A 461,373-nucleotide genomic window follows, 5' to 3' on the forward strand; every position below is an offset into this window, starting at 1 on the left:
GGGGGGACCGTGCCGAGGGCGCGGTCGACCCGGACCAACAGGAAGGACCGACGACGTGAGGGCGATCCTGCTCGGGGGTGGACTCGCGCTGGTGCTGTCCCTGCTCGGCACCCGGGTGGCGATCCGGGTGCTGTCCGCGAAGGGCTACGGGCAGGAGATCCGCGACGACGGACCGACCTCCCACCACACCAAGCGTGGCACCCCGACCATGGGCGGCATCGTCATCATCGCCGCCGCGGTGCTGGGCTACCTGTTCGCCAAGCTCGTGACGTGGACGCCGCCGTCGGCGTCGGCCTGGCTGCTGCTCTTCCTGTTCGTCGGGCTCGGCATGGTCGGCTTCCTCGACGACTTCATCAAGATCTACAAGCAGCGCAGCCTCGGCCTGCGGAGCAAGGCGAAGATGATCGGCCAGACCGTCATCGCGCTGACCTTCGGCGCGCTGGCGCTCTCCCCGTGGCTGGAGTCGGCGGCCAACGGGCGCACCCCGGCGTCCAACCACGTCTCGTTCCTGCGCGACATCGCGTGGCTCGGGCTGCCGGCCGTCGTCGCGGTGCTGCTCATCTGGTTCATCATCGCCGGCACGAGCAACGGCATGAACCTCACCGACGGGCTCGACGGCCTGGCCGCGGGTGCGTCGACGATGGTCTTCGGCGCCTACACCCTCGTCTGCATCTGGCAGTTCAACCAGCTGTGCGGGCCGGGCCAGGTGAACGAGTACTGCTACGAGGTGCGCGACCCCCTCGACCTCGGCATCGTCGCGGCGGCCATCACCGGCGCCTGCTTCGGCTTCCTCTGGTGGAACGCCTCGCCCGCCCGGATCTTCATGGGCGACACCGGCTCGCTCGCGCTCGGCGGCGCGCTCGCCGGCCTCGCGATCCTCACCCGCACCGAGCTGCTGCTCGTGATCCTCGGCGGCCTGTTCCTCCTCGAGACGCTCTCGGTGATGCTGCAGGTCGGCTTCTTCAAGGCGACGAAGGGCCGACGGTTGTTCCGCATGGCCCCGCTGCACCACCACTTCGAGATGCTCGGCTGGGAGCAGGTCACCGTGGTGATCCGGTTCTGGATCATCACGGGCACCTTCGTCGCGGCCGGCATGGGCATCTTCTACGCCGAGTGGGTGGCGAACCTGTGAGCGGCGCCCGCCGCGACCCCGCCGACCTCGGCCGCACCGACTCCTGGGAGGGCGTGCGCGCCGTCGTCGCCGGGTTCGGCGTGTCCGGCTTCGCCGCCGCCGACAACCTCAACCACCTCGGTGCCCAGGTGACCGCGCTCGACGAGTCGACCGCGGGCGACCGGCCCGAGAAGGCGGAGCTGCTGGAGGTGCTCGGGGCCACCGTGCGCCTCGGTCCCGGGACGACCGCCGAGCTGCCCGACGACGTCGACGTCGTCGTGACCTCGCCGGGCTGGCGCCCCGACGCGCCCCTGCTGGCGCAGGCGGCCGCCCGCGGCGTACCGGTGTGGGGGGAGGTGGAGCTCGCGTGGCGGCTCCGCGACCCGGAGCGTCCGGCGCCGTGGATCGCCGTCACGGGCACCAACGGCAAGACCACCACCGTGCAGATGCTCGACGCCATCCTCACCGCCGCCGGGCTGCGCAGCGCCGCGGTCGGCAACGTCGGTCGTCCCGTCGTCGAGGCGGTCATGGACCCGGCCGGCTACGACGTGCTGGCCGTCGAGCTCTCCAGCTTCCAGCTGCACTACACGCGGTCGATGAGCGCGGAGTCCGCCGCGGTGCTCAACCTCGCGGAGGACCACCTCGACTGGTACGCCGACATGAGCGCGTACGCCGCGGACAAGGCGCGGATCTACGAGAACGTGCAGCGCGCCTGCGTCTACAACGTCGCGGACCCCGCCACCGAGCAGATGGTGCGCGACGCCGACGTGGTGGAGGGCGCCCGGGCGATCGGCTTCACGCTGGGCATGCCGGGCGTCGGGATGGTCGGCCTGGTGGAGGACATCCTGGCCGACCGCGCGTTCGTCGAGCAGCGCAGCACGAGCGCGGCCGAGCTGTGCACCGTCGCGGACCTCGCGTCCCCGGCCCCGCACTTCGTGGCCAACGCCCTCGCCGCCGCCGCGCTGGCGCGGGCCCACGGCGTCTCGCAGCAGGCGGTGCGCGACGGCCTGCGGGCCTTCCGCCCCGACGGCCACCGCATCGCGGAGGTCGCCGTGCTCGACGGGGTGCGCTGGGTCGACGACTCCAAGGCGACCAACCCCCACGCCGCGCAGTCGTCCCTCCAGGCCTACGACCCCGTGGTGTGGATCGCGGGCGGTCTCGCCAAGGGCGCGCGGTTCGACGAGCTCGTCCAGTCGGCCCGGCCGCGCCTCCGGGGTGCGGTCGTCTACGGCCAGGACCGGGCGGTGATCGTGGACGCGTTGACGCGACACGCCCCCGACGTCCCGCTCATCGTGCTCGACGAGCAGGAGACTTCCTCCGTCGGCGACCCCATGGCGGTGGTCGTCGACGCCGCCGCCCGGCTCGCCGAGCGGGGGGACACGGTGCTGCTGGCTCCGGGGTGCGCGTCCATGGACATGTTCGCGAACTACGGCGCCCGCGGCGACGCCTTCGCCGCTGCCGTGCGGCGGCGGGGCGGGCAGCGACAGGACGGACAGCAGGGGCTCGACTAGCCGCTCGCGGAGCGGCTCGACGCGGAGGGACGGGAAGGACACCGGTGACCACCACGCAGGAGCCCCCCGTCGCGACCGGCAGCACCTCCGTCCGCGACGCCGCGACCGGCCGTGGCCGTCCCGGACCGGGTCGCGGCCCGGGCTGGGTCCAGGGCTGGGTCCAGGGGGTCCGCAACGCCCTCGGGCGTCCCCTGACGCCGTACTACCTGCTCCTCGGCGCGTCCGCGCTGCTGCTCACCATCGGTCTCGTGATGGTGCTGAGCGCCTCGAGCGTCTACGCCTTCAAGGCGTCGGGCGACTCCTACCTCGTGGTGAAGCGCCAGCTCATGTGGGCCGTCATCGGCATCGTCGTGGCCGCCGTCGTCGCGCGGATGCCACCCCGGCTCGTGCGTCGGCTCATGTGGTTCCCCGGCCTCTTCGTGGTGGTCGCCCTGCTGCTGGCCACCCAGACGCCGCTCGGTGTCACGGTCAACGGCAACACGAACTGGGTCGCGCTCGGTCCGGTGCAGGTGCAGCCGTCGGAGGTCGCGAAGCTGACGCTCGTGCTCTGGGCGGCGGACGTCTACGCCAACAAGGAGCGGCGCCTCGACCAGCTGCGGCACATGGTCGTGCCGGTCGTGCCGGTGATGCTGGTGATCATGGTGCTGGTGCTCCTGCAGCACGACCTCGGCACGGCGCTCGTCGTGATGGCCATCATGCTGGCGATGCTGTGGGTGGTGGGCTTCCCGGCCCGCTACTTCGCGATCACGCTCGCGGGCATCGGCGTGCTGGCGCTGGTGCTGGCCTGGACGAGCGCGGAGCGGGTCAAGCGCATCACCAACTTCCTCGACCCGTTCAAGGACTTCCACGACGCGGGCTGGCAGCCCGCGCACGGCCTGTTCGCGCTCTCGTCGGGGGGCGTGTTCGGCCAGGGGATCGGGGCCAGCCAGCAGAAGTGGGGCGACCTGCCCGAGGCCCACACCGACTTCATCTTCGCGGTGCTGGGCGAGGAGCTGGGCCTGTTCGGCACCATGCTGGTGCTCGCGCTGTTCCTCACCATCGCCGTCGCGGCGATCCGGCTGGCGTCGACCACCGCGGACCCGTTCGTGCGCTACGCGAGCTTCGGCATCGTGGTCTGGCTGCTCGGGCAGGCGCTGATCAACGTCGGCATGGTGCTGACGCTGCTGCCGGTCATCGGCATCCCGCTGCCGCTGGTGTCCTACGGCGGGTCGGCGCTCGTCCCGTCCATCGTGGCCCTCGGCCTCCTCATCTCCTTCGCCCGGCGCGAGCCGGAGGCCGCCGCGGCCCTCGCCGCGCGGCGCCGCGGTCGCTGACCGCGAGGGGGCGCGCCCCCGTCCGCGGCGAGCACCCGCGAGACTGACCCGCGACCCGTGACACCGACGACGAGGTCCGGCGCCCCGCCCGGACCGTGACCGAGGAAGGCCGATCATGCGCGTGCTGCTCGCCGGCGGAGGAACCGCCGGCCACACCTCGCCCCTGCTCGCGACCGCCGACGCGCTGCTGCGCCGCGACCCCGCGACCGAGGTGCTGTGCGTGGGCACCGCCCGCGGCCTGGAGACCCGGGTCGTGCCCGCGGCCGGGCACGAGCTCGCGCTCATCCCGCCGGTGCCGCTGCCGCGCCGCCCGGGAATGGAGCTGCTGCGCGTGCCGGGTCGCCTCCGGGCGGCGGTGCGCGAGGCCGGCGCCGTCATCGACCGCTTCCGGCCCGACGTGGTGGTCGGCTACGGCGGCTACGTCTCGATGCCGGTGTACGTCGCCGCGCGGCGCCGCAAGCTGCCCCTCGTCGTCCACGAGCAGAACGCGCTGCCGGGCATCGCGAACAAGGTGGGTGCCCGTGTCGCCGACCGTGTCGCCGTCAGCTTCCCCGACACCCCGCTGAAGGGCGCGACGTACGTCGGCCTGCCGATCCGGCAGATGATCGCCACCCTCGACCGGGCCGCCCTGCGCGACGAGGCGCGCGCGAGGTTCGGCCTCGACCCGTCGCTGCCGACCCTCCTGGTGACCGGCGGCTCCCAGGGCGCTCGCCGGCTCAACCAGGCGGTCGCCGCGTCGGCGCGGGCGCTCGGCGAGGCCGGCGTGCAGGTGCTGCACGTCGTCGGCCCCAAGGGCGAGGCGGAGCCCGAGCCCGTCCCGGGCGTGCCCTACGTCGTCGAGCACTTCGTGGAGCGGATGGACCTCGCCTACGCCAGCGCCGACCTGGTGCTCTGCCGCTCGGGCGCGTCGAGCGTGACCGAGGCCGCGGCCGTGGGCCTGCCGGCCGTGTTCGTGCCCCTGCCGATCGGCAACGGCGAGCAGGAGCTCAACGCGCGCCCGGTGGTGGACGCCGGAGGCGGCCTGCTGGTGTCCGACGCCGCCCTGAGCGCCGAGTGGATCGCCGCGACCGTGCCCGACCTGGCGACGGACCCGCAGCGGCTGGCGGGGATGGGCGCGGCTGCGGCGGCCCTCATCCCGCGGGACGCCGACGAGCGGCTCGCGGCCCTCGTCGCCGAGGCCGCGGAGCGGGGGAGCGCGCGATGAGGATCCCGGTTCCGGAGCAGATCCTCCCCGCGGAGCAGCTCGGCAACGTCCACTTCGTCGGCATCGGCGGCGCGGGCCTCTCCGCGATCGCGCGGATCATGCTGGCCCGCGGGATCACGGTCTCGGGCAGCGACGGCGCGCCCTCGCCCGTCCTCGACGCCCTCGCGGCTGCCGGAGCCCGCGTCCACGTGGGCCACGCGGCCGAGCAGGTCGCCGACGCCGACACCCTCGTCGTCTCCACCGCGGTGCGGGAGGACAACCCCGAGGTCGTGGCCGCCTACGCGCGGGGCCTGCGCGTGCTGCCCCGCTCGGCCGGGCTCGCGGCGGTCATGGCCGACCGGCGGGTCGTGGCCGTGGCCGGCACGCACGGCAAGACGACCACCACGTCGCTCCTGACGACGGCGCTGGTCGCGGCGGGGGCGGACCCGTCGTACGCCGTCGGTGGGGAGCTCGCCCAGCTGGGCACCAACGCCCACGACGGCACGGGGCGGGAGTTCGTCGCGGAGGCCGACGAGAGCGACGGGGCCTTCCTCGTCTACAGCCCCCACCTCGCCGTCGTCACGAACGTCGACGCCGACCACCTCGACGTGTGGGGGAGCGAGGAGGCCTACCGGGCGGCGTTCGAGCAGTTCCTCGACCGGATCGAGCCGGGCGGCACGCTCGTCGCGTCGGCCGACGACGCCGGTGCGGCGGCCCTCCTGGCGACGGCGCGCGAGCGGGGGATCCATGCCGTCGGCGTGGGCGAGTCCCCCGAGGCGGCCTGGCGGATCCACGACGTGTCCTTCGCCGGGACGCGCTCGACCTTCGCGCTGACGGGGCCGGCGGACGCCGGCGCCGCCGACGTCGGACCCGTGACCCTGCAGATCCCCGGCCGCCACTACGTCGTCGACGCGGCCCTCGCCCTGACGGCCGGTCTGTTGCTCGGGCACCCCGCGGACGCGCTGCGGGCCGGGCTCGAGTCGTTCACCGGCACCCGGCGGCGCATGGAGGCCAAGGGCGAGGTGGGTGGCGTGCGCGTCTACGACAGCTACGCCCACCACCCCCAGGAGATCGTCGGCGACCTGCAGGCCGCACGGTCCGTGGCCGGCGAGGGGCGCCTCCTCGTCGCCTTCCAGCCGCACCTCGTGTCCCGCACGCGGATCTTCGGCGAGGCCATGGGCGCGGCGCTCGGCGCCGCCGACGAGGTCGTCGTCGCCGACGTCTACCTCGCGCGCGAGGAGGCCGATCCCGCGGTGACCGGAGCGCTCGTGGCCGGGGCGGTCCCGCTGCCCGCCGCCGCGGTGGCGTTCGTGCCGCGCCTCGACGACGTCGCCGCCGAGCTCGTCCGCCGCGCACGGCCGGGTGATCTCGTGCTGACGCTGGGGGCGGGCGACATCACGACCGTCGGTCCGCTCGTGCTGGCCGGGCTGGCCTCCGGGGGCACCGGATCCGCATGAGCCCGACCCCCACCCGCTCCCGGGGGGCGGACGACGACACCCGGCAGCTCTTCCTCGAGCGGCGTCGCCGCGCGCGCTGGTCGCCGTGGCGCTGGGTCGCGGGCGTGGTCGTCGTGCTCGGGATCGTCGCCGCCGCCCTGTGGCTCGTCTTCTTCTCGTCCGTGCTCGCGGTCGACGAGGTCGAGGTCAACGGCGCCGACGTGCTCGAGGCGGCCGACGTCCGCACGGCCGCCCGGGTCCCGGAGGGCCGTCCCCTCGCGCGCGTCGACGTCGCGGGGATCGAGCGCCGCGTCGAGGCGCTCGCGGCGGTGCGGGACGCGACGGTGACCCGTGCCTGGCCGGACGGGATCCGGATCGACGTCGTGGAGCGGGTCGCCATCGCGGTGGTCGTGCGGGGCACGACCGTCCAGGGCATCGACGCCGACGGCGTCGCCTTCCGCACCTACGAGGAGGCCCCGTCCGACCTGCCGCTCGTCGAGCTCGGCGAGGGCGCGGACACCGAGGCCGTCGTGGAGGCGGCGCGGGTCGTCGCGGCGATGCCGGACGACACGGCCGCCCAGGTCGCCAGCATCGCCGTCACCTCGGTCGACCAGATCGACCTCACGCTGCGCGACGGGTCGGCCGTCGTGTGGGGGAGCGCGGAGGACTCCGACGCCAAGGGCGAGGTGCTCGCCGTGCTGCTCGCCCAGGACGACCTGGACGTCGAGGAGTACGACGTCAGCGTGCCGGCACGTCCCACCACGCGCTGAGCGCGACGACGACACGCCACGCCGACGACACGCGGCGTGCCTCCCCGCACCGGACGCGACGAGAACCTACTGTCGTGGTCACGACGAGGTTGACATAACTCTAACCCTCAGCCTGAGGGTGAAGGTTGAGACCTCGATCCCCGACCCACCACCCCCGAGAACGTGAGAGGCGAGCCGCCGTGGCAGCTGCGCAGAACTACCTGGCCGTGATCAAGGTCGTCGGCATCGGCGGCGGCGGCGTCAACGCCGTCAACCGGATGATCGAGGTCGGCCTCAAGGGCGTCGAGTTCATCGCGATCAACACCGATGCCCAGGCGCTGCTCATGAGCGACGCCGACGTGAAGCTCGACATCGGCCGCGAGCTCACCCGCGGCCTCGGCGCGGGCGCCAACCCCGACGTCGGCCAGCAGGCGGCCGAGGACCACTCCGACGAGATCGAGGAGGTCCTCAAGGGGGCCGACATGGTCTTCGTCACCGCCGGCGAGGGCGGCGGCACCGGCACGGGCGGCGCGCCCGTGGTGGCGCGCATCGCCCGCTCGCTCGGCGCGCTGACGATCGGTGTGGTGACCCGCCCGTTCATGTTCGAGGGTCGCCGTCGCGCGGGCTCGGCCGAGGAGGGCATCGCCGCGCTGCGGGAGGAGGTCGACACCCTCATCGTCATCCCCAACGACCGGCTGCTCTCGATCAGCGACCGCAACGTCAGCGTGCTCGACGCCTTCAAGCAGGCCGACCAGGTGCTGCTGCAGGGTGTCTCCGGCATCACCGACCTCATCACGACGCCCGGCCTCATCAACCTCGACTTCGCCGACGTGAAGTCCGTGATGGCCAACGCCGGCTCCGCCCTCATGGGCATCGGCTCGGCGCGGGGCGACAACCGCTCCGTGGAGGCGGCCGAGATGGCCGTGTCCTCGCCGCTGCTCGAGGCCTCGATCGACGGCGCGCACGGCGTGCTGCTGTCGATCTCCGGCGGGTCGGACCTCGGCCTGTTCGAGATCAACGAGGCGGCCGCGCTGGTCGCCGACGCGGTGCACCCCGAGGCCAACATCATCTTCGGCGCGACGATCGACGACGCGCTGGGCGACGAGGTGCGCGTGACCGTCATCGCCGCCGGGTTCGACGGCGGCCAGCCCAAGAAGCGCGAGGAGGGGGCGGCCCTCGGCCGTTCGCGCACCGAGGCGGCTCCGGCGGCCCCGGCGGCCCCGCAGGCCCCGGCCCGCGCCGAGCAGCGTCAGGCTCCGCCGGTGCCGCAGCAGGCGACGTACGCGCCCTCGCCGGCGCCCCAGCAGCAGCCCCGCCCGCTCCCGCCGCAGCCGCAGGAGCGCCCCAGCGTGCCCGTGGGTGCGCAGCGCCCGGCGCAGCCCGCGCCGCAGGTCGACTTCGAGGACGACCTGGACGTGCCCGACTTCCTCAAGTGAGGTCGTGCGCGAGGTCGACGGAGGTACCCCCGTGTTCGTGGCACGCACCCGTGTCGAGCGGGTCGAGGTGGCGTTCACCTCGGCCCGCTCGGGCGCGCGCCCGCTGAACCTGGCGCTGCCGGGCACGCCCCCCGCAGCGGTGGGGGACGTCGTGGCCGACCTCGAGTCCGTACGGCGCGCCCTCGGCGCCACCCGGGTCCAGGGCATGCACCAGGTGCACGGCGCCGACGTGGCGCGCGTCGAGGAGACCGCGCCCGACGGTCCCGCCCCGCGGGCGGACGCGCTCGTCACCGCCACCCCGGGGGTGGCGCTCGTCGTCCGCGTCGCCGACTGCGTGCCGGTGCTGCTGGCCGACGTCGACGCGGGCGTGGTCGGTGCCGCCCACGCGGGCCGGGAGGGCGTCCGGAGCGGTGTCGTGCCGGCGGCCGTCGCGGCGGTGCGCGCGCAGGGGGCGCGTGAGGTGCGCGCCTGGATCGGCCCGCACGTGTGCGGGCGCTGCTACGAGGTGCCGGCCGCCATGCGGGACGAGCTCGCCGAGCGGATCCCGGCAGCGGGTGCGACCACCTCGTGGGGCACGCCCGCGCTCGACCTGGGCGCCGCGGTGCGGGCGCAGCTGACCGACGCCGGCGTCACCGAGGTCGAGCACCTGGGCCTGTGCACGATGGAGCGTGACGACCTGTGGTCCCACCGACGCGACGGCGCGGCCGCCGGTCGGCTGGCCGGCCTCGTGCAGGTGGTCGCGTGAGCGCCCGGCGGGAGGAGCTCGCGGCGGGGCTGGCGGCGGTCCACCGCCGGCTCGCCGACGCGGCGACGTCGGCCGGTCGCGACCCGGAGGACGTGGGCCTCGTCGTCGTCACCAAGTTCTTCCCGGCGTCCGACGTGCGTGACCTCGCCGGCCTCGGTGTCCGCGACGTCGGCGAGAACCGCCACCAGGAGGCCGAGGCGAAGGCGGCGGAGTGCGCCGAGCTGGACCTGCGCTGGCACTTCATCGGCGGGCTCCAGAGCAACAAGGCGGCGGCGGTCGCGGCGTACGCCGACGTGGTCGAGTCGCTCGACCGCCCCAAGCTCGTCGGTCCGCTGGCCCGCGGACGGGCCGAGCGGCTCGACCGCGGTGACGCGGACGGACCGCTGGAGTGCCTCGTGCAGGTGAGCCTCGACGCCCCCGGCGCCGACCACCGCGCGGGGTGCCCGCCCGAGGGCCTGGAGGCCCTGTGCGACCGGGTCGCGGGGGAGGAGCACCTGCGCCTCGCGGGGCTGATGGCGGTCGCGCCGCTCGGCGAGGAACCGGCGGCGGCCTTCGACCGGCTGGCCGCTCACGCCGCCCGCGTGCGGGCACAGCATCCCGGCGCGACGACCCTGTCCGCGGGGATGAGCGGCGACCTCGAGGAGGCCGTCGCGGCAGGAGCGACACACGTGCGTGTCGGTAGCGCGGTCCTCGGGGCGCGGCCTCGTGTCCAGTAATGTCCGAATCGACCGGTGTCACCCGTGGCGACACCCAGAACACCTGAGGAAGTCAGTATGAGCGGCGCCATGCGCAAGATCGGTGAGTACCTCGGTCTGGTCGAGGACCCCGGGTACGACGACTACGACGAGCTCGACGAGCGGGCCGACGACCGCGAGGAGGTGCGCGAGGAGCGCCCCGTGCGTCGGCGGACCCCCGAGCCCGTCGCCCAGCAGGCCGCGCCCGTCGCGGACCTCGCCGAGCGTCGCCGCGTGCAGGTGGCGCCGGTGCCCGCCCCGGCGCCGTCCGCCGTCGAGCTGTCGAAGATCGTGACGCTGCACCCGCGCACCTACAACGAGGCGCGCGCGGTGGGGGAGAACTACCGCGAGGGCGTCCCGGTGATCATGAACCTGGGCGACATGGACGACGCCGACGCCAAGCGTCTCGTCGACTTCGCCGCGGGCCTCATCTTCGCCACGCGGGGCGACATCGAGCGCGTCACCAGCAAGGTCTTCCTCCTGTCCCCGCCCAACGTGACGGTCGCCGCCGAGGAGAAGCAGCGGATCGCCACGAACGGCTTCTTCAACCAGAGCTGACGGGTCGTCTTGGCACTCAACGTCATCGGGCAGGTCGTGCACGCGATCCTGTTCGTGTTCATCGCGATGATGTGGATCCGGTTCGTGGTGGACTGGGTGCAGGTCTTCGCCCGCTCGTGGGAGCCTCGCGGGCCGCTGCTGGTGGTCCTGGAGGTCGTCTACTCGACCACGGACCCGCCGATCAAGGCCCTGCGCAAGGTGATCCCGCCGCTGCGCCTGGGCAGCATCTCGCTCGACCTGAGCTTCCTCATCGTGCTGGTGGGGTGCTTCCTGCTCCTCGAGGTCAACCGGCAGACCCTGCTCGCGGCGTGAGCCGCGACGGGTACCGTGGGACCCGAGAGCCGCGTGAGGCGCTAGGGTTGCGCCGACTTCACGAACCTGACTGATTGCAAATGACTCTGTTTCTGCTAGCCGACGAGATGAATGGGTGTGGTCATGCCACTGACGCCTGAGGACGTGAGCAACAAGCGCTTCACTCCTGTCCGGCTCCGCGAGGGCTACGACATGGGTGAGGTCGACCAGTTCCTCGACGAGGTGGAGGCCGAGCTCGCCCGCCTGACGAGGGAGAACGAGGACCTCCGCGCGAAGCTCGCGGCGGCCCAGTCCAGCGCCTCGTCGGCGCCGGCGCCGGTCTTCGAGAAGGCGCCGGAGCCCGCTCCGGTCGCCGCGCCGACCCCGGCCCCCGCGCCGGTCGTGCAGGCCGCGCCTGCCGCCGTCCCCGCCGCCGCCCCCGCGGGTGGCGTCGAGACGATCCGCGTCGAGACCGTGCCGCAGGCCTCCAACGCCGCAGCGCGTCTCCTCGAGATCGCGACGCGCAACGCCGACGAGCTCGTCGACGACGCCAAGAACGAGGCCGACCGGATCATCGGCGAGGCCCGCACCAAGGCGGAGCGCCTCGAGTCCGAGGCCAAGGGCAAGTCCGACCGCCTCGAGGCCGACGCCCGCAAGCGTTCCGAGATGCTCGACGTCGAGACGGCGGAGCGCCGCCAGCAGATGTTCGGTGAGCTCGAGCGCGAGCGCGACAAGCTCAACGGCGAGGTCGACCGCCTCCGGTCGTTCGAGCGGGAGTACCGGTCGCGCCTCAAGACCTACTTCACGCAGCAGCTCGAGGCCCTCGGCGGCCCGCAGGAGTCGCAGCCCGTCTCCGACGTCTCGTCGGCGGCTGCCCCGAAGCGCCTCCGCTCGATCCTCGGCGACGACGAGGCCTGAGCCCCGCACCGTCAGCGCGACGCCCCGTGACCGGACCGGTCACGGGGCGTCGTCGCGTCCGGAACCCCGTCCGTGTCTTCCTCACTCCGCGGCGGACACCTCCTTGAGCCGTCCCGGACCGGCGGCTAGGGTCCCCACACCCCGGGGGCGGCCCGCCCGCGACGGACGGAAGGGTTCGTGATGGCGGACGCGGTCGTGGGCGAGGAGCCCTGGACGCAGGCGGAGATCGACCAGGTGGTCGCGGAGCTCGAGGCGCAGCAGGCGGAGCTGGCGTCCCAGGTCGCGGCCCAGGAGCGCGAGCTCGCGGGACTCTTCCGCGACGGGGGCGACGGGGCGGGCCCGGACGCCGCGGACCTCGGTACGGCGACGTTCGAGCGCGACCACGAGATGACCCTCGTGTCGGGCGAGCGCGACGCCCTGGTGCAGATCGAGCGGGCCCTGACCCGGGCCCGTGACGGCAAGCTGGGCCTCTGCGAGAGCTGTGGCCAGGCGATCCCCAAGATGCGCGTGGTCGCGTTCCCGCGTGCCACACTGTGCGTGTCATGCAAGCAGCGCGAGGAACGTCGCTGAGCTCCGGCTCGGGCGACCACGAGAGCCGTCCCGGTCCCGACGACACCTCCTCCGGAGGCGCCGTCCGACGCTCGCGACGACGGGTCTGGCCCGTCTTCGCGGCGGTCGCGCTGGCGGCGTACCTCATCGACCTCACGACGAAGCAGCTGGCGCTCACGCACCTGCAGGAGGCGGACGGCTCCCGTCCGCGGGTCGACCTGGTGGGGGACCTCCTCGGCCTGCAGCTCGCCTTCAACCCGGGTGCGGCGTTCAGCCTCGGGGAGGACTTCACGGTCGTCATCTCCTGCGTCGCGATCGTCGCGACGGTGGTCGTGCTCGTCGTGAGCGCCCGGCTGCGGAGCCCGCTGTGGGCGGTCGCCCTCGGCATCCTGCTCGCCGGCATCACGGGCAACCTGACCGACCGGCTGTTCCGCGACCCGGCGCCGTTCCACGGCCACGTGGTCGACATGATCGAGCTGCCGAACTTCCCGATCTTCAACGTCGCCGACATGTGCATCAACATCGCGGCGGTGCTCATCGTGGTGCAGGCGTTCCGCGGCGTACGCGTCGACGGCAGCCGCATCGAGGAGGCGGAGAAGGGCGCGCCCGACGAGGCCGGCGACGCCGCGGAGCGCGACGCGTGAGCGGCGACCGCCGCGTCGTCCTGGTGCCGGAGGGCATGGCCGGTGAGCGGGTCGACGCCGCCATGGCGCGGATGTTCGGCTTCAGTCGCAGCCGTTCCGCGGAGCTGATCGCCGAGGGGCACGTGGTGCTCGACGGCACGACCGTCGCGAAGTCGGAGCGCGTCCGTGCGGGCGCGATGCTCGAGGTCGAGATCCCCGTCGTGGTCGACCCGCTCGCGGTCGTGCCCGAGATCGTCGAGGGCATCGGGATCATCCACGACGACGACGACATCGTCGTGATCGACAAGCCGGTCGGCGTCGCGGTGCACCCGTCGCCGGGGTGGCGCGGCCCGACGGTCGTCGGCCACCTCGCCGGTGCCGGCTTCCGCATCGCCACCTCGGGCGCCTCGGAGCGGCAGGGGATCGTGCAGCGTCTCGACGTGGGCACGTCGGGCGTCATGGTGATCTGCAAGTCGGAGTCGGCCTACTCGATCCTCAAGAACGCGTTCCGCCGCCGGGAGATCGAGAAGGTCTACCACGCGCTGGTGCAGGGACACCCCGACCCCCACACGGGCACGGTCGACGCCCCGATCGGGCGGCACCCGCGCTCCGACTGGAAGTTCGCCGTGATGTCGGACGGCCGGGCGAGCGTGACGCACTACGCGACGCTCGAGGCCCACCGGTTCGCCAGCCTGCTGGAGATCCACCTCGAGACCGGGCGCACGCACCAGATCCGCGTGCACATGTCGGCCCTCAAGCACCCCTGCGTCGGCGACCTGACGTACGGCGCGGACCCGACCCTGGCGCGCCGTGTCGGCCTGGAGCGGCAGTGGCTGCACGCCGTGCGGCTGGGGTTCGTGCACCCGGGAACGGGGGAGCCGGTGTCGTACGAGTCGCCGTACCCCGACGACCTCGCCGACGCGCTCGAGGTCGTCCGCGACGCCCACTGAGCGTCATCCCCCGGGGCGACGAGGCCGGCTCAGGACTGTCGGCGGAGGGTGCCATCCTCGGGGTCGGTGGTCACGTAGTCTGACGTCCTTCCCCGTGGCTCCCGCTCGTCCCCGTCCGCCCTCGTCCGCCTAGGAGCGCGCTGACCCTCATGGCCGCCGGATCCGACTCGTTCGTCCACCTGCACGTCCACACCGAGTACTCGATGCTCGACGGGGCGTCCCTCCTCGACGGCCTGTTCTCGCGTGTCGTCGACCTCGGGATGCCCGCCATCGCGATGACCGACCACGGCAACCTCCACGGGGCCTACGACTTCTGGTCGAAGGCCCGCAAGCACGGGGTCAACCCGATCATCGGGATCGAGGCCTACCTGACGCCGCAGACCCACCGCAGCGAGCGGCGCCGGGTGCGGTGGGGCAAGGGCGACACCAAGGAGGAGAGCGGTAACGACGTCGCCGGCGGTGGCGCCTACACCCACATGACGATGTGGGCGCAGAGCACGGAGGGCATGCACAACCTCTTCCGCCTGTCGTCGAAGTCGAGCCTGGAGGGGTACTACTACAAGCCGCGTGCCGACCGCGAGCTCCTGCAGACCTACGGCCAGGGCCTGATCGCCACGACGGGCTGCCCGTCGGGCGAGGTCCAGACGCGGCTGCGCCTGGGGCAGTACGACGAGGCGCGCCGCTCGGCCGCCGAGTTCCAGGACATCTTCGGCAAGGAGAACTTCTACCTGGAGCTGATGGACCACGGCCTCGACATCGAGAAGCGGGTCCGCGACGACCTGCTGCGGCTGGGCAAGGAGCTCGGGATTCCGCCGGTCGCGACCAACGACTCGCACTACAACAACCCGGAGGACGCGGACGCGCAGGACGCGCTCATCTGCGTGGCGTCGGGCCGCCGGCTGGCCGACCCCAACCGGCTGAAGTTCGACGGCGGCGGCTACTACATCAAGTCCGCCGCCGAGATGCGCGAGCTGTGGGTCGACAAGTACGACATGAAGGAGGCCTGCGACAACACGCTGGCCATCGCCGAGCGCTGCTCCGTGGAGTTCACGGAGTCGACCGGCGGCTACATGGCGCGCGCCGACATCCCCGCCGGCGAGACCGAGGAGTCCTGGTTCCGCAAGGAGGTCTGGCGGGGCATCGAGTCGCGCTACCCGGGCGACAAGCTGACCGACGAGGTCCGCGCGCGCGTCGAGATGGAGCTCGGCGTCGTGCAGGCGAAGGGCTACTGCGGCTACTTCCTCGTGGTCGCCGACTTCATCCAGTGGTCGAAGGACAACGGCATCCGCGTCGGGCCCGGCCGTGGCTCCGGTGCGGGCTCGATCGCGGCGTACGCGCTGCGGATCACCGACCTGTGCCCCCTGGAGCACGGTCTGATCTTCGAGCGGTTCCTCAACCCCGAGCGCCCCTCGATGCCCGACTTCGACATCGACTTCGACGAGCGTCGGCGCACCGAGGTCATCCAGTACGTCGTCAACAAGTACGGCTCGGAGTACGTGGCGTACATCGCGACGTTCGGGCGGATCAAGGCGAAGCAGGCGATCAAGGACGCGGCGCGCGTGCTCGACTACGGCTTTGCGGTGAGCGACAAGATCACCAAGGCGCTGCCCGCCGACATCATGGGCAAGGGCGTGCCGCTCAAGGAGCTCTTCAACGAGGGCCACAAGCGCTACAACGACGGTGGCGAGTTCCGCGAGCTGCACGCCTCCGACCACGACGTGCGCACGATCTACGAGACGGCGGTGGGCCTCGAGGGCCAGATCCGGCAGTGGGGCGTGCACGCCGCGGGCGTGATCATGTCGAGCGCCCCGCTGATCGACGTCGTGCCGATCATGAAGCGCGAGCAGGACGGCGCGATCATCACGCAGTTCGACTACCCGATGTGCGAGTCGCTCGGGCTGGTCAAGATGGACTTCCTCGGGCTGCGCAACCTCACGGTCCTCGACGACGCCGTGCGCAACATCGAGATGAACCGTGGCGAGAAGGTCGTGCTGGAGGACCTGACCTTCGACGACCCTGCTACCTACGAGCTGCTGTCCCGCGGCGACACGTTGGGCGTGTTCCAGCTCGACGGCGGTCCGATGCGGTCGCTCCTGCGCAGCATGCGGCCCGACAAGTTCGCCGACATCTCCGCGGTCGGCGCGCTCTACCGCCCGGGCCCGATGGGCGCGGACTCGCACAACAAGTACGCGCGGCGCAAGAACGGCCGCGAGCCGATCGAGCCGATCCACCCCGAGCTCGAGAAGCCGCTGGAGTCGGTGCTCGGCGAGACCTACGGCCTGATCGTGTACCAGGAGCAGGTCATGGAGATCGCCCAGGTGCTGGCGGGCTTCAGCCTGGGCCAGGCCGACAACCTGCGGCGCGCGATGGGCAAGAAGAAGAAGGAGGAGCTCGACAAGCAGTACGCCGGGTTCCAGGGCGGCATGCTCGAGCGGGGCTACTCGCAGGCGGCGATCACCGCGCTGTGGGAGATCCTGCTCCCCTTCTCCGACTACGCCTTCAACAAGGCGCACTCGGCGGCGTACGGCGTGGTGTCCTACTGGACGGCCTACCTGAAGGCGAACTACCCGGCGGAGTACATGGCCGCGCTGCTCACCTCGGTGAAGGACGACAAGGACAAGTCGGCCATCTACCTCAACGAGTGCCGTCGCATGAAGATCCAGGTGCTGCCGCCCGACGTCAACGAGTCGTCCCACAACTTCACCCCGGTCGGCACCGACGTGCGCTTCGGTCTCACCGCCGTGCGCAACGTCGGTGCCAACGTCGTGGAGCAGATCGTGCGCGCCCGCGAGGAGAAGGGCCGCTACACGGACTTCAACGACTTCATGTCGAAGGTGCCGCTGCAGGCGTGCAACAAGCGCGTCATCGAGTCGCTCATCAAGGCCGGCGCCTTCGACGACATGAAGCACCGCCGTCGTGCGCTCGTGGCGGTCCACGAGATGGCGGTGGACCAGTACGTCGACATCAAGAAGAACGAGGCCATCGGTCAGGACTCGCTGTTCGGCGGGCTGGACGACGCGGACGGCGACGGCGGCGCGTTCGGCGTGACGGTGACGCTGCCGGACATCGACGAGTGGGACAAGATGACGCTGCTGGCCCACGAGCGCGACATGCTCGGCCTCTACGTCTCCGACCACCCCCTGATGGGCCTCGAGCACGTGCTCGCGCAGGGCACGGACACGACGGTCGGGCAGCTGCTGCTGGGGGAGGACCGGGCCCACGGGTCCCGGGTCACGGTGAGCGGGCTGGTGACGTCCGTGCAGCGCAAGATCACGAAGAAGGGCGACGCCTGGGCGACGATCACGCTGGAGGACCTGGAGGGCGGCATCGAGGTGCTGTTCTTCCCGAGCTCCTACCAGCTCGTGGCGCAGCACCTGGCGCCCGACTCGATCATCCGCGTCACCGGCACGCTGTCGCGCGACAAGGAGCAGCCGGAGATCCGTGGCCAGGAGGTCAGCGTCCCCGACCTGAGCGACGGCCCCAGCGGGCCCGTGGTGGTGTCGATGCCGTCGACGCGGTGCACGGCTCCCGTCGTGGCGCAGTTGAAGAGCGTGCTGGGCGACCACCCCGGCATGACGGAGGTGCACCTGCGCCTGCTGACGCGCGGCACGACCACGCTGCTGCGGATCGACGACCGCCTGCGGGTGACCCCGAGCCCGGAGCTCTATGCCGACCTCAAGCAGCTGCTGGGGCCGGGATGCCTCGCGGTCGCCGACTCCCGTGGCTGACCACGTCGGCGAGCGCCCGGCGGCCCCCCGGGTCGGGCGGGCCGGGGACCTGCGCGCCGACGCGGTCGCGGTCCTGCGCCTCGTGCACGTCGCGGCTCAGCTCGGCGTGGTCGGCGCACTGCTCTGGTCCTGGTGGTGGCACCCGGGCTCGGGCGTCGCGTCCGGGGGCGAGTTCTACCCGCGGGTGACGAGCATCGAGGGCACGATCACCGGCACGGCGGCCTACCTGGTGGTGGCCGCGGGCGCCGGCGGCGTGCTCGGCGCCGTCGCCGCCTGGCGGCACCGCGACCGGCCGTGGGTCGGCCTCCTGGGTGCGGTGCTCGCGGCCGCCGTGGGCGGCATCGTGCTGGCCTGGCTCGGCCACCTGCTCGGCCCGGAGGACCCGGTGACCGTCGCGGCTCGCAGCGCCGACGGCACCCGGGTCCCCTACGACCTGGTGGTGGAGGGCCGGGGTCCCTACGCCGCGATGCCGGCGGGAGCCGCCACCGTCGTGGCGCTGGCCTTCCTGCTCCTGCCGAGGAGGGGCGACGGGGCGGTCGCCGGCGAGCCCGACGAGGAGCCGACGGACGTGGACCGACAGGTCCGCGCGTAGAGCGACCACAGCAGGGGTAGGCCCCGGACGTCGTGGCCGACGAGGGCCGCGGCCGCACGGCAACGAGGGGGAGCACGATGAGCACGCAGCCACCGGAGGGCGCCGGTCGCCCGGACGAGGGACCGACGCAGCCGTCCGCGCCGTCGGGCTGGCCGCAGCAGCCCCCGCAGCAGGGCTACCCGCAGCAGGGCTATCCCCAGCAGCCGGGCTACCCGCAGGGCCCGCCGCCGCCGTGGATGGGCCCGGGGGAGTACGGCCAGCACCCCGGCCAGCACCCCGGCCAGCACCCCGGCCAGCACCCCGGCCAGCACCCCGGCCAGCAGGCGCCACGTCGCCGCGGCCGGTGGATCGCGGGTGGCGTGGCGGGTGTGCTGGGCCTGTCGCTCATCGGCGGCGGCGTCTGGGCGTGGCAGGCCTACTTCGCGACCGGGCCGCAGGCGGCGGAGGCGCTGCCTGCGGACACGTTGTTCTACGTCGGGCTCGACCTCGACCCGAGCGGCCAGCAGAAGCTCGCCGCCCTCGACTTCCTCGAGAAGTTCCCGGCGTTCGACGAGGAGGTCGGGATCGACCGCGACGACGACGTCCGCCGGGAGATCTTCGACGGCATCATCGGCGGCTCGCCCTGCGACGACCTCGACTTCGACGACGACGTGGCGCCCTGGCTGGGCGACCGGTTCGGCGTCGCCGTCGTGCCCGCGAGCGGCGACCGACCGCAGGTCCCGGAGCTGGGAGGCGACGTCGTCGTCGTGGTGCAGGTCGACGACGCCGACGGTGCGGAGGCGGCCATGGACGACCTCGCCGACTGCAGCGGTGCGGGGGACGAGCTCGGCTGGGCCGTCGACGGCGGCTGGATGGTCGTCACCGACTCCGACGAGCTGGCCGAGGACGTGCTGACCGACGCGGCGGACGACCCGCTGGCGTCCGACGACACCTACCGGCAGTGGGTGGACGCGGCCGGCGACGCCGGCATCCTCAGCGCCTACGCGGCGCCCGACAGCGCCACGCGCGTCGTGGAGGCCCTCGTGGACGACGGGGTGATCGACGCGGCGTACGAGGACGAGGCGCTCGACAGCGCCGCCGACTTCCAGGGTGCCGCCCTGACGCTCCGCTTCGCCGACGGCGGGCTCGAGCTCGAGGCGGCGACGCAGGCCACGACGGACGGCGACGTGCCGCAGCTGACCGACGGCACGGCCGGCGAGCTGGCCGGGGACCTCCCCGCGGACACGGCAGCGGTGGCGGCCGTCGGCCTGGCGGACGGGTGGTACGACGCGTTGCTGGAGCAGGTCGAGGACAGCGGCGTCGACCGCGGCGAGATCGACGACGCGGTCGCCGACCTCGAGGACGAGACGGGCTGGAACCTGCCGGAGGACGTCGAGACGCTGCTCGGGCAGGGCGTCGCGCTCTCCGTGGGCGGCGGTGTCGACCTCGATGCGCTCGAGGACGGGGACATCGAGGGTGCCGAGGTCGGTGCCACGGTGCGCTCCGGCGACACCGACGAGATCGCCGGCCTGGTCGACGAGCTGCTCGACTCGACCGACGCTCCGAGCGACCTCGACCTCAACGTGACGGAGGGCGGCGACGGCACGACGGTGGGGAGCCCGTCGTCGGGCTACGCCGACGACCTCGCGACGTCCGGCGGGCTGGGGGAGTCGGACCTGTTCCGCGATGTGGTGCCGGAGACCGACGACGTGCACGCGTTGCTGTTCGTCGACTTCACCGTGGACGGCGGGTGGCTGGCCGACCTGCTGCGCGAGGACGGCGACGACGAGCTCGCGGACAACGTCGAGCCGTTGGCCGCGCTCGGCCTGTCGGTGCGGGTCGACGGCGACGTCGCCCACACGTTGCTCCGGGTGACCACGACGGACTGACGCGGCCGGGGCGCTCGGCGGGGTGGGGGCGGCTCAACCGCGGGCGACCGGCGCGACCACCGCGCCGGTCGCCGCGACGAGGTCGGCAGGGCGCAGCTCGATGTCGAGCCCGCGACGACCGCCGGAGACGAGCACGGTCGCGTGGTCGAGGGCCGAGGCGTCGACGACGGTCCGCAGTGCGCGCTTCTGCCCCACGGGTGAGATGCCGCCGACGACGTACCCGGTCGTGCGCTCGGCGGCCGCCACCTCGGCGAGGCGTGCCTTGCGCGCGCCGAGCGCGGCGGCGGCGGCCTTGAGGTCGAGGGTGCCCGCCACCGGGACGACGCCGACGCAGAGCTCGCCGTCGGCCTCGACGACGATCGTCTTGAGCACCCGGGACGGGTCGATGCCGAGGGCTGCAGCGGCCTCGTCGCCGTACGACGTGGTGCGCGGGTCGTGCTCGTAGGGGTGCAGCTCGAACCACGTGCCCGCCGCGGTGAGCGCCGCGGTCGCGGGGGTGCCGCCGCTCCCGGCGCCGCGCTTCCTGGCCACTGGCCGAGCCTAGGCCCGCCGGGCGCGGGCGGACTAGTTGGGCGACCAGCCGGTGCGGTTGAGGTGGGTCGCGGGCAGGGAGGGGATCACGTTGATCGCCCGGAGCTCGGAGGAGAACATCTCGGCCAGCAGCGCGTAGCGCTCCTCCGGGTCGGCCGTCTCGAGCAGCCGCTGGCGGTCCGACAGGGGGAGCGGCGCCACGGCCGACATCGCCCACGAGCGGTAGACGGGATCGGCGGGCAGCGAGCCCTCCACGACGGTGCCGCCGAGCTCCCCGATGACGGCCTGGTACGCCGCGAACAGTGCGCCGGTGTGCTCGACGGTGGTCGCGGAGGGCGGCGAGAGCTGCTCGGGCAGCACCACGACGTCGCCGACGGGGAAGGGCCCGGACACGTCGAGGCTGTCGAGGCGGATCCGGTCGCGGCAGACGGCGACGACGTCGAAGGTGCCGTCGCCGGAGTCCTCGACCTCGGTCAGCTGGAGCCGGCACCCCACGCGGTGGAGCGACTGGTTGCCCCGGTTGCCGACCTCGTAGCCGTCCCGGATGGCGACCGAGCCGAAGAGGCGGCGGGCCGGGTCGGGCACCGCCTCCAGGTGGCGGACCAGCGCGACGTACCGGTCCTCGAAGACCCGCAGCGGCACCGTCAGGCCCGGGAACAGCACCGACCCGAGGGGGAACATGGGCAGGCGCTCGACGGCGTCGCCCTCGGCTCCGCCGGTCCCGCCTGCGCTCTCGGTCACGTCTCGACCCTAGGTGATGCGTCCCACCAGGAGCCCGCGGTGCGGCCCCGACGGGTGTCGCGGCCTAGAATCGGGGTCATGTCGTCATCCGCCTCCGGCGCGCTGCTGCGCCGCATCGACCTGCGTGGAGCGACCCCCGGTTCCCTCGACTACCGGGCGGTCGTGCCGCGCGCCGACTTCGACGTCGAGGCGGCGGTGCCGGCGGTGCATGCGATCACGGAGGCCGTGCGCGAGCGCGGTGTCGAGGCGATCCTCGAGCTCGGCGCCCGCTTCGACGGCGTGCAGCTCGACGACATCCGCGTGCCGGAGGGCGCGACCCAGCGTGCGCTCGCCGAGCTCGACCCGGCCATCCGGGCGGGCCTCGACGAGTCGATCGCGCGGCTGCGGAAGACGTCCGCCGCGGAGCTGGAGGCCGACGTCGTCACCGACCTCGGTCCCGGCGCCCGGGTGACCCACCGCAAGGTGCCGGTCGACCGGGTGGGCCTCTACGTGCCCGGCGGACTCGCGCCGCTGGTGTCCAGCGTGCTGATGAACGTCGTGCCGGCGCAGGTCGCGGGCGTCGGCTCCATCGCGCTCGCCAGCCCGCCGCAGAAGGAGTTCGGCGGCTCGGTGCACCCGACGATCCTCGCGGCGTGCGCGCTGCTGGGGGTCGACGAGGTGTACGCCGTGGGTGGCGCGCAGGCGGTCGCCATGTTCGCCTACGGCACGGGTCCGTGCCGGAAGGTCGACCTGGTGACGGGGCCGGGCAACATCTACGTCGTCACGGCGAAGCGCCTGCTCAAGGGTCTCGTGGGCATCGACTCCGAGGCGGGGCCGACGGAGATCGCGATCCTGGCGGACGACTCCGCCGACCCGGCCTTCGTCGCGGCCGACCTCATCAGCCAGGCCGAGCACGACCCGCTGGCCGCGGCGGTGCTCGTCACGCCCAGCACGACCCTGGCGGACGACGTCGAGGCCGAGCTGGAGAAGCAGGTCGGGGCCACGAAGCACGTCGAGCGGATCCGCACGTCGCTGACGGGGGAGCAGTCGGGCGTCGTCCTCGTCGACGACCTCGAGCAGGGTGTCGCCGTGGTCGACGCCTACGCGGCGGAGCACCTCGAGATCCAGACCGTCGACGCGGCGGCCTGGGCGGCCCGGGTGCGCAACGCCGGCGCGATCTTCGTCGGCGGCTTCGCGCCGGTCAGCCTCGGCGACTACTGCGCCGGCTCGAACCACGTGCTGCCCACGGGCGGCTGCGCCTGCCACTCCTCGGGCCTGTCGGTGCGCGCGTTCACCAAGTCGGTGCACGTGGTGGAGTACGACCGCCAGGGTCTCGGCGACGTCGCCGACCACGTCGTCACCCTCGCCGAGGCCGAGGACCTGCCGGGTCACGGTGCCGCGGTGAAGGTGCGGTTCTCGTGACGGCCGGGACCACGGCGACCGACACGACCGACACGAGCTGGCTCCCGCTCCGCGAGGAGCTGGCGGGCATCGCCCCGTACGGCGCGCCCCAGCTCGACGTGCCGGTGCAGCTCAACGTCAACGAGAACCCGTACGGGCCCTCCGAGGCCTGCGTCGCCGACATCGCCGCGTCGGTGGCGGCGGCGGCGCGCACGCTCAACCGCTATCCCGACCGGGAGTTCACGGCGCTGCGGACGGCGCTCGCGGCGTACCTCTCCCGGGACGTCGCGGCCGGCCAGGCGCCGATCGCGCCGGAGCAGGTGTGGGCCGCGAACGGCTCCAACGAGGTCATGCTGCAGCTCCTGCAGGCGTTCGGCGGGCCGGGGCGGACCGCTCTGAGCTTCGCGCCGACCTACTCGATGTATCCGGAGTACGCACGCGACAGCAACACCGCGTGGGTCGCCGGGCGCCGCCGGGAGGACTTCGCGCTCGACCTCGACGCCGCGGCGGAGCTCATCGCGGAGCACCGGCCGAGCGTCGTGCTCCTGCCGAGCCCCAACAACCCGACGGGCACGGCGCTGCCGCCGGCCGCGGTGGACGCGCTCTGCGCCGCCGCCGCGGAGCACGGCAACGACGGCCGGGGCGGCCTCGTCGTGGTCGACGAGGCGTACGGCGAGTTCCGCCGCGCGGGCACCCCGAGCGCCCTCGAGCTGCTGCCGGCCCACCGGAACCTCGTCGTGTCGCGCACGATGAGCAAGGCGTTCGCCGGCGCGGGCCTGCGGCTGGGCTACCTGGCGGCCGACCGCGTCGTCACGGACGCGATCCGCGTCGTACGGCTGCCCTACCACCTGTCGGCGACCACCCAGGCGACCGCGCTCGCGGCGCTGCGGCACACCGACGAGCTGCTCGGGCAGGTCGACGCGCTCCGCGGCGAACGCGACCGTCTCGTCACGTGGCTGCGCGAGCAGGGCCACGACGTCGCCGACTCCGACGCCAACTTCGTGCTGTTCGGCAGGTTCGCCGACCGGCACGCGGTGTGGCAGGGGCTGCTCGACCACGGCGTCCTCATCCGCGAGACCGGCCCCGAGGGCTGGCTGCGCGTCTCGGTCGGCACCCCGGCCGAGATGGCGGCCTTCCGGGACGCCCTCACGACCGTCACCACCACTGTCACCCCCGCTGTCACCCCCGCAGTCACCCAGGAGAACCAGTGAGCACCCCCCGCACCGCCCGCCTCGAGCGCACCACGAGCGAGTCGAAGATCTTCGTCGAGATCGACGTCGACGGCTCGGGCACGCACGACATCTCCACGGGCGTGGGCTTCTACGACCACATGCTCACCGCCTTCGCGCGCCACGCCCTCGTCGACCTGACGGTGCGGGCCGAGGGCGACACCTGGATCGACGCCCACCACACGGTCGAGGACACCGCGATCGTGCTCGGGCAGGCGATCCGCGAGGCGCTCGGCGACAAGAAGGGCACGCGCCGCTTCGGCGACGCGACGGTCCCGCTCGACGAGGCGCTGGTGCAGGCCGTCGTCGACATCTCCGGGCGGCCGTACTGCGTGCACACGGGGGAGCCCGAGGGGCAGCAGTACGTGCAGCTCGGCGGCTCCGGCGTGTCCTACCTCGGGTCGCTGACCAAGCACGTCTTCGAGACCATCGCCTTCCACGGCCACCTCGCGCTCCACGTGCGCGTGCTGGCCGGCCGGGAGCCGCACCACATCGTCGAGACCCAGTTCAAGGCGTTCGCGCGGGCCTTCCGCGACGCGGTCGCCCTCGACCCGCGCGAGACCGGCGTGCCCTCCACCAAGGGCACGCTGTGACCGCACCCGCACGCCCGGAGGGCGGGCGGCCGACCGTCGTCGTCCTCGACTACGGCTCCGGCAACCTCCGCTCGGCCGTGCGCGCCGTCGAGCGCGCGGGCGCCGAGGTCGTGCTGACCGCCGACAAGCAGGCGGCGCTCGACGCCGACGGCCTGCTCGTCCCGGGCGTGGGGGCGTACGCCGCGTGCATGGCCGGCCTGCGCGCCGTGAAGGGCGACGAGATCATCGGGCGGCGCCTCGCGGGCGGACGTCCGGTCCTCGGCATCTGCGTGGGCATGCAGATCCTGTTCGGCCGGGGCATCGAGCACGGCGTCGAGACCGTCGGCTGCGACGAGTGGCCGGGCACGATCGAGCGCCTCGAGGCGCCGGTCGTGCCGCACATGGGGTGGAACACGGTGGAGGTCCCGGAGGGCTCGACTCTGTTCGCCGGCGTCGCGTCGGAGCGGTTCTACTTCGTGCACTCCTACGCGGCCCGCCGCTGGGAGCTCGTGACCAACGACCGCACCCGCGCCCCCCTCGTCACCTGGGCCGAGCACGGCGGCGACCGGTTCGTCGCGGCCGTCGAGAACGGCCCGCTGTGGGCCACCCAGTTCCACCCCGAGAAGTCGGGCGACGCCGGCGCAGCCCTGCTGCGCAACTGGGTCGCCACGCTCTGAGCCCTCCGGCCGCCGCGCGGCCGATCGACCCGGAACCGCAAGAAAGGCAGGCCACCGTGCCCGCGACGTACCTCGAGCTCCTCCCCGCCGTCGACATCAAGGGGGGCCAGGCCGTGCAGCTCGTGCAGGGCATCGACGGCTCCGAGAAGCGCTTCGGCGACCCGATCGAGGCCGCCCTGCGCTGGCAGGAGGCGGGCGCGGAGTGGCTGCACCTCGTCGACCTCGACGGCGCCTTCGGGGTCGGCAGCAACCGCGCGCTGCAGGCCGAGATCGTCGGTCGCCTCGACATCGACGTCGAGATGAGCGGGGGCATCCGCGACGACGCCTCGCTCGAGGCGGCGCTGGCGACGGGCTGCCGCCGGGTCAACATCGGCACGGCCGCCATCGAGAACCCGGAGTGGTGCGCCGCCGCGATCGCGCGGCACGGTGACCGGATCGCCATCGGCCTCGACGTCCGCGGGCGCACGCTCGCCGCGCGGGGCTGGACGAGCGAGGGCGGCGACCTGTACGAGACGCTGGCGCGGCTCGACGCCGAGGGCTGCGCCCGGTACGTCGTCACCGACGTCAACAAGGACGGCATGCTCGCTGGCCCCAACCTGGAGCTCCTGCGCGACGTGTGCGCCGCGACGTCGCGGCCCGTCGTCGCGTCGGGAGGGGTGACCACGCTCGACGACATCCGGGCGCTCATGGAGCTCGTGCCGCTCGGCGTCGAGGGCGCGATCGCCGGTACGGCGCTGTACGAGGGCCGCTTCACCCTCGAGGACGCGCTGGCGCTGACGAAGGGTGCGGGCGCGTGAGCCTCGCCGTGCGCGTGATCCCGTGCCTCGACGTCGACGGCGGCCGGGTGGTCAAGGGGATCAACTTCCGCGAGCTGCGGGACGCCGGCGACCCGGTGGAGCTGGCGCGCACGTACGACGCGGAGGGGGCCGACGAGCTGACCTTCCTCGACATCTCGGCGTCCCACGAGGGTCGTGCGACCACCCTCGAGATCGTCGCGCGCACGGCGGAGCAGGTGTTCATCCCGCTGACCGTCGGTGGCGGCATCTCCAGCGTCGAGGACGTGGACCGCCTGCTGCGGGCCGGCGCGGACAAGGTCGCGGTCAACACCGCCGCGATCCGTCGCCCCGAGCTGGTCGCCGAGATCGCCGACCGGTTCGGCAACCAGGTGCTCGTGCTCTCCGTCGACGCACGCCGCGTGCCCGCCGGCAGCGAGGGCACCGCCTCGGGATTCGAGGTGACCACGCACGGGGGCCGGCGGTCCGCCGGGCTCGACGCGATCGAGTGGGCCGCGCGCGCCGCGCAGCTGGGGGCCGGGGAGATCCTCCTCAACGCGATGGACGCCGACGGCACCCAGGACGGCTTCGACCTCGAGCTGCTGCGGGCGGTGCGTCGCGAGGTGTCCGTGCCCGTGATCGCCTCGGGCGGCGCCGGTGCCGTCGAGCACTTCGCGCCCGCGGTCGACGCCGGAGCCGACGCGGTGCTCGCCGCGACGGTGTTCCACTTCGGCACCCTGCGGATCGGCCAGGTCAAGGAGGCCATCGCCGGAGCCGGTCACCCGGTGCGGTGAGCGTGGGCGACGCCTGACCGCCCCAGAAATGTGCGGCAGCGACGCGCCCGACCGTCCGGAGCATGTCCCAGCTGCACATTTCCGAGCCCGGCCGCCGCGCACGCCCGGCCGCCGCGCACGCCGCGCCGTGTACCCCAGCTCGACGCGGTCAGAAGCCGAGCGTGGCGATCTGGAAGCGGCGCACGGCGAGGTCGGGGCCGGAGACGTCGACGTCGTGCGCCTGCTCGCGGCCGAGCAGACGGAGCACCAGCTCCTGGGGGCGGCCGGTGACGACGGCGGGACCGTCGCCGCGGCGGAGCACGACGCGACGGCCGTTGCGGGAGTCGACGGCGACGAGGGGGGCGCCGACCTTGCGCGTCGCCATGACGGCGACGGGCTTGAACAGCCGCCACAGCTCGTCCTCGGCCGTGTCGGGCAGGTCGCGGGGCGTCCAACCGGGCTGGGCCCGCCGCACGTCCTCGTGGTGCACGAAGAGCTCGACCGTGTTGACGAGGCGGTCGACGGGACCGATCGCCGCCCACGTGAGGAAGGGCCGCCGCAGCTGGTCGGCGAGGAGCGGCAGGTCGGCACGCCCCCACCGCTCCGTGGCGCGCTTGGTGAGCGGCGACAGGGGCGGGACGAGCTCGCCCGCCTGGGCCAGCGGGTTGCGCTCGCGCACCAGGAGGTGGACGACGAGGTCCTTCACGGTCCAGCCGTCGCAGAGCGTCGGGGCGTCGGGGCCGACCTCGACGGCGAGGTCGGCGAGGGCGGAGCGCTCGGCGCGCGCGAAGGTGGGGAAGGTCGACGGCACGTCCCGACCCTACGCGCCCGTGCCCCGCGGGCCGGGGGAGGCGGGGGCGAAGGCGCTGGGGAACGCCTCGCGATAGCTCCGCATCGTGCCCCACGGCGTCGTCACCGACGTGGCGGCGAGCAGGGCCCGCACGACCGCCCGCGCGACCGTCGTCGCGGCGGCGTCGAGGAGCTCGTGGAGCTGCAGCGCGTGGGTCGCGGGGTCGGGCGCCGGCGCGTCCGGTGGCGCCGTGGACAGGGCGAACAGGGTGTCGCCGTCGAACATCGAGTGCACCGGTCGGATCGAGCGCGCCAGCCCGTCGTGCGCCACGCCGGCCACCTTCGCGCAGGCCGCCTTCGTCAGGGGGACGTCGGTGGCCACGACGCCGATGGTGGTGGCGAGCGGCGCCCGGCGCGCGGGGTCGAGGTCGGCGGCCAGGTCGTGCGCCGCCTGCAGCTCGGCGGGGTCGGGCCGCCGGAGGCCCGCACCCGGCAGGTCGGCGGGCAGGCAGTGGGGGAGACCCCACGGCTGGCCCGTCGACGGGTCGACGCACGAGCCGACGGCGTTGACCGCGACCAGCGCACCCACGGTCCCGCCTCCCCCCAGCACCGTCGACGCCGAGCCGATGCCCCCGCGCAGCCCGCCGGCCCGGGCGCCCGTGCCCGCTCCGACCGGCCCGAGCAGCGTCGGCGTCGGGTCCGCGAGCGCCGTGTCGTGCGCTGCGGCGCCCAGCGCCGCGTCGGGGTGGTGCCGGAACACCCCGCCGCGGCCGAGGTCGAACAGGACCGCCGCCGGCACGATGGGCACGACGTCGGCGGGGTCCGGCCCCATCGGGAACCCGACGCGGGCGTCGAGGAGCCGCTGCACGACGCCGTCGACCGCCGCCAGGCCCAGCGCGGAACCGCCGCCGAGCACCACCGCGTGGACCCGCTCCACCAGGTTGCGCGGGTCCAGCAGGTCGGTCTCCCGCGTGCCGGGGCCGCCTCCGCGGACGTCGCCGCCGGCCACCGCGCCGTACGCCGGCGGGAGCACCACCGTCGTGCCGGTGAGCCAGCCGGGATCGGTGCGCTGGGCGTGGCCCACGCGGATGCCCGGCACGTCGAGGACCGTGTTGGTGGGCCCGGTCGAGCCGGCGGCGGTCACGACGTCAGATCCGGGACAGGGCAGCGACGAGCGGGTCGAGCCCCAGCGAGCCGAGGTCGAGGGCCGCCCGGTGGAACGCCTTGAGGTCGAAGGCGTCGCCGTGGCGGGCGCGCGCCGCCTCCCGGGCCTCGAGCCAGATCCGCTCGCCCACCTTGTAGGACGGCGCCTGGCCGGGCCAGCCGAGGTAGCGGTTGACCTCGAACCGGATCGTCGCGTCGTCGTCCCGCGAGTGCTGACGCATGAACGCGAGGCCGAGCGCGGGCGTCCACCGCTCGCCCGGGTGGAACCCGAACGGGTTGTCGGCCGGGATCTCGAGCTGCAGGTGCATGCCGATGTCGACGATGACCCGCGCCGCGCGGAAGCCCTGGGCGTCCAGCATCCCGAGCCGGTCGGCCGGGTCGTCGAGGTAGCCCAGCTCGTCCATCAGCCGCTCCGCGTACAGCGCCCACCCCTCGCCGTGGCCCGACACCCAGCACATCGTGCGCTGCCAGCGGTTGAGGAGCGACGAGCGGTAGGCCGTCTGCCCGACCTGCAGGTGGTGGCCGGGCACGCCCTCGTGGAACACCGTCGTGGTCTCGCGCCACGGGTGGAACTGCTCGATCCCGTCGGGCACCGACCACCACATGCGCCCGGGGCGGGAGAAGTCCTCGCTGGGCCCCGTGTAGTAGATGCCACCGTCGTTCGTCGGCGCGAGGCAGCACTCGATGCGGCGGACCGGCTCGGGGATGTCGAAGTGGACGTCGGCCAGCTCGCCGACCACGCGGTCGGCCAGCTCCTGCATCCAGGCGCGGAACGGCTCCCGGCCCTCGATGCGGCGTGCGGGGTCGCCCTCCAGGTGGGCCACGGCCACGTCGATCGCGTCGGCGCCGGTCGCCGCCGGGGTGATGCGCGCGGCCGTCGCGCGCATGTCCGCCTCGATGCGGGCGAGCTCCTCCCACCCCCAGGCGTAGGTCTCCTCCAGGTCGATGGTGGCGCCGAGGAAGAGGCGCGAGGCCAGCGCGTAGTGGTCGCGGCCGACGGCCTCGACGGCGCGCCCCCGCGGCTCCATCTCGTCGGCGAGGAACAGCCCGAGGGAGGCGAAGGCCGCCGTGGCCTCCCGCGCCCCGCGCTCCAGCGACGGCCGCAGCCCCGCCGGCACCGTGCCGGCGGCGACGCCCCGCCCGACCAGGTCGGCGAACACGCTCGTGCCCCCGGTCTGGCCGGTCCAGCGCTCCAGCTGGGTCGCGACCTCGGCGTACTGCCGCGCCGCGCTCACCCGCCCGTGCGCCGCCTCCTCGGCGAGCGTCACCCGCAGGCCGGCGAGGGCACCCGGGACGCCCGCGAGCCGGGCGTCGACCGCCTCCCAGTCCTCGGCGGTGGCGGTCGGCATGAGGTCGAACACCTGCCGCAGCTCGTGGATCGGCGAGGCGATGACGTTCACCTCGCTGCGGGTGAAGCCCGCCTCGTCGTGCTCGACCTGGAGGCCCACCCGCTCGAGGAACGCCTCGCGGGCGACCGCCTCCCGGTCGTCGGCGGGGGTGGCCGCCCGCACGTCGGCGAGGGCCGCGCGCGCCAGTCGGAGCCGCTCGTCGAAGCCCTCGGGGGAGTAGTCCGTCAGCTCGTGCTCGTGGCCGGCCACGCCGATGCCGGTGGCGGTCACGGGGTCGGCCGCCGCGTAGTCCGCCACGTAGCGCTCGGACCGTTCGTCAACGCTTCTGCTCATGCTCCCCACCCTAGGAGGAACCGCCGACTACTCTCAGCCCTCATGAACAGCCGCTCGGGCGACGACGAGGTCCCGGCTCGTCCCGACACCCCCCGTCGTCCCTCCGGCGAGCTCCCCGGGCACGTGCGTCGACCCGACCACGTGCGGCGCGCCGACCCTGCCGCCGTGGCGGCTGCGAACCAGACCGGTCGGCAGCAGCGCACGGGACCGTCTCCCTCCGAGGTCGCCGAGGCCCGCCGCCAGCAGCGCAAGCGGCGCCGCCGGGTCTGGATCGTCGGCGCGGTCGTCGTGCTGGTGGCGGCCGTGGTCATCGCCCTCTCGCTCCGGCACGGCCCGCTGGCCCGCAACCTCCCCGGCGGGGCGGACCCGCAGGAGACGAACCCCTTCGAGGGCCGCGACCTGTACGTCGCGAGCGGCACCCAGGCGGCCGCGGCGGCCGATGCGGCGCGGTCGGCGGGCGAGGCGCGCGACGCCGAGGTGCTCGACCGTCTCGCCGACGTGCCGACCGCGACCTGGCTCACCCCCGAGGCGCTGCCGCGGGGCCAGGTCGGAACCTTCGTGCGGGGCATCGCCGAGGCCGCGCTGGAGGCCGACGACGCGGCCGTGCTGGTCGTCTACGGCATCACGGACCGCGACTGCTCCGGCGAGCTCTCGGCGGGCGGCCTTCCCCCCGCCGACTACGCCGCGTGGGTGGGCGAGATCGCGTCCGCCGCCGGCACCGCCGACGGGCACGCCTCCGTCGTGCTCGAGCCGGACGGCCTCGCCTCGACCTTCGACTGCGGCAACACCGACCAGCGCGTCGGCCAGCTCGCGGGCGCGATCGGCAGCCTCGTCGACGCCGACGTGCCGACCTACGTCGACGCGGGTCACTCCAACTGGCGCTCGGTCGACGAGATGGCCGACCTGCTGCGCCGCGTCGACGTCTCCCGGGTGCGCGGCTTCTCCACCAACGTCGCCGCCTACCAGTCCGACGCCGACGAGCGGGCGTACGCCGAGGAGCTCAGCGCGGCGCTCGGGGGCGCCCACTACGTGATCGACAGCGGGCGCAACGGTGCGCCCTCCCCGGCCTCGGGCGACTGGTGCAACCCGTCGGCCCGCCTCCTCGGCCAGGAGCCCGCCGCGGTCACCGGCGGCGGCAACCAGGACGCCCGCCTGTGGATCAAGCCCCCGGGCGAGAGCGACGGCACGTGCAACAGAGGCCCCGACGCAGGCACGTTCTGGGTGGAGCGGGCGGTCGAGATGGCGTTCGCCAGCGGCTGGTGACGCCGCGGCACGGTCCCGGCACCTTCCCGGCGCGTTCCGAGGCAGGACTTGAGCGCAACGCCACGGGAATCTTGCGGGACGAAGCCTCGGCGGATGCTGGGTCGTTGCTAGCCTGAGCGGGTGGAACAACCTCCCGCCCGCCGCGTCGCCGTCATCATCGAGGACGATCCGGACGTCGCCGATCTCCTCGACCTCGTGCTCACCCAGAGCGGTTACGTGACCCACGTGACACGCAACGGCGTCGACGGCCTCGCGGCGGTGCGTGAGCACGACCCGGTGCTGACCACGCTCGACGTGTCGATGCCCGGCATGGACGGGTTCGCCGTCGCCCGCCGCATCCGCGACTTCAGCTCGACCTACCTCATCATGATCACGGCCCTCAGCGACGAGATCGACGTGGTGATGGGCCTCGAGGCCGGCGCCGACGACTACCTGACGAAGCCGTTCCGGCCCCGCGAGCTGCGGGCCCGTGCCGAGTCGATGCTGCGACGTCCCCGCGACCGCGGCGAGCCCGGTCGGGGTGACGGCCCCGAGCACGACCCGCAGCACGACGGCACGCCTGCGGAGCCCGAGCGCGAGGCCACCGGGTGGGCTGTCGAGACCCGGCGCGAGTTCAGCCAGGGCAACCGCGCCACGATCGGGCCCGTGCCCACAGAGCCGGAGCCCGCCCCGCGGCACGCCACTCCGCCGCCCGCGGAGCACGCGGAGCCGCAGCTTCCCCCCATCCCGCCCCTGCCGCCGGTCCCGCCGTCGGCCCCGGCGTACGTCGAGCCCGTCCCCGCGGCGTACCAGCAGCCGGTCCAGCAGCCGGTCCAGCAGCCGGTGCAGCAGCCGGCGTACCAGCCGCAGGTGCCGCAGCCGGCGCACCAGCAGCAGGTGGCGCAGCCGGCCGCTCCGGCCATCGGCACGACGCCGGCGTCCGCGATGGCGGCCGGCGCGGGCGAGCGGGTGGTCGCCAGCGACGGCTGGGTCCGGCACAACAACCTGGCCCTCAACCCCGGCACCCGGGTGGTGCTCGTCGACGGCCGCGGCGTCGACCTCACGACGGTGGAGTTCGACCTGCTCGCGTCGCTGGTCAGCACGGGCCGTCGCGTGCGGTCCAAGGCCGACCTGGTGCTGACGATGCGCGGCCAGGACTACGTGACGGCGTACTTCGTCAACGAGGCCGACAAGCGCACCGTCGAGGCGCACCTCGAGGACCTGCGTCGCAAGCTCGGCGACGTCGGTGCCGTGCCCCGGCTCATCGAGCCGGTCCGCGGCGTCGGCTACCGCATGGCGGCCACCATCTGATCGGCTCCACCGACGCCGGCAGGACGCACGAGGCCCCTCCGACCGTGACGGTCGGAGGGGCCTCGGGCGTCCCGGGTGGGCGGTGCCTCAGTTGGCGTTGACCGGGATCTCCTGCGCGACGGTCGGGTCGTCCGAGGGGAAGATCGCGATCGGCACCTTCTGGGTGATGGTCTGCTCGACGTACCGGTTCGAGCCGGCGCTCGACTCCATCTGCACCGTGGCGGTGAAGGTCAGGTCGATGCCGATGGTCGCCGGGTCGGTCGGGTTGATCTGCTGGTTGCGGAGCTCGAACGAGCCCTTTGGCGAGGTGATGAGCATGCCGTAGGAGTTGCCGAGTGGCTCGGGGTCGAGCGTGATGGTGCGCGCGTCCGCGTCGAGCGTGTACGGCGACTCGGACGGGCCACCGTCGGACCGGGTCGTCGTCGAGGTCACCTGGATCCGTCCGAGGAAGACCTTCCGCTTCGTGTTGAAGGGCGCGCGGAGGTCCTGGTTGAGGTCGTAGGCCTGGAACGTGAAGGAGAAGTACTTGTTGCCGAGCGGGTACCACTCGTTGGTGCGTGGCGTCGACTTCGTCGGGTAGAGCGTGTAGACGAAGTCGAGGCCGGCCACGTCGATGTGCGACTGGAACGTGCCGTCGCGCGTGAACTGCGAGTCGTAGTACTCCGTCGTCGCGGACGTGGTGGGGGTCGCCGTGGGCTCCGCCTCGTCGTTGCCGTTGGTCAGGTCCTCCACCACCGAGCAGGACGACAGCACGGCGCTGAGCAGCAGGACGGCGGGGAGGACGAGGAGGCGGCTGCGGCGACGGGGCCGGCGGGTCGTGGTGGACATGCTCTCTTCCGAGGTGGGGGCGGGCAGGACGGGGACGACGGGCCTCACGCCTTGAAGCCCTTGTAGCGACGCAGCACCTTCGTCATCATCCAACCGGTCTGCAGGATCGTGATGACACCGAGGATGGGCCAGCCGACGGCGAGGATGTCGGACTTGGCGTCGATGGGGATCTGCAGCCAGATCGCGGCGAGCACCGCGAGGATGACCAGCAGCACCCCGAGCGGGGCCAGGTAGCCCTGGCCGGCGCCGCGCTCCGCCTTCGCCTGGGCGGCCCAGTTGTCGGTCTGCGCCCGGGAGGCGAACTTGGTCCAGGAGCGCAGGAAGTGCCCGATCCGGATCCACATGTAGACCTCGGCCGGCGCCAGCAGGAGGGCGAACAGGTAGTCGCGCCTGTTGCCGTAGTACATCGACCGCGCCACGCGGAAGTTCAGCAGGATCGCGGCCACCGGCGGGATGAGCCACCAGGGCGAGAAGACGAACGCGTTGATGGAGAGCGACCCGAGCAGCAGCGTGAGGAACATGAGGCGGGTCGTGATGTTGATGACCATCGAGATGTGCTCGAACCAGCGCAGGCGCAGGTTCGGGTGGAGCGGCTGGCCGGGGGTGTCGCCACGCTGGCCCGGCCACATCAGGTCGATGGCGCCGAAGTTCCACTTGACCTGCTGGGCGTCGAGCGACCGCAGGGTGGTCATGCCGCCCACGTGCGCGCGGGCGGCGGCGGAGATCTTCGTGAGGTAGCCGGCGCTCTTGATCTGCAGGGACAGCAGGGAGTCCTCGACCTCGGAGTCCTTCACCCACGGGGTGCGCTGGTGGCTGTCCTCGAGCACGTCGCGCAGGGCACGGGTCGCGAAGATCGAGAACTGGCCACCGAGCACCGCCATGTTGCGGCCGCGCAGGAGGTTCTGCATGTTGAACGCCGAGAACTGCGCCCGCTGGCCGGCGATGAGGAACTTCGCCATCGGTCCGTCGAGCGCCGAGTCGTCGATGCTGTAGATCGCCGAGATGCCGCCGATGCGGTCGTCGCTCGCGATCTCGTTGACGAGCTCCTCGACGGCGTCGGGCTCCGGCGTGGTGTCGCCGTCGACGCCGAGGAGGTAGTCGTACCCCTCGACCAGCGAGTAGCCGTAGTTGAGCGCACCGACCTTCTTGTCCGGGTTCTTGCCGATGTCGTGGACGAAGATCTCGGTCATCTGCTCGCCGTTGCGGGTCATCCGCACGTGCTCGCCGGCGTAGTAGCCCGCGACCTCGACCGTGTCGTCCGTCGTGTTGTTGACGATGACGTGGATGACGTCCGGCAGGCGCGTCTGCGCGAGCAGCGCGTCGAGCACGCCCGCGATCGTCTCCGCCTCGTTGTAGGCGGGGATGACGCACCCGATCGTCGGACGGTACGTCGGCAGGTCCTCGACGCCGGCGAGGAACTCGTCCGCGTAGGCCGCCATGGTCGGGTCCGGGACCCGCACGTACTGGTTGGACGTCGCATCGCCCAGGGCGGCAGCGGGGCGCCCGGGCACGTCGGGGGGGAGGGTCACAGGAGCATCCTTCCTCCCCACCCGCTCGATGCGCCGGAGTTGCCGCGAACTTCTCCTCAGTTTTCTGTCAAACGATCACGGGGTGACCGCTCGACGGCGCCTCAGCGGGGGAGCCCGGAGGCCCGCCACGCGCCGGCGGCGGCGTGGTGGGGACCGCGGAGGGCGCGTCGGGGGGCGGCCCACTCCGGCGTACGTCGCGGGGCGGGCGCCGGCGCGGCGCTGCCGAGCGCGGCGAACACCGCCACGACGGCCGCGACCTCCTCCGGCGTGGCGTCGCCGTTCACGACGCGGAGCAGCGGCCGTGCCGGTGCGCCGCCCGCCTGCTCGCCGGCCGTCTCGTCGCCGCTCACAGCGGGATGTTCCCGTGCTTCTTGGGCGGCAGCGTCTCCCGCTTGGTGCGCAGCAGGCGGAGCGCCCGCACGACCTCGGCCCGCGTCTCGTGGGGCGCGATGACGGCGTCGATGTAGCCCCGCTCCGCGGCGATGTACGGGTTGGCCAGGTGCTTGTCGTACTCCTCGACGAGCTCGGCGCGCTTCGCGTCGACGGTGCCGTCGGCGGTCGCGTCCTTGATCTCCTTGCGGTACAGGATGTTGATCGCGCCCTGGGCGCCCATCACCGCGATCTGCGCCGTCGGCCAGGCGATGTTGATGTCGGCGCCGAGGTGCTTGGAGCCCATGACGTCGTACGCGCCGCCGTACGCCTTGCGCGTGATGATGGTGACGAGCGGGACGGTCGCCTCGGCGTACGCGTAGATGAGCTTCGCGCCGCGGCGGATGATGCCGTTGTACTCCTGGTCGGTGCCCGGCAGGAAGCCCGGCACGTCGACGAAGGTGAGCACCGGGATGTTGAAGGCGTCGCAGGTGCGCACGAAGCGGGCGGCCTTCTCGGACGCGTCGATGTCGAGCGTGCCCGCGAACTGCATCGGCTGGTTGGCCACGATGCCGACGCTGCGGCCCTCGACGCGGCCGTAGCCGACCACGATGTTGGGCGCGAACAGCGGCTGCACCTCGAGGAAGTCCTCGTCGTCCACGACGGCCTCGATGACCTCGCGGATGTCGTAGGGCTGGTTCGGGCTGTCCGGGATGATCGTGTCGAGCTTGCGGTCGAGGTCGGTGACCTCGAGGTCGGCGACCTCGTCGAAGACGGGCGGCTCGTCGAGGTTGTTCTGTGGCAGGTAGCTCAGCAGGTTCTTGACGAACTCCAGCGCGTCGTCCTCGTCGGCGCCCATGTAGTGCGCGTTGCCCGACTTGGTGTTGTGGGTGCGCGCGCCGCCGAGCTCCTCGATGGTCACGTCCTCGCCGGTGACGGTCTTGATGACGTCGGGACCGGTGATGAACATCGCCGAGGTCTGGTCGACCATCACGGTGAAGTCGGTGACCGCGGGGGAGTAGACGTGGCCGCCGGCGCAGTTGCCCATGATGAGGCTGATCTGCGGGATGACGCCCGAGGCGTGCACGTTCCGGCGGAAGATCTCGCCGTAGAGGCCCAGGGAGACGACGCCCTCCTGGATGCGGGCGCCGGCGCCCTCGTTGATGCCGATGATGGGGCACCCGGTCTTGATCGCGAGGTCCATGACCTTGGTGATCTTCTCGCCGTAGACCTCGCCCAGCGACCCGCCGAAGACGGTGAAGTCCTGGCTGAAGACGCACACCTGACGGCCGTCGATCGTGCCGTAGCCGGTCACGACGCCGTCGCCGTAGGGGCGCTTCTTCTCGAGGCCGAAGGCCGTCGACCGGTGGCGGGCGAGCTCGTCGAGCTCGACGAAGCTGCCCTCGTCGAAGAGCTGCTCGATGCGCTCGCGCGCGGTCTGGCGACCCCGTGCGTGCTGCTTCTCGACGGCCTTGGCCGACCCGGCGTGCACGGCCTCGTCCAGCCGTCGCTCGAGGTCCGCCAGCTTGCCCGCGGTCGTGCTGACGTCGATGTCGGCCGGCACCTCGGTGCCCTCGCCCACCTGTGCGCTCATGGGCCGCAATGTAGCGGGCGATCGGTCGGTCGGTGCAGGGGGTCCCGCGTACCGGACAGTAGGAACTCCGTCCCACTCGTCGCGGCGCCGGTCCCGGCGGCCGCCCTGGTCAGCGGTAGAGCCACCGCGCGGCTGCGCGGCGGCGGGCGCGGTACTCGGGGCTCGCGCCGGCGAGCAGGTGCTCCACGGGCTGCTCCGGGCCCACGGGGTCGTGCGCCTCCGTCACGAGCGGTACGCCGCGGCGCATCCCCGCCGCCGCGAGCGCCGGTCGGCGCCAGGCGGGGGGCCCGGCGGGCGGAGGCTGGTCCACGGCGGGCCGACCCGCGCCGAGCCGGGCCAGGAGGGCCGCGACCTCGCGCGCGCCGTCGGCCGGCGCGAGACCGGCACAGGCCGCCCGCACCCGCGCGCGCACCTCCGGGTCGAGGAGACGGTCGAGGCCGACCCGCAGGCCCGCCCCGTCGGTCGCCTCCAGCGCGGCACCGAGGTCCGCCACGCCGCGGCTGCGGGCGACCTGGTCGTCGGTCTCGTGCCCGGTGCTCGGCACGAGCAGGGTGGGCAGGCCGACGGAGGCGTGCTCGTGCACCGCGTTGTAGCCCGCGGCCCCGACGGCGGCGTCGAACGCCCCGAGGAGCGGGGCCAGGGGGTAGACGTCGCGGAGCACGACGAGCGATCCGTCGTCCCCGGCGCTCGCGTCCGCGGCGTGCCGGGCGATCGCCTGCCGGGTCACCGCGACCTGCCACTCCGGTGCGGCGGCCCGCACGTGCTGCACGACGGTGCGCAGCAGGGTGGACACGTCGGCGTACGCCCCCGAGCCGGGCGCCAGCAGCAGGGCCGGTCGCCCGGGGTCGAGGCCGAGCCGCCCCCGCGCCTCGGCGCGGGGGAGCGACGGCAGCACGGAGGTCAGCGAGATCGGGGCCGTCCGGACCACCCCCGCCAGCCCGGCGGTCGGGCCGGCGTCGGCGGCACCCCCGACGTCACCCGGCTCGACGACGGCGTCGAAGTGCGGGGCGCGCGCGAGCCAGGCCGCCCCCACCCCGGGACGCCACATGCCGCGCCGTACCCAAACGAAGGCCGTGGCGGGGAGGGCCTGCCGGGCGCGGAGGAGGCCCGCGTAGGGCACGACGCCGTCGAAGGCCACGACGCGCGCGCCGGTCTCGGCGACGAGGGCGACGAGACGGTCCGCGACGTAGGGGTCCCAGTGCGTGCGCCAGGCGACCTTGGCGGCGCCGGCGCCCTGCCAGGGACTGGTGCGGCTGGGGCAGTACTCGAACCGCAGGCGCTCGGCCCCCGGGAGCCGACCGTCGGCGGCGGCGCGCGCGACCGTGGGCAGGGCGGCGGAGAGCGAGAGGAGGGTGACGTCCAGCCGGTCCGCCCCGGCGAGCGCGACCGTGACCTGCCGCGTGAGGTGGCCCATCCCCACGCCGTTGCTGGTGGCGAGCACGACGGGCACACGCATCTCGGCCATGGTCGGCGAGTCTAGGGTTCCCGGGACACCGGGGCAGCACGGCGGGAAGGGGAGAGCAGTGACGGAGCAGGAGGGACGCGCGCCGCTGCGCGTCGAGGAGCTGGCGGACGTGCCGGGCGCCGTCGGCTGGCGGGTCGAGGTCGTGGAGTCCTCCCCGTCGACGAATGCGGACCTCGCCGCCCGGGCCCGCGACGGCGCGCCCGGCGGGCTCGTGCTCGTCGCCGAGCACCAGACGGCCGGGCGGGGACGCATCGACCGCGCCTTCCACACGCCCGCGCGGGCGGCGCTCACCTTCTCCGTGCTGCTGCGTCCCGGCGTGCCGGCCCAGCACTGGCCGTGGCTCCCGCTCGTGACCGGGCTCGCCGCTCGCGGCGCCCTGGCCCGGCTGCACGGCGAGGTCGACGTCGCGCTGAAGTGGCCCAACGACGTGCTGGTCGCGCCGGCCGGCCGGTCGGAGGAGCCGGGCAAGGTCGCGGGCATCCTCGCCGAGCGGGTCGACACCCCCACCGGCCCGGCGGCCGTCATCGGCATCGGCATCAACACGGCGACCGGGCGCGAGGAGCTCCCCGTGCCCACGGCCGCGTCGCTCCGCACGGTGGGCGTCCCGGTGGCCGCGATCGACCGGACCGCCCTCCTGCGGGAGGTGCTGACCGACCTCTCCGCGCTCCTGGTGCGCTGGGAGCGCGGGGACCTCGCGGGCCTGCGGGCCTCGTACGCCGCGGCTTGCGCCACGGTCGGCCGACGCGTCCGCGTCGAGCTGCCCCAGGGCGACGCCCTCGTGGGGGACGCCGTGGACGTCGACGGCAGCGGCTGCCTCGTCGTGGAGGCCGACGGACGGCGGCACACCGTGGGCGCCGGCGACGTCATCCACGTGCGACCGGCCTGAGGTGGTGAGAGAATCACCACCGTGTCGTTCCCCGAGAGGCTCCTCAACCCCGGCGAGCACGTCGTCGTGAGCACCCGCACGCACGTCAAGGAGCTCTTCGGGCCCGCCGCCGTGCTGCTGCTCGTCGTCGCCCTGGGGGTCACGGCCACGGTCCTGCTGCCCGACCAGACCGCCGCGAACGTGCTCGAGATCCTCGTCTGGGTGGTCGTCGTGGCGACGGTCGTCTGGTTCGTGCTGCGCCCGCTGGTCGGGTGGCTGACGACGACCTACACCTTCACGAACCGCCGGTTCATCGCGCGATCCGGCTTCATCGCCAAGGAGGGCCGCACGATCCCGCTCAACCGCATCAGCGGGGTCGACTTCGAGATCGGCATCATCGACCGGATCTTCGGCTGCGGCACGCTGGTCGTCTCGGACGCGAGCGACCAGGGACGGGTGGAGCTGACCGACATCCCCCGCGTGGAGAAGGTGCAGCTGCTCGTCTCCGAGGAGCTGCACCGCATCTCCGGCGTGTCCCACGACGATGGCACCTGATCCCCAGGGGGCCGCGGCCCCCGGTCCCGACGGCCCGGAGGGGACCGAGCGGCCGACGGTCTTCGACCTCGAGCGCGCCATCCTCGGCGAGGTGCCGGTGTTCACTGCGCACGACCTCGACGAGGGCGGCATCCCCATCGCCGACGTCCGCCGGCTGTGGCGGGCCCTGGGCCTGCCGCTCAACGAGGAGTCGGTGACCTTCACGGGGGCCGACGCGACGACGATGGGCGCCCTCCTCGACGCGGTGGACCGCGGCGGCATCCCCATGGACGCGGCCGTCAACCTCACGCGCGCGATCGGCCAGACCATGGCCCGGCTCGCCGACTGGGAGATCTCGGTGCTCGTGCCGCTGGTCGAGGCGATCGAGGCCGGACCGGGTTCCTCCACCGGCCGCCTGGGCGCCGCCACCCAGCTCGTCGAGGAGCTGAGCGACGTCTTCGAGCGCGTCATGGTGAACGCCTGGCGTCGCCACCTCGCCGCGGCCGCGAGCCGCATGGAGGGGGTCGACGAGCTCGACGAGGAGGCCGACACCTGGCAGATCACCGTCGGGTTCGCCGACCTCGTGAGCTTCACCGCCCTGTCCAACGAGCTCGACGAGGGGCGCATCGGCGACCTCGTCGAGCTGTTCGAGTCGCGGTGCCACGACGTGGTGCAGGGCCACCACGGCCGCATCATCAAGTCGCTCGGCGACTCGGTGCTCTTCGTCAACGACGACCCGCTCCGGGCCTACGAGACGGCCGAGGGGATCATCAAGGTGATCGGGCGCGATGCGCGGATGCCCGACGTCCACGTCGGGATGGCGACGGGCCACGTGGTGACCCGGATGGGCGACGTGTTCGGGCCGCCGGTCAACCTGGCGTCGCGGCTCACCAACATCGCGCGCCGCAACCGCATCATCCTCGACCAGGCGACGGCCGACCTGCTGCCCGCCCGGGAGTTCGAGAGCCGTCGGCTCCCGGCTCGACCGGTCCGCGGCTTCGGCCTCCTGGAGCCGGTCACCGTGCGCCGCACGTGAGCACGCTCACCGCGAAGGCAAAATTTCGCTCGTTCGCCCCACCTCGACGCGCGGGCGTTCCTACCGTGAGCCCGTGTTCGTCGTCCAGGGTGTGCGCCTCGACCCCGACACGCGCCGGGCGTGGTCCGGCGACGTGGAGGTGACCCTGTCGCGCAAGGAGTTCGACCTGCTCCACGCGCTCATCGCGCGCGCGGGCGAGGTCGTGACGCGCGAGGAGCTCATGCGCACCGTGTGGCAGACCACCTTCTGGACGTCGTCGAAGACCATCGACGTCCACCTCGGCTGGCTCCGGCGCAAGCTGGGCGACGACAGCCGAGCGCCGCACCTGATCACGACGGTGCGGGGCAAGGGCCTCCGCTTCGAGCTGGCCCCGCCCGTGCGCGCCGAGGAGCGCGTGCCCTCCTAGCGCGCCCTGTTTGGGCCGGGATGGGCCGCTGTGGCAGGTTAGGCGCGGCCGTCCGTCGGACGGGCCCCGCCCGGCCGCGTCCGGGCCGCGTCGCCGAGCTGGAGAGGGAGCCGATGCGCACAGCCGCCGTGGTGCTCAACTACGGAGACCCCAGCGACACCCTGGAGTGCGTCGAGAGCCTCGAGCTCTCCGACGACCTCGACATCGACCTCTACGTCGTCGACAACGGCCCGGCCGACGCCCGGCACGAGGCGCTGCGCGACGCGATCGGCGACCGGGGCCAGGTGATCGCCACCGGCGAGAACCTCGGCTACGCGGGCGGCAACAACGTCGGGGTCCGCCGGGCGCTGGAGACGGACGTCGACCTCGTCTGGATCCTCAACCCCGACACCCGGGTGAAGCGGCGCACCCTGCCGACGCTCAAGGAGCACATGGCGGCCTACCCGGACTGCGGCGTGGTCAGCGCCCGCATCCTCTACGGCCCGCCCGGCAACCGCATCTGGTTCGACGGGGCCACGATCGACCGCACGACCGGGGCCACGTCCCACATGAACAACGGCAAGAGCACCGACGCGGTCGGGGGTCGCAAGATCCTCGACGTCGGCTACGTCACCGGCGCGGCGCCCCTCATCCGGCGCACGACGCTGGAGCGCGTCGGCTTGCTGCCGGAGCACTACTTCCTCTACTTCGAGGAGACGCACTGGTGCGTCACGGTGCAGGAGGCCGGCTGGCGCACGATGGTCAACCGCGACGCCGAGATGGTGCACCTCAAGCGCTCCAGCGGCGTGCTCCCGCAGCCGTACTACGTCTACTACATGACCCGGAACCGCTACGGGTTCGCGCGCGACGCCCTCCGCATCGACCCCGAGGCGGCCATGGCGCACCACCAGATGACGTTCCTCGACCCGTGGCGGGCCAAGGTCGCCGACAAGGCTCCCGCGTGGCTGGACCGCTTCGACGAGCTCGTCGAGATGGGCCGCGCGGACGCCGTGGCGGGCCGCTTCGGTCGCAACGACGCGGTGACGACCTTCCCGACCGCGGAGTCGACGCTTGCCGCTGGCTGACGACGGGGCCCGCGACGGGGCCCGCGCGGAGGCCCGCGCCGAGGCGGTCCACCGGCTCCTGCCGGCGGCGGCCGCCCGGGTGCGCGTGCTGGGCGACCAGGACGTCGCCCACGCCCTCACGACGCTGCTCCGGACCGAGCGCCCGGGGGTCACGGTGCTGTCCGACACCCCGTCCGCGGAGCCGTCCGACGTCGTCGTGCTGGCCCTCGCGGGACCGGGCGGCGCGGGCGTCGACCTGCCGCGCGCCCTCGACCGCCTGCGCGCGGGAGGGCTCCCGCCGGGCGGTACGCTCCTCGTCTGTGTCGACCCGGTGCTCGGGCCCGACGTGCACGCGGAGCTGCTGGCCGGCACCGCGGCGTACGCGGAGACCGTCACCATCGGCGCGGACGGTGTCCACCGCCGCACCACCCACCAGCTCCGGCGCCTGCTGGAGCGGCACGGGTTCGCGGTGACGGGCCGGTGCCGGGTCACCACGACCGGCGACGCGACCGGCGACCGTGCCGACCTCGAGCAGCACCACCACGAGCCAGAGACCGACCAGGAGAGGATCCGAGGCGCCATGCCTGAGCTGTCCGACGACGAGAACACCGCCGAGACCGTCGTGTCCGCGACCCCGGCCGCCGCGGGAGGTGCCGGTCGGGACGAGGAGTGGCAGCAGCTCTTCGACTCCCGCGAGCGCCTCCGCGCCCAGGTCGCCCAGCTCGAGCGGGAGCTGGAGACGGTGCGGTCCCTGCTGGTCGCCGAGCGCGCCCACTTCCAGTCCGAGCTCCGCCTCGGCGCCGCCGAGGTCTCGGGGATGCAGAGCGAGATCGAGCGGCACCTCGAGAGCCGTGTCGCGATCCAGAAGCAGCTCGACAAGTGGCAGCGCGAGTACGAGCGGCTCGTCAGCGTCGACGGCAAGCCGCTGGCGGTCAAGGTCGCCTACCGGCGTGCCCGGCGCCGTGCTGCGGACGTCGTGCGCTCCGACCCGCGCCTCGAGCGTGCGGCGCGCCGGGTGCTGGACCGCGTCCGGAGCCGTTGATGTCCGCCCGCACGCTGACGCCCGCCCGGCGAGCGGCCTACGACGCGCTCGTCGCCGGCGAGCACGCCACCGGCGAGCTGCCCACCATCGCCTTCTGCGTCTACACCGACGACCTCGACGAGGGCCGCGGTGACATCTACGTGGCCGCCGGCATGGGCCTCGAGCTGGTGCGGCTCGGCCACGGCGTCCGGCTCGTCCCCAAGTGGGACTGGTCGACGATCGACGACGCCGACGTGGTCGTCGCGATGCTGCCCGACCTCGACCCCTCCGTGCTCCGCGCCGGGGTCCGCCGCGTGGCCTGGGTGCGCAACGAGGTCGAGCGGTGGTGCCGCATGGGCTCCCTGCGCGGCTACCACCAGGTCTTCGCGTCCTCGACGATGGCTGCGGAGCGGCTCGCGCAGGTGACTGACCGGGTCTGGCCCGAGGCGCTGCCGATCGCCGCCGACGAGCAGCTCTTCGTGCTGCCCGAGCCCGGCACGACCCGGCGGGCGACCGCGGTCACCACCGCCAACTTCTGGGGCTCGCTGCGCGACGTGCACAAGGTGCTCGTCTCCCTGCCGTCCGACGCCGACGTCCTCATGTACGGCGAGGCCCGCCGCGCCCCGGCCCGACTGCGCCGCTGGCACGGCGGCGTGCGGTCCTACTTCGACCTGCCGGCCGTCTACGGCGAGCACGCCTACGTCATCGACGACGTCAACCGCTCCAACGTCGGCTTCGGCGCCCTCAACTCGCGGCTCTACGAGAGCGCCGCCTCGGGCGCGCTGCCCATCGTCAACACGCGGCTCGGCCTGGAGGAGCAGGGCTTCGGCCACCTGCCGACCTACCGGGACGCGCGGGAGCTCTCCGAGGTGCTCACGGAGCTCCGCGCCGACCCCGCGCGCACCGCGCTCCTCGCGGAGCAGACCCGCAACGTCGTGCTCGAGCGCCACACCTGGACGACGCGGGCGCGGCAGTTCACCGCGGCGCTCGCCGAGGGCGAGGCCCGGTACGACGCCCCCCCGGCGCCGCGGGCCGTGCACTTCTTCCCGGACTACTCCAACAACCCCTACCAGCGGATGCTGTTCTCGGGGCTGGACGCCGAGGGCGGCTACCCCGTGCCCGTGACGGACGCGCTGGGCCACCTCAAGACGCGCGTCGCGGCGCCCGGCGCGCCGGGCATCCTCAACATCCACTGGACCGACCCGATCCTCCAGCCGTCCCGGGGACCCTTCACGGCTCGGCTCGTGCTCGACGACTTCGCGGCGACGCTCCGGGAGTTCAAGGCGAAGGGCGGTCACCTGATCTGGACCGTCCACAACGTGCTGCCGCACGAGGGCAAGTTCCAGTGGGGCGAGATCGAGCTGGCCCAGCTGCTGGCCGACGAGGCCGACGCGGTCCACCTCCTGTCGGAGGAGACGATCGAGCAGGCTGCGCCGTTCTACCGGATCGAGCCGTCGAAGGCCGTCGTCATCGAGCACTCGAGCTACGACGGCGTCTACCCGACGTGGGTCTCCCGGGCGGGCGCCCGCGCCCGCCTCGGCATCCAGCCGGGGGAGCGCGCGATCATCGCCCTCGGCGGCGTGCGTCCCTACAAGGGCCTCGACCGCCTCGTCTCGGTCTTCGACGAGCTGCGCCAGGACGACCCGTCGCTGCGTCTGCTCATCGCGGGCCGCCCGGGTCGCCTGGCGCGCTCCGCCCGGTTCGAGGCGCAGTGCCTCGCCGACCCGCGGATCGTCGCGAAGTTCGAGTTCGTGCCCGACGACCAGCTCCAGGTGTGGATGAAGGCCGCGGACCTCGCCGTCCTGGCCTACCGCAACATCCTCAACTCGGGCTCGTTCCTGCTGTCGCAGACCTTCGGTCTGCCGGTGGTGGCCCCGCGGGCCGGCGCGATCGCGGCGTTCGACGGCCGCCCCCAGGTGCGGCTGTTCGAGCCGAAGGACGACGACTCGCTGGCGACCGCCATCAAGGCGGCCCTCGACGAGATCCTGGCCGACCCGACGGCCACCCAGGAGGCGCGCGCGGCCGCCGCTGCGCTCGCCGCCGAGCGCTCCCCGGAGCGCATGGGCCGGCAGTTCGCGTCGCTCGTCTCCGGCATCGATGTCTGAGCGCGCCCCCCGGCTCGCCGTCATCGGCGGCGGCCAGCTCGCCCGCATGATGGCCGAGCCGGCCGCCGCCCTCGGCGTACCGCTCCGGCTGCTCGCCGAGGGTCCCGACGTGTCCGCGGCGCAGGTCATCCCCGACCAGCGGGTGGGCGACCACCGCGACCTCGAGGACCTGCGGGCTGTGACCGCCGGGTGCGTGGCCGTCACGTTCGACCACGAGCACGTGCCCACCGAGCACCTCCGGGCCCTCGCGGCGGACGGCGTCGCCGTACGGCCGGGTCCGGACGCGCTCGTGCACGCCCAGGACAAGTCCGTCATGCGGCGCCGGCTCGCGGAGCTGGGCGTGCCCTGCCCGCGCAACGCGGTGGTGGCCTCGCCGGCCGAGGTCGCGGAGTTCGGCCTGCCCTGCGTGCTCAAGACCACCCGCGGCGGCTACGACGGCAAGGGCGTCTGGGTCGTCCGCGAGCTCGCCGACGCCGACGCCGCCTTCGCGGCGGCCCGGGAGGCGGGCGTCGAGGTGCTCGCCGAGGAGCTCGTCGACTTCGTGCGCGAGCTCTCCGCGCTGGTGGCCCGCTCGCCGAGCGGTCAGGCCGCGGCGTACCCCGTCGTCGAGACGGTGCAGCGCGACGGGATCTGCCACGAGGTGACCGCCCCGGCCCCGGACCTCGCCGAGGGCCTCGCCACGCACGCGCAGGAGATCGCACTGCGGGTCGCCGGCGAGCTGGGGGTCGTGGGGATCCTCGCGGTGGAGCTGTTCGAGACCGCGGACGGGCGCGTGCTGGTGAACGAGCTGGCCATGCGGCCCCACAACACGGGCCACTGGACGCAGGACGGCGCGGTGACGTCGCAGTTCGAGAACCACCTGCGCGCCGTGCTCGACCTGCCGCTGGGCTCGCCCGCCCCCCGCGCGCGGTGGAGCGTCATGGTCAACATCCTCGGCTCGGCGAGCGTCGACCCGGCGACGGCGGGTCGGCTCTACGACGGCTACCCCCACGCGCTGGCGCGCGACCCGGGACTGCGGGTGCACCTCTACGGCAAGGACCTGCGGCCCGGCCGCAAGGTCGGCCACGTCAACGTCTACGGCGACGACCTCGAGGAGTGCCGCGAGCGCGCCCGCCACGCGGCGGCCTGGTTCGCGGGCGACCTCGGCAACGAGAGCGAGTGAGATGAGCGAGTCCACCGGGCGTCCCGCCCCCCGCGTCGGCATCGTGATGGGGTCGGACTCCGACTGGCCCGTCATGGAGGCGGCGGCCACCGCGCTGGCCGAGTTCGACGTGCCCTTCGAGGCCGACGTCGTCTCGGCCCACCGGATGCCCGACGAGATGCTGGCCTACGGCCGGGAGGCCCACGGTCGTGGCCTCGCGGCGATCATCGCCGGCGCCGGCGGTGCCGCGCACCTGCCGGGGATGCTCGCGGCCGTGACACCGCTGCCGGTGATCGGCGTACCGGTGCCGCTCCGCTACCTCGACGGCATGGACTCGCTGCTGTCCATCGTGCAGATGCCCGCCGGGGTGCCCGTCGCCACCGTCGCTGTCGGCAACGCCCGCAACGCGGGGCTGCTGGCCGTGCGGATCCTGGCCGCGACCGACCCGGCGCTCGCAGAGCGGATGGTCGCCTTCCAGGCCTCGCTGCGCGACGCCGCGCACGCGAAGGGCGAGGTCGTGCGGTCGGCGTCGTCCGTCGGCACGCCGCGCGCCGGCTTCTGACGGAGCGGGATCCGCGGCGGGGCGTCAGCCCCGCCGGCTCCACTCGATGGCGGGGCAGGTGTCCATGACGGCCACCAGCCCGGCGGCCCGGGCACGGTCGATCGCGTCCTGGTCGACGACGCCGAGCTGCAGCCACACGCCCTTCGCCCCGACGGCGATCGCCTCGTCGACGACCGCGCCCGCGAACTCGGAGCGCCGGAAGACGTCGACCACGTCGATCGGGAACGGCACGTCGGCCAGGCTCGCGTAGCCCTGCTCGCCGTGCACCGTCGGCGCCTTCGGGTGCACGGGCACGATGCGCTTGCCGCGTTGCTGGAGCAGCTGCGCGATGCGCCACGCCGTGCGGCTCGGGTCTTCCGAAAGGCCCACGACCGCCCAGGTCTCGAGCTCGTCGAGCATGAGGGCGACGGCGGCCGGGTCCTGGGCTCCGGGGTCGGTGCCGGAGGCGCTCATCGGGCGTCCCCGAAGACGTCGGGGACGCGCGAGGCGGGCGCCTCGAACACGGGGTCGCGCTTCTCGAGGAACGCGGCCACGCCCTCCTTGCCGTCCGCGACGGAGGCGTAGAACATCGCCAACGAGTCGGCCCGGTGGGCGTCCACCGGGTGCGGGGCCCCGGCGCCGCGGTAGAGGAGCTGCCGGGCGAGCGCCACGCCGTACGGGGAGCGGTTGCGGGTGAACCGGCGCGCCAGCTCGTACGCCGCGGGGAGGAGGTCCTCCGGCTCGTGCACCGACCGCACGAGCCCGCCCTCGAGGAGCTCGGCGGGCTCGAGGATGTCGGCGGTGTAGACCCACTCCAGGGCCCGGGGCAGGCCGACGAGGCGGGGGAGGAACCACGAGGAGCAGGCCTCGGGCACGATGCCGATGCGTCCGAAGACGAAGCCGACGCGGGCCTTCGTGGAGACCAGCCGCACGTCCATCGGCAGCGTCATCGTGGCCCCGATGCCCACGGCCGCGCCGTTGATGGCGGCGATGACCGGCTTGCGGCAGTCGAAGATCGCGAGCGAGACCCGGCCGCCGGTGTCGCGGACGCCGTCGCGGATCTCGGGGGCGTCGAAGCGGTCGACGAGGTCCTGCGGCGTGGGTGCGAGGGACTCGTCGAGGCCGAAGACGTTGCCCTCGCGGGTCAGGTCCATGCCGGCGCAGAAGGCGCGGCCCGCTCCCGTCACGACGACGGCGCGCACCTCGTCGTGGTCGTTGACGCGGCGGAACGCGTCCTCCAGCTCGTCGGCCATCGTCACGGTGAACGAGTTGAGCGCGTCGGGGCGGTCGAGGGTGAGCGTGAGGATGCCGTCGTCGTCGACGGACCAGGAGAGCGTCTCGTAGCGCGGGGCGTCGGGGATGGTCACGGGATCAGGGCTCCAGTCCGGTCGCGGTGCAGAGGTCGTCGGTGATGCTGTCGGTCTCGTTGGTGGCGATGGCCTCGAAGAGGGCCGTGGAGCGCGCCTCGTCCCACGACTCGGCGGACGAGTCGGCGAGGGGCACGGTGCAGTTGCGCGCGCCACCGCCGATGGCCCGCAGGGCGAGCCCCATCCGGGCGGCCTCGACGACGTTCGTCTGCTCGTCGACGGCGATGAAGGAGGTCGCGGCGACGTTGAGCCCGACGTAGCGCCACGGCAGCAGCACGTTGAGCGGGTTGGCGGCCTTGCTGCCCACCGCCGACACCACCTCGCGCTGGTTCTGCACGCGGTCGAGGTCGGAGCGGACGAGGGGGCACTCCGGCGGCCCGTTCTTGGAGCAGCGGGCGCGGGAGTAGTTGAGGGCCGTGGTGCCGTCGACCTCCTGGCAGCCGGCCGGGATGTCGAGGTGCGCCCCGTCGTCCTTGATGGCGTCCTTCGGGCAGATCTCGATCCCGCCGATGGCGTCGACGACCTGCGCGACGCCACCCATGCCGATCTCGGCGTAGTGGTCGATGCGGATTCCGGTGTTCTGCTCGATGGTCTGCACGAGGTACTGGGCCCCCGCGTCACCGCCGCCGCCCTCGGCGAAGACGGCGTTGATCTTGCTGGATCCGCCGTCGGGCAGGTCGACGAAGGTGTCCCGGGGGAACGACACGACCACCGGCTGCCCGCCGCCGGTGTGGATCATGATGATCGTGTCGGTGCGGTCGCCGCCGACGTCGCCCGTGCCGAGCGTGCGGCGCTCCTCGTCGCTGAGGCCCGCGCGCGAGTCGCTGCCGACGACGAGGTAGGTCGTGCCCGGCTGCTCGCCCGGTCGGTCGCCCGTCGGCATCGCGTCGATCCGCTCGACGTTGTTCCACGCCCAGATCGGCACGGCGACGAGGAAGACCAGCCACAGCACGAGGAGCAGCAGGAGCACCCGCAGGACGGGGAACCGTCGCCGCCGGCGCGGGGCGCCGGCAGCGGAACGTCCGGGGGCGCGACCCGGGGGCGGGCCCGGGGGCGGCACCGGCGGGCGCTGCGGCGACCGCGGCGGGGGCGTCGCTCGACGGCGCCCCTGCGGGGGCGAGGACGGCGGTGGGGGAGCGGGGTAGAGGCCGTGGTCGTCGCCCGTGGCCATCAGCCGGGTGGCCTCGTCCTCGTCCCGCGCGGCCCGGCGCCGCGGCTCCGTCGGCTGGGGGCCGCGGTTGCCGCCGGAGCCGTAGAGCCACTCGTACTCGGGCGTGCCCTCGCGGGGGCGGCCGCCGGACTGACCGTCTGACATGAGGGGGACGCTACCGCGCCGTCCTCCGGCGTGGCGTCACCGCTGGGACCGGTGTGGCTGGTGGGATGCACCACGCAGCCAACGTCTCTTCCCCGGCGAGAAAGGTCTGCCATGTCCCCCACGGACCCCTCGGCACCGTCGCGTCCGCACCCCGCGCGGGCCTCGGCGACCCCGGCCGACGACGCTCGGGCTCGCGGTGCGCGCGCCCCCCGCGCCGTACGGGCCGGTCGGACCACGCACGAGCGCGCCCAGGGCGTGCACCTGCGGCGGGCCCTGACGCTGCTGTTGATGACGCTGGTGCTGCCGGGCTCGGCCCAGCTCGTCGCCGGCAACAAGCGCGTCGGGCGGGTGGCGCTGCGGGTCTGGTTCGGGCTGCTCGCCCTCGTCCTCCTGGTCGCCCTCGTGGCGTCGGTCTGGAACGGCCTGCTGCTCAAGCTCGGCGCCAACATGGACCTCCTCGGCGTCATCAGGTTGGCGCTCGTCGTGCTCGCGGTCGCGTGGGCCGCCCTCTTCGTCGACGCCTGGCGGATCGCGGCGCCGGGAGCACTGCAGCGGCGGCAGCGGGTCGCCCTCGTCACGCTCAACGGCGTCCTCTGCTTCTCCGTGGTCGGTGGTCTGCTCTTCTCCGCCCACGCGATCGAGGTCGGACGCGGCTTCGTCACCAGCGTCTTCACCGGCGAGGAGGTCACCGAGCCGACCGCCGGTCGCTACAACGTGCTGCTGATCGGCGCGGACGCGGGGGAGGGGCGCATCGGGCTGCGCGCCGACTCGATGACGGTGGCGAGCATCGACCAGGAGTCGGGCCGCACCGTGCTCATCTCGCTCCCGCGCAACATGCAGAAGTTCCCCTTCCGCGAGGGCTCGGTCATGGACGAGCAGTTCCCGGACGGCTTCGACTGCGAGGGCTGCTACCTCAACGGCGTCACCACGTGGGCGACCGACCACCCCGACCTCTTCGGCCTCCCGGCGGACGCCAGCCACGGCGAGCTCTTCGACGCCGGCATGGACGCCACCATCTCGGCGATCGAGGGCGTCACGGACCTCGACGTGAACTACTGGGCCATGGTCGACATGCGGGGCTTCGAGGACCTCGTCGACGCCGTCGGCGGGGTCGAGCTCAACGTCCGCGGGCGCATCCCGATCGGCGGCGTCGGTGCTCCGATCTCGGGCTACATCGAGCCCGGCGTGCAGCAGCTGGACGGCTACCGGGCCCTGTGGTTCGCGCGGTCCCGCGCGGACTCCGACGACTACTCGCGCATGGCTCGGCAGAAGTGCGTCATGAGCGCCATGCTCCAGCAGATGGATCCCACGACGGTGCTCACCAGCTTCGGTCAGATCGCGGACGCGGGCGCCAACATGCTCGAGACGAGCATCCCGCCCGGTGAGGTCGACCGCTTCGTCGACCTCGCGCTCAAGGCGCGCAACGAGCCCATCTCCACGGTCTCGATCGTGCCGCCGGCCGTGAACACGGCCGACCCGGACATGGACGTCGTGCACCAGATGATCGCCGCGGGGATCGCCGGCGACACGGCCGAGGAGGCGCCCGCAGCGCCGACGACGGACGCCGCGGCGGGCTCGGGCGGTTCGGGCTCCGGCTCCGGCTCCGGCTCCGGTGGGTCGGGCGGCGGCGAGGCCGCGGCGCCCGACACGGTGACCGGTGGCTCGATCGGCTCGCGCGACGAGGGCTACTCCGCCAACGAGACCAGCGACCTCGGCTCGGCCTGCTGAGCCGACCGGCGCTTGGGGTCCGAAGCCGTACGGCTCGACCAGTATTGATCGGTGAACTGTGCGGTTGGTGCGGCTCGGGCCGAGCCGGACCTGTCCCAGCCGCACATCTGGGCGCCGCCCGGTGCGCCCGGTGCGCCGGCCCGTCCGGCCCGTCTGGCCCGTCTGGCCTGCCCCGGCCCGCCGACCGTTGTCGGGCCTGACGCGTCGGGCCTGCGAAATGTGCGGTTGGTGCCGCTCGGGCCGAGCCGGACCTGTCCCAGCCGCACATGTGGGCGCCGCCCGGTGCGCCCGGTGCGCCTTCCGGCGTGCCGAGACCGACGCGTTCCTCCGACCCGACCGTGGGGCGCGACACGTTCCCCTTGGATCCGGAACGTGCCTGCCGACCGTGGGATCGACCCGAAAACCGGGCTCTGTCGGCGTGTCGTGCCCCGTCGGAGCGCGGTTTGACGAATCATCTCGGAAGTGCTCGGCGTGGCGGCTTGATAATCACACCGTTGTAGTTCTCGCGTTCGGCTTGCCTGTTACTCATGTGACGTGTGTGATGGCCGACGTCTCGTGTGAACAACTTCCCCCGTCGCGCGCAGGAGCCCTCTCGATGTCAGCCAGCAAGTCTCGATACGTCAGCGTCTGCCAGCAGGCGCTGACGCTCCTCGCGGTGGCCGCGGTGCTCGCACCCGCGGCCAACGTCGTCTCCCTCGACATCTCCCACTCGCCCGAGGTCGCGCCGACGGTGCCCATCGCCGCCGGGCCCGGCGACGAGGCCCCCGTCGAGTCGGCTCCGGTCGAGTCGACGGTCGAGGAGGTGGCCCTGACCGCGACGCAGGACGCGGTCCCCGCCGCGCCGGCTGCCCCGGAGACGCCCGCGACCCCCGACGCCCAGCGCGCCGCCCCGCAGGCCGAGACGGACGCCGAGACCGACGACCCGACCGCAGCTCCGACCGAGGAGCCCACCGAGGAGCCCACCGAGGAGCCCACCGAGGAGCCCACCGCGCCGGCCACCACCGACGCGGACGGCCTCGCACTCCCCGGCGTCACGACCGAGCTGCTCAGCGACCCCCAGCCCGTCACGGGCTTCGGTGCCGTCGGCGTGACCTGGGACGCCGCGACCCCGGTCGCCGGCGACGCGATCACGTTCCTGGTGCGGACCGCCACCGACGGCGTGTGGAGCGACTGGGAGACGATGCCGTACGAGGCCGAGGCGGAGGAGGCGGCGACCGCCGCGGAGAACGCGGACGCCGGCAGCGGCGAGGAGGCCGACGCACGGCCCGGCACCGAGCTCGTCTTCGTGGGCGAGGTCGACGAGGCCCAGGTGCAGGTGACCGCCCCGGAGGGCCTGCCCGCCGACCTCACGGTCGCCGTCATCGACCCCGGCACGTCGGACGTCGTCGAGGAGGCGCCGGAGTACGCCGCGCCCGACGCCGCCAGCGACCCGACCGCCGCCACCGCGGAGGGCCAGGCCGAGGGCGGCAGCGCCGACACGGGCTCCGCGCCCGCGGACGACGCCATCGCCCTGCAGGCCGCCGCGAGCGGCGTCTCGCAGCCGTCGATCTACTCCCGCGCGCAGTGGGGTGCGGACGAGGGCATGCGCGACGGCTCGCCGCGCTACGCCGCCGTCAAGGGCGCCGTCATCCACCACACCGTGAACGCGAACAACTACACGGCCGACCAGGTGCCGGGGATCATCCGGGGCATCTACGCCTACCACGTGAAGTCCCAGGGCTGGTCCGACATCGGCTACAACTTCCTCGTCGACAAGTTCGGCCGCCTCTGGGAGGGCCGCTACGGCGGGATCACGAAGGCCGTCCGGGGCGCGCACATCTCGGCCTACAACGACTACACCTTCGGCATCTCGGCGATCGGCAACTACGAGACCGCGCAGCCGACCCAGGTGATGCTCAACTCGATCGCCCACCTCATCGCGTGGAAGCTCAAGATCCACGGCATCGACGCCACCTCGACGCAGAGCTTCGGGGGCGACCGGTACCCGGCGATCATCGGCCACCGCGACGGCGGCCAGACGGCGTGCCCGGGCAAGTACCTCTACGCCAAGCTCGGCTGGATCCGCACGGAGGCCAAGCGCATCCAGACGTCGGGCGGCTCCACCAGCCCGACGCCGGCGCCGACCCCGGGCAGCAACGCCTCCCGCCCGGCGATCACCAAGTCCAACCTCATCGGCAACGACCGCCCCGACCTCGTGTTCCGCCAGGCCGACGGCCGCGTGTGGATCCTGCCCACCGGCGGTCTCAACGCCTACGGCGCGCGCATCGCGGTCGGCACGTTCCCCGGCGCCCAGGGCGTCACGATCTCGCCCGACCTCACCGGCGACGGCCGTCAGGACCTCGTCGTCGTGGACAGCCGCGGCCACGCCCTGCTCTACCCGGGCACGGCGCAGGCGGGGAAGTTCGGCTCGCCGCGGAGCATCAGCGCCAGCATGTTCAAGGACACCGAGAACCTCATCGGGGTCGGCGACCTCGACGGCGACGGCCACAACGACCTCATCGCGCGCAAGTCGGCGACCGGCCAGACGCTCCTCTACCGGGGCGACGGCAAGGGGAAGTTCTCCGCCGTCTCCATCGCCCGCGACTGGAAGGCCTACGCGCTCTTCACGGTCATCGGCGACGTCACCGGCGACGGTGTCCGCGACATCATCGCGAAGGACACCTCGGGCAAGATGTGGGTGCTCCCCACGGGGGTGCGCCGCAACGGCACCGAGCGCCAGTTCGTGGTCGGCACCCGCAAGTCGGTGCCCGGCGACTTCTCCGCGGTCGCCGCGATGGGTGGCTGGGGCGACGTCAACGCCGACGGGAAGCCCGACCTGCTCCTGCGCCTGAGCAGCGGCTCGCTCTACCTGATGCCCTACAACGGCGGCAACGCGCGGTTCGGGCCCACCCGTGGTCCCCTCTCCGGGGGCGGCAAGTTCCGCGAGATCAGCAGCGCGGGCAACCTCAAGGGCAGCACCGCGAGCGACCTGGTCGGCCGCATCGGTGACACCGTCTACATCGTTCCCCACGCCGGCACCGTCGACCACTACGCCGCGAAGGCCACCAACATCGTCGTGCCCAGCGGCACCGCGGTCTTCAACGTCGGCGACTGGAACAAGGACGGCAAGGGCGACATCGTCACCCGCGCCCCCGACGGCTCCCTCACGCTGTGGCGGGGCGACGGCCAGGGCCAGTTCGCAGCGGGCGTCGCGCTCGGTTCGGGCTTCGGCTCGGTGACCAAGCTGCGCTTCGTCGGCGACGTGACCGGCGACGGCCTGCCCGACTTCTACGGGCGGGACGCGGCCGGCAAGCCGACGATCTTCCCGGGCAACGGCGCGACGGGCTTCAAGGCGTCGCTGTCGGCCAGCAAGGCGATGGACGAGTTCTGGTACTTCCGCGGGACCGACCTCAGCGCCTACGACCTGGTGACGGCCACGGCGTCGCTGACGGGCAAGACGACGACCGACATCGTGCTGCGGCACAAGGCGACCGGGATCCTGCGGCTCCTGCAGTACGACGCCGCCGGCCGCGTCATCACCAACCGCACCATCGCCGAGCCGTCGAAGGGCATCACGTCGCTGGGCTGATGCGCTCGTCACGCTCGATGACCGCGCGCCGCTCGTCCCACCACGGGGCGGGCGGCGCGTCGTCGTCCACGAGCACGACGGAGCCACCGGCCGCCACGACGTCGACGGTACGCCGCAACGCGGCCCGCTCCGCCAGCCCGGTGAGCAGCACCCGGCCACCGGGCGTGGCGGCGTCGGTGGGCGCGGCGCCGAGGAGCTCGGCCTGGGTGAGGCCCGGCAGGGCGGCGTCGTCGGCCGTCGGGGGATCGAGCGCGACGTACCCGTCCGGCTGCCCCCACACCTCGACGCCGAGGTCGTGGACGCCTCCGGGCACGCCGTCCGCGAACGGGCGGGCGAGGGGCGTGAGGGCGGCGGCCAGGACGACCCGGTCGTCGGACTCGGGTGCCCATCGGTCCAGGGTGCCGGGACCGCACAGCACGGCGTCGGGCGCCGCGGCGGCCGCGTCGCCCGGCTGCGCGACGACGAGACCGGCGGACCAGGCCGCGCCCCACGCGACGGGGGTCAGCCAGTGGGTCGGCAGGTCGACGAGCAGCGTGTCGCCGCGCTCCAGGTCGAGCGCATCCGTGAGCAGGCCCGCGGTCTTGGCCACCCAGTTGGCGTAGGTGACGACGGAGAGCTCGACGCGCTCGGTGAGCGCGCCGGAGCCGTCGTGGGCGTACCACGTCACGAGCGGGCGCCCGGCGTCGGCGGCCACCAGGGCGGCCAGCAGGTCGGGGAACACGGAGGGGCGGCGCGAGGAGGCGGTCACGGCGCCATCCTGGCAGCCGCCCGGGAACGCCGAGAGCCCCGGCCGTCGGGGGCCGGGGCTCTCGGGTCGATCAGGTGACCGCGTGGGTCACATGGCGTTGGGCTCGGTCGAGTTCGTGTAGGGCCAGCGGAGCATGAACTCCTTGAGGGCCTCGCCGCTGGGGGCGCTGCAGTACTGGATGACGCCGTAGCTCGTGGGCTCCTCGCCGCCCTCGGGCGTCGGCGCGACGAGCTCCGGGGCGTCGCCCACCGCGGGCTCGGGGTCGATCGCCCAGTGGGTCAGGGCCACGTGCACGCCGCCCTCCAGCTCGGGCGCCTCGTTGCCGGTCAGCTCCGCGATCTGCTCCATGCCGGTCTGCATGTCGGTCGCCCACTCGGTCTGGTCGCCCTCGGCCTCCTCCGCGCCGTACCACGGCAGCGCCTTGAACTTGAGGCGGAAGTTGTCGGTGCCCTGGAGCTTCTTGCCGATGCCCTCGATCTCGTCGATCTCGTCGCCGTTGTCCGCGACGGTCTGGTCGTACCAGAGGAACGTGTAGCCGTGCTCGGAGTTGTGCACGAGCTGCTCGAGCTCCGAGCGGTCGTCCCAGCCGTAGAACTTGCGCTCCATGGCCGCGGGGACCGACCGGTGGGGGCCGAAGATCGGGGGCGACGTCGTGTACTCGATCGAGCCGGAGTCGCGGTGGTCCTGCTCGCCCGTCGCCGGGATGACCATCTCGGGCCCGCAGACGGTGGCCGGGGCGCCGATGCTGGCGAGGTCGATGTCGTCGAACTTGCGCAGGTCCCACCAGTTCATGACGGGTCGGTACGCAGCGGCGCCGACGATGAGCAGGGCGACCGCGGCGCACACGCCGACGATCATGAAGCTGCCGCGCCGCTCGGCGCGCTGGTGCGCCTTCAGCTGCTTCTTGGCCTTGGCGGCACGGTCGTTGCTCGGGGTTTTCGCCACGGTCTGGCAATCCTCACGGGGTCGGGACGAGGGCAGGTCGACGTGCGCCACGCCGGGCGCACGAGAGGGGAGTTTACGGACTACCCGGGACGAAGCGGACCTCCGCCGTCCCCGCGGGTTCCCAGGACCACCCCAGGACACGCGCCAGCGCGTCGAGCGAGGCCCGCAGCGCGTGGAGGTCGGCGACCGGTGCGGTGACCCCCGCGGGGTCGACCAGCACCGGGACGGCGAGCACGCGGTTCAACGCGTCGGCCACGTCGGCGGCGGCGGCAGGTCCACCGAAACCGTCGCGCAGCTCGGCCGCGTCGACGCGGGCCGCGAGGGCGGCGACGACGGCCTCCCGCGCGCCGTACCCGAACATGTCGCGCTCCGGTGCGCGCACGAGGGCGACGGCGCCGGGGCCGTCGTCGTCGGCGGGGAGCACGAGGTCGGCGCGGCCGCGCAGGAGCGCGAGCGGTCGGCCGCCGAGCTTGCCCTGGGCGAGCTCGGCGGCGGAGGCGATCTCGTCGGCGACGGCCGGCGCCGTCACGGCCAGCGGGTTCCCGTAGGAGTCGACGCGGCCGGCGTGGTCGTCGAGCACCCGGAGGCCGGCGGCGCCGACGGCGATGTCGGTCTGTCCCTCGCGCCACGCCCGCCCGGCCGTGTCCGTGACGACCACGCCGACGACGGCGCCGGTGCGGCGGCGCACCTCCGCGCGCAGCGCCCGGGCCGACGCGTCCGGGTCGTGGGGGAGCGGGACGACGCTGCCCGCGACGACGTTGGAGTTGTCGACGCCGGCGGCGGCGAGGGTGAGCCCGTGGCGGGTGCGGGCGATGCGGGTCGGTCCGCGGCGGGCCACCACCCGGACGGTCTCGTCGTCGATGACGGACTCGCGGTCGGAGGTGACGACCCGGCCCTCGGCCTTGGCGACCGCCTTGCTCGTCACCACCACGACGTCCCCGTCGCGGGGGGCGAGGTGGGTGACGACGAGCGCGGCCAGGTCGGTGCCGGCCCCGACCTCGCCGATGCCGTCCGGCGCGACGACCTCGAGACCGCTCACGACGCGGTCCCGGCGAAGGCGGCCTCGACCGCGGCGGCGGCCATGCGGGCGGTCGCGTCGTGGTCGGTCATCATCAGCGGCACGGCGCGCGCGGGCAGACCGGCGGCGTCGAGGCCGGCGAGCTGGTCGGCGTCGCGCTCGTCGATCAGCCACGCGTCGAGCACCCCGCCAGCACCGCCGGCACCACCGGCACCACCGGCGCCGCGGGCGCCGTAGTGCCGGCCCACCGCTCCCGCGGACACCTCAACGCCGATCGACTCGAGCATCTGGCGGGCCATGCCGCGCACCGGACCGTCGCCGACGATGGGGGACAACCCCACGACGCGCGCGTCCGTGGTGGCGACGGCGTCACGCACGCCCGGTACGCCGAGGATGGTGCCGACCGAGACGACGGGGTTCGACGGGGGCAGCACGACGAGGTCGGCGCCCGCGATGGCGTCGAGGACGCCGGGGGCGGGGGTGGACGTGTCGAGGCCGACGACGACGACCGTCTCGGCCGGGACCTCGGCGCGCAGGCGGATCCAGTACTCCTGGAAGTGCACGACGCGGCGGCCGCTCGGTGCGTCCGCGTCGGCGATCGCGACGTGGGTCTCGACGCGGTCGTCCGTCATGGGCAGCAGGCGCAGGCGCGCGCCGAGCGGCTCGAGCCAGCGGCGGCACAGGGCCGTCGTCACGTCGGAGAGCGGGTAGCCCGCGGCGAGCATCTGCGTGCGCACGAGGTGGGTGGCGACGTCGCGGTCGCCGAGGCCGAACCAGGTCGGCTCGACGCCGTACGCCGCGAGCTCGGTCTTCACGCTCCACGTCTCGTCCCGACGACCCCACCCGCGGCCCGGGTCGATGCCGTCGCCGAGGGTGTACATGACGGTGTCGAGGTCGGGGCACACCTTGAGGCCGTGGACCCAGATGTCGTCCGCCGTGTTGGCCACGACGGTGACCTCCGTGGCGGCGGACCCGCCGGGCACCTGGCCGGTCGCGAGGCCGTGGAGCAGGCCCTGCAGGAAGCGGGCGCCGCCCATGCCTCCGGAGAGGACGGTGATCCGCTGCAGGGTGGGGGGCGTCGGGCTCATGGGACCACCCTGCCGGACGGGTCCGCAGCCCCGCGAACCGGGCTCATTAGCAGACCGCTTGTAACACACGGCGGGCTTGACTTACGGGTACGACAGGCATGTAATTCCCACAGTGTTCTTTCCCTTCAGACGCGACGGCGTCAGCCGAAGAGGAGAACCAGCAGGAGCCGGGGTGCGGCCGACGGTGACGAATCGACGTCGCCGAGGTGTGCCGATGGGTCGAGGAACCGGGGAAGGGGCGGGTGGCGTTGATCGAGCTCAATCTCGTTGACGGGGACGCCGGGGAACCGGGCTGGCAGGAGCGAGCGCTTTGCGCGCAGACCGACCCGGAGGCGTTCTTCCCGGAGAAGGGCGGGTCCACGCGCGAGGCCAAGAAGGTCTGTCTCACGTGTGAGGTGCGGGACGAGTGCCTGGAGTACGCGCTGATGAACGACGAGCGCTTCGGGATCTGGGGCGGTCTGTCCGAGCGCGAGCGCCGCAAGCTGAAGAAGCGCGCCGTCGTCTGAGCGGGGAAGGAGGTCGGCCGTGACCGACCTCGTCCCCGTCCTCGTCGTCGCCGGCCCGTTGGGCGCCGGCAAGACGACGTTGGTGAACCACCTGCTCAGCCACAGCGCGGACACCCGCGTCGGCGTCATCGTCAACGACTTCGGTGACATCGACGTCGACGGCCTGCTCGTGGCCGGCCAGGCCGACATGCTCTTCTCGGCGAGCGGTGGCTGCCTCTGCTGTGCGACCGACGACGGCGCCGTCGCCGACTTCGTCGCGCGGTTGACCGCGCCGCGGGCCGGGATCGACGTCGTGGTCGTCGAGGCCAGCGGCGTCGCCGACCCCGTCGCCCTCGTGCACCGGGTGACCACCAGCCTGTCCCGCCGCGCACGGTTCGGCGGGCTCGTCGTGCTCCTCGACGCCGAGCACGTCGCCCCCGACCTCGCCGACCTCGCCGAGGGCGGGGAGCGCCACGGCCAGCTGGTCCACGCCGACCTCGTCGTGCTCACCAAGACCGACCGCGTCGACGCCGGCCACCTGGCCCGGCTGCGGGCCCGGCTGCGGGTGCTGCTGCCGGGGCGGCCCGTGACGACCGCCGTGCACGGCGCGCTCGACCCGACCCTGCTCTTCGACCTGCGGCACGACCCCGCGCGCCAGCTGACCCTCGGGGACATCCGGGCGGGGGAGAACGAGCACCTGCACGCGGCGTACCGGTCCGTGAGCTGGACCAGCGCCGCGCCCCTCCACCCCCGACGCCTGGCGGCGTTCCTGGGCGAGGGGGTGCCCGAGGCGTTCCGCATCAAGGGGTTCGTCACGATCGACGTGCCCGGCGCGACGTCACGCTGGACGGTGCACCGCGTCGGCCGGCACGTGCGGGTCACCCCCGGTGCGCCGGGTGGAGCGGGCCGCCGCGCGGGCACCGAGCTGGTGCTCATCGGGCCCGAGCTGGGCGGGTCGGCCTACGACGAGCTGGCGGCGATCGTGGCCGCGCCCGACGAGCAGCCCGACCTCGAGGACCTGTGGGGCCTCGAGCGCCTGGTCCCGGCCGAGCTCCGCGCCGACCACCTGCCCAGCGCGGCGGGCTGACCCGCCGTCGAACCGGAGGGGCGCTGTCGCGGCGGGCCCCCGGTGGGGCAAGGTGTCCTCGTGACCCACGCCACCGATCCCACCTTCGCGCAGGTGCTCGACGAGCGCTTCAGCTGCCGCGCGTTCCTGCCGGAGCCGGCCGAGCCGCAGGTGCTCGACCGGCTGTTCCGCCTGGCCCAGCGCACCCCGTCGTGGTGCAACACCCAGCCCTGGCAGGTCCATCTCGTGACAGGCGAGGCCCGCGACGAGCTCGCGGCCCACCTGGCCGCTGCCGTCACGAGCGCCCCCGGCACCTCCGACCTCCCGACCCCGGAGCGCTACGAGGGGGTCTACCAGGAGCGGCGCCGCGCGTCGGGCTTCGCGCTCTACGAGAGCCTCGGCATCGCGCGCGAGGACACCGCCGCGCGCGGCGCGCAGATGCTCCGCAACTTCGAGTTCTTCGGCGCCCCCCACGTCGCGATCGTCACGAGCGACCGGCTCCAGGGCACGTACGGCGCGATCGACTGCGGCGGGTACGTCGCGACCCTGACCCACGCGGCCACCTCGCTGGGGCTCGCCACCTGCGCCCAGGCGGCGCTGGCGATGTACTCGAACGCCGTGCGCGAGTTCCTCGACCTCCCGGAGGGCCGTGTGATCGTCTGCGGCATCTCCCTCGGCCGCGCCGACCTCGACCACCCCGCCAACGGGTTCCGCACGGAGCGGGCGACGGTCGAGGACGCGGTGACCGTCGTCGACCGTCGACCCGCGCAGCGTGAGGAGGGGGCGGCATGACCGCGTTCGCCGCGACCGACGACCCGTTCGACGTCGCCGGGCTCGACCTGACCCCGTCGCCGCGGGCGCGGGAGCTGCGCGCCTCGCTCGTGGAGTTCATGAACGACCACGTGTTCCCAGCGGAGGCGGACTACCACGCGTTCCGCCACTCCGTCGGGCCGCAGGACCACACCCCCGCGCCCGTGCTGGAGACGCTGAAGTCGGAGGCGCGCCGACGCGGCCTGTGGAACCTGTTCCTGCCCGACGTCGCGGGCATCAGCCAGCTCGACTACGCGGGGCTCGCCGAGATCACCGGCTGGAGCCTCGAGCTGGCCCCGGAGGCCACGAACGGCGCGGCGCCCGACACGGGCAACATGGAGCTGCTCCACATGTTCGGCACGCCCGAGCAGCAGGAGCGGTGGCTCCGGCCCCTCCTCGAGGGCACCATCCGCTCCGCTTTCGCGATGACGGAGAAGGCGGTCGCGAGCAGCGACGCCACCAACATCGAGACGCGCATCGAGCGCGACGGCGACGAGTACGTCATCAACGGCCGCAAGTGGTGGACCTCCGGCGCCGCGGACCCTCGCTGCGCGCTGCTCATCGTGATGGGCAAGACCGACCCCGACGCCCCGAAGCACCGTCAGCAGTCGATGGTGCTCGTGCCGACCGACACCCCGGGCGTCGAGATCGTGCGGGACCTCCCCGTGTTCGGTCGCCACGACCAGCACGGTCACTGCGAGGTGCTCCTCCGCGACGTACGGGTGCCGGTGACCTCCGTGCTGGGGGAGGAGGGCGCGGGCTTCGCGCTCGCGCAGGCGCGCCTCGGGCCCGGCCGGATCCACCACTGCATGCGGGCCCTCGGTGCGGCCGAGCGGGCGCTCGACCTGCTGGTACGGCGCGCGGGGAGCCGCGTCGCGTTCGGCAAGCCCCTCGCGGAGCAGGGCATGGTGCAGCGCGACATCGCCGAGTCGCGCATCGCGATCGACCAGGCGCGGCTGCTGTGCCAGCACGCGGCCGCGGTGATCGACGCCCACGGCAACAAGGCCGCCGCCTCGCTCGTCTCCATGGCCAAGGTGGCCGTCCCGCGCGCGGCCCTCGAGGTCATCGACCGCGCCATCCAGGTGCACGGCGGCGCCGGTATCAGCGACGACGTGCCGCTCGCGATGATGTACGGCTGGCACCGCGCCATGCGGATCTTCGACGGCCCCGACGAGGTGCACCTGCGGGGCATCGCCCGCGCGGAGCCCGGGCGGGAGCGGGTGCTCAGGCCCTGAGGTCGGGAGCCGCGGGGGCGTCCGGCTCCCGCGGCGGGCGCCCGGCGGCCCGGAGGGTCGCCGAGCCGAACCGTGCGTGCACGTGCACCTCGTCCCACCCGCCCTCCCAGCTCAGCCACGCCAGCGCGGACGTGGGCATCTCGACGTCGGTGCCCGCGAGCGTGGAGGCCAGGTCGGTGAGACCGGGGTCGTGGCCGACGACGACCACGGCGTGGTGCTCGTCGTCGAGGCCCGCCACCAGTGCGGCGAGGTGCCCGGCGTCGAAGGTGTAGACCCGCTCGTGCGGCACCAGCACCGGCGGTGCGGCGAGGTGCGCCGCGGCGAGCCCCCACGTCGTCGTCGCCCGCACGGCGGGGGAGACGAGCGCGAGGTCGAGGCGCGGTCCGTGGGCCGCGAGCCAGGCGCCGGCCTCGGCGGCCTGCCGCCGGCCGCGGCTCCCGATGGGTCGTTCCCGGTCGGACGTCCCGGTGGACCAGTCCGACTTCCCGTGGCGCAGGAGGACCAGGTCGCGGGTCGGGGGCATGGCCCGCAGGGTAGCGGGACCGGGCGTCGGGTGGGTGCCGGCTCAGGTGCCGGCTCAGGTGTCGAGGAAGTGGTCCGCCGTGATCGGCAGCGACCGCACCCGCACCCCCGTGGCGTGGAAGGTCGCGTTCGCGACGGCCGCCGAGGTGCCGACGATCCCGATCTCGCCGATGCCGCGCGAGCCCATCGGCGTGGCGAGGTGGTCCTCCTCGTCCAGCCACTCCGCCTGGAGGTCGAGCACGTCGGCGTGGGCCGCGACGTGGTAGGTCGCGAGGTCCTGGGTCACGACGTGACCGGAGCGGGGGTCGCGCCAGCCCTCCTCGTGCAGTGCGGCCGAGAGGCCCATGGTGAGGGCGCCCAGCAGCTGGGAGCGGGCGGTCATGGGGTTGATGACGCGGCCGACGGAGTAGACGCCGTGCAGCCGCGAGACCCGCACCTCCCCGGTCCAGCGGTGCACGCGGGCCTCGGCGAAGACCGCGCCGAAGGAGTGCAGCGCGTGGCCGTCGGTGTCGGCGTACGCGCCGCTCGCCGCCGTGGTGTGCAGTCCGGGGTCGGGCGAGGCGCCGTGGTCGTGGCGGAACTGCTGCGCGGCCGCGGCGATGGCGCTGCCCCAGGACGACGTGCCGGACGAGCCGCCCGCCACCGTCGCGAACGGCAGGTCGGTGTCGCCGATCGCGAGGTCGATGCAGTCGGGCGCGACCTGCAGCGCGTCGGCGGCGATCTGCACGAGCACGGTGCGGGCGCCGGTGCCGAGGTCGACCGCGCCGACGTCGACGCCGTACCGGCCGTCGCCGAGCGAGCGCACCCGCGCGGTGTTGCCCGGCGAGAACAGCATGGGGTACGTCGCCGACGCGACCCCGGTGCCGACCCACCAGTCGCCGTCGGCCCGGGCGCGGGGTTCGGCCGGCCGCTCCGACCAGCCGAACCGCTCCGCGCCGAGGCGGAGGCACTCGACGAGGCGCCGGCCGTTGAACGGCTTGCCGCTCTCCGGGTCGACCTCCGGCTCGTTGCGCTCCCGCAGGTCGATCGGGTCGACGCCCGCGGCCACGGCGAGCTCGTCGAGCGCGACCTCCAGGGCGTGCATGCCCGGCATCTCCCCGGGCGCCCGCATCCAGGACGGCACGGGCACGTCGAGCGCGGCCACGCGGTGGGTCGTGGCGCGGTGGGGCGCGGCGTACATCATGCGGGCCGCGGTCGCGGACTGCTCGGCGAACTCCTTGACGCGCGACGTCTGCGACGTCGTGTCGTGCCGGAGGGCGAGGAGCGTGCCGTCGGGCTCGGCGCCGAGGCGCACCCGCGAGCGGGTGGCGGTGCGGTGGCCGGTGAGCGCGAACATCTGCTGGCGCGTCACGGCGAGGCGCACCGGGTGGCCGGGCAGCGCCAGCGCGGCGAGCGCGACCGCCACCTCGGGGGCGTGGGGGAGGCCCTTGCTGCCGAAGCCGCCGCCGACGTACGGCGCGAGCACGCGCACCTGCTCCGGCTCGAGGCCCAGCACCGGCGCCAGCGTGGCGCGCACGGCGTGCACCGCCTGCGTCGAGTCGTGCAGGGTGAGCAGCGCGCCGTCCCAGGTCGCCGTCGCGGCGTGCGGCTCCATCGGGCTGTTGAACTCGTGGGGCGTGACGTAGGTGGCGTCGACGCCCACCGGGGCGGTCGCGAGGACCGCGTCGGGGTCGCCGTCCCGGGTGTCCGTCTCCGCGCCCGCGTTGACCTCGTCGGGGGCGTAGGTCGCACTGTGCTCGTCGAAGACGACCTCCGCCGGTTCCTCGTGCTGGTGCACCCGCACCAGGAGCGCACCCTCGCGCGCGGCCTCCGACGACGTGGCCACCACCATCGCGACGATCTGCCCGCGGAAGGCGATCCGGTCGTCCTGGAGCACGGCGAGCTCCCGGTCCTCGGTGTCGGCGAGCCGGGGCGCGCTCTCGTGGTCGAGCACGCGGAGCACGCCCGGGTGGTCCAGGGCGTCGCTCGCGTCGACCCGGAGCACGCGCCCGCGGGCCGTCGTGGAGGTGACGAGCCAGGCGTGCAGGACCTCGCCGTCGACCGGGTGCTCGACCGCGTAAGTCGCCGCACCCGTCACCTTCGCGACGCCGTCCTGCCGGTCGAGGTGCCGCCCCATCGCGCGCGCGGGGAGCTGCTCCGGCACGATCCGGGTGACCGCCTCCGTCGAGGTGCCGCTCATCGCGCACCGCCCGCGAGCCGCAGGAGCGTGTGCGCCGTCAGGTTCCGCACCATCGCCACCTTGTACGCCGTCTGGCCGGTCGTCGAGGCCGCCGCCAGCTCCGCCGCGGCCGCCTCCCGGGCGGTCTCCTCGGTGAGCACGGCACCGCGGAGCGCCTCCTCCGCGACGTACGCCCGCCAGGGTCGGTGGGCCACGCCGCCCCACGCGAGGCGGACGTCGCGCACCCGGCCGCCCTCACCGCCGTCGAGGTCGACGGCTGCGGCCACGGAGACGAGCGCGAAGGCGTAGGAGGCACGGTCGCGCGCCTTGGCGTAGGTCGAGGCCGACGCGACCGCGCTGCCCGGCAGCTCGACGGCCGTGATCAGGTCGCCGTGGCGGAGCACGGTGTCGTGCTCCGGGTGGTGGCCCGGCAGCCGGTGCAGCTCCGTCATCGGGACGCGCCGCTCGCCGTCGGGGCCGAGCACCACGACGACCGCGTCGAGCGCCGTGAGCGCGACGGCGAGGTCGGAGGGGTGGGTGGTCACGCACGCCTCGCTCGCGCCGAGGATGGCGTTGTAGCGGCCGTAGCCCTCGAGGGCGGAGCACCCCGAGCCGGGCTCGCGCTTGTTGCAGGGCGTCGTGACGTCCTGGAAGTAGACGCAGCGCGTGCGTTGGAGCAGGTTGCCGGCGGTGGTCGCCTGGTGGCGGATCTGGCCGGAGGCGCCGGCGAGCAGCGCCCGCGCGACGGCGGGGAAGCCGCGGCGCACGGCGGGGTGGGCCGCCAGGTCGCTGTTGCGGACGGCGGCGCCGATGCGGAGTCCGCCGTTCGGGAGCTCCTCGACGGAGTCGAGGGGGAGCCGCGACACGTCGACGAGGGTGCCGGGCCGGGCGACGCCGAGCTTGAGGTGGTCGACGAGGTTGGTGCCGCCGCCGAGGAACCGGGCGTCGGGGTCGTCCGCGACGAGCGCGACGGCCTCGGCCGCGTCGGTCGCGCGGTGGTAGGTCAGCTCCTTCATGCGCGGGCCTCCTGGCCGGTCGTCCGCTCGCCCGCCTGGCGCACCGCGGCGAGGATGCCGGCGTAGGCGCCGCAGCGGCACAGGTTGCCGCTCATGCGCTCGCGGATCTCGTCGTCGGTGCCGGTGAGGTCCTCGGCCGTCAGGTCGTCCGTCACCAGGCTGGGGTGGCCGGCGCGCAGCTCGTCGAGCACGCCGACGGCCGAGCAGACCTGGCCCGGGGTGCAGTAGCCGCACTGGTAGCCGTCGTGGTCGAGGAACGCCTGCTGCACGGGGTGGAGGTCGCCGCCGGGCTCTGCTGCGTCGCGGAGGCCGGCGAGACCGCCCGCGGTGACGATCTCGGCGCCGTCGTGGGCGACGGCCAGGGCGAGGCAGGTGAGGTGGCGGCGGCCGTCGAGGAGGACGGTGCACGACCCGCACTGGCCGTGGTCGCAGCCCTTCTTCGGCTGCGTCACGCCGAGCCGCTCGCGCAACGCGTCGAGCAGCGTGGTGCGGGTGTCGACGGTGACGGCGCGCCGCTCCCCGTCCACGGTGAGGGTGATGTCGGCGTCCATGCGGTGACGGTACCCACGGGCGCACAAGCCGCCCGGTGCCCGAACAGGCCGTGGGTACCGTCGCGGCATGAGCGACTACACGGACGAGCAGATCGAGACCATCCAGGCGGTCGTGGACCGCGTGAGCTCCTGGCAGGACGGGGCGACCGAGGGCACGGTGGCCGAGGAGCTGGGCAAGGGCTTCGACGAGGCCGGCATCGGCGTGCCCGCCGACGACCAGGCACGCCTGGCCGACGCGATCCAGGACGCGCACGGCGAGGTGAAGGCCGCGGAGGTCCTCGGTCCCTGAGTAGTTCTAGGGATTTGCCTATGAGGCATAGGAAGTTGCATGCTCCTCCCCGTCCGGCACCGTGCCGGACGGGGAGGGGTGTCTCGTGCCTCGTGTCGGACTGACCGCCGACCGCGTCGCCGCGGCCGGTGCCGAGCTCGCCGACGAGGTCGGCTTCGCGGCGCTGACCGTCACGGCCGTCGCCAAGCGGCTCGGCGTGCAGCAGGCGAGCGTCTACGCGCACGTCGGCGGGGTGCGGGACCTGCAGGTGCGGATCGCGCACCTCGCGCTCGCCGAGCTGAACGACGCCACCGCGGAGGCCGTCGCCGGGCGCGCCGGTCGGGAGGCGCTGACGGCGTACGCCGCTGCGTTCCGCACCTACGCGCGCGCCCACCCGGGCCGGTACGCCGCGATGCGGATGCCGCTCGAGCCCGCGGAGGCCGCGAGCAGCGCCGGGCCGCGGTACGCCGCGACCACGCGGGCGCTGCTCCGCGGGTACGCGGTGCCCGAGGAGGACGCGAACCACGCCGTACGGCTCGTCGGTGCGCTGCTCCACGGGTTCGTCAGCCTCGAGCTGGGCGGGTCGTTCGACCACAGCGATCCGCCCGCCGAGCAGTCGTGGCACCGCGCGGTGGCGGCGCTCGACTCCCTCCTCGCGACCTGGGAACGCCCGGAGGACCACGCATGAACGGCCTGCACGACGTACCCCTGACGCCTGCGCACCTGCGCGGCGCCGTCGAGGTGGAGCACACCCCGCGGGGCGGTCTGCTGCCGCACCGCCTGCCTGCCTGGGCGCGAGCCCAGCTGCCCGACCCGCAGCTCCTGATGGCCGAGGCGCAGCCGTCGGGCGTGCGGGTCGCGCTGCGCACGGCGGCCACGGTGCTCGAGCTCGAGACGCGGGCGACGAAGCGGGTCTACGTGGGGGTGCCGCCGCGGCCCGACGGCGTCTACGAGGTCGCCGTCGGGGGCGCGGTGGTCGCGACCGGCTCGGTCGGCGGGGGCGACGTGCTCACCATCGACCTGGGTGCGGGCTCGATGACGCGGAGCGACGGCGGTGCCGGTGTGGTGCGGTTCGCGGGACTCCCGGGCGGGACCGACGGCGTGCGGGACGTAGAGATCTGGCTGCCGCACGACGAGCAGACGGAGCTGGTGGCGCTGCGGGCCGACGCTCCCGTCGAGGCGGCGCCCGCGGACGGGCGCCGTCGCTGGTTGCACCACGGCAGCTCGATCAGCCACGGGTCCAACGCGGCCACGCCGACCGGCACGTGGCCGGCGGTGGCCGCGGCGCTCGCCGACGTCGACCTGATCAACCTCGGGTTCGGCGGCAGCGCGCTCCTCGATCCGTCGACCGCGCGCGTCATGCGCGACCTCCCGGCCGACGTGATCAGCGTGAAGCTCGGGATCAACCTCGTGAACGCCGACCTGATGCGGCTGCGGGCGCTCGCGCCGGCGGTGCACGGGTTCCTCGACACGATCCGTGAGGGGCACCCGACGACGCCGCTGCTCGTCGTGTCGTCGATCTTCTGCGGGATCCACGAGGACACGCCCGGTCCGTCGGCGCCGGACATGGAGGCGGCGGCGGAGGGCCGCGTGCGGTTCGTCGCGACGGGCGACCCGGCCGAGGTGGCGCGGGGCCGGCTCACGCTGCGGGTGGTGCGCGAGCAGCTGGCGGCGGTGGTCGCGCAGCGCGCCGGCACCGACCCGCACGTGGCGTACCTCGACGGCACGACCCTGTACGGCGAGGGCGACGCCGAGCGGCTGCCCCTGCCCGACGGCCTGCACCCCGACGCCGCCACCCACCGCCTCATCGGCGAGCGCTTCGCCGCTGCTGCGTTCGGTCGTGGTGGCCCGCTGGGGTAGGCGTCGAGTTGGGTTGTATGGCGCGGCAGGGGCGTCGAGTTGGGTTGTATGGCGCGGTGGGGGCGTCGAGTTGGGTTGTATGGCGCGGCGGGGGCGTCGAGTTGGGTTGTATGGCGCGGCGGGGGCGTCGAGTTGGGTCGTAGGGCGCGGTGGGGGCGTCGAGTTGGGTCGTAGGGCCCGGTGGGGGCGTCGAGTTGGCTTGTATGGCGCGGTGGGGGCGTCGAGGTGGGTTGTACGCCGCGGTTGGGGCGTCGAGTTGGGTTGTACGGCGCGGCAGGCGGGTCGAGTTTGGTCGGATCGTTTCTCCAAGCTCGACGCGAGGTTCGGGTCATCCACAGATCACCATCGGGAGGTGGTGATCGCACGTCTGTTCGACTAGAGTGGGCGGCATGGATCGGGGGACCCACACCACAGCGACCGCGTTGATCGACGCGGTCCGCGAGCGAACGCGAGCGGCTCGTGCGGCGGAGGCGGCTGCGTTCGTCGCGGTGGGTGACTGGGCTGCGGCGCACACCTCGGATGCGGTGGTCGGGGATCCGATCACGGTGCTGGGTGGGTGGCACGAGGCCGAGTACGCCGAGGCGTTGGCCGGAGATCAGTTCCTCGAGCTGGGTGGGCCGGGTGCGCCGGTGGTGGCGGAGTTCTGCATCGGGGAGGTCGCCGCCGCCCGTGGTTGCTCGTTCGACGCTGCGCGCCGGCTCGTCGGCGACGCGGTCGAGCTGCGCTACCGCCTCCCGCGCGTCCACGCCCGCATCACTGCGGGCGAGGTCGACGTGTGGCGGGGCCGGCGCATCGCGCAGGCCACCCGCACGCTCACGTTCGAGGCAGCCGGGTTCGTCGACCGGCACGTCGCGTACGTCGCGGGCAAGGCCACCGGTCCCGAGGTGGACCGGCTGGTGGCCGAGGCCGCGGCTCGGTTCGACCCCGAGACCACCGAAGCCGAACGCCATGCGGCTGACGGCGACCGGTATCTCGCGATCGAGATGGGCGACGTCGCCCACGCCGACCCGCTCACCGGGACCCTGCGCGGCACTGTCAACGTCCATGGCTCCCTCGACCTGGCCGACGCGCTCGACCTCGAACGGACCGTCGCCCACGTCGCCCGTCAGCTGGGCGACCTGGGCTGCGACTCAGACCTCGACGTCCGCCGCTCCATGGCCCTGGGCGAGATCGCGCGGCGCTGCGACGGCGTGACCACGCTGGAGTACGACGCTGGTGACGGGCCAGCCGGCACCGAGCCACGACCGGTGCAGCGGGCCCGGCGCGAGGTCGTGCTGTTCGTCCACCTCGACCAGGCCGCGATCACCGGCGGCCTGGACGGGTTCGGGCCGGGCATCGACGCCTGCACCGGCAGGACGGGCATTGACCTCGCGCGGCTCGACACCCCGGGCGCGCCTCGTGGCGCAGTGACGGTCGAGCAGGTCCAGGCCTGGTGCGCGAGCCCGGACACGACCGTGACCGTCAAGCCGATCATCAACCTCAACACGGACGACGCCGTGAACGGCTACAGCCCGCCCGACCGCATCGCCGAGCACGTCCGCATCCGATGGCCACGCTGCGTCTTCCCCTACTGCACCCGCAGCTCGCGCACCGCCGACCTCGACCACTGCAAGCCCTACGAACAAAACGGCCCACCCGGCCAGACATCGACCCGGAACCTGTTCCCGCTGTGCCGACGCCACCACCGCATGAAGACCCACCGCGAGATGACGACCGGCAACAGATGGACCTACCGCCCAACCAACCCCGACGACGGAGAGCCACCGAGCGCCGTCATCTGGACCAGCCCGATGGGACTGCGCTACCTCGTCGACCGCGACGGCACCCGCCCCTGGCCACCATCAGAGCCCGGGCACGAACCACACGGCACCTGACCAACACGCACACCGCCGCCCGTCCACGCCCCGTGGCCGGGCGGCGCAGCATGCACGCGCGGGCATCGGTCTCGCGCAGGACGGGTGCAGCTTCGCTGAGTCCGGCATCGCGTCCGCGCCGCGCTCCGGTGCAGTGGAGCGGGTCATCCCACCGGCGGGCCTCCCGCGGCACATCTCCCGCGGCACATCTCCCGCCGCCCGGCTCCCGCCGCCCGGCTCCCGCCGCCCGGCTCCCGCCGCCCGGCTCCCGCCGCCCGGCTCCCGCCGCCCGGCTCCCGCCGCCCGGCTCCCGCCGCCCGGCTCGCGCCGCCCGGCTCGCGCCGCCCGGGCTTCTGCCCCGCGCTGCTCACGCCGCCCGGCTTTCACCGCGCCCGCCGCGCCCCTCCGCCGTCAGGCCACGCCCGGCACGGACGCGTCGCGCGCCCCGTGCCGTAGCGCCGCCGGCGACCCCGGCGTCGGGAACCAGCGCCACACGACGGCCGACTGGGCGCACGTCCAGGCGGCGTTGACGACCCAGTAGACGAGGAGGGCGACGGGTACGACGGCGGCCGCGACGAGCATGCCGCCGGCGGACAGCAGCGGCATCATCCGCTGGGCGCTGACGACCGCCTCGGGCGCGTCGGTCAACACCATGTTCGGCAGCACGAGGAAGTGCTGCGTGACGAACGAGAGAAGGGCGGCCGCGCCGGCGAGCAGGGCGACGACGGCGAGGTGGCCGGCGCCGGCGCCGAGGTAGCCGTGGTCGGCGAGCGGTACGCCGGCGAGCGTTGCGGCACCGAGCGAGGCGACGAGGCCGGCGTCGAGCGCGCCGATCGCCCGGCCGCGGGCGGCGCCGCCGATGAGGTGGTAGAGGCCGATCCAGATCGGCATCTGCAGCAGCATCGGCAGGCAACCGAGCCGCGAGACGCCGTGCTCGGTGGAGATGCGACGACGTTCCTCCATCAGCTCGCGCATCGCCGCGGGGTCGGGGCGCGCTCCGGCCCCGCCCGTCGATCGCGCCTTCTCCTGGGCCTCCCGGAACTTCTTCTGCACCTCGGCGAGGTGGGGCCGGGCGCGGGCGCCGGCGTGGGCCTGCCTGACGCCGCGCACCACGAGGGGCAGCAGCAGGAGCCGCACGGTGACGACGACGGAGACGAGGGCGACCAGCCAGGCGCCGATCCCGTCGGGTGCGGCGCCGACGTCGGTGGCGGCGGAGTGGGCGGTGGCGACGACGGCCGCGAGGGCATGGGTGATGGGGTCGAGCACGGACACGGAGAGCTCCTGGGGGCGTGACGGACGGGCGGTCGGAGCGCGCGGGTGCGCGCGTCAGACCGCTTCCGGTGCACGCGGTTGGAGCGGGTGGTGCGGGGTGTCGGTGGCGTCACCGCGGAGCGACGGGGCGGGGGGTCCGGCCGCCGTGGGGCCGACCACGGAAGCGCGCGCCCGCGGCACGGCCGCGGCGCGGGCGTGCGCGAGCAGGGAGAGGGTCGCGGTGAGCAGGGCCGCCGCGAGCGGGGCGACGAGCGCTGACCCGGAGTCGCCGGAACCCGACCCGGCCACCAGGCCGGCGAGCAGCACGACCGGCAGCAGGAGCGCGAGCAGCGCGGGCAGGACGGTGTCCTGCCGGGGGCTGCGCGCGGTGGTCACGCGCCCCATCCTAGGCCCCGGCGACCTGGGTCAGGCCAGCCCGAGCTCCGCCGCCGACCGCTCCCGCATCTCGACCTTGCGCACCTTGCCGGTCACCGTCATGGGGAACTCGTCGACGACGAGCACGTAGCGCGGCACCTTGAAGTGCGCGAGCCGGCCCTCGCAGAAGGCCCGCACCGCAGCCGCGTCGAGGGGCGGTCGCCCGGGACGCACCCGGATCCAGGCGCACAGCTCCTCGCCGTACGTCGCGTCGGGGACGCCCACCACCTGCACGTCCTCGATGTCGGGGTGCGTGTAGAGGAAGTCCTCGACCTCGCGCGGATAGATGTTCTCGCCGCCCCGGATGACCATGTCCTTGATCCGACCGACGACGACGCAGTAGCCGTCCTCCCGCATGACGGCGAGGTCGCCCGTGTGCATCCAGCCGTCGGCGTCGATCGCCTCGGCGGTCTTCTCCGGGTCGTCGTGGTAGCCGAGCATCACGGAGTAGCCGCGGGTGCAGAACTCACCGGCCTCGCCGCGGGGAAGCGTCGCGCCGGTGACGGGGTCCACGATCTTGACCTCCACGTGGGGGTGGACGCGACCGATCGTGGCGGTCCGTCGCTCGAGGTCGTCCTCGACCCGCGTCTGGCAGGAGACGGGCGACGTCTCGGTCATCCCGTATGCGATCGCCACCTCCGCCATGTGCATCTCCTCGACGCAGCGCTTCATCACCTCGATCGGGCACACCGAACCGGCCATGACGCCGGTGCGCAGGCTGCTGAGGTCGTGCGACGAGAAGTCGGGGTGGTTCTGCATCGCGATGAACATGGTGGGCACGCCGTACAGGGCCGTGCAGCGCTCGCTCGCGACCGCCTCCAGCGTCGTCACGGGGTCGAAGGCCGGGCCCGGGATCACCATCGCGGCGCCGTGGGTGACGCAGCCGAGGTTGGCCATCACCATGCCGAAGCAGTGGTAGAAGGGCACCGGGATGCAGAGCCGGTCCTGCTCGGTGAGGTTGATCAGCTCGGTCGTGAAGAAGCCGTTGTTGAGGATGTTGCGGTGGCTGAGCGTGGCTCCCTTGGGGCGTCCCGTGGTCCCGGAGGTGTACTGGATGTTGATCGGGTCCTCGGGCCGCAGCGTCGCGGCCCGCTCGGCGACGGCCCCGGCGAGCTCGTCCGCACGGGCGTCTCCCTCGCCGCGGAGCTCCTCGAGGTCGCCCGTGTCGAGGAAGACCGTGCGCTCGAGCCCCGGGCACTCACCCGCTGTCGACGCCACGATCGCGGCGTAGTCGCTCGTCTTGAAGCGCGAGGCCGCGAACAGCAGCCGCAGCCCGGACTGGTTGACGGCGTAGGCGAACTCGTGGCTCCGGTACGCCGGGTTGATCGTCACGAGCACGGCCCCGACCCGCGCGGTGGCGAGCTGCACAATGGTCCACTCCGCGCAGTTCGGCGACCAGATGCCGACCCGGTCGCCGGCGGCGATCCCGATCGCGAGCAGCGCCCGCGCGGTGCGGTCGACCTCCGCGTCCAGCTCGCGCCAGGTCCACCGCCGTCCGCTGGCGACCTCGACGAGGGCCTCGCGGTCGCCGTGGGCGGCGACGGTGCGCGCCAGTGCCGCGCCAATGGTCTCCTCCAGCAGGGCTGGGGTGGTCTCGCCGCGGGCGTAGGACTCGCTCACGTGTGGTGGCTCCTCGAGGTCGTGTCGGGCGGACGTGTTCCAGGTCACCTTCGATCATGCCGCGGCGTCAAGGCTGTGCAGAAACTGGACAGGGAGACGCCCGGTCCCGCCGCGTACGCTGTGGCCCTCCTCACAGGGGAACGGAGGGACCTCGATGCGACCGAGCGGACTCGCCGCGCGGCAGGACGACCCGTCCATGCGGCGGACGATCGCGGACTCGTGGCGGCGGGCCGAGCTCGCCGGCCTCACGCCGGCGACCGCGTTCGACGGGCTCCGCTACGGAGCGGTCGACACCGCCAGCGCCCTGGTGGTGGCGGCGGCGCCGGTGCTCGACAACCTCAACGAGCGGTTGACGGGCACGGGGTTCACGACGCTCCTCGTCGACCGCGACGGCCGCGTCGCGCGGCGGTGGAGCAGCGACGACCGCGCGATCGCCGCCTTCGACGGGCTCGGTGTCGACGCCGGCGCGAGCCTGCTCGAGGAGCGTATCGGCACCAACGCGCCGGGGACCGTGCTCGAGACGCGGGGGAGCGTGATGGTCAACGCGGACGAGCACTTCGCGGAGCCGCTGCGGGCGGTCAGCTGCTACGGCCACCCGATCGTGCACCCCGTGACCCGCCGCATCGAGGGCGTCCTCGACGTCTCCGCACTGATGACGACGGTCAACCCGCTCGTGCCCCCGCTGGTCGCCGGCGTCGTGGCCGAGATCGAGCAGCGGCTGCTCGACGGCAGCCGGGTCTCCGAGCGCCGACTCCTCGGGGCGTTCCAGGCCGCGGCCCACCGGCGTCGCCCGGTCGTGGCTCTGCACGGCGACACCCTGATCTGCAACCAGGCCGCGACCGACCTGCTGAGCGCCACCGACATCGCCCTGCTCCGCATCCTGGCGGCGGACCTGCCGTCCACCGGCGGTCCGCGCCTCCCACTGACGCTGGAGTCGGGGGAGCGCGTCGAGGTGCGGGGGCTCCCCGTGGAGTCGGTGCGCGACGGTGTCGTGCTCCAGATCGAGCGGGTACGCGGCGGGTGCCGCCCCGACGGGAGCAGCGGGTCCGTCGCAAGCGGCGCCCGGCTCGACGTGTCACCGAGCGTGGCGCCGGTCCTGGTCTCCGGTCCCCCCGGTAGCGGTCGCACGACGCAGGCCCGCTCGGCGGCACGATCGACACCGATCACGGTGCTCACGGCCACGTCCGCCCTGCTCGACGGACCCGCGGAGTGGGCACGCCGGCTCGACGCGCTCGTGCGTGCCCGGCAGGGGGTCGTGTGCGTCGAGGGCGTGGACCTCCTCCCGGCTGACCTGCTCGCGCTCGTCGCAGCGCACGCCACCGCCGGCCACCCCCCGCAGCTCGTGCTCACCAGTGGTCCGGCTGAGACCCTCCAGGGCCCGGTGGCCGCGCTCGCCGCGACCTGCATCGACCGCCGCGAGCTCGCCCCCTTGGCAGCCCGCACGGCCGAGCTGCCGGAGCTCGCCGCAGCGATGATCGACGACCTGGGAGCGGGCGCCGGCGGTGATCCGGGGGAGTCCGTGCACCTGGGGCCTGGCGTGCTGCGGGTGCTGTCGGCCCACGACTGGCCCGGCAACCTGCGGGAGCTGCGGGCGGTGCTCGAGCACGCGGTGCGTCGGCGTCGCCGCGGGGCGATCACCGTGGACGACCTGCCGGAGAGCCATCGGGTGCCCGGAGCGAGTCGTGCGCTGTCGCCCATGGAGCGGGCCGAGCGTGACGCGGTCGTCGTGGCGCTGCGCGAGGCCGGCGGCAACAAGGTGCAGGCGGCGCGTGCGCTGGGGATCTCGCGCACGACCCTCTACGCCAAGATGCGCACCCTGCGCGTCACCGTGGACTGATCACCCGGCGCTGGCTCAGGCGGCGTCCGCCTCCGCCTCGCGCTTCAACGAGGCGAGGCCCCGGTCGACGTCCTTGCCGAGGGCCTTGTCGAAGAACAGGGCGCCGGCTGCGGCCATGAGCCGGTTGCGCTCGCCGCTCATCGTCCACGTCACCGTCGTGCCGTCGGCCTCCGGGACGAACCCCAGCGTGACGGTGTTCTCGGCCTTGATGGGCGCCACGAACGCGAGCGCCAGCGTGACCTCCTCCGGCGTCGACGTCGTGACCTCCATCGACCCGGTCCCGGCCTTCTTGTTGCCCCGCCACGCGTAGCGCGAGCCGACGCCGCGCTCCGGGCCGGTGTAGGTGCGCTCGAGCTGCGGGTCGACGCCCTCCCAGGGGGACCAGCGCTGCCAGGCGCGCAGGTCATCGACGAGGGCGCCGACCACCTCGGGCGGTGCGGCGACGTGGATGCTGCGGCTGTTGCTGAACGCGACCATGGCGGGAGGCTACGGCGCGGGTTCCGCGCCGTCAGGAGATCAGCTCGTCCAGCCGCGCGTAGGCCCGGGCATCGCCCTGCAGCACCTGCGAGCGCTCGCCGTCGACGGAGACCGGTACGTCGCCGGCGACCGTGATCCGCCGCATCTCGCGGGGGTGCTCGTCGAAGTCGGCGACGGCGTAGTGCTGCGTCGCCCGGTTGTCCCAGACGGCGACGTCCCCGGGCTGCCACGACCAGCGCAGCGTGTTCTCGAGCCGCGTGATCCGGTCCTGGAGGAGGTGGAAGAGCTGGTGGGACTCCGCCGAGGTGAGGCCCTCGAGCTTCTTCACGAAGTTGCCGAGCACCAGCGACCGCTCACCGGTCTCTGGGTGCACCCGCACGACGGGGTGCCGGGTCTCGAAGATCGTCGAGGTGAAGTCGTCGCGGCTGTAGTTGGCGTCGGGCTGGTCGTGCTCCTCGTCCAGCTGCGCGTAGTCGTAGGAGTTCGTGTGCACCGCCCACAGCCGGTCGGTGAGCGCCCGGAGCGGGGCGGGCAGGGACGCGTAGGCCGCCGCGGTGTTCGCCCAGACGGTGGTGCCGCCGTACGGCGGGAGGGTCACCGCGCGCAGCACGCTGATGGCGGGCACGCGGTCGACGAACGTGACGTCGGTGTGCCAGCTGTTGGCGGCCATGCCGCGGTTCGCCGTCACGCGCAGCACGCGGGCGCTGCCCGTGTTGACCGTCGGGTGGGCCGTGGTCAGGGGGCCGAGGCGCGCGGCGAACGCCGCGTGCGCCGCGTCGTCGAGCCCGCGCTGGTCACGGAAGAAGACGACCTTGTGGGCGAGGAGCGCCGCGCGGATCGTCGCGACCTGCCGGGCGGACAGGTCGGCGTCGAGCCGGACGCCGTCGATCCGGGCGCCCAGGCGACCACCGAGCTGGTGGATGGCGACGTCGGCCGGCGCGGATGCGGGGCGGTGGGCGGTCAGGGTCACGGGGCCTCCTCGGTTAGTCCACTAGACAGATCGAGATTATCGACCAATGACGCGAGCGCGGAGGCGTCTCAGCCCGCGGGCGGTCAGGAGTGGGTGGCCCCGAGCTCGATCATCACGACCCCGAGCACGACGAACACCAGACCGCCCACCTGCACGGGGGAGAGGGACTCCCCGAACAGCACGATGCCCAGGACGGCGATCGCGGCGATGCCCAGGGCGCACCAGACGGCGTACGCCTGCCCGAGCGGCATCCCCCGCACCAGCGCCTGCGACAGGGCGTAGAACGCCGAGCAGTAGCCGACCACCACGAGCGCGGACCACCCCAGCCGGGTGAACCCCTCCGAGGCGCGCAGCGACGTCGTCGCGACGACCTCGCTGACGACCGCGGCCAGCAACCAGCCCCACATGACGCCTCCCGACGGTGCGAACGCCCGGTGGCGGTCCACCGCGGCGCGACGATCCCACCATGCGCCTCCCACCATGCGCCTCCCACCGTGCGCCGGGACCGACGGGGGTGCGGCGCGTGGCACGCCCCACACGCGTCGTACCCGCGTCGAAGCGGCGGCGTGCGGGTCCGGCGGTTACGCTCGAACCTGCCAGCTCGTCCGGCTCCCGCCGCGGGCTGTCTGCACGTCGAGCACCTGTCGGTGACTCCGTGCGTGGCCGGCCCGAGACCTCGGAGCCCCGGCTGTCGGCGGGACACGTTGCACAGATAGTGGTCTCTTCTTGTCTTCCTTCATCGATCTCGGCGTCCCCGCGCGCCTCGCCGACGTCCTCTCCGGCCTCGGCATCGACACCCCCACCCCCATCCAGGCGGCGACCCTGGGCGACTCGCTCGCCGGTCGCGACGTCCTGGGCCGGGGCCGCACCGGCTCCGGCAAGACCTACGCGTTCCTCCTCCCGCTCGTCGCCCGCCTGTCCGGTGGGCCGAGCGCCCGCCCCGGCGCGCCGCGGGCCCTGATCCTCGCGCCCACCCGGGAGCTCGTCGGCCAGATCGAGGCGTCCCTCGCCCCGCTCGCCGAGGCCGCCGGTCTCTCGACGCGCACCGTCTTCGGCGGCGTCGGCCAGAACCCCCAGGTCACCGCGCTGCGTCGCGGCGTCGACATCGTCGTCGCCTGCCCCGGCCGGCTCGAGGACCTCATCGGCCAGGGCCACTGCTCGCTCGGCTCCGTCGAGGTGACGGTGCTGGACGAGGCCGACCACATGGCCGACCTGGGCTTCCTGCCCGCCGTGCGCCGCCTGCTGGGGCAGACCCCGCGGCAGAGCCAGCGCCTGCTGTTCTCCGCCACGCTCGACAAGGCGATCGACGCGCTGGTCAAGCAGTTCCTGACGAAGCCGGTCACCCACGAGGCCGACTCGGCGCAGTCGCCCGTCGCCGCCATGACCCACCACGTGCTGCACATCGAGCGCGACCACCGCCTGCCGGTGCTCGTCGACCTCACCAGCGCTCCGGGTCGCACGGTCGTCTTCACCCGCACGAAGCACGGCGCGAAGGCCCTCGCCCGCCAGCTCAACCGCAGCGGTGTGCCCGCCGTCGAGCTCCACGGCAACCTCGGGCAGAACGCCCGCACGCGCAACATGGAGGCCTTCCACGACGGTCGCGCGACCGCGCTCGTCGCGACCGACATCGCCGCGCGCGGCATCCACGTCGACGACGTGGCCCTCGTCGTGCACGCCGACCCGCCGACCGAGCACAAGGCCTACCTGCACCGCTCGGGCCGCACCGCCCGGGCCGGCAACGCCGGCACGGTCGTGACGCTGATGACCACCGAGCAGAAGCGCGACGTCCGCGACCTCACGCGCGCCGCGGGCATCAACCCGACGACGACGCGCGTCACCGGCACCGACCACCCCGTGCTCGTCGAGCTCGCCCCCGGCGAGCGCAGCCTGCCGGGCGCCTTCGAGCCGGTCGTGGCCGCGCCCGCCCCAGCGCGCACCTCGACCCGTTCGTCCGACGAGCCCGGCGCGGGCAACGGCGGCGGTGGCCGCAAGCGCAGCCGCCGTCGCGGCGGCAGCGGCTCCGGTGCGGGTGGCTCCGCGGCCGGTGGCTCCGCCGCGGGGGGCCAGCGCTCCGCCACCGGTGGCCAGCGCTCGGGCGGCGCCCGCTCCGGCGGCGGTCAGCGCTCCGGCGGTGCCCGCTCCGGTGGCGGTCAGCGCTCCGGGGGCCAGCGGTCGGGCGGCCAGCGGTCGGGTGCGGCCTCCGGCGGCTCGGGCTCGCACAGCGCGGCGTCGTTCAGCTCCCGGGCCCGCTGACGGCGGTCCGCGACGTGACCGACGACAGCACCGACGTGCCCGGCACCGTCTTCGACTGCCAGATCCAGGCGCGCCTGCGCGACATCAACCTGGCCGGCCACGTCGACAACGTCGAGGCGCTGCGCATCATCGACGAGGCGCGGCTCCTGTTCCTCCACTTCGCCCCGGAGGTGCTGCCCGAGGCGGAGCGTCCCGGCTTGCTCGGGCGCGTCCCGGAGCACGTCACCGAGCTCATGGGGGCGCAGCGCATCGAGTACCACGCCGAGATGCGCTTCGTCGCCTTCCAGCCGTTCCTCGTGCGCCTGTGGGTGCACCGGCTCGGGCGCTCGTCGTTCGGCCTCGGCGTCGAGATGCGCGTCGCTGCCGACCACCCGCCGGCGCTCGTGGCGGAGCACTCGCTCGTGCTGTGGGACCACGAGGCCGGTGCCGCGTGGCCCATGTCCGAGGAGGTGCGCACCGCGCTCGCGGCGTACCAGGGGCCGGGCGTCACCTTCCGCTCGCGCTGACGCGCGACGTCGCGTCCCGCCGTACGGCGCTCAGGGTGCCCGGCCGATGTTCGCCGAGGTGGCCCGGCTCGAGGACGTCGACCTGGTCGACCTCCCGACGGGGCACTGGCCGATGTGGAGCCGGCCCGCCGACCTCGCGCAGGTCGTCCTCGCGGCCACCGGTCGCGACGTACCGGCCGCCTGACCTTGGCGGCCCGCGGTCCCGGCGTCAGCGCTCCAGCCGCACGGCGCCGGGTCCGCGCTCGGCGAGCGCGTCGGCGGGGTTGGCGAGGGAGCACGACCGCAGCGACAGGCAGCCGCAGCCGATGCACTCGTCGAGCGTGTCGCGCAGTGCCTCCAGCTGCGCGATGCGGGCCTCCAGCTCGCCGCGCCAGGTGCGGGACAGCCGGGTCCAGTCGCGCCGCGTGGGGGTGCGGCCCTCGGGCAGTGTCGCCAACGCGCGGGCGATGTCCGCCAGGGGGATGCCCACCCGTTGCGACACCCGGATGAAGGCGAGCCGCCGCAGCACGTCGCGGGAGTAGCGGCGCTGGCCCCCGGAGGTGCGTTCACTCGTGATGAGGCCGTTGCGCTCGTAGAAGTGCAGGGCGGAGACGGCGACGCCCGAGCGGGCTGCCACCTCGCCGGGGGTCAGGGGCGGCGTGGACATTTGACCTGAACCTTAGTTGAGGTCCGAGGATCCGTTCCCGTGACCCTCGCCGATGCCCGTCCCGACCCCGTCTCGTCCCGTCCGCCCGGCTCGCCCTGGGCGCGCCCGTACGGCGCCGTGACCGCCGGCGCCTTCGGGCTGTCCTTCCTCTTCGCCTTCGAGGCGCTCGCGGTCGCCACGGTGATGCCGGCGGTGGCACGCGAGCTGGACGGCCTGGCGCTCTACCCGGTGGCCTTCGCGGCCCCGCTCGCGGCTGCGGTCGTCGCCCTGGTCGTGGCTGGTCCGCTGGCCGACCGGCACGGCCCGTCGCCGGTGCTGCACGGCGGGCTCGTGGTCTTCGCGACCGGAGTGGTCCTGGCCGGCGTCGCGTGGTCGATGCCCGTCTTCCTGCTCGGTCGCCTCGTCCACGGTGCGGGCGGCGGCGTCATCGGCGTCGCGCTCTACGTCGTGGTCGCCGAGGCCTACCCCGCTGCGTTGCGTCCGCGGGTGTTCGCCGTGCTGACCGCGGCCTGGGTGCTGCCGGCCGTGGTCGGGCCCGGGATCGCCGCCCTGGTGGCCGACACGGTGGGCTGGCGATGGGTGTTCCTGGCGGTGCCGGTCCTGGCGGTGGGCGCGCTCGCGCTCGTGCGCCAGGCGGACCTCGCCCGGCCGCGCCGCGAGGAGGCCCCGGGCCCGGAGCCGCGACGCGTGCTGCTGGCCCTGGGGGCTGCGCTCGGCGTGGTCGCGGCGAGTGTCGGCGGGCAGCGCGGCGTCGTGGGTTGGCCGCTGCTCGTGCTGGCGGGGCTGGCGCTCAGCGTGGCGACCGGGGCGCGGCTGCTGCCGCGCGGCGCGTGGACCGGCGGGCGGGGGTTGCCCGCCGTGCTCGGCACCCGGGCCGTGGTGGGGGTGACCTTCCACCTGGCCGAGGTCTACCTGCCGCTGCTGCTCACGCTCGGCCGTGGGCTGTCGCTCGTCGCGGCCGGTGCCGTGCTGACGACCGGCGCCGTCACGTGGTGCCTCGGTGCGGTCCTGGCCTCGCGGTGGCGACGCCTGGCCGACGAGGAGCAGCGGGTGCGCCTCGGCGCCGCGCTCGTCGCGCTGGGTGCCGGGGGAGCGGTGCTCGCCGGGACGTCGGCCGTCCCCCTCGCGGTGCCCGTCGTCGGGTGGGCGGTGGCGGGACTGGGGATCGGGATGGCGTACTCGACCCTGTCGGTGCTCGCCCTCGCGTGTGCTACGGACGGCGAGGCCGGGGCGACCTCGTCCGCCCTCCAGCTCAACGACCACCTGGTCATCAGTGCCGTGCTCGCCCTCGGGGGCGTCGCGTTCGCGGGCTTCGCCTCCGGGGCCCCGGTGCTGGGGGCCACGCTGCTCGTCGCCGCGGCGGCCGCCGTGGGGATGCTGGCCCAGGTCCCGGCTCGGCGCCTCCGCGCACCCGGCGCGACCGCATGAGCCGGGCTCAGGTGCTGCTGGGGGCCGCCGCCTCGAGCGCCGCGCGATGGGTGCGGTTGTGCTCGATCAGCCGCTCGAGCGCGTCGCGCGTCGCGACCAGCTCGGCGATGTGCCCGTCGATCCGGTCGCGCTCCGCCACGAGGCGCTCGAAGGCCGTCGCGGCGGTCTGCGTCGTCGGGGTCTCCATGCAGGGGAGGACCTCGGCGATGGCGCGGCTGGAGAGGCCCGCGGCGTACATGCGCTGGAGGAAGCGCACGCGCTCGACGTCCTCCTCGGTGTAGTGCCGCTGCCCGCTCGCGCTCCGGCTGCTGGTGAGCAGCCCCTGCTCCTCGTAGTAGCGCAGCGAGCGCACGCTCACGTCCGCTCGCGCCGCCAGCTCCCCGATCCTCACGTGTGACCCGCCTCTCCCGTCACGACCCTTGCCTCTGACGTCAGTGTCAGGTTCTAGCGTAGTCGCATGACCTCCTTGTTCGACACCCACCAGCTCGGCCGCCTCACCCTGCCCAACCGCGTCGTGATGGCGCCCATGACCCGCGTCCGTGCCGCCGCCGGCGGGCTCGCGACGCCCTCGATGGCGACCTACTACGCCCAGCGCGCCAGCGCCGGCCTCATCGTGAGCGAGGGCGTGCAGCCCAACGTCGTGGGCCAGTCCAACCCCGGCACGCCGGGTCTGCACACCGACGAGCAGGTCGCGTCGTGGCGCCCCGTCACGGAGGCGGTGCACACCGCCGGCGGCCGCATCTTCGCGCAGATCATGCACGGCGGTCGCGTCTCCCACCACGCCACCACCGGCCTCCAGCCCGTCGGGCCCTCCGCCGTCGCGCTCGGCGCCGACGTGTTCACCCCGACCGGCCCGGCCCCGGCTCCCGAGCCCCGCGCGCTCACCACCGCGGAGGTGCCCGAGCAGGCGCGCTCGTACGCCGAGGCCGCCGCGCGCGCCGTCGACGCGGGCTTCGACGGGGTCGAGCTCCACGGCGCGAACGGTTACCTCATCGCCCAGTTCCTGTCCTCCAACGCCAACGTGCGCACCGACGCCTACGGCGGCTCCGTCACCAACCGCATCCGCTTCGCCGTGGAGGCCGTCGAGGCGACGGTCGACGCGATCGGGGCCGACCGTGTCGGCATCCGCATCTCGCCCGACGCGGGCATCTGGAACGTGCGGGAGACCGAGGTCGAGGAGCTGTACGGCGCACTGTTGGCCGCGCTCGCACCGCTGGGCCTCGCCTACCTCCACCTCGAGGCGACCGCCGCGGAGGACGTGCTCCTCGGTCTGCGCCGCGCCTGGCCGGGCACACTCGTGGTCAACCCGGTGTCGCCGACGAGCCCGCAGCGCGCCGAGCGCGCGGCGGCCGACCGCTGGCTGGGGCTGGGGGCGGACCTCATCAGCTTCGGGCGGGCCTACATCGCCAACCCCGACCTCGTCGAGCGGCTGCGCCACGACCTGCCGCTGGCGGCGGACGACACGGCGACCTACTACGCCGGCGGCGACCGGGGCTACGTCACCTACCCGACCCACGAGGCCACGCCCGTCGGCTGACAGCCTCACCTCCACGGGCGAGTCCTGTTGAGAACCTGCACACGGGGCCGCTATGTTTGTTGAGGTCTCCGCCCGGGTCGCAAGGTCCTGGCGCTCCTCACGCAGCGAGCTCGTGGAGGTCCCCGACTGCGGGGGAGATGGAGCGGCGTCGCTTTCGGCCGTCTCATCTCCCCTGCAGTGGTCGGAGCCTCGTCAGCTCCGGAGGCACTCCGCCACGAACTCCGCCGCACGGCGCTCGAACCGCCCGCCGTGCCGCAGCATCGCGTGCTTGCCGCCCTCCACCACCTCGAACGCCACGTCGGTCGTGCGCGCGATCCGGTCGGCCAGGGCGCGCGCCCGGGCGATCGGCGCGATCCGGTCCTCGTCGCCGTGCACCACGAGCACCTGCCGCCCCCGCAGGTCGGTGCGGTCCTCGGCGAGCACCCACGGGTTGAGGGCCACCACGCAGCGCACCGCGGGTGCGGACCCGGCGAGCAGGGCGGCCCGACCGCCGAGCGAGTGACCGACCAGCGCGACCGGCAGGTCGCCCCACCGCTCCCGCAGCTCCCCGAGCGCCCACCGGACGTCCTCCACCGGCGTACGGCTCGGGTCCCAGCCGCGGTGGGAGTTGAGGAGCCGGTACGTCGCGGCGTCCGGCACCCGACGGGCGACGCGGCGCGCGACGGGCTTCATGCGCAGCACCGACAGCTGGGTGGGGCTGACCATGGGGCTGCCCGGACGCGAACCGCCGCCGTGCAGCACCAGCACGGCGGCGGTCGGGCGCTTGGGTTCGCGGACGGGGATCAGGCGGGGTTGCACAGCGGAGGGGCCTTCCTCGGGGGAGCGGTGCTGGTACCCGCGGCGGGGGCGGACATGCGCCGTACCCCCGCCGCGTCGGTGGACGCCGGGGTCACTCGCCCTCCACGAACCCCTGCTCCTCGAGCCACTGGTAGGCGACCTCGGCCGGCTCCTCGCCGTCGACGTCGACCCGCGCGTTGAGCTCCAACAGCACCTCGTCGGTCAGCTCCTCCGTCACGGGCGCCATCAGCTCCTCGATCTCGGGGTGCTCCTCGGCGGTCTCCTCGCGCAGCACGAGGGAGACGTTGTACTTGGGGAAGTACTCCTGGTCGTCCTCGAGGACGGTGAGGTCGAGCGCCAGGATCCGACCGTCGGTGGTGAAGACCTCGCCGAAGTTGCACTCCCCGCGCGCGGTCGCGTCGTAGATCGCGCCCGTCTGGTACGTGCGCAGGTTGGACTCGGGCGTCCCGTCGGGCTGGTCGAGCGGGATGCCGTAGGTCTCCAGCATCCCCGGCAGGCCGTCGGGGCGGTTGGTGAACTCCGACTCCACGCAGAACGTGCGCTCCTCGACCGGCAGGTCGGCGATCTGCGACATCGACTCGATGCCCAGCCGCTCGGTGACCTCGGGGTTCATGGCGAACGCGTAGGTGTTGTTCATGGGAGCCGGCGGCAGCCACACGAGCTGGTTCTGCTCGAGGTCGGCGTCCCGCACCGCCTCGTACTGCTCCTGCTCGTCCGGGATCGGTTCCGCCTCGCCGAGGTAGGTGATCCAGCCGGTGCCGGTGTACTCCCACATCGCGTCGATCTGGCCGTCGGTCTGGGCCTGGCGGGCGGCCGCGCTGCCGGGGATGTTGGTGAGGTCCGTGACCTCCGCCCCGGCGGACCGCAGGAGGATGATCGCCATCTTCCCGAGGATCACGTTCTCGTTGAAGTTCTTCGACCCGACGGTGATCTCGGCACCGTCGAGCGCGCCGTCGAAGTCGGTCAGGTCGCCGGTGAGCTTCCCGGTGGGCACGTAGCCGCCCGCCGTGCCGAGTGCGCAGCCGGAGAGCAGGGCCCCGGTCGCGACGAGGGCGGCGGTGCCGGCGGCGAGCCGGCGGACGGTGCGGTGCCGGGTGCGTTGCTGGGTGCGGTGCTGGGTGCGGTGGTGCGTGCGGGTCACGTCAGACCCCCTTCGGTCGGTAGGCGAGCTCGAGCAGCCGCCCGATCCACTCGATGAGCAGGGCGAGCAGCGCGATCAGCAGCGCACCGGTGATCATCAGGGAGAAGCGGAACAGCGAGATCCCGGTCTGGAGCACCTCGCCCAGGCCGCCGGCGTCGATGAAGCAGGCCAGCGACGCGGTGCCCGCGATGAGCACGAGGGACGTGCGGATCCCGGCCATGATCACCGGTACGGCGAGGGGCAGCTCGATCTTGCGGAGCGTCTCCGTCGAGGTCATGCCGACACCCCGCGCGGCCTCGACCAGCGTGGGGTCGACGGCCTGGATGCCCGTGATCGTGTTGCGGAGCACCGGGAGGATCCCGTAGAGGCTCAGGCCGATGATCGCCGTCCAGAAGCCACCGCCGAGCCACAGGAAGAGCAGCACGATGAGGCCCACCGACGGCGCCGCCTGACCCGCGTTGGCGATGCCGACGACGAGCGGCGCGGCACGCTTGACCCGGCCACGCGTGAGCGCGATGCCGAGGGGGAGCGACACCACGACGACGATGACCGCCGCGACGACCGTCAGCTGCAGGTGGTCGACGAGCAGCCGCGACAGCGTGCTCCACTTCAGCTGGTTGGCCTCGACCGAGTCGAGCTCGGCGGTCTGGCGCCAGACGAGGAAGCCGATGAAGGCCAGCGCGACGAGCACGGGCGGGACGACGAGCATCGTCACCGTCTCCCGGCTGACGCTCTTGCGCGCGAGCCAGCCGCGCGCGCGGCGATCGGCGGCGTCCGTTCCCTCGTCGGGCCCGCGCCGCTGCTCCTCGGGCGGCCCCGCCGTCGGTTCCAGCGTCTCCGCGCTCACGGCCGCGGCTCCTGGGCCCCAGCGGCCCCAGCGGCCTCGGCCGCCTCCGTGGCGGCGGCCTCCTGGGCGCGGATGTGCTGCGTCACCGACTCGAAGTCGACGACGCCGAGGTACTCGTCACGGTCGCCCGTCACGATCGCGGCGGCGTGGGAGGAGCTGAGCATCGTGTCGAGCGCGTCGTTGAGCGTCGCGCGGCGGTCGAGCGTGACGAGCTCGTCGCGACGCGGCACGTCGATGCGCTGCTGGCGCCGCAGGGTGCGCAGCCAGGGCCACGCGACCGGGCGTCCGCGCTCGTCCAGCACGACGACGCAGTCCTGGCGGGCGGCCTCGGCGCGTCGTACGGCGTCGGCGGCGTCGTCGCCCTGCCGGGCGGTCGTCCACTCGCCCAGCCGCAGCTCGTTGACGCGGGACAGGCTGAGCTGCTTGAGGGTCGAGCCCGCGCCGACGAAGTCGGCCACGAAGTCGTTGGCGGGGGCGGCGAGCACGTTCTCGGGGGTGTCGTACTGCTCGATGTGCGCGCCCTCGGAGAAGATCAGGATGCGGTCGCCGAGCTTGATGGCCTCGTCGATGTCGTGGGTGACGCACACGATGGTCTTGCCGAGCTCGCGCTGGATGCTCAGCATCTCGTCCTGGAGTCGCTGCCGCGTGATGGGGTCGACGGCGCCGAACGGCTCGTCCATGAGCACGACCGGCGGGTCGGCGGCCAGGCCGCGGGCCACGCCGACGCGCTGCTGCTGGCCGCCGGAGAGCTCGCGGGGGTAGCGGTCGCGGTACTTGGCCGGGTCGAGCCCGACGAGGTCGAGCAGCTCCTCCGTGCGGTCGGCGATCTTCTGCTTGGACCACTTGAGCAGCTTCGGGACGACGGCGATGTTGTCCGCGACGGTCATGTGGGGGAAGAGGCTGCCGCCCTGGATGACGTAGCCGATCGTGCGGCGCAGCTCGTCGGCGTCGCGGCCGCGGATGTCCTCGCCGCCGATCGTGATCGTGCCGGAGGTCGGCTCGATGAGGCGGTTGATCATCTTCAGCGACGTCGTCTTGCCGCAGCCCGAGGGGCCGATGAACATGACGACCTCCCCGGCCGGCACGGTCAGCGACAGGCTCTGGACGGCGGGCGCCTTCTGGCCGGGGTACTTCTTGACGACGTCGGTCAGCTCGATCTCGACGCCGCTGATGCGACGCCCGGCGCGGTCGTCGCCCTCGTCGCGGGGCTGGGGGCTGGCGGTCGTGTCCTGGGTCGTCATGCGACGCGGACTCCCTTCGAGATGGTGAGGCGCCCGAGCGCGAGGAGCAGGAGGTCGGCCACGAGGGCGACGATGACGATGCCGACCGTGCCGACGACGGCGTAGTTGAGGGCGTTGGCGCCGCCGGTCTGCACGAGACCGGTCCAGATGTAGGAGCCGAGGCCGGGCCCGAGCACGTAGGCCGCGATCGCGGCGATGCCCATCGACATCTGCATCGAGGTGCGCACGCCGGCCAGGATCACCGGCCAGGCGAGCGGGATCTGCACCGTGAGCAGCACGCCGACCGGGCCCATGCCCATGCCGCGGGCCGACTCCAGCAGGGTCTGGTCGACACCCGCGAGCCCGACCACGGCGTTCCGCAGGACCGGGAGCACGGCGTAGAACACGACGCAGAGGAAGGCCGTCGTGGTGCCGAGGCCCGACAGGGGCAGGAGCAGGCCGACCAGGGCGAACGACGGCAGCGTGAGGCCGACGGCCGAGACGGCGTTGGCGACGGGTTCCAGGGCCCGGAAGCGGTTGATGAGGACCGCCAGTGCGATCGCGATGATGGTCGCGACGAGCACGCACTGGAAGACCAGGTTGGCGTGTTGGAGCATGTCGAAGGCGATCTGTCGTCGCCGCTCCGCGATGAAGTCGTCCACGCAGCGTTCCTTCCGGCCGTCCTGCAGGATCCGGCACGGAGCCGTGCCGGCGAATCGCGCTTCTCTACCCCCGGGTCACGGGGCTACACCCGAAAGTTGGTGTTGATGTTCATCGACCCGCGCCGACGGGTCCGCGCCGGTGAGCATTTCGCCATCCCTGCTCCAATGGCGGCAGGGGTCGAGCAGACGGCCCACGACCAGGCGGGACGGTGTGACATGGCGGGAGACGCGGACGCGGCACGGGAGTGGCGCGAGGCCTACGAGCGGGTGAGCGGGCTCGTCGCCACGACCCAGCTGCGGGACCCCGGAGCGCTGGAGCGCGCGGTGCCGGCCACGCCCGACTGGCGGGCGCGGGACCTGGTGGCGCACATGATCGGCGTCGGCAGCGACACCCTCGGTGACGCCGTCGACGAGGAGCACGGCGAGGCCTGGACGCAGCGGCACGTGGAGGCGCGGCGCGACCGCACGGTGCCCGAGCTGCTGGAGGAGTGGAGCGACCTCGCCCCGCGGATCGAGGAGCACGTGGCGACCGCGGACCCCGGGCCGCTCGGTGACGTCGTCATCCACGAGCAGGACCTCCGCGGCGCGCTCGGCGCGCCCGGTGGTCGCGCCTCGGGCGGGCTGGCGATGGTGCGCGAGGAGATGGCCGGGACGTTCGCCAAGGCGCTGGACGGACGGGGCCCGGTGCGCCTCGAGGCAACGGACGAGGACTGGACGTGGCAGTCGGCGGACGGCGATCCCGCGGTCGTGCTGCGGGCGCCGGGCTACGACGTCGCCCGAGCGCTCACGTCGCGCCGCACCGAGGAGCAGCTGCGGTCCTACGTCACGGCCGGTGACGTGACGCCGTTCCTCGACGACTTCGCCGGCCTCGGTCCGCTGCCCGCGCAGCCCCTGCCCGAGTGAGCGCCCACTACGACGTCGTCGTCCTCGGCGCCGGTTCCGGCAACACGGTGATCGACGACCGCTTCTCCCACCTGCGCGTGGCCATCGTCGAGCGCGGTCCCTTCGGGGGCACCTGCGTCAACCGGGGCTGCATCCCGTCGAAGATGTACGTGCACGCCGCCGATCTGCTGACCGGCGCGGCGCGGGGCCCCGCCCTCGGCGTACGCACCGCGGCTCGAGCCGCCGACCAGGCGGCGTGGGAGCGGCTGCGCGGCCGCATCACCTCCCGCATCGATGCGGTGGCGGAGAGCGGTGAGGAGTACCGGCGGGGGCTCGACTTCGTCGACGTCCTCACCGGGACGGGACGTTTCACGGGTCCGGGCGCGCTCGAGGTCGAGGACGCCGGTGGAGGCGTCACCGCGATCACGGCCGACCAGGTCGTCATCGCGACCGGCAGCCGACCGGTGGTGCCCGACCTGCCGGGCCTCCACGACGTCCCGCACGTCACGAGCGACACCGTCATGCGGCTGGAGGAGCTGCCGCGGCGGATGGTGGTGCTCGGTGGCGGGTACGTCGGCTGCGAGCTCGCCCACGTCTTCGCCGCGCTGGGGGTGGAGGTCGTGCAGGTCGAGAGCGAGGACCTGCTGCTGTCCGCGCAGGATGCCGACGTCGCCGAGCTGGTGACGCGCGCGGCCCGGGACCGCTGGGACGTGCGCACCGGGGCGCGGCTCGAGCGCGCAGAGCTCCTGGACGACGGCTCCGCCCGTCTCGAGCTCGACGACGGCACCCACCTCGAGACCGATCTCGTGCTCGTCGCCATCGGCCGGCAGACCAACGCCGACCTCCTCGACCTCGACCGCGCCGGGGTGCCCGTGGACGACGACGGTCGCGTGGTCGTGGACGAGCACCAGCGCGCCGCGGACGGCGTCTGGGCCCTGGGTGACGCGAGCAGCTCGCCGCCGCTCAAGCACGTGGCCAACCAGGACGCGCGGGTCGTGCAGCACAACCTGCTCCACCCCGACGACCTGGTGATCAGCGACCACCGCCACGTCCCGCAGGCCGTCTTCACCGAGCCGCAGGTCGCCTCGGTCGGGCTCACCGAGGCGGCGGCCCGCGAGCAGGGGATCGACCTGGCCGTCGGGCGCAAGGACGTCGCGGACACGGCCTACGGCTGGGCCCTGCAGACCGATCCGGACGACGACGACCCGGCCGGCCCCGGCGGCTTCGCGAAGGTGCTCGTCGACCGCCGCACCGGGCTGCTCGTCGGGGCGCACGTCGTGGGGCCGATGGCGGCGACGCTGATCCAGCCGCTCATCCAGGCCATCAGCAGCGACGTACCGGTGCGGGGGCTGGCGCGGGGGCAGTACTGGATCCACCCCGCACCCACCGAGCTCGTCGAGGGCGCGCTGCTGGCGGCGGAGGAGGAGCTGGGCGGGTGACACTTTCCCCGGTCAGCCGGGGAACACGCCGCTTTGACCATCAAAGTTGATGGTCAAAGCGGTCGGTTCGGTGCAGGCTGATGCCGAAATGGGACGAGATCGCGGGGAGACGTTCGCGCAGATCGTCGCGCGCACGCTGGCCGAACCGCCCCGGCCCGAGCCGGAGGACCCGTCGACGCCGCGGCTGCCGGACGGGCGCCGGCTCACCGAGGTGCGGTCGGCGCTGACGCCCGACGAGGCGCGCGACCTCGTCGCCGGCGGGGCGCTCCTCGCGTTCGAGGGCTGCGGCTGCGGTGGGGGACCGGGCTGCGAGCCGCGGTGGTACGACGCGGACGAGCGCCGCCGGGCGACCACCGTCGTGCCACGGATCCGCGCCAAGACGCACCCGGGCTGGATCGACCTCTGGAGCCCGGTGGACGACGCCGCGACGCACGTCGTCCACGTCCACGGCGAGGTGCTCTGGGGCGACCTCATGTGGTGAGCGCGGCCCCTCTAGGCTCACGGCCCGTGACCAGCGACGACGCGACCTACGCGAACGTGACCCTCGACCCGCGCGCCAACGTCTACTTCGACGGTGGCTGCGTGAGCCACACCTTCCACCTGGCCGACGGGACGCGGAAGTCCGCCGGGGTCATCTTCCCGGGCTCGTTCGAGTTCGGCACCGGGGAGCCCGAGGTCATGGAGCTCAACGCGGGCCGCTGCCGGGTGCTGCTGCCCGGCGCCGACGGCTGGGTCGAGCACGGCGCGGGCGAGTCGTTCGCGGTGCCCGGCGACGCGTCGTTCTCGATCGAGGTGCTGGAGACGCTGGGATACGTCTGCCACTACGGCTGACGCGCGTCGAACGGCTAGCGTGCCGGTCTCGTAAATCGGGTGACCGGGCGCACCCCGCGCCGTACGGTCGCGGCCATGGCCATCGACACCGCCGCCCTGCACGATGCCGCGCTGGACACCGGGTTCACCGGCGCCGTGCGGGTCGACCGTGGTGACGAGGTGCTCCTCGACCGGGCCTACGGTTTGGCCGACCGGGCGCACGGGGTGGTGGCCACGACGGAGCACCGGTACGGCGTGGCGAGCGTCGCGAAGGGCGTCACGGCCCTCGCCGTGGCGAGCCTCGTCGAGGAGGGGCTCCTCGGGTGGGACGACCCGGTGCGCCCCGTGCTGGGCGACGACCTCCCGCTCGTCGACGACGCCGTCACCGTCGACCACCTGCTGGCCCACCGCTCGGGGATCGGGGACTACATCGACGAGGCGGCAGGCGGCGAGATCACCGACCACGTGCTGACCCGCCCGGTGCACGAGCTGGACGACACCGAGGCGTTCCTCCCCGAGCTCGACGGCCGGCCGCAGGTGTCGGCGCCGGGCGCCACGTTCGCCTACAACAACTCCGGCTACGTGCTCCTCGCCCTCGTGGCGCAGCGCGTCAGCGGCGTCGCGTTCACGGCGCTGGCGCGGCAGCGCGTGCTCGAGCCCGCCGGCATGACGCGCAGCGGCTACCCGCGCACCGACGAGCTGCCGGGCGACGTCGCGCGCGGCTACCTCGCCGCCGACGGCCTCCGCACCAACGTGCTCCACCTGCCCGTCCGGGGGAGCGGTGACGGCGGCCTCGTGACCACCACGGCCGACCTCGCCCGTTTCTGGCGCGCGCTCCGCGCCCACCGCATCGTCGGCGAGCCGACCGTCCGACGCCTCCTCGAGCCGACGGCGGACGTGCCGGACGAGCAGATGCGCTACGGGCGGGGCTTCTGGCTCACCGAGGACGCGGCCACGGTGGTGCTGGAGGGGTACGACGCGGGTGTCTCCGCCCGCACCAGCCACGACCCCGACGGCGACGTCGTCGTGACGGTGGTGGCGACGACGGCAGAAGGCGCGTGGCCCGTGCTGGCGGCGCTCCGCCACTGAGCGGCAGCCCCCCGTGCGGGGCGCCGTGGGGCGGGTACCGGTCCTCCACGGCAACCGAGGAGGGCTCATGGCATCACCGCTGGGTGGAGACGGATCACCGGCGCGCCGCGTCGTCGACGCGGCGCTCCGGACGGGGCAGACGCTGGTCGACAAGGTCCTCCCGGGCGACCACGCCGCGGGTGACGCCGACGCGCGCCGCGTGCTGACCATCGGGTGCGACGCCGACACGCTGCGTGACCTGTGGGGCGACCCGGTGCGGCTCGCACGCGTGCTCGCGGAGCCCTACACGGGCGACCCGTCGACGTGGACGGTCGACGAGGTGGCGGTGGTCGACGGCGTGGTCCGCTTCCGGGCGCGCTCGGGCCAGGAGCAGCCGCTCACGGCGAGCGGCGAGGTGACGTTCCGACCGGCGCCCCAGGACCTCGGCACCGAGGTGACCCTGGCGCTCGAGCTGGACGGGCCCGACCTGGCCGCCGGCGCCGCGGCGCACAAGGCGCTCCGGCGCGCGAAGGCGCTCGCGGAGACCGGGGAGGTCCCGACGCTGGCCCACAACCCGTCCGCGCGGCACCGTCCCGAGGGAGGCGAGGGCTGATGCGTGCGCTGACCTGGCAGGGCGTCAACCAGCTGAGCGTGGAGACGGTCCCCGACCCGCGGATCGTGAACCCCCACGACGTGGTCCTGCGCGTGCGACGCAGCGCGGTCTGCGGGTCCGACCTCCACTTCATCGGGGGCTACATCCCGACCATGCGCGAGGGCGACGTCATCGGGCACGAGTTCGTGGGCGACGTCGTCGAGGTCGGATCGGAGGTCACCGGCGTCGGGGTGGGCGACCGCGTCGTCGTACCGTCGTTCATCGGCTGCGGCGCCTGCTGGCACTGCACCCACGACGAGTGGTCGCTCTGCGACAACTCGCACCCCAAGCCCGAGCTGTCGGAGGTGGCGCTCGGCTACCCGACGGGCGGGATCTACGGCTACACGCACGCGTTCGGGGGGTACGCGGGCTCCAGCGCGGAGTACGTCCGCGTCCCGTACGCCGCGTCCAACTGCTTCGTCGTCCCCGAGAGCATCACGGACGACCAGGCCGTGTTCGTCTCCGACGCCGCGCCGACCGGCTGGATGGGTGCCGACTTCGCCGACATCCGGCCCGGTGACACGGTCGCCGTCTGGGGCTGCGGCGGGGTCGGCCTGATGGCCCAGAACGCAGCGCGGATCATGGGCGCCGGGCGGGTGATCGGCATCGACCTGCTGCCGGAGCGCCTCGCCCTGGCCCGGGAGATCGGGTCGGAGACGGTCGACCTGCGCTCGGTCGGCTCGCTGCAGGAGACGTTGCGCGACCTCACCGGCGGACGCGGACCGGACTCCTGCATCGAGGCCGTCGGCATGGAGGCGCAGGGCCGCGGGCTGCAGGGCGCCTACGACAAGGTGAAGCAGGCGGTGCGGCTCGAGACCGACCGCGCCACACCGTTGCGCGAGGCGGTGCTGGCCTGCCGCAAGGGCGGCACGGTGGCGGTCATCGGCGTCTGGGGCCTGCTCGACAAGTTCCCGATGGGCGCGGTGATGAACAAGGGCCTGACCGTGCGCTCGGCCCAGCAGCACGGTCAGGCCTACGTGCCGACGTTGCTCGAGCACGTGGCGGCGGGCGCGCTGCGCACCGACCTCCTCGCGACGCACGTGATGCCGCTCGAGCAGGGGCCCGAGGGCTACGCGATGTTCAAGGAGAAGGCGGACGGGTGCGTGCGGGCGGTCTTCGCGCCCTGAGGTGTCGGCGGCCGGCCGGGGGGGCGGCCGGCGTCACCCGGAGGTGGATTGTCGAGCACGGGGCGAGAGCGGAGGATCCGGACATGGTCGAGGTGCTGAACGTCCTCGGGGTGCCGACGAGCGCAGGGGCCTACGCCCCGGGCCAGGAGCGCGCCCCCAGCGCGTTCCGTGAGCACGGGCTGGTCGAGGCGCTGGCGTCGACGGGCTGGTGGGTGCGGGACCGTGGTGACGTCCACGGGGTGCGGTGGCGGCCGGACCCGGATCGGCCGGAGGCGATGAACGTGCCGGACGTCGTCGAGGTGGCCCGGTCCGCCGCCCGCCGGGTCGGCCAGCTGCTCGACGCGGGGGAGCACGTGCTCGTGCTGGGCGGTGACTGCTCGATCGAGGTGGGCGTCGTGGCGGGTGCGCTGGCGTCGGGTGCGTCGGTCGGGCTCGTCTACATCGACCTCGACGCCGACCTCAAGGTGCCGGAGACGGGCGAGGGGGCCCTCGACTGGATGGGGGTGGCGCACCTCCTCGACGTCCCGGGCGCGGACCCGTCGGTGGCGGGCCTGGGCCCGTGGCGACCGATGCTCGCGGGCAGCGACGTGCTGCTGCTGTCCCCGGGCAACATCACCGACTCCGAGGCGGAGATCGTGCGGGAGCGGGGGATCGAGGTGATCCCGCTGGCCGAGGTGCACGACGACCCCGTCGCCGCGGCGGACCGGGCGGCCGCCTGGGCCTCGCGGCACGACCGCCTGCTCGTGCACGTCGACGTCGACGTGCTGCGCTGGGTCGACTTCCCGATCGCGGAGAACAGCCGACGCGCGGACGGGCTCACGCTCGACGAGCTCGGCGCCGTACTGGGTCGGCTCGTGGCCGCGCCCGCCTGGCGCGCCCTCACCGTGTGCGAGGTGAACCCCGACCACGCGCCCGACGAGGCGGCGTCGTTCGCGCGGCTCAACCGGATGCTGGCCGAGGCGTTCAGCCGCTGTCCCGCGGCCGGATCCCACCACGGGGGGCGGGCCTAGCGGCCTACGCTGACGCCGTGCACCGCATCTTCACGACCGCCGTGGCCGACGTCTACCCGCACTACGTGGCCAAGGTCGAGCGCAAGGGGCGCACGCGGGCCGAGCTCGACGAGGTCGTCACGTGGCTGACGGGGTTCGACGAGGTCACCCTCCAGCGGCACCTCGACGAGCGCACGACGTTCGCCGACTTCTTCGCCGCAGCGCACCTCAACCCGGGGACCGCGCTCATCACGGGCTCGGTCTGCGGGGTGAAGGTGCAGGAGGTCGAGGACCCGCTCATGCGCAAGATCCGCTACCTCGACAAGCTGGTCGACGAGCTCGCCAAGGGGCGGCCGATGACGAAGGTGCTGCGGTCGTGATCGACGCCCACCTGCACGTCGTCGACTTCCTGCAGCACCCCGTCGACGCGGGCGAGCTGGCGGCCGCGCTGGATCCGGGCAATGCGGCGGCCCTCGCTGACGGCGCCGTCGTCTTCGGCCTGCCGGTCAAGAAGAAGTGGGCGCTCTCCGAACCCGAGCGCCCGACCTACTACCTCGACGACAACGCTCCCTGCGCCACCTACAGCCTCACCGACGAGCTCGTCGCCACCGTGGTGGCCGGCCTCCCCGCCTCGGTGCGCCCCCACGTCGCGCCGCTGATCTGCGGTTTCGACCCCACGGACCGGCTCGGGGTGGAGCACGTCGTCACGATGAGCGAGCGGCACGACGGGTGGCGGGGGATCGGCGAGGTGCTCCTGCGCCACGACGACCTGACGGAGCTGACCTACGGCGAGAACGCCCGGGCGGGGCACCCCGCCCTCGACCCCGTGCTCGAGCTCTGCCGCGACCACGACTGGCCGCTCACGTTCCACCAGGACGCGAGCTCGGCGGGCCGCAGCGGCCGGTACGAGTACCTCGGCGAGGTGCGCGGCATGCTCGCCCGCCACCCCGACGTCGACCTGGTCTGGGCACACGCCGGGGTCGGTCGCCGCGTGCGCCCCGAGGGTCTCCCGGACCTGTTCGACGGTCTCCTCGGCGACCACCCGCGGTTGCACGTCGACCTGTCCTGGGAGCTGTACGACGCGGTCGTCGGCGACGCCGGACCCGAGGCCGCCTGGCTCGACCTGGTGGCGCGGCGGTCGGACCGGTTCGTGCTCGGCAGCGACGTGTTCGGCGCGTTGGACGGGCACGCCGAGGCTTTGGGCCGCTGGCAGCGGTTGACCGACCGCCTCCCGGACGCGGCGCGGAGCCGGGTCGAGTCCGAGAACGCGCGCCGGCTCTGGTGGCGCGCCTGAGCCGGAAGTCGTGAGGCCGTGCGGCCGTGTGGTGGTGTGGTGGTGCGGTCTCAGTTCACCGGCACGTGCCGGGCCAGGAACTCCAGGTAGTCGCCGACCGCCCGGTCGAACGGGGCGCCGACGTACACGTCGAAGTGACCGACCGGGTAGGAGAGCAGCTCGACCCGAGGCGACCGACGGAGCTGGCGCCGCGCCGTACGGGCCGGGGCGACCGTGTCCTCCTCGCAGAGGGCGACCAGCGTCGGGCAGTGGATGCGGCGGGCGCGGCGACCGGGTCCGTAGAAGAACACGTCGAGCGCGGAGCGGGCGGTCAGGCGGTTGTCGTGGTCGGGCGCCCCGGCGGAGATGGCCTCGACGCCCGGCACCGCGTCGGCGCTCGTCATGAAGGCGGGCGTGCCGGGCGGCGCCGCGGCCGGCAGATAGGTGGGGCTCGCGCCGCGGCGTCCGCGCACCCAGTCGCGCAGGGCGCTGGCGGTCACGCGGACGCTCGTGCGGGTGTCGACGGCGAGCGAGGACGCGATGCCGTCGGTGAAGGGGCACTGCGCCACCGCTGCCGTGACGCGGCGGTCCGTGGCCGCCAGCGTGATCGCGTGACCGCCGCCGAAGCTCGTGCCCCACACGACGACGCGGTCGGGGTCGACCTCCGGCAGCGTGCGCGCGTGGCTGATCGCCGCGTCCCAGTCGGCGAGCTGACGACGCACCGAGAGCAGCTGGCGGGGCTCGCCCGTGCTGCCGCCGAAGTGGCGGTAGTCGAACACGAGGCAGGCGTAGCCCGCCGCGGCGAAGCGCTCGGCGTAGGGCGCGAGCCCCATCGTGCGGGTCCCGCCGAGGCCGTGCGCCATGACGACGACCGGCGCGGGACCCTGACCGGCGGCCGGCGGGTAGAGCCAGGCGGCGCAGGTCTCGCCCTCGACGGTGAACTCGATGTCGCGTCGGGTCATGGTCGTCTCCGTCATCGCGTCGCCGGGCTGCTATCGACACGAATTCAACAGCTCGCGAGGGGTGCGGTGCACCCCCCGATCGGTCTAGGTTCGCCGGGTGGACGACCTCAAGGACGTGCTGAAGCGCTACCTCGACCGCGAGCGCCGCGCGCTGCTGTGGAAGCTCGACGGGCTGAGCGAGCGTGACCAGCGTTGGCCGGCCACCAGCACCGGCACCAACCTGCTCGGGCTGGTCAAGCACGTCGCGTTCACGCAGGCGGGCTACCTCGGTGACGTCTTCGGGCGGCCCCTGCCGGACAAGCCCGCCTGGATGGTCGAGGCGGACGCGGACGACTCCGAGGCCAACCTCGACATGTGGGCCTCCTCGGAGGAGACGCCCGAGGAGATCGTCGCGCTCTACGAGCGGGTCAATGCGCACGCGGACGCCACGATCGCGGCACTCGACCTGGAGACGGTCGGGCACGTGCCGTGGTGGGGCCCGTCCGGGGACACGACCCTGCAGCGGGTGCTCGTCCACCTCGTCGCAGAGGTCGCCCGGCACGCCGGGCACGCCGACATCCTCCGCGAGACCCTCGACGGCGGCCGGGGTCTCGTCGACGGGAACCCCAACCTGCCGGACGAGGACGAGGAGTGGTGGGAGCGGTACGTCGCCCGCCTGCGCACCGTCGCGGAGGCCGCGGGCTGAGCCGACCCCGGCTCGTCCCCACGGCCCTGCTCCCCGCCCGCAGGGGCTGTGGATGACGCCAGCGGCGCCCGGCGCGATCGGTCCAGACTGGCCGGCATGAGAAGCATCGACGAGACGTTCATCCGCAGCACCGACGACCTCGCGGCGTTCTGGCGCGACATCCAGGGCGGCCTCGGCTGGAGCGCGCCCCAGCTGTGGGCGGCCCACGTCGCCGCCGACGGCTCAGTGAGCCCCGCGCTCCTGCAGGTGTACGACGAGGAGCACGCCGCCGCGCCGCCGCCCGAGCTGCTCGACGGTTTCGTGCAGCTGCACGCCGAGGTGTTGTCGACCGCCTTCCCCGGCGGGTCGTTGGCGGTGCTGAAGGCGCGTCCGGGCGGGCCGTCGTTCACGCCGGCCGACCGGGCCTGGTGCCAGGGGTTGCAGCGGGCGCTGCTCGACGCGCCGTTCGCGTCGTACCCGGTGTTCTTCGCCAGCGACGCCGGCGTCGGGATCGTGCCGCCGGACGAGCTGCTGGTGGCAGCCTGAGCCTCAGCCGGGCGGCTCCAGCTCAGCGAGCACGTCGGCGACCTCGACCGCCGGGGCGAACGGACCGGGCATGCGGAACACCCGGGTGCCGCCGGGCAGCTCCGCGTCCTGGTAGCCGGGGCGCCCCTCACGGCCGAGCAGCGCCTTCACCGGGAGGCGGGTGAGGCAGACGACGAGGGGCACGGCCCGCCTCGCGAGCTCGTCCACCAGCACCTCGCGACCGTGGGCGACCTCGTCGGGCGTGACGGCGGCGCCGCTCGCCGGCCGGCGCACGACGTTGGCGAACCCGACCCCGGCGGCCAGGGCGCCCGGCTCGAAGAAGGTCCCGCCGGTGGGGGCCGGGAAGAGGCCCGTCGACGCGAGCCGGCGCAGCTGGCGCTGCCCCACCTGGCCCTGGAAGTAGTGCCCCGCCTCGACGCTGCACGGCACGGGGTGCAGTCCCACGACCATCGCCCGCGGTCGGTCCGGCCAGAGGTCGGCGAGCGTGAGCACGGAGGTGCCGCGCCAGTCGACGGTGGTGCGGTGGTCGTCGGCGCCCATGGGACCAGTGTCGAGCCTGGCCCAACTCCGCTCGCCTGCTTGGGTGTGCGACCTACCGTGGAGCCGGGCCGCCGGATGCCCGGGAGGACGGACACGTGGACTCGCTCCTGGACCTCGCCCGGTCGCTGCTCGGATCGCCGTGGCTCTACGCCGCCGTGCTGGCCCTGGTCGTCGTCGACTGCTTCGTCCCGGCGGTGCCGAGCGACGAGGTGATCATCGCCGTCGGTGCGCTGGCCGTGACCGCCGACCATCCCTGGGTGCTGCTCGGGCTGTTCGCGGCCGCGACCGCCGGCGCCCTCGCCGGCGACAGCACCGGCTTCCTCATCGGGAGCCGTCTCCCGCGCGAACGTCTGCGCCGTCGCCGATGGCTCGTGCGGTTCCTCGACGCCGCCGACCGCCAGCTCGAGCGACGCGGTGCGCGGATCGTCGTGTCAGCGCGGTTCGTGCCGGTCGTGCGGATCGGCGTCAACCTCGTCGCGGGCGGCACGCTGCGCTACCGGGACTGGGTCCCGATGGCCGCGCTCGCCTGCCTGCTGTGGGCGTCGTTCACCGTCCTGATCGGCGGCGTCGCGGGCTTCGGCCTCAGCGACCAGCCCGTGCTCGCGATGCTGCTGGGGATGGCGATCGGGGTGACCGCGGGCTTCGTCCTCGACCGCGCCCTCACCGCCCGCGCCCGCCGCCGCGACGCCCCCGCCCTGGACGAGGTGCCGGGGGTCTGAGCGTCGAGTTGGGTTGTACGGCGCGGCAGGTGCGTCGAGTTGGGTGAAACAGCCGTGCTCGTGGCACTGAACCAGCGCTAGGGCCAGCGGTAGCGCGTCCTGCTCACGCGTCGTACGACTCCCGGAGGCTCGCCCACAGCAGCACGTTGATCCGCCGCCGCAGGTGGCGGAGCGTCGGGTCGTCCGGCAGCGGCAACGGGCTCAGGTGGGTGAAGACGAGGCGGGTCTCGTTCTCGTGCGGCAGCACGGCGAAGTGGATCTCGTCGTCGGGTCGGCTCGGCCACAGCGACGACCAGACGATGCGCTCGGGCGGCTCGGCGACGAGCACCCGCGGGTCCACCTCGTCGGGCTCGAGGAACAACCACGGTCGCGCGCCCGGGCGTCGCGGCTCGGTCAACGACTCGAAGACGACGTGCGGCGGGGGCGGCAGCTTCTTCGCCCGGTGCGCGAGCTCGATCATCGCCGCAGGCTAGGGCCCGCGACGCGGTCCCGCACCCGGGTTTGTGCGCAGAAGTCCCAACTCGGCGCGTCTGCCGCGCCGTACGACCCAACTCGACGCGTCTGCCGCGCCGTACAACCCAACTCGACGCGCGCTCAGACCAGGTTGCGCAGGCGGTCGAGCAGCTCGTCGCGGACGGCCTGCATGACGGCGGGTTCGACCTCGTCGCGCAGCGCGTCGGCGTCGTCGAGGTCCGACAGGATCGCGCGCACGTCGAGCTCGTCGATGGCGCGCGTGAGCACGTCCTCCGTCGGGAGGGCGTCGTCGATGACGGAGTCGGGCAGCGCGCGGATGCCCGCCGCGAGGAACCGGTTGATGTCGGCCCCGTCGAGCGCCTCGTCCACGAGCGACGACGAGGGCGGCAGGAGGTCCTCGTCCGCCAGCTCGCCGACCGCCGACCGCAGGCCGTCGCGGAGCGCGTCGACCTGGGCGTCGGTGGGCTCGTCCTGCTGGGCCAGCTCGAGCGTGAGGGCCTCGCGGCTGACGCCGAGGGTGCAGGCCGCGTCGTCGACGCCACGCAGCACCAGCTGCTCCGTCAAGCCCTCGATGCCGTCGGCCCGCGACGGCGTCGCCGCACGGTCCGCGCAGGCGTCGGCCGGCGCCAGCGGTCGGAAGTCCCCGCCCCCGGCGGCGACCTGCACGCCCGCGACACCCAGCACGAGGGCGAGCGCGACGGCGGGCAGTGCAGCGAAGCGCACGGCGGCGTTCATCGCGCGACCTCCGCTCCCGGAAGGTCCGGCAGGCCCGACGGAGGCGGTGTCCGTGGCCGGTCCCGCACCGTCCGCACCACCGACCCCACGCCCACCGTCACCATCGCTGCCAGCGCCAGCCCGGCGCCCACGAGGTAGGAGTCGCGGAAGGCCAACGACACCGCCCGGTCGAGCTGGTCGTCGAGTTCGCGCTCGAGGTCGTCCACCGCCGCGCGGTCCTCGGGAGCCACGTCGAGCGACGCGAACGCCCCGCTCAGCTCCGGCACCTGGCCCCGCTGCCCGGTGAGCTCGGCCCCGAGCGCCCGGGCGAGCGCGATCTTGTCGTCCGGCTGCAGCGGTGCGTCGATCACGAGGGACGCGATGGCCTCGGTCGCCGGCTCCTCCGCGTCGAGCAGGTCGGCGGTGAAGACGGGCGTGAGGATCGCCAGGCCGACCACGACGCCGAGGTGGCGCGAGCTGATCGTCCAGGCGGCGTGCCGCGCGCGGGGCCGCCGCCCCTCCATGGCCCGGTAGGTCAGCTGGTCGACGCTCAGCCCCAGACCGAGGCCGACGAGCGCCTGCGGCGCCACGGTCCAGATGAGGTCGGCCGAGGGCGGCAGGGCGAGCCCGACGAGCCCACCGGCCACCAGCAGGCACCCGACCGCCACCTCCACGTCGGGGGGCGGCTGCAACCACCGCGCCAAGGGCTGGGCGACCAGCGCCGCCACGGGGATCACCGACACGGTCAGCGCGGCCATGGCCGGGGAGTGCCGCCATCCCTCCACCAGCAGCAGCACGAGGAGGAACAGCGCCGCCGTCAGTGCCGCGGAGAGCAGGCCGAGCGTCACGTTGTGGCCCACGACCGGCCGGTGTGCCACGTCCGGCTCCTCCACGGGGCCGTCTCCCGGCACCGGCTCGCGTACCAGGAGGGCGGCGGGCACGGCCAGCGCGGCGAAGGGCACCTGCGCGATGAAGATCGCCTGCCACGAGATGGCCTCGGTGAGGAGGCCGCCGGCGACCGGGCCCGCCGCCGTACCCACCACGCCCGCCGTCACCCACGCTGCCACCCCGCGTCGCTCGCCCATCCGCGCCACGAGCAGCTCGAGCGCCCCGACGAGGGCGAAGGCCCCGCCCAGGGCCTGGACGCAGCGCGCGGCGATGAGCACCTCGATGGTGGGTGCGGCGGCGCACCACGCCGAGGCTCCGGCGAAGACCGCGATGCCGATCGCCGCCAGCGCACGGGGGTGGGCGCGGATGCGCCGCAGCGCAGCCGGTACGGCGAGGGCGCCGAGCACCAGGTTGTAGGAAATGAGGACCCACGCCACCTGGGCCACCGAGGCGTCGAGCTCCTGGAGCATCTCGGGCAGCGCCAGGGTGACGATGGCCGAGTCGGCCAGCACGAGACCGACCGTGACGGTCAGGAGCAGGCCCACGAGTCGGTGCACCTCGACATGGTGGCACCCCGATCATCGCTCGGGCGGGAGCGACGCGGCTCAGTGGAAGTGGCGGGCCAGTCGGCGGTGCCGGTGGCGGAAGAAGGCGAGCACCACGACGCGCAGCACCGGCCCGATCGGACGGAGGGGCAGGCGGGGCGCGAGGGTGACCTGGTCGAGAACGACCGTGCCCGCGCCGTCGGCCTCGACCGTGCGGTCGTGGACCCACCGCCGCATGCTGAGCATCGACGACTCCTCGCGGAACCGGCGCCCGGGCTCGAGCTCCACGACCACGAGGTCGTCGAAGTCGAACGGCACGACGCCGCCGAGCCGCAGCCAGGCCCGTCCGACCGGCTGGCCGACGACGAGCGCGTCGATGCTGTCGACGGTCGATCCGCGCGGCAGCGCCATCGTCATCCAGGGACGCATCTCGTCGTTGATGCCCTCCGGGGTGACGACCCGCGCCCACACCTCGCCCGGCGGTGCGGCCACGACGCTCCGCACCTCGACCTGCCACTCCCGACGCACCCCTGCATCCTCCGGGACGAGCGGCACCGCCGTCACGCTCTACGACACGAGTCGCGCCTTGATGTCCGCCTTCAGCACTTTCCCGACCTTCGACCGGGGCAGGTCGGGCCAGACCTCGACCTGCTTCGGCGCCTTGACGCTCCCGAGGCGCTCCTTGACGAGCCGTTGGAGCTCGCCGGCCTCGAGCGAGGCGCCGGGCCGCAGCTGCACCACGGCCGTCACGCGCTCGCCCCACTTCTCGTCGGGCAGGCCGACCACGGCGCAGTCCGCCACGGCGGGATGAGCCATGACCGCCTGCTCGACCTCAGTCGAGTACACGTTGAACCCGCCCGTGATCACCATGTCCTTCGCCCGGTCGACGATGAACAGGTAGCCGTTGTCGTCGAGGTAACCGACGTCGCCCGTGTGGTGCCAGCCGTGCGCGGACGCCTCGGCGGTCGCCTCCGGGTTCCGGTGGTAGCCCCGCATGACGAGCGAGCCCCGCACGACGATCTCGCCGCGCTCGCCCCGCGGCAGCAGCGTGCCGTCCTCGGCCATGATCGCGACGGTCGTCAGCGCCGACGGTCGCCCGGCCGAGCCGAGCCGCTCTCGTGCGACCTCGCCGGACGGCAGGAAGTGGTCGGTCGGCGCCATCGTCGAGACCATCATCGGCGCCTCCGTCTGCCCGAACAGCTGCGCCATGACCGGCCCGATCCGCGTGAGCGCCTCCTCCAGGCGGCTGGTCGACATGGGCGCCGCGCCGTACCAGAAGCACCGCAGGCTCGACAGGTCCCGCGCGTCGAGGCTCGGGTGGTCGAGCACCATGTAGATCAGCGTCGGCGGCAGGAAGGTGTGGGTCACCGCGTGCTGCTCGACGCGGTCGAGGAACCCACCGACGTCGGGGCTGCGCATGACGACGATCGACCCGCCGCGGCACAGCACGGGGAAGCAGAGGACCCCGGCGGCGTGGGTGAGCGGGGCGAGGGCGAGGTACGTCGGCGGTCGGTCCTCCGGCCACGGATAGCTCATGAGGGTGATCGCCGTCATGGTCTCCAGGTTGGTGCCCGTCAGCTCGACGCCCTTGGGGCGGCCCGTCGTGCCACCCGTTCCGACGATCATCGCCAGGTCGTCGCGCGCCGGCCGGTCGACGACCTCGGTGACCGTCTCGCCCGACGCCAGGAACTCCTCCCACCCCAACGCCCACGGCAGGTCGGCGTCGAGGCAGACGAGCGTCCGCAGGTCGGGGAGGTCGCCCCGGATCGCGTCGACGAGCGGCGCGAACGCAGCCTGGAAGACGAGCACCGAGCAGCCGTAGAGCGCCAGCAGCTCCTGGTTCTCCGCCGCCTCGTTGCGCGGGTTGACCGGGCACCAGACGGCCCCGGCGCGGCTGATGCCGAACACGCAGGTGAAGGCCGTCGGGTCGTTGGCCGACAGCACCGCGACGCTGTCGCCCGGCTCCACCCCGCCCGCCACCAGGGCGGCGGCGATGCGGCCGGTGAGGGCCTGCACGTCGGCGTACGTCGCGGTGACGCCGTCGCACTCGAGGCAGGGGGCGTCGCGGTCGAGCGACGCCCCCTTGTCGAGGAAGTCGACCAGCCGCATCAGTGGCCCTGGCGGGTGATGACCGGCTCGGCGACGAGGCCGAAGGCCCGCAGCTGGCCGAGCAGCTCACGGTGGCCGATCGCCTTCGACGCCGACGCGAACCCGACGCGCTTCGGCGCCTGCTGCAGCAGCGAGGAGGCGACGAACGCCTGGAGCAGCCCGGTCTGCTTGTAGTTCTGGTTGCCGTGGATGACGCAGTGCGCGCGCCCGAGGGGACCCGAGGCGTGCACCGAGTCGAGCGACTTGTTGAGGCGCGGGTTCTCGCGGGGCGGCATGACGTTCATGACCTGGGCGGCCACCTCGGTCAGAGCGGCGTCGCGGTCGGCCGGCGACATGTCCTTCGTGGCCTCGAGCGCCTGGGCGACGATCTGCGGCACGCCCGTCATCAGCGCCGGGTTGAAGACGCCACCCTGCGCCTTGCAGCTCGCGACGCGGGGGTCGCGCTTGTACCAGACCGGGTGCGACGTGCCGCCCCACGGCAGCGACTGCGCCAGCTCGTGCTGACCGGGCACGACGAGCGGCATGAGGCCCTGGCCGGGCTCGAACTCGACGTACTGGTTCTGCTGCAGGTGGAAGGCCTTCGAGGTCGCCGCGTTGATGAGGATGGTGAGCGTCGAGGCGATGGTCGGGGAGCCGCCCCAGAAGACGGCGATGTCGAGCGTGTCGAGCCCCGGCTGCTCGAGGCAGAGCTCGGCGGCGATCTCGCCGGTCGTGTACATGTGCGCCACACCGGGGGAGAGCAGCAGCCCGGCGGCGGCGAAGTCCGCGCCGTACGTCTCGTCGCAGGTGATGAGCCAGTCCTGCTCGCCGGTGGTGTCGAGGTAGTGCACGCCGGCGGCGAGGCTGGCCTGGACGACCTCGGGGCCGTACTTGCTGAACGGGCCGACCATGTTGCACACGACGCTCGAGCCGCGGAACAGCTCGGTCAGCGACTCCACGTCGTGGGTCACCTCGACGACCTCGTAGTCGGCGGTCTCGATGCCGGCCACGTTGGCGTCCATCGAGGCCTGGATCTTCTCCGCGTCGCGACCGGCGGCGGTGAAGGGGATGCCGTACTCGCGGAGGTACTCGCAGACGAGTCGGCCGGTGTAGCCGGAGGCGCCGTAGACGACGACGGGCTTGCTGCTCATGGGGTGCTCCTGGGGCTGGGGTGGGAGAAGGGGGCGGGTACGGCGCGGGTCACATGCCCATGCCGCCGTCGACGGGCAGACCGGCCCCGTTGACGAAGGCCGCCTGGTCGGAGGCGAGGAAGACGACGGCGGCGGCGATGTCCTCGGTGCTCGCGAGGCGGCCCGACGGGGTCTGCGCGACGACGGCCCCGACGGCCTCGTCGGTGGAGCCGAAGAGCCCGATCCGGGCGACGTCCGCAGCGAGGTTGGCGCCCATCTGGTTCGGCACGAGGCCCGGGTAGACGCAGTTGACGCGCACGCCGTAGCCGAGCGCCCCGCTCTCCATCGCCGCCACGCGCGTGAGCCGGTCGACGGCGGACTTGGTCGCGGAGTAGACCGCGATCGCGGGGAACGCGATGGTCGCGGCGACCGAGGCGATGTTGATGACGACGCCGCCCTTCCCGGCCGCGCCCTCGGGACGCATCGTGCGCAGCGCGTGCTTCAGGCCGAGCGCGGTGCCGAGCACGTTGACGTCGAGCATGGTGCGGGCCTGCGCCGCGTCGAGGTCGACCAGCAGGCTCGTGATCTCGACGCCGGCGTTGTTGACCAGGATGTCGAGGCCGCCGGCCTGCTCGAGCGCGGCGGCGATGCCGGCCTCCCAGGAGGCGTCGTCGGTGACGTCGACGTGCACGAACACCCCGTCGATGCTCGCGGCAACCGCCTGACCGGCCTCGTCCTGCAGGTCGGCGACGACGACCTTCGCTCCCGCCGCGGCGAGGGCGCGGGCCATGCCCTCGCCGAGTCCCTGCGCGCCGCCGGTCACGAGCGCTACGCGCCCGGTGAGGTCCTGGTTGGTCATGGGTGCGACTCCTTCGTCGGTGGGGTGATGCCAGTCACACTGCTGCTCCCTCTGGACGGTTGTCAAGATTTTTCTTGACGACTGTCCAGGGAAATCTGGACACCTGTCCGGCGTCGTCTAGGCTGGGCGGTCGAGCACCAGGAGGGACCCATGGCCACGACCCGCGTGAACCCCGTCGACAAGCACGACGTGCGTCGCCGCGCGCTCGCCGAGTCGGCGCTGCGCACCCTCGGCGAGCTCGGCTACGCGAGGGCGTCGCTGCGCGAGATCGCCACCAACTCCGAGTTCAGCCACGGGATGGTGCACTACTACTTCGCCGACAAGCTCGAGCTGATCGTGTACTGCGTGCGCTACTACAAGGAGACGTGCGTGACCCGGTACGACGGGGTCGTCAGCGACGCGCAGTCGGCCGACGAGCTGCTCGACGCCTTCGCCGCGAAGCTCTGCGAGACGATCGTCGACGAGGCTCCGATGCACCGGCTCTGGTACGACCTGCGTGCCCAGAGCATGTTCGAGGAGAGCCTCCGCGAGGCCGTCACGCAGATCGACCGCACGCTCGAGGACATGATCTGGCGCGTCGTCACGCGGTACGCCGAGCTCGGCGGCCGCTCCGTCACGGTGCCGCGGCACGCGTCGTACGGGATCCTCGACGGCGTGTTCCAGCAGGCGCTGCTGGCCTACCTGGGGTCGGACGCTCCCGACGCTGCGCTCGAGGCGCTGCGCTCCGAGGTGCGCACGCTCGTGCCGCTGCTGGTGGGCTGAGCGCCTCCTTCCTCCGGTCGTGGTGCCAGTGCACCGTTTTCCGTAGCGCTGAGGCCACGACCCGGCAGGTTGGGCACGGGCGCGACACTGACGTCATGCCGCCGGAGCCCAAGACCTGCCGCTCCTGCGGACGCCGCATCGAGTGGCGCAAGAAGTGGGAGCGCGACTGGGACCAGGTGCAGTACTGCTCCACCGCCTGCCGACGCCGCGGCGTCTCCGAGGTCGACGAGCGGCTCGAGGCGCTCATGCTGCAGCAGGTGTCCCGCGGACGGGGGACGGCGACCCCCATGGACGTCGCCCTCGCTGTGGCCGACGGCGACGAAGCTGCGGCGACGGAGCTCGCCGAGCCCGCCCGCCGTGCCGCCCGGCGCCTGGTCGCGCGCGGCGAGGCCGAAATCGTGCAGCGGGGGAAGGTCGTCGACCCGTCGACGGCGAAGGGGGCGTTCGAGGTGCGGCGCCGGAGGTAGGCGCACCGCGTTCCCGGTCAGCCCTGTCCCGTGTGGCGGTCGGCGAAGCCGCTGTCCTCGACGAGCTCGGTGGCGAGCGTGCGCGTGAGCCGGTCCATGACGGTGGCGAGCGTCGTCAGGTCGGCGGGGTCCCAGTCGCGGAACAGCTCCCGCAGTGACGCCACGCGGGCCTGGCGCACCGCGGTGACGCGCTCGCGACCGGCGTCGGTGATGGTGATGACGACGGCACGGTGGCTGTCGGGGTGGCGCTCGCGGCGCACGAGGCCGGCCGTGACGAGCGGTCCGACGCGACGGGTGGCCGTCGGTGGCGTGAGGTCCAGCTCGGCCGCGATCTCTCCCATGGTGAGCGGGGTGCCGTCGGCGAGGCGCGAGAGGAGCAGGAACGTCGTGCGGTCGAGCACCGGTTCGCCGCCCGCGTCGCCCCGGTGGAACCGGTGGAACTCGCCGAGCCGGATCAGCCAGGCGATGGACTCCTGAATGCGGGCGAGCTCGAGGTCGACCGGTGCGGGCGTGCTCATGGGGGTCATGGTGCCCCCTCGGGTGGGCGTCTCGAATGCCGGGCATTTCGATTAAGTCGACCAAGTTGCTCCTAATCTCACTTCCGACGTGAAAGTGACGACCGAGGGAGCGCACGTGACCGAGACCGTGGCAAGAGCGACCGACCTGGCCGCAGTCCTGGAGGAGCTGGCGGTGGGTGCCGCGGACCGCGAGCGCGCCGACGACCGCCCCCACGAGGTGGTCGAACGGCTGCGGGCGACCGGCTTCCTGGCGTCCCGCGTGCCGGGTGCCCACGGCGGGGGTGACGTGACCCTCCGGGACTTCTTCGGCACGCTGATCGACGTCGCCCGTGCCGACTCCGGGGTGGCGCAGGCGCTGCGCGCGCACTTCGCGTACGTCGAGGGTCTCCGCTTCGCTCCCGAGGGCCCCGCGCGGGCCGGTGCCCTCGACCTGGTCGCGGGCGGCGCCGTCATCGGCAACGCCATCACGGAGCCCAGCGGTGCGGCGGCCGGCGACTTCGCCGGGCTGGCGACGACCTTCACACCGGACGGCGACGACTGGCGCATCTCGGGCACCAAGTTCTACTCCACCGGCACCCTCTACGCCGACCTCGTCTGGGTCTGGGGCGTCACCGCCGACGGGCGCCCCGCGAGCGCGCTCGTCCCGCTCGACCGGCCCGGCATCTCGGTGATCGACGACTGGGACGGCTTCGGCCAGCGCGCGAGCGGCAGCGGGACCACGATCTTCGACGGCACCCCCGCGACGGCGGCGGAGGTCGTCGTCGCCGGCGACGAGGCGCCGCCGCGCCTCGCGATCGGCGCCTTCCTCCAGCTCTTCCTGACGGCGGTGGTCGTCGGCAACCTGGAGGCGGCGAACCGCGACGCGCAGGACCTGTTGCGCGGACGGAGCCGCGGGATCACGCACGGCACCACCACCCTGCCGCGCCACGACCCGGTCCTGCTGCAGCAGGTCGGCGAGATCGCCGCGAAGGCGTACGCCGCGCGCACCATCGTGCTCGACGCGGCGGCCCTGCTCGACGAGGTCGACGCGCGCCTCCACGCCGGCGAGCTCGACGGGGTGGCGGCGCAGCAGGCCGGACGTCGGGTCGCCGAGGCCAAGATCGCGGTCGAGCGGCTGGCGCTCGACGCAGCGACGGCGCTGTTCGAGGTCGGCGGCGCCTCCGCCACCCGTGCCGGGGCGAACCTCGACCGGCACTGGCGCAACATCCGCACGCTCGCCTCCCACAACGCGACGCGCCTCAAGGCCGCCGTGATCGGCGACCACGTCGTCAACGGCACCGAGCTCCCCGACAACACCTACTTCTGACCCGCACCGACCCGACCCCGCGACCCCACGGAGATCCCCATGAGCCAGACCCGCACCCGCACCATCCCGGCCGAGGCCTTCGGCGACGGTGCCCGGAGCGTCGACGTACCCGTCCTCGACTCCCACCTGCACCACGTCGAGCAGGGGGAGGGGGCGCCCATCGTCTTCCTGCACGGCAGCCCGACGAGCTCCTACCTCTACCGGCACCTCTTCCCGGCGCTGCGCGGCCGCGGTCGCCTGATCGCCGTCGACCTCGTCGGGTTCGGCGACTCGGGCCGTCCGGCGATCGACTACGAGCTGGCCGACCACGAGCGCTACCTCGACGCCTGGTTCGACGCCCTCGGCCTGCGCGACGTGACGCTGGTGCTGCAGGACTACGGCGCTGCGTTCGGCGTGTCGTGGGCGTCGCGCCACCCCGACCGCGTGCGGGCCGTGCTCCTCGCCGAGCCCGTCATCCGCGACATCGAGTCGTCCGCGCTGCCCGAGGCGTTCGTCGGCGCGCAGCAGCTCATCCGCACGCCGGGCGAGGGCGAGAAGTTCGTGGTCGAGGACAACGGCTTCCTGACGCAGGTCTTCCCGGGCGCCTTCCTCGAGCCGCTCGCCGAGACGGACCTCGCCGTCTACCAGGCGCCGTTCCCGACCGCCGAGTCCCGTGCGCACCTGATCCGCTTCCCCCGCAACCTGCCGATCGACGGCGTGCCGGCCTCCAGCGTGGCCTATCTCGCGCGCAACGAGGAGTGGCTCGCGACGTCGCAGGACGTGCCGAAGACCCTCCTGACCTACACGCCCGGCTTCCTGCTGACGCCGACGATCGAGGCGTGGATCCGCGAGAACGTCGCGAACATCGAGGTCCACGACGGCGGTGCGGGCGTGCACTTCGTGCAGGAGGAGCAGCCCCAGGGCCTTGCCGACGCGGTGATCGCGCTCCTGGCGCGCGCCAAGGCGGTCCGCGGATGACCGTCACGCCCGGGTCCCCGGCCCTCGACGACCTCCTCGTCCGCATCGCCGCCGGCGCTGCAGAGCGCGAGGCGACCGGCACCGCTCCGTTCGAGCAGATCGGCTGGGTCAAGGAGGCCCGGCTCGGGGCCTACCGCGTGCCCGCCGCCGACGGCGGTGGCGGTGCCGGCGTCCGCGACCTGTTCGACCTCGTCGTCCGCCTCAGCCACGCGGACTCCAACATCGGCCACCTGCTGCGTGCCCACTTCGGGACCGTCGAGGACATCCTGCTCTGGCCCGCGTCGCCCCGCCGGGAGCGGTGGCTCGCCCGGGTCGTCGCCGGCGAGCTGTTCGGCAACGGCAACAACGAGCTGGGGGCCAAGCACGCCGGCGACTTCGCGAAGTCGACCACGTTCACGCGCGACGGGGAGGAGTACGTGGTCGACGGCACCATGTACTACTCGACCGGCACGCTCTACGCCGACCACACGTTCGTCACCGGCGTCACGCCCGAGGGGCTCCCGGTGCAGGCGCTGCTCAGCCTCGACACCGACGGCATCACGGTGGAGGACGACTGGGACGGCTTCGGCCAGTCGCTGACCGCCACGGGCACGACGCGGTTCGCCGGCGCCCGCGTGTCCGCGGAGGACGTCACGCTGCCGCCCGCGGACCTCTCGTCGATCCCGCGGTGGCACCTCGGACCGCTCTACCAGCACTACCTCAACGCGGTCGTCGCCGGGAACGTCCAGTCGGTGCTCGACGACGCGGTGGCTCTGCTGCGGGGCCGGAGCCGGAGCTTCACCCACGGCTCCGCCGACGTCCCGCGCGAGGACCCGGTGCTCCTCGAGGTGGTCGGGGAGATCTCGGCCCTCGCGTCGGCGGCCGTCGCGGTGGTGGGGGAGACGGCGGACGTGCTGGCCCGCATCCCCGCGAGCGTGGTCGATGGGCGCACCGACGACGACGTGGTGCACGAGGCGGGACTGCGGGCGTCGATGGCGCAGGTCGTCGTGCACGACCTCGGCCTGCGGGCGGCGACCCTGCTGTTCGAGGTCGGCGGTGCCTCCGCGGTGAAGCGGTCGGAGAACCTCGACCGGCACTGGCGCAACATCCGCACGGTGGTCTCGCACAACCCGGTGCGGTTCAAGAACCGGGCCGTCGGCGACCTGCTCGTCAACGGCGAGACGTTGCCCGACAACACCTACTTCTGAGGAGGCGGCTCGTGACGGACGGCCCTCGGCAGGTCCACCTGAACCTCTTCGTGCTCGGGACGGGACACCACGAGGCGGCGTGGAGGCACCCCTCGACGACGCCGGAGCGCGTCTTCGACCCGGCGTTCTACGTCGACCTGGCGCGGACCGCCGAGGCGGCGGCGTTCGACGCGGTGTTCCTCGCCGACATCCCCAAGCTCGACGACAACGTCGAGTTCAACACGGCCGGCCGGCTCGATCCGCTCGTGACGCTGGCGCTCCTCGCCGGTGCCACTGAGCGGATCGGGCTGATCGGCACCGCCTCCACGACGTACTCCCACCCCTGGCAGCTCGCCCGCACCCTGGCGAGCCTCGACCACCTGTCGCGAGGGCGCGCCGGTTGGAACATCGTCACGACGGACTCGCCGGCAGCGGCGCGGAACTTCGGCCTCGACGCCAACCCCGACGCGGCGACCCGCTACGAGCGGGCGACGGAGCACGTCGACGCGGTGCTGCGCCTGTGGGACAGCTGGGAGGACGAGGCCGTGCACCTCGACCGTGCGGCGGGGCGCTACGTCGATCCCGCGCGCATCCACCACCCCGGCGTGCGCACGGAGCACGTGCGGGTGGCGGGGGCGCTCACGACGCCGCGTCCGCCGCAGGGGTACCCCGTGCTCGTGCAGGCGGGGTCCTCCAACCACGGCCGGGCGTTCGCGGCCCGGTTCGCCGAGGCGATCTTCACCGCCCAGCAGCGGATCGAGGACGCTCAGGCGTTCTACGCCGACATCAAACGTCAGGCGGCGGCGCGGGGGCGGAAGCCGGAGGGCGTGAAGATCCTGCCGGGGCTGTCGCCGGTCATCGGCGGCACGGAGGACGAGGCCCGCCGCCTGCAGGCCGAGCTCGACGAGCTGACGGTGCCGGCCTTCGGGCTCGCCCAGCTCAAGGACTTCGCCTACGTCGACCTCGACCACCTCGACCTCGACGAGCGGGTGCCCGAGGAGGCGTTCGCGGGGGCCGGGGACGTCACGGACAACCAGAAGAGCCGGACCCAGGTCTACGCCGACATCGTGCGTCGTGAGCAGCCGACGCTGCGCCAGCTGCTCCACAAGCTCGCGGGGGCCCGGGGGCACAAGGTGCTGGCGGGCACGCCCGAGCAGGTCGCCGACCACATCGAGCGGTGGTTCCGGGAGGGTGCGGCGGACGGCTTCAACGTGATGCCGCCGACCCTGCCCGGTGGCCTCGACGCGTTCACCGGCGAGGTCGTGCCGCTGCTGCGCGCACGGGGGATCTTCCGGGAGGGCTACACCGGCACCACGCTGCGCGACCACCTCGGCCTGGAGCGACCGGAGAACCAGCACGTTCGCTGAACCCCGTGCTCAGCGGCGGTGGCGCCGGCGCACCCACCGGCTGCCCGCGTCGGCACGCCGCGCCTCCGTGCCCGGCGCCAGGTCGCCCAGCGCGCGGATGCCAGGGGCGCCCCGCACGAGGTGCGCGAGGTGCACGAGCGCCATCTCGTCGAGCTGGTGGTCGGGGTCGCCGCAGTCGAAGATCCAATGGTCGGCGTGGCGCCCACCGGCCGCTCCGCGCCACACCCGCAGCACGGCGTCGCCGCGCTCGACGACGTGGGTGCAGCTGGCGACCTCGTGCTCCGGCGGGAGGTCGAAGGGCCACGGCGGCTCGACGGCCGCAGCGCCCGTGCGGGGCGACGGCACGCGCCACGCGGGCGGTTGCTCCTCGTCGAGGACCGCCGGCGCCCCGGGCTGCCAGGCGAACACCCCGCGCCGGTCGGGCCACACCACGGCGAGGGCGGCGGGCGCGCGACGGTGGAACCACCCCGACCAGCTCACCGTCTCGGCGAGCGCGTGTCCGGCCACCTGCTCGACGACCACGGGGACACCTGCGAGCACGTCCTCGAGCACGTCGCCGGGAGCGAGCCGGTGTCCCGCGACGACGCGGGACGCGATGCGGTCGAGGGAACGCTTCATCAGCCCGTGCTCCAGCCCCGACATCAGCAGCTCGGGGTGGTCGGCGCTGTGGCCCAGCCCGATCGTGTAGGCGAACGCCGGCCCGGGCTCGTCGTCCTCGCCGCAGTCGCCGTCCCCGCAGTCGCACGGCCCGCCGCCCCCGACGCTCATCACCGACCAGCCGTGCTCGCGCACGCCGGTCAGGACGTGGCGGTCGAGCTCGTCGTAGTGCTCCGCCGGGCGACAGGCGTGGCAGTCGCACCGCCGGGCGCCGGCCGGTCGGGGTCCCCGGGGCGGGGTGTCCCGTGGTGCCATCGCTCCTCCTTCGGGCGGGCCGTGACGGGCCCGGATCGGGAGCAGCAAGCGTGCACCGGATCGGCCGACGCCGGCGGGCGTCATCCACAGGGGCCGGTGGCCCCGCGCCTCACGCCGCGGGAGCCGCGGCGATGTCGAGGACCCAGGTCACGCCGTACGGGTCGGTGACCATGCCGTAGAGCGGCGACCAGCCCGACGGCGCGAGGGGCACGATCACCGTCGCGCCCTCGCCGGCCAGGCCCTCCCAGTAGCGCGTGAGCTCGTCGGCGTCGTCGCCGCGCACGGAGACGAAGTACGACGCGGTGCCGGCGTCGTACGGGCGGTCCGACGGCACGTCGAAGGCCATGACGCGGAAGCCGGCCGGGGAGACGACCTGGCCCCACATGACGTGGTCGGCCTCGGCGGGGTCGCCGACGGCGTGGGCATCGGCGTACGTCGCGATGGCGAGCTCCCCGCCGAAGACGGAGCGGTAGTGCTCGAGGGCGGCGCGGGCGGTGCCGCGGAGGTTGACGTGGGTGACGGTGGTGACGGACATGGGTCTCTCCTCGGTGGTGGTGCTGGGGACGAGGACAACACTCCACCGCCACGAGGACAGGTTGTGTCCTCTTCTCCTGCGATCATCGGGACATGCCCACGACGTCGTCCCGGATGCTGACGCTGCTCTCCCTCCTGCAGTCCCGGCGCGACTGGCCGGGCGGGGTGCTGGCGGAGCGTCTCGACGTGAGCACCCGGACCGTACGGCGCGACGTCGACCGCCTGCGGGAGCTCGGCTACCGGATCGCCACGGTGAAGGGGCCGGACGGCGGCTACCGGCTCGACGCGGGCGCCGACCTGCCGCCGCTGCTGTTCGACGACGACCAGGCCGTCGCGCTCACGGTGGCCCTGCAGGTGGCGACGACGGCGGGGGCCGGGATCGGGGACCACGCGCTGCGGGCGCTCGGCACCCTGCGCCAGGTGATGCCGACGCGGCTGCGGCACCGGATCGACGCGCTGACCGTCGAGGCGGTGCGGCCGCCGGGGTCATCCGACGACGCGGACCCGGCGGTGCTCGTCGCCGTCGGGACCGCCGTGCGGGCGCGGGAGGTGCTGCGTTTCGACTACGGCGTCGACGCCGAGCGCCGTCGGGCCGAGCCGCACCACGTGGTGACGTGGCGGGGGCGCTGGTACCTCGTCGCCTTCGACCTCGACCGGGACGACTGGCGCACCTTCCGCGTCGACCGGATCGCGCCGCGCACCCCGAACGGCCCGCGCTTCACGCCTCGGGAGCTGCCGGGCGGCGACGTCGCGACGTACCTGACCGGGGTGTTCCGGGGCAACGCCGACGGGGTCGGCTGGCCGTGCACGGGCGAAGTGGTGGTGGGGCTGCCGCTGGCCGAGGTGCTGCCGTACGTCGGGGACGGCGTCGCCGTCGCGCTCGACGACGGGCGCACGCGCCTGACGGTCGGGTCCTGGTCGTGGGCGGGGGGCGTCGCCTCGGTGCTGCGGTACGACGCGGAGATTGAGGTCGTCGGACCCGACGCGTTGCGCGAGGCGTTCGCGCGGGTGGGGGAGCGCTGTGGGCGGGCGGGACGCGGTACTTCGGGAGGTGCAGCCGGCACCTGAGGTGGAGCGCCGCCCCGTCGGCCGACCGTAGCGTCCTCCCGTGATCACGACCTTCCTCATCGAGCACCCCTGGCTCTCGCCGACGGCGCTCGCCCTCCTCGTCGTCGTCGGCCCGCTCGTGGGACGGCTGGTGGCGCACCGGCCGGGTGCCGCCTGGGTGCTGACCGGGCTCGCGACGGTTCCGGTCGTGGTCCTCACGATGCTCCCGACCACCGCGCGGGCCTTCGAGCGGTGCGAGGTCGCGTGGACCATGCCGACCCCGGGACGCGTCGAGCTCGCGGCCAACGTCGTGCTGTTCGTGGCGCCCGTGCTCCTCGCCGCGGTGGCGACGCGGCGTCCGCTCCTGGTGGCGGTGGCCGGGAGCGGCCTCAGTGCTCTGGTGGAAACGGTCCAAGCGCTGCTTCCGGCCCTCGGGCGGTCCTGCTCGACCAACGACTGGCTGTCCAACTCGATCGGCGTCGTCATCGGGGCGGTGCTGGGAGTGGTCGCGCTGCGGCTGGCGAGCCCGGTCGGGCGCGCTGCGGCGGATCGTTCCTAGAGGACGATGAGCAGCACGATCACCGCGACGAGGGCGCTGACGACGCCGATGACGGCCATGACGAGGCCGAACCTGGCGGTGTTGTTCATCGTCTTGGTGAGGCCGAGGTGCTGCGCCGGGCCGTCGATGAGGCGCTTGCCCTCGTTGGAGTCGAACGAGTAGTCGACGACGGCGCCGACGTTGCCGTCGTCGTCCATCCCGTACTCCTTGCGGAACGACTTCTGCACGAAGGTCCCCTTGGCGAAGGAACCGCCGCCGCGCAGCACGGGGCGGGGCACGCCGCCCGCGTCGACGCCGGCCTCCCACTCCACCCGCATGCTCTTGTCGGTGATGTCGTAGGTGCCGGCGGCCGCGTCCACGGTGACGACGTGCTGGAAGGAGGCCGCCAGCGACTTGCGCTTCATCAGCGTCCACCACCGCTGGTCGACGATGTCGATCTGCACGGTGAACCCGGTGGGCGTCTCGTCGGCGACCATGTACGGCGTGTTCGCCGTGGCGCGACGTACCTCGGCTGCGAGCTCGGCGGCGGTGACCATGGGGCGACAGTACGTCGGGGGTGGGGGCTCTTGACGGCCGTCGAGGCGGCTCGGATGCTGGCCGTCGGCACAGTCTCGAGGTGGTGGGGTGCGATGGCGACCTATTCCGGCACGAAGGAGTTCGAGGGCGCGCGATTCGTGCGGTCGAGTCTCAAGGGGGCGACGTTCCGGTTCTCCGACGTCAGCGGCATGACGATGCGCGGCGTCGAGCTCGACGGGCTCGACATCGACAGCCACGACCTCATGTTCGGGACGCTGCTGGTGAACGGGGTGAACGTCGTACCGCTCGTCGAGGCCGAGCTGAACCGCCAGTTCCCGGGGCGGGAGCTGCAGAACGCCAAGGACCCCGACGGCCTGCGCGCCGGGTGGGAGGCGGTCCAGGCGGCGTGGGCCGACACGATGGCGTCGACGCCTCCTGGGCTGATGGATGCGCACGTCGAGGACGAGTGGTCGCTTGTCGAGACCCTGCGGCACCTCGTGCTGGCGACCGACGCGTGGCTGCGCGGCGGGGTGCTCGGCGTCGAGCAGCCGTTCCACGAGATCGGTCTGATCTTCTTCGGGGCCGGCGAGATGGGCTTCGACATGTCGATCTTCCGGACGGATACGCCTTCTCTGGACGAGGTCCTCGCCGTACGGGCCGAACGGCAGGCGATGGTGACCGAGTTCCTGGCGTCGGCGACGCCGGAGCTGCTGGCCGAGGAGCGCCGGAACCCGTGGGGTGGCGACGACTGGAAGCCGACGGTGGGGGACTGCGTGCGCGTGATCCTGGAGGAGGAGTGGGCGCACCTGCGCTACGTACGGCGCGACCTGGCGCTGCTCGGTGGGGAGGGCGCAGCGGGTTCGTGACGGGTCGCGGCTGGTCGCGGGGGGCCGTGAGGAGCGCGGTGAGTTGCTGAGCAGACGGGTGCTCAGCGATCCACCGCGCTGTGTCGACGAGGATGGGCTGCTGTGAACCGAGACGCGGTGATCCCGCTGGCTGCCCTGCTGCCCCGCTCCATCGACCTGGTGGAGTGCAAGCTGCACTGCGCCGTCTTCAACGGCGAGAAGTACCCGATCGAGGTGCTGGCCACCTCGTGGGAGGAGTGGCAGGGCTGGAACTCGTGGCGCAACGTCAACGACGACTTCAACCGGCGCTACGTGTTCTCGCTGGCGCAGGACCGCCACGACCCGACGCTCTGGCTCTTCGGTGGCGTGTGGGAGGTGGTCGCGCGACGTCCCGAGCCGCGGGCGGCGTCGTACGACGTCGTGTTCCGTGCCGACCTGATGGGCGCGTTCGTGCGCCGGCTCTACGTGCGGCTCGCCCTCGCCGGGCGCAACCGTCGCCGCAACATGGAGACTCTGCTCGGCGATATGACGGTCGCGTCCATCGCCGAGGAGGTGTTCGCGGGCGACCCGTTCCCGGGCCACGACCGGATCGACCACTCCCTGGCCGAGATCCAGGTCGTGGTGGGCCAGCGTCGTGCCGACTGGCGGATTGCGCTCGAGAGCATGAAAGGCGTCTACGTCATCCACGACCAGGTCACCGGGGCGCGCTACGTCGGATCAGCGTACGGCGACACGGGGGTCTGGCAGCGCTGGTCGTACTACGCCCAGACGCTGCACGGCGACAACGTCGGGCTGCAGGCGCACGTGGCGGAGCACGGTGAGGCCTATTACCGGGAGAACATGCGGTTCGCGCTGCTGGAGTACTGGTCGATGCGGACGTCGGACGAGCACGTGTTGGAGCGCGAGTCGTATTGGAAGAACGTGCTGCTCGCGAGGTCGCTGGGGCACAACCGGAACTGAGGTGAACTCAGGAGGGGCAGGCCCGCCACAGTGACTCGGACATCCACTGCGCTGTGGGACGTTGACGCTGCAGATGAGACCGTGGGCCTCCACCGCAGGGGCTCCGTTGCCCGACGAGTTGCACGCGGCAGCAATGCAGTCGGACCGGAGCCACGCTTGAGTCCTCTAGTTGCGACCCTTCGTGCGTCGGAGATGAGATTCTGGGTCCGTGTCAGATCCCGGGGGTGAGCCGGATGGCTTGCAAGTCGCACCGCCCTTCACGCTTGTTAGCGGAATCAACTTCACGACGTGGCCCTACCTGAAGTGGGCCCGTGGCAGCTCCCATGTAGCGATTCTTCGTGCACGATTCGAGGAGTGGCACGCGAGCGCCCCGGTCTCAGTCGACGCGGTCATGCGTGACGACGGGGTTGGTTTCGATCTGGTTGCAAGGGTTCCGGGGGGATTTCCGAGGCACGAATGGTCGCTCGATCTAGGGGACGCAATTCACAACCTGCGAAGTGCCTTCGACGCAGTGGCGTGGGGCATGGCGCACTTCAGAGGCGACCGGCCCGCCAAACCGCGAGCAGTTTCATTCCCGATCTGCGAGGTCGAGAGTCAGTGGCGGTTGGCGCTCAAGTCATGGGTTGGGGACCTGCCGTCCGCGTTCCAAAAACGGATCCTAGCGCTGCAGCCCTTCACGTATGCGCCGGCCGGTGGGGCCTCGATTCTCTCGCTCCTGCACGACCTTGACGTCCAGGACAAGCATCGGGAGATGCTTTCGGTCTCAGTGAACCTCTCGGGCCTCGACTTCAACGGGGCGTACGAGTATCGGGACGCCTCGCCAGCAGAATCGCCGCGGCTTGATTTGGATCCCGACGTTGAGTTCGGGAACGGTGCGGTGTTGGGCACCTTCCACGCTGGCGCCCCTATCAAGCAAATCGGTGAGACGTTCCTGCGGCCAGCCGTAGCTGTGCAGTTGCCATACCGGGACCTGACCCTCGATGTGATGCCATTTCTCGAGAATCTGCTCACGGAGACACGTCGTTATCTCGATATTCTGCATCTGGGTTTGGACAAGCGCTCCGACGGAGTTCCGGCTCCGCCGGCCAAGGAAGCCGAACAAGGGGGTCTTGCCTCAGGCGAAGAATAGGGACACCGCAGTCAATCTCGTTGCCCACCCACGTCCGTCGCCCGATCCCACGTCGACATGACGATCAAGGTCTTCGTCCCCGCCACCAACCCCGTCCGCCGGATGGCATTCACCACGCTCTGCAGGTGCTCCACGCTCCTCACCCGGAACCGCAGCAACCCATCGGGATCACCCGAGATCGTGAAGAACTGCTGCACCTCGGGCACCTGCCGCGCGATCTCCTCGATCTCGCGCGTGTCCGTCTGACCCGTCAGTCGGATCTCCGTGAACGCATCGATCTCGCCGACCGCACCGTCGGCGACGATCGCCGTGTAGCCCTTGATGACCCCGCTCGCCTCCATCCGCGCGATCCGTCGCGCGACCGGGGCAGCAGACAGTCCCACCCGCTGCGCGATCTCGCTGGTGGGCATCCGCGCGTTGGCACGGAGCAGGTCGAGGATCTCGCGGTCGAGGTCGTCCATCGCTGCAAGCTCGCTTCCCAGTAGTTGCGCCGGACGCTCAGAACGAGCGCAAAGAGCGCATGGATACGGAACAAGAAGGCGATCCTCGCACGACTAGAGCGTGTTCGTTGCGCGTGGTTCGCGTCACCCGCCAGGCTCCTGCGCACACCCGGAGATGAAGGAGGCCCCGTGGAGCCGACCCTGGACCTGCGCGCGGCACTGCGCGACATGATCCTGGCGCGACGCGTCGACACCGAGGCGATCGCCCTGCAGCGGCAGGGCGAGCTCGGCCTGTGGCCGTCGATGCTCGGACAGGAAGGCGCCCAGGTCGGTGCCGGCTCGGCGCTCCGGCCGCGGGACGTCGTCTTCCCGACGTACCGCGAGCACGCCGTCGCCTGGTGCTTCGGCGTGGACCCGGTGCAGCTGCTCGGCCTCTTCCGCGGCACGACGATGGGCGGGTGGGACCCGGCCGAGCGCGGCTTCCAGCTCTACACGCTCGTCATCGGGGCGCAGACGCTGCACGCGGTCGGCTACGCCATGGGCATCGTGCGCGACGGGGACGTCGGCACCGGCGACCCGGACCGGGACCGCGCCGTACTCGTCTTCCTCGGCGACGGCGCCCTCAGCGAGGGGGAGACGAACGAGGCGTTCGTGTGGGCCGCCGCCCAGAACCTGCCGGTCGTCTTCTTCTGCCAGAACAACCAGTGGGCCATCTCGGCGCCGTTCAGCGTGCAGAGCCGCGTACCGGCCGCCCAGCGCGCCTCCGGCTTCGGCTTCCCCGGCGTGCAGGTCGACGGCAACGACGTCGCCGCCTGCCACGCCGCCACCGAGCAGGCCCTCGCCCAGGCCCGCGCCGGCGGGGGACCGACCCTCATCGAGGCCGTCACCTACCGCCGCAACCCGCACACCACGTCGGACGACGACCTGCGCTACCGCGACGCCGCCGAGAACGACCACTGGCGCGACCTCGACCCCGTCGACCGGCTCCGCACCGCGCTCCTCGCGAGCGGCGAGATCGACGACGCCTTCCTCGCGGACGTCGCCGCCGAGGAGCAGGAGCTCGCCGAGCGCTTGCGCACCGGCTGCCGCGCGCTCCCGGTACCGGCCCACGACGACCCGTTCCTGCACACGCTCCACACGATGACGCCCGAGCTCGCCCGGCAGCGCGAGGAGCACCTCGCGTTCGTGGCGGCCGGCGAGGAGGGCCCGGCATGAGCACGACCACGACCACGACCTCCATGACGGCGATGGCCCACGCCCTCAACCAGGCCCTGCGCGACGAGCTCGACACCGACGCGAAGGTGCTCCTCGTCGGCGAGGACATCGGCGAGCTCGGCGGCGTCTTCCGCGTCACCGACGGCCTCGCGAAGGACTTCGGCCCCACCCGCGTCGTGACGTCCCCCCTCGGCGAGGCCGGCATCGTCGGTAGCGCGATCGGACTCGCGATGGCCGGCTACCGCCCCGTCGTCGAGATCCAGTTCGACGGCTTCGTCTTCCCGGCGATGAACCAGATCGTCACGCAGCTCGCCAAATACCGGCACCGCTCCGAGGGCCGCGTCAGCCTCCCCGTCGTCGTCCGCATCCCCGTCGGCGGCGGCATCGGCGCCATCGAGCACCACAGCGAGTCGCCCGAGGCCTACTTCGCGCACACGCCCGGCCTCCGCGTCGTGTGCCCGTCCACCCCGCAGGAGGCCTACACCCTCATGCGCGCCGCCATCCGCTGCGAGGACCCCGTCATCTTCCTCGAGCCCAAGAAGGCTTACTGGAGCAAGGGGCCCGTCGACCGTGCCGCCGGCGCCGCTTCCCGCGAGCAGCTCGACCGCGCCCGCGTGGCCCGCGAGGGCGACGCGCTGACGATCGCGACGTACGGCGCCCTCACGGCCACCGCGCTCAAGGCCGCCGACGAGCTCGCCGCCGAGGGCACCGAGGTGGAGGTCATCGACCTCCGCACGATCGCGCCGCTCGACCACGAGACCGTCGTTGCTTCCGTGCGCCGTACCGGCCGTCTCGTCATCGCGCACGAGGCCTCCCAGTCCGGAGGCATCGGCGGCGAGCTCGCCGCCCGCGTGCAGCGCGACGCCTTCTTCGAGCTCGAGGCGCCGGTGCTCCGGGTCACGGGCTACGACACGCCGTACCCCGCCAGCCGCCTCGAGGAGGAGTGGCTCCCGGGCCTCGACCGCCTGCTCGACGCCTGCGACGCCAGCCTCGCCTACTGACCCGTGGGAGACACCGTGACCACCGCCCAGCAGTTCCGCCTCCCCGACGTCGGCGAGGGCCTCACCGAGGCCGAGGTCGTCACCTGGCACGTCGCCGTCGGCGACACCGTCGAGGTCAACCAGACGCTCGTCGACATCGAGACCGCGAAGTCCGTCGTCGAGCTGCCGTCGCCCTTCGCCGGCCAGGTGCTCGCGCTCCTCGTGCCCGAGGGGCAGACCGTCGACGTCGGCACGCCGATCATCGAGATCGGTACGCCGCAGGCCGCGCCCAACCCCGAGCCCGAACCCGAGCCGGCGGAGGACGAGCCCAAGCTCCTCGTCGGGTACGGCGCGCGCGAGGCCACCACGAGCCGCCGGCGCCGCGGGGGAGCGCGCCCGGCCGCGGCCGCGGCGACGGCGGTGGCCGACAAGCCCCGCGCCAAGCCGCCCGTCCGCAAGCTCGCCCAGGTGCTGGGCGTCGACCTCGCGTCACTCACCCCGAGCGGCCCCGACGGGATCGTCTTGCGCACCGACGTGCTGGCGGCGGCCCCGAAACCGGAGCCGACGCCCGCACCGACCCCGACCGAGGCTCCCGAGACGACGCCGGCCGAGCCCTCGCCGTACGGCGTCGAGACCCGCATCCCCGTCAAGGGCGTGCGGAAGCAGACGGCGGCGGCGATGGTGGCCTCGGCGTTCACCGCGCCGCACGTCACCGAGTTCGTGACGGTCGACGTCACCGCCACCCTCGAGCTGCGTGAGCGGGTGCTCGCCCGCCGCGAGTTCCGCGACGTGCGCGCGACGCCGCTGGCGTTCGTGGCGCGGGCCTACCTGCACGCGCTGCGGCGTACGCCGATGGCGTGCGCCCGCTGGGACGACGCCGCGCAGGAGATCGTGGTGCCCGGCCAGACCAACCTCGGCATCGCCGCGGCCACCCCGCGGGGGCTCGTCGTGCCCAACGTGAAGGCCGCCGACCGCCTGGACCTGCGGGACCTGGCGCTCGCCATCGACGACCTCGCGCAGACCGCGCGGGCCGGGCGCACCACGCCCGAGTCGATGGCCCACGGCACGACCACCATCACCAACGTCGGCGTCTTCGGGGTCGATAGCGGCACACCGATCCTGAACCCGGGGGAGACCGCGATCCTCGCGGTCGGAGCGATCCGCCGTACCCCGTGGGTCGTCGGCGAGGGCGCCGACGAGCGCATCGAGCCGCGCTCGGTGCTGCAGCTCGCGCTGTCCTTCGACCACCGCGTGCTCGACGGGGCCGAGGGGTCCCGCGTGCTCGCCGACACCGCCGCGATCCTGCGCGACCCCACGGAGGCGTTCCTGTGAGCGAGACCGATCACTACGACGTCGTCGTCATCGGTGCCGGCCCGGGCGGGTACGTCGCCGCGGTCCGCGCCGCGCAGCTCGGCCGCACCGTCGCGGTCGTCGAGGAGCGGTTCTGGGGCGGGGTCTGCCTCAACGTGGGCTGCATCCCGTCGAAGGCGCTGCTGCGCAACGCGGAGCTCGCCAGCCTCTGGCGGGACCGGGCGGACGACTTCGGGATCGTCGGCGAGGCGCGGTTCGACTACGGCCGAGCGCACGCGCGGAGCCGCGAGGTCGCGGACGGCCGGGCGGCGGGGATCCACTACCTGATGCGCAAGAACAAGGTGACTGAGATCGACGGGCGGGCGCGGTTCACCGGCACCCGTGAGATCGCCGTGACGGCCGCCGACGGCAGCACGCGCGCGGTCACCTTCACCGACGCGATCGTCGCCACCGGCGCACGTCCGCGGATGCTCCCCGGCGTCACCGCGTCGGCCAACGTCGTGACCTACGAGGAGGTCGTGCTCGACACGACCCTGCCGCGCAGCATCGGCATCGTGGGCGCCGGCGCGATCGGCATGGAGATGGCCTACGTGCTGCAGGCGTACGGCGTGGCGGTGACCCTGCTGGAGTACGCCGACCGCGTGCTGCCCGCCGAGGACGTCGACGTCTCGAGCGCGATGGCCAAGGCCTACCGCGGGCTCGGGGTGACCGTCCGCACCGGTGTGCGCGTGGGGTCGGTGACGGACCGCGGTGACGACGTGGAGGTCGCGTGGACCGGCGCGGACGACGCACCGGCCCAGGAGACCTTCGACCGCGTCCTCGTCGCGACCGGCTTCGTCCCGAACTCCGAGGACCTCGGCCTCGACGCGGCCGGTGTGGTCGTCGACGAGCGCGGCGCGATCACCGTCGACGCCCGGATGCGCACGAACGTGCCGGGCATCTACGCGATCGGCGACGTGACGCTCCAGCTGCAGCTCGCCCACGTCGCCGAGGCCATGGCCGTCGTGGCGGCGGAGACGCTGGCCGGGGCGATCACGATGGAGCTGGGCGACCTGCGGATGATGCCGCGCGCCACCTTCTGCCAGCCCCAGGTCGCGAGCTTCGGCCTCACCGAGGCCCAGGCGCGCGCCGAGCACGGCGAGATCCGCGTCGCCAAGTTCCCCTTCACCGCGAACGGCAAGGCGCACGGCCTCGGCGAGCCCGTCGGCTTCGTCAAGGTGCTCGCCGACGCTCACGGCGCGCTGCTCGGCGGCCACCTCGTCGGCCCGGACGTCGCCGAGCTGCTGCCCGAGCTGACGCTGGCGCAGAAGTGGGACCTCGGGTCGTTCGAGCTGTCCCGCAACGTGCACCTGCACCCCACCCTCGGGGAGGCGCTGCAGGAGGTCTTCCACGGCCTCGAGGGCCACATGATCAACCTGTGATCAGCCGCCGGTCGCGAGGCGTCGCAGTGCGCCGTACCGCGCGGTGAGCACCTGCTGGGAGACCCGCGCCTGCGGCACGGCGATCTCGAAGGCGTGCACGCAGCCCGGCACGACGTGCAGCTCGAGCGGCACGCCCGCGGCCGAGAGCCGCGCGGCGAAGGTGAGGATCTCGGCGCGGAAGAGGTCGAGGTCGCCGGTGTCGAGGTACGTCGGCGGCAGGCCCGCGAGGTCGGCGGCGCGCGCGGGGGCGACGTAGCCGTCCGGGCCCGCCTCCGCCCCGCCGAGCACGGCGTCCCAGGCGACCGCGTTGGCCTCCGGGGTCCAGGTGGCAAGGCCCTCCAGGTGCGGCTCTGCTGTGCGGGTGCGGTCGTCGAGCATCGGGTAGGGCAGCACGAGCCCGGCCAGCGGCGGCCGACCCCGGTCGCGCCACGCGAGCGCCGCGGCCACGGCGATCCCACCGCCGCCCGAGTCGCCCATGAGACCGACGGCCGCGGGGTCGATCCCGAGCGCATCGGCGTGCGCGAGCGTCCAGTCGAGCGCGGCGATCGTGTCGTCGAGCGCGGCGGGCGCCGGGTGCTCGGGCGCGAGCCGGTAGTCGACGGCGAGCAGCGGGACGCCCGACTCCGCGGCGTACCGGGCGAGCAGCGGTCCGTAGTCGTCCACGCTCGCGCAGACCATGCCGCCGCCGTGCACGTAGATCGCGGCGGCGGTGCGCCCGTCGAGGCGCAGCGCCGGCTCCGGGGGAGTGAACCGTCGCACCAGCAGCGTGCTGCCGTCGGCGCGCTCGACGAGGTGGTCGTCGACCGTCACGTCCGGCTGCGCCGGAACGAGGCTGCCGTAGTAAGGGAAGGTGAGCGCGGTCTGCGCACGCAGCGACGCGATGTCGACCCGCTCCGGCGGCGTCGCACCGATCGCCTGCACCGCAGCCACGAGTCCGGCGAGGACCTCGGGGTCGAGGCGGGCGCTCACGCGAGCTCCGCGAGGAAGGCGAGGAGGCCCGCGTTGAAGGCGTCGGGCTGGTCGAAGTTGGCGGCGTGGCCGCAGTCGTCGAGCACGAGCGCGCGTCCCCGGGGTGCCAACGACGCGATCGCACCGGCGTGCTCCGCGGGCCAGTACTGGCTGTCCGCCCCGGCCACCGCCAGCACCGGCACCCCGGTGCGGGCGACGACGTCGCGCCAGTCGGCGAGCGCGTGGTCCTGCAGCAGCGGCAGCGTGACCGGGTGCAGGCCCGGCATGAGCCGACCGATGGCCTCCGTCGGGTCGCCGCCGAGGCGCGCGGCGAGCACCTGGAGCGTCGCGAACGTCCGCTCCGGGCCGGCACCGCGGCCGGTCGCGGGGATCGACTCGGCGAAATACGTCGCGGCGTTGCTCCGGTCGTACCCGTAGAACCCGAGGTCCCACCCGTCGCCGTTGAGCATCCGCGGGGTCTGGTCCACGCTCACCACGCCGCGCACCCGGGAGTCGCCGTGCAGGTCGAGGTACGCCCAGATCGTGCTCGCGCCCTGCGAGCCGCCCACCAGCACGACGTCGGTCACGTCGAGCTGCTCGAGCGCCTCGTGCAGGTCCTGGCCGTGGCGGCCCATCCGCTGCCCGTGTTCCGGGAAGTCCGATCGCCCGTGGTTGCGGCGGTCGAGGCTGATCGCGCGATGGCCCGCCGCCACGAGCGCGTCGACCTGGAGCGCCCACGTCTCCGCCGACGCCATGTAGCCGGCGACGAGCACCATCGTGAGCCCGTCCGGCGCACTCGCCGGTCCGGTGTCGGTGTGGTGCAGGTGCACCCCGTCGGACGTGCGGATGGTGGTGGTCACGATTCCTCCTGCGGCTGGCTGGATCGGTGGGGCTGCGGGTCGACCCCGACGGACCGGGGTCCGTCGGGGTCGAGGGGTGGAGCGGGAGCAGCGGGTCAGTCCGCCGGCGTCCAGGAGAGCACGTCGAGCGCACCGGCGTTGCCGACGGTGCCCACGTTGTCGAGCCCGCGGGTGAAGACGTACGACGAGCTCTGGATGACCGGCACGAACCACGCCTGCTCGGCGACCGCCCGGTTGAGGTCGACCGCGGCCTGCTCGATCTCGTCCTCCGGGGCGACGGCCAGGTCGGCGAACGCGCCCATGACCTCCTCGCCCTCGCTGGCGAACGGGTTGAGCGGCGAGGCCGGGGACGCGAAGTTCTGGAGCGCGTTGGTGAACATGCTCGTGCCGGCGTTGAAGAACACGCCCGCGTACTCCTTCGACGCCATGTCGGAGATCAGCTGGTTGATGTCGGCGCCCTCGCTCTTGATCTCCAGCGTCACGCCGACCTCGGCGAGCTGGGAGGCGACAGCCTGGGCGAGCGTGTCGGTCTGGAAGAGGCTGATCGAGAGGGCGTCGATGGTGAAGCCGTCGGCGTACCCGGCCTCCGCCAGCATCTCCCGCGCCAGCTCCGGGTCGTACTCGTACATCTCGTCGAGCGCGTCGTCGTGGCCGTCGGTGCCGACCGGAGCGATCTGGGCCGTCGGGGTGTAGTCGCCGCCGAGGGCGGAGGCGATCGCCTCGCGGTCGACCGCGTGGTTGAGCGCCTGGCGCACCCGCACGTCGCCGAGGGGCGGGGTGACCTGGCCGCCGCGGTCCATGAGGAACAGCGCCTGGACGGCACCGGAGCCCTCCGCGACCTCGATGCCGGCGCTCGACCGTGCCTGCTCGACGACCTGGCCGGTCGTGTTCATGTCCGCCTGGATCTGCCCGCTCTGGAGCGCCTGGAGGGCGGCGTTGGTGTCGGGCAGCACGCGCACGACGACCTCCTCCCACTCGATGGCGTCGGGGTTCCAGTAGTTCTCGTTGGGCACGAACGTGTAGTGGTCGCCGTCCACGGTCTGCGCGGTGTCGAGCACGTAGGCGCCCGCGCCGAACGTCTCCGAGGTGAGCTTCTCGGGCTCGGCCAGGCCGGCGGGGCTGATCACGTTGCCCCAGTTCGACGACTGGCTGAAGACCACCGGGAGGATCGGGTTGGGGGCGTCGAGGAGCACTGACACGGTCTGGTCGTCCTTGGCCTCCGCGCCGGTGACACCCGTGAGGAAGTGGCTGAGCGGGCCGGGGTTGGCGACGTAGTGGTTGATGGTGTCGACGACGGACTCCACCGTCACGGGCGTGCCGTCGGCGAACTTCGCGTCCGTCCGGATGGTCATCTCGAACGCCTGGTTGCCCTCGCCGACGTACCCCCAGTCGGTCGCGAGACCGGGGCTGAACGTGCCGTCGCTGTTCATCCGGATCAGCGGCTCGTAGGAGAGCCACTGCACGATGTTCTGGCCGCCGTTGCCGTTCTTGCCCGGGTCGAGGCTCTGCGGCTTGAGGGGGAGCGCGATGGTGAGCGTCTCGCCGGCGGAGCCGGTGTCGGCGCCGCCGCCGCAGGCGGTCAGCAGCGTCGAGCCGAGGGCGAGCACCGCCGTGGCGGCGACGAGGCGCAGGCGGGGACGTCGGGTGCGAGGGGACATGGTCACTCCGGGTTCTCGGGCAGGGTTCTGGGGCGGGGTTCTGGGCGGGTTCTCGGGTGGGCCGCGGGTACGGCGGTGGGTCAGGCCGGTGCGCCGACGCCGGTACGCCGCGGGTCGGCGACGGGCGCGGAGGCGAGCAGCGTGCGGGTGTACTCGTGCGCGGGGGCCGCGCACACGTCGGCCGTCGGGCCGGTCTCCACCAGCTCGCCGCGACGGAGCACGGCGACGCGGTGGCAGAGGTGGCGGACGACGGCGAGGTCGTGGGTGATGAACAGGTACGTCAGCCCCAGCTCGTCCTGCAGGCCGACGAGCAGGTTGAGCACCTGGGCCTGGATGGAGAGGTCGAGCGCGCTGACCGCCTCGTCGCAGATGACGAGCTCGGGCCGGGGCACGAGGGCGCGGGCGATCGCGATCCGCTGGCGCTGGCCGCCGGAAAACGAGCCGGGGTAGCGGTCGGCGGCCGCCGCCGGGATGCCGACGCGCTCGAGCATCTCGATGCTGCGCCGCCGCGCCTCCGCGCGGTCCACGCCGGGCGCGGTGGTGAGGGTCTCCGCCACCGACTGCGCGACGGTGCGTTGCGGGTTGAGCGCGAGGAACGGGTTCTGGAAGACGACCTGCACCCGCTGGCTGAGCTCACGGCGGGTCCGTCGGTCGGCGCGCGTCACGTCGGCACCGTCGAACCGCACCGTGCCCGCGGCCACCGGCACGAGACCGAGGAGCGCCCGGCCGAGCGTGGTCTTGCCCGACCCGGACTCCCCGACGAGGCCGAGGGTCTCCCCGCGGCGTACGTCGAGGTCGACCCCCTTCAGGGCGTGCGCGCTCGCGCGGCGACGACGGGCGCCGTACGTGACGGTCAGGTCCTCGATCTCAACGAGCGACGACATCGGCGTACTCCTCGCGCAGGTCGGTCGGCGCGGGGCCGTCGACGGGGTGGATGCAGCGGACGGCGCGGTGGGTCGCTCCGGGGCGGGGCAGCAGCGGTACGGGAAGCGCCGTGCAGGCGCTGTCCGCCCGCTCGCAGCGGTCCGCGAAGGCGCAGCCCGTGGGGCGGTCGTCGGCCGGCGGCACCTGGCCGGGGATGGAGCGGAGGCGCTGGCGGAAGCCCGCGCCGTCGGGGTTCGCCTCCATGAGCGCCCGCGTGTAGGGGTGGGCAGGCCGCTCGAAGAGCTCGACGACGGCGCCCTCCTCGACGACGTGGCCGGCGTACATGACCACCGCGCGGTCGCACATCTCGGCGACGACGCCCCAGTCGTGGGTGACGAGCAGGAGGGCGAGGCCGGTGGTGTCGCGCAGCTCGCGGAGCAGGGCGAGGATCTCCGCCTGCACCGTCACGTCGAGCGCGGTCGTCGGCTCGTCGGCGAGCAGCACCCGAGGACGGCCGGCGAGGGCCCGGGCGATCGCGACCCGCTGGGCCATGCCGCCCGACAGCTGGTGGGGGTAGGACGCCAGCACGCGCTCGGGCTCCGGCAGCCGCACCTGCTCGAGCAGCTCCGCCACGCGGCGGTCCGTCTCGGCACGGGATCCGCCGTCGCGGAGGCGGACGACCTCGCGGAGCTGGGCGCGCACCGTGAACGACGGGTCGAGACCGGCGACCGGCTCCTGCGGGACGAAGGCCACCGACGAGCCGCGCAGCGCGGCCACCCGGCGCTCCGACAGGTCGAGCGCGTCGGTGCCGTCGATCTCCAGGGCGTCGGCCGTGAGCTCGAGGCCCGGCGGCAGCAGGCGCAGCAGCGACGACAGGGTGAGCGTCTTGCCGCAGCCGGACTCGCCGACGAGACCGAGCACCTCGCCGGGTGCGAGGCGCAGCGACACGTCGTCGACGAGCGGCACGTCGCCCTTGAGCACCCGCAGGCCGCGGAGCTCCAGCACGGCGCCGGACCCGGCGGGCGCCGCGGTGGCTGCGGGGGCGGTGGTGCGCCGTACGCGGGTGCGGAGCGCGCGCCACGAGGTCGGCGCGGTGGCGCTGCGGTCGGCGGTCACGTCGCGGACGACGTCGCCGAGCACGCCGAACGCGAGGGCGGTGAGCACGATGACGCCGCCGCTGGGCACGAGCAGCCAGGGGTGGGTGGTGATCGCCGTGGAGGCGTCGGTGACGAGCCCGCCCCAGCTGGGGGTCGGCGGCTGCACGCCGAGGCCGAGGTAGTTGATGCCCGACTCGACGAGCAGTGCCGAGCAGGCCAGCAGCGACGACTGGACGATGACGGGCGGCAGCACGCGGGGGAGCACGTGGCGCACGACGACCTGGTCGGCCCGGAGGCCGGCGACCTGGGCGGCGAGCACGTAGTCGTCGCGGCGGACCACCAGCACCGAGGCGCGCACGACGCGAGCCAGGCCGGCGGAGGCGAGGAAGCCGAAGGTGAGCATCGCGGCGGTCTCGTTGCGGCTGAACACCGCGAGCACGACGAGCAGGGTGACGACGAGGGGGATGGCGAGGGCGACCTCGCAGGCCCACATGAGCACGCGGTCGGTGAGGCCGCCGCGGTAGCCCGCGACGAGGCCGACGAGCATGCCCACCACGATGAAGACGACGACCGCCTGCGCGACGGCGAGCAGGCTGACCTGGCCGCCGTGGAGGATCCGGCTGAGGATGTCGCGACCGAGCTGGTCGGCGCCGAGGAGGTGCGCGGCGCCGGGGCCGGCGTAGCTGGCGGAGAGGTCCTGCTCGACGGGGCCGTACGGCGCGACCTGGTCCGCGAGGACCGCGCCCGCCACCACGAGGAGGATCCACAGGGCCGAGATCGCGCCGGCGGGGCGTCGGAGCACCCGGAGCCAGAGACCACGGCGGTTGCGGGCGGCCGGGGCCGCGGGAGCCGCGGCCGCCAGGGGAGCGGCGCTGAGCTGGTCGGTCATCGGGTCACCTCCACCTTGGGGCTGAGCCACGCGTAGCCCAGGTCGGTCAGCAGGTTGGAGGCCAGCACCATGAGCGTGTAGACGGTCACGACGCCGACGAGCACCGGCAGGTCGTGGCTGAGCGTCGCGGTCACCGCGAGCTGGCCGAGGCCGGGCAGGGCGAAGACCTGCTCGACGAGGATCGTGCCGCCGAGGAGGCCGATCATGACGAGGCCGACGACGGTGGTGACCGGCACGGCGGCGTTCTTCAGGCAGTGCCGGGCGACGATGCGCGAGCCGGGAACGCCGTTGGCGCGCAGCGCCCGCACGTGCTCGGTGCCCATCGCGTCGAGCACCGCGCCACGGGTCTGCTTGGCGATGGTCGCCACGCCGCCGACGGAGAGGGCGAGCACGGGCAGCGTGAAGGAGCGCAGCCAGCCGGCCGGGTCTTCCGCGAAGGGCACGAAGCCGGTCGCGGGGAACCAACCGAGGCGCGCCGCGAAGAGCAGGATGAGCAGCAGCGCGAGCCAGAAGGTCGGCACCGCCATGCCCAGCATCGCGAGGCCGTCGGTGATCCGGCCGGCCAGACCGCCGCGCACGGCACCGAGCACGCCGAGGCCGACACCCACGATCGCGGCGAGCACCGTCGCGCTGAGGATGAGCGTCAGGGTCACGCCGAGCCGGTCGCCGATGATGTCGAGCACCGGCTCCCGGGTGAAGAGGGACTGCCCCAGGTCGCCGCGGACGGCGCCGGTGAGCCAGTCGCCGTACTGCGACCACAGGGGCTGGTCGAGGCCGAGCTCGTCGCGGAGCCGGTCGTAGGCGAGGGGGTCGGTGTTCGTGCCCAGCACGACGCGGGCGGCGTCGCCGGGCGTCAGCGAGGCCAGCACGAACGTCAGCGCGGACACGATGCCGAGCGACGGCAGCGACCACAGGATGCGACGGAGCACGAGCTGAGGCACGGACTCCTCCTTCGGGGGACGGGGTGGGGCGGGTGACGCGGCGGACCACCGGGCGGGTGATTGCTGTCACAGCGGAGCCATCGCACCACGGCGGGGTAGGCCCCGGAATGGAGGTGATCTCCACCGGGAGGGCGGTTCAGGGAGAGGTCGTCCATCCCGCTCGACGAGCGGGTCAGGCACGCAGCAGGGCGCGGGCGCCGCGGTCGCGCAGCACGGCCGCGGCGGCCTCCACCGCCGCGCGCAGCGGCGCGGGCAGGGGGAGCGCCGTCGGGTCGCCGGGAGCCCCGGGCAGCGGACCGCCCGGCGGCCCGTCCCGCAGCACCGCCCACCAGCACGCCAGCAGCGCCGCGGTGGCCGGCACCGGCGCTCCGGCCGTCACCGCCTCCGTCGCCGCGTGCAGCACGAAGCCCGGGATGCGGTCGGTCGCGTGCTCCGCGAGCCGCCGCAGCGTGTCGGGCAGGTGGGGCTGCGCGAACCTCGCGCGGACGGTCGCGGCGTACGCCTCCGGGTCCTCGCCCGGCACCGGGTCGAGCGTGGGGAGCACCTCGGCGTGGTAGCGCTCGAGGAACGCGACGACGTCGGGATCGGCGGCCGCCTCGTGCACGTGGTGGTGACCGAGCAGGAGGCCTGGCCAGGCGAGGGCCTGGTGGCCGCCGTTGAGCACGCGGAGCTTGAGCAGCTCGTACGGCGCGACGTCCGCCACCACCTGCACCCCGACGTCCTCGAGGGGCGGGCGCTGCAGGCCCGGCACGTCCTCGAGCACCCACTGCCGGGAGGGCTCGGCGACCACCGGACAGGCGTCGTCCGTGCCGGTCGCCGCCTGCACGCGGGCGACGTCCGCCGGCGTCGTCGCGGGGGTGATGCGGTCGACCATGGTCGCGGGGAAGGCGACGCGCTCCTCGATCCACGCGGCGAGGTCGGGACTCACCAGGGTCGCGGCGCCGACGACGGCCGCACGGGCGATCGCACCGTTGTGCTGGAGGTTGTCGCAGGACACGACGGCGTACGGCGCTGCCCCCGCTAAGCGACGCTGCTCGAGGCCCGCGACCAGCAGGCCGACGGCGGTGCGCGGGGCCGCGCCGCGACGTACCCGCGCGAGGTCCGTCACCAGCGCGTCGTCGGGGCGGAGCGTGAGGTCGGTCGGGTCGACGGGGTAGCCGCCCTCGGTGATGGTGAGGGTGGCCCAGCGGGTGCGCGGGTCCGTCAGCCGGGCGAGGACGGCGTCGGGCTCGTCGACCGCGAGCAGGTGCTCCAGGTGGCTGCCGACGACGTGGTGCGCGGGCGTGCCGTCGGCGCCGCGGGTCTCGACGGTCCACAGGTGGTCCTGGCGCACGAGGGCGTCGTGGAGGCGCCGGTCGTGCTCCGTGGTGCCGACCCCGACGACACCCCAGTCGAGGGCGCGACCGCGGCGGAAGAGCTCGTCGAGGTAGACCGCCTGGTGGCTGCGGTGGAACGCGCCGACGCCGAGGTGGACGATGCCGGGGGTGAGCTGGTCGCGGTAGGTGGGGGCGACCAGCGTCACGAGGCGACGACCTTGCCGGGGTTGAGGATGCCGGCGGGGTCGAGCGCGTCCTTGACGGCGTGGTGCATCGCGAGCACGGCGGGGCTGAGCTCGCGCTCGAGCCCGCCTCGCTTGAGCACGCCGACGCCGTGCTCGCCCGTGACGGTGCCGCCGAGCTCGATGGCCGCGTCGAGGATCTCCTCGAAGGCGGCCTGCGCGCGCGTGCGGGCGGCCTCGTCGCCGGGCGGGGTGATGAGCAGGGGGTGGAGGTTGCCGTCGCCGGCGTGCGCGATGTTGGCGATGGTGACGTCGTGGCGCTCGGCGAGCTTCTCGATGCGCGCCAGCATCTCGGGGACGTGCTCCTTGGGCACGCAGACGTCCTCGGTGAGGACGGGGCCGAGACGCTCGAGTGCGGGGTAGGCGAGGCGGCGCGCGGCGAACAGCGCCTCCGACTCCTGCTCGTCGGTGGACCGGTCGGCCCAGGTCGCGCCGCCGGCGGTGAAGCAGCCGACGACCCGGTCGGCGATCGCCGCGCCGACCTCGCCGGGCTCGTCGACGCGCGCGAGGAGCACGACGTCGGCGTCGACGGCGAGGCCCATGTGCTTCCACGCGTCGACGGCCTCGAGGCAGGTGCGGTCGACGAGCTCGAGGGCGGCCGGGGTGATGCCGGCGGCGGCGACCTCACGCACGGCGGCGCCGGCGTCGACGATCGAGGAGAAGTGGCCGGCGACGGTGATCGCCGGCGGGGGCAGCGGCCGGAGCCGGACGGTCACCTCGGTGACGATGCCGAGCGTGCCCTCCGAGCCGACGACGAGACCGGCGAGGTCGTAGCCGGCGACGCCCTTCGCGGTCCGGCGCCCGAGCCGCACGACCTCACCTGTGCCGGTGACCATCTCGAGGGCGAGCACGTAGTCGCGGGTGACGCCGTACTTCACGCAGCAGAGGCCCCCCGCGTTCGTCGCGACGTTGCCGCCGATGGTGGACCAGGGCGAGCTGGCGGGGTCGGGCGGGTACCAGAGGCCCTGCTCCGCGACGTGGGCCCGCAGGTGGTCGTTGACGACGCCCGGCTGCACGACGGCGAGGCGCTCGAGCGGGTTGACCTCGAGGATCGCGTCCATGCCGGCGAGGGCGACGACGACGCAGCCGTCGGTCGCGTTGGCGCCGCCGGAGAGCCCGGTCCCGGCGCCGCGGGCGACCACGGGTACGCCGTGCCGGTGGCACGCGCGGACCACCGCGGCCACGTCGGCGGTCGAGCGCGCCCGCACGACCGCGAGCGGTACGCCGACGGGTGCCCACTCGGCGTGGTCGTGGCTGAGGGCCTCGGTCGACGTCGGGTCGACGAGGACCTGCTCGGGGCCGAGCGCGTCGAGGATCTCGGCGAGCGCGGGGGACGAGGCGGGCATGGTGCTCCTCGGAGGTGGCGGGTGCGGTGCCTGGCAGCGACGGTGACACACGTCACCGCCTCCGTCCCAGGACACCACCCGGCGCTCCGCGGCGGCGTCGGAGACGACGTCCACCGTTCGGTGGGTTCCGGGAGCATTCCTCCATCGGCTCGTGCCGGTGACTTACGCGGGCAGCGCCCTCATGAGGCGGCGCAGCTGGAGCGCGAGCTGCAGCTCGAGCACGCGCCCGGGGTCGCGCCAGTCCGGGCCGAGCACCGCCTCGATGCGCTCGAGGCGGTTGTAGAGCGTGTTGGCGTGCACGTGGAGGTCGGCGCACGTGCGGGCGTGGTGCTGCGCGTGGCCCAGGTAGGAGTCGAGCGTGCGCACGAGGTCGCGGTCCTTGGCCCGGTCCTGCTCCTCCAGCTCGCCGAGGGTCGCGGCCACGAAGGCGGCGATCTCGCCGCGGCCCGCGGTGCTGAAGAGGCCCCGGTAGACCCCGAGCTCGGTCGGCTCCGCGACCGCGCCGTCGCGTCCGAGGGCGACGAGCAGCGCCGACGTCTGGCGCGCGGCCTCGTGGGCGGCGCGGACCGCCGTCGTACCGCCCTCGCAGTCGGCGACGCCGACGGCGGCCGGCAACGGCGAGCCGCCGAGGCCCTGCACGCGGGCGCGGACGGTGGCGGCGGGGACGCGGGGGAGCAGGACGACGACGTGTCCCGCGTGGTCCGCCGACCAGCCCCCGAGGTCGGCGGCCAGGCGCTCGCCGAGGCGCGCGGCCGCGCGGTGGTCGCCGGCGCCGGGGTCGAGGACGGCGACGGCGCGGATCGCGTCGAGGTCGATGCCCGTCGCGCGGGCCCGGCGCCGCACGCTCTCTGGGTCGACGTCGGCCGCGAGCAGGGCGTGGACGAGCTCGCCGCGAGTGCGGAGCTCGGCCTCGGCGACGGTGCGCTCGGAGGCGATGACGAGGGCGACCGACGCGGCGCCGATCTCGAGGAGGCGGGCGGTCTCGTCTCTCGTCTGCGTGGTGCGGCCGGTGTCGTCAGGTGCCGCGGTGACCAGGCATCCGGCGTACCCGTCGCGCAGCGCCACGGCGGTGGCCAGGAGGTCGGCGCCCTCCGTGCTCGGCAGGTGACGGGTGCGGGCCGCGGTGAAGTCGGTGGCGGTCGGTGGTGGGCTCGGCTGGAGGGCCGCGCCGGCGTCGGTGGTCGGGCGTCCGTCGGCGTCGAGGTGGAGCACCGGGTGGCCGACGACGTCGGCGATCACGGCCACCACCTCGGCGAGCGAGCCGCCCCGCAGCACCGTCGCAGTGAGGGTGTCGCGCAGCTCGGTGGCGCGTCGCCGGCGTTCGTCGAGCGCGCGGAGGGAGGCGTTGGTGCGTTGCAGCTCCTCGAGCCCCGAGGCGCGCTGCTCGAAGAGCTGGGCGTTGCGCAGGGCGACGGCGGCATGGGCGGCGAGTCCGGCGAGCACCTCGATCTCGCGGTCGGCGAAGCGACGCCGTCGACGCTCGGCGACGAGCAGCACGCCGATGGTGCCGCCGGCGACCTGGAGCGGTACGCCGAGGATCCCGCCGAGCTGCTCGTTGGTGGCCGCGGCCTCCAGCTGCTCCAGCCGGACGAGTCGGGGGTCGCGGAGGTAGTCCTCGCTCCAGAGCGGCTGGCCCGTGCGCATGACGATGCCGCCCAGGCCCTCGCCCTCGGCGATCTCGATGCCGCGCAGCGCGGAGCCCATCGAGCCCTCGGCGGCCTCGATCCGCAGCCGCCCGTCGTCCTTCGCGACCATGATGTAGGCGACGTCGACCCCGAGGAGCTGTCGCGACTGGGCCGCGACCTCGGGCAGCAGCTCGGCCGGGTCGTGCAGCGACGCGAGGCGGCGGGCGAGGTCGTTGAGCACGGCCAGCTCGCGAGTCTGCCGGCGGGCGGCGTCGAGCCGGTCGCGGAGCGCCGTCGCCCTCGCGGCCTCCGCCTGCACGTGGTCGCGGTCGTGTCCCGCGGCGACGAGCCGGTCGCGGTGGGCGGCGAGGTCGGCCGCCGTGGCGTCCTCGGCGAGGAGGGTCAGCCAGCCCGGGGGAGGCGCGTCCGCGTCGGCGTGCATCCGGCCATGGTCGCACCCGCTGGGGGACCGGGCCGCCCGTGGCACGTCAACCGTGCGACGGGCCCCGTGGTCGCGAACCGATGGCGGCTGAGGTCAACTTGGCTAGGCAAAAGTGTCGGTGGTCCGACTTAACGTCGAGTCGTCGTCACGGTGGCGACGAACAGAGACAGGAGATTGCCGTGAAGGTCTCGCCGTACCACTCCAGCAACCAGTCCGATCCTGACGTGTACCACGATCACAGCGACTGCCCGACCGGGCGGCAGATCCCGTCTTACAACCGCCTGAACGGTACTGGCGGCTACCCGCGCTGCAAGCACTGCATCAACAAGGGTTGAGCGGCTGCTCCGTGCTGCTCGGGCACCACGGAGCCAATAGTCCAAAACGTCGCGGAATGGCGGCACCGCGCATCTCGTTGTCGCCCCATGACTAACCGACCGCACCTCGTCCCCGACGCCAGCCACTCGATCACCGTCACGCCGACGGACGGCCGCGTCGTCGTCACCCGCAACGGCCGCGTCATCGCCGAGACCGACCGCGCGCTGACGCTGCAGGAGGCGTCGTACCCGCCCGTGCAGTACGTGCCCCTCGCCGACGTCGACGCCGCCGTGCTCGAGCGGACCGACCACGCGACGTACTGCCCCTACAAGGGCGACGCCGGCTACTACTCCCTCGTCGACGGCGACGCGCGCGCCGAGAACGTGGTGTGGACCTACGACGCGCCGTACGACGCGGTCGCGCCCATCGCCGGGCACGTCGCGTTCTACCCGAACGAGGTGGAAATCAGCGTCGCGTAGCCCTCAGCGGGCCGGCTTCGGGCGCATGCGGATGCGCGAGGTCCAGTCGAACCCGTCCCAGAACCGCTCGTCGGCCATGCCCTGGGGGTCGGCGTAGAAGCCCGGCTCTCGGGCTTCCGCCGCTGCGCCGTCGGATCCGGGCTCGTCGCCCGCCGGGTCGGAGGCGGCTTCGATCGGGTCCTCCGTGGCATCGGGTGCCGGCATTCGCCCGGCTCCGTTGTCACCGGTCAGGTCGTTGTCGCGCAGCCACGCCTGGGTCACCTCCGATGACTTCAACGCGGCGACCGTCATCTCGAGCTGAAGGTGGTTGCCCTTGATGAGGCCTCTAGCGACGGGCACCCGGCCCGTTGCGGCGACCAGGTTCACGAGTGGCAAGAAGTTCTTGCTCATCGCTGGCGTCAGCGTGCCCACGACCACGGAGTCGACCTCGACCTGCACGACCTCGCGAGTGGTCCGAGCGAGCTGCTCGTGCTGGGCGCGCAGGCTGCAGTAGAGCCACCCTGCGCCCTCCGGCTGTATCCACGGACGTGCGTCATCACTGCCCGGATCGACCGTCACAGTCACCTTCTGCTTGCGGCCCTCGGGGAGCTCGACGTACGACGCGGTGGGTGGCGCGTTGAGGGGCTGCAGCAGGTGAGGCTCGGCGAGGGCGATGTACGAGCTGACCCACACGCCGTCGTGCGCGAGATCCCCGTCCTCCGGCTGGTAGCTGTCGTAGATGTTGATGCGGGCCGTCACACGCGGGATGCGTCCCTGCGCGGTCCATGCGCTGAACACCGACAGGTACGCAGACGCCACCTCGGCCGGCACCCAGCCCACGGCAACGCCGTCCACCTCGGCGCGAAGCTTCGGGCCGTCGACGAAGAGGCAGGCGGCGCCCCGCAGCTCCTCGCGGCCAGGTCCGGTCGAGCCGACGAGCGCCCGGACGGCGGTCTTGTCGGCGGGTGGTTCCAGTGGGACGTACGCGCCCACCTGACCCCACAGGTCGAACATCTCCATCAGTCACTGCCCCCGTCGTCGTGCTCGGTCATCCGGATTGTTTCGGATCGGAGGTCGGTACGTGGGCGGATTCGGTGAGCGAGTGCCCAGTCTTGGCGGTGCGCCGCCGATGTGCAGGGCTAGGGTGCGGGTCATGGCCCAGCCAGCGACCATCGCCGCTCTGCGGACTTTCATCGCCGAACGCGACTGGGCTCAGTTCCACAGCCCGGCCAACCTCGCCAAGTCGATCTCGATCGAGGCGGGGGAGCTGCTCGAATGCTTCCAGTGGTCGGACGACGGCGACACCGGCCGGGTGGTGCCGGAGCTGGCAGACGTGCTGACGTACTGCTTGTTGCTCGCCGACAAGCTCGGGGTCGACCCGGACGAGATCGTGATGTCCAAGCTGGACGAGACGGCGTCGAAGTATCCCGTCGACACGAGCCGTGGAAAGAGCACGAAGTATGACCGACTTCCGGATTGACCGGTTCGCTCTCAACCGGGGCGAGCTCCTCCAGCTGGCCGGTCGCGATCCGCGGCACCGGGACTGGCCCGTCGTCTACACGCTCAACGACACCGCCGAGGTGTACGTGGGGGAATCCCTGGACGCCGTCGCTCGGCTCCGACAGCACATCGACGGCGGCAAGAAGACCCACCTCGCAGATGCTCGCGTCATCGTCGACCCGTCGTTCAACAAGTCGGCGTGCCTCGATCTCGAGGCCTTCCTGATCAGCCTCTTCTCCGGCGAGGGTCGCCTGCAGGTGCTCAACATCCAAGCCAGCAGCGGGACCGGGAACTACTACCAGCGGGAGACCTACCGCGAGCGCTTCCGCGAGATCTTCGAGCAACTGCGCGCGGACGGTTTGTTCCGAACGTCGATCGAGGCGATCGAGAACTCCGATCTCTACAAGCTCTCGCCGTTCAAGTCCCTCACCGACGACCAGGGCGAGGCGGTGCTCGCGATCACCGAGAGCCTTCTCGAGGATCTCGGCAGCGGCCCGGGTGGCTCCATGGTGATCGAGGGCGGGCCGGGCACGGGCAAGACGGTGGTGGCGATCTTCCTGGTCAAGCTGCTGAGGGACATCGGTGCCTGGGATGGGGAGCAGATCGAGTCGGAGTCCTACCTCACGGGGATGTTCACCGCGGTGAACCGCGAGATCCTGTCCGGTCTTCGGATCGGTCTGGTCGTGCCCCAGCAGTCGCTCCGGAAGTCCATCCAGGCGGTCTTCTCGCGGACCCCGGGCCTGGACGCGAGCATGGTCGTCTCCCCGTTCGACGTGGGGAAGAGCGAGCGTCCCTGGGACCTCCTGGTCGTGGACGAGAGCCATCGGTTGAACCAGCGTGCGAACCAGACCTCGGCGCAGAAGAACCGTGAGTTCCACGAGATCAACGTGAAGCTGTTCGGCGTCGACGACAAGACGAAGACCCAGCTCGACTGGATCACCGCCATGAGCCACCACCAGTTGTTGCTGATCGACCGCCGGCAACGTGTCCGGCCCGCCGACCTGGATGTCGCCACGCTCGACACCGTGGCGCGGCGGGCGGAGTCGCGGGGCCGGCGGCACGTCCTCACGACCCAGCTGCGCGTCCGTTCGGGCGACTACGTCGAGTACGTGCGCCAGGTGCTCGGGCCTCGACCGCCCGAGAAGCGGATCGATTTCGGGAACTACGACCTCCGGATGTTCGACGAGATGAGCGAGATGCTGGCCGCCATTCGCGAACGGAACACCGAGGAGGGTCTCGCGCGTGTCGTCGCCGGCTACGCGTGGCCGTGGAACAGCAAGAAGGACCGGACCCGGGCCGACCTCGTGTTCGACGACATCGAGCTCCAGTGGAACAGTCGGGTCGTCGACTGGGTCGACTCACCGCGGTCCGTGAACGAGGTCGGCTCGATCCACACGATCCAGGGCTACGACCTCAACTACGCCGGCGTGATTATCGGGCGCGACCTCCGGTACGACGAGGCCAGCGGCACGCTGCGGTTCGACCGGTCGCACTACTTCGACAAGAAGGGCGTGCAGAACAATCCCGGGCAGGTGCTGACCGAGCAGGAGCTGCTGGACTTCGTCCTCAACATCTATGCCGTGCTGCTGACACGCGGCATTCGGGGCACCTACCTGTACGTCGTCGACGACGCCCTGCGGCGCTACCTCCGGAAGCACCTGGGGTGACGGTTCCAGCTACGAGCGGTGCGACGTCACCCGGGGGCCTCCTCGCCACGGGAGTCGTAATCATCGACGTACCGACGGATCGTCGCGATCTTCAGGTAGAGGCGTAGCGGGTCCACGCCGGTGGGGAGGAACCCGTGGCCTCGGTACCACGGCACGAGACCCTCGTTGTCCGCGTCGACCACGAGCAGTCGACCACCCCCGGTGGCGCTGGCCGCCAGGACTTGGCGGAAGGCGCCCAACAACAGCTGGGTGCCCCACAGGTTCACCCGGTCGCCACGGTAGGCGCAATCGAGCGCGAGCTTGGCCAGGAGGTACCCGGGGATCGGATCGAGCCCGCCCGACCGTGCGCTGTTCGGTACGGCGCCGCGCACCACGCCTGTCGGAGCAAGCGCGAAGTAGCCGGCCACCCGCGCCCCGGACGGCGCATCGCGGACGAGCACGGTGACGGCGGCCGTGCCGCTTCGGACTGCAGCCAGGGCTGAGGTCCGTAGCCAACGGTCGTAGCGCTCATCGCCGCAATCGAACGCGGTCAGGTCATGGTGGGGACCCGCTGGCTCGAAACGGTGGTGGGGCTCCGACACCTACGAGATCCGGGGGAGCGAGGCCAGCTTGTCCCGCAACGCCGGCGCGTCGTCAGCGACGTCGAGGGACATGACGAGCGCGTCGAAGACCTGCGGATCCAGCAGGGTGATCTCGGCCCGAGCGACGATCTTCTCAGCCTCGGCGCGGGCAGCGCCCATGACGAAGGCGGACTTGCTCATCTGGGCGAGCTCGGCCGCGCGCGTGATCAACTGGTCCGTTGCCTCGTCGAGACGGGTCTCGAATCGCTTCGTCCTGGTCGCTGACACTACGTCACTCCGTCCGCGTACGGCACATGTACGGACAATCGTAGAGTGGTGCTGACCGATCGCCAAGGGATCACGACCACCGCGTAGCCGCCGACGCCGGCGTCCCGGTCAGCACCCGTACGGCGAGGTCGGTCGTCGCCTGCACGTTGAGGAACCCCACGACCCGGCTGACGCGGTCGATGTCGAGGGGGAGGAGGCCGGGGGTGCCCGGTACGTCGGGGGTGAGGCCCAGGTCGAGGTCGTCGTGGCCGCGCATCATCGCCACGTTGAAGTCGTAACGCTCCCGAGCGCCCGGCGCGACGAGGTGCTTCACCACCCGCGCGCCCAGCCGCCGCCTGCCCCGGTCCAGCGACCACGAGTCGAGCGCCTCGGCGACGTTGCGCCCCTCGTCGTGCTCGAGGTCCGCCCACACGGCCTGCATGGACCCGGCCGCGTCGAGGAGGGCGGCGGCGGTCTTCTCGCCGAGGCCGGGTACGCCCGGCAGGTTGTCGCTCGCGTCGCCGCGCAGCGCTGCGTAGGCGAGGTAGTTGGAGGCGGCGACGCCGTACATGGTGTGGAGCCGCCGCGGATCGAGCAGCGGTGAGCCGTGGATGCCGCCGTCGATGAGCCGCAGCACCTTCGTGCTGTCGCTGATGTGCGCGAACGTGTCGCGGTCGGACGTGACGATGATGCAGTCCCAGCCGTGGCGACGGGCCCACGCGGCGCCCGACGCGCTGACGTCGTCAGCCTCCAGACCGGGCGGGGTTAGGGTCGCGAGGCCGAGAGCGTCGAGCAGAGCGCCGGCTCGTTCCAGCTGGTCGATGAGCTCGGGGTGCTTCTCCGCGCGGCCCGCCTTGTAGTCGGGGTAGCGGTCGCGCCGTACCGAGCCCGTCCGGTCGTCCAGACCGAACAGCACGGCGTCGGGCGCGAAGCGGTCGATCGACTCGATGATCTGGCGGAGCATCCCGTGGAGCGCCCAGACCGGCCGGCCCGCCCGGTCGAGGGCGCGGGTGTGGGCGCGCGCGTGGTGGTTGCGGTGCAGCAGTGAGGGGGCGTCGACGACGAGCAGCAGCTTGCGGGGAGCGTCGTCGGGCGGAGTCATCGCCCGCCCATCGTAGGCGCGGTCCGGACGCCTCAGCCCATGGTCCCGTGGACGGCCGCCCCGACCGCGCCGACCGACATGGCAAGGAACGACGCGGTGCTGGCGACGCGGTAGGCGACCGACGAGCCCGCGTCCTCGCGGAACGCGAGGGGCAGGAACAACAGCGGATTCACGACCGCGCCCGCGATGAGCGGCACCACCACCCAGGCGGGCGCGCCGGGGAGCGCGACACCGACCGCGACGAGGAGGATCCCCATCAGCACGTAGTCGAGGTGCATCTGCAGCAGCCGCCGCGGGTGCCGGACGCCGACGCGGATCAGTGCGCCCGGTGCGACGTGCTGCAGCGCGACGGGCCAACCCAGGAGGGTGCCGAGCGCGAGGAGGTACAGCCCGGCCAGGGGGAGGGTCTCCATGGGATGCATCGTGACGCATCCCAGCGGGCGGCGTCCGGCCGACGGGTCACCCGAAGTCGAGCACCAACCGCCCCCGCACCCCACCCGCAGCGAGCCGCTCGTGCGCCTCGCTCGCCCGTTCCGCCGGTACGACGTCGGCGACGCGCAGCGCGAGCACGCCGGCCTCGGCGAGCTCGCGCAGCTGCTCCAGCCAGTCGTGCCGCTCGGCGACCTCGGCCACGACGACGGGGTGGAAGGTCAGCCGGTCGTTGCCGTCGCCCTTCCAGAAGCGCACGGTCGCCACGCCGCCGCCGTCCTTGACCGCGGGCAGCACCTTCTCGTCCTGGACGGCGCCGTCGACGAGACCGTCGACCCCGTCGGGGAACGCTTCGCGGATCCGGCCGGCCACGTCGTCACCGCGCGGCACCACGTGGTCCGCGCCGAACGAGCGGACGAGCTCGACGTCCTTCTCGGCGGCGTCCGCCACGACGATGAGCCCGGCGCGCTTGGCCAGGGGGATGACGTAGCCGCCCAAGGCGCCAGCGGCGCCGGTGACGGCGATCGTCTGCCCGGGGGCGAGCGCCAGATCCTCGAGCGCCAGGAGCGCGGTGAGGCCGTTCATCGGCAGCGTCGCGGCCTCGGCGTACGAGGTGCCCGCGGGCGCCCGCGTGACGGAACCAGCCGGCAGCACGACATCCTCGCGGTACGCACCGTGCAGGTCCCGCGGCACGACGACACCCATGACGGCGTCGCCGGGGGACAGGTCGGTCTCGACCTCGGGGCCGATCTCGAGCAGCTCCCCGGCGATGTCCATCCCCGGCACGTCGGCGGTGTCGTTCGGGACGCCCGCCCGGTTGCGCGCCCCGTTGACGACGTACGTGTCCGTGGGGTTCACCGCGGCGGCCCGCACCCGCACGCGGACCTGCCCCGGCCCCAGCGGCTCCGCGGGGAGGTCGATCTCGTGCAGGGCCTCGGGCCCGCCGTACTCGGTCACTCCGATGGCTCGCATCGTTCCTGTCTACCGCCCGCAGGCAACGGACCCGGTACGTCGCGGCGCGGCGCCCCTCAGTTCCGACGCCTCCCGCGGATCGTCTCCAGCGGTCGCCGCGGCAGCTTCGGCAGCTGCGAGGCCCGCCCGTGCAGGGCGAGCAGCAGGGTGGCGACCATCGTCTCCTGCTCGGGGGTGCGGTCGAAGGTGGTGAGGTTGATCGGCGCCTTGAACCGCGTGCGGGTCACCGACTTGGCGTAGGTGAACTCGCGCAGTCCGTCGGGCCCGTGGATGCGGCCGAAGCCGGAGTCGCCGACGCCGCCGAACGGCAGCGACGGCACGCCCGCGAACGAGATGACCGAGTTGATCGACGTCATGCCGGTCCGCAGCCGCCGGGCGAGGTCCTCACCTTCCTTGCCGGTGAAGATGGCCGAGCCCAGCCCGTACTTCCCGGCGTTGGTCAGCTCGACCGCCTCGTCCATGTCGCGCACCTTGCGCACCGTCACCGTCGGGCCGAAGGTCTCCTCGGTGACGGCCGCGCTGTCCTCGGGCACGTCGACGAGCACGGTCGGCTGCACGAACCGGTCGCCGACCGCCTCGGCGCCGCCGACCACGGCGCGTCCGCCGCTGGACAGGGCGTCGTCGACGTGGCGGCGCACGATCTCGAGCTGGCCGGGCATCGTCATCGGTCCGATCTTGGCGTCGACGTCGACCCCGGCGTGCACGCTGCGGGCGCGCTCGGCGAGCAGGGCGACGAACCGGTCGTGCACCCGCTCGTGCACGTAGATCCGCTCGACGCCCGCACAGGTCTGGCCGGCGTTCGCGAAGGCGCCCCACGCGGCGGCATCGGCGGCAGCCTCGAGGTCGGCGTCCTCGTCGACGAGTAGCGCGTCCTTGCCGCCGGCCTCGACGATGACGGGGGTGAGCGTCTCGGCGCAGGCCGCCATCACGCGCTTCCCGGTGGCGGTCGAGCCGGTGAACGCGACCTTGTCGACGCCGGCCCGGCACAGCGCGGCCCCGGTCTCCCCGAACCCGGTGACGACCTGCAGCAGGTCGTGGTCGGGCACGACCTCGCGGAGGCTGTCGGCCAGCCACTGCGCGACCCCGGGGGTCAGCTCGCTGGGCTTGAACACCACCGTGTTGCCCGCGGCCAGTGCGTACGCGATCGAGCCCATGGGCGTGAAGACGGGGTAGTTCCACGGGCCGATGACGCCGACGACGCCCAGGGGCAGGTACTCGACCGACGCGGCCTGGTTGGCCAGGAGCAGGCCGGGGGAGACCCGCTTGCGGCCGAGGACCTTCTCGGCGTGCGACCCGGCCCAGGCGAGGTGGTCGATGGTGAGCGTGCACTCGAGCTGTGCGTCGCCGTGCGGCTTGCCGGTCTCCTGGTGCACGACGTCGCAGAGCTGCGCGAGCCGGCGGGTGAGCACGGCGCGCCACTGCGTGAGCACCTCGCGGCGACCGTCGAAGCCGAGACCGGCCCACCAGCCGGCGGACGCGCGCGCCCGCGCGACCGCGGCGCGCACGTCGTCCTCGTCGTGGATCGGGTGGACGCCGACGACGTCGCCGGTGGCCGGGCTGATGGACTCGAAGGTACGGCGCTGGGCGCCGGGCCCCGTGGGCTCGGCGGCGCTCGGGGGAGTGGTCGTGGTGGTCATGGCTCAGGCCTTTCCGCGCAGGAGGTCGGCGGCTCGCTCGCCGATCATGATCGAGGCGGCGTTGGTGTTGCCGCGGGTCACCATCGGCATGACGCTGGCGTCGGCGACGCGCAGCCCGTCCACGCCGCGCACGCGCAGCTGCGGGTCGACGACGGCGCGCTCGTCGCCGCCCATCGCGCAGGTGCCCACGGGGTGGTAGAGCGTCTGGGTGTAGGCGCGCAGGTGCTCCACGATCTGCGCATCGGTCGGGTCGGCGCCCCACGACTCCATCGTGGGCAGACCGGGCCCGGCGACGTGCTCGGCGAGGGGTCCGGTGGCGACGGTGTCGAGCATGCGGCGTACGCCGGCGGTCATCGCGTCGATGTCGGCCTGGTCGTCGAAGTACCCCGGGTCGATCTCGGGGTGCCAGCGCGGGTCCGTGGAGCGGAGTCGGAGCGCACCCCGGCTCTCGACGGAGACCAGGGTCGGCGCGACGGTGACGCTGCGGGCGGTGGCCTCGTGGAAGCCGTTGTCGTAGAAGCCCGTCGGCGCGACGTGAACCTGCAGGTCGGGCGCGGCGAGGCTGTCGCGGGTGCGCCAGAAGCCGCCGCCCTCGCCGACGTTGGAGGTGAGCGGCCCGGTGCCGGTGGCCTTGGCGCGCGCGAACTGCACGAGGTTGTTGTGGTCGAGCAGGTCGGTGGTGTCGCGGGTGTGGAAGACGAGAGGTACGGCCGGGTGGTCGTGCAGGTTCTGCCCGACGCCGGGCAGGTCGACGACGACGTCCACTCCGACCTCGCGGAGGTGGGTGCCCGGCCCGATGCCCGAGAGCAGGAGGAGCTGGGGCGAGTTGATCGCACCGCCGGCGAGCACGACCTCCCCGTCGACGTACGCCGTGCGGCTGCCCGCGCCGTGCTGGTACGCCACGCCCACGGCGCGTCCGCCCTCGACGACGACGCGCTCGACGAGGGCGCCGGTGCGGATCGTGAGGTTGGGTCGGCCGGCGGCGGGCTCGAGGTAGGCCTTCGCGGTCGACCAGCGCCGCCCCTTGCGGCAGGTGACCTGGTAGAGCCCCGCGCCCTCCTGCTCGGCGCCGTTGAAGTCGTCGGTGGGCTTGAAGCCGGCGGCGACCGCCGACTCGACCCAGGCGGTGGTCAGCGGGTGGGTGTAGCGCCGGTCCTCGACGTGGAGCGGGCCGTCCTGGCCGTGGTGCGGCCCGCCGAGCCGGGTGTTGCCCTCGGAGCGGACGAAGTAGGGGAGCACGTCGTCGTAGCCCCACCCGGTCGCGCCGTAGGCGTCGCGCCACGTGTCGAAGTCCGCGCGGTTGCCGCGGATGTAGATCATCGCGTTCATCGACGAGCAGCCGCCGAGGGCCTTCATGCGGGGCCAGTACGCCCGGCGACCCTCGAGCTGCTTCTGCTCGCTGGTCTGGTAGTTCCAGTCCCACCGCGTCTTGAAGAGGTTGGGGAACGCCGCCGGGATGTTGATCTCGTCGGCGTCGGCCGGCCCGCCCGCTTCGAGGAGGAGGACCGAGACCTTCGGGTCCTCCGTGAGGCGGGCGGCGAGGGCGGCGCCGGCACTGCCGGCTCCGACCAGCACGTGGGTGAAGACTTCCCGGTCCGGCACGCGTCCTCCTTGGGTCGCGGGCGGTCGCCGCGTGTGCGGGGGCGCCCGGGAGCACTTTAGGTGCCGCTGTGACGTGGGACACGGTCTGCCCACGTGCATTCTCGCCCGCTATGCCGCGACCGCGTCCACGAGGGCACGACCGACGAGTAAATGGGCGCCGCCCACCTGGCGTCGACCTCCAACGTGGGGAGGGGGCAGATCTTGAGTCTAGGCGGGGAGGCGAGCGAGACGGTGAGGTACTTTCACAGGCTAGTTTGCGCCTACCGCATCGTCGCCGGTCCCGTGGCTGAGATCGAGGTGGACCTAGCTGGCCGGCACCTAGGCATCCGAGGGTGACCTGATCCTCACGCGGCAGAATGAGCGTCGGCTGCGCCCGCTGCGAGGTGCGTGAAGCCGGAACGGCGACCGCTGGGCCATTGCTCGCCCGCGTCTATTGCGACGGCTCGATGCGCGTCCAGTGTCTCGGTGTCGACTTCGGTGGCACCGTCAGGACCGTGCGGCCACGGACTTCTGACGTTCGGCGGCGAGACTTGGAACCTGTCGGGTGATCCACGGGAGCGCAACGTCACCGCCGTCACTCCATTCATAGCGCCTCCTTAACGGCGCGGGTCGCACACCATGAGAGTGTGGCCTTGATCAGAGATGAGAGGCAAGGATGAGCAAAATTCGCATCGGTTCGCGAATTATCGCTACATCGGAGATGTTGCGAAGCTACTGGCCGGTGGCGACGGAACGGCAGCGCGTGTACCACGCTCGTTTGGCTGGCCTCCCTGGCCCTCGGACGAATGACGAGATCATCTCCCGGTACAGGTTTACGAATGCGTACCGCGCCGCTGTCGAGCACGGCACGCCGTCCGCGAGCGTGCCGTCGGCGAGGTGATGGACGCGCTCGCGTGCTTCTCGGGCAGGTGGGGGAAGATTGTGGCGCTGAGCATGATCTCGTGGTGGTCGAGACCGGCCTCGAGGCACGCCTCGGTGGGGAACAGGGGCACGGGCGTCGAGTCGCACGGGCCGTCTTCTCAGGCCGCCATACGTGCGGCGAGCTCGATCGCGAGCTCGCGGTGACCCGGCGGCGTCGGAACGGCTGGCTTCGGATCAAGTGAAGGCGCGCCCGGCGCACAAAAGATGTCGACCGGCCCGTCTGTCCTGCGCTTCCGCAGTTCAGAGGGGCCGCGCCTGGGACGGGTGACTCAGATGTCGTAGTAGTCGGCGGGGAACCACGCTGACCTGCGGTTTTGCGGCCTTCGCGGGCGCGGATGTAACGGCTGGCGCAGTGGATGCCGTGGATTGGAGGCGGCGACGAACCACGAGTTACGACCAGCGTTGGTCAGCCGGCATCAGCGTCAGACTGCGTCTTCTCGTCGTCGCGACGGAGCCTCCGCTCGGCGAGACGGGCAGAGACCTTGCCCTTGGCGGACTTGACCTTGCCGACGGTCTCGCCTCCCAGTCGCTTCGCCGACTCGACGCGCTCCGCCCCACCGGCGACCGCCTTGTGCCTCAGCTCCTTGGCGGCATCCGCCCATCGCTTCGCCTCCGAGGTGGTTGACGAAGTCTCGATCCCGAGGGGCTGGTGGAACTCGATGATCGATGCCGTGATCCTCGTGCTCGACTGCACGACGGCAGGTGATTGCATCGGGTTGAAGAGGACGCGGGTGTTGGCCCTTTCGGCTGCAGCCTGGATCCGGTCCATCAGGGCGTTGGTGCTCCGCGCAATGAAGTCGAGCCGCTCGTGCCGGGCCGCCTTGAGGCCCTGCCGGTGCCCCTCCAGGTCGTCCGGAGCGGTCTCCAGAACGCGGTCGAGCTCGAGGACTGCGATGCCTTCCTGCAGCTGGAAACAGCGTGCCAGCACGGCGAGCCACTCGCGCGCTTTCGTCTCCGCCTCCTGCGCGGCCTTCATGAGATCCGCGATCGATGACTTGCGCTCGAGCTTCTCGGCGAGTCCTTCGAACTGCAGCAGGGCGTAGGCCTGGGTATCAGCGATCGTGCCCGCCGCGTCTTGGACCTTCGACCACGTGACCTCGCTGACGCGACCGACGTGCGCGCGGATGGTCATGGCTTCCTCGATCTGGAGCCCGATGCCGATCATCTGCGCCAGCACGGTGTCCTTCTGGGCGCGGAGGACGTCGTCGAGCTTCGCGTCAATGGCTGCGAGGTAGTCGCTGATCTCATCCATGGCCTGCTGCATCGCGAGCTGGGCCATCAGCGCAGGGGCGTTGGCGAGCACGGCCGGGTTCTTCGGAACCATGCCGGGCCCCTTCTCGAGCTGGATCCATGACTTGCTGGCCCCAGGCCGGCCGATCATGGCGTGGCTGACGCCGGGAGTCTTCGTGGGCGTCAGGCCGAACTTCCTCACCTTCTGCGCCGACTCCTCGGTCAACTTCACCCATCGCCCTGAGTTCGCTGCCACGTCAGCGGCGGCCTGGGCGCCCACGGTGCCCAGGGTCAAGACCTTTCGAATCCGCGGCAGCCCGAGATCCTTCGATGGAAGCGCTTCTGCCTCCAGAAAACGCTCGACCGCCTTGGGCTCGCCGATCACCGCAATACCATCGCCGTCGCTGATCAGCTCGATCTCGTTGCTCACGACTGTGACGCTAGGACAGAGGTCCAACGGTTGCAGCCGAACGGACGGAGTCGTCAGATCGAGCCCCGTACGTCGGGCCCGCGCGGCAGGATGCAAACGTGGAGACCTTCAAGCGGACCCCGCTGCAGTTGTTCAACCTGCCGCAGCACTTCGTCATCCCGCTGTTCCAGCGTCCCTACGTCTGGAAGGAGGGGGAGCAGTGGGAACCCCTCTGGAAGGACGTTCGTCGCGTTGCAGAGCTCCGCATCAACGAGCCGCATCTGGCGCCGCAGCACTTCCTCGGTGCTGTCGTGCCGCCCGGCCACACCGGTGAGGTCGTCGACCCGCAGACGAAGGCACAGGACTGGGTGGAGATCAAGCATCTCGTAGAGGCCGGCCTGCTGCCAGCCGGAACGGTCATTCGCTCCAACCACCGCGACTTCAAGGAGGCGACGGCGGTGGTCACGGCGGACGGCTTCCTTGAACTCGACGGCAAGCGGTTCAGCAGTCCGTCTGGTGCCGGCCGCCACCTGCGGAAGAAAGCAACCAACGGCTGGTACGTCTGGGCCCTCGAGGACGGACGCAGGCTCCGTGACGCCCGCGCGCAGTTCATGAGCGGGGTATCGGACTCCGAATCCGAGTAGGAGCCCGCCGGCGGATGGCTCCCATTGGCGGGGTTGCGCGCTACCATGTCGTTGGGCAAACATAACAAACATGACAGACAGCGGCCACCTTCCGGCTCTGCTCCAGAGCATCCGCGCGACCCTGGACCTCACCCAGGCTGAGCTGGCCGAGCGCCTCGGCGTCTCGTTCGCCACCGTCAACAGATGGGAGGGCGGAGCGAACAAGCCGCAGCGGGCACAACTGGCGAAGATCACCGCACTGGCCGACGGGACCGGCGTCGACCTTGGCGATACCCCGGACACGGGCGGCGCGGTTGTGGCCCGTCGTCGTGGCCGTCAGGCCAAGTCGGCAACGCCGACCACCAAGCCGATGGAGCAGATGCTCTGGAACGCCGCTTGTTCGATTCGCGGCGAGAAGGACGCACCGAAGTTCAAGGACTACCTGCTGCCACTGCTGTTCTTGAAGCGTCTCTCCGATGTCTTCGACGACGAGATCGACCGCCTCGCCGAGGAGTACGGCGACCGGGAGGTCGCCGTCGAGATCGCCGACAACGACCACAGTCTCCTTCGCTTCTACCTCCCGCCCGAGTCGCGCTGGGCAGTCATCAGCGGCCGCGCTCAGTACGACTGGCCGAACGACGAGCGCGGTCGCACAACCCGCCCACGCGACGTCGGAGAGCATCTGACCAAGGCAGTGCGGGCGGTCGTCCGTTACAACCCGACGCTCGCAGGAGTCATCGACGTCGTCGACTTCGCGGCCGAGCGCAACGGCGAAAGAGACATCAACCCCGCGAAGCTCAGCGGCGTAGTCGAGACGTTCTCGGATCCGCGCTACCGGCTCGGCCTGGCCGATGTGCAACCCGACTTCCTCGGTCGTGCCTACGAGTATCTCCTCCGCAAGTTCGCCGAAGGGTCCGGCCAGAGCGCCGGCGAGTTCTTCACGCCGACCGACGTCGGCTTCCTCATGGCCCGCATCTTGCGCCCGAAGCCCGGCCAGACCTGCCACGACTACGCCTGCGGATCGGCCGGGCTCCTCATCAAGCTGCAGCTCGTTGCCAACGAGCTCGACCCGACCGCGAAGGTGCCTCTGAAGCTCTACGGGCAGGAGCTTCAGGCCGAGAGCTACGCGGTAGCGCGCATGAACGCGATCATCCACGACATGGACGTGGACCTCCAGCGGGGTGACACCATGATCAACCCCAAGTTCCGTACGCCATTGGGCTCACTTGGCCAGTTCGACCTGGTTGTCGCCAATCCGATGTGGAACCAGCCCTTCGGTGCCAGCATCTTCGAGGACGACCCCTACGATCGTTTCATCAAGAATGGCGGGGCGACTTCGGGTAGGGGTGACTGGGCCTGGCTCCAGCACACGCTTTCGGTCCTTAAGGACGGAGGGCGCGCAGCCGTGGTTCTCGACACCGGCGCTGTAACTCGCGGCTCCGGTTCGAAAAATGAGGACAAGGAACGCAACATCCGCAAGTGGTTCGTCGACCAGGACCTCGTCGAAGGCGTCATCATGATGCCGGACAATCTCTTCTACAACACCAGCGCGGCGGGCGTGATCGTGGTGCTCAACAGGCGCAAGCCCGAGTTCAAGAAGGGCAAGATCACGCTCGTCAATGCCAGCAAGCGCTTCACGAAAGGCAAACCCAAGAACCACATTGCAGAGGAAGATGTCGCCGAGGTCGCGAGGCTCTTCAACGCGGGCGAATCAGTCGAGGGTGAGGTCGCAGTCATCGACCTCCATCAGGCCGCAGGTGCTGACTACAACCTCAGCCCGAGCAAGTGGGTACTTAAAGCGGATGCGACGGCCCATGCTGAGCTTCCGGAGTTGCTCACGCAACTGGATGAGTTGACGACCGAGGACGCCAATCTCACCACAGAGTTGCTGCAGCTCCTGCGACCGCTCGTCGTGACTGGTGCCGAGCGATGAGCGCAGGGTGGAAGACAGCAACAGTCGGAGAGTCTATCGTCCCGGTGTCGGTCGCTGGGAAGATGAAGATTCAGACGAAGGACTACAAAAACGCCGGCGCCTATCCGATCGTGGACCAAGGGCAGGCGCTTACCGCGGGATGGACGGAATCCCGTGACGCCGTCATCTACGCCCCGCTGCCGCTGATCGTGTTCGGTGATCACAGCCGGACCTTCAAGTACGTCGACCGGCCCTTCGCTAGAGGAGCTGATGGCACCCAACTGCTTCGCCCTGTTGACGAGATCGACCCCTTGTTCTTCTTCTACGCCTGCCGCGCGATCGACCTGCCCTCTCGGGGCTACAACCGTCACTTCACCCTCCTCAAGGAGAAGTCCTTCTCGTACCCGTCGGACGGAGTAGTTCAGCGGTCGATCGCAGCGCTCCTGAGTCGTGTCGAGCGCGCGCTGCTACTTCAAGACGAACTGGTCGCTCTGTTGGAGCAGGTGAAGGCTGCGGCGATGCACCAGTTGTTCTCGCGTGGGCTGCGGGGAGAGGCGCAGAAGGAGACCGAGATGGGGCCGGTTCCCGACAGTTGGGTCAAGGTCTCGTTTCGCGACCTGGGCCGGATCGTCACGGGAACCACTCCGTCAACAAAGGTTCCGGAGTACTACGAAGGCGGGCAGATTCCTTTCATCTCGCCTGGGGACATCACGACGGGTGTAGCAGTGACGGAGGCGCAGAAGGTCTTGACTCAGGAGGGGCTGGAAAAGGCACGCCCCTTGCCGAGAGGGACGACCCTCGTTGTCTGCATCGGCTCGTCGATCGGAAAGGTCGGACAGACCACGGGTCAGGTGAGCGCGACCAACCAACAGATCAACGCCATTGTGGCTGGCAGCGAGTTTGAACCTGATTACGTCTTCCATCTGGTGACCCGACATGCTGACGTGATTCGTCGGGCGGCTTCGCCGAGCCCCGTGCCGATTCTGAGCAAGGGTCCCTTCGAGACGCTGGAGCTCTACACGAGCAAGGACCCTTTGGAGCAACGGGAAATTGCGCAGGTGATCAGTTCGCTCGATCGCAAGATCGACCTGCATCGCCGCAAGGGCGAAGTGCTCGACCAGCTCTTCGAGTCCCTGCTGCACAAGCTGATGACCGGCGAGGTGTCGGTCGACGCCCTCGACCTGAGTGTGTTGCCGAAGCTCGAGGGGAGCGCCGCATGAGCCAGATCAAGATCTCCGAGGCCAAGTCGGTGCAGTTCCCGATGATCAAGCACGCCTCGGCTGTCGGATGGGAGCAGCTCACCCCCGACGAAGCCGAGGGGATGCGGCGCGGCAGGGCGAACATGCTGTTCCCCGAGGTGCTGGAGGACAAGCTGCGAGAGTTCAACACGTGGCTGACCGAGGATCAGGCACGTGCGATCGTCGAGAGCATCGAGGCGCTCCCGGCGACAATCGAGGGCAACCGCGAGGTTCTGCGATGGCTGCGCGGAGAGCGACAGTGGAACGACGCGAATGAGCAGCGACAGCGACCGGTGCAGGTCGTCGACTACGCCTTCCCAGATCAGAACGCGCTGCAGGTCACCTGGGAATGGAAGATCGAGCCGCCGGCGCGCGCCAAAGGCAACCGCGCCGATGTCATGTTCGTCGTCAACGGCATCCCGGTCACCATCGTCGAGCACAAGAACCCAAAGGATCGCAGTGCTTTGACGAAGGCGGTCACCCAGCTTCGCCGTTACGAGAAGGAGACGCCCGAGCTCCTCACCCAGGCGCAGCTCCACAACGAGACCCACCTGATCGACTACTGGTACGGCGTCACTTGGAACGTCAACCGCCGGATGCTCTTCAAATGGAAGCACACGAGCGACGAGTCCTACCGCGACGCGGTGCAGGCGTTCTTCGAGCCACGCGACTTCCTGCGCACCCTTCGCGAGTGGGTGCTCTTCTACGTCGAGGACGGCGAGACCCGGAAGTCCGTCCTCCGCGAGCACCAGCGCGGGGCTGTCGACGCCGTAATCAAACGCTGCGCCGACACGACGAAGAACCGTGGGCTGATCTGGCACACCCAGGGTTCAGGCAAGACATTCACTTTGCTTACCGCGGCGCAGTTGATCCTGAGCCAGAAGGACCGCTTCAAGAACGCGACCGTCATCCTTGTCGTCGACCGCACTGAGCTGGAGGGCCAGCTCAAGGAATGGGTCGACAGGCTCCTTGGCGAGATGCAGGCCAATGACATCCCGGTCCGGCGGGCCAACAGCAGGGACGACCTTCAGGACATTTTCGACTCAGACTTCCGTGGGCTCGTGGTGTCGATGATCCACAAGTTCGAGACGATCTGGAAGGACAGCTCTGACCGGCACAACATCTTCGTCTTCATCGACGAAGCGCATCGCTCTGTCGCTGCGGACCTCGGCTCCTACTTGATGGCCGCCGTGCCGAACTCCACCATCATCGGCTTCACGGGAACTCCGGTCGGCGGCACGCAAGGGGGCGGGTCGGGATCGTTCCAGATCTTCGGCGCCCAGGACGAGAAGGGCTATCTGCACAAATACTCGATCATCGAGTCCATCGACGACGAGACGACGTTGCCGATCAAGTACCTGCTCGCTCCGTCGACGATGTCCATGGAGCCTGAGGACCTCGACGAGCAGTTCTACGCCCTCGCCAGTGACGAAGACATCACTGACGTTGAGGAGCTCAACAAGGTACTCCAGCGGGCTGTTGGCCTGCGTACCTTCCTTGGTGCAGACAGCCGTGTGAAGCAGGTGGCCGAGTTCGTCGCCAACCACTTCGAAGAGAACGTCGATCCGCTGGGTTATAAGGCGTTCCTCGTTGCCGTCGACCGGGAAACGTGCGCCAAGTACAAGCGCGCGCTCGACGAGCTGCTGCCGACCGAATGGTCCGAGGTCGTCTACAGCAAGAACGCTAACGACGTCGTCGAGCGGCCGGATGTTTACGATCTCCAGCTCTCGGATGACCGGGAGAAGGAGGTGCGCCGCCAGTTCAAGAAGGCTGACCAGCTGCCAAAGATCCTGATTGTCACCGACAAGCTGCTGACCGGATACGACGCGCCGGTGCTGTACGCGATGTACCTCGACAAGCCGATGCGCGACCACGTACTGCTCCAGGCGCTCGCCCGCGTGAACCGTCCCTACGTCGACGCCGAGGGCGTCCAGAAGAAGGTCGGCCTCGTGGTCGACTTTGTCGGCATCCTCAAAGAGTTGCATAAGGCGCTGCGCTTCGACTCCACCGACGTTGAGGGCGCGCTGGAAGACCTCGACGTGCTGCTGGCCGATCTGCTCGTCAAGATCGACGCGGCCTCGACCGAGTACCTCCAGGTCGAGAGTAGTCAGGGAGCCGACGAGCAGCTGGAGAGCCTCGTCTACGACAAGTTCCTGACGGAGGACGCTCGCAAGGAATTCTTCGATGCCTACCGCGACATCGAGTCTCTGTGGGAGATCCTCTCGCCGTCTGCAGAGCTGCGCGACAACATCGCGACGTACAAGCGGCTCTCAGTGTTGTACGCCGCAGTCCGCAACGCGTACTCCGATGCTGGCGGGTTCACCGCCGACCTGGAGCACAAGACGAAGCGACTGATCGAGGAGAATGCGACCCAGGAGGGCCTCGGACGATTCACAAAGGTCGCAACCTTCGACGTGGACACGTTGGAGGAGCTCGGGAAGGACGAGGGCCCGCCGGAGGAGAAGGTCTACAACCTACTGCGTGGCCTGCGTAAGGAAGTGGACGACAGTCCTGCTGCCGCCGTCGTGCTCCAGAGCATCAGGGACAAGGCGGAGCGCGTCATCGAGAACCTCGAAGAACGCAAGATCAACGGTCTCGCCGCCCTCGATGAGCTCAGGGCCATCGCGGAGGAGAAGCATCGGTTGCGTGAGTTCGCGAAGCAATCCGGATTGTCCGATCGCGCTCTAGGCGTCTACTCGGCTCTGAATGCAGAACCGGCGCTGACCGGGCTCAAGGTCGACATCCTGCACATCGCGGCGACCATTGAGGTCGCGGTTGAGCAGTTCCCTCACTGGAAGCAGAACGTCGACGAGCGTCGGCGCCTCCGCAGTGGCCTTTACAAGCCGCTGCTGGACAACAAGGTTTCACCGAAAGTGTGCAACGAGATCATCGAGAACGTCATGAGCGTGCTGGAGAAGGTGTGACGGCACGCCCCAAGATGGTCCTGACTCCCGATCAGGTGCTCACCCGGAAGGCCATGGCCTGGGCGGCGAGGATCCGCGTCAACCCCTCGCGCATTGTGATCACTGACCTTCCGGAGAAGTGGGGATCCTGCGCATCGGACGGCGTGGTCACCCTTGCAGACGATCTTGTCGACATGCCTGAGGACTTCCAGGACTACGTCGTCGTCCACGAGCTGCTGCACCTGCGATACCGGTCCCATGGCAAGGCCTTCACGGCGATGATGACCGCCCTCGTCCCTGACTGGCGCGAGTTGGAAGTTTCAAGCCCAGTACGGGAAGTGCGCAGTTGAGCGAAGCGTAAGACGTCAAGCGAACCCATCCAACAGGCACTTGGTCAAGGTGCTTGACGGGCTCGGTCGGGGGCGGCGTTCGTCTGGGCCGCTCTGATGAGCCGACGGAGGGAGCGACCTCGTCAATGTTGCTCCTTCTCAGCGAAATGAACGCGGTGTCAACGGCGAGCTTGGTCCGCTCGTCACTGCTCGGCATCGGGTGCGTGTAGGTCCGCAGTGTGAAGCTGGGGTCGCTGTGGCCGAAATACTCAGAGACGGCGCGGATGGACTCGCCGGTGTCGAGGAGGACTGAGTGGTATGAATGGCGGAGGGCGTGCATTCCGTTGTCGCAGGTCGGCTCGACGCCGGCGGTCTCCTGAGCGCGACGCCACAGGCTGCTGTTGACGCAATCGCGGTTGAGCGGGTGTCGTTCGAGCGTCGTCATCACGAGTGGGACGCGCACCATCTCGCCGCTGGTGAGGCTCCGCCAAGGCAACGACTGGGACTTAGGCGTTCGATCGACGCTGGCCAAAGTCGGTGAGCTCCGCGTGGGCCATGCCCAGATAGGGGAGCGCCGCAGCGTGCCCGGCCAGATCGGTGGCGGCCTCCCTCGCCGCGATCGGAGAGATCACCCGGACGAACCCCAGCGACTCGTCGTTCGTGTCGGTGCCGCGGGCGCGATCCCGAGTGGTCAGGGTGCTCGCCTCGATGGTCAATGGTAGTGCTCACGCGACGAGGCGCATCCCTAGCGTTCGGTAGAGACTGAACGGGTCGGTCCAGTCGACTCCGAATGCGTCGCAAACGTCGGGGATCTTGATCCTCTTTTTGGACTCGGGCGCCGGCCGCTCGCGGGTGACGACGACGCCGCCGATTGCCATCGCGTGCGCAATCAACTTGTAGTCAGCCGAGTCCAGGAACTCGTCCTTGGCCTCCTGGCGGTACTGCCGAGCGGGGTCGGTGGCCCACGCCGACAACTCGGCCATCGCACTGACGACGTCCGCGGTGTCAGTCAGCCAGAAGCTGGGCGGCCGAGCCCTCGCCCAGGCGACGAGGTCGCCAGTGCCAGCCGTGATCTCGTCCTTCACGGCCTCGATAGAGGCGACCTGGCCGGCAAGTGCGGGATCACCGAGCCAGGACCAGAAGCCGGGCGCGATGTCGAACGCGTAGTACAGGCGGCTCGCCTCCATGAAGGCGTTGGCATCCAGGAGGTACATCAGGCAGCCCCGAGGCGACGCGCGTATTCGTCGAACGTGCTCGTGGACTTCATGGACATGAGGCGCATCGCCTCACTGATCGGGGTCCGCCCTTCGAGTGCGTCAGCGACGAGTGCACGAGACAGCCGTTCGCCGATCCGGAACGGCTGGTTGTTGTAGTGGTCGCCCCCGCCGCCCTCGTTCGCCGCAGTCAGCGCGCGGAGGCGGGCGACCTCGTTGTCGTAGGCGTCGGCGAAGCTGTCCAGCCGTCGAACGCCGGTGCGGTGCAGTGCCTGCAGGATGACGAGGGTGCCACACCGGTAGTCGCGCGCCAGGGCGTCGAGGGCCTCGACAAGGGGTGCATCGGCCACCCCCGCGTGGCGGGCAGCCAGGTCATCCCGGGGGACAAGGACCTCGGACGCGACGGCGTTGCACCAGCGCTCGATCTCGGACTGCCCGATGTGTCGCGGATCCTCGTTGCCGATCCCACTCGTGCCGCGCCACACGTGGGCGATCTCGTGCACCAGCGTGAAGATCTGGCCGTTGAGCGTCTGGTGGGTGTTCACGAACACGAGCGGGGCGATGTCGTCAACCAGCGCGAAGCCGCGGAACTCCTTCTCGTCCAGCGGGCGTCGGGTGTTGTTGTCGACCATGGATGTCGCGACAGTGAGGCCGCCGAGGGCCTCGAAGTTGCGGAGCAAGGTCTTCCTGGTGTCGGACCAGTTCCCGCGTCGGGCAGACACCTCGAAGTCGAGGGCACGACGGATCAAAGCAGCGGCTTCGATGGGATCGGAGTCGGCCGCCGCACCGACGAACTTGAGAGGGTCGGCGCCCAGGTTGAGGGCGTGGTCGCGATACCACTCCTGTCGCCGCTGGGACTGCCCGATGACGGCGATGAGGTTGGCACTAGGCGTGGGCGGTCCGTCGAAGCCTTCGCGGAAGTCCGGCACGGGCAGGGTCCACTGCGGCGGCTCAGGGAGCAGCAGATATCCGAACGGCACGCCAGCGGCCTTCGCGAAGTCCTGCAGCTGTTTCAGCGTAGGACGCGCGTCGGCGCTCAGCCATTTATCGACAGCGAAGCGCCGGTGGAGGCCCTCCTCGTCGGCGCCCGTGACGTCGAGCGCCCAGAACAGCACGGAGGGGGCGACGTCGACTCGTACGGTCATCGCTCTCCTCTCAGCGCTCGGTCACCGGCATTGTCGCAGTGTCGCGCCCGGGTCCGACAGTCCGCAGAAACGGCGCGTCGGCTCGACGCCGCCACGCGTTCCATGTACCACTCATGTAACAAGCGAGCGGAAAAACACGAGAAACGCCGCCGAACGACCACGAAGGTCGTCGGCGGCGTTTCCGCAGATCAGAGGCGGTTTTTGGTCAACGCTTGGCGTTGATCGGCCGACCCTAGAACACCCGAAATCAGATGTCGTAGTACAGCTCGAACTCGTGCGGGTGCGGCCGCAGCTGCACGGGCGCGATCTCGTTCTCGCGCTTGTAGGACACCCACGTCTCGATGAGGTCGGGGGTGAACACGCCGCCCTGCGTCAGGTACTCGTTGTCGGCCTCGAGCGCGTCGAGCACGGCACCGAGGGACGTGGGGACCTGCTCGATCTCGGCCATCTCGTCCGGCGGCAGCTCGTAGATGTCCTTGTCGATCGGCGCAGCCGGCTCGATCTTGTTCTTGACGCCGTCGAGGCCCGCGAGCATGAGCGCGGAGAACGCCAGGTAGGGGTTCGCCGACGGGTCGGGGAAGCGGGTCTCGATGCGCTTCGCCTTGGGGTTCGAGCCCGTGATCGGGATGCGGACCGAGGCGGAGCGGTTGCGCGAGGAGTAGACGAGCGAGATCGGCGCCTCGTAGCCCGGGACCAGGCGGTGGTAGGAGTTCACCGTCGGGTTCGTGAAGGCCAGCAGCGAGGGGGCGTGCTTCAGGATGCCGCCGATGTACCAGCGCGCCATGTCCGAGAGGCCGCCGTACCCGGCCTCGTCGTAGAACAGCGGCGAGCCGTCCTTCCACAGCGACTGGTGCACGTGCATGCCCGAGCCGTTGTCGCCGAAGATGGGCTTCGGCATGAAGGTGACGGACTTGCCCTGCTGCCACGCGGTGTTCTTGATGAGGTACTTGAACTTCATCACGTCGTCCGCGGCCTTGAGCAGCGTGTCGAAGCGGTAGTTGATCTCCGCCTGGCCGGCGGTGCCGACCTCGTGGTGCGCCCGCTCGACCTGGAGGCCGCAGGCCTCGAGGTTCTTGACCATGTCGGCGCGCAGGTCGCTGTAGTGGTCGTAGGGCTCGACGGGGAAGTAGCCGCCCTTGAGGCGGGTCTTGTAGCCGAGGTTGTCCTCGCCGTCCTTGCCCGAGTTCCACCAGCCCTCGACCGAGTCGATGTGGTAGAAGCCCTCGTTGACGCCCGTCGAGTAGCGGACGTTGTCGAAGATGTAGAACTCGGCCTCGGGGGCGAAGAACGCCGTGTCGGCGATGCCCGTGGTCTCGAGGTAGGCCAGCGCCTTCTTGGCGATGTTGCGCGGGTCGCGCGAGTAGGCCTCGCCCGTGATCGGGTCGTGGATGAAGAAGTTGATGTTGAGCGTCTTCGCCTTGCGGAACGGGTCGATGTACGCCGTCGTCGGGTCCGGGAAGAGGGACATGTCCGACTCGTTGATGGCCTGGAAGCCACGGATCGACGAGCCGTCGAAGCCCAGGCCGTCGTCGAAGACCGACTGGTCGAACGACGACACGGGAACCGTGAAGTGCTGCATGATGCCGGGCAGGTCACAGAAGCGGACGTCGACCATCTCGACGCCCTCGTCCTTGATGTACTTCAGCAGCTCTTCGCTGTTGGCGAACATTCGTCCTCCTACGCGGCACGCCGGTGGGCGTGGCGCTCGTGGTACGGGTGAGTCGACGAGGGCAGCCTTGCACCCGTCGATTGCGACGCAACGTATGCACGGGCAGTTTCGCTCCGATATCCCGATTGTTTCAGCCGTGTTACAGGTTGGGGTGGGCGGGGTGAAGCCCCGCGCGGGTCGCGCGCGTGCCGCACGCGGCGTACGCCGGTGGGTCGCCCGGATGACGCTCCGGTGACACGGTCTCGATAACCTGCGCCCGTGGCCAGCACCGACCGTCAGACCGCCTCCTGGGCCCGTCGCATGGGCGCGCTCCTCGTCGACTGGTTCGCCTGCATGCTGGTCGTCATCGCCTTCGTGGGCCCGGCCCGCTACTTCCCGGCCACGGCCGAGGACGCCGCCGGGGCCAACCCGTCCCTGCTCACGCTGGGTCTCCTCGTGCTGGAGTCGACCGTGCTCACCTGCCTGGCCGGCGGCTCGTTCGGCAAGCTGGTGACGCGACTCCGCGTCGTTCGCTACGACGGCCACCCCGGCCCCATCGATCCCATCCGCGCCTTCGGTCGCTCGTTCCTGGTCGCCCTGGTGATCCCGCCGCTGGTCTTCCGCCCGGACGGCCGCGGCCTCCACGACATCGTCGCCGGCACCATGACGGTCCCGCTCGCCCCGCGCCGCTGACCCGCGCGCCTGACCCGCGCCGTACGGCGGCGGGTTGTGCCACCATCGACGTCATGACCCGCGCCACGCTCCGCCGCACCGTCGCCGCCCTCGCCCTCTCCGCCACCGCGGTCACCGGCCTGGTCGCCTGCGGCGAGGACGACGCGCCGAAGCCCGCCGCGGCGCCCGCGAGCCCCGCGACGACGACCGGCCCCGTCGACGCCGTCGAGCTCGCGTCGGCGATGACCGCGGCGTACGAGGACGTCACCTCCGCCCGCGTCTCGCTGGACGTCGCGGGCCTCCCCGGCGGCGGGGACGTCAGCGCGGAGGGCGTCGTCTCCTACGACGCAGACACCGACGCCGGCACCGGCCCCGCCGCCAGCCTGACGATGGACGCGATGGGCCAGAGCATCGAGCTCCGGGTCGTGGACGGCGTCGTCTACCTCGGCGGCCCGCTCGCCGCGATGCTCGGCGGCGGCAGCCCCTGGGTCGGCCTCGACCTCAGCACCGTCGACCTGTCGGGCCTCGGTCTCGACCCCGAGCAGCTCACCGGGTCCTTCGACCCCGAGCAGCTCGCGGCGACCTTCGGGTCCGCCGCCGACATCGAGCGGGACGGCGAGGAGACGGTCGACGGCGAGACCCTGGAGCGCTACACCGTCACCCTCGACCCGAGCGCGCTCGCCGAGCTCGTGCCCGGGGCGGCCGCGGCGCTGCCGACGGAGCCCGTCGAGCAGACGGTGCTGCTCGACGACGCCGACCGCCTCCGCGAGCTGGAGATGGACCTGCCGCTCCCGACGGGGGAGACGGCCATGGTGACGCTGCGGATGAGTGACTACGGAGCCGACGTCACCGTCGAGGCGCCGCCCGCCGCGGACGTCACGCTCCTCGACGGCATCCCGGGATTCACGACTTCTTGAACCATTCCGTTTGAGGCGTCGCCGCGGGGGCAGGGTGCCGGCGGCTCCACGGAGCCACCCACCCCGAGCAGCACCCCGAGAAGCGACCCCGGAAGGAACCATGACGCGCCTCAACGTACGCCGCGCCATCGCCGCCACCTCCCTGAGCGTCCTGGCCGTGACCGGCCTCGCCGCCTGCGGCTCCGACGACGACTCGAGCAACAACGACGACAGCTCGTCCAGCTCGAACGAGACCTCCGGTGACGAGGGTTCGGGCGACGAGGGGGACGGGGGCTCCGACGACGGCACGGTCGAGGGCTCGTCCTTCGACGTCGAGGAGGGCGGCGAGGTCGACCCGGCCGAGTTCGCGTCCTTCTACCTCGAGGCCTCGACCGCGGGGGAGACCGCCGCGATCGAGCAGACGACCACCGTCGACGGTGCGACGACCACGATGAGCGGCGAGCAGGTGCTCGACCTCGAGAACCCCGCGCTGCGGCTCACCGGTGACTTCGGCGCGGGCGAGGGCGAGCTCGTCGTCGTCGACGGCACCATGTACATCCCGATCGCCGAGGGCGGCCAGCAGGTCTCCCTGCCGATCGACGACCCCAGCAACCCGCTCGCCCAGGCGTTCGCGCTGCTCGGCTCGCCCGACAAGAACGAGCAGATCCTCGCCGAGGCGTCGACGTCGGTGACCTTCACCGGCGTCGAGGAGGTCGACGGCGTCTCGACGGAGACGTACGACGTCGTGCTCGACCCGGCCGTCATGTTCGACATCCTGGGCTACGGCGACCTCAGCGCCACCGGCGCGGTGCCCGAGGAGATCACCCAGTCCGTCGCGATCGACGCCGAGGGTCGCGTCGTCGAGCTGGCGCAGGTCTCGCCGGCGACGGATGTGGCGCCCGAGACCGAGACGGTCCAGTCGTGGTCCGACTTCGGTCGCGACGTCACCATCGAGGCGCCGACCGACGCGATCCCCTACGACGAGTTCATGAGCTCCATGGGCGGCGGCGCGGCCACCGACAGCTGAGCCAGCACCCACCCACGACGACGCCCCCGGTTCCAGCGGAACCGGGGGCGTCGTCGTACGTGCGGAGGAAGCGCGGGGGAGCGGGGCTCAGCGGCCGCGCATGTTCTGGCGCATGCCCTTCATGTTCGTCGGCAGCGGGCCCTTGGGGAGCGGCACCTTGCCGCGCTGCGCGTCGAGCGCCTTGAGGCGGTTGATCGTGTCGGTGATCTCGGGGCCCTTGATCTTCTTGGGCAGCTTCTGGACCTTGCGGACCAGCTTCGGCAGCGGCACCTGGTCGTCGCCGCGGCCGACGATGATCTCGGTGACCGGCACCTCGGCGATGACGCGCTCGTGCTTGCGGCGCTCGCCGGCCAGGAGCGGCTTGAGGCGGTTGGCGTTGCCCTCGCCGATGAGCACGACGCCGGGCTTGCCGACGGCGCGGTGCACGACGTCCTGCTGCTTGTTGAAGGCCACGACCGGGGTGGTCTCCCAGCCGCGGCGCAGCATCTGGAGCGCGGCCGCGGCGGCGCCCTGCTGGCCCTCGAGCTGGTTGTACATCGACGTCTGCGCGCGGCGTCCGAACACGATGAGGGTCGCCAGTGTGCCGACCAGCAGCGCGGTGACGACGCTGAGGATCGTCGAGAGGATGCCGTCGCCCGGCAGGAGCGTGAAGACCAGGAACCCGAGCGCGGCGAAGACGACGAAGACGCCGACCAGGATCAGGCCGATCCGCGGGTCGCCCTTCTTGGCCATCCGGTAGGTCTCGGCGATCTGCTGCCGACGCTTCTTCGGGGCCGGGGCGGCGGGCTGCTTGCTCGACATGCGCTCAGGTGCCTTCTTCACGTTCGCCGGACCGGGGTCCGGTGCTGAGGACGGGTGATGACTACGTCGGACGGACGCGTCGGACCGACGCGGTCAGACCGTCGCGATGGCCGGTCCGACCGGCTGGGCGGCCCGGGCCTCGACGGCCTGACGGTACAGCCGACCGGCGCGGTAGGACGAACGGACCAGGGGACCGGACAGGGCGCCGGCGAAGCCGATCTCCATGGCCTCCTCCTGCAGCTCGACGAACTCCTGGGGCTTGACCCAGCGCTCGACGGGGTGGTGCCGCAGGGAAGGACGCAGGTACTGCGTGATGGTGATGAGGTCGCAGCCGGCCTCGTGGAGGTCGCGCAGCGCCTCGGAGATCTCCTCGCGCGTCTCGCCCATGCCGAGGATGAGGTTGGACTTCGTCACCAGCCCGGCCGCGCGAGCCTGGGTGAGGACGTCGAGGGAGCGCTCGTAGCGGAACGCGGGACGGATGCGCTTGAAGATGCGCGGCACCGTCTCCAGGTTGTGGGCGAGCACCTCGGGGCGGGAGTCGAAGACCTCGGCCAGCAGGTCGGGCTTGCCGTTGAAGTCGGGGATGAGGTTCTCCACGCCGGTGCCCGGGTTGAGCTCGTGGATGGCGCGGACCGTCTCGGCGTAGAGCCAGGCGCCGCCGTCGGTCAGGTCGTCGCGGGCGACACCGGTGATGGTGGCGTAGCGCAGCTGCATCTTCTCGACCGACTCAGCGACCCGGCGGGGCTCGTCGCGGTCCAGCGGCTGCGGCTTGCCCGTGTCGATCTGGCAGAAGTCGCAGCGTCGGGTGCACTGGTCGCCACCGATGAGGAACGTGGCCTCGCGGTCCTCCCAGCACTCGAAGATGTTGGGACAGCCCGCCTCCTGGCAGACCGTGTGGAGACCTTCGGACTTCACGAGGTGCTGGAGCGCCTTGTACTCCGGGCCCATCGTCGCGCGGGTCTTGATCCACTCGGGCTTCCGCTCGATCGGGGTCTCCGAGTTGCGGATCTCCAGGCGGAGGAGCTTGCGGCCGTCAGCTGATGGCATCTGGGTCACGGGCCCACTCTACGCCCGTGCGGCCAGCCTGCTCACGGCACGTCGCGACGGCGGAACGACGCGATCGAGACCGCCACGAGGAGCGCGACGAGGACCGCGACGTACAGGACCGCCTCGGGGCGCTCGAGCACCCGCAGGCAGGGGTCGGCGGACATCCCGAGGTCGCCGTCGGAGTAGCAGTCGTCGGCGTAGTACTCGACCTCGCCCGCGACCACCGCCACCGCATTGGTCGGCAGCGTCCACCGGATCGCGGACGCCCCGAACACGGCGAGGAGGATCGTCGAGCCGACGCTCACCGCGAAGACGATGCCGAGCGTGATGACCGTGGAGCGCAGCAGCATGGTCAGCGCGTGCGCGGCCAGCGTGGCCGCGACCAGCAGCGCCACGGTCCAGACCGACGAGACCGCCACCCGGCCCCACGTCTCCGAGGACGTCTCGATGCCCCGGCTCGCGGCCGTCACCGCGACCATCGTCCAGAACAGCGCGAGCGCGACCGTCGCGAGGCCCGCAGCCACGATCCCGCCAGCGAGCGCCTTGGCGACCCAGACCCGGGTACGCCGCGGGTCCACCAGCAGCTGCACCGACATCGACCCCGAGGCCCAGTCGGCGCCCACGAAGGTCGTGCCGAGCAGCACGACCACCAGCAGGACGATGACCGCGACGGCCACCGCCGCGTCGGTGCGGGTGGTCTCGACGTCGAGCGCGCTGCGGTAGAGGTAGCTGTCGGCCGTGTACCAATGCGGGTCGGCCAGGTCGGCGGCGCAGACCTCCCGCGCCTCGTCGCTGCCCGCCTCCTCGACGTACCCGAAGGTCTCCGGCGCCTCGACGCAGTCGTCGACGGACTGGAGCGCGGCCTGGTAGTCGAGCTCGGCCTGCTGCTCGGCCCGGGCGAGGTCGCCGTCCGAGACGGGCCGCGTGTTCCAGAGCTGGCTCGCCGCGATCAGCACCGGCACGACGAGGGCGACGAGCACCAGCACCACGACGGCGCGGCGCTTGCGCAACCGGGTCAGCTCGACCCCCAGCAGGCGCATCACGCGGCACCGCCGGGGACCGTGGGCTCCGCCGAGGTGAGCTGCAGGAAGACGGACTCGAGGTCGCGGCGTACCGGCGTCAGCTCCCGGGGCCACAGGTCGTGGCCCGCGAGCGCGCGGGCCACCTCCTCCGGGTCGCGGTCGCCGAGGTCGAGCGTCAGGTGGTCGGCCTCGCGGTGCACGACGATCCCGGCGTCCTCGAGCACGCCCGCGGCGCGCTCGGGCTGGGAGACGACGAGCCGGTACGTCGTGCCGCCCGCCACCAGCTCGTCCACCCGGCCCTCGGCCAGCAGACGACCGCGACCGATGATGCTGACGGAGTCGCAGACCTGCTGGATCTCCGCGAGGATGTGGGAGCTTACCAGCACCGTGACCCCCTGGGCGCCGAGCGCGCGGATCATCTCGCGGATCTCGCGGATGCCCGCCGGGTCGAGACCGTTCGTCGGCTCGTCGAGGATGAGCAGCTCGGGGTCCTTCAGCAGGGTCGCCGCGATGGCGAGGCGCTGCTCCATGCCGAGCGAGTAGGTGCGGTAGCGGTCGTTCTCGCGCCCCGCCAGCCCCACCTGGTGCAGGGCCGCGTCGACCCGCTTCGCGTCGATGCCGCCGGCACGGGCGAGCAGCTCGAGGTTGGTGCGCGCCGAGAAGGTCGGCGTGAACTTGGGCGACTCGACCACCGCGCCCACGCGGCCCATGACCTCGGGGAGCCGCTCGGGCACCGGCTCGCCGAAGAGCCGCATCGTGCCGCCGGTCGCCCGGGCGAGGCCGAGCAGCATGCGGATCGTCGTCGTCTTGCCGGAGCCGTTCGGCCCCAGGAACCCGTGCACGCCGCCCCGCGGCACCGACAGGTCCAGCCCGTCCACCGCCGTGCGGCCGTGGCTGCCGAAGTCCTTCCGCAGCCCGCGCGTCTCCACCACCAGGTCACTCATCGTCGTCCCCCACGAGCGCAGCATGGAGCACGGCCGCCGGTACGACGCGTGCGACGCGCCGGACGGCTCTCGAGCGGCCGACGGGTCAGGCGCCGGGCGTCACCAGGGCGATGCGCGGCGGCTCGGGGCGCGCCTCGTAGTCGGGGGTCGCGTCGTACGGCGCCCAGGCGAGCAGGTCGCGCAGGTGGTGCTCGACGAGGGGGAGCACCTCGGCGATCGTCACGTCGCGGCCCAGCTCGGCGGACAGCGAGGTCACGCCGGCGTCGGTGATGCCGCAGGGGGTGAACCGGGCGTACCACCCCAGGTCCACGTCGCAGTTGAGGGAGAAGCCGTGCATGGTGACGCCGCGGGAGACGCGGATGCCGATCGCGGCGATCTTGCGCTCGGGCCCACGGTCGTCGGCGCGGAGCCAGACGCCGCTGCGGCCCGGCACGCGGGCGGTGGTGACGCCGAGGTCGCGGCAGACGCGGATCAGCGCCTCCTCGACCCGCCGCACGTAGTCGACGACGAGCACGTGGTCGGGCAGGCGCACGATCGGGTACCCCACGAGCTGCCCCGGGCCGTGGAACGTGATCTTGCCGCCGCGGTCGACGTCGATGACGTCGGCGCCGCCCGGTTCGAGCGGCTTCTCGTGGGCGTCGGTGCGCTTGCCGCAGGTGAAGACCGGCGGGTGCTGGAGCAGCAGCACGGTGCCGTGCGGGGTGCCGTCGGCCGGCGCCGGGGCGTCGACCACGGCGGCGTGCACCTCGCGCTGCAGGTCCCAGGCCGCCCGGTACTCCACCCCCGTCGCACCCTCGTCGAGACCGTGCGTCCGCAGCTCCAGCGCCATGGGGCGAGCCTACTCCGGCGTCGCCCTCCGCCCGCCTGTGGATGACGGCCGACGCCGTCCGGCGATCTCCGGCACCGTTGTCGTCGTGCGAGTGCGACGACCACCAGCGAGCGGGTGCCACCGGGCGACCCGTCGGGCGGGTGCGGGGGTCCCGCGCGGTCTGCTGGTCGCCGCGCTCGCGCTCGTCGTGGGGCCGCTGGCGGCGGGGGCGGCGCTCGCCCTCGCCAGCACGGGCGGGGCTACGGTGGCCCCCCGCCCGGTGGGGGACCCGAAGGCCGTCGTCCGCACGGTCGTCGAGGGGTGGGACGCGCGTCGCGCCGCGGCGTACGCGACGGGTGACGTCGCCGCGGTCGCGCGGCTCTACCCGGCCGGGTCCGCGCTGGGGGAGGAGGACGCGGGGGTGCTGGCGGCGTACGTCGAGCGCGGCCTCACCGTCAACGACCTGCGGTTCGCGGTCCGCGACGTGACGATCGAGGAGGCGACGCCCGACCGCGTGGTCGTGGTGGTGACGGACCGGATGGACCGGGCGGAGGTACGCCGCGGTGACGGCTCCCGCGTGGCCCGCCTGCCCGGTCGCGGGGAGGCCCAGCGTCGGCTGGTGCTCGAGCGTCGGGACGGCGCGTGGACGTTGGTGTCGTCCGGGCCCGGCGGCCCGGGGGTCACGCCGTCGGAGCCAGTGCCGCCGTGAGCACGTCCCGCACGTCGTGGTCGTGGAAGGCGTAACCGGAGTCCTGCAGGGCGGCCGGCACCGTGCGGAGCGAGCCCAGCACCTCCGGCGCCATGCGGCCGGCGCCCAGCTTGATGATCGCCGACGGCACCCGCAGGAACGCCGGGCGGTGCACCAGCTCGGCGAGCGTGCGGGTGAACTCGGCGTTGGTCGGCACCTCGGGGCAGCACAGGTTGACCGGGCCGCTGAGGGTGTCGTGCTCGGCCGCGTGGACGACGCCGCCCACCCAGTCGCGCAACGAGATGACGGGGAAGTGCTGGCTGCCGTCGCCGAGACGGGCGGCGCCGCCGAGCCGGAAGAGCGGGAGCATCAGGTTGAGCGGCGCACTGCTGCGGTCGAGCACCGGCGCGGTCCGGAGGATGCAGACGCGGGCGCCGGCCTCGCTGGCGGGGGTGGTCGCGGCCTGCCACTCGCGGGTCACCTCGCTGAGCAGCGCGTCGCCGCGGGAGTCGGCGTCCTCCGCGAGCACGGGGTCGCCGACGTCGCTGTGGTCGCCGTAGAACGAGATGCCGTTGCCGGCGAGGAACGCGGGGGGCGTCGACGCGTCGGCGATCGTGCGCGCCAGGAGGTCCGTCGTCGCGATCCGGCTGCGCCGCAGCTCGGTAGCCCACTTCTTCGAGTGGGGGTTGCCCATGGTGGGCGACCCCGCCAGGTTGACGACCACGTCGGCGGAGCCGACCAGGTCGGAGTCGACCTCGCCCGCGTAGGGGTCCCAGTGGGACGTGTCCTCCGAGGCCGAGTCGCGCCGTACGAGCCGGGTCACCCGGTGGTCGCGACCGCGGAGCGCGCGCACGAGGGCCTGACCGAGGAATCCGGACGAGCCGGCGACGACGACGTGCATGGGGTCCTCCTGCGGAGATGACGGACGGCCCCGTCCAGAGTAGGACGGGGCCGTCTGCCGGCTGGTGCAGCGGGGTGGATCAGACCTCGAAGTGACCCGCCTCGAGGCGCGCCTTCAGGTCGCGGAGGAAGCGACCGGCGTCGGCGCCGTCGACGATGCGGTGGTCGTAGGTCAGCGACAGGTAGACCATGTGGCGCACCGCGATCGTCTCGCCCAGGTTCGGGTCGTCGATCACGACCGGACGCTTCACCACGGCACCGGGGCCGAGGATCGCGACCTGCGGGCTGTTGATGATCGGCGTGTCGAACAGAGCGCCGAAGCTGCCCAGGTTGGTGATCGTGAAGGTGCCGCCCGAGAGCTCGTCCGGCCCGATCTTGTTGGTGCGCGTGCGCTCCGCGACGTCCGCGATCTTCTTGGCCAGGCCCGAGATCGACAGGTCGCCGGCGTCCTTCACGACGGGCGTGATGAGGCCCTTCGGGGTGTCGACCGCGAACGCGACGTGCTCGACGTCGTGGTAGGTCACCGTCTCGGCCTCGGTGTCGAGCGAGGCGTTGAGGACCGGGTGCTCCTTCAGCGTGTCCGTGGCCGCCTTCGCGAAGAAGGGCAGGTAGGACAGCTTGACGCCCTCGCGGGCGAGGAACTCGGCCTTCTTCGCGTCCCGGAGGCGCGCGATGTTGGTGACGTCGACCTCGACGACCTGCGTCAGCTGCGCGGCACCGTGGAGAGACTCGACCATGCGCGAGGCGATGATCTTGCGCAGGCGCGACAGCTTCTCGGTCTTGCCGCGCAGCGGCGACGGCGTGGCCGGGGCACCAGCGGAGGACGAGGCGGCCGCGGGAGCCGCGGCGGCCGGGGCAGCAGCGGCGGGGGCCGCAGCGGCCTCCTTGGCCTTCGCGGCGGCGTCGAGCACGTCCTGCTTGCGGATGCGCCCACCGACACCGCTGCCGGTCACGGTGGACAGGTCCACGTCGTGCTGCGCGGCGAGCTTGCGCACCAGCGGCGTCACGTAGGTGCCCGCGTCGGCGGAGGAGTCCTGCTCCGACGAGGCGGCCTGCGACGGCTGCGCGGCACCGGCGGGAGCCGAGCCGGGCTCCGCCGACTTGCCGGGGGCCGGGTCGGCCTTCGGCGCCGGGGTGGGCTCGGGCTTGCTCTCCGCGGCGGGCTTCGGCTCGGGCTCCGGCTCGGGCTCCGGCTCCGGCTCGGGCTCGGGCTCCGGCTCGGCGGCCGCCGGGGCGGCGGAGCCGTCACCGATGATCGCGAGCTCGGCGCCGACCTCGACGGTCTCGTCCTCGTCGGCCTTGATCTCCAGCAGCGTGCCGGCGACGGGCGAGGGGATCTCGGTGTCGACCTTGTCGGTGGAGACCTCGAGCAGCGGCTCGTCGACGGCGACCTCGTCGCCGACCTGCTTGAGCCAGCGCGTCACGGTGCCCTCGGTGACGGACTCGCCCAGGGCGGGCAGGGTCACCGGGGTGCCGGAGCCGCCGCCGGTGCCACCGGAGCCACCGGAGGCGGAGGGCTTCGACTCGGTCTTCTCGGCCTCGGGGGTCTCGTCGCCGGGGGGCAGCTCGCCCTTCTCCTCGACGATCTCCTCCTCCTGCTCGGCCTTCTTCGCGGCCTGCTCCTCGTCGGCGGGCTGCGCCTCGGGGGTGGCGGTCTCGTCGGTCGTGCCGGCGTCGCCGCTGCCCTCGTCGTCGTCGCCCACGACGGCCAGCACCGCGCCGACCTCGACCGTGTCGTCCTCGTCGGCCTTGATCTCCAGCAGCGTGCCGGCGACCGGGGACGGGATCTCGGTGTCGACCTTGTCGGTCGAGACCTCGAGCAGCGGCTCGTCGACGGCGATCGTGTCTCCCACCTGCTTGAGCCAGCGGGTCACGGTGCCTTCGGTGACGGACTCGCCGAGGGCCGGCAGGGTTACTTCGGTCGCCATGTGCTTCCTATTCGTCTCGTTCTGAACGTCTGTCGGAGGGGGTGTGCCGGTTCGTTCGGAGCGCCGCGGGGGGCGCGCCGCGTCAGGGGTTCGCGTCGACGGGTCGTGGTGGTGGCGTCGGGCGCAGGACGAGAGCACGGTCTGCGTCGGCACGGCCCCGGTGGGGGCCGGTCGATCGAAGGTCCGTCACGAGGCGCCTCCACGCATCCGGAGCTGTGCTGTCGGACGACCATCCTTGCACTACCACCGCAGCCGGGCCCACCCGGATGGCCCGGCGATTCCCCTACCACCGGGTAGGGGTCGAGGGGCGAGCGCTCGGTCGGTCGCGCGGTTCGCGGAGTCCTGCCTCCACGAACGGGTGGGGCGCGGCAGAATGGGGGCATGGCACTGTTCGACCGCTTCCGCCGGGGCCCCCGGACCAGCGCTCCGCTCCGTGACGGGTTGCGCACGGGATCGACCCGCGTGCGGGCCTCGGACTCCGCCGACGCGCAGCACCTCCTGCAGTGGGTGCAGACCCGTCGCGGCATCGAGGGCTTCGTCGAACCGCGCACCGCCGTCAACGACGTGACCCTGCTGCTGGTCGCCCACGACGGGGAGTGGACCCGGCGCCGCGTCCCCTCCGTCGCGTGGGCGCACGCGTTCGCCAACAAGCACCAGATCCCGTCGTACGACGCCGCCGTGGTGGGCGTGCCGCAGCGGATGCGGGAGTACAACCGGCGGAAGAAGGCCGAGGGCATCTGAGCCGTGCGGCGCGGGCGGCCCGATCGGGCTCACCCCGTGTAACGCGGTGTCCGGGCCACTGTGGAAGGGATAGACCACCGCAGAAGTGACCAGGACACCGCGTTACACGCCGAGGTGTCGGCCGGTGGGGGGCGTACGCCGCCCCGTCGACGCGACGAGGCCTCGCGACATGTAACGCGGTGTTAGTGCCACCTGCACCCTGGTCAACCACTGCCACAGTGACCCGGACACCGCGTTACACGACGGAGGTCAGCCAGCAGCGCGCGCCGCGGCCAGGCGGCGCGTGTAGGCCACGAGCGTCGGCACGGCGGCACCGGTGCCGCCCGGCGTCAGGTGGCCGGTCGCCCCGCCGGAGTGGAACGCCGGGCCGGCGATGTCGAGGTGGGCCCAGGGCCGTCCGTCCGTGAACTCGCGGAGGAACGCGCCGGCGAACAGCCCGCCGCCCCAGCGCACCCAGTCGTGCTGGGCGAGGTCGGCGACCTTGCTGCTGCGCACGCGCTCCTTCATCTCGGGCGGCAGGGGCATCGGCCACATGGCCTCGCCCGCGCCGGTCGCGGCGGCGACGACGTCGGCCACGACCTCGTCGGAGCCCATGACGCCGCTGATGCGGTCGCCCAGCGCGACGACCATCGCGCCCGTGAGGGTGGCGACGTCGAGGATGACGTCGGGCTCGCGCTCGGTGGCACGCACCAGGGCGTCGGCCAGCACGAGCCGGCCCTCGGCGTCGGTGTTGGAGACCTCGACGGTGGTGCCGCCGTAGATCCGCAGCACGTCGCCGGGGCGCGTCGCGCTGCTGGAGACCATGTTCTCGGCCATCGGCGCGAAGGCCGAGACCGCGACGGGCAGCCCGAGCTCGGCGATCGCCAGGGTCGCCTGCACCACGGCGGCGGCACCGGCCATGTCGCACTTCATCGTGGTCATCGAGCCGCCGGGCTTGATGGAGAGGCCGCCGGAGTCGAAGGTGATGCCCTTGCCGACGAGCGCGAGGTGCGCCACCGGATCGGCCGGCGCGTAGGACAGCTCGACGAGACGCGGGGGAGCGCTCGAGGCGGCGCCGACACCGAGGATGCCGCCGCAGCCCAGCTCGGCCAGGGACGCCTCGTCGTGCACGGCGATGTCGATCTTCGGGGCACCACGGCCCTTCGTCGCGGCCTTGTGGGCGGCGACGACGGCGTCGGCGAAGGCGGGCGGGGTGAGGTCGACCGGGGGCGTGTTCACCCAGTCGCGGGTGGCGGCGACCGCCCGGGCGACGACCTGCGCGTCCGTCGCGGCCTGCTGCACGTCGGCGCGGCGCGCAGCGCCGGACAGCACGACCACCTCGGGGGCGCGCGTGTCCTCGCTCCGGGTCTCCTCGCGGTAGGTGCTGAACCGGTAGCCCCCGAGCTCCCAGCCCTCGACGACCGCGGTCACCAGTGCGGCGTCGTCGGCGGGCAGCGCCACGGCCACGGTCGCGGCGTTCGTGGCCGCGCGGGCAGCGGCGCCGGCGGCGCGCCGTACGGCGGCGGGGTCGGTCTCCGCACCCTCCGCGCCCAGGCCCACGAGCACCAGCAACGGCGACGTGATGCCGTCGCCGGTCGGCAGAAGCCGTGTCTCGCCCTCGTCGCCCGTGACGCCGAGCGTGGTGAGGAGGGGGTGGAGCCGGCGCCCGTAGGCGTCGGCCACGTCCTCCGCGCCCGCCGCGAGGCGGGGCCCCTGCTCCGTGCGCACCACGCCGACGACCACGGCGTCGGCGCGCGTCTTGGCGGGGCTGGCCTTGCTGAGCGTGTAGGACGTCACGCTCCCCGATGCTAGGTGACGCGCTGGTGACGTAGTTTCGCCCCCATGGCTGCCACCCCCGAGCCCACCGACCTCCTCCGCTCCCCGCTGCACGAGCGGCACGTCGCCCTCGGCGCCAAGCTGGCGCCGTTCGGCGGGTGGGCGATGCCGGTGGAGTACGCCGCGGGCACGGCCGCCGAGCACACCGCGGTCCGCGAGCGGGTGGGCCTCTTCGACGTCAGCCACCTCGGCAAGGCGAGCGTGCGCGGGCCGGGGGCGGCGGCGTACGTGGACGCCGTGCTCACCAACAGCCTGGGGCGGATCGCGCCGGGCCAGGCGCAGTACACGCTCTGCTGCGCCGAGGACGGCGGTGTCGTCGACGACCTCATCGCCTACCTGCGCGCCGACGACGACGTGTTCCTCGTGCCCAACGCCGCCAACACCGCCGCGGTCGTCGCCATCCTGCGGGCCGGCGCCCCGGCGGGGATCGACGTGAGCGACGAGCACCGGGACCACGTCGTGCTCGCGGTGCAGGGCCCGTCCTCGGACGCGGTGCTCGAGGCGGCCGGTCTGCCCGCCGGCCACCCCTACATGTCGTTCCGCGACACCACCTTCGACGGCGGGCCGGTGGTCGTGTGCCGCACGGGTTACACGGGGGAGCGCGGCTACGAGGTCGTCGCCCCGGTCGCGCTCGCCGAGCCGCTCTGGGACGCCCTGGTCGCGGCGGGGGAGCCGCACGGGCTGCTGCCGGCCGGTCTCGGCGCCCGCGACACGCTGCGCACCGAGATGGGCTACCCGCTGCACGGCCAGGACATCGCGCCGACCATCACCCCGGTGCAGGCGCGGCTGGGCTGGGCCGTCGGCTGGGACAAGCCCGCGTTCGCCGGCCGCGACGCCCTGCTCGCGGAGCGCGCGGCCGGACCGCAGCGGGTGCTGCGGGGCCTGCGGGCGGTGCGGCGCGGCATCCCCCGCCCCGGCATGCGCGTGCTCGACGCCGAGGGCGGCGAGCTCGGCCTCGTCACGTCCGGCACGTTCTCCCCGACGCTGCGCACCGGGATCGCGCTGGCCCTGCTCGACCGCGCGGTCGCCGAGGGCGACGAGGTCGTCGTCGACGTGCGGGGCCGGTCCGAGGCGTTCACCGTCGTGCGGCCGCCCTTCGTGGAGGCCTCGGCCCGCTGAGCCCGGGCCGCGTCAGCCGAGCGCCAGCGCGCTCACGACGAGCGTCACCGTCACGGCGGACTCGACGCACGCGCCGTACACGTCACCGGTGACGCCGCCGAAGCGGCGGCGGCAGCGCCGGGCGAGGAGGTACGCCGCCGCCTGGCCCGCGACGACGCCGAGGCCGAGCGCGAGGAGCCAGCGGTCCGGTGCGACGGGGCCGACGAGCAGCACCCCGAGGACCGCGGCACCCGCGAGCAGGGTGAGGGTCGCGCCCACCGCGACGGCCGCCCGGGCGCCGGTGACCGCTCCGGCCACGGTCGCGCCGAGACCGTCGCCGCGCGCGGCCGGCCAGGCCGGGGTGCAGAGCCAGGGCAGCGTGCCCCGTCCCGCGACGACCGCGACCGCGAGCGCCAGCGCGCCGAGCACGGCGTCGTGGGCCAGGAGCGTGGCGGCCGCCGCGACCTGCGCCAGCAGCGCGAGCACGAGGGTCGCGACGCCGAAGGGCCCGATGTCGGACTTCTTCATGATCGCCAGCGCGAGCTCGCCGGAGCGGCCCGACCCGAGCCCGTCGGCGACGTCGGCGAGCCCGTCGAGGTGCAGGGCGCGGGTCAGCGCGGCCGCTCCGGCGATGGCGAGGACGGCGAGGAGCAGCGGCGCGGAGCCGAGGTGGGCGAGCACGCCGACGGGTACGGCGAGGAGCAGCGCCAGCACGAGCCCGACGCCCGGCGCGACCGCCATGGCGACGCCCGCGATGGCCCGGTCCACCCGCCGCGGCGGCGGGACGCGCAGGACGGAGAGGGTGCCGACGGCGAGCCGGACTCCGTCACCGGTGCTCGTGCCCGCGGGGCTCACAGGGACACGACCCGTCCGGCGACGCACCAGCGCACGTCCTCGGTCGCAGCGGCGACGGCCGCGTTCAGGCGCCCCATGGCGTCGCGGAACAACCTGCCCGACGCCGTGGCCGGCACGATGCCCTGGCCCACCTCGTTGCTGACGGCGACGACCCGGCGGGAGGTCGTGCGCCAGGCCTCGAGCAGCGCGGCGACCTCGGCCTCGACCGCGGCCCACGCGTCGGCGTGGTCGGGCGCGGAGGGCTCCCACGCGCCGTACCGGTCGATGACGCCCGTCAGCCAGAGGGTCAGGCAGTCGACCAGCAGTGCCTCGCCGGGCGCCTCGTCGGCGAGCAGCCCGACGAGGTCGAGGGTCTCGACCGTGCGCCAGTGGGCCGGGCGACGCTCGACGTGCAGGGCCACGCGCTCGGCCCACTCGGCGTCCCCGTCGCGGCGGCCGCTGGTCGCGACGTACGCCACCTGCGGCTCGCCCGCCACGAGCCGCTCGGCCTCGACGGACTTGCCCGAGCGGGCCCCGCCGAGCACCAGCGTGCGGCCGCCCGGTCGGGGGGTGACGGCGCCGGGGACGAGCTCGGTGCCGTCGTCGACCACGCGGGCGCCGACGGCGGCGAGGCGGCGCGCGAGCTCGGGCGTCGGCGGGTTGTGGTGGGAGAGGTGCACCGCGACGACGTCCGTGGTGTCGGTGACGGCACCCACCGCGCGGAGCCGGCGGACCTGCTCGGCGAACGTGGCCAGCGCGAGGTGCTGCTCACCGGCGAGGTCGACGCGGTCGCCGAAGGTCTCCTCGAGGAGCACGACGTCGTACGCCGCGCCCTCCACCGCCGTGATCGTCGCCGCGGGCAGGGGGCCGGTGTCGGTGGCGTGCAGGACGCGTGTCCCGGTCGGCGTCGTCACGTCCCAGAGCACGGCCTCGACCGCGCCGGGGTCGCCCAGGCCGGTGCGGTGGGCGGCGGCCAGCACCCGCACGTCGTAGCCGAGGAGGGTGTGCCGCTCGCCGGGCGCGACAGGCAGCCACGTCACCGGTGCGTCGTCGGGCAGCCAGGCACGCGCGGCCGCGATCGCGTCGGGCGGGCCGGCGACGGTGAGCGGTGCGTCGGTGACCCAGCCCCGATGCATCAGCGCGGCGGGACTGAGGTGGTCGGAGTGCTGGTGGGTGACGAGGAGGAGGCGCACGCCGGTGAGGTCGGTGCCCGCCCGGGTGGCCGCCTCGGGCGTGCTGGGTCCGCAGTCGAGGAGAACGGTCCCGTCGAGGAGCGCGGCGGTCTGGCCGCGCACCCGGCCGGCCGCGCGCTCCGCACCGCAGGAGGCGCAGCGGCAGAACGCCTGGGGCCAGCCGTCGGCGGCACCGGTGCCGAGGAGTCGCACGCTCACCGGGTCATTGTCGGGTCCGTTGTCGGGGGCGGGCACCCGCCCCTAGTCTCGGGGGCGTGAACCTCCCCGACGCGCCGTCCGCCTTCCGCTCCCCGACGCCCCCGGAGCAGCTCTGGTGGTGGCGCGCTGAGGACCGGGACGGCAACGAGGTGACCGTGACCGGCGAGCACGCCGACGAGCGGTTCCCGAGCCAGTCCGACGCGGAGTCGTGGGTGGGCGAGGTCTTCGGCGACCTGGTCGAGCAGGGCGTCGACGCGGTCGTGCTGTTCGAGGGGGAGCGCCGGGTCTACGGCCCGATGTCCCTGCACCCCTGAGCGCCTCGCAGCGGTAGTCTCACGGGCGTGCAGGCCTACCTCGACCTCGTCCGCCGCATCCTCGACGAGGGGGTGGAAAAGTCCGACCGCACGGGCACCGGCACGCTCAGCGTGTTCGGCCACCAGATGCGCTTCGACCTGACCGCCGGCTTCCCGCTCGTCACGACGAAGAAGGTCCACACGCGCTCCGTGTTCGCCGAGCTGCTGTGGTTCCTGCGCGGCGACACCAACGTGCGCTGGCTGCAGGAGCGCGGCGTGACGATCTGGGACGAGTGGGCGGACGAGGACGGCGAGCTCGGCCCCGTCTACGGCGCGCAGTGGCGCTCCTGGCCTACGCCCGACGGCGGTTCCATCGACCAGATCACCAAGATCATCGAGCAGATCCGCACCGACCCCGACTCGCGACGGCACGTCGTCAGCGCCTGGAACGTTGCCCAGGTCGACGACATGGCGTTGATGCCGTGCCACACGGTGTTCCAGTTCTACGTCGCGCCGGCGCGGGACGGCGGGCGGCCGCGGCTGTCGTGCCAGCTCTACCAGCGCTCGGGCGACGTCTTCCTCGGCGTGCCGTTCAACATCGCGTCGTACGCGCTGCTGACCCACATGGTCGCCCACGTGCTCGACCTCGAGGTGGGGGACTTCGTGCATACGCTCGGCGACGCGCACCTCTACCTCAACCACCTCGACCAGGCCCGCCTGCAGCTCACGCGCGAGCCGCGTCCGCTGCCGACGCTGTGGCTGGACCCGGCCGTGCGGGAGATCGACGGGTTCGACCTGGAGCACGTCGAGGTGCGCGGCTACGACCCGCACCCGGGGATCAAGGCGCCGATCGCCGTATGACCACCCCCGGCGGCCTCACCGTCACCTGCGTCGCCGCCGTCGCGCGCAACGGGGTCATCGGGGACGGCCCCGACATCCCGTGGAAGGTGCCCGGGGAGCAGGCGGAGTTCAAGCGCCGCACCCTCGGTACGACGCTGTTGATGGGCCGCGCGACCTACGCGTCGATCGGGCGACCGCTGCCCGGGCGGACGACGGTGGTGCTGACGCGGGACGCCGCGTGGTCGCCGGGGCACGACGGGGTCCACGTCGCCCGCGACCTTGATGCCGCGGTGGCGATCGCCGACGGGCTCGGTGTTCCCGTCAGCGTGGCGGGCGGGGCGCAGGTGTACGCCGCAGCCCTCGCCGTCCCCGGTCTGGTCGACGCCCAGGTGCTCACCGAGATCCCGCTCGAGGTGCGGGGCGACGTGCGCTACCCGGCGATCGACGAGGCCGGGTGGCCCGTGGTCGACCGCGACGTGCACGACGGGTTCACCGTGGTGGTGCGCTGGCGCCGGGCGCGTCTCGACGCGCTGGCGGGGCTCCTGGGTGGCCCGGTCGCGGGTCCGGCGCTGCTGCGCGGCGGTACCCACGCGACGACCCTCGCCGTCCGGCAGCGGGACCGCGACCTCGTGGCGCGGTGGTTCCCGCCCGGCGACCCGGCGGTCGAGCGCGAGCGTGCTGTGCTGGAGGTCGCTCCGCCCCTGGCGCCTCGGTACGTCGCGGACGGCGCCACGCCGTGGGGTCCGGTGCTCGTCACGACGCGGCTCGCTGGCGGCACCCCGCCTCCCGACACCGCGCCCGAGGAGCTCGCGCCCGCGATGGCGGAGGCCCTGGCCGCGGTGCACGCGTGGGACGGCGCGGGCCTGCCCGGCTCCTCGGCGGTTGCGACACCGCCCTCGGCGCGGACGGCCCTGGTCCACGGTGACTTCTGGGCCGGCAACCTGCTGTGGGACGGGTCGCGCGTCGCCGGCATCGTCGACTGGACCGGGGCCTGCCGTGGTCCGGTCGAGCTCGACGTGGCGTGGGCGCGCCAGGACCTGGTGCTGCTGGGATCGGCGGAGGCCGCGCGCATCTTCCTCGAGGCGTACGAGCGAGCCAGCGGGGTCCGGCTCGGCGACGTACCCGCGTGGGACCGGTGGGCCGTCGACCGGGCCGCGCCGCAGGTCGCGGGATGGGCGGCGAACTATGCCGGGATCGGGCGCCCGGACCTCACGGGTCCGGTGTTGGTCGAGCGACTCCAGCGGTTCGCCGACGCATTGGGCTGAGGACGCGGGTGGTTCAGCCGGCGTGTTCCCCGGTCAGCCGGGGAACACGCCGCCTTGACCATCAAATTTGATGGTCAAAGCGGTCGATTCCCCGGCTGACCGGGGAAAGTTGTCAACTCCTGTGACTAACGTGCGCCTCGCCGAACAACCCAACTCGGCGGATTGTGTAACAATCTTCCCGTGACTCGCGCCCCCGCCGTGCTCGCCGTGCTGCTCGCCGCGGCGTGCTTCGCCACGACCGGCACGGCGCAGGAGCTCGCCGACGTCGACGCGAGCGCGACGTCGGTCGGCGCGGCCCGGATCGTCGTCGGGGGCGGGATCCTCGGTGTCGTCGCCCTCCTCGCCGCACGATCGACGCCGTCGACCGGGACGACGACCGGCACGACGACGGCGAGCCGCCTCCCCGCCTGGCTCGTCGTCGCCGTCGGCGCCGCGGGCGTCGTGGCCTACCAGCCCTTCTTCTTCGCCGGTACGGCGCAGAACGGCGTCGCCGTCGGCACCGTCGTGGCGCTGGGCTCGGCGCCCGTGGCGACGGGCATGCTCGACGGCCTCGTCCGGCGGCAGGTGCCCTCGCTCCGCTGGTGCGTCGCGACCGCGGTGGCGCTCGTCGGCGTGGTGCTCGTCTCGGGCCTCGCCACGAGCGGCGCCGGGGCGGTCGCCCCTGCGGGCGTCGCCTCCTCGGTGGCGGCGGGCGCGTCGTACGCCCTCTACGCCCTCGCCGGCAAGCTGCTCCTCGACCGCGGCTGGACGCCGAGCACCTCCATGGGAGCGACCTTCGGGGCGGCGGCCGTCGCGAGCGTCCCGCTGCTCCTGCTGACGTCGACCGCGTGGCTGGCCACGCCCCGGGGCCTCGCCCTCGTGCTGTGGCTCGGTCTCGTCACGACCACGGTGGCCTACCTGCTGTTCGGCTGGGGCCTCCGGCGCCTCGAGCCCACGACCGTCGCCACCCTGACCCTCGCCGAGCCGCTCGGCGCCACCCTCCTGGGCCTCTTCGTGCTGCAGGAGCGCCTCACCGGGCTCGCGTCCGTGGGCCTCGTCGTCCTCGTCGTCGGCCTCGCGATCCTCAGCCTGCCGCAGCGGCGGGGGAGGAGGCTCGATGTCGCCCCGGCGGCGTGAGGCCGCGCCGGGCCCGACCGCGGTCGAGCGCCTGGCGGCCACCCTCCGCGACGCGATCCTCGACCGCGGGGTCCTCGCGCCGGGCGACCCGTTGCGCGAGGAGGACCTCGCCCGCGACCACGACGTCTCGCGCCACACCGCCCGCGCGGCGCTCGCGCTGCTGCGGGCGGAGCGCCTCGTCGTGGCGGTCCCGTACGCCGGCGCCCGCGTCGCGACCCCCGACGACGCCGCGCTCGGGGCGCTGCAGGAGTTGCGGGCCGCGCTCGAGACCGAGGCCGTCCGCATCGTCACCGAGCGGCACGGCAGCCCGTGGCCGGCGGAGGTGCGGATGCCGATGGACGCGGCCGTCGAGGCGCTGGCCACGGCGGAGGCGGCCGACGACTGGCGCGCGACGCTGCACGCGCACGCCGCGGTCCACCGGGCCGTGGTCGAGGCCGCCGAGAGCCCGCGGATCGCGGCGGCCCACGCGCAGCTGGAGTCGGAGATCCTGCTCGTGCTCGCCCACCTCCGTCCCGACTACCCGGCGGGCTCGCTGGCCGAGGAGCACCGCTGCTACCTCGACGCCCTGCCCGAGCGGGGCGGCGCCGCCGTGCGGGAGCACCTCGACCGATCGACGAGCCTCATCCGCGCGGCCCGGCGCGCTGTGGGTGACGTCTGAGAGGCTGCAGGTCATGGACCTCCGCATCTTCACCGAGCCCCAGCAGGGTGCGACCTACGACGACCTCCTCGCCGTCGCCCAGGAGACCGAGCGTCTCGGGTTCGACGCGTTCTTCCGCTCCGACCACTACCTGCACATGAGCGGCGACGGACTGCCCGGCCCGAGCGACGCCTGGACGACGGTGGCGGGTCTCGCCCGCGAGACCAGCACGATCCGCCTCGGCACCCTCATGACGTCGGCGACGTTCCGGCACCCCGGCGTCCTGGCGATCCAGGTGGCGCAGGTCGACCAGATGTCGGGCGGCCGGGTCGAGCTCGGGCTGGGCGCCGGGTGGTTCGAGGGCGAGCACGCGGCGTACGGCATCCCCTTCCCCGACACGCGCGAGCGCTTCGACCGGTACGCCGAGCAGCTCGAGATCGTCACGGGCCTGTGGGCGACGCCGCAGGGGGAGCGCTACTCGTTCACGGGCGAGCACTACACGCTGACGGACTCGCCCGCCCTGCCGAAGCCGGCCCAGGCCAAGCCCCCGGTGCTCGTCGGCGGGCTGGGCAAGCGCCGTACGCCGGAGCTCGCCGCGCGCTACGCCGACGAGTTCAACCTGCCCTTCGTCGACCTGGACACCACGCGCGCGCAGTTCGCACGGGTGCGCGAGGCGTGCGCGGCCATCGACCGCGACCCGGCCGAGCTCATCTGGTCGAACGCCCTCGTCGTCTGCGTCGGCGCCGACGAGGCCGAGATCGCCCGCCGGGCCGCTGCCATCGGCCGCGACGTCGACGAACTGCGGGCCAACGGGCTGGCCGGCACGCCGAGCGAGGTCGTGGACCGGCTCGGTGCGTTCGCCGAGGCCGGCGCGCAGCGCGCCTACCTGCAGGTGCTCGACCTGGGCGACCTCGACCACCTGCGGCTCATCGCCGCCGAGGTCCTGCCGCACGTCTGAGCCGCTGCCACCAGCCCGGGCGCGCGGACCTGCCGTCCGCGTGCCCGGCGCCGGGGTAGATCTCGTCGGTGCCGAGGTGCGCGACGTGTCCGTCGTAGGGCCCGATCTTCACGAGGGTGTCGCCGTCGCGCAGCACGACCTGCAGCCCGTGCTCCAGTTCCCAGTCGCAGCTCGACTCGACGTCGACGTACCAGGTGCCGTCGTGGCGCGCGACGTGCAGCTCGTCGCCGATCTCCACCTGCGACCAGACGTCCTCGGGGCGGCTCAGGGGCACGTCCAGGTCGACGTCCGCCGCGACGTCGGAGTAGTAGGCCCAGAGGAACGGCGTCAGCGTCTGCCGGAACTCGGTGGGGAGGGCCGCGAGGCGGCGGAGGACCGCGGCGACCTCGACCGGGTCGGCCTCCGGATCGTCGAGGATGACCGTGCCGGTCACCCCCAGCCCGGGGACCTCCAGGGTCGTGTCGCTCTCGAGCCAGCCGGACCGCTCGTCGAGTGTGAAGGTTCCGAAGCCGGGGATCTCCGTCATGCGCGCCACCGTGCCGCGCCGCGGGCCGTGCGAAACCCGGAGCGGGCGGGAGGTCCCCCGCGGTGCGCCGCGTGCAGCGGGGTGCCGCGGCAGGGATAGCCTGTCCCTCGTGACCACTGCTGCTCCCGCCGCGCCGTTCGGCCGCGTCCTGACCGCCATGGCGACCGCGTTCCACGCGGACGGCTCGCTCGACCTCGAGAGCACGCAGAAGATCGCCCGTCACCTCGTCGCCAACGGTCACGACGGCCTCGTGGTGTCCGGTACGACGGGGGAGTCGCCCACCACGACCCAGGCCGAGGACGGCGAGATCCTCGCCGCGGTGCGGGACGCGGTCGGCCCGGACGTCACCCTGGTCGCCGGTGTCGGCACCAACGACACGCGCACCTCCACCGAGCTGGCCCGTCAGGCGAACAAGAACGGCGCGGACGGCGTGCTCCTCGTGACGCCGTACTACAACAAGCCCGGCCAGAAGGGCATCCTGAACCACTTCCGCCAGGTGGTCGAGGCGGCCGAGCTCCCGGTGATGCTCTACGACATCCCGGGGCGCACGGGCTCGCAGATCGCGCTGGAGTCCTACGAGGAGATGGTCGGGTGGGAGCCCGTCGTCGCCGTCAAGGACGCGGTCGGTGACTTCGTGCGGGGCCTGCGGATCACGCAGCTCGGCTTCGCCGTGTACTCGGGCGACGACGCCCTCAACCTCGGCTGGCTCGCCCACGGCGCGAGCGGGTTCGTCTCGGTCTGCGGTCACGTCGCGGGCAACGAGCTGCGCTCGGTGCTCGACACCTTCTTCGCCGGCGACCCCGCCGGTGCACGCGAGATCTTCACGCGGCTGCTCCCCGCGTTCGACGCCGTGATGGGCGTCCCCAACTACGGAGCCACCACCGCCAAGGCAGCACTCCAGCTCCTCGGCGTCCTCGATAACCGGAACGTGCGCAGCCCGCTCGTTCCCCTCGACGACGAGGAGGTCGCCGCCCTGCGCGCCGGCCTCGTGAAGTCGGGGCTCATCCACTAGGAGTCCGCTTGTCCCATACTCACCCCGAGCTGTCCGCCCCCCCGGAGCTGCCGAAGGGCGGGCTGCGGGTCATCCCGCTCGGAGGTCTCGGCGAGGTCGGTCGCAACATGACCGTCTTCGAGCACGAGGGCCGTCTGCTCATCGTCGACTGCGGCGTCCTCTTCCCCGAGGACGACCACCCCGGCGTCGACCTGATCCTCCCCGACTTCGCCGCCATCCGTGACCGCCTCGACGCCGTCGAGGCGCTCGTGCTGACGCACGGCCACGAGGACCACATCGGCGCGACGCCGTACCTGCTCCGCGAGCGCAACGACATCCCGCTCGTCGGCTCGCAGCTGACCCTCGCCCTGCTCGAGGGCAAGCTGCGCGAGCACCGGCTGCGCAACCCCGTGCAGCACGTCGTCAAGGCCGGTGACGTGATCACCTTCGGGCCGTTCGAGCTCGAGATGGTGGCGGTCAACCACTCGATCCCCGACGCGCTCGCGGTGGCGATCCGCACCAGCGCCGGTCTCGTCCTGCACACCGGCGACTTCAAGATGGACCAGCTGCCGCTGGACGGTCGCATCACCGACCTCGTCTCGTTCGCGCGTCTCGGCGAGGAGGGCGTGGACCTGTTCCTCACGGACTCCACCAACGCCGAGGTGCCCGGGTTCACCACCCACGAGAAGGACATCACGCCGGCGCTCGACCGCACCTTCTACGCGAGCGACCAGCGGATCATCGTCGCCTGCTTCGCCTCCCACGTGCACCGCGTGCAGCAGGTGCTCGACATGGCGGTCAAGCACCGCCGCAAGGTCGCCTGGGTCGGCCGGTCGATGGTGCGCAACATGGGCATCGCGCGCGAGCTGGGCTACCTCAACGTGCCGCCGGGACTCATCGTGGACGCCAAGCAGCTGACCGAGCTGCCGCCGCACCAGCAGGTGCTCATCTCGACGGGGTCGCAGGGCGAGCCGCTCTCGGCGCTGAGCCGCATCGCGCAGCGGAGCCACAACTTCGTGCACCTCGAGGAGAACGACACCGTCATCCTCGCCAGCTCGCTCATCCCGGGCAACGAGAACGCGGTCTACCGGGTCATCAACGGGCTCTCCAAGCTCGGCGCCAACGTCGTGCACAAGGGCAACGCGATGGTGCACGTCTCCGGTCACGCCAGCGCCGGCGAGCTCCTCTACTGCTACAACATCGTCAAGCCGCGCAACGTGCTCCCGGTCCACGGCGAGGTGCGGCACCTGCGGGCCAACGGCGACCTCGCCCGGGCGACCGGCGTGCCGGCCGACCGGGTGCTGCTGGCCGAGGACGGTGTCGTGGTCGACCTCGTCGACGGCGTCGCGTCGATCACCGGCAAGGTGGAGTGCGGCTACGTCTTCGTCGACGGCTCCAGCATCGGCGGCCTCTCGGAGTCCTCGCTCAAGGACCGTCGGATCCTCGGCGAAGAGGGCTTCATCTCGGTGATCGTGGTCGTCGACTCGGTGACCGGCAAGGTGCTGAGCGGCCCCGACATCCACGCCCGCGGCTTCGCGGAGGACGACTCGGCCTTCGACACCGTGCGCGGCCCCATCCTCAAGGCCGTCGAGGCGGCGATCGCGGACGGCACGACGGACAACCACCAGCTCCAGCAGACCGTACGGCGCGTGGTCGGCCGCTGGGTCGGCGGCAAGCTGCGCCGGCGCCCGATGATCGTGCCGGTCGTCATCCAGGCCTGAGGCTCACGTCCAGCGGGCGGCGTCGCCGGGCGTGACGAGGCCCGGTCGCGTCACATCGGCGTCGACGCCGGCGTGGGGCCGCTCGCGGAGCGTGGCCAGGGCGCGGAGGAGACCGCGTCCGGCGGGTGCGGGATCCCCGGAGGCCGGGTCGTGGTCGATCACGCGACACCGGACGATGGGCTCACGCACCCGGATCCTGGCCTCGCCGAGGGCGAGCTCGCGGCCGGCCCAGGCGTCCTCGGTGAAGGGCTCTGAACGGTCGGTGTCGTCGAGCACGAACGTCGACCGCAGGCGGGCCGCGGTGGCCTCCTCGGGCTCGACGAGGCCGGCCGCGCGCGCCAGGGCCCGCACCGTCGCGCGCGTGACGACGCTGACCGACGCGCCGTAGACGATCCCGCCCCGCGGTGCGACCGCCAGGGTGACGGTGCGGCCCAGGTGCGCGGAGAGCAGGGCGCTGTGGGCCGATGCTGCGAGGGGCTGTACCGTCACGCGTCGTCCCCAGTAGTCGACGTCCGCGGCCGTACCGTCGAGCTCGACGGGGCCGCTCGCCACGCCGTCGGGCGTCCGCAGGTCCCACCCGCCGGCGAGGCCGAGGTCGTCGTCGCGCAGGCTCGCCCGCACCGTGAGCAACCGCGGGTGGGCCACGGTGCGGAGCACCGTGCGCCGGTCGGCGTCGAGGGCGCAGAGCAGGCGGTCACCCTCGGGGCCGTCGGGGTCGAGGCGCAGGGCGGGCAGCGACGGGTGCGTGGCGCCCTTCAGCAGCGCGACGCCCAGGCGGGACACGTGCATCGGACGTCAGAGCATCCCGGTGACGGGGTCGCGGTCGGTGAGGCAGTACGTCGCACCCGAGGGGTCCCGCAGCACCGTCCACCGCTCGTGCTCGGCGACCTGCTCCGCCCCCAGCGCGCGGTGCCGGGCGGTCTCGGCCGCGCGGTCGCTGCAGGCCACGTCGAGGTGCGCCGTGACGGCCGGGCGGTCGTCGTCGACCCGCTGGAACAGCAGGCGCAGCGGCTGGCCCTCGGGGCGGCGCAGCGAGGAGAACGCGCCGCTGACGCTCGACGGCTGCGGCACCCAACCGGTGAGCTCGGCCCAGAAGTCCCGCTCGGCGTCGACGAGGTGTGCTGGCGCGTCGACGCACACCTGGTCGACGGCCGACCGGGACCCGTCGGGCCACGTCGCTGCCGGTGCCCGGAGGCAGGCGGCGTGGCCGACGCAGCAGAAGAGCAGGCCGCCGGGGGAGCGGAGCACCACGTAGCCGTGCGGGCTGCGGTGCACCACCCCCGCACCGAGGGCCACGGCCCGGTCGGCGGCGCGCGCCGGGTCGGGCACGTGGAGGTCGAGGTGGACGCGGGTCCGTGCGCCCGTGCCACGACCGTCGACCCGTTGGACCCGCAGGTGGTCGTGACCCGAGGGCGGGACCAGGGTCGCGAACTCGCCGGCGTCGCCCCGCGGGGGCGACAGTCGGTAGCCCGTCACGGCGGCCCAGTAGGCCGGTACGGAGTCCCAGTGCGACGCGTCGACGTCGAGGAAAGCGCTCACCCAGAACGGGCGTGCCGCCGTCTCGTCGGACTCCGCCACCGGGCGGTGCAGCACTGCCGAGACCGGCGCGACGACGAGGTCGTGGGGTGCGTCGGCGGCGGGCCGTGCCTCGGCGTCGACGATCAGCGAGAAGCCCGGGGCCGCGCGGGGCGGCCACACCAGCGTCACCCGCGGGTTCGCGGCGACGTTCGCGAGCGAGCCCCGGCCGGGCGTCCGCAGGCGCAGTCCGCCGACCACCCCGCCGGCCTCCCCGCCGGCCTCCCCGCCGGCCTCCTCGTCGGGTGCGACGTGCACCGCCTTCACGCCCGTGCCGTCGGTCGACAGCAGGTAACCCGTGCCGAACGTCGCCAGCACGTCGGGGAGGTCCGCGAGGTCGACGACGATGCTCATGGGGTCACCGTAGAGCGACGTGCCGAGGTTCCGGCAGGGCCGGAAAGGCCGTGGACAGATCCGGCGCGGGACGGCCACGGGGAGCCCGGGTCACACCGCCCGCAGGACGCCGAGCACGATGAGCGCCTGGCCCAGGTGGTAGGTCACCATCACCGCCACGTGCGGCCACGGCGCGACCCAGGTCCGCGGTCGGGCGAACCGGTCGAGCGCCAGCACCGTGTCGCTGGCGACGAACACCGCGGCGCCCGCGGCCACCAGCACGAGCCCGGTGCCCCAGCCCGTCACGAGCATCGCGCCGATGACGAGCATGTACGCCGCGACCGGAGCCGCGAGGCCGATCCCGCCCGACCGGAGGGTCGCCGGGAGCACGGCGCGTCCGGCCACCAGCGCTCCGACGAGGGCCACGGCCCCGCCCGCGAGCCACCACGACACCGCGACCCCGAGGGTGGCGAAGCAGGCGACGTACGCCAGGTGGCCGACCAGGAACGCCCCCAGCCCGGCGAGGAAGCGCCGTTCGGACCCGCCCAGGAGGAAGACGTCGCCGACCGTGCCGAGGAGGAGCGCGCCGACGAGCCACGCGCCGGCCGTGCTGTCGACTGCTCCGCCCGCCAGCGCGGCGGTGGTGAGCGCCAGGAGGGCCGCGGGCTTGACGACGGCCTCCGTGCGGCGGTCCTCCTGCGCGACGGCCACCCAGTTGGTGACGGCGATGACGACGAACAGGGCGGCGGTCACGAGGACGAGCAGCGGCGGCACGCGCCGCAGCATGCCAGTGGCAGTCGGCGCCCGACCACGGCGCCCCGCGTTAGTGCACCCCAGCCGCCGTCGGCGCCGGCGTCCCGCCGAGGGCGACGACCCGGTCCATGCGGTCGAGCCCGACCTCGTCGTGCGTGATCCACACGACCGAGCGGCCGGCGCACGCGGTGAGGAGGTCGTCGGTGACCGCCCGCGCCGTCGCGGTGTCGAGGTGAGCGGTCGGCTCGTCGAGCACGAGCACCGCAGTGTCGGCCAGCAGCGCGCGGGCGAGACCGATCCGGGCCCGTTCGCCGCCCGACACACCGACCCCGCCGTCGCCGATCCGGGTCGCCAGGCCTGCGGGGAGACCGGCCAGCCACAGGTCGAGTCGCGCCGCCACGAGGGCGTGCTCCACCTCGGCGTCGGTCGCCGACGGTCGGGCGAGGCGGACGTTCTCGGCCACGGTCGACGCGAACAGGTAGGGGTCGTCGTCGACGAGGCCGACGCGGCGGCGTACGTCGTCGGGGTGCAGCGTCTCCACGTCCGTCGTGCCCAGGCGGTGGGTGCCGGCGGTGGGGGAGAGGAAGCGCACGAGCAGGGCGGCGACGGTCGACTTGCCGCAGCCCGACGGGCCCACGAGCCCGACGTGGCTCCCGGCGGGCAGGTCGAGGTCGAGCCCGGCGACGGCGGTCCGGCCCGGCTCCCACGTGGCCGCGACGCCGTCGAGCGTGATGTCGCACGCGCCCGGTCCCGCGGGGAGCGGCGCCGGGGTCGCGGGGACGGCGACGGCCGGCTCGAGGTCCTCGAGCGCGTCGAGCCGCTGCCGGGCCGCGCGGGTGGTGACCCCGAGCACGCCGGCGTCGGCCAGGGGCGCGACGACGTCGACGAGCGCCAGCGGCAGGAGCAGGAAGAGCGCGAGCACCGGCGCGCCGACCTCGCCGGCCGCGAGCGCGTCGGCCCCGAGCCGGGCGACGAGCACGACGGAGACGGCAGCACCGACGGCGGGCCACGCCCGCGCGACGGCGGCCCAGGCCGCTGCCCGTGTGGTGGCCCGGCCCAGCTCGGTGCCGGCGGACCGCACGACACGGCGGGCGTCCCCGTCGGCCTGCCAGGCGACGAGCGAGCGTGCGTCGTCGAGCGTGGTGAGCGCGTGACGGGCCACCTCGGCCCGGGCGGTGACGACGCGGTCAGCGCCGGCGGCGACGCCGCACCGGGCGGTCGCCCACGTCGCCAGCCCCGCCACTGCCGCGACGCCGACCGCCACCAGGGCGGCGGCGGGGAGGACGGGCCCCGCGACCAGGGCCGTCACGGCGAGCACGCCGACCGCCGTGACCACCGGCATGCGCACCCGCAGGCGGTCGTCGAGGAGGCTGTCGACGTCGTCGACCACGCTGGTGAGGAGGTCACCGCGGCGCCGCCCGCCGAGCCGGCCCGGCACGAGCGGCACCAGCACGTCATAGACGCGCGCCCGGCGCTCGGCCAGCTCGCGCAGACCCACGTCGTGGGACACCAGGCGTTCGGCGTACCGGAACGCCGGCCGGCCCAGCCCGAACGCCCGCACCCCCACGATGGCGACCATCAGCATGAGCACCGGCGGCTGCTCGGAGGCGCGCACGATCAACCAGCCGGCGGTCGCCGTGAGCGCGACGCCGAAGAGCGAGGAGAGCACGCCGAGGGCCACGGCGCCGGCCCAGCGGAGGCCCACCCGCCCTGCCGCCCGGGTGCTCGGGGCCTCCACGGACGCGTCCGGGAGGGCCGGCCCGGCGGGGACGTCCGGGGAGGGCGCCGTACGCCGCGGCGCACCCGCCACACGGGCCGCAACCGGGCTCGCGGGTCGGACGTCGACCGGGCCCCGCAGCGCGATGCGGTGGTCCGCCGCCGCGACGAGCGCCGGCCGGTGGGCCACCGCGACGACGCAACGGGTGCGGGCCAGGTCACGGACGACCTCGACGAGCACCTCCTCCGTCGCCGCGTCGAGGTGGGCGGTCGGCTCGTCGAGCAACACGTAGGGACGGTCCGCCAGCACGACGCGGGCGAGGGCGAGCCGGGCCCGCTGGCCCGCGGACAGACCGTCGCCGTCCTCGCCCAGCGGCGCGTCGAGGCCCCCGGGCAGCGCGCGGACCACGTCGTCGAGCCGCACCCGGCGCAGGGCGTCCCAGACGTCGGTGTCGTCCGCGCCGGGACGCCCGACGCGCACGTTGGCGCCGATCGACGCGTCGAGCAACCACGGCCGCTGCCCGACGAGGGCGATGTGCCGCCGCCAGGCGTCGGGGTGGACCCCCGCGAGGTCGGTCCCGCCGACGAGGACGGTGCCGTCGTGGTCGAGCTCGCCGCGGAGCGCCTCCAGCAGCGTGGACTTGCCGCAGCCCGAGGGGCCGGTCACGACGGTGAGGCCCCGACGCGGGATCGTCACCGACAGGCCGTCGAGCACGGGTTCCTCGCGGTCCCCTCGGCGCACCCGCAGCGTCTCGACGCGGATGTCCCCGGCCAGGGTCACGTCCGCGGCACGCCCGCTCCCGGCCCGTCGCCCGGAGGTCAGGTCGTGGATCGCCTCGAAGGTGGCGGTGCCCTCGGCCGCCGCGTGGAACTCGGCGCCGACGCGCCGCAGCGGCCAGTACGCCTCGGGGGCGAGCAGCAGGACCGCGAGCGCCGTCTCCAGCTCGAGCCCGCCCCCGGCGAGCCGGAGGCCGACCGCCACCGCGACGAGCGCGACGGAGATGGTCGCGATGAGCTCGAGCGCCGCCGACGACGCGAACGCCAGCTTGAGCACGTCGGTGTTCGCCCGCCGGTAGCGGTCGGTGACCTCGCGGATCCGCGGTGCCTGGGCGCGGGCGCGCCGGTGCACGACGAGGGTCGGCAGCCCGCGCACGACGTCGACGAAGTGGCCGGCGAGCTGGCCGAGCACCCGCCACTGCCGGTCCGCCCGCTCGCGCGTGCTCATCCCGATGAGGATCGCGAAGACCGGGAGCAGGGGGAGGGTGAGCACGACGATCAGCCCGGACAGCCAGTCCAGCGAGGCGATCGCCAGGAGCGTGACGACCGGCAGCACGACGGCGAGCACCAGGGCGGGGAGGTAGCGCGTCAGGTACGGCTCGACCGCCGCCACCCCGCGGGTGGCGAGGAGGCCGTCGGCGCCCAGCCCCCGGCGCGCCTCACCGTCGTCGGGGCGACGCCCGAGCACGGCCGCGAGCACGACGTCGCGCAGCCGCACACCCACCAGGGCGGCGGCGCGGGCAGCGGCGACGTCCGTCACCGTCGCCAGCGCCGCGCGCCCGAGCAGCGCCGCGACGAACAGGGCCGCCGGGAGGTGCCAGCCCGTGCCGAGCGGGTCGGCGACCAGCCGCGCCACGGTGGCCGCCAGCGCCAGTGCCTGCCCGACGAGCAGGCCGGCGCCGAGCACGCTGCCGGCGACCACGACCGCGAGGGGGCCGCGCGCGGGTGCGAGGTGGGGGAGCACCCGCGGGTCGAGGGGCTTCATCGCTGCCTCCTGCTCCGCGGCCGGCTCAGCCGCGCGCGGCGGCGAGGTCGGCGGTCGGGATGTGGTGGGTGGAGATGCGCTTGCGGAACACCCAGTAGGTCCAGGTCTGGTAGCCGATGACGATCGGCGTGAAGACGACCGCGACCCAGGTCATGATCTCCAGCGTGTACGGCGTCGCCGCCGCGTTGGTGGTCGTCAGCGAGAAGGCCGCGCTCGTGCTCGACGGCATGACGTCCGGGAAGAGGGCGAGGAAGAGCCCGCCGACCGCCAGGGCGATCGTGAGGAACGTGCCGAGGAACGCCCAGCCCTCACGGCCGGCGGCGGCGGCGCCGATGCCGGCGAGCAGGCACGCGGCGCCGAGCACGAACGCGGCGGCCGAGCCGAGCGAGCCGGTCTGCACCTGGGTCCAGACGAGGAAGACGACGGCCGCGGCGGCGGCGGCCAGCCCGATCCGGACGGCGAGCGCACGGGCCCGGTGCCGGATGTCGCCGTCGGTCTTCAGCGCCACGAACATCGCGCCGTGGGTGAGGAAGAGCAGCACGAGCACGACGCCGCCGAGCAGCCCGAAGGGGTTGAGCAGCGTGAGCAGGTTCCCGGTGAACTCCTTGTCGGCGTCGATCGGCACGCCGGCCACGATGTTGGCGAACGCGACGCCCCACAGGAAGGCGGTGACGAAGGACCCGCCGATCAGTGCCGCGTCCCACCGGGCGCGCCACGCGGCCGTGTCGCCCTTGTGGCGGAACTCGAACGACAGGTTGCGCAGGATCAGGGCGACGATGATGAGCAGCAGCGGCAGGTAGAAGCCGCTGAACAGCGTGGCGTACCACTCCGGGAACGCCGCGAACGTCGCCCCGCCGGCGACGAGCAGCCACACCTCGTTGCCGTCCCAGACGGGGCCGACGGTGTTGATCATGACGCGCCGCTCGGTCTCGTCCCGGGCGAGCACCGGGACGAGCATGCCGACGCCGAAGTCGAAGCCCTCGAGGGCGAAGTAGCCGATCCAGAGGACGGCGATGAGCACGAACCAGACGGTGGTGAGCTCGAGTCCGAACATGGTGGGTTCCTCGATCCTGCTCAGTAGGCGAACGTGAGGGGCGCGTCGGCGTCGTGGTCGTCCCGGCCGGGGTCCGGCGGCTCGACGAACGGCTCCGGGCCCTTCTTGACGGTCTTCGCGAGCAGCTTCAGCTCGATGACGGCGAGCACGGCGTAGAGGCTGGTGAGCGCGACCACCGAGATGAGCGCCTCGGTGACGCTGACCCCGGGGGAGACGCCCCGCTCGGTGGTCATGAGGCCGAACACGACCCACGGCTGCCGGCCCATCTCGGTGAAGATCCAGCCCATCGAGTTGGCCGCGACCATCACGACGGGGAGCGCGATCCCGACCCGGCCGACCCAGGCGGGGTCGACGGCATCGTCGCGCTTGCGGCGGGTGAGCCACAGCACCAGCACCGAGCCGGCGGCGCCGAGCGCCCCGAAGCCCATCATCCAGCGGAAGGTCCAGTAGGTGACGGGGATGTTGGGCACGTAGTCGCCGGGCGTGTAGTACGTCGCGCCCGGATCCGAGCCGTACTGCTCGGCGTAGGTCGACCGGAGCTCGTTGATGCCCTTGACCTCGCCGTCGAAGGAGCCCGTGCCCAGGAACGAGAGGAGGCAGGGCACCGTCACGGCGAACTTCTCGTGCTGGCCGTCGGGGGTGCCGATGGTGAAGACGGAGAAGGGCGCGCAGGACTCCTCGGTCTCGTAGAGCGCCTCGGCGGCGGCCATCTTCATGGGCTGCACCTCGGTCATGACCTTGCCCTGGATGTCGCCCGAGACGACGACGCCGATCCCGGCGACGGCCATGAGGACCGCGGCGATGCGCATGCCCTTGCGGTACATCTCGCGGTCGGAGCGCGCGGTCGCGGCGATCGTCGGCGCCTCGCCGGCGTCGACCTCCTCCTCGGTGGCCACCCGGCCGCCGTGCCGCTTCGAGACGTAGAGCCACGCGCTGACGCCGATCACGAAGGCGGCGGCGGTCATGTACGCCGCGAGCACCACGTGCGGGAACGTCACGAGCTGCACCTTGTTGAACATCACCGCGGCGAAGTCGGTCAGCTCGGCGCGCCCGGTCTCGGGGTTGTAGTCGTAGCCGACGGGGTGCTGCATCCAGGAGTTTGCCGCGAGGATGAACCACGACGAGGCCAGCACGCCGAGGTGCACGATCCACATGCAGGCGGCGTGCACGAGGCGGGGGAGCTTGTCCCACCCGAAGATCCACAGGCCCAGGAAGGTCGACTCGAGGAAGAAGGCCAGCAGGCCCTCGATCGCGAGCGGTGCGCCGAACACGTCGCCGACGAAGCGCGAGTAGTCCGACCAGTTCATGCCGAACTGGAACTCCTGCACGATGCCGGTCACGAGACCGAGCGCGAAGTTGATGAGGAAGAGCTTCCCGAAGAACTTCGTGAGGCGCAGGTAGTCGGGGTTCTTGGTGCGCAACCAGAACGTCTCGAAGATCGCGACGACGAGCGTGAGCCCGATCGTGAGCGGGACGAAGAGGAAGTGGTACACGGTGACGATGCCGAACTGCCACCGTGCGATGTCGACGAGCTCCATTGCTCGGTCCTCCTGGGGGCCAGGGCACGGGCGGGGCCTTCCCCCGCCCGACTTCTACGACGCTGCGTAGTAGTTACTACAGATCGTAGTACGAACTCAGATCGGCGGTACACTCAACCCGTGCCCTCGTCTCGCAAGAACTCCTCAAGGTCGGCGCTCGGTGATCTCGAGCGCGCCGTGATGGACGTCCTCTGGTCCCGGTCCGCCGACGAGACGGTCACCGTCCGTGACGTGCACGAGGAGGTGTCCGCCCAGCGCGAGGTCGCCTACACGACCGTCATGACGGTCATGGACCGCCTCGCGCGCAAGGAGCTCGTCGTGCAGGAGCGCGACGGCCGCGCCTACCGCTACCGCGCCAGCGCCTCGCGCGGCGAGATGACCGCGTCCCTCATGCGCACCGCGCTCGACGACATCGGCTCCGACGACCGCACGGGCGCGCTCGTCGCGTTCGTCGGCGACGCCAGTGCCGAGGAGCTGCAGGCGTTGCGCGACGCGCTCGCGCGCATCCCCGACGACCGCGACCCCCCAGCCGCGGGGGCCTGAGGCAGGCTGGACCCGTGACCCCGCTCGTGCTCGGCGCGCTCGCCGTGGTGCTCGCCGGCCCCGTGCCGGCGGCGCTGGCGCGTGCCCACGTGCTGCGCCGCACGCCGTACGCCGCGCTCCTGCTCTGGCAGGCCGTCGCGCTCGCCGCCGTGCTGGCGGCCCTGGGCTCGACGCTCGCGCTGGTCACGGCCCACGTCCTCGTCGAGGACGGCAGCGGCCGCATGCCCGGGCCGGCGGAGTACGCCGTGGCCGCGGTCGCGCTCGGTGTCACCGGTCTCGTCGCCGGGCGGCTGCTGCTGAGCGCCCACCGGGTCGGGGCCAGCCTGCGGCGCATCCGCCGCCGCCACGCCGACCAGGTGGACCTCCTCGGCCGGGTGCAGGACGACGGGGTGCGCGTGCTCGACGACGACGCCCCGGTGGCGTACTGCCTGCCGGGCATCCACCGCTCGCGCGTCGTCGTGTCCGCCGGGTTCATCGAGCGGCTCGACGTCGACGAGGTGGGTGCCGTGCTGGCCCACGAGTGGGCCCACCTGCGGTTCCGCCACGACCTCGTCGTCGAGTTCTTCGACGTGCTGCACCGCGCGTTCCCGCGCTGGGTCTCGAGCGCCCGCGCGCTGGCCGAGGTGCGGCTCCTGGTCGAGATGTGCGCCGACCGGGCCGCGGCGCGCGCAGCCGGACGTCGCCCGCTGGCGCAGGCGCTCGTGCAGCTCGCCGAGTCGCGGGCACCGGCGGCTGCGATGGGTGCGGGCTCTGGCCGGACCTCCGACCTGGTGGCGCGCATCGAGGTGCTGGGCGACCCGGCCCCGCCGCGACCGCAGGGGCCGGTGCTGGTGGTGCTGTCGCTGGCCGTCCTCGTGCTCCCGACGTGGCTGGTCGTCGCCCCCTGGCTGGCGGCCGTCGCCGACGCCGGCTTCTGACGGGGCGGCCCGGTCCGACCGCGCCGTACCACGCCGTGGCCCGGTCCACAGGACCGGGGCGCGACACGCCTCGAGTGAAGCGTGGTGCGGGTGTGACGATCGCCTAGGGTCACCAGCATGGCGACCCGTACGTCTTCCCCGCCGGGGTCGCGAAGCTCGAGCACGTCCCGCAACGGCGCATCCCGCACGGGTGCGTCCAAGGGCGGCTCGGGGTCTCGCGCCCGGAGTACCGGCAAGTCCACCCGTTCCGGCAACGCCCGAGGTGGCAGCGCGAAGCGTGCTCCGGCGCGCCCGGCTCCCCGGGCGGTGCGCAGCGGTCCCGGCCCGGTCCTGCGCTTCTTCGCGCTGATCGGCCGCGGCATCGTCGCCGCCTGGCTCGGTCTCGCGGGCGCCGTGGGCGGGGCGGCGCGCAGCGTCGGCCACGCGGCGCGCGAGGTGGAGCCCGAGCACCGCCGCGACGGCGTCGGACTCGCCTTCTTCGGTCTCGCGGTCGTGGTCGCGGGCGCCGTCTGGTGGCAGTTCTCCGGGGCCGCGCTCGACACGGTGCGCACGATGGTGGCCGGCTCCGTCGGCAAGCTGGCGGGCTTCGTGCCGCTGGCGCTCGTCTACGTGGGGTGGCGCAACATGCGTGACCCCGAGCGCAACGGTCCCGTGGGTCGCCAGGTCATCGGGTGGACGGCCCTGTCGTTCGGCCTCCTCGGCATCGTGCACATCGCCAACGGCAACCCCGAGCCCGTGCTCGGCGACACCAACGACCTCCAGCAGGCCGGCGGTGCCGTCGGTTTCGTCGTCTCCAGCCTCCTGCTGGACCTGCTCCGCAGCGCCTGGGTCGTCGTGCCGCTGCTCGCGCTGCTGGGCTTCTTCGGGGTCCTCATCATCACGGCGACGCCCGTCTACCAGATTCCCGCCCGCCTCCGCGAGGCCCGCGACCGCCTCCTCGGCGCACCGGGCCACGCGGGTCGGGCCGAGCGCTCCGCCGCCGACGAGGACATCGACCTCGATGCCGGCGACCCGGCCTACGACACCCCGCTCGTCACTGAGGAGAGCCGCAAGGAGCGGCGCGCCCGGCTCAAGGCCGAGCGCGAGGAGCGCGCCGCCGCCGAGGAGGCCGAGGCCGCGCTCACCGCCGACGTCGGCCCTGACGCGCTGGACTTCGCGCAGGGGGTCTTCGGTGAGACCCCGGACGCTCCGGAGCGCCCGGGGGCGCCGGCGACGGGTCTCGACCTCGACGCCCCGGCTCCGTCGGCCGCGGCGGCCGCTGCCGCCGGCCGCGCCTCCTCGCGCGACGGGGACGGCGTCCTCGAGCCGCCGCCGCACGCGGAGCTGCCGCCGCGGGTCGAGCAGCTCTCGATCTCCGGGGACATCGCCTACTCGTTGCCCGCCAGCGAGATGCTCAAGGAGGGCTCGCCCCACAAGGCGCGCTCCAAGGCGTCCGACGCCGTCGTCGAGCGGCTCACCCAGGTGATGGACGAGTTCAACATCGACGCGCAGGTCACGGGCTACACGCGCGGCCCGACGGTCACCCGCTACGAGGTCGAGCTGGGCCCGGGCGTGAAGGTCGAGAAGATCCTCAACGTCCAGAAGAACATCGCGTACGCCGTCGCCTCGGCCGACGTGCGCATCCTCAGCCCCATCCCGGGCAAGTCCGCGGTCGGCGTGGAGATCCCGAACCTCGACAAGGAGATCGTGTCGCTCGGCGACGTGCTCCGCTCGAGCACGGCGCGCTCCGAGCCGCACCCGATGATCGCGGGCCTCGGCAAGGACGTGGAGGGCGGCTTCGTCGTCGCCAACCTGGCGAAGATGCCCCACCTCCTCGTCGCCGGTGCGACCGGCTCCGGCAAGTCGAGCTTCATCAACTCGATGATCACGTCGATCCTCATGCGCTCCACGCCCGACGAGGTGCGCATGATCATGGTCGATCCGAAGCGCGTGGAGCTGAACGCCTACGAGGGCATCCCGCACCTCATCACGCCGATCATCACGGACCCGAAGAAGGCCGCAGAGGCCCTCGCGTGGGTCGTGCGCGAGATGGACCTGCGCTACGACGACCTCGCCAACTTCGGCTTCCGCCACGTCGACGACTTCAACAAGGCGGTGCGGGCCGGCAAGATCGAGGTCCCCCCGGGCAGCGAGCGCGTGCTCACGCCGTACCCCTACCTGCTCGTCATCGTCGACGAGCTCGCCGACCTCATGATGGTCGCCCCGCGGGACGTCGAGGACGCCGTCGTGCGCATCACCCAGCTCGCGCGCGCCGCCGGCATCCACCTCGTCCTGGCGACGCAGCGTCCGTCGGTGGACGTGGTGACGGGCCTCATCAAGGCCAACGTGCCGTCACGGCTGGCGTTCGCCACGTCGTCGCTCGGCGACAGCCGCGTCATCCTCGACCAGCCCGGCGCCGAGAAGCTCGTCGGCCAGGGTGACGGCCTCTTCCTGCCGATGGGCATGTCGAAGCCGATCCGCGTGCAGGGCTCGTGGGTGGGGGAGGGCGAGATCGCCCAGGTCGTCAAGCACTGCCGGGCGCAGCTCGAGCCGACCTACCGCGAGGACGTCACGGCGCCGGCCCAGAGCAAGCGGGAGCTCGACGACGACATCGGCGACGACATGGACCTGGTGATCCAGGCCGTCGAGCTCGTCGTGTCGACCCAGTTCGGCTCGACGTCGATGCTGCAGCGCAAGCTGCGCGTCGGCTTCGCGAAGGCCGGACGCCTCATGGACATCCTGGAGAGCCGCGGGGTCGTCGGACCCAGCGAGGGCTCCAAGGCTCGGGACGTGCTCGTCAAGCCCGACGAGATCGACGGCGTGATCCTGACGTTGCAGGGGGAGCAGTGAGCCAGCACGAGACGATCGATGACCCGCACGGCGGCACCGAGGGCGCGGCCCAGGGCACGCGGCGCGACCCGTTCGGCCTCAACCTGCCGCGGCGGCCCGACTGGGAGATGTTCGGCGTGGTCTCCGACGACCTGGACCTCGACCGGGACGTGGCGGCCGGTGCCGCCGTCGAGCTGCGTCGCAGCGGTCTCGTCGCCGGCGTCGTCGGCCTCGCCTCCGCCGGCCTGGCCGTGGCGTGGCTCAGCCGCGCCGCCGCCGACGGCGGTGCGCTGGCGTGGTCCCTGACGGGCTTCCTCGCGGTCGTGGCGCTGGCCTACCTGACGGCGTTCGTGGACGCCCGCGTGCCGCTCGCCGTCGTCGACGCGCAGGGCGTGCGCATGCGCCTCGGCCGCACCTGGCAGGGCCTGCCCTGGGAGAGCGTGGACCGCGTCGAGCTCGCCCCGCGCCAGGGTCTGCTGCGCGACGGCCGGCTGGTCGTGGTGCCGTTCGACGCCGACGAGGTCGTCGGCGCGCTCGACGGCAGCGCGCGCTGGCACGCGTTCCTCGCCCGGCGGTGGTACGGCGGCTCGTTCGCCCTCCCCGTCGGCCTCTCCACCAGGGTGACCGGCGCGGACGACCTCGCCGTGGCCGTGCGGACGCTGGCGGACCCCGAGGTCCCGGTGCAGGTGCACGAGGCCCCGGCGGAGACCTCGGTGGAGGCCCCGGCGGAGGCCCCGGCGGAGGACCTGGTCGAGGCTCCCACCGACCCGGTCGAGGCCCCCGTGGCGCAGACCGAGGCCACGCCGGTCGTGGAGCCCGTCGTGGAGCCCGTCGTGGAGCCCGTCGTGGAGCCGGTCGCCGACGACGCCACCCCGCCCGCCGACGACCACGCACGCGGCGACGCACCGCCGCCCGTCGTGGCGGCGGCGCAGCGCCTGCGCCCCTGGGCCGCGACGGTGCTGGCCCGCCTGGCCGAGCGCCGGGAGACCGGGCGCGCGACCGCAGAGGACCTGGACGACGGGCGAGGCCCCCGTCAGGACGACCTCGGGGAGGACTCCCGCGACGACTTCCGGGTCGGCGGGGACCAGCCCGGCGCCGTACCCGCCTCGCCGACCCCCGCCCCGCTGCGCGAGCCGCGTGCCGCCGTGCGGGCCGAGGTGCTGCGCCGCGAGGAGGCCGTGCTCGACCTGCCCGCCTCGGCCCGCGTCGAGGCCGAGGAGCCCGCGGAGCGCGAGCTGCCCGAGGCCGCGGCGTACCTCCGGCGTCCCGCCGAGCCCGGGCTCGCGGCGTACGAGACCCGCGACCCCCTCGACGAGGCGACCGGCCCCCTCGGCGTGGTGGCGACCGAGCCGGTCGTCGAGCCCGTCGTCGGCCCCGTGCTGACCGAGGCGCGCCGCCGGCTGGGCCTCAGCGTCGACCAGGTGGCGGAGCGCACCCGGATCCGGCCGCACGTGATCGAGGCGATCGAGGTCGACGACTTCGGTCCCTGCGGCGGCGACTTCTACGCGCGGGGCCACCTGCGCACCCTCGGCCGCGTGCTGGGGGTGGAGCCGCAGCCGCTGGTGGAGGAGTACGACGAGCGCTACGCCGCCGCGCCCATCGACGCCCGCCGCGTGTTCGAGGCGGAGCTCGCCACGGTGCCGGGCGGATCGCTGCGCGCGACGCGCGGTGGCCCGAACTGGTCGGTGCTCGTCGCGGCGGTCATGTCCGTCGTGCTCCTCTGGGCGGTCGCGCAGTTCCTCTTCGAGCGGCCGGCCGGCAGCGAGGGGACCGGCGGCGAGCAGGCCGGGCTCACGTCCGGCAGCGCGGCGACGCCGCTCGACGTCGAGCTGGTGGCCGGCGAGCAGGCGGCCGACGTCACGGTGCGGGACGCGGCCGGGGACGTCGTGTGGCAGGGCCGCCTCGAGCCGGGGGCCAGCCAGGCCGTGCGGGCGACGCCGCCCGTGCGCATCTCGAGCTCCGACGGCGGGGTCGCGGCGGCGGTCGACGGGCGCGACGCGAGCCCGCTGGGCGAGGCGGGCGAGCCCGTGCAGCGCTCGCTCTCCTGACCGCCTCCACCACCGCCTCCACCCCCGCTGCGTCCGCGCGGCCGGCGTCGCGCCGTTTCGACGCCGCCCCGCGGGTGCGGGCATACTCGACGGGATCATGACTGCCTCCACCGCGCCCTCCCGCCCCACCGCCGCCGACGGCGCCGAGCCGCTGTCGGTCGCGATGGTGACCCTCGGCTGCGCCCGCAACGAGGTCGACTCCGAGGAGCTGGCCGGGCGCCTCGAGGCCGGTGGCTTCCGCCTGGTCGACGACCCCGACGCGGCCGACACGGTGGTCGTCAACACCTGCGGCTTCGTCGAGTCGGCGAAGAAGGACTCGGTGGACACGCTGCTGGCCGCCGCCGACCTCAAGGAGGGCGGCACGACCCGCGCCGTGGTGGCCGTCGGCTGCCTCGCGGAGCGATACGGCGCGGAGCTCGCCGACTCCCTCCCCGAGGCCGACGCGGTGCTGGGCTTCGACGACTACCCCGACATCGCCGCGCGGCTCCGCGCCATCGTCGCGGGCGAGGCCCACCACCCGCACACGCCGACCGACCGTCGCAAGCTGCTCCCGATCAGCCCCGTGGAGCGCGCCGAGGCGATGGTCACCAGCGGCCTGAGCGTTCCCGGCCACGCGCCCGACCTGCCGTTCGGCGCAGCGCCGGCGAGCGGCCCGCGGGCCGTGCGGCGTCGCCTCGACGGTGGCCCGACGGCTCCGCTCAAGCTCGCGAGCGGCTGCGACCGGCGCTGCACCTTCTGCGCGATCCCCAGCTTCCGCGGCTCCTTCGTGAGCCGCCGGCCCGCGGACGTGCTCGGGGAGGCGCGCTGGCTGGGGGAGCAGGGCGTGCGCGAGCTGTTCCTCGTCAGCGAGAACTCGACGTCCTACGGCAAGGACCTCGGCGACGTGAAGCTGCTCGAGACGCTCCTGCCCGAGCTGGCTGCCGTCGAGGGCGTGGCCCGCGTGCGGGTGTCCTACCTGCAGCCCGCCGAGACGCGCCCCGGCCTCATCCGGGCCATCGCCTCCACGCCGGGCGTCACGCCGTACTTCGACCTGTCGTTCCAGCACGCCAGCAACGCCGTGCTGCGGCGCATGCGGCGCTTCGGCGACCCCGACAGCTTCCTCTCGCTGCTCGAGCGCATCCGCGCGCTCGCGCCGGAGGCGGGCATCCGCTCCAACGTCATCGTCGGCTTCCCGGGGGAGACCGAGGAAGACGTCGAGACCCTCTGCGCGTTCCTCGAGGCGGCCCGCCTCGACGTGACCGGCGTGTTCGGCTACTCCGACGAGGACGGTACGGAGGCCGCGGGCTTCGACGGCAAGCACAGCGAGGACGAGGTGCGGGCCCGCACCGAGCACGTCACCGACCTCGTCGAGCAGCTCACCTCGCAGCGCGCCGAGGAGCGGATCGGCGAGCACGTCGAGGTGCTCGTCGAGCGGCTCGACGACGAGGAGGGTCCGGAGGGGCGTGCCGCCCACCAGGGCCCCGAGGTCGACGGCACGACCACCCTCGTCACCGCCGACGGCGACCTGCCGGAGGGCGTGCGCGTCGGCGACCTCGTCCCCGCCGTGGTCGTGGCGAGCGAGGGCGTCGACCTGGTGGCCGAGATCGCAGGAGGGCGTCGATGACGCACGAGCCGACCGGGACGGCCGAGCCGGCCCGCCCCAGCAACTGGAACCTGCCCAACGCGCTGACGACGCTGCGGATCGTGCTCGTGCCGTTCTTCGGGTGGGCGCTGCTCGTCGACGGCGGCGACTCGGTGCTGTGGCGCACCGTCGCCTGGGCGATCTTCGCGGTCGCCATGATCACCGACAAGGTCGACGGGGACATCGCGCGGGCGCGCAACCTCGTCACCGACTTCGGCAAGATCGCGGACCCCATCGCGGACAAGGCGATCACCGGCATGGCCCTCATCGGCCTCGCGATCGTGGGCGACGTGTGGTGGTGGGTCGCGATCGTCGTGCTCGTGCGCGAGTGGAGCGTGACGCTGCTGCGCCTGTCCGTCGCCAAGCAGGTCGTCATCGCGGCCAAGCAGAGCGGGAAGATCAAGACCGCGCTGCAGGGCGTGGCTCTCGGCACGCTGAGCCTGCCCCTGCTGCACGTCGGCGACGTCGTCGGGTGGCTCGAGGTGCCCGGTCTCGTCGTGTTCTACGCCGCGCAGGTCGGCCTCGCCGCGGCCGTCGCCATGACGCTGTGGTCCGGATACGAGTTCTACCGCGACCTCTACCGCCAGCGCCACACGCTGCGGGCGACCGCGCGGGCCTGAGCCTCGTTCCCCGGGCTCGTTCCTGAGCCCGCGCTGGACACGGGCTGAGAGAGCGGCCGGAGGCCGGACGACCTGCGCCGCAACGGTCGTCTCGACCGAACCGTTACCGATCGTTCACTGCGAATCATTGCTTTCATCCACCGGCACGGGGTGGACTGGACCGGTTGTCGTCCAGCCGCGCGACCCCCGACGTCGTGGCGGCACGGTTCCCGTGAAAGGTCGCTCGTGCTCGAACCTTCTCCCCGCCCGTCCCCGTCGCGTCGACCCGGTGAGGCACGCCGGCCACGCCGCGCCCTCGCCGCCGGTCTCGGTCTCGGCCTCGCCGTCTCCGCGCTGGCCGCCCTCCCCGGTTCCGCCACCGCCGCCGTCGACGGCAGCGGCGTCGTCATCTCCGAGTTCTACGGGGGCGGTGGCAACGGTGGCGCCGAGTACACCCACGACTTCGTGGAGCTCTACAACCCGACGTCCACCGCGATCTCGCTGAACGGCTGGTCGGTGCAGTACCGCAACAACGCCGGCACGAGCGCCGCCCAGGTAACGCCGCTCTCCGGCGACATCCCGGCTGGTGGCCACTACCTGGTGCAGTGGGCGAAGGGCAGCGGCGGCACGAAGGCGCTGCCCACCCCGGACGCGACCGGCACCGTCTCGGCGTCCGCGACCGGCGGACAGGTCTGGCTGGCCTCGACCACCACGGCGCTCAACCCGCCCGTCGGCAACGTCACCGGCGCGCCGATCGTCGACTTCCTCGGCGCCTCGCCGACCGCGCCGTCCTTCGAGGGCGCGCCGGCTGCGGAGGCCCCGACGAACCCGACGTCGCTGCAGCGCGCGGCCGACAGCAAGGACCGGGACGACAACGCGCTCGACTTCACCGTGGCGGCTCCGACGCCGCAGAACTCGAGCACCACGACGCCCGAGCCCGAGCCGGAGCCGGAGCCGGAGCCGGTCGACCCGGACGACGTGACCATCGCGGAGATCCAGGGCACGGGTGCCGAGACGCCGCTCGACCGCACCACGCTCGTGCGGACGCGGGGCGTCGTCACCGCGTCGTACCCGACCGGTGGCCTCAACGGCTTCTACCTGCAGACCGCGGGCACCGGCGGCGACCCGAAGCCGGCCGAGGGCGGTGCCTCGGACGCGGTCTTCGTGTGGCTGGGCACGCCGAGCACGACGTACCCCGAGATCGGTGACCACGTCGAGGTCGTGGGCCTGCCCACGGAGTTCAACGGGCTCACGCAGGTGGACGCGCGCGCGACCTCGAAGGGCAGCACCACGGTGCTCGCGGAGCCCGCCGAGGAGGTCAAGCCGCGCGCGTTCGTGCTCCCCGCGCCGGAGCTGCGCGAGCAGTACGAGGGCGAGCTCGTCCTGCCGACCGAGGACTACACGGTCTCCAACAACTTCAACCTCAACAACTTCGGCGAGATCGGCCTCGCGGTGGGCGACACCCCGCTCATCACGCCGACCGAGGTGGCCCGTCCGGGCACGCCGGAGCTCGACGCCGTCAAGGCGGACAACGCCGCTCGGGCGATCTCGCTCGACGACGGCAACCGCACCAACTTCCTGGGGAGCGCCGCGAACAAGGCGATCCCGCTGCCGTGGGTCAGCGGTGGCGAGACCGTGCGGGTCAACGCCGCGGCCACCTTCACGGCGCCCGTGGTCGTCGACTGGCGCGACGGTGCCTGGAAGTACCAGCCCACGGAGCTGCTGACCGCCGACGGCTCCGCCCCCGCGACGTTCGAGGACACGCGCACCGCGGCCCCCGAGGAGGTCGGCGGCGACCTCCAGCTCGCGACCTTCAACGTGCTCAACTACTTCACGACCACCGGTGAGGAGTGGGCGGCGGCCGGCAGCGGACGCTCGTGCACGTACTACACCGACCGTGAGGGCGCCAACGTCACGAACGACCGCTGCGACCCGAACGGGCCGCGCGGCGCGGCGAACCAGGCCAACCTGGAGCGCCAGGAGGCCAAGATCGTCGCGGCGATCAACGCCATCGACGCCGACGTCATCTCGCTCGAGGAGATCGAGAACTCGGCCGCGTTCGGTCTCGACCGCGATGCGGCGCTCGCGACGCTCGTCGCCGCGCTGAACGAGCAGGCAGGCGCGGACCACTGGGCCTACGTGCCGTCGCCCGAGGTGCTGCCCGCGTCCGAGGACGTCATCCGCACGGCGTTCATCTACCAGCCGGACTCGGTCGAGACGGTGGGCCAGTCCGTCATCCACGACGACGACGTCGCCTTCTCCAACGCCCGCGAGCCGCTCGCCCAGGCGTTCAAGCCGGCCGGCGGTGCCGACGAGGACGCGTTCGCGGTCGTCGTCAACCACTTCAAGTCGAAGAGCCCGTCGGGCGCGCCCAGCAGCGGCGACAACGCCAACGGCGAGCAGGGCGCGTGGAACGGCGACCGCGTCCGCCAGGCCGCGTCCCTCGCCGACTTCACGGCCCAGTTCGCGAACGAGATGGACACCGAGGCGGTCTTCCTCACGGGTGACTTCAACTCCTACACCCAGGAGGACCCGCTGCGGCTGCTGTACGACGAGGGCTACACCGACATCGCCTCCGAGGGCGAGTGGAGCTACAGCTTCAGCGGCATGTCGGGCTCCCTCGACCACGTGCTCGCCAACGAGGCGGCCGCCGCGATGGTGACCGGCTCGGACATCTGGGAGATCAACGCGGTCGAGTCCGTGGCCTACGAGTACAGCCGGTACAACTACAACGCGACCGACTTCTACGCGCCGGACCCCTACCGCTCGTCGGACCACGAGCCGCACGTCGTGGGCATCGCGGTCGGCGAGGCGGAGCCGGCCCCGGCCACGGTCGTCGCCCCCGGCACCGTGCAGAACGCGTACGGCGACGTCGTGCGCGTGCCGGTCGAGATCGAGACCGAGGGCGCGGCCGGCGGCCGGGTCGACCTGCACTGGAACGGCGGCATCATCGGCTCGGCCGACGTCGTCGACGGCCAGGCGGTCGTCGAGGTGCCGCGTCGCGTGCTCCTGCCCAAGTCGTACCGCGTGCTGGTGCGCTACAGCGGCGACGCGACCACGCAGGCGGCGGACGGCGGCGTGACCATCCAGGTCGGCAAGGCGCGCACCAACCTCCTGCTGAGCGCGACGCAGCCCCTGCCGGCCGGTCGCAGCGGCACGCTGACGATCCGCATCGGCAACTCGTCGGGCTTCCCGGCGACCGGATGGGTCAACGTGGTCTACGGCGGCAAGGCGTTCCGCGTCTTCGCCGTCCGGGGACTCGCGACGGTCACCCTGCAGCCGGGTCGCACCGGCACGCACCGGGCGAGCGTCTACTACGAGGGCAGCGGCACGGTGTCGCCCGCGTTCGGCGTGCTCTCCATCCGGGTCGGCTGAACCGGCCGCACCCGCGCTCCACCGGCGGCGGGGGAGGATGGGGCCATGAGCCCTGATCCGCACCCCGCCGCCGTCGAGGCCCTCGACGCGCTCGTCGCGTCGGGGGCCTCGCTCGCTGTCGCGGAGTCCCTGACCGGTGGCCGGGTCGCGGCGGCCCTCACCGGCGTGCCCGGCGCCTCCCGGGTGTTCCGGGGCGGCGTCGTGTCCTACGCGACGGAGGCCAAGGTGGGCGTCCTCGGTGTGCCGACGGAGGTGGTGGAGCGCGACGGCGTCGTCTCCGCCGCGTGCGCCGAGGCGATGGCCCGGGGCGCGGCCCGCCTGCTCGCGGCCACGCACGCCGTGGCCACGACCGGGGTCGCGGGACCGGACGAGCAGGAGGGCAAGCCCGTGGGCACCGTGTTCGTCGGCGTCCTCACGCCCGGCGGCGTGCGCAGCGAGCGGCTCGACCTCGCCGCCGCGGACGGACGGGCGGGCATCCAGGAGGCGACCGTGGCCGGCGCGCTGCGCCTGCTCGTCGCCGCCGTGCGGGAGGATCCGCACCACTGACTCGCGGAAGGTGCCGACGGGATGAAACAGGGATCGGGTAGCGTTGCACACCACCTGAGGGTCCCGATCAGAAAGGACAGCCGCATGGTGCTCTACCGGCACTCACTGGGCGACGTCCTCCGTCGTCGTCGCGTGCAGCAGGGCATGACCCTGCGCGAGGTCTCGGCGGGAGCCCGGGTGAGCCTCGGCTACATCTCCGAGGTGGAGCGCGGCCAGAAGGAGGCGTCGAGCGAGCTGTTGGCGTCGCTGTGCGCCGCCCTCGACGTCCCGTTGTCGACGGTGCTGCTCGAGGTGAGCAGCGAGGTCGCCCGCGAGGAGTCGCTCGCGGCGCCCGTGCCGATCACCGTGTCGGCGCGTCCGTCCCGTCCGCGTCCGGAGCCCGACGCGGTGGTCGCCTCCGCGGCCTGACGGCCGCCCTCGTCCGCTCCCGCTCAGCCCTCCGGCTGGCAGTGGGGGCACCAGTACGTCGACCGCTCGCCCCGCTCGGGGGCGTCCGTCTCCGCCCGCATCACGACCTGCACCGTCGTGCCGCACCGTCGGCACGGGTCGCCCGCGCGCCCGTAGACCCACAGCTGCTGTCCGCGGCGCAGCACGCCGGTCGTGCAGCGGGAGGAGCGCTCGCGGTTGGCGTCGAGCATGGCCTGCGAGCGGGTGAGCAGGCGTGGCAGGTCGGGCACGGCGGCGACCGGGCGGCTCGGGTGCAGCCCCATCACGAAACAGATCTCGTTGACGTAGACGTTGCCGATGCCGGCCAAGTTGCGCTGGTCGAGCAGCGCCTCGACGAGGGGACGCTCCGGACGCTCGCGGAGCCGCCGCTCGGCCTCGCGGGGATCCCAGTCGGGACCGAGCAGGTCCGGTCCGAGGTGGCCGACCGCGTCGTCCTCGTCGCTGGTCGGCATCAGGTCGACGACGCCCAGCGCGAACCCGATCGCCTGCACCGGACCGGCGGTCAGCACGACGCGCGCCTGGTGGGCGGGGCGCCGCCAGCGACCGTCGCGCGCCGTCGTGGTCTGCCAGATGCCCTCCATCTTGAGGTGGGTGTGCAGCGTCCACGCACCGCTCGCGTGCTCGAGACGGGTGAGGAGGTGCTTCCCGCGGGGGATCGTGCCGGCGTAGCGCGCCCCGTCGAGGTCGACGGTCGCGTACCGCGGCACCCGCAGGTCCACCCGGTCCAGCACGCGCCCCTGCAGCGCCCGGTCGAGGCGTCGGGCCGCCTGCAGGACGGTGTCGCCCTCAGGCACGGAGACGCAGTCCCTTCGGCGTGGCCACGAAGCCGGCGGCGTCGAGGGCGGCCCGCACCGGCGTGTCCCGGGCGCCGCCGAGGAGCTGGGCACCGTCGGCCTGCTCGACGGTCAGCCGGCCGAGGGCCCCGCGGTGCACGGCGCCCGCCAGCGCGTGCGCCGCGCGGCCGAGCGGATCGGCCTCCCCGGTGAACGTCAGCAGCGTGCGCCCGCCCCGCTCCACGTAGAGCACCAGCTCGCCGTCCACCGTCACCACCAGGGCGCCGGCCTTGCGGCCGGGGCGGTGGGCGCCCGCCGGAGCCTCGGCCTCGCCGGGCTCCTCGCCCCCGCGGCCGACCGAGCCCGGCCGGTCGGGCCAGGGCAGTGCCGCGCCGTACGGGTTCGCCGGATCCGTCGCGGCGAGCACGTACGTCGCGGGCTCGCCCGCCGCGCCGTCGACGCCCCCGGCGGGCTCGGCGAAGGTGCGCAGCCGGTCCACGGCGCCGGTGGTGCCGAACTGGGCGGCGCCCAGGCCGGCGACGAAGTACCCCCGGCGGGTGCGGCCCGACTCCTCGAACGCCGACAGCACGCGGTAAGCCCCGGCGAACCCGCCCGGGAGTCGCTCCGCGACGACCGCGCCGCGGGTGACGACGCCGTGACGGGCGAGCAGCGCCTCCGCCGCGGCGTGCCCCCGCCGGGTCGCGTCCTCGTCGACGGGCGGCAGGGCCGCCCACCGGCCGCTCGTCGCGGGTCCGGCCACGCCGCCGGCCCGCGAGCCCACGCCCCCGCGGCCGGGGCGGGGCGGGAAGGACCGACCCGATCCGCTGCGCGTGCGCGGGGCACGGCGTGCCGACCGGTGGGCCCCGGTGCCGCCCAGCCGGCCGCGCAGGGGCGCGAACGTGTCGTTGGTGACGCGGCCCGCCCACACCAGGTCCCACAGGGCACCGGCGAGGGCGCCGTCGTCGGTCGTGCCGACAGCGTCGCCCAGCTGGCGGAAGAACCACGCGCCGCCCGGCGCGAGCGCGGCGAGCACGGCGTCGTGCAGCTCCGAGGCGTCGTGGGGCGCGGGCAGCGGGAGGGTCAGGTCGGCCGAGTCGACCGGGTGGAGCGTCACCCACCCGTCGGAGCCGGGGAGCGCGCCCTGGCCGGCCCACACCACCTCGCCCCCGGCGGTCAGCTCGTCCAGCATCGCGGGCGCGTAGTCGCGCACCCGGGCGGGCAGCACGAGCGACTCCCACGCGCTCGCCGGGAGCGCGCACCCGGCGAGCTGGTCGATGGCCGTGAGCACGCCGTCGACACCGTGGAGCCCCCCACGGCGACCGGCGCCGCGCGGGCGGGGCTGGCCCGGGCGCGGGCGATCGGTGTCGGGCTCGGGCGGCGGGGCCGCGGCGACTTGCTGCCAGGCCGGGAGGAAGCGCGCGAGGGCGGCCGGGTCGACTGGCTCGACCTCCTGGCGCAGCCGCGCCAGCGACCGGCGGCGGATCCGGCGCAGCACCTCGTTGTCGCACCACTCGGCCCCGCTGCCGCCCGGGCGGAACTCGCCGTCGGTGACCCGACCCTCCGTGCGCAGGCGCTGCAGCGTGGTCTCCACGACCGCGGTGCCCAGCGCCAGCCGGGCGGCGACGTCGGCGGTCGTGAACGGGCCGTGGGTGCGCGCGTACCGCGCGACCAGGTCGCCGAGCGGGTCGGCGACCGGCTCGGCGAAGACCTGGGCGACCCCGGGGGGCACCGCGACACCGAGCGCGTCGCGCAGCCGGCCGACGTCCTCCACCACGGCCCACCGCTCGTCGCCGGCCATCCGCACCACGACGGCTCGGCGCGCGTCCGCCAGGCTGCGCAACCACTCCGCGGCCGCCGCCGGCTCCGTGACGCGTGCGGCCACCTCCGCCTCGCTCAGCGGGCCCACCACGCGCAGGAGGTCCACGACGCCCTCGGCGTCGCGGGCGCCCCGGTCGGCGGTGGTGCGCTGCAGCTCCTGCTCGACCTCGGCGATCACGTCGGGGTCGAGCAGGTCACGCAGCTCGGTGCGGCCGAGCAGCTCGGCCAGCAGCGCCGGGTCGAGCGAGAGGGCCGCCGCGCGCCGCTCCGCCAGCGGTGAGTCGCCCTCGTAGAGGAACTGCGCCACGTAGCCGAACAGCAGCGAGCGGGCGAACGGCGAGGGTGCGCTGGTGTCGACGTCGACCACCTGCACCTCGCGCCGGTCGACTCGCCGGTGCAGCTCCAGCAGCGCCGGCAGGTCGTAGACGTCCTGCAGGCACTCCCGCACGGTCTCCAGCACGACGGGGAACGACGGGTACTTCTCCGCGACCTCGAGCAGCTGCGAGGCCCGCTGCCGCTGCTGCCACAGCGGGGACCGGCGGCCCGGCTGGCGCCGGGGGAGCAGGAGCGCGCGCGCCGCGCACTCGCGGAAGCGCTGCGCGAACAGGGACGACCCACCCACCTCGGTGGTGACGATCGCCTCCAGCTCCTCGGGCTCGAACACGAGCACGTCGCCGCCCGGCGGGTCCTCACCGGTGTCGGGCAGCCGCACGACGATGCCGTCGTCGAACGCGTGCGCCTGCCCGTCGACGCCGTACCGCTCCCGCACCCGCGCGTTGATCGCCAGCGCCCAGGGGGCGTGGACGGGGATCCCGTACGGCGAGTGCAGCACCAGCCGCCAGTCGCCGAGCTCGTCGCGGAACCGCTCGAGCACGAGCGTGCGGTCGCTGGGCAGCACCGTCGTCGTCTCGCGCTGCTCCGCAACGTACGCCACCAGGTTGCCGGCGGCCCACTCGTCGAGACCACTCTCGACGGCGCGGGCCACCGCCTGCGGCTCGGGGAGCGCACCCAGCTCGCGGTGGAGCGCGCCGACCGCGGCTCCCAGCTCGGCCGGGCGGCCGGGGGAGTCGCCGTGCCAGAACGGCAGCCGGCCGGGCACCCCGGGCGCCGGGGTGACGAGCACCTGGTCGTGGGTGATGTCCTCGATCCGCCAGCTCGTGGCACCCAGGGCGAAGACGTCGCCGACCCGCGACTCGTAGACCATCTCCTCGTCGAGCTCGCCGACGCGGCGACCGGGACCGCGCCCGCGCTCGTCGCCCCCGACGATGAAGACACCGAAGAGGCCGCGGTCGGGGATCGTGCCGCCGCTCGTGACGGCCAGGCGCTGCGCGCCCGGACGTGCGGTGAGGTTGCCGGTCACGCGGTCCCAGACCAGACGGGGGCGCAGCTCGGCGAACTCGTCGGACGGGTAGCGGCCGCTCAGCAGGTCGAGGGTCGCGTCGTAGGCGCTGCGCGGCAGCGTCGCGTACGGGGCCGCCCGACGCACGAGGGCGAAGAGCTCGTCGACGTGGGAGGGCTCGAGCGCGACGGCGGCGACCACCTGCTGCGCGAGCACGTCGAGCGGGTTGGACGGCACGCGGAGCGACTCGATCGCCCCCGTCCGCATGGAGTCGACGGCGACGACCGTCGGCGCCAGGTCGGCCCGGAACTGGGGGAAGAGCACGCCGTGGGACACCTCGCCGACCTGGTGGCCGGCGCGCCCGACGCGCTGGAGGGCGCTCGCGACGCTCGGGGGCGAGCCGATCTGCACCACGAGGTCGACCGCGCCCATGTCGATGCCCAGCTCGAGGCTGCTCGTGGCGACGACGCAGGGGAGGCGCCCGCTCTTCAGGTCGTCCTCGATGATCTCCCGCTGCTCCTTGGAGACCGACCCGTGGTGGGCGCGGGCGACGAGAGCGGCGGCGCCCGTCGTGGAGCCGGACTGGCCGGCCAGCTCGGCAGGAGGCCGGGTGGGCGTCCCGGCCCCGGGGCCTTCCCCGTCACCGGTCTCGCGCGCCTCGGCCCGCTCCTGCGCGAGGGTGTTGAGCCGCGCCGTGAGGCGCTCGGAGACGCGACGCGAGTTGGTGAAGACGATCGTCGAGCGGTGGGACTCCACGAGGTCGAGCACGCGCTCCTCGACGTGCGGCCAGATGGAGGTGGCCGCTCGTCCGGAGTCGGGATCGTCCTCGTCGTACTCGCCCGGGGCAGTCATGTCCTCGACCGGCACGACGACCCCGAGGTCCCACTGCTTCTGCGACGGCGGCGCGACGATCTCGACGGGGCGGCCGCCGGCGAGGAACCGCGCGACCTCCTCGATCGGGCGGACGGTCGCCGACAGGCCGACCCGTTGCGCCGGCTGGGGGAGGAGGGCGTCGAGGCGCTCGAGGGTGAGCGCGAGGTGGGCGCCCCGCTTGCTGCCCGCCACGGCGTGGACCTCGTCGACGATCACCGTCTCGACGCCCCGCAGGGCCTCCCGGGCCTGGGAGGTGAGCATGAGGAAGAGCGACTCGGGGGTCGTGATGAGGATGTCGGGCGGGCGCGTGCCGAGACGGCGTCGGTCAGCGGCCGAGGTGTCGCCGGAGCGCACGCCGACCTGCACCTGCGGCACCTCCACGCCCAGGCGCTCGCCGGTCGCGCGGAGACCGACCAGGGGGGTGCGCAGGTTGCGCTCCACGTCGACCGCCAGCGCCTTCAGCGGCGACACGTAAAGCACCCGGCAGCGGTGGGCCGGCTCCTCGGGCGGGGGCGTCGTGGTCAGCCGGTCGATCGCGGACAGGAACGCCGCGAGCGTCTTGCCCGACCCGGTCGGGGCGACCACGAGGGCGTGGCTGCCGGAGCCGATCGCGTCCCAGGCCCCTTCCTGCGCCGGCGTCGGCGTCGCGAAGGCAGCCGTGAACCACGCCTGGGTCACCTCGGAGAACCGAGCGAGCGCGGATGCGGACATGCCGTTCATCCTTGCAGCGTGCACCGACAGTCCTGACGGGCCGGCCGGCCAGCCGGCCGGCCAGCTGGCCGGATCAGTCCCGGATCGCGTCCCCCGTCGGCATGTTGACGAGCATGCGCTGGTAGAAAGCCATGTCGATCCACTGGTCGAACTTGTTGCCGACCTCCTTGAACTCGCCCACCTTGGTGAACCCGCAGGCGACGTGCAGCCGCTCGCTCGCCGGGTTGGGCAGGGCGACCGCCGCGATGGCGGTGTGCACGCCCGAGACGGCCATCGTCTGCAGCAGGGCGGGGTAGAGGAGGCGCCCGATCCCGCGCCCGCGCACGGAGTTGTCGAGGTAGATGGACGTCTCGCGCGTCAGGTCGTAGGCGGGACGCGGCCGGAACGACCACGAGTAGGCGTAGCCGACGACATCGTCGGCGGCGTCCACCGCGACGATGAGGTGGTCGCCGGGGTGCTGGCCGTCGAGGCGCTGCCGCCAGTACTCCCGGTCGGGTGGCTCGAGGTCGAACGTCGCGAGGGAGTGCTCGACGGCGTGGTTGTAGATCGCCGAGATCCGGGGGAGGTCGTGCTCGTGGGCGGACCGCGTCGCGTAGTCGTCCATCCGGGCATTCTGCCCCCGTGCCGACGTGACGGGCCGCAAGGGGGCCGCAGAGGGGGGCAGCAGAGGGGGCCGCGGAGGGGTCCGCCGAGAGGCGGCGCCTGGGGGACCGGATTCCCCGAGCGGCAGTGTCCCGTCCACGGTTGGCAGCCTCCGCGCTCCCCGGCGCGGCCCACCCCTGCGATCATGGCCCGCGTGAGTGAGGTGACCACCGACGAGCCCTTCGTCGCAGCCGACGCCGACACCAAGGACTGGACCTGGGTGCTGGACCGTCCGTGCCCCGACTGCGGCGTCACCGCCGGGGCCGTTCCCCTGGCCGCCGTCCCCGGCCTGTTGGCCGCGGCGTCCGCGACGTGGACCACGGTGCTCGACGGGCCGGGGGTCGATCGCGAGCAGCTCCGGCGACGCCCACGGCCGGGAGTGTGGTCCACGACGGAGTACGCCGCGCACGTCCGCGACGTGCACCGGGTCTTCGACGACCGGCTGGCCCTGGTGCTGGCCGCGACCGGCGACGCGGGGGCCACCTTCGCGAACTGGGACCAGGACGCCGCCGCGGCCGAGGGGCGCTACGACCTCGAGGACCCCCGGGGGGTGGCTCGCGAGCTCGCGGCAGCGTCGGCCCGGGTGGCGGACCGCTACGCCGCCGTCCGCCCCGAGGACGCCGGCCGGCGCGGGCTGCGCAGCAACGGGTCCGCCTTCACGGTGACGACGCTGGCGCGCTACCACCTGCACGACGTCCTCCACCACCTCCACGACGTCGGCGCGCCGGTGCCGGGCGGTGGCGCGGCGTGAGGCACACCGAGTTCTGGAAGCGTCTCGAGGCCGCCATCGGCCCTGGGCGGACCCGGGCCTGGGCGAACAGCCACGTCATGCCGGCGCTCGGCAACCGCACCGCGGTCGAGGCCCTGGACGCGGGGGAGGACCCGAAAGCCGTCTGGGCCGTCGTGCACCGCACGCTCGAGCTGCCCGAGTCCGAGCGGTGACCGCCCTCCCCGAGCCCGCCGCGGGGGTCACGGCCTTCCCGGGCGGACCGGACGAGGCCGCCCGCATCCAGCGACGTACCGTCGTGGTCCTCGTGCTGGCCCAGGCCGTCGGCGCCGTGGGCATCACCATCGGCATCGCGACGGCGAGCCTCCTGGCCCGCGACCTGTCCGGCTCGGACGCGCAGGCCGGTCTCGCCCAGACCGCCCAGGTCGTCGGGGCCGCCGCCGCGGCGTACGTGCTCGCGGGGCTCATGGCGTCCCGGGGACGCCGGCTCGGGCTGCTCGCCGGCATGCTGACGGGCGCCGCGGGGGCCGCGCTCGCCGTGGTCGCGGGCGTGGTCGGGTCCATGGCCCTGCTGCTCGTGGGCTCGGCGCTGCTGGGCGCGATGACGGCGGCGAACAGCGGGTCGCGGTACGCCGCGGTCGACCTGGCCGCGCCGCTGCGCCGCGGTCGCGCCCTGTCGCTCGTGGTGTGGGCGACGACGATCGGTGCGGTCGCCGGCCCCAACCTGACGGGGCTGTCGGGCTGGGTCGCCGGCCGGATCGGCGTTCCCGAGCTCACCGGCCCGTTCGTGGTCGGCGCTGTCGCGATGCTGCTGGCGGCGCTCGTCGTCGGGGTGGGGCTCCGTCCCGACCCGCTGCTGACGGCGCGGCGGCTGGCGGTCGCCGATGCCGGGACCGTCCTCCCGCCGTCGGCCCGCCGCCGGGGCATCGACTGGTCGGTGGTGGGCGAGGTCCTCGCGACCCGACCCGCCGTGACGGCCGCGGTCGTGGCGCTCTCGTGCGCGCACGCGGTGATGGTCGCCGTGATGGTCATGACGCCGCTGCACATGGAGCACGGTGGGGCGGAGCTCGACGTGATCGGCCTGGTCATCAGCATCCACGTGCTCGGCATGTTCGCCTTCTCACCGGTCGTGGGACTCGTGGCCGACCGCTGGGGCCGCGGTCGCGCGCTGGGGATCGGCGCCGCCGTGCTGCTCGTCTCCCTGGGGCTCGCGGGCACGTCGCCGGAGGGGCACTCCTGGCACATCGCGACCGGCCTGTTCCTCCTGGGCCTGGGCTGGTCGTTCGCGACGGTGGCGGCGTCGACCGCGATCGCGGACGGCACCCCGCTCGAGGCGCGCACCGATGTGCAGGGCGCCTCCGACATGGTGATGGGCCTCACCGCCGCCGTCGGGGGTGCGCTCGCCGGCGTCGTGGTGGGGGCGTGGGGCTTCGGCTGGCTGGCCGCGGGGGCCGCGGTGCTCGTGCTGGTGCTGTTCGGCGCGGCCGCGGTGACGGTACGCGCGGGAACGGTGCCCACGGACGCGGAGCACGCCGCCGGCTGAGCGTCGTCGCGACACGCCGGGCGGCGGAGTGGTCCGTCGAACACGTGTTCGTCTACGCTTGCTGTCCACAGGCACGTGATCGGGTCGAGTTCTCCCCAGGCGCCGCGAGGCGCTCAGGGTTGTCAGTGGCTCGGCCTAACGTCGTGCCCATGAACTCACGTGGTGGCCGCCGGCCATCGAACGACTCGGGCCGGGCCCGGAGGGAAGGACACACCATGGCTGGTGCAGACCGCGGCAAGGCGCTCGACACGGCGCTCGCGAGCATCGAGAAGCAGTTCGGCAAGGGCTCCATCATGCGGCTGGGTGACGACACCCGGGCGCCGCTCGAGGTCATCCCCACCGGGTCCATCGCGCTCGACGTCGCGCTCGGCCTCGGTGGTCTCCCGCGTGGTCGCGTCGTGGAGATCTACGGTCCGGAGTCCTCCGGAAAGACGACGGTCGCGCTCCACGCGGTGGCGAGCGCCCAGCGCGCGGGCGGGATCGTGGCGTTCATCGACGCCGAGCACGCGCTCGACCCGGAGTACGCGAAGAACCTCGGCGTCGACACCGACGCCCTGCTCGTCTCGCAGCCCGACTCGGGCGAGCAGGCGCTCGAGATCGCCGACATGCTGGTGCGCTCCGGTGCCCTGTCCCTCATCGTCATCGACTCCGTCGCGGCGCTCGTGCCCAAGGCCGAGATCGAGGGCGAGATGGGTGACAGCCACGTCGGTCTCCAGGCCCGCCTCATGAGCCAGGCGCTCCGCAAGATGACCGGTGCCCTCAACGGCGCCAACACGACCGCGATCTTCATCAACCAGCTGCGCGAGAAGATCGGCGTCATGTTCGGCTCACCGGAGACCACGACGGGTGGTCGCGCGCTGAAGTTCTACTCCTCGGTCCGCCTCGACGTCCGTCGCATCGAGACGCTGAAGGACGGCACCGACATGGTCGGCAACCGCACCCGCGTCAAGGTCGTGAAGAACAAGGTGGCCCCGCCGTTCAAGCAGGCCGAGTTCGACATCATGTACGGCAAGGGCATCAGCCGCGAGGGCGGCCTGATCGACGTCGGCGTGGAGGCCGGCCTCGTCCGCAAGGCGGGTGCTTGGTACACCTACGACGGCGACCAGCTCGGCCAGGGCAAGGAGAACGCGCGCAACTTCCTGCGCGACAACCCCGACCTGGCCGACGAGCTCGAGAAGAAGATCCTCGAGAAGCTCGGTGTCGGCCCGCAGGTCGACCAGCCGGCCGAGCCGGTCGGCGTCGACGACTTCTGAGATGACGGCCCGAGCGGCCGGATCGCCTGGCGCCGGCGTCCCGGGGGACGACCCCTGGGCGCCGCCGCCGGAGGACGAGGCCGTCGCGGTCCCGGACGCGGACGTCGAGCAGGTGGCGCGGACGATCCTGCTCGACCAGCTGACGGGTCGCGCGCGCAGCCGCCAGGAGCTGGCGACGAAGCTCGCGTCGCGCGACGTCCCCGAGGAGGTCGCGCAGCGCCTGCTGGACCGCTTCGAGGAGGTCGGTCTCGTCGACGACGCCGCGTTCGCCCGCACGTGGGTGGAGGGTCGTCGCTCCGCCAAGGGGCTCGCCCGGCGGGCGTTGGCGCAGGAGCTGCGCCGCAAGGGCGTCGACGACGAGGTGGCCCGCGAGGCGCTCGCCGAGGTCGAGCCCGACGACGAGACCGAGACGGCGCGCGTGCTCGTGCGCAAGAAGCTGCGGTCGATGAGCAGCCTCGAGACGCCGGTGGCCACCCGACGCCTGGTCGGCATGCTGGCGCGCAAGGGGTATGCGCCGGGCACGGCCTACAGCGTCGTGCGCGAGGAGCTGGCCGCGCGCGGCGACGAGGTCGACGAGCTCGACGGCGCCGGCGAGACCGACTGAGTGCTGCACCGTCCCCGCGGGCCGGATGGGATAGTGGGCGGGTGGATCTCTCGCCCCTGCGGCTCCAGCCGGGTCCGGTGGACCTCGCGTCCCGCCCCACGTCCGGATGGCCCGGCTTCGACGGCGACAAGGCTGCGGGCAAGGAGGCCCTCGCCGCCGTGGCCGAGGAGCTCGCCGACCTCCAGGAACGTCTCGTCGCGACCGGCCGCTCCGCGGGCACCGAGGCGCCCAGCGTGCTGCTGGTCCTCCAGGGCATGGACACGTCGGGCAAGGGCGGCACGGTGCGCAAGGTGTTCGGCCTGCTCGACCCCCAGGGCATCCGGGTCGCCGCCTTCGGCGCACCGACGCCCGACGAGCTCCGTCACGACTTCCTGTGGCGCATCGCCCCGCGGCTCCCCGGCCCGGGTCAGGTCGGCGTCTTCGACCGGTCGCACTACGAGGACGTGCTGGCCGCCCGGGTGCGCTCCCTGGCGTCGCCGGAGGAGATCGAGCGGCGGTACGGCGCGATCAACGACTTCGAGACGGGCGTCCGTGCGGGTGGCACGCGCATCGTGAAGGTGCTGCTCCACATCTCGCCCGACGAGCAGAAGGCGCGTCTGCTCGCGCGGCTCGACGACCCGGCGAAGCACTGGAAGTTCTCGCCCGCCGACATCGACGACCGGGCGCTCTGGGCGGACTACCAGCGGGCCTACGAGATCGCCCTGGAGCGCACCCACAGCGAGCACGCACCGTGGTACGTCGTGCCCGCCGGCTCGAAGTGGTACCGCAACCTGGTCGTCGCCCAGCTGCTCCGCGACGAGCTGCGCTCGCTCGACCTGGGCTGGCCGGCGGCGTCGTTCGACCCCGACGAGCAGCGCCGCCGCCTCACCGAGCAGGACCCGCTCGCGTGATCCCCGTCCAGCAGGTGACGCGGTACGTCACGCCGCTCCGCGAGGGCGGCAGCCTCCCGGGTGTCGTCGAGGCTGACGACCTCGGCACCTACGTCTGCAAGTTCCGTGGTGCCGGGCAGGGGCTGCGGGTGCTCGTCGCCGAGGTGCTCGTCAGCGGCCTGGCCCGGCGGCTCGACCTCCGCACGCCGCGCCTGGTCGCGCTCGACCTCACGCTGGACCTCGCGCGCTACGAGGCCGACGAGGAGGTGCAGGACCTCCTCCGGGCCAGCGTCGGCCTCAACCTGGGCGTGGACTTCCTGCCCGGCGCGTTCGGCTTCGACCACGCCGAGCCGCAGGACGCGACGGCGGCGGCTCGGATCCTCTGGCTCGACGCCTTCACGGCCAACGTGGACCGCTCGTGGCGCAACCCCAACCTGTTGCGCTGGCACGGCGACGTCTGGGCCATCGACCACGGTGCGTCGCTCTACTTCCACCACGCCTGGGCCGGCGGCATCACCGACCCGGCCCGGTTCGCGGCCCAGCCGTGGAGCGTCGCCGACCACGTCTTCGCCGATCACGTCGCGGACCTGCCGGCCGTCGACGCCGCCGCCCGCGCCGTACTGGACGAGGACGCACTCGCGGCGATCGCCGCGGAGGTGCCCGACGAGTGGCTCGAGCCGGTCGCCGGCGCGGAGGACGCGGAGGCGGTGCGCGCGGCGTACGTGCGCTTCCTCACCGCCCGCCTCGGGTCCCGCTCCTGGCTCCCGGGGGTGGGGTCGTGAGCGCCGCGGTGCCGTACCAGTACGTGGTGCTGCGCTGCGTGCCGCGCGTCGACCGCGAGGAGTTCCTCAACGTCGGGGTGGTCCTCTACTGCGAGGAGGCGCGGTTCCTCGACGTCGCGTGGGCGGTGGACGAGGCCCGGCTCGGCGCCGCCTTCCCGTCGCTCGACCTCGCGGCGCTGTGCCGTTCGCTGGAGTTCGTGGCGGGCGTGTGCGCGGGGGACGATCGCGGTGGGTCGGCCGGGTCGCACCCGATCGGCACCCGCTTCGGGTTCCTGAAGGCCCCGCGCAGCACGGTGGTGCAGCCGGGCCCGGTCCACGGGGGCACCACGACCGACCCCGCCGCCGACCTCCGCCGCCTGCTGGCCCACGCCGTCTGACCCCCGGCCCTCCACCTGAGGTGGAGGGTGAGGGGGCAGCACTTTCCCCGGTCGACCGGGGAACACACCGCTTTGACCATCAAATTTGATGGTCAAAGCGGTCGGTTCCCCGGCTGACCGGGGAACCGACCGCTCGGTCCCTGTGGAAGGTGAGCGGGCTCAGACGGGGACGAGCTCGACGGCGCCGACGGCGTACCGCGCGAGGATCGTGCGGGCGACCTCGGGGTGGGCGCCGAGCGGGTCGGAGACCGCGACGGCGCCGGCCTCGAGCGCGAGCTCCGCCGACCGGTCGGCGAGGAAGCCGGGCGCGAGGAACAGCGAGGCGACGGCGATGTGGCGACGGCCCTCGGCGCGGAAGGCGCGGACGGCCTCGCCGGTGGCCGGGGGAGCGGTCGACGCGAACGCCGCGGTGACGGGCAGCTTGTGCCGGGCGCCCCAGACGCGGGCCAGACGGGCGACGGCCTGGTTGGCGAGCGCGTCGCTCGAGCCGGCGGCGGCGAGCACCAGGGCGTCGAGCTCCCGCACCCGGGCGGAGCGCAGCGCCGAGCGGAGGCGCTCGTCGAGGATCTGCAGGAACGCGGTCTCGAGGCCGAGGATGCCGGCGGCGCGGATGCGCAGGCCCTCGTGGCGGGCCGTGGCCTCCGCGACGGCGGCGGGGACGTCGACCTTCGCGTGGTAGGCGTCCGAGAGGAGCAGCGGCACGACCACGATCTCCTCGTGGCCGGCGCGGACCAGGCGGTCCACGACGGTGTGGAAGCCGGGCTTCGCCAGTTCGAGGAAAGCGGGCTCGATGCGCAGGTCGGGGCGCTGGGCCCGCACCTCGGCGACGAGGGCGTTGATGGTGGCGACCGATCGGGGGTCGCGGCTGCCGTGGGCGAGAGCGATGAGTGCAGGGGCGGCCATGACGGCCTCCTTCCTGGGGCTCCGGGCCGACACGGCCCGGTGGGGGTGGTGCTGAGGTCGAGGGGCGCGCTCGGTCCGGGTGAGCGCGCCGTGCAGGTGCGAGCTGTCGGCCGGAGCCGGCATCACATGTGGATGCCGCACTCCGTCTTGTTCGTGCCGGCCCAGCGACCGCTCCGGGGGTCGTCGCCGGGTGCGACACGACGCGTACACGGCCAACAGCCGATCGACGGGTAGTTGTCGTAGACGAGCGGGTTGACCAGCACGCCGTTCTCTGCGATGTAGGTGTCGACGTCCTCGTCGGTCCACCGTGCGATCGGGGAGACCTTGACCTTCTTCTTCTTCGCGTCCCAGCCGACGACCGGGGCGATGACGCGGTTCTTCGTCTCGGCGCGGCGCAGGCCGGTGGCCCAGGCGTCGTACCCGTCCAGGGAGGTGCGGAGCGGCTCCACCTTGCGGAGCGCGCAGCACAGGTCGGGGTCGCGCTTGAACAGCTCGGGGCCGTGCTCCGCGTCCTGCTCGGCGACGGTCTGCTTCGGCTCGATGGTGATGACGTTGACGTCCATCGTCGCGGCCACGGCGTCACGCGTGCCGATCGTCTCCGCGAAGTGGTAGCCCGTGTCGAGGAAGACCACGTCGATGCCGGGGGCCACCTTCGCCGCGAGGTGCGCGACCACCGCGTCACCCATGGAGGAGGTGATGCAGAACCGCTCGCCGAAGGTGGCGAACGCCCACTCGATGATGTGCTCGGCGGGCGCCACCTCCAGCTCGGCTCCGACGTGCTGCACGATCTCGCGCAGCTCCTCGGACGTGCGTCCGGCGGTCTCGCTGCCGCGGTTGGCGCGGGCGGCGCTGGTGGCGATCATGCGGAGGCTCCCTTCGAGGAGGTCGAGCCGACGCCGGCGGGGCGGGCGAGCTGGCCGACGTAGCGCAGGGTGAAAGCACGCAGGCAGGCGCGGCATTCCCACGCTCCGGCGGGGGAGGAGACCTGGCCCGTCGCGGGGTCGGTCACCTCGTGCGGCCGGAGGTCCTCGTCGGCGCAGTAGGGGCAGTGGTAGGGGGCGGCGCGCTCAGACACGGGCCACCTCCTTCTGCTCCGCACCGGACTGCTCGCCGCGCAGGCGGGCCTCGTCGGCGCGCACGACCCACGTCGCGAAGCTCTCGCCGGGCTCCCGCTCGTCGAGGTACGCCGTGACGACGGCCGTGATGTAGTCGTCGAGCCCCGCGCTGGTCACCTTGTGGGCGCGCAGCTTGCGGCCGAAGTTGGCGTTGAGGCCGGTCGCGCCGCCCAGGTGCACCTGGAAGCCCTCGACCTGCTCGCCGTGCTCGTCGAGCACGAGCTGGCCCTTGAGCCCGAAGTCGGCGACCTGCGTGCGTGCGCAGGCGTTGGGGCAGCCGTTGATGTTGACGGTGATCGGCACGTCGAGGTCCGGCACCCGCTGCTCCAGCGAGGCGATGAGGTCGCGGCCGCGGTCCTTGGTGTCGACGATGGCCAGCTTGCAGAACTCGATGCCGGTGCACGCCATCGTGTTCTGGCGCCAGTTGGACGGACGACCGTCCAGCCCGATGGCGGCCGCTGCGTCCAGGAACGCCTCCACCTGGTCGCCGTCGACGCCGAGCACGACGATCTTCTGGTACGCCGTCAGCCGCGCGCCGGCCGCGTCGTACTCCTCGACGAGGTCGCCGAGCGCGGTCAGGATCGTGCCGGAGACGCGGCCGACGGTCGGGGCCAGCCCGATGTAGAACTTGCCGTCCTTCTGGCGGTGCACGCCGATGTGGTCCGCGGGCCGCACGGGCACCTCGGGGGAGGGCGTGGAGACGAGCTCGCGCTTCAGGTACTCGGTCTCGAGCACCTCGCGGAACTTCTCCTTGCCCCAGTCGGCCAGCAGGAACTTCAGGCGGGCCTTCGAGCGCAGGCGGCGGTAGCCGTAGTCGCGGAAGATGCTGGCGACGCCCTCCCAGACGTCGGGCACCTCGTCCAGCGGGATCCACACGCCGAGCTTGTGGGCGAGCATCGGGTTGGTCGACAGGCCGCCACCGACCCACAGGTCGAAGCCGGGCCCGTGCTCCGGGTGCACCGTGCCGACGAAGGAGACGTCGTTGGTCTCGGGGGAGACGTCGTGGCCCGGGTGACCGGTGAGCGCGGTCTTGAACTTGCGGGGGAAGTTCGAGAAGGCGGGGTCGCCGATGTACCGGCGCTTGATCTCCTCCAGCGCGCTGGTGCCGTCGATGATCTCCTCCTCGGCGACACCGGCGACCGGCGAGCCGAGGAACGGACGGGGCGAATCGCCGCAGGCCTCGAGCGTGTCGAGCCCGGCCGCGTCGAGGATCTCCCAGATCGTCGGGACGTCCTCGACGCGGATCCAGTGGTACTGGATGTTCTCGCGGTCGGTGACGTCCGCCGTGTCGCGGGCGAACTCGGTGCCGACGCGGCCCAGGGCGCGCAGGGCGTCCGCCGAGAGCAGGGCGCCGTCGGAGCGGACGCGCATCATGAAGAAGCGGTCGTCGAGCTCCTCCTCCTCGAGCGTCGCCGTCTTGCCGCCGTCGAAGCCGGGCGCACGCTGCGTGTAGAGGCCCATCCAGCGGAAGCGGCCGCGCAGGTCGGCCGGGTCGATCGAGTCGAAGCCGCGCTTGGAGTAGATGTTGATGATCCGCGCCCGCACGTTGAGCGGGTTGTCGTCCTTCTTGGACTGCTCGTTCTTGTTCAGCGGCTCCGTGTAGCCGAGCGCCCACTGACCCTCGCCGCGCTTGCGGCGGGTGGTGGCGCGGGGGGCGGGAGTTGCCGGGGAGTTCACTGCAGTCTGTCCTTCGCGGGGGATGCCGGACCGCGGGCAGCGCTCACGCCGGTACGGCGCGGGGGGTGGTGGTCTGCCTGCGACCCGGGCGAGTTCGGGGTCGGTGCGCGCTCGGGCGACGGGGCGGGAGCGCGCGGACGAGGGGAGTCAGGAAGGCCAACACATGGAGCTGCGCGTACGCATGAGGTCCACGTGGCGTCGAACCACGAGGTACGCGTGCGTCGCAGCAGAGATCATGGGCAGGAGTCTCATCCTGCGGACGGCCTCCCCACAACCAGAGATCTCATGATGTGGGAATGGCGTCCACAATTCGAACAACCACCGCCGCGACCAGCGCTTTCGCCGGTGTCGTGAGGCCCAGGTCACAGTCCCGTGACCTCCGGGGGGCGCCTTGTCCGACGAATCGACGGTAGGTCACGGGCTCATTACGCTGACGCCCATGACCGACCTGATCAGCAGCACCTACTCCCAGGCTCTCGAGGTCATCGCCTCGGTGGAGCCGCGCGTCGCCGACGCCACCCGCGCCGAGCTGGCCGACCAGCGCGCGTCGCTCAAGCTCATCGCCTCGGAGAACTACGCCTCGCCGGCCGTGCTGCTGACGATGGGCACGTGGCTCAGCGACAAGTACGCCGAGGGCACGGTCGGTCACCGCTTCTACGCCGGTTGCCAGAACGTCGACACCGTCGAGTCCCTCGCGGCCGAGCACGCCCGCGAGCTGTTCGGCGCCGAGTACGCCTACGCGCAGCCGCACTCCGGCATCGACGCCAACCTCGTCGCCTTCTGGTCGATCCTGGCCCACCGCGTCGAGGGCCCGTGGCTGGAGAAGGCCGGGGCCAAGAACGTCAACGACCTCACCGAGGCCGACTGGGAGGAGCTCCGCAACGAGCTCGGCAACCAGCGCCTGCTCGGCATGAACCTGGACGCTGGTGGCCACCTGACCCACGGCTTCCGTCCCAACATCAGCGGCAAGATGTTCCACCAGCAGCAGTACGGGACGGACCCAGAGACGGGCCTGCTCGACTACGACGCGGTGCGGGCGAAGGCCAAGGAGTTCCAGCCGCTCATCCTCGTGGCCGGCTACTCGGCGTACCCCCGCCGCGTGAACTTCGCGAAGATGCGCGAGATCGCCGACGAGGTCGGCGCCACGCTCATGGTCGACATGGCGCACTTCGCCGGGCTCGTCGCCGGTGGCGTGTTCACCGGCGAGGAGAACCCGGTGCCCTACGCCCACGTCGTGACCACGACGACCCACAAGTCGCTGCGCGGCCCGCGCGGCGGCATGGTGCTCGCCACGGAGGAGTACGCCCCGAGCGTCGACCGCGGCTGCCCCATGGTGCTCGGCGGCCCGCTGCCGCACGTGATGGCCGCGAAGGCCGTGGCGCTGGCCGAGGCCCGCCGCCCGGAGTTCAAGACCTACGCCCAGCAGGTGGCCGACAACGCGCAGGCGCTCGCCGAGGGCTTCCTCAGCCGCGGTGCCACGCTCGTCACCGGCGGCACCGACAACCACCTGGTGCTCGTCGACGTGTCCTCCTTCGGTCTGACGGGTCGTCAGGCCGAGTCGGCCCTGCTCGACGCCGGCATCGTCACCAACCGCAACTCGGTGCCGGCCGACCCGAACGGCGCCTGGTACACCTCCGGCATCCGCCTCGGCACGCCGGCGCTCACCACCCGCGGCTTCGGCAAGGACGAGTTCGACCGGGTCGCCGACCTCGTCGTCGACGTCCTGCGCAACACCGAGGCCGGCACGACGAAGGCCGGCGCCGCGTCGAAGGCCTCCTACGTGCTCGCCGACGGCATCGCCGACAAGACGCACGCCGCGTCCGCCGAGCTGCTCGACAAGCACCCGCTCTACCCGGGCCTCGAGCTCGCCTGAGCCGGTCCGCCGGTGCCGCTGGCGGGGCGCTCAGCCCCGCCAGCGGTACTCGACCTCGGGCCGTCCCGTGCCGCCGTACCGGGGCGCCCGGTCCAGCCGGCCCGTGTCGGCGAGGTGCTCGAGGTAGCGCCGTACCGTGACCCGGGAGGCGCCGACCCGCTCGGCGACCTCGGTGGCCGACACCCCGGTGTCCGCGTCGCGCACCGCCTGCGTCACGTCGCGCAGCGTCTCGGCGCTCATGCCCTTCGGCACGCTCCCGGCGCTCGGTGAGCGCAGGGAGCCGAGCAGGCCGTCGACCTCCTCCTGGGCCACCTCACGTCCGGAGGACAGCGAGGCGCGGTAGGCGGCGTACTGCTGGAGCTTCGCCCGGAAGGTCGGGAAGGTGAACGGCTTCAACAGGTAGAGCACCACCCCGTGGGCCACGGCCTGCCGCACCACGTCCGCGTCGCGGGCCGAGGTCACCGCGATGACGTCGCACAGGTGACCCGCTGCGCGCATGCCGCGCACCAGGCCGAGACCGTGCCCGTCCGGCAGGTGCATGTCGAGGAGCACCAGGTCGATCTGCTCCCGGGACAGCGCCCGGGCCGCCTCCGCGGCGGAGCGGGCGACGGCGACGACCTCGAACCCGTCGACCCGGGCGACGTACGCCGCGTGCGCCTGCGCCGCGGTCGCCTCGTCCTCGACGACGAGCACCCGGACCGTCACGGCGCCACCGCCCGGGCGGGGGAGCCGGTCGGCGCCAGGTCCACCGTGAACGACGCACCGCCGAGCGGCGAGGCGCCCACGGCCACGTCGCCGCCGTGCCGGCGGGCCACCTGCGCGACGAGCGCGAGGCCGAGGCCCCGGCCCGGTCCCTGCGCGTCGGGCGAGGCCTTCGTCGACCAGCCGCGCTCGAAGGCGTGCACCGCCTCCTCCTCGCTGAGCCCGGGACCCGAGTCGTCGACGACCACCTGCAGGGTGCCGGCGCCGGTCGCGCCGGGGTGGAAGGCGACCCGTACGACGCGGTCCGCGCTCGCCGGCACCTCGGCCAGCGCGTCGAGCGCGTTGTCGACGAGGTTGCCCACGACGGTGACGATGTCGCGGGGCGGCACCGGGAGGTCCGCCGGCACGGCACCCTCGAGGCGCAGGTCGACGCCGCGCTCGGCCGCCTCGGCGGTCTTGCCGAGCAGCAGCGCGGCGAGCACGGGGTCCCCGGTGGCGGCCACGACGCGGTCGGTGAGGAGCTGGGCGACCTGGAGCTCCTCGGTGGCGAAGTCGACCGCCTCCTCGTGGCGACCCATCTCGACGAGGGAGACGACCGTGTGGAGCCGGTTGGCGGCCTCGTGGTTCTGCGCCCGGAGCGACTCCGACAACGCGCGCACGACGTCGAGCTCGCCGGTCACGTTCTGCAGGTCGGTGCGGTCGCGGAGGGTGACCACCGAGCCCACCGTCGCGTCGCGCCAGCGCGCGGGGGAGGAGCTGACGACCAGCACCTTGTCCCCGGTGACGTAGAGGTCGTCGCTCGCGACGCGTCCCCCGGCCACGGCCGCCACCAGGCCCGGCGGCAGGCCGAGCTCGCGCAGCGGCGTACCGACGACGCCGTCGCCGGGGAGGTCCAGCAGGCGGCGGGCCTCGTCGTTGACGAGGGAGACCCGGCCCCGGCCGTCGACGAGGAGCAGGCCCTCGCGCACGGCACCGAGGACGGCGGCGTAGTACTCGTACATCCGGGTCATCTCCCGCTCGCCCATGCCGTGGGTCTGGCGGCGCAGTCGCCGGGCGACCAGACCGGCGCCGACCAGGCCGACGCCGAGCACGGCGGCAGCAGTGAGCCCGATCCACACGAGGTCTCCCCGGACGGACTGGGAGATCCGGTCGATGCTCACACCGACCGCGACGAGCGCGACCACCTCGCTGTTGTCGCCCGCGGCGCCCCGGTCGAACACGGGCACGACGGCCCGGACGGAGGGGCCGAGCGTGCCGACGTACTCCTGCACGAAGACCCGCCCCTCCGGCGCGCCACCGACGTCGCCGACGAAGCGACGGCCCACCTCGGCGGGGTTGGGGTGCGTGAAGCGGACCCGGTCGAGGCCCATGATCGTCACGAAGTCGACGTCCGCGTCGTCCTGCACCTCCGAGGTCCACTGCTGCAGGGCGGCATTGGGGTCGTCGCCCACCACCGCGGCGGCCACGGCGGGGGAGTCGGCCAGTGCCTCGGCCACCGCGAGCGCCCGGTTCTCCGCGTTCTCCCGGCTGTCGGACCGGGCGTCGACGACGGCGAGCCCGACCGCGGCCGCGACCAGCACGAGCATGGCGACGACCTGGAGCGCCAGCACCTGGCCGGCGACCGATAGCTCGCGCCCCGAGCCGTCGTGCCGTCGCCGCGTCATGCGGCGCATTGTGCCCCACCACCGGACGTCGGGAGGTGTCCGGATGTGGTCGCGAACACAACGACCACAACGGTGACCGCGGTCACGAACGCGACGAGGGTGTGACCCACGTCCCCCTCACGCAGCGGGCCCAGACAGGAGTTCCACCATGAGCAGCAGCACCTCGGCGGCGCCGGCGCAGAAGCGCAAGAGCAACGCCCGCACCCACTACCTCTACATCGCGGTCATCGTGGCCGTGGCGCTCGGCATCCTGGTCGGCGCCGTGGTGCCCGACTTCGCCGTCGAGCTCGAGCCGATCGGCAAGGCGTTCGTCGCCCTCATCAAGATGATGATCCAGCCGATCATCTTCTGCACGATCGTCCTCGGCGTCGGCTCCATCCGCAGTGCTGCGAAGGTCGGCAAGGTCGGCGGCCTGGCCCTCGGCTACTTCATCGGCATGAGCACCTTCGCCCTGGCCATCGGCATGGCCGTCGGCAACTTCCTGCACCCGGGTGAGGGCCTCGTCGTCAACGACCAGGTCGCCGCGTCCGGTGCGGAGATCGCCAGCAACGCCTCGCACGGCAGCACGATGGAGTTCCTCGTCGGCATCATCCCGACGTCGCTCGTCTCGGCGCTGACCTCGGGCGAGGTGCTCCAGACGCTGTTCGTCGCGCTCCTCGTGGGCTTCGCGCTGCAGGCCATGGGCAAGGCGGGCGAGCCCATCATCAAGGGCGTCGGCCACATCCAGCGCCTGGTCTTCCGCATCCTCGCGATGATCATGTGGGCCGCCCCCGTCGGCGCGTTCGCCGCGATCGCCGCGGTCGTCGGCGCCACCGGCCTCGGTGCGCTCAAGTCGCTCGCGGTGCTGATGATCGGCTTCTACATCACCTGCGCGCTCTTCGTCTTCGTCGTGCTCGGCACGCTGCTCAAGGTCGCCGCCGGCATCAACATCTTCGCGCTGCTCAAGTACCTCGGCCGCGAGTTCCTCCTCATCGTCTCGACGTCGTCCTCCGAGTCGGCCCTGCCGCGCCTCATCGCCAAGATGGAGCACGCCGGCGTCGACAAGTCCACGGTCGGCGTGGTGGTCCCGACGGGCTACTCCTTCAACCTGGACGGCACCGCGATCTACCTGACGATGGCCTCGCTGTTCATCGCCTCCGCGATGGGCGACCCGCTGAGCATCGGCGAGCAGGTCTCGCTCCTCGTCTTCATGATGATCGCCTCCAAGGGTGCGGCGGGCGTCACCGGCGCCGGCATGGCGACCCTGGCCGGAGGCCTCAGCTCGCACCGCCCCGAGCTGGTCGACGGCGTCGGCCTCATCGTCGGCATCGACCGCTTCATGTCCGAGGCCCGCGCCGTCACCAACTTCGCCGGCAACGCCGTCGCCACGGTGCTCATCGGCCACTGGACCGGCGGCCTCGACCGCGAGCAGTACAAGGGCGCGATCTCGGGCGCCATCCCGTTCGACGAGTCGACCATGGTCGACGACCACGGCGCCACGGAGCCGGCCGACTCGCCCGACGACGAGGCCGCCCGCCTCGCCCAGGAGAAGGTGCTCAGCCGCGCCTGACCCCTCCTCTCCCCACGGGGACAGGCCCACGGGGCCCGGGACCGACACGATCGGTCCCGGGCCCCTTACGGTTTCCTGCATGACCGCGCCCACCGCTCCCGCTGCGGACCGGTCGGGCCGGTCGGGCCGGTCGGGCCGGTCGGGCCGGTCGGGCCGTGCGCGTCTCGTCCGGGCGCGGCACCTGCTGTGGCGCCTCGTGGTGACGACGGTGGGCGCCTGCCTGCGCAACCGGGTGACGGGCCTGGCGGCGGAGGCGGCGTTCTTCGCGATCCTGTCGGTGCCGCCCCTGGTCTTCGCGCTCGCCGGGGCGATCGGCTACGTCTCCGAGCACTTCTCCCAGGCGGAGGTCGAGGAGGTGCGTTCCTTCGTCATCGAGCTCTCGTCGCGGGCGCTGACGGACGCCGCCGTCGACCGGATCGTCGTGCCGACCATCGACGAGGTGCTCGAGGGCGGGCGCTTCGACGTCATCTCCATCGGCTTCGTGCTCGCCCTGTGGTCGGGGTCCCGGGCGCTCAACGTGTTCGTCGACACCATCACGATCATGCACGGCCTCGGCGGCAAGCGGGGGATCGTCGCGACGCGCGCCCTCTCGTTCGGGCTCTACCTGCTGGGCCTCGTCATCGGTGCGGTCACGCTGCCCCTCGTGGTGGCCGGTCCGACCCTCCTGGCCCGCCTCGCCCCGCCGCGCCTCGACTTCCTCCTGGGGTTCTACTGGCCGACGGTCCTGCTGCTCGGCATCTGCTTCCTCGCGACGCTCTACCACGTCGCCGTACCGGTGCGGACGAAGTGGACCTTCAACCTGCCCGGGGCCGTGTTCGCGCTCGCCTGCTGGGTCCTGGGCTCCGCCGCCCTGCGGTGGGGGCTCACGGTGACGTCGGCCGAGTCGAGCTCGATCTTCGGTCCGCTGGCCGCCCCCATCTACGTGCTGATCTGGCTCTACCTGCTCGCCATCGCCGTGCTGATCGGCGCCGCGGTGAACGCCGCGTTCGACGAGGTCTTCCCGCAGACGGTGACGGCGACGGCGCGGCGTGAGCTCGCCCGCCTGCTGCGCTCCCGGCGGGCCGCGACGGACGCCGGCGTGGGAGACTGACGCGCGTGTCGAACGTGCACCTTCCCCGGTCCGTGGTCGCCGTCGGAGCGCTCGTGTGCGTGGGTGGCGGCTACCTCCTGGGCGTCGTCGTGACCTCCGAGCCCACCGACCTCGTCCGTGCCGAGGTCGCGTCGTTCGACGCCGGCACCAACGAGCTCTGCCTGCGGGGCGGCGACCTCGCCGACCTCCCCGGCGCCGCGGGCGAGGACGTCCGGGGCGACGGCGACGACGCCGAGCTGTGCGGCTACTGGATGCGTCCCGAGGACGCGGCGACCCCGCGCGCCGGCGACGCCTTCGAGGTGACGGTCCGGCTGACCGACGACCCGCCGAGCGGGGACCGTGGTTCGTCGAACGTGCTCATCTACGGCGACCTGGTCGACTAGATTTCCCCCGTGCCCGACCGCCCCTCCCACGATTCCGCGGCCGCTGGTCGGGTCGCCCTCCCCGACCGGCAGCGCTCGCCGTGGTTCGAGCTGCTCAAGCGCCTGGGCGCCGCCGTCGGCATCCTCGTCGGCACCGTGCTGCTGGTGTACGTCGACCGCGAGGGCTACACCGACAACAACGACCCCACGCGGGCCGTCGACCTGGTCGACGCGCTCTACTACACGACGGTCACGCTGAGCACGACTGGGTACGGGGACATCGCCCCGGTCAGCACGCAGGCGCGGCTCGTCAACGCGTTCGTCATCACGCCCGCACGCGTCGGGTTCCTGGTGCTGCTCATCGGCACCACCCTGGAGGTCCTCGCCTCCCAGGGTCGCGAGATGTTCCGGGTCAACAGGTGGAGGAAGCGCATGGCCGAGCACGTCGTCGTCATCGGCTACGGCACGAAGGGCCGACGCGCCGTCGACACCCTGGTGCAGAACGGCTGGGACCGCGACGCCGTGGTGGTCGTCGACCCCCGCCAGACCGCGATGGACGACGCCCACGCCGACGGGTTGGCGATCGTGATCGGTGACGCCACCCGCCGCGACGTGCTCCGCCGGGCCCGGGTGGCGGAGGCCACCCAGGTCGTCATCACCACGGACCGCGACGACACCAACGTGCTCGCCACGCTCACGGTGCGCCAGCTCAACCCGGAGGCCTCCATCGTCACGGCCGTCCGCGAGCAGGAGAACGTGCCGCTGATGCGCCAGAGCGGCGCCGACTCCGTCATCACCTCGTCCGACGCCGTCGGTCGCCTCCTCGGCCTGTCGTCGCTGTCGCCGGCGCTGGGCTCCGTCATGGAGGACCTGCTCACGTACGGCGAGGGGCTGGAGGTCGCGGAGCGGGACCTGCTCGTGACGGAGGTCGGCAAGGCGCCCCAGTCGCTGCCCGACCAGGTGATCGCGGTCGTCCGGGACGAGCGCGTCTACCGCTACTTCGACCCGGTCGTCACCCAGCTGGCGCGCGGCGACCACCTCATCGTCGTCCGTCCTGCCCAGGAGCTGGCGTGGGCACCACGCCCCGGCACCCACGGCGAGGCGTCGGCGTCGGCGGAGGACTGAGCCCGTGGTGACCAGCGAGCAGGTCGCTCGTCCGCTCGTGCGTCCGCCCGACCACCTGGGCGTCCGGTGGCTGCCCCTGTGGGCCGTCCTGGTGGCGGGCCTGACGGTGCTCGGCCGGCTCACGGCGACCGACCCGGGCGCACCGTCGCTCGTGGTGCCGTCGGCCGGCGTCGCCGTGCTGTGGCTCCTGTCGCGCGGCGTCTCGATCGCCAGCCTCGACGGGCTGGCCCTCACCGCAGTCCTGCTGGCCGTCGCCGTGCTCTCCGGCCTGTCGTTCGTCGTGGGTCTCGCGCTGCTGCTCGGCGTCGTCATCCAGGTCGCCCTCACCGCCGCGCTGCTCCGCCGCTGGTGCCCGGAGACCTGGGGCGTCGACCGCGGAGGTGAGGCGGTCGCCAGCTCGCGCGACCTGCTCCGCCTCGTCGGTGCCACGGCAGCCGGGGGCCTGCTCGGCGGGCTCGTCGCCGTGGTGGGGCTGCTGGTCGAGGGCGCCGCGCCGGAACCGCTCGACGCCGGGCTGCTGGTGGGCCGTGCCGTGGCCGGCGGCGTCTTCGTGGTGCCGCCCGCGCTCGTCGTCGGTCGTGCCTGGGCCGCCCGGCGCGGGGACCGTGCCGACGGCCGGCCCGTCGACCAGCCCGTCGACCAGGGCGGTCCGGGGGAGCTGGCCGCCCTCGTCGTGGCCTCGGTGGCGCTCTACGGCGTCGCCTTCATCCCCGACTCGATCCCGCTCGCGTTCCCCCTCCTCATCGTCACCGGGTGGGTCGCGCTCCGCTTCTCGACCGCGACCGCGGCGGTGCACGGCGTGCTCGCCGGCATCACGGTCGTCGTGTGCACCCTCCAGGGCAGCGGCCCGTTCGCCGTCACGGACGACCCGCGCACGGGGGCGGTGCTCGCCCAGCTCTACGTGTGCGTCGTCATCGTCGCCGCGCTGACCCTCGGGGTCGGCCGTGACGAGCGACGCCAGCTGCTGCGCGAGGTGCGCCACGCCCAGGCCGACGCTCAGCGCCAGTTCTCCCTGATGCGCACGATGGTCGACACCATGCCGGAGGGCGTCCTCGTCCTGGAGGGCGAGGACCGAGTGCTGCTGCGCAACCCCGGCGCGTCCCTGACCGGCGAGGAGGGGTCCTACACGCTCCACGACCTGACGGGCCGGCCGCTGCCGCCCGAGCGGATGCCGTCGACCCGTGCCCTGCGCGGCGAGAACGTGGTGGAGCGGATCCTCGTGCGCCTGGCCGACGGCTCGACGGAGCTGCTCGTCGAGGTGACGGCCACGCCGCTGCCCCGCGACGAGGACCTCCCGCCCCGCGCCGTCGTCGTCGTCCGCGACGTCACCGCCGAGGAGCTGCAGCGCCGCGAGCTTGCCGCCTTCGCCGGTGTCGTCGCCCACGACCTCAAGAACCCCCTGGCCACGATCGACGGCTGGGTCGCCCTGCTCGCCAACGAGATCGAGGACGGGGACCCGGCCGACGGCGCCCTCGTGCGGCAGGTCGTGGACAAGGTGCAGTCCGCGTCGGGGCGCATGCAGAGCCTGATCCGCCACCTGCTGCAGCACGCGACCAGCCGTGACGCCGAGCTGCACGCGGTCGACATCGACATGACGGCGATGGTGCAGGACATCGTGGCCGGCCGGGAGGCCGGCGGCGCCGTCCGGGTCGAGACCCTGCCGGTCGTGCACGGCGACGAGAACATGTTGCGCCAGCTGTTCGAGAACCTCGTCGGCAACGCCCTGAAGTACGTGGTGCCCGGGGAGCCTGCCCGGGTCGTCGTCGACGGGCACGCCACCGAGGACGGCGCCGTGCTCCTCGCGGTCACCGACAACGGGGTCGGCATCCCGGACGACAGCAAGGACCTCGTGTTCCAGCAGTTCTACCGGGCCCACGCCTCGGCGTACTCCGGCACGGGGCTGGGGCTCGCCATCTGCCGTCGGATCGTCGACCGCCACCAGGGGGCCATCGCCGTGCGGGACAACCCCGCCGGGCGCGGCACCCGGATCGAGGTCGTGCTGCCGGGCGCGCGCGACGCCGCCGCGGGCTGACGGCCGCGGTTCAGCCGAGCTGGGCGAGCACCTCGGCCGGTACGTCGACGCGACCGGTCGTCGCCTCGAGGTCGGCCGTGGTCACGGAGGCCGCCTGCACGTAGGCCGGGGCGGTGCACGTCGGCACCTGGGTGCCGGAGCGTGTGTCACCCGGCAGGAGCAGGTTGAGCGTCCCGGTGACGGTCTCGCCGGCGGGCAGGGGGTCGCCGATGACGACGGTCGACCCCGCGGCGTAGTCGCCGATGGCGGGGCCCTCGGCGCAGACGAGGCCGAAGGTCGGCACCGCGCCCTCCACGTCGGTCGGGTTCTCAACCACGACCTCGGCGGACACCCACGGACCGCCGGTGTCGCCGCCGACCGTCATCGCGGTGACGGTGACGGAGAGGCCGTCCGGCAGCACGACCTCGTCGCCCACGCTCACCTCGGCGGCGTTCTCGGCGACGGGGTCGGAGGTCGCCGTTCCCGCGGCGTCGCCGTCCGCGTCGTCCGACCCCGAGCAGGCGGAGAGGGCGAGGGTGAGCGCGATGGTCCCGAGAGCGATCCGCTTCATGGCACGCGACCCTAGCGGCAGCGGTCCCCGGCGTCGGCGACGCCGGGGACCGCTGCGGGGCTCGGTGGGGGACCAGGGCGGTGGTCAGCCGGCCGCGGGAGCGATCTCGTTCGGCGTGACGTCGAGCTCCGTGCTCGCGACGACCTCACCGGTGGTGAGGTCGACCGCGTGGACGCTGTTCGCCGCGGGCTCCGTCACGTAGGCGATGTCACCCGAGACCTGGATGGCCGGGTGCGGGTCCTGCCACCCGACCGGCCCTTCCCACGGGGCGATGACGTCGTAGGTGTCGGTGAGCTCGCCGGTGGTCGGGTCGATCACGTGGATCGCGCCGTCGGTGGCGAGGACGTAGCCGAGGTCGCCGGGACCGCGCGCGAGGTCGCGGAAGGTGTACGACGCACCCTCGGGCAGCTCGACGACGTCGAGGGTGCCGGCCGCGGTGTCGATGAGCGTGACGGCGTCGAGGAGGTAGCCCTCGGCGTCGGGGTCGGTCTTGTAGTCGCCGAGCACGATCGGGCTGGTGTCGGTGGTGAACGCGTTGCCCATGCGGCCGTACGGCTGGTCGGGCGCGTCGAGCTTGGTGATCTCGCCGTCCCGGTAGACCAGCGCGCCGTCCTCGCAGCCGAAGACGACGGCCTCGCCCTGCGCGGTGCCCTCGCCGTGCACGCCGGGGCACTCGTCGTTGCGGGCGACGACCTCGCCGTCGGCGTCCCGGGCCTCGATGCCGGTGCGGCCGTCGGCGTTGCCGACGGTGGTCAGGAAGGTGCCGTCCTCGAGCACGATCGAGACGCCGTGGTGGGCCTCGACGCCGGGGACGGTCTCCGCCTCCGGCAGCTCCCCGGAGGCGACGGCGTCGGCGAGGGCCGCGGTCTCCACGATCGTCGTGTCGCTCGTGCCGTCGGCGTAGAGCACCGTCTTGTCGGCGTGCCGCACGACGTGGCCCGGGGTGTCGGCCGGGAAGACGAGGTCGGTGAGGGTCGCGCCCTCCGCGGTGCCGGCGCCCGTGTCGAGCACCTGGAAGCCGTCGGCGACGGTCACCATGACCGTGCGGCCGTCCCCCGACGGGTTGAGGCGGGTGAACTCCTCGGAGTCGAGCTCGGCGACGGTCTCGAGCGTGGTGCCGTCGAGCACGAGGATGCCGCCCTCGTGGGCGACGGCCAGGCGGGGCCCGGCGCTCCAGGTGGCCGCGGCCGACGCGGTGGTGCCGTCGTCGGACGGCGTGGCGTCGTCGGAGCCGGACGAGCAGGCGGCGAGCGTCGTCAGCGCCAGCGCGCTGGCGGCACCGAGGGCGGCCGCTCGGGGTCGGTGGAAGGTGCGCATCGAGTTCCTCTTCATCGGGTGGTGGGGAGTGGACGGGCGCTCAGGCGAGCGCCGCGGCGATGCGCTGCGTGTTGACGCGCATCATCGTCAGGTAGTCGGGGGCGCCGCCGTCCGCGGCGGTCAACGACTCGGTGTAGAGCTCGACGACCTCGACCCGCACGTCCGCCTCGCTCGCGAGGGCCTGCACGAGCCGGTCGGGGGAGGACGACTCCGCGAAGATCGCCGGCACGCCCGTCTCCTCGACGGCCTCGACGAGGTCGGACAGGTCGGAGGCGGAGGGCGCCGCCAGCGTGGTCCCGCCCGGGATGACCGCGCCGACGACCTCGAAGTCGAAGCGCTGCGCCAGGTAGCCGAACACGTGGTGGTTGGTGACCAGGGCACGGCGCTCGGCGGGGATGCCCGCGAACGCGTCCGCCATCTCGGTCTCCACCGCGGCCACGTCGGCCCGGTACGCCGCGACGTCGTCCGCGAGGCGGGCGGCGTCGATCCCGTCCACGTCGGCGAGCACGGGCTCGAGGGCGTCGAGCACGTCGAGGACGCGTCCGGGGTCGGTCCAGAAGTGCGGATCGGGGGTGCCGGAGGCGTCGCCCTCGGCGTACTCCAGCACCTCGACGGCGTCGCCGGCCACGAACGTCGCGACCCCGTCGTCGGCCGCGGCGTCGAGGTGCTGCTGGAGCCCCTCCTCGAGGCCCAGCCCGTTGGCGACGAGCAGGTCGGCCGAGCGCACCCGGGCGGCCTCCTGGGCGGAGATCTCGAAGGAGTGCGGGTCGGCGTCGGGCTTCATCAGGGTCAGCACCTCGGCCTGGTCGCCCACGACGTTCTCGACGACGTCGCCGAGGATGTTGGTGGAGACGACGATGAGCGGGCCGTCGTCGGAGCCCACGTCGCAGGCGGTCAGCGTGCTCGCCGCGAGGAGGGCGGCGGGGAGCAGGAGGTGGGTACGGCGCACGTCAGCGTCCTGTCTCGGCGGTGAAGAGGGGCTCGGTGTCGGTCGTGAAGGACCGCGCGACGCGGGCGCCGTCGGCGACGTCGATCTCGTGGAGCTGCCGCTCGACGGGCCCGGAGAGGTAGGTGCGCTGCTGGTCGGTGGTGAGCGCCGGGGACCGTCCGGCGGCGAGCGAGGCGGCCACCAGCGGCTCGGTCTCGGCGAGCACCGACCCGTCGGCCCCGTCGAGCACGAGCACCCGGCCGTCGGTCGTGAGGGCCACGACGTGCTCGTCCTCGTCGTCGACCGCGCTCACCTGCGCCAGGGGTGCCGGGGCGGGCAGCAGCGTCCAGGAGCGCTGGCGGGTGTCGAGCAGCCACACCCCGTCGGCGCCCGCGGGCCCGGCGAGCGCGGCGACCGTGGGCCGTCCCTCGCGGTTGGCGAACGAGGTGGCCGGGGCCGCCGTCGTACCCGCCGGGTAGGGGATGCGCTCGACCGTCAGCTCGTCGTCGACGACGGTGGCGAGGAGCGCCCCGTCGGCGCAGCCGACGACCGCGCCGACGCGCGTGGTGAGCGTGCCGGACGCGTCGGGGCACGGCTCCTCGAGACCGGTGGGCTCGCCGTCGGCGGTGTAGCCGCGCAGCGACCCGGCCGCCCCGGCCGACCCGGCCGCCCCGGCCGCCCCGGCCGCACCGGCTCCGCCGGGCGCCGTCACCAGCGCGAACGACCCGACCGGCACGACCATCCCGTCGTGCGGTTCGGTCTCCAGCCGGAACCGCTCGACGAGGTCGCCCTTCGAGAGCGCCTCGGTGTCGAGGAGGACCGCCTCGCCCGCGTCGGCGAAGTAGAGGCCCGTCCCCGAGGTCGTCGAGGAGTTCGTGGTGGCGACGGTCGCCGGGCCGTCGCCCTCCACCGTGCCGACCAGGCGCGGCTCGGCGCGGTAGTAGTGGAAGTGGTCGACGTGGTCCCAGGTCCACCGTCCGCTGTCGACGACCTCGACGCCCGCGTCGGTCTGCACGAAGAGGTAGCGGCCGTCGGTGGTCATGGCGCTCGGTGCGCCGACGGTGCCGATCTCGGTCGTGCTCTCGTCGAGCAGGTCGAGGTGCGTCACGGTGCCGGACGGGTCGACCGTCGTGAGGCCGAGCGGCGGTTCGGACACCTCGGCGGCGCCCGCGACGGCGCCGTGACCGGAGCCGCCGGGCGGGGCGACGTCGGCGTCGGAGCCGGCGGTGTCGTCGGCTGCGCAGCCGGCCGCGGTCAACGTCAGGGCGACGCCGAGGGCGAGGCGGTGGAGGGGGAGGGGCACGGGTTCCTCTCGTGGGACGGGAGCGGGACGGGTCAGGCGGGCGTGGGCGCGCGGGGCGTCTCGGTGCCAGGTGCCCGGGCGGGTGAGGCGCGCAGGGCGTCGACCCCGCGGCGTACCAGCCACGACACGCAGGCGATCGCGATGGCGGAGGCGGCGACGGAGGCGCCGGCGGCGGTGGCCGCGTGCCACGACACGAGGAGGCCCGTCGCGACGGCCACGGTCCCGAGCGCGGCGGCGAGCGCCATGCGGGTGGGGATGCGGACCGTCCAGTGGCCGGCGGCGACCGCGGGTGCGAGGAGCAGTCCGACGACGAGCAGGGAGCCGACGGCCTGGTACGACGCGACCACCGCCAGCGTCACGAGACCGACGAGCGCCGCCTGGGCGATCCGGGGGCGGAGCCCCAGCACCGCGGCGATCCGCGGGTCGATCGCGAGCGCCACGAGCGAGCGGTGGGCGAGCGTCGCGACCGTGACGCCGACGGCGGCCGCGCCGGCGAGCAGCACGACGTCGAGGGGCGCGATCGCGAGGATGTCGCCGAAGAGGATCGCGGTCGCGTCGGTGGCGAAGCTCCCCGCGTGGGAGATGACGATGACGCCGAGGGCGAGCATGGCGACGAAGAGCAGCCCGATGCTGGTGTCGTAGGACAGCGAGCCCCGGCGCTGCACCGCCCCGATGGCCAGGCTCATCACCACGGCGCTGAGGGCACCGCCGACGAGTGCCGGGGCGCCCAGCACCGTCGCGAGGGCGACGCCGGGCAGCATGCCGTGGGCCAGCGCCTCACCGAGGAAGGCCATGCCGCGCACGACCACCCAGGTGCCGACGACCCCGCACAGCACGGCGACGAGCGCACCGCCGACGAGGGCGCGCTGGAGGAACGCGAGCGAGAACGGCTCGAGGAGCGCGTCGGCGAGGAAGGTCACGGGCCGGGACCCTAGCCACAAGTGCGAATGATTATCAAAAGCGGTAGGGTGCGGTCGTGCGCTCTTCCCCCACCACCCCCGGTCCCGTCGTCCGGCTCCGCGACATCCGCGTCGACTTCGGCGACCGGACCGCCCTCCGGGACGTCGTGCTCGACCTGCACGCCGGCGCGGTGACGGTGGTGGCCGGGCCCAACGGAGCCGGCAAGTCGACGTTGCTCGAGGTCGTCGCGGGCACACGGGTGCCGACGCGCGGGTCGTGCTCGACCACCGGGGCGGCGGCCTTCGTGCCCCAGCGTGCCGGGGTCTCCGACCTCCTGCCGATCACCGTCCGCGACGTCGTCGCGGTCGGCACCTGGGGGCGGCTCGGGGCGTGGCGACGGGCGGACGCCGCCGCGCGGGCTGCCGTGGACGCGGCGCTGCGCCGGCTGGAGATCCGGGACCTGCAGCGGCGCCCGTACGCCGCGTTGTCCGGCGGTCAGCGCCAACGGGCCCTGCTGGCCCAGGGCATCGTGGCCCGCGCCGACCTGCTCCTCCTCGACGAGCCCACCACGGGTCTGGACGCCGCGAGCGGCGCCCGCATCCGGGCGGTGATGGCCGAGGAGGCGGCACGGGGGGCCGCGGTCGTGTGCGTCTCCCACGACCCCGCGGTCGTGGGCGCGGCGGACCGTGTCGTCACGCTGGCGGACGGCGCCGTGGTGGCGGACACCCTGCCCGCCGGGGGCGTGGCCCCAGCGCTACGGGGAGCGGCGCGCTGAGGCCACGACCGTTCAGGCGCGGCTGAGGGGGACCCGCCCCGTCACGAGGTGCTGCGGCCGCGACTCGTGGCCGGGGGACACGCCGAAGCGCCGGTCGAGCTCCGCGACCTCGTCGATGCGCTCGGTGCGCACCTCGACGAGGCCGGCGGCCTCGAAGACCGCGACGAAGGCGTCCACGTCGGCGGAGGTGGCCAGGGGGAGCGCCGCCTCGGCGCCGAGGTCGTAGGTGCGGCCGAAGGCGTCCGGCCCGTCGGTCGACTCGACGGCGACGCCGCGGTCGATGCCGCCCGGGTACCAGTTCGCGTCCACGCAGGCGACGGTGCCACCGGGCCGCACCAGTGTGCTCCACGCGCGCACGGCGTCCACGGGGTCACGCAGCGTCCAGAGCAGCCAGCGGCTCGTGACCGCGTCGTACGGCGCGTCGGCGATCCCCTCGGTGTCCCCGGGGCGGACCGCGTCGCCGCGCACGAACCGCGCGGCGGGCCGGCCGTCGCGGCGTCGCCCCTCGGCGTCGCGCCGGGCCTCGGCGAGCATGCCGTCCGCGCTGTCGAGCCCGACCACGTCGTGGCCCAGCTCGGCGAGCACGTGCGCGACGTAGCCGGAGCCCGTGCCGACGTCGAGCACCCGCAGCGGCCCCGGCCCCAGGGCCCCACGCCAGACCCGCGTCCACAGGTCCCGGTCGAGCGCGGCGCGCTCGCCCTCGACCTGACGGCGGTGGTACGCCGGCGCGCGGCTCGTCCAGTAGTCATCGAGGCGCGCCTGGAGAGCGCCCCCGCCCGGTCCGGCGGTCGGCTCGGTGATCGGCTCGGTCGTGGTGGTCTGGCTCATGCGGACTTCCTCACGTCGATCGCGGTGGGGGCCTTGCGGAACAGCAGGTGGAGCTCGCCGTCGAGGTCGACCCGACGCACCTCGACCTCGTAGACCGGCTCGAGGACGGCGGGGACCAGCACCTCGTCGGGGGTGCCCTGGGCGACCACGCGACCGGCCTCGAGCAGGACCACGTGGTCGCAGTAGCGCGCCGCGAGGTTGAGGTCGTGGAGCACGACCACCACGCTGGCCGGCAGGGTCGCGACGAGGTCGAGCACCTCGTGCTGGTAGCGGATGTCGAGGTGGTTGGTGGGCTCGTCCAGCAGCAGGTGCTCCGCCTCCTGGGTGAGCGCCCGGGCGATCAGCACGCGCTGCTTCTCGCCGCCCGACAGCCCGGCGTAGTCCCGCGTCGCGAGGTGCAGCGCCCCGACCCGGCGGAGGGCGGCCGTGGCGACGGCGCGGTCGTGCGCCGACGGGCGGGACGAGAGTCGCTGGTGGGGCAGCCGGCCGAGCAGCACGAGGTCCGCGACGCGCATCGGCAGGTCGCCGCTGTGCTCCTGCACGACCACGGCCACCTGGCGGGCGAGCGCCGAGCGGGAGACCTGTCCGACCTCGGTCCCGTCGAGCTCCACGTGCCCGGCGGTGGGCTGGAGCGCGCCGTACAGGGTGCGGAGCAGCGTGGTCTTGCCGCTGCCGTTGGGTCCGACGAGCCCCACGGTCGCGCCCGTCGGCACGCGCAGGTCGACCCCGTCCACGACGACGACGTCGCCGTAGCGGTGCGCGACACCGCTGGCCTCGATCACCGCGTCTGCTCCAGGAAGTCGACGACCTGCTCCAGGCCGTCGACGGCCAGCGGCGTCGGCGGCTCGGCGTAGTTGAGGAGGAGGGGGAGCAGGGCGCCGGACCGCACGGCGCGGAGGGCGTCCGCGCCGGCGAGGGAGGTGAGCGCCTCGGTGACCTCGGCCGCGTCGCCGTCGCTGCGGAGCAGGATGATGACGTCGGGGTCGCGCGCGACGATCTCCTCGGCGCTGACCTCGAACACGCGGTCGCCGACGTCGCCGAACACGTTCTCCAGGCCGGCGGCCTCGACGAGAGGGGCGGACATCGAGCCGCGGCCGTAGGCGTAGGTCACGCCGCCGCCGACGGTCGGGTACAGCACCGCCACGGTGCGGTCCTCGTCGGCCGGCACGCGGTCCCGGATGGCGGCGACCCGCTCCTCGAGCTCCGCCACGTAGGCGTCCGCCTCGTCGGTGCGCTCGAACACCTCGCCGTACAGCCGCACCTGGTCGTAGAGGTCGTCGAACGTCGCATCGCCCTCGAGCGACCCGCAGAACGCCGGCTCCTCGATGAGGCCGATGTCGTTGGACGCGAGCGTGTCGCGGGTGATCGTCTCCGTCTGGCCCAGCACGAGGTCGGGCGTCTGGGCGACGACCTCCTCTCGCGAGATCTGCAGGTGGCCGCTGGTGTCGGTGCGGTCCGTCAGCAGCGGGACCTCGTCGATGGCGGCGAGGGTGTCGGCGTCGTAGTACTCCTCGGGGTAGACCCCCGCCCGGGCGACCACCCGGTCGAGGACCCCCAGCTCGTGCAGCGTCACGGCGGCGGCACTCTTCAGCATCACGACCCGCTCGGGTGCGCCGTCGAGCTCGACGGTGCCTCCGCAGTTCTCGACGGAGATCGCGGCGTCGTCGCCGTCCTCGCCGCAGGCGACGAGCGGGGCGAGCAGGAGCACCGCCGCGGCGGTCGTGGCGGTACGGCGGACGGTCGAGCGGGACGGGTTGCTCACGGTTCTCCTGGGGCGGCGGTCGGTGGGGTGGAAGCGCGCAGCGGGCCGGCTCACGAGGGCACCGCCTGGAAGCGACGGACGAGGAACAGCAGGAAGGGGGCGCCGACGAGGGCGGTGATGATGCCGATCGGGATCTCCTGGGGCGCCAGCAGGGTGCGGGCCAGCACGTCCGCCCAGACGAGCAGGATGGCGCCGAGCAGTGCGGCCACCGGCACGACGGCCCGGTGGGTGCCGCCGACGAGCCGACGGGCGAGGTGGGGGATGACGAGGCCGACGAAGCCGATGCTGCCGGCCATCGCGACGAGCACGCCCACGAGCAGCGAGACGCCCACGAGGAGGAGGGACCGGAACCGCTCGGGGTGGATGCCGAGGGTCAGTGCGGTCTCGTCACCGACGACCAGCGCGTCGAGGCGTCGGCCGGTGACCACGAGGACGGCGGCGGTGCCGGCGACCACGACGACGACCACGGCCAGCGGGCCGTTCCACCCGGCCAGGCCCAGCGAGCCCAGCAGCCAGAACATGACGGACCGCGCTCCCTCGGCGGAGTCGGAGGCGAAGATGAGGAAGCTCGTCGCGGCCGACAGGGCGTAGCCGATCGCCACCCCCGCCATCAGCAGCCGGACGGAGGTGATCCGGCCCGCCGAGCGAGCGACGAGGAAGACGAGGGCCGAGGCGGCGAGGGCCCCGAGGAACGCGCTGCCCTGGAGCGCGTAGTCGCCGAAGGCGGCGCCGGCGCCGAACAGGATCGCGGCCGCCGCGCCGCAGCTGGCGCCCGAGTTGATGCCCAGCACGTAGGGGTCGGCCAGGATGTTGCGGACCATCGCCTGCAGCACCACGCCCGCCATCGCGAGCCCGGCGCCGACGGTGGCGCCGAGGATGACCCGGGGCGCGCGGATCTGCCAGACGATCGCGTCGTGGCGGGACTCCCAGGTGACGTCACCGATGCCCGTGAGGTGGTGCAGCACGATGCGGAACGAGTCCCCGGGGGAGACCGCGACGGGTCCGGCGCCGACGCCGACCACGAGGGTCACGAGGAGCGCGGCCGCCAGTCCGAGCACCCAGAGGGTCGCGCGCCGACGTTGGGCACCGACGCCGAGGAGGTCGGCGTCGGGGTCGTCGGGGAGTGCGATCGCGTCGGCGGGCGCGTCGGTGGACGGGGCGGGGGTGCGGTCGAGGATGCTCACGACTGCCCACCGTTGGTTATCGCGAACAACATGCAACAAGCCTCGCACACGACGAGGCGCGTGCCCCTACCCGGTCCGGCAGGTCAGGCGAAGATCTCCAGCAGATCGCGCACGGAGGTCTCGGTCTCGGCGGGGTGCCGGAGGCGCAGGTCGGTGTTGAGGCTGTACGCGTTGCGCCGACCGACCTTCTCCTTCGTGACGTAGCCCGCCACCTCGAGGTCCTTGAGGATCGCCTGGGCGGCCCGCTCGGTGATGCCCACGACCGCGGCGATCTCCCGGATGCGCGCTGCGGGGTCACGACTCAGGGCGACCAGGACGTGGCCGTGGTTGCTGAGGAACGTCCACCCGGGCGCATCGCTCGACGACATGGCCGCACTGTAGTGGGAACGTGATGCGAACCACGGATACACGAATCTAGACACACGTATTCAGATTCCGGTTTTATGTTTCTCATGAATCCTCTCGTCGTGGCCCGTCGGGTCCTCTTCACCGTCATGCTCGGAGCACTCGCCGTCCTCGCCCTGGGGGCGGCGGTGCGACCACCCGACGAACCGTCGACGTGGTTGCGGCTGGTGCTCGCGGCGTACGTCGGCGTGCTGGGGTGGCTGGTGGCCGCCTATGCCGCGACGAACCTGCGCGGCCAGGCCCGGTCGACCCGCTTCGGGCTGCTCCTGGTCGTCGCCGTGGCGGGTCTGCTCACCATGGTGTCGGCCGGCGGGCTGGTCGTGTCCGCGATCGGGTGGACGGTGAGCGGTGCCGCCACGGCCGCCCTGGTGGCGCACCGGGGCGATGCGGGAGCGCGACGAGCCGCCGGGGTCGTCGCCCGCCGCCTGGCCGGGGGCGACGCAGCCCTGTGGTTGGCGGTCCTCGTGCTCGTCGCCGGTGGCACGTCGTCGGCCGCCACGACGCTGGCGGGCGCCCTCCTGGCGGTCGCGGTGCTCGTGCGGTCCGCGTCGGTGCCGGTCCAGCGGTGGCTGCCCGAGACGGCCGAGGCGCCGTCCCCGGTCTCCGCGCTGCTGCACGCCGGCGTCGTCAACGGGGGAGCGATGTTCGCGCTGGTGCACTGGTCGGTCCTCGCCGCGTCGCCCGTGGCGCTGGTCGTGCTGGTGGTCGCCGGAACCGCGTCCGTCGGGGGTGGCCTCGCGGCCATGCGGCTGCGTCCCGACGTGAAGGGCCGCCTGGCGGGCTCGACGACGGCCCAGATGGGCCTCGTCGCCGTGCAGCTCGGCCTGGCGCTGCCGGCGGCCGCGCTGGTGCACGTGCTGGGGCACGGCTGCTGGAAGGCGTGGCTGTTCCTCCGCGCCGGTGGCGCGGTCGACCGGGCGCGCTCCTCGGCCGGCGGTACGGCCGGCGGCGCGGGCGGTCCGGCTCGCGTCCACCCCGTGCTGCTGCTCGCCGGCGTCGTCGTCGCCGGCCTCGGCGTGGGCACCCTGGCGCCGGAGCTCGCACTCCCGGCGGCGATGACCACGGCGGTGGCCGTCGTCGCCGTCGTCGAGGCGCGCCGGACCGCTCGGACGCGCCGGGCCGGTCGCGCCCTGGCGACCGGGCTCGCGGTGGGCGTGCCCGCGGCGTACCTCGCCCTGCTCGCCGTCGTCGACCCCGCGATCCACGGCGCCGTCGCGGTGGACTCCGTGTCCCCGGCGCCCCCGGTGCTCGCGGTGGCGGCGGCTGCGCTGGTCGTCGCCCTCGGGCTCGTCGTCGCGCGGCTGACCCCCGGGAGCAGCGGGCCCGTCGCGACCGCCGTGGCCGCCACCCTGCTTCCCCCGGGCGGGACGGCCCGGGGGAAGGTCCGGCTCGCCGCGGTGGAACCGTCCGTGCTGCCGGGCGGCCTGCCCCCGAGCCAGCTGGGCACGGTCGTCGGCATCGCGGCGACGGCGGTCGGTCCGGCGTGGCCGCTGCGCTCGCTGGTCGCGGCGAACCCGCTGGCCCCGTTGGAGAAGCTCGCGGTGGAGGACGCCGCCGCCACGGTGAGGATCGTGCACGGGCGGGACCCGCGGCCCGCGCTGTCGACGTTCCTCGACCTGCACGCCGCCGGCCTCGTCAGCGACTCGGCCATCCGTCGCGCCCTGAGCGAGGAGCCGACGGCCGTGGAGCAGCGGCGCTCGCCCCGCGGCGGACGGTCCGGGTCCGGACCGCTGGCCGGCGCCAGCCCCGCCGACCTCGTCGCGTTCACCCGCGCCTGCGCCGACCAGCCCGCGGCGGACGGCCCGGCGCCGGTCCGCGCCTGCGACCGGATCGAGGTCACCCGGGGTCGCCGCCCCGGCGAGGTGCTCGACCTGCAGGTCGCCGCCTGGGCCGCGCGCGCCTGGAGCTCCGTGACCGTGGACGGGGTGTCCCCGCACGACCCCTGGTCGTCGTGGCTGGAGTCGGCCCGGCACCGCGCCTACGACGTCGCGTGGCGGGTGCCCGGGGCCGCCGCGCTGGCCCGCACGCTGCCGGACGACCCGGCCGAGGCGATCGCCGCGCTGTGGCCCCAGGTCGACGCGCTGGTGGGGGAGACCGACCTCTACACCTACCTCGCGGCCACGTTCGCCGCCGTCCGCGGCTGGGCGGCCCACGCGCGGTGGCGCGACCGGGTGGCGGAGGACACGGGGGCGCTCCTGCGGCTCGCCGCCCTGGCCCTCGCGCTCGACGTCGTCGTCGCCCGCGCCACGCTCGACGGCCGCGGTGCGCGGGTGGCGGCGCCCGTCGCCACGGGTCGCCCTCGCGGCGACCGGGACGCGGCCACCACGGCCTACCTCGTCGGCGTCTGGCAGCGCGCCCTCGACCTCACCAGCAGGGACGGCGTCCTGCGGGCGCTGACCCCGGAGGCACCGGCGTCCCCGCAGGGTGCGACCGACGCTGCCCCGACGGCGCGGCCCGTGCACTCGGTCTGGTGCATCGACGCGCGATCCGAGCGGATGCGCCGCCACCTCGAGGACGGCGGCGGCCACGAGACCTACGGCTACGCCGGCTTCTTCGGCCTCGCCGTGCGGCACCGCGACGCCTCGGGTGCCGTTGCCGATCTCTGCCCCGGCATCCTGCGACCGGCAGTCACCACCGAGGAACGACCGACCCTGCTGGGCGTCTCGGCGGCGGTCCGGCAGCTCACCGGGCGCATCGGGCAGCACCCCGCGGCCGCGTTCGGCTGGGCCGAGATGAGCGGGGTCCCGGCCCTGCTCAGCACCCTCGGTGCCTCGCTCGCTCCCCGTCGGTGGCGGGAGCTCACCGGCCCCGCCCAGCCCGTCGTCCCCGAGCTGGTGCCGCTGCCGCACGAGGTCGCCGTCGACGTCGCGGCGCAGCTGCTGGTCGCCACCGGCCTCGTCGGGCGGCTCGGCGACGACGTCTCGCCGGCGCTCGAGCCGGTCGTCCTGGTCGGCCACGGGTCGAGCACGGAGAACAACGCGTTCGCCTCGGCCTACGACTGCGGCGCGTGCGGGGGGAACAGCGGGCGGGTCAACGCCGCCCTGGTCGCGACCGCCCTCAACGACCCCCTGGTCCGGCTCTCCCTGGCGGAGCGGGGGCTCGTCGTCCCGCCCTCCGTCGTCGCCGTCGCGGCGGTCCACGACACCACCACCGACGGTGTCGTCCTGCTGCGGCGCCGTGCCGAGGAGTCGCCCGAGCTGGCGGCGGCGCTCGACACGCTGGCCGACGACCTCGCCCGGGCGGGGGAGGCGGCGTCCACCGAGCGTGCACACGCACTCCCGAGCTCGGGACGTCGCCGGCGCCTCACCACGGTCGCCGACCGCGGCGCCGACTGGGCCGAGCCGATGCCCGAGTGGGGTCTCGCCGGGGCACGGGCGCTCGTCGTCGGTCCGCGTCACCTCACCGCCGGGCGCGACCTGGACGGCACGACGTTCCTGCACTCGTACGACGCGGGTCTCGACCCCGACGGCCAGGTCCTCGAGCAGATCATGACCGGCCCCCTGGTCGTGACGCACTGGATCGCCGCGCAGTACTACTTCTCCGCCGCGGCGCCCGACCTGCTCGGGGCGGGGGACAAGACCACGCACAACGTCGTCGGCGACGTCGGGGTCATGACCGGCGCCCACGGCGACCTGCGGGTCGGCCTGCCGTGGCAGGCGGTCGCGGGGAGCGATCCCGTGACGGGTGCTGCCCCAGACCGTCTGCGTCACGTGCCGGCTCGGCACCTGGTCGTCGTCGCCGCCGACCCCGCGCGTGTCCGCGACATCGTCACCCGGCACCGCCAGCTCTACGAGATGGTCGGCAACGGCTGGTCGCAGCTCGTCGTCGTGGACGGCGCCGGACGGTTCCTCGAGCTGGACCGCCAGCTCGCGTGGCGGCCGTGCTCGATCCCGTCGGTGCCGGCGACCCCGGCGAGCCCGGCGCCCACCCCGGTCGACCCCGCGGACCGCTCCCGGTCGTCCGCGTCCTGACCGGACGGGGGTCTCGCCGACCGAGCAACGGCGAGGCCCCCGCCGCCACGGGGCGACGGGGGCCGGGGGCGCCGACCTTGCGGGGTTGGCTACGGGCTCGAGCGTACGACGCAGCAGAAAGGGTCACGGACGACCGGCTCCTGCGGGATCCGGCTGTCGTCCGTGACCCTTTCCGCGACAACGAGAAAGCCCCCGTCTCGGATCTCTCCGGAACGGGGGCTGACCTGCAGGTTCGAGCTGGTGGGCGATACTGGGTTTGAACCAGTGACCTCTTCCGTGTCAAGGAAGCGCGCTACCACTGCGCCAATCGCCCTAGACGACCAACGATCCCTTGCGGGACCGGAGGCAATCGAGGTGGAGACGGGATTTGAACCCGTGTAGACGGATTTGCAGTCCGTTGCCTCGCCTCTCGGCCACTCCACCGTGGAGGCTGGTACCTACTTCTCTCCGAGCGGACGACGAGGCTCGAACTCGCGACCTCAACCTTGGCAAGGTTGCGCTCTACCAACTGAGCTACGTCCGCTTGCGCTCCGCTCCGGGTTTTTCGCCCGGTTCGGCGTGCGTCGAGAACAGTAGCGGATGCCGGGGGGCGTGCAAAATCCGGGTCACGGCGGTGTGTCGGGGAGGTGGAATCGCGGGCCCACCGGACCCCGAACGGCCAGGTCAGACCGCCTACGATCGCCCCATGAAGACCTGGGTGAACGGCAAGATGCTCGACGATCCCGACCAGCCGGTGCTGACGGCGACCGACCACGGGGTGACCGTCGGTGACGGGGTCTTCGAGTCGATCAAGGTCGTGGACGGGCGGGCGTTCGCCCTCACGCGCCACCTCGACCGGCTCGTCTCGTCCGCGCGGGGCATCGGCCTCGACCGCGTCGACGTGGACGCCGTGCGCTCGGGCATCGACGCCGCCCTCGCCGCGGAGCACGTCGCCTTCGGGCGCCTGCGGGTCACCGTCACGGGCGGCCCCGGCCCGCTCGGCTCGGGGCGGGGGGACGCGCCGTACTCGCTCCTCGTCTCCGCAGTCCCCATGCAGGCCGTGCCCACGGTCACCGAGATCGTGACCGTGCCGTGGACCCGCAACGAGCGGAGCGCGGTCGCGGGGCTGAAGACGACGTCGTACGCCGAGAACGTCGTCGCGCTCGCCCGCGCGACCGAGCAGGGCGCGAGCGAGGCGGTCTTCGCCAACACGCAGGGACACCTCTGCGAGGGCACGGGCTCGAACGTCTTCTACGTCGTGGACGGCGAGCTGCGCACGCCGACGCTGGTGAGCGGCTGCCTCGCCGGCGTGACGCGCGCGCTCGTGCTCGCCTGGTGCGGCGGGCGGGAGGTGGACGAGCCGATCGCGGTCGCGGAGGCGGCCGACGAGGTGTTCCTGGTGAGCACGACGCGGGACGTCCAGGCGGTACGGCGCTGGAACGGCCGCGAGCTGCCCGCACCGGGTCCGGTGACGGCCGAGGCGCAGCGGGTCTGGCGCGAGCGGGAGGCCGCCGACATCGACCCGTGAGGCGCGAACGACCCCGATGTGAGTTCGCGGGGGAGGTGCGCTAACGTATGCGACCGCACCACGCGGGCGATTGGCGCAGTGGTAGCGCGCTTCGTTCACACCGAAGAGGTCACTGGTTCGAACCCAGTATCGCCCACCGCAACAGGACCGCCCCCGACCAGCCGCCAGGCAGGTTCGGGGGCGTTTCGCATTTCCGGGCCTGTCCGCCGGGGCCGTCCGGGTCGTGCGTTCCTGCACAGCCGACGTGCGTGCCTGGGCATTGCCTCCGCCTGGCGCGGGCTGCGACGGTCGACACAATTAGTAGGACGTCATAGTTTTGGACGTCCTACTGTCGATCGACGGACCCGTGAAGGAGATGGTGTGAACCTCGACGAGGACGATCTCGCTGCGATGCTCGCGGCTGTGCGGAAGTTCGCCGAGGCCGAGCTGGCGCCGCACGCCCAGGAGCGCGACGAGAAGAAGATCTTCCCCGTCGACGTGCTGCAGCGCGCGGGGGAGCTGGGCCTCGGTGGCCTCTACGTCGGCGAGGAGCACGGGGGCATCGGCCTGCCGCGGCGCGCCGCCGCCGCGGTCTTCGTGGAGCTCGCGCGTGGCGACACCGCCATCGCGGCCTACGTCAGCATCCACAACATGGTCGCCTGGATGGTCGACACGTTCGCCACCGACGAGGTGCGGGCGGCGTGGCTGCCCGAGCTGAGCGCCATGCAGAAGCTCGCGTCGTACTGCCTGACCGAGCCCGACGCCGGGTCCGACGCCGCCGCCATCCGCACGACCGCGCGGCGCGACGGCGACGAGTACGTGCTCCGGGGGGTCAAGCAGTTCATCTCCGGCGCGGGGTCGACCGACGCGTACCTCGTCATGGCCCGCACCGGTGGCCCGGACGCGCGGGGCATCTCGGCGTTCCTGGTTCCCGCCGACAGCGAGGGCCTCTCCTTCGGGGCCAACGAGCGGAAGATGGGCTGGAACGCACAGCCGACCCGTCAGGTGGTGCTCGAGGACGTCCGCGTCCCGGCCTCGCACCGGCTCGGCGAGGAGGGCGAGGGCTTCTCGATCGCGATGCGCGGTCTCAACGGCGGCCGCATCAACATCGCCGCCTGCTCGCTGGGCGGCGCGTCGTGGGCGGTCGAGCGGGCGACGGCGCACCTGCGCGAGCGGATCGCCTTCGGCAAGCCGCTGAGCGCGCAGCAGGCGCTGCAGTTCAAGCTCGCCGACATGACGACGAGCATCGAGGCGTCGCGGTGCCTGCTCGAGCGGGCGGCCACGGCCTTGGACGAGGGCAGCCCCGACGCGGTGCAGCTGTGCGCCATGGCGAAGCAGTTCGTCACCGACCAGTGCTTCGAGGCGGCGAACGCGGCCCTGCAGCTCCACGGCGGCTACGGCTACCTTGCCGAGTACGGCGTGGAGCGCGTGGTGAGGGACCTGCGCGTCCACCAGATCCTGGAAGGGACCAACGAGATCATGCGACTCATCGTGAGCCGGGCGGCGCTGGAGGGTGCGGCGTGACCGCCCCCGACGAGCAGGCCGTCGAGCCCACCGTCCTCGTCGAGCACCGCGGTCGGGCGGGCGTGCTGACCCTCAACCGCCCGCGGGCGCTGAACGCGCTGACCCACGAGATGGTCGGGCTCCTCGACGCGGCGCTGCGGGCGTGGGCCGACGACCCCGACGTCGAGGTCGTCGTGCTCCGCGGGGCCGGCGAGCGGGGGCTGTGCGCGGGTGGCGACATCGTCGCCATCCACCGCGACGCCACGACGGGCGGCACGGGTTCCGAGGACTTCTGGCGCGACGAGTACCACCTCAACGCCCTCATCGCGCGCTACCCCAAGCCGTACGTCGCGCTGATGGACGGCATCGTGCTGGGTGGCGGGGTCGGTGTCTCGGCGCACGCCTCGCACCGCGTCGTCACCGAGCGCACCCGCATCGGCATGCCGGAGACCGGCATCGGCTTCGTCCCCGACGTGGGCGGCACCTGGCTCCTCTCGCGCTCGCCCGGCGAGCTCGGCACGTACGTCGCGCTCACCGCCGGCCACGCCGACGGTGCCGACGCCCTGGTGCTGGGCCTCGCCGACCGCATGGTCGCCTCGGCCGACCTCGACCGCCTCGTGGAGCAGCTCGCCGACCCGTCCGCGGGCAGCGTCGACAGCGTCCTGGACTCCGTCGCGGTGGCCCCACCGGAGAGCGGCCTGACCGCGGCCCGCGCGTGGATCGACGCCGGCTTCGGCCACGACGACGCCCGCGAGGTCGTCGCCGCCCTGCGGGCGCGGCCGGAGCCCGAGGCCCACGCGGCGGCCGACACCGTCGAGGCGAAGTCGCCGACGTCGGTGGCGGTGACGCTGCGCGCCCTGCGGGCGGCGCGGCACATGGACAGCCTGGAGGAGGCGCTGACCCAGGAGTACCGCATCGCGCTGCGGATGCTGCGGGGCCACGACTTCCCCGAGGGCGTCCGGGCCCAGGTCATCGACAAGGACCGGTCCCCGCGCTGGGAGCCCGCCTCGCTCGAGGCGCTGCAGGACGCGGACGTCGCGTCGTACTTCGCTCCGCTCGGCGACGCCGAGCTCGGCCTCACCCGCCCGCCCTCGCCCGCCCCCGCGGGCTCCGAGGGCTGAGGAAAGGAACCGCATGTCCACCACCGACAAGCCCCGGGTCGCCTTCATCGGCCTCGGCAACATGGGCGGCCCGATGGCCGCCAACCTCGTCAAGGCCGGGTACGCCGTGACCGGCTTCGACCCGTCGCCGGCGGCCGCCGCCGCCGCGGCCGAGGCCGGCGTCACGCCCGCGGAGTCCGCCTCCGCAGCGGCGCAGGACGCCGAGGTCGTCATCACGATGCTCCCCAGCGGGCAGCACGTGCTCGACGTCTACGAGGGCCGTAGCGGCGACACCCCGGTGCTCGCCGCGGCCGCCGCGGGCGCGCTGCTCGTCGACTGCTCGACCATCGCCGTGGACGACGCCCGCGCCGCCGCCGAGGCCGCTCGCGCGGCGGGCCACCGCGCCGTCGACGCGCCCGTCTCCGGCGGGGTCGGGGGAGCCACGGCCGGCACGCTGACCTTCATGGTCGGCGCTGCCGACGCCGACCTCGAGGCCGTCAACGCCGTGCTCGAGCCGATGGCGGGCCGCGTCGTCCACTGCGGGGACAGCGGCGCCGGCCAGGCCGCGAAGATCTGCAACAACATGATCCTCGGCATCTCGATGATCGCCGTCTCGGAGGCCTTCGTGCTGGGCGAGCGCCTCGGGCTGACGCACCAGGCCCTGTTCGACGTGGCGTCAACCGCGTCGGGCCAGTGCTGGTCGTTGACCACCAACTGCCCCGTGCCCGGACCCGTGCCCACCAGCCCGGCGAACCGTGACTACGCGCCGGGCTTCGCCTCGCCCCTGATGGCCAAGGACCTGGGCCTGGCGATGACGGCCGCGGAGACCACGCACACCGGTACGCGGATGGGTCAGCTCGCTGCCGAGATCTACCGCGAGTTCGCCTCCGGCAACGGGGCCGGGCTCGACTTCTCCGCCATCATCGGCGCCGTCCGCGACGACCACAACGAAGGAGCGGCATCGTGACCGCGACGTACGAGAACATCACCGTCCGCCGCGAGGGTCGCGTCGGCGTCATCACCCTCGACCGGCCCGAGGCGCTCAACGCGCTCAACCTCGCGCTCGGCGCGGAGGTCGTGGCGGCCGCCGAGGAGATGGACGCCGACCGCGGCATCGGGGCCATCGTGCTCACCGGCTCGGAGCGGGCGTTCGCCGCCGGCGCCGACATCAAGGAGATGGCGTCCCGCGACTACGCCGACATCGTGCTGGAGGACTTCTTCTCCACGTGGGACCGGTTCGCCGCGGTCCGCACCCCGACCATCGCCGCCGTGTCCGGCTACGCGCTGGGCGGCGGCTGCGAGGTGGCCATGATGTGCGACCTCCTCATCGCCGCGGAGTCCGCGAAGTTCGGGCAGCCCGAGATCACCCTCGGCACCATCCCCGGCATCGGCGGCTCCCAGCGCCTGACCCGCGCGATCGGCAAGGCGAAGGCCATGGACCTCGTCCTCACTGGCCGCATGATGGACGTGACGGAGGCCGAGCGCTCGGGCCTCGTGTCCCGGGTCGTGCCGACGGCGGAGCTGCTCGACGTCGCGATGGAGACCGCCGCGACGATCGCCTCGATGTCGCTCCCCGCGGCGTACGCGGCGAAGGAGGCCGTGGCGCAGGCGTTCGAGACGACGCTGGCGGCCGGTGTGCGGTTCGAGCGGCGCACCTTCCACGCCACCTTCGCGCTCGCCGACCGGGCCGAGGGCATGGCGGCGTTCGTCGAGAAGCGGCGCCCGGACTTCACGCACGGCTGACGCGGAACGGCGGGGACGCCGGCGCGTCCTCGCCGTGCTGGCCGGTCAGGCGGGCGACCACCTCGCCCACCGCCGCCCGGTCGAGCACGCCCCCGTGCCACGTGTCGCGGGGGCGTCCCGGCGTGCGCAGGTCGCGCGCGACCACGACGTTGCTGCGCTCGCACTCGCCCAGGCACTTCACGACCCGCACCCGGGTGCCTGCGGGCACTGTGTCGCGCAGGTGCTGCAGGAGGTCGTCGTGGTCGACGCCCGGGTGCTTGCGGGACGTCCCGCAGCAGCAGTCGTGGCAGACGAGCACGTCGTGGTCGGGTCTCACCGGGGTCAGCCGATCCAGTCGTTGCCCGGCAGCTCGTCGAGCGCCGTGATGTCGAGGGTGGGCTCGATGCCGGACCCCGGCGCCAGGCCGAAGTGCTCGACGGCCGTGCGCACCCACTCCGCGGCGTCGATGTTCATCGGGCCCGACACCCACATGGCGTAGGGCAGGTTCACGAAGCGCTCCTCGCGCACCGCCTCCAGGTCGCGCGACGCCGGGTTGGCCTGCAGCACGGCGACCTTGTCCTCGTAGGACTGGCCCGGGTAGTCGACGAAGAAGATGACGTCGGGGTCGGAGGCGGCGAGGGTCTCCCAGCCGACCTCGGTCCAGGTGTCCTCGACCGCGGCCGTCGCGTTGGTGACGCCGGCGGTGTCGAAGATGGCCTGGGGGCCGCCGAACGATCCGGACGTGAAGATGGCGTCGGTGCCGGAGTCGAAGAGGAACGCCGTCGGCTTCTCGTCGCCCTGCGGCGCCGCCTCCAGGGCGGCCCGCCGCTCGTCGATGTCCGCGACGACCTCGGCGGCGGTGTCGCTGTGGCCGGTGAGCTCGCCGATGTTGGTGAGGTCGGTCGTCAGGGCCGTCCAGGCGTCCATCGTGCCGCGGGCGCCGTCGTCCTGCTGGCAGGTCTCGCTCAACAGGTACGTCGCGATGCCGTGCTCGGTGAGCATCTCGGGCATCAGGTTGCGGGCCTCGCTGAAGCCGTAGCCGTAGCCCGCGAACATCATCTGCGGGTCGACGGCCAGCACGTTCTCCAACGTGAGGAACTCCTCGCCGACCACGGTGAGCTCGTCGACGCGGTCGTCGGGGTAGGCCAGCTCCAGCAGGTCCTGGTCGCGCTCCATCCCGGTGACGGCGACCAGCTCGTCGCGGGCACCGGCGGCGAGCGCGATCGAGATGATGCCGCCGTCGTACGCGTAGAGCTCGGTGACGGGGCCGTCGACCGTGACGTCCTGGCCGCAGTTCTGCACGGTGACGGCGCCGGCTCCGGAGGCCGAGCCCGAGGCTCCCTCGGAGGCGCACGCGGCGAGGGTGGGGGCGGTGAGGACGAGGGTGGCGAGCAGGGCGAGCGGGCGCGCGGACGTCATGGGTGGTCCCTTCGAGGGTGGATGAGGAGGTGGGTCTGGTCGAGCCGGGGGTGGGGGACCTGGACGGACCCGACCCCGAAGTGGCGCGCGACGTGGTCGGAGGCCAGCACCTCGGCGGGCGGTCCGACCTCCACGACGGTGGCGGGGCCCCGGGCGGCGCTCGGGCCCTCGTCGTCGGGCCAGCCGACGACGGCGAGCACGTCGAAGTAGCGCAGCGCGAGGTCGAGGTCGTGGATGGTCGCGACGAGGGTCTGCGCCTGGCCGGCGAGCACCTCGAGCAGCCGCAGCTGCCAGGCGACGTCGAGGTGGTTCGTGGGTTCGTCGAGCAGCATGACCGGGCACTGCTGCGCCAGGCCCCGGGCGAGGACCGCGCGGCGACGCTCACCCCCGGAGAGCTGGTCGCACGGGCTGTCGACGCGGTCGGCGAGACCGACGGCGTCGAGGGCGGCCAGCACGACCTCGCGCTCGTCGCGCCCGCCGCGGGCCCACGGCCGGGTGCGGGGCACGCGTCCCAGCGCCACCATCTCGCCGACGAGCAGCTCGGCGGCGACGACCTCCTCCTGCGGCACGTAGGCCACCCGCCGGGCGCGCTCGCGGGGGCGCACGTCGTGCAGGTCCTCGAGCCGACCGTCCGGGCCGGCGAGCTCGGCGGTGCCGCTGTCGTGGTGCAGCACCCCGGCCAGCACCCGGAGGAGCGTGGACTTGCCGGCGCCGTTGACGCCGACGATCCCGAGCCGCTGCCCCCGGGGTACGTCGAGGTCGACGTCCGCGAGGATCCTGCGGCCGCCGAGGCTGACGCCGACGCCGCGCAGCCGGGAGGCGAGCGGAGGGGCGCTCACTGCTGGCCCCCGAACCGGTAGCGGCCCCGGCCCATGAGCAGCAGGAAGAGGGGCGCCCCGACGACGCCGGTGACGACGCCGAGCGGGATCTCCTGCGGTCGGACGGCGAGGCGGGCGACGACGTCGACCCAGAGCAGGAACAGGCCGCCGCCGAGCGCGGCGACGGGGAGCACGACGCGGTGGCGAGCACCGACGACGAGGCGGGCGGCGTGGGGCACGATCAGGCCGACGAAGCCGATGCCGCCGCTGACCGCGACGAGCACGCCGACGAGCACGGCGAGCCCGACGAACAGGGTCGTGCGCATCGCCGCGACGTTGACGCCGAGGGCGGAGGCGGTGTCGGGCCCTGCGGCCAGGGCGTCCATCCAGCGGTGCAGGGCGAGCATGCCGGCGCCGAGGAGCGCGACGAGCACGGCCGGGATCCACAGCTTCTCCCAGGTCGCGCCGCCGACGCTGCCGAGCATCCAGAACATCACCGAGTTCGCGGCCCGGGGGTCACCGCTGAGGAAGACGAGGAAGGACGCGATGGCCGAGAGGCCGGAGGAGAGCACGACCCCGGACAGCACGAGCCGCAGCGGCGTCAGGCCGCCCTGGGCCGTGGCCACCAGCCAGACGAGGAGGGCCGAGCCGACCGCGCCGAGCAGCGCTCCGGTGGAGACGGCGTAGATCCCGAGCCCGCCGAGGAACCCCGTCGTGATGACGGCGGTCGCGCCCACCGAGGCGCCCGAGCTGATGCCGAGCAGGAACGGGTCGGCGAGGGGGTTGCGCACCAGCGTCTGCATGCCGACGCCGGCCACGGCGAGCCCGGCGCCGACCACGACGGCCAGCAGCGCCCGCGGCATCCGCAGCTCCCACACGATGACGTCCCACCGACCGGCATCGCGGCCCGCGAAGCGGTCGGTCACCGCGCCGACGACCTCGCCGACCGGGATCCGTTCCGAGCCGAAGGCGAGGGACGCGACGAGGCTCCCCAGGGTCGCGAGGACCAGGAGCACCAGCAGGGGCCAGAACGCGAGCCGGCGACGCACGGAGGCGCGCCGCGGCTTCTCGCCGTGGCTCACCGAACGGTGCGACGGGCAGGAGCGAGGGTGGGGCGGGAAGGGAGCACGGCGGAGCCTCTCGGTGTTGGCGCCCTGGTCGCGAGGGGCCGTCGTGAACACGTGAGCCGACAGGTCTTCGGACTCGGGTTCACCCGACGGCACGGCCTTCCCAGGGCGTCTCCGCCCCAGTGGCTTCGTCGTGCCGTCGTCGCCCTCACCGCTGCGCGCCAGTCCCGGATTCCCACCGGAGTTCCCTGGCATCCAAGGGATGCGTTCGACTCGGGAGGCACGCTAGCAGCACGCGGACGCCCACCCGCGCCGTGGTCCGCTCCTCGTCTAGGGTCCGCTGCGTGGGGGCGACGGGGACGGTGGGTCGGCGTGCGCTCCTGACGGACCGTGGGTTCCTGCGCCTGTGGGCCGGTACGTCGGCGTCCGGGCTCGCGACGTGGGCGATGCCGTTCGTGCTGGGGCTGGCGGTCGTCGACGGCTCGTTGGGCGCGGCGGCGCTCGGGGCGGCCCTCGCCGCCCGCACCGTCGGGTTCCTCGTCGTGCTGCCCGCGGCGGGCGTGCTCGCCGACCGCCACGCCCCGCGGCTCGTCGTGCTGCTCGCCTCCGTGGTCGCGGCCGGCGGCTCGTTCGCCCTCGCGGCGACGCTCGGACGTTCCGTCCCGGCGACGCTGGTGGCCGCCCTGCTCGTCGGCGTCGGGCAGGGGGCCTGCCGCCCCGCCTTCCAGGCGCTCGTGCCCGCGACGGTGGCCGAGCCCGACCGCCAGGCCGCCAACGCGGCCATCACGGTGGCCGTGCGTGCCTCCGTGCTCCTCGGGCCCGCGGTGGCGGGGCTGGGCGCCGCCGTGGCCGGGGCCGCCTGGTTCGTCGCCGCCACGGGCCTGCTGTGGGTGGTGGCCGCGCTGGCGCCCGCGCGACCTGTCGGCGACCGCGACGAGGCCCGTCGGGAGACCGTGGAACGGGGCCGCGGTTTTCGTGGCGAGTTCGCGGAGGGACTGCGCGAGGCGCGTCGCCACCCGTGGTTCCTGGGCGGTCTCGGCGCGCTGGCGACCGTGATCATGACGGGCTACTCGGTGACGGCGGTCGCGCTACCGCTGGTCAGCGCCGGGACGGCCGGCTCCGGGGTGCTGCTGGCGGCGGGCGCGACGTCGTACACCGCCGGAGCACTGCTGGGCGGCCTGCTCCTCGCCCGCTGGCGCCCGCCGTCCACGGGATGGGTGGCGCTCGGCGGCCTCGGGCTCTACGCCGTGGCGCCGCTCGCCCTGGCGCTGGACCCGCGGCTCCCGGTCGTGGTCGCGGCGTACGTCGTCGTGGGCATCGGGATCGAGCTCTTCAACGTGCCCTGGTTCACGGCGCTGCAGCGGGAGGTCGCGCCGGACCGGCTGTCGCGGGTCTCGTCCCTCGACTTCCTGGTCTCCTACGGCCTGGCGCCGCTGGGGCTCGCTCTCGTCGCGCCGGCGGTCGACCTGCTGGGGATGCAGGCGGTGCTGCTCGGCTGCGCCGCGGCGTGCGTGCTCGGCCCCGCCCTCGCGGTGCTCGCGCCGGGCAGTCGACACTTCGCGACTACGACCCCGACGGGTCCGACGGGCCCGACGGGCCCGACGGGTCCGGCAGGGGCACGCGGATGAAGCGCGGGCGGTAGAGGAGCGGGTCCTCCAGCACGGCCCCCACGTCCGTGCTGTTCTGGCTGTAGGACACGACGACGCTGCCGTCCTCCGGCAGGAGGTCCGGGTGGGCCAGCGGCATGTAGCGCAGCAGCCCGCTGTCGGGGTCCGAGGGCAGCTCCGCCACGGGCGGGCCCGCGGTGAACGGACCGCCGGGCGCGGGGGCGGTCCACACGACGAGGTCGCTGCCGAGCACCTCGCCGCGCTTCGACACGGCGTACCAGGTGCCGTCGCGCTCGAAGACGCTGAGCGTCTGCGACGTGCCCGCGGTCGCGTCGACGAGCTCGGCGGCCGCCGCCGGGTCGCGGCCCCAGGCGGTGCCGTCCCAGTAGGTCCAGGTCGCGGGGTCGGTGACGTCCGCCGGTCGGGTGCGCGCGACCCGGAGGGAGAAGCCGGTGCCCGGCGCCGGGTCGGCGGGGCGCGCCGTGCCCCAGAGGTAGAGCCACCCGTCGGCGATCGTCGTCGCCGCACCCCACATGGGGCGCGTCGTGTCCGCGTCGTCGGGGCCGACGTCCGTGGTGCCGACCAGCTGGGGGGTCCCACCGGCCGGCACCACGAAGGTGGCGACGGCGGGGCCGAGGTTCTCGAAGCCGAACGGGTCGTCGGGGTTCGTCGTGCGCACGCGCTGGGCCGTGACCTCGACGAGGTCGTAGCCGGGCTGCTGCAGCACCGCGACCGACATCGGCCAGTAGCCGACCCCGTCGCCGCGGTCGGGCACGATCGCGCCCCCGGACCGGGGGAGGACCACCTGCAGGCAGTCCGGTGCCACGACGAGCATCGAGTTGCGCACGAACCGGGCGCCACCGGACGCGGGGCCCCGCAGCGTGTCGCCGAACATCCACGCCGTCCGGCCGTCCTGCAGGGTCGCGCTGGCGCCGACGTCCCCGCCCTGGAAGGCGTCACCGGCGCGCAGGTCGGCGATGCGGTTGAGGTCGTCGATGTCGTCGATCTCGCCAGGCCCCACGCACTCCGTCGTCGAGGCCAGGCTCACGCGCGGCGTCACGGGCGGCGGGGTGCCGGGCAGGCCCACCGTGAGCACGGCGGTGGTCGAGGCCATCAGCGTCACCGCGAGCACCGCCATCTGCCGCCGCCAGGGCGCCGGCGGCAGCGGCACGTCGTCGCCCGCCCGGCTCGACGACCCCTCCTCCCGTTCCCGACGACGCAGCACGAGCCGGGTGGCGAGCAGCACGAGCAGGGCCAGGGCGGCGGAGCCCGCGAGGACGACCCCCGAGCGCCACGCCACGGTGGTCGTCGCGACGGCGGGGGAGAGCGCGTCCGTCGCCGCGCCGACGACCGTCCAGGCCGTCACCGCCCGCCACGGCTGGGCGAGCAGCCAGGCGTCGCCCGCGAGCACCAGGGGGAGCGGTACGACGAGGAGCAGTGCGGCGGCGACGAGCAGCCCCCGCAGTCCCGCCAGCGCCTCGCACGCCAGCGTCACCAGTCCACCGGCGACGACCGCGGCGAGCACGACGGCGCCCGCCCGGGGGCTCGCGACCGCGGCGGCCAGCAGGCCTCCGGCGGCTCCGAGCGCCGCGATCCCGGCCACGCGGACGACCCCGCGCCGGAACGTGCGCGGCACCGGCCCCCAGACCATCGAGATGACGACCACGAGGGCGAACCCGGCGGCGACGGCGAGGAGGCTGGTGGTCGTGGCCGCGGGCACGGCGCCGGAGAGCCGGTCGCCCCGCTCCACCACGACGCTGCGGTCGCGGGCGTCGGCGACGGACCGCGCCTGCTCCACGAGCGCCCGGTCACGCGCGGGTGAGTGGTCGTCGGAGAGGAGCAGGCGGTCCTGCGTGCCGGCGAGGTCGATGACGAGCACGCCGACCACCTCGCCGTCCGCGAGGCGCGCCCGGGCCCGGTCGAGGTCGTCGGTGCCGCCGACGGCCAGCTCCTCGCCGGGCAGCGCGTCGAGCTCGGCGGCGACCGCAGCCGTGACGACGTCCGGCCCCACGAGCACGACCGGCGCCTGCTGGAGCCGGTCGTCGCTGGCGGCGCCGGCGGCCAGCGTCCACGCGCCGGCGACCACGAGCAGGGCGAGGCCCAGCAGGAGCCCCGCGCGCCGCTGCCGCGACTCCTCCCGGCTCCGTCGCGTCGTCACGGCGCGATCACATCACGGCACTCACCAGGGGGAGGGGAGGCCCCGCTGTCCCGCGCGGTCGACCACGGCGCCGCCGTGCCCGGTGGTGAGGTGGTCGAGGTGGTGGGCGCACTCGGCCGCGAGGGCGAGGACCAGCGCCGGGGGCGCGCCGTCCGTGCCGTCTGCGCCGTCCGCGTCGTCTGCGCCGTCCGCGTCGTCCGCCGGCTCGGGGACGACGGCGTGGACGATGCCGTCGGCCAGGAGGTCGGCCGCGCGCACGCGCTGCTGCTCCGCGAGCTCCGCGGCCCGGTCGGGCGTGCCGTGGACGATGACGCTGGCCCCCTCGGGGGGCAGCGGCGACAGCCACGCGTGCTCGGCGGCGACGACGACGTCCGCGGGCAGCAGCGCGAGGGCGCCTCCGCCGCAGCCCTGGCCCATCAGCAGGGAGATGGTCGGCACGGTCATCGTCGTCATGGTGGCGATGCAGCGCGCGATCTCGCCGGCGATCGAGCCCTCCTCGGCCTCCTGCGACAGCTCGGCGCCCGGGGTGTCGATGACGGTCACGAGCGGGAGCCGGAGCTCCTCGGCGAGCCGCATCGCGCGTCGGGCCTCACGCAGCGCGCCCGGCCCCATGGGGCTCGCCGGCGTCTGTCGCGCACGGTCCTGGCCGACGAGCACGCACGGCTGCCCGTCGAGGCGGGTGAGCGCGATGAGGATCGAGCCGTCGTGCTCGCCCTGCTCCGTGCCCCGGAGCCGCACGGTGCCCTCGGCCGCATGCCGAAGCAGGTCCCGCACCCCCGGACGGCCCGCGGCGCGGGTGCGCTGGATCGACTCCCAGGCCGGCAGCGGCGCCGCGGGGGCGCCATCGGCGGTACGGCGCGGCAACCGCGGTGGGCGCGGCTCGTCGAGGAGCACGCCCAGGGCCAGGTCGACCAGGCCCCGCAGCTCGTCGGCGGTGGCGACGGCGTCGATGATGCCGTGCGCGGCCAGGTTCTCGGCGGTCTGCACGCCCGGGGGGAAGGCGCGGCCGTTGAGGGCCTCGTACACCTTCGGGCCGAGGAAGCCGACGAGGGCGCCGGGCTCGGCCACGGTCACGTGGGCCAGCGATCCCCACGAGGCGAGCACGCCGCCGGTGGTGGGGTGCCGGAGGTAGGCGAGGTAGGGGAGCCCCGCGGCCCGGTGGGCCATGACGGCGCGGGTGATGTCGACCATGCCGACGAACGCGGGGGTGCCCTCCTGCATCCGCGTGCCGCCCGACGAGGTGCTGGCGAGGAGGGGCAGGCCCTCGTCGGTCGCCCGGCGCACCGCCGCCACGATGCGGGCCGCCGTGGCGGCGCCGATCGATCCCGCGAGGAAGCGGAAGTCGTTGACGACGACGGCGACCGGGCGACCCCCGACCTCGCCGCGGCCGGTCACGACGGCCTCGTCGAGTCCCGACCTCTCGCTCGCCGCGGCGAGCTGGCCGCGGTAGTCGGGCGCGAGGTGGGAGGTGTCGACCGGGCGGTCCCAGGACTCGAACGTGCCCGGGTCGAGCACGGCGGCGACGAGCTCCGGAGCGCCGAGCCGGCGGGCCCGGGGGGCGGGTTCCTGGACTGCAGTCGTCATCGTCGACCTCTTCGTGCGGCGTTGGCCCACTGCGCTAGTGGCTGATTGGCCTAGCCAATAGGTGATCGAGCCGTGTGTCAATACGCTGCTCCGGTGAGCACGCCCGACTCCCCGCTGCCGTCGCCCGTCGCGCGCACACGGCTCTACGAGCAGGTCGCGGAGCAGATCACCCGCTGGGTCGCCGAGGCCGGCCTCGGCGCGGGCGACCGGCTGCCGCCCGAGCGCGAGCTCGCCGTGCAGCTCGGGGTCAGCCGCGCGACCCTCAGCCAGGCCCTGGTCGCCCTCGAGGTCGTCGGCGTCGTCGCCGTCCGTCACGGCGACGGGACCGTGCTGACCGGTGCCCAGCCCGCCGCCGCCCCCGTGCTGTCGGCGATCCGGGCCCACGCCGACCGTCTGCCCGAGGTGATCGACGCGCGCGACGCGCTGGAGACCAAGATCGCGCGGTTGGCGGCGGAGCGGCGTACCGAGGACGACCTCGTCGCGATCCGGGACGCCCTCGACGCCATGGCGGCGGACATCGACGCCGGCGGCCGGGGCGTGGAGGGCGACGAGCTCTTCCACGGCGCCGTGACCCGCGCCGCGCACTCCCGCCTGCTCGCCGAGATGATGGCGACCATCGGGGAACTGATCCGCGAGTCCCGCATCGAGTCGCTCTCCCAGCCCGAGCGTCCCCGCAACTCGCTCGCCGGGCACCGTGCGGTCGCCGACGCCATCGCCGCCGGCGACGCGGACGCCGCCGCCCGGGCCATGCACGAGCACATCACGATGGTCAGCGACGTCGCGCTGCTGCGCGACTGACCCACCCGCGCCCGTACCCGGAGGAACCTGAGTGCACGACTTCATCGCCGGCCTGCCCAAGGCCGAGCTCCACGTCCACCACGTCGGGTCGGCGTCGCCGCGGATCGTCGCGGAGCTCGCCGCCCGTCACCCCGGCGCCGTGCCGAGCGACGCCGACGAGCTGGCGCGCTTCTTCGAGTTCCGCGACTTCGCGCACTTCATCGAGGTCTACCTCGCGGTCGTGGCGCTCATCCGCACGCCCGAGGACATCCGCTACCTGACCTACGAGGTGGCGCGGGAGATGGCCGAGGGGCAGTCGCTGCGGTACGCCGAGCTGACGTGCACGCCGTACACCTCCGTGCAGCCCCACCTCGAGGGCGTGGGCATGCTGATCGAGGCCTACACGGAGGCGCTCGAGGACGCGCGGGTCGCGGCGGAGCGCGACTTCGGGCTGGTGCTGCGGTGGATCTACGACATCCCGGGCGAGTCGGGTCTGCCGGCGGCGGAGGCGACCCTCGGGTTCGCCCTCGACCACGCCCCCGCCGGTCTCGTCGGCTTCGGCCTCGGCGGTCCGGAGATCGGCGTGCCGCGTCCCCAGTTCGCGCCGCACTTCGCCGCGGCCCGCGCGGCGGGGTTGCGCAGCGTGCCGCACGCCGGGGAGACGACCGGGCCCGAGACGGTCTGGGACGCCCTGCGGCTGCTCGGCGCCGAGCGCATCGGGCACGGCACCTCGGCGGCGCAGGACCCCGCGCTGCTCGCGCACCTCGCCGCCACGGGGATCCCGCTCGAGGTCTGCCCGTCGTCCAACGTGGCGACGCGCGCCGTCGCCTCGCTCGACGTGCACCCGCTGCGCGCCTTCCGCGACGCGGGCGTCACCGTCACCATCAACTCCGACGACCCGCCCATGTTCGGCACGACGCTCAACCGCGAGTACGGCGTCGCCGCCGACCTGCTCGGGCTCGACGAGTCCGGCGTGGCCGACCTGGCGCGTGCCGCGGTCCGGGCGTCGTTCGCCGACGACGCGACCAAGGCGCGGGTGCTGGCGGAGATCGACGCGTACGTCGCGGGTTGATCCCTGCCGGACGATGAAGGGGTGTCCACGCTCGTCGTCACCGCGCACCCCGACCCGACCTCCCTCACGCACCACGTGGCCGCACGCCTGGGCGACCGGCTGGGTGACGGGCTCGCCGGGGAGGTCACGGTCGCGCACCTCGCCCAGGAGAGCTTCGACCCCCGGTTCACGGCGGCCGACCGCCAGGCCTACCTGACGGGTCACGACCACCCCGCCGACGTGCTCGCGGAGCAGGAGCGGCTCGATGCGGCGGAGCACGTCGTGCTCGTCTTCCCGGTCTACTGGTGGTCGATGCCCGCGCTGCTCAAGGGGTGGGTCGACCGGGTGTTCGTCGCGCCGTGGGCCTTCTCCCTCGACGAGACGGGCCGCGTGGTGCCGGCCCTCCAGCGGCTCACCGCCCACCTCGTGCCGATCTCCGGCACGTCGGCGGACTCGTTCGCGCGGCACGGCTACACGGAGTCGTTCGCCACGCAGGTCGAGCGCGGCGTCCTCGACTACTGCGGCCTCCGCCGCGGCGCGACCGCCTTCGTGCACGAGTCCGAGGACGAGGGCGTCGCGACCCGCAACGCCGAGGCGGCCGTCGAGGCCGTCGTCCGGGCGGTCGCCGCGTCGACGGCCCGGGTCTGAGGCCCGGTGCCCCGGAGCGCCGCCGACCGGCTGCTCGCGATCGAGCGGATCTACCACGAGCCCGGCGTGCGCGACTGGGCCCGCGGGCGCGAGGTCCTGGCCCGCTACCCCGACGCGGAGCTCGTCGAGGTGCCCGCCCACCAGGACATCCCCGGCCTCTACGGCAACGCCGGCCAGGTCGACGACTGGATCCGCAACAAGCGCGGCGTGCTCGTGCTGGGGGAGAAGCGCAGCCTCCAGGCCCGGCCCAACGGCCGCTCCGCCGACTTCATCGCCCCCTCGACGTCCAACGGGTGCGCGATGGCGTGCAGCTACTGCTACGTGCCCCGCCGCAAGGGTTACGCCAACCCGATCACGGTGTTCGTCAACATCGAGCGGATCCTCGGCTACCTCGAGCGGCACCTCGCCCGGCAGGGGCCGAAGCCGGAGCCCAACCAGTGCGACCCCCGGGACTGGGTCTACGACCTGGGCGAGAACGGGGACTGCTCGGTCGACGCCCTCATCTCCGACAACGTGCGCGACCTGGTCGACCTGTTCGCCCGCACCCCCGGCGCGAAGGGCAGCTTCGCGACCAAGTTCGTCAACCGGGAGCTGCTCGACTGGGATCCGCGCGGCGGCACCCGGGTGCGCTTCTCGCTCATGCCGCGGGAGATGTCGCGACGGCTCGACCTGCGCACGGCGCCGATCAGCGAGCGCATCGCGGCGATCGACGACTTCGTCGCGGCGGGCTACGAGGTGCACCTCAACTTCAGTCCCGTCGTGCTCCACGAGGGCTGGTACGACGAGTGGCGCGACCTGCTCCGCGAGATCGCCGACGTCGTGTCGCCGCCCGCCCGGGCGCAGCTGGCCTGCGAGATCATCATGCTCACGCACAACGAGGGGCTGCACGAGGTCAACCTGGGGTGGCACCCGCGGGGGGAGGACCTGCTGTGGCGCCCCGACCTGCAGGAACCGAAGCGCAGCCACAGCGGGCAGGTGAACGTGCGCTACCGGGCGGCGTGGAAGCGGCGTTGGCTCGACCAGCTGCTGGAGCTGGTGGCCGCCGAGCTGCCCGGTTGCCGGGTGCGGTACGCCTTCTGAGCCCGGCACCCGGTCGGGTGGCCGCAGTGGACAGGGGCCTCTCGTCGCGTTCTACTGGGGGTTGGCCCGTTCGCACGGGTCCCTGACGGTGCTCCAGCAGGCGGGCGCCGGCCACGCGCTCCAGCGCGACACCTCCGGGAGGCACCTGTGCCCACCCTCGTTCCCACTCCCCGCCCCGACCGGCGGACCCACTTCCGTGTCGACATCGACGTCGTCGACGGAGTCGTCGCGCTCGCCGGGGTGCTCGACGACGCCACCGTGCGCGGCCTCGACGACGCCGTGCTCGTGGCCGCCCGGGCCACCGGCGTGAGGGGAGCGCGCCAGGTCGTCGTCGACCTGAGCGACGCCGACCTCCTGTCCGCCGCGGCCACCCGACTGCTCGAGGCGTCCGTCGTCACCGCGGCCGCCCAGGGCATCACCGTGCGCTTCGACGCTCCCGTCGGGTGCACGGCCCACCGCGTCCTCGCCGCTGTGCGCGTGCTGCTCGGCGACCGTGCCGAGCGGTTGCCGCTCGTCGACCAGCCCGTGCGCCACCTGCGGGTCGTGCCGGAGCCGTCGCGTGGCGCGGAGCCAGCGGGGGCCGGGGTGGACACGCTCTAGGGGCGTAGGCGCGACAGGGCATGCTGCGCCGCCCGGCCACGGGTGTGGGCGGGCGGCGGGTGGTGCTGTGCCGGGGTCAGGCGTTGTCGTCTGGGTCTGGCGGATCTTCCGGTGGCGGCCAGGGTCGGGTGCCGTCGTGGTCGACGAGGTAGCGGAGGCCCAGGGGACTGGTCCAGATGACGGCGTGGGGTGGTTCGCCTCGTGTGGGGTCGGTCGGGCGGTAGGTCCAGCGCTTCCCCGTCGCCATCTCGCGGTGGGTCTTCATGCGGTGGTGGCGTCGGCAGAGGGGGAAGAGGTTCCGGGTGGAGGTCTGGCCGGGTGGGCCTTGCGCTTGGTAGGGGTCGCAGTGGTCGAGGTCGGCGGTGCGCGAGCTGCGGGTGCAGTAGGGGAAGACGCACCGGGGCCAGCGGGCTCGGACGTGCTCGGCGATGCGGTCGGGCGGGGTGTAACCGTTCACGGCGTCGTCCGTGTTGAGGTCGATGATCGGCTTGACCGTGACGTGGGTGTCGGGCGATCCGCACCAGGTCTGGACCTGCTCGACCGTCACTGCGCCACGAGGCGCGCCCGGAGTGTCGAGCCGGGCCAGGTCGATGCCGGTCCTGCCGGTGCAGGCGTCGATGCCAGGACCGATTCCCTTGAGGGTGCCGGTGATCGCGGCCTGGTCGAGGTGGACGAACAGCACCACCTCGCGCCGGGCCCGCTGCACCACCGGCGGCTCATCACCCTCGGAGACGGCGCCCGTGTCGTACTCCAAGGTGGCCATCCCGTCGCAGCGGCGCGCGATCCCACCCAGCGCCATCGAGCGGCGGACGTCGAGGCCTGAGTCGCAGCCCAGGTCACCCAACTGCCGGGCGACGTGCGCGATGCTCCGTTCCAGGTCGAGCGCATCGGCGAGGTCGAGGGAGCCGTGGACGTTCACGGTCCCGCGCAGGGTCCCGGTGAGTGGGTCGGCGTGGGCGAGGTCGCCGAGGTCGATCGCCAGGTACCGCTCACCGTCGGCCGCGTGGCGTTCGGCTTCGGTGGTCTCGGGGTCGAACCGCGCCGCGGCCTCGGCCACCAGCCGGTCGACCTCGGGACCGGTGGCCTTGCCCGCGACGTACGCAATGTGCCGGTCCACGAACCCGGCGGCCTCGAACGTCAACGTCCGCGTGGCCTGCGCGATCCGCCGGCCCCGCCACACGTCGACCTCACCCGCAGCAACACGGGCGTGGACGCGCGGGAGCCGGTAGCGCAGCTCGACCGCGTCCCCGACCAGCCGACGTGCAGCGTCGAACGACGAGCCCCGGGCGGCGGCGACCTCGCCGATGCAGAACTCCGCCACCACCGGCGCACCTGGCCCACCCAGCTCGAGGAAGTGGTCCCCCGCGAGGGCCTCGGCGTGCTCAGCGTCGTGCCACTCGCCCAGCACCGTGATCGGGTCACCCACCACCGCATCCGAGGTGTGCGCCGCAGCCCAGTCACCGACCGCGACGAACGCAGCCGCCTCCGCCACCCGAGCGGCCGTCGTGCGTTCGCGGACCGCGGCGATCAACGCAGTCGCAGTGGTGTGGGTCCCCCGATCCATGCCCCCGAGTCTAGTCGAACAGACGTGCGATCACCACCTCCCGGTGGTGATCTGTGGATGACGGACCGATGTCGGCGTCAGCCACCGGGGAGGCGCCCCGAGCGGACGAGCTCCCGGGCCACGTCGTGGACCTTCGTCTCGTGGGTCGACGACAACCGACGGAGCAGCTCGAAGCTGGAGTCCTGCGTGAGGCCGAAGCGTTCGATGAGGATGCCCTGGGCCATGCCGATGACGTGCCGCGTGTCGATGGCCGTGCGGAGCTCCATCTCGAGCCGCACCGACGCCAGCGCGTGGGCTGCGTGTGCGGCGTACGAGCGGGCGACGTCGATGCTCGCCCGGTCGTGGAAGCCGCCGCTCGTGTCGCTGTAGATGTTGATGGCCCCCTGGGGTCGACCGCCCCGGGGCAGGTCGAGCGACAGTGCAGCGCCTACCCCTAGGGCTCGCGCCCGAGGGCCCCAGAGGGGCCAGCGGCCGTCCGTGCCGACCTCGCCGCTGCGGATCCAGCGGCAGGCGGACGTCGCCTCGACACAGGGGCCCTCGTGGAGGGCGTACTGCAGGTCGTCGACGTCCCGCGCGACCAGGTCGCTGGCCGCGAGCGTCGAGTGGGCGCCGCGCCGCCGGAGCGTGATGCTGACGTGGTCGGCGCCGGGGACGAGCATCCCGACCTGCTCGACGATGAGCTGCGCGGTGTCGCCGGAGTCGTTGGGCGCGTACAGGTGGTCCGCGAGTGCCGCGAGCGCGGCGGGGTCGTGGAGCGGGTCCATGGGGACACCTCTCCTCGTGGGGTCGGGGCCCGGTTCTAGAGCCCGTCTCTCGACCGTAACGTAGGACCAGTTGCGACACGCCGCAGCAGGTGGACGATCTGCCGCCGCGTCCGTCGCGCCTCCGGCAACGGCCTCGTCATCCACACGTGGAACATGGCCGTCACCTCGTGCAGGTGCACGATCGCGTGCGCGACCCGCGCACGGTCGAGGAGACGGTCGACGGCCGGCCGGAGGATGTCGCGGTCGCCCACGTGCACGGTGATCGGCGGAAGGCCGGCCAGGTCGAGCCCGACCGGGCTGACGCGGGGGTGTCCCGGCGCGTACGGCGCGGCCCACCACCGGCCCGCCGCCCGCAGTCCGCTCTCGGCGAGCATCGGGTCGGTGGCCTCGAGGTCGGCGACCTCGCGTTCGTCGAGGGTCGCGTCGAGCCACGGCGACAGGCCCACGACGTGAGCGGGCGGGGTGCCGCGGTCCGCGAGCGCGCGGGCGACTTCCAGCACGAGGGCGCCGCCGGCCGAGTCGCCCATGAGGACCACGGGCAGCTCGCCGGTCACGAGCTCGGCGGCGAGGTCCTCGAGGAGCGGCAGCACGTCGTCAACCCCGGCATCCGGGGCGAGCGGGTAGGCGGGCACGACCACCTCCGCCGGCGTGCGCACCAGTGCGCGCGCGAGCCGCCAGTAGTCGACCGTCAGGGGATGCACGTAGCCGCCCCCGTGCAGGTAGAGCACGCGGACCACCGGCCGCGCGCGGCGCGGCCAGACGGTCCACGTCGTCATCCCGTGGCGGCGATCCGACGAGGTCCGCGTCCGCAGCCGCGTCCACGGCGTCGGCGGGCGGTCGCCCGCCCGTTGGCGCGCCCGGGCCGTGCGGAGCGTCCGCGCGGCACCCTCGAACGCCCGCTTGTCACGAGCCGCCCACATGCCGGCGACGTAGAGACGCGTGACGAGGGTCGGCCGACGGTCGTCGACGCTGTGCGTGACCACCTCGGCTCAGAGTGCGGCGTCGCCGCCGATGCCACCGCGCCACCAGCGGTAGCCGCCGACGCCGAGGGCGATCATGCCGACCCCGAGGCCGAGGTGCAGCCAGTTGTCGGCGTCGTTGAGGGGCACGAAGTTCGCGTCATGTGTCTGGTCGACGGCCAGGCCGTAGACCCACAGCACCAGGTAGGCGAGCCCGCCGCCGACGAGGTAGCCCACGGACCACCGGGGGCGGGACGCCGCGAGCAGGCCGACGACGCCGAAGAGCAGGTGGACGACGTTGTGCAGGACGGACACCTGGAAGAGGCCCAGCAGGTGCGCCTCGCTGTGGTGGCCGGCCATCTCGAGCTGGTCGTGGTCGGTCACGACGCCGGGGACGAAGCCGAGGACGCCGACGAGCAGGAAGGTCGCACCGACGACGAGCGTGACGGTGCGCAGGAAGCGGGCGCCGTGGCCCGGTCGGGTGGAGACGTGCGTGGCGCTCATGGAGGGCTCCTCGTGACGGGGGAGGGGGACCGGATCCGGTACCCGTCGTCCTCTGCCGGACCCGTGCGGTCGGCCCTGCTCCGGCGGGGTACCGGGGCTGACGTGACGACTCCCTCACCCGTCTCGGCCCCGTTCGTGATCGGCACGAAGAGGGCGGGGACGACGTCGCTGTCCAGCCTCCTGGACGCGCATCCCGACATCGGCACGACGACACCCTGCTGTGCTGATCCCGCGCGTCCCGACGCGGCCGGGCGGGTCGCCGCCGCGGCGCCCGGCGTCCGCGTGGTGATGGTGGTGCGCGACCCCCTCGAGCGCGCTCTCGCGCACTGGCGGCACCGCGTCCGCGCCGGCGTCGAGGAGCGTCCCGCGCCGCGCGCGCTCCTCGATCCCGGCAGCCCGTACGTCGCGTGCAGCCGCCACCACGAGGCGCTGGCGCCGTACCGGTCGAGCCTCGCCCCGGAGCAGCAGCTGGTGGTCGTGCTCGAGCGGCTGCGGGCCGACCCGGCGGCCGAGCTGGACCGGGTGCTGCGCCACGTCGGGGTCGACCCGTCGCGCGGGCCGGTCCCGCGGCGTACCCGGGTGCCCGCGCCGGCGGGATCGACCCTCGACGCCGCGACCCGTGCCGCGTTCGCGGACGCGGTGGGGGACGACGTGGCCGCCCTCCGGATCTGGCTCGACGACGCGCTGCCCGAGTGGGCCTGAGGGTCAGCTCGGCAGGGCGCGGACCGCCGGCCCCTCGAGCACGTCGCCCGGCTCGTCGAAGCGGGAGCCGTGCAGGGGGCAGTCCCAGCTGCGTTCGGCGTCGTTCCACGTCAGCACGCCGCCGAGGTGGGTGCAGACGGCGGACCCCTCCGCCCCCTTCCCGCGGCGCAGGCCGCAGAAGCGGGAGCGGCGGGTGACATCCGGCTGGGGCTCGGCGGACGCCCGGTCCACCGAGGTGGCGCCGGGGGCCACCCAGCCCAGGGCCATCGCGACGGCCACCTCGGCGTTGATGACGCCGGACGAGGGCAGGCCGGTCAGCTCGTGACGGCTCCAGGGACGCAGCGCGTCGCGCCACTCCGGCGGGTCGGAGCGCAGGTCGGAGGCCAGGGCCAGGGCGGCGGCGATGCCCCCGGTCATGCCCCACTTGGAGAACCCGCCCGCGACGAGGATCCGGTGGTTGCCCGGCACGATCGGCCCGGCGTAGGGGAGCGAGTGGTGGGGCGCGTAGTCCTGCGCGGACCACGCCGTCACCTCGACGGCTCCGGGGAAGTGCTCGGCCGTCCACGACCGGAGGTCGCCGAGCCGCTCGCTCGTGGGCCGCGACCGGCCGGTCGCGTGGCCGGCACCGCCGACGAGCAGCACGGGCGGACCGTCGGGCAGCGACGCCTCCCGCAGCGACCGGGAGGGCTGGTCGGCGGCCAGGTACATGGCCCGGGGGAGATCGGCCGCCGCGCGACCGGGCAGCTCGAAGGCGATGCTGTAGGAGCGTTGCGGGCTCATCCGGGCGAAGAACCCGCCGCGGTCGAGCATCGGCATGTTCGTCGCGACCACGACGCGCCCGGCCCGCACGGTGGTCGGGTCCGCGCCCGAGCGCTCGACCTCCAGCCGCACCGGCGTGCCGTCGCTCACCGACGTCACCCGGGCACCCTCCACGACCTGGACGCCGGCCGCCCGGGCCCGCCGGGCCAGCGCGGCGACGAGGGCGAGGGGGTCGACCTGGTACTGCCCGGCCATCCACAACGCCCCGGCGACGGCGAACGGCAGCTCGGGGGCGTCGCCGCGGCGTACCTGGAGACCGGCGCGCTTGACCGCCGACTCCTCCCGCCGCAGGGCACGGAGCCCGGAGGCGCCGTTGGCGTACGTCGCGGCGTCGCGCTGCTCGAGGGGGACGTCCTCCGCGGTCGCGAGGTCGACGGCCCACGCCTGCGCGTCGCGGTGGGCCGCGGCGTACTGGCGGAGCACGGTGTCGCCGTGCTTGCGGGACACCTGCGAGAACTGGGTGCCCTGCAGCAGGCTCAGCTTGGCGGTGCTCCGGCCGGTGGTGCCGGCGCCGAGGTGACGGGCCTCCAGCAGGAGCACGTCCTCGCCCTGCTCGGCGAGCAGCAACGCGGTCGTCAGCCCCGTCAGTCCGCCGCCGACCACGACCGTGCCGACGTCGGTGGGCAGGTCGGCCGCGGAGGAGTCGTCGGACGAGGGGGTGCGGAGCTCCCACAGCGAGGTGAGCACGGATCCTCCAGGGGTGAGGGGCGGTGGAGCGGTCGCGGCGCCGGTACCCCGCCGCGCCCTCGACACCGAGAGTCCGACCGGGTGAGGCCACCGGCTCGGTGGTGACCCGACGGGTACCGGCCCCTGGCACACGCTCGTGCCCCGACGTACCCGACTCCCCTGGAGGAAGAGTGGACCCGTCCAAGCCCGTCGCCAAGGCCGCCCAGAAGCTCGAGGAGGCCGCCGAGCGGCTGCTCCCCGACACGCCCCACGTGCCGGGTGTCCCGTCCAGCACCACCCCGACGATCGAGGAACCGACCGACCCCGCCGGCACCACGCACCCGCCTGCGCCCAAGCCCGACCAGGGCACGCCCGCGCCCGTGTCGCCGACCGGTGTGCCGGTCAGCGGTGACCCGCTCGACAGCGCGCAGCAGGGGCGCTGGCTGACGACCGCGACCGGCGTCCGGGTCCACGACACCGATCACTCGCTCAAGGCGGGGCGCCGCGGTCCGACGCTCCTGCAGGACCACCACCTGCGCGAGAAGCTCATGCACTTCGACCACGAGCGCATCCCCGAGCGCGTCGTCCACGCGCGGGGTGCTGCGGCGCACGGCCGCTTCACCGGCTACGGCACGGCGGCCTCGATCTGCCACGCGAGCGTGTTCGACGAGGGCAAGGAGACCCCGGTCTTCGTGCGCTTCTCGACCGTCCTCGGCTCGCGCGGCTCCGCCGACACGGTGCGCGACACCCGCGGCTTCGCGACGAAGTTCTACACCGACGAGGGCATCTGGGACCTCGTCGGCAACAACATCCCCGTCTTCTTCATCCAGGACGGCATCAAGTTCCCGGACGTCATCCACGCCGGCAAGCCGCACCCGGACCGCGAGATCCCGCAGGCCCAGAGCGCGCACGACACCTTCTGGGACTTCGTGTCGCTGCACACCGAGGCCCAGCACCACACGATCTGGAACATGTCGGACCGCGGCATCCCGCGCTCCTACCGGATGATGGAGGGCTTCGGCGTCCACACGTTCCGGTGCACCAACGCCGAGGGCGTCACGAACCTCGTGAAGTTCCACTGGAAGCCGAAGCTCGGCGTGCACTCCCTGACGTGGGAGGAGGCGCAGATGCTCGGTGGCTTCGACCCCGACTTCCACCGGCGGGACCTCTACGACGCGATCGAGTCGGGCGCCCACCCCGAGTGGGAGCTCGGCGTGCAGGTCTTCCCCGACACCCCCGACCAGATGTTCGAGGGCATCGACCTGCTCGACTCGACGAAGCTGGTGCCCGAGGAGCTCGCCGCCGTGCAGCCCATCGGCCGGCTCGTGCTCGACGCCAACCCGACGAACTTCTTCGCCGAGGTCGAGCAGGTGGCGTTCCACACCGGTCACCTGGTGCCCGGCATCGACGCCACCGACGACCCGCTGCTGCAGGCGCGCAACTTCTCCTACCTCGACACGCAGCTCAGCCGGCTGGGCGGCCCGAACTTCAACCAGCTGCCGATCAACCGGCCGCACGCGCCGGTCAACGACATGCTGCGCGACGGGATGCACCAGACGGCCGTGCACGGGGGAGCCGCGCCGTACCGGCCCAACTCGCTCGACGGCGGCTGCCCCTTCCACGCCACGACCGACCAGAGCGACCCCGCGACGCGCGCGTTCGTCGAGGCCGCGGTCACCGTCGCCGAGGGGAGGAAGGTGCGCGACCAACCGGCGTCGTACGACGACCACTTCAGCCAGACCCGGCTCTTCTGGCTCAGCCTGAGCCCGGTGGAGCGGGAGCACGTCGTGCGGGCGTACACCTTCGAGCTGGGCAAGTGCTACGAGCAGGCGATCAAGGAGCGTCAGCTCCTCGCGCTCGCCCAGGTGGACGCCGACCTCTGCGCGCAGGTGGCCGCCGGGCTGGGGCTCGAGGTGCCGACCACCAGCGAGCCGATCCCCGAGGCGGCGCCGAGCCCGGCGCTCTCGCAGCTCGGCGCGACGTGGCCGGTCGAGGGCCGGATGATCGGCATCGTCGTCGGCGCGGGCTCCGATGCGCGCGACGTCGAGGTGCTGCGGGACGCCGTGCTCGCCGACGGCAACGTCCCGCTGCTCATCGGCCCCCACGGCGGCGAGGTCGCCGGCGCGACGGTGCAGCGCACCTTCGCGACGGCCCGTTCGGTGGAGTTCGACGCGCTCGTGCTCACCGACGCCCCGGTGCCGGGCCCGGACGTGCCGCCGTCGCCGACCGGCCGGACCCCCGACGTCGACCCGCGCGTGACGCTCTTGGTCGAGGAGGTCTTCCGGCACGCGAAGGCGATCGCGACCGTCGGGCGTGGCGCCGAGGTGCTCCCGGCGGCGGACGTGCCCCGCGACGTACCGGCCGTGCTCACCGACCTCGAGGCCGGCGCGGTCTGGCCCGCGCTCACCGAGCTGCTGGCCACGCACCGCGCCTGGGAGCGGTTCCCGGTCGCGGTGGGCTGAGCGGGGGCTTCTCCGGACCGGCCCCCCGGCGTGTAACGCGGTGTCCGTGTCACTGCACACGTGGTCGACCACGTCCATGGTGACCAGAACACCGCGTTACACGTCGGGAGGTCCCCGGTCTGCCTCAGAATGGGGCGATGACCGACCTCGCGAACGACCGACAGGGCTCCCGGTGGAGCCGACGTCCCTCGCGGGCACTCGCCGTCCTCGGCGGTACGGCGCTGGTCGTGGGTGGCTTCGTCGTGTGGCGCGCGCTGCCGGCGGCGCCCGACGCCGAGCTCGACGGGCTGCGGGTGCTGACGAGCACGGATCGCTCGAGCGAAGGTTCCGACGCCCGCCTCGTCGGGAAGCTGGTCGCCGCCGGGAGCTGCGTCGGAGTATCAAGTGACGCGTCGACGTCGCTCGTCGTCTGGCCCCGCGGAACGGTGGTCGAGGACGACGCCGTGGTCACGCCCGGCGGCATCCGAGCGGGGCTGGGCGAGCGGTTCGACGCCGGTGGCGGTCACGAGGACTACTCGGGGCGCCTCGCCGACCTGCTGGATCCAGTGATCCCCGAGGACTGCTTGGACGCTTCCTCCGGGGTCTTCGTGCTCCACGGCGACGAGTGAGCCGGAGACTGCAGGGAATCCTCGACCGCCACCGACCGTTGGCCCCGTCATGACCACCTTGGGACTCATCGGAGCAGGCAACATCGGCAGCACGCTCGCGCGGCTGGCGGTCGCGGCGGGGTACGACGTCGTGCTCAGCAACAGCCGGGGACCGGAGTCGCTCGTCGACCTCGTCGCCGACATCGGCAACACGGCCCGCGCCGGGACGGTCGAGCAGGCGGCGCGGGAGGGCGACGTGGTCGTCGTGACCGTGCCGTTGAAGGCCTACCGCGACGTGCCGGTGGCGCCCCTCGCGGGGAAGGTCGTGCTCGACACGAACAACTACTACCCGGAGCGCGACGGCCGGATCCCCGAGCTCGACGACGAGAGCACCACCACGAGCGAGCTGCTCCAGGCGCACCTGCCGGAGTCGCACGTGGTGAAGGTCTTCAACAACATCTTCTACCAGCACCTCCTGCTGCTCGCGCGGCCGAACGGCGACCCCGAGCGCAGCGTGCTGCCCATCGCCGGCGACGACGCGGAGGCGAAGGCGACCGCGACGACGGTGCTCGACGACCTCGGCTACGACGCGTACGACGTGGGCCCGCTCGCCGAGGGCTGGCGCTACCAGCGCGACCTCCCTGCGTACGCCGGCCTCTTCGTCGACGACGACGACTGGGCCAACCCGCACCCGTCGACCGTCGCACTCCTCGAGGAGAAGCTCGCGGCGGCGAAGCGCTACCGCGACCTGGCCTGACGCCCGCCCGCCGACGACCTGGCAGCGCGGTGGTCCGCTGAGCACCCGTCTGCTCAGCGAACCACCGCGCTGCCGTGTCAGAAGATGATCCGCCAGGCCTCGGCCGCGCCGAGGATGACGAGGCACGCGAGCAGGAGCAGCACCACGAGGGCGACGAAGCATCCGAGATCGAAGTTCGGGCCGGACGGCGACGGCGGCGGTGCGAAGCGCCTCCACTCCTCCGGCAGCGGATGTCCTGCTGACATCCAGGCTCGTGCATGGTCTGCGTCGCAGAACGGCCGCACGCACTTGATCGTCCAGTCGCCCTCGAAGAGCAGGTCCTCGATCGCTCCGTCCCACGAGGGCCCTTCGTCGTCACCGTCCCAGTCCCGCAGGAGCGCGAGCCGCGTCGTGTCGGGTGACCCGAGGTCGAGGGCCCGGCCGCAGTGCGCACAGACGACGTCGGCGGCCTGCTGCTCGGGGGCGTCCACGGGTGGGAATGTAGGGGCCGCTCGGAGCGTCCCCGAAACCGCCGCGAGCCCGACCACTGCCGACCGCTAGCATCGCGCCCGGACGTGAAACCTGTCCGACCACCACGACCCGACCCCCGAGGAGCCCTCCGGTGCCCGACATCCTGATCACCCGCATCCACGCCGACGAGCGTGGGGAGCGGAGGGTCACGACGGGCACCAAGGCGTGGGAGCTCTTCGCCGAGCAGCCCGACGTCATCGCCGCCCGGGTCGCGGGCCAGCTCAAGGACCTCGCCTACGAGCTCGGCGACGGCGACGAGGTCGAGGCCGTCGAGATCTCCAGTCCGGACGGTCTCGACATCCTGCGGCACTCGACCGCCCACGTGCTCGCGCAGGCGGTCCAGCAGCTCTTCCCGGAGGCGAAGCTCGGCATCGGTCCGCCGATCCGCGACGGGTTCTACTACGACTTCGACGTCGAGACCCCGTTCACCCCCGCCGACCTCGAGAAGATCGAGTCGCGGATGCGGAAGATCGTCAAGGAGAACCAGCGGTTCTCCCGGCGCGTCACCACCGACGCCGACGCCCTCACCGAGCTGCAGGACGAGCCCTACAAGCTGGAGCTCATCGCGCTCAAGGGCGGAGGCGCGGCCGAGGACGCCGCCGAGGGCGCGAGCGTCGAGGTCGGCGGCGCCGAGCTGACGATCTACGACAACATCGGCCGCAGCGGCGACGTGGTCTGGAAGGACCTCTGCCGCGGCCCCCACCTGCCGACCACCAAGCGCATCCCGGCGTTCAAGCTGATGCGCTCGGCCGCGGCGTACTGGCGGGGCAACGAGAAGAACAAGCAGCTGCAGCGCGTCTACGGCACCGCGTGGGAGAGCAAGGAGGCCCTCGAGGCCCACCTGCACCGCCTCGAGGAGGCGGAGCGCCGCGACCACCGCAAGCTGGGCCGCGAGCTCGACCTGTTCAGCTTCCCCGACGAGATCGGCTCGGGCCTGCCCGTCTTCCACCCCAAGGGCGGCGTCATCAAGCGCGCCATGGAGGACTACGTCCGCCAGCGCCACGTCGAGGAGGGCTTCGAGTACGTGGGCACCCCCCACATCTCGAAGGAGGGCACGTTCCACCTGTCGGGCCACTTGCCCTACTACGCCGACGGCATGTTCCCGCCCATGGAGTTCGAGGGCGAGAACTACTACCTCAAGGCCATGAACTGCCCGATGCACAACCTGATCTTCCGCTCGCGCGGACGGTCCTACCGCGAGCTGCCGCTGCGGTTGTTCGAGTTCGGGCACGTCTACCGCTACGAGAAGTCGGGCGTCATCCACGGCCTCACCCGCGTGCGCGGCTTCGCGCAGGACGACTCGCACTCCTACTGCACCCCCGAGCAGGCGCCGGCGGAGGTCAAGCACCTCCTCGACTTCATGCTGGGCGTGCTGCGCGACTTCGGGCTCGAGGACTTCTACCTCGAGCTCTCGACGCGGGACGAGTCGAAGCCGGAGAAGTTCGTCGGCACCCCCGAGCAGTGGGAGACCGCGACGTCGGTGCTCGAGCGCGTCGCGACCGAGTCGGGTCTGCAGCTCGTCCCCGACCCCGGTGGCGCCGCGTTCTACGGCCCGAAGATCTCCATCCAGGCGCAGGACGCCATCGGCCGCACCTGGCAGATGGGCACGGTGCAGTACGACTTCAACCAGCCCCAGGGCTTCGACCTGACCTACACCGCCTCCGACGGCTCGAAGCAGCAGCCGGTGATGATCCACGCGGCGAAGTTCGGGTCGATCGAGCGGTTCCTCGGCGTGCTCGTGGAGCACTACGCCGGCGCCTTCCCGCCCTGGCTCGCCCCGGTCCAGGTGCAGGCGATCCCCGTCGCCGAGCGGCACGTGGACTACCTGTACGACGTGGCCAAGCGCCTCAAGGCCGCCGGCATCCGCGTCGAGGTGGACGACTCCGACGATCGGATGCAGAAGAAGATCCGCAACGCGCAGCTGCAGAAGGTGCCCTTCATGGTCATCGTCGGCGACGCGGACGTGGAGGCCGGCGCGGTGTCGTTCCGCTACCGCAACGGCGACCAGGACAACGGCGTGCCGCTCGACGACGCGATCCAGCGCGTCGTGGACGCGGTCGCGTCCCGCACCCAGGTCTGAGGCGCGGGCCGGCGAGGGGAGCAGCAGTGGCACGACGGACGCACGGCCGCCCGTGGCTGGGTGCCGTGCTGCTGCTCGGGCTCCTCGCCGGCTGCGCCGACGCCGGTACGCCGCGGGCCGAGCCCTCGTCGGAGGCTCCGTCGCCGTCCACCGCGAGCCCGGGGACCGCTGGCGCGGACCCGCAGGGTGACCTGGCCCGCCTCGCGGAGGGGGCCGCGGGGGACGTGCCGACCGTCGCCGCGACCCCGACGCGGGACCCGGCCGAGGCCGTCCTCGGCGGTGACGTCTCGTGGCCGCAGTGCCCCCGCGGGATGGGCATCCCGGAGAAGCGCACCCTCGGCATGCCGATGCCGCTCGACGCGGCGGAGTACGTCGTGGTCGGGCTGACGAACGGCCCCGGCTTCCACGTGAACCCGTGCCTCGCCGACCAGGTCGCCTGGGTGGCCGACCGGCACCTGCTCGGCGCGGCGTACGCGGTCGCGAGCTTCCCGGACGACGCCACCCTCGCCGCGCACGGCGCCGCAGGTCCGTGGGGCGGGGGAGCGGCCCTCGACCGGCTCCGCAACACCGGCTACGCGCAGGGTCAGTTCAACGTGGCGTCGCTGCGCGACACGGGCTTCACGACGCCGGTCGTGTGGATCGACGTCGAGCCGGTGCCCGACTTCGCGTGGAGCGACGATCCCGTCGCGAACGCCGCCGTCGTCGAGGGCGTGGCGCGGGCGTACACCGACGCGGGCTACGCGATCGGGGTCTACTCGACGCCGTACCTGTGGGAGCAGGTCGTCGGCGACCTCGCCCTCGGCGTGCCCGAGTGGCGGGCCGCCGGCCACACCTCGCGGGAGGAGGCCCTCGCGCGCTGCGCGGCGGACTGGTCCATCCAGGGCGGGCCTGCCGTTCTCGGCCAGTGGGTCGAGGCCGACCGCGACCAGAACGTCACCTGTCCCGGGGTGGCCGGCGAGCTCGACCGCTGGTTCCACCAGTACTGACCCGATCGACCACCAGAGGCACGACCCACCGTGACCGACGCAGGAGGACGCGTGACCGACCCCGACGGGTTGATGCGGCTCTACACGCCGTACCGGATGGCCTACATCGCCGCGGGCGAGCCCGCCGCGGGCGCTCCCGACGCCGCTGTCGAGGAGGCGGCGCCGACCAGCGAGCCGGCGGGCTGCCCCTTCTGCCGGATGGTCGCCGGCACGGCGACGGGTCCGGACCTCGTGGTCGCCGACGGCGCCACCGCGTTCGCGGTGCTCAACCTCTACCCCTACAACCCGGGCCACCTCATGGTGCTGCCGCGCCGGCACGTGGCCGACTACGTGGACCTCACCGACGAGGAGACCGCCGAGGTCGCCGCGATGACGAAGTCGGCGATCCGGGCCATCCGTGCGGTGGCGACGCCCGACGCGTTCAACGTGGGGCTCAACCTGGGGTCCGCGGCGGGCGGGTCGCTGGCCGCCCACCTGCACCAGCACGTGGTGCCCCGCTGGTCCGGCGACGCCAACTTCATGACGGTGCTGGCCGGCACGAAGACGCTGCCGCAGCTGCTGGGCGATACGCGGGACCTCCTGCGCGAGGCGTGGCGGTCGTGAGCGGGACACCTGACGCCGACGACGTCCGCCTCGCCGGGGCCCTCGTCCGCGAGGCCGGCTCGCTCGCGGCCCGGATGCGCGCCGAGGGCGTCGAGGGTCTCGGTGTCGAGCAGAAGACGTCGGTCTCGGACGTCGTGACCGCGGCCGACCACGCGGCGGAGGAGCTGGTCGCCCGCCGGCTGTCCGAGGAGCGCCCGGCCGACGGCGTGCTGGGGGAGGAAGGGGTCGACGAGGCCGGTACCAGCGGCCGACGCTGGGTCGTCGACCCGGTCGACGGCACCTACAACTTCCTCTCGGGCCTGTCCTGGTGGTGCTCCGCGGTGGCCCTGCTCGACGGTGACGACCTGGTGCTCGGCGCGATCTACCACCCCCACGACGACGCGCTCTACGTCGGCGGACCGGCCCTGCCCAGCACGCGCGACGGGGTGCCGATCGGGCCGCTCCGCGACGTACCCCTCGCCCGCACCAGCATGGCCACCTACTTCGCCCCGGGCGACCTGGTGGCGCAGGCGGGTGCGGCGTTCTACCGGGCGGCGGGCAGCGCCGCGGCCGTGCGGATGCTCGGCTCCGGCAGCATGGACGCCACCGCGGTCGCGCAGGGTCGGGTCGGGCTGGTGCTGCAGCACTCCGTGCCGCCGTGGGACGAGCTCCCCGGCGCCGCGCTCGTGCGGGGAGCGGGCGGCACGACGCAGCGGGTGCGCCACGAGGGCCTCGAGTGGTACGCCGCGGGGGCACCCACCGCGGTCGCGGAGGCCTGCACGGCCCTGGTGGGCCGGGTCGAGGGGTGATCGACGGGTGATCGCCCGTCGGTCGTGATGGCCTAACCTGCCACCACCATGCTCGAGCGCTTCCGCGGGTTCTGGACCCGCCTCCTCTCTCCCGTCGCCCGCTTCCTCATCCGCTGCGGGGTCAGCCCCGACGCGGTGACGCTCGTCGGCACCCTCGGTGTCTGCGCGGGTGCCCTCGTCTTCTTCCCGCAGGGCCACCTGCTGGCCGGCGTCCTCTTCATCACCGCCTTCGTCTTCTCCGACCTCATCGACGGCTTCATGGCGCGGGAGACGGGCCGCACCAGCAAGTTCGGTGCCTTCCTCGACTCCACGCTCGACCGCATCGGCGACGGCGCGATCTTCGGTGGTCTCGCCCTCTACTGGGCCGGCCCGGGCGACTCGGACCTCTACCTCGTGCTCAGCCTCGTCTGCCTCGTCATGGGCAGCGTGACGTCCTACGCCCGGGCGCGGGCCGAGGGCCTGGGATACGAGGCCAAGGTCGGCATCGCCGAGCGGAGCGACCGCCTGGTCTCGATCCTCGTCATGACCGGTCTGGGCGCGCTGTTCGACCTGCCGATCCTCCAGCAGGTCACGTTGTGGGCGCTGGCGGCGGCGAGCACCGTGACGGTCGTGCAGCGCATCTGGGTGGTCCGCCAGCAGGCCCTGGCCGAGCACGACGCGACGGCCGGAGGGGCGTGAACCTGCCTCCGGCCGAACGTGACACTCTGAATGTTACATAACCCTTGACATCGTCCTGGGCGCGACGCAGGCTGGTGCGACCGGGTGGTTCTCCGCCACCCCCGCGCCGGCCACGGCGCGGTCCGCGACGACGAGGAGGGCACCATGTCCGCCCAGGCCCACGAGCTGCACCCGATCGACGGTGGTGACACCTCCGCCGACGCCGCCGAGACCCGGTCCCGGCTCGAGCTCATCGACTGGAACGAGCCGGAGGTGCCCGAGGGCCTGACCGACGCGGAGTACGACGAGGTGCTGCACCGCCTCTCGGTCGCCTCGGTCGAGCGTCACTTCGACGCGTTCGCGGACATCGACTGGGACCACCCCGACTTCGAGGTGCGCGCCGACGACCCGCGCTGGGTGCTGCCGGACGTCGACCCGGTGGGTCGTCACCCCTGGTACAAGGCGCTGCCGCTCGAGGAGCAGATCCGCGTCGGTCAGTGGCGCTACGCCAACATCTTCAAGGTCGGCCTGCAGTTCGAGAACATCCTCATCCGCGGGATCATGCAGTACGTCTTCACCGTCGAGAACGGCTCGAAGGAGTACCGGTACCTCACGCACGAGGCGACCGAGGAGTGCCACCACACGCAGATGTTCCAGGAGGGCGTGAACCGGATGGGCGTCGACGCCCCCGGCATGCCCCGCTGGCTCCGCGCGGTGGCGTGGGCGCTGCCCCTGGCCGCGAGCAAGGTCCCCCTGGCCTTCTTCATCGGCGTGCTCGCGGGCGAGGAGCCCATCGACCACACGCAGAAGGCACTGCTGCGCGAGGACGTCGAGGTCCACCCGATGATCAAGCGCATCATGCAGATCCACGTGGCGGAGGAGGCGCGCCACATCTCCTTCGCCCACGAGTACGTCAAGCGCAACGCCCCCCGCATCGGCCCGGTCGACCGCTTCCTCGTCTCCGTGGCCTTCCCCGTCATCATGCGCGTGCTCGGTGACGCGATCCTGGTGCCGGTGAAGGAGTTCCAGCAGGAGTTCGCCATCCCCGACGAGGTCATCGACGAGCTGTTCTGGGAGTCGCCCGCGTCGAAGGAGTTCCTCAGCGAGCTGTTCTCCGACGTGCGGATGCTCGCCGAGGAGTCCGGTCTCATGACGCGGTTCTCGCGCCGCATCTGGCGTGCGCTCGGCATCGACGGCCGCCCCTCGCGCTACCGCAGCGAGCCGGCCGTCAAGTTCGCCTGACGCCGCCACCGCCGCACCCCCGCCGCGCCCCCGGGGCCGGCCCTTCCCGACATCCCGCCACGCGGCGGCGCCGACACCCGTCGGCGTCGCCGCGTTCCGCTCCCGAGGCCGGAGACCCCTCATGCCCCACGTCGTGACCCGTTCTTGCTGCGGCGACGCCTCCTGCGTCTTCGCGTGCCCGGTCAACTGCATCCACCCCACGCCCGACGAGCCGGACTTCGCGACCGCCGAGATGCTCTACGTCGACCCGGTCGCCTGCGTCGACTGCGGCGCCTGCGTCTCGGCCTGCCCGGTCGGGGCGATCAAGCCGCACACGAAGCTCACCGACGCCGAGCTGCCGTTCCTCGAGATCAACCAGCTGTTCCACACGCCCCCGGCCCCGCGGCCGGTCCAGGCGCCGCTACGGAAGATCGCCCGCACGGATCCCGCGCGGGGTGGCCTGCGGGTCGCGATCGTGGGTTCCGGCCCGGCCGCGCTCTATGCCGCGGACGAGGTGCTCAAGCAGGACGGCGCCCGGGTCACCGTCGTGGACCGCCTCCCGACGCCGTACGGGCTGGCGCGGGCCGGTGTCGCGCCCGACCACCCCGACACGCGCGAGGTGATCGGGCTCTTCCGGGAGATCGAGCGCCAGGAGGGCTTCGCCTACGTGCTCGGCGCCGAGGTGGGCACCGACCTGACCCACGAGGACCTCGCGGCCCACCACCACGCGGTGCTCTACGCCACGGGCGCGTCCCTCGACCGACGCCTCGGGATCCCGGGGGAGGACCTCGCCGGCAGTGGCACGGCGACGGCGTTCGTGGCCTGGTACAACGGCCACCCCGACCACACCACCCTCGACGTGCCGCTCGACGCGGAGCGAGTCGTCGTCGTGGGCAACGGCAACGTCGCGCTCGACGTCGCGCGCATCCTGGCCACCGATCCCGAGCGCCTGGCCGGCACCGACATCGCCGACCACGCCCTCGAGGCCCTGCGCGACAGCGCGGTGCGCGAGGTCGTGCTGGTGGCGCGGCGCGGTGCCGGCCAGGCGGCGTACACGCTGCCCGAGATCACGGGTCTCGCCATGCGCGACGACATCGACCTGGTGGTCGAGGGCGGCCTGCGGCTCGACGCGGAGACCGAGCGGCGTCGGGCCGCGGGCACGCTCGACCGGCTCCTCGAGCAGAAGCTGCGGGTGCTCGAGCAGCTCCCGGAGCCCCGTGGCGCCGGCCGGCGTCGGGTGGTGCTCCGCTTCGGCGCGTCCCCCGTCCGCGTGCTGGGTGAGGGTGCGGTGACGGGGGTCGAGCTCGTCGAGAACGACCTGCTGCTCGACGCCGACGGCACGGTGCGCGCCGTCCCGACCGACCGCACCACCCTCCTCGAGGCGGGCCTCGTGCTCCGCTCGGTCGGCTACCGCGGCCGGCCCGTCGCCGGGGTGCCCTTCGACGCGGCGACGGCGACGATCCCCAACGCCGGCGGCCGGGTCGTCGACGCGGCGGGCGCCGCCGTGCCGGGGACGTACGTCGCCGGCTGGATCAAGCGGGGCCCGTCGGGCTTCATCGGCACCAACAAGAGCGACGCCGAGGAGACGGTCGCCCACCTGGTCGACGACTTCAACGCCGGTGCGCTGCCCGACCCGGCGGGGGCGGCGACGTCGTTCGCCGCGCTCGTGCGGCAGCGCGTGCCGGGCGCCCTCGACCTCGACGGCTGGCGTGCGGTCGACTCCTACGAGCGGGCGTGGGGGGCCGAGCACGGCCGGCCGCGGCGCCGCCTCGTCGACCGCGCCGCCATGGCCGAGGTGGTGCGGGTCGCCGCCGAGCGGCGCGAGCGCGAGGAGCTGGCGCGCGCCCGGCGGGGCCGCAGCACGCCGTGGCGCCGGTCCGAGGGACGGGCGGCGTCCGGACCGGTCAGCCCCCGGCTCTAGGGTGCCGCCCATGACGAGCACGGAGAACGGCAGCACCCCGTCGAGCACCGGCACCTCCCGCGTGAAGCGGGGCATGGCGGAGATGCTCAAGGGTGGCGTGATCATGGACGTGGTCACGCCGGAGCAGGCGAGGATCGCCGAGGACGCGGGCGCGGTGGCGGTGATGGCGCTGGAGCGCGTGCCGGCCGACATCCGTGCGCAGGGCGGGGTCTCGCGGATGAGCGACCCCGACATGATCGACGGGATCATCTCCGCGGTCTCGATCCCGGTGATGGCCAAGGCCCGGATCGGTCACTTCGCCGAGGCGCAGGTGCTGCAGTCGCTCGGGGTGGACTACATCGACGAGTCCGAGGTGCTGACCCCGGCGGACTACGCGAACCACATCGACAAGTGGCAGTTCACGGTGCCGTTCGTGTGCGGGGCGACGAACCTGGGCGAGGCGCTGCGGCGGATCACCGAGGGCGCGGCCATGATCCGCTCGAAGGGCGAGGCCGGCACGGGTGATGTGTCCAACGCGGTGATGCACATGCGCACGATCGGCGGCGAGATCCGGCGGCTGGGTGCGTTGAGCCCGGACGAGCTGTACGTCGCGGCGAAGGAGCTGGCGGCGCCGTACGAGCTGGTGGCGGAGGTCGCGGCGGCGGGCAAGCTGCCGGTGGTGCTGTTCACCGCGGGTGGGATCGCGACCCCGGCGGACGCGGCGATGATGATGCAGCTGGGCGCGGAGGGCGTGTTCGTGGGCTCGGGGATCTTCAAGTCGGGCAACCCGGCGCAGCGGGCCGAGGCGATCGTGAAGGCGACGACGTTCCACGACGACCCGGACGTGGTCGCGAAGGTGTCGCGCGGGTTGGGTGAGGCGATGGTCGGGATCAACGTCGAGGAGATCCCGCAGCCCCACCGCCTCGCCGAGCGCGGTTGGTGACGTCCGCGAGGATCTCCGGGTGATCTGGCTCGGTCTGCTCCTCTTCCTCGCTCTCCTGGTCGGCTGGGTCGTCTGGCTCGTCCGCCGCCTCGCGGTCGCTCCGCGCTGGGACGAGGTGCTGCCCGCCGGAGCCGCGCGCTGGGTGCGGCGCGGCGCGACCGCCTTCGTAATCCTCGGCACGGTGCTCCTCGTCGTCGCCGAGGTGCTGCAGCGGCTGGTCGACCCCGCGCCGTGGCGTCCGCTGCTCTGGCTGGGCCTGACCTGGGTGGCGGTGGTCTGGTACCTGACGCTCGGCCTCGCGCTGGTCGCGCTGGTCTGCGGGGGGCTGCGTCTGCTCCGCCGTCCGGCGTGGCGCGACGCGGTCGCGCGCGTGGGTGCCGTCGGTGCGGTCGTCGTCGCGCTGGGCGCCACCGGATACGGCCTCGGGGAGGCGGCGGACGTGCGCACGAGCGAGGTCGAGGTGACCGTCGACGACCTCGACCCCGGCCTCGACGGCCTGCGGGTCGCCCTGGTGACCGACCTCCACGTCGGCCCCGTGCGGGACGCCGACTTCGTCGCCTCCGTGGTCGACCGCGTCCAGGACGCCGATCCCGACCTGGTGGTCCTCGGCGGGGACTACAGCGACGGCCTGGAGCGCCACGTCGGGCCCTACCTCGATCCGCTCGGGGAGCTGGACGCGCCGTACGGGGTCGTGGCGGTCACGGGCAACCACGAGTTCATCAACGGTGACGCCGACGAGGTGATGGTCCGGCTCGAGGGCCTCGGCGTGACCGCCCTGCGCAACGAGAACATCGTCGTCGAGCGCGACGGCGCCCGGCTCGTGGTCGCCGGTGTGCACGACGCCGTCGGCGAGGGCGACGACGCGCCCGATCCCGACGCGGCGCTGGCGGGCACGAGCCCCGACGACGCGATCCTGTACGTCGCGCACGAGCCCTCGCAGGTCGAGGGCGGCCGCGGGATCGACGTGCAGATGTCGGGCCACACGCACGGGGGCCAGCTGTGGCCGTTCGGCTACCTGGTGCGCCTCGACCAGCCCACCCTGGCGGGCGTCGACGACGTCGAGGGCGTCCAGGTGGTGACGAGCCGCGGGGCGGGCGCCTGGGGCCCGCCCGTGCGGGTGGGGGCTCCGCCGGAAGTCGTCGTGGTGACGCTCCGCGCGGGTTGACGAGGTCACCCGAACGTTGATGGGGATCTGTGCATAGCGAACGCCTCGTGGTTGTGTGGGTGATGTCCATCACATCGCTCGTCTGGGGAGAAGAGCCATGCAGAAGATCACGAAGGGGGCGATCGCCGCGGGTGGCGCGGCGGTGCTCCTGCTCGGCGGCGCCGGTTCACTGGCGTTCTGGAACGCGACCGCGGACGTGCCGGGAGGTGCCGTCGACTCCGGGGAGCTGACGCTGACACCGGTCGCGGCCGGCCAGTGGACGTTCAACGGGGACCCGATCGCCGACCCCGGCGCCGTCACCCTCGTGCCGGGCGACGAGCTCGCCTACAGCGGCACCTACACGATCGGCGCCGAGGGCGACAACCTCGAGGCCGACGTCGCCGTGACCGGCGGCGCGGCGGCGGGCTCGCTCGCGCCGTACCTGACGACGTCGCTCGACTACACCGTCGACGGTGCCGACGACGTCGACGCGATCACCGAGGCCAACGACGGCGACGTGCTCGCCGTCGACCTCGCGATCAGCTTCCCGTTCGGCACGACGGCGGACAACGCCTCGCAGCAGCAGACCCTCGACCTGGGCGCGGTGTCCATCGCGCTCACGCAGACCGACGCGACGCCCTGAGGGGCCGCGTCCGTCGGAGCAGGCCGTGACGCGCCGGCGTCGCGTCCTGGGTGGGGCGTGGCGTGCGCTGTGCGTCGTCGTGATCGCGCTCGGGGTGCTCGTGGTCGGGGTCGCCGTGGTCGTGCCGCGCCTGGGCGGCGCCACGCCGTACACGATCCTCACGGGGTCGATGGAGCCGACCTACCCGCCCGGCACGCTCGTCGTCGTGCGCGAGGTCGATCCCGACGACATCGTCACGGGCGACGTCGTCACCTTCCAGCTGCGCTCGGGCGAGCCGGCCGTGGCGACGCACCGCGTGGTCGGGACCGGCCGCAGCACGGTCGGCGGCGAGGTGGTGCTCACGACGAAGGGCGACGCCAATGCGACCGCCGACGCCGAGCCGGTCCGTGCCGTCCAGGTGCGCGGCCGGGTCTGGTACGCCGTGCCCTGGCTCGGCCACGTGGGCGCCGCGCTGGGGGCCCCGACCCGGCAGGTGCTCGTGTACGTCGCCGCCGGCGCGCTCCTCCTGTACGCCGCGGCCATGGTGGTCGCGGGCGTGCGGGAGCGGCGTGCCGGCGTGACGAGCACCGGTGGGACCGGTGGGACCGGTGATGCCGCCGGACGGGGCGGCCGGCACGGGGGATGAGGACGGGATGACCCGGTGGGACGGAGTGCTCGCGGTCGCGCTGCTCGGCGCGGCCGCGGTGCTCGGCGTGCCCGCCACCCTCGCCGCTCCGTCGGCTCCGTCGGCTCCGTCGGCTCCGTCGGCTCCGTCCGCGGGCGGGCCCGTGCCGGTCGAGGTGAGCCACGACGGCCGGGCCTGGTCGACGTCGCTGGAGGAGCCGCTCCTCGACCCCGACGTGCGCTGGGTGCCGGGGGACACCCGGACGGCCCGGTTCCACGTCCGTCACCACGCCCCGGAGGGAGGAGTGCTCGACGTGAGGGCGCGCCTGCTGCCCGCGGCCGACCGGGGTGACGCCTGGCGGGACCTCGACCTCGCGGTCCGCGTCGGGAAGGACCCCTGGCGCTCGGTGGCGACCGGAGCGGGGGACGAGCCCCGCCAGGTGCGGGTGTCGGCCCCGGCGGAACCGGGCGAGGATCAGGTCGTCGTGGTCCGGGTCGGTGTCGACCCCGCCGTGCGGGGCGACCAGGCGCGGGCGGCCGACCTGGCCGTGGAGGTCGCGCTCGTCGGCGCGGCCGCGGGGGCCGAGGGCGAGGACCCGACGAGCCGCCCCCTCGCGCCCCAGGGCCTCCTGGCGCTCGGGCTGCTCGCCTGTGCCGCGGGCGTCTTCCTGTGGGCGACGCGGCGTCGCCCGGAGCAGCCGTGAGCGGCGGGGCGCACCGGGCCGGACGCGCCGGACGCGCCGGGCCGTTGCCCGGAGCGGCCCGGACGCGGCTGACGCGGGCTGCCCTCGCGTCCGTCGCGGCCGTCCTGCTGCTCCTCGGGGCCCAGGGCACGTTCGCGTTCTGGAGCGACCGCGCCACCGTGACCGGCGGGCCGATCACGTCGGGCTCGCTCGACCTCACCGTCGACGGGTCGCAGGGAGCGCCGTCCTACGCGAAGACGGGGCTCACGCTCAACGGCATGCTGCCGGGCGAGAGCGTCGCCGAGACGGTCGTGGTGCGCAACGTCGGGTCCGCGCCCTTCCGGTGGACCGCCACCGTCACCCCGGGCGGCGACCTCGGACCGGCCCTCGACGTGCAGCTCTACCTGGGCTCGGCCACCACGGGGGACGACACCACGTACCCGCGCACCGAGGGCTGTGCGACCACCACGACGCCCGTCGTCAGCGGCACGACCGCCACCCGGCTCGACCCGGGCGCGGTCGGCACCGCCGGGCAGACGCTGTGCATCCGCGTCGCCCTGCCCTCGTCGGTCGGCGACGCCTACCAGGCGCGCACCTCGGGCTCGGTCTCCGTGCGGCTCGACGCGACCCAGGCCCTGCCATGAGGCGCCTCGGCCTCGTGGCCGGCACGGTCGCGCTCGTCCTGTCCCTGGTGAGCGCGGCGTGGGCGGTCTTCACCGACACGGCGACCGTCCGGGCCGGGTCGGCGACCGGAAGCGCGACGGCGTTCACGTCGGGCTCGCTGGGAACCCCGGGCACGCCGGTGGTCGCGGCCCAGGCGACACCGACCAGCGCCCTCACCCTGACCTGGACGGCCGCGAGCGTCACCGGTGGGGGCACGGGCGCGACGCCGTCGGGCTACGAGGTGCTCCGCTGGTCCGCGGCGACCGGGGGCACGGCCACCACGGTGTGCACGACCACCACGGCCGTCACCTGCAGCACGACGGCGCCGACGAGCGGCGCGGCCTGGTTCGCGGTCCGCGCGCGGATCGGTGGCGCCTGGGCGCGGGACTCGGCCCGCGCGGCCTGGGTCGACACGGTGGCGCCGACGGCGTCCTTCACCCAGCCCACCAACGGGCTGAGCCTGCTCGCCGGGGTGCTCGCGAGCAACGTGACCACGTCCTGCGGGGCCGGCGCGGTCGCCTGCGGCACCGCGTCGGACTCCTCGACGACCGCCTCGGCGCAGTACCGCTTCGTCCGGGGCGGCACGCAGTGCTGGAACGGCTCCGCGTGGGTCGCCGGCAGCAACGCCGCGTGCGCGGCGGGGGTCTACCAGGCCGGGACGGTGCAGCAGGGGACGTCGCCCACGACCACCGCCACCTGGCGCGTGCCCGGCACACCGGGCGGCGTGAACGGTGCCTACAACGCGCTGACGAGCTACACCCTCGCGATCCGGCTGACCGACGCGGCGGGCAACCGCACGGACGCGTCGATCAGCTTCTCGACGCTCCTCTGAGCCCCGCCGTCATGCGGACGGTGCCGACGGCGCGCGCACCGCCCGCTAGCGTCACCCCTCGTGTCCCGCCCCACCGCGCCGTACGTCGGCGTCCTCGCCCTCCAGGGGGACGTGCGGGAGCACGTCGCCGCCCTCACGGCCCTCGGTGTCGACGCGGGTCCGGTGCGCCGGCCCGCGGAGCTCGACCGGTGCGACGGGCTCGTGCTGCCCGGCGGGGAGTCGACGACCATCGGCCGGCTGGCCCGGCACTTCGACATGCTCGCGCCGCTCCGCGCGTACGTCGCGGCCGACCGCCCGGTGCTCGGCACGTGTGCCGGGATGGTGCTGCTGGCCGACCGGGTGCTCGACGGCACCCCGGCCCAGCAGGACGGCAGCGAGATGGTCGGCGGCCTCGACGTGACCGTCCGGCGCAACGCGTTCGGGCGCCAGGTCGACTCGTTCGAGACCCCGATCCTGCTCCACGGCGCAGAGGTGTCCGTGCCGGGCGTGTTCATCCGGGCCCCCTGGGTCGAGGCCGTCGGGCCGGGGGTCGAGGTGCTGGGACGGGTCGAGGCGTCCCCGGCGCAGGGCGACGCCGCAGGTAGGATCGTCGCGGTCCGGCAGGGCGCCGTGCTCGCGACGTCGTTCCACCCCGAGATCGGGGCGGTCGGCGGGTCGGTGGTGCACCGCCTGCTCCTGGACGTGATCGACGAGGCGGCGAGCGCCGCTCGAGGCAGCTGAGAAGAAGAGGTAGCGCATGTCCGGCCACTCCAAGTGGGCGACCACGAAGCACAAGAAGGCCGCGATCGACGCCAAGCGCGGCAAGCTGTTCGCCAAGCTCATCAAGAACATCGAGATCGCGGCCAAGATGGGCGGCCCCGACCTCGGCGGCAACCCGACGCTCTACGACGCCGTGCAGAAGGCGAAGAAGCAGTCGGTCCCCAACAAGAACATCGACGCGGCCGTGAAGCGCGGCGGCGGTCTCGACGGCGGCGGCGTCGACTACGAGACGATCATGTACGAGGTCTACGGGCCCCAGGGCGTCGCGCTCCTCGTCGAGTGCCTCACCGACAACCGCAACCGCGCCGCGATGGAGGTGCGCACCGCGGTGACCCGCAACGGCGGCACCATGGCCGACCCGGGCTCGGTCTCCCGGCTCTTCCAGCGCCGCGGCGTCGTCGTGGTCGCCAAGGAGCAGGACGGCAAGGTCGTCTCGGAGGACGAGGTCATCGAGGTCACCCTCGACGCCGGTGCCGACGAGGTCGCCGACCACGGCGACACGATCGAGGTGCAGTCGGAGCCGGGCGACGTGGTCGCGGTGCGCACCGCCCTGCAGGAGGCGGGCATCGACTACGACTCCGCCGAGGTGCAGTTCGTCGCGACCATGGACATCCCGGTGACCGAGCCCGAGGCCGCCGGCAAGGTATTCCGGCTCGTGGACGTCGTCGACGACCTCGACGACGTGCAGAACGTGTTCACCAACGCCGACATCCCCGACGAGGTCATGGAGCAGGTCGACGCCTGATCCGGCTCCTCCCGCCGCCCCGGCGCGTCGGCGCCCGCGACGGGCGCCGCGCCGGATAGCGTGCGCGGCTAGAACAGACGTTCGACGTCGAGGGAGGGTGGCATGCGCGTCCTGGGGATCGACCCCGGTCTGACCCGCTGCGGCGTGGGTGTCGTGGAGGGCCGGCTCGGGCGTCCGCTGACCCTGGTCGACGTCAACGTCATCCGCACGTCGGCGAGCGTCGCCGTGCCGGAGCGCCTCGTCACGATCGAGCGGGGCGTCGAGGCCTGGATCGAGGAGCACCGGCCCGACGTGGTCGCCATCGAGCGCGTCTTCGCCCGGTCCGACGTGAGCACGGTGATGGGGACGGCGCAGGCGAGCGGCATCGCGATGGTGGTCGCCGCGCGCCGGGGCATCACGGTCGCGCTCCACACGCCGAGCGAGGTCAAGGCGGCCGTCTCCGGCAGCGGCCGGGCCGACAAAGCCCAGGTGGGCGCCATGGTCACCCGGATCCTGCGGCTGGACGCGATGCCCAAGCCCGCCGACGCGGCCGACGCGCTGGCCCTCGCTATCACGCACATCTGGCGGGGCGGGGCGCAGCAGCGGCTGGAGGCGGCGACCGCCGCGGGCGCCGGGAGCACCGCACCGAACAGGTACGCCGCGGCCGTCGCCGCACACGGGAGGCAGGGCATGAGCGGGAGGAAGCAGGGATGATCGCGTTCGTGCGGGGCGAGGTCGCCGCCGTCGGACTGACCTCGGCGGTCGTGGCCGTCGGCGGGATCGGGCTGGAGCTCCAGTGCACGCCCGGCACGCTGGCCACGCTGCGTCGGGGCGAGCAGGTCACCCTGCCGTCGAGCCTCGTCGTGCGCGAGGACTCCCTGACGCTGTTCGGCTTCCTCGACGATGACGAGAAGCAGGTCTTCCAGCTCGTGCAGACCGCGTCGGGGGTGGGGCCCAAGGTCGCGCAGGCGATGGTCGCCGTGCTGCGGCCCGACGAGCTGCGGCGGGCGGTGCGCGACGAGGACGTGAAGACGCTCACCCGCGTGCCCGGCATCGGCCCGAAGGGAGCGCAGCGCATCATCCTCGAGCTCAAGGACAAGGTCGGCGTCGCCGGCACGTCCGCCGCCCTGCCCGATGGCACCACGGCGCCGGCGGCGGGCTGGCGCGAGCAGGTCCACGGCGGTCTCGTCGGTCTCGGCTGGACCGCGAAAGAGGCCGACAAGGCCGTCGAGGGCGTCGCCCCGCAGGCCGGCGACACCCCCGACGTGGGCGCGCTGCTGCGCGCCGCGCTGCAGTCGCTGAGCCGGGCGTGAGCGGCGCGGAGATGTCGTACGACGACGAGCTCGACGCCGCGGAGGAGATGCACCTGCGGTCGCTGGTGGCTGCCGAGGCGGACGGCGACGAACGGGCGGTCGAGGCCGCGCTGCGCCCGCGGACCCTCGACGAGGTGGTCGGCCAGGTGCGGGTGCGCGAGCAGCTCGGCCTCGTGCTCGAGGCGGCCCGCCGCCGCGGCCGGACGCCCGACCACGTGCTGCTGTCCGGACCTCCGGGGCTCGGCAAGACGACGCTCGCCATGATCATCGCCGCCGAGATGTCGGCGCCGCTGCGCCTCACCAGCGGCCCGGCGATCACCCACGCCGGCGACCTCGCGGCGATCCTGTCGGGCATGAACGAGGGCGACGTCCTCTTCGTCGACGAGATCCACCGCATGTCGCGCCCTGCGGAGGAGATGCTCTACATGGCGATGGAGGACTTCCGGGTCGACGTCGTCATCGGCAAGGGCCCGGGGGCGACGGCCATCCCCCTCGAGATCCCGCCCTTCACGCTCGTCGGGGCCACCACGCGCGCGGGCCTGCTCCCGGGGCCGCTGCGGGACCGCTTCGGGTTCACGGCGCACCTCGAGTTCTACGAGCCGGACGACCTGGACCGCATCGTCCGACGCTCGGCCGGCCTGCTCGGCTGCGAGGTCGAGCTCGACGGCACGGCGGAGATCGCCTCCCGCTCCCGCGGCACGCCGCGCATCGCCAACCGGCTGCTCCGCCGCGTGCGCGACTACGCGCAGGTCCGTGCCGACGGGGTCGTCACCCGGGCGGTGGCCCGGGCCGCGCTCGACCTCTACGAGGTGGACGCGTCCGGGCTCGACCGCCTCGACCGCGCCGTGCTCGACGCCCTCTGCCGGCGGTTCGGGGGAGGCCCCGTCGGGGTCTCGACCCTCGCCGTCGCCGTCGGCGAGGAGCGCGAGACGGTCGAGGAGGTCGCGGAGCCGTTCCTGGTGCGCCAGGGCCTCCTCGCCCGTACGCCGCGGGGCCGCGTGGCCACGCCGGCCGCCTGGGCCCACCTCGGGCTGCGGGCGCCGGCGGGAGCCTGGGCCGACCCGGTCGACGCACCGCTCTTCGAGGGCTGACCCCGCCGGGTCGGCGCCCCGGCGCCGGGTCCGGATAGGATCGCCGCAGCCCCCGGGCTCCACGTCGCCGATCGGAAGAGACCCTTCTCTCGTGTACGAGCTGCTGTTCCTTGTCGTCATCGTCTTCTTCTTCTGGCTGGTGCTGATCCGCCCGCAGCAGCGCCGGGCGAAGGCGCAGCTCGAGCTCCAGCGGTCGCTGCAGGCGGGCCAGCGGGTCATGCTGACCAGCGGTGTCTTCGGCACCCTGGTGGACGTCGAGTCCGGCGACAACGTGACCGTGGAGCTCGCTCCCGGCGTGGTCGTCGAGGTCGTCCGCGGCGCGATCGCCGTGGTGGTCCCCGAGGCTGCCGACGAGCCGGAGGCGGCCCCGACCGACGCCGACGCGGTCGTCGACCTCGACAAGCGGGCCGACGAGAGCTGAGATGAGCGCGGTCGCGTCACGCGGCTCCCGTGGCGCGGTCCTCTACGCGCTGCTGCTCCTCACGACCATCGGTCTGCTGCTCCTGACGGCGACCTGGACGCCCCGGTGGGGCGTGGACGTGCTGGCCGGCACCCGGGTCGTCGTGACCCCGGCCGACCCCGACGCCTCCGACGCCGACCTCGACGCGACGGCGGCCGAGCTCCAGGCGCGTGCCCGTGCGGCCGGCGCCCCCGGCGCGACCGTGCGACGGGGTGGCGACGGCGCCTTCCTCGTCGCCCTCCCCGGACGACCCGACGAGCGGGTGCTCGACGCGCTCCGGTCCAACGACCAGGTCGCGCTCCGCGGGGTGGCGGCTGTCGGGCTCACCCTCCCGAGCCTGCCGCCGCCCCCGTCGGGCGCCCCGACGCCCGCGCCGACGACCGACTTGCCGACGCCCGACGGGGCCGCGGAGGACTTGACCCTCGCCCCGGACCCGGCCTGGTCCGCAGCGCTGGCCGCCCTCCGGTGCGACGACCCGGCGACCGCCGCGGCACTGGCCGAGCAGGACGCCGACCCGCGACGTCCGCTGCTGGCGTGCGACACCACTGGTGTGCCGCTGCTGCTCGGGCCCGCCCTCGCCACCGGCACCGCCGTGGACGACGCCCGCGCCGAGCTGGACACCGGCACCTGGGCGGTGGACCTCGACCTCGAGCCCGCCGCCGCCGGGACGGTCGCCGCTGCCGTCGAGGACCTGATGCCCCTCGCGGAGGAGCGCGTCGCCGTGGCGGCCGAGGACGAGCCCGCCGAGCCCTCCTCGGCCCCCGACGACGACCAGGCGGAGGGATCCGTCGACCCGGAGGACGACGAGCGCCCCCCGCTCCGCGTGCTCGCGGTGACGCTCGACGCCGACCTCGCCGCCGTGGGGGACGCCCGGATCGACCTGCCCACCGCGCCGGACGGTGAGGAGGGTGCTGCGGACCCGGACGAGCGGGACGCGCCGGACGGGGCGGAGGGCGGCGCGGGCGCCGTCGTCGCGGTCGCCGTCGTCGCGGTCGCCGACCCCACGCTCGACCAACGCTCCGCCGCGGACGTCGCGGCCCGGGTGCGGGACGGCGCTCTGCCGGCCGCCGTCGGGTCCGTCGCCGAGGTGCGTCTCGGCTCCACGCTCGACCGCGACGAGGGCTCGCACGCGGCGGTCGCAGCGCTCCTCGGTCTCCTCGGTGCCGTGCTCGTGGCGCTGGCGCTGCTCCGCCGCCGCGCGGTCCTGCCCGTGGCGGCCGTCGTCGGCACCGGCGCACTCGCTGCGCCGGGGCTGCTCGTGGCCGACCAGGTGCTCGGCCTGGCCCTGTCCCTGCCCGTCGCGGTGGCGACGCTCGGCACCCTCGGCGTCGCCTCGCTCCTGGCGGTCGGCATCCTCGTCGTGCAGGAGCGGGAGCTGCCCGGCCGCACGCCGTCGTCGGCCGCGTCCCGCGCCGGCGCCGAGGTCTGGCGCCGGTGGTGGCCGCCGGTCGCCGCGGGCGTCCTGGGTGCGGGCCTGGTGCGGCTGTCCGCCGGCGACCTCGTCGGCGACGTCGCCGTCGCGGTCGGCACCGTCCTGCTCGCCGCGCTGGTGACGGGCGGGACCCTGGTGCGCTCCGGGGCCGTGCTCCTGGCCGGGGGCGCGGGGGACGACGCCGTCGCGCCGGCGCCGGCCGTCCCGAGCACGCCGGGTGCCGCATCCACCGCGTCCCCGCCGGGGGCGTCGCGACCCACGCCCGTCGTGCTGGCCGCGCTCGCGCTGGTGGGACTGGTCGCCGTCACCGGCCTGGTGGTGCGGGGCGTCGCCTCCGACCCGGCCTTCACCGCGGGGGAGGAGCACCTCGTCACCGTGAGCGGCGACCCCGTCGACGCCCGGGGCGCGGTGCGGGACGCCGCGCGGGACGCGGGGGTCCCGGTGTCCTCGCTCCGCGACGCGGGGGAGCGCACCGTCCTGCTGACCACACCCACGCTCACGGACGCCGAGCGTTTCGACCTCGTGGGCGCGCTCCGCGCCGTACCGGTGGTCACGGGCCCCGTCACCACCGGCGGGTTCGACGCCGCCGGGTCGACCCGCGCCTGGCAGGTCGGGGCCGCGCTGCTCGCCCTCGCGCTGCTGGGCGGCGTGGTGCTCGGACGCCGTCTCATCGCCGCGCCGCTGCGCCTGGTGCCGGTGGTGCTGGCGGCGACCGCGGTCGACCTGCTCCTCGGGCTCGGCCTCGCGTCCTGGGTCGGCGTGACCTGGTCTCCCGCCACGCTCGCCGCCCTCGGTGTCGTCGCGGTGGTCGGCGTGACCACCCACCTCGCCGTCGTCGCCGACCGCGCGAGCGGGGCGCGGCTGGCGCCGCGGTACGTCGCGGGCAGCCTGCTGCACCTCCTTCCCCTCGCCGCCGTCGTGGTCGCCGCGCCCTCGGTCCGCGGACCCTTCGCCGTGGTGCTCGCCGGCCTGGCGGTCGCGCTCACCAGCGCGCTCTGCCTGACGGCCGCGGCCGCCGGGACGCAGGTCCCGGCACCCGGCGGACGTCCCGCCGTACCCCCGTCCCGCCCCGACCGAGAGGTGCCCGTCCCGTGATCCCCGTCCCCGGCTCCACCCCCACCCGCGACGAGCGGATCGCGGCCGGCGCCGCGGCGGTCGCCGCGCTCCTCGTCGACGTGCCCGACTTCCCCGAGCCGGGGGTGGTGTTCAAGGACGTCACCCCGCTGCTCGCCGACGCGGCGGGCTTCGCCGCGACGGTCGCCGCGCTCGCCGAGGCGGGCCGCGGCGACGACGGTTCCGTGGTCGTCGACAAGGTCGTCGGCATGGAGGCCCGCGGCTTCCTGTTCGGCACGCCGGTCGCGCAGGCCCTCGGCGTGGGCTTCGTGCCCGTCCGCAAGGCGGGGAAGCTGCCGCGCGAGGTGCTTGAGCAGTCCTACGCGCTGGAGTACGGCGAGGCGACGCTCGCCGTGCACGTCGACGGCGTGGCGCCGGGGGAGCGCGTGCTCGTGGTGGACGACGTGCTCGCCACCGGCGGCACCGCCGTCGCCACCCGGGCGCTGGTCGAGCGCTGCGGCGCCCAGGTGGTCGGCTTCGCGCTGCTGCTGGAGCTCACGTTCCTGCCCGGCCGCGCGGCGCTCGGCGAGACGCCCGTGCTGACGCTCCACCAGGTCTGAGGGCGGCGACCCGGCGCACCGCGGTCCGTGCCGGGTCCGCGGACACGGTGTCGGCGCCAGCGCCTAGACTGGCGAAGGTGAGCGACGAGCGAGCGGGCAGCACGGGCGCAGAGGTCCGTTCGCGGGACGACGACGCCGTGCCCGCGGGCGGCGAGACCGCCCCCGTCGTAGGCCCCGGCGCGACCGACTCCGACGCCTCCGAAGCCTCCGGCGCCCCCGCCGACGACGCAGGGCGCGCCGCCTGGCTCCGCGCCCGTCGCCCCACGCCGGGTCGCGACGTCGCTACCGCCCCGACGCGCAGCACGGAGTCGGTGACGTCGGCCCGCAGCATGCGGGCGCGGCTCGCGCGGATCGGCACGCGGAGCCAGCCCGGCAACCCCGTGCTCGACCCGCTGTTCCGCGCCGTCCGCGCCAACCACCCCAAGGCCGACCTCGCGCTCCTGGAGCGGGCGTACCTGACGGCCGAGCGGATGCACGGCACGCAGATGCGCAAGAGCGGCGACCCCTACATCACGCACCCGCTCGCCGTGACGACGATCCTCGCCGAGATCGGCATGACGGAGCCGACGCTGGTGGCGGCCCTGCTCCACGACACGGTCGAGGACACGCCCTACACGCTGGACGAGCTGCGCGCCGACTTCGGCGACGAGGTCGCGCTGCTCGTCGACGGCGTGACGAAGCTCGACAAGGTGCAGTACGGGGACTCGGCGCAGGCCGAGACCATCCGCAAGATGATCGTCGCGATGTCGCGCGACATCCGCGTGCTCGTCATCAAGCTCGCCGACCGGCTGCACAACATGCGCACGCTGCGCTACGTCAAGCAGGAGACGCAGGAGCGCAAGGCCCGCGAGACCCTCGACATCTTCGCGCCGCTCGCCCACCGCCTCGGCATGAACACGCTGAAGTGGGAGCTGGAGGACCTGGCGTTCGCGACGCTGCACCCGAAGATCTACGACGAGATCGTGCGTCTCGTCGCCGACCGGGCGCCCTCGCGCGACCAGTTCCTCGCCGAGGTGATCGCCCAGGTCACGGCCGACCTGAAGGACGCCAAGATCAAGGCGACCGTCACCGGGCGGCCGAAGCACTACTACTCGATCTACCAGAAGATGATCGTCGGCGGTCGCGAGTTCACCGACATCTACGACCTGGTCGGCATCCGCGTGCTCGTCGAGGAGGACCGCGACTGCTACACGGTGATGGGCACCGTGCACCAGCGCTGGAACCCGGTGCTCGGCCGGTTCAAGGACTTCATCGCGATGCCGAAGTTCAACATGTACCAGTCGCTCCACACCACCGTGATCGGCCCGCAGGGCAAGCCGGTGGAGATCCAGATCCGCACGTTCGCCATGCACAAGCGGGCGGAGTACGGCGTGGCGGCGCACTGGAAGTACAAGGAGGACAACCGCGCCGGCGTCGACACCGACCGGCTCGGCGACCCCGACGACATGAACTGGGTGCGCCAGCTGCTCGACTGGCAGTCCGACGTCGAGGACCCGAGCGAGTTCCTCGACTCGCTGCGCTACGAGATCAACCGCGCCGAGGTCTACGTCTTCACCCCGCGCGGCGACGTCATCGCGCTCCCGACCGGCGCGACACCGGTCGACTTCGCGTACGCGGTCCACACCGAGGTGGGCCACCACACGATCGGCGCCCGCGTGAACGGCCGGCTGGTGCCGCTCGAGTCCACGCTCGACAACGGCGACGTCGTCGAGGTGTTCACCTCCAAGGCGCAGACCGCCGCGCCGTCTCAGGACTGGCTGACCTTCGTCAAGTCGCCCCGCGCCCGCTCCAAGATCCGCGCGTGGTTCACCAAGGAGCGTCGCGAGGAGGCGATCGAGCGCGGCAAGGACCAGCTCGCGAAGCTGATGCGCAAGGAGGGCCTGCCCCTCAAGCGCCTCATGTCCGCGGAGACGCTGCGGCTCGCGGCGGTCCACTTCAAGCTCGACGACATCACGGCGCTCTACGCCGCGGTGGGCGAGGGCAACCTCTCCGCCCAGGCCGTCGTACGCCGCGTGATCGACCTCCACGGCGGCGAGGAGGGCGCACGGGAGCACGCCGCCGAGGGCGTCACGATCACGTCGCCGCGGCGGTCGCGGAAGGTCACGCCGAGCAGCACCGAGTCGGGCGTCATCGTGCGCGGCGTCGCCGACGTGTGGGTGAAGCTCGCCAAGTGCTGCACGCCCGTGCCGCCCGACCCGATCCTCGGCTTCGTCACCAAGGGCGGCGGGGTCTCCGTGCACCGGCAGGACTGCACCAACGCCGGCAACCTCCAGGGCCAGCCGGAGCGGCTCGTCGACGTGGAGTGGGCACCGACGGCGCAGTCGACGTTCCTCGTCAACATCCAGGTCGAGGCGCTCGACCGTGCGCGGCTGCTCTCCGACATCACCATGGTGCTCTCGGACGCCCACGTGAACATCCTCAGCGCGACCCTCAGCACCACGCGCGACCGCGTGGCGAAGAGCCGGTTCACGTTCGAGATGGCCGACGCGAAGCACCTCGACACCGTGCTCCGCGCCGTCCGCACCGTGCCGGGCGTCTTCGACGCCTACCGCGTCACGCAGTAGGTCGCCGCCCGCCCGGCAGGGCACCCCGCACCCCGTGACGGGCCCGGCCCCGCACCCAGGACGGGTGCGGGGCCGGGCTCGTGTGCGACGTGCCGACGGATCAGCCGAAGTCCTCCGACGCGCGGCGCGCGGCGTCGAGGAACATCTGGCGGGAGGCGAGGTTGCCCTCGAGCTCGGTGACCTTCTTCTGGTTGCCGGCGGCGCGGGCCTGCTCCAGCTCGGCCTCGACCTCGGCGATCGCCGACTCGAGCTTGGTGATGACGTCGTTGGCGCGGGCGGACTTCTCCGGGTCGGAGCGGCGCCACTGCTCGTCCTCCACGCCGCGCAGCGCCTGCTCGACGCGGCGCATCCGGCCCTCGAGGTCCTTCATGCGCTCGCGCGGCACCTTGCCCGCGGCGTCCCAGCGCTCGGCGAGGTCACGGAAGGTGCGCTTGGCGGCCTCGAGGTCCTGCACGGGCACGAGGGCCTCGGCCTCGACGAGGATCTGCTCCTTGACCTCGGCGTTGGCGGCGAACTCGGCGTCGAGCTCGGAGTTGGCGGCGTCGCGCGCGCCGAAGAACGCGTCCTGAGCGGCGCGGAAGCGACGCCACAGCGCCTCGTCCACGTCGCGGGGGGCGGGCCCGGCGGCCTTCCAGTCGCGCATGAGGTCGCGGTAGCGGCCGGCGGTCGGACCCCACTCCGTCGAGGTCGCGAGCGCCTCGGCCTCGACCACGAGCCGCTCCTTGACGGCGCGCGCGCCCTCGCGCTTCTCGTTCAGCTGGGCGAAGTGCGACTTCCGTCGGCGGGTGTACGCCGTCCGCGCGCCCGAGAACCGCCGCCACAGCGCGTCGTCGGAGCTGCGGTCGAGGCGGGGGAGCGCTTTCCACTCCTCGAGCAGGTCGCGCAGGCGGTTGGCGCCGTTGCGCCAGTCGTCGCCCTCGGCGATGGCCTCGGCCGCGCTCGCGATCCGCTCCTTCTCGCCGCGGGCCGCGGCGACCTTCTCGGCGCGCTCGGCCTTCTTCACCTCGCGCTGGGCGTCGATCGTGGAGGTGAGCGCGTCGAGCCGCGTCAGCAGCGCGGCGAGGTCGCCGACGGCGTTGGCGTCGGTCACGGCCGCGCGGACCTTCTGCACGGAGGCGGCTGCGTCCTCGGGACCGACCGCGCCGCTCGAGATCCGCTGCTCCAGCAGGTCGACCTCGAACTTCAACGCGTCGTACCGGTCCGTGAAGAACTTCAGCGCCTCCGCGGGCGAGCCCTCCGGGTACTGCCCCACGGCACGTTCCCCGTCGGAGGTGCGCACGTAGACCGTGCCGTCCTCGTCGACCCGTCCCCACTCATGACCCGTCACGTGGTCGTCCTCTTCGCTCGCTGGCCGCTGGCCGCAGCCGCATGCGTCGGGGGTGTGCCCGTCCGTGCGACTACCGGGGGCCATGCTAGTCAGATGCGCCGAAGTGCGGGGGCACGAACCCACTCGGTACTGTGCTCGGGTGTTCATCGCCGGATTCCCCGCAGGCTCGTGGGGCACGAACTGCTACGTCGTCGCGACCGGCAAGGGCACGGAGTGCATCGTGGTCGATCCCGGCCAGGACGCGGCCGCGGGTGTCGAGCAGGTCGTGGCCGAGAACCGGCTCAAGCCCGTCGCGGTGCTGCTGACCCACGGACACATCGACCACATGTGGTCGGTGACGCCGGTGGCGGGCGCCTACGACGCGACGGCGTGGATCCACCCGCGTGACCGGCACCTGCTGAGCGACCCGATGGCCGGCATCTCCCGCGAGAGCGCCGCGATGCTGCTCGGCGGTCGCCACGAGTTCGTCGAGCCCGACGACGTCGCGGAGCTCGCGGACGGCCAGGCGCTCGAGCTGGCGGGCCTCACCTTCACCGTCGACCACACGCCGGGCCACACCGCCGGCTCCGTCACCTTCCGCACGCCGTACGGCGCGGCCGCGGGCCAGCCGGAGATCTCGGAGGTCATGTTCGCGGGGGACCTGTTGTTCAAGGGCTCCATCGGACGCACGGACCTCCCCGGCGGCGACCATCCGACGATGCTGCGCACCCTCGCGAGCAAGGTGCTCCCGCTGGCCGACGACGTCGTCGTGCTCCCCGGGCACGGCGAGCAGACCTCGATCGGTCGCGAGCGCGCGACGAACCCCTACCTGCTCGACCTCCTCGAGGACGACGGCGACGGCACCCCGCCGGTGCGCCGCGGCCTCTGAGCGCTCGACCGTCCCAGGAGATCCCCACCCCATGAGCAAGCCCACCCCGCTGAGCGGGTTCCCCGAGCTGCTGCCCGCCCAGCGGGTCGTCGAGCAGCTCGTCGTCGACACCCTGCGCCAGACCTTCGAGCTCCACGGCTTCGCCGGCATCGAGACCCGCGCCGTCGAGCCGATGGACCAGCTGCTGCGCAAGGGCGACACCTCGAAGGAGGTGTACGTGCTGCGGCGCCTGCAGGCCGACGAGGCGGGCTCGGACGCCGGCATCGGGCTGCACTTCGACCTGACCGTGCCGTTCGCCCGCTACGTCCTGGAGAACGCCGGGAAGCTGGAGTTCCCGTTCCGGCGCTACCAGATCCAGAAGGTGTGGCGCGGCGAGCGGCCGCAGGACGGGCGCTACCGCGAGTTCACGCAGGCCGACATCGACGTCATCGGCCGCGACACGCTGCCGTTCCACCACGACGTCGAGGTCACCAAGGTGATGCTCGACGCGCTGCGCCGGCTCGCGCACCCCGACGTCATCGGTCTGCCGGGCTTCCGGCTGCAGGTCAACAACCGCAAGCTCATCCAGGGCTTCTACCTGGGCCTCGGCCTGACGCAGGTCGACGAGGTCATGCGCCTCGTGGACAAGCTCGACAAGCTGCCGACGGAGAAGGTCGCCGAGCTGCTCGTCGCGGAGGCCGGGGCGACCCCCGAGCAGGCCGAGGCCTGTCTCCGCCTCGCCACCATCCGGTCCGACGACGACTCCTTCGTCGCGCAGGTGCGCGCCCTCGGCGTGACCCACGAGCTGCTCGACGAGGGGCTCGACGAGCTCGCGACCCTCGTGCGCGGCGCCGCCCCCCTGGCCGACGAGCACGTACGGATCACCGCCGACCTGTCGATCGCCCGGGGCCTCGACTACTACACGGGCACCGTGTTCGAGACGCGCCTCGACGGCTACGAGTCGATGGGCTCCATCTGCTCGGGCGGTCGGTACGACGCGCTCGCCTCCGACGGGCGCTCGACGTACCCCGGCGTCGGGATCTCGCTCGGCGTCTCCCGCGTGCTGGTGCCGCTGCTGTCCCGCGGCGTCCTGACGGGCAGCCGCTCCGTGCCCAGCGTCGTGCTCGTCGCGCTCACCGACGAGGCGACCCGCCCGGCGAGCGACGCCGTCGCCGACGCGCTCCGGGCCCGCGGCATCGCCTGCGAGGTCGCCCCCACGGCGGCCAAGTTCGGCAAGCAGATCAAGCACGCCGACCGGCGTGGCATCCCGTACGTCTGGTTCGTCGGCGCCGACGAGCAGGGCGCACCGACCCACCAGGTCAAGGACATCCGCGACGGAAACCAGGTGGACGCCGACCCGGCGGCCTGGACACCATCGACCGAGGACCTGCGTCCGCAGGTCGTCAGCCCCACCACCGAGGAGACAAGCTCGTGATCCGCACCCATGACGCCGGGGCCCTGCGCCCCGAGCACGTCGGCCAGACCGTCACCCTCGCCGGGTGGGTGGCCAAGCGGCGCGATCACGGTGGCGTGGCGTTCCTCGACCTCCGTGAGTCGAGCGGCGTGGCCCAGGTCGTCGTGCGCGACGAGGAGGTCGCCGGCGGGCTCCGCAACGAGTACTGCGTGAAGGTCACCGGCGAGGTCGCCCTGCGCCCGGAGGGCAACGCCAACGCCAACCTGGCGTCGGGCGAGATCGAGGTCATCGCGACCGAGGTCGAGGTGCTGTCGGCCGCCGCGCCGCTGCCGTTCCCGATCGACGACCACGTGGACGTCGGCGAGGAGGCGCGCCTGCGGCACCGCTACCTCGACCTGCGCCGTACGGGTCCGGGCCGCACGCTGCGCCTGCGCAGCGAGGTCAACCGCGCCGCGCGCGAGGTGCTGGCCGGGCACCAGTTCGTCGAGGTCGAGACGCCGACGCTCACGCGCTCGACGCCGGAGGGTGCCCGCGACTTCCTCGTGCCGGCGCGCCTGCAGCCGGGCAGCTGGTACGCCCTGCCGCAGAGCCCGCAGCTGTTCAAGCAGCTGCTGATGGTCGCCGGGATGGAGCGGTACTACCAGATCGCGCGCTGCTACCGCGACGAGGACTTCCGGGCCGACCGCCAGCCCGAGTTCACGCAGCTCGACATCGAGATGAGCTTCGTCGAGCAGGAGGACGTCATCGCCCTCGCCGAGGAGATCCTCACCGCGCTGTGGGCGCTCGTCGGTCACGAGGTGCCGACGCCGCTGCCGCGGATGACGTACGCCGAGGCGATGGCCCGGTTCGGCTCCGACAAGCCCGACCTGCGCATGGGCCAGGAGCTCGTCGAGTGCACCGACTACTTCAAGGACACGACGTTCCGCGTGTTCCAGGCGGAGTACGTCGGCGCGGTCGTGATGCCCGGCGGCGCCTCGCAGCCCCGCAAGCAGCTCGACGCGTGGCAGGAGTGGGCGAAGCAGCGCGGTGCCCGGGGCCTCGCCTACGTGCTGGTGCAGGAGGACGGCGAGCTGACCGGGCCCGTCGCCAAGAACCTGTCCGACACCGAGAAGGCCGGCCTGGCCGCGCACGTCGGCGCCGTCCCCGGCGACTGCATCTTCTTCAGCGCCGGTGCGACGAAGCCGATGCGCGCGCTCCTCGGCGCCGCCCGCCTCGAGATCGGACGTCGCTGCGGCCTCATCGACGAGTCGGCGTGGAGCTTCCTGTGGGTCGTCGACGCCCCGCTGTTCGAGCCCGCCTCCGACGCGGTCGCGAGCGGCGACGTCGCCGTCGGTGCGGGCGCGTGGACCGCGGTGCACCACGCGTTCACGTCCCCGAAGGACCCCGAGGGCTTCGACGCCGACCCCGGCAACGCGCTGGCGTGGGCGTACGACATCGTCTGCAACGGCAACGAGATCGGCGGCGGCTCGATCCGCATCCACCGCGAGGACGTGCAGAAGCGCGTGTTCGCGCTGATGGGTCTCGACGAGGCGGAGGCCGAGGAGAAGTTCGGCTTCCTGCTCGAGGCGTTCAAGTACGGCGCGCCCCCGCACGGCGGCATCGCCTTCGGCTGGGACCGGATCGTGGCGCTCCTGGCGGGCGTCGACTCGATCCGCGAGGTCATCGCGTTCCCGAAGTCGGGCGGCGGCTTCGACCCGCTGACCGCGGCCCCGGCGCCGATCACCCCGGCCCAGCGCAAGGAGGCCGGCGTCGACGCCAAGCCCGAGCCGAAGCCCGAGCCCGAGGCCTGATCCCTCGCCGAGTTGTCACGTACGACGCGTTCGTCGCGGCGTACGTGACAACTCGGCGCGGCAGGGAGCCGCGCCTCAGGGGTGGGTCGAGGGCGCCAGGAGGCGCTCGAGGTCGTCCTCGAGCTCGGTGGGGATGACGAACAGCAGCTCGTCGCCCGCCTCGAGCGGCTGCTCGGCGTCGGGCGTGTAGACCTGGCCGTCGCGCAGGATCGTGACGAGGGCGCAGTTGTCCGGGAACGGCACGAGCCCCGACGGGGTGCCGACGTACGGCGAGTCCTCGGGCAACGTCAGCTCCACGAGGTTCGCCTGGCCCTGGCGGAAGGTGAAGAGCCGCACGAGGTCGCCGACGGCCACGGCCTCCTCGACGAGGGCCGACATGATGCGCGGCGTCGACACGCTGACGTCGACGCCCCAGGCCTCGCCGAAGAGCCACTCGTTGTCGGGGTGGTTGACCCGCCCGACGGTGCGCGGCACCGCGAACTCGGTCTTCGCCAGCAGCGACGTCACGAGGTTGGCCTTGTCGTCGCCGGTCGCGGCGATCACGACGTCGCACTTGTCGAGCCGCGCCTCCTCGAGCGAGGACAGCTCGCAGCAGTCGGCGAGCAGCCACTCGGCCTCCGCCACGCGCTCCGGGCGGATCGCGTCGGCGGCCTTGTCGATGAGCAGCACCTCGTGGCCGTTCTGGATCAGCTCGGCCGCGATGGAGCGCCCGACGGCGCCCGCTCCGGCGATGGCGACGCGCATCAGCTCTCCTCCGGGCCGCGGTCGATGGTGCGGTAGGCGTGCGCGGCGTTCTCCTCGCGCATCACCAGGTGCAGGAGGTCGCCCTCCTGGATGACGCTCTCGCGGTGGGGCAGCTCGCCCTCGCCGAGCCGGTCCATCCAGGCGATGCGCGTGCGCGTCTGCTCCTGGAACGCGACGGTGCGGTGGCCGACCCACGCGGCGGGCGCCGGCACCTGGTCGAGGCGGATGGTGCCGGACGGGTCACGGAAGTCGGGCTCGGCGCCGGCGGGCAGCAGCCGACGCAGCACCTGGTCGGCCGTCCACTTGACCGTGGCGACGGTGGTGATGCCGAGCCGCTGGTAGACCTCGGCGCGCCCGGGGTCGTAGATGCGGGCCACGACCTGCTCGAGCCCGAACGACTCGCGCGCGACGCGGGCCGCGATGATGTTGGAGTTGTCGCCGCTCGAGACCGCGGCGAAGGCGTCGGCGCGCTTGATGCCGGCCTTGACCAGCACCTTGCGGTCGAAGCCGACGCCGGTGATCTTGTCACCGTTGAACTCGGGTCCGAGCCGTCGGAACGCCTCCGACGCGACGTCGATGATCGACACCGTGTGGTTGCGGTCCTCGAGGCTGCGCGCCAGCGTGGAACCGACGCGGCCGCAGCCCATGATCACGACATGCACGTGCGGAACGGTAGCCCAGCACCGGTCCGTGCGGGGGATCACCGCCGCCAGCACCCGCGCGCCGTCCCGTGCGCGTACGATCGCGCCTCGTGGGTCTTGCCGACGCCTCGAAACGGATCCTGCTGGGCCGCAAGCTCCGCAGCTCCCAGCTCGGGGAAACTCTCCTCCCGAAGCGCATCGCGCTCCCGGTCTTCGCCAGCGACGCGTTGTCGTCGGTCGCCTACGCGCCCGACGAGGTCTTCATCATGCTGTCGATCGCGGGCACGACGTCGTACGTCTTCTCCCCGTGGATCGGCGTGGCCGTCGCCCTGGTGATGACCGCGGTCATCGCGTCCTACCGCCAGACCGTGCACGCCTACCCGAGCGGTGGCGGCGACTACGAGGTGGCGAGCGTCAACCTCGGCCCCGCGGCCGGTACGACGGTGGCGAGCGCCCTGCTCGTCGACTACGTGCTCACGGTGGCGGTGTCGATCTCGTCGGGCTCGCAGTACGCCGCGGCGGCGATCCCGTTCCTGTCGGGCCACGAGGTGCTCTTCGCCTCCGCGCTCGTCGTCGTCCTCATGGCGCTCAACCTGCGGGGCATCCGGGAGTCGGGCAGCTACTTCGCCGTGCCGACGTACCTCTTCATGGTCGCGATCATCGGCATGGCGCTCTACGGCGGCTACCGGTGGGCCGTGGGCACCCTGCCCGAGGTCGAGAGCGCCGCGCTCGACGTCGTCCCGCGGGAGGGCTTCGAGGGCCCGCTGACCCAGTTCGCCATGGTCTTCCTGCTGGCCCGGGCCTTCTCCTCGGGCTGTGCCGCGCTGACCGGCGTCGAGGCGATCTCCAACGGCGTCCCCGCCTTCAAGAGGCCGAAGAGCCGCAACGCGGCCTCCACGCTGCTCATGCTCGGCATGATCGCGGTGACGATGATGCTGTCGGTCATCCTGCTGGCCCGGGAGATGGGCATCCGCTACGTCGACCCGCACGAGCTCGACCGCCTCCGCACGGCGGCGGGCGACCCGATGCCCGACGGCTACGACCAGCACACCGTCATCGCGCAGATCGCCGGGGCGCTGTTCGCCGACTTCCCGCCGGGCTTCTACTTCGTCGTGACGATGACCGGCGTCATCCTCGTGCTGGCCGCCAACACGGCGTTCAACGGCTTCCCGGTGCTGGGCTCGATCCTGGCGAAGGACGGCTTCGCCCCGCGGGCGCTCGGCTCGCGCGGCGACCGGCTCGCCTACAGCAACGGCATCGTCTTCCTCGCCGTGATGGCGATCGTGCTCATCGTCGCGTTCGACGCGCAGACCACCAAGCTGATCCAGCTCTACATCGTCGGCGTCTTCGTGTCGTTCAACCTGAGCCAGCTCGGCATGATCCGCCACTGGACGCGCCACCTCGCGACCGAGAAGGACGCCGGTCGGCGCCGCACGATGCAGCGGTCGCGGCTCATCAACGCGATCGGCCTGGCGTTCACGGCCGTGGTGCTCGTCGTCGTGCTGCTCACCAAGTTCCTCGAGGGCGCCTGGATCACGATCCTGGCGATGACCGCGGCGTACTTCGTCATGCGCTCCATCCGTCGCCACTACGACCGCGTGGCGAAGGAGATCGCGGCGGAGGAGACCGACAAGGTGCTCCCCACCCGCGTCCACGCGATCGTGCTCGTCTCCAAGCTCCACAAGCCGACGCTCCGGGCGCTGGCCTACGCGAAGGCCTCGCGCCCCAACGTGCTCGAGGCGGTCTGCGTCTCGACCGACCCGGCGGAGACCGATCGGCTCCTGGCGGCGTGGGACGAGCGCCGCATCGACGTGCCGCTCAAGGTGCTCTACTCGCCGTACCGCGAGCTCATCAAGCCGATCGTCGACTACGCGGTCGAGATCCGGCAGGCCAACCCGCGCGGGGTCGTGGCGGTCTACATCCCGGAGTACGTCGTGGGCCGCTGGTGGGAGCAGCTGCTCCACAACCAGAGCGCCCTGCGCCTCAAGGGCCGGCTGCTCTTCACACCCGGCGTGATGGTGACCTCGGTGCCCTTCCAGCTGCAGTCGTCGGCCGTCGCGCTCGAGCGGGAGGACCGCCAGCTCACCCGTGTGCGCCCCGGTGACCTCCGCCGTGGTCGCGTGACCAGCGAGGAGGCGCCCGACCGGGTGCGTCCCCGCCCCCCGAGGCAGCGATGACGCGTCCCGACCGCCGCCGTCCCGGTCCGCAGCGCGGCCGCGGCACCCGCACCCGCGCACCGCGCGGACGCTCGCGCGTGGGGGAGCGGTACGACGCGGAGATCGGCCCCGTCGCCCACGGCGGCCACTGCGTCGCGCGCGTGGCCGTCGCGGGCGAGGAGCGGGCCCGGGTCGTCTTCGTGCGCCACGGCATCCCCGGCGAGCTCGTCGTCCTCGAGATCACCGAGGGCTCCGACGGCGACCGCTTCTGGCGCGGCGACGTCGTCGCGGTCCGGGAGGCCTCCCCGCACCGCGTGGTCGCCCCCTGCCCGGTCGCCGGCCCGGGACTGTGCGGTGGCTGCGACTTCCAGCACGTGGACCTCGCCCACCAGCGCGCCCTCAAGACCGCGGTCGTGGCCGAGCAGCTGCAGCGCCTCGCCGGCGTCACCTGGGACGGCGAGGTGCAGCCCGTCGCGGGCGACCTCCCGGAGCAGCTGGCCGGCCTGCGCTGGCGCACCCGGGTCCGGTACGTCGCGCTGCCCGGGAACGCCCCCGGACCGACGCGGGGGATGCGCCGCCACCGGTCGCACGACGTCGTGCCGGTCGAGGAGTGCCTCATCGCCCACCCGGACGCGCGGGAGCCGCACCCCGGCACGACCACCGAGCGGGTCGCGGTGGGTGGGGCCGGCGAGCACCGCTTCGCCGTCGCCACCGACGGCTTCTGGCAGGTGCACCCCGGTGCCCCCGGCACCCTCGTGGCGACGGTGCTCGAGCTGCTCCGGCCGCAGCCGGGGGAGTCCGCCCTCGACCTGTACGGCGGGGTGGGCCTGTTCGCGCGCTACCTGGCGGACGCGCTCGGGCCCGACGGCGCCGTGCTGAGCGTCGAGGGGGACGCGACGGCGTCGGCCCACGCCGTCGACAACCTGCGCGGGGCACCCGGGCGGGTGGGCGCCGTGCGGGGGGACGTGGCGACCGTGCTCGCCGACGGCGACCCCACGCTGCCCGCGCTGGCCGCGCCGGACCTCGTCGTGCTCGACCCGCCCCGCGAGGGCGCCGGGCGTGCGGTCGTCGAGGAGCTCGTGCGCCGCGCCCCGCGCGCGGTGGCGTACGTCGCGTGCGACCCCGCGGCGCTGGGACGCGACGTCGGTTCGTTCCGGGCGGCGGGATGGGAGCTGGTCGAGGTGCGGGGGTTCGACCTGTTCCCCATGACCCACCACATCGAGTGCGTCGCGCTGCTGCGTCCGCCGGTGTCGGTCGCTGCGCTCCCGGTCGTGTAACGCGGTGTCCGGGCATCTGTGGAAGGGGTAGATCGCGTGCACAGTGACCCGGACACCGCGTTACACGCGAAGAGGTGCGCGCGGCACCGCGGGATTTGTTGCTCGACATCGTGTATCTTGACGTCAAGACAAACCGGACGACGCCCACCGTCGTGTCGTGACGCCCGGACGCCACCCAGGTAAGGCGAGCCTTCCTAGGAACGGTTCCGGATGCAGCGGCAAGATGGGTGGGCGCGGCCAACCAGCGGACGAGGAGACGGACTGTGGCAAGTCAGAACAGCTTCGGTGCCAAGAGCACCCTGGACGTGGACGGCACGTCCTACGAGATCTTCCGCCTCGACGCGGTGAAGGGCGAGGGTCTCGACGTCGACTCGCTGCCCTTCTCGCTGAAGGTGCTGCTCGAGAACCTCCTCCGCGCGGAGGACGGCGCCAACATCACCGCCGACGACATCAAGGCTCTGGCGGGGTGGGACGAGACGGCCCAGCCCGACAAGGAGATCCAGTTCACGCCGGCGCGCGTCCTCATGCAGGACTTCACCGGCGTGCCCTGCATCGTCGACCTCGCCACGATGCGCGAGGCCATGGCGGAGCTCGGTGGCGACGCCTCCAAGATCAACCCGCTCGCGCCCGCCGAGATGGTCATCGACCACTCCGTGATGGCCGACGTCTTCGGCACGCCCGAGGCGTTCGAGCGCAACGTCGAGATCGAGTACGAGCGCAACCGCGAGCGCTACCAGTTCCTGCGCTGGGGCCAGGGCGCGTTCGACGACTTCAAGGTCGTCCCCCCGGGCACCGGCATCGTCCACCAGGTCAACATCGAGCACCTGGCGCGCACCGTCTTCACCCGCGAGGTCGACGGCGAGCTGCTGGCCTACCCCGACACGTGCGTCGGCACCGACTCCCACACCACCATGGTCAACGGCATCGGCGTCGTCGGCTGGGGCGTCGGCGGCATCGAGGCCGAGGCCGCGATGCTCGGCCAGCCGGTCTCGATGCTCATCCCTCGCGTCGTCGGCTTCAAGCTGTCGGGCGAGCTGCCCGAGGGCTCGACCGCCACCGACCTCGTGCTCACGATCACCGAGATGGTGCGCAAGCACGGCGTGGTCGGCAAGTTCGTCGAGTTCTACGGCCCGGGTGTCGCGGCCCTGCCGCTGGCCAACCGCGCCACGATCGGCAACATGAGCCCCGAGTTCGGCTCGACCATCGCGGTCTTCCCGATCGACGGCGAGACGACGAAGTACCTCGAGCTCACCGGTCGCCCGGCCGAGCAGGTCGCCCTCGTGGAGAAGTACGCGAAGGAGCAGGGCCTCTGGCTTGACCCCGACGCCGAGCCGCGCTACTCGGAGAAGCTCGAGCTCGACCTCGCCACCGTCGTCCCCTCGCTGGCCGGCCCGAAGCGTCCGCAGGACCGCGTCGAGGTGTCGGTGGCCAAGGAGTCGTTCCGCGGCGCGCTCGCGTCGTACGTCGACGAGGACGGCGAGGAGGAGGGCTACGACGAGTCCGTCGCCGAGACCTTCCCGGCGTCCGACCCGGTCACGTCCAACGGCCACGGCGAGGCGGCCCCGCCGCGCGACTACCTGTCGGCCGCGCCGGCCGACGGCGGTCGTCCCAGCAAGCCGGTCAAGGTCACGCTGGAGGACGGCACCGAGTTCACGCTCGACCACGGCGCCGTCACCATCGCGTCCATCACCTCCTGCACCAACACGTCGAACCCGTCGGTCATGATCGGCGCGGCGCTGCTGGCGAAGAAGGCCGTCGAGAAGGGCCTGTCGCGCAAGCCGTGGGTCAAGACGACGCTCGCCCCGGGCTCGCAGGTCGTCAGCGACTACTACGACAAGGCCGGCCTCACGCCGTACCTCGACAAGCTGGGCTTCAACCTCGTCGGCTACGGCTGCGTGACCTGCATCGGCAACTCGGGTCCGCTCATCCCCGAGGTCTCCGCCGCGGTCAACGAGAACGACCTCGCGGTCGTCTCGGTGCTCTCCGGCAACCGCAACTTCGAGGGCCGCATCAGCCCCGACATCAAGATGAACTACCTGGCCTCCCCGCCGCTGGTCGTCGCCTACGCGTTGGCCGGCTCCATGGACGTCGACCTGTTCAACGACTCGCTCGGCGACGACACCGACGGCAACCCGGTCTACCTCAAGGACATCTGGCCCTCGCCGGCCGAGGTCGAGGACACGATCCGGGGCGCCATCAACTCGGAGATGTTCGCCGACTCCTACGCGGACGTCTTCAAGGGCGACGAGCGCTGGCGCGCGCTGCCCACTCCCGAGGGCGACACCTTCACGTGGGACGAGTCGTCGACGTACGTGCGCAAGGCGCCCTACTTCGACGGCATGCCGGACGAGCCGACGCCGGTCACCGACATCGACGGCGCCCGGGTGCTGCTCAAGCTGGGCGACTCGGTCACGACCGACCACATCAGCCCGGCCGGCTCGATCAAGAAGGACTCGCCCGCGGGTCTCTACCTGACCGAGCACGGCGTGCAGCAGCGTGACTTCAACTCCTACGGCTCGCGCCGCGGCAACCACGAGGTCATGATCCGCGGCACGTTCGCCAACATCCGCCTGCGCAACCAGATCGCGCCCGGCACCGAGGGCGGCGTCACCCGCGACTTCACCCAGGACGACGCCCCCGTCACCTCGGTGTACGACGCGTCGGTGAACTACCAGGAGGCCGGCATCCCGCTGGTCGTGCTGGCGGGCAAGGAGTACGGCTCGGGCTCGTCCCGCGACTGGGCGGCCAAGGGCACCTCGCTGCTCGGCGTCAAGGCGGTCATCGCGGAGAGCTACGAGCGTATCCACCGCTCCAACCTCATCGGCATGGGCGTCATCCCGCTGCAGTTCCCCGAGGGCGAGAACGCCGAGAGCCTCGGCCTGACCGGCGAGGAGACCTTCTCCATCACCGGCATCACCGAGCTCAACGAGGGCCGCACCCCGAAGACCGTCAAGGTGAAGGCCGGCGACGTCGAGTTCGACGCCGTCGTGCGCATCGACACCCCGGGCGAGGCGAGCTACTACCGCAACGGCGGCATCATGCAGTTCGTGCTCCGGAGCCTGCTCAAGGGCTGACCTCCCGAGCCCGTCGACCGACGGCCCGTCCCCGCACCGCGGGGACGGGCCGTCGGCGTACCCGGGGTGGGGACTACCGCCGCACGCGGTCGACACCGGCGGTGATGCCGCGGGCCAGGCCCCGTTCGAGCCCCTCGACCGGGCCGCGCGACCACGGCTCCCACCGCACGAGCCGCGGCCAGGCCCACCCGAGCGCCAGGGAGCCCACGATCATCGCGACCATGAGCGCCCAGGAGTCGTCACGGAAGCCGGGCTCGCGGTCCTGCACCCACTGGTGGGCGACGAGGACCTGCACCGCGTAGGCGGTGAGCGTCACCCGGCCCGCGTCGGCGAGGGGCCGCGCCGCCGCGGGGACGTACGCCGCGGCCAGCCGCACCGCCTGCACGACGGCCACGACGAGCACCACCTCGAACGTGAGCACCGCCGGGGTCCCCGTGTACGGCGCCATGTCGAGCGTCCCGGCGCGCTGCGCACCGAGCATCCCGGCGGCGAGCAGGCCGCAGCCCGCGAGGCTGGCGACGGTCACGAGCCGGCCGGCGTACCGGGCGAGCACGATGCCGAGGCAGGCGACCACGAGCATCGAGGTGAGCCGGTAGTAGGGTCCCGCGACGCTGAGCTCGAGGAGCCGCGGGTAGAGCCCGTCGGCCGTCTCGCCGGCCATCAGGCGTTCGAAGCGCCAGTCCCGGAGGGCGGTCGAGGTGCTCGTCAGCAGCCGCGGCTCCAGCACGTAGAGCGCGACCGCGACGCCGAGCAGGGCGAGGCTGGGCAGCCGCACGAGCACGAGGCAGAGCAGCGTCAGCGCCCCGAGCCAGACGAGCACGACCACGATCTGCGCGTCGGTGCGCTCGAGGAGGAGGCCGATCCCGACGAGCGCCGCGGCCCGCACGAGCACTGCGACGACCTCGCCGTGGCGGCCCCGGCCCAGCTGGGCGCCCCACCCGATGAGGAACGCGAACAGCGGCGCGGTGAGGTACTCGCTGAGGTCGAGGACCCCGCCGGGACCGCTCGTCGGCGCGAAGTGCGCGACGAACATCGACACGAGGGCCAGGCCGCGCGCCGCGTCGATGCCGAGGTCGCGGGCCCGGCTGCGGGAGGGCTGGCCCGTGGCGGTGCCGGTGCCGAGGGGGAGGGGAGCGGTCACTCACCCATCGTCGTGCACGAGACCGGCCAGCAGGTCGGGATCGGCGATCTCGGGCAGGCGCACGAGGTGGTGGAGGGCCTCGGCGCTGATGCGGGAGAGCACGGGCAGCACGTGCTCCCACGCGGCCTGGCGCACCACGGCGCGCACCAGCCGCCGCTGGTGCAACCGGTCGAGCCGCGGCAGCAGCTCGAACAGCCGCGCGCGGGCCTCGAGGCCCAGCAGCGCCATGAGCAGCACGGCCTCGTCGGCCCGGTCGTGCTCCCCAGCGGCCGCGAGCACGCGCTCGAGCGTGGCGTCGGGCAGCCCGGCCAGCACCTCGTCGAGCGCCGCCGGGTCCTCGGCGTGCACGGCGATCTCCAGGATCGCCAGGCCCGAGGCGTCCCGGACGACCTCGACGCTGGCGTCGGCGGGCATGACGCCCACGAAGCCGCCGAGGGTGAGGTGGTCGCCGTTGGCGAGCATGCGCCGTCCCACGGCGACGAGGAGGTCGGCGGGCAGGCCCGCGACGATCGCGGTCGCCCGCGTCGGCTCGAGGTGGCCGGTCAGCTCCGCGAGGAACTCCGGCGAGATCCGCTCGGCCAGGCGGGACGCCTCCTCGGGCTCCATCGCCGACGCCGTCCGCGCCGAGACGAGGGGGCCGAGCGCCGCCTCGGCCGCCCTCGCCGCGACGGCGACCGGCAGGAACCGGGTGATGACGGCCAGACGGGCGAACCGTCCGGCCTGGCGGGCGTGCCGGGCGGCGTCGACGCTGCGGCGCAGGTGGGTGACGTCGGCGGGCGCGAGGGCGGCCAGGAAGTCGAGGTCGGTGGCGTCGGCGGGCACCTGCAGGGCGTGCTTGAGCTTGGCGACCTCGACCACCGACCGTCCGGCGTTCACGAGGGCGTCCCGCTGGTCGCGGACGGCTCCGTGGGCTCGCCGCGCGGGAACAGCGTCGCCGCGACCCGGCGCCGCAGCGGCGCGGGGACGAGGCGTACGGCGTCGCGCATCCCGCGGCGTACCTCGAGGTCCTCGCGGTGCTGCGCCATGGCGACCGCCGTGTCGAGCGCCTCCAGCTGGGCGTCGTCGAACCGCCGGAGGTAGGCCAGGTCGTCCGGCGGGAGCCCGAGGCGGTCGGCGACCCGCTGCAGGGGCGGGGGTGCGCTCACGATCCCTGCAGCAGGGCGGACAGGCGCCCGTCGCCGTCGTCGTGCTGCTCCAGCCAGCCCCGCACCGCGGGGTCGCCGAGACCCGGAGCGTCGCGCAGCGCGGCGAGGTGCTCCTCGTCGAGCGCGTGCAGCACCCGCAGCAGCGTGGGCGCGAGGTCGAGGTCACGGCCGGTGCGCAGCACGGCGTCGAGCACGGCCGGGTCCGTCGTGGCGGGCACGTTGACGAGGGCGGCCAGCGCGCCGTCGTCCAGGTGGGCGAGCGCGGGGAGCAGCTCGCGCCAGGCGTCGATCTCCGCCACGGCCGCCAGGAAGCCCGCGGCGCGGTCGGCGGGGAGGCCGGCGACGAGGGCGACCACGCGGACGCGCTCGGCGGGGTCGAGCGACGTCACCAGGGTGAGGGCGTCGACGTGCGCGTCGGTGGCGTGCGCGTGCTCCACGACGGCGACGAGCACCTCGTCGTCGAGCCCGTCCACGAGGGCCGGGAGCACCGAGCGGTCGTCGGCGAAGAGCGCCGCGCGGAGCAGGTCGCCCGGGTCGGCGTCCTCGACGACGGCGAGCGCCGACTCCGTCGGCACCACGGAGACGAAGCGCCCGAGCACCACGTGCTCGCCGCGCTCCAGCAGGATCCGGCCGATCTGCGCCACGAGCGCGACGTCGAGGTCGGCGACGATGCCGCGCACGCGTTCGGGGTCGAGGGTGAGGCACACCTCCGCCAGGAAGTCGGCGGGCAGGCGCTGCGCGAGGCGCACGGCCTCGGCGGGCGGTAGCGAGCCGGCGATCCGGGCGCTGACGAGGGGGCCGACGGCGTGCTGCGCCGCCCGGGCGGCGATCGCGACCGGCACGAGGGAGCTGAGGTGCGCGATGCGCGCGAACCGGTCGGCGTGGCGCGCGAAGAGCCGCTCGGCGACGTCCGTGCGGAACCGGCGGAGCTCGTCGGGGTCGGCGTCGGCGAGGAAGGCGACCTCGTCCAGGCCGAGGTCGAGCTCGTGGGCCAGCTTCGTGAGCTCGATGCGGGCGGCGAGCCGGGTGGCGGCGTTGGCCGCCCGGGGTGCGTCGGGAGCGGCGGTCTCAGCCACGGCCGCTCCCGAACACGAGCGCGCGCGCCCGGCCCCGGAGCGGTCGCGGCACGAAGCGCACGGCCTGCTCCAGTCCGTCGGCGACCGCGCGGTCCTCGGCCCGGATCGCCAGGCTGATCGCGTCGTCGAGCACGGTGAGGTCGGCGTCGTCGTAGGCCTCGAGCAGCGCGAGCCGCTCGACGGGCAGGTCGAGCCGCCGGGCCATCGCCGCGAGCACGGATCGTGACATGGGCCTCACCCTACTCGCGGGTCACTTCGTCGCGGGGGATGCTGGGCGTCATGACCACCACGAACCGGACCCCAGCTGGGACCCTCGCCCCGAGCCTCGCCCCGAGCCTCGCACCGGACGGGCGGGCCGTCTGATGCTCGTCGCCTTCTCCGTCGCGCCCAGCGGGACCGGCCGGGACGACGCGTCGGTCGCCGACGCGGTGGCCGACGCCGTGCGCGTGGTGCGCGCGTCCGGGCTCCCGCACCGCACCGACGCCATGTTCACGACCATCGAGGGCCCGGACTGGGACACGGTGATGGACGTGGTCAAGCGGGCCACCGAGGCCGTCCAGGCCCACGGCACCCGGGTCTCGCTCGTGCTCAAGGCCGACATCCGGCCCGGCCACGACGGTGAGCTCGACGGCAAGGTGCGTCGGGTCGAGGAGCGCCTGGTCGACGGCGGGAGCGGCCGGTGACGCGGTCGGCGTCGCCGCTCGACGTGGTCCAGGTGCCGGGCAAGGGCGCCGAGGACGTGCTGGTCGCGACGAGCGGCCGGGACGAGGGGGCGGTCTTCACGGGCACCGAGGACGGCGCGGTGCTCCGCGTGTCGCACGACGGTCGCCGGGTGACGCGCGTCGGGCACACGGGCGGCCGTCCGCTCGGCCTGGAGGAGCTGCCCGACGGACGGCTCCTCGTCTGCGACGCCCACCGGGGCCTGCTGGCGCTGGACCCGGCGACCGGCCGGGTGGAGACCCTGCTGACCTCCGTCGACGGTGTGCCGATGCGGTTCTGCAACAACGCCGCCGTGGCGCCCGACGGCACGGTCTACTTCTCCGACTCCTCGACCCGGCACGGGATCGCCGAGTGGAAGCACGACTTCGTGCGGCTGACCCGCACGGGCCGGCTCCTGCGCCGCGATCCCGACGGCACCGTCACGGTGCTCCTCGACGGGCTGGCCTTCGCGAACGGGGTCGCCCTCGCGGCGGACGCGTCGTGGGTCGCCGTCGCCGAGACGGCCGCCCGCACCGTGGTGCGGCTGTGGCTCACCGGGCCGCGAGCGGGGGAGCGGGAGCTGCTCGCGTCGGACCTGCCGGGCTACCCCGACAACATCGCCCGCGGCTCCGACGGCCTCGTGTGGCTGGCGCTCGCCAGCCCCCGCGACCCGGTGGTCGAGCGGCTGCAGCGGGCCCCGCTGTGGGTCCGGCGCGCGGCCACCTCGCTGCCGGAGGCCGTGCAGCCCGCGCCGAAGCGCGTGGTGCACGTGCGCGCGATCGACGCCGAGGGACGCGTGGTGCACGACCTCGACCTCGACGACCCGGCGGACCGGCGGGCCTTCCACATGGTGACCGGGGTGCGGGAGCACGAGGGCACGGTCTGGCTCGGCAGCCTGCACGAGGCCGCGGTGGCCCGGCTCCGACCAGACCGCGGCTAGAGTGGCCGGACGCCTCGGGGCCGGTCGGACCGGCCCCCGGCCGCACGGGGCACCACGCAACGAGAGGACCGCACGCATGGGACACCTGGAGTCGATCACGACGCCGGAGCACCTGCGTGACCTCTCGTCCGCCGAGCTGGAGGAGCTCGCGGTCGAGATCCGCGACGTGCTGGTCGCGACCTGTGCGCGCACCGGCGGCCACCTCGGCCCCAACCTCGGTGTCGTCGAGCTCACGCTGGCCATCCACCGGACCTTCGCGTCCCCGCACGACCGCGTCGTCTTCGACACCGGTCACCAGACCTACGTGCACAAGCTGCTCACCGGGCGGGCCGCGACCTTCGACTCGCTGCGCCAGGAGGGCGGCCTGTCGGGCTACCCCAGCGCCGCGGAGTCGCCCCACGACATCGTCGAGAACTCGCACGCGTCGACCGCGCTGAGCTACGCCGACGGCCTGGCGAAGGCCTACGCGCTGCAGGGCGCCGACCGCCACGTCGTCGCGGTCATCGGCGACGGCGCGCTCACCGGCGGCATGGCCTGGGAGGCCCTCAACAACATCGCGATCGCGCCGAACAGCCGGCTGGTCATCGTGGTCAACGACAACGGGCGGTCCTACACGCCGACCATCGGCGGCCTGGCCACCGCGCTGACGGCGCTGCGCACCAGCCCGCGCTACGAGAACGTGCTCGACCTCGTGAAGCGCCGGCTCACGGCGGTCCCGGGGGTCGGACCCGCGGCGTACGACACCCTCCACGCCATCAAGAAGGGCCTCAAGGACGCGATCGCGCCGCAGGGCCTCTTCGAGGACCTCGGGCTGAAGTACGTCGGGCCCGTCGACGGCCACGACCTCGAGGCGCTCGAGCACGCGCTGGCGCAGGCCAAGCGCTTCGACGGCCCGGTGATCGTGCACGCCCTCACGAACAAGGGGCAGGGGTACGACGCGGCGCTGCGCCACGAGGCCGACCAGTTCCACGCGCCGGGGCCGTTCGACGTCGGCACCGGCGTCGAGAAGCCGAAGGGCCGCGGGTGGACGGACGTGTTCTCCGAGGAGATCGTGCGCCTCGGCGAGCAGCGGCCCGACCTGGTCGGCATCACGGCGGCGATGCTCCACCCCGTCGGCCTGCAGGCCTTCGCGGAGCGGTTCCCCGACCGCACCTTCGACGTCGGCATCGCGGAGCAGCACGCGGCGACGTCCGCGGCCGGGCTCGCGCTGGCGGGCATGCACCCCGTGGTGGCGGTCTACGCGACCTTCCTCAACCGCGCCTTCGACCAGGTGCTCATGGACGTCGCGCTGCACCGCTGCGGCGTGACCTTCGTGCTCGACCGCTCCGGGGTCACCGGCGACGACGGCGCGAGCCACAACGGCATGTGGGACATGTCGATGCTCCAGCTGGTGCCGGGTCTGCGCCTGGCGGCGCCGCGCGACGCCACGCGTCTCGCCGAGCTCCTCGCGGAGGCCGTCGACGTCGACGACGCCCCGACCGTCGTGCGCTACCCCAAGGGCCCGCCCCCGGCCGACATCCCGACGGTCGACACCGTCGACGGCGTCGACGTCCTCCACCGCAGCGTGAGCCAGGACATCCTGCTCGTGGCGGTCGGCGCGATGGCCACGACGGCGATGGACGTCGCCGCCCGGCTCGAGGCGCAGGGCATCGGCGTCACGGTGGTCGACCCCCGCTGGGTCATCCCGGTCGCCCCGGCGCTCATCGACCTCGCCCGCGACCACCGTCTCGTGGTGAGCGTCGAGGACAACGGTCGCCAAGGCGGCTGCGGTGCGTCGCTGCTGAGCGCGCTCAACGACGCACGGGTGACGACGCCCGTGCGGGTGCACGGCATCCCCCAGGAGTTCCTGGCCCACGCGAAGCGCGCGGCGATCCTGGAGCAGGTGGGTCTGGACGCGCAGACGCTCGCCCGGGCGTGCGTCGAGGAGATCACGGCACTGGCTGACCACAGCCGCCTCCTCGATGTCGACCGCACCGGCTGAGGAGGCCCCCTCCCGCACGCCGTGGGGCGCGGTGCTCGTCGCCGTGCTCGTCCTCGGCATCCTCCTCACCACCTGCGGCGTGCCGGGCCGTGACGACCCGCCGCCGCGCGCCCCGGCCGACCCGGCCCGGGTCGCCGAGCCCGCCCTCGCCGAGCTGCTCGGCGAGCGGTCCCGCGCCCTCGGCGGCGACGACCGAGCGGCGTGGCTCGCCACCGTGGGCGAGGACGCGGCGTACCGGGAGCGCCAGGGGTGGGCCTTCGACAACCTGGTGCAGCTGCCCCGGGCCGTGGCGCGCTACGAGCTGGTGGACGGTTCGGCCCGCTCCGAGGGCGACGACGTCGTCGCCGACGTACGGCGCGTGCTGCAGGTCGCCGGCTGGGACGCCGTGCCGGTGGAGACCGCGGCCGCGTACCGCTTCCGGCTCTTGTCCGCGCCGGACGGGACGACGGCGTACCGGGTGGTCGGCGACACCGAGGCCGCCGCCCCGTGGGACCTCGCTCCCGTCCGCGTCGTCGTGCGCGGCGGCGCCCTGCTCGTGACGGACGCCGCCGACGCCCGGGCCGATGCGCTGGCGGCGGACGTCGAGCGCGCGATCGACGACGTGGCGGCGCAGGTGCCGCTGCCGTGGACGGCGCGGGCGATGGTCTACGCGGTGTCGGCGATCGACGTGCTCCGGGGCGTCGAGGGCCTCCCGGCCGGGGACCCGGCGCAGCTCGACGGCGTGGCCTTCACGGTGGTGGCGGGGCCGGAGGACCGCACGGTGGCGGCCGTGCGGGTGGTCCTGCACCCGCGGCTGCTGGAGACGGACGCACGGTCGCCGGCACGGGCGCGGCTGCTGCGCCACGAGCTGACCCACGTCGCGCTCGGCGACCGCGACGACCGGGTGCCGACGTGGCTCTCGGAGGGAGTCGCGGAGCTCGTGTCCGTGCGGGGCATGGCGATGGGGGAGCGCGCCATCTCGCGGGCGGCCATCGACGCCGCCGCATCGGGGGTCGTGGCCCTCCCGGACGACGCGGACTTCGGGGGTGAGCGCTCCGGCGCCAGCTACGGGCTGGCGTGGTGGGCCTGTGAGCACGTCGCGCGCACGTGGGGCGAGGACCGGCTCTGGTCGCTGCTGGCGTCCTACGCGGCCTCGCCCGACGAGGACCGTGACGCGGTGCTCCGCCGCGTGCTCGGCGTCGACGGCGCCGCGCTCGCGGCGGCGGCCGCGCGCCGCATCGTGTCCGTGTTCGGGTGACACCGCGGGGCCCCGCGCGGCGGGGGCGACCCCCGTCCCCACGGCGCGTCGTAGCCGGTCTCACCGCCCGCGTCGTACGGTCCCTCCTGTGAACGTCCTGCGCACCAAGTCCGTCGAACGGTCGATCGCCGACACCGAGGAGCCGGAGCACCGGCTCAAGAAGAACCTGACCGCGCTCGACCTCACGGTCTTCGGCGTGGGCGTGATCATCGGCGCCGGCATCTTCGTCTACACCGGCCAGGTCGCGGCCAGCAACGCCGGACCCGCGATCGCGATCTCCTTCGCCATCGCCGGCCTCGCCTGCGCGCTGGCGGCGCTCTGCTACGCCGAGTTCGCCTCGACGGTGCCGGTCGCGGGGAGCGCCTACACCTTCAGCTACGCGACGTTCGGCGAGTTGGTCGCCTGGATCATCGGCTGGGACCTGGCGCTGGAGTTCACCGTCGGCGCCGCCGCGCTCTCCGTCGGCTTCTCCGGCTACCTGCAGTCGGTGCTGGAGGGCACGCCCTTCGCGATCCCCGACCAGATCGCCTCCGTCGAGTCCGGCGTGGTCAACCTGCCGGCGATCGTCATCTCGCTGCTCGTCATGCTCGTGCTCATCGGCGGCGTCAAGCTCTCGAGCCGCATCAACCAGGTCGTCGTCGCCATCAAGCTCGCCGTCGTCGCCATCGTGATCGTGATGGGCATCGGCTACGTGAAGCTGTCCAACTACACGCCCTTCATCCCCGAGTCGCAGCCCCCGGCGAGCGAGGGCGGCGGCGACTTCTGGTCGTCCACCCTCATCTCCTCGATCTTCGGCCTGGAGCCGGCGGTGTACGGCGTCGCCGGCGTCGTGGCCGGCGCCTCGATCGTGTTCTTCGCGTTCATCGGCTTCGACGTCGTCGCGACGACCGCCGAGGAGACCAAGAACCCGCAGCGCAACGTGCCCATCGGCATCCTGAGCTCGCTCGCCATCGTCACGGGCCTCTACATCGCGGTCAGCCTCATCATCACGGGCATGCAGAGCTACGACGAGATCGACCCGACGGACGCGGCCCCGCTGGCGACGGCCTTCAACGCGGTCGGCCAGGACTGGATCGGCGACGTCATCGCGATCGGTGCGTGCATCGGCCTCACGGTCGTCGTGATGATCCTGATGATGGGCCAGACCCGCGTCGCGTTCGCCATGGCGCGCGACGGCCTGCTCCCGCCGGTGCTGAGCAAGGTGCACCCGAAGTACGGCACGCCGTACGTCATCACCATCATCGCGGGCGTCGGCGTCGCGGTCATGAGCGGTTTCGTGCCGTTCGCGACGCTCGGCCACCTCGTCAGCATCGGCACCCTGTTCGCCTTCGTGCTCGTGAGCATCGGCGTCGTCGTCCTGCGGCGCACCCGCCCCGACCTGCCGCGTGCCTTCCGGGCGCCCGCGGTCACGCTCGTCGCCACGCTCTCCGTGCTGCTCTGCGGCTACCTCATGCTCAACCTCACCGGCGAGACCTGGGTGCGGTTCGGTGTCTGGATGGTCATCGGCGTGGTCGTCTACTTCGCCTACGGCGTGCGCCGCAGCAACCTCGCCCGCGAGGAGGCGGGCGAGAAGGCCGTCCCAGGTCGCTGACCTCGTCGGGGAACAACGGCGGGGCCCACTACGGTTGTGCCCTGCGCCGGCGACCGCCGGTGCAGACCGCCTGAGGAGGAACGAGTGGAGCAGGAGCGAGCCGACCGCCTGGTGCACGTCGTCGACGACGTGGAGCCGCTGGAGGCTCCCGTGCTGCTGCTCGCCCTCGAGGGCTTCCTCGACGCGGGCCGTGCGGCGGACCTCGCCGTCGACCACCTGCTCACCGATCGTGGGCCCGTGGTCGCGACCTTCGACGTCGACGAGCTCTACGACTACCGCGCGCGGCGTCCCCCGGTCTCGTTCGTCCGCGACCACTACGCGGACTACGCGGCGCCGCGCCTCGTCGTACGGCGCCAGACGGACGACGCGGGCACGCCGTACCTCCTCCTGACCGGTCCCGAGCCCGACATCCGCTGGGAGGCGTTCGCCCGGGCCGTGCGCACCGTGGTGGAGCGCTTCGGGGTCACCCGCGTGGTCGCCATGGCGGCCGTGCCCATGGCCGTGCCGCACACGCGTCCCGTGGCGCTCACCGAGCACGCCAACGAGCCGTCGGTCGTGCTCGGCAGCTCCGCCTGGCAGGGGGAGCTGCGCGTGCCCTCGAGCGCGCAGGCGCTCCTCGAGATCCGGCTGGGCGAGTGGGGCCACCTGATGCAGGGCGCCGTCGTCCACGTGCCCCACTACCTGGCGCAGATGAGCTACCCGCGGGCCGCGATCAGCCTGCTGGAGCACGTCACGCGGGTCGCCTCCCTCGAGGTGGACCTCGCCGACCTGCGCGCGGCCGCCGAGCGCACCGACGCCGAGGTCGCGGAGTACCTCGTCGAGCACGACGAGGTGCGCCAGGTGGTCGAGGGCCTCGAGCGCCAGTACGACACGTTCCACCGTGCCGAGGCCGCGGGCTCGAACCTGCTCGCCGAGGACGCGCCGCTGCCGTCGGGCGAGGAGATCGGCCGCCAGTTCGAGCAGTTCCTCGCCGGGCTCGACGGCCCCGACGGTCCCGACGACCGGGCCTGAGCCCGACCCTCCAGAGAGCCGAGAGAGGCCCCGCCATGCCCCAGACCGCCGCCGAGCTGCTCGACCTGCTCGACATCGAGACCATCGACGTCAACCTGTTCCGCGGGCGCCAGCCCGACACGGTGCGGCAGCGCGTCTTCGGTGGCCAGGTCGCGGCGCAGGCGTTCCTCGCCGCGGCGCGCACCGTCGACGCCGAGCGCGCCGCGCACTCGCTGCACGCCTACTTCCTGCGCCCCGGCGACCCGCGGGTGCCGATCGTGTACGACGTGGAGCGGCTCCGCGACGGCCGCGCGTTCTCGACGCGTCGGGTCGTGGCCCGCCAGCACGGCCGCGACATCTTCTACGTGACGATCAGCTTCCAGGTGGCCGAGGACGGCTTCGAGCACCAGACGCGGATGCCGGAGGTGCCGGCCCCCGAGGACGGGATGCGGCTGGTCGACATCATCCGCGGGCAGAAGAACGCGGACGTCAGCGTGTGGGAGCGCGAGTGGTCGGCGCTCGACGTGCGGTACGTCGGCGTCTCCGGCATGGGGCTGCCCGCGGACGAGGCCAACCCGGCACAGGCCCGGATCTGGGTGCGCATCGAGGGCGACTTCCCCGACGACCCGGCGCTGCAGCAGGCGGCGTTCGTCTACGCGAGCGACCTGACGCTCCTCGGCGCCACACTCGTGCCGCACGGCATCACCATCAACTCCCCGGGCCTCCAGCCGGCCTCGCTCGACCACACGGTGTGGTTCCACCGGGCGTTCCGGGCGGACCGCTGGTGGCTCTACGACCAGGAGTCGCCCGCCGCCGGCGGGTCGCGCGGGTTCGCGACGGCCGGGATCTACACCGAGGACGGGGGTCGCGTGGCCAGCGTCGCGCAGGAGGGCCTCATCCGCCGGATCGAGGGCCCGAACCCCAACGCCATCTGACCGCCCCGGGGGAAGAGAACGCGGACCGGCCCCCCGCCGGCACAGGAAAACGCGGACCGCTTCGTGCGTCCGGTCCGCGTTTTCCTGGTTCCTCTGGGAGCCGCCTAGAGCGCGTGCGTCCGCCCGAGCAGGTGCACCGCGCCGTTGCGCGGGCTCGTGAGCGAGAAGGCCCAGCCGTCGTGCTCCGCACGCGACCCGAACGCCACGGTGCCTGGCAGGAAGACCGGCTTGCGGAAGGAGACGTCGACCCGCACGGCGTCGGGCAGGCGGTTCTCCAGCTGGGCGATGCACCGCGCCTTGGTCCACATGCCGTGGGCGATCTGGCGCTGGAAGCCGAGCGCCTTGGCCGTCCACGGGTAGAGGTGGATCGGGTTGTGGTCGCCCGACACCGCGGCGTACCGGCGCCCGAGGTCCCCGCCCAGCCGCCACCGGGTGCCGGTCGGGGGCACCTCCTCGAACGGCGTGCCGAAGGGCGCGTCGTCGTCGCCGCGCCCGCGGCGCAGGTAGACCGAGGTGCTCTCCCAGACCAGCTCGTCGCCCACGTGCGCGCTGGTGCGGAAGTCGAGGACCTTGCCCTTCGGGTGCGGACGGGGCGAGCCGACCTCGGTGCGGACCGCCACCTCCTCGCGGACGGCGATGGGGCGGTGGGAGGAGATCGAGTTCTCCAGGTGGACCGTCCCGATGGCCGGGTAGGGGAAGCCGGGGTCGCTCATGATCGCCATGTGCAGGGGGAACGCCAGCATGTGGGGATAGGGGAGCGGCACCGTGTCCTTGGCCGGGAACCCGCACACCTCGGCGTAGGCCCGCACCGCGTCCCGCTCCACCCGCACCGGCGGCCGCTCGTAGGCCAGCCCGGCCGGGTCGCCGCCCGTCTTGCGGATGCCGGGCAGCTGGTTGAGACCGGGTACGACGGGGAGCGCGGCCCGCGCGAGCACGCCGAGCCCGCCGCCGGCGGAGGTCAGGGTCTTGGTGGGGCGGGGCGTCGTGGACGGGGTCGCAGCGGCCATCGCGTCAGGCCCCCAGCATCATCTGGCCGCACACGCGCACGACGTTGCCGTTGACCGCGGTGGAGCCGGGGGAGGCGAACCACGAGATCGTCTCCGCGACGTCGACGGGCAGACCGCCCTGCGCCATGGCGTTGAGCCGCTGGCCGACCTCGCGGGTCGCGAACGGCACGGCCGCCGTCATCTGCGTGATGATGAAGCCCGGGGCCACGGCGTTGATGGTGATGCCGTCCGTGAGCTCGGGGGCGAGCGCCTCGACGAGCCCGATGACGCCGGCCTTCGAGGCCGCGTAGTTCGTCTGTCCGACGTTGCCCGCGATGCCGGCGATGGACGCCACGCCGATGACGCGACCGTTGGGGCGGATGGCCTTCTGCTCGAGCAGCTCCGCCGTGATGCGCTCGGGCGCCGCCACGTTGACCGCGATGACGGAGTCCCAGCGGTCCTCCTTCATGTTCGCGAGCTTCTTGTCGCGCGTGATGCCGGCGTTGTGGACCACGATGTCCACGCCCCCGTGCTTGCCGAGCACGTGCTGCGCGATGCGCTGGGGCGCGTCCTTGGCGGTGATGTCGAGGGCGATGTGGTCCCCGTCGAGCTCCTTCACGAGCGCGACGAGGTCGGACGCCGCCTGCGGGACGTCGACGCCGACGACGGTCGCGCCGTCACGGTGGAGCACGCGGGCGATCTGCTCGCCGATGCCGCGGCTGGCGCCGGTGACGAGGGCGACCTTGCCCGCGAGGGGCTTGGCGAGGTCGGGGACGGGCTCGGCCTCGGTGGTGCCCGTGGCACCGATCCGCACCACCTGGCCGGACACGTAGGCCGACTTGGGGGAGAGGAGGAAGGCCAGGGTCGAGTCGACGGCGTTCTCGGCACCGGGGGCAACGTAGACCAGCTGCACCGTGCTGCCGCGGCCGACCTCCTTGCCGAGCGAACGGGTGAAGCCCTCGAGGGCGCGCTGCGCGATCCGCTCGTCGGTCGACGTGGTGTCGGCGGGCGTCGTGCCGAGCACGACGACGCGGCCCGACGCCTTCAGGCTCCGCAGCACCGGGGTGAAAAAGTCGCGCAGCGCGCGCAGGTCCTCGGGGGTCGTGAGGCCGGTCGCGTCGAAGACCAGGCCCTTGTACGACGCGCCGTCCTCCGCGAGGGACGCCGACGTGATCCCGAGGGAGTCCAGGGTCTCGGGGAGCTGCTCGACGAGGCGGCCGCGGCCACCGACGAGGACGGTGCCGTCGACGAGGGGGGCGCCCTCGACGTACCGGTCGAGCGCCACCGGGCTGGGCAGGCCGAGGTTCTTGACGAGGATCTTGCCGACGGGGCTCGCGACGAAGCTCTGGTAGCGATCGGTCATGGTGGGACGTCCTCCAGGTGCGCAGGATCGGGCGACGATGGATGATGGTGCGGGAGCAACACTACTCATCAGTAAGTAACGGGTAGTGTAACTCCGTGTCCACTTTTCGTGACGTGACCCTCAGCCGGTTCCGTCACGGCCGGGCCATCGCCAGGATAGGCACAGACTTCCCAACGATCAGGAGCACACCGACATGCAGGCTCAGACCCGCCGTGTCGCCGTCATCGGCGGCAACCGCATCCCGTTCGCCCGGTCGAACACCGTCTACTCCGACGCCTCCAACCAGGAGATGCTGACCGCTGCCCTCGACGGGCTCGCCGAGCGCTTCGGCCTCGTCGGGGAGCAGGTCGGCGAGGTCGTCGCGGGTGCCGTGCTCAAGCACTCCCGCGACTTCAACCTCGCGCGCGAGTCGGTGCTCGGCTCCAAGCTGGCGCCCACGACGCCCGCCACCGACCTGCAGCAGGCCTGCGGCACGGGCCTCCAGGCGGTCATCTACGTCGCCAACAAGATCGCCCTCGGTCAGATCGACGTCGGCATCGCGGGCGGCTCGGACACGACGTCCGACGCGCCGATCGCCCTCGGCGAGAACCTGCGCAAGATCCTGCTGGAGGCCAACCGGGCGAAGGACCTCAAGGGCCGCCTCGCCGCGTTCGCCAAGATCCGGCCGGGCGACATCATCCCGACCATCCCGCAGAACGGCGAGCCCCGCACGGGCCTGTCGATGGGCGAGCACCAGGCGCTCACCGCCATCGAGTGGCAGGTCTCCCGCGAGGCGCAGGACGAGCTCGCCGCGGCGTCGCACCAGCACCTGGGCGCGTCCTACGACGAGGGCTGGCAGGACGACCTGGTGACGCCGTTCCGCGGCGTCGAGCGCGACACGAACCTGCGCCCGGACTCGACCGCCGAGAAGCTGGCGAAGCTGAAGCCGGTGTTCGGCAAGGGCGAGGCCGCGACGATGACGGCCGGCAACTCGACGCCGCTGACGGACGGCGCCTCGGTGGTGCTCCTGGCCTCCGAGGAGTGGGCCGAGGCCCACGGGCTCCCCGTGCTGGCCTACTTCACGGCCTACGAGACGGCGGCCGTCGACTACGTGCACGGCGGCGAGGGGCTGCTCATGGCCCCGGCCTACGCGATGCCCCGGATGCTCCAGCGCGAGGGCTACGACCTGCAGGACTTCGACTTCTACGAGATCCACGAGGCGTTCGCCTCGCAGGTGCTGTCCACCCTCGCGGCCTGGGAGGACCCGGTGTTCTGCAAGGAGCGCCTCGGTCTCGACGCGCCCCTCGGCGCGATCGACCGCTCCAAGCTCAACGTCAAGGGCTCCTCGCTCGGCGCCGGTCACCCGTTCGCCGCCACGGGCGGCCGCATCGTCGCGAACGCGGCGAAGCTGCTCGCCGAGAAGGGGTCGGGCAAGGCCGTCATCTCGGTCTGCGCGGCCGGCGGCCAGGGCGTGACCGCGATCCTCGAGCGCCCCTGAACCCGGCACCGACCTGACGCCTGACGCGACCGGGCCCCGCCGCACCGACGTGCGGCGGGGCTCGGCCGCTCAGGAGGCCGTGGCCGCCAGGGCGAGCGCCGAGGTCACCATGTGGCTGCGGACCTGCTCGGTGGTGATCGAGGAGACGACCGGGATGCCCGGCGCGGCCTCCTTGACGAGGATGCCGACGCGGGCGAGCTGGAGCGCCCCGAGCCCGCTGGCGTAGAGCGTGTTCGACAGCAGGATCGGGTCCGTCACCGCGAAGTCGCCGGCGTTCTTGCCGTCCTCGAGCACGGCGGTGAGCACGGCGAGGCAGCCCGAGATCCCGCGTCCCAGTCGCAGCAGCGCGCTCTCGCTGATCTCGTCGAGCAGCTCGGTCCCGGTGCGGCGCATGAGTGTCTGGGCGCAGTCGACGAACGCGGGGTGGGCCATGCCGTAGTCGACAAACGCCGAGACGACGGCCTCCAGGCGCTCGGCCGACGGCCCGCGCGAGGCCGCACCTGCGGCGAGCGCGTCCCGCAGCTCCTCGAGGTAGCCGACGAGCGTGAGGGCGAAGAGCTCCTCCTTGCCCGTGAAGTGCCGGTAGACGATGGCGCGGTTGATGCCGACGGCGCGCGCGATGTCCTCGATCTGGGCGTCGCGGACGCCGCGCTCGTCGAAGAGGCGACGCGTGGCGTCGAGGATCTCGCGCTCCCGCTGACGCCGACGGGAGGCCGCGGCCGAGCGGCGTCCGTCGCGCGGCGCGGCGCCCGCGGGCGCGGCGGTGTCCCTGGTGTCGCTCATGGCAGGAGCGTAGTGCAACGTGCAGTTGCACGTCCGTTGCACACGGGTCGCAGGATCTCGGCGTCCGAGGCTGGCAGGCTGGGGCCCGCAGGAGTCGGGAGGTGGCACTCGTGGAGCAGCGGACGCGTCGGTGGCGACCCGACTGGCCGTGCCCCGTCGGCGGCGTGCTCGTGCAGCAACGCCACGGCGGACGCGACCCCTCGTACGCCGTCACCCCGGACGGCGCGCACTGGCGCGCCTTCCGCACGCCGCAGGGCCTCGGGACCCTCCGCGTCCGTGGGGTGGCCGGGGAGGTCGACCTCGACGCGTGGGGCGACGGTGCGGACTGGCTCCTGGACGCGGCGCCCGGTCTCCTCGGGGCCTACGACGACGTCGCCGGCTTCACGCCGCTGCACCCGATCGTCGCGGACGTGTGGCGGCGCAACCCGTCGTGGCGGTTCTCGCGCAGCGGGCTCGTGCTCGACGCCCTCGTGCCCGCGGTGTTCGAGCAGAAGGTGACGGGCCAGGAGGCCTTCGGGGCGTGGGGTCGGCTGCTGCGTCGGCACGGCGACGCCGCGCCCGGGCCGGACGACCCGGCGGCGCCGCGGCTCCGGGTCGCGCCGTCGGCGGCGGTCCTGGCACGCATCCCGTCGTGGGAGTGGCTGCAGCTCCCCGTGGACCACGCCCGCTCCCGCACGGCGGTGCAGGTGGCGCGGGTGGCCGCGGGCCTGGAGCGCACCGTCACGCGTCCGCCCCGGGAGGCGGAGCCGCTGCTGCGCTCGGTGCCGGGCGTGGGGGTCTGGACGGCCGCCGAGACGCTGCGACGGGCGTGGGGGGATCCCGACGCGGTGAGCTTCGGCGACTACCACGTGGCGAAGGACGTCGGGTGGGCCCTGACGGGCACGCCGGTCGACGACGCCGGGCTGGCGGAGCTGCTCGAGCCCTACCGCCCGCACCGGGGACGGGTGGTCGAGCTGCTCGCGCGCGCGGGCCTGGGACGCCCTCGGCGCGGCGCCCGGATGGCGCCCCGACGGCATCTCCCGGGCTCGCGCCGATGAGGGTGGACGAGCCTCTGGCCAGCGGCGATGATGCACTGCCACTGGCAGGCGCCAGTGGCAGGGAGATCGGCCGGGAGGACTTGCGAACTCCCGCCCGACCCTCCACTCTGTGATCCGCGTAACCCCGGGGTGAACCCCGCGTTACCCCCTGTGACCGCTTGAGGGAGTGGAACGGAGCCTATGCATGTCGACGCGTCATGCCCGGAGCACGACGGGCTGCCCCCGCAGCTCGTCGCGGCGACGGCGGGTGGGCGGATGACGGTGACGGCACCGACCTCCGCAGGCCCCCTCGCCGATCGCGGCGCGGACGACGTCCTGCAGACGGTCGCGGCGACCTCGGACGACGCTCTCGCGGCATGGACCAGCGGTCCGGCCGGCCCGCAGCTGCTGGCGCGGCTCGCCGAGCTCCTCGTCGAGGGCTCCCGCGGCCGGGCCGTCGACGCCGACGCGCTCGTCACGTTCGCGCTCCACCGCCGGGGCCAGGTGGTCGACCGCGTGCGGCTCCTCCTGGAGGCGGCGGGCGGGGGCGGTGCCGCGGCGTACGACGGCACGCGCGCCCTGCGCGCCGACGTGCGCTCGGTGGTGGTGCGGTGCACGCCGCTCACGTTCGCGCGGCTCGTCACGGGCCAGCGCTCGGCGGCGCTCGAGCTGCTGGCCGACCGGTTGCGGGTCGAGGGCGACGCGAGCACGGTGCTGGACGCCGGCCGGGTGCTCCGCTGCCCGGCGAACGGCACCGCGCTGGTCGACCCCGGCACGCTCGAGCCGCGTGCGGTGGCGACCGCCCTGCGCGGGGTCTCGACCGCGCACCTGCGCTCCGTGATGGGCGGTCCGTTCCGCGACGTGGTGCTCGGCGAGGTGGCGCGGCGGCTGCCCGAGCACGTGCGGCCGGAGGCGACGCGCCTGCGGGTCACCGCGGTGCTGCGGGTCACCGGCACGACGCGGGACGACGCGCCGGACGTCACCGACCGGTTCGTCGTCGAGATGGCCGACGGACGCGCTAGGGTGACGCGGCTCACGGGGCCGGACGCCCCGACCGCGACTCGGCGCGACGTCACGCTCACCTGCACGGGGGAGGACTTCCTGAGGCTCGCGACCGGCCACCTCCACCCCGTCACGGCCGTCCTCCGGGGACGTCTGGCCGTGCGCGGCGACCGAGCCAAGGCGCTGCAGCTCAGCACCGCCCTCGACATCCCCCGACCGAGCTGAGGAGCACGCCGTGTCCGCTTCCACCCGCAGCGTGCCCGGGGTCGCGCTGGTCAGCGACCTGAAGGGTCGTGCCCAGACAGGCATCACCACGACCGGCGCGATGATCATCCTCGCCGTCGAGGCGACGAGGGCGATCTTCGTCGACATCGTGAAGCGCAAGTTCTCCTGGCAGGAGGCGCTCTTCCAGGCCTGGTTCATGACCAAGGTGTCGTTGCTCCCGACGATCCTCGTCGCCATCCCGTTCGGCGTCATCGTGTCGGTGCAGATCGGCGGCATCGCCAACCAGATCGGTGCCATCTCGTTCTCCGGCGCCGTCAACGGCATCGGCGTGCTGCGCCAGGGGGCACCGCTGGTCACCTCGCTCATGATCGCGGGCGCCGTCGGGTCGGCGCTCTGCTCCGACATCGGCGCGCGGACGGTGCGCGAGGAGGTCGACGCGCTGCGGGTCATGGGCATCAACCCGGTCAACCGGCTGGTCGCCCCGCGGCTCTTCGCCGCCATCGTCGTGGCCCTGCTGCTCAACGTGATCGTGGCGGTGACCGCGATCGCGACGGGCTACTTCCTCAACGTGGGCGGAGGCAACGTCAGCTCCGGCACCTACCTCAACTCGTTCATCTCGTTCTCGCAGGTGACGGACCTCCTGCTCGCCGAGATGAAGGCCGCGATCTTCGGCTTCATCGCGACGATCGTCGCCGCCCACAAGGGCCTGAACGCGAAGGGCGGCCCGAAGGGCGTCGCCGACGCGGTCAACCAGGCCGTCGTCCTGAGCTTCATCCTGCTGTCGGTGGTGAACGTCGCCCTCACGCAGGCCTACGTGATGCTCGTCCCGCAGCGGATCGCCTGAGAGGAGGAGAGACGTGGCCAGCAAGATCCTCGACGGTCCCACCGATGCGCTCGCGCGGTTCGGCGACTTCGTCACCTTCGCGGTGCGGGCGCTGCTCGCGACCCGGTACACGCTCGTCAACTACCGCAAGGAGGTGCTGCGCCAGCTGATGGACATCAGCTGGGGCTCCGGCGCCATCATCGTCGGCGGCGGCACGATCGGCGTCATGGTGCTCCTGTCGCTCTCGGCCGGCACCTCGCTCGGCATCGAGGGCTTCAACGGCCTCGAGCTGGTCGGCCTCGCCCCCCTGACGGGCTTCGTGTCCGCATCGGTGAACACCCGCGAGCTCGCGCCGCTGATCGCCGCGCTCGCGCTCGCCGCCCAGGTCGGCTGCCGGTTCACGTCGCAGCTCGGCTCCATGCGGATCCACGAGGAGATCGACGCCCTCGGCGTCATGGCGGTGCACCCGCTCCGCTACCTCGTGACGACCCGCGTGCTGGCGTCCATGATCGCGATCCTGCCGCTGTACCTCATCGGCCTCATCGGCTCGTGGATCGCGTCGCAGTTCGCGGTGGTGGTGGTCTTCGGCCAGTCGGCGGGAACCTACGAGTACTACTTCGACATCTTCATCTCAGGACGGGACGTCTTCTTCTCCGTCATCAAGATCGTCGTGTTCGCCGCGCTGGTCACGCTCATCCACTGCTGGTTCGGCTTCAACGCGGGCGGGGGACCGCAGGGCGTCGGCGAGGCCACCGGCCGCGCCATCCGCGCCAGCATCGTTGTCGTCATCCTCATGAACATGCTGCTCACGCTGGCCTTCTGGGGCAACGACCCCGGATTCAGGATCACGGGGTGAACGGGGTGAACCGATGAACGTCATGGAGCTGCTGCGGGGCAACACCCGCGACCCCAGCCGCGCCACGCTCGCGGTGCGCGGTGTCGTCGGCCTGGCGGTGCTGGCGCTGCTCGTCACGCTGCTCGTGCTCGTCGGCCGCGGTGCCTTCGCCGAGAAGTTCGACGCCACGGTCACGCTCGACAACGCCGGCGGCGCGCTCGTCGACGGTTCCGACGTGCGCTACGAGGGCGTCGTGATCGGCCGGGTCCAGTCGATCGCCCACGCCTCCGAGCGTGACGCGGAGACGGGGCGCCAGCCGGTCGAGGTGGGCGTCCAGCTCGACCCCGAGCTCTCGGAGGACGTGCCCGACAACGTCGTCGCCCGGGTGCTGCCCGCGACGGTGTTCGGCACGTCGTTCGTCGAGCTCGTCTCGCCCGGCGCGAGCGGGGACTTCCTCCGGGCCGGCCAGCGCATCCCGCAGGACACCAGCCAGGAGACGCTCGAGCTGCAGCAGGTGCTCGACAGCATCGACCAGATCGTGACCGCGCTCGGTCCCGCCGAGCTGGCGACCACGCTGCGCAACCTCGCGCAGGCGCTCGACGGCAACGGCGAGCAGCTCGGCGTCACGATCGAGCGGCTGGGGTCCTACCTCGGGCGCCTCAACCCGGAGATGCCGGCCGTCCGCCGCAACCTCGAGCTCCTCTCCTCCAACCTCGAGGCCTTCCAGCGCTACGCGCCCGACCTCTTCGAGGCCACCGACGACGTCCTCGTCGCCGCCCGCACGCTGATCGAGCAGGAGCGCAACTTCGCGGCGCTCGTCACGAACGGCTCGGCGGCGTTCGACGAGACGAACGCTCTGCTGACCGAGAACGAGGAGCAGCTCATCTCCGTCCTCATGACGACGGCCGTCACGGTCGACGTGCTCTACGACGAGCGCGACCAGGTGGTCGCGGGCGTGCTGGCGGCGGCCGACTTCGGCCGCGGCTTCACCGAGGCGATGAGCTTCGGCCGCTACGTGCGCATCGACGCGAACCTCGTGCTCACCGGACCGCAGCCGTACGGCGCGGCCGACTGCCCGACGTACGGCGACCTGCGCGGACGGGGGTGCTGACGTGACCGGATGGAAGAGCACCCTCGTCAAGTTCACGATCTTCGCGGTCGTCTCCGTCGTGCTGTTCGTCGGCCTGTTCCGGATGATGACGAACTCCGTCGGCGGCGACACCACCACCTGGACCGCCCAGTTCACGGCCGTCAGCGGCCTGCGGGAGGGCGACGACGTGCGCGTCGCCGGCGTCAAGGTGGGTCGCGTCGAGAGCATCGAGCTGGGCGAGGGCAACGTCGCCGAGGTGACGTTCTCGCTGCGGGACGACCAGCCGGTCTACGAGCGGACGCTGCTGGCGCTGCGCTACCAGAACCTCCTGGGCCAGCGGTACCTGGCGCTCAGCGCCCCGGAGGACCGGGGCGACCCGCTCGAGCCCGGCGGCACCATCCCGCTCGAGCGGACGTCGCCCGGCTTCGACCTCACCGTGCTCCTCAACGGCTTCGAGCCGCTCTTCAACGTGCTCGAGCCCAGCGAGGTCAACCAGCTGGCCGCGAACATCGTCGCGGTGCTGCAGGGCGAGGCGGGCACCATCGAGTCGCTGCTGCAGAACACGGCGGAAGCGACGCAGTACCTGGCCAGCAAGGACGAGGTCTTCGGCGAGGTGCTGGCCAACCTGACGCCCGTGCTGGAGAACCTCGACGAGCAGTCGGCGCAGTTCGACGCGACCGTGGACCAGCTGCGGGACCTCATGACGGGGCTGGCGGCCCAGCGGGACGTGTTCGCCGACTCCATCGACAACCTCGGTGACCTGGTGGCCTCGACCTCCGACCTCCTCGGGGAGATCCGGGCGCCGCTGGCCGCCGACGTCCAGAGCCTGCAGAGCACGGCCGCGCTGCTGGCCCGGGAGCAGGAGCGGGTGGCGCGCACCATCGAGTCGCTGCCGCTGCTCCTCGGCGGGTACGGCCGGTCGATGTCCTACGGCGCCTACCTCAACGTCTACATCTGCACCCTCGGGGTGGAGGTGCTCGGCGCGACCGCCTACGTGCCCAGCGCGGGCGGCCCGTACTCGGAGGGGTGCACCCTGTGAGCAAGTTCAGCCTGGCCAACGCCAACCGCTACCGCGTCGGACTCGCGGGCCTCGCGGTCCTCGCCTTCGTCGGGGCCCTCGTCGGTGCCGCGTCGGGCCTCTCGATCGGCACGCGCACCTACTCGGCGATGCTGCAGAGCACCGGCGGGATCCGGGCCGGCGAGGAGGTCCAGGTCGCCGGCGTCAGCGCCGGCGACGTGACGGCCGTCGAGCTCGACGGCGAGGCCGTGCGGGTCACCTTCACCATGGACGACGACATCGAGCTCGGCGCGGGCACGACCGCCGAGGTCAAGGTCGCGACGCTCCTCGGCACGCACTTCCTGCTCGTCACGCCGGGCGGCGAGGGCGAGCTGGAGGACGACACGATCCCGGTGTCCCAGACGCGGGTGCCCTACAACCTGCAGGACGCGGTCGACGGCGCGGTCGGCGAGCTCTCGGAGTTCGACACGGTGCAGCTCGAGCAGAGCCTCGCCCAGATCACCGAGGTGCTCGACGTGACCGGGGACGACATCGGCCCGGCGCTCGACGGCGTGGAGGCGCTGTCGGGGGTCGTGGTCGAGCGGTCGGACCAGCTGTCCTCGCTGCTGACGGCGGCGCGGCAGGTCACCCAGCAGCTCACCGACACGACGCCCGCGCTCATCGAGCTGATGCAGCAGGGCGACCTCATCCTCGACGTGCTCCGCGTGCGCCGCGACGCGATCAGCCAGCTCCTCACCGACATGACGGAGCTCGGCAACCTGCTCACCGGGGTCATCGAGGACAACGAGGAGGCCGTGGGTCCGCTGCTGAGCGACCTCGACGTCACGGTCGGCGTGCTCCAGCGCCACGAGCAGACCCTCAACCAGGCGCTGACGATGCTCCCGGCCACGGCGCGCTACTTCACCAACAGCGCCGCCACCGGCCCGTGGATCGCGCTCTACACGCCGAGTGCCCTGCCCGACAACCTCGAGTGCGTCATCGAAAGGCGGTGCGTCGGATGAGCACGGCGACCCCGACCCGTCCGGCCCCGGCGGGCCGTCGCCCCCTGGTGCGGCGGGCGCTGGCGGGCATCGCGATGGCCGGACTGCTGGCGAGCACCGGTGGGTGCTCCGTCGGCGACGACACCATCACCGTCACCGCGCAGTTCCGCACGACCTCGGGTCTCTTCGTCGGCAACGACGTCGGGATCCTGGGCGTGACGGTGGGCACCGTGACCGAGATCGAGCCGCGGGGGGAGGTCGTCGACGTGACCCTCGAGATCGGGCCCGACGCCGACCTGCCGGCGACCGCCGGGGCGGTCGTCGCGTCGCGGTCGGTCGCCACGGACCGCTACGTCGAGATGACACCGGCCTTCGCCGAAGGTCCCCGTCTCGAGGACGGCGCGGTCATCCCCGTCGAGCGCACCCGCACCCCCGTGGAGTTCGACGAGGTGCTGGAGACGCTCCGCACGTTCAGCGACGGCCTCCGCGGACCGGACGGCAACGCCGACACGCTCAACCGCCTGCTCGAGGTCGGCGCGGAGACCCTCAACGGCCGCGGGCAGCAGATCAACGAGACGATCACGCAGTTCGCCGCCGCCGCCGAGGCACTGTCGGGCAACACCGACGACGTCGCCGGCACGATCGTCGACCTCGACGAGCTGACCACCCTGCTGGCCACCAACCAGGACACCATCAACGAGTTCCTGACGAGCGTCACCGAGGCGACCGAGCTGTTCGCCGCGGAGCAGGACAACTTCGGCGACTCGCTCGTGGCCCTCAGCAACGCGCTCGAGGCCCTCGGCCGCTTCTCGGTCGAGAACCGCGCGAGCATCGTCAACACCACGCGCGGCCTCACCGACGTGCTGGAGAACCTGGTGGAGCACCGGGCCCAGCTGGAGGAGACCATCGAGATCCTGCCGCTGGCCTTCCGCAACGTGGGCGACGCGGTGGGCGACAACAACCGAGTCCTGGTGAAGCTGCCGCCCCAGTACTTCTCGCCGGTCCAACCGGTGACCGAGGCCCTGTGCCAGAGCCTGGCCGACCTGCCGCTGGACATCTGCCAGCAGCTCGGCACGAGCCCCGACCTGCTCGCCCTCCTCGGCGACCTGAGGGAGCTGTTGCAGCCATGAGCCCCACGACCAGTCCCCGCACCCGTCCCCACCGGCGGCTCGTCGCGGCCGTCGTCGCCCTGGGGTTCGGAGCCGCAGCCCTGACGGGCTGCAGCTCGGCCCGCGAGCGGGCCGACGCGCTCCGCCCGTCCGCGGTCGGAGCCGGGCAGTACACGATCGAGGCGACCTTCTCGGACGCGCTCAACCTGCCGGCCGGCGCCGCGGTGAAGCTCGACGGCGTCAAGGTCGGCAAGGTCGTCGACATCCAGCCCGCCGACTACGCGGCCCGCGTCACCATGGCCGTCGACGAGGACGTCGAGATCCCGCAGGGCTCCGACTTCCGCCTGCGGTACACGACGGCCCTCGGCGAGGTGTACGTCGAGGTGTCGGCCGCCGAGGGCGGCGGCGCCCCGCTCGCGGACGGTGACGTGGTGCCCGCCGACGAGACGACGGTCGCCACCACGGTCGAGGACGCGCTGGCGTCCGCCTCGCTGCTCGTCAACGGCGGCAACCTGGGGCAGATCCAGACCATCGTCAGCGAGCTCAACACCGCGCTGGACGGTCGTGTCGGGGCGACGCAGAACTTCATCGAGCAGACGGACGTCTTCCTGGCCGAGGCCCTGGCCTCGACCCAGGAGATCGACCGGGTGCTCGACGCGCTCGCGGCCGCCTCGCAGACCCTGGACGCCCGCGAGGAGACGATCAACGCGGCGCTGCGCGACCTGCGGCCGGCGGCCCAGACCCTCACGGAGAACACCGACGACCTCGCGGCCCTCCTCGAGAGCGCGGACGCCCTCGCCATCACGGCCGACGGCCTCGTCGAGAGCACGCGCGACGACCTCGTGCTGATCCTCGACGAGCTCGGGCCGGTGCTCGACACGATCCTCGCCGCGGAGGACGACCTCCTCCCGGCGCTCGACGACCTGCAGACGTTCGGCGCCACGATCGACTCGCGCACGCCGACGGACTACCTGAACCTCTACTTCAAGCTGCGGGTCACCTCCGTCCTCAACTCACCGCTGCCGGGCCTGGGCGACCTGCTCGGCGGCTCGACCCCGAACGGAGGCTGACATGGCGCGTCTCGTCCCCAGCAAGCCCGTGCTCAGCGTCGTCGGGCTCGTCGTCACGCTCGCGATCTGCGTCGGGTACCTCCTGACGGTCGTGCTCAACCTGCCCCTCACGGGCCGACCCGACCGGGTCACCATCGAGCTGCCGCGCTCCGGTGGTCTCTTCGAGGGCTCGGCCGCGGCGTACCGGGGGTCGCGGGTCGGCACCGTCGAGCAGATCCGGATCAACCCCGACGGTGGCGTGACCGCCACGGTCAGCCTGTCGGACGGGGTCGAGGTGCCCCGCTCGACGCAGGCGCAGGTGCGGAGCCTGTCACCCGTGGGCGAGCAGTACCTCGACTTCCGGCCGGAGACCGACGAGGGTCCCTACCTCGCCGACGGCGACACGATCTCCGCCGACGCGGTGGACATCCCGGTCTCCTTCGCCGAGGCGGCCGAGAGCGTCAACGCGTTCATCGAGGTGATCGACCAGAACCAGCTCCGCACCGTGCTGCAGGAGCTCGGGACGGCCACCGACGGGGTGGGCGACGACCTCGAGACGCTGCTCGACGCCACCGACCAGCTGTCGACCGAGCTCGACGAGGTGTGGCCCGAGACCCAGAACCTCCTCGTCAACGGCGAGACGGTCGGCGAGGTGCTGCAGGGCAACCAGGAGAACCTCGAGCGGTTCTCGGCCGCGGCCGCGTCGCTCGCGGCGTTCCTGCGGGACTTCGACCCGACCTTCCGGGACATCCTGTCGCGCGCCGGCGGCGACTTCGCCAACACCCGCCTGCTGGTGGCAGACCTCCGACCGGTGCTGCCGCCGCTGCTCACGCAGCTCGACGTGATCGGCGAGGTCGCCTACCAGCGCGAGCCGCACCTCCGGGCCCTGCCGGACGCCCTCGTCTACGGCAACAGCCGCTTCGCGTCGGCGTTCCAGGACGGCTGGCTCAACGTGGACCTGTGGCTGCAGGGGGCCGAGGAGTGCGACTACCGCGACTACCGGGCCGACCCGATGAGCACCGACCAGCAGCCGCTGCACCTCGACGGTCGCTGCGCGGTCGGGGGACCGGTGCGCCGCGGGGCGCAGTACGCCCCGCCGCCGCTCGACCGCTGACCGCCCGGCCGCTCGCTGCCTGCTCCCTCGACGGGGCCTCAGAGCAGCGGGCGGAGGGGGGCGAGCACGAACTCGGTGAACTTCCGGTGCGCGGACCGGGCCTCCCACTCGGCGCTGTGCAGCTCCAGCGAGTGGCCCTGGTCGCTGAGGAAGATCGTCTCCATCGTCGCGGCGAACTGCTCGTCGATGACCTCGACGTTGACCTCGTAGTTGCCCTGGAGGCTGAGCCGGTCGACGTTGGCCGTGCCCACCGTGGACCAGCTGCCGTCGATGGTGGAGGTCTTGGCGTGCACCATCGCCTCGCGGAAGCGCAGGATCCGCACCCCGGCGTCGAGCAGCTGGGAGTAGTAGCCGCGCGAGATCCAGTCCGCCACCACGTGGTTCGACTTGTGGGGGAGCAGGACCCGGACGTCGACGCCGCGGCCGGCGGCCCGCACGAGCGAGTCCACGAAGTCCTGGTCGGGGATGAAGTAGGCGTGCGTCATCCAGATGTGGTCGGTGGCGCGGTCGATCGCCTCGAGGTACATCGAGCGGATGGGGAACATCCACAGCCGCGGGATGTTGCGGTGGATCCGGATCCGCGGCTCCCAGACCGACGCCGCCTCGAGCAGGAGCGGACGCTCGCTGGAGCGGAAGCGCTTGCGGCGGTTGAGGTTCCAGAAGTCCGCGAAGGTGCGGGTGAGGTCCCAGACGCTCGGACCGGTGATGCGCACGTGCGTGTCGCGCCACTCCGTGGCGTAGGCGGCGCCGATGTTGTAGCCGCCGACGAACGCGACCTCGTCGTCGACGACGAGGATCTTGCGGTGGTCGCGGCCGTAGCGCCGGAGGTCCCAGAACCGCAGGCCGGCGCTGTAGACGGGATAGCGCAGCACCTTGATCTCCGGCGGGAAGTGCTTGAACCGGGGCGACACGACGAGGTTCGCGAACGCGTCGTAGATGCAGTAGACCTCGACCCCGCGCCGCGCGGCGTCCACGAGGGCGGCCTTGAACCGCTCGCCGACCTCGTCGCCCTTCCAGATGTAGGTCTCGAGCAGGATCCGCTTCCGGGCACCCCCGATCGCGGCCAGCATGTCGTCGTAGAGGTCCTGGCCGTAGGTGTAGACGGTCATCTCCCCGCCCCCCACCTCGTTGGTGGTGGGGGGAGTGGTGGGGAACGGGCGGGGCTTCTTGCCGCGCCGGCGGTAGGAGTCGACGAGGGTCATGCCGATCGCGAGGGCGAACGGCACGCCGACCGCCGCCAGGAGCGCCCGACGCAGCACGCGCAGCAGGCGGTCGGTGGGGGCGCCCCGAAGTCTCACGGGCCCAACCTATCGAACCGCCGCGGCGTCCGGGTGCCGGCAGCAGCGGAGCGGCGGCGGTGCGCCTGCGGCACGGCGCCACCGTCCGTGTGGTTGGCTTCAGCACGACGGAGCTGGACGAGAGGGTGCAGATGACGGAGCGGGGCCGCGTGCTGGTCGTCGACGACGACGCCGACATCCGGGAGCTGGTCGCCATCGTCGTCGGCCAGCTCGGCGTCGACGTGCTCCAGGCCGGCGACGGGCTGACCGCGCTCGAGCTGGCGCGCCGCGAGTCGCCCCACCTCGTGACGCTCGACCTCGGGCTGCCCGACATCGACGGCATCGAGACCTGCCGCCGGCTCCGCGAGTTCTCCGACGCCTACGTCCTGATCCTGACGGCCCGCGAGGAGCGCGCCGACCGCGAGGTGGGCTCGGAGAGCGGCGCGGACCAGTTCATGAGCAAGCCGTTCGCGCCGAAGCAGCTGCGCGCCACGGTCCGCGAGGCGCTCGGCGCTCGCGGGATCGACCTGGCCTGAGCAGCGGTCGGAGCGCCGGCCCGACCCTCGGCACCGTCGGCGTCCAGGACTGTCGGTGCCGCGTCGTACGCTCGCAGGCATGCGACCCGTCACCGATCTCGAGCGCAGCGTGGCCCCGCTGCACGTGCTCTCCGACTACCAGCCGGGCGGCGACCAGCCGACGGCGATCGCCGAGATCACGCGGCGCATCCAGGCCGGTGCGGAGGACGTGGTGCTCCTGGGTGCGACCGGCACCGGCAAGACGGCCACGGTGGCCTGGGTGGCCGAGCAGCTGCAGCGCCCGCTGCTCGTCCTGCAGCCCAACAAGACGCTGGCGGCCCAGTTCGCCAACGAGCTGCGCCAGCTCTTCCCGAAGAACGCGGTCGAGTACTTCGTGTCGTACTACGACTACTACCAGCCCGAGGCCTACGTGCCGCAGACGGACACCTACATCGAGAAGGACTCGGCGATCAACGAGGAGGTCGAGCGCCTCCGCCACTCGGCGACCAACTCCCTCCTGACCCGCCGCGACGTCATCGTGGTCTCGACGGTGTCCTGCATCTACGGTCTCGGCACCCCGCAGGAGTACGTCGACCGCATGCTCCGGCTGCGGGTGGGCGAGGAGCACGACCGCGACAGCGTGCTCCGTCGGCTCGTCGAGATCCAGTACGCACGCAACGACATGTCGTTCACGCGGGGCACCTTCCGCGTGCGCGGCGACACGCTCGAGATCTTCCCGGTCTACGAGGAGCACGCGGTGCGCGTCGAGTTCTTCGGCGACGAGATCGAGCGGCTCTCCACCCTGCACGCGGTGACGGGGGAGGTGCTGACGGAGGACACGGAGCTCCACGTCTTCCCGGCGTCGCACTACATCGCGGGTCCGGAGCGCATGGAGAAGGCCATCCGCGGCATCGAGGCCGAGCTGGCGGAGCAGCTGGCCGCGTTCGAGGCCCAGGGCAAGCTGCTCGAGGCGCAGCGGCTGCGGATGCGCACGACGTACGACATCGAGATGATGCGGCAGGTCGGCTCCTGCTCGGGCATCGAGAACTACTCGATGCACATGGACGGCCGTGCGCGCGGGACGGCGCCGAACACGCTGCTCGACTACTTCCCGGAGGACTTCCTGCTCGTCGTCGACGAGTCCCACGTGGCCGTCCCGCAGATCGGCGGGATGTACGAGGGGGACATGTCGCGCAAGCGCAACCTCGTCGAGCACGGCTTCCGGCTGCCCAGCGCCATGGACAACCGGCCGCTGCGCTGGGAGGAGTTCCTCGAGCGCATCGGCCAGACGATCTACCTGTCGGCCACGCCGGGCGACTACGAGCTCGACAAGGTGGGCGGCGACGTCGTCGAGCAGATCATCCGGCCGACCGGTCTCGTCGATCCCGAGGTCGTGGTCAAGCCCACGAAGGGCCAGATCGACGACCTCATCGGCGAGATCCGCACCCGGGTGGAGCGCGAGGAGCGCGTCCTCGTCACGACGCTGACCAAGAAGATGTCGGAGGACCTGACCGACTACCTCCTCGACGCCGGCCTGCGCACGCGCTACCTGCACTCGGAGGTCGACACCCTCAAGCGCATCGAGCTGCTGCGTGACCTCCGGATGGGTGCCTACGACGTGCTCGTGGGCATCAACCTCCTGCGCGAGGGCCTCGACCTGCCCGAGGTCTCCCTCGTGGCGATCCTGGACGCCGACAAGGAGGGCTTCCTCCGCTCCGACAAGTCGCTCATCCAGACGATCGGCCGCGCGGCGCGCAACGTGTCGGGCCAGGTGCACATGTACGCGGACCGGATCACGCCGTCGATGGAGCGCGCGATCGACGAGACCAACCGGCGGCGCGACAAGCAGATCGCCTACAACCGCGAGCACGGCATCGACCCCCAGCCGTTGCGCAAGAAGATCGCCGACATCACCGAGATGCTCGCCCGCGAGGACGAGACGACGGAGGCCCTCCTGCAGACCTGGGCCGACGTGGGCCAGAAGGGCCGTGCCGGTGGCGTGAAGCCGTCGGCGAAGTCGCCCGCGCGGGCGCCCGTGCCCGTCCTCGGTGAGCGGGCGAAGGAACGCGAGTCGGGTGCCGCCGGGCTGCCGAGCGCCGACCTGGCACAGCTGATCCAGGACCTGTCCGACCAGATGAAGACCGCGGCCGCCGAGCTGCAGTTCGAGCTGGCGGCTCGGCTGCGCGACGAGATCTCGGAGCTCAAGAAGGAGCTGCGCCAGATGATGGAGGCGGCCAAGTAGGCGGACTGCCTCCCGCGTAGCATCTGCTTGCGATGAGCAACCATCTCGGCGGCGCGGCCCGTCCCTACGTCGTCTGGGCCGTCGCGCTCTCGGTGTACCTCCTCGCGGTGTTCCACCGCTCGTCGCTGGCGGTCGCCGGCCTCCTCGCCACGGAGCGCTTCGGGATCACCGCGGCCCAGCTCGCGACCTTCGTGATGCTGCAGCTGGCGGTGTACGCCGCGATGCAGGTGCCTGTCGGGCTGCTCGTCGACCGGTTCGGGTCGCGGTCCGTCCTGACCGCCGGCGTGGTGGTGATGAGCCTCGCCCAGTCCGCGTTCGCCTTCGCCGACACCTACGCGCTGGCGCTGGTCGCGCGCCTGTTCGTCGGGATGGGGGACGCCCTCACCTTCATCTGCGTCCTGCGCCTGGTGTCGTCGTGGTTCCCGCCGCGGCGCGTGCCGCTCGTCTCCCAGCTGACCGGCACGGTGGGACAGCTCGGCGCGGTGGTCGCGGCCGTCCCGATGACGGTCGCGTTCCGCGAGCTGGGCTGGACCACGACGTACCTGCTGTCGGCGTCCGTCGGCGCGCTCCTCCTCGTGGGCCTGCTGCTCGTCGTGGGGGACACCCCCGAGGCGCGGCACCTGCGGGGTGCCTCGCTGTCGTGGCGCGAGGTGCGGGCCAGCCTGGCGGCGTCGTGGACGCTGCCGGCGACCCGGCTGGGCTTCTGGATGCACTTCGTCACCCAGTTCAGCGCCACCACGCTGGGGTTGCTCTGGGGATATCCGTTCCTCGTCCGCGGCGAGGGTCTCTCCGAGGCGGCGGCCGGTGCCCTGCTGACGCTGATGGTGCTGGTGATGATGGTCGCCGGGCCCACGCTGGGCTGGCTGGTCGGCACGTTCCCCTACCAGCGCTCCACCATGGTGCTGGGCATCGTGGGGACCATCGTCCTCGTCTGGAGCATCGTGCTCGCGTGGCCGGGGGACGCTCCGCTGCCGCTCCTCGTGCTCCTCGTGGTCGTGACCGGGGTCGGCGGACCCGCGTCCATGATCGGGTTCGACGTCGCCCGCACCGCCAACCCCGTCGAGCGCCTCGCGAGCGCCACCGGGTTGGTCAACCAGGGGGGCTTCATCGCGACCCTGAGCCTGGTGATCGGCATCGGCCTGGTGCTCGACTGGCGCACGCCGGGAGGCGGCACGACCTACACCTCCGAGGCGTTCCGCTGGGCGATGAGCCTGCAGTACGTGCTCTGGACGCTCGGTCTCACCCAGGTCTGGCGGCTCCGGCGCCTGGCGCGTGCCCACGCGGCCGCGGCGGCGACCGTCTGACGCTGCCCCCTGACGCCGCTCAGCGGGGGATCACCGAGAAGAGGAACCGCTTCTTCACCATCAGCCAGATGAGTGCGAGCACGGTCGTGTGGACGAGCGTGCCCTGCCACCAGGAGCCGCGGTCGAGGCCGGGGATGTTGCCGACCGCGAGCACGAAGAAGACGTGCACGATGAAGACGTAGAGGCTCGCCGCGCCCAGCGGGATCCAGAACCACCCGATGACCTTGTTGATCGGCTTCCACATGGTGGTGAGCACCGCGTAGGCCACGACCAGCATGAGGGCCAGGTCGACGAGGCGGCCCGGCTGGAGGAAGACCCGGGTGTAGGCGTTGTCGTAGAGCCAGCCGTAGGAGCCCTCGGGGAACGGCGAGGCGGAGTAGCCGAAGGTGTGCGCCAGCCACAGCCACACGAGCGCCCCCGCATAGCCGAAGACGAAGAGGGCGCACCCGATCTTCCCGGCCCGGCTCACCAGCGCCCGCGTGACCTGGCGGCGGTAGACGCCGAGCACGAGCCCGTGGGTGAAGGCGATCTGCCAGGTGAGCAGCGGGAAGACGGCCTCGAACTGCGACGGGAGCACGTGGACCTCGGACACCGCGTTCCACACGAACAGCGCCCACGACACGGCCAGGACCAGCCACCACATGCCCCGCTTGATGAACCACATGAGCACGGGGAGCAGCAGGCTGAGCACCACGAACAGCCCCATGATGTTGAAGACCCACGGGCCCATCTCGAGCAGCAGCAGCTGCCGGACGGCGTACCACGGCGGCGGGTAGTCGAACAGGCGGGGCGCGTTGGCGTAGAGGTCGTAGACCTGCCCCGAGACCGCCTGACCGTTCTCGCCGGTGCCGCGGTCGGTGAACGTCGTGATCACCGTGGCGTCGACGAACGGCAGGAGCCCGAGCAGGTAGACGAGGACGACGACGACCAGCGCGACGAGGTACTGCTTCCGCGCCCGCTTCCACATGGTGACCGCGGTGACCCACTCGCCCAGCTTGCGCACGGTCGGGAGGTAGATCATGCCGAGCACGATCCCGGACAGCAGCACGAACATCTCCGCTCCGGTGATCGCACCGACCGCGTTCAGCGTGATGTAGGAGTACGGGCTCGTGACCTCGATGTGGGTGATGACGACGGCGAGGATGATCCAGCCGCGGAACAGGTCGAGGCGCTGGTCGCGGGGATCGTTCTCGTCGGGGTAGCGCCACGACGGCACGTACTTGCCGGCGATTCCGGCCAGCGCGAACAGGAGCGCGAGCAGGGCGACGCAGAAGACGATCCACCCCATCTCGGCGCCGATGTCGTCCGCGGCGGGCTGCCGGCCCTGGGCCGTGGCCGCGTTCGCCGCCTCCTGGTCGAGCACCCGCGTGACCGGTCCGACGTCGACGCCGTCGGAACCGAGGTCGGAGCGGAGCGCATCGGCCAGCTCCTGGGTGCGCGTGGCTCGCCAGTCGACGACCCGGTCGCCGGCCTCCGCCTCGGGGCGCCGCTGCTCCAGCCACGAGATGCCGCGGATGAGGGGGTAGTCGGCGTTCGCCTCGAAGACCTGCTGCCACCACCCCTGCTTGATGGCCAGCTCGGGGTCGCCCTCGCCGTCGGGGATCCACAGGGCGCCGGTCTCGACGAGCATCGGCAGGTCGTTGGCCTCGGCGAAGCGCTCGTAGAACGGCGTGCCGCCGGTGCCCTGGTTGTAGTTGAAGCGCTCCTCCAGCCGATCCCGGTACGCGTCGGGCGTGGCGACCCGGTCCAGCTCGAACCCCTCGCTGGTCTCCAGGTCGCCGGTCTCGCCGTCACCGTCGAGGCCGAGGTCGTTGTCCACGCGCCCACGGTCGGGGCCGAAGTGGTAGAGGGTGAGCCCGACCCAGTCGACGACGTCGTCACCCGGCCAGTACGGCCCGTAGGGGTCGTCGCCCTCGTCGAGGCGGCCGTTGCCGTCGGTGTCGAGCTCGGCCGCCTCGGTCATCCGGTCGGGGTCGACGTCGCCGTACGCCGCGCCGTACGGGTAGCCCGCGCCGTACACCGGCGCCCACACCATGGCGGCGTGCGGCGTCGCGCCGTGCACCTCGTCGGCCAGCGCGCGGAACGCCGCGACGTACGCCCGCGGCTGCTGTCCCCAGCCGTACCAGGTGCCGTTCATCTCGGGCGCGAAGCGCACGAGGAAGTAGGAGTCGAGCTCGCGGTGCAGCTCCACGAGCTCGTCCGCGAAGGCCGCGGCGTCGTCGGGCGTGAGCTCGTCGAGCGGTACGACCGGCTCGAGGCTGACCACCGCCACGGCGCCCTGGGTGGCCGCCTGCTCGACGAACTGCCGCAGGTACGTGCGGTCGTCGTCGCCGAGGGGGTAGTTGACCCGCTGCGTGTAGAGCGACGGGCCTTCGCCGAGACGATTCGCGTAGTCGGCGGCGGAGTCCTCCGTCCACGTGAGGCTCGGGCCGAACCACGGGCTCCCGGGCGCCGGCAGGCCCGGCGGCGCGTCGTCGTCGGCGGCCGAGGCCGGCGGCGCCCAGGACAGCAGGCCCGCGACGAGCGCGAGGACGGCGACGACGAGCGCCCCCCGCACGGAGCGCGCGCGGTGCGCGGACGACGCGGTCACGATCGCCGCTCGCACCGCAGGGTCCAGACGTTGCGGCTCCCCACCCGCTCGTAGGCCAGGTCGTCGAGGGCCGCGATGGCGAGGGCCAGCCCGCGGCCGCTCTCCGCGTCCGCGTCCGGCATCACGACGTCGCTCAGGTCGAGGGCTGCCGGCTGACCGTTGTCCTCGATCCGCCCGTGCAGGCCGCCGTCGCCGTCCCCGTCGATCTCGACGAGGAGACGGCGCTCGTCGGCGTGGGCGTCCGCGGCGTAGGCGTGCTCGACGACGTTGCCGAGGATCTCCATGAGCGCGGTCACGAAGCGGAGCTGCTCGCCGGCGCCGACCTCCGGGTGCTCGGACCACGCGGCGTCGAGGGCGTCGTGCGCGGTGTCGAGCGCCTCCGGGTCGGCCGGCAGCTCGAGACGGGCGACGGGGCGCCCGGTGGGCTCAGACATCGAAGGCGCTGGCGACGTCCGGCCGGGGCCGGAGCACCTTGTCGAGGTTGGTGAGCTGGAAGACGGCGAGCACCTCCGGCGTCGGACGTGCCACCCGCAGGTCGCCACCGGCCTGACGGGCCGCCTTGAGCCCGCTGACGAGGGCGCCCAGCCCGGACGAGTCGAGGAACGTGGTCTCGCCGAGGTCGACGACGACGCGGTTGGTGCCCGCGTCGACGACCTCAGCGAGGGCCTCGCGGAGCCTCTTGGCGGCCACCATGTTGAGACGCCCGCGGGGCACGACCACCGCGATGCCGCGCTCGGTGGACACGTCGATCTCGATCATCGGGCTCCTTCAGAGGTGTCGGGCGGGGAAGGTGGGGCGGAGGAGGTCGGGGACGGGTCGGCCGCGGCCGAGCTGGCGGCGAACCCGCGGTAGCGCACGGCCTGGATGATGACCGAGAAGATGACGAGGTCGAAGACGACCCAGACCATGTTGAGCGACGTGCCGAGCCAGGAGGCCTGGCCCACGGCGAGCCGCACGACGCCGGCGACGGCGGCGAGCACGAGCAGCCCCATCGCGATGAGCTGGGGACGGACGAGGTCCCAGCGCTGCACCGTGGACTCCTTGGCGACCTTGGGCGTCACCGAGAAGTCCAGCGAGCGACCGAGGAACACGTTGCCGAAGGCCGACGTCACCGACTTGATCCAGACCGGGAACAGCGCGAGCGAGTACTGCTGGCCGCGCCACGTGGGTCTGCCCGCCGCGGCCACGAAGAAGAGCAGCTGGTTGAGCACGAGGAACGGCACCAGCCGCCAGAAGAAGTCCGAGCTGAGCGCCTGGACGGGGAGCACACCGATCGTCAGGTAGACCACCGGCGCCGCGATGTAGACGAGGGCCGCGAACCCGGACAGGTAGCTCCACATGGTGGCGAAGTACATGAGCCGCTGCGGCCACGAGAGGCCGCGCTGGGTCAGCGGGTTCTCGCGGAACATCACCTGGGCCGTGCCCTGGGCCCAGCGCAACCGCTGCGTGAGCATCGACTCCAGGTCCTCCGGCGCGAGCCCGTGGGCGAGCACCTCGTCGTGGTAGACCGTCCGCCACCCGAGGCCGTGGATGCGCATGCAGGTGGCCATGTCCTCGGTGACGGAGATGGTCGCCATCGGCATCACGGGGATGGCCTCCCCGGACCGGTCGACGTCGATGGCCCGCACGAGCGCCTCGACCGCCTCGATGGCCCCCAGGGGCGACAGGTCCCGGGCCGTGACCCGGTCGAGGCTCTCCAGGCTGACGGTCGCGAGCGTCTCGTCGGACTCGCCGAGCTCCTCGAGCGCGGCGATGACCTCGAGGTCCGCGGCCACGAGCTCGAGGTCGGCCGCGACCAGACGGCGGCGGATCTCCGCGACACGGGCCTGGAAACGGTAGGTGACGTCGAGCAGCGCCCCGCCGCGGTCGATCTCCCGCTGGGCCCGGCCCACGTCGTACAGCACCTCGTCGAGGGCGGTCGCCACGGCGGTGTCGTCGGGTCCGAGGTCCTTCCGTGCCGCCGTCAGCACCGTCCGCGCCGAGCGCAGCGCCCGCGTGACGCCCAGGGTGGTGTCGTGCACGTAGCGGGCGATGCCGACCTGGATGAGCGCCTCGCGTCGGATCACCGCGTTCGAGCCGCAGAAGAAGGCGGCGTTCCAGCCGTCCTTGCCCTGCTGGATGGGACCGTAGAACAACGGTGCCTGGCTGCCCAGCGGGTCGGACTCCGGCACGTTGACGAAGTACTGGGGCGTCTGCACCAGCGCGACCTCGTCGTCGGCGAAGTAGCCCAGCGTGCGGTCGAGGATCTCCGGCACGGGGATCTGGTCCGCGTCGAGGATCAGGAGGAACTCGCCGTCGGTGGCCAGCAGCGCGTTGTTGAGGTTGCCGGCCTTCGCGTGCCGCGGCATGCCGGTCCACTCGGGCGACCGCGTGATCCAGCCGATGCCGAGCTCCTCGGCGAGCGCCTGCATCTCGGGGCGGTTGCCGTCGTCGAGGATCCAGGTGCGGTGGGGGTGCCGGATGGCGACGGCGGCGACGGCCGTGTCGCGCACGAGCTCGGTGGGCTCGTTGTAGGTCGTGATGAACACGTCGACGGTCGCCTCGGGGTCGGGCGGCGGCGGGTCGCCCCGTTCCTTCAGCCGCCACATCGTCATCCCGAACAGCAGGGAGTCGATCATGCTGTAGGTCTCGGCGAGGATCAGCGGCACGGCGATCCACCAGGCCGACCAGTGCACCGAGAACATCCAGCGCCAGGTGATGTAGTTGATCCCCAGCAGCGCGGTCAGCACGACCACGCAGCGGAGGAGCAGCAGGCGGCGCGTCACGAGGCGCACCGGAAGACGGCGAGGACCGTCACGTCGTCGAGCGGGGCGCGGCGGCGGGTCAGGGCCCGCACCTCCTCCAGCAGCGCCGTCGGTGTGGGGGAGCGGCGCACCACGACGTCGAGCTCCGGCCAGGGGTCGAGCGGGTCGTCGAGCACGTCGAGGATGCCGTCGCTGACGATGACCAGGCGGTCGCCCGGGTCCAGCACGGACGTGTGCTCGCTCCAGTGGTCGTCGGGCAGCACGCCGAACGGGCGGTCCTCGCCGGCGAGCACCTCGTATCCTCCACCGGCCTTCACGATGGCCGCGAGGCCGGCACCGGCGTCCACCCAGCGGGTGTAGCCGTCGTCCAGGTCCACGGCCGCCTCGAACAGCGTGAGAAAGGCGCCGGCCCCCTCGAGGTCGGGCAGGAGGCTGCGGGCGACCTGCGTCGCGACGACGCCGAGGTCGGCTCCGGAGACGACCGCCTGGTGGGTCGCGCGGACCGCCGACCGAGCGCCGGCGCCGAGCAGGGCGGCGCTCGTGCCCTTGCCCATGACGTCGCCGACGCCGAGGTGCAGCACGCCGGCGCCGACGCCGTAGTCGAAGCAGTCGCCGCCGACCGCGAGGGCGGGGAGGCAGATCCCGTCGACGAGCCAGCCGTCACGGTCCACGGGGACCGTGGGGAAGAGCGCGGACTGGACCTGCCGTGCCTGGCCCATCTCGCTCGACGACACGAGCTCGTGCTCGGCCCAGGCGGCGAGGTCGGCGAGGTCGGCGCGCTCCTCGTCGTCGAGCTCACGGCTGCTGCCGTGGAAGAGGCAGAGCGTGCCGACCACGTTGCCGAGGTGGTCCTTCAGGGGGTGGCCGGCGTAGAAGACCACGTCGCCCCCCGCGACGACCGGCAGCGCGCTGAACCGCTCGTCGTCCCGGGCGTCCGGCACCACGAGGAGGTCACCGATCGCCTGGGTGGTGTGGCAGAAGGTGTCCCGGCGCGGCAGGGTGCCCGTCGGGAGACCCTGGGCACTCGGCATCCAGGCGTGGCGGGCGTCGAGGAGGGTGATCGAGGTCGCGTCGACGCCGAAGAGCTTCCGCGCGAGCCGGGTGATCCGGTCGAGCTGCTCGTGCGCAGCGTCGACGGTGTCGGCGATGCTCGCGGCGGCACGCTCCTGCGCCGCGGCTCCCTCGCCCGACCTGACCTCGGGTACGACGTCGTCCACGTCCTCTGCTCCGCTCCCCTAGACCAGCGCCCGGAGGCGCAGCGGTGTCGGTGACGAGGACCACGCTAGCGTGGCTTCAAGGGAACCGCGCGCAGGCCATCAGGTTGCCGTGTTTTTTCCTCAAGATCGTTGCGGTCGGCCGATGGATGACGGGGAGCAGGAGGGTGGCAGTGGCGGACGGGACAGCGGATCCGGGACAGCGGACGGTGCTGGTCGTCGACGACGACCCCGACCAGCGCGAGCTCGTCGCGATGGTGCTGGGCAGCGTGGGCTACCGGATCGAGGAGGCGTCCTCGGGCGCGGAGGCCGTGGAGGCGACGCGCACGCACGCCCCCGACCTCGTCACGCTCGACCTCGGGCTGCCGGACATGGACGGCACCGAGGTGTGCCGGGCGCTCCGGGAGTTCAGCGACGCCTACGTGATCATGCTGACGGGCCGCGCCGACGAGTCGGACCGCCTCGTCGGGCTCGACGTGGGCGCGGACGACTACATGGTCAAGCCCTTCTCGCCCAAGGAGCTGCGCGCCCGGGTGGCCGCGGTGCTGCGTCGGGCCCGACCGGCCGCGGAACGCGCCGTACCGACGCCCATGAGCGCGCCCGCGTCGGTCGTGGACCCCGACCGCGGCCTCGTCGTCGTGCCCGACCGCGAGCTCGCGCTCGTCGACGGCGTCCCGCTGCCGCTGACCGGCGCCGAGGTGCTCGTGCTCGCCGCCCTCGCCCGCGAGCCGGGCCGGGCCTGGGAGCGTCGGGAGCTGGTGCGGGCCGTCTGGACCGAGGAGTTCGGGGAGTCGCAGTTCCTGCTCGACGTCCACGTCGGCAACCTGCGGCGCAAGCTCCGCAAGGCCGGGGTGCGCGAGGAGTGGATCCGGAGCGTCGGGGGCACGGCGTACGCCTTCATCCCGAGTCGCCCCACGTCCGCACCTGACTGACGGGTAACCTTCCCGAGCGCGCAGCCCGCAGGCCGCGCGCCCCCGAGCGTCAGGAGTCCGGATGCGCGTCGCCCTGCTGTCCTACCGCAGCAAGCCCCACTGCGGCGGCCAGGGTGTGTACGTGCGGCACCTCAGCCGGGAGCTGGTCGCGCTGGGCCACGAGGTCGAGGTGTTCTCCGGCCAGCCCTACCCCGAGCTCGACCCCGGCGTGCGGCTCACGCCGGTGCCGAGCCTGGACCTCTACCGCGACCCCGACCCGTTCCGCACCCCGTACCCCGGCGAGCTGCGCGACCTCACCGACCTGCGCGAGGTCGCGACGATGTGGACCGCCGGCTTCGGCGAGCCACGCACCTTCAGCGAGCGGGTACGGCGCGTGGTGCGCGAGCGGGCGGACGAGTTCGACGTGGTCCACGACAACCAGGTGCTGGGCTACGGGATCCTGGACCTGGCCGCCGACGGGATGCCCGTGGTGACGACGCTCCACCACCCGATCACGTTCGACCGCCGGATCGACCTGGAGGCCGCCACCACGCGCCGCAAGCGCCTCTCGCTGCGTCGGTGGTACGGGTTCCTCCGCATGCAGGGACGTGTGGCCCGCCGCGCGACGCTCGTGCTGACCCCCTCGGAGTCGTCGAAGCGGGACATCGTCACGGACTTCGGCGTCGACCCCGAGCGCATCCGGGTCATCCTCCTCGGCGTCGACGACGTCTTCCAGCCGCCGACGGAGCCACGGGTGCCCGGCCGCATCCTGGCCATGGCGAGCGCCGACGCCCCGCTCAAGGGCATCGGCACGCTCCTCGAGGCGTTCGCCAAGCTGCGCACCGAGCGGGACGTCCAGCTCGTCCTCGTCTCACGACCGCAGCCGGGCGGACCGACGGAGCAGCTCGTCGACCGGCTCGGCATCCGCGACCACGTGCAGTTCGTGCACGGCGTCAGCGATGCCGAGCTGGTGCGCGTCATGGGCTCCGCCGAGGTCGCGTGCGTGCCGTCGCTCTACGAGGGATTCTCGCTGCCGACCGCCGAGCTGATGGCGTGCGCGACGCCCCTCGTGGCCTCCCGCGCGGGCGCGATCCCCGAGGTCACCGGGCCCGACGGCCTGTGCGCCGACCTGGTCACGCCCGGTGACGTCGGCGAGCTCGAGCAGGCGCTGGGTGCCCTGCTCGACGATCCCGAGCGGCGCGAGCGCATGGGGCGCGCCGGCCGGGAGCGGGTGCGGGCCGAGTTCAGCTGGCGCGCGGTGGCACGGGCCACCGCCCAGGCCTACGAGGACGTCGTCGCGGTCACGCGGGGACGCCAGCAGGCACCCCAGGACCACGCCGCGCACGACGCGCCGGCCGAGTGAGGAGCGAGCAGGATGCTGACCGTTGACTTCGACCGGTTGGGCCTGCGGCCCGGCGAGCGCGTGCTCGACATGGGCTGCGGAGCCGGCCGGCACGCCTTCGAGATGTACCGGCGCGGGGCCGACGTCGTCGCCTTCGACCAGGACGCCGACGAGCTGGCCGGCGTGCGCGACCTCTTCGGCGCGATGAAGGAGGCCGGCGAGGTGCCGGTCGGTGCCGAGGCCGACACCAAGGAGGGTGACGCGCTCGGCCTGCCCTTCGCCGACGGCGAGTTCGACCGCGTCGTCGCCGCGGAGGTGCTGGAGCACATCCCGGCCGACCTCCAGGCCATCGACGAGCTGGTCCGCGTGCTGCGGCCGGGCGGGACGCTGGCCGTCAGCGTGCCGCGGTGGCTGCCCGAGGCCATCTGCTGGCAGCTGTCGACGGAGTACCACGACACGCCCGGCGGGCACATCCGCATCTACACCGACAAGGAGCTCGTCACGAAGGTGACGAACGCCGGCCTCGAGCTCGTGGGCAAGGACTACGCCCACGGTCTGCACGCGCCGTACTGGTGGATCAAGTGCGCCGTCGGCGTGCGCAACGACGACCACCCGCTGGCGAAGGCGTACCACCGCCTCCTCGTCTGGGAGATTATGAAGCAGCCGCGGGCGCTGCGCCTGGCGGGCCGCGTGCTCGACCCGCTCATCGGCAAGAGCCTCGTCCTCTACTTCCGCAAGCCCGAATGAGCGGCGCCGGGAGTGCCGCCGAGAGCGTCGAGCACGCCGTTCCCGCCGTCGTCGGCGTGCTGAGTGCCGACGACGTACGCCGCACCGCCGCCTCGATCGCGGCGATGCAGCACCCGGACGGCGCCATCCCGTGGACGACCGGCGACAAGACCGACGCCTGGAACCACGTCGAGGCGGCGATGGCGCTGCTCGTCGGCGGCGAGGTCGAGGCGGCCGAGCGGGCCTACGGCTGGTGCCGCGCCCGGCAGCGGTCCGACGGCTCGTGGCCGGTCAAGGTCGTCGGCACCGAGGTCGTGGACCACAGCGGCGAGTCCAACATGACGGCGTACGTCGCGGTCGGGGTCTGGCACCACTGGCTCGTCCGGCGCGACCGGGCCTTCGTCGACGCGGCCTGGCCGATGGTCCGTGCGGCGCTCGACTTCGTCGTGGGGATGCAGCTGCCGTTCGGCGGTCTGGCGTGGGTGCAGGACTGGGTGGACGGCGCGCCCGCGGGGGTGCGCCAGGAGGCGCTGCTCACCGGGTCGTCGAGCTGCTACCAGTCGCTGCGCGCGGGCCTCGCGCTCGCCGAGCTGGTCGACGACGCGCAGCCGACGTGGGAGCTCGCGGCCGGCCGGCTGCGCCACGCCGTGCGCCACCACCCCGGCGACTTCCTGGACAAGTCGACGTTCTCGATGGACTGGTACTACCCGGTCCTCGGCGGTGCCGTCCGCGGCGAGGCGGCCCACCGGATGATCGAGCGCCGCTGGGACGACTTCGTCGTGCCGGGGCTCGGCATCCGCTGCGTCGACACCAACCCCTGGGTGACCGGGGCGGAGACGTGCGAGCTCGTGATGGCGCTCGACGCCATCGGCGACCGCGAGCGCGCCCTGCAGCTGTTCGGCGACATGCAGCACCTGCGGGTGGACGACGGCGGTTACACCACCGGTTGGGTGTGGCCCGACGAGGTCTTCTGGCCCAACGAGCGCACGACCTACACGGCGGCCGCCGTGGTGCTCGCGGCCGACCAGCTGAGCGGCACGACGCCGGGGGCCGACATCATGGTCGGGACAAGCTTCGGCCCGCACCCCGCCGAGGTGGCGGGCGACTGCGGCTGTGTGGTCCCGGGGCTCAGTTGACCGGGTCGCCCGCCTCACCGTGCACGCGCTCGAGCACGCGCATCGAGCCCAGCGCCTCCACCTCGACGAAGTCGCCGGAGGCGAGGGCGCGGCAGAACACGTCGTACGGCGGGCGGCCCCCGTCAGCGGGGTCCGGGAACACGTCGTGGATGACGAGGGCGGCGCCGCGCTCGAGCCAGCGGGCCCACCCGGTGTAGTCGTTGTGGGCGTGCTCCTCGGCGTGCCCTCCGTCGATGAAGAGCAGCGCGAGAGGCGTGCGCCAGAGCGCCGCGACCGTCGTCGAGCGACCGACGACGGGTACGACGAGGTGCTCGAGCCCGGCACGCTCCAGCGTGCGGCGGAACGTGGGCAGCGTGTCCATGAGACCCGACTCGGCGTCGACCAGCGACGCGTCGTGGTGCTCCCAGCCGGCCTGGTTCTCCTCCGAGCCGCGGTGGTGGTCGACCGTCACCACCGTGCCGCCGACCTCGCGGGCCGCGGCACCGAGGTAGATCGCCGACTTGCCGCAGTAGGACCCGACCTCGAGCACCGGGCCGTGCGGCAACCGGGCGCGGGCCCACCGGTGGAGCAGCAGGCCCTCGTCGGGCGGCATGAAGCCCTTGGCGGCCAGGGCGTGCTCGAGCAGGTCGGCGGGCATCCCGCTCACGACTGGTCCGCCGCGACCTCGGCGGGGCTGTCGCCCACGGGCCGTCCGCGCCAACCGTTCCAGTGCCAGTGCAGGTAGCGGTCGATGGCCCGCACCACGTGCGCGCTGCGGATCGACGGCAGGGTGTCGAAGGCGTGCTGCGCGCCGGGGAGCTCGGCGTAGACCACCGAGCGGTCGGAGACCTCCCGCAGGCGGTCGACGAACAGCCGGGCCTGCTCCACGTCGACGAGGCTGTCGGCCGTGCCGTGGAGCACCAGGAAGTCGGGGGCGTCCGGCGTGATGCGCAGCAGCGGGGAGGCGGCCTCGAACGGCGCCGGGTCGTCGGCGAAGCGCCGGCGCAGGATGAGGGGGCCGAGGAAGCGGTCGCGCATGCGGACGGCGCGGGGGAGTCCGGTCGCGCCGGCGAAGTCGTAGACCCCGTAGTGCGGCACGGCCGCCTCGACGTGGGTGTCGACGTCCTCGAAGCCGGGCTGGAAGTCGGGATCGCCCGGCGTCAGCGCGGCGAGGGCGGCGAGGTGGCCCCCGGCCGATCCGCCCGTGATGGCGAGGTAGGAGGGGTCCCCGCCGTACGCGCCGATGTGCTCCCGCACCCACGCGATCGCCCGCTTGACGTCGACGATGTGCGCGGGCCACGGGTCGCGCGGGGCGAGACGGTAGTTGATCGCGACGCAGACCCACCCCTTGCTCGCCATGTGCTGCATCAGCGGCACCGCCTGGGTCTCCTTGCTGCCCACGCGCCACGCCCCGCCGTGCACCTGGAGCAGCACGGGCGCGCCGTCGGGGTGCACCGGCTCGGTCGGACGGTAGACGTCCAGCATCGTGCGGCGCCCGGCGTCGGCGTACGCGATGTCGCGCTCCACCCGGACGCCGTCGGGTCCGCGGCGGAAGACGCGCAGCGGCGTCGCGAGCTGGCGCCACGGCAGGGCGAGGTCGGCCGGGGTCGGCGCCCGGTCGAGCTGCTCGACGTAGTCGACGCCGAGGGCGTCGGTGAGCGCCGTCTCCACCCCGCCGCGGGCGCGGTGTGCCTGCGCGATCATGACCCCGAGGGCGGCGGCGTTGGCGGCCGCCAGCGCGAGGCCGCCCACCCGGGTGCGGTCGCCGGCCCGGGGCGGGTGCGTGGCCGCGTCGAGGGCGGTGAGACCCAGCAGCTGCGGGGCGAGCTCGGTGGTGAGCCAGCCGGCGGCGAAGGCGTAGACGCCGGAGCGCAGCCCGCGGGGCGGGTGGAAGGCGTTGGCGTTGAGGGCGGCGAGCGCGAGCTGGCGACGGAGGAGACCCACGGGGTGACTCTAGGCCGCCCGCGGAAGCGCGGTTACCCGTGGGTCACCAGAGGGTGCCGCCGGTCGGCCGCGGACCCGGGTGCCACGATGAGGGGGTGCCCGTCCCACCGTCCGTCCCGCTGCCCGACGTGTCGATCCCGCGCCTGCGCGACGTGATGGGCACCTTCGCGACCGGCGTCGTCGTGGTGACCGCGCTGGACGGCGAGGAGCCCGTCGGCATGACGGTGCAGTCCTTCGCCAGCCTGTCGCTCCGACCGCCGCTCGTGGTGTTCGCCCCGGCGCGCACGTCGAGCACGTGGCCGCGGGTCCGCCGCGCGGGCTGGTTCGCCGTCAACGTGCTGGCGGAGGACCAGGCCCACGTCGCCGCCGCGATGGCGTCGGGCGGAGACCGCTTCCGCGACCTCCCTTGGACCCCGGGTCGGGGTGGCCAGCCGTTGCTGGACGGGGCGCTGGCGCACGTCGAGGCGACGGTGCAGGCCGTCCACGACGGTGGCGACCACGACCTGGTGGTGGGGCGGGTGCGCCGTGTCGAGCGGGCGCGCGAGGCCGCGCCCCTGCTCTACCACCGCAGCGCCTACGCCCGCCTCGTCGCCGAGGCCCCGACCGCGGAGCAGCCGCCCCGGTCGTGACTGGGTTGGCTCCGTCCCCCCGTCGTGTAACGCGGTGTCCGGGCTACTTCACAAGTGGTCGACCACCGCACAGGACGCACTAACACCGCACAAGTGGGGGTGAAGCCGCTCCGCATGACGTCCCGGGTGGTTGCGTTGGGCTCGCCGCGGACGTCATGCGATGCGATCGCCGGAGCAGCCGCTGCGCATGACGTCCGGAGTCTGGGGTCCGTCCCCGTCAGGCCGCCGCGCGCACGGGCGTGGCGACCTCGGAGGGGTCGTCGACGGTGACATCGATGCGCGGCCCGTCGTAGCGCTCCTGGTCGAGGATGCCCTCGCGCTTCGCGACGATGGTCGGCACGAGCGCCTGGCCGGCGACGTTCGTCGCGGTGCGCATCATGTCGAGGATCGGGTCGATGGCGAGCAGCAGCGCGACGCCCTCCAGCGGCAGGCCGAGCGTGGTCAGCGTCAGCGTCAGCATGACGACCGCGCCGGTGAGGCCCGCGGTGGCCGCCGAGCCGATGACCGACACGAAGGCGATGAGCAGGTAGTCCTGGATCCCCAGCGGGATCCCGAAGATCTGCGCGACGGTGATCGCGGCGAGCGCCGGGTAGATCGCGGCGCAGCCGTCCATCTTGGTCGTGGCGCCGAACGGCACCGCGAACGACGCGTACTCCTCCGGGACGCCCAGGTTCCGGGTGGTCACCCGCTGCGTCAGCGGCATGGTGCCCACCGACGAGCGCGACACGAACGCCAGCTGGATCGCGGGCCAGGCGCCGGAGAAGAACTTCGCGGGGGAGAGGCCGTGGAGGCGCGCGATGACCGGGTAGACGACGAACATCACGATGGCGCAGCCGACGTAGACGTCGATGGTGAACACGGCGAGCGGACCGAGGAGGTCCCAGCCGTACGACGCGACCGCCGCGCCGATGAGACCGAGCGTGCCGAGCGGCGCGAGCTTGATGATCCACCAGAGGATCTGCTGCACCACGGCGAGGAACGAGCGCATGATGCCGAGGAACGGCTCGGCCTTGTCGCCGGCCTTGAGCGCCGCCGCGCCGATCGCGAGGGCGACGACCACGATCTGCAGCACGTTGAAGCTGATCCCGCTCTCCGACGAGGAGATGCCGAGGAAGTTGGCCGGGACGAGGCCCGTCAGGAAGTCGACCCACGAGCCGGTGCCGCCGTCGTACGTCGCGCCCTGGGCGCTCACGTCGGCGGACTGCCCGGGGTTCGTCAGCAGGCCGAGGGTGAGGCCGATGGCGACCGCGACGAGCGACGTGATCATGAACCACAGCAGGGTCTGCGCCGCGAGGCGGGCCGCGTTCGCGACCTGCCGCAGGTTGGCGATGCTCACGACGATCGCGGCGAACACGAGGGGCGGCACGACGGCCTTGAGGAGCCCGACGAACACGTCGCCGATGGTCTGCAGCGTCGTGGTCAGCCAGCCGACGTCGCCGAGGCGGGCGGCGAGACCGAGCGCGACGCCCAGCACGAGCGCCAGCACGATCTGCGCCCAGAACGGCACGCGCAGGAACGCCGGGCGTCGCCGACCGCCCGACGCACGCCCGGCGTCGGAGCCGGCGCCCGAGCCGGCGTCGTGGCCGGCGTCGGGGGAGGGCGCTGAGGAAGCGTGGGACACGGGGGACCGCCTTTCCGAGAGCCCGCGGACCTCACGGGGCACGAAGGGTCACAACGGGCCCCCGCGCAGCGCTATTCCGCGGTGCTCGCTCCCGCGACCGCGCCGAGGGTGGCGTCGGTCACCACCCGCGCTCGCGCCACGCGGCGAGGGAGGGGCGCTCGTCGCCGAGCGTCGAGTCGTCGCCGTGCCCCGGGTAGAACGTGGTCGTGTCCGGCAGCGTGCCGAAGACCTTGGTCTCCACCTCGTCGATGAGCTGGCGGAAGGCCGTCTCGTCGCCGAACGTGCTGCCGACGCCGCCGGGGAACAGCGAGTCGCCGGTCCACAGGTGCGGGGCGCCCGACCCGTCGTCGTACACGAGGGCGACGGAGCCGGGGGTGTGGCCGGCCAGCGCGATGACCCCCAGCGCCACCTCGCCGAAGGTCACGGTGTCGCCGTGCTCGAGGCGGCGGTCCACGGTGACGCCGGTCTGCTCGGTGATCGCGTCGGCGTCGGGGGCGCCGGCGTACGTCGTGGCGCCCGTCGCCTCCACCACGGCGGCCAGCGCCCGATGGTGGTCCCAGTGCTGGTGCGTGGTCACCACGCCCGCCAGCCCCGCCTCGGCGACGAGCGGCACGAGCCGCTCCGGCTCGGCGGCCGCGTCCACCATCAGCTGGGCGCCCGTCGCGCGGCAGCGGAGCAGGTAGACGTTGTTCGACATTTCCGGGTCGACGGCCAGCTTCGTGATCGTCAGGCCCGGCAGCTCGCGCACGTGCGGCGGCTGGCCCGGCGCGACCCGGCCCGTGTAGTCATCGGTCATGGGGCGATCGTAGGAGCGGTTGGGGCGGGGTGACATCGTGGTGCCGCGCGTCGGCTTGCGGTTCGACGCCCGATGTCGAAAACTTGTTCGACGCGACGCGGTCCGCTCGGGGCCGCGGTCCCCTCCGACACGCGAAGGACCACCGTGGCCGACCAGCTGATCATCCGAGGTGCCCGCGAGCACAACCTGAAGGACGTCTCGGTCGACCTGCCGCGCGACAGCCTCATCGTCTTCACCGGTCTCTCCGGGTCGGGCAAGTCCAGCCTCGCGTTCGACACCATCTTCGCGGAGGGGCAGCGGCGGTACGTCGAGTCGCTGTCGGCCTACGCCCGGCAGTTCCTCGGCCAGATGGACAAGCCGGACGTCGACTTCATCGAGGGGCTCTCGCCCGCGGTGTCCATCGACCAGAAGTCCACCTCGAAGAACCCGCGCTCGACCGTCGGCACGATCACGGAGGTCTACGACTACCTCCGCCTGCTCTACGCCCGGGCCGGCACGCCGCACTGCCCCGTCTGCGGCGAGACCATCGCCCGGCAGACGCCGCAGCAGATCGTCGACCGCGTGCTCGGTCTCGAGGAGGGGCGGCGCTTCCAGGTGCTCGCCCCGGTCGTGCGCGGCCGCAAGGGGGAGTACCTCGAGCTCTACCGGTCGCTCCAGACGCAGGGGTTCTCGCGGGCCCGCACCAACGGGGAGACCCACGCGCTCGACGAGCCGCCGAAGCTCGACAAGCAGAAGAAACACACGATCGAGGTCGTGGTGGACCGCCTCGCGGTGAAGCCGTCCTCCAAGCAGCGGCTGACCGACTCGGTGGAGACCGCCCTCGGCCTCGCCAACGGTCTCGTGGTGCTCGACTTCGTCGACCTCCCCGACGACGACCCCGGCCGGGAGATGCGCTTCTCGGAGAAGCTGGCCTGCCCCAACGACCACCCGCTCGAGGTCGACGAGCTGGAGCCCCGGTCGTTCTCCTTCAACGCCCCGTACGGCGCGTGCCCGGACTGCTCCGGCCTCGGTGTCCGCATGGAGGTCGACGCCGAGCTCGTCGTTCCCGACCCGACCGCCACGCTCGGCGAGGGTGCGCTGGCCCCCTGGACCGGCGCCCACGTGGCCGACTACTTCCTACGCCTCCTCGCGGCCCTCGGCGACGAGATGGGCTTCGACCTCAACACGCCCTGGGACGAGCTGCCCGAACGCGTCCGCAAGGTCGTGCTCGACGGCCACGCCAAGAAGGTCCACGTGCGGCACCGCAACCGGTACGGGCGCGAGCGGTCCTACCACGCCGACTTCGAGGGCGTCCGGGCCTACGTCGAGCGGCGCCACCGCGAGGCGGAGACCGACACGAGCCGCGAGCGCTTCGAGGGCTTCATGCGCGAGGTGCCGTGCCCCACCTGCCGCGGCGCGCGGCTGCGCCCCGTGGTGCTGAGCGTGACGGTCGGCGGTCGCAACATCGCCGAGGTCTGCCGGATGCCGCTCAACGAGGCATCCGCCTTCCTCGAGGGGCTCGAGCTGAGCGAGCGCCAGCGCCAGATCGCGGCCAACGTGCTCAAGGAGATCCAGGAGCGGCTGCGCTTCCTGCTCGACGTGGGTCTCGACTACCTGACGCTCGACCGCTCGTCGGGCTCGCTGTCGGGTGGCGAGGCCCAGCGGATCCGGCTGGCCACGCAGATCGGTGCCGGTCTCGTCGGCGTGCTCTACGTGCTGGACGAGCCGTCCATCGGTCTCCACCAGCGCGACAACCAGCGCCTCATCGAGACGTTGCTGCGGCTCAAGCGCCTCGGCAACACGCTCATCGTCGTGGAGCACGACGAGGACACCATCCGGGTCGCGGACTGGGTCGTCGACGTCGGTCCCGGCGCCGGAGAGCACGGCGGTCAGATCGTCCACTCCGGCAGCGTGCAGGGCCTCTACGAGCACCCGGACTCGATCACGGGGCAGTACCTGTCGGGTCGCCGCGAGATCCCCGTCCCGGCGGTGCGCCGCCCGCGCACCACCGGCCGCGAGCTCACGGTCGTCGACGCGCGGGAGAACAACCTCCAGGGCATCGACGTGACCTTCCCGCTGGGTCTGTTCGTCGCCGTCACCGGTGTCTCGGGCTCGGGCAAGTCCACCCTCGTCAACGACATCCTCTACGCGTCGCTGGCCAAGCACATCTACAACGCGAAGGCCGTCCCGGGCCGGCACCGCAAGATCACCGGGCTCGAGCACGTCGACAAGGTCATCCACGTCGACCAGTCGCCGATCGGGCGTACGCCGCGGTCGAACCCGGCGACGTACACGGGCGTCTTCGACCACGTCCGCAAGCTGTTCGCGGCGACGCCCGAGGCGAAGGTCCGCGGTTACATGCCCGGGCGGTTCTCGTTCAACGTCAAGGGCGGTCGCTGCGAGGCCTGCGCGGGCGACGGCACGCTGAAGATCGAGATGAACTTCCTGCCCGACGTCTACGTGCCGTGCGAGGTCTGCCACGGCGCGCGGTACAACCGCGAGACGCTCGAGGTGCACTACAAGGGCAAGACCATCGCCGAGGTCCTCGACATGCCGATCGAGGAGGCCGTCGACTTCTTCGCGGCGGTGCCCGTCATCAACCGCCACCTCAAGACCCTCCTCGAGGTGGGGCTCGGCTACGTGCGCCTCGGCCAGCCCGGCACCACCCTGTCCGGCGGCGAGGCCCAGCGCGTGAAGCTGGCGACCGAGCTCCAGCGCCGCTCGACGGGTCGCACGCTCTACGTGCTCGACGAGCCCACGACGGGCCTGCACTTCGAGGACATCTCGCGGCTGCTGGTCGTGCTCGGCCGCCTGGTCGACCAGGGAAACTCGGTGCTCGTCATCGAGCACAACCTGGACGTCATCAAGACCGCCGACCACATCGTCGACATGGGCCCCGAGGGCGGGTCCCGCGGCGGGTACGTCGTGGCCGAGGGCACGCCCGAGGAGGTCGCCGCGGTGGAGGCGAGCCACACCGGGCGCTTCCTCGCGCCCCTGCTCGAGGGGCGCGCCGCGAGCACCAGCGCGCCGCGGCCGGCCGAGGAGGCGCCGACGGGCAAGGGCGCGGGTGCGAAGGCCCCTGCCAAGAAGGCCCCCGCGAAGAAGGCTCCTGTCAAGAAGGCCCCCGCGAAGAAGGCTCCTGCGAAGAAGGCGGCTGCGAAGAAGACCGCCACGAAGAGCGTGGCGACGAAGGCGTCGACCGCCGGGCGCGGCCGGTGACCGCCGCGGGCCGCGGGGTCGGCCGGCGCGGGCTCGTCCGCGCGGGTGCCGGGGTGGCGGGCGTCGCCGCGGTGGCGCCCGTCGTGGCCGCGTGCGGGGGCGAGGAGGTCTCGGCGCCGTCCGGCTCGCCCGGCGACGTGCTGGTCGCGACCGGCGACGTCCCGGTGGGCGGCGGCGTCATCCTCGACGACCAGAAAGTCGTCGTCACGCAGCCCACCGCGGGCGAGTTCAAGGCCTTCTCCTCGACCTGCACCCACCGCAGCTGCCAGGTGACGCGCGTGGAGGAGAGGTCGATCGTCTGCCTCTGCCACAACAGCCTCTTCTCGGTCGCCGACGGCTCCGTGCAGGAGGGCCCCGCCGACACCCCGCTGCCGTCCGTGGCCGTCGACGTCGCCGGCGACGACGTCGTCCTCGCGTGAGGCGTCCGGAGACCCGCGTCACGCCCCGCGCCGCGGCGTACCGGGGCGTCCAGGACCGTCGGCGGAGCGACGTAGGGTCGTTCCGTGGCTGATCCGACGACGTACCGCCCGCGTCCGGGGGAGATCCCCACGCAGCCGGGGGTCTACCGCTTCCGCGACGCGCGGCAGCGGGTGATCTACGTCGGGAAGGCGAAGAACCTGCGGGCGCGCCTGTCGTCCTACTTCCAGGACGTCGCGGGCCTCCACCCGCGCACGGCGACGATGGTCACCACCGCCGCGAGCGTCGAGTGGACGACGGTGGGCACCGAGGTCGAGGCGCTCCAGCTGGAGTACTCCTGGATCAAGGAGTTCGACCCGCGCTTCAACGTGAAGTACCGGGACGACAAGTCCTACCCGTGGCTCGCGGTGACGATCTCCGACGAGTTCCCGCGCGTCATGGTCGGCCGGGGCGCCAAGCGCAAGGGGACGCGCTACTTCGGGCCCTACAGCCACGCGTGGGCGATCCGCGACACCGTCGACACGCTCCTCCGCGTGTTCCCCATGCGGTCGTGCAGCAACGGCGTCTTCAAGCGGTCGCAGCAGGTGGGTCGTCCGTGCCTGCTGGGATACATCGACAAGTGCGCCGCGCCCTGCGTCGGCTCGGTGAGCGCCGAGGAGCACCGCGCGATCGTCGATGACTTCTGCGCCTTCATGGGCGGGCAGACGTCGGCGTTCCTCAAGCGCGTCGAGCGGGAGATGTACGCCGCGAGCGAGGCCATGGAGTTCGAGCGCGCCGCGCGGCTGCGCGACGACCTCGGCGCGCTCCAGCGGGCGTTGGAGAAGCAGGCCGTCGTGTTCGGCGACGGTACCGACGCCGACGTCGTGGCCCTGGCGGAGGACCCCCTCGAGGTCGGTGTGCAGATCTTCCACGTGCGCGGCGGTCGCATCCGCGGCCAGCGCGGCTGGGTCGCCGACCGGTCCGACGACGGCGGGGTCCCCGAGCTGGTGGAGGGCTTCCTCCTGCAGCTGTACGCCGGGGAGGCGGGCCATCCCGACGCGATCCCCCGCGAGGTGCTCGTGCCGGCGCTGCCGCCCGACGTCGAGACCGTCGAGGCGCTGCTCTCGGAGCTGCGGGGAAGCCGGGTGCGCATCAGGGTGCCCCAGCGCGGCGACAAGAAGACGCTGCAGGAGACGGTGGCCCGGAACGCCGAGCAGGCGCTGGCGCTGCACCGCACGAAGCGGGCGAGCGACCTCACGACCCGGAACCGCGCGCTGGAGGAGATCCAGGAGGCGCTCGAGCTGTCCGAGGTCCCGCTGCGGATCGAGTGCTACGACGTCTCCAACCTGCAGGGCACCGAGGTCGTGGCGTCGATGGTCGTGTTCGAGGACGGCCTGGCCCGCAAGGGGGAGTACCGGCGGTTCGTCATCAAGGACGTCGAGGGCCAGAACGACGTGGCGTCGATGCACGAGGTGATCACGCGGCGCTTCCGTCGGCTCCTCGACGAGCAGGCCCGCAGCGAGCTGCGGCCGGGCGACGACGAGTCGGGGCCGATGCTCGTCGACCCCGACACGGGTCGTCCGCGCAAGTTCGCCTACACGCCGGGGCTCGTCGTGGTCGACGGCGGGCCGCCGCAGGTCGCGGCCGCGCAGCGTGCGCTCGACGAGCTGGGCATCGACGACATCCCGATCTGCGGCCTCGCCAAGCGGCTCGAGGAGGTCTGGGTGCCGGGGGAGGAGGACCCGGTCATCCTGCCGCGCACGTCGGAGGGCCTCTACCTGTTGCAGCGCATCCGCGACGAGGCGCACCGGTTCGCGATCAACCACCACCGGTCGCGCCGCTCGAAGTCGATGGTCGAGAGCGTGCTCGACGACGTCCCGGGGCTCGGCGAGGTGCGCCGCAAGGGCCTGCTCAAGCACTTCGGCTCGCTGAAGAAGCTGCGGGCCGCCGAGGTCGCCGACATCGCCCAGGTGCCGGGGATCGGTCCCGCGACAGCGGCGGCGATCAAGGACGCGCTGGCGAAGGACGATGCGGAACGCCGCAGCCGCGGACAGAATGTGCGGGTCAACACCGCGACCGGCGAGATCGAGGAGGACTGAGTGTCCGCTCCAGCACCCGAGGCCACCGGGGGGCCGCTCGTCATCGTCACGGGCATGACCGGCGCCGGTCGCAGCACGGCGGCCAAGGAGCTGGAGGACCTCGGCTTCTTCGTCGTCGACAACCTGCCGCCCACCCTGCTCCGCGAGGTCGTGCGCCTGGTGGACGAGAGCAAGGGCTCGCAGCAGCCGATCGCCGTCGTGGTGGACGTGCGCTCCGGCTCGTTCTTCGACTCCCTCCAGGTGAACCTGGCGGAGGGCGCGATCCACCGGCAGGCGACCCTGCTCTTCCTGGAGGCGAGCGACGAGGTGCTGGTGCGTCGCCAGGAGGCCGCGCGCCGTCCCCACCCGCTGCAGGGCAGCGACCGGCTGCTCGACGGGCTGCACCGGGAGCGCGCCGTGCTCGCCAAGCTGCGCTCCGACGCCGACCTGGTGATCGACACGACGAGCCTCAACGTGCACCAGCTCACCAAGCGCATCGCGCAGGCGTTCGGCACGCCCGACACGACGCGGCTCAAGGTGCGGGTGGTGAGCTTCGGCTTCAAGTACGGCATCCCCGTCGACGCCGACTTCGTCGCCGACATGCGCTTCCTCCCCAACCCCCACTGGGTGCCCGAGCTGCGGGCGCTGACGGGGCAGGACCCCGACGTGGCGGCGTACGTCAAGGGCCGGCCCGGGGCGGAGCCCTTCCTCGAGCAGTACGTCCCGTTGCTGCGGACGGTCGCGGAGGGCTACCTCAACGAGGGCAAGCGGTTCATGACGGTCGCGGTCGGCTGCACGGGGGGCAAGCACCGGAGCGTGGCCATGACGGAGGAGATCGCGGCCCGGCTCCGCACCGACGGCTTCGAGGTCCGCGCCACCCACCGCGACCTCGGACGCGAGTGAGCCCCTTCGGCGACGCCCAGGCTCCGATCGGCCCCCGGTCGGTCGCCCTGCCCGGCGTCTCGGTGGCAGCGCTGGGCGGCGGCCACGGCCTCTTCGCCTCGTTGGCCGCGCTGCGTCGGGTCGTCGGCGACCTCACGGCGGTCGTGACGGTGGCCGACAACGGTGGTTCGTCCGGGCGCCTGCGGGGTGAGTTCGGGGTCCTCCCGCCGGGCGACCTGCGGATGGCGCTCGCCGCCCTGTGCGGGGACGACGACTGGGGCCGCACCTGGGCGGAGGTGCTCCAGCACCGCTTCGCCGGCGACGGCGAGATGCGGGGCCACGTCGTCGGCAACATGCTCATCGTCGGGCTCTGGGAGCTGCTGGGCGACCACGTCCCGGCGCTCGACTGGGTCGGTCGGCTGCTCGGGGCCCAGGGACGGGTGCTGCCGATGGCGGTCACGCCCATGGACATCACCGCCGACGTCCGGCTGGCCGGCGCGGGGGCCGAGGGTGCCGAGGGAGCCGGGGGAGCCGGGGGCGAGGGCGAGCTCGTCCACGTCCGCGGCCAGGTCGAGGTGGCCAGCACGTCGGGGCGCATCGTCAACATCCAGCTCGACCCGCCCGACCCCGACGCCTGTCCCGAGGCGGTGCAGACGGTGCGGGCGGCCGACTGGGTCGTCCTGGGGCCGGGCTCCTGGTACACCTCCGTCATCCCGCACCTCATGGTCCCCGACCTGCGGCGCGCGATCGTCGAGTCCGACGCGAGGGTGGTCGTGGTGCTCAACCTGGCGGACCAGCCGGGCGAGACCGCCGGCTACGGCCCCGAGGACCACCTCGACGCGTTGCTCGAGCACGCCCCCGACCTGCGCATCGACACCGTCGTGGCCGACGAGGGTGCGGTGGGCGACAGCGGCGGCGTACGGGCCTGGGTCGCGGCTCACGGGGCGCGGCTGGTGCTGGCGGACGTCGCCGTGGGCGACGGCAGTCCCCGTCACGATCCGGAGAAGCTGGCGGGGGTCTTCGAGCGCCTCATGGGGTGAGCCGCGGCCGCCTGCGGCGCCGGTACGTCGCGGCTCGCCCGGGATCTCGACGACGAAGCCTCGGCGTGTCGCGCGTCGTGGCAGGATGTCGCGCATGGCGATGACGGCACAGGTGAAGGCGGAGCTCTCCAACACGCACATCACCAAGACCTGCTGCCGCAAGGCCGAGGTGGCGACGCTCCTGCGCTTCGCGGGTGGTCTGCACATCGTGGGCGGACGCATCGTGGTGGAGGCCGAGCTCGACACGGGCGCCGCCGCGCGCCGCCTGCGCAAGGACCTCAAGGACGTGTTCGGGCACGACTCCGACGTCGTGCTCGTGCAGGGGAGCAGCGGCATCCGTCGCGGCAGCCGCTACCTGGTGCGCATCGCGAAGGACGGCGAGGCGCTGGCGCGCCAGACCGGCCTCCTCGACGGCCGGGGCCGCCCGGTGCGCGGGCTGCCCCCGCAGGTCGTCTCGGGGGGTGCCTGCGACGCGGTCGCCGCGCTGCGGGGGGCGTTCCTGGCCCACGGTTCACTGACGGAGCCGGGCCGGTCGTCGTCGCTGGAGGTGACGTGCCCCGGGCCCGAGGCCGCCCTGGCGCTGGTGGGCGTCGTCCGCCGACTGGGTGTCCAGGCCAAGGCCCGGGAGGTGCGCAACTACGACCGCGTCGTGGTGCGCGACGGTGACGCGATCGGCGCCCTCCTGACGCGGCTCGGCGCGCACGAGGCGCTGATGGCGTGGGAGGAGCGTCGCATGCGCCGCGAGGTGCGGGCGACGGCCAACCGGCTCGCCAACTTCGACGACGCCAACCTGCGCCGCTCCGCCCGCGCCGCCGTCGCCGCCGGCGCCCGCGTCGAGCGCGCGCTGGAGATCCTCGGCGAGGAGGCGCCCGACCACCTGAAGACCGCCGGTCACCTGCGGCTCGAGCACAAGCAGGCGTCGTTGGAGGAGCTCGGGCAGCTGCACGAGCCGGCGCTCACCAAGGACGCGATCGCCGGGCGCATCCGGCGCCTGCTGGCGATGGCGGACAAGCGCGCGGAGGACCTCGGCATCCCCGACACCGAGGCGTCGCTGACGCCGGAGATGCTCGCCGAAGAGGTCTGAGCGGCCGACACGGCGGCGTACCCGCGGGTAGGTGTCCACCGGTCTGTGCCACCTCTCCGGCGTGTCGGTGGCGGGAGGTAGGGTCGTGCCCGGCAACCCGCCACGAGCCGGGTCATTCGCCCCGGGTCCGCACCCCTAGGAGTCGAGTAGCAGTGACTGTTCGCGTAGGTATCAACGGCTTCGGCCGCATCGGCCGCAACTTCTTCCGGGCGGTCCGCGCCTCCGGTCTGGACATCGAGATCGTCGGCGTCAACGACCTCACGGACAACGCGGTGCTGGCGCACCTGCTGAAGTACGACTCGATCCTCGGCCGCCTCGACGCGGACGTGAGCGCCACCGACTCCGCGATCGTCGTCGGCGACAAGGAGATCCACGCGTTCGCCGAGCGCAACCCCGCCGACCTCAAGTGGGGCGACATCGGCGTCGACGTCGTCGTCGAGTCGACCGGCTTCTTCACCGACGCGACCAAGGCCAAGGCCCACGTCGACGGCGGCGCGAAGAAGGTCATCATCTCGGCGCCCGCCACCAACGACGACATCACGATCGTCTACGGCGTGAACCACGAGCTCTACGACCCGTCCGCGCACACGGTCATCTCCAACGCGTCGTGCACGACGAACTGCCTGGCGCCCATGGCGAAGGCCCTCAACGAGGCCGTCGGCATCAACAAGGGCCTCATGACGACGGTCCACGCCTACACGGCCGACCAGAACCTGCAGGACAACATCCACAAGGACCTGCGTCGCGCCCGGGCCGCCGCGCTCAACATCGTCCCGACCTCGACCGGTGCGGCGAAGGCCATCGGCCTCGTGCTCCCCGAGCTCAAGGGCAAGCTCGACGGCTACGCGCTGCGGGTGCCGACCCCGACCGGCTCGCTCACCGACCTGTCCTTCGAGGCGTCGCGCGAGACCAGCGTCGAGGAGGTCAACGAGGCGGTCAAGGCCGCCGCTGACGGCAAGGTGCTGAAGTACTCCACCGACCCGATCGTCTCGTCCGACATCGTCACCGACTCGGCGTCCTGCATCTTCGACGCCCCGCTGACCAAGGTCATCGGCAACCAGGTGAAGGTCGCGGGCTGGTACGACAACGAGTGGGGTTACTCGAACCGCCTCGCCGACCTGATCGCGTACGTCGGCAAGACCCTCTGACGTGGGGTCCTACCCCGGTCTCGGTGAGGTCGCCGGCAAGCGGGTGCTGGTCCGCTCCGACCTGAACGTCCCGCTCGACGGCACGACCATCACCGACGACGGCCGCATCCGGGCGAGCGTGCCGACCATCAAGGCGCTGGCCGACGCCGGCGCCCGCGTGGTCGTCACGGCTCACCTCGGTCGTCCGAAGGGCGCGCCCGACGCGGCGTACTCGCTCGGCCCCGTGGCCGCTCGCCTCGGCGAGCTGCTCGGTGCGCCGGTCGCGTTCGCGACGGACACGGTCGGCGACAGCGCCCGCGCCACCGTCGCGGGCCTGGCCGACGGCCAGGTCGCGGTGCTCGAGAACGTCCGGTTCAACGCGGGCGAGACGAGCAAGGACGAGGCAGAGCGCGGTGCGTTCGCCGACGAGCTCGCCGCCCTGGCGGACGCGTTCGTGTCCGACGGCTTCGGCGTGGTCCACCGCAAGCAGGCGAGCGTGTACGACGTGGCCCAGCGCCTGCCGCACACGATGGGCGCGCTGGTCAGCGCGGAGATCGAGGTGCTCAAGCGCCTCACCGAGACGCCCGAGCGGCCCTACGTGGTCGTCCTCGGCGGCTCGAAGGTCTCCGACAAGCTCGGCGTCATCGACAACCTGCTCGGCAAGGCCGACAAGCTGCTCATCGGCGGCGGCATGGTCTTCACCTTCCTCAAGGCCCAGGGCCACGAGGTCGGGCGGAGCCTGCTCGAGGACGACCAGGTGCCGGTGTGCATCGAGTACCTGCGTCGTGCCGAGGAGTCGGGCGTGGAGATCGTGCTGCCCAGCGACATCGTCGTGGACACGGAGTTCCCGTCGGGCGACACCGAGCCGCAGCCGATCGTCGTGCCGGCGTCGAACATCCCGGCGAGCAGCCTGGGTCTCGACATCGGGCCCGACTCGGCGGCGGCGTTCGCCGAGGCGCTCGCGGGCGCGCGCACGGTGTTCTGGAACGGCCCCATGGGCGTGTTCGAGGTGCCGGCCTTCGCCGGCGGCACGCGGGCGGTCGCCGAGGCGCTCACGAAGATCGACGGCCTCTCGGTCGTCGGTGGCGGCGACTCGGCCGCGGCCGTGCGGACGCTCGGGTTCGAGGAGTCGGCCTTCGGCCACATCTCGACCGGTGGCGGCGCGAGCCTGGAGTACCTCGAGGGCAAGGAGCTCCCGGGCGTGAAGGTGCTGGAGGACTGATGGCGGGCACGACGACGAGCGGCCGCACGCCGCTCATGGCGGGCAACTGGAAGATGAACCTCAACCACCTCGAAGCGGTGGCGCTGGTCCAGAAGCTCGCGTGGACGCTGTCCGACAAGAAGCACGACCACGACGCCGTCGAGGTCGTGGTGGTCCCGCCGTTCACCGACCTGCGCTCCGTGCAGACCCTGGTGGACGGCGACCGCCTCAAGCTGAAGTACGGCGCGCAGGACGTCTCCGTCCACGAGTCGGGCGCCTACACGGGCGAGATCTCCGCGGCGATGCTCGCCAAGCTGGGCGTCTCCTACGTGGTCGTCGGCCACTCGGAGCGCCGCGAGTACCACGGGGAGACCGACGCGGTCGTCAACGCGAAGGCGCGGGCCGCCCTGGCGGCGGAGATGACGCCGATCGTGTGCGTGGGCGAGGGGCTCGACGTCCGCAAGGCCGGGGAGCACGTGGCCTACACGGTCGCCCAGGTCGACGGCTCGCTCGCGGGCTTCAGCGCCGAGGAGGTCGCCGGTCTGGTGATCGCCTACGAGCCGGTGTGGGCCATCGGCACCGGCGAGGTCGCCACGCCGGAGGACGCACAGGAGGTCTGCGCGGCCATCCGCGCCCGCATCCGGGAGGTCCACGGCGACGCCGCGGCCGACGCGGTGCGGGTGCTCTACGGCGGTTCCGTGAAGGCGGCGAACGTCGCCGGCATCATGGTCAAGGAGGACGTCGACGGGGCGCTCGTCGGCGGCGCCAGCCTCCAAGCCGACGAGTTCGGCGGCATCTGCCGGTTCTACGACATGCCGCTGCTCTGATCCATCGCACCATCGCCGTGGGCGGGCGGGTCCTCGCCCGCCCACGGTTCCACCCGTGACGTAAGGTTTCTCTCCGTGACTGTCCTCTTCACCGCCGTGCTCATGATCACGAGCTTCCTGATGATCGTTCTGGTGCTCCTGCACAAGGGACGTGGTGGTGGTCTCTCCGACATGTTCGGTGGCGGCGTCTCGACCAGCCTCGGTGGCTCGTCGGTCGCGGAGCGCAACCTCGACCGGTACACGATCGGCATCGGCATCATCTGGTTCGCGAGCGTCATCGCGCTCGGGCTCCTGCTCGCCTACGCCTGAACCACGTCCCCCTGGCGCGACCACCGGTAGAGAAGAGGAAGCAGCATGGCGGGCAGAGGTGGCAGCGCGATCCGCGGCACGCGGATCGGATCGGGCCCCATGGGCGAGGACGCGCGCGGCGAGGCGGCGCCCCGGCAGACCGTCACCTACTTCTGCGGTCGTGACCACCGTTCGGTGATGACGTTCTCGATCGAGGCGCAGGCCCCCGAGTCGTGGGACTGCCCCAAGTGCGGCCTCCCGGCGAGCCTCGACTCCGACAACCCGCCGGCGGTCCCCAAGACCGAGCCCTACAAGACCCACCTGGCCTACGTGAAGGAGCGCCGCTCCGACGCCGAGGCCGAGGTCCTCCTCGACGAGGCCCTCACCCAGCTCCGCTCCCGCCGCGCCTCGGGCGACCTCGTCTTCTGACCCGCGCCGCGCGGGGGTGGAGCGCGGTCTGACTGCGCCGAGTTGTCACGTACGCCGCGGTTCTCGCGCCGAGTTGTCACGTACGCCGCGGCGCTGTGGTCACGCAGCCTCCGTCGCGCGTTGCCGCGCACGACGCAACCCTGCCCTGATCGTCGCCTCGACGTCCCGTTCGGGCCCGTAGACGTTGACCGACGTGACGACGGCGATGTCGTAACCGTGGGAGCGAGTGATGTGCGACCGCCGGGCCGCATCCCATGCCGCGTCCCGAGGACTGGTGTGCCAGTCCTCGCCGTCGTACTCCACGGCGAAGCGGAGCTCCTTGCCGCCCAGGTCGAGATAGGCCGACCGTCCCATCGGGCCGGTCACCTCGATCTGCAGATCGGGGAGCTCGCCGGCCGTCTCGTACCACGCGAGCTTCACCGCAGACTCCGGGGGAGACGCGCTGAGGGGGCTCGATAACGGCAGGACGTAGCGAAGGGTCCTCACCCAACGCTCGCCCACGAGACGACCGACCTCGGACATCATCTCGTCGCGGTCGACGCCGGCTCGGAGCATGGCGTCGACACCGCTCAGCGCGACAACGGCCGACCGCTGCCGTCCGAGATCGAGCGCAGTTCGCAGTTTCGTCGTCACGAGCATCCCCTCGATCTCGGTGATGTCGCGCGCCAACAACGCTCGCTGTCCGCTCTGGACCTCAGGTCGCCTCACGCGGATCGCGCCGGGATGCCTGAAGATGCGGATCGGCTGGACGTCGAGGTGCTCGCCCGGTGCGAGCACCATGTCGGCGCCATGCAGCCATCCGGCATGACGGTCGCAGATGACGGCGTCGTCCGGCGTCACCAACCGCAGGCTGGCAACCCGGACCGCGACATCGTCGGGGACTGTCGCCGCGACGTACACGCCTCGTAGCGTCCGCCGCAGGTGACCAGACCTCACCAACGCGCTCAGCCAGCCGAGCGGCACACCCTCCGCTGAGGCCTGCTGGCGGTGGAACGGCTGGTCGAGCGGCAGCGGGAAGGAATCGTCGAGCGTGGGGTTGCCCTGGAGCTTGCGAAGACTCATGGCCGGTCAGTCTTCGCTACGTCTGGTCGAACTGCATCCCCCGTGCGCCCTACCTGTGGACAAACGCGGCGTACGTGACAACTCGGCGGCAGCAACCGCGGCGTACGTGACAACTCGTCGCCATCAATCGCGCCGTACGTGACAACTCGACGCGCAAGAGGTCAGAGGCGCGACGCGGCGGCGGCGTCGAGCCACCAGACGGTCTCGGTGCGGCCGTCGACGGCCGTCGCGGGCACGTCGTGCAGGTCGGCCCCGCCCAGGGCCTCGGCGACCGCCGGGGCCTTGCCGTCGCCGCTCACGAGGAACCACACCGACGCGGCCCGGTTGAGCGTCTCGAGGGTGAGCGTGACCCGGTCCGGCGGCGGCTTGGGGGAGTCGCGCACGCCCACGGCGAGCGCCTCCGTCTCGTCGAGCTGCGGGTAGCCCGGGAACAGCGACGCGACGTGGCCGTCCTCGCCGACGCCCAGCATCACGACGTCGAACTCGCCCTCGAGGTGCTCCTGCAGGAGCGCCTCGTACGTCGCGGCCGCCTCGTCGGCCGACGCCACGTCGGAGGCCGACGGGACCACGTGCACCTGCGTGGCTCCGACCGCGTCGAGGAAGGCCGCCCGGGCCTGGCCGACGTTGCGGTCGGACGAGTCGGACGCGACGAACCGCTCGTCGCCGAACCAGAACACGACGTCCGTGAAGTCCACGCCCGACTCGGCCGCCAGTCCCGCGACCTCGTGGTGGATCCGGTCGGCGATCGTGCCGCCGGTCAGCACGACGTGGGGCGTGCGCTCCTCGCCCTGCACTTCGGCCAGCCGGGAGAGCAGCGCAAGCGCGACGGTGCGCGCGAGCGTCTCGGCGTCGGGATGGACCCGCACGGTCTCCGCTCCGGTCACGAGCGACGCTCCGCCCGGTAGCGCTCGATGAGCGAGCGCGTCGACGCGTCCTGCTCCGCCAGCGCGTCGGCGTCGCCGGTGACCGCGGGCAGCACCTGCTGCGCGAGCTGCTTGCCGAGCTCCACGCCCCACTGGTCGAAGCTGTCGATGCCCCACACCACACCCTGGGTGAAGGTGACGTGCTCGTAGAGCGCGATCAGCTGACCGAGCACCGACGGCGACAGCTCGGGGGCCAGGATCGACGTCGAGGGTCGGTTGCCGGAGAACACCCGCGCCGGGACGACGTGCTCGGCGGTGCCCTCGGCGCGCACCTCGTCCGCGGTCTTGCCGAACGCGAGCGCCTTCGTCTGGGCGAAGAAGTTCGCCAGGAACACCTCGTGGACGTCGGTGTCGCCGTCGGCCAGCGGGTACGCCGGGTTGGCCACCGCGATGAAGTCCGCGGGGATGATCCGCGTGCCCTGGTGGATCAGCTGGTAGAACGCGTGCTGCCCGTTCGTCCCCGGCTCGCCCCAGAAGACCTCGCCGGTGCCGGCCGTCAGCGGCGTGCCGTCGGCACGCACGCCCTTGCCGTTGGACTCCATCGTGAGCTGCTGCAGGTACGCCGGGAACCGGTGCAGCAGCTGGGCGTAGGGGAGCACCGCGTGGGTGGCCGCACCGAGGAAGTCGGTGTACCAGACGTTGAGCAGGCCCATGAGGAGCGGGACGTTCTCCGCGGGGGGTGTGGTGCGGAAGTGCTCGTCGACCGTGTGGAGCCCGTCGAGGAACTCGGCGAAGCGCTCCGGGCCGATCGCGACGACCAGCGACGTACCGATGGCCGAGGACACCGAGTAGCGTCCGCCGACCCAGTCCCAGAACCCGAAGGCGTTGTCGGGGTCGATGCCGAAGTCGGCCACCTTGTCGAGCGCGGTCGACACGGCGACGAAGTGCCGGGCGACGGCGTCGTCGACGGCCGACCCCTCGGCCCCGGCCGCGCGCAGTCCGTCGAGCAGCCACTGCCGGCACAGGCGCGCGTTCGTGAGCGTCTCCAGCGTGCCGAACGTCTTGCTGGCCACGATGAACAGCGTCGTGGCCGGGTCGAGGTCGGCGAGGGTGGTCGCCGCGTCGGTCGGGTCGATGTTGCTGATGAAGCGGCACTCGATCGACGGGTGGCGGTAGGCCGCGAGCGCCTCGTAGGCCATCACGGGACCGAGGTCCGACCCACCGATCCCGATGTTGACGACGGTGCGGATGCGCTCGCCGGTTGCGCCGCGCCACTCGCCGGAGCGCACCGACTCGGCGAAGGCGTAGACGCGCCGCAGGACGTCGTGGACGTCCGCGACGACGTCCTGGCCGTCGACCTCGAGCGTCGACGACTCCGGCAGGCGCAGCGCGGTGTGGAGCACCGCGCGGTCCTCCGTCGTGTTGATGCGCTCGCCGCGGAACATCGCGTCGCGTCGCTCGGCGACGCCGACCTCGTCGGCCAGCGCCAGCAGGTCGTCGAGCACGGGGAAGTCCACGAGGGCCTTCGAGAGGTCCACGAAGAGGTCGCCCGCCGTGAAGGAGAGGCGTTCGGCCCGGCCCGGGTCGGCGGCGAACCACCCCCGCAGGTCGGGCTCGAACGCGCCCGCCCGGTCGCGCAGGCGCGACCAGGCGGCGGTGGAGGTGGGGTCGACGGGCCAGACGTGCGGTGCGCTGCTCATCGACCCCGCCTCAGCCCTTCGCTCCGTCGAGCTGGCCCTGGACGGTCTCGAGCAGCTCGTCCCAGGAGGCCACGAACTTGTCGACGCCCTCCTTCTCGAGCTGGGCGATCACGTCGTCGTAGTCGACGCCGGCCGCCGCCACTGCCTCGAGCACGGCCTTGGCGTCCGCGTAGTGCGGTCGCACCGCGTCGCCCTCGACCTCGCCGTGGTCGGCGAAGGCCTGCATCGTCTTCTCGGGCATCGTGTTGACCGTGTTCTCGACGACGAGGTCGGCGACGTACATCGTGTCGCGGTAGTCGGGGTTCTTGACGCCCGTGGAGGCCCACAGCGGCCGCTGCAGGTTCGCCCCGGCCGCGGCCAGCGCCTCCCAGCGCGGACCGGTGAAGAACTCCTCGAACGCCTGGTAGGCGAGCCGCGCGTTGGCCACGCCGGCCTTGCCCTGGAGGTCGGTCGCGCCCGCAGCCTCGAGCCGCTTGTCGATCTCGCTGTCGACGCGCGAGACGAAGAACGAGGCGACGGAGTGGATCGTGGACAGGTCGTGGCCGTTGTCACGGGCCAGCTCGAGGCCCGCGACGTACGCCTCCATCACCTGGCGGTAGCGCGGCAGCCCGAAGATCAGCGTCACGTTGACGGAGATGCCGGCGCCGAGCGTCTGCGTGATGGCGGGCAGGCCCTCGGTGGTGCCCGGGATCTTGATCATCACGTTGTGACGGTCGACAGCCTTCCACAGCTCCTGCGCGGCCTCGGCCGTCTCCTCCGTCTTGAAGGCGAGACCCGGGGGGACCTCGATGGAGACCCAGCCGTCCTTGCCGCCCGTGGCGTCCGCCACCGGCTTGAGGACGTCGGCGGCCTGCCGGACGTCCGTCGTCGTGAGGGCGAAAACGGCCCGGTCCACGTCGGTGCCCTCGGCGACCAGCTCGCGCACCTGCGCGTCGTACCGCTCGCCCTCCGCGAGCGCCGCCGCGAAGATCGAGGGGTTGGTCGTGACGCCCACGACCGAGGAGTCCTTCACGAGGTCGGCGAGGTTGCCGGTCTCGATGCGCTCGCGGGACAGGTCGTCGAGCCAGATGGACACACCCGCGTCGGCGAGTGCGGAGAGACGGTCGGACATTGCTACCTCCTGGGTTGCGGTCTGACGTGCGGGGATGCGGGTGTACGGCGGGGGGATCAGCCCTCGACGACCCGGATGCTGTCCTGGGCGGCGCGCACGACGGCCTCAGGGGTGAAACCGAACTCGGCGAACATGCGCTCGGCGGAGGCGCTGGCACCGTAGGTCTCGATCGAGACGACCTTGCCGTGGTCGCCCACGAGGCGCCACCACGGCATCGCGATGCCGGCCTCGACCGCGACGCGCGCCTTCACGGTGGGCGGAATGACGCTCTCCTGGTAGGCCAGGTCCTGCTCCGCGAACCACTCGAGGCAGGGAGCGGAGACGACGCGCGCCCGCACGCCCTCCTCGGCGAGCTGCTCCGCGGCGGCCACGGCGAGCTGCACCTCGGAGCCGGTGCCGATGAGCACGACGTCGGGGAGGCCGCCCTCCACGTCCTTCAGCACGTAGGCGCCGCGGGCGACGCCGTCGGTGGTCGCGAAGCCCTCCTCCCCACGGGGGAAGACCGGCAGGTTCTGCCGGGACAGGGCGAGCGCCGCGGGGCGGTCGTCGTTGCCGAGGATCGCGGCCCAGGCGGCCGCGGTCTCGTTGGCGTCGGCGGGCCGGACGACGTCGAGGCCGGGGATGGCGCGCAGCGCCGCGAGGTGCTCGACCGGCTGGTGGGTCGGGCCGTCCTCGCCGAGTCCGATCGAGTCGTGGGTCCAGACGTAGGTGACGGGGAGCTTGCTCAGCGCCGCCACGCGCACGGCGCCGCGCATGTAGTCGGAGAACGTGAGGAAGGTGCCGCCGAAGACGCGGGTCAGCCCGTCGGCCGCGATGCCGTTCATGATCGCGCCCATGCCGTGCTCGCGGATGCCGAAGTGGAGCACGCGACCCTGCAACGGGTCGCCCGTCCAGTCACGCGTCGAGCGCGACTCCGGGATGAAGGACGGCGCGTCCTTGATGGTGGTGTTGTTGGAGCCCGCGAGGTCGGCCGAGCCGCCCCACAGCTCCGGCATGATGCCCGCGATCGCGTTGATGACCTTGCCAGACGCGGCACGCGTCGCGACGCCCTTGGGGTCCGCCGGGAAGACCGGGAGCGCATCGACCAGGCCCTCCGGCAGGTCGTGCGCCTTGAGCCGGTGCAGCAGCGCCTCGCGCTCCGGGTTCGCGGCGGCCCACGCGGCGTACTTCTCGTCCCACTCCTTGCCCCACGCCGCTCCGCGGGCGGTCAGGCTGCGCGTGTGCTCGAGCACGTCGGCGGGCACGTCGAAGGTCGTGTCCGGGTTCCAGCCCAGCACCTCCTTCGTCGCGGCGACCTCGTCGGCGCCCAGGGCGCTGCCGTGCGCGGCCTCGGTGCCCTGCGCGTTCGGCGCCGGCCAGGCGATGACCGTGTCGAGCACGATGAGGGAGGGCTGGTCGGTGACGGCACGGGCGGCCTGCACCGCGTCGTACAGCGCCGGCACGTCCTCCTCGTAGTGGTCGCCGCCGTTGGTCCAGTCGACCGTCTGCACGTGCCACCCGTAGGCCTCGTAGCGCTTGGCGACGTCCTCGTTGAACGCCACGTCGGTGTCGCCCTCGATGGAGATGCGGTTGCGGTCGTAGATCACCACGAGGTTGCCGAGCTTCTGGGTGCCGGCGATCGAGCTCGCCTCGCCGCTCACGCCCTCCTGCAGGTCGCCGTCGGAGCAGATGGCGTAGACGTCGTGGTCGAACAGGCTCTCGCCCAGTGGCGTCTCGGGGTCGAGGAGACCGTGCTGGCGGCGGGCCGCCATCGCGATGCCGACAGCGTTGGCCACGCCCTGGCCGAGCGGGCCGGTCGTGACCTCGACGCCGGCGGTGTGGCCGTACTCCGGGTGGCCCGGCGTCTTCGAGCCCCACGTGCGGAGCGCCTTGAGGTCCTCGATCTCGAGACCGAAGCCGCCGAGGAAGAGCTGCGTGTAGAGCGTGATGCTCGAGTGGCCGCACGACAGCACGAAACGGTCGCGCGCGATCCAGCCCGGGTCGGACGGGTCGTGCCGCATCACCTTCTGGAAGAGCAGGTACGCCGCGGGCGCGAGGCTCATCGCCGTGCCCGGGTGACCGTTTCCGACCTTCTGGACGGCGTCCATCGCCAGGACCCGGGCGGTGTCCACCGCCTTCCGGTCGAGGTCGGTCCAGTCCAGCGTGCTCTCGGTCACAGGGATCCTCTCCGGGGTGGTGGCGCGTTCGTGGGCGCGCGGCAGGGATCGGGGGTCGTGATCCTCCACGGACTTCCCGGTACCCACTTGCCGCCACGGCCGATGCCGAGCCTACTGCTGCCTCGGTCTAGACTCGACCCCGCACTGGACCGCCCGGACCGCCCCGCTCCACCCCCTGGAGCCGCTCGGCCCCAGACCGCTTGACGAGGACCCCTGTGACGCACGCCGGCCAGTCGTCCGCCTCCGCTCGCACGGAGGAGGACCCCGTCGTCGTGACGCCGGAGCACGACCTGCATCCTGTTCCGGTGTCCGAGTCGCTTCCGCCCGTCCCCCCGGGCTCGCTGAGCGAGGAGGAGACCGCCGACGACCTGGGTGTGCGCGACGAGCCGGCTCCCGCCTCGCGCGCGACGCTGCGCGACGTCGTGGCGGCCTACGTCGGCCTCACCAAGCCGCGCGTGCTCGAGCTGCTGCTGCTCACGACGGTGCCCGTCATGTTCTTCGCGGCCCGCGGTGTGCCCGAGCTCGGGGTCGTGCTCGCCACGGTCGTCGCCGGGTCAATGTCGGCCGGATCGGCCTCCGCGCTCAACTGCGTCTACGACCGCGACATCGACGAGCAGATGCGCCGCACCCGCCGCCGCGCGCTGCCGCGCCACATCGTCACGCCCCGCGCCGCGCTGGTCTTCGGCCTGACGCTCGGCGTGCTGTCGACCGCGATCTTCTGGGTGTTCGTCAACCCGCTCTCCGCGGTGCTGTCGCTGTCGGCCAACGCCTTCTACATGCTCGTCTACACGATGTGGCTCAAGCGCCGCACCACCCAGAACATCGTGTGGGGCGGTGCCGCCGGCTGCTTCCCGGCCCTCATCGGCTGGACCGCGGTCACCAACGAGCTCGCCTGGCCGCCGGTCGTGTGCTTCCTCATCGTGTTCCTGTGGACGCCGCCCCACACGTGGGCGCTGGCGCTGCGCTACCGCGAGGACTACGCCAACGTCGCCGTGCCGATGCTGCCCGTGGTCGCACCGGCGGCGGTCGTCGGCAAGCAGATCGTGCTCTACACCTGGGCGACCGTCGCAATGTCGCTCGCGCTCTGGCCCATCGCCGACACCGGGCTGTTCTACCCGGCGGCCGCAGCGATCCTGGGCGTCGTGTTCCTCGTCGAGGCCCACAAGATGTGGGGCCGCACCCGCCGCAGCGACCAGCTGAGCGTCATCAACCCGATGCGTCTGTTCCACACGTCGAACCTGTACCTGTCGCTGCTGTTCGTCGCGATCGCCATCGACCCGCTGCTGATGCGCTGATTCTTCAGGCCTCGCTCCGCTCGGCCGTGCCCGTGGCTCTCCGGGCTCCTGTCCTTCGGTCGATCCCGGCCACGTCTCCTCCGCTGCGCTCCTCCGACGCGGCCGCTCCTCCCTCAGGACACGAGCGCGCCGCGGTGCCCTTGCCTTGGGCCTCGCTCCGCTCGGCCTAGCCCGCGGCGCTGCGGGCTCCTGCCCTTCGGTCGATCCCGACCACGTCTCCTCCGCTGCGCTCCTCCGACGCGGCCGCTCCTCCCTCAGGACACGAGCGCGCCGCGGGCAGCGGGATCAGGCCAGCGGGCGCTCGCCGCGGCGTACCGGTTCGAGTTCTACGGAACGGATGCGATCCGAGGGGCGGTCCGGGTGCATCCGTTCCGCAGAACAGGCCGCAGTGCTTTCTGGCCTCGCTCCGCTCGGCTAGCCCGCGGCGCTCCGGGCTCCTGCCCTTCGGTCGATCCCGACCACGTCTCCTCCGCTGCGCTCCTCCGACGCGGCCGCTCCTCCCTCAGGACACGAGCGCGCCGCGGGCGGCGGGGGAGTGCCAGGTGGGGGCGTCATCCCGCGAGAGGCGGGTGCGCCACGCCGTCAGACCCGCGCGACCCGCACCTCGGGCTCGGCGACGATCGTGATCGGGCGGAACGCCCGTACGACGACCCACGTGAGGGCCGCGGAGGTGACGGCGGCGCCGAGCATGTGGATGGCGACCAGGCCGACGGGGAGTCCGGTGAAGTACTGCACGTAGCCCACGACGCCCTGCGCGAGCTCGACGACCAGGAGCACCGTGACCGCCCGGGTCAGTCGGGTGTCCCCCCGACGGCGCGCGACCACCAGCAGAGCGACGGTGAGGGCGACGAGGGCGTAGACCGCCCATGCGTGGAGGTGCGAGAAGGTGGCGGGGTCGAGCCCGGTGCGCGGTGCGTTCTCGTCGCCGGCGTGGGGGCCGCTGCCGGTCACGATGGTGCCGAGGTAGAGCACCACCCAGCCGACCGCGAACAGGGCGAGCGTGAGCCGGCGGACGACGGGCGCCGTGGCCGGTGCGGTCGCCCGTGCGGCGGGGCCCCAGACCTCGGGGTGCCGCACGTGGTCGAGCAGCACCACGCACAGCCCGATCATCGCCAGCGACAGCAGCAGGTGGAGGGCGACGATCCACGGGTTGAGGTCGGTGAGCACCGTGATGCCGCCGATGACCGCCTGCGCGGGGATGCCGAGCCCGATGCCGAACGCGATCCACGACGCCCGCCGCGACGTGGCCCGCCAGGCGGCGAGGAACGTCAGCAGCGCGATCGCCGCCAGCACGAACGTCAGGAGCCGGTTGCCGAACTCGATGGCACCGTGGATGCCCATGCTCGGGTGCGCCGCGTAGGACTCCTCCGTGCAGCGCGGCCACGTCGGGCAGCCGAGCCCCGAGCCGGTGAGGCGCACGACGGCGCCGGTGACGACGATGCCGATGTTGGCGACGAGGTTCGCGATCGCGAGCCACCCGAGGTGCCGGTCGGCGAGGGCGTCCAGCCCGGACCGGGGCGGGGTCGAGCGGGGGGCGGTGGACGGTGCTGCGGCGGACATCTGGCTACTCCCAGCGGAAGAATCGGGACACGGCTGCGGCGCCGGCGACTGCCCACGCCACGAGGATCAGGAGGGGGAGGACGGCCACCCGGCCGTCGATGAGCGCTGCACGCATCGCGTCGCCCAGCGCGGCCGAGGGCAGCACGGCGAGGAGGTCGCCGGCTGCGCCGTACGAGCCCCGCGGCAGCACCACGGCACCGCCGACGAGCAGCAGCAGGTAGACGAGGTTCGCCGCGGCGAGCGTCGCCTCGGCGCGGAGGGTGCCGGCCATGAGCAGGCCGAGCGACGAGAAGGCCGCTGCTCCGACGAGCACCGCGAGCAGGGCAGCCAGCACGCCGACCGCGCCGCCTCCGGGACGCCAGCCGAGCGCGAGCGCGACCGGGACGAGCACGACGCCCTGCACCACGTGGACGACGAGGATCGCTCCCAGCTTGCCGAGCAGCAGGCCGTGCCGGGGCAGGGGCGAGGCGCCGAGGCGCTTGATGAGGCCGTAGCGCCGCTCGAAGCCCGTCGCGATCGCGAGGGACGTGAACGCGGTCGACATCACGGCGAGCGCCAGCACGCCCGGGGTGAGCACGTCGACGGCCCGCCCGTCGAGCTCGATCCCGCCCCGTCGTCCGGCGATGACGCCGCCGACGAGGGCCATGACGGGGATGACGAGGGCGACGAGCAGCTGCTCGCCGTTGCGCAGCATGAGGCGCGTCTCCATCAGCGCCTGGGCCCGCACCTGGCGGGTCAGCGGTGCCGCGCCCGGGGACGGGGCGAACGTCCCGGCGCTCATCCCGCGGCCCCGCTCGGCGTCGGCTCGGTCAGCACGCGGCCGGTGAGCTGGAGGAAGACGTCCTCGAGCGTGCGCTGGCCGAGGGTCAGCGACTCGGGGAGCACCCCGTGCTGCTCGCACCAGGCCGAGACCTTCGCCAGCGTCGAGGCGTCGGCCGGTCCCGTGATGAGGAGGCTCTGGGCGTTGATGGTCGTGACCTCCGTGGCCGGGCCGAGCGCGGCCTGCAACGACGCCGGCGCGTGCGGCGGGAACGGCTTCGTCACGACGAGCCGCACCGTCGTGGCCCCGCCGGCGCGGGTGAGCTCGTACGGCGTGCCGCTCGCGATGAGCCGCCCGCGGTCGATGACGTGCACGTGGTCGGCGAGGCGCTCGGCCTCCTCGAGGTAGTGCGTCGTCAGCACGGTGGTCACGCCGTCCGCCCGCAGCTCCTCGAGCAGCTCCCACGTCGTGCGCCGGATGGCGGGGTCCATGCCCGCCGTCGGCTCGTCGACGAACAACAGCTCGGGGCGACCGACGAGGGCCGTCGCGAGGCCGAGGCGCTGCTGCTGACCGCCGGACAGGCGGCGGAACGGCGTCCGCCCGCACTCGGCGAGACCGAGCCGCTCGACGAGCAGGCCGACCGGCAGCGGGTCGGCGTGCAGGGCGGCCACGTGGCGCAGCATCTCCTCGGCGCGCACGCCCGACCAGGCCCCACCCGCCTGCAGCATCACGCCGATGCGGGGGAGCAGGGACCGCCGGTCGCGGACGGGATCCAGACCGAGCACCCGTACGGAGCCGGCCTGCGGCCGCCGGTAGCCCTCGCAGGTCTCGAGCGTGGTCGTCTTGCCCGCGCCGTTCGGCCCCAGGACCGCGGTGATCGTGCCGGCCTCGACGCGGAGGTCCAGGTGGTCGACGGCCACGAGGTCGCCGTACCGCATCACCAGGCCGTCGACGGCGACGGCAGGAGCGGGGGTCGGCACCGTGCCAGTGTAGGAGTCGGACCGCGCCAGCCCGCCCCGAGGCCGCCCCGAGGCTCCGTCCCGGCCGGGCGCGGGAGGGTTAGGACACCCTTGCTTGAAGGGGCAGGTCGAATAACGTCACACTGGCGTAGTGGAAATGCTGCGAGGCGCTTCGGTCGTCGGTCCCCCCGGGTCCGACGACTCCGACGCACCCACCCGCGCGCGCGTGGTCCGCAGCATCCTCGAGGCCGGCCCGTCGACGGCGGCGCAGCTCGCCGAGCGGCTGGACCTCACGCCCGCGGCCGTGCGCCGCCACCTCGACCAGCTCGTCGAGGACGGGAGCGTCGAGGTGCGCCAGCAGCGTCCCGGAGGTTCCCGGGGCCGTGGCCGCCCGGCGCGGGTCTTCCACCTGACCGACGCGGGCCGCCAGCAGTTCGACCAGCAGTACGACGACCTGGCCGTGCAGGCCCTGCGCTTCCTGGCCGAGACCCAGGGCGACGACGCCGTGCTCGACTTCGCCCGCCGGCGCGTCGCCTTCATCGGCCGCGACTTCGGCGCGGTCAGCGAGGCGCACCCGGAGCTGTCGCCCGCCGAGGTGCTCGCCCGCGTGCTCACGCAGGAGGGGTACGCCGCGAGCGTGCGCGCCTCGCCCGTCGGCGACCAGCTGTGCCAGCAGCACTGCCCGATCTCCCACGTCGCCGCCGAGTTCCCCCAGCTGTGCGAGGCGGAGACCGAGGCCATCAGCCAGGTGCTGGGGCGGCACGTCCAGCGCCTCGCGACCATCGCGCACGGCGACGGGGTGTGCACGACCTGCATCCCCGACCTCCCGACCATCCGTGACACCGACCTGATCGACCGTCCGACCCCCGACGAGAACGGAGCGTCCGCATGACGTCCACCCCGAGCATCGACGAGCTCAACCCCGGCCTCGAGGGCATCGGCCGGTACGAGTTCGGCTGGTCCGACTCCGACGCCGCCGGCGCTGCCGCGCAGCGCGGCCTCAACGAGGACGTCGTGCGCGACATCTCCTCCAAGAAGAGCGAGCCCGGGTGGATGCTGGACCTCCGCCTCAAGGGCCTCAAGCTGTTCGACCGCAAGCCGATGCCCACCTGGGGCTCCGACCTCGGCGGGATCGACTTCGACAACATCAAGTACTTCGTGCGGTCCTCCGAGAAGCAGGCCACCAGCTGGGAGGAGCTGCCGGAGGACATCAAGAACACGTACGACAAGCTCGGCATCCCCGAGGCCGAGAAGCAGCGTCTGGTCGCCGGCGTCGCCGCGCAGTACGAGTCGGAGGTCGTCTACCACTCGATCCGTGAGGACCTCGAGGAGAAGGGCGTCATCTTCGTCGACACCGACACGGCGCTGAAGGAGCACGAGGAGCTCTTCAAGGAGTACTTCGGCACCGTCATCCCCGTCGGCGACAACAAGTTCTCCGCGCTCAACACCTCGGTGTGGTCCGGCGGCTCGTTCATCTACGTGCCCAAGGGCGTCCACGTCGACATCCCGCTCCAGGCCTACTTCCGGATCAACACGGAGAACATGGGCCAGTTCGAGCGCACGCTGATCATCGCCGACGAGGACTCGTACGTGCACTACGTCGAGGGCTGCACGGCGCCGATCTACTCCTCCGACTCGCTGCACTCCGCGGTCGTCGAGATCGTCGTGAAGAAGGGCGCCCGCGTCCGCTACACGACCATCCAGAACTGGTCGAACAACGTCTACAACCTCGTCACGAAGCGCGCCACGTGCGAGGCCGGCGCGACCATGGAGTGGGTCGACGGCAACATCGGCTCCAAGGTGACGATGAAGTACCCGGCCGTCTACCTCATGGGCGAGCACGCCAAGGGCGAGACGCTGTCCATCGCGTTCGCGGGCGAGGGCCAGCACCAGGACGCCGGCGCCAAGATGGTGCACGCCGCGCCCCACACGTCCTCCTCGATCCTCTCGAAGTCCGTCGCCCGCGGTGGCGGCCGCACGTCGTACCGCGGCCTCATCCAGGTGAACGAGGGCGCGCACGGCTCCAAGTCGAACGTGCTCTGCGACGCGCTCCTCGTCGACCAGATCAGCCGGTCCGACACCTACCCCTACGTCGACATCCGCGAGGACGACGTGTCGATGGGCCACGAGGCGTCGGTGTCGAAGGTCTCCGAGGACCAGCTGTTCTACCTGATGAGCCGCGGGCTCGCCGAGGACGAGGCGATGGCGATGATCGTGCGCGGTTTCGTCGAGCCGATCGCGAAGGAGCTCCCGATGGAGTACGCGCTCGAGCTCAACCGCCTCATCGAGCTGCAGATGGAGGGCGCCGTCGGCTGACCCGGCTCCGCAGCCGCAGCCGCCGCACCCGCGCCGTACCGATCCCGAGGAAAGACGAAGAGACGAAGTGACTGTCATCGACGAGACGCCCGCCGCCGCCCAGGCCCTGGAGACCGGCAAGGTGTCGAGCCACCTCCACCCGGAGCCGGGCTACGACCTGGAGCTGCACCCGGCACCGACGGGTCGCGAGGAGATCTGGCGCTTCACGCCGCTCAAGCGGCTCCGGGGCCTGCTCGACGACCAGGCCTCCGACGCCCACCTGGCGTGGAGCACCCAGCTCCCCGCCGGCGTGACGCTGACCCCCATCACGGGGGAGGAGGCCCGCGAGCTCGACGAGTTCCTCCCGTTCGACCGTCTGGCGGCGCTCGCGGTCGCCCACGCGGGCGGGGCGATGCTGCTCGACATCCCGGCCGAGGCCGAGCTGGACGAGCCCGTGCGCATCGACCTCGAGGGCACGGGTCTCGACGAGGTCGTGTGGGGTCAGCTCGTCGTGCGGGTCGGTCGCTTCGCGCGCGCCACCGTCGTCATCGAGCACCGGGGCCAGGCGCGCTACAGCCACGCCACCACGGTGCTCGTCGGCGACGGCGCGCAGCTCGACCTCGTCACGCTCAACGACTGGAGCGACGACTCGGTGCACGCCGGCCAGGTGGGCATCCGCGTCGGACGCGACGCCCGCGTCCGCGCCAGCGAGTTCACGATCGGCGGCGACCTGGTGCGCACGTCGACGAACGTGGAGTACGCCGGGCCCGGTGGCGACGCGGAGCTGCTCGGCCTCTACTTCGTGGACGCCGGCCAGCACATCGAGCACCGCCTCTTCGTCGACCACACCGCGCCCAAGACCAAGAGCAACGTGGTCTACAAGGGCGCGCTGCAGGGCGAGGGCGCCCGCGCGGTGTGGATCGGCAACGTCCTCATCCGCAAGGTCGCCGAGGGCATCGAGACCTACGAGGAGAACCGCAACCTCGTGCTCACCGACGGCTGCCAGGCCGACTCGGTGCCGAACCTCGAGATCGAGACCGGCGAGATCGAGGGCGCGGGCCACGCGTCGGCGATCGGCCGCTTCGACGACGAGCAGCTCTTCTACCTCCGCTCGCGCGGGATCGAGGAGTCCGAGGCCCGCCGCCTCGTCGTGCACGGGTTCTTCAACGACCTGATCCGCCGCGTCGGCGTGCCCGAGCTCGAGGAGCGGCTGCGCGCGGTCGTCGAGGCCGAGCTCGAGCGCCACGTCCTCACCGACGGTCGGGCCTGACCCGTGGCGTTCGAGCGCGCCTGCGCCGCCGCCGACGTCCCCGCCGACACGGCCGTCGCCGTGAAGGTGGGGTCGCTGGAGGTCGCCGTCGCTCGTGACGGCGAGACCTTCTACGCCCTCGAGGACCTCTGCAGCCACGCCGCGGTCGCTCTCTCCGAGGGCGAGGTGAGCGACTGCCGCATCGAGTGCTGGCTGCACGGCTCGGAGTTCGACCTCCGCACGGGGGAGCCCTCGGGGCTGCCCGCCACGGAGCCCGTCGCGACCTTCCCGGTCGAGGTGCGCGGCGACGACGTGTATGTCGACGTCACGACCACCCTCAACGGAGTGCGCCCGAGCGGCTGAGCCGCCGGGCGCCCACCCCCACCGACTTCCACCCCACGCTGGAGAACGAGAGAGAACATGAGCACGCTGGAGATCAAGGACCTGCACGTCTCGGTGACCACCGAGGACGGCCCCAAGGAGATCCTCAAGGGCGTCACGCTGACCATCAAGGACGGCGAGACGCACGCGATCATGGGCCCCAACGGCTCGGGCAAGTCCACGCTCGCCTACTCGATCGCGGGACACCCCAAGTACGAGGTCACGGGCGGCACCGTCACGCTCGACGGCGAGGACGTGCTCGCGATGAGCGTCGACGAGCGGGCCCGCGCCGGCCTCTTCCTCGCGATGCAGTACCCCGTCGAGGTGCCCGGCGTGTCCGTGGCCAACTTCCTCCGCACGGCCAAGACCGCCATCGACGGCGAGGCGCCCAAGCTGCGCACGTGGGTGAAGGACGTCAACACCGCGCTCGGCGCCAACGGCCTCGACGCGTCCTTCTCCCAGCGCTCGGTCAACGAGGGCTTCTCCGGCGGCGAGAAGAAGCGCCACGAGATCGCGCAGCTCAACCTGCTGCAGCCGAAGGTCGCGGTGCTCGACGAGACCGACTCCGGCCTCGACATCGACGCGCTCAAGGTCGTCTCCGAGGGCGTCAACACGTTCGCGAAGGACGGCGACAAGGCCGTCCTTCTGATCACGCACTACACGCGCATCCTGCGCTACATCAAGCCGGACTTCGTGCACGTGTTCGTGGCCGGCAAGGTCGCCGAGTCCGGCGGCGCCGAGCTCGCCGACCAGCTCGAGGCCGAGGGCTACGACAAGTACCTCACCGCGGCCGTCTGAGGCCGCACGCCTCGTACGCCGCCGCGTCATCCCGTCCGTCTGAAAGGAACACCATGTCGATCGCTGGTCTGCTGCCCCAGCTCGAGGTGGTCCGCAAGGACTTCCCGATCCTCGAGCGCACGCTCGCGGGCGGGATGCCGCTGGTCTACCTCGACAGCGCCAACACCTCGCAGAAGCCGCAGTGCGTGATCGACACGATGGTCGACCACCTCGAGCGCCACAACGCCAACGTCGCCCGCGCCATGCACCAGCTCGGTGCGGAGTCGTCGGAGGCGTTCGAGGCCGCCCGCGACAAGGTGGCGGCGTTCATCGGCGCCCCGTCCCGGGACGAGGTCATCTTCACGAAGAACGCCTCCGAGGCGCTCAACCTCGTGGCGAACACCCTCGCGTGGGCCCGGGGCGACCTGGCGCTCGGTGAGGGCGACGTCGTCGTCACCACCGAGATGGAGCACCACTCCAACATCGTGCCGTGGCAGCTGCTCACGCAGCGGACCGGCGCCACGCTGCGCTGGTTCGGCCTCACCGACGACGGCCACCTCGACCTGTCGAACATCGATGAGCTGATCACCGAGCGCACGAAGGTCGTCACCTTCACCTGGGTGTCCAACATGCTCGGCACCGTCAACCCGGTCGCGGAGATCACCCGCCGCGCCCACGAGGTCGGTGCCCTCGTGGTCGTCGACGCCTCCCAGGCCGCCCCCCAGCTGCCGATCGACCTGGCCGCGATGCCCGCCGAGGAGCGCCCCGACCTGCTGGCCTTCACCGGTCACAAGGTCGTCGGTCCGACGGGGATCGGCGTGCTGTGGGGCAGCCGGGCCGTCCTCGACGAGCTGCCGCCGTTCCTCGGTGGTGGCGAGATGATCGCGACGGTGGCGATGGAGCGCTCGACGTACGCCGGCATCCCCCACAAGTTCGAGGCCGGCACCCCGCCGATCGTCGAGGCCGTCGGGCTCGGCGCGGCGGTCGACTACCTGTCGGACCTCGGGATGCAGCACGTGCACGCGCACGAGCAGGCCATCACGGCGTACGCGCTGGAGGGACTGGCCACGATCCCCGGCCTCACGGTGCTGGGCCCGCTCGACGCCGCCCAGCGGGGCGGGGCGATCAGCTTCGAGATCGACGGCGTGCACCCGCACGACGTCGCGCAGGTGCTCGACTCCCGCGGCGTGGCCGTGCGCGCCGGTCACCACTGCGCGAAGCCGGCCCACGCCCGCTTCGGGGTGCAGAGCTCGACCCGGATGTCGTCGTACCTCTACACGACGCCCGGCGAGATCGACGCGCTCGTCGAGGCGCTGGAATACACCCGCTCCTACTTCCGGTTGGGTGACTCGTGACCGCACAGGACCTGGACGCGCTGTACCAGGAGATCATCCTCGACCACTACAAGAACCCGCACCACAAGGGGCTCCGGGACCCGCACGAGGCCGAGGTGCACCACGTGAACCCGACCTGCGGCGACGAGATCACGCTGCGGGTCCACCTCACCGGTGAGCCGGGCGCGGAGACCGTGGCCGACGTGTCCTACGACTCCCTGGGCTGCTCCATCTCCCAGGCCTCGGCCTCGGTGATGACCGACCTCGTCATCGGGCGTCCCGTGGCGGAGGCGCTCGAGGTGCACGAGACGTTCCTGACCCTCATGCAGGGCAAGGGACAGGTGGAGCCCGACGAGGACGTGCTGGAGGACGGCATCGCGTTCGCCGGTGTCGCCAAGTTCCCGGCGCGCGTGAAGTGCGCCCTGCTGTCGTGGATGGCCTGGAAGGACGCGACGGCCCGAGTCATGGAGGAGAACAGCAAGTGACCGAGCAGACCACCGACCAGACCACGGGCGGCCAGACCGCCCCCACCACCGACGGTCCGGTGACCGGCGAGGTCACCGACGGCGACACCGTGCCCAACGCGGGCGAGGCGCCGGTGACGGACCACGGCGCCCACGACCACCACGACCACAGTGGCCACGACCACGCGCACCACGGGCACGGGCACGGTCACGACCACGGCGACCTCCCCGACGTGCCCGAGGCGTCGGGCGGCGTCTCTTCGAGCCGCTCCGCGACCGTGTCCCTCGACGACGTCGAGGAGGCCATGAAGGACGTCGTGGACCCCGAGCTCGGCATCAACGTCGTCGACCTCGGCCTGGTCTACGGCATCCACGTGGACGAGGACTCCAACGCCGTCATCGACATGACCCTGACCTCGGCGGCGTGCCCCCTCACCGACGTGATCAGCGACCAGACGTCGACGGCGCTCGAGGGCATCGTCAACGACGTCGCCATCAACTGGGTCTGGATGCCGCCGTGGGGTCCCGACAAGATCACCGACGACGGCCGCGACCAGCTGCGCGCCCTCGGCTTCAACGTCTGAGCACCGCCCCGTGACGCCGCCGGCCGTGGTCCACGTGCCGGCGGCGCGCTGGGAGCGCTGGGTCGCGAACTTCGGCGCCCGTCATCCCGGCACGACGCTCGCCGTCGTCGACGGTGCGCTCGTGGGCACGTCCACCGACGGCTCGGGCTTCGAGGCCCGGTTGCCGTTCGCCGCGTCGTACTCCGGAGCGCCCGACCCCGCAGCCTTTCTCGCCGTCCGCGTGCTGCCCGAGCGCTGGGGGGTGCTGCTGGTCCGCAAGGGCGGGTACGCCGTGGCGCGGCTCGCGGGGGAGACCACCGTCGCGAGCAAGGTGGGCAGCCGGCACGTGCAGGGTCGCACCAAGGCCGGTGGGCAGAGCCAGCAGCGCTTCGCGCGCCGACGCGCGAACCAGGCGCAGGCCGCCTACGACGCGGCCGCCGACCACGCGCACCGCGTCTGGGGCCCTGGGCGGATCCTCGTGGTCGCCGGTGGCGATCGCGCGGCGGTCACCGACGTGCTCGAGGACCGACGTCTCGAGGTGGTGACGGTGGACCCGTTCCTCGACGTTCCCGACCCGCGGCGGTCCGTGCTCGAGCAGGCCGTCGCCGACGCGTCCGCCCTGCAGGTCCGGGTGGAGAACGCCCCGGGCACCTGACGGCCCCCGGGTGCCGCCGAGGTCCCCGGCCGACGCCGTCAGCGGTGGCTGACGAGGGGCGCCCGCCGGTCGAGCACGGTCCACGCCGTCCGCACCGGCGCGTCGCCGGTCATGCGGAGCGTGACGGTCAGGACGGCGCCGTCGACCTCCGTGCCCGTCACCTCGAGCGGAGCCCCGTCCGGGTCGTCGGCGAGCACGTCGGCGACCGCGTCCGCGTTCTCCTCGGCAGAGGCGGCGTCGTCGTGCGCGTAGGCCACGACGACCTGTGCGTCGCCCTCCTGACCCGTGAGCCCCATCGCCACCGCGTCGAACGACGCCGGCAGCGACCGCTCGCCGCCGTCGAACCGGCCGACGACGACGCGGGCGGCGTAGACGTCGTGGGCGTCGAGGGCCTCGGCCAGGTCGAGCGCGGGCTCGCTGCCCCGGTCACCGGCCAGGGCGAGCGCCAGGTCCGGCTCGCTCAGCGACGCCGTCAGGCGGTCGCCGTCGACGTCGAGGTGCAGCGGCTGGCCCAACCGGCGCACCGGCGACGCCGCCGACGGGTCGGCGGTGAAGTCCTCGCCCTCGCCCACCTTCCAGCGACCGCCCTCGGCGTCGGCCTCCCCGTCGTACGTCGCCGCCAGGTGCTCGACGTCGATCGTGCCCTCGACGACCGACGTCCGCGCCGGCGGTGACGCGAGCTCGCCGAACCAGCGCGCGCCGCCCAGCCACGTGCCGATCTCGTCGGCGACGGCCGGCTGGTCGAGCGAGCTCGCGCCGCCGAGCACCTGCGGCACCTCGAGACCGAGGTCCGTCCCCCCGCCCAGCCCCGCGAGGCCCTGGACCCAGGCCGCGAGACCGGCCTCGTCGGCGGGATCCGTGGGGCGCTCGAGGCCGCCGAGCTCGGTGGCCCGGTCCAGGTCGCCGACGCTGATCTGGAACTCGTCGTGAGCCGTCGTGGGCAGGGCCGCGACCGCCGTCCACACGAGGCCCTCGTCCTGACGCCCGTCGGCGCCGCCGCGACCCTCGGTCCCGCCGTCGCCGCCGCCATCGCCGGCGCTCGGGCCGCACGCGGTCAGGGCTCCACCGAGCAGCACGACGCTCACGGCGAGGGTCGCGAGGGCACGGACAGGACGTCGGTCACGAGCGGGCATGGGACGCGGCGTACCCGGGTCTGCCGACGCAAAACCCGCGTCGCTGCGCGGATCTCGGCGCCCGACCTGCCAGACTCCGGACCATGTGGCGCCCCGACGACGGGTGGGAGCCGTTGCCCGGCGGGCGCGGCACCTCGACCGGTGGCGTGTGGCTGGACCCCTCGGGCGCGACGCCCACCGTGGTCAAGCGGCTGCTCGCGCCGGTCCCGGGCGACCCCGCGGAGCTCTCCGACACCACGCACCCGGCGTGGTGGAAGCGGCCCGCGGCCGTCGCCCTGCGGGGGCTCGTCGACGGGACGGCCGGGGTCCGCGGCGTACCGGTGCTCGACGTCGCGGAGGACGGCGAGGGCATCACGATGCGGTTCGCGTACGCCGCGGGGGAGCGCCTGCCCGGCCTGTTCCTCGCCAGCCGCCTCGGCGCGTTCGCCGGGAACGCCGTACCTGACGTCCCGTGGCTGGCGCGCGACCAGCTGCGCTCCCGTCTCGGTCGCGTCGCGTGGCGCGGCGGGTGGCGCACGCTGGCCCGCACGAGCATCGCCGACGCGGCCGACCGGCTCTGGCACCGCCGGGGCAGCCTCCTGGACCGGCTGGACGCGCTGCCGCAGGTGCTCCAGCACGGCGACCCCGTGCCCGCGAACTTCACCGCGCGGGTCGACGACGCGGTTCTGGCCCTCGACTGGGGCAGTCTCGGCACCGGACCCGTCGGCGGTGACCTCGGCTACGTGGCGCTGACGGTGCCGGAGTCGCTGGAGGTGCTGCTCGACGCGTACGTCACGGCGCTGCCGCCCGGGCTGGCCGGTCCCGAGGACGCGCTGCTGGGTGCCCGGGTCACCGCGGTCTACACGGCCCTCAACCGCGCGGAGTGGGCGCTCGCGCGGGTCGCCGACGGCGAGGGCGCCCTCGCCGGCAAGTTCCGGCACCCGAGCGTGCTGCCGCACCTGCGCACCCTCCAGCGCCAGTTCGCGCACCTGGAGGCGCTGCTCTAGCGGTGCCGTCCACCCAGGCTCGCGATGCGGGCGCGGGCGCCGCCGCGCCGTAGAGTGCGGCAACGATGATCACCGCACAGAACCTCGAAGTCCGTGCGGGTGCCCGGCTTCTGATGGAGAACGTCTCGTTCCGCGTCGCCGCCGGCGACAAGATCGGCCTCGTGGGCCGCAACGGCGCGGGCAAGACCACGATGACCAAGATCCTCGCCGGTGAGGCGCTGCCCGCCAGCGGCTCGGTGCACCGCTCGGGCGACGTCGGCTACCTCCCGCAGGACCCCCGCGTCGGCGACCCCGAGGTGCTCGCCCGCGACCGCATCCTGTCCGCCCGGGGCCTCGACGACGTGGTGCGCCGCCTGCGCGACGCCGAGGCCCAGATGGGCGCCGACGACCCGGCCGTGGCCGAGCGCGCGATGAAGCGCTGGGCCCGGGCGGACGCGGAGCTGCACGCGGGTGGCGGGTATGCCGCGGAGGCGGAGGCCGCGACCATCGCGGCCAGCCTGGGCATCCCCGACCGGATCCTCGGCCAGCAGCTGAAGACGCTCTCGGGCGGCCAGCGCCGCCGCGTGGAGCTGGCGCGCATCCTCTTCTCCGGCGCCGACGTGCTCATCCTCGACGAGCCCACCAACCACCTCGACGCCGACTCGATCGTGTGGCTGCGCGACTTCCTCAAGGCGCACCGCGGCGGGTTCATCGTGATCAGCCACGACAACGACCTGCTCGCGGACACGGTCAACAAGGTGTTCCACCTCGACGCGAACCGCTGCGTCATCGACGTCTACAACATGGGCTGGAAGCACTACCTGACCCAGCGCGAGACGGACGAGAAGCGCCGCAAGCGGGAGCGGATGAACGCCGAGAACAAGGCGAAGACGCTCACCGACCAGGCCAACAAGATGCGCGCGAAGGCGTCGAAGGCGCAGGCCGCCCAGTCGATGCTCAAGCGGGCCGAGAAGATGATGGCCGGCGTCGAGGGAGAGCGGGCCGCCGAGAAGGTCGCCAAGATCAAGTTCCCCTCGCCCGCCCCGTGCGGCAAGACCCCGCTGACCGCGGAGGGCCTGTCTCGCACGTACGGCGCGCTCGAGGTGTTCACCGGCGTCGACCTGGCCATCGACAAGGGCTCCCGCGTCGTCATCCTCGGCCTCAACGGCGCCGGCAAGACGACCATGCTCCGCATCCTCGCGGGCGTCGACGCACCCGACACCGGCAAGGTCGTGCCGGGACACGGCCTGAAGATCGGCTACTACGCGCAGGAGCACGAGACGCTCGACACCGGGCGCACCGTGCTCGAGAACATGCAGAGCGCGGCGCCGCAGCTCACCGACACCGAGGCGCGCACCGTGCTGGGCTCGTTCCTCTTCTCCGGCGAGGACGCGCACAAGCCGGCGGGCGTGCTCTCCGGCGGCGAGAAGACCCGGCTCGCGCTCGCCTCCCTCGTGGTCTCGAGCGCCAACGTGCTGCTCCTCGACGAGCCGACGAACAACCTCGACCCGGCGTCCCGCGAGGAGGTGCTCGATGCGATCCGTCGCTACGAGGGCGCCATCATCCTCGTGACCCACGACGAGGGGGCGGTGCTCGCGCTCGAGCCCGACCGGGTGCTCATCCTCCCGGACGGCGTCGAGGACCTCTGGAACGCCTCCTACGCCGAGCTGGTCTCGCTGGCCTGACCCGTTTCCCTCGCTCCCACCCTCCGGGGTACGGGGGGAGGACGGCCTAGCGCGGGACCGCCAGGCCCGTCGGCTCCGCGCGCCCGCGCAGGACCTCCTCGCCGTCGGCGCGCCAGTGCGCCGCCTCGTCCTCGTCCGCGGCGGCCATGGAGGACTCCGCCGCCAGCACCAGGCCGGGGCGCTTCTTGGCGAGCTCGGTGAGCCGGGCCGCGGAGTTCACGGCGTCGCCGATGACCGTGTACTCGAAGCGCCGCTCGTCGCCGACGTTGCCCGCGACCGCCTCCCCGGTGGCGACACCGACGCCCGCCCGGATCTCCGGGACCTCCTCCGCGAGCCGTACGGCGATGGCACGGGCCGCCCGGAGCGCGGCCGTGGCGTGGTCGTCGCGGGGGACCGGCGCACCGAAGACCGCGAGCACCGCGTCGCCCATGAACTTGTTGACGAGCCCGCCGGCGCGGTCGACCTCGTCGACCACCACCGCGCAGAACCGGTTGAGGACGGTGACGACGTCATGGGGCTCGAGCCGGGTGGCCATCGCGGTCGAGCCCATGAGGTCCACGAAGAGCACCGAGACGACGCGGGTCTCGCCCCCCAGCTCGACGTCGGCGCTGACGGCGGCGGCGGCCACCTCCTGACCGACGTGGCGCCCGAACAGGTCGCGGATGCGCTCGCGCTCCCGCAGGCCGGCGGCCATCCGGTTGAAGCCGCTCTGCAGGTGACCGATCTCGGTGGCGTCGTAGACCGGGATGACGACGTCGAGCCGCCCCTCCTCGACGGCGGCGAGCGCGTGCCGCACGGAGGCGATCGGCGCCACGATCGACCGTGAGGTCAGGCCGATGATCATGTAGCCGAAGAGGAGCACCACGCCGCCCAGCACGAGGCACAGCACCGCGAGCCGGGTCAGGTCGACCTGGTCGTCGCCGGCCAGGGCGAGGATCCCGCAGAGCATGAGCACCGCGACGGGCACGGCGGTGCCGAGCACCCAGAAGACGATGAGGCGGCGGTGGACCCCCGAGGTGCGCCCCACGGGCGGCGGTCCCTGCACGAGGGCGCGCGCGGTGATGGGCCGCAGGATGAACTCGGTCCAGAGGTAGGAGATCGCGCAGACGAGCACCCCGGCCAGCGTCACGGCGATGCCCTCGGTCAGCGCCAGCTCCGGCTGCAGCCACACGGCGAGCGAGGTGAAGAGCGCGACGCCCCCCGCCCAGAGGACACCCTGGCGCACCAGGGCGAGGCGCGGCGCCCGGAGCGTGGCGCGCACCTCCTCCTCCCGGGGCGGCCGGTCCTCCCGCGCCCAGGTGAGCACGCGCAGCAGCGCCCGCGTGATGGTGAGGACGCCGGCGACGGCCGCGGCCGCGACGTACACGGGGACCGCGATCGCGTGGGCGAGCCAGTAGGCGCCGGAGACGGGCTGTGACGGGCGCACGAGCAGGAGCACCGCCGCGACGACGACGGCGCCGATCAGGTTGGCGACGAGCAGCACGGCGGTGAGCAGGAGCTGCACGCGCACCCGCAGCGACCGGACGCTCTGGTCGGGGCGGCCGAGGAGGCGCGACCCGTACGCCGCGGCAGCGACGGACGGCTCGGTGCTCACGGTCCGCATCGTAGGGTCAGGAGCGGTAGCGGTGAGCGGGAACACGCGACGCGCCGCGACGGTTGGGAGGGTCATGTCAGGCATGTCGGGGATGGGCGCGTCGTGGCGGCACCTGCGCACCGACCGCTCCGCGGTGTCGACGAAGGTCGACCGCGTCGTCGTACGGCGCGTGCTGGGCGCCGCCCGGCCCCACCGGCGCGTGCTCGGCTGGTTCGGCGGCGTCACCGTGCTCGACGCCCTCCTCGTGGTGGTCACCCCGCTGCTCGTCCAGCGCCTCGTGGACGACGGCATCGTCGCCCGCGACCTGCGGGTCGTGGGGGTGGTCGCCGGCCTCATGGCGCTCACCGCGATCGTGGACGCGGTCCTCGGCGTGCTCGGCGGGTGGCTGTCGGCGCGGCTGGGCGAGGGGCTCATCTACGACCTGCGGCGCCAGGTGTTCGCCCACGTGCAGCGCCAGGGCCTGGCGTTCTTCACCCGCACCCAGACCGGCGCCCTCGTCTCCCGGTTGAACAACGACGTCGTCGGGGCGCAGAAGGCCTTCACCAGCGTGCTCTCCAGCGCCGTGTCGAACACGGTCGCCGTCCTGGTCGTGGGCATCACCATGGTGGCGCTCAGCTGGCAGGTGACGCTGCTGTGCCTGCTCATGTTCCCGCTGCTCTTCGGGGTGTCGCGCTGGGTGGGAGCGCGGCTGGCCGGCCTGACGCGGCGGCAGATGGACGGCAACGCCGACCTCGGCAACATGATGACCGAGCGCTTCAACGTGGGCGGAGCGATGCTGCTCAAGCTGTTCGGCCGCCGCCCGGAGGAGGACGCGCTCTTCGCCGGCAAGGCGGAGGTCGTGCGGGACCTCGGCGTGCGGATCGCGCTCCTGACCCGTCTGTTCGCGGCCACGATGATGCTCGTGCCGGCGATGGCGACCGCGCTGGTCTACGGCGTGGGCGGCTACCTCGTGGTCCGGGGCGAGCTGACGCTCGGCACGCTCCTGGCGCTGGCCACGCTGCTGCTCCGCCTGCTCGGCCCGCTGCAGGGTCTCTCCAACGTGCGCGTGGACGTCATGACGGCGCTCGTCAGCTTCGAGCGCGTCTTCGAGGTGCTCGACCTGCCGGCCAGCGTCCCCGAGCGTGCCGACGCCGTGCCGCTACCGCGGCACGACGGTGCGGGCGGCATCCGGCTCGAGCTCGACCGCGTCTCGTTCGCCTACCCCAACGCGGCCGGCACGACCCTGGCCTCGTTGGAGACCGTCTCCTCGCCCGACCGCAACGGCGGCGGCCAGGTGCTCCACGACGTGACGTTCGTGGCCGAGGCGGGCGAGAAGGTCGCCCTCGTGGGCCCGTCGGGCGCGGGCAAGACGACGATCACCCACCTCGTCGCCCGCCTGTACGACGTCGACGCCGGCACGGTGCGGCTCGCCGGCCACGACGTGCGCAGCCTGACCCTCGACTCGCTCGAGGACGCCGTGGGCTACGTGACCCAGGACGCCCACCTCTTCCACGACACGATCGGCGCCAACCTGCGGTACGCCCGTCCGTCCGCCACCGACCCGGATATCTGGGCGGCGCTCGACGCCGCGCGCGTCGGCGACCTCGTGCGGTCGCTGCCGAGCGGGCTCGACACGGTGGTCGGCGACCGGGGCTACCGGCTGTCGGGCGGCGAGCGGCAGCGGCTCGCCATCGCGCGCCTGCTGCTGAAGGCCCCGCCCCTCGTCGTGCTCGACGAGGCGACGGCGCACCTCGACGGCGGCTCGGAGCAGGCGGTGCAGGAGGCGCTCGCGACCGCGCTCGAGGGACGCACGTCGCTCGTGATCGCCCACCGCCTCTCGACGGTGCGCGACGCCGACCAGATCCTCGTCGTGGACGGCGGCCGGATCGTGGAGAGCGGCACCCACACCGAGCTCCTGGTGCGCGACGGGCTCTACGCCCGGCTCCACGCCACCCAGCTGGTCGACGACGTGACGCCGGCCGGGGCCTGACCCCGCGGCGTACGTCGGGGGGCGGGCTCAGCCGCGGCGGCTCGCCTCGCGCTCGGCGCGGATGCGGGCCTGGGCCTCGGCCTGGAGCACCTCCTGGCGCTCGATGCGGGCGCGCTTCTCCGCCCGCAACCGGTCCCGGCGGGCCGGGCCGCCGCGGACCTCGTCGTACATGAGGTAGAAGAACCCGAAGACCGCCAGTGCGCCGAAGAACCACCACTGCAGGCCGTAGAAGAAGTGCGGGCCCTCGTCGAGCTCGGGGAGCGGGGGCGGCAGCAGCGGGTCCGTCGCCGCGGGCGTCTCCTCGGCGAGGTCGACGAACCCCCCGAGGAGGTCGAGGTCCAGCGCCTCCCCGATGGCGTCGGACGAGATCGCGCGGGTGGACTGCGTGTCCGTGACCTCGGTGCTGCGCCCCTCGGCGTCGCTCCGGGCGTAGCCGACGACCTCCACCTCACCGCTCGGCGGGGCCGGCAGCGCCTCGGGGTCGGAGCCCGCGAGGTCGCCGGAGTTCTCGGTCGCCATCCAGCCGCGGTCCACGAGCACGCTGGTGCCGTCGTCGAGCCGCAGGGGGACGACGACGTCGGCGCCCGGCTGACCGTCGCGGGTGCGGTAGCGCACGACGACCGTGTTCTCCACGTCGTAGGTGCCCGTCGCCGTCACGGCGGTCCACTCGTCCTCGGCCTCCACGTCGCCGCCGGTCGTCATGATCTGGCTGACGTCGACGGTGCGGCCCTCGTTGCGCTCGACGATCGCGTTGCGCTCGCGGCGGTCGTCGAGGCGGTGGAACTGCCACTGGCCGAGGAGGTACGCGACGTAGGTCAGCAGGACGACCGTGATGCCGAAGAGGATCCAGCGCCGGGAGAGCAGGAAGCGGAAGGAGCCCACCCGGAGAGGCTACTCGCCGACGTCGCGCCGCCCGGCAGGCGCCTATCCTGGGGTGCATGACCGACGTCGTCGACCTGCCGACCCCCGTGGCGCACGCGCGCCCGGGGTCGGAGCGCGGGCTCGTGGACCGGCACGGTCGGGTGGCGACGGACCTGCGGGTCTCCCTCACCGACCGCTGCAACCTCCGCTGCTCGTACTGCATGCCGCCCGAGGGCCTCGAGTGGCTGCCGGGGGAGGACGTGCTCACCGACGACGAGGTCGTCCGTCTCGTGACGATCGCCGCGGAGCACCTGGGGGTGCGGGAGGTGCGGTTCACGGGCGGCGAGCCGCTGGTGCGCCGCGGCCTCGTCGACATCGTCGGCCGGGTCCACCGGGCGGCTCCTGCCCTCGAGCTCTCGCTCACCACCAACGCCCTGGGCCTCGCCCGCACGGCGCCCGCGCTGGCCGCCGCCGGCCTGACCCGGGTCAACGTCAGCCTCGACAGCGTCCGACCGGAGTCCTACGCCGCGCTCACGCGCCGCGACCGGCTGCACGACGCGCTCGCCGGCATCGAGGCCGCGGCCGCCGCCGGGCTCAGCCCCGTCAAGATCAACGCGGTCCTGCTCCGCGGGGTCAACGACGGGGAGGCGCCCGAGCTGGTGCGGTGGGCGCTGGCCGCCGGGCACGAGCTGCGCTTCATCGAGCAGATGCCGCTGGACGCGCAGCACGGCTGGTCGCGGGACACGATGGTGACGGCCGACGAGATCCTCGCCGCCCTCGAGGCGGCCTTCGACGTGCGCCCCGACGAGGAGGTCCGGGGGAGCGCCCCGGCCGAGCGCTTCGTCGTCGACGCCGGGAACGGGCTCCGCGGGCGGGTGGGGGTCATCGCCTCCGTCACCCGACCGTTCTGCGGTGACTGCGACCGCGTGCGGCTGACGGCCGACGGCCAGGTGCGCAACTGCCTCTTCGCCCGCGGCGAGTCGGACCTGCGCGGAGCGCTCCGCGACGGCGCCACCGACGCGACGATCGCCGACCTGTGGCGCCGGGCGATGTGGCCCAAGGCTCCCGGGCACGGGATTGACGACCCGGCGTTCCTCCAGCCGGCGCGACCCATGTCGGCCATCGGGGGCTGACGGCCGCGTCCTCGCCACCAGCCCGGGGGCCGGTGGTCAGCCGTCCTCGGGGCCCAGGTCGCCCACGGCGACGGTGTCGCGCAGGAACCCGCGCGAGCCGAGGAAGTCGGCGAGCGTCGCCCGGTGCTCGTCGCAGGCGAGCCACACCTTGCGACGCTCCGGCGTGTGCAGCCGCGGGTTGTTCCAGCGGTGGGCCCAGACGGCGGGCGCCCGGCAGCCGCGCGACGAGCACAGGGGCGGCGCCCCGTCCTCCCCGGCGGCACCCTCGGGTCCGCCGCCCAGCCCGGCGAAGATGCTCACGCCGGGTCGCGCTCCTCGCGCGTCACCCAGTCACCGGCCTCGATGTGGATGGCCTGTCCGCCCGCGGGCAGCGCGGGGGCGTCCACCGCCTCGACCTCGAAGCCGTCGGAGCGTTGCGAGGTGACGTTGGCGGCGACGACGGCGAACCAGGGCAGGAACACCGCACCGGAGAGCAGCACCCACCGCAGCCAGCCCGGACCCACGGCGTACGCACCCACGACGCAGAGCGTGCGCACGGCCATCGCGAAGATGTAGCGCCGTTGACGGCTGTCGAGGCTCTCGTCGGGGGCGGTCTGCGCCGTGGTGATGCGCACGGGCTCGTCCTTGGACGAGGTACGGCGGAGCGACGGCATGCACCCCAGCGTACGTCGGTAGCATCACGACACCAGCGGACGCGGTGTGACCTGTCCGCGCCGATCGCACAGCCCTGAGGAGCACGCATGACGGACCGCACCTACCGCATCTCCGAGATCGTCGGGACCTCCCCGGAGGGCGTGGACCAGGCCATCCGCAACGGCATCGAGCGCGCGGGCAAGACGCTCCGCCACCTCGACTGGTTCGAGGTCACGCAGGTCCGCGGCCACGTCAAGGACGGGCAGGTCGACCACTTCCAGGTGTCGCTCAAGGTGGGCTTCCGGCTCGAGGACGAGTGACCCGCGGGCGCCCGCAGCGCCCGTCCGCACCCCCGGACCTCCCGGTCGCGCCTCGCGGTGCGGCCGGGAGGTTTTCGTCTACTTCCGGGTAAGCACTAGCGTCACGGCACGTGACCGACTCTGCCCAGAACGGCGCCCCCGGGCGCATCGTCCTCGTCACCGGCGGAAACCGCGGCATCGGCCGCGCCATCGCCGAGGCGTTCCTCGCCCAGGGCGACCGCGTCGCCGTGACGACCCGCAACGGCGGCGCTCCCGAGGGTGCCCTCGACGTGCGCTGCGACATCACCGACGCCGCGCAGGTCGACGCGGCCTTCGCCACCGTCGAGGCCGAGCTCGGCCCCGTCGAGGTGCTCGTGGCGAACGCCGGCATCACCAAGGACACGCTGCTGCTGCGCATGAGCGACGAGGACTGGTCGTCGGTCATCGACACCAACCTGACGGGCTCCTACCGCCTCGTGCGCCGCGCCGCCAAGGGCATGCTCAAGCAGCGCCGCGGCCGGATCGTGCTGGTCTCGTCCGTCGTCGGGCTGCTGGGCTCCGCCGGCCAGGTCAACTACGCGGCCTCGAAGTCGGGCCTGGTCGGCATGGCCCGCTCGATCGCCCGCGAGCTGGGCAGCCGCTCCATCACCGCCAACGTGGTGGCCCCCGGCTTCGTCGAGACCGACATGACCGAGGCGCTCAGCGACGAGCAGCGCGCCGCCATCAAGACCCAGGTGCCCCTCGGCCGCTACGCCCGCCCCGAGGAGGTCGCGGGCGCGGTGACGTGGTTGGCGAGCGAGCAGGCGGCCTACGTCACCGGCGCCGTCATCCCCGTCGACGGCGGCCTCGGCATGGGTCACTGACCCACCCGCACGACCCCTGGCACGACCGCACCTCACGACACCGCACGACACCGCACCGCAGACAGAAGGGCACGCACACATGGGCATCCTCGAGGGCAAGCGCATCCTGGTCGCCGGCGTCACGATGGACTCGTCCATCGGGTTCGCCACGGCCAAGGTGGCGCAGGAGCAGGGCGCGACCGTCCTCATCTCCAACTTCGGTCGCGCGCTCGGCATCACGCGGCGCATCGCGAAGCGGCTCCCCGTCGAGCCGCCGGTGCTGGAGCTCGACGTGACCGACCCCGAGCACCTCGCGGGTCTCGAGGCCCAGGTGCGCGAGCACGTCGACGGCCTCGACGGCGTCGTGCACTCCATCGCGTACGGCAACCCCGAGACGCTGCTCGGCGGCAAGTTCCTCGACGGCCCGTGGGACGACGTGGCGCAGGCGGTCCAGGTCTCGGCGTACTCGCTGAAGTCGCTCGCGACCGCGACCCGGCCGCTCCTCTCCCCGGGCTCGTCGATCGTGGGGCTCACCTTCGACGCGACCGTGGCGTGGCCGGCCTACGACTGGATGGGCGTGGCCAAGGCCGGCCTCGAGTCGGCGTCGCGCTACCTGGCGCGCGACCTCGGCCCCGAGGGCATCCGCGTGAACCTCGTGTCGGCGGGCCCGCTGAAGACGCTGGCCGCCAAGGCGATCCCCGGCTTCGAGCGGCTGGAGCAGACCTGGGAGGACCGTGCGCCCCTCGGGTGGGACAACGGCGACCAGGTGCCGACCGCCAAGGCCGTCGTGGCGCTGCTCTCGGACTTCTTCCCCGCGACCACGGGCGAGATCGTGCACGTCGACGGCGGCTTCCACGCCATGGGGGCCTGAGCGGGGCCCGAGCTCGACCGGAGGAGAGCGGCCCCGCACCCACGGGTGCGGGGCACCACACCTGGTGCAGCCCCTCCCTCCCAGTCGGGGCTGCCGGCATGGTGCCCCGGGAGGCTGAGCCTCCCTCCCATGAGAGCGCGCTCAGCGTAGCCCATCGGCCCAGGCCCGCACGGCCGATCGGCGGGTTGGGCGGACACGACGTGGACCGCGGTGGGACATTGGTCCCCGTGAGCGACTCGGAGCCCGTGGCGGCCCCCCCAGGCGTCCGCCGCCTCGTCGTCCTGCGGCACGGGAGCGCCACGGGCGCGGCCGCCAGCGACCACGAGCGGGACCTGACCGACCAGGGTCGCGCCGAGGCCGCCGGCGTGGGCCGCTGGCTGCGCACGGAGGGCCACCTGCCCGACCGCGCCCTGGTCTCGGACGCGCGTCGCACGCGGCGTACCTGGGAGGAGCTGGCGGCCGCCGCCGACCTCCTCGACGTGCCCGTCGAGCACGCGCCCGCGCTCTACAGCGCCGGGCCGGAGTCGGCCCTCGACCTCGTGCGCGCGACGGACGCGCGCGTCGGCACCCTGCTGCTGGTGGGCCACAACCCCACGGTCGCCTCCCTCGCGCACCTGCTGCACGACGGGCGGGGCAGCGAGCGCGCCGCCCTGCGGATGGCGCAGGGCTATCTGCCGGCGGCGGTCACCGTGCTCGCGGTGCCCGTGCCGTGGCGCGAGCTCGGGTGGGGCCTCGCCCGCCTCGTCGACTTCCGGCCGCCGCGCCCCTGACCGGCCGGTACGGCGCGGTTCATCCCGCGGTTCGGCCCGCGGTTCAGCCCGCGACCGGCGCGGGGGTCACGAGGCCGGCGGCCGCGTCGGCGGCCTCGACGTCCTCGCGCGAGATGCCGAGCAGGTAGATGATCGTGTCGAGGTAGGGCACGTTGACGGCGACCTCGGCGGCCTCCCGCACGGCGGGCTTGGCGTTGAACGCGATCCCGAGACCGGCGGCGCCGAGCATGTCGAGGTCGTTGGCGCCGTCGCCGACGGCGATGACGGACTCGACCGGGATGCCCACCTCGGCGGCGAACTGCCGCAGCGCCGTCGCCTTGCCCGCCCGGTCGACGACCGGGCCCACGATGCGTCCGGTGAGCCGGCCGTCGACGATCTCCAGCTCGTTCGCCCGGGCGAAGTCGATGCCGAGGTCGGCGGCCAGCCGGTCGGTGATCTGGCTGAAGCCGCCCGAGACGATCGCGAAGCGGTAGCCGAGCCGCTTCAGGGTGCGCACCATGGTGCGTGCACCCGGGGCCAGGCGGATGCCTGCGTAGACCTCGTCGAGCGCGGTCGCCTCGACGCCCGCGAGACGCGCCACGCGCTGGCGCAGGGACTCCTCGAAGTCGATCTCGCCGCGCATGGCGGCCTCGGTGACCGCCGCGACCTCGTCCTCGCAGCCGGCGTGGGCGGCCAGCATCTCGATGACCTCGCCCTGGATGAGCGTGGAGTCCACGTCCATGACGATGAGCCGCATGCTCCGGCGCAGGAGGTTGGCCGGCTGGACGGCGACGTCCACGCCCTGGCGGGCCGCCTCCGCCGCGAGCGAGAGCCGCAGCCGCTCGGGGTCGGCGCCCGAGACGTGGAGGTCGATGGCGGTCACGGGGTAGCGCGCCATCCGCTCGATGCGGTCGATGTTGGCGCCCGCGTCGGCGATGCGGCCCGTGATCTCGCCGAGCGCCTCGGCGCGCAGCGGTGCGCCGATGACGGACACGTGCACCCGGCCGGCGCCACGGCTGTGGTTGTCGCCGGTGCCCTGCTCGACCTCGACCTGCATGCCGACCTCGGTGGCGGCGCGGGTGACGTCGTCGCGGAGCCGGTCGACGTCGGCGGGGGCCTCGGGCGCGGTGACCAGGAGGCCGAGCACGAGGCGCCCGCGCAGCACGATCTGCTCGACGTCGAGCACGTCGACGCCCGCCCGCGCGAGCACGCTCAGCATCGACGTGGTGACACCGGGACGGTCCTTGCCCGTGACGGTCAGGAGGAGGGTCCGCTCGGCCCCGGGAGCTCCGGCGGGGAACGCCGCCCCCGGCGAGGGGCGGGGCGAGGCGTGGGGCTCGGGGTGGGCGGGACCGCCGTCCGTGGGACGGGGCTGGCTGGGGTCGGCGGGAGCGCTCATCGGGGGCGAGGCTACCGCTCGTGGAGGTCGGTCACGCGTCCAGCGTCAGGCGGGCGGCCAGACCTCGGGTGACGCCGCGGCGGTGAGTGCGTGGCGGGCGGCACGGGCCAGTCCCTGGACGGCGTCGCGGCGGGCGTCGATCTCGAACGCGGTGACGGCGGCGCCGTCGCTCTGCCCGGCCAGTGTCGCGACGCGCTGCAGGCGCAGCGCGCGGCCGGCGAGGTCCACGCAGCGGGCGGGCACGCCGGGCGGCGCCTCGAGGTCGCTGCCCACCCGCCGCAGGTCGAGGAGCTCGTCGGCGACCTCCGGCTGCCAACGGGCGACGTCGAGCCGGGCGAGCCCGTCGGCGGCTTCCACCAACGCCGACCGCAGGCCGCGGTCCGCGTCGCCCACGTCGGGCAGCGGTCGCCGGGCGACGCCGTGGGCGGTCCACTCGACCGCGGCACCGACGCCGGCCGGCGTCCACCCGACGCCGACCGCAGCTGCCACGACCGCCTCGCCGGCGTCGAGCGCCGCCGCGTTGAAGGCCGCCGGGCCCCCGAGGCCGACGAGGTCGCCCGCCACGGGGAAGGCGGCACCGATCTCCTGGGCGCCCGCGCTGCGCAGGAGGCCGAGGGCCTCGAGGAGGCTGGTCGACGGGCCGCCCTGCGCCGGGGCCACGACGTGGCGCACCGCGTGCTCGCCGAGGGCGTCGAGGAGGTCGTCGGCCGCGACGTACCCGCGCAGCCAGGCGGTGCCCCACCACGCGAGGGTGAGGGAGACGGGCTGGGATTCCACGGGGCGAGGGTACGGCGCGGGCCCGGCGCCCGACCTCGATAGGGTGCCGCTCATGACCGCTGTGCTCGAGCTCGCCGACGTGACGGTCCGACGGGGGGACGCGGTCCTGCTCGACCGGGTCACCTGGGTGGTCTCCGAGGGAGAACGCTGGGTGCTGCTCGGCCCCAACGGGGCCGGGAAGACCACGCTCCTCCAGATCGCCGCCGCGCAGCTGCACCCCACCTCGGGCGCCGTCGGTCTGCTCGGCGAGCTCCTCGGCACCGTGGACGTCTTCGAGCTGCGGCCCCGGATCGGTGTGGCCAGCGCTGCCGTCGCCGAGCGGATCCCCCGCGGGGAGACGGTCCGCGACCTGGTGCTCACCGCGGCGTACGCCGTGGTCGGGCGGTGGAAGGAGTCCTACGACGAGCCCGACCACGCCCGCGCCGACGCGCTGCTGCGGGAGATGAGCGTCGAGCACCTCGCCGACCGCACCTTCGGCACGCTCAGCGAGGGCGAGCGCAAGCGCGTCCAGATCGCGCGGTCGCTCATGACCGACCCCGAGCTCCTCCTGCTCGACGAGCCGGGCGCCGGCCTCGATCTCGGCGGCCGCGAGGACCTCGTGAGCACGCTGTCGGTGCTCGCCTACGACCCGGACTCGCCCGCGACGGTGCTGGTGTCCCACCACGTCGAGGAGATCCCGCCGGGCTTCACGCACGCCCTGCTGCTCCGCGAGGGCCGCGTGACCGCGGCCGGACCGATCGCGGAGACCCTCACCGAGGCGAACCTCTCGGCCACGTTCGACACCCCGCTCACCGTCCGCCTCGAGGACGGTCGCTGGTCGGCCCGCCGGCGCTCGCGCCGCCAGGCCTGAGCCGCGTGAGCACCTGGTGAGCGGCTTCGACCCCTCCTGGGCGGAGATGGCGGCGATCCTCGCCGCCGGGGGAGCGGCGGGCGCCATCAACACGGTGGTCGGCTCGGGCACCCTCGTCACGTTCCCGACGCTGCTGGCGTTCGGCGTGCCGCCGATCGTGGCCAACGCCTCGAACACGATCGGTCTCGTGCCCGGGTCGCTGTCGGGGGCGTGGGGCTACCGCCGCGAGCTGGCCGGCCAGCGCGCCCGGATCCTGCGCTTCGCCAGCGCCTCCGCGCTCGGCGGCGTCCTCGGCGCGGTCCTGCTGTTCGCCCTGCCGGACGGCGCGTTCGCCGCGATCGTCCCGGTGCTCATCGTGCTCGGCCTGGTGCTGGTCGTCACCGGTCCCCGGATCTCGGCGGCCATCGCCCGCCGTCGCGAGGAGCGGGGCCTGGGGGAGCGCCCCGCGCACGGACCGTGGTGGCTCTGGCCGGTCATCGCGCTGTGCGGGGTCTACGGCGGCTACTTCGGCGCTGCCCAGGGCATCATCATGATGGCCTTCCTCGGGATCGGCCTCGACGAGACGCTCCAGCGGCTCAACGCCATGAAGAACCTGCTCGTCGCCCTCGTCAACGGCATCGCCGGCGTGCTGTTCGCCGTCTTCGTCGACGTCGACTGGCTCGTCGTCCTGCTCGTCGGCATCGGCGCCGTCGTCGGCGCCCAGGTCGGGGCACGGTACGGGCGTCGCCTGCCCGACGGCGTGCTCCGCGGGATCATCGTGGTGGTCGGCGTCGTCGCGCTCGGGGTCTTCCTGGCCGGCTGACGCCCGACGCACGAGGGGCCCCTGCCGGTGATCGGCAGGGGCCCCTCGGCGTTCACGGTGCTGACGTCAGCCGAGCTTCATGACGTAGGTCTCGTTGGCGAGCTTGTCGTGGAAGCCCTGGCGGAGCTGCTTGTCCTGGTTGATCGTGACGGCGATGAAGATGTACGCCGCGAAGACCAGCAGGCCGCCCAGGAAGCCGATGACCGGGATGATGCCGATCAGGTTCAGCGCGTAGAAGGCGTTGCGCTTGAGCGACTGCTCGAGCGTCACCGGGGCGCCGGCCGGGCCCACCACCTTGAGCTTCATGACCTTCTTGCCCAGCGTCTGGCCCGACGTGGTCTCGAAGAACGCGTAGTAGCCGAGCGAGATGGCGACGCCGAGCACGGTGCTGACGACGTTGCCGATGAACACGGTGCCGTCGCTGGCCCCCGACCCGACGAACAGGCCGACGAGCAGCAGCCCGACGATGACGATGTTGACGATCGCCAGCAGGATGCCGTCGATGAGGCGCGCCACGAAGCGGTCCATCAGCTCGGCCGGGCGGGGCTGGGGCGCGCCGTACGCGCCGGGCTGGGGGGCGCCGTACCCACCGGGCGGCGGGGGCTGGTTGTAGCTCACGAGGGCTCTCCTTCGACGGGGTGGCTGCTGCGGTGGCCACCACCGTATCGGCGGCGGCCAGTCGCGCCGCGGACCTGCCCACCCCGGGAGCGCCCCAAACGGCGCGCGGGGGTCATTCCTCGTCGATCCGGCTCCGCAGCCAGCGTCCCAGCTCGTCGTACGCGAGCGCCCGGGCGGGCCGTCGGGACAGGATCACGTCGTGGAGCGCGCCGGGCACGGTCGCCAGCGTCAGGTGCCGCGCCCCGACGTAGGGCGCCCAGCGCCGGATCTGCTGGACGTCGAGGACGACGTCGCTCGACAGCACGTCCTCGCCCATCTCGGTCGGCGCGGTGGTGCGGTCCGAGGACAGCACCAGCACGGGCACCCCGACCGCCAGGCCGCGGTGCAGGCGCGCGTGCGCACGCCGTACGGCGCGGAGCCAGCCCAGCTGCACCGGCACCGACTCCAGCGGCTTCCACTGCAGGTCGTAGTCGAACTCGCCCTCGTGGTCGCGGTGGAGGCTGCGGCCGTAGAGGCCGCTGACGTTGCGCGGCAGCACGCGGCGGGGGAAGCGGGCGCCCAGCACGTCGATGGCCAGCGTGCCCACGGTGCGGGCGAGGAAGGAGCCCCGCAGGTCGAACCAGGGGGAGTTGAGCACGAGCCCGACGAGGCCCGACGGCGCGCGGTCGTGCGCCCACAGCGCGACGACGAGCCCCCCGGTGCTGTGGCCCGAGAGCAGCACGCGCTCGTGGCCGTCGCGCTCGGTGATGCGCTGCCAGGCAGCGTCCAGCTCCTCGTCGTACGCGGCGAGGTCGTCGACGTAGGTGGGGGTCTGGTGGGGCAGGATCGACCGGCCGTACTTGCGCAGGTCGAGCGCGTAGACGTCGTAGCCCCGCTCGGCCCACCACGCGCCGTACTCGGTGTGGAAGAAGTAGTCGCAGAAACCGTGGACGTGGAGCACGGCACCGCGGGACGGGCCGACAGTGGGCCGGTGGACGAGCGTGGCGACGACCTCGCCCTCGTCGTCGGGGCGGAGCGGGATCGTCTCGGCCGTGTACGGCGGTCCGAGCACGTCGGGCTGGCTCATGGGGTCATCTCACCATCCACCGCGGGCGGGCGGTGCGCAGGCCGTACGCTTCGGCGGTGAGCACCACCACGCGGCTGCGCTCGGACGCCGCGGCCTACCTCGCCGACCGCGTCGGACGCTGGCGCACGGGGTCGGCGAGCGGACAGCGCTGGGTGCTCGACCTGCTGGTGATCGGCGTCGTCCTCTGCTTCGCGGTGTCCGTCTGGGACTACGGCCTCATGCCGGTCACGGCCTACCTGGTGTGGCTCATCCTCGGCATGATGCTCCTGCGCTTCTGGCCGCTGGCGCTGTTCGCGACGGTGTGCGCGGTCCTGGGGTTCACGGCCGTCCTGGCGGCGGGCGAGTTCACCCCGCCCCGCATCTCGGCGCTGGTGGCCCTCTTGATCGCGTCGGCCCTCGTGCTCGTCCACGCCCGCCGCCAGCGCACCGGGCTGCCCACCGTCGTCAGCGAGGCGATGCTCGTGGACCTGCGTGACCGGCTGCAGTCGCAGAGCGTGGTGCCGCCGCTGCCCGCCGGGTGGTCGGCCGAGTCGGCGAACCGCCCCGCGTACGGCGTCGCCTACGCGGGCGACTTCCTCGTGGCCGACACGACGGGCGACGGCCGGCACCTCGAGATGATCCTCGTCGACGTCTGCGGCAAGGGCGTGGGTGCGGGCACGCAGGCGTTGCAGCTCGCGGGTGCACTCGGTGGGCTCCTGGGTGCCCTGCCCCCGGTCGCCCTCATGGGCGCCGCCAACGACTTCCTGCTGCGCCGCGGCGACGACGACTCGTTCGCCACCGCGGTGCACGTGCGGGTCGACCTGGAGACCGGCTCCTACAGCATCGTCAGCGCGGGGCACCCGCCGGCGCTGCGGTACGACGAGGGGGCCGGACGTTGGTTGGTCGACAACGCCCGCGGCACGGCGCTGGGCATCGTCCCGCGCCCGGAGCTCGTCGAGAGCCGCGGGGCGCTCCGGTCGGGGGAGGCCCTGCTCTTCTACACGGACGGCGTCGTCGAGTCGCGCGACGCGGACCTCGACGCCGGCATCGCGTGGCTGCAGGCAACCGCCGCCCGCGAGGTGGCCGACGGTTTCCGTGGCGCCGCCGGCCGGATCATCGCGCGCGTGAGCCGCGGCGACGACGACCGCGCCGTGCTCCTGGTGGTCCGGGACTGATCCGGGAACAAACCTGGATCGGACCCGGTTGACGTGATAGTTTCACTTTCAACTACACGAGGAGCGAGTGAGCGACATGCAGATCGGCATCTTCAGCGTCGGTGACGTGACGGCGGACCCGACGACGGGCCGCACCCCGAGCGAGCACGAGCGCATCAAGGCGACCGTCGCGATCGCCCGGAAGGCGGAGGAGGTCGGCCTGGACGTGTTCGCGACGGGGGAGCACCACAACCCGCCGTTCATCTCCTCCAACCCGACGGCGACGCTGGCCTACATCGGGGCCCAGACGGAGCGGCTGATCCTCTCCACGGCGACGACCCTCATCACGACGACGGACCCGGTGCTGATCGCGGAGGACTACGCCAAGATCCAGCACCTCACCGACGGCCGGGTCGACCTCATGATGGGCCGCGGCAACACCGGTCCCGTCTACCCGTGGTTCGGCAAGGACATCCGCAAGGGCATCGAGCTCGCGATCGAGAACTACGCCCTGCTGCGGCGCCTGTGGCGCGAGGACGTCGTCGACTGGCAGGGCAAGCACCGCACGCCGCTGCAGGGCTACACCTCGACGCCGCGGCCGCTCGACGGCGTCGCGCCCTTCGTGTGGCACGGCTCGATCCGGAGCCCCGAGATCGCCGAGCAGGCGGCCTACTACGGCGACGGCTTCTTCCACAACCACATCTTCTGGCCGGCGTCGCACACGCGGCAGATGGTGGCGCTCTACCGTCGTCGGTTCGAGCACTACGGCCACGGCACGGCGGACGAGGCCATCGTCGGCCTCGGCGGGCAGTTCTTCATGCGCCGCAACAGCCAGGACGCCGTGCGGGAGTTCCGCCCCTACTTCGACAACGCGCCCGTCTACGGCCACGGCCCGTCGCTCGAGGACTTCACGTCGCAGACCCCGCTGACCGTCGGCTCGCCGCAGCAGGTGCTGGAGCGGACCCTGTCGTTCCGCGACTACGCGGGGCACTACCAGCGGCAGCTGTTCCTCATCGACCACGCCGGTCTGCCGCTGAAGACGGTGCTCGAGCAGCTCGACCTGCTCGGCGAGATCCTGCCCGAGATGCGCAAGGGCTTCGCCGAGGGTCGCCCGGCCCACGTCCCCGACGCGCCGACGCACGCCTCGCTCGTCGCCGCCGCCGGAGGGGCCCGCGACACGACGGTGCACGCCGCCGACGACGTCACCGGCGCCCGCGCCGAGGACGCCGTGGAGGTGGGGGCGTGACGCGCCGGATCGCGGTGGTGACGGCCGGGCTCTCCCAGCCGTCGAGCACCCGGCTCCTGGCCGACCAGCTCGCCGACGCGACCGTCGCGGCGCTCGGCGAGGACGTCGTGGTGGACGTCGTCGAGCTGCGCGACGTCGCGCACGCCCTGACCGACCACCTCCTGACGGGCTTCGCCACCGGCGGGCTCGCCGAGGCCATCGGCGACGTGGCACGGGCCGACGGGCTCATCGTGGTGACACCGGTCTTCAGCGCGTCGTACTCGGGTCTGTTCAAGACCTTCTTCGACGTGCTCGAGCCGGAGACGCTCGCCGGCAAGCCGGTGCTGCTCGCCGCCACCGCCGGGACGGCGCGGCACTCGCTCGTGATCGAGCACGCCCTGCGGCCGCTCTTCGCCTACCTGCGGGCCGTCACGGTGCCGACCGGCGTCTTCGCCGCCACCGAGGACTTCGGGGGCGACACCCAGCTCGCGGCCCGGGTCCACCGCGCCGCGGGCGAGCTCGCAGCGCTGGTGGCCGGCGCTCCGACGGCCGCCCGCCGGCGATCGACCGCGCTGCCCGCCGCCGACGAGGAGTTCGGCGACGTCGTGCCCTTCGAGGCGCTGCTGCGCGGCGAGGGTCTCTGAGGGTCGGCGGTCGGTTCCCCGGCTGACCGGGGAACCGACCGCTTTGACCATCAATCTTGATGGTCAAAGCGGTCGGTTGGGTGCATCCTCCGCGGAGCAACTGCTAACGGCTCGCCTGGGGACGGACCGATCTCCGTCGCCACCTGGGGAGGACACGCGGGCCAGGACGCGGCGTACGGGGGCACTTGAAGCATCAACACGCCGCTTTGACCATCAAATTTGATGGTCAAAGCGGCGTGTTCCCCGGCTAGCCGGGGAAAGTGTCGGCCCCGGCCGACCCTCAGTGCTGGTAGGTCCCGTGGAGGACGGCGCGGCCGAGGGTCTTGAACGCGAGGTTGAACGACACGACCGCGGGGCTCGCCGACTCGTCGACGCCCAGCGTCTCCTCGCCCACGGCGTGCACGACGAAGTAGTAGCGGTGCACCTGGTCGCCCTCGGGCGGGGCGGCGCCCATGAAGCCGTGCTCGCCGCCGTCGTTGCGCACGTGGAAGGCGCCCCCGGGCAGCGAGCCCGCCGCGGCGCCCGTGTCGAGCGACGTCACGGAGGCGGGGAGGTCGACGAGCACCCAGTGCCAGAAGCCGCTCGGCGTGGGGGCGTCGGGGTCGAAGCAGGTGACGACGTAGGACTTCGTGCCCTCCGGCGCCCCGCTCCAGCTCAGCTGGGGCGAGGTGTTGCCGTGGGCGGCGACCTGGTCGTCCTTCAGGGGCGCACCGTCGGTGACGTCGGTGCTCGTCACCGTGAACGACGGGACGGCGGGCAGCAGCGTGTACGGGTCCGGGCTCACCGGGCGGTCGAGGTTCATGCCTCGACCCTAGGAGGTCGACGGAAGCGCGGACAGGGAAGAATGCCCGCCGTGCCGACCCTCGACGAGACGCTCGACCGCATCGCCCCGCCCGACCCCGCCGCCCGCGCGGCGGCGCTCGAGCGACAGGCCCAGCTGACGAAGCCCGCCGGCGCCCTCGGCGTGCTGGAGGACGTCTCGGTGCAGCTCGCCGCCATCGCTGGCGCCTGCCCGCCGCCCGCGCCCGAGCGTCCGGTGGTGGCGGTCTTCGCGGGGGACCACGGCGTGCTGGCGCAGGGCGTCTCGCCCTGGCCCGCCGAGGTCACGCTCGGGATGGTCGAGAACTTCCGCGCGGGTGGCGCTGCCGTCAACGTGCTCGCCCGCGCCTGCGGCGCGGAGGTCGTGGTGGTGGACGTCGGCGTGGCCGCGCCCGTCGCGGCGGACGAGATCGTCTGGGACCGGAACGTACGGCGCGGCACCGCCGACCTGCGCACCGAGCCCGCGATGACCCGGGCCGAGGCGCTCGCCGCGCTCCAGGTCGGCATCGACGTCGCCACCGAGCTCGTCGACCGGGGCCACGACCTGCTGCTCACCGGTGACATGGGCATCGGCAACACCACGCCGGCGGCCTGCCTCGTCGCGGCCTTCACGGGCGCCGACCCGGCAGCGGTCACCGGGCGCGGCACCGGCGTGGACGACGCCACCCTCGCCCTCAAGACCCGTGTCGTGGAGGAGGCGGTGCGTCGGCTGGGTGCGCCCGTGTCCGACCCCGCCACCGATCCCGTCGCGACCCTCGCGGCCGTCGGCGGTCTGGAGCACGCGGCCCTGGCGGGCTTCGTCCTCGGCGGCGCCGCAGCCGGCGTGCCGGTGCTGCTCGACGGCTTCATCGCCGGCTCCGCGGCTCTCGTCGCGCACGCGCTGGCCCCGGAGGTGACGGGCTACCTGCTGGCCGGCCACCGCTCGGCGGAGTTCGGCCACCTCGCGGCCCTCTCCCACCTCGGCCTGCGTCCTCTCGTCGACCTCGACCTGCGCCTCGGCGAGGGCAGCGGGGCGGCCCTCGCCTTCCCGCTCGTGCGGAGCGCCGCGCTGGTGCTCGCCGAGATGGCCACCTTCGACTCCGCGGGCGTGGCCCGCAAGGAGGTCTGATGAGCACGGAGCCCGGCCGCCCCACCCACGCCCGCAGCGCGGCCAACCCCGACGTCGACCGTTTGGACGAGCTGGCCGAGCACCCGCCGTACCCCGTCGGCCTGCGCCTCACCGGCCGCCGCGTCGTGGTGGTGGGCGGCGGGCACGTGGCCCAGCGCCGGGTGGCGGGCCTCATCGCCGCCGGCGCCGACGTGCTCGTCGTCTCGCCGGTGCTGACGCCGGCGCTGGAGGGCATGCTCGCGGAGATCACCTGGCGCGAGGGCCGCTTCGAGCCGTCCGACCTCGACGGGGCGTGGTACGCGCTGGCCACCACGGACGACGCGAGCGTCAACCACGCCGTCGTGCAGGCCGCTGACGAGCGCCGCATCTTCTGCGTGCGCGCCGACGACGCCCGCGAGGCCTCGGCCTGGACGCCGGCCACCGGTCGTCACGGCGGCGTGACCGTCGCCGTGCTCGGCAACCGCGAGCCCCGCCGTTCGGCGGCCCTGCGGGACGCGATCGTCGGCGCCCTCGTGGACGGCCGGATCAGCACCGGCGCGACCGACCACAGCCCGGGCGTCGTGCTCGTCGGCGGCGGCCCCGGTGACCCCGGTCTCGTCACCGTCGCCGCGCGCCAGGCGCTCGCGTCGGCCGACGTCGTGGTCGCCGACCGCCTCGCGCCGCGCGAGCTGCTCGACGAGCTGGCCCCCCACGTCGAGCTCGTCGACGTCGCCAAGCTGCCGCGTGGCCGCGCCGCCAGCCAGGAGGCCATCAACGACGTTATCGTGGCCCGGGCCCGCGAGGGCAAGCGCGTCGTGCGCTTCAAGGGGGGCGACAACTTCGTCTTCGGCCGCGGCTACGAGGAGATCCAGGCGTGCGAGGCCGCGGGCGTGCCGGTCACGATCATCCCCGGCCTGTCGTCGTCGATCTCGGTGCCCGGCGTCGCCGGGATCCCCGTCACGCACCGCGGTGTCGCCCACGAGTTCACCGTGATCTCCGGGCACATCCCACCGGGCCATCCCGACTCCCTCGTCGCCTGGGACGCGCTGGCCCGGCTGCGCGGCACGCTCGTGCTGCTCATGGCCGTCGCCAACGCCGGCGCCATCGCCACGGCGCTCGTCGAGGGCGGTCGCCCGGCCGACACCCCCGTCGCCGTGGTCGCCGAGGGCACCATGCCCGAGCAGCGCACCGTGCTCAGCACCCTGGCCACCCTGGCCGACGACATCGCGACGTCCGGGGTCCGGCCGCCCGCCATCATCGTGGTCGGCGAGGTCGTCGCGGTCGCCAACCCGGACCGCTACGGCGCGCACGCCCCGACGCCCTGATGGCGACCTTCGTCGAGGTCGCGCAGGCGGACGACCCGCGCCTCGCGGACTACCGCGACCTGCGCGACGTCACCCTCCGCAAGCACGTCGAGGCCGAGCACGGGCTCTTCCTCGCCGAGGGGGAGAAGGTCGTGCGACGCGCGGTCGAGGCGGGCTACACGCCCCGGTCGTTCCTCATGGCGCCCCGCTGGCTCGACGGGCTCGCCGACGTGCTGGCCACGACCGACGCGCCCTGCTTCGTGCTCTCGGAGCAGCTGGCCGAGGAGGTCACCGGGTTCCACGTGCACCGCGGCGCGCTCGCGTCGCTGGAGCGCCGGCCGCTGCCGTCCCTCGACGACGTGCTGACGGGCGCCCGCTCGGTGCTCGTGCTGGAGGAGATTGTCGACCACACCAACGTCGGAGCGGTGCTCCGCAGCGGCGCAGCCCTCGGCTTCGACGCCGTGCTCCTCGCCCCGCGCTGCGCCGACCCGCTCTACCGCCGGGCCGTCAAGGTCGCCATGGGCGCCGTCTTCTCGCTCCCGTGGACCCGCCTGCCGGACTGGTACGACGCGCTGCCGCGGCTCGCGTCGTACGGGTTCACCACCGTCGCGCTGACCCTCGCCGACGACGCCGTCGACCTCGAGGACGCCGTGCGGGGCGTCGACAAGATCGCCCTCGTGCTCGGCTCGGAGGGCCACGGCATCTCGCCGCGCTGGCAGGAGACCGCCGACCGGCGCGCGATCATCCCCATGCACCGCGGCATCGACTCGCTGAACGTCGCCGCGGCGAGCGCGGTCGCCTGCTACGTCGCGTCGCGACGGTGAGAGCCTGGCGGTACGACGTGGCGCACCGCCTCAGAGCACCCCGATGCGCGTCGGGGAGAAGCCCGGGAAGACCTCCGCGGTGCTGGCCCCGAAGCGCTTGGAGACCACCTCGGCCAGCACGCTGCGGTAGTCGGTCGTGACGAGGAGGTCGGCGTCCGCCGTGTTGGTGAGGCCCGGCCACGAGCCGTAGTAGCGCCCGCCCTTGACGCCTGCCCCGGCCAGGAACATGACGTTGCCGTAGCCGTGGTCGAGCCCGTAGTTGGCGTTCTCGCGCACGCGGCGGCCGAACTCGCTGAGCGCGACCAGGGTGACCTTGTCACCGAGCGTCCCGAGGTCCTTGAAGAAGGCCGCCAGGTTGGTGGCGAGGTCCTTCACGTTGCCCCGCATCGCGCCCCACGACAGGGTCCCGAGGTCGCTGTGCATGTCCCACTCGCCCTGGTCGACGGTGATGACGCTGGTGCCGATCTGCCCGCGGACGATCCGCGTGGCGTAGGAGAGCGCCTTGCCCAGGCTCGAGCTCGTGTAGACCGCCCCGTTCGCCGGGGCGGACGCGCCCGTGCGCACCGGCGCGAAGTCGTCGATCGCGGCCAGCGCGTCACGCACGCTCGGTCCGAGCGGGGCGGACGACCCGCCCCACAGCGTCTGGATCGACCTGCGCCGTCCCCCGAAGGTGTCCCACTGGTCGGCGCCGGCCAGCTGGACCGATCCGGGGTCGCGCATCGCGAGCACCGGCTCGGCGCCGTACAGCGCGGTGGGCACGACGCCGTCACCCACGGCGACGCCGCGCAGCGGGCCGTCGGACCCGACCACCTCGTCGCGTCCGATGAGGCGGTTGAGCCAGCCCTCCCGCACCGTGCTGCCCGGTGCCGCGTCCTCGACCTCCTCCATCGCCGAGAAGTGGGAGCGGTTGGGGGCGGGCAGGCCCGTCGCGTGCACGGCGGCGACCTTGCCCGCCGTCCAGAGCGGCAGGAGCGGCGCGAACTCAGGGTGGAGCCCGAACATCCCGTCCTTCGCCAGCAGCGTCGACGCGGCAACGGCGATGCCCGGGCGGGCCTGGTAGTAGACCGGGTCGGCGTGGGGCACCACGAGCGAGAGCCCGTCCGCCGCGCCCCGCAGCGAGAGCACGACGAGCACGTTGCCGTTCGGCGCCGCCGTGCTGGACCCCAGCGCCGGGGCCGCGCTCACGACCGCGTCGCCGAAGGTCGCGGTGAACGCGGCGAGCGCGCCCACCCCGAGGCCGCCGCGCAGCAGCCCGCGCCGGGTGGGGCTCGGACCGCGCGGGGAGAGGCGCGCGAACTCGGCGCAGCAGTCGGGGGAATCAAGGGTGGTGGCAGGGGTCGTGGCAGGGGTGGAGGTCATGGGGGCTCCGAGGGCCGGCGCGGTCATCGCGTGAGGTGCTGGGGGGAGTCGAGCAGCGTGCTGAGCAGGCGGTGGAACTCCCACTTCACGAGCGCGTGGTCCGCCGTGATGCGGGTCGTGGGGGTGTAGTTCGTGACCTCGCAGCACGCCTGCAGGAGCGCGGCCGTCGAGGGCACGCCGAGCATGCGCACGCAGAGGTGGTCGACCAGTTGCGCGAACGTCAGGCTCGCCTGGGGGAGCCACTGGGCGGGGGACTGGTAGGCGATGTCCTTGACCGGCCACCACCGACCGGCGGCGCTCCAGTGGAACGAGAACGACGCGAGCGCGCGGGACGTCGAGCTCCACGCGCTGTTGACGAGCGGCGGGCCGTCGGGCCGTCCCCACTCGAAGGGGCGCTGCCCGAGGTTGGAGGCGATCCACAGGATCTGCGTCGCGGCGGCCTCCGTGCTGGTCGGCTTCGCGAACGTCGCCCCGAGGGCGCGGTACGTCGCGACGACGTCCGCCCCGGGGTCGCGCATCTTCGTGCCCCGCGCGGCCCGGAACTCGGGACGCACGACGAGCGCCCGCAGCACGGCGGGGATGCTCGTCCCGCTCGCGAGGTAGACCTGCGCGAGGTGCTCGACGAGGGCCGTCGACGGCTCGTCCTGCACGAAGCGGATCGCGAGCTTGCGGCAGATGCGGCGCGCGGTCGCCGGGTGACGGGCCAGGTAGTCGAGGTACGCCGCGGTGACCGCACGGCCGTCGGGGTCGCTGTTCGCGTGGGAGAACCCCATCACCCGCACAGGGCCGGTCGAGTGGTCCGCGGGCCGGTACGACGCGTCCCACGTGCGCCACACGTCGACGCGGTAGCCCGTGAGGATGCGGGCCGACTCCTTGACGTCCGCCTCCGTGTACTCACCGCGTCCCACGGTGTGGAGCTCGAGCAGCTCGCGGCCCAGGTTCTCGTTCGGCTTGCTCTTCGTGGAGACCGCGTTGTCGAGGAACAGGCCCATGGCCGGGTGGGTGATCGTCGCCTTGAGCAGGTCCGCGAACGTGCCGAGGGCGTGCTGGCGGATCGTCGTGCCGTAGGGCACGCGGTAGACGAAGTGGGAGTCGCCGTTGACGGGCACGTGGAAGTGGCCCTCCCAGAACTCCGTCATCAGCTCGAGCACCTGGCGCTTGGTGGTGATGCGCCGCAGCATCAGCCAGCTGCCGTAGTAGGCCATCACCTCCCAGCCGCCCTCGACCTCGTCGACCTGGCGCTTCCACAGGTCGGCGGCCGAGCGGGCCAGCGACGGCCACCAGCCCCACGTGGCCTCGGCGGCCGCGTCCGGGATCGAGGCCGGCTGCAGCTGCTGGCGGAACCAGGCGGCCGTGCCCCCGGCCGTGAGGACGTCCCGGGCCAGGGCGGGGGTGTAGCCGTAGGACCAGCGGCTCACGAAGTGGCGCTGCTCGGCGTCGAGGGGGGCACCCGCGCCGTACCGGGTCGGGGTGAAGGACGCGAGGGCGGTGGTGGCGGGGGACACGGGTTCCTCCAGGCGGCCTGCGAGCGGGACCCGAGTGGTTCGCTCCGTGAGCACGTGATCGGCCGCCCACGCACGGCCTTGAGGAAAACCGGAGGAAAGTCCTGGCCGCCCCCGGCGCGGGCGGGCAACGCCGGACGCCTCCGGTACCTTGTTGCCCTGGCCAAGCATCGCCCGCGTCGCCCGCAGCTCGGCGGGCCGGCCCGACACCCTCGCCCCCGTGATCCCGAAGGACGGTTCGACCCCACCGATGGACGCAGCGGAAAGTCCGACGCCCCCTGACCACGACCACGTCGGGGGGCGACAGCGGTGACCGAGTGGATCCTGCTGGCCGTGTCGTTGCTGCTCGTGGTGGCCTGCGGGCTCTTCGTGGCGGCCGAGTTCTCCTTCGTGACGGTCGACCGCGGCCAGGTCGAGCGTGCCGTCGCCGACGAGGAGGTGGGCGCCGCCGGCGTGCAGCGGGCCCTGCGTCAGCTCTCCACCCAGCTCTCCGGCGCCCAGGTGGGCATCACGGTCACGAACCTGGCGGTCGGCTTCCTCGCCGAACCGGCCATCGCCGCGCTCCTGCGCGGACCCCTCGGCGCCGCCGGCGTCCCCGACGGAGCTGTCACGCCGGTCTCGGTGACCCTGGGTCTCGTCGTCGGTACGGCGCTGACGATGGTCTTCGGCGAGCTCGTGCCCAAGAACCTCGCCATCGCCCTCCCGCTGCGCACCGCCAAGGCCACCCAGGGCTTCATGCGGGCCTTCACCGCCGTCATGGCGGGTCCCATCCGCGTGCTCAACGGTTCCGCCAACTCCGCCGTGCGGCGTCTCGGCCTCGAGCCGCAGGAGGAGCTCCGCTCGGCGCGCTCGTCGCGCGAGCTGGCGTCCCTCATCGCGCGGTCGGCCGACCAGGGCACGCTCGACCCCGACACCGCCGAGCTGATGGGCCGCTCGGTCGAGTTCGGCGAGCGCACGGCGGGCGAGATCATGACCCCGCGGGTGCGCACCGACAGCCTCGAGCAGACCGAGCGGGTCAGCGCCGTGATCGCGCTCGCGCGGTCGACGGGCCACTCGCGCTTCCCCGTGCTGGACGCCGAGGAGAACGTCGTCGGCGCCGTGCACGTCAAGCACGCGGTGGGCGTCCCGGTGCACGAGCGGTCCACGACCCGCATCCGCAGCATCATGGCGCCGGCGCGCTTCGTGCCGGAGACCCTGCCGCTCGACCCGCTGCTCGCCCTGCTGCGGCGCGACGGGTTCCAGATGGCCGTCGTCGTCGACGAGTACGGCGGGCAGGCCGGCATCGTCACGCTCGAGGACGTCGTCGAGGAGATCGTGGGCGACATCGCCGACGAGCACGACCGGCTCGGCTCCCGCGCCCGGCAGCGCCGCGACGGCACCTGGTCGCTGTCCGGGCTGCTGCGCCCCGACGAGGTGGAGGACGTGACGGGCATCGAGCTCCCCGAGCACGAGGACTACGACACGGTCGCCGGCCTCGTCGTGCGCGAGGTCGGCCGCATCCCCGTCACCGGCGACGTCGCGGAGGTGCCGGTCCCCGGCCCCGCGGGCGACGACGACGAGCAGCCGCGCGAGCGGCTGGCCGTGCTGACGGTCGAGCACATGGACGGGCTGCGCGTCGACCGGGTCAGCCTGCGGCTGCTCGACGACCAGCCGGACGCGGGCGGGCCGGCCGACGGCCAGCAGGAGCGCGAGCACCGCGGCATCGCGGACACCCGCACCTTCCGGAAGGAGCAGCGGTGAACGACTACGTCGCGGTCGGGGTGGCCGTGCTGCTCCTGGCCCTCAACTTCTTCTTCGTCGGCGCGGAGTTCGCGCTGGTCGCGGCGCGCCGCAGCCAGATCGAGCCCATCGCCCAGGGCGGCTCCCGCTGGGCGAAGGTGACGCTGCGCGCGATGGAGCAGGTCTCCGTGATGATGGCGGGCGCCCAGCTCGGCATCACCATCTGCTCCGTCGGCCTCGGTGCCGTGGGCGAGCCCGCGGTCGCCCACCTGCTCGAGCCCGTCTTCGAGCTCGTCGGCGTGCCGCACGGCCTGGTCTACCCGATCTCCTTCGCCATCGCGCTGACGGTGGTGGTCTACCTGCACGTCGTGCTCGGCGAGATGATCCCGAAGAACATCGCCCTGGCGTCCCCGGAGCGCGCGGCCGTCGTGCTCGGGCCGCCCCTCATGGTCGTCGTCTTCGTGCTGAAGCCGGTGATCGTCGCGCTCAACGCGGTCGCGAACACCACCCTGCGCCTGCTCCGCGTGGAACCCAAGGACGAGGTGTCCTCGACCTTCACGCGCGAGGAGGTCGCGGCGCTCGTCGAGGAGTCCCGCGGCGAGGGGCTCATCGAGGCGGGGGAGTACGACCGCCTCGCCGGCGCCCTGGGCTTCACCGAGAAGCGCGTCGACGCCGTCATCATGCCGCTGGGCTCGCTGGCCACCGTGCCGCGCGGGGCGACCGTGGCCGACGTCGAGGACCTGTGCGCCTCCACCGGCTTCAGCCGGTTCCCGGTGCGCGACGGCGACGACCTGGTGGGCTACCTGCACATCAAGGACGTGCTCGAGACCGACGAGGAGCGGCGCGGCCGCGTGGTGGACGACAAGTGGATCCGCCCGCTCGCCGGGGTGCGCGCGACCGACCTGCTCCACGACGCGCTCGAGGTGCTGCAGCGCAAGGGCGCCCACATGTCGCGCGTCGTCGACGACGAGGGCCGCGTGCTCGGCCTGGCCACCCTGGAGGACGTGCTCGAGGAGCTCGTGGGCGAGATCCGCGACGCCGCCCACGCCGACGAGCCCACGGCGGCGGGCTGAGCCGGGCGGTCGGGCTGACGCGGGCGGACACGGGCGGACACGGGCGGCCCGACCGCCCGGTCCGCTCACCCGGGGGCGCCGGTGGCTAAGGTGCCGTCCGTGGCAGACGAGGTGACCCGCGACGCGAGGGTGTGGACGATCCCCAACGTCCTGTCGGGTCTGCGGCTGCTCGGCGTGCCGCTGTTCCTCTGGCTGGTCCTGGGCCCGGAGGAGGACGAGCTCGCCCTCCTCGTGCTCGTGGTCTCCGGCATCACGGACTTCCTCGACGGCTACCTCGCGCGTCGTCTTGACCAGCGGTCGTCCATCGGCGAGATCCTCGACCCCGTCGCCGACCGGCTCTACATCCTGGCCGTCATCGTCGGCCTCGGTCTCCGCGAGGTCATCCCGTGGTGGGTGGTCGTCATCCTGCCGCTGCGCGACGCGCTGCTGTGGGGCCTCGTGCCCTTCCTCCGCACCCGGGGCTACAGCGCCCTGCCCGTGCACTTCCTCGGCAAGGCCGCCACGTTCAACCTGCTGTACGCCTTCCCGCTCCTCCTGCTCGGCGAGGGCGACGGGGTCGTGGCGACGCTCGCGCTGGTCTTCGGGTGGGCCTTCGCGGTGTGGGGCATCGGCCTCTACTGGTGGGCCGGCCTCCTCTACGCCTGGCAGGTACGCCGCCTGCTCGCCACCACCGAGCCGTTGCCGCGGGCCAGGCGCGGCTCCCGCGACGTGGCCGCCCGGAGCACGGAGGACTCCGGTGTGGACACTGCTCCCCCCACGGACGGCGCGCGGTGAGCGACCGGTCGCCGATCACGCTGCCGCTGCTGGAGCGCGTCGTCCAGCAGTCGCTCGAGGGCGACTACGCGCACGTGGCGGCGCAGCGCGCGCGGGCCGGCGGTCCGGAGCAGCCCCGGGAGCGCCGGATCGGCCGCACGGCCGCCGTCGTCGTCGGCGTGTTCGGGCTGCTCGTCGCCACCGCCGCCGTGCAGACCGAGCGCCAGGCGGCGACCGACGAGACCTCGCGCACCGAGCTGGTCGGGCGGGCCAACGAGGGACGCGACCGGCTCGCCGACCTGCAGGACCGGATCGCCGACCTCACGCAGGAGACCACCGACCTGCAGGCTGCCTACGACCGCACCCTGGGCGACGAGAACGCGGTGGCCTCCGAGGTCGAGGCCCTCCGGCTCGCCACCGGCTACAGCGCGGTGACCGGCCCCGGGGTCCGCATCGTCGTCGACGACGGTGAGGACGGCGAGGACAGCCTCGTCATGGCCCGCGACCTGCGCCAGCTCGTGACCGGGCTCTGGGAGGTTGGGGCGGAGGCGATCTCCATCAACGGCCTGCGGCTCACGGCCCTGTCCTCGATCACCATGTCCGGCACGGCGATCACGGTCAACCAGCGTTCGCTCGCCCCGCCGTACGTCGTCTCGGCCATCGGCGACACGCGGTCGCTGCAGGCGGACTTCGCCGACACCGTCTACGGTCAGACCTTCTTCGCCGTCGTGTCGCGCTTCGGGTTGCAGGTCCAGATCGACAACGTGGAGGCCCTCGAGCTGCCCGCGGGCAGCACACCGGTGCTCCGCAACGCCCTCCCGCTCGGCGCCGACGCGCCGACGCTCTCCAGCCCGACCACGCCGTCCAGCTCGTCCAGCCGTCCCACGGAGGCCACCCCATGATCGCCGCCCTCGGCCTGCTCGTCGGCATCGTGCTCGGGATCGTGCTCGAGCCCGAGGTGCCGCTCGCGCTGCAGCCCTACCTCCCGATCGCCGTGGTCGCCGCGCTCGACGCGGTGTTCGGCGGCCTGCGCGCCTACCTCGACGGGATCTTCGACGACAAGGTCTTCGTCGTCTCGTTCGTCAGCAACGTGGTCATCGCCGCCGTGATCGTCTACCTGGGCGACCGCCTCGGCGTCGGCGGCCAGCTGTCGACCGGCGTCATCGTCGTGCTCGGCATCCGCATCTTCTCCAACATGGCCGCGATCCGCCGGCACGTCTTCCATGCCTGAGCACGTGCCGGAGCCCACCCCGGAGCCCACGCCGGACGCCGAGCGCATGGGGCCTCCCGGCGTCGCTCGCCTCCGGGACGCCCTCACACGCCCGTCGCGCAGCCAGGTGGTCGTCGCCGTCCTGCTGGCCGTCGTCGGCTTCGCGGGGGTCGTGCAGATGCGCACCACCGCGGAGGACGACACCTACTCGGGCTACCGCGAGCAGGACCTCATCGACCTGCTGACGGGCCTCGCCGGCACGACGCAGCGCGCGGAGGCGGAGATCGCCCGCCTCGAGGACATCCGCGACGACCTGCGCTCCTCCACGACGGCCCGCAGCGCGGCGATCGAGGAGGCACGTCGCGAGGCGCGCGCGCTGGAGGTGCTGGCCGGGACCGTCCCCGTCGGCGGGCCGGGCATCCGGGTGACCATCGAGGAGGCCGACGGCACGATCCGCGCCTCGGCGATCGTCGACATGGTGCAGGAGCTCCGCTCGGCCGGCGCCGAGGCCATCGAGATCAACGACCAGGTGCGGCTCGTCGCCGGCTCCTGGGCGATCCAGGACGGCGACGGCATCGAGGTCGACGGGGTCCCGCTCAGCCCGCCGTACGTCGTCGAGGCGATCGGCACCGCCAGCACCCTCGACGGGGCGATGTCCTTCCCCGACGGACCGACGCAGACCTTCCAGCGGGGGAACGCGGCCACCGTCGAGGTCGACGAGGTCGACCAGCTCGAGATCGCCTCGACGGTGCCCGACGTCGCCGAGCCGCAGTTCGCGCGGCGTTCCGACTGACGTCCCGGCCGCACCCGGGCCGACCCCGGGCCCGACCCCGGGGACGACCGCGGGCCGATGACCTAGGGTCGGGCACGACCGCAGCCGATCGACGCGAGGAGCGCCGTGTACCCCGACGACCTGAAGTACACCGCCGAGCACGAGTGGGTCCGCACCGGCGACGGGCCCGCCGTCCGGGTCGGCGTGACCCACTACGCGCAGGACGAGCTGGGCGGGATCGTCTACGTCACGCTGCCCGAGGTGGGGGAGACCGTCACCGCCGGCACACCGTGCGGCGAGCTGGAGTCGCACAAGTCGGTGAGCGAGATCTACGCGCCCGTCACCGGCGAGGTGGTCGCGGTCAACGAGACGCTCGACGCCACCCCGGAGGTCGTCAACGCGGACCCGTACGGCGACGGGTGGCTGTTCGAGGTCGTCCCGGCCGACGCCGACGCCGTCGACGGGCTCCTCGACGCCGCGACGTACCAGGCCGACCTCCCGGGCTGAGGTCCGGAGGGCTGGACCGCCCCCGGCGACGGGCCCTTTCGGCTTGATCGAACCAGCGTGGCTGATAGGTTCTCACCACCCGACACCCTCAGCCGCGTGCTGAGGGTTCGTGCCATCGACGAAGGACGCTCAGGAGGCCCTCACCATGCCGTTCTGCACAGCCTGCGGTAGGCAGAACCCGGACGACGCACGGTTCTGCTCCCAGTGCGGCACCAAGATGGTGACCTCGGCGCCGAGCGCGGTGTCGGACGCGACGGCGACGATCTCGATCCCGTCGTCGTCGGCAACGGAGAGCTCCGACCGCGCGCTCAACGCGGTCGACGCCGCCGCCGTGGACGCCCTGCCGCCGGGCCACGCCCTGCTCGTCGTGCAGCGGGGGCCCGGCGCGGGCAGCCGGTTCCTGCTCGACACCGACCTCGTGTCCGCCGGTCGTCACCCCGACAGCGAGATCTTCCTCGACGACGTCACCGTCTCCCGCCGTCACGCGGACTTCCGCCGCGACGGGGGCGTGTTCACCGTCAGCGACGTCGGGAGCCTCAACGGCACCTACGTGAACCGTGACCGCATCGACGAGGTCACGCTCAAGGACGGCGACGAGGTGCAGATCGGCAAGTACCGGCTCGTCTTCTTCTCGGGTTCGCCGGTCTGAGCATGGCCGCACCCGGCCCGGCCCCGCGCCGGAGCGAGGACGCACCGGCGGGTCGTCTCACCATCGGGCAGGTCCTGGACCTGCTGCGTCCGGACTTCCCGGGGATCACGATCCCCAAGATCCGCTTCCTCGAGGACAAGGGGCTCATCAAGCCCGAGCGCACCTCGGCGGGCTACCGCAAGTTCTCCGCGCACGACGTGGAGCGGTTGCGGTACGTGCTGGTCATGCAGCGCGACCACTACTTGCCGCTCAAGGTGATCGGCGAGCACCTGGACGCCATCGACCGCGGCCTCGAGCCGCCGCCGATCGAGGGCCTGCAGCCGCAGGTGCCGAAGGTGGCGCTGGCGTCCGACGGCCTCCCCGGTCCGGAGGAGTTCCGCCGGCGCACCTCCATGCGCCTCACGCGCCGCGAGCTCGTCGAGGTGGCCCGGATCGACGACGCGTTCCTCGCCGTGCTCGAGCAGTTCGGGCTGGTCCGCGCGAACGCGTCGGGCCACTACGACGCGGAGGACCTCGTCGTCGCCGACACCGCCCGCGAGCTCGACGCGTTCGGCATCGAGCCCCGGCACCTGCGCGCCTTCCGTGCCGCGGCGGACCGCGAGGCGGGCCTGGTGGAGCAGGTCGTGGCGCCCGTGCGTCGCAGCCGCGACGCCGCGGCGGAGGCGCGCGCCGCGGACACCGCGGCCCAGATCGCCGCCCTCACGGTGCGCCTCCACGCCACGCTCGTGAAGGCCGCCCTGCCCGACCGCTGACGGCGGCGGCCGCACCGCCCGGGTTCGGGGGTGCGTCTATGGTGGACGTCGTGCGCGAGGTCGATGTCGTCGGAGTCCGGGTGGAGATGCCCTCCAACAGTCCGATCGTGCTGCTGCGCGAGGCGGCGGGGGAGCGGTACCTGCCGATCTGGATCGGTGCCGTGGAGGCCACCGCCATCGCGTTCGCGCAGCAGGGGGTGACGCCGCCCCGCCCGCTGACGCACGACCTGATGAAGGACCTGCTCGAGGCGACCGGCAATGCTCTCGAGGAGGTGCGGATCGTCGAGGTGCGCGACGGCGTTTTCTTCGCGCTGCTCGTGCTCGCCTCCGGCGTCGAGGTCAGCGCCCGTCCGTCGGACTCCATCGCCCTGGCGCTCCGCACCGGCTCGCGCATCGTGTGCGCCGACGAGGTGCTGGACGAGGCCGGTCTGGCCGTCCCCGCCGAGCAGGAGGACGAGGTCGAGAAGTTCCGCGAGTTCCTCGACCACGTGACGCCCGAGGACTTCGAGTCGGACTGATCCGGGGGCCAGGTCTGACCCTCAACTTGAGATTGAGGCTTCCGGTCGGCGTGTCGTGCGTTGACCGGGGTACGGGTGCCGCCTACGTTGGAGCCCTTCGCTGTAACTCCACCGTTGTGCTCCGCACGACACCCTTCCCCCACCGGAGTTGCGATGCGCGGAGGAACCGGAGAAGAGGTCGCAGTGGGCATGAACGACGAGCAGCACGTGCGCGGTGCTGCTGACGACCGCGCGGTCGTCGAGGCGACCGAGGTCGCCGAGGAGCAGGGTCTGCTGTTCACCGACGACGTGTCGCCGCTCCCGAGCGACCAGGGCTACCGCGGTCCCACCGCGTGCAACGCCGCGGGCATCACCTACCGCCAGCTGGACTACTGGGCCCGCACCGGGCTGGTCGAGCCGACCATCCGCGGCGCGAAGGGCTCGGGCTCGCAGCGGCTGTACTCCTTCCGCGACATCCTCATCCTCAAGATCATCAAGCGTCTGCTCGACGCGGGGATCTCGCTGCCGCAGATCCGCACGGCGATTTCCCACCTGCGTGAGCGCGGCACCGACGACCTGACGCGCGTCACGCTGATGAGCGACGGCGCGTCGGTCTACGAGTGCACGACCAACGACGAGGTCATCGACCTGCTCCAGGGCGGCCAGGGCGTGTTCGGCATCGCCATCGGCGGTGTCTGGCGGGAGATCGAGGGCTCGCTCGCCGAGCTCCCCAGCGAGCGCACCGGCGACGACGCCGCCGCGGCGTCCTCCGGTCCCTCCGCCGTCGACGAGCTCGCCGCGCGCCGCGCCCGACGCATCGGCTGACCTCTCCCCGCGCCGTACGGGCGTTCCTCCTCTCCCCGTCGTCCCTGACGTTCCGCACCGTGTCGCCCCTCCGGGGCGGCGTGTCGAGTGCGGAACGTCAGGGACGATGTCGTCGAGGGGGGCGGTACGCCGCCGTGCCGGGTGCTAGGTTGGCGGTCGCTGCTCATCCCGTGCGGGAGAGCCTCCGCGGGTCCGCCCGCGGCGCGCCGAAGGGGCAATTCCTCCCCGGAACCTCTCAGGCACCCGGACCGCACGGGCAGGCGACTCTGAACCGCACGCCGTGGTCGGGACAGAGGGGGAGGCGAACCGGCCGACCCCGAACGGAGCGCCTCATGGACGCCGATCCCACGACCCCCGACCTCGCGACGGACGACGTGCTGGGCTTCGCCCGCCGCCACATCGGCCCCGACGCCGATGCCGTCGCCACCATGCTCGCCCGCCTGGGCCACGAGTCGCTCGACGCCCTCATGGACGCGGCCGTGCCCGCCTCCATCCGTGACCGCGACGTCCGTCTGCACCTGCCCGCGCCGGCCTCGGAGCAGGACGTCGCCGCCGAGCTGCGCGCCCTCGCCGCGGCGAACGGCCTGGCGGAGCCGATGATCGGGCTGGGCTACCACGGCACCGTGACCCCGGCGGTGATCCGCCGCAACGTGCTCGAGGACCCGAGCTGGTACACGGCCTACACGCCCTACCAGCCCGAGATCTCCCAGGGCCGGCTGGAGGCGCTCCTCAACTTCCAGACGATGGTGGGGGACCTGACCGGCCTGCCGACCGCGAACGCGTCCCTCCTCGACGAGGGCACGGCGGCCGCGGAGGCCATGACGCTCGTGCGGCGAGCGAACCGCAAGGCCCGCGGGCCCTTCGTGGTCGACGCCGACGCGCTGCCGCAGACGATCGCGGTCGTGCGCACCCGCGCGGCCGCCATGGGCATCGAGGTCGTGGTGGCCGACCTCGCCGGCGGACTGCCGTCGTCGGTCGCCGAGACCGGCCTGTGCGGCGTGCTGGTGCAGTACCCCGGCGCCTCCGGCGAGGTCCGCGACCCCCGGCCGGTCATCGACGCCGCGCACGAGCACGGCGGGCTCGCCGTCGTCGCCGCCGACCTCCTCGCGCTCACCCTCCTGGAGTCCCCGGGCACGCTGGGGGCCGACGTCGCGGTCGGCTCGACCCAGCGCTTCGGGGTGCCGCTCTTCCACGGGGGACCGCACGCGGCGTACGTCGCGGTGCGCGCCGGGCTGGAGCGGAACCTCCCCGGGCGCCTCGTCGGGGTGTCCGTGGACGCGGAGGGGCGGCCGGCCTACCGGCTCGCGCTGCAGACCCGGGAGCAGCACATCCGTCGCGACAAGGCCACCTCCAACATCTGCACCGCGCAGGTGCTGCTCGCGGTGGTGGCGTCGATGTACGCCGTCTACCACGGTCCCGACGGACTGCGCCGGATCGCCGAGCGCACCCACGACCTCGCCGCTCGGGCTGCCGCGTCGCTGCGGGCGGCCGGTCTCGACGTGCCGACGACCGCGTTCTTCGACACCGTCACGGTCCGGGTCCCCGGCGGCGCCGCCGGGACGGTCGCCGCGGCGCGGGACGAGGGTCTCCACCTGCGGCTCGTCGACGCCGACACGGTCGGCGTCGCGTTCTCCGAGGTGAGCGGGCCGCACACGCTCCGCGCCCTCCACGCGGCGTTCGGCGTGGTGCCTGTCCGCGTGGACCCGGCCCGTGACGCCCTTCCCACCGCGCTGGCCCGCACCACGCCGTACCTCACCCACGACGTCTTCTCGAGCCACCACAGCGAGACGCAGATGCTGCGCTACCTGCGCCGGCTCTCGGGACGCGACTACGCGCTGGACCGCGGCATGATCCCGCTGGGCTCGTGCACGATGAAGCTCAACGCCACGACCGAGATGGAGCCGGTGAGCCTCCCGGGCTTCGCCGACCTCCACCCCTTCGTGCCCGCGGAGGACGCGGCCGGCTACCGGCGCCTCGTCGCCGACCTTGAGGGCTGGCTGGCCGAGGTGACCGGCTACGACCGCGTGTCGATCCAGCCCAACGCGGGCTCGCAGGGCGAGCTCGCCGGCCTGATGGCGATCCGGGCCTACCACGAGGCGCGCGGCGACTCCGCCCGTGACGTCTGCCTCATCCCGTCCTCGGCCCACGGCACCAACGCGGCGTCCGCGGTCATGGCCGGCATGCGGGTCGTGGTCGTCGCCTCCCGCGACGACGGCGGCGTCGACCTCGACGACCTCCGCCGCGCCTGCGCGGAGCACGCCGACGACCTCGCGGCGATCATGATCACCTACCCCTCGACCCACGGCGTCTACGAGGACACCGTCACCGAGCTCTGCGAGGTCGTGCACGCCCACGGCGGCCAGGTGTACGTCGACGGGGCCAACCTCAACGCCCTCGTCGGCCACGCCCGACCGGGGGCCTTCGGCGGCGACGTCTCCCACCTCAACCTGCACAAGACGTTCTGCATCCCGCACGGCGGCGGCGGTCCCGGCGTGGGCCCCGTGGCCGTGCGGGCGCACCTGGCGCCGTACCTGCCCTCGCACCCCCTTCACCCCGACCCGGAGCGGCGGGACGGGATCGGCCCGATCAGCGCTGCGCCGCACGGGTCGGCGGGCATCCTGCCGATCTCGTGGGCCTACGTGCGCCTCATGGGGGCCGCGGGGCTCGCGCGGGCGACGGCGGTCGCCGTGCTGTCGGCGAACTACGTCGCCGCGCGACTGGGGGAGCACTTCCCGGTGCTCTACCGCGGCGCGAACGGGCTGGTGGCCCACGAGTGCATCCTCGACCTCCGGCCGCTCACGAAGGCCACGGGCGTGACGGTGGACGACGTCGCGAAGCGGCTCGTCGACCACGGCTTCCACGCGCCGACCATGTCGTTCCCGGTGGCGGGGACCCTCATGGTGGAGCCGACCGAGTCGGAGGACCTGGCCGAGCTCGACCGCTTCTGCGACGCCATGATCTCGATCCGTGCGGAGATCGCCCGGGTCGAGGCGGGGGAGTGGAGCGCGGAGGAGTCGCCGCTGCGCCACGCGCCGCACACGACCCGCGCCCTGGTCGGCGAGTGGGACCGCGCCTACTCGCGCGAGACTGCCGTCTTCCCCCAGGGCCACGACGTCGACAAGTACTGGCCGCCGGTCGCCCGCATCGACCAGGCGTACGGCGACCGCAACCTCGTCTGCGCCTGCCCGCCCCTCGAGGCCTTCGCGGAGGACGGGGTCCTCGTGGGGGAGGGCGCGTGAGGGACGACGCGCCGGTCCTGGCCGGCACCGCCCGCGCGCTGCTCACCCGCGTCGCGGAGACCCAGGTCGCCGCCCGGGCGCCGTCGCTGGTCGCCGGCGTGGTGCGGGACGGGACGCTCGTGTGGTCGGGCGGCTGGGGCGAGGTGCCCGGGCCGGTCGAGGACACGCAGTACCGCATCGGGTCGATCACGAAGACGCTCACCGCGGTCGTCGTGCTGCAGGCCGTGCGCGACGGCCTGCTCGACCTCGGCGGCAGGATCGACGAGGCCCTCGGCGAGCCGATCGGCACCTACGGCGACCGCACCCTCCGCCAGCTGCTCTCCCACACGTCGGGCATGCAGTCCGAGCCCGCGGGCGAGTGGTGGGAGCGCACGGAGGGCGGCTCGTTCGCCGACCTCGTCGCCGCCAACCCGGGCGCGGGCGCGGTCTTCCCGGCCGGCCAGCAGTACCACTACACCAACCTCGGCTTCGCCCTGCTCGGCGAGGCGGCCGCGCGCGTCCGCGGCACGGACTGGTGGTCGCTCGCGCGCTCCGCCGTGCTCGAGCCGCTCGGGATGACGCGCACCTCCTACGGCCCCGAGGCCCCGCACGCCAGCGGCGCCTCGGTGCACCCCTACACGAGCGAGCTGGTGCCCGAGCCCGCCACCGACACGGGGGCCATGGCACCCGCCGGGCAGGCCTGGTCGACGGTCACCGACCTGGGCCGGTACGCCGCGTTCCTCGCCGCCGGGCACCCCGACGTGCTCGACGGGCCGTGGCTGGACCTGGCGAGCCACCCGGTGGGCGCCACCCGCGCGTCGGGCCTGGCCAGCGCCCACGGGCTCGGGCTCGCCCTCCTGGCGGGCGGGTCCGGGATGCTCCGCGGCCACACCGGCTCGATGCCCGGCTTCCAGGCGGCCTGCTTCGTCGACGCCCCGCGCCGCACGGGAGCGGTCGTCCTCGCGGGCTCGACCACCGGCGTACCGGCGGGCGGGCTCGCCGTCGACCTGCTCGAGCTGCTGCACGCGCACGAACCGACGCTGCCGACGCCCTGGCGGGCGCCGGCCGCCGTGCCCGCGCTGGTGCGGGACGTCGTCGGGGTGTGGCACTGGGGCAACACGCCGTACGTCGTGCGGGTGGAGGGCGCAGCGGGCGACGAGGTCGTCGTGCGTCGCGGTGGCGCCGTGGCGCACCGGTTCGCCCTGCGCGGCGCACCGGGGGAGGAGCGGCTGGTCGGCACCGGCGGCTACCACGACGGCGAGACGGTCGAGGTGCACCGCCGCCGGGACGGCAGCGTCAGCCACCTCGTCGTGGCGACGTTCGTCTACACGCGCACGCCGTACGACCCCGAGGTGCCGGTGCCGGGCGGACACCCGACCACCGGCACCTGAGGGTCACCCGTCGCTCGAGGCGGCGCCGTCGGACCGCCGTCCGGCGGCGTGGCGGAGCTCGCGTCCGTCCTGCACGTCGTCCGCGTGCTTCTCGTCGCTCTTCTCGATGGCGTGGGTGTCGCGGGGCGGGAGCTGGATGCTCTCCTCCGCGGCGATCCCGGCCTGGAGCTCGCGACCGCGCTCCAGCTCGGCGTCCAGCTCGGCGCCGAGCAGCAGCGCGAGGTTGGTGATCCAGAGCCAGAGCAGGAAGACCGCGACCCCCGCGAGCGACCCGTAGGTGCGGTTGTAGCTGCCGAAGTTCGCCACGTAGAAGCCGAACGCCGCCGACGCGACCAGCCAGACGACGATCGCCAGGACGGCGCCGAGGCTGATCCAGCGGAACCTCGGCTGCTGCACGTTGGGCGTCACGTAGTAGAGCAGCGCGACGACCAGCACCACCGCACCGAGCACGACGGGCCACTTCGCGATGTTCCAGACGAGCACCGCGGTGTCGCCGAGGCCGATGGCGTCGCCCACCGCGGACGCCGCCGGGCCGGTCAGCACGAGGGCGAGCGCGACCAGCGCGACGAGCACCACGGCGACGGCCGTGAGCAGCAGCATCACCGGACGCAGCTTCCACACCGGCCGACCCTCGCGGATCTCGTAGACCCGGTTCATCGCCCGGCCGAACGAGCCGACGTAGCCCGAGGCCGACCACAGCGCCGTGGCGAGACCGACGACGAAGGCGACGCCGGCGGTCTGCGAGGAGGCCAGCTGCTGGAGCGTGGGCTCCAGCGTGGTGGCGGCGTTGCCCGCGCCGACGTCCCGGAGCACCTGCAGCAGCGTGTCGACCGTGGCCTGTCCCTGCCCCACGAGACCTACCAGCGCGAGGAGCGCCACGAGCCCGGGAAAGAGGGCCAGGACGGCGTAGTAGGTCAGTGCTGCCGCGAGGTCGGTGCACTGGTCCTTGCCGAACTCCCGGAACGTGCGGCGCAGCACGTAGCGCCACGACGGCGCCTCGATGTCGCGGACCTCGTCGGGCTTGCGCGGGTCGTCCGGCGGAGGAGCCCCCACGCCTAGCCCCTGCGCCGCCGGACGACGACCCCGACGACGAGACCCAGCACGAGCAGGCCGCCGGCGACGCCGAGGGCGACGGGCGTGGGCCTACCGCGGTCGTCGGTCAGCTGCTCGCGGGCGTGCGCCGCCGCCTGGGCGGCCTGCCCGGCGGTCACCTCGGCGGACGCGCGGGCGTGCTGCACGACCTCCTCGGCCTTGTGCTTGGCGCGTCCCGTCACGTCGGCCTTCGCCGCCAGCGCCTCGACGGTGTCGGCCAGGTCGGCGCGGGTCTGCGCGACCTGCTCCTCCAGCTCGGCGACGCTCGGCTGCTGCTGCTCGTCGCTCGATCCCTCAGGCGTGGCCATGCTCGCGGGCCTCCTTCACGGTGCGGACGTCGGTCTTGAGCCCCTCCACGGCGCGCTCGGGCACCGGGGGAGCCGCGTGCTTGACCTGGCTCCGGCCGACCACGGCGAGCAGGGCGGCCAGGAGAAACAGGGCCGCGGTCACGACGAGGGCGGCGAGCCAGGCGGGCAGCACCAAGGCGAGGGCGATGATCACCGTCGCGATCAGCGCACCCCCGCCGTACAGCGCCAGCACGCCGGCGGCGCCGAACGCCCCCGCGCCGAACCCGGCGTACTTCACCTTCTGGGTGATCTCCGCCTGGGCGAGACGGATCTCGCCGCGGAGCAGCTCGGACGTCTGCGTCGACAGGCGCGCGATCAGCTCGCCGGTCGTCTCGTCCCCGTGGACGCTGCTCACCGGCAGCCCCTCACGCGCCGAAGGCGGAGCCGGGCTGCGCGGCGCCGGCCGCGTGGGCGCCGCCGTTCTCGCCGCCGTCTCCGCTGTCGTCGCCCCGGACCTTCTCGGTGACGGTGTGGGCGACGTCGCTCGCCTTGCCGCTCACCTTCTCGGCGACCTGCGGGGCGGTCTCCTTGACCTTCTCCTGGGCCTGCTCGACCTTGTCCTGCACCGTCGGGTTCTGCCAGGCCTTCTGGGCCTGCGCCTTCAACTGCTCGTAGCGCTGCGTGCCGGCACGCGCCCCCAGCACGTACCCGATCCCGATCCCGATCACCAGCGTCAGCTTGCGCATGTCCGTCTCCCTCGGTCGGTGGTCCGGCGCTCGTGCGCCCGCTGCGCCCGGCCGGCGCAGCGGGCCACCGGTACCCACCGAGGCGCGCCTACTGCGCCTGCGACACGCTCGACATGTTGAAGTCGGGGATCCGCAGCGCCGGCGTGGCGGTGCGCGAGAAGTAGTCGCCCCACTCGCGGCTGAAGCTGAGCTCGGTCGCGCCGGCGTGGCTGAACCGGTTGAGGAGGTCGACGGGGCTCTCGTTGAAGCGGAAGTTGGTGACGAGACCGGTGATCTCGCCGCCCTCGACCAGGTAGACCCCGTCGCGGGTGAGGCCGGTCAGCAGCATCGACTGCGGATCGACGACACGGATGTACCAGAGCGACGTCACGAGCAGGCCCCGCTCGGTGCCGGCCACGAGGTCCTCCGTCATGCCCTCTCCGCCGGCGACGTCGAGCACGAGGTTGTCCGGCGCCGGGTTGACGGGGAGACCCGTCACGCGCGCCGAGTGCCGGCTCGTCAGCAGCGAGGTGAGCACCCCGTCGCGGATCCAGTCCGTCGGCACGATCGGCAGGCCGTTGTCGAAGACCGAGGCGCTCTCGCTCGAGGCGGTGGTGTGGACGAACGGCACGGCCTCGAGCCCGGGGTAGGCCGGCGCCGAGTGCAGCCGAACGCCGGGCGCGGCGACCTGCTCACCGACGCGCGTGCCGCCGCCGGGACGGCTCCACACCGACTGCCCGTCGTGGGCGTCGAGCGCCCCCGAGATCCACAGCAGGTAGATCATGAGGTCGGCCGTCGACGTCGGGGGGAGCACCGTGTCGTAGCGCCCTGCGGGCAGGTCCACCCGCCGGCTGCCCCAGCCCAGGCGGCGCGTCAGCTCGGCCTCGAACGCGACCGGGTCCACGTCGGTGAAGTCGCGGGTGGCGCCGCCGACCCACGCGCTCTGGTCGAGCGACGTCGGCTTGGCCGTGCACGCCCAGTGGCCGGTCGGCTGCACGTGCCGCAGCCGCAACCCGGTGGTGGAACCGACGTAGACCGTCGCCACCTCGTGGTCGACGAACCCGTAGAGCACCCGACCGCCGCCCCCGGCGGTGCCGAACGCCGTGCCGAGAGCGGGCGCGACCGCGTCGTACACGCCGATGGAGGTGCGGGCCGGCGGCTCCGCCCAGTCGGGGGCAGCGACGCCGCTGACGAGGTCGGCGGCGTCGTCGGCGACGTCCGCCGCCCGCGCAGCGGCGTCCGCCAGCTCGACGAGGGAGAGGACCTCCGCGAGGTCGCTCGCCGCGCTCGTGACCGAGCCCACCGCGACGCCGTCGCCGCGGCGGTCGAAGGCGAGCACCGACACCTGGATGCCGCTCATCTCGCCGTTGGTGGTGAGGGTGTTGTTGGCCCAGCGCAGGTTGGCGCTGGAGGTGGTGCGGACGATGACGACCGCGTCGTCGCTACGGCTGGCCTCGAGGGCGCGCTCGACGAGCTCCTGGGGCGTGGGCGAGGTGGTCACTTGCCCGCCTCCTCTCCTGTGTTGAGGATCCGTACGCCGCGGAACAGCGCCGTCGGGCAGCCGTGGCTCACCGAGGCCACCTGGCCGGGCTGGGCCTTGCCACAGTTGAACGCGCCTCCCAGGACGTAGGTCTCGGGGCCGCCGACGGCCTCCATGGAGCCCCAGAAGTCGGTGGTCGTCGCCTGGTAGGCGACGTCGCGCAGCTGGCCGGCGAGGCGGCCGTCCTCGATCTTGTAGAACCGCTGCCCGGTGAACTGGAAGTTGTAGCGCTGCATGTCGATCGACCACGACTTGTCGCCGACGACGTAGATCCCGCGCTCGACGCGCTCGATGAGGCCCTCCGTGCTGGGGCCGTCGGGATCGGGCTGCAGCGACACGTTCGCCATCCGCTGGATCGGGATGTGGCCGGGCGAGTCGGCGTAGGCGCAGCCGTTGGAGCGGCCGTCGTTGAGCTCGGGCTTCTGCCGGCCCATCACCCGGTCGAGCTGGTAGCCGACGAGCACGCCGTCCTTGACGATGTCCCACGACTGGGTGGCGACGCCCTCGTCGTCCCAGCCGATCGACGCCAGCCCGTGGGGCGCGGTGCGGTCGCCGGTGACGTTCATGACGGGCGAGCCGTACTGCAGCGACCCGAGCTGGTCGTAGGTCGCGAAGCTCGTGCCGGCGTAGTTCGCCTCGTAGCCCAGCGCCCGGTCGAGCTCGGTCGCGTGACCGATGGACTCGTGGATGGTGAGCCACAGGTTCGAGGGGTGGATGACGAGGTCGTAGGTGCCGGCCTCGACGCTCGGCGCGCGCAGCTTCTCGGCCAGGAGGTCGGGCATCTCGGCCAGCTCCGCGTCCCAGTCCCACCCGCCGGCGCCGGGGCGGCCGACCAGGTACTCCCACCCGCGGCCCACGGGCGGGGCGATCGACGTCATCGAGTCGAAGATGCCGCGCTCGGCGTCGGCGCCCATCGCGGTGACCTCGGGCATCAGCCGCACCCGCTGCTGCGTGGTGCGCGTGCCCGCCAGGTCGGCGTAGAACTTGTTCTCCCGCACCTGCCGCAGGCCGGCGGTGGCGTGGCCGACGACGTCGTGCGCCCGAAGGCGCTCGGTGAAGTCGACGAGCAGGGCGACCTTCTCGGCGACGGGCACCTCGAGGGGGTCGATCTCGTAGGGCGAGGTCCACGACACGTCGGCGTAGACCGGCTCGTCGGCCAGCTCGACGGGGACGGTCGTCATGGCCGCCGCGACCCGGGCGACCTCGACGGCCCGCTCCGCCACGTGGCGGGCCTCGGCCTCCGTGAGCACGACCCCCGACGCGAACCCCCACGCCCCGCCGTGGACGACACGGACGGCGAAGCCGACGTCCGAGCTGTCCTGCGTGCCGAGCAGCGAGCCGTCGCGGACGTGCAGGTCCTGGTAGCGCACCCGCTCGAACCGGAAGTCCGCGTGGGTGACCCCCAGGTCGGCCGCACGGCCGAGGGCGACGTCCGCCAGGTGCCGGAACGGGAGGTCGAGGAATGACGCGTCGATGCCGAGACCGCTCATGCGACCGAACCTAGACCACCGGGCCACGGCACCGCGTCCGCGCCTCAGCCGTCGGCGTGGACGATGCTCAATCGTGACCCGGACCGCGACGGCGCCACCTGCAGCTGGGTCGGGATGCGGGTGCGCAGCTCGCTGACGTGGCTGACGACGCCGACGACGCGTCCGCCCTCGCGGAGCTCGTCGAGCGTGTCCATGACGTCGTCCAGCGTCTCCGCGTCGAGCGACCCGAAGCCCTCGTCGACGAAGAGCGTCTCCAGGTCGCTGCCCTCGCCGTCCGCGGCGGACTCGCCGGCGACGACGTCGGCGAGACCCAGCGCGAGGGCCAGCGACACGAGGAACGTCTCGCCGCCCGAGAGCGTGGCCGGGTCCCGCAGCTCACCGCTCCACTCGTCGCGCACGAGGAGCCGCAGGGCGCCCGACTCCTGCTCGAGCGAGTAGCGCGCCGCCGTCATCGGCGCCAGCCGCTGGTTGGCGGCCGCGACGACCTGCCCCAGCCGCCAGGACACCACGTACGCCGCCAGACCGAGCCGCACGCGGTTGTCCGCCGACCGGCCGGAGGCCAGGGTGGCGACCCGGTCGGCCACGTCGTAACGCTCGCGGACCGGGACCCATGCCGCGAGCGCGGCACGCAGGTCGGCGAGCAACGCCTGCAGGCGGTGGTGGCGGCTCCCGGCCACGTCGTGGCGCGTGCGGAGCTCGCCGGCCTCGCGCGCCGTCTCCTCGGCCGCGGCACGGAGCCGGTCGAGATCGGCCGGCGCGGCGGACGACGCGGCGACGAGGAGCGGGTCGGCCAGCTGCTCCCGCGTGGAGGCGACCTCCTCGTCGTGGCGCCGCAGCTGCTGCTCGACGGCGGCGAGCTCGGCGTGGGGGAGCCCTGCCGCCGCGACGGCGTCGAGGTCGTCGAACCCGTGCTCCTTCGCCTCGGCGAGCGCCAGCTCCTGGGTCTCGGCGAGGTGCACCTCGGCCCGGTCGAGGTCGATCCGCGCCGCCAGCACGTGCTCCCACTGCTCGGTCGTGGCGGTCAGTGCCGCGAGCGCCGCCGCGGGCTCCTGCCCCTCGACGGCCCGCACCCGGCCGACGACCCGGGCGAGCTCACCGCTGCGCACGGCGTGCTGCTGCCGCTCGGCCGTCAACGTGGCCGTCCGGTCGGCGAGGGCGCGGCGGTCGTCCGCCAGCGCCTGCTGGCGCGCCTCGAGGTCCGCCAGCTCGGCCTCCCGGTCGGCGAGACCGTCGAGCTGCTCGGTCAGGTCGGCCACCATCGCGTCGAGGTCGGCCACGACCGTGCGCCACCCGGCGACGTCGGTGCCCTGGGCGGCCTCGCGCGCCCGCGCCAGGTTCTCGGCGGCGGCGCGCACGGCGTCGACCCGCGCCTGCTGGTGGGCCTCGGCGTCGTCGACGGCCCGTCGCGCGCGGCGCTCGGCTGCGGCGTCGGGCGCGTCCGCGCCGGCTGCGGCCGGGTGGGGGTGGTCGCAGGAACCGCACACGGGACAGGCGTCGCCGACCGCCAGGTCGAGGGCGATCTCGGCGGCCATCCCGTCGAGGCGGCGCTCCCGCAGGTCGAGCCAGTGCTCCCGGCGGGCCTGGGTCTCCTCACGCGCGGCCACGAGCGCGACCTCGGCCTCCGCGAGCACGACCGCGAGCCTCTCGACCCGCTCCGCCGCGGCCAACGCGGCCGCAGCGGTGGAGCGCCGGTGCTCGGCCGCACGACGGGCCTCCACGGCGGCGCTGTCGGCCCGCAGCGCAGTGCGCACCCGGCCGATCCGCGCCGGCAGGGTCGTCGCGGCCTCGTCGAGCTCGACGCTGCGGCGTTCGAGCTCGGCCAGCTCGGCCGACGCCCGCGTCGAGGCGGCCTCGAGCTCGGCGAGCTCCGCCTGGCGGGCGACCGCATCGGTGCAGCGCTCGCGGCGCGCCCGGGCGTCAGCCAGCGCGGCCCGGATGGCCGGCTCGTCGAGCGCGGCCTGCACGAGCGGGTCGACCACGTCGTCGAGCGTGAGCACGAGCGTGCCCGCGGTCTCGGCGGCGACGGGACCCAGGCGCCGCAGCCCAGCAGCGAGGGCGGCGTCCGCGGCGCGCACCGCCTCCGCCGCACGGTCCCGCGTCGTCACGAGACCGAGGACCGGGGCGGCACGACGCGCCTCCTCGACCCGGCGTCGCTGCTGGTCCATCTCCGCCTCGCGGGCGAGCAGGGCCTCGTGGCGCGCGGCGAGCTGCTGCTGCCGGCGCCGGGCACCCTCGAGCTCCTCCGCCACGCGGAGGGACTCCGCCGCCGCGGCAGCGGCCGCGACGGCCGGTGCGAGCGCCGCCGCCGTCGCCGTGGACCGCTCGGCGGCGTCCGCCTCGGCGGCAGCCGCCCAGGCCTCGAGCTCGTCCGCCCCGACCCCACCGGCGGGATCGTCGAACCGGGCCTCCTCGGGCAGGGGGACCGCCGCCGCCTCGCTGATGCGGTTGACGGCCTCGGCGAGGGGACGCTGCAGGGCCAACGAGTCCTGCCGCAGCGCCCGTCGGTGCTCGGCGAGCCACCGCTCGACGTCGCCGAACCGACCGGTGCGGAAGATGCTCTGGAGCAGCTTCTGCCGGTCGTCGCCGCCCGCGCGGAGGAAGCGTTGGAACTCGCCCTGGGGCAGGAGAACGACCTGGCAGAACTGGGTGAGGGTGAGCCCCACGAGCCGCGCGACGAGGTGACCGGCGTCGTCGATGCGCCCCGTCAGGTGGCTCCAGGACCCGTCGACCCGCTCCTCCACGAGCACCGTGGCCTGCTGGGTCGTGAGTCCCTCGCCCCGCTTCTTGGGCCGCTCCCACGCGGGGCTGCGGCTGAAGCGGAAGCGACGCCCCGACAACGTCGCCTCGAGCACGACGCGGGGCGCGACCTCGGGGGCCGCCTGGTCGCTGCGCAGGTGGCGGGCGCCGTTGCGCTCGCCCGGCACCGCGCCGTACAGCGCGAAGCAGATCGCGTCGAGCACGCTGGACTTCCCGGCCCCGGTGGGCCCGCACAGCAGGAACAGCCCGCCGTCGGCCAGCGCGTCGAGGTCGACCGCCACCGTGCCCGCGAAGGGGCCGAACGCCGTGATCTCCAGGTGGTGCAGCCTCATCCCGCCACCTCCGCGGGACCCCGCACCGGACCCTGCACGGGATCGGCCTCGCGGTCGCCGGTGCACGCCTCGCACGCCGTCGCGAGCAGGGCCGCCTCGGCCGCGTCGGCCGCCGTGCCGCGCACGAAGGAGACGAAGTCGAGGGTGACGTCGTGGGCACCGCGCCCGGCGGTGGGGCGCGGCGGCAGGCCGGCGGGTCGGTCGGACGACTCGAAGCCGAGGACGAGGGCGTGGGGGAACCGGCGGCGGAGCCGGTCCATGGCTCCCCGTGGGCGCACGGGATCGGTCAGGGTGGCCTGCACCCAGGCGTCCTCGTGACCGGCGAGCGTCGGGTCGGCCAGGAGCTCCTCGAGCGTGCCCCGCAGCCGCGCCAGGCGCCGGGGCACCGGGGCGGGCACGAGCTCGGCGCGGACGCTGCCGTCGGCGGCGAGGTCGACCAACCAGGAGCCCTTGGTCTGGGCGGCCTCGGAGAACGAGTAGGCGAGAGGGGACCCCGAGTAGCGCAACCGGTCGTCGAGCACGTGGGGGGAGTGGAGGTGGCCGAGCGCCACGTAGTCCACCCCGTCGAACACGCTCGTGGGCACGCGGTCCACCCCGCCGACGGCGATGTCGCGCTCCGACTCGCTCGGCTGCGCGCCCGCCACGAAGGCGTGGGCCAGGACGACCGACCGGGTGCCCGGCCGCCCGGCGAGGTCGGCCCGCACCCGCTGCATCGCGGCACCCAGCGCCGCCTCGTGGGAGCGGGCCGCGAGGCCCCACGGCTCGCGGACCGCGTCGGGATCGAGGTAGGGCAGCGCGTGGACGGCGACCGGGCCGTGCCGGTCCTCGACGAGCACGGGGACGCCGACGCCGGCCGGGTCGGTGCGCACGTGCACCCCTGCGGCGTCCATCACCCGCGCGCCGAAACCCAGCCGCCGCGCGGAGTCGTGGTTGCCGCTCGAGACGACGACGCGCGCCGGGGTCGCGGCCAGCCGGGCGATGGCGTCGTCGGCCAGCCGCACCGCGTCCACCGGCGGGAGGGCACGGTCGTAGACGTCGCCCGCCACCACCACCAGGTCCACGCCCTCGCTGACGACCACCTCGAGGAGGTGGTCGACGAACGCCGCCTGGTGGCCCAGCAGGTCGGCTCGGTGGAACGAGCGGCCCAGGTGCCAGTCGGAGGTGTGGAGGATGCGCACGCGACGAACCTAGGAGGCGGCGCCGACACTTCTGGGGTCCCACGCCGCTCCGCGCGCGAGGGTGCCTCCGATCACGGGTGCAGCCCCGGCCCGCCGTCGACGTCGTGGCCGTAGAAGTAATTGACCCCGTCGCGCCACGGCAGCGCGAGGACCACCGCGACGTACTCCTCGACGGCCGCGGCGTCGGCCGCGGTGGCGGGCCGGTCCCGGGGGAGCCGCGGTGCCATCACGCCGCTCCAGGTGCTGAGGTCCTCCAGCTCGACCACGGCGGCGGGTCGCCCGGACGCCACGGCGCGCGCGACCCCCGCGACGGCCGAGCGCCCCACCGTCGCTGCCGACAGCGGTCGCCCCTGGTGGACGTACGAGGTGCCGGCCGCCGCGACGGCGGCCCGGGCCTCGTCGGCCCAGGCGTCGATATCGGCGTCCTCGTCCCACTCGTCGACCCAGGTCCCGGCGAGGGCGTGGACGCTGTCGATCGCCGCCCGCACCCAGGGCGCCGGTGCGTCGTCCCACCAGTCGCGGGCGAGGTCCAGGTAGCCGTCGAGCGCGGACGCGGCGAGCACCTGTGCTCCCGAGGCGGCGAGCGTCTCCACGACCGCGCCGCCGTCACGACCCAGGTAGGCGGACCACGCGGGCGACGCCGCGTCGGTGGCGGTCAACAGGCATGCGACGAGGCTCTGGTGCTGCACCTCGAGCAGCTCGTCACCGGGTCCGACCGCGCGGGCACCGTCCCGCGCCCGCCAGTCGTAGAGGTCGTCCCGCAGCGCCGCGGCCACGTCGCGACGGCCCCGCTTGCACAGCTCGAGCCCGGCCCGGAGCCGGGCCGACCGCGAGGTCGCGCCCGCTCAGAGCGCCTCCAGCTCGGCGCCGGACGCGTCGCCGACAGGCCCGAAGGCCACCGAGCCGTGGAGGAGGTCGTTCACAGCCGTCGCGCCAGCTCGTCCGCCATGTCCGTCAGCCGTCGGCGCACAGGTCCGGGCAGGTCAGGCCGGTCGGCCAGCCCACGGACCCGCTCCACCACGTCCGGACGGCGTGCGGTGAGGGGGAAGAACGCCTCGACGACGTCGCCGAGCAGCCAGCCCGAGAACACGTCGCCCAACCGGGGCACCCCGGCGACGTAGCGCTCGACGTAGGGCTCGGTCAGCTCCTCCTGGCCCCGCTGCCAGAACGCGAGCCCGGCGGCCTCCACCTCGTAGTTGGCCGCCGAGTCCTCGCCGGTGAACCGGCGCCACGCCCAGGCCTTCGCCTCCGCGGTGGGGAGCGCCGCTCGGGCGCGGGCGTGCTCGACCCGCGCCACCGCGGTCGGCGCCTCGGCGAGGCTCTCGTCCAGGTACGCCGCGTCGACGTCCCCGAGCACCGCCAGGCGCAGCAGGATGCGCCAGCGGACCGCCTCGTCGAGCTCGAGACCGGCGGGCAGGTCCTCCCCGGCGAGCCACCCGCGGAGTGCCGCGGGATCGGCGCACGACGTCACCCGCAGCCCGAACGCCGCCAGCTGCAGGGTGCTCGCCGGTGTCGCCCGCGCCACCACCTCGCCGGCGGCGTCGTGCACGCGGGCGTCGAGCGCGGCCGCGTCGTCGACCACCGCGCGCAGCCGTCCGAGCGCCCAGGCGCCGACGACCGACACCGCGTCGTCGTCCACCTCGGCGGCGAGCCCCGCGACGACCACCTCGGTCGCCTCCGCGGGGGACACGGCCCCGGTGTGCACGCCGGTGCGCAGGCTGTTCCACACGCCGGCGCGCAGCATCGGGTCCCCACCCTTCCGCAGCAGCGCGGGGAGGGCGGCGAGGGTCGCGGCGTCGGGGGCCGAGCGCGACCACGAGTCCTCGAAGGCGTCGATCACGACCGCCGTGCCCGGGCCGACAGCGAAGGGCGTCGCGGGAGCCGCCAGCGTCGCGGTGCGGACCTCCCACGCCCCGTCGGGCTCCGCGGTCGCGATGCGCACCGTGTGGCTGCGGTCGGCGGGGTGCTCGGCGGGCGGCACCCTCAGCACGGCACCGGCCGCCCGGTCGAGCCGCAGGTCGTCGACGCCCGGCGTGCGGAGCCAGCCCTCGACGAAGGCCGACAGGTCGCCGGCACCCGCGCGCTCCCACGAGCCGACGAGGTCGTGCATCGTGGCGTTGCCGAAGCGGTGCCGCGTGAAGTGGTCGATCGCCCCGGCCAGGAAGACGTCGTCGCCGAGGGTGGCGTTGAGCTGCTTGAGCACGCTCGATCCCTTGGCGTAGGAGATCCCGTCGAAGTCCTGCAGGGCCCCCGCGGCGTCCGTCGCGCCGTTGCCCGCGACGGGGTGGGTGGTGGGTCGCTGGTCCGCGACCAGACCCCACTGACGGCGGCGGTGGGCGTTGTGGACCCACGCGTCGCCGTACTCGGTGACGTCGGCGGTGACGCGGTTGCCCATGTACTCCGCGAACGACTCGTTGAGCCACAGGTCGTCCCACCACCGCGGGGTCACGAGGTTGCCGAACCACTGGTGCGCCATCTCGTGGGCCACGGTCGTGGCGCGCTGGATCCGGGTGCCGCGCGTGACCCGGCTCGTGAAGACGAGCGGGTCGCGGAAGGTGACGCACCCCGGGTTCTCCATCGCCCCGGCGTTGAACTCCGGCACGAACGCCTGGTGGTAGTCGCCGAACGGATAGCGGATCCCGAACAGCCGGTGGAACTCGTCGAAGCACTGCCGCGTCAGCGTGAAGAGCTCGTCCGCGTCGGCCTCGAGGTGCCGGGCGATGCTCCGGCGGCAGGAGAGGCCGAGCCCGATGCCGTCGTGGCTGTCCCGCACGTGGTGGTAGGGCCCGGCCACCAGGGTGACGAAGTACGTCGACAGCGGCTGCGACTCGTCGAACCGCCACAGCCCGGGCTCGACCTCCCGGCCGGGCGCGTTGGCCGTCACCGTCCAGCCGCGCGGTGCGCGGACCGTGAACGTGTACGGCGCCTTGAGGTCCGGCTGGTCGAAGCAGGCGAAGACGCTGGGCGCCGCGTCCATGAAGCTCATGCCGTAGACGTAGCGCCGCCCGTCGGCCGGGTCGGTGTGGTGGTGCAGCCCCTCGCCGTCCGTGCGGAACGCCATCACGGCCTCGACCACCAGCTCATTCTCGCCCGCCTCGGTGACGAGGGGGAGCCGACCGCGGTCGAGGTCGGCGGGGTCGAGCCGGGTGCCGTTGAGGGTGGCCCCCCGCAGCTCGCGCGGCTTCACGTCCACGAAGGTCGCCCCGCCGCGGCTGGTGAAGCGGAGGGTGGTGCGCGAGGCGAAGGTCTCCTCCGACGCGGCCAGGTCGAGCTCCACGTCGTAGGCGGTGACGGTGAGCAGGTCCGCCCGCTCCCGGGCCTCGTCGTGGCGGAGGGACACGCTGGAAGCAGTCACGGCGGCCACCCTAGGAGAAGGGTGGCCGCCGTGCCGTGCTGTAACGCGGTGTCCGGGCGTCCATGGACGTGGTCGACCACCGTTCCAGTAGCCCGGACACCGCGTTACACGACGGAGTGAGCCGCGGTCAGTCGCGGATCCCGAGCGCGAACTGCACCGCGCCCTGGTCGTCGACCGCGGCGTCGAGCACCTTGTCGTCGAGCTGCTGGGCGGCGTCGGTGTCGAGGTAGACGGTCGCCCCGCTCTGCTCGACGACCTGGTCGCCCTCCTCGGGTGCGGGAGCGACCGCCACGGCGAAGGCCGGCTCGGTCGCGCTCTCGCTGCTGATGCGCAGCCCCGCGGCATCGGGCTGTGCGTCGGTGATGTCCTTGACGATCGTGCTGGCGTTCTCGGTGAGGGTCAGCATGTGCTTCCGCCTTCCGTGTCGCGTCCGTTGACCGGTCCCACCGTGCCCGTCCTGGCGGGGGGATCAAGGGGTCGGGGCGGTCTCCTCGCGGTCGACGACGGACCGCGCCGGCGCGATGCCGCTCCACCAGGGCAGATCCGGGATTCCCGATTCCTTGCCCGTTCTATTCCCGACGGGGAATATGGCGCCATGGGACGCGACCTCTTCGCCGTGCTGGCCGAGCCGGCGCGACGGGCGCTCCTCGACGAGCTGGTGGCGGGGGAGCGGTCGGTGGGGGCGCTCGTCGAGGCCACCGGGATGGCCCAGCCGAGCGTGTCCAAGCACCTCGCGGTGCTGGCCGACGTCGGGCTCGTGCGGGTGCGGGCCGAGGGCGCGCGCCGCGTCTACGCCCTCGACCCGACGCCGCTCGGTGCCGTGGACCGCTGGCTCGCGCCGTACCGCGCCGCGGCGGACCGCCGGATCGAGGTGCTGGAACGCCGGCTCGACGCGGTGGCCGCCGCGGAGGGGACGCCCCCGGGACGTCGCGCCCCGAGGCGGTCCCGGGACGTCAGGCGCCCCGGCCGCCCGGGGCGCCACGACGCCTGACGTTCCGGGGAAAGGGAGCGGGGTCAGCCGATGGTGACCGACTCGATGTCGATCGGCGTCACGGGCGCACCGCCACCCGCGGGGTTGCTGCCGTCGTCACCGTCCGCCGCGATCTCCTCGATGACGGGGAGGCTGTCGGCGGACACGGTGCCGAAGACGGTGTAGTCGGGGCTGAGCTGCGTGTCGCCGTAGACTATGAAGAACTGCGACCCGTTGGTGCCCGGCCCGGCGTTCGCCATGGCCAGGGTGCCGGCCTCGTAGGTCTCGTCACCTGACAGCTCGTCGTCGAATTCGTAGCCCGGTCCGCCGGACGTCGTGCCGGTGGGGTCACCGCACTGGAGGAGCTCGAAGCCGGGCATGGTCGTGATCCGCGGGCACGGGGTGTCGTCGTAGAAGCCCTGCTCCGCCAGGGAGACGAACGAGCCGACGGTGCACGGCGCGTCGGCACCGAGGAGGGTGACGTCGAGGTCGCCGTTGGAGGTCGTGATCGTCGCGGACGTGTCGGCGGTGACCGTCGGCTCGGCCGGGGGGAGGTCGACGTCGCGCGCGGCCTGGCCGGTCTCGCGGTACTCGCACGTGCCGGCGGCGTCGTCCGACGCGCTGGCGGACGACCCGTCCGACGCCCCGACCGACGAGCCGTTGCCCGAGCTGTCGGAGTCGCCGTCGTCCGCGCCGCACGCGGCGAGGAGCGGGACGGCCGCGAGGGCGGCGACGGCGATCAGGCGGCGGGAGGACCAGGCGCGGTAGCTCATGGGCCGCGATCGTAGGGGGCGTTCCTGAGGCCTTCCCGCAGAGGGGCTCCGCCGTCAGGTGTTGCGCCCGCGCGCCGCGACCGCCACCCGCTCGCCGTCGACGACCAGCGCGTCGGCCAGGTTCACCGCGGCGCAGACGTGGTTGGGCACGACCCGCACCCGCTCGCCGACGGCCGGCAGGGCCGCCCCGGCGAGGTCCACCACGGCGTGGTGCTCGGAGAGCTGGACGATGCGTGCGTCGGGGTGGTCGAGGAGGCGACCGAACCCGCTGGCGTACGCCGCGCGATCGGCCCCCAACGTCTTCGAGCCCGCGTCGAGCACGGCCCGTCCGCCGGCGTGGCTGACGACCGTGGCGACGGCCACGAGGGCGATGTCGTCGGGCGCGTGGTGGCCGAGCTCCCACTGCTGCGCGTCGCCGAAGACGTAGACGCCGGGGCGCAGCTCGTCGGCCACGGGTGAGGCGCCCGGCTGCGCGAGACCGCTGAGCGTGGCCCCGAGCGTCGGCGTCGAGCCGCCGCTGCGCACGGGGCACGGCACGCCCGCGGCGACGACGACCCCGGCGGCCTCGGCGAGCGCGGCCGCCTCCTGGGCCGCCACCTCCGCCGCCGCGCCCGGGGCGTAGCCGTGACCGGGGAACGTGAAGACGCCCTCCACCGCGACGCCCAGGTCGGCCGCGGCGAGCGCGACCGCACCGGCCCCACCCGGGGCGACGCCGCTGCGGTGGTGGCCGGAGTCGACCTCGACCGCGACGCCCACGGCCCCCGCCAGGGGAGCCGCACGCCGGGCGCCGTCGACGGAGTCCACCCCGACGACCACCCGCGCCCGGTCGGCGAGGGCGAGCACGCGGCGTACCCGGTCCTCGTCGAGGAAGACCGGGTAGGCGACGAGCACGTCCGTGCACCCGTTCGCGACGAAGACCTCGGCCTCGCCGACGGTCGCGACGGTGATGCCGACGGCGCCGGCGTCGAGCTGGCGACGCGCGATCCCGGGGACCTTGTGGGTCTTGACGTGCGGGCGCAGCCGCACGCCCGCGCGGTCGGCGGCGGCCTGGACGCGCCGGACGTTGGCGTCGAGGCGAGCGGCGTCGACGGCGAGGTACGGCGTCGCGGGGGAGCCGGTCACATCTCCTCGTGCGTCTCGGGGTCGGCGCCGAAGATGCGGCCGTCGGGTCGGCCGAGCGCCGTCAGCGCCTCGACCTCGGCGTCGGTGAGCTCGAAGCCGAACACGTCGAGGTTGCTGCGCTGCCGCTCCGGCGAGGCGGACTTCGGGATGGGCAGGGAGCCGACCTGCACGTGCCAGCGCAGCACGACGGCGGCGGGGTCGACGCCGAGCCGCGCGGCGGGACCCGTGACGGCGGGCTCCTCGGCGAGGTCCCCGACCCGGGCGAGCGGGCTCCACGCCTCGGTCAGCACGTCCCACCGTCGGTGGGCCTGGCGCAGGGCGGTCTGCGGGAAGTAGGGGTGCATCTCCACCTGGTTGACGCTGGGGGCCACGCCGGTGGCGTCGATCGCCTGCTCCAGGTGGGCCTCGGTGAAGTTGGAGACACCGATGCTCCGCACGAGCCCCCGCTCACGGAGGTCGACCAGCGCACGCCAGGCCTCGACGAACTTCCCGCGGCTCGGGTTGGGCCAGTGGATGACCTGCAGGTCGAGGTGGTCGAGGCCGAGCCGCGCGAGGCTGCCCTCGACGCTGGCGATCGCGTCGTCGTACCCGTGGTCGCGGCCGGGGATCTTGCTCGTGACCTGCTAGGCGTCGCGGGGCAGGCCGCTGCGGCGCAGCGCCTCGCCCACGGCCTCCTCGTTCTCGTAGTTCACGGCGGTGTCGATGAGGCGGTAGCCCACGTCGAGCGCCGACAGCACGCCGCTGACGCACTCCTCGCCCGTGAGCGGGTAGGTGCCGAAGCCGACGGCGGGGAGCGTGGTGCCGTCGTTGAGGGTGCGCAGGGGGACGTCGATGCTCATGTCCACCAACGTACGTGGTGGCAGGCACCCGTCCCGGGCCGCGGGAGGATCTCCCGGTGCAGCAGGACGAGGGGCCCTGGGCGGGCCACGTGCGCGGGTCGGGCGACTACCGGCGGCTCGTCGTCGCGCTCTTCGCCGCCGGGTTCGCGACGTTCGCGCAGATCTTCGACGCGCAGGCGGTGCTCCCGGCGCTGGCGCGCGACCTCGACGTGCCACCCGCGACCGCGGCGCTCGCGGTGTCGGCGACGACGACGGGCCTCGCCTGCTCCGTGCTGGTGTGGGCGTCCGTCTCCGACCGGATCGGCCGCACCCGGGCGATGACGTGGTCCCTCGGGGTGGCCACGGTGCTGTCGCTGCTCGCGCCCCTCATGCCGTCGTTGACCGCGGTGGTCGCCCTGCGGGCGCTGACGGGCGTCGCGCTCGGCGCGGTGCCGGCGGTCGCGATGGCCTACCTCAACGAGGAGGTGCGGCGCGACCAGGTGGCGGTCGCCGCGGCGACCTACATCGCGGGCAACACGATCGGCGGGATCGTGGGGCGGCTCGTCGCGGGGCCGGTGTCGGAGTGGGTCGGCTGGCGGGCCGGGCTGCTCGCCGTGGCAGCCCTGTGCGCCGTGCTGGCGTGGGTGTTCTGGCGGGTGGTGCCCGCTCCCCGCGGCTTCGCGGGCCGCCCGCAGGGCGACCGTGCGGTACGCCGCGTGCTGCGCCACCTCCGCACCCGGCCGCTCGTCGCGACGTACGTCGCCGGGTTCTGCCTCATGGGGTCGTTCGCGACGGTCTTCAACTACCTGGGCTTCCGCGTGACCGCGCCGCCCTTCGCCGTGCCCGAGCAGCTCGTCAGCCTGCTCTTCCTCGTCTACCTGTGCGGGACGCTGGCGAGCCGCCTCGGCGGCTCGGTCGTGACCCGGGTCGGCGCCCTGCCCGTGGTGCTCGTCGGTGTGGTCACGGTGCTCGTGTCGCTGCCCCTGCTGCTGGCGGACGACCTGGTCGTCGTGGTGCTCGGCCTCGCCGTCTTCACGGCCGGCATCTTCTGCGCCCACCCCGTCACGAGCAGCCTCTCCGGTCAGCTCGCGCGCAGCGGTCGGGCCCAGTCGACGGCGCTCTACCAGCTGTCGTGGCTCGCGGGCGTCGCCGTCGTCGGCTGGGCCTCCGGCCACGTGTACGACGTGCGCGGCTGGGCGTCGATGCTGCTCGTCGTCGGCGGTCTCGCCGTCGTCACCGGCACCGCGGCCCTGTGGGGCCTCACGGGCGGCCGGGCCGCCCTCCCGGGGCGACCCGTCAGATGATGAGGCCGGCCTGCCGGGCGGCGGGCACCCAGCTCGTCACGTACTCCTCGAGCACCGCGTGGAACCACGCCTCGTCGGCGGTGCCCTTCGAGTCCTGCATCGAGGTGAGCCCGACGTTGTCGACGACGCGGCCGCCCATGGTGTCGAGGTCCTGGAGGAACCGGGGCGAGTAGCCCAGGCCGAGGAACTGCCAGAACACCGGCTTCGCGCTGGCCTCCACGAGGAGCTTCTTGGTGGCGTCCTTGTCGAACGGCTCGCCGTCGGTCACGAACAGCACGAGGGTCGGGACCGCGACGGGGCCGTCCGGCTGCGCGCCGCCACGGCCGAACAGCCGCTTGCCGAGCCCCTTCTTGCCGTGTCCGGCCTCGGCCAGGACGGCCTTCATGACGCCCGCGTAGTTGGTGCCGCCCATCGACTTGCCGGACCGCCAGCGGTCGACGAAGCCGCTGTAGCTCGTGCTGTCGACCTCCTGCGGCGGGAAGGGGTCGTTGTGGAAGAAGTGCACCTGGATGTCGCCGTCGTCGTCGAGGCCCGCGAGGCTGAGGGCCAGCACGCGCTCGACGAGGTCCTGCACCTCGCCGTTGGCGTAGCGGCCCTGCATGGAGGCCGAGTAGTCGATCGCGACGACCACGCGCGCGGTGATCTCGCCCAGGTCGATGCCCTTGTCCGCCTCGCGCTTGAGCAGCGAGATGATGGCACCCTGCGCCGTGTCGGCGCGCTTCGTCAGGTCGACCACTGGTTCCTCCTCCGTGCCTGGACCGGACCTCCCGGGCCGTCGCGCACTCTTGCCCGTCTCGCGCGGCCCAAACGCCGGCCATCTCCGACGGCCCGCGGGGGGTTCGCCCGCGCGCCCGCGGGGCAGGACGGTCGTCATGGTCGACTACACCAAGCGCCCCCAGCAGCCGAGCCAGCCGCCGAACCAGCCGCCGGCGGGCGGGCCGAACCTCTCCAAGGTCACCCTCACGAAGGCCGCACCCAGCATCTCGCTCACCAAGGGCGCGGGTGCGGGCGGCCGCATGCGGATCAACCTCAACTGGTCGCAGGGCGCCGCTCCCGCCAAGGGCGGCTTCCTCAAGCGGGCCTTCGCGGCCGGCAGCGGGGCGGTGGACCTCGACCTCGGCTGCCTGTGGGAGCTGAGCGACGGCCGCAAGGGCGGCGTGCAGGCGCTGGGCAACGCGTTCGGCAGCATCGACGGTCCGCCGTGGGTCATGCTCGACGGCGACGACCGCTCCGGCACGGCGCAGGGCGGCGAGAACCTCTACGTCAACCTCGACCGGCTGGGCGACATCAAGCGCATCCTCGTCTACGCGTTCATCTACGAGGGCGTCCCCAACTGGGCGGCCGCCGACGGCGTCGTGACGCTGCACCCGGTGGGTGCGCCCCCGATCGAGGTGCGGCTCGACGAGCCCGCCGCCGACCGCCGCGCCTGCGCGATCGCGCTGCTCACCAACGAGGGCGGCTCCCTGCAGGTGCGTCGCGAGGTGCGGTACGGCGCGGACCAGGTCGAGCTGGACCAGGCCTTCGGGTGGGGCCTCAACTGGGGTCGCGGCCGCAAGTAGGGCCGTGCGGGAGACTCGTCCCGTGGTGACGAGGTGGGAGCAGGTCGCGCGGGCGCAGGCGGGGGAGGACTACGCCGCGGCGTACGCCGCCCGGTTCCGGAAGCAGGCGGAGGCGGGAGCCGACGTGCACGGCGAGGCCGCGCTGGTGACGGCGCTGGCCCCGCCACCGTCGCGCGTGCTCGACGCCGGCTGCGGCACCGGTCGGGTAGCGGTGCGCCTGCACGAGCTGGGCCACCCGGTCGTCGGCGTCGACGTGGACCGTTCGATGGTCGAGGTCGCGCGGCGCGACGCCCCGCACCTCGACTGGCACGTGGCCGACCTGGCGACGTTGGACCTGGGCCGGCGCTTCGACGTCGTGGTGGTGGCGGGCAACGTGCTCCCGCTCCTGGAGCCGGGCACGCTCGGGGCGACGGCCGCGGCGCTCGCGGCGCACGTCGCTCCGGAGGGCCTGCTCGTGGCGGGGTTCGGCCTCGACGCGGCGCACCTGCCGGCTGGCTGCCCGCCCACCCCGCTGGCCGAGGTCGAGGCGGCCTTCGCCGGCGCCGGCCTGGCCCCGCCCGAGCTGTGGGCGTCGTGGGACCGCGCGCCCTACGACGGGGGCGGCTACGTCGTGGGGGTCTGGACGCCGCGCTGAGGCCGTCGGGCCGGGGCCCGTCGGGCCCGGGCCACCCTCAGAGGCGCTTGGCGAAGAACAGCTCGGCGTCGGCGTTGTCGTTGTAGCGCTCGACCCGCGCGTACCCGGCCCGGTCGTAGAGCACCACCGCCTCGTCGAGCGCGCTGTTGGTGTCGAGGGCGATCCGCGTCGCGCCCTGCTCCCGCGCGAGCTCCTCGAGGTGCCGCAGCATGCGACCGCCCAGCCCCGCGCCGCGCCAGGCCGGGTCGACCCACATCCGCTTCACCTCGACCGCCGGCCCGTCACCCGCCACGCCGACGGGCAGGTCGAGGGGACGGATCCCGCCGTACGCCGCGGGGCGGCCGTCGCTCGTCGCCACGACCCACGTCGACCCGGGCTCGACCGCGTCGAGACCGCTCGGTGCGAAGCCGCCGGGGAGCCGGTCGGCGACCTCCGCGACGTACCGGTCGAGGGCGGTCCGCGCCGCGCGGACGGAGGCGGGGTCGGCGGGGTCGACCTCGCGGAGCTCGACGGTCGCGGCGCGCACGAGGAGCTCGGCGGTCGCGAGCGCGTCGCCGAGCCGCGCCTGCTGCCGGGGCGTCAGCGGTGCGACGAGGCGGGCAGCGAGGTCCTCGGAGCGCTGGTCGAGGTCGGCCCGGGCGGCCCGGCCGGCGTCGGTGAGCACCACGCGGCGACGTCGGCGGTCCGCGGGGTCGGGCTCGGTGGCGACGAGGCCGTCCGACTCCAGGGCGCGCAGCAGCCGGGCGACGTAGCCGGAGTCGAGGCCGAGCAGGTCGCGCAGCTCCCCGACGGTCGAGCCCGCCTCGGCGTCCACCTCGTAGAGCAGGCGCGAGGCCCCGAGCGTGCGCCCCGTGCCGAGGTGCGACTCCTCGAGCACGCCGACGCGCTGGGTGTAGGTGCGGTTGAAGCGGCGGAGGGTGTCGACGACGGTCACGCCACCGAGATTACCTGACTTGAGTCAGGTTATGTGCCGGAGGTCAGGGGGTGGCGATTGACGGCGGCGACCAGCTCCTCGGCGACGGTGTCGAGGTAGACGTCCGTGGTCGCGATCGACGCGTGGCCGAGCAGGTCCTTGATCACGTTGACCGGCACACCATGGTGCACGAGCACGGTCGCCGCCGTGTGCCGGAGCCCGTGGGGCGTCACGCGTCGTCGCAGCCGCGGCGGGAGCGCGTCGCAGGACCGTTTCACCATCAGCTGCACGTCGCGCGGACGGATGCGGAGCCCCCGCCAGGTGAGGAGCAGCGCGCGCTCGGCGTCCTCGACACCCACCGTGACGACCCGCTCGCCGGTCTCCGGGTCCTTCACCGTCCGCGGCTGGGGCGTCGGGCGCGAACCGGCGACGTACGCGTCCACCATGGCGACGGTGCTGGGGGAGAGGGGTACCCACCGCTCCTTGCTGCCCTTGCCGAGGACGCGGAGCCACGTCTGGGTCTCGTAGTCGTCGTCCGCGCCCGACGCCTCGCCGACGATCCGCTCCTCGATGTCGGCCTGGTCGATCCCGCAGAGCTCGGAGACACGGATGCCGGTCTCGAGCAGCAGCCGGAAGATCAGCTCGTCCCGCGGACCGAGGTCGCGATCGGCGCCGGGCTTGGTCGCCGCACCCGGCGGCGTCGCGGTGGTGCCGTCGAGCAGGGCCTTGGCGACGGGCGTGGGCACGGCCTTGCGGGACGGGTCGGAGGTGCGGGGCCGCTTGACGCGCACCTCCGCGTCGAGCACCGGGTTCGCCTCGACCCAGCGCTCACGGGTCGCGCGCTCGAAGAACCGTGACACCGACGACTGGAAGCGACGGGTCGCGCCGGCGCCGCGCGTCTTGCCGGCCCCGGGCGCGGGTACGGCGCCGGTCGCGCCCTCGCGGTTGCCGCGGAAGCGCCCGTCGGGCCGCGCGCCGTAGGCCAGCACGATGTCGTCGAGCTGGGCCCCCGTGATGTCGTCGAGCACGGTCTCGGGACCGGCCAGCTCGACGAACTCCGCCAGGTCGCGCCGGTAGTTGGCGGCCGTCGTCGCGGCCAGCGAGTGGCCGGCGACGGCCCGTGCGACGCCGTCGAGGTAGCGGTCGACCGCCACCCGCACCGTGACCCGGTCCAGCTCTCGTGCAGCGACCACGGGAGGACGGTAGCCAGGTCCCCGCTCGCCGCGGCGGAGGCGCGCGGTCAGGTGCGGGCGGGGCGCCACATGGTCGTGAGGCCCTCGTCGTCGCCCGGCCCGCCGATGCGGTCCCGGGCGACGAACCCGAAGCGCTCGTACAGCCGGCGGTTCACGGGGCTCGTCGCCTCGAGGTACGCCGCGGCGCCGTCCGCGTCGATCGTCGCGAGCCGGTGGCGCAGGAGCGCGCTGCCGACGCCGAGCCCGCGGGCGGCGCCTCCGACCGCGATGTCCGTGAGGTACCAGTGCGGCTCGGTGGGCCGCACCGCGGCGTACCGCTCGGTCTCCGCGCGCAGGGCCCGCAGGTTCCGGACACCGACGGCTCCGACGGTGCGGGGGAGCGCGCGCAGCCCGACGAGGGGAGCCCGTCGGCGGTCCGGCGCCTCCCAGACCGCCACCCCGACGACCGGTCCGCCGGGCTCCCGACGGGCGACGTCGACGATGCCGGACACGAGGGCGCCACGGACCGTGCCCTCGTAGAGCGCCGCGACCCGACGCCGGCGATCGTGCTCGCCCGGCACGAGGCGGTGGAGCGCCGGGTCGTCGGCGAGCGCTTCGGCGAGGACGGCGGCGCAGGCGCGGACGTCGGCGGTCGTGGCCACTCCGAGGGGGACGGTCATGTGGCGATCCTCCCAGGAGGCCGCGCGTGACGATCGCGCCGCTCCGAGCGACCAACGCCCGTCCGAACGTCCCGGCCGGCCCTCCGGCCCCGACCCGTCCCGTCCCGAGGAGCACCGCGATGACCCGCGCCGCCCGTCCCACGTCCACCCGTGCCGAGGCCGCCCCGGCCCGCCTGGGCCCCCGCCTGGCCGCCGAGACCGTCGGCACCTTCTGGCTCGTCCTGGCCGGCTGCGGCACCGCCGTGCTGGCGGGGGAGCAGGTCGGCTACCTGGGCGTGGCGCTCGCCTTCGGCCTCGCGGTGCTCACGATGGCGTACGCCGTCGGCCACGTCTCCGGCGGACACTTCAACCCGGCCGTGACGCTGGGCCTGGCCGTGGGTCGTCGCTTCGAGTGGCGCGACGTGCCGGCGTACGTCGCGGCGCAGCTCGTCGGCGCGAGCGTGGCCGGTGGCCTGCTCTACGTGATCGCGTCGGGCCGTGACGGGTTCTCCGTCGCCGACGGGTTCGCCACCAACGGGTTCGGCGACCGGTCGCCGGAGGGCTACACGCTCCTCGCCGCCGCGGTCACCGAGGTCGTGCTCACGGCCGTCTTCGTCTTCGTCATCCTCGGTGTCACCGACCGCCGCGCACCGGTGGGCTTCGCACCGCTGGCCATCGGCCTCACGCTGACCGCCGTGCACCTCGTCTCGATCCCGGTCACCAACACCTCGGTCAACCCGGCCCGGTCGCTGGGCGTCGCCTGGTTCGACACCGCCGCCCTGGGCCAGTCGTGGCTGTTCGTCGTCGCGCCGCTCGCCGGCGCCGCCGTCGCCGGCCTCCTCTACGCCGTCACCACCGGGGTCGACCGTCGCGACGTGGACGTCGACGGGGGACCGGCCCGCTCGGCTGCCTGACCCTGCGACCCGCGTCGCGCCACGGCGAGCCCGCCGCGCGGCTCACCGTCCGCTCCACCGCGGCGCGCGCTTCTCGGCGTACGCCGCCACGCCCTCGCGGGCGTCGTCGCTGAGGAGCACCGGGGAGGCGAGCTCGCTCTGGCGGGCGAAGCCCTCCTCGGGGCTCCAGGTCGGCGCAGCGTCGACGATCTCCTTGCCGACCCGCACGGAGAGCGGGGCGTTGCCCGCGATCCGGCGGGCCAGGTCCAGGGCGCGCTCGAGGGCGCGTCCGGGCTCGACGACGTCGTTGACGAGGCCGAGCTCGGCCAACCGGGCGGCGGGCAGCGGGTCGCCGACGAGGGCGAGCTCGAGGGCCACCGGTCGCGGCAACCGGGTGCCGACGCGCCACAGCCCGCCGGCCGCGGCCAGCAGCCCCCGCTTGACCTCGGGCAGCCCGAAGGTCGCGTCCGAGGCGGCGACGACGAGGTCCGCGCAGAGCGCGAGCTCGAAGCCACCGGCCAGCGCGGCCCCCTCGACCGCGGCCACCATCGGCTTGGTGGGCGGCTCCGCCGTCAGGCCCAGGGGTCCCCGGCGGTCGGTCACCGGCACCTCGCCGCGGTGGGCCGCCGCGAGGTCCATCCCGGCGCAGAAGGTGCCGCCGGCCCCGGTCAGCACGATCGCGCGGACGGTCGGGTCCGCCTCGGCGTCGTCGATCGCGCGCTCCAGCTGCTCCGCCGTGCGCCGGTCGACGGCGTTGCGCACCTCGGGCCGGTCGAGGGTGACGACGAGGACGTCGCCCTGAAAGTCGGTGCGCACCGGCGCGGACGGCGGAGCGGGAAGGTCAGCGTGCCCGTCGAGGACGACGAGCCGGTCGGCGTCCATCCGCACCCGGCGGCGCCGGAGGTCCGCGTCCGCGAGCGCCTCGACCTCGGCCGGGTCCTCGCGGCGCAGCAGCACCCGTGCACCGTCCTCGTCGATCACCGCCAGCACGACCGCCTCCCGACCACCCTCGCGGCGGTGGGGCACCGTGACCGCCTCGACCACGCCGGTTCCCCGCAGCTCGGTGCGGGCGGGCCTGCTGGGCGGTCGGTCGAACGTCGGCCGCAGGTGCGCGAACCGCTGCTCCGGCGGGCTCGCCGACCATACGCCCAGGGCGTGCTTCGTGGCGTACCAGCCGAGCGAGCTCGTCAAGCCGTACGTCGCCGGATCGGCGCGCAGCAGCGGCACCATCGCGGCCACCGCGTGCAGGCCGTAGGCGTTGCCGGGGCCGCCCGCGAAGGTGAGCCCGCCCGTGACGGTGAGCCGACGGGCGGGGTCCTCCCACGGCAGCCCGAGCGCCTCGGCCCCGAGCTGCACCGCCGCCGGGAAGCAGGAGTAGAGATCGATCGGGCCGAGGTCGGCCGCCTCGACCCCGGCGTGGTCGAGGACCGCGCGGCCGGCGGCGGCGATCGCGGGGGAGTGCGCGAGGTCGGCGCGTTCGGAGACGAACCACTCGTCGGTCGCGGAGGCGCCCGCGTGCAGGAACACCCAGCGGTCCTGCGGCACGCCTGCGGCCTGCGCCGCGGCGACGCTGGTCACGATCGCGCCCGCGGCCAGGTCGACCTGCAGGTTCGCGCACATCAGCTTGGTGTAGGGCTCGCTCACCCAGCGGTTGTCCGGACGGGGCTCGGCGACCTCCTGCGGGCTGCGGGCGCGCGGGTCCCAGGCGTGGGGGTTCGCGGCGGCGACCTCGCTGGCCCGCGACCAGAGGTCGGCGATCGCGGCCCGGTGCTCCTCCGGGCCGCTCCCGGCGGCAGCGCCGAGGGCCGACTCGAGCAGCGCGTAGACGTAGATCGGTGCCCCGAGCCCCACCGCCGTCTCGGCCTCGTTGTTCGCGGGGCGGTCGGTGCCGACCACGCGGTCGGGGGCGGCGTCGGCGGGCTGGCGGGTCCAGGCCGGCTCGCGGCCGTCCCGCTGGAGGGACGCCACCGCCGCGCCCGCCTCGGCGCCGCTGACGAGCACGACGCGCGCCGTACCGTCCACGATCGACTGCGCTGCCTCGTTCAGCGCGAGCTGGCCACCATCCCCGCCGTACGTCGACGTCTGGAGGGTCGTCGCGCCGTCCGCCCCGACGCGTTCGGCGACCAGTCCTGCCTGGTCGGGGTAGGTCCACGACGCGCTG

The 461,373-nt window shown here is 73.3% G+C and carries 432 protein-coding genes, 4 tRNA genes and 2 riboswitches (2 of these 438 only partly in view); of the genes, 254 read left to right on the forward strand and 182 right to left on the reverse strand.

Annotated elements, in window-relative coordinates; translation table 11 throughout:
• The 19 genes from PIR53_04435 to PIR53_04525 all read left to right on the forward strand — a co-directional run.
• Positions 1-59: the 3' portion of a UDP-N-acetylmuramoyl-tripeptide--D-alanyl-D-alanine ligase gene (locus tag PIR53_04435; GenBank protein ID WZH53245.1), read on the forward strand. The gene continues 1,399 nt to the left of window position 1, outside the view; only the last 59 of its 1,458 coding nucleotides appear in the window; its start codon lies beyond the left edge, outside the window; the stop codon is at positions 57-59.
• Positions 56-1,132 (forward strand): phospho-N-acetylmuramoyl-pentapeptide-transferase, encoded by a 1,077-nt coding sequence (gene mraY / locus PIR53_04440; protein ID WZH53246.1) that lies wholly within the window; start codon positions 56-58, stop codon positions 1,130-1,132. The genes PIR53_04435 and mraY overlap by 4 nt, the downstream gene beginning before the upstream one ends.
• Positions 1,129-2,622 carry a UDP-N-acetylmuramoyl-L-alanine--D-glutamate ligase gene (gene murD / locus PIR53_04445; protein WZH53247.1) on the forward strand — a complete coding sequence of 498 codons (1,494 nt, stop codon included), beginning with the start codon at positions 1,129-1,131 and terminating at the stop codon, positions 2,620-2,622. The genes mraY and murD overlap by 4 nt, the downstream gene beginning before the upstream one ends.
• Before the next feature lie 44 nt (positions 2,623-2,666).
• A complete protein-coding gene (gene ftsW / locus PIR53_04450; GenBank protein WZH53248.1) occupies positions 2,667-3,935 on the forward strand; it encodes a putative lipid II flippase FtsW in 1,269 nt (422 codons plus the stop codon).
• A gap of 115 nt (positions 3,936-4,050) precedes the next feature.
• Entirely contained in the window at positions 4,051-5,139 is a 1,089-nt protein-coding gene (murG, locus tag PIR53_04455) for an undecaprenyldiphospho-muramoylpentapeptide beta-N-acetylglucosaminyltransferase (GenBank protein WZH53249.1), read from the forward strand.
• On the forward strand, positions 5,136-6,575 hold the full coding sequence (gene murC, locus PIR53_04460) for a UDP-N-acetylmuramate--L-alanine ligase (protein ID WZH53250.1): 1,440 nt from the start codon (positions 5,136-5,138) through the stop codon (positions 6,573-6,575). The genes murG and murC overlap by 4 nt, the downstream gene beginning before the upstream one ends.
• Positions 6,572-7,324, forward strand: a complete 753-nt coding sequence (locus tag PIR53_04465; GenBank protein ID WZH53251.1) for an FtsQ-type POTRA domain-containing protein — start codon at positions 6,572-6,574, stop codon at positions 7,322-7,324. Before murC ends, PIR53_04465 begins: the two co-directional genes overlap by 4 nt.
• Before the next feature lie 179 nt (positions 7,325-7,503).
• Positions 7,504-8,739, forward strand: a complete 1,236-nt coding sequence (gene ftsZ, locus PIR53_04470) for a cell division protein FtsZ (GenBank protein WZH53252.1) — start codon at positions 7,504-7,506, stop codon at positions 8,737-8,739.
• A gap of 37 nt (positions 8,740-8,776) precedes the next feature.
• Positions 8,777-9,484, forward strand: coding sequence for a polyphenol oxidase family protein (locus tag PIR53_04475; GenBank protein ID WZH53253.1), 708 nt, complete (start codon positions 8,777-8,779; stop codon positions 9,482-9,484).
• Entirely contained in the window at positions 9,481-10,200 is a 720-nt protein-coding gene (locus PIR53_04480) for a YggS family pyridoxal phosphate-dependent enzyme (GenBank protein ID WZH53254.1), read from the forward strand. The genes PIR53_04475 and PIR53_04480 overlap by 4 nt, the downstream gene beginning before the upstream one ends.
• A gap of 57 nt (positions 10,201-10,257) precedes the next feature.
• A complete protein-coding gene (sepF, locus tag PIR53_04485) occupies positions 10,258-10,776 on the forward strand; it encodes a cell division protein SepF (protein WZH53255.1) in 519 nt (172 codons plus the stop codon).
• A gap of 9 nt (positions 10,777-10,785) precedes the next feature.
• Positions 10,786-11,088, forward strand: coding sequence for a YggT family protein (locus PIR53_04490; protein ID WZH53256.1), 303 nt, complete (start codon positions 10,786-10,788; stop codon positions 11,086-11,088).
• A 123-nt stretch (positions 11,089-11,211) separates the two neighbouring features.
• Positions 11,212-11,985: a DivIVA domain-containing protein gene (locus PIR53_04495; protein WZH53257.1), complete on the forward strand. Its 774-nt coding sequence runs from the start codon at positions 11,212-11,214 to the stop codon at positions 11,983-11,985.
• A 180-nt stretch (positions 11,986-12,165) separates the two neighbouring features.
• Positions 12,166-12,555, forward strand: coding sequence for a TraR/DksA C4-type zinc finger protein (locus PIR53_04500; protein ID WZH53258.1), 390 nt, complete (start codon positions 12,166-12,168; stop codon positions 12,553-12,555).
• Positions 12,528-13,178: a signal peptidase II gene (locus PIR53_04505; GenBank protein WZH53259.1), complete on the forward strand. Its 651-nt coding sequence runs from the start codon at positions 12,528-12,530 to the stop codon at positions 13,176-13,178. The genes PIR53_04500 and PIR53_04505 overlap by 28 nt, the downstream gene beginning before the upstream one ends.
• 35 nt (positions 13,179-13,213) lie before the next feature.
• Entirely contained in the window at positions 13,214-14,107 is an 894-nt protein-coding gene (locus tag PIR53_04510; GenBank protein ID WZH54398.1) for an RluA family pseudouridine synthase, read from the forward strand.
• A gap of 149 nt (positions 14,108-14,256) precedes the next feature.
• On the forward strand, positions 14,257-17,835 hold the full coding sequence (gene dnaE / locus PIR53_04515) for a DNA polymerase III subunit alpha (protein ID WZH53260.1): 3,579 nt from the start codon (positions 14,257-14,259) through the stop codon (positions 17,833-17,835).
• Positions 17,828-18,427 (forward strand): hypothetical protein, encoded by a 600-nt coding sequence (locus PIR53_04520; GenBank protein WZH53261.1) that lies wholly within the window; start codon positions 17,828-17,830, stop codon positions 18,425-18,427. Before dnaE ends, PIR53_04520 begins: the two co-directional genes overlap by 8 nt.
• Positions 18,428-18,504: 77 nt before the next feature.
• Positions 18,505-20,295, forward strand: coding sequence for a DUF3352 domain-containing protein (locus PIR53_04525; protein WZH53262.1), 1,791 nt, complete (start codon positions 18,505-18,507; stop codon positions 20,293-20,295).
• 33 nt (positions 20,296-20,328) lie between these two features.
• Here the strand turns inward: PIR53_04525 and ybaK are convergent, their stop codons facing one another.
• Positions 20,329-20,826, reverse strand: coding sequence for a Cys-tRNA(Pro) deacylase (gene ybaK, locus PIR53_04530; protein ID WZH53263.1), 498 nt, complete (start codon positions 20,824-20,826; stop codon positions 20,329-20,331).
• 33 nt (positions 20,827-20,859) lie between these two features.
• Positions 20,860-21,567 carry an LON peptidase substrate-binding domain-containing protein gene (locus tag PIR53_04535; GenBank protein WZH53264.1) on the reverse strand — a complete coding sequence of 236 codons (708 nt, stop codon included), beginning with the start codon at positions 21,565-21,567 and terminating at the stop codon, positions 20,860-20,862.
• Positions 21,568-21,669: 102 nt separating this feature from the next.
• On the opposite strand from PIR53_04535, the gene hisD reads away from it, so the two are divergent.
• The 6 genes from hisD to hisF are packed head-to-tail and all read left to right on the forward strand — an operon-like array spanning position 21,670 to position 26,992.
• A complete protein-coding gene (hisD, locus tag PIR53_04540; protein WZH54399.1) occupies positions 21,670-22,968 on the forward strand; it encodes a histidinol dehydrogenase in 1,299 nt (432 codons plus the stop codon).
• Complete coding sequence (locus PIR53_04545; GenBank protein WZH53265.1) at positions 22,965-24,158, forward strand: histidinol-phosphate transaminase; 1,194 nt, start codon at positions 22,965-22,967, stop codon at positions 24,156-24,158. Before hisD ends, PIR53_04545 begins: the two co-directional genes overlap by 4 nt.
• Complete coding sequence (gene hisB, locus PIR53_04550; GenBank protein WZH53266.1) at positions 24,155-24,769, forward strand: imidazoleglycerol-phosphate dehydratase HisB; 615 nt, start codon at positions 24,155-24,157, stop codon at positions 24,767-24,769. Before PIR53_04545 ends, hisB begins: the two co-directional genes overlap by 4 nt.
• Positions 24,766-25,425: an imidazole glycerol phosphate synthase subunit HisH gene (gene hisH, locus PIR53_04555; protein WZH53267.1), complete on the forward strand. Its 660-nt coding sequence runs from the start codon at positions 24,766-24,768 to the stop codon at positions 25,423-25,425. Before hisB ends, hisH begins: the two co-directional genes overlap by 4 nt.
• 56 nt (positions 25,426-25,481) lie before the next feature.
• Positions 25,482-26,222 (forward strand): bifunctional 1-(5-phosphoribosyl)-5-((5-phosphoribosylamino)methylideneamino)imidazole-4-carboxamide isomerase/phosphoribosylanthranilate isomerase PriA, encoded by a 741-nt coding sequence (gene priA / locus PIR53_04560; protein ID WZH53268.1) that lies wholly within the window; start codon positions 25,482-25,484, stop codon positions 26,220-26,222.
• Positions 26,219-26,992: an imidazole glycerol phosphate synthase subunit HisF gene (hisF, locus tag PIR53_04565; protein ID WZH53269.1), complete on the forward strand. Its 774-nt coding sequence runs from the start codon at positions 26,219-26,221 to the stop codon at positions 26,990-26,992. Before priA ends, hisF begins: the two co-directional genes overlap by 4 nt.
• A gap of 148 nt (positions 26,993-27,140) precedes the next feature.
• Here hisF and PIR53_04570 read toward each other — a convergent pair whose 3' ends face one another.
• The 3 genes from PIR53_04570 to PIR53_04580 are packed head-to-tail and all read right to left on the reverse strand — an operon-like array spanning position 27,141 to position 30,606.
• Positions 27,141-27,782 carry a TIGR03085 family metal-binding protein gene (locus PIR53_04570; GenBank protein ID WZH53270.1) on the reverse strand — a complete coding sequence of 214 codons (642 nt, stop codon included), beginning with the start codon at positions 27,780-27,782 and terminating at the stop codon, positions 27,141-27,143.
• Between the two features lie 9 nt (positions 27,783-27,791).
• Positions 27,792-28,904, reverse strand: a complete 1,113-nt coding sequence (locus tag PIR53_04575) for a P1 family peptidase (protein WZH53271.1) — start codon at positions 28,902-28,904, stop codon at positions 27,792-27,794.
• 4 nt (positions 28,905-28,908) lie between these two features.
• A complete protein-coding gene (locus tag PIR53_04580; protein ID WZH53272.1) occupies positions 28,909-30,606 on the reverse strand; it encodes a DUF885 domain-containing protein in 1,698 nt (565 codons plus the stop codon).
• A gap of 42 nt (positions 30,607-30,648) precedes the next feature.
• On the opposite strand from PIR53_04580, the gene PIR53_04585 reads away from it, so the two are divergent.
• Both PIR53_04585 and PIR53_04590 read left to right on the forward strand, forming a co-directional pair.
• Entirely contained in the window at positions 30,649-31,869 is a 1,221-nt protein-coding gene (locus tag PIR53_04585; GenBank protein WZH53273.1) for a glycoside hydrolase family 6 protein, read from the forward strand.
• Between the two features lie 120 nt (positions 31,870-31,989).
• Positions 31,990-33,159 (forward strand): response regulator transcription factor, encoded by a 1,170-nt coding sequence (locus PIR53_04590; protein WZH53274.1) that lies wholly within the window; start codon positions 31,990-31,992, stop codon positions 33,157-33,159.
• An 87-nt stretch (positions 33,160-33,246) separates the two neighbouring features.
• Here the strand turns inward: PIR53_04590 and PIR53_04595 are convergent, their stop codons facing one another.
• From PIR53_04595 to PIR53_04615, 5 genes are all read right to left on the reverse strand, one after another.
• A complete protein-coding gene (locus PIR53_04595) occupies positions 33,247-33,987 on the reverse strand; it encodes a hypothetical protein (protein ID WZH53275.1) in 741 nt (246 codons plus the stop codon).
• A gap of 44 nt (positions 33,988-34,031) precedes the next feature.
• Positions 34,032-35,516, reverse strand: coding sequence for a glycosyltransferase (locus PIR53_04600; protein WZH53276.1), 1,485 nt, complete (start codon positions 35,514-35,516; stop codon positions 34,032-34,034).
• 101 nt (positions 35,517-35,617) lie between these two features.
• A complete protein-coding gene (locus tag PIR53_04605) occupies positions 35,618-35,866 on the reverse strand; it encodes an acyl-CoA carboxylase epsilon subunit (GenBank protein WZH53277.1) in 249 nt (82 codons plus the stop codon).
• Positions 35,863-37,479: an acyl-CoA carboxylase subunit beta gene (locus tag PIR53_04610; GenBank protein ID WZH53278.1), complete on the reverse strand. Its 1,617-nt coding sequence runs from the start codon at positions 37,477-37,479 to the stop codon at positions 35,863-35,865. Before PIR53_04610 ends, PIR53_04605 begins: the two co-directional genes overlap by 4 nt.
• 109 nt (positions 37,480-37,588) lie before the next feature.
• A complete protein-coding gene (locus PIR53_04615) occupies positions 37,589-38,944 on the reverse strand; it encodes a hypothetical protein (protein ID WZH53279.1) in 1,356 nt (451 codons plus the stop codon).
• Positions 38,945-39,002: 58 nt separating this feature from the next.
• Between PIR53_04615 and PIR53_04620 the strand changes: the two genes are divergently transcribed.
• From PIR53_04620 to purE, 9 genes are all read left to right on the forward strand, one after another.
• Positions 39,003-39,830: a biotin--[acetyl-CoA-carboxylase] ligase gene (locus PIR53_04620; GenBank protein WZH53280.1), complete on the forward strand. Its 828-nt coding sequence runs from the start codon at positions 39,003-39,005 to the stop codon at positions 39,828-39,830.
• A 21-nt stretch (positions 39,831-39,851) separates the two neighbouring features.
• The gene (locus tag PIR53_04625) at positions 39,852-40,364 is read left to right on the forward strand and encodes a PH domain-containing protein (GenBank protein ID WZH53281.1); all 513 of its coding nucleotides are present in this window, start codon (positions 39,852-39,854) and stop codon (positions 40,362-40,364) included.
• Positions 40,354-41,379, forward strand: coding sequence for an adenylate/guanylate cyclase domain-containing protein (locus tag PIR53_04630; GenBank protein WZH53282.1), 1,026 nt, complete (start codon positions 40,354-40,356; stop codon positions 41,377-41,379). The genes PIR53_04625 and PIR53_04630 overlap by 11 nt, the downstream gene beginning before the upstream one ends.
• Before the next feature lie 73 nt (positions 41,380-41,452).
• Complete coding sequence (locus PIR53_04635; protein ID WZH53283.1) at positions 41,453-41,785, forward strand: winged helix-turn-helix domain-containing protein; 333 nt, start codon at positions 41,453-41,455, stop codon at positions 41,783-41,785.
• 113 nt (positions 41,786-41,898) lie between these two features.
• Positions 41,899-42,849, forward strand: a complete 951-nt coding sequence (locus tag PIR53_04640; GenBank protein WZH53284.1) for a glycosyltransferase family 2 protein — start codon at positions 41,899-41,901, stop codon at positions 42,847-42,849.
• Complete coding sequence (locus PIR53_04645; protein ID WZH53285.1) at positions 42,836-43,870, forward strand: hypothetical protein; 1,035 nt, start codon at positions 42,836-42,838, stop codon at positions 43,868-43,870. Before PIR53_04640 ends, PIR53_04645 begins: the two co-directional genes overlap by 14 nt.
• Complete coding sequence (locus PIR53_04650) at positions 43,870-45,954, forward strand: glycosyltransferase (protein ID WZH53286.1); 2,085 nt, start codon at positions 43,870-43,872, stop codon at positions 45,952-45,954. Before PIR53_04645 ends, PIR53_04650 begins: the two co-directional genes overlap by 1 nt.
• Complete coding sequence (locus PIR53_04655) at positions 45,947-47,116, forward strand: 5-(carboxyamino)imidazole ribonucleotide synthase (GenBank protein ID WZH53287.1); 1,170 nt, start codon at positions 45,947-45,949, stop codon at positions 47,114-47,116. Before PIR53_04650 ends, PIR53_04655 begins: the two co-directional genes overlap by 8 nt.
• 1 nt (position 47,117) lies before the next feature.
• Entirely contained in the window at positions 47,118-47,657 is a 540-nt protein-coding gene (gene purE / locus PIR53_04660) for a 5-(carboxyamino)imidazole ribonucleotide mutase (GenBank protein WZH53288.1), read from the forward strand.
• A 24-nt stretch (positions 47,658-47,681) separates the two neighbouring features.
• On the opposite strand, the gene PIR53_04665 is transcribed toward purE, so the two are convergent.
• From PIR53_04665 to PIR53_04675, 3 genes are read right to left on the reverse strand one after another with little or no spacing between them, the layout of a single operon-like run.
• On the reverse strand, positions 47,682-48,110 hold the full coding sequence (locus tag PIR53_04665; GenBank protein WZH53289.1) for a CoA-binding protein: 429 nt from the start codon (positions 48,108-48,110) through the stop codon (positions 47,682-47,684).
• The gene (locus PIR53_04670) at positions 48,107-49,003 is read right to left on the reverse strand and encodes a crotonase/enoyl-CoA hydratase family protein (GenBank protein ID WZH53290.1); all 897 of its coding nucleotides are present in this window, start codon (positions 49,001-49,003) and stop codon (positions 48,107-48,109) included. Before PIR53_04670 ends, PIR53_04665 begins: the two co-directional genes overlap by 4 nt.
• A 4-nt stretch (positions 49,004-49,007) precedes the next feature.
• Positions 49,008-50,318: an LCP family protein gene (locus PIR53_04675; protein WZH53291.1), complete on the reverse strand. Its 1,311-nt coding sequence runs from the start codon at positions 50,316-50,318 to the stop codon at positions 49,008-49,010.
• A gap of 111 nt (positions 50,319-50,429) precedes the next feature.
• On the opposite strand from PIR53_04675, the gene PIR53_04680 reads away from it, so the two are divergent.
• Both PIR53_04680 and PIR53_04685 read left to right on the forward strand, forming a co-directional pair.
• A complete protein-coding gene (locus PIR53_04680; protein ID WZH53292.1) occupies positions 50,430-52,046 on the forward strand; it encodes an LCP family protein in 1,617 nt (538 codons plus the stop codon).
• A gap of 595 nt (positions 52,047-52,641) precedes the next feature.
• Positions 52,642-55,614 (forward strand): FG-GAP-like repeat-containing protein, encoded by a 2,973-nt coding sequence (locus tag PIR53_04685; GenBank protein ID WZH53293.1) that lies wholly within the window; start codon positions 52,642-52,644, stop codon positions 55,612-55,614.
• On the opposite strand, the gene PIR53_04690 is transcribed toward PIR53_04685, so the two are convergent.
• From PIR53_04690 to cofD, 4 genes are all read right to left on the reverse strand, one after another.
• Positions 55,598-56,362 (reverse strand): TIGR03089 family protein, encoded by a 765-nt coding sequence (locus PIR53_04690; GenBank protein ID WZH53294.1) that lies wholly within the window; start codon positions 56,360-56,362, stop codon positions 55,598-55,600. The two genes, PIR53_04685 and PIR53_04690, sit on opposite strands and share 17 nt — an antisense overlap.
• An 87-nt stretch (positions 56,363-56,449) precedes the next feature.
• The gene (locus PIR53_04695) at positions 56,450-57,307 is read right to left on the reverse strand and encodes a DUF3105 domain-containing protein (protein WZH53295.1); all 858 of its coding nucleotides are present in this window, start codon (positions 57,305-57,307) and stop codon (positions 56,450-56,452) included.
• 73 nt (positions 57,308-57,380) lie between these two features.
• The gene (gene cofE, locus PIR53_04700; GenBank protein WZH53296.1) at positions 57,381-58,346 is read right to left on the reverse strand and encodes a coenzyme F420-0:L-glutamate ligase; all 966 of its coding nucleotides are present in this window, start codon (positions 58,344-58,346) and stop codon (positions 57,381-57,383) included.
• Positions 58,343-59,413: a 2-phospho-L-lactate transferase gene (gene cofD / locus PIR53_04705; GenBank protein WZH53297.1), complete on the reverse strand. Its 1,071-nt coding sequence runs from the start codon at positions 59,411-59,413 to the stop codon at positions 58,343-58,345. Before cofD ends, cofE begins: the two co-directional genes overlap by 4 nt.
• Positions 59,414-59,661: 248 nt before the next feature.
• Between cofD and PIR53_04710 the strand changes: the two genes are divergently transcribed.
• From PIR53_04710 to PIR53_04725, 4 genes are read left to right on the forward strand one after another with little or no spacing between them, the layout of a single operon-like run.
• Positions 59,662-59,919: a WhiB family transcriptional regulator gene (locus PIR53_04710; protein ID WZH54400.1), complete on the forward strand. Its 258-nt coding sequence runs from the start codon at positions 59,662-59,664 to the stop codon at positions 59,917-59,919.
• Between the two features lie 19 nt (positions 59,920-59,938).
• Positions 59,939-60,985 carry a GTP-binding protein gene (locus tag PIR53_04715; GenBank protein WZH53298.1) on the forward strand — a complete coding sequence of 349 codons (1,047 nt, stop codon included), beginning with the start codon at positions 59,939-59,941 and terminating at the stop codon, positions 60,983-60,985.
• A gap of 60 nt (positions 60,986-61,045) precedes the next feature.
• On the forward strand, positions 61,046-61,756 hold the full coding sequence (locus PIR53_04720) for a nitroreductase (protein ID WZH53299.1): 711 nt from the start codon (positions 61,046-61,048) through the stop codon (positions 61,754-61,756).
• Positions 61,753-63,009: an acyl-CoA dehydrogenase family protein gene (locus PIR53_04725; protein ID WZH53300.1), complete on the forward strand. Its 1,257-nt coding sequence runs from the start codon at positions 61,753-61,755 to the stop codon at positions 63,007-63,009. The genes PIR53_04720 and PIR53_04725 overlap by 4 nt, the downstream gene beginning before the upstream one ends.
• Here PIR53_04725 and PIR53_04730 read toward each other — a convergent pair.
• From PIR53_04730 to PIR53_04745, 4 genes are read right to left on the reverse strand one after another with little or no spacing between them, the layout of a single operon-like run.
• The gene (locus tag PIR53_04730; protein ID WZH53301.1) at positions 62,999-63,532 is read right to left on the reverse strand and encodes a histidine phosphatase family protein; all 534 of its coding nucleotides are present in this window, start codon (positions 63,530-63,532) and stop codon (positions 62,999-63,001) included. The two genes, PIR53_04725 and PIR53_04730, sit on opposite strands and share 11 nt — an antisense overlap.
• Before the next feature lie 54 nt (positions 63,533-63,586).
• On the reverse strand, positions 63,587-65,710 hold the full coding sequence (locus PIR53_04735) for a xanthine dehydrogenase family protein molybdopterin-binding subunit (GenBank protein ID WZH53302.1): 2,124 nt from the start codon (positions 65,708-65,710) through the stop codon (positions 63,587-63,589).
• On the reverse strand, positions 65,707-66,705 hold the full coding sequence (locus PIR53_04740; GenBank protein ID WZH53303.1) for a xanthine dehydrogenase family protein subunit M: 999 nt from the start codon (positions 66,703-66,705) through the stop codon (positions 65,707-65,709). Before PIR53_04740 ends, PIR53_04735 begins: the two co-directional genes overlap by 4 nt.
• A complete protein-coding gene (locus PIR53_04745; protein ID WZH53304.1) occupies positions 66,702-67,256 on the reverse strand; it encodes a 2Fe-2S iron-sulfur cluster-binding protein in 555 nt (184 codons plus the stop codon). The genes PIR53_04740 and PIR53_04745 overlap by 4 nt, the downstream gene beginning before the upstream one ends.
• Before the next feature lie 67 nt (positions 67,257-67,323).
• On the opposite strand from PIR53_04745, the gene PIR53_04750 reads away from it, so the two are divergent.
• The 4 genes from PIR53_04750 to PIR53_04765 all read left to right on the forward strand — a co-directional run bounded on the left by PIR53_04750 (position 67,324) and on the right by PIR53_04765 (position 71,258).
• Complete coding sequence (locus PIR53_04750) at positions 67,324-67,545, forward strand: hypothetical protein (GenBank protein WZH53305.1); 222 nt, start codon at positions 67,324-67,326, stop codon at positions 67,543-67,545.
• Between the two features lie 85 nt (positions 67,546-67,630).
• Positions 67,631-68,212, forward strand: coding sequence for a WHG domain-containing protein (locus PIR53_04755; GenBank protein WZH53306.1), 582 nt, complete (start codon positions 67,631-67,633; stop codon positions 68,210-68,212).
• A complete protein-coding gene (locus PIR53_04760) occupies positions 68,209-69,384 on the forward strand; it encodes an SGNH/GDSL hydrolase family protein (GenBank protein WZH53307.1) in 1,176 nt (391 codons plus the stop codon). Before PIR53_04755 ends, PIR53_04760 begins: the two co-directional genes overlap by 4 nt.
• A gap of 389 nt (positions 69,385-69,773) precedes the next feature.
• Positions 69,774-71,258, forward strand: a complete 1,485-nt coding sequence (locus PIR53_04765) for a DUF222 domain-containing protein (GenBank protein WZH53308.1) — start codon at positions 69,774-69,776, stop codon at positions 71,256-71,258.
• A gap of 390 nt (positions 71,259-71,648) precedes the next feature.
• On the opposite strand, the gene yidC is transcribed toward PIR53_04765, so the two are convergent.
• The 3 genes from yidC to PIR53_04780 are packed head-to-tail and all read right to left on the reverse strand — an operon-like array spanning position 71,649 to position 74,543.
• Positions 71,649-72,509 (reverse strand): membrane protein insertase YidC, encoded by an 861-nt coding sequence (gene yidC, locus PIR53_04770; GenBank protein ID WZH53309.1) that lies wholly within the window; start codon positions 72,507-72,509, stop codon positions 71,649-71,651.
• A gap of 54 nt (positions 72,510-72,563) precedes the next feature.
• Positions 72,564-72,884: a hypothetical protein gene (locus tag PIR53_04775; protein ID WZH53310.1), complete on the reverse strand. Its 321-nt coding sequence runs from the start codon at positions 72,882-72,884 to the stop codon at positions 72,564-72,566.
• Positions 72,885-72,914: 30 nt separating this feature from the next.
• Positions 72,915-74,543: an AMP-binding protein gene (locus PIR53_04780; GenBank protein ID WZH53311.1), complete on the reverse strand. Its 1,629-nt coding sequence runs from the start codon at positions 74,541-74,543 to the stop codon at positions 72,915-72,917.
• Between the two features lie 154 nt (positions 74,544-74,697).
• Here PIR53_04780 and PIR53_04785 point away from each other — a divergent pair, with 154 nt between their 5' ends.
• Entirely contained in the window at positions 74,698-76,380 is a 1,683-nt protein-coding gene (locus PIR53_04785; GenBank protein WZH53312.1) for a helix-turn-helix domain-containing protein, read from the forward strand.
• A 15-nt stretch (positions 76,381-76,395) separates the two neighbouring features.
• On the opposite strand, the gene PIR53_04790 is transcribed toward PIR53_04785, so the two are convergent.
• From PIR53_04790 to PIR53_04800, 3 genes are all read right to left on the reverse strand, one after another.
• Complete coding sequence (locus PIR53_04790) at positions 76,396-76,857, reverse strand: SRPBCC family protein (protein WZH53313.1); 462 nt, start codon at positions 76,855-76,857, stop codon at positions 76,396-76,398.
• A 31-nt stretch (positions 76,858-76,888) separates the two neighbouring features.
• Complete coding sequence (locus tag PIR53_04795; GenBank protein WZH53314.1) at positions 76,889-77,827, reverse strand: TauD/TfdA family dioxygenase; 939 nt, start codon at positions 77,825-77,827, stop codon at positions 76,889-76,891.
• 83 nt (positions 77,828-77,910) lie between these two features.
• Positions 77,911-78,309 (reverse strand): multidrug efflux SMR transporter, encoded by a 399-nt coding sequence (locus PIR53_04800; GenBank protein WZH53315.1) that lies wholly within the window; start codon positions 78,307-78,309, stop codon positions 77,911-77,913.
• A gap of 244 nt (positions 78,310-78,553) precedes the next feature.
• Here PIR53_04800 and PIR53_04805 point away from each other — a divergent pair, with 244 nt between their 5' ends.
• Genes PIR53_04805 through PIR53_04815 form a run of 3 tightly spaced genes read left to right on the forward strand, consistent with a single transcriptional unit; the run spans position 78,554 to position 80,770 of the window.
• Positions 78,554-80,080, forward strand: a complete 1,527-nt coding sequence (locus tag PIR53_04805; GenBank protein WZH53316.1) for a DEAD/DEAH box helicase — start codon at positions 78,554-78,556, stop codon at positions 80,078-80,080.
• A 14-nt stretch (positions 80,081-80,094) separates the two neighbouring features.
• Positions 80,095-80,586, forward strand: coding sequence for a hypothetical protein (locus tag PIR53_04810; protein ID WZH53317.1), 492 nt, complete (start codon positions 80,095-80,097; stop codon positions 80,584-80,586).
• A gap of 46 nt (positions 80,587-80,632) precedes the next feature.
• A complete protein-coding gene (locus tag PIR53_04815) occupies positions 80,633-80,770 on the forward strand; it encodes a hypothetical protein (GenBank protein WZH53318.1) in 138 nt (45 codons plus the stop codon).
• A gap of 24 nt (positions 80,771-80,794) precedes the next feature.
• Here PIR53_04815 and soxR read toward each other — a convergent pair whose 3' ends face one another.
• A complete protein-coding gene (soxR, locus tag PIR53_04820; protein WZH53319.1) occupies positions 80,795-81,232 on the reverse strand; it encodes a redox-sensitive transcriptional activator SoxR in 438 nt (145 codons plus the stop codon).
• A gap of 39 nt (positions 81,233-81,271) precedes the next feature.
• On the opposite strand from soxR, the gene PIR53_04825 reads away from it, so the two are divergent.
• A complete protein-coding gene (locus PIR53_04825) occupies positions 81,272-82,660 on the forward strand; it encodes an MFS transporter (protein ID WZH53320.1) in 1,389 nt (462 codons plus the stop codon).
• A gap of 7 nt (positions 82,661-82,667) precedes the next feature.
• On the opposite strand, the gene PIR53_04830 is transcribed toward PIR53_04825, so the two are convergent.
• Positions 82,668-83,051, reverse strand: coding sequence for a MerR family transcriptional regulator (locus tag PIR53_04830; protein WZH53321.1), 384 nt, complete (start codon positions 83,049-83,051; stop codon positions 82,668-82,670).
• A 66-nt stretch (positions 83,052-83,117) separates the two neighbouring features.
• Here PIR53_04830 and PIR53_04835 point away from each other — a divergent pair, with 66 nt between their 5' ends.
• Positions 83,118-84,197 (forward strand): alkene reductase, encoded by a 1,080-nt coding sequence (locus PIR53_04835; protein WZH53322.1) that lies wholly within the window; start codon positions 83,118-83,120, stop codon positions 84,195-84,197.
• Positions 84,198-84,389: 192 nt separating this feature from the next.
• On the opposite strand, the gene PIR53_04840 is transcribed toward PIR53_04835, so the two are convergent.
• The 5 genes from PIR53_04840 to PIR53_04860 form a co-directional block, all read right to left on the reverse strand.
• Positions 84,390-84,995, reverse strand: coding sequence for an alpha/beta fold hydrolase (locus PIR53_04840; protein ID WZH53323.1), 606 nt, complete (start codon positions 84,993-84,995; stop codon positions 84,390-84,392).
• Positions 84,996-85,086: 91 nt separating this feature from the next.
• Positions 85,087-86,136 carry a glycine betaine ABC transporter substrate-binding protein gene (locus tag PIR53_04845; protein WZH53324.1) on the reverse strand — a complete coding sequence of 350 codons (1,050 nt, stop codon included), beginning with the start codon at positions 86,134-86,136 and terminating at the stop codon, positions 85,087-85,089.
• 1 nt (position 86,137) lies between these two features.
• Positions 86,138-86,983: an ABC transporter permease gene (locus tag PIR53_04850; GenBank protein ID WZH53325.1), complete on the reverse strand. Its 846-nt coding sequence runs from the start codon at positions 86,981-86,983 to the stop codon at positions 86,138-86,140.
• Entirely contained in the window at positions 86,980-88,224 is a 1,245-nt protein-coding gene (locus PIR53_04855; GenBank protein WZH53326.1) for an ABC transporter ATP-binding protein, read from the reverse strand. The genes PIR53_04850 and PIR53_04855 overlap by 4 nt, the downstream gene beginning before the upstream one ends.
• Positions 88,221-88,865, reverse strand: coding sequence for an ABC transporter permease subunit (locus tag PIR53_04860; GenBank protein WZH53327.1), 645 nt, complete (start codon positions 88,863-88,865; stop codon positions 88,221-88,223). Before PIR53_04860 ends, PIR53_04855 begins: the two co-directional genes overlap by 4 nt.
• 216 nt (positions 88,866-89,081) lie before the next feature.
• On the opposite strand from PIR53_04860, the gene PIR53_04865 reads away from it, so the two are divergent.
• The 10 genes from PIR53_04865 (at position 89,082) to PIR53_04910 (ending at position 97,126) form a co-directional block, all read left to right on the forward strand.
• Positions 89,082-89,768 carry a maleylpyruvate isomerase family mycothiol-dependent enzyme gene (locus PIR53_04865; protein WZH53328.1) on the forward strand — a complete coding sequence of 229 codons (687 nt, stop codon included), beginning with the start codon at positions 89,082-89,084 and terminating at the stop codon, positions 89,766-89,768.
• Complete coding sequence (locus PIR53_04870) at positions 89,765-91,186, forward strand: mycothione reductase (protein ID WZH53329.1); 1,422 nt, start codon at positions 89,765-89,767, stop codon at positions 91,184-91,186. The genes PIR53_04865 and PIR53_04870 overlap by 4 nt, the downstream gene beginning before the upstream one ends.
• Positions 91,187-91,274: 88 nt before the next feature.
• Complete coding sequence (locus tag PIR53_04875; protein WZH53330.1) at positions 91,275-91,667, forward strand: hypothetical protein; 393 nt, start codon at positions 91,275-91,277, stop codon at positions 91,665-91,667.
• Between the two features lie 26 nt (positions 91,668-91,693).
• Positions 91,694-92,017, forward strand: a complete 324-nt coding sequence (locus PIR53_04880; GenBank protein ID WZH53331.1) for a pyrimidine/purine nucleoside phosphorylase — start codon at positions 91,694-91,696, stop codon at positions 92,015-92,017.
• Between the two features lie 75 nt (positions 92,018-92,092).
• The gene (locus PIR53_04885; GenBank protein WZH53332.1) at positions 92,093-93,085 is read left to right on the forward strand and encodes a serine hydrolase; all 993 of its coding nucleotides are present in this window, start codon (positions 92,093-92,095) and stop codon (positions 93,083-93,085) included.
• Between the two features lie 67 nt (positions 93,086-93,152).
• A complete protein-coding gene (locus PIR53_04890; protein ID WZH53333.1) occupies positions 93,153-93,677 on the forward strand; it encodes a hypothetical protein in 525 nt (174 codons plus the stop codon).
• The gene (locus tag PIR53_04895; GenBank protein WZH53334.1) at positions 93,677-94,843 is read left to right on the forward strand and encodes a glutathione-dependent formaldehyde dehydrogenase; all 1,167 of its coding nucleotides are present in this window, start codon (positions 93,677-93,679) and stop codon (positions 94,841-94,843) included. The genes PIR53_04890 and PIR53_04895 overlap by 1 nt, the downstream gene beginning before the upstream one ends.
• A gap of 83 nt (positions 94,844-94,926) precedes the next feature.
• Positions 94,927-95,853, forward strand: a complete 927-nt coding sequence (locus PIR53_04900) for an arginase family protein (protein WZH53335.1) — start codon at positions 94,927-94,929, stop codon at positions 95,851-95,853.
• Between the two features lie 17 nt (positions 95,854-95,870).
• Complete coding sequence (locus PIR53_04905; protein ID WZH53336.1) at positions 95,871-96,212, forward strand: DUF2200 domain-containing protein; 342 nt, start codon at positions 95,871-95,873, stop codon at positions 96,210-96,212.
• Entirely contained in the window at positions 96,209-97,126 is a 918-nt protein-coding gene (locus PIR53_04910) for an amidohydrolase family protein (GenBank protein ID WZH53337.1), read from the forward strand. The genes PIR53_04905 and PIR53_04910 overlap by 4 nt, the downstream gene beginning before the upstream one ends.
• Before the next feature lie 50 nt (positions 97,127-97,176).
• On the opposite strand, the gene PIR53_04915 is transcribed toward PIR53_04910, so the two are convergent.
• Entirely contained in the window at positions 97,177-98,082 is a 906-nt protein-coding gene (locus tag PIR53_04915) for an alpha/beta fold hydrolase (protein WZH53338.1), read from the reverse strand.
• Between the two features lie 82 nt (positions 98,083-98,164).
• On the opposite strand from PIR53_04915, the gene PIR53_04920 reads away from it, so the two are divergent.
• Positions 98,165-98,752 carry a DinB family protein gene (locus tag PIR53_04920; protein ID WZH53339.1) on the forward strand — a complete coding sequence of 196 codons (588 nt, stop codon included), beginning with the start codon at positions 98,165-98,167 and terminating at the stop codon, positions 98,750-98,752.
• A 96-nt stretch (positions 98,753-98,848) separates the two neighbouring features.
• Positions 98,849-99,277, forward strand: coding sequence for a hypothetical protein (locus PIR53_04925; GenBank protein ID WZH53340.1), 429 nt, complete (start codon positions 98,849-98,851; stop codon positions 99,275-99,277).
• A gap of 3 nt (positions 99,278-99,280) precedes the next feature.
• Here the strand turns inward: PIR53_04925 and PIR53_04930 are convergent, their stop codons facing one another.
• The gene (locus PIR53_04930; protein ID WZH53341.1) at positions 99,281-99,817 is read right to left on the reverse strand and encodes a uracil-DNA glycosylase family protein; all 537 of its coding nucleotides are present in this window, start codon (positions 99,815-99,817) and stop codon (positions 99,281-99,283) included.
• Between the two features lie 95 nt (positions 99,818-99,912).
• Here PIR53_04930 and PIR53_04935 point away from each other — a divergent pair, with 95 nt between their 5' ends.
• Positions 99,913-100,536 carry a VTT domain-containing protein gene (locus PIR53_04935; GenBank protein WZH53342.1) on the forward strand — a complete coding sequence of 208 codons (624 nt, stop codon included), beginning with the start codon at positions 99,913-99,915 and terminating at the stop codon, positions 100,534-100,536.
• A gap of 103 nt (positions 100,537-100,639) precedes the next feature.
• On the opposite strand, the gene PIR53_04940 is transcribed toward PIR53_04935, so the two are convergent.
• From PIR53_04940 to PIR53_04970, 7 genes are all read right to left on the reverse strand, one after another.
• Entirely contained in the window at positions 100,640-100,996 is a 357-nt protein-coding gene (locus tag PIR53_04940) for a hypothetical protein (protein ID WZH53343.1), read from the reverse strand.
• 134 nt (positions 100,997-101,130) lie between these two features.
• The gene (locus PIR53_04945) at positions 101,131-101,745 is read right to left on the reverse strand and encodes a hypothetical protein (protein ID WZH53344.1); all 615 of its coding nucleotides are present in this window, start codon (positions 101,743-101,745) and stop codon (positions 101,131-101,133) included.
• Complete coding sequence (locus PIR53_04950) at positions 101,742-103,169, reverse strand: MFS transporter (protein ID WZH53345.1); 1,428 nt, start codon at positions 103,167-103,169, stop codon at positions 101,742-101,744. Before PIR53_04950 ends, PIR53_04945 begins: the two co-directional genes overlap by 4 nt.
• A 48-nt stretch (positions 103,170-103,217) precedes the next feature.
• Complete coding sequence (locus PIR53_04955; GenBank protein WZH53346.1) at positions 103,218-103,685, reverse strand: hypothetical protein; 468 nt, start codon at positions 103,683-103,685, stop codon at positions 103,218-103,220.
• Positions 103,686-103,724: 39 nt separating this feature from the next.
• Entirely contained in the window at positions 103,725-105,266 is a 1,542-nt protein-coding gene (locus PIR53_04960; GenBank protein WZH53347.1) for a long-chain fatty acid--CoA ligase, read from the reverse strand.
• Positions 105,266-106,396 (reverse strand): DUF5938 domain-containing protein, encoded by a 1,131-nt coding sequence (locus tag PIR53_04965; protein WZH53348.1) that lies wholly within the window; start codon positions 106,394-106,396, stop codon positions 105,266-105,268. Before PIR53_04965 ends, PIR53_04960 begins: the two co-directional genes overlap by 1 nt.
• 49 nt (positions 106,397-106,445) lie before the next feature.
• Positions 106,446-107,234: an SDR family oxidoreductase gene (locus PIR53_04970; GenBank protein ID WZH53349.1), complete on the reverse strand. Its 789-nt coding sequence runs from the start codon at positions 107,232-107,234 to the stop codon at positions 106,446-106,448.
• A 150-nt stretch (positions 107,235-107,384) separates the two neighbouring features.
• On the opposite strand from PIR53_04970, the gene PIR53_04975 reads away from it, so the two are divergent.
• Together PIR53_04975 and PIR53_04980 are read left to right on the forward strand one after the other, a co-directional pair.
• Positions 107,385-107,996, forward strand: a complete 612-nt coding sequence (locus PIR53_04975) for a TetR/AcrR family transcriptional regulator (GenBank protein WZH53350.1) — start codon at positions 107,385-107,387, stop codon at positions 107,994-107,996.
• A gap of 95 nt (positions 107,997-108,091) precedes the next feature.
• Positions 108,092-108,463, forward strand: coding sequence for a DUF2256 domain-containing protein (locus PIR53_04980; protein ID WZH53351.1), 372 nt, complete (start codon positions 108,092-108,094; stop codon positions 108,461-108,463).
• 17 nt (positions 108,464-108,480) lie between these two features.
• On the opposite strand, the gene PIR53_04985 is transcribed toward PIR53_04980, so the two are convergent.
• Positions 108,481-108,981 carry a MarR family transcriptional regulator gene (locus PIR53_04985; GenBank protein ID WZH53352.1) on the reverse strand — a complete coding sequence of 167 codons (501 nt, stop codon included), beginning with the start codon at positions 108,979-108,981 and terminating at the stop codon, positions 108,481-108,483.
• A 115-nt stretch (positions 108,982-109,096) separates the two neighbouring features.
• Between PIR53_04985 and PIR53_04990 the strand changes: the two genes are divergently transcribed.
• Genes PIR53_04990 through PIR53_05005 form a run of 4 tightly spaced genes read left to right on the forward strand, consistent with a single transcriptional unit; the run spans position 109,097 to position 113,777 of the window.
• The gene (locus PIR53_04990) at positions 109,097-110,287 is read left to right on the forward strand and encodes an acyl-CoA dehydrogenase family protein (protein WZH53353.1); all 1,191 of its coding nucleotides are present in this window, start codon (positions 109,097-109,099) and stop codon (positions 110,285-110,287) included.
• 39 nt (positions 110,288-110,326) lie between these two features.
• Positions 110,327-111,244: a haloalkane dehalogenase gene (locus tag PIR53_04995; protein WZH53354.1), complete on the forward strand. Its 918-nt coding sequence runs from the start codon at positions 110,327-110,329 to the stop codon at positions 111,242-111,244.
• Positions 111,241-112,431 carry a hypothetical protein gene (locus tag PIR53_05000; GenBank protein WZH53355.1) on the forward strand — a complete coding sequence of 397 codons (1,191 nt, stop codon included), beginning with the start codon at positions 111,241-111,243 and terminating at the stop codon, positions 112,429-112,431. The genes PIR53_04995 and PIR53_05000 overlap by 4 nt, the downstream gene beginning before the upstream one ends.
• Before the next feature lie 11 nt (positions 112,432-112,442).
• Complete coding sequence (locus tag PIR53_05005) at positions 112,443-113,777, forward strand: LLM class flavin-dependent oxidoreductase (GenBank protein ID WZH53356.1); 1,335 nt, start codon at positions 112,443-112,445, stop codon at positions 113,775-113,777.
• A gap of 9 nt (positions 113,778-113,786) precedes the next feature.
• On the opposite strand, the gene PIR53_05010 is transcribed toward PIR53_05005, so the two are convergent.
• A complete protein-coding gene (locus PIR53_05010) occupies positions 113,787-114,689 on the reverse strand; it encodes a DUF4262 domain-containing protein (protein WZH53357.1) in 903 nt (300 codons plus the stop codon).
• A gap of 109 nt (positions 114,690-114,798) precedes the next feature.
• On the reverse strand, positions 114,799-115,224 hold the full coding sequence (locus tag PIR53_05015) for a VOC family protein (protein WZH53358.1): 426 nt from the start codon (positions 115,222-115,224) through the stop codon (positions 114,799-114,801).
• A 92-nt stretch (positions 115,225-115,316) separates the two neighbouring features.
• Between PIR53_05015 and PIR53_05020 the strand changes: the two genes are divergently transcribed.
• The gene (locus PIR53_05020) at positions 115,317-116,291 is read left to right on the forward strand and encodes a WYL domain-containing protein (GenBank protein ID WZH53359.1); all 975 of its coding nucleotides are present in this window, start codon (positions 115,317-115,319) and stop codon (positions 116,289-116,291) included.
• Positions 116,292-116,331: 40 nt separating this feature from the next.
• A complete protein-coding gene (locus PIR53_05025; protein ID WZH53360.1) occupies positions 116,332-116,829 on the forward strand; it encodes a VanZ family protein in 498 nt (165 codons plus the stop codon).
• Here the strand turns inward: PIR53_05025 and PIR53_05030 are convergent.
• Positions 116,826-117,365, reverse strand: coding sequence for a hypothetical protein (locus tag PIR53_05030; GenBank protein ID WZH53361.1), 540 nt, complete (start codon positions 117,363-117,365; stop codon positions 116,826-116,828). The genes PIR53_05025 and PIR53_05030 overlap by 4 nt on opposite strands.
• Before the next feature lie 93 nt (positions 117,366-117,458).
• Between PIR53_05030 and PIR53_05035 the strand changes: the two genes are divergently transcribed.
• The 3 genes from PIR53_05035 (at position 117,459) to PIR53_05045 (ending at position 120,279) form a co-directional block, all read left to right on the forward strand.
• The gene (locus PIR53_05035; protein WZH53362.1) at positions 117,459-118,211 is read left to right on the forward strand and encodes a DinB family protein; all 753 of its coding nucleotides are present in this window, start codon (positions 117,459-117,461) and stop codon (positions 118,209-118,211) included.
• Between the two features lie 102 nt (positions 118,212-118,313).
• On the forward strand, positions 118,314-119,150 hold the full coding sequence (locus tag PIR53_05040; protein WZH53363.1) for a GIY-YIG nuclease family protein: 837 nt from the start codon (positions 118,314-118,316) through the stop codon (positions 119,148-119,150).
• 391 nt (positions 119,151-119,541) lie between these two features.
• A complete protein-coding gene (locus PIR53_05045; GenBank protein ID WZH53364.1) occupies positions 119,542-120,279 on the forward strand; it encodes a hypothetical protein in 738 nt (245 codons plus the stop codon).
• An 11-nt stretch (positions 120,280-120,290) separates the two neighbouring features.
• On the opposite strand, the gene PIR53_05050 is transcribed toward PIR53_05045, so the two are convergent.
• A complete protein-coding gene (locus tag PIR53_05050) occupies positions 120,291-120,740 on the reverse strand; it encodes an Lrp/AsnC family transcriptional regulator (GenBank protein ID WZH53365.1) in 450 nt (149 codons plus the stop codon).
• A gap of 168 nt (positions 120,741-120,908) precedes the next feature.
• Between PIR53_05050 and PIR53_05055 the strand changes: the two genes are divergently transcribed.
• Genes PIR53_05055 through lpdA form a run of 4 tightly spaced genes read left to right on the forward strand, consistent with a single transcriptional unit; the run spans position 120,909 to position 125,646 of the window.
• On the forward strand, positions 120,909-121,934 hold the full coding sequence (locus tag PIR53_05055; GenBank protein ID WZH53366.1) for a thiamine pyrophosphate-dependent enzyme: 1,026 nt from the start codon (positions 120,909-120,911) through the stop codon (positions 121,932-121,934).
• The gene (locus PIR53_05060) at positions 121,931-122,935 is read left to right on the forward strand and encodes an alpha-ketoacid dehydrogenase subunit beta (GenBank protein ID WZH53367.1); all 1,005 of its coding nucleotides are present in this window, start codon (positions 121,931-121,933) and stop codon (positions 122,933-122,935) included. Before PIR53_05055 ends, PIR53_05060 begins: the two co-directional genes overlap by 4 nt.
• A 15-nt stretch (positions 122,936-122,950) precedes the next feature.
• The gene (locus PIR53_05065; GenBank protein WZH53368.1) at positions 122,951-124,246 is read left to right on the forward strand and encodes a dihydrolipoamide acetyltransferase family protein; all 1,296 of its coding nucleotides are present in this window, start codon (positions 122,951-122,953) and stop codon (positions 124,244-124,246) included.
• Positions 124,243-125,646, forward strand: coding sequence for a dihydrolipoyl dehydrogenase (gene lpdA / locus PIR53_05070; protein ID WZH53369.1), 1,404 nt, complete (start codon positions 124,243-124,245; stop codon positions 125,644-125,646). Before PIR53_05065 ends, lpdA begins: the two co-directional genes overlap by 4 nt.
• Here lpdA and PIR53_05075 read toward each other — a convergent pair whose 3' ends face one another.
• From PIR53_05075 to PIR53_05115, 9 genes are all read right to left on the reverse strand, one after another.
• Positions 125,647-126,615 carry an alpha/beta hydrolase gene (locus PIR53_05075; protein ID WZH53370.1) on the reverse strand — a complete coding sequence of 323 codons (969 nt, stop codon included), beginning with the start codon at positions 126,613-126,615 and terminating at the stop codon, positions 125,647-125,649.
• Positions 126,612-127,454, reverse strand: a complete 843-nt coding sequence (locus PIR53_05080; protein WZH53371.1) for an alpha/beta hydrolase — start codon at positions 127,452-127,454, stop codon at positions 126,612-126,614. Before PIR53_05080 ends, PIR53_05075 begins: the two co-directional genes overlap by 4 nt.
• Before the next feature lie 95 nt (positions 127,455-127,549).
• Entirely contained in the window at positions 127,550-129,112 is a 1,563-nt protein-coding gene (locus PIR53_05085; protein ID WZH53372.1) for an ABC transporter substrate-binding protein, read from the reverse strand.
• A gap of 80 nt (positions 129,113-129,192) precedes the next feature.
• Positions 129,193-129,996: an ATP-binding cassette domain-containing protein gene (locus PIR53_05090; GenBank protein WZH53373.1), complete on the reverse strand. Its 804-nt coding sequence runs from the start codon at positions 129,994-129,996 to the stop codon at positions 129,193-129,195.
• Positions 129,980-131,962 (reverse strand): dipeptide/oligopeptide/nickel ABC transporter permease/ATP-binding protein, encoded by a 1,983-nt coding sequence (locus tag PIR53_05095; GenBank protein ID WZH53374.1) that lies wholly within the window; start codon positions 131,960-131,962, stop codon positions 129,980-129,982. The genes PIR53_05090 and PIR53_05095 overlap by 17 nt, the downstream gene beginning before the upstream one ends.
• Positions 131,959-132,903 carry an ABC transporter permease gene (locus PIR53_05100; protein WZH53375.1) on the reverse strand — a complete coding sequence of 315 codons (945 nt, stop codon included), beginning with the start codon at positions 132,901-132,903 and terminating at the stop codon, positions 131,959-131,961. The genes PIR53_05095 and PIR53_05100 overlap by 4 nt, the downstream gene beginning before the upstream one ends.
• A 172-nt stretch (positions 132,904-133,075) precedes the next feature.
• Positions 133,076-134,425, reverse strand: coding sequence for a mannitol dehydrogenase family protein (locus PIR53_05105; protein WZH53376.1), 1,350 nt, complete (start codon positions 134,423-134,425; stop codon positions 133,076-133,078).
• Positions 134,422-135,807 carry an FAD-linked oxidase C-terminal domain-containing protein gene (locus PIR53_05110; protein WZH53377.1) on the reverse strand — a complete coding sequence of 462 codons (1,386 nt, stop codon included), beginning with the start codon at positions 135,805-135,807 and terminating at the stop codon, positions 134,422-134,424. Before PIR53_05110 ends, PIR53_05105 begins: the two co-directional genes overlap by 4 nt.
• A 162-nt stretch (positions 135,808-135,969) precedes the next feature.
• Entirely contained in the window at positions 135,970-137,874 is a 1,905-nt protein-coding gene (locus tag PIR53_05115) for a GAF domain-containing protein (GenBank protein WZH53378.1), read from the reverse strand.
• A 179-nt stretch (positions 137,875-138,053) separates the two neighbouring features.
• Between PIR53_05115 and PIR53_05120 the strand changes: the two genes are divergently transcribed.
• Together PIR53_05120 and PIR53_05125 are read left to right on the forward strand one after the other, a co-directional pair.
• Entirely contained in the window at positions 138,054-138,209 is a 156-nt protein-coding gene (locus PIR53_05120) for a hypothetical protein (GenBank protein WZH53379.1), read from the forward strand.
• 87 nt (positions 138,210-138,296) lie between these two features.
• Positions 138,297-138,668, forward strand: coding sequence for a DUF427 domain-containing protein (locus PIR53_05125; protein ID WZH53380.1), 372 nt, complete (start codon positions 138,297-138,299; stop codon positions 138,666-138,668).
• 3 nt (positions 138,669-138,671) lie between these two features.
• Here PIR53_05125 and PIR53_05130 read toward each other — a convergent pair whose 3' ends face one another.
• Positions 138,672-139,667 carry a DUF2510 domain-containing protein gene (locus PIR53_05130; protein ID WZH53381.1) on the reverse strand — a complete coding sequence of 332 codons (996 nt, stop codon included), beginning with the start codon at positions 139,665-139,667 and terminating at the stop codon, positions 138,672-138,674.
• Positions 139,668-139,800: 133 nt separating this feature from the next.
• Here PIR53_05130 and PIR53_05135 point away from each other — a divergent pair, with 133 nt between their 5' ends.
• Together PIR53_05135 and PIR53_05140 are read left to right on the forward strand one after the other, a co-directional pair.
• Positions 139,801-140,127, forward strand: a complete 327-nt coding sequence (locus PIR53_05135) for a nucleotide pyrophosphohydrolase (GenBank protein ID WZH53382.1) — start codon at positions 139,801-139,803, stop codon at positions 140,125-140,127.
• On the forward strand, positions 140,108-141,814 hold the full coding sequence (locus PIR53_05140) for a DUF2075 domain-containing protein (protein WZH53383.1): 1,707 nt from the start codon (positions 140,108-140,110) through the stop codon (positions 141,812-141,814). Before PIR53_05135 ends, PIR53_05140 begins: the two co-directional genes overlap by 20 nt.
• A 26-nt stretch (positions 141,815-141,840) precedes the next feature.
• Here PIR53_05140 and PIR53_05145 read toward each other — a convergent pair whose 3' ends face one another.
• From PIR53_05145 to PIR53_05180, 8 genes are all read right to left on the reverse strand, one after another.
• A complete protein-coding gene (locus PIR53_05145; protein WZH53384.1) occupies positions 141,841-142,395 on the reverse strand; it encodes a hypothetical protein in 555 nt (184 codons plus the stop codon).
• Positions 142,396-142,662: a DUF1778 domain-containing protein gene (locus PIR53_05150; GenBank protein ID WZH53385.1), complete on the reverse strand. Its 267-nt coding sequence runs from the start codon at positions 142,660-142,662 to the stop codon at positions 142,396-142,398.
• Positions 142,663-142,732: 70 nt separating this feature from the next.
• Entirely contained in the window at positions 142,733-143,743 is a 1,011-nt protein-coding gene (locus PIR53_05155; GenBank protein WZH53386.1) for a 5'-3' exonuclease H3TH domain-containing protein, read from the reverse strand.
• Positions 143,744-143,775: 32 nt separating this feature from the next.
• On the reverse strand, positions 143,776-144,156 hold the full coding sequence (locus tag PIR53_05160) for a hypothetical protein (GenBank protein ID WZH53387.1): 381 nt from the start codon (positions 144,154-144,156) through the stop codon (positions 143,776-143,778).
• Between the two features lie 46 nt (positions 144,157-144,202).
• Entirely contained in the window at positions 144,203-145,144 is a 942-nt protein-coding gene (locus tag PIR53_05165; protein WZH53388.1) for an NADP-dependent oxidoreductase, read from the reverse strand.
• A gap of 56 nt (positions 145,145-145,200) precedes the next feature.
• Positions 145,201-146,781 carry an aldehyde dehydrogenase family protein gene (locus PIR53_05170; GenBank protein ID WZH53389.1) on the reverse strand — a complete coding sequence of 527 codons (1,581 nt, stop codon included), beginning with the start codon at positions 146,779-146,781 and terminating at the stop codon, positions 145,201-145,203.
• 3 nt (positions 146,782-146,784) lie between these two features.
• Entirely contained in the window at positions 146,785-148,383 is a 1,599-nt protein-coding gene (locus PIR53_05175; GenBank protein WZH53390.1) for a GMC family oxidoreductase N-terminal domain-containing protein, read from the reverse strand.
• Positions 148,384-149,710: 1,327 nt separating this feature from the next.
• On the reverse strand, positions 149,711-150,964 hold the full coding sequence (locus PIR53_05180; protein WZH53391.1) for a hypothetical protein: 1,254 nt from the start codon (positions 150,962-150,964) through the stop codon (positions 149,711-149,713).
• Positions 150,965-151,062: 98 nt separating this feature from the next.
• Here PIR53_05180 and PIR53_05185 point away from each other — a divergent pair, with 98 nt between their 5' ends.
• From PIR53_05185 to PIR53_05205, 5 genes are all read left to right on the forward strand, one after another.
• Positions 151,063-151,587 carry a DUF262 domain-containing protein gene (locus PIR53_05185; GenBank protein WZH53392.1) on the forward strand — a complete coding sequence of 175 codons (525 nt, stop codon included), beginning with the start codon at positions 151,063-151,065 and terminating at the stop codon, positions 151,585-151,587.
• Positions 151,588-151,657: 70 nt separating this feature from the next.
• Positions 151,658-153,499: an N-6 DNA methylase gene (locus PIR53_05190; GenBank protein ID WZH53393.1), complete on the forward strand. Its 1,842-nt coding sequence runs from the start codon at positions 151,658-151,660 to the stop codon at positions 153,497-153,499.
• 62 nt (positions 153,500-153,561) lie between these two features.
• On the forward strand, positions 153,562-154,698 hold the full coding sequence (locus tag PIR53_05195; protein ID WZH53394.1) for a restriction endonuclease subunit S: 1,137 nt from the start codon (positions 153,562-153,564) through the stop codon (positions 154,696-154,698).
• Positions 154,695-157,640 carry an HsdR family type I site-specific deoxyribonuclease gene (locus PIR53_05200; protein ID WZH53395.1) on the forward strand — a complete coding sequence of 982 codons (2,946 nt, stop codon included), beginning with the start codon at positions 154,695-154,697 and terminating at the stop codon, positions 157,638-157,640. Before PIR53_05195 ends, PIR53_05200 begins: the two co-directional genes overlap by 4 nt.
• The gene (locus tag PIR53_05205; GenBank protein WZH53396.1) at positions 157,637-157,969 is read left to right on the forward strand and encodes a M48 family metallopeptidase; all 333 of its coding nucleotides are present in this window, start codon (positions 157,637-157,639) and stop codon (positions 157,967-157,969) included. The genes PIR53_05200 and PIR53_05205 overlap by 4 nt, the downstream gene beginning before the upstream one ends.
• A gap of 485 nt (positions 157,970-158,454) precedes the next feature.
• On the opposite strand, the gene PIR53_05210 is transcribed toward PIR53_05205, so the two are convergent.
• The 4 genes from PIR53_05210 to glnA all read right to left on the reverse strand — a co-directional run bounded on the left by PIR53_05210 (position 158,455) and on the right by glnA (position 161,976).
• A complete protein-coding gene (locus PIR53_05210) occupies positions 158,455-158,664 on the reverse strand; it encodes a hypothetical protein (protein WZH53397.1) in 210 nt (69 codons plus the stop codon).
• Positions 158,665-158,673: 9 nt separating this feature from the next.
• Positions 158,674-159,162, reverse strand: coding sequence for a DUF4411 family protein (locus PIR53_05215; protein ID WZH53398.1), 489 nt, complete (start codon positions 159,160-159,162; stop codon positions 158,674-158,676).
• Positions 159,162-160,307, reverse strand: coding sequence for an ImmA/IrrE family metallo-endopeptidase (locus PIR53_05220; protein ID WZH53399.1), 1,146 nt, complete (start codon positions 160,305-160,307; stop codon positions 159,162-159,164). The genes PIR53_05215 and PIR53_05220 overlap by 1 nt, the downstream gene beginning before the upstream one ends.
• Before the next feature lie 247 nt (positions 160,308-160,554).
• Positions 160,555-161,976 (reverse strand): type I glutamate--ammonia ligase, encoded by a 1,422-nt coding sequence (gene glnA, locus PIR53_05225; protein ID WZH53400.1) that lies wholly within the window; start codon positions 161,974-161,976, stop codon positions 160,555-160,557.
• Positions 161,977-162,234: 258 nt separating this feature from the next.
• Between glnA and PIR53_05230 the strand changes: the two genes are divergently transcribed.
• The 3 genes from PIR53_05230 (at position 162,235) to PIR53_05240 (ending at position 164,550) form a co-directional block, all read left to right on the forward strand.
• Positions 162,235-162,648 carry an RDD family protein gene (locus PIR53_05230; protein ID WZH53401.1) on the forward strand — a complete coding sequence of 138 codons (414 nt, stop codon included), beginning with the start codon at positions 162,235-162,237 and terminating at the stop codon, positions 162,646-162,648.
• A gap of 53 nt (positions 162,649-162,701) precedes the next feature.
• Positions 162,702-163,544, forward strand: a complete 843-nt coding sequence (locus tag PIR53_05235) for an LppX_LprAFG lipoprotein (protein WZH53402.1) — start codon at positions 162,702-162,704, stop codon at positions 163,542-163,544.
• Between the two features lie 100 nt (positions 163,545-163,644).
• Positions 163,645-164,550: a hypothetical protein gene (locus PIR53_05240; protein ID WZH53403.1), complete on the forward strand. Its 906-nt coding sequence runs from the start codon at positions 163,645-163,647 to the stop codon at positions 164,548-164,550.
• 87 nt (positions 164,551-164,637) lie between these two features.
• Here the strand turns inward: PIR53_05240 and PIR53_05245 are convergent, their stop codons facing one another.
• From PIR53_05245 to lipB, 5 genes are all read right to left on the reverse strand, one after another.
• Entirely contained in the window at positions 164,638-165,351 is a 714-nt protein-coding gene (locus tag PIR53_05245) for a DUF4191 domain-containing protein (protein ID WZH53404.1), read from the reverse strand.
• A 93-nt stretch (positions 165,352-165,444) separates the two neighbouring features.
• The gene (gene lipA / locus PIR53_05250) at positions 165,445-166,398 is read right to left on the reverse strand and encodes a lipoyl synthase (GenBank protein WZH54401.1); all 954 of its coding nucleotides are present in this window, start codon (positions 166,396-166,398) and stop codon (positions 165,445-165,447) included.
• A 41-nt stretch (positions 166,399-166,439) separates the two neighbouring features.
• The gene (locus PIR53_05255) at positions 166,440-167,438 is read right to left on the reverse strand and encodes an ABC transporter permease subunit (protein WZH53405.1); all 999 of its coding nucleotides are present in this window, start codon (positions 167,436-167,438) and stop codon (positions 166,440-166,442) included.
• Complete coding sequence (locus tag PIR53_05260) at positions 167,438-168,364, reverse strand: ABC transporter ATP-binding protein (GenBank protein ID WZH53406.1); 927 nt, start codon at positions 168,362-168,364, stop codon at positions 167,438-167,440. The genes PIR53_05255 and PIR53_05260 overlap by 1 nt, the downstream gene beginning before the upstream one ends.
• A gap of 85 nt (positions 168,365-168,449) precedes the next feature.
• Complete coding sequence (gene lipB / locus PIR53_05265) at positions 168,450-169,193, reverse strand: lipoyl(octanoyl) transferase LipB (protein ID WZH53407.1); 744 nt, start codon at positions 169,191-169,193, stop codon at positions 168,450-168,452.
• Positions 169,194-169,278: 85 nt separating this feature from the next.
• On the opposite strand from lipB, the gene PIR53_05270 reads away from it, so the two are divergent.
• Positions 169,279-169,881: a hypothetical protein gene (locus PIR53_05270; GenBank protein WZH53408.1), complete on the forward strand. Its 603-nt coding sequence runs from the start codon at positions 169,279-169,281 to the stop codon at positions 169,879-169,881.
• On the opposite strand, the gene PIR53_05275 is transcribed toward PIR53_05270, so the two are convergent.
• Both PIR53_05275 and sucB read right to left on the reverse strand, forming a co-directional pair.
• Positions 169,853-170,761, reverse strand: coding sequence for a TIGR01777 family oxidoreductase (locus PIR53_05275; protein WZH53409.1), 909 nt, complete (start codon positions 170,759-170,761; stop codon positions 169,853-169,855). The genes PIR53_05270 and PIR53_05275 overlap by 29 nt on opposite strands.
• Before the next feature lie 79 nt (positions 170,762-170,840).
• Complete coding sequence (sucB, locus tag PIR53_05280; GenBank protein WZH53410.1) at positions 170,841-172,688, reverse strand: 2-oxoglutarate dehydrogenase, E2 component, dihydrolipoamide succinyltransferase; 1,848 nt, start codon at positions 172,686-172,688, stop codon at positions 170,841-170,843.
• Between the two features lie 381 nt (positions 172,689-173,069).
• Between sucB and PIR53_05285 the strand changes: the two genes are divergently transcribed.
• Positions 173,070-173,429 carry a hypothetical protein gene (locus PIR53_05285; GenBank protein ID WZH53411.1) on the forward strand — a complete coding sequence of 120 codons (360 nt, stop codon included), beginning with the start codon at positions 173,070-173,072 and terminating at the stop codon, positions 173,427-173,429.
• 249 nt (positions 173,430-173,678) lie between these two features.
• Here PIR53_05285 and PIR53_05290 read toward each other — a convergent pair whose 3' ends face one another.
• On the reverse strand, positions 173,679-175,205 hold the full coding sequence (locus PIR53_05290; protein WZH53412.1) for a leucyl aminopeptidase: 1,527 nt from the start codon (positions 175,203-175,205) through the stop codon (positions 173,679-173,681).
• 45 nt (positions 175,206-175,250) lie between these two features.
• Here PIR53_05290 and gcvT point away from each other — a divergent pair, with 45 nt between their 5' ends.
• Positions 175,251-176,363 (forward strand): glycine cleavage system aminomethyltransferase GcvT, encoded by a 1,113-nt coding sequence (gcvT, locus tag PIR53_05295; GenBank protein ID WZH53413.1) that lies wholly within the window; start codon positions 175,251-175,253, stop codon positions 176,361-176,363.
• A gap of 12 nt (positions 176,364-176,375) precedes the next feature.
• Here the strand turns inward: gcvT and PIR53_05300 are convergent, their stop codons facing one another.
• Positions 176,376-177,197, reverse strand: coding sequence for an adenosylcobinamide-GDP ribazoletransferase (locus tag PIR53_05300; GenBank protein WZH53414.1), 822 nt, complete (start codon positions 177,195-177,197; stop codon positions 176,376-176,378).
• Positions 177,194-178,567 (reverse strand): bifunctional adenosylcobinamide kinase/adenosylcobinamide-phosphate guanylyltransferase, encoded by a 1,374-nt coding sequence (locus PIR53_05305; GenBank protein ID WZH53415.1) that lies wholly within the window; start codon positions 178,565-178,567, stop codon positions 177,194-177,196. The genes PIR53_05300 and PIR53_05305 overlap by 4 nt, the downstream gene beginning before the upstream one ends.
• A gap of 56 nt (positions 178,568-178,623) precedes the next feature.
• On the opposite strand from PIR53_05305, the gene PIR53_05310 reads away from it, so the two are divergent.
• The 6 genes from PIR53_05310 (at position 178,624) to PIR53_05335 (ending at position 183,676) form a co-directional block, all read left to right on the forward strand.
• A complete protein-coding gene (locus PIR53_05310; protein WZH53416.1) occupies positions 178,624-178,881 on the forward strand; it encodes a hypothetical protein in 258 nt (85 codons plus the stop codon).
• Between the two features lie 27 nt (positions 178,882-178,908).
• A complete protein-coding gene (locus PIR53_05315) occupies positions 178,909-179,721 on the forward strand; it encodes a thymidylate synthase (protein WZH53417.1) in 813 nt (270 codons plus the stop codon).
• Positions 179,718-180,965 carry a dihydrofolate reductase gene (locus tag PIR53_05320; protein WZH53418.1) on the forward strand — a complete coding sequence of 416 codons (1,248 nt, stop codon included), beginning with the start codon at positions 179,718-179,720 and terminating at the stop codon, positions 180,963-180,965. Before PIR53_05315 ends, PIR53_05320 begins: the two co-directional genes overlap by 4 nt.
• A gap of 180 nt (positions 180,966-181,145) precedes the next feature.
• Positions 181,146-182,081: an EamA family transporter gene (locus tag PIR53_05325; GenBank protein ID WZH53419.1), complete on the forward strand. Its 936-nt coding sequence runs from the start codon at positions 181,146-181,148 to the stop codon at positions 182,079-182,081.
• Positions 182,062-182,739, forward strand: a complete 678-nt coding sequence (locus tag PIR53_05330; GenBank protein WZH53420.1) for a GntR family transcriptional regulator — start codon at positions 182,062-182,064, stop codon at positions 182,737-182,739. Before PIR53_05325 ends, PIR53_05330 begins: the two co-directional genes overlap by 20 nt.
• Before the next feature lie 13 nt (positions 182,740-182,752).
• Positions 182,753-183,676, forward strand: coding sequence for an LLM class F420-dependent oxidoreductase (locus tag PIR53_05335; protein WZH53421.1), 924 nt, complete (start codon positions 182,753-182,755; stop codon positions 183,674-183,676).
• Here PIR53_05335 and PIR53_05340 read toward each other — a convergent pair.
• Positions 183,645-184,202, reverse strand: a complete 558-nt coding sequence (locus PIR53_05340; GenBank protein ID WZH53422.1) for a hypothetical protein — start codon at positions 184,200-184,202, stop codon at positions 183,645-183,647. The two genes, PIR53_05335 and PIR53_05340, sit on opposite strands and share 32 nt — an antisense overlap.
• A 109-nt stretch (positions 184,203-184,311) precedes the next feature.
• Here PIR53_05340 and dapA point away from each other — a divergent pair, with 109 nt between their 5' ends.
• Together dapA and PIR53_05350 are read left to right on the forward strand one after the other, a co-directional pair.
• Positions 184,312-185,214, forward strand: coding sequence for a 4-hydroxy-tetrahydrodipicolinate synthase (dapA, locus tag PIR53_05345; GenBank protein WZH53423.1), 903 nt, complete (start codon positions 184,312-184,314; stop codon positions 185,212-185,214).
• Positions 185,215-185,222: 8 nt separating this feature from the next.
• Positions 185,223-186,914: a ribonuclease J gene (locus PIR53_05350; GenBank protein WZH53424.1), complete on the forward strand. Its 1,692-nt coding sequence runs from the start codon at positions 185,223-185,225 to the stop codon at positions 186,912-186,914.
• 3 nt (positions 186,915-186,917) lie between these two features.
• Here the strand turns inward: PIR53_05350 and PIR53_05355 are convergent, their stop codons facing one another.
• From PIR53_05355 to PIR53_05380, 6 genes are all read right to left on the reverse strand, one after another.
• A complete protein-coding gene (locus tag PIR53_05355; GenBank protein ID WZH53425.1) occupies positions 186,918-187,703 on the reverse strand; it encodes an MOSC domain-containing protein in 786 nt (261 codons plus the stop codon).
• 6 nt (positions 187,704-187,709) lie between these two features.
• Positions 187,710-188,843 carry a VOC family protein gene (locus PIR53_05360; GenBank protein WZH53426.1) on the reverse strand — a complete coding sequence of 378 codons (1,134 nt, stop codon included), beginning with the start codon at positions 188,841-188,843 and terminating at the stop codon, positions 187,710-187,712.
• A gap of 90 nt (positions 188,844-188,933) precedes the next feature.
• Positions 188,934-189,596, reverse strand: a complete 663-nt coding sequence (locus tag PIR53_05365; protein WZH53427.1) for a lysoplasmalogenase — start codon at positions 189,594-189,596, stop codon at positions 188,934-188,936.
• A gap of 49 nt (positions 189,597-189,645) precedes the next feature.
• Entirely contained in the window at positions 189,646-193,053 is a 3,408-nt protein-coding gene (gene cydD, locus PIR53_05370; GenBank protein ID WZH53428.1) for a thiol reductant ABC exporter subunit CydD, read from the reverse strand.
• A 25-nt stretch (positions 193,054-193,078) separates the two neighbouring features.
• A complete protein-coding gene (gene cydB, locus PIR53_05375; protein ID WZH53429.1) occupies positions 193,079-194,107 on the reverse strand; it encodes a cytochrome d ubiquinol oxidase subunit II in 1,029 nt (342 codons plus the stop codon).
• A 20-nt stretch (positions 194,108-194,127) separates the two neighbouring features.
• Positions 194,128-195,645 carry a cytochrome ubiquinol oxidase subunit I gene (locus PIR53_05380; protein WZH53430.1) on the reverse strand — a complete coding sequence of 506 codons (1,518 nt, stop codon included), beginning with the start codon at positions 195,643-195,645 and terminating at the stop codon, positions 194,128-194,130.
• 120 nt (positions 195,646-195,765) lie between these two features.
• Here PIR53_05380 and PIR53_05385 point away from each other — a divergent pair, with 120 nt between their 5' ends.
• The 9 genes from PIR53_05385 to PIR53_05425 all read left to right on the forward strand — a co-directional run bounded on the left by PIR53_05385 (position 195,766) and on the right by PIR53_05425 (position 208,510).
• Complete coding sequence (locus PIR53_05385; GenBank protein WZH53431.1) at positions 195,766-196,188, forward strand: BlaI/MecI/CopY family transcriptional regulator; 423 nt, start codon at positions 195,766-195,768, stop codon at positions 196,186-196,188.
• Positions 196,189-196,202: 14 nt separating this feature from the next.
• Complete coding sequence (locus tag PIR53_05390; GenBank protein ID WZH53432.1) at positions 196,203-197,105, forward strand: M56 family metallopeptidase; 903 nt, start codon at positions 196,203-196,205, stop codon at positions 197,103-197,105.
• 117 nt (positions 197,106-197,222) lie between these two features.
• Positions 197,223-199,934: a DNA translocase FtsK gene (locus tag PIR53_05395; protein ID WZH53433.1), complete on the forward strand. Its 2,712-nt coding sequence runs from the start codon at positions 197,223-197,225 to the stop codon at positions 199,932-199,934.
• On the forward strand, positions 199,931-201,961 hold the full coding sequence (locus PIR53_05400) for a helix-turn-helix domain-containing protein (protein ID WZH53434.1): 2,031 nt from the start codon (positions 199,931-199,933) through the stop codon (positions 201,959-201,961). Before PIR53_05395 ends, PIR53_05400 begins: the two co-directional genes overlap by 4 nt.
• Positions 201,962-202,112: 151 nt before the next feature.
• Positions 202,113-203,564, forward strand: a complete 1,452-nt coding sequence (rimO, locus tag PIR53_05405; protein ID WZH54402.1) for a 30S ribosomal protein S12 methylthiotransferase RimO — start codon at positions 202,113-202,115, stop codon at positions 203,562-203,564.
• The gene (pgsA, locus tag PIR53_05410) at positions 203,561-204,202 is read left to right on the forward strand and encodes a CDP-diacylglycerol--glycerol-3-phosphate 3-phosphatidyltransferase (protein ID WZH53435.1); all 642 of its coding nucleotides are present in this window, start codon (positions 203,561-203,563) and stop codon (positions 204,200-204,202) included. The genes rimO and pgsA overlap by 4 nt, the downstream gene beginning before the upstream one ends.
• Before the next feature lie 225 nt (positions 204,203-204,427).
• A complete protein-coding gene (locus tag PIR53_05415) occupies positions 204,428-207,556 on the forward strand; it encodes an ExeM/NucH family extracellular endonuclease (GenBank protein ID WZH53436.1) in 3,129 nt (1,042 codons plus the stop codon).
• Between the two features lie 45 nt (positions 207,557-207,601).
• Positions 207,602-208,102 (forward strand): CinA family protein, encoded by a 501-nt coding sequence (locus PIR53_05420; protein WZH53437.1) that lies wholly within the window; start codon positions 207,602-207,604, stop codon positions 208,100-208,102.
• Between the two features lie 84 nt (positions 208,103-208,186).
• Positions 208,187-208,510 carry a helix-turn-helix transcriptional regulator gene (locus PIR53_05425; protein ID WZH53438.1) on the forward strand — a complete coding sequence of 108 codons (324 nt, stop codon included), beginning with the start codon at positions 208,187-208,189 and terminating at the stop codon, positions 208,508-208,510.
• A gap of 23 nt (positions 208,511-208,533) precedes the next feature.
• On the opposite strand, the gene PIR53_05430 is transcribed toward PIR53_05425, so the two are convergent.
• The 3 genes from PIR53_05430 to PIR53_05440 all read right to left on the reverse strand — a co-directional run bounded on the left by PIR53_05430 (position 208,534) and on the right by PIR53_05440 (position 214,667).
• Positions 208,534-209,343: an Fpg/Nei family DNA glycosylase gene (locus PIR53_05430; protein ID WZH53439.1), complete on the reverse strand. Its 810-nt coding sequence runs from the start codon at positions 209,341-209,343 to the stop codon at positions 208,534-208,536.
• The gene (locus PIR53_05435; protein ID WZH53440.1) at positions 209,336-214,063 is read right to left on the reverse strand and encodes an ATP-dependent helicase; all 4,728 of its coding nucleotides are present in this window, start codon (positions 214,061-214,063) and stop codon (positions 209,336-209,338) included. Before PIR53_05435 ends, PIR53_05430 begins: the two co-directional genes overlap by 8 nt.
• A gap of 73 nt (positions 214,064-214,136) precedes the next feature.
• Entirely contained in the window at positions 214,137-214,667 is a 531-nt protein-coding gene (locus PIR53_05440) for a GNAT family N-acetyltransferase (protein WZH53441.1), read from the reverse strand.
• Between the two features lie 192 nt (positions 214,668-214,859).
• Between PIR53_05440 and PIR53_05445 the strand changes: the two genes are divergently transcribed.
• The 8 genes from PIR53_05445 to PIR53_05480 all read left to right on the forward strand — a co-directional run bounded on the left by PIR53_05445 (position 214,860) and on the right by PIR53_05480 (position 220,860).
• Positions 214,860-215,456 (forward strand): DinB family protein, encoded by a 597-nt coding sequence (locus tag PIR53_05445; protein ID WZH53442.1) that lies wholly within the window; start codon positions 214,860-214,862, stop codon positions 215,454-215,456.
• Positions 215,453-215,647 carry a DUF3046 domain-containing protein gene (locus tag PIR53_05450; protein ID WZH53443.1) on the forward strand — a complete coding sequence of 65 codons (195 nt, stop codon included), beginning with the start codon at positions 215,453-215,455 and terminating at the stop codon, positions 215,645-215,647. Before PIR53_05445 ends, PIR53_05450 begins: the two co-directional genes overlap by 4 nt.
• Entirely contained in the window at positions 215,644-216,975 is a 1,332-nt protein-coding gene (locus PIR53_05455) for an MFS transporter (protein WZH53444.1), read from the forward strand. Before PIR53_05450 ends, PIR53_05455 begins: the two co-directional genes overlap by 4 nt.
• Before the next feature lie 215 nt (positions 216,976-217,190).
• Positions 217,191-218,228 (forward strand): recombinase RecA, encoded by a 1,038-nt coding sequence (recA, locus tag PIR53_05460; protein WZH53445.1) that lies wholly within the window; start codon positions 217,191-217,193, stop codon positions 218,226-218,228.
• A 1-nt stretch (position 218,229) separates the two neighbouring features.
• On the forward strand, positions 218,230-218,832 hold the full coding sequence (locus tag PIR53_05465) for a regulatory protein RecX (GenBank protein WZH53446.1): 603 nt from the start codon (positions 218,230-218,232) through the stop codon (positions 218,830-218,832).
• Positions 218,833-218,873: 41 nt separating this feature from the next.
• Positions 218,874-219,722 carry a polyphosphate kinase 2 family protein gene (locus PIR53_05470; protein ID WZH53447.1) on the forward strand — a complete coding sequence of 283 codons (849 nt, stop codon included), beginning with the start codon at positions 218,874-218,876 and terminating at the stop codon, positions 219,720-219,722.
• Positions 219,719-220,483, forward strand: coding sequence for a hypothetical protein (locus PIR53_05475; GenBank protein WZH53448.1), 765 nt, complete (start codon positions 219,719-219,721; stop codon positions 220,481-220,483). Before PIR53_05470 ends, PIR53_05475 begins: the two co-directional genes overlap by 4 nt.
• Complete coding sequence (locus PIR53_05480) at positions 220,480-220,860, forward strand: DUF3037 domain-containing protein (GenBank protein ID WZH53449.1); 381 nt, start codon at positions 220,480-220,482, stop codon at positions 220,858-220,860. Before PIR53_05475 ends, PIR53_05480 begins: the two co-directional genes overlap by 4 nt.
• A 159-nt stretch (positions 220,861-221,019) precedes the next feature.
• Here the strand turns inward: PIR53_05480 and PIR53_05485 are convergent, their stop codons facing one another.
• From PIR53_05485 to PIR53_05500, 4 genes are all read right to left on the reverse strand, one after another.
• On the reverse strand, positions 221,020-221,763 hold the full coding sequence (locus tag PIR53_05485) for a sirohydrochlorin chelatase (protein ID WZH53450.1): 744 nt from the start codon (positions 221,761-221,763) through the stop codon (positions 221,020-221,022).
• A 122-nt stretch (positions 221,764-221,885) separates the two neighbouring features.
• Positions 221,886-222,626 carry a phosphoadenylyl-sulfate reductase gene (locus tag PIR53_05490; protein ID WZH53451.1) on the reverse strand — a complete coding sequence of 247 codons (741 nt, stop codon included), beginning with the start codon at positions 222,624-222,626 and terminating at the stop codon, positions 221,886-221,888.
• Positions 222,623-222,838, reverse strand: a complete 216-nt coding sequence (locus PIR53_05495) for a hypothetical protein (protein ID WZH53452.1) — start codon at positions 222,836-222,838, stop codon at positions 222,623-222,625. Before PIR53_05495 ends, PIR53_05490 begins: the two co-directional genes overlap by 4 nt.
• Positions 222,831-224,555 (reverse strand): nitrite/sulfite reductase, encoded by a 1,725-nt coding sequence (locus PIR53_05500; GenBank protein ID WZH53453.1) that lies wholly within the window; start codon positions 224,553-224,555, stop codon positions 222,831-222,833. Before PIR53_05500 ends, PIR53_05495 begins: the two co-directional genes overlap by 8 nt.
• Before the next feature lie 439 nt (positions 224,556-224,994).
• Between PIR53_05500 and PIR53_05505 the strand changes: the two genes are divergently transcribed.
• Positions 224,995-226,428 carry a glycine hydroxymethyltransferase gene (locus PIR53_05505; protein ID WZH53454.1) on the forward strand — a complete coding sequence of 478 codons (1,434 nt, stop codon included), beginning with the start codon at positions 224,995-224,997 and terminating at the stop codon, positions 226,426-226,428.
• 30 nt (positions 226,429-226,458) lie between these two features.
• Here PIR53_05505 and PIR53_05510 read toward each other — a convergent pair whose 3' ends face one another.
• Positions 226,459-227,133 carry a response regulator gene (locus PIR53_05510; protein WZH53455.1) on the reverse strand — a complete coding sequence of 225 codons (675 nt, stop codon included), beginning with the start codon at positions 227,131-227,133 and terminating at the stop codon, positions 226,459-226,461.
• A complete protein-coding gene (locus PIR53_05515; GenBank protein ID WZH53456.1) occupies positions 227,130-228,794 on the reverse strand; it encodes a sensor histidine kinase in 1,665 nt (554 codons plus the stop codon). The genes PIR53_05510 and PIR53_05515 overlap by 4 nt, the downstream gene beginning before the upstream one ends.
• Before the next feature lie 148 nt (positions 228,795-228,942).
• Here PIR53_05515 and PIR53_05520 point away from each other — a divergent pair, with 148 nt between their 5' ends.
• The 5 genes from PIR53_05520 to PIR53_05540 all read left to right on the forward strand — a co-directional run bounded on the left by PIR53_05520 (position 228,943) and on the right by PIR53_05540 (position 234,952).
• The gene (locus PIR53_05520; GenBank protein WZH53457.1) at positions 228,943-230,343 is read left to right on the forward strand and encodes a cation:dicarboxylase symporter family transporter; all 1,401 of its coding nucleotides are present in this window, start codon (positions 228,943-228,945) and stop codon (positions 230,341-230,343) included.
• A 79-nt stretch (positions 230,344-230,422) separates the two neighbouring features.
• Entirely contained in the window at positions 230,423-231,433 is a 1,011-nt protein-coding gene (locus PIR53_05525) for a YihY/virulence factor BrkB family protein (protein ID WZH53458.1), read from the forward strand.
• Between the two features lie 5 nt (positions 231,434-231,438).
• Entirely contained in the window at positions 231,439-231,816 is a 378-nt protein-coding gene (locus PIR53_05530) for a hypothetical protein (protein WZH53459.1), read from the forward strand.
• Positions 231,817-231,825: 9 nt separating this feature from the next.
• Positions 231,826-232,920, forward strand: a complete 1,095-nt coding sequence (locus tag PIR53_05535) for an NAD-binding protein (protein WZH53460.1) — start codon at positions 231,826-231,828, stop codon at positions 232,918-232,920.
• Between the two features lie 4 nt (positions 232,921-232,924).
• Positions 232,925-234,952, forward strand: a complete 2,028-nt coding sequence (locus PIR53_05540) for an ATP-binding protein (GenBank protein WZH53461.1) — start codon at positions 232,925-232,927, stop codon at positions 234,950-234,952.
• A 10-nt stretch (positions 234,953-234,962) separates the two neighbouring features.
• Here the strand turns inward: PIR53_05540 and PIR53_05545 are convergent, their stop codons facing one another.
• From PIR53_05545 to aztB, 5 genes are all read right to left on the reverse strand, one after another.
• Positions 234,963-235,502, reverse strand: coding sequence for a hypothetical protein (locus PIR53_05545; protein ID WZH53462.1), 540 nt, complete (start codon positions 235,500-235,502; stop codon positions 234,963-234,965).
• A gap of 84 nt (positions 235,503-235,586) precedes the next feature.
• Positions 235,587-236,819 (reverse strand): zinc metallochaperone AztD, encoded by a 1,233-nt coding sequence (gene aztD / locus PIR53_05550; GenBank protein ID WZH53463.1) that lies wholly within the window; start codon positions 236,817-236,819, stop codon positions 235,587-235,589.
• Between the two features lie 40 nt (positions 236,820-236,859).
• Positions 236,860-237,768: a zinc ABC transporter substrate-binding protein AztC gene (aztC, locus tag PIR53_05555; GenBank protein WZH53464.1), complete on the reverse strand. Its 909-nt coding sequence runs from the start codon at positions 237,766-237,768 to the stop codon at positions 236,860-236,862.
• 1 nt (position 237,769) lies between these two features.
• Positions 237,770-239,050 (reverse strand): ABC transporter, encoded by a 1,281-nt coding sequence (locus PIR53_05560; protein WZH53465.1) that lies wholly within the window; start codon positions 239,048-239,050, stop codon positions 237,770-237,772.
• A gap of 32 nt (positions 239,051-239,082) precedes the next feature.
• Complete coding sequence (gene aztB, locus PIR53_05565) at positions 239,083-239,970, reverse strand: zinc ABC transporter permease AztB (GenBank protein ID WZH53466.1); 888 nt, start codon at positions 239,968-239,970, stop codon at positions 239,083-239,085.
• A gap of 56 nt (positions 239,971-240,026) precedes the next feature.
• Here aztB and aztA point away from each other — a divergent pair, with 56 nt between their 5' ends.
• On the forward strand, positions 240,027-240,725 hold the full coding sequence (gene aztA / locus PIR53_05570; GenBank protein ID WZH53467.1) for a zinc ABC transporter ATP-binding protein AztA: 699 nt from the start codon (positions 240,027-240,029) through the stop codon (positions 240,723-240,725).
• Positions 240,726-240,737: 12 nt separating this feature from the next.
• Here the strand turns inward: aztA and PIR53_05575 are convergent, their stop codons facing one another.
• The 5 genes from PIR53_05575 to PIR53_05595 form a co-directional block, all read right to left on the reverse strand.
• The gene (locus PIR53_05575) at positions 240,738-241,553 is read right to left on the reverse strand and encodes a class I SAM-dependent methyltransferase (GenBank protein WZH53468.1); all 816 of its coding nucleotides are present in this window, start codon (positions 241,551-241,553) and stop codon (positions 240,738-240,740) included.
• Positions 241,550-242,335, reverse strand: a complete 786-nt coding sequence (locus tag PIR53_05580; GenBank protein WZH53469.1) for an ABC transporter ATP-binding protein — start codon at positions 242,333-242,335, stop codon at positions 241,550-241,552. The genes PIR53_05575 and PIR53_05580 overlap by 4 nt, the downstream gene beginning before the upstream one ends.
• A complete protein-coding gene (locus tag PIR53_05585; GenBank protein WZH53470.1) occupies positions 242,332-243,315 on the reverse strand; it encodes an ABC transporter substrate-binding protein in 984 nt (327 codons plus the stop codon). The genes PIR53_05580 and PIR53_05585 overlap by 4 nt, the downstream gene beginning before the upstream one ends.
• Positions 243,316-243,365: 50 nt before the next feature.
• Positions 243,366-244,499: an iron ABC transporter permease gene (locus PIR53_05590; GenBank protein ID WZH53471.1), complete on the reverse strand. Its 1,134-nt coding sequence runs from the start codon at positions 244,497-244,499 to the stop codon at positions 243,366-243,368.
• A gap of 83 nt (positions 244,500-244,582) precedes the next feature.
• Positions 244,583-244,867, reverse strand: a complete 285-nt coding sequence (locus PIR53_05595; GenBank protein WZH53472.1) for a helix-turn-helix domain-containing protein — start codon at positions 244,865-244,867, stop codon at positions 244,583-244,585.
• Positions 244,868-244,951: 84 nt separating this feature from the next.
• Between PIR53_05595 and PIR53_05600 the strand changes: the two genes are divergently transcribed.
• Positions 244,952-248,875: a Na-translocating system protein MpsB gene (locus PIR53_05600; GenBank protein ID WZH53473.1), complete on the forward strand. Its 3,924-nt coding sequence runs from the start codon at positions 244,952-244,954 to the stop codon at positions 248,873-248,875.
• A gap of 238 nt (positions 248,876-249,113) precedes the next feature.
• Here the strand turns inward: PIR53_05600 and PIR53_05605 are convergent.
• From PIR53_05605 to PIR53_05615, 3 genes are all read right to left on the reverse strand, one after another.
• Positions 249,114-249,188 (reverse strand) — tRNA-Val (locus PIR53_05605).
• A gap of 39 nt (positions 249,189-249,227) precedes the next feature.
• Positions 249,228-249,298, reverse strand: a tRNA-Cys gene (locus PIR53_05610).
• 27 nt (positions 249,299-249,325) lie between these two features.
• Positions 249,326-249,398 (reverse strand) — tRNA-Gly (locus tag PIR53_05615).
• 162 nt (positions 249,399-249,560) lie between these two features.
• Here PIR53_05615 and PIR53_05620 point away from each other — a divergent pair.
• The 6 genes from PIR53_05620 to PIR53_05645 all read left to right on the forward strand — a co-directional run bounded on the left by PIR53_05620 (position 249,561) and on the right by PIR53_05645 (position 254,707).
• The gene (locus PIR53_05620; GenBank protein WZH53474.1) at positions 249,561-250,382 is read left to right on the forward strand and encodes an aminotransferase class IV; all 822 of its coding nucleotides are present in this window, start codon (positions 249,561-249,563) and stop codon (positions 250,380-250,382) included.
• Between the two features lie 64 nt (positions 250,383-250,446).
• Positions 250,447-250,518, forward strand: a tRNA-Val gene (locus tag PIR53_05625).
• Positions 250,519-250,742: 224 nt separating this feature from the next.
• Positions 250,743-251,885 (forward strand): acyl-CoA dehydrogenase family protein, encoded by a 1,143-nt coding sequence (locus PIR53_05630; GenBank protein ID WZH53475.1) that lies wholly within the window; start codon positions 250,743-250,745, stop codon positions 251,883-251,885.
• Positions 251,882-252,985: an enoyl-CoA hydratase/isomerase family protein gene (locus tag PIR53_05635; GenBank protein ID WZH53476.1), complete on the forward strand. Its 1,104-nt coding sequence runs from the start codon at positions 251,882-251,884 to the stop codon at positions 252,983-252,985. Before PIR53_05630 ends, PIR53_05635 begins: the two co-directional genes overlap by 4 nt.
• Before the next feature lie 13 nt (positions 252,986-252,998).
• Positions 252,999-253,931, forward strand: a complete 933-nt coding sequence (gene mmsB, locus PIR53_05640; GenBank protein ID WZH53477.1) for a 3-hydroxyisobutyrate dehydrogenase — start codon at positions 252,999-253,001, stop codon at positions 253,929-253,931.
• A complete protein-coding gene (locus PIR53_05645) occupies positions 253,928-254,707 on the forward strand; it encodes an enoyl-CoA hydratase (GenBank protein WZH53478.1) in 780 nt (259 codons plus the stop codon). The genes mmsB and PIR53_05645 overlap by 4 nt, the downstream gene beginning before the upstream one ends.
• Here PIR53_05645 and PIR53_05650 read toward each other — a convergent pair.
• The 4 genes from PIR53_05650 to PIR53_05665 are packed head-to-tail and all read right to left on the reverse strand — an operon-like array spanning position 254,694 to position 258,005.
• Positions 254,694-255,023 carry a hypothetical protein gene (locus tag PIR53_05650; GenBank protein WZH53479.1) on the reverse strand — a complete coding sequence of 110 codons (330 nt, stop codon included), beginning with the start codon at positions 255,021-255,023 and terminating at the stop codon, positions 254,694-254,696. The two genes, PIR53_05645 and PIR53_05650, sit on opposite strands and share 14 nt — an antisense overlap.
• Before the next feature lie 5 nt (positions 255,024-255,028).
• The gene (locus PIR53_05655) at positions 255,029-256,105 is read right to left on the reverse strand and encodes an ABC transporter substrate-binding protein (GenBank protein ID WZH53480.1); all 1,077 of its coding nucleotides are present in this window, start codon (positions 256,103-256,105) and stop codon (positions 255,029-255,031) included.
• Complete coding sequence (locus tag PIR53_05660) at positions 256,102-256,944, reverse strand: ABC transporter ATP-binding protein (GenBank protein ID WZH53481.1); 843 nt, start codon at positions 256,942-256,944, stop codon at positions 256,102-256,104. Before PIR53_05660 ends, PIR53_05655 begins: the two co-directional genes overlap by 4 nt.
• The gene (locus PIR53_05665) at positions 256,941-258,005 is read right to left on the reverse strand and encodes an iron ABC transporter permease (protein WZH53482.1); all 1,065 of its coding nucleotides are present in this window, start codon (positions 258,003-258,005) and stop codon (positions 256,941-256,943) included. The genes PIR53_05660 and PIR53_05665 overlap by 4 nt, the downstream gene beginning before the upstream one ends.
• Before the next feature lie 88 nt (positions 258,006-258,093).
• Positions 258,094-258,278, reverse strand: a riboswitch (cobalamin riboswitch).
• Positions 258,279-258,334: 56 nt separating this feature from the next.
• On the opposite strand from PIR53_05665, the gene PIR53_05670 reads away from it, so the two are divergent.
• Positions 258,335-259,618: an MFS transporter gene (locus PIR53_05670; protein WZH53483.1), complete on the forward strand. Its 1,284-nt coding sequence runs from the start codon at positions 258,335-258,337 to the stop codon at positions 259,616-259,618.
• Here the strand turns inward: PIR53_05670 and PIR53_05675 are convergent.
• Positions 259,554-261,755, reverse strand: coding sequence for a hypothetical protein (locus tag PIR53_05675; GenBank protein WZH53484.1), 2,202 nt, complete (start codon positions 261,753-261,755; stop codon positions 259,554-259,556). The two genes, PIR53_05670 and PIR53_05675, sit on opposite strands and share 65 nt — an antisense overlap.
• A 21-nt stretch (positions 261,756-261,776) precedes the next feature.
• On the reverse strand, positions 261,777-263,339 hold the full coding sequence (locus PIR53_05680) for a carboxyl transferase domain-containing protein (GenBank protein ID WZH53485.1): 1,563 nt from the start codon (positions 263,337-263,339) through the stop codon (positions 261,777-261,779).
• Positions 263,340-263,432: 93 nt separating this feature from the next.
• On the opposite strand from PIR53_05680, the gene PIR53_05685 reads away from it, so the two are divergent.
• The 5 genes from PIR53_05685 to PIR53_05705 all read left to right on the forward strand — a co-directional run bounded on the left by PIR53_05685 (position 263,433) and on the right by PIR53_05705 (position 267,495).
• On the forward strand, positions 263,433-264,137 hold the full coding sequence (locus PIR53_05685; GenBank protein ID WZH53486.1) for an FCD domain-containing protein: 705 nt from the start codon (positions 263,433-263,435) through the stop codon (positions 264,135-264,137).
• 31 nt (positions 264,138-264,168) lie between these two features.
• Positions 264,169-265,188: an adenosine deaminase gene (locus PIR53_05690; protein WZH53487.1), complete on the forward strand. Its 1,020-nt coding sequence runs from the start codon at positions 264,169-264,171 to the stop codon at positions 265,186-265,188.
• 21 nt (positions 265,189-265,209) lie between these two features.
• Positions 265,210-265,815, forward strand: a complete 606-nt coding sequence (locus PIR53_05695) for an NAD(P)H-dependent oxidoreductase (protein ID WZH53488.1) — start codon at positions 265,210-265,212, stop codon at positions 265,813-265,815.
• Positions 265,816-265,821: 6 nt separating this feature from the next.
• Complete coding sequence (locus PIR53_05700) at positions 265,822-266,895, forward strand: spore photoproduct lyase family protein (protein ID WZH53489.1); 1,074 nt, start codon at positions 265,822-265,824, stop codon at positions 266,893-266,895.
• 147 nt (positions 266,896-267,042) lie between these two features.
• The gene (locus tag PIR53_05705) at positions 267,043-267,495 is read left to right on the forward strand and encodes a hypothetical protein (GenBank protein WZH53490.1); all 453 of its coding nucleotides are present in this window, start codon (positions 267,043-267,045) and stop codon (positions 267,493-267,495) included.
• A 76-nt stretch (positions 267,496-267,571) separates the two neighbouring features.
• Here the strand turns inward: PIR53_05705 and PIR53_05710 are convergent, their stop codons facing one another.
• The 4 genes from PIR53_05710 to PIR53_05725 all read right to left on the reverse strand — a co-directional run bounded on the left by PIR53_05710 (position 267,572) and on the right by PIR53_05725 (position 271,286).
• Complete coding sequence (locus PIR53_05710) at positions 267,572-269,059, reverse strand: DUF222 domain-containing protein (GenBank protein WZH53491.1); 1,488 nt, start codon at positions 269,057-269,059, stop codon at positions 267,572-267,574.
• Between the two features lie 77 nt (positions 269,060-269,136).
• Positions 269,137-269,823 carry a GAF and ANTAR domain-containing protein gene (locus PIR53_05715; protein ID WZH53492.1) on the reverse strand — a complete coding sequence of 229 codons (687 nt, stop codon included), beginning with the start codon at positions 269,821-269,823 and terminating at the stop codon, positions 269,137-269,139.
• Between the two features lie 35 nt (positions 269,824-269,858).
• On the reverse strand, positions 269,859-270,806 hold the full coding sequence (locus PIR53_05720) for an alpha/beta hydrolase (GenBank protein ID WZH53493.1): 948 nt from the start codon (positions 270,804-270,806) through the stop codon (positions 269,859-269,861).
• A gap of 6 nt (positions 270,807-270,812) precedes the next feature.
• A complete protein-coding gene (locus tag PIR53_05725; GenBank protein WZH53494.1) occupies positions 270,813-271,286 on the reverse strand; it encodes a DUF4383 domain-containing protein in 474 nt (157 codons plus the stop codon).
• Between the two features lie 102 nt (positions 271,287-271,388).
• Between PIR53_05725 and PIR53_05730 the strand changes: the two genes are divergently transcribed.
• A complete protein-coding gene (locus tag PIR53_05730) occupies positions 271,389-271,988 on the forward strand; it encodes a sulfotransferase (protein WZH53495.1) in 600 nt (199 codons plus the stop codon).
• 3 nt (positions 271,989-271,991) lie between these two features.
• Here PIR53_05730 and PIR53_05735 read toward each other — a convergent pair whose 3' ends face one another.
• Positions 271,992-273,494, reverse strand: a complete 1,503-nt coding sequence (locus PIR53_05735; protein ID WZH53496.1) for an FAD-dependent oxidoreductase — start codon at positions 273,492-273,494, stop codon at positions 271,992-271,994.
• 170 nt (positions 273,495-273,664) lie between these two features.
• Here PIR53_05735 and PIR53_05740 point away from each other — a divergent pair, with 170 nt between their 5' ends.
• From PIR53_05740 to PIR53_05750, 3 genes are all read left to right on the forward strand, one after another.
• Entirely contained in the window at positions 273,665-275,935 is a 2,271-nt protein-coding gene (locus PIR53_05740; protein ID WZH53497.1) for a catalase, read from the forward strand.
• 137 nt (positions 275,936-276,072) lie between these two features.
• On the forward strand, positions 276,073-276,543 hold the full coding sequence (locus PIR53_05745) for a hypothetical protein (GenBank protein WZH53498.1): 471 nt from the start codon (positions 276,073-276,075) through the stop codon (positions 276,541-276,543).
• Positions 276,544-276,592: 49 nt separating this feature from the next.
• Positions 276,593-277,279, forward strand: coding sequence for an NADPH-dependent F420 reductase (locus tag PIR53_05750; protein ID WZH53499.1), 687 nt, complete (start codon positions 276,593-276,595; stop codon positions 277,277-277,279).
• Between the two features lie 77 nt (positions 277,280-277,356).
• On the opposite strand, the gene PIR53_05755 is transcribed toward PIR53_05750, so the two are convergent.
• Complete coding sequence (locus tag PIR53_05755; GenBank protein ID WZH53500.1) at positions 277,357-277,749, reverse strand: hypothetical protein; 393 nt, start codon at positions 277,747-277,749, stop codon at positions 277,357-277,359.
• 131 nt (positions 277,750-277,880) lie between these two features.
• Between PIR53_05755 and thrS the strand changes: the two genes are divergently transcribed.
• From thrS to PIR53_05870, 23 genes are all read left to right on the forward strand, one after another.
• Positions 277,881-279,869: a threonine--tRNA ligase gene (gene thrS, locus PIR53_05760; protein WZH53501.1), complete on the forward strand. Its 1,989-nt coding sequence runs from the start codon at positions 277,881-277,883 to the stop codon at positions 279,867-279,869.
• 26 nt (positions 279,870-279,895) lie between these two features.
• The gene (locus PIR53_05765; GenBank protein ID WZH53502.1) at positions 279,896-280,855 is read left to right on the forward strand and encodes a hypothetical protein; all 960 of its coding nucleotides are present in this window, start codon (positions 279,896-279,898) and stop codon (positions 280,853-280,855) included.
• A gap of 51 nt (positions 280,856-280,906) precedes the next feature.
• The gene (locus tag PIR53_05770) at positions 280,907-281,458 is read left to right on the forward strand and encodes an HIT domain-containing protein (GenBank protein ID WZH53503.1); all 552 of its coding nucleotides are present in this window, start codon (positions 280,907-280,909) and stop codon (positions 281,456-281,458) included.
• On the forward strand, positions 281,455-282,246 hold the full coding sequence (locus PIR53_05775; protein WZH53504.1) for an inositol monophosphatase: 792 nt from the start codon (positions 281,455-281,457) through the stop codon (positions 282,244-282,246). The genes PIR53_05770 and PIR53_05775 overlap by 4 nt, the downstream gene beginning before the upstream one ends.
• A 48-nt stretch (positions 282,247-282,294) precedes the next feature.
• Positions 282,295-282,924, forward strand: a complete 630-nt coding sequence (locus tag PIR53_05780; GenBank protein WZH53505.1) for a CDP-alcohol phosphatidyltransferase family protein — start codon at positions 282,295-282,297, stop codon at positions 282,922-282,924.
• A 144-nt stretch (positions 282,925-283,068) separates the two neighbouring features.
• The gene (locus PIR53_05785; protein WZH53506.1) at positions 283,069-284,145 is read left to right on the forward strand and encodes a diiron oxygenase; all 1,077 of its coding nucleotides are present in this window, start codon (positions 283,069-283,071) and stop codon (positions 284,143-284,145) included.
• Between the two features lie 121 nt (positions 284,146-284,266).
• Positions 284,267-286,045 carry an FAD-dependent oxidoreductase gene (locus PIR53_05790; protein WZH53507.1) on the forward strand — a complete coding sequence of 593 codons (1,779 nt, stop codon included), beginning with the start codon at positions 284,267-284,269 and terminating at the stop codon, positions 286,043-286,045.
• A gap of 10 nt (positions 286,046-286,055) precedes the next feature.
• The gene (gene pdxS / locus PIR53_05795) at positions 286,056-286,967 is read left to right on the forward strand and encodes a pyridoxal 5'-phosphate synthase lyase subunit PdxS (protein WZH53508.1); all 912 of its coding nucleotides are present in this window, start codon (positions 286,056-286,058) and stop codon (positions 286,965-286,967) included.
• A gap of 19 nt (positions 286,968-286,986) precedes the next feature.
• Positions 286,987-288,132 (forward strand): metallophosphoesterase, encoded by a 1,146-nt coding sequence (locus PIR53_05800; protein ID WZH53509.1) that lies wholly within the window; start codon positions 286,987-286,989, stop codon positions 288,130-288,132.
• A gap of 97 nt (positions 288,133-288,229) precedes the next feature.
• Positions 288,230-288,754 carry an alternate-type signal peptide domain-containing protein gene (locus PIR53_05805; protein WZH53510.1) on the forward strand — a complete coding sequence of 175 codons (525 nt, stop codon included), beginning with the start codon at positions 288,230-288,232 and terminating at the stop codon, positions 288,752-288,754.
• Between the two features lie 25 nt (positions 288,755-288,779).
• Complete coding sequence (locus PIR53_05810; GenBank protein WZH53511.1) at positions 288,780-289,379, forward strand: signal peptidase I; 600 nt, start codon at positions 288,780-288,782, stop codon at positions 289,377-289,379.
• Between the two features lie 7 nt (positions 289,380-289,386).
• Complete coding sequence (locus PIR53_05815) at positions 289,387-290,061, forward strand: hypothetical protein (GenBank protein ID WZH53512.1); 675 nt, start codon at positions 289,387-289,389, stop codon at positions 290,059-290,061.
• Positions 290,058-290,684 (forward strand): SipW-dependent-type signal peptide-containing protein, encoded by a 627-nt coding sequence (locus tag PIR53_05820; protein WZH53513.1) that lies wholly within the window; start codon positions 290,058-290,060, stop codon positions 290,682-290,684. The genes PIR53_05815 and PIR53_05820 overlap by 4 nt, the downstream gene beginning before the upstream one ends.
• On the forward strand, positions 290,681-291,535 hold the full coding sequence (locus tag PIR53_05825) for a hypothetical protein (GenBank protein ID WZH53514.1): 855 nt from the start codon (positions 290,681-290,683) through the stop codon (positions 291,533-291,535). Before PIR53_05820 ends, PIR53_05825 begins: the two co-directional genes overlap by 4 nt.
• A gap of 60 nt (positions 291,536-291,595) precedes the next feature.
• A complete protein-coding gene (pdxT, locus tag PIR53_05830) occupies positions 291,596-292,255 on the forward strand; it encodes a pyridoxal 5'-phosphate synthase glutaminase subunit PdxT (GenBank protein ID WZH53515.1) in 660 nt (219 codons plus the stop codon).
• 16 nt (positions 292,256-292,271) lie between these two features.
• Positions 292,272-293,039 (forward strand): YebC/PmpR family DNA-binding transcriptional regulator, encoded by a 768-nt coding sequence (locus PIR53_05835; GenBank protein ID WZH53516.1) that lies wholly within the window; start codon positions 292,272-292,274, stop codon positions 293,037-293,039.
• A 102-nt stretch (positions 293,040-293,141) separates the two neighbouring features.
• A complete protein-coding gene (gene ruvC / locus PIR53_05840; protein WZH53517.1) occupies positions 293,142-293,732 on the forward strand; it encodes a crossover junction endodeoxyribonuclease RuvC in 591 nt (196 codons plus the stop codon).
• Positions 293,729-294,331: a Holliday junction branch migration protein RuvA gene (gene ruvA, locus PIR53_05845; protein ID WZH53518.1), complete on the forward strand. Its 603-nt coding sequence runs from the start codon at positions 293,729-293,731 to the stop codon at positions 294,329-294,331. The genes ruvC and ruvA overlap by 4 nt, the downstream gene beginning before the upstream one ends.
• An 11-nt stretch (positions 294,332-294,342) precedes the next feature.
• Positions 294,343-295,422, forward strand: a complete 1,080-nt coding sequence (ruvB, locus tag PIR53_05850; GenBank protein WZH54403.1) for a Holliday junction branch migration DNA helicase RuvB — start codon at positions 294,343-294,345, stop codon at positions 295,420-295,422.
• A gap of 91 nt (positions 295,423-295,513) precedes the next feature.
• Entirely contained in the window at positions 295,514-295,843 is a 330-nt protein-coding gene (yajC, locus tag PIR53_05855) for a preprotein translocase subunit YajC (GenBank protein WZH53519.1), read from the forward strand.
• A gap of 1 nt (position 295,844) precedes the next feature.
• Positions 295,845-298,409, forward strand: coding sequence for a hypothetical protein (locus tag PIR53_05860; protein WZH53520.1), 2,565 nt, complete (start codon positions 295,845-295,847; stop codon positions 298,407-298,409).
• 38 nt (positions 298,410-298,447) lie between these two features.
• Entirely contained in the window at positions 298,448-298,987 is a 540-nt protein-coding gene (locus PIR53_05865) for an adenine phosphoribosyltransferase (GenBank protein WZH54404.1), read from the forward strand.
• A gap of 329 nt (positions 298,988-299,316) precedes the next feature.
• Complete coding sequence (locus PIR53_05870; GenBank protein WZH54405.1) at positions 299,317-301,551, forward strand: bifunctional (p)ppGpp synthetase/guanosine-3',5'-bis(diphosphate) 3'-pyrophosphohydrolase; 2,235 nt, start codon at positions 299,317-299,319, stop codon at positions 301,549-301,551.
• A 100-nt stretch (positions 301,552-301,651) separates the two neighbouring features.
• Here the strand turns inward: PIR53_05870 and PIR53_05875 are convergent, their stop codons facing one another.
• Complete coding sequence (locus tag PIR53_05875; GenBank protein ID WZH53521.1) at positions 301,652-302,878, reverse strand: DUF349 domain-containing protein; 1,227 nt, start codon at positions 302,876-302,878, stop codon at positions 301,652-301,654.
• Positions 302,879-303,017: 139 nt separating this feature from the next.
• On the opposite strand from PIR53_05875, the gene PIR53_05880 reads away from it, so the two are divergent.
• From PIR53_05880 to aspS, 3 genes are read left to right on the forward strand one after another with little or no spacing between them, the layout of a single operon-like run.
• Positions 303,018-303,746, forward strand: a complete 729-nt coding sequence (locus tag PIR53_05880; protein ID WZH53522.1) for an MBL fold metallo-hydrolase — start codon at positions 303,018-303,020, stop codon at positions 303,744-303,746.
• A 31-nt stretch (positions 303,747-303,777) separates the two neighbouring features.
• A complete protein-coding gene (hisS, locus tag PIR53_05885) occupies positions 303,778-305,160 on the forward strand; it encodes a histidine--tRNA ligase (protein ID WZH53523.1) in 1,383 nt (460 codons plus the stop codon).
• Positions 305,157-306,929, forward strand: a complete 1,773-nt coding sequence (gene aspS, locus PIR53_05890) for an aspartate--tRNA ligase (GenBank protein ID WZH53524.1) — start codon at positions 305,157-305,159, stop codon at positions 306,927-306,929. The genes hisS and aspS overlap by 4 nt, the downstream gene beginning before the upstream one ends.
• A gap of 75 nt (positions 306,930-307,004) precedes the next feature.
• Here the strand turns inward: aspS and PIR53_05895 are convergent, their stop codons facing one another.
• Both PIR53_05895 and PIR53_05900 read right to left on the reverse strand, forming a co-directional pair.
• Complete coding sequence (locus PIR53_05895; protein ID WZH53525.1) at positions 307,005-307,673, reverse strand: TrkA family potassium uptake protein; 669 nt, start codon at positions 307,671-307,673, stop codon at positions 307,005-307,007.
• On the reverse strand, positions 307,673-308,335 hold the full coding sequence (locus PIR53_05900; GenBank protein WZH53526.1) for a TrkA family potassium uptake protein: 663 nt from the start codon (positions 308,333-308,335) through the stop codon (positions 307,673-307,675). Before PIR53_05900 ends, PIR53_05895 begins: the two co-directional genes overlap by 1 nt.
• Positions 308,336-308,424: 89 nt before the next feature.
• Between PIR53_05900 and PIR53_05905 the strand changes: the two genes are divergently transcribed.
• From PIR53_05905 to PIR53_05915, 3 genes are all read left to right on the forward strand, one after another.
• The gene (locus tag PIR53_05905) at positions 308,425-310,491 is read left to right on the forward strand and encodes an APC family permease (protein WZH53527.1); all 2,067 of its coding nucleotides are present in this window, start codon (positions 308,425-308,427) and stop codon (positions 310,489-310,491) included.
• Entirely contained in the window at positions 310,488-311,747 is a 1,260-nt protein-coding gene (locus PIR53_05910) for a class I SAM-dependent RNA methyltransferase (GenBank protein WZH53528.1), read from the forward strand. The genes PIR53_05905 and PIR53_05910 overlap by 4 nt, the downstream gene beginning before the upstream one ends.
• Positions 311,748-312,010: 263 nt before the next feature.
• Positions 312,011-314,821, forward strand: coding sequence for an aconitate hydratase (locus tag PIR53_05915; protein WZH53529.1), 2,811 nt, complete (start codon positions 312,011-312,013; stop codon positions 314,819-314,821).
• Between the two features lie 73 nt (positions 314,822-314,894).
• Here the strand turns inward: PIR53_05915 and PIR53_05920 are convergent, their stop codons facing one another.
• Genes PIR53_05920 through PIR53_05940 form a run of 5 tightly spaced genes read right to left on the reverse strand, consistent with a single transcriptional unit; the run spans position 314,895 to position 318,412 of the window.
• Positions 314,895-315,962 carry a hypothetical protein gene (locus PIR53_05920; protein ID WZH53530.1) on the reverse strand — a complete coding sequence of 356 codons (1,068 nt, stop codon included), beginning with the start codon at positions 315,960-315,962 and terminating at the stop codon, positions 314,895-314,897.
• Entirely contained in the window at positions 315,963-316,838 is an 876-nt protein-coding gene (locus PIR53_05925; protein WZH53531.1) for a hypothetical protein, read from the reverse strand.
• Positions 316,835-317,107 carry a hypothetical protein gene (locus PIR53_05930; protein WZH53532.1) on the reverse strand — a complete coding sequence of 91 codons (273 nt, stop codon included), beginning with the start codon at positions 317,105-317,107 and terminating at the stop codon, positions 316,835-316,837. Before PIR53_05930 ends, PIR53_05925 begins: the two co-directional genes overlap by 4 nt.
• Positions 317,104-318,183, reverse strand: a complete 1,080-nt coding sequence (locus tag PIR53_05935) for a hypothetical protein (GenBank protein WZH53533.1) — start codon at positions 318,181-318,183, stop codon at positions 317,104-317,106. Before PIR53_05935 ends, PIR53_05930 begins: the two co-directional genes overlap by 4 nt.
• Positions 318,176-318,412: a hypothetical protein gene (locus PIR53_05940; protein ID WZH53534.1), complete on the reverse strand. Its 237-nt coding sequence runs from the start codon at positions 318,410-318,412 to the stop codon at positions 318,176-318,178. Before PIR53_05940 ends, PIR53_05935 begins: the two co-directional genes overlap by 8 nt.
• 133 nt (positions 318,413-318,545) lie before the next feature.
• Here PIR53_05940 and PIR53_05945 point away from each other — a divergent pair, with 133 nt between their 5' ends.
• The 7 genes from PIR53_05945 to PIR53_05975 all read left to right on the forward strand — a co-directional run bounded on the left by PIR53_05945 (position 318,546) and on the right by PIR53_05975 (position 326,556).
• Positions 318,546-318,866 carry a thiamine-binding protein gene (locus PIR53_05945; protein WZH53535.1) on the forward strand — a complete coding sequence of 107 codons (321 nt, stop codon included), beginning with the start codon at positions 318,546-318,548 and terminating at the stop codon, positions 318,864-318,866.
• Entirely contained in the window at positions 318,863-319,822 is a 960-nt protein-coding gene (locus PIR53_05950; GenBank protein ID WZH53536.1) for an SMP-30/gluconolactonase/LRE family protein, read from the forward strand. The genes PIR53_05945 and PIR53_05950 overlap by 4 nt, the downstream gene beginning before the upstream one ends.
• A gap of 76 nt (positions 319,823-319,898) precedes the next feature.
• Positions 319,899-321,803, forward strand: coding sequence for a 1-deoxy-D-xylulose-5-phosphate synthase (dxs, locus tag PIR53_05955; GenBank protein ID WZH53537.1), 1,905 nt, complete (start codon positions 319,899-319,901; stop codon positions 321,801-321,803).
• Complete coding sequence (locus PIR53_05960) at positions 321,784-323,040, forward strand: hypothetical protein (protein WZH53538.1); 1,257 nt, start codon at positions 321,784-321,786, stop codon at positions 323,038-323,040. Before dxs ends, PIR53_05960 begins: the two co-directional genes overlap by 20 nt.
• A gap of 88 nt (positions 323,041-323,128) precedes the next feature.
• Positions 323,129-324,631: an amino acid permease gene (locus PIR53_05965; protein ID WZH53539.1), complete on the forward strand. Its 1,503-nt coding sequence runs from the start codon at positions 323,129-323,131 to the stop codon at positions 324,629-324,631.
• 84 nt (positions 324,632-324,715) lie between these two features.
• Complete coding sequence (locus PIR53_05970; protein ID WZH53540.1) at positions 324,716-325,642, forward strand: PAC2 family protein; 927 nt, start codon at positions 324,716-324,718, stop codon at positions 325,640-325,642.
• A 35-nt stretch (positions 325,643-325,677) separates the two neighbouring features.
• Positions 325,678-326,556 (forward strand): acyl-CoA thioesterase II, encoded by an 879-nt coding sequence (locus PIR53_05975; GenBank protein WZH53541.1) that lies wholly within the window; start codon positions 325,678-325,680, stop codon positions 326,554-326,556.
• A gap of 104 nt (positions 326,557-326,660) precedes the next feature.
• On the opposite strand, the gene PIR53_05980 is transcribed toward PIR53_05975, so the two are convergent.
• Positions 326,661-327,563, reverse strand: a complete 903-nt coding sequence (locus PIR53_05980) for a MaoC/PaaZ C-terminal domain-containing protein (protein ID WZH53542.1) — start codon at positions 327,561-327,563, stop codon at positions 326,661-326,663.
• Positions 327,564-327,567: 4 nt separating this feature from the next.
• Entirely contained in the window at positions 327,568-328,905 is a 1,338-nt protein-coding gene (locus PIR53_05985) for a 3-oxoacyl-ACP reductase (GenBank protein ID WZH53543.1), read from the reverse strand.
• Between the two features lie 193 nt (positions 328,906-329,098).
• Here PIR53_05985 and PIR53_05990 point away from each other — a divergent pair, with 193 nt between their 5' ends.
• Positions 329,099-330,382 (forward strand): acetyl-CoA C-acetyltransferase, encoded by a 1,284-nt coding sequence (locus PIR53_05990; protein ID WZH53544.1) that lies wholly within the window; start codon positions 329,099-329,101, stop codon positions 330,380-330,382.
• A 69-nt stretch (positions 330,383-330,451) separates the two neighbouring features.
• Here PIR53_05990 and PIR53_05995 read toward each other — a convergent pair whose 3' ends face one another.
• Positions 330,452-331,165, reverse strand: a complete 714-nt coding sequence (locus PIR53_05995; GenBank protein WZH53545.1) for a TetR/AcrR family transcriptional regulator — start codon at positions 331,163-331,165, stop codon at positions 330,452-330,454.
• Between the two features lie 101 nt (positions 331,166-331,266).
• On the opposite strand from PIR53_05995, the gene PIR53_06000 reads away from it, so the two are divergent.
• The 10 genes from PIR53_06000 (at position 331,267) to PIR53_06045 (ending at position 341,426) form a co-directional block, all read left to right on the forward strand.
• Positions 331,267-332,202, forward strand: coding sequence for a DNA-3-methyladenine glycosylase 2 family protein (locus PIR53_06000; protein ID WZH53546.1), 936 nt, complete (start codon positions 331,267-331,269; stop codon positions 332,200-332,202).
• Positions 332,203-332,382: 180 nt separating this feature from the next.
• Positions 332,383-333,408 carry an SCP2 sterol-binding domain-containing protein gene (locus PIR53_06005; GenBank protein WZH53547.1) on the forward strand — a complete coding sequence of 342 codons (1,026 nt, stop codon included), beginning with the start codon at positions 332,383-332,385 and terminating at the stop codon, positions 333,406-333,408.
• 10 nt (positions 333,409-333,418) lie between these two features.
• Positions 333,419-334,252 (forward strand): ABC transporter permease, encoded by an 834-nt coding sequence (locus PIR53_06010; GenBank protein ID WZH53548.1) that lies wholly within the window; start codon positions 333,419-333,421, stop codon positions 334,250-334,252.
• A 13-nt stretch (positions 334,253-334,265) separates the two neighbouring features.
• Positions 334,266-335,087: an ABC transporter permease gene (locus tag PIR53_06015; protein ID WZH53549.1), complete on the forward strand. Its 822-nt coding sequence runs from the start codon at positions 334,266-334,268 to the stop codon at positions 335,085-335,087.
• 13 nt (positions 335,088-335,100) lie between these two features.
• Complete coding sequence (locus tag PIR53_06020) at positions 335,101-336,177, forward strand: MCE family protein (protein ID WZH53550.1); 1,077 nt, start codon at positions 335,101-335,103, stop codon at positions 336,175-336,177.
• Position 336,178: 1 nt separating this feature from the next.
• Positions 336,179-337,195, forward strand: coding sequence for an MlaD family protein (locus PIR53_06025; protein WZH53551.1), 1,017 nt, complete (start codon positions 336,179-336,181; stop codon positions 337,193-337,195).
• Positions 337,192-338,175 (forward strand): MCE family protein, encoded by a 984-nt coding sequence (locus PIR53_06030; GenBank protein ID WZH53552.1) that lies wholly within the window; start codon positions 337,192-337,194, stop codon positions 338,173-338,175. The genes PIR53_06025 and PIR53_06030 overlap by 4 nt, the downstream gene beginning before the upstream one ends.
• Positions 338,172-339,284, forward strand: coding sequence for an MCE family protein (locus PIR53_06035; protein ID WZH53553.1), 1,113 nt, complete (start codon positions 338,172-338,174; stop codon positions 339,282-339,284). Before PIR53_06030 ends, PIR53_06035 begins: the two co-directional genes overlap by 4 nt.
• Entirely contained in the window at positions 339,281-340,333 is a 1,053-nt protein-coding gene (locus PIR53_06040; GenBank protein WZH53554.1) for an MCE family protein, read from the forward strand. Before PIR53_06035 ends, PIR53_06040 begins: the two co-directional genes overlap by 4 nt.
• A 1-nt stretch (position 340,334) precedes the next feature.
• Complete coding sequence (locus PIR53_06045) at positions 340,335-341,426, forward strand: MCE family protein (GenBank protein ID WZH53555.1); 1,092 nt, start codon at positions 340,335-340,337, stop codon at positions 341,424-341,426.
• A 38-nt stretch (positions 341,427-341,464) separates the two neighbouring features.
• Here the strand turns inward: PIR53_06045 and PIR53_06050 are convergent, their stop codons facing one another.
• Entirely contained in the window at positions 341,465-342,724 is a 1,260-nt protein-coding gene (locus PIR53_06050; GenBank protein ID WZH53556.1) for a phospholipase D-like domain-containing protein, read from the reverse strand.
• Positions 342,725-342,783: 59 nt separating this feature from the next.
• Between PIR53_06050 and PIR53_06055 the strand changes: the two genes are divergently transcribed.
• From PIR53_06055 to PIR53_06065, 3 genes are all read left to right on the forward strand, one after another.
• Positions 342,784-343,239: a response regulator gene (locus tag PIR53_06055; GenBank protein ID WZH53557.1), complete on the forward strand. Its 456-nt coding sequence runs from the start codon at positions 342,784-342,786 to the stop codon at positions 343,237-343,239.
• Between the two features lie 79 nt (positions 343,240-343,318).
• Positions 343,319-345,460, forward strand: a complete 2,142-nt coding sequence (gene uvrB / locus PIR53_06060; protein WZH53558.1) for an excinuclease ABC subunit UvrB — start codon at positions 343,319-343,321, stop codon at positions 345,458-345,460.
• A 32-nt stretch (positions 345,461-345,492) separates the two neighbouring features.
• Positions 345,493-346,764 (forward strand): MFS transporter, encoded by a 1,272-nt coding sequence (locus tag PIR53_06065; GenBank protein WZH53559.1) that lies wholly within the window; start codon positions 345,493-345,495, stop codon positions 346,762-346,764.
• Positions 346,765-346,783: 19 nt separating this feature from the next.
• On the opposite strand, the gene opgC is transcribed toward PIR53_06065, so the two are convergent.
• Genes opgC through PIR53_06090 form a run of 5 tightly spaced genes read right to left on the reverse strand, consistent with a single transcriptional unit; the run spans position 346,784 to position 353,315 of the window.
• Entirely contained in the window at positions 346,784-349,354 is a 2,571-nt protein-coding gene (opgC, locus tag PIR53_06070; protein WZH53560.1) for an OpgC domain-containing protein, read from the reverse strand.
• Entirely contained in the window at positions 349,351-349,788 is a 438-nt protein-coding gene (locus tag PIR53_06075; protein WZH53561.1) for an ATP-binding protein, read from the reverse strand. Before PIR53_06075 ends, opgC begins: the two co-directional genes overlap by 4 nt.
• Positions 349,781-350,113, reverse strand: a complete 333-nt coding sequence (locus PIR53_06080; protein WZH53562.1) for an STAS domain-containing protein — start codon at positions 350,111-350,113, stop codon at positions 349,781-349,783. Before PIR53_06080 ends, PIR53_06075 begins: the two co-directional genes overlap by 8 nt.
• The gene (locus PIR53_06085) at positions 350,110-352,119 is read right to left on the reverse strand and encodes a glycosyltransferase (GenBank protein WZH53563.1); all 2,010 of its coding nucleotides are present in this window, start codon (positions 352,117-352,119) and stop codon (positions 350,110-350,112) included. Before PIR53_06085 ends, PIR53_06080 begins: the two co-directional genes overlap by 4 nt.
• Positions 352,116-353,315 (reverse strand): SpoIIE family protein phosphatase, encoded by a 1,200-nt coding sequence (locus PIR53_06090; GenBank protein WZH53564.1) that lies wholly within the window; start codon positions 353,313-353,315, stop codon positions 352,116-352,118. The genes PIR53_06085 and PIR53_06090 overlap by 4 nt, the downstream gene beginning before the upstream one ends.
• Before the next feature lie 170 nt (positions 353,316-353,485).
• Here PIR53_06090 and PIR53_06095 point away from each other — a divergent pair, with 170 nt between their 5' ends.
• The 4 genes from PIR53_06095 (at position 353,486) to PIR53_06110 (ending at position 357,427) form a co-directional block, all read left to right on the forward strand.
• Entirely contained in the window at positions 353,486-354,244 is a 759-nt protein-coding gene (locus PIR53_06095; protein ID WZH53565.1) for a response regulator transcription factor, read from the forward strand.
• A 61-nt stretch (positions 354,245-354,305) separates the two neighbouring features.
• Positions 354,306-355,586, forward strand: a complete 1,281-nt coding sequence (locus PIR53_06100; GenBank protein WZH53566.1) for a glycosyltransferase family 4 protein — start codon at positions 354,306-354,308, stop codon at positions 355,584-355,586.
• Positions 355,587-355,598: 12 nt separating this feature from the next.
• Positions 355,599-356,312 (forward strand): methyltransferase domain-containing protein, encoded by a 714-nt coding sequence (locus PIR53_06105; GenBank protein WZH53567.1) that lies wholly within the window; start codon positions 355,599-355,601, stop codon positions 356,310-356,312.
• Positions 356,309-357,427, forward strand: a complete 1,119-nt coding sequence (locus tag PIR53_06110; protein WZH53568.1) for a prenyltransferase — start codon at positions 356,309-356,311, stop codon at positions 357,425-357,427. The genes PIR53_06105 and PIR53_06110 overlap by 4 nt, the downstream gene beginning before the upstream one ends.
• Here PIR53_06110 and PIR53_06115 read toward each other — a convergent pair.
• Positions 357,420-358,064 carry a class I SAM-dependent methyltransferase gene (locus PIR53_06115; GenBank protein ID WZH54406.1) on the reverse strand — a complete coding sequence of 215 codons (645 nt, stop codon included), beginning with the start codon at positions 358,062-358,064 and terminating at the stop codon, positions 357,420-357,422. The genes PIR53_06110 and PIR53_06115 overlap by 8 nt on opposite strands.
• A gap of 5 nt (positions 358,065-358,069) precedes the next feature.
• Entirely contained in the window at positions 358,070-359,350 is a 1,281-nt protein-coding gene (locus tag PIR53_06120) for an alpha/beta hydrolase (protein WZH53569.1), read from the reverse strand.
• 95 nt (positions 359,351-359,445) lie between these two features.
• Here PIR53_06120 and PIR53_06125 point away from each other — a divergent pair, with 95 nt between their 5' ends.
• Entirely contained in the window at positions 359,446-359,979 is a 534-nt protein-coding gene (locus tag PIR53_06125) for a flavin reductase family protein (protein ID WZH53570.1), read from the forward strand.
• Between the two features lie 217 nt (positions 359,980-360,196).
• Here the strand turns inward: PIR53_06125 and PIR53_06130 are convergent, their stop codons facing one another.
• Both PIR53_06130 and PIR53_06135 read right to left on the reverse strand, forming a co-directional pair.
• On the reverse strand, positions 360,197-361,600 hold the full coding sequence (locus tag PIR53_06130) for a dicarboxylate/amino acid:cation symporter (protein ID WZH53571.1): 1,404 nt from the start codon (positions 361,598-361,600) through the stop codon (positions 360,197-360,199).
• A gap of 118 nt (positions 361,601-361,718) precedes the next feature.
• Complete coding sequence (locus tag PIR53_06135) at positions 361,719-362,396, reverse strand: MBL fold metallo-hydrolase (protein WZH53572.1); 678 nt, start codon at positions 362,394-362,396, stop codon at positions 361,719-361,721.
• A gap of 144 nt (positions 362,397-362,540) precedes the next feature.
• On the opposite strand from PIR53_06135, the gene uvrA reads away from it, so the two are divergent.
• From uvrA to PIR53_06190, 11 genes are all read left to right on the forward strand, one after another.
• A complete protein-coding gene (gene uvrA / locus PIR53_06140; GenBank protein WZH53573.1) occupies positions 362,541-365,594 on the forward strand; it encodes an excinuclease ABC subunit UvrA in 3,054 nt (1,017 codons plus the stop codon).
• Positions 365,591-366,013 (forward strand): Rieske (2Fe-2S) protein, encoded by a 423-nt coding sequence (locus PIR53_06145; GenBank protein WZH53574.1) that lies wholly within the window; start codon positions 365,591-365,593, stop codon positions 366,011-366,013. The genes uvrA and PIR53_06145 overlap by 4 nt, the downstream gene beginning before the upstream one ends.
• Positions 366,014-366,097: 84 nt before the next feature.
• Positions 366,098-368,089, forward strand: a complete 1,992-nt coding sequence (uvrC, locus tag PIR53_06150; GenBank protein ID WZH53575.1) for an excinuclease ABC subunit UvrC — start codon at positions 366,098-366,100, stop codon at positions 368,087-368,089.
• Complete coding sequence (gene rapZ, locus PIR53_06155) at positions 368,090-368,971, forward strand: RNase adapter RapZ (protein ID WZH53576.1); 882 nt, start codon at positions 368,090-368,092, stop codon at positions 368,969-368,971. It abuts the gene before it with no gap.
• Positions 368,972-368,997: 26 nt separating this feature from the next.
• Entirely contained in the window at positions 368,998-369,990 is a 993-nt protein-coding gene (gene yvcK, locus PIR53_06160) for a uridine diphosphate-N-acetylglucosamine-binding protein YvcK (protein WZH54407.1), read from the forward strand.
• Positions 369,991-370,084: 94 nt separating this feature from the next.
• Positions 370,085-371,074, forward strand: coding sequence for a DNA-binding protein WhiA (gene whiA, locus PIR53_06165; protein WZH53577.1), 990 nt, complete (start codon positions 370,085-370,087; stop codon positions 371,072-371,074).
• Positions 371,075-371,226: 152 nt separating this feature from the next.
• Positions 371,227-372,222: a type I glyceraldehyde-3-phosphate dehydrogenase gene (gap, locus tag PIR53_06170; GenBank protein ID WZH53578.1), complete on the forward strand. Its 996-nt coding sequence runs from the start codon at positions 371,227-371,229 to the stop codon at positions 372,220-372,222.
• A 1-nt stretch (position 372,223) separates the two neighbouring features.
• Complete coding sequence (locus tag PIR53_06175; GenBank protein WZH53579.1) at positions 372,224-373,423, forward strand: phosphoglycerate kinase; 1,200 nt, start codon at positions 372,224-372,226, stop codon at positions 373,421-373,423.
• Complete coding sequence (gene tpiA, locus PIR53_06180) at positions 373,423-374,229, forward strand: triose-phosphate isomerase (GenBank protein ID WZH53580.1); 807 nt, start codon at positions 373,423-373,425, stop codon at positions 374,227-374,229. The genes PIR53_06175 and tpiA overlap by 1 nt, the downstream gene beginning before the upstream one ends.
• A 75-nt stretch (positions 374,230-374,304) precedes the next feature.
• Positions 374,305-374,538, forward strand: a complete 234-nt coding sequence (gene secG, locus PIR53_06185; protein WZH53581.1) for a preprotein translocase subunit SecG — start codon at positions 374,305-374,307, stop codon at positions 374,536-374,538.
• A gap of 45 nt (positions 374,539-374,583) precedes the next feature.
• A complete protein-coding gene (locus PIR53_06190) occupies positions 374,584-374,946 on the forward strand; it encodes an RNA polymerase-binding protein RbpA (GenBank protein ID WZH53582.1) in 363 nt (120 codons plus the stop codon).
• 99 nt (positions 374,947-375,045) lie between these two features.
• On the opposite strand, the gene PIR53_06195 is transcribed toward PIR53_06190, so the two are convergent.
• From PIR53_06195 to tkt, 5 genes are all read right to left on the reverse strand, one after another.
• On the reverse strand, positions 375,046-376,008 hold the full coding sequence (locus PIR53_06195; GenBank protein WZH53583.1) for a hypothetical protein: 963 nt from the start codon (positions 376,006-376,008) through the stop codon (positions 375,046-375,048).
• A 161-nt stretch (positions 376,009-376,169) separates the two neighbouring features.
• On the reverse strand, positions 376,170-376,892 hold the full coding sequence (gene pgl / locus PIR53_06200; protein WZH53584.1) for a 6-phosphogluconolactonase: 723 nt from the start codon (positions 376,890-376,892) through the stop codon (positions 376,170-376,172).
• Positions 376,889-378,571, reverse strand: coding sequence for a glucose-6-phosphate isomerase (gene pgi, locus PIR53_06205; GenBank protein WZH53585.1), 1,683 nt, complete (start codon positions 378,569-378,571; stop codon positions 376,889-376,891). The genes pgl and pgi overlap by 4 nt, the downstream gene beginning before the upstream one ends.
• 10 nt (positions 378,572-378,581) lie before the next feature.
• Positions 378,582-379,682 carry a transaldolase gene (gene tal / locus PIR53_06210; GenBank protein ID WZH53586.1) on the reverse strand — a complete coding sequence of 367 codons (1,101 nt, stop codon included), beginning with the start codon at positions 379,680-379,682 and terminating at the stop codon, positions 378,582-378,584.
• A 56-nt stretch (positions 379,683-379,738) separates the two neighbouring features.
• The gene (tkt, locus tag PIR53_06215) at positions 379,739-381,838 is read right to left on the reverse strand and encodes a transketolase (protein WZH53587.1); all 2,100 of its coding nucleotides are present in this window, start codon (positions 381,836-381,838) and stop codon (positions 379,739-379,741) included.
• A 368-nt stretch (positions 381,839-382,206) separates the two neighbouring features.
• On the opposite strand from tkt, the gene PIR53_06220 reads away from it, so the two are divergent.
• Positions 382,207-383,133 (forward strand): heme o synthase, encoded by a 927-nt coding sequence (locus PIR53_06220; GenBank protein ID WZH54408.1) that lies wholly within the window; start codon positions 382,207-382,209, stop codon positions 383,131-383,133.
• Between the two features lie 582 nt (positions 383,134-383,715).
• On the opposite strand, the gene PIR53_06225 is transcribed toward PIR53_06220, so the two are convergent.
• The 3 genes from PIR53_06225 to PIR53_06235 are packed head-to-tail and all read right to left on the reverse strand — an operon-like array spanning position 383,716 to position 386,433.
• Positions 383,716-384,693, reverse strand: a complete 978-nt coding sequence (locus PIR53_06225; GenBank protein WZH53588.1) for a COX15/CtaA family protein — start codon at positions 384,691-384,693, stop codon at positions 383,716-383,718.
• A 4-nt stretch (positions 384,694-384,697) separates the two neighbouring features.
• Entirely contained in the window at positions 384,698-385,474 is a 777-nt protein-coding gene (locus tag PIR53_06230; protein WZH53589.1) for an ABC transporter permease, read from the reverse strand.
• Positions 385,471-386,433 carry an ABC transporter ATP-binding protein gene (locus tag PIR53_06235; GenBank protein WZH53590.1) on the reverse strand — a complete coding sequence of 321 codons (963 nt, stop codon included), beginning with the start codon at positions 386,431-386,433 and terminating at the stop codon, positions 385,471-385,473. The genes PIR53_06230 and PIR53_06235 overlap by 4 nt, the downstream gene beginning before the upstream one ends.
• A gap of 136 nt (positions 386,434-386,569) precedes the next feature.
• On the opposite strand from PIR53_06235, the gene PIR53_06240 reads away from it, so the two are divergent.
• The 9 genes from PIR53_06240 (at position 386,570) to PIR53_06280 (ending at position 394,130) form a co-directional block, all read left to right on the forward strand.
• Positions 386,570-387,304, forward strand: coding sequence for a helix-turn-helix domain-containing protein (locus PIR53_06240; GenBank protein WZH53591.1), 735 nt, complete (start codon positions 386,570-386,572; stop codon positions 387,302-387,304).
• Positions 387,301-388,728, forward strand: coding sequence for a Fe-S cluster assembly protein SufB (sufB, locus tag PIR53_06245; protein WZH53592.1), 1,428 nt, complete (start codon positions 387,301-387,303; stop codon positions 388,726-388,728). The genes PIR53_06240 and sufB overlap by 4 nt, the downstream gene beginning before the upstream one ends.
• 67 nt (positions 388,729-388,795) lie before the next feature.
• Positions 388,796-389,977: a Fe-S cluster assembly protein SufD gene (gene sufD / locus PIR53_06250; protein WZH53593.1), complete on the forward strand. Its 1,182-nt coding sequence runs from the start codon at positions 388,796-388,798 to the stop codon at positions 389,975-389,977.
• Between the two features lie 3 nt (positions 389,978-389,980).
• The gene (locus tag PIR53_06255; protein ID WZH53594.1) at positions 389,981-390,319 is read left to right on the forward strand and encodes a non-heme iron oxygenase ferredoxin subunit; all 339 of its coding nucleotides are present in this window, start codon (positions 389,981-389,983) and stop codon (positions 390,317-390,319) included.
• A 57-nt stretch (positions 390,320-390,376) separates the two neighbouring features.
• The gene (gene sufC, locus PIR53_06260; GenBank protein WZH53595.1) at positions 390,377-391,135 is read left to right on the forward strand and encodes a Fe-S cluster assembly ATPase SufC; all 759 of its coding nucleotides are present in this window, start codon (positions 390,377-390,379) and stop codon (positions 391,133-391,135) included.
• Between the two features lie 53 nt (positions 391,136-391,188).
• On the forward strand, positions 391,189-392,469 hold the full coding sequence (locus PIR53_06265; protein ID WZH53596.1) for a cysteine desulfurase: 1,281 nt from the start codon (positions 391,189-391,191) through the stop codon (positions 392,467-392,469).
• Positions 392,466-392,933 carry an SUF system NifU family Fe-S cluster assembly protein gene (locus tag PIR53_06270; protein WZH53597.1) on the forward strand — a complete coding sequence of 156 codons (468 nt, stop codon included), beginning with the start codon at positions 392,466-392,468 and terminating at the stop codon, positions 392,931-392,933. Before PIR53_06265 ends, PIR53_06270 begins: the two co-directional genes overlap by 4 nt.
• 212 nt (positions 392,934-393,145) lie before the next feature.
• Positions 393,146-393,496 carry a metal-sulfur cluster assembly factor gene (locus PIR53_06275; protein ID WZH54409.1) on the forward strand — a complete coding sequence of 117 codons (351 nt, stop codon included), beginning with the start codon at positions 393,146-393,148 and terminating at the stop codon, positions 393,494-393,496.
• Positions 393,497-393,506: 10 nt separating this feature from the next.
• Positions 393,507-394,130, forward strand: coding sequence for an acVLRF1 family peptidyl-tRNA hydrolase (locus PIR53_06280; GenBank protein ID WZH53598.1), 624 nt, complete (start codon positions 393,507-393,509; stop codon positions 394,128-394,130).
• A 38-nt stretch (positions 394,131-394,168) separates the two neighbouring features.
• Here the strand turns inward: PIR53_06280 and PIR53_06285 are convergent, their stop codons facing one another.
• Positions 394,169-395,263 carry a hypothetical protein gene (locus PIR53_06285; protein WZH53599.1) on the reverse strand — a complete coding sequence of 365 codons (1,095 nt, stop codon included), beginning with the start codon at positions 395,261-395,263 and terminating at the stop codon, positions 394,169-394,171.
• An 83-nt stretch (positions 395,264-395,346) separates the two neighbouring features.
• On the opposite strand from PIR53_06285, the gene PIR53_06290 reads away from it, so the two are divergent.
• Together PIR53_06290 and PIR53_06295 are read left to right on the forward strand one after the other, a co-directional pair.
• Positions 395,347-396,249 carry a phosphotransferase gene (locus tag PIR53_06290; protein ID WZH53600.1) on the forward strand — a complete coding sequence of 301 codons (903 nt, stop codon included), beginning with the start codon at positions 395,347-395,349 and terminating at the stop codon, positions 396,247-396,249.
• A gap of 65 nt (positions 396,250-396,314) precedes the next feature.
• Positions 396,315-397,913 (forward strand): ABC-F family ATP-binding cassette domain-containing protein, encoded by a 1,599-nt coding sequence (locus PIR53_06295; protein WZH53601.1) that lies wholly within the window; start codon positions 396,315-396,317, stop codon positions 397,911-397,913.
• A gap of 46 nt (positions 397,914-397,959) precedes the next feature.
• On the opposite strand, the gene PIR53_06300 is transcribed toward PIR53_06295, so the two are convergent.
• The gene (locus PIR53_06300; protein WZH53602.1) at positions 397,960-399,507 is read right to left on the reverse strand and encodes an adenylate/guanylate cyclase domain-containing protein; all 1,548 of its coding nucleotides are present in this window, start codon (positions 399,505-399,507) and stop codon (positions 397,960-397,962) included.
• A gap of 82 nt (positions 399,508-399,589) precedes the next feature.
• Here PIR53_06300 and PIR53_06305 point away from each other — a divergent pair, with 82 nt between their 5' ends.
• Positions 399,590-401,476 carry an ABC transporter ATP-binding protein gene (locus PIR53_06305; protein WZH53603.1) on the forward strand — a complete coding sequence of 629 codons (1,887 nt, stop codon included), beginning with the start codon at positions 399,590-399,592 and terminating at the stop codon, positions 401,474-401,476.
• Between the two features lie 27 nt (positions 401,477-401,503).
• Here the strand turns inward: PIR53_06305 and PIR53_06310 are convergent, their stop codons facing one another.
• Positions 401,504-402,358 (reverse strand): SURF1 family protein, encoded by an 855-nt coding sequence (locus PIR53_06310; protein WZH53604.1) that lies wholly within the window; start codon positions 402,356-402,358, stop codon positions 401,504-401,506.
• A gap of 56 nt (positions 402,359-402,414) precedes the next feature.
• Here PIR53_06310 and moaA point away from each other — a divergent pair, with 56 nt between their 5' ends.
• Positions 402,415-403,470, forward strand: a complete 1,056-nt coding sequence (moaA, locus tag PIR53_06315; GenBank protein ID WZH53605.1) for a GTP 3',8-cyclase MoaA — start codon at positions 402,415-402,417, stop codon at positions 403,468-403,470.
• Between the two features lie 36 nt (positions 403,471-403,506).
• On the opposite strand, the gene PIR53_06320 is transcribed toward moaA, so the two are convergent.
• Together PIR53_06320 and PIR53_06325 are read right to left on the reverse strand one after the other, a co-directional pair.
• On the reverse strand, positions 403,507-403,752 hold the full coding sequence (locus PIR53_06320) for a hypothetical protein (protein WZH54410.1): 246 nt from the start codon (positions 403,750-403,752) through the stop codon (positions 403,507-403,509).
• Between the two features lie 14 nt (positions 403,753-403,766).
• Positions 403,767-404,123, reverse strand: a complete 357-nt coding sequence (locus tag PIR53_06325; protein ID WZH53606.1) for a DUF3099 domain-containing protein — start codon at positions 404,121-404,123, stop codon at positions 403,767-403,769.
• 87 nt (positions 404,124-404,210) lie between these two features.
• Here PIR53_06325 and PIR53_06330 point away from each other — a divergent pair, with 87 nt between their 5' ends.
• The 4 genes from PIR53_06330 (at position 404,211) to PIR53_06345 (ending at position 406,885) form a co-directional block, all read left to right on the forward strand.
• The gene (locus PIR53_06330) at positions 404,211-404,423 is read left to right on the forward strand and encodes a dodecin family protein (protein WZH53607.1); all 213 of its coding nucleotides are present in this window, start codon (positions 404,211-404,213) and stop codon (positions 404,421-404,423) included.
• Between the two features lie 110 nt (positions 404,424-404,533).
• Positions 404,534-405,265, forward strand: coding sequence for a 3-oxoacyl-[acyl-carrier-protein] reductase (gene fabG, locus PIR53_06335; protein WZH53608.1), 732 nt, complete (start codon positions 404,534-404,536; stop codon positions 405,263-405,265).
• Positions 405,266-405,344: 79 nt separating this feature from the next.
• Complete coding sequence (gene fabI, locus PIR53_06340; protein WZH53609.1) at positions 405,345-406,115, forward strand: enoyl-ACP reductase FabI; 771 nt, start codon at positions 405,345-405,347, stop codon at positions 406,113-406,115.
• A gap of 227 nt (positions 406,116-406,342) precedes the next feature.
• Complete coding sequence (locus PIR53_06345; protein ID WZH53610.1) at positions 406,343-406,885, forward strand: histidine phosphatase family protein; 543 nt, start codon at positions 406,343-406,345, stop codon at positions 406,883-406,885.
• A 43-nt stretch (positions 406,886-406,928) separates the two neighbouring features.
• Here the strand turns inward: PIR53_06345 and serB are convergent, their stop codons facing one another.
• A complete protein-coding gene (gene serB, locus PIR53_06350) occupies positions 406,929-408,263 on the reverse strand; it encodes a phosphoserine phosphatase SerB (protein WZH53611.1) in 1,335 nt (444 codons plus the stop codon).
• Positions 408,264-408,308: 45 nt separating this feature from the next.
• Positions 408,309-409,040, reverse strand: a complete 732-nt coding sequence (locus tag PIR53_06355; protein ID WZH53612.1) for a hypothetical protein — start codon at positions 409,038-409,040, stop codon at positions 408,309-408,311.
• 52 nt (positions 409,041-409,092) lie between these two features.
• Between PIR53_06355 and PIR53_06360 the strand changes: the two genes are divergently transcribed.
• Together PIR53_06360 and PIR53_06365 are read left to right on the forward strand one after the other, a co-directional pair.
• Complete coding sequence (locus PIR53_06360; GenBank protein WZH53613.1) at positions 409,093-409,890, forward strand: ABC transporter ATP-binding protein; 798 nt, start codon at positions 409,093-409,095, stop codon at positions 409,888-409,890.
• 46 nt (positions 409,891-409,936) lie between these two features.
• Positions 409,937-410,692: a sulfite exporter TauE/SafE family protein gene (locus PIR53_06365; GenBank protein WZH54411.1), complete on the forward strand. Its 756-nt coding sequence runs from the start codon at positions 409,937-409,939 to the stop codon at positions 410,690-410,692.
• A 66-nt stretch (positions 410,693-410,758) separates the two neighbouring features.
• Here PIR53_06365 and PIR53_06370 read toward each other — a convergent pair whose 3' ends face one another.
• Positions 410,759-411,310: an RDD family protein gene (locus PIR53_06370; GenBank protein WZH53614.1), complete on the reverse strand. Its 552-nt coding sequence runs from the start codon at positions 411,308-411,310 to the stop codon at positions 410,759-410,761.
• Between the two features lie 112 nt (positions 411,311-411,422).
• A complete protein-coding gene (locus PIR53_06375) occupies positions 411,423-412,376 on the reverse strand; it encodes an alpha/beta hydrolase (protein ID WZH53615.1) in 954 nt (317 codons plus the stop codon).
• Between the two features lie 56 nt (positions 412,377-412,432).
• On the opposite strand from PIR53_06375, the gene PIR53_06380 reads away from it, so the two are divergent.
• From PIR53_06380 to PIR53_06390, 3 genes are all read left to right on the forward strand, one after another.
• Positions 412,433-413,530, forward strand: coding sequence for a PP2C family protein-serine/threonine phosphatase (locus PIR53_06380; protein ID WZH53616.1), 1,098 nt, complete (start codon positions 412,433-412,435; stop codon positions 413,528-413,530).
• A 76-nt stretch (positions 413,531-413,606) separates the two neighbouring features.
• Positions 413,607-414,755: an LLM class flavin-dependent oxidoreductase gene (locus PIR53_06385; protein ID WZH54412.1), complete on the forward strand. Its 1,149-nt coding sequence runs from the start codon at positions 413,607-413,609 to the stop codon at positions 414,753-414,755.
• A complete protein-coding gene (locus PIR53_06390; protein WZH53617.1) occupies positions 414,752-415,378 on the forward strand; it encodes an NAD(P)H-dependent oxidoreductase in 627 nt (208 codons plus the stop codon). The genes PIR53_06385 and PIR53_06390 overlap by 4 nt, the downstream gene beginning before the upstream one ends.
• A gap of 280 nt (positions 415,379-415,658) precedes the next feature.
• On the opposite strand, the gene PIR53_06395 is transcribed toward PIR53_06390, so the two are convergent.
• Entirely contained in the window at positions 415,659-416,180 is a 522-nt protein-coding gene (locus PIR53_06395; GenBank protein ID WZH53618.1) for a YbhB/YbcL family Raf kinase inhibitor-like protein, read from the reverse strand.
• A gap of 51 nt (positions 416,181-416,231) precedes the next feature.
• Between PIR53_06395 and cobT the strand changes: the two genes are divergently transcribed.
• The 3 genes from cobT to PIR53_06410 are packed head-to-tail and all read left to right on the forward strand — an operon-like array spanning position 416,232 to position 419,412.
• Positions 416,232-417,305 (forward strand): nicotinate-nucleotide--dimethylbenzimidazole phosphoribosyltransferase, encoded by a 1,074-nt coding sequence (gene cobT, locus PIR53_06400; GenBank protein WZH53619.1) that lies wholly within the window; start codon positions 416,232-416,234, stop codon positions 417,303-417,305.
• Positions 417,305-418,609, forward strand: coding sequence for a uroporphyrinogen-III C-methyltransferase (cobA, locus tag PIR53_06405; protein ID WZH53620.1), 1,305 nt, complete (start codon positions 417,305-417,307; stop codon positions 418,607-418,609). The genes cobT and cobA overlap by 1 nt, the downstream gene beginning before the upstream one ends.
• The gene (locus PIR53_06410; protein ID WZH53621.1) at positions 418,609-419,412 is read left to right on the forward strand and encodes an RNA methyltransferase; all 804 of its coding nucleotides are present in this window, start codon (positions 418,609-418,611) and stop codon (positions 419,410-419,412) included. Before cobA ends, PIR53_06410 begins: the two co-directional genes overlap by 1 nt.
• Before the next feature lie 30 nt (positions 419,413-419,442).
• Here the strand turns inward: PIR53_06410 and PIR53_06415 are convergent, their stop codons facing one another.
• Complete coding sequence (locus PIR53_06415) at positions 419,443-420,771, reverse strand: DUF1501 domain-containing protein (GenBank protein ID WZH53622.1); 1,329 nt, start codon at positions 420,769-420,771, stop codon at positions 419,443-419,445.
• 23 nt (positions 420,772-420,794) lie between these two features.
• Positions 420,795-422,276 (reverse strand): DUF1800 domain-containing protein, encoded by a 1,482-nt coding sequence (locus PIR53_06420; protein ID WZH53623.1) that lies wholly within the window; start codon positions 422,274-422,276, stop codon positions 420,795-420,797.
• Between the two features lie 306 nt (positions 422,277-422,582).
• On the opposite strand from PIR53_06420, the gene PIR53_06425 reads away from it, so the two are divergent.
• The 13 genes from PIR53_06425 to PIR53_06485 all read left to right on the forward strand — a co-directional run bounded on the left by PIR53_06425 (position 422,583) and on the right by PIR53_06485 (position 435,639).
• Positions 422,583-424,013 (forward strand): hemolysin family protein, encoded by a 1,431-nt coding sequence (locus tag PIR53_06425; GenBank protein ID WZH53624.1) that lies wholly within the window; start codon positions 422,583-422,585, stop codon positions 424,011-424,013.
• On the forward strand, positions 424,010-425,065 hold the full coding sequence (locus PIR53_06430) for a hemolysin family protein (GenBank protein WZH53625.1): 1,056 nt from the start codon (positions 424,010-424,012) through the stop codon (positions 425,063-425,065). The genes PIR53_06425 and PIR53_06430 overlap by 4 nt, the downstream gene beginning before the upstream one ends.
• 99 nt (positions 425,066-425,164) lie before the next feature.
• Complete coding sequence (locus PIR53_06435; protein WZH53626.1) at positions 425,165-425,839, forward strand: CDP-alcohol phosphatidyltransferase family protein; 675 nt, start codon at positions 425,165-425,167, stop codon at positions 425,837-425,839.
• Positions 425,836-426,720: a DUF881 domain-containing protein gene (locus tag PIR53_06440; GenBank protein WZH53627.1), complete on the forward strand. Its 885-nt coding sequence runs from the start codon at positions 425,836-425,838 to the stop codon at positions 426,718-426,720. The genes PIR53_06435 and PIR53_06440 overlap by 4 nt, the downstream gene beginning before the upstream one ends.
• Entirely contained in the window at positions 426,717-427,049 is a 333-nt protein-coding gene (locus PIR53_06445; GenBank protein WZH53628.1) for a small basic family protein, read from the forward strand. The genes PIR53_06440 and PIR53_06445 overlap by 4 nt, the downstream gene beginning before the upstream one ends.
• Complete coding sequence (locus PIR53_06450) at positions 427,042-427,821, forward strand: DUF881 domain-containing protein (GenBank protein ID WZH53629.1); 780 nt, start codon at positions 427,042-427,044, stop codon at positions 427,819-427,821. Before PIR53_06445 ends, PIR53_06450 begins: the two co-directional genes overlap by 8 nt.
• Positions 427,822-427,926: 105 nt before the next feature.
• A complete protein-coding gene (gcvH, locus tag PIR53_06455) occupies positions 427,927-428,307 on the forward strand; it encodes a glycine cleavage system protein GcvH (GenBank protein WZH53630.1) in 381 nt (126 codons plus the stop codon).
• 145 nt (positions 428,308-428,452) lie between these two features.
• A complete protein-coding gene (locus PIR53_06460) occupies positions 428,453-428,956 on the forward strand; it encodes an FHA domain-containing protein (GenBank protein WZH54413.1) in 504 nt (167 codons plus the stop codon).
• A 2-nt stretch (positions 428,957-428,958) separates the two neighbouring features.
• Entirely contained in the window at positions 428,959-429,708 is a 750-nt protein-coding gene (locus PIR53_06465; GenBank protein ID WZH53631.1) for a MerR family transcriptional regulator, read from the forward strand.
• A 50-nt stretch (positions 429,709-429,758) separates the two neighbouring features.
• A complete protein-coding gene (locus PIR53_06470; protein WZH53632.1) occupies positions 429,759-430,226 on the forward strand; it encodes a bifunctional nuclease family protein in 468 nt (155 codons plus the stop codon).
• 189 nt (positions 430,227-430,415) lie between these two features.
• Positions 430,416-431,030 carry a MerR family transcriptional regulator gene (locus tag PIR53_06475; GenBank protein WZH53633.1) on the forward strand — a complete coding sequence of 205 codons (615 nt, stop codon included), beginning with the start codon at positions 430,416-430,418 and terminating at the stop codon, positions 431,028-431,030.
• Between the two features lie 163 nt (positions 431,031-431,193).
• A riboswitch (glycine riboswitch) is annotated at positions 431,194-431,291 on the forward strand.
• A 71-nt stretch (positions 431,292-431,362) separates the two neighbouring features.
• Positions 431,363-434,269: an aminomethyl-transferring glycine dehydrogenase gene (gene gcvP / locus PIR53_06480; protein WZH53634.1), complete on the forward strand. Its 2,907-nt coding sequence runs from the start codon at positions 431,363-431,365 to the stop codon at positions 434,267-434,269.
• The gene (locus PIR53_06485) at positions 434,266-435,639 is read left to right on the forward strand and encodes a serine hydrolase (GenBank protein WZH53635.1); all 1,374 of its coding nucleotides are present in this window, start codon (positions 434,266-434,268) and stop codon (positions 435,637-435,639) included. The genes gcvP and PIR53_06485 overlap by 4 nt, the downstream gene beginning before the upstream one ends.
• Positions 435,640-435,642: 3 nt before the next feature.
• Here the strand turns inward: PIR53_06485 and PIR53_06490 are convergent, their stop codons facing one another.
• From PIR53_06490 to PIR53_06540, 11 genes are all read right to left on the reverse strand, one after another.
• On the reverse strand, positions 435,643-436,692 hold the full coding sequence (locus PIR53_06490) for a YihY/virulence factor BrkB family protein (GenBank protein ID WZH53636.1): 1,050 nt from the start codon (positions 436,690-436,692) through the stop codon (positions 435,643-435,645).
• A 2-nt stretch (positions 436,693-436,694) separates the two neighbouring features.
• A complete protein-coding gene (locus PIR53_06495; protein WZH53637.1) occupies positions 436,695-437,039 on the reverse strand; it encodes a DUF3618 domain-containing protein in 345 nt (114 codons plus the stop codon).
• Complete coding sequence (locus PIR53_06500; GenBank protein ID WZH53638.1) at positions 437,026-437,433, reverse strand: phage holin family protein; 408 nt, start codon at positions 437,431-437,433, stop codon at positions 437,026-437,028. The genes PIR53_06495 and PIR53_06500 overlap by 14 nt, the downstream gene beginning before the upstream one ends.
• A gap of 10 nt (positions 437,434-437,443) precedes the next feature.
• On the reverse strand, positions 437,444-437,764 hold the full coding sequence (locus PIR53_06505; GenBank protein ID WZH53639.1) for a hypothetical protein: 321 nt from the start codon (positions 437,762-437,764) through the stop codon (positions 437,444-437,446).
• A gap of 88 nt (positions 437,765-437,852) precedes the next feature.
• Entirely contained in the window at positions 437,853-439,244 is a 1,392-nt protein-coding gene (locus PIR53_06510) for a metallopeptidase TldD-related protein (GenBank protein ID WZH53640.1), read from the reverse strand.
• The gene (locus PIR53_06515) at positions 439,241-440,773 is read right to left on the reverse strand and encodes a TldD/PmbA family protein (protein ID WZH53641.1); all 1,533 of its coding nucleotides are present in this window, start codon (positions 440,771-440,773) and stop codon (positions 439,241-439,243) included. The genes PIR53_06510 and PIR53_06515 overlap by 4 nt, the downstream gene beginning before the upstream one ends.
• Before the next feature lie 44 nt (positions 440,774-440,817).
• Positions 440,818-443,862 (reverse strand): SMC family ATPase, encoded by a 3,045-nt coding sequence (locus PIR53_06520; protein ID WZH53642.1) that lies wholly within the window; start codon positions 443,860-443,862, stop codon positions 440,818-440,820.
• On the reverse strand, positions 443,859-445,040 hold the full coding sequence (locus PIR53_06525) for an exonuclease SbcCD subunit D (GenBank protein ID WZH53643.1): 1,182 nt from the start codon (positions 445,038-445,040) through the stop codon (positions 443,859-443,861). Before PIR53_06525 ends, PIR53_06520 begins: the two co-directional genes overlap by 4 nt.
• A gap of 71 nt (positions 445,041-445,111) precedes the next feature.
• Positions 445,112-445,816 carry a hypothetical protein gene (locus PIR53_06530; protein ID WZH53644.1) on the reverse strand — a complete coding sequence of 235 codons (705 nt, stop codon included), beginning with the start codon at positions 445,814-445,816 and terminating at the stop codon, positions 445,112-445,114.
• A gap of 143 nt (positions 445,817-445,959) precedes the next feature.
• Positions 445,960-448,395, reverse strand: coding sequence for an aminopeptidase N (pepN, locus tag PIR53_06535; GenBank protein WZH53645.1), 2,436 nt, complete (start codon positions 448,393-448,395; stop codon positions 445,960-445,962).
• Positions 448,396-448,522: 127 nt separating this feature from the next.
• Positions 448,523-448,801: a Fe-S cluster assembly protein HesB gene (locus PIR53_06540; GenBank protein WZH53646.1), complete on the reverse strand. Its 279-nt coding sequence runs from the start codon at positions 448,799-448,801 to the stop codon at positions 448,523-448,525.
• A gap of 189 nt (positions 448,802-448,990) precedes the next feature.
• On the opposite strand from PIR53_06540, the gene PIR53_06545 reads away from it, so the two are divergent.
• Positions 448,991-449,386 carry a metalloregulator ArsR/SmtB family transcription factor gene (locus PIR53_06545; protein WZH53647.1) on the forward strand — a complete coding sequence of 132 codons (396 nt, stop codon included), beginning with the start codon at positions 448,991-448,993 and terminating at the stop codon, positions 449,384-449,386.
• A 23-nt stretch (positions 449,387-449,409) separates the two neighbouring features.
• Here the strand turns inward: PIR53_06545 and PIR53_06550 are convergent, their stop codons facing one another.
• From PIR53_06550 to PIR53_06565, 4 genes are read right to left on the reverse strand one after another with little or no spacing between them, the layout of a single operon-like run.
• Positions 449,410-450,138, reverse strand: coding sequence for a peptidylprolyl isomerase (locus PIR53_06550; protein WZH53648.1), 729 nt, complete (start codon positions 450,136-450,138; stop codon positions 449,410-449,412).
• A 54-nt stretch (positions 450,139-450,192) separates the two neighbouring features.
• Positions 450,193-451,260, reverse strand: coding sequence for an alanine racemase (locus tag PIR53_06555; GenBank protein WZH53649.1), 1,068 nt, complete (start codon positions 451,258-451,260; stop codon positions 450,193-450,195).
• Positions 451,257-451,835, reverse strand: a complete 579-nt coding sequence (locus PIR53_06560) for an aldo/keto reductase (protein WZH54414.1) — start codon at positions 451,833-451,835, stop codon at positions 451,257-451,259. Before PIR53_06560 ends, PIR53_06555 begins: the two co-directional genes overlap by 4 nt.
• Positions 451,836-451,883: 48 nt before the next feature.
• Positions 451,884-452,099: an aldo/keto reductase gene (locus PIR53_06565; protein ID WZH53650.1), complete on the reverse strand. Its 216-nt coding sequence runs from the start codon at positions 452,097-452,099 to the stop codon at positions 451,884-451,886.
• Between the two features lie 56 nt (positions 452,100-452,155).
• Between PIR53_06565 and PIR53_06570 the strand changes: the two genes are divergently transcribed.
• Positions 452,156-453,382: an MFS transporter gene (locus PIR53_06570; GenBank protein WZH53651.1), complete on the forward strand. Its 1,227-nt coding sequence runs from the start codon at positions 452,156-452,158 to the stop codon at positions 453,380-453,382.
• Here PIR53_06570 and PIR53_06575 read toward each other — a convergent pair.
• Positions 453,375-454,118 (reverse strand): VWA domain-containing protein, encoded by a 744-nt coding sequence (locus PIR53_06575; protein ID WZH53652.1) that lies wholly within the window; start codon positions 454,116-454,118, stop codon positions 453,375-453,377. The genes PIR53_06570 and PIR53_06575 overlap by 8 nt on opposite strands.
• Positions 454,119-454,254: 136 nt before the next feature.
• Here PIR53_06575 and PIR53_06580 point away from each other — a divergent pair, with 136 nt between their 5' ends.
• Together PIR53_06580 and PIR53_06585 are read left to right on the forward strand one after the other, a co-directional pair.
• Positions 454,255-454,941 (forward strand): hypothetical protein, encoded by a 687-nt coding sequence (locus PIR53_06580; protein WZH53653.1) that lies wholly within the window; start codon positions 454,255-454,257, stop codon positions 454,939-454,941.
• A gap of 22 nt (positions 454,942-454,963) precedes the next feature.
• Positions 454,964-455,575, forward strand: a complete 612-nt coding sequence (locus PIR53_06585; protein WZH53654.1) for a class I SAM-dependent methyltransferase — start codon at positions 454,964-454,966, stop codon at positions 455,573-455,575.
• A gap of 37 nt (positions 455,576-455,612) precedes the next feature.
• On the opposite strand, the gene PIR53_06590 is transcribed toward PIR53_06585, so the two are convergent.
• The 3 genes from PIR53_06590 to PIR53_06600 are packed head-to-tail and all read right to left on the reverse strand — an operon-like array spanning position 455,613 to position 458,340.
• Positions 455,613-456,509: a helix-turn-helix domain-containing GNAT family N-acetyltransferase gene (locus tag PIR53_06590; GenBank protein WZH53655.1), complete on the reverse strand. Its 897-nt coding sequence runs from the start codon at positions 456,507-456,509 to the stop codon at positions 455,613-455,615.
• Positions 456,510-456,538: 29 nt separating this feature from the next.
• Positions 456,539-457,681, reverse strand: coding sequence for a tyrosine-type recombinase/integrase (locus tag PIR53_06595; protein WZH53656.1), 1,143 nt, complete (start codon positions 457,679-457,681; stop codon positions 456,539-456,541).
• A 47-nt stretch (positions 457,682-457,728) separates the two neighbouring features.
• Complete coding sequence (locus PIR53_06600; GenBank protein WZH53657.1) at positions 457,729-458,340, reverse strand: GNAT family N-acetyltransferase; 612 nt, start codon at positions 458,338-458,340, stop codon at positions 457,729-457,731.
• A 119-nt stretch (positions 458,341-458,459) separates the two neighbouring features.
• On the opposite strand from PIR53_06600, the gene aqpZ reads away from it, so the two are divergent.
• Positions 458,460-459,233, forward strand: a complete 774-nt coding sequence (gene aqpZ, locus PIR53_06605) for an aquaporin Z (GenBank protein WZH53658.1) — start codon at positions 458,460-458,462, stop codon at positions 459,231-459,233.
• Positions 459,234-459,275: 42 nt separating this feature from the next.
• On the opposite strand, the gene PIR53_06610 is transcribed toward aqpZ, so the two are convergent.
• Positions 459,276-461,373, reverse strand: the 3' portion of a protein-coding gene (locus PIR53_06610) for a crotonase/enoyl-CoA hydratase family protein (GenBank protein ID WZH53659.1). It continues 878 nt past the right edge of the window; only the last 2,098 of its 2,976 coding nucleotides appear in the window; the start codon falls outside the window, past its right edge; the stop codon is at positions 459,276-459,278.

Source organism: Nocardioides alkalitolerans (assembly GCA_038184435.1).
GTDB classification, from domain to species: Bacteria; Actinomycetota; Actinomycetes; order Propionibacteriales; family Nocardioidaceae; genus Nocardioides; species Nocardioides alkalitolerans_A.

Excerpts from the sequence above, each read along its gene's own strand:
- PIR53_05200 (WZH53395.1), top strand. The coding sequence starts at position 154,695 with ATGAGCCAGATCAAGATCTCCGAGGCCAAGTCGGTGCAGTTCCCGATG.
- PIR53_06360 (WZH53613.1), top strand. The coding sequence starts at position 409,093 with ATGACCGCTGTGCTCGAGCTCGCCGACGTGACGGTCCGACGGGGGGAC.
- PIR53_05340 (WZH53422.1), bottom strand. The coding sequence starts at position 184,202 with ATGACGGAGATCCCCGGCTTCGGAACCTTCACACTCGACGAGCGGTCC.
- PIR53_06325 (WZH53606.1), bottom strand. The coding sequence starts at position 404,123 with ATGCCGTCGCTCCGCCGTACCTCGTCCAAGGACGAGCCCGTGCGCATC.
- cofD (WZH53297.1), bottom strand. The coding sequence starts at position 59,413 with ATGAGCCCGACGCCCCCCACCCTGCAGCGGATCACCGTCCTCTCCGGA.
- ruvC (WZH53517.1), top strand. The coding sequence starts at position 293,142 with ATGCGCGTCCTGGGGATCGACCCCGGTCTGACCCGCTGCGGCGTGGGT.
- PIR53_05160 (WZH53387.1), bottom strand. The coding sequence starts at position 144,156 with ATGGAGACCCTCCCCCTGGCCGGGCTGTACCTCCTCGCGCTCGGCACC.
- PIR53_05545 (WZH53462.1), bottom strand. The coding sequence starts at position 235,502 with ATGAAGCGGATCGCTCTCGGGACCATCGCGCTCACCCTCGCCCTCTCC.
- PIR53_05860 (WZH53520.1), top strand. The coding sequence starts at position 295,845 with ATGAGCGCGGTCGCGTCACGCGGCTCCCGTGGCGCGGTCCTCTACGCG.
- PIR53_04495 (WZH53257.1), top strand. The coding sequence starts at position 11,212 with ATGCCACTGACGCCTGAGGACGTGAGCAACAAGCGCTTCACTCCTGTC.
- PIR53_05170 (WZH53389.1), bottom strand. The coding sequence starts at position 146,781 with ATGACCACCACGACCACTCCCCCGAGCGCCGCCGAGCCCACGGGGCCC.
- PIR53_06515 (WZH53641.1), bottom strand. The coding sequence starts at position 440,773 with ATGAGCGGTCTCGGCATCGACGCGTCATTCCTCGACCTCCCGTTCCGG.
- PIR53_06305 (WZH53603.1), top strand. The coding sequence starts at position 399,590 with ATGTCGGGGATGGGCGCGTCGTGGCGGCACCTGCGCACCGACCGCTCC.
- PIR53_05380 (WZH53430.1), bottom strand. The coding sequence starts at position 195,645 with ATGGAGCTCGTCGACATCGCACGGTGGCAGTTCGGCATCGTCACCGTG.
- PIR53_06135 (WZH53572.1), bottom strand. The coding sequence starts at position 362,396 with ATGACCGATGACTACACGGGCCGGGTCGCGCCGGGCCAGCCGCCGCAC.
- PIR53_04580 (WZH53272.1), bottom strand. The coding sequence starts at position 30,606 with ATGAGCAGAAGCGTTGACGAACGGTCCGAGCGCTACGTGGCGGACTAC.
- murC (WZH53250.1), top strand. The coding sequence starts at position 5,136 with ATGAGGATCCCGGTTCCGGAGCAGATCCTCCCCGCGGAGCAGCTCGGC.
- PIR53_04915 (WZH53338.1), bottom strand. The coding sequence starts at position 98,082 with ATGACGGAGACGACCATGACCCGACGCGACATCGAGTTCACCGTCGAG.
- glnA (WZH53400.1), bottom strand. The coding sequence starts at position 161,976 with ATGTTCGCCAACAGCGAAGAGCTGCTGAAGTACATCAAGGACGAGGGC.
- PIR53_06505 (WZH53639.1), bottom strand. The coding sequence starts at position 437,764 with ATGCGCAAGCTGACGCTGGTGATCGGGATCGGGATCGGGTACGTGCTG.
- PIR53_04855 (WZH53326.1), bottom strand. The coding sequence starts at position 88,224 with ATGACGACCCAGGACACGACCGCCAGCCCCCAGCCCCGCGACGAGGGC.
- PIR53_05655 (WZH53480.1), bottom strand. The coding sequence starts at position 256,105 with ATGACGTCCGCGCGCCCGCTCGCCCTGCTCGCCACCCTCGTCCTCACC.
- PIR53_04740 (WZH53303.1), bottom strand. The coding sequence starts at position 66,705 with ATGAAGGAGCTGACCTACCACCGCGCGACCGACGCGGCCGAGGCCGTC.
- PIR53_04525 (WZH53262.1), top strand. The coding sequence starts at position 18,505 with ATGAGCACGCAGCCACCGGAGGGCGCCGGTCGCCCGGACGAGGGACCG.
- PIR53_05895 (WZH53525.1), bottom strand. The coding sequence starts at position 307,673 with ATGCGCGTCGCCATCGCCGGAGCGGGCGCCGTCGGGCGCTCCATCGCG.
- PIR53_05085 (WZH53372.1), bottom strand. The coding sequence starts at position 129,112 with ATGTCCCCTCGCACCCGACGTCCCCGCCTGCGCCTCGTCGCCGCCACG.
- PIR53_04945 (WZH53344.1), bottom strand. The coding sequence starts at position 101,745 with ATGAACGCCGCCGTGCGCTTCGCTGCACTGCCCGCCGTCGCGCTCGCC.
- PIR53_05785 (WZH53506.1), top strand. The coding sequence starts at position 283,069 with ATGTCCGCCCAGGCCCACGAGCTGCACCCGATCGACGGTGGTGACACC.
- PIR53_05130 (WZH53381.1), bottom strand. The coding sequence starts at position 139,667 with ATGGAGATGTTCGACCTGTGGGGTCAGGTGGGCGCGTACGTCCCACTG.
- PIR53_05335 (WZH53421.1), top strand. The coding sequence starts at position 182,753 with ATGGACCTCCGCATCTTCACCGAGCCCCAGCAGGGTGCGACCTACGAC.
- PIR53_06240 (WZH53591.1), top strand. The coding sequence starts at position 386,570 with ATGCTGCGAGGCGCTTCGGTCGTCGGTCCCCCCGGGTCCGACGACTCC.
- PIR53_06415 (WZH53622.1), bottom strand. The coding sequence starts at position 420,771 with ATGACCTCCACCCCTGCCACGACCCCTGCCACCACCCTTGATTCCCCC.
- PIR53_05485 (WZH53450.1), bottom strand. The coding sequence starts at position 221,763 with ATGGCCGCCCCTGCACTCATCGCTCTCGCCCACGGCAGCCGCGACCCC.
- PIR53_06385 (WZH54412.1), top strand. The coding sequence starts at position 413,607 with ATGCAGATCGGCATCTTCAGCGTCGGTGACGTGACGGCGGACCCGACG.
- PIR53_04965 (WZH53348.1), bottom strand. The coding sequence starts at position 106,396 with ATGAGCAGCAAGCCCGTCGTCGTCTACGGCGCCTCCGGCTACACCGGC.
- PIR53_04760 (WZH53307.1), top strand. The coding sequence starts at position 68,209 with ATGAACGGCCTGCACGACGTACCCCTGACGCCTGCGCACCTGCGCGGC.
- PIR53_04835 (WZH53322.1), top strand. The coding sequence starts at position 83,118 with ATGACCTCCTTGTTCGACACCCACCAGCTCGGCCGCCTCACCCTGCCC.
- PIR53_05235 (WZH53402.1), top strand. The coding sequence starts at position 162,702 with ATGACCCGCGCCACGCTCCGCCGCACCGTCGCCGCCCTCGCCCTCTCC.
- cydD (WZH53428.1), bottom strand. The coding sequence starts at position 193,053 with ATGAAGCCCCTCGACCCGCGGGTGCTCCCCCACCTCGCACCCGCGCGC.
- PIR53_05275 (WZH53409.1), bottom strand. The coding sequence starts at position 170,761 with ATGCACGTCGTCGTCGCCGGCTCGTCCGGATTCCTCGGTCAGGCCCTC.
- PIR53_04735 (WZH53302.1), bottom strand. The coding sequence starts at position 65,710 with ATGAGCGGCACCTCGACGGAGGCGGTCACCCGGATCGTGCCGGAGCAG.
- PIR53_06465 (WZH53631.1), top strand. The coding sequence starts at position 428,959 with ATGGCCGCACCCGGCCCGGCCCCGCGCCGGAGCGAGGACGCACCGGCG.
- PIR53_04680 (WZH53292.1), top strand. The coding sequence starts at position 50,430 with ATGTCCCCCACGGACCCCTCGGCACCGTCGCGTCCGCACCCCGCGCGG.
- PIR53_05805 (WZH53510.1), top strand. The coding sequence starts at position 288,230 with ATGCAGAAGATCACGAAGGGGGCGATCGCCGCGGGTGGCGCGGCGGTG.
- ruvA (WZH53518.1), top strand. The coding sequence starts at position 293,729 with ATGATCGCGTTCGTGCGGGGCGAGGTCGCCGCCGTCGGACTGACCTCG.
- PIR53_05285 (WZH53411.1), top strand. The coding sequence starts at position 173,070 with ATGGCACTGTTCGACCGCTTCCGCCGGGGCCCCCGGACCAGCGCTCCG.
- PIR53_04985 (WZH53352.1), bottom strand. The coding sequence starts at position 108,981 with ATGAGCACGCCCGCACCGGTCGACCTCGAGCTCGCCCGCATTCAGGAG.
- PIR53_04675 (WZH53291.1), bottom strand. The coding sequence starts at position 50,318 with ATGTCAGACGGTCAGTCCGGCGGCCGCCCCCGCGAGGGCACGCCCGAG.
- tpiA (WZH53580.1), top strand. The coding sequence starts at position 373,423 with ATGGCGGGCACGACGACGAGCGGCCGCACGCCGCTCATGGCGGGCAAC.
- PIR53_06020 (WZH53550.1), top strand. The coding sequence starts at position 335,101 with ATGAACGTCATGGAGCTGCTGCGGGGCAACACCCGCGACCCCAGCCGC.
- PIR53_06040 (WZH53554.1), top strand. The coding sequence starts at position 339,281 with ATGAGCCCCACGACCAGTCCCCGCACCCGTCCCCACCGGCGGCTCGTC.
- pgi (WZH53585.1), bottom strand. The coding sequence starts at position 378,571 with ATGAGCAGCGCACCGCACGTCTGGCCCGTCGACCCCACCTCCACCGCC.
- PIR53_04815 (WZH53318.1), top strand. The coding sequence starts at position 80,633 with ATGTTCGCCGAGGTGGCCCGGCTCGAGGACGTCGACCTGGTCGACCTC.
- PIR53_06075 (WZH53561.1), bottom strand. The coding sequence starts at position 349,788 with ATGTCTGAGCCCACCGGGCGCCCCGTCGCCCGTCTCGAGCTGCCGGCC.
- PIR53_06475 (WZH53633.1), top strand. The coding sequence starts at position 430,416 with ATGAACGACGAGCAGCACGTGCGCGGTGCTGCTGACGACCGCGCGGTC.
- PIR53_05600 (WZH53473.1), top strand. The coding sequence starts at position 244,952 with ATGAATCCTCTCGTCGTGGCCCGTCGGGTCCTCTTCACCGTCATGCTC.
- PIR53_05220 (WZH53399.1), bottom strand. The coding sequence starts at position 160,307 with ATGACCGTACGAGTCGACGTCGCCCCCTCCGTGCTGTTCTGGGCGCTC.
- aqpZ (WZH53658.1), top strand. The coding sequence starts at position 458,460 with ATGACCCGCGCCGCCCGTCCCACGTCCACCCGTGCCGAGGCCGCCCCG.
- PIR53_04925 (WZH53340.1), top strand. The coding sequence starts at position 98,849 with ATGAGAAGCATCGACGAGACGTTCATCCGCAGCACCGACGACCTCGCG.
- PIR53_05090 (WZH53373.1), bottom strand. The coding sequence starts at position 129,996 with ATGTCGTCGCTCGTTGAGATCGAGGACCTGACCGTCACGTACGGCGCC.
- PIR53_06450 (WZH53629.1), top strand. The coding sequence starts at position 427,042 with ATGCCTGAGCACGTGCCGGAGCCCACCCCGGAGCCCACGCCGGACGCC.
- PIR53_06080 (WZH53562.1), bottom strand. The coding sequence starts at position 350,113 with ATGATCGAGATCGACGTGTCCACCGAGCGCGGCATCGCGGTGGTCGTG.
- ruvB (WZH54403.1), top strand. The coding sequence starts at position 294,343 with ATGTCGTACGACGACGAGCTCGACGCCGCGGAGGAGATGCACCTGCGG.
- PIR53_04800 (WZH53315.1), bottom strand. The coding sequence starts at position 78,309 with ATGGTGGGAGGCGCATGGTGGGATCGTCGCGCCGCGGTGGACCGCCAC.
- PIR53_06065 (WZH53559.1), top strand. The coding sequence starts at position 345,493 with ATGAGCAACCATCTCGGCGGCGCGGCCCGTCCCTACGTCGTCTGGGCC.
- purE (WZH53288.1), top strand. The coding sequence starts at position 47,118 with ATGAGCGAGTCCACCGGGCGTCCCGCCCCCCGCGTCGGCATCGTGATG.
- soxR (WZH53319.1), bottom strand. The coding sequence starts at position 81,232 with ATGTCCACGCCGCCCCTGACCCCCGGCGAGGTGGCAGCCCGCTCGGGC.
- PIR53_04865 (WZH53328.1), top strand. The coding sequence starts at position 89,082 with ATGGCGGGAGACGCGGACGCGGCACGGGAGTGGCGCGAGGCCTACGAG.
- PIR53_04745 (WZH53304.1), bottom strand. The coding sequence starts at position 67,256 with ATGGACGCCGACATCACCCTCACCGTGGACGGGGAGCGGCGCGCCGTC.
- PIR53_04790 (WZH53313.1), bottom strand. The coding sequence starts at position 76,857 with ATGGTCGCGTTCAGCAACAGCCGCAGCATCCACGTCGCCGCACCGCCC.
- PIR53_05490 (WZH53451.1), bottom strand. The coding sequence starts at position 222,626 with ATGATCGCCACCAGCGCCGCCCGCGCCAACCGCGGCAGCGAGACCGCC.
- PIR53_04610 (WZH53278.1), bottom strand. The coding sequence starts at position 37,479 with ATGAGCGCACAGGTGGGCGAGGGCACCGAGGTGCCGGCCGACATCGAC.
- PIR53_06285 (WZH53599.1), bottom strand. The coding sequence starts at position 395,263 with ATGCCCGCTCGTGACCGACGTCCTGTCCGTGCCCTCGCGACCCTCGCC.
- PIR53_05995 (WZH53545.1), bottom strand. The coding sequence starts at position 331,165 with ATGAGCGACACCAGGGACACCGCCGCGCCCGCGGGCGCCGCGCCGCGC.
- PIR53_04960 (WZH53347.1), bottom strand. The coding sequence starts at position 105,266 with ATGCGGCTGGTCGACTTCCTCGACAAGGGGGCGTCGCTCGACCGCGAC.
- PIR53_05945 (WZH53535.1), top strand. The coding sequence starts at position 318,546 with ATGCTCGTCGCCTTCTCCGTCGCGCCCAGCGGGACCGGCCGGGACGAC.
- PIR53_04875 (WZH53330.1), top strand. The coding sequence starts at position 91,275 with ATGGGACGAGATCGCGGGGAGACGTTCGCGCAGATCGTCGCGCGCACG.
- PIR53_04615 (WZH53279.1), bottom strand. The coding sequence starts at position 38,944 with ATGGCCGAGATGCGTGTGCCCGTCGTGCTCGCCACCAGCAACGGCGTG.
- PIR53_05870 (WZH54405.1), top strand. The coding sequence starts at position 299,317 with ATGCGGGCGCGGCTCGCGCGGATCGGCACGCGGAGCCAGCCCGGCAAC.
- PIR53_06035 (WZH53553.1), top strand. The coding sequence starts at position 338,172 with ATGAGCACGGCGACCCCGACCCGTCCGGCCCCGGCGGGCCGTCGCCCC.
- PIR53_04890 (WZH53333.1), top strand. The coding sequence starts at position 93,153 with ATGGCATCACCGCTGGGTGGAGACGGATCACCGGCGCGCCGCGTCGTC.
- PIR53_04585 (WZH53273.1), top strand. The coding sequence starts at position 30,649 with ATGAACAGCCGCTCGGGCGACGACGAGGTCCCGGCTCGTCCCGACACC.
- PIR53_04995 (WZH53354.1), top strand. The coding sequence starts at position 110,327 with ATGAGCCAGACCCGCACCCGCACCATCCCGGCCGAGGCCTTCGGCGAC.
- PIR53_04630 (WZH53282.1), top strand. The coding sequence starts at position 40,354 with ATGGCACCTGATCCCCAGGGGGCCGCGGCCCCCGGTCCCGACGGCCCG.
- PIR53_06375 (WZH53615.1), bottom strand. The coding sequence starts at position 412,376 with ATGAGCCAGCCCGACGTGCTCGGACCGCCGTACACGGCCGAGACGATC.
- PIR53_06410 (WZH53621.1), top strand. The coding sequence starts at position 418,609 with ATGGCGACCTTCGTCGAGGTCGCGCAGGCGGACGACCCGCGCCTCGCG.
- PIR53_05940 (WZH53534.1), bottom strand. The coding sequence starts at position 318,412 with ATGTCACGATCCGTGCTCGCGGCGATGGCCCGGCGGCTCGACCTGCCC.
- PIR53_05595 (WZH53472.1), bottom strand. The coding sequence starts at position 244,867 with ATGTCGTCGAGCGATGCGCCCGGGTGGACGTTCCTCAGCAACCACGGC.
- PIR53_05140 (WZH53383.1), top strand. The coding sequence starts at position 140,108 with ATGACCGACTTCCGGATTGACCGGTTCGCTCTCAACCGGGGCGAGCTC.
- PIR53_06190 (WZH53582.1), top strand. The coding sequence starts at position 374,584 with ATGGCGGGCAGAGGTGGCAGCGCGATCCGCGGCACGCGGATCGGATCG.
- PIR53_04595 (WZH53275.1), bottom strand. The coding sequence starts at position 33,987 with ATGTCCACCACGACCCGCCGGCCCCGTCGCCGCAGCCGCCTCCTCGTC.
- PIR53_05260 (WZH53406.1), bottom strand. The coding sequence starts at position 168,364 with ATGAGTGACCTGGTGGTGGAGACGCGCGGGCTGCGGAAGGACTTCGGC.
- PIR53_04900 (WZH53335.1), top strand. The coding sequence starts at position 94,927 with ATGGTCGAGGTGCTGAACGTCCTCGGGGTGCCGACGAGCGCAGGGGCC.
- hisS (WZH53523.1), top strand. The coding sequence starts at position 303,778 with ATGAGCAAGCCCACCCCGCTGAGCGGGTTCCCCGAGCTGCTGCCCGCC.
- lipA (WZH54401.1), bottom strand. The coding sequence starts at position 166,398 with ATGCCATCAGCTGACGGCCGCAAGCTCCTCCGCCTGGAGATCCGCAAC.
- PIR53_05035 (WZH53362.1), top strand. The coding sequence starts at position 117,459 with ATGGCGACCTATTCCGGCACGAAGGAGTTCGAGGGCGCGCGATTCGTG.
- PIR53_05465 (WZH53446.1), top strand. The coding sequence starts at position 218,230 with ATGACGGCCCGAGCGGCCGGATCGCCTGGCGCCGGCGTCCCGGGGGAC.
- PIR53_05715 (WZH53492.1), bottom strand. The coding sequence starts at position 269,823 with ATGGACCCGCTCCACGACCCCGCCGCGCTCGCGGCACTCGCGGACCAC.
- PIR53_06045 (WZH53555.1), top strand. The coding sequence starts at position 340,335 with ATGGCGCGTCTCGTCCCCAGCAAGCCCGTGCTCAGCGTCGTCGGGCTC.
- cobA (WZH53620.1), top strand. The coding sequence starts at position 417,305 with ATGAGCACGGAGCCCGGCCGCCCCACCCACGCCCGCAGCGCGGCCAAC.
- PIR53_05240 (WZH53403.1), top strand. The coding sequence starts at position 163,645 with ATGACGCGCCTCAACGTACGCCGCGCCATCGCCGCCACCTCCCTGAGC.
- PIR53_04725 (WZH53300.1), top strand. The coding sequence starts at position 61,753 with ATGACCGCGTTCGCCGCGACCGACGACCCGTTCGACGTCGCCGGGCTC.
- PIR53_05050 (WZH53365.1), bottom strand. The coding sequence starts at position 120,740 with ATGGACGACCTCGACCGCGAGATCCTCGACCTGCTCCGTGCCAACGCG.
- PIR53_06495 (WZH53637.1), bottom strand. The coding sequence starts at position 437,039 with ATGGCCACGCCTGAGGGATCGAGCGACGAGCAGCAGCAGCCGAGCGTC.
- PIR53_06110 (WZH53568.1), top strand. The coding sequence starts at position 356,309 with ATGAGCGGCGCCGGGAGTGCCGCCGAGAGCGTCGAGCACGCCGTTCCC.
- PIR53_06600 (WZH53657.1), bottom strand. The coding sequence starts at position 458,340 with ATGACCGTCCCCCTCGGAGTGGCCACGACCGCCGACGTCCGCGCCTGC.
- PIR53_05790 (WZH53507.1), top strand. The coding sequence starts at position 284,267 with ATGCCCCACGTCGTGACCCGTTCTTGCTGCGGCGACGCCTCCTGCGTC.
- PIR53_06295 (WZH53601.1), top strand. The coding sequence starts at position 396,315 with ATGATCACCGCACAGAACCTCGAAGTCCGTGCGGGTGCCCGGCTTCTG.
- PIR53_05745 (WZH53498.1), top strand. The coding sequence starts at position 276,073 with ATGACCGACCTCGCGAACGACCGACAGGGCTCCCGGTGGAGCCGACGT.
- PIR53_05330 (WZH53420.1), top strand. The coding sequence starts at position 182,062 with ATGTCGCCCCGGCGGCGTGAGGCCGCGCCGGGCCCGACCGCGGTCGAG.
- PIR53_04650 (WZH53286.1), top strand. The coding sequence starts at position 43,870 with ATGTCCGCCCGCACGCTGACGCCCGCCCGGCGAGCGGCCTACGACGCG.
- sufB (WZH53592.1), top strand. The coding sequence starts at position 387,301 with ATGACGTCCACCCCGAGCATCGACGAGCTCAACCCCGGCCTCGAGGGC.
- PIR53_06545 (WZH53647.1), top strand. The coding sequence starts at position 448,991 with ATGGGACGCGACCTCTTCGCCGTGCTGGCCGAGCCGGCGCGACGGGCG.
- dnaE (WZH53260.1), top strand. The coding sequence starts at position 14,257 with ATGGCCGCCGGATCCGACTCGTTCGTCCACCTGCACGTCCACACCGAG.
- PIR53_05420 (WZH53437.1), top strand. The coding sequence starts at position 207,602 with ATGAGCCCTGATCCGCACCCCGCCGCCGTCGAGGCCCTCGACGCGCTC.
- PIR53_05045 (WZH53364.1), top strand. The coding sequence starts at position 119,542 with ATGCGTGACGACGGGGTTGGTTTCGATCTGGTTGCAAGGGTTCCGGGG.
- serB (WZH53611.1), bottom strand. The coding sequence starts at position 408,263 with ATGAGCGCTCCCGCCGACCCCAGCCAGCCCCGTCCCACGGACGGCGGT.
- PIR53_04510 (WZH54398.1), top strand. The coding sequence starts at position 13,214 with ATGGCCGGTGAGCGGGTCGACGCCGCCATGGCGCGGATGTTCGGCTTC.
- PIR53_06005 (WZH53547.1), top strand. The coding sequence starts at position 332,383 with ATGCATGTCGACGCGTCATGCCCGGAGCACGACGGGCTGCCCCCGCAG.
- PIR53_05255 (WZH53405.1), bottom strand. The coding sequence starts at position 167,438 with ATGCGCCTGCTGGGGGTCGAGCTGACCCGGTTGCGCAAGCGCCGCGCC.
- PIR53_04980 (WZH53351.1), top strand. The coding sequence starts at position 108,092 with ATGCCGCCGGAGCCCAAGACCTGCCGCTCCTGCGGACGCCGCATCGAG.
- PIR53_05020 (WZH53359.1), top strand. The coding sequence starts at position 115,317 with ATGCCCACGACGTCGTCCCGGATGCTGACGCTGCTCTCCCTCCTGCAG.
- PIR53_04940 (WZH53343.1), bottom strand. The coding sequence starts at position 100,996 with ATGATCGAGCTCGCGCACCGGGCGAAGAAGCTGCCGCCCCCGCCGCAC.
- PIR53_05525 (WZH53458.1), top strand. The coding sequence starts at position 230,423 with ATGACCGCGCCCACCGCTCCCGCTGCGGACCGGTCGGGCCGGTCGGGC.
- PIR53_05135 (WZH53382.1), top strand. The coding sequence starts at position 139,801 with ATGGCCCAGCCAGCGACCATCGCCGCTCTGCGGACTTTCATCGCCGAA.
- PIR53_04750 (WZH53305.1), top strand. The coding sequence starts at position 67,324 with ATGAGCGACTACACGGACGAGCAGATCGAGACCATCCAGGCGGTCGTG.
- PIR53_05215 (WZH53398.1), bottom strand. The coding sequence starts at position 159,162 with ATGTACCTCCTGGATGCCAACGCCTTCATGGAGGCGAGCCGCCTGTAC.
- recA (WZH53445.1), top strand. The coding sequence starts at position 217,191 with ATGGCTGGTGCAGACCGCGGCAAGGCGCTCGACACGGCGCTCGCGAGC.
- PIR53_04500 (WZH53258.1), top strand. The coding sequence starts at position 12,166 with ATGGCGGACGCGGTCGTGGGCGAGGAGCCCTGGACGCAGGCGGAGATC.
- PIR53_05575 (WZH53468.1), bottom strand. The coding sequence starts at position 241,553 with ATGAGCCAGACCACCACGACCGAGCCGATCACCGAGCCGACCGCCGGA.
- fabI (WZH53609.1), top strand. The coding sequence starts at position 405,345 with ATGGGCATCCTCGAGGGCAAGCGCATCCTGGTCGCCGGCGTCACGATG.
- PIR53_06445 (WZH53628.1), top strand. The coding sequence starts at position 426,717 with ATGATCGCCGCCCTCGGCCTGCTCGTCGGCATCGTGCTCGGGATCGTG.
- PIR53_05000 (WZH53355.1), top strand. The coding sequence starts at position 111,241 with ATGACCGTCACGCCCGGGTCCCCGGCCCTCGACGACCTCCTCGTCCGC.
- aztD (WZH53463.1), bottom strand. The coding sequence starts at position 236,819 with ATGCGCACCTTCCACCGACCCCGAGCGGCCGCCCTCGGTGCCGCCAGC.
- PIR53_05395 (WZH53433.1), top strand. The coding sequence starts at position 197,223 with ATGGCGACCCGTACGTCTTCCCCGCCGGGGTCGCGAAGCTCGAGCACG.
- lipB (WZH53407.1), bottom strand. The coding sequence starts at position 169,193 with ATGGCGCTGGAGCTGCGGACGCACGGTCTCGACGAGGGTGCGACGGGG.
- PIR53_06100 (WZH53566.1), top strand. The coding sequence starts at position 354,306 with ATGCGCGTCGCCCTGCTGTCCTACCGCAGCAAGCCCCACTGCGGCGGC.
- PIR53_06460 (WZH54413.1), top strand. The coding sequence starts at position 428,453 with ATGCCGTTCTGCACAGCCTGCGGTAGGCAGAACCCGGACGACGCACGG.
- gcvP (WZH53634.1), top strand. The coding sequence starts at position 431,363 with ATGGACGCCGATCCCACGACCCCCGACCTCGCGACGGACGACGTGCTG.
- PIR53_06290 (WZH53600.1), top strand. The coding sequence starts at position 395,347 with ATGTGGCGCCCCGACGACGGGTGGGAGCCGTTGCCCGGCGGGCGCGGC.
- pgsA (WZH53435.1), top strand. The coding sequence starts at position 203,561 with ATGACGCACGAGCCGACCGGGACGGCCGAGCCGGCCCGCCCCAGCAAC.
- PIR53_06520 (WZH53642.1), bottom strand. The coding sequence starts at position 443,862 with ATGAGGCTGCACCACCTGGAGATCACGGCGTTCGGCCCCTTCGCGGGC.
- uvrB (WZH53558.1), top strand. The coding sequence starts at position 343,319 with ATGCGACCCGTCACCGATCTCGAGCGCAGCGTGGCCCCGCTGCACGTG.
- tal (WZH53586.1), bottom strand. The coding sequence starts at position 379,682 with ATGTCCGACCGTCTCTCCGCACTCGCCGACGCGGGTGTGTCCATCTGG.
- dxs (WZH53537.1), top strand. The coding sequence starts at position 319,899 with ATGGGACACCTGGAGTCGATCACGACGCCGGAGCACCTGCGTGACCTC.
- PIR53_06580 (WZH53653.1), top strand. The coding sequence starts at position 454,255 with ATGGTCGACTACACCAAGCGCCCCCAGCAGCCGAGCCAGCCGCCGAAC.
- PIR53_04655 (WZH53287.1), top strand. The coding sequence starts at position 45,947 with ATGTCTGAGCGCGCCCCCCGGCTCGCCGTCATCGGCGGCGGCCAGCTC.
- PIR53_05780 (WZH53505.1), top strand. The coding sequence starts at position 282,295 with ATGCTCGAGCGCTTCCGCGGGTTCTGGACCCGCCTCCTCTCTCCCGTC.
- PIR53_04930 (WZH53341.1), bottom strand. The coding sequence starts at position 99,817 with ATGGGCGCCGACGACCACCGCACCACCGTCGACTGGCGCGGCACCTCC.
- PIR53_05960 (WZH53538.1), top strand. The coding sequence starts at position 321,784 with ATGTCGACCGCACCGGCTGAGGAGGCCCCCTCCCGCACGCCGTGGGGC.
- gcvT (WZH53413.1), top strand. The coding sequence starts at position 175,251 with ATGGCTGCCACCCCCGAGCCCACCGACCTCCTCCGCTCCCCGCTGCAC.
- sufC (WZH53595.1), top strand. The coding sequence starts at position 390,377 with ATGAGCACGCTGGAGATCAAGGACCTGCACGTCTCGGTGACCACCGAG.
- PIR53_05010 (WZH53357.1), bottom strand. The coding sequence starts at position 114,689 with ATGGCACCACGGGACACCCCGCCCCGGGGACCCCGACCGGCCGGCGCC.
- PIR53_05360 (WZH53426.1), bottom strand. The coding sequence starts at position 188,843 with ATGAGCATCGTCGTCGACCTCGCGGACCTCCCCGACGTGCTGGCGACG.
- PIR53_05355 (WZH53425.1), bottom strand. The coding sequence starts at position 187,703 with ATGCACGTGTCCCGCCTGGGCGTCGCGCTGCTGAAGGGCGCCACGCAC.
- PIR53_05165 (WZH53388.1), bottom strand. The coding sequence starts at position 145,144 with ATGCGAGCCATCGGAGTGACCGAGTACGGCGGGCCCGAGGCCCTGCAC.
- PIR53_04505 (WZH53259.1), top strand. The coding sequence starts at position 12,528 with ATGCAAGCAGCGCGAGGAACGTCGCTGAGCTCCGGCTCGGGCGACCAC.
- PIR53_04970 (WZH53349.1), bottom strand. The coding sequence starts at position 107,234 with ATGACCAACCAGGACCTCACCGGGCGCGTAGCGCTCGTGACCGGCGGC.
- PIR53_04665 (WZH53289.1), bottom strand. The coding sequence starts at position 48,110 with ATGAGCGCCTCCGGCACCGACCCCGGAGCCCAGGACCCGGCCGCCGTC.
- PIR53_05245 (WZH53404.1), bottom strand. The coding sequence starts at position 165,351 with ATGTCGAGCAAGCAGCCCGCCGCCCCGGCCCCGAAGAAGCGTCGGCAG.
- PIR53_05425 (WZH53438.1), top strand. The coding sequence starts at position 208,187 with ATGGTGCTCTACCGGCACTCACTGGGCGACGTCCTCCGTCGTCGTCGC.
- PIR53_06105 (WZH53567.1), top strand. The coding sequence starts at position 355,599 with ATGCTGACCGTTGACTTCGACCGGTTGGGCCTGCGGCCCGGCGAGCGC.
- PIR53_06265 (WZH53596.1), top strand. The coding sequence starts at position 391,189 with ATGTCGATCGCTGGTCTGCTGCCCCAGCTCGAGGTGGTCCGCAAGGAC.
- PIR53_06195 (WZH53583.1), bottom strand. The coding sequence starts at position 376,008 with ATGAGTCTTCGCAAGCTCCAGGGCAACCCCACGCTCGACGATTCCTTC.
- PIR53_04785 (WZH53312.1), top strand. The coding sequence starts at position 74,698 with ATGCGACCGAGCGGACTCGCCGCGCGGCAGGACGACCCGTCCATGCGG.
- PIR53_05910 (WZH53528.1), top strand. The coding sequence starts at position 310,488 with ATGACGCGTCCCGACCGCCGCCGTCCCGGTCCGCAGCGCGGCCGCGGC.
- PIR53_05990 (WZH53544.1), top strand. The coding sequence starts at position 329,099 with ATGCAGGCTCAGACCCGCCGTGTCGCCGTCATCGGCGGCAACCGCATC.
- cydB (WZH53429.1), bottom strand. The coding sequence starts at position 194,107 with ATGTTCGGACTCGAGCTCACCACCGTCTGGTTCGTGCTCATCGCCGTC.
- PIR53_06330 (WZH53607.1), top strand. The coding sequence starts at position 404,211 with ATGACGGACCGCACCTACCGCATCTCCGAGATCGTCGGGACCTCCCCG.
- PIR53_05980 (WZH53542.1), bottom strand. The coding sequence starts at position 327,563 with ATGGCCGCTGCGACCCCGTCCACGACGCCCCGCCCCACCAAGACCCTG.
- mmsB (WZH53477.1), top strand. The coding sequence starts at position 252,999 with ATGTCCACCACCGACAAGCCCCGGGTCGCCTTCATCGGCCTCGGCAAC.
- PIR53_05975 (WZH53541.1), top strand. The coding sequence starts at position 325,678 with ATGCCCCAGACCGCCGCCGAGCTGCTCGACCTGCTCGACATCGAGACC.
- PIR53_05825 (WZH53514.1), top strand. The coding sequence starts at position 290,681 with ATGAGGCGCCTCGGCCTCGTGGCCGGCACGGTCGCGCTCGTCCTGTCC.
- PIR53_06115 (WZH54406.1), bottom strand. The coding sequence starts at position 358,064 with ATGCCCGCCGACCTGCTCGAGCACGCCCTGGCCGCCAAGGGCTTCATG.
- PIR53_05015 (WZH53358.1), bottom strand. The coding sequence starts at position 115,224 with ATGTCCGTCACCACCGTCACCCACGTCAACCTCCGCGGCACCGCCCGC.
- PIR53_05815 (WZH53512.1), top strand. The coding sequence starts at position 289,387 with ATGACCCGGTGGGACGGAGTGCTCGCGGTCGCGCTGCTCGGCGCGGCC.
- PIR53_05095 (WZH53374.1), bottom strand. The coding sequence starts at position 131,962 with ATGACCGACCAGCTCAGCGCCGCTCCCCTGGCGGCCGCGGCTCCCGCG.
- PIR53_05190 (WZH53393.1), top strand. The coding sequence starts at position 151,658 with ATGACAGACAGCGGCCACCTTCCGGCTCTGCTCCAGAGCATCCGCGCG.
- PIR53_06365 (WZH54411.1), top strand. The coding sequence starts at position 409,937 with ATGGCGGCGATCCTCGCCGCCGGGGGAGCGGCGGGCGCCATCAACACG.
- PIR53_05115 (WZH53378.1), bottom strand. The coding sequence starts at position 137,874 with ATGCACGCCGACGCGGACGCGCCTCCCCCGGGCTGGCTGACCCTCCTC.
- PIR53_05030 (WZH53361.1), bottom strand. The coding sequence starts at position 117,365 with ATGGTCACCGCCGCCGAGCTCGCAGCCGAGGTACGTCGCGCCACGGCG.
- PIR53_05520 (WZH53457.1), top strand. The coding sequence starts at position 228,943 with ATGAGCAGCAGCACCTCGGCGGCGCCGGCGCAGAAGCGCAAGAGCAAC.
- murG (WZH53249.1), top strand. The coding sequence starts at position 4,051 with ATGCGCGTGCTGCTCGCCGGCGGAGGAACCGCCGGCCACACCTCGCCC.
- pdxS (WZH53508.1), top strand. The coding sequence starts at position 286,056 with ATGACGAGCACGGAGAACGGCAGCACCCCGTCGAGCACCGGCACCTCC.
- PIR53_05515 (WZH53456.1), bottom strand. The coding sequence starts at position 228,794 with ATGACGCGGCGACGGCACGACGGCTCGGGGCGCGAGCTATCGGTCGCC.
- PIR53_05710 (WZH53491.1), bottom strand. The coding sequence starts at position 269,059 with ATGGATCGGGGGACCCACACCACTGCGACTGCGTTGATCGCCGCGGTC.
- PIR53_05835 (WZH53516.1), top strand. The coding sequence starts at position 292,272 with ATGTCCGGCCACTCCAAGTGGGCGACCACGAAGCACAAGAAGGCCGCG.
- PIR53_05680 (WZH53485.1), bottom strand. The coding sequence starts at position 263,339 with ATGACGACTGCAGTCCAGGAACCCGCCCCCCGGGCCCGCCGGCTCGGC.
- PIR53_05320 (WZH53418.1), top strand. The coding sequence starts at position 179,718 with ATGACCACCCCCGGCGGCCTCACCGTCACCTGCGTCGCCGCCGTCGCG.
- PIR53_06550 (WZH53648.1), bottom strand. The coding sequence starts at position 450,138 with ATGAGCTACCGCGCCTGGTCCTCCCGCCGCCTGATCGCCGTCGCCGCC.
- PIR53_04765 (WZH53308.1), top strand. The coding sequence starts at position 69,774 with ATGGATCGGGGGACCCACACCACAGCGACCGCGTTGATCGACGCGGTC.
- PIR53_05060 (WZH53367.1), top strand. The coding sequence starts at position 121,931 with ATGAGCACGACCACGACCACGACCTCCATGACGGCGATGGCCCACGCC.
- sepF (WZH53255.1), top strand. The coding sequence starts at position 10,258 with ATGAGCGGCGCCATGCGCAAGATCGGTGAGTACCTCGGTCTGGTCGAG.
- PIR53_04975 (WZH53350.1), top strand. The coding sequence starts at position 107,385 with ATGGCCACGACCCGCGTGAACCCCGTCGACAAGCACGACGTGCGTCGC.
- PIR53_05985 (WZH53543.1), bottom strand. The coding sequence starts at position 328,905 with ATGACCGATCGCTACCAGAGCTTCGTCGCGAGCCCCGTCGGCAAGATC.
- PIR53_05440 (WZH53441.1), bottom strand. The coding sequence starts at position 214,667 with ATGGACGACTACGCGACGCGGTCCGCCCACGAGCACGACCTCCCCCGG.
- PIR53_06225 (WZH53588.1), bottom strand. The coding sequence starts at position 384,693 with ATGTCCGCCGCAGCACCGTCCACCGCCCCCCGCTCGACCCCGCCCCGG.
- moaA (WZH53605.1), top strand. The coding sequence starts at position 402,415 with ATGACCGACGTCGTCGACCTGCCGACCCCCGTGGCGCACGCGCGCCCG.
- PIR53_05155 (WZH53386.1), bottom strand. The coding sequence starts at position 143,743 with ATGACTCCGCCCGACGACGCTCCCCGCAAGCTGCTGCTCGTCGTCGAC.
- PIR53_05110 (WZH53377.1), bottom strand. The coding sequence starts at position 135,807 with ATGCCCGCCTCGTCCCCCGCGCTCGCCGAGATCCTCGACGCGCTCGGC.
- PIR53_04895 (WZH53334.1), top strand. The coding sequence starts at position 93,677 with ATGCGTGCGCTGACCTGGCAGGGCGTCAACCAGCTGAGCGTGGAGACG.
- PIR53_04885 (WZH53332.1), top strand. The coding sequence starts at position 92,093 with ATGGCCATCGACACCGCCGCCCTGCACGATGCCGCGCTGGACACCGGG.
- whiA (WZH53577.1), top strand. The coding sequence starts at position 370,085 with ATGGCGATGACGGCACAGGTGAAGGCGGAGCTCTCCAACACGCACATC.
- PIR53_05125 (WZH53380.1), top strand. The coding sequence starts at position 138,297 with ATGACTAACCGACCGCACCTCGTCCCCGACGCCAGCCACTCGATCACC.
- PIR53_04465 (WZH53251.1), top strand. The coding sequence starts at position 6,572 with ATGAGCCCGACCCCCACCCGCTCCCGGGGGGCGGACGACGACACCCGG.
- PIR53_04730 (WZH53301.1), bottom strand. The coding sequence starts at position 63,532 with ATGCCCCCGACCCGCGACCTGGTCCTCCTGCGCCACGGGAAGTCGGAC.
- PIR53_06230 (WZH53589.1), bottom strand. The coding sequence starts at position 385,474 with ATGAGCGCCGGGACGTTCGCCCCGTCCCCGGGCGCGGCACCGCTGACC.
- sucB (WZH53410.1), bottom strand. The coding sequence starts at position 172,688 with ATGGCGACCGAAGTAACCCTGCCGGCCCTCGGCGAGTCCGTCACCGAA.
- PIR53_05750 (WZH53499.1), top strand. The coding sequence starts at position 276,593 with ATGACCACCTTGGGACTCATCGGAGCAGGCAACATCGGCAGCACGCTC.
- PIR53_05725 (WZH53494.1), bottom strand. The coding sequence starts at position 271,286 with ATGAGCGCCACGCACGTCTCCACCCGACCGGGCCACGGCGCCCGCTTC.
- PIR53_06540 (WZH53646.1), bottom strand. The coding sequence starts at position 448,801 with ATGCTGACCCTCACCGAGAACGCCAGCACGATCGTCAAGGACATCACC.
- PIR53_05505 (WZH53454.1), top strand. The coding sequence starts at position 224,995 with ATGACCGACCTGATCAGCAGCACCTACTCCCAGGCTCTCGAGGTCATC.
- PIR53_05620 (WZH53474.1), top strand. The coding sequence starts at position 249,561 with ATGAAGACCTGGGTGAACGGCAAGATGCTCGACGATCCCGACCAGCCG.
- PIR53_06565 (WZH53650.1), bottom strand. The coding sequence starts at position 452,099 with ATGAGCATCGACGTCCCCCTGCGCACCCTCAACGACGGCACCACGCTC.
- PIR53_04640 (WZH53284.1), top strand. The coding sequence starts at position 41,899 with ATGCGCACAGCCGCCGTGGTGCTCAACTACGGAGACCCCAGCGACACC.
- PIR53_05435 (WZH53440.1), bottom strand. The coding sequence starts at position 214,063 with ATGTCCGCATCCGCGCTCGCTCGGTTCTCCGAGGTGACCCAGGCGTGG.
- PIR53_04685 (WZH53293.1), top strand. The coding sequence starts at position 52,642 with ATGTCAGCCAGCAAGTCTCGATACGTCAGCGTCTGCCAGCAGGCGCTG.
- PIR53_06395 (WZH53618.1), bottom strand. The coding sequence starts at position 416,180 with ATGAACCTCGACCGCCCGGTGAGCCCGGACCCGTACACGCTGCTGCCC.
- PIR53_05195 (WZH53394.1), top strand. The coding sequence starts at position 153,562 with ATGAAGATTCAGACGAAGGACTACAAAAACGCCGGCGCCTATCCGATC.